At 67.9% G+C, this 448,776-nt stretch carries 418 protein-coding genes, 4 tRNA genes, 1 other RNA gene, 1 pseudogene and 1 riboswitch (2 of these 425 only partly in view); of the genes and pseudogenes, 194 read left to right on the top strand and 230 right to left on the bottom strand.

What is annotated here, in order from left to right:
- From V7E00_RS17085 to V7E00_RS17065, 5 genes are all read right to left on the bottom strand, one after another.
- Window positions 1–444: the 5' portion of a sulfite exporter TauE/SafE family protein gene (locus V7E00_RS17085; protein ID WP_333573801.1), read on the bottom strand. It extends 471 nt beyond the left edge of the window; 444 of the gene's 915 nt are visible here — the first part of the coding sequence; it begins with the start codon at window positions 442–444; its stop codon lies off the left edge, out of view.
- A 71-nt stretch (window positions 445–515) separates the two neighbouring features.
- Window positions 516–1,193 carry a hypothetical protein gene (locus V7E00_RS17080; RefSeq protein ID WP_333573800.1) on the bottom strand — a complete coding sequence of 226 codons (678 nt, stop codon included), beginning with the start codon at window positions 1,191–1,193 and terminating at the stop codon, window positions 516–518.
- Between the two features lie 341 nt (window positions 1,194–1,534).
- The gene (locus V7E00_RS17075; RefSeq protein ID WP_333573799.1) at window positions 1,535–2,917 is read right to left on the bottom strand and encodes a glycosyl transferase family protein; all 1,383 of its coding nucleotides are present in this window, start codon (window positions 2,915–2,917) and stop codon (window positions 1,535–1,537) included.
- 276 nt (window positions 2,918–3,193) lie between these two features.
- Window positions 3,194–3,715: an RcnB family protein gene (locus V7E00_RS17070; RefSeq protein WP_333573798.1), complete on the bottom strand. Its 522-nt coding sequence runs from the start codon at window positions 3,713–3,715 to the stop codon at window positions 3,194–3,196.
- Between the two features lie 113 nt (window positions 3,716–3,828).
- Window positions 3,829–4,305: an outer membrane protein assembly factor BamE gene (locus tag V7E00_RS17065; protein ID WP_333573797.1), complete on the bottom strand. Its 477-nt coding sequence runs from the start codon at window positions 4,303–4,305 to the stop codon at window positions 3,829–3,831.
- A 116-nt stretch (window positions 4,306–4,421) separates the two neighbouring features.
- On the opposite strand from V7E00_RS17065, the gene V7E00_RS17060 reads away from it, so the two are divergent.
- Window positions 4,422–4,934 carry a ubiquinol-cytochrome C chaperone family protein gene (locus tag V7E00_RS17060; RefSeq protein ID WP_333573796.1) on the top strand — a complete coding sequence of 171 codons (513 nt, stop codon included), beginning with the start codon at window positions 4,422–4,424 and terminating at the stop codon, window positions 4,932–4,934.
- Window positions 4,931–5,458 (top strand): YceD family protein, encoded by a 528-nt coding sequence (locus tag V7E00_RS17055; protein ID WP_333573795.1) that lies wholly within the window; start codon window positions 4,931–4,933, stop codon window positions 5,456–5,458. The genes V7E00_RS17060 and V7E00_RS17055 overlap by 4 nt, the downstream gene beginning before the upstream one ends.
- Here V7E00_RS17055 and V7E00_RS17050 read toward each other — a convergent pair.
- Both V7E00_RS17050 and V7E00_RS17045 read right to left on the bottom strand, forming a co-directional pair.
- Window positions 5,415–5,912: a hypothetical protein gene (locus tag V7E00_RS17050; protein ID WP_333573794.1), complete on the bottom strand. Its 498-nt coding sequence runs from the start codon at window positions 5,910–5,912 to the stop codon at window positions 5,415–5,417. The two genes, V7E00_RS17055 and V7E00_RS17050, sit on opposite strands and share 44 nt — an antisense overlap.
- Window positions 5,913–5,952: 40 nt before the next feature.
- Window positions 5,953–6,606: a TetR/AcrR family transcriptional regulator gene (locus V7E00_RS17045; protein WP_333573793.1), complete on the bottom strand. Its 654-nt coding sequence runs from the start codon at window positions 6,604–6,606 to the stop codon at window positions 5,953–5,955.
- A gap of 109 nt (window positions 6,607–6,715) precedes the next feature.
- On the opposite strand from V7E00_RS17045, the gene V7E00_RS17040 reads away from it, so the two are divergent.
- From V7E00_RS17040 to V7E00_RS17030, 3 genes are all read left to right on the top strand, one after another.
- Complete coding sequence (locus V7E00_RS17040) at window positions 6,716–9,043, top strand: TonB-dependent receptor (protein WP_333573792.1); 2,328 nt, start codon at window positions 6,716–6,718, stop codon at window positions 9,041–9,043.
- Between the two features lie 118 nt (window positions 9,044–9,161).
- The gene (locus V7E00_RS17035; protein ID WP_333573791.1) at window positions 9,162–10,415 is read left to right on the top strand and encodes a spinster family MFS transporter; all 1,254 of its coding nucleotides are present in this window, start codon (window positions 9,162–9,164) and stop codon (window positions 10,413–10,415) included.
- Window positions 10,416–10,459: 44 nt separating this feature from the next.
- A complete protein-coding gene (locus V7E00_RS17030; RefSeq protein ID WP_333573790.1) occupies window positions 10,460–10,699 on the top strand; it encodes a hypothetical protein in 240 nt (79 codons plus the stop codon).
- On the opposite strand, the gene V7E00_RS17025 is transcribed toward V7E00_RS17030, so the two are convergent.
- The 3 genes from V7E00_RS17025 to V7E00_RS17015 all read right to left on the bottom strand — a co-directional run bounded on the left by V7E00_RS17025 (window position 10,700) and on the right by V7E00_RS17015 (window position 15,431).
- Complete coding sequence (locus V7E00_RS17025; RefSeq protein WP_333573789.1) at window positions 10,700–12,268, bottom strand: peptide chain release factor 3; 1,569 nt, start codon at window positions 12,266–12,268, stop codon at window positions 10,700–10,702. It abuts the gene before it with no gap.
- Between the two features lie 88 nt (window positions 12,269–12,356).
- On the bottom strand, window positions 12,357–13,220 hold the full coding sequence (locus V7E00_RS17020; RefSeq protein ID WP_333573788.1) for an aldose 1-epimerase family protein: 864 nt from the start codon (window positions 13,218–13,220) through the stop codon (window positions 12,357–12,359).
- A 57-nt stretch (window positions 13,221–13,277) separates the two neighbouring features.
- Complete coding sequence (locus tag V7E00_RS17015) at window positions 13,278–15,431, bottom strand: S8 family peptidase (protein WP_333573787.1); 2,154 nt, start codon at window positions 15,429–15,431, stop codon at window positions 13,278–13,280.
- Window positions 15,432–15,810: 379 nt separating this feature from the next.
- On the opposite strand from V7E00_RS17015, the gene V7E00_RS17010 reads away from it, so the two are divergent.
- The 4 genes from V7E00_RS17010 to V7E00_RS16995 all read left to right on the top strand — a co-directional run bounded on the left by V7E00_RS17010 (window position 15,811) and on the right by V7E00_RS16995 (window position 18,582).
- Entirely contained in the window at window positions 15,811–16,473 is a 663-nt protein-coding gene (locus tag V7E00_RS17010; protein ID WP_333573786.1) for a pyrimidine 5'-nucleotidase, read from the top strand.
- Between the two features lies 1 nt (window position 16,474).
- Entirely contained in the window at window positions 16,475–17,296 is an 822-nt protein-coding gene (gene dapD / locus V7E00_RS17005; RefSeq protein WP_333573785.1) for a 2,3,4,5-tetrahydropyridine-2,6-dicarboxylate N-succinyltransferase, read from the top strand.
- A 149-nt stretch (window positions 17,297–17,445) separates the two neighbouring features.
- Entirely contained in the window at window positions 17,446–18,252 is an 807-nt protein-coding gene (locus tag V7E00_RS17000; protein ID WP_333573784.1) for a hypothetical protein, read from the top strand.
- Between the two features lie 174 nt (window positions 18,253–18,426).
- Window positions 18,427–18,582, top strand: a complete 156-nt coding sequence (locus V7E00_RS16995) for a hypothetical protein (RefSeq protein WP_333573783.1) — start codon at window positions 18,427–18,429, stop codon at window positions 18,580–18,582.
- 9 nt (window positions 18,583–18,591) lie between these two features.
- Here V7E00_RS16995 and V7E00_RS16990 read toward each other — a convergent pair whose 3' ends face one another.
- The 5 genes from V7E00_RS16990 to V7E00_RS16970 all read right to left on the bottom strand — a co-directional run bounded on the left by V7E00_RS16990 (window position 18,592) and on the right by V7E00_RS16970 (window position 24,868).
- A complete protein-coding gene (locus V7E00_RS16990; RefSeq protein WP_333573782.1) occupies window positions 18,592–18,945 on the bottom strand; it encodes a hypothetical protein in 354 nt (117 codons plus the stop codon).
- 72 nt (window positions 18,946–19,017) lie between these two features.
- On the bottom strand, window positions 19,018–20,052 hold the full coding sequence (locus V7E00_RS16985) for an aldose epimerase family protein (RefSeq protein ID WP_333573781.1): 1,035 nt from the start codon (window positions 20,050–20,052) through the stop codon (window positions 19,018–19,020).
- Entirely contained in the window at window positions 20,049–22,502 is a 2,454-nt protein-coding gene (locus V7E00_RS16980) for a glycoside hydrolase family 3 protein (RefSeq protein WP_333573780.1), read from the bottom strand. The genes V7E00_RS16985 and V7E00_RS16980 overlap by 4 nt, the downstream gene beginning before the upstream one ends.
- 82 nt (window positions 22,503–22,584) lie before the next feature.
- The gene (locus tag V7E00_RS16975) at window positions 22,585–23,481 is read right to left on the bottom strand and encodes an ROK family protein (RefSeq protein ID WP_333573779.1); all 897 of its coding nucleotides are present in this window, start codon (window positions 23,479–23,481) and stop codon (window positions 22,585–22,587) included.
- Window positions 23,482–23,656: 175 nt separating this feature from the next.
- Complete coding sequence (locus V7E00_RS16970) at window positions 23,657–24,868, bottom strand: ROK family transcriptional regulator (protein WP_333573778.1); 1,212 nt, start codon at window positions 24,866–24,868, stop codon at window positions 23,657–23,659.
- Window positions 24,869–25,035: 167 nt separating this feature from the next.
- Between V7E00_RS16970 and V7E00_RS16965 the strand changes: the two genes are divergently transcribed.
- The gene (locus V7E00_RS16965) at window positions 25,036–28,458 is read left to right on the top strand and encodes a glycosyl hydrolase 2 galactose-binding domain-containing protein (protein WP_333573777.1); all 3,423 of its coding nucleotides are present in this window, start codon (window positions 25,036–25,038) and stop codon (window positions 28,456–28,458) included.
- A gap of 58 nt (window positions 28,459–28,516) precedes the next feature.
- On the opposite strand, the gene V7E00_RS16960 is transcribed toward V7E00_RS16965, so the two are convergent.
- From V7E00_RS16960 to V7E00_RS16950, 3 genes are read right to left on the bottom strand one after another with little or no spacing between them, the layout of a single operon-like run.
- Entirely contained in the window at window positions 28,517–29,950 is a 1,434-nt protein-coding gene (locus V7E00_RS16960; protein ID WP_443019215.1) for an efflux transporter outer membrane subunit, read from the bottom strand.
- On the bottom strand, window positions 29,950–33,120 hold the full coding sequence (locus V7E00_RS16955; RefSeq protein WP_333573775.1) for an efflux RND transporter permease subunit: 3,171 nt from the start codon (window positions 33,118–33,120) through the stop codon (window positions 29,950–29,952). The genes V7E00_RS16960 and V7E00_RS16955 overlap by 1 nt, the downstream gene beginning before the upstream one ends.
- The gene (locus V7E00_RS16950; protein WP_443019214.1) at window positions 33,117–34,304 is read right to left on the bottom strand and encodes an efflux RND transporter periplasmic adaptor subunit; all 1,188 of its coding nucleotides are present in this window, start codon (window positions 34,302–34,304) and stop codon (window positions 33,117–33,119) included. Before V7E00_RS16950 ends, V7E00_RS16955 begins: the two co-directional genes overlap by 4 nt.
- 157 nt (window positions 34,305–34,461) lie before the next feature.
- Here V7E00_RS16950 and V7E00_RS16945 point away from each other — a divergent pair, with 157 nt between their 5' ends.
- Together V7E00_RS16945 and V7E00_RS16940 are read left to right on the top strand one after the other, a co-directional pair.
- On the top strand, window positions 34,462–35,139 hold the full coding sequence (locus V7E00_RS16945) for a response regulator transcription factor (RefSeq protein ID WP_333573773.1): 678 nt from the start codon (window positions 34,462–34,464) through the stop codon (window positions 35,137–35,139).
- 35 nt (window positions 35,140–35,174) lie between these two features.
- On the top strand, window positions 35,175–36,545 hold the full coding sequence (locus V7E00_RS16940; protein WP_333573772.1) for a sensor histidine kinase: 1,371 nt from the start codon (window positions 35,175–35,177) through the stop codon (window positions 36,543–36,545).
- On the opposite strand, the gene V7E00_RS16935 is transcribed toward V7E00_RS16940, so the two are convergent.
- From V7E00_RS16935 to V7E00_RS16915, 5 genes are all read right to left on the bottom strand, one after another.
- On the bottom strand, window positions 36,529–38,808 hold the full coding sequence (locus V7E00_RS16935) for a TonB-dependent receptor (RefSeq protein WP_333573771.1): 2,280 nt from the start codon (window positions 38,806–38,808) through the stop codon (window positions 36,529–36,531). The genes V7E00_RS16940 and V7E00_RS16935 overlap by 17 nt on opposite strands.
- Window positions 38,809–38,869: 61 nt before the next feature.
- Window positions 38,870–39,817: a FecR family protein gene (locus V7E00_RS16930; protein ID WP_333573770.1), complete on the bottom strand. Its 948-nt coding sequence runs from the start codon at window positions 39,815–39,817 to the stop codon at window positions 38,870–38,872.
- On the bottom strand, window positions 39,807–40,364 hold the full coding sequence (locus tag V7E00_RS16925; protein WP_333573769.1) for an RNA polymerase sigma factor: 558 nt from the start codon (window positions 40,362–40,364) through the stop codon (window positions 39,807–39,809). The genes V7E00_RS16930 and V7E00_RS16925 overlap by 11 nt, the downstream gene beginning before the upstream one ends.
- Before the next feature lie 23 nt (window positions 40,365–40,387).
- On the bottom strand, window positions 40,388–41,191 hold the full coding sequence (locus V7E00_RS16920) for a ChbG/HpnK family deacetylase (RefSeq protein WP_333573768.1): 804 nt from the start codon (window positions 41,189–41,191) through the stop codon (window positions 40,388–40,390).
- Window positions 41,166–42,029, bottom strand: a complete 864-nt coding sequence (locus V7E00_RS16915; RefSeq protein ID WP_333573767.1) for a glycosyltransferase family 2 protein — start codon at window positions 42,027–42,029, stop codon at window positions 41,166–41,168. Before V7E00_RS16915 ends, V7E00_RS16920 begins: the two co-directional genes overlap by 26 nt.
- Before the next feature lie 280 nt (window positions 42,030–42,309).
- On the opposite strand from V7E00_RS16915, the gene V7E00_RS16910 reads away from it, so the two are divergent.
- The 5 genes from V7E00_RS16910 (at window position 42,310) to V7E00_RS16890 (ending at window position 47,557) form a co-directional block, all read left to right on the top strand.
- A complete protein-coding gene (locus V7E00_RS16910; RefSeq protein WP_333573766.1) occupies window positions 42,310–43,800 on the top strand; it encodes an ArnT family glycosyltransferase in 1,491 nt (496 codons plus the stop codon).
- A 61-nt stretch (window positions 43,801–43,861) separates the two neighbouring features.
- Complete coding sequence (locus tag V7E00_RS16905) at window positions 43,862–44,686, top strand: glutaminyl-peptide cyclotransferase (RefSeq protein WP_333573765.1); 825 nt, start codon at window positions 43,862–43,864, stop codon at window positions 44,684–44,686.
- A gap of 113 nt (window positions 44,687–44,799) precedes the next feature.
- Window positions 44,800–46,218: an amino acid permease gene (locus V7E00_RS16900; protein WP_333573764.1), complete on the top strand. Its 1,419-nt coding sequence runs from the start codon at window positions 44,800–44,802 to the stop codon at window positions 46,216–46,218.
- The gene (locus V7E00_RS16895; RefSeq protein WP_333573763.1) at window positions 46,215–47,081 is read left to right on the top strand and encodes an S-methyl-5'-thioadenosine phosphorylase; all 867 of its coding nucleotides are present in this window, start codon (window positions 46,215–46,217) and stop codon (window positions 47,079–47,081) included. Before V7E00_RS16900 ends, V7E00_RS16895 begins: the two co-directional genes overlap by 4 nt.
- A complete protein-coding gene (locus V7E00_RS16890; protein ID WP_333573762.1) occupies window positions 47,081–47,557 on the top strand; it encodes an FKBP-type peptidyl-prolyl cis-trans isomerase in 477 nt (158 codons plus the stop codon). Before V7E00_RS16895 ends, V7E00_RS16890 begins: the two co-directional genes overlap by 1 nt.
- 282 nt (window positions 47,558–47,839) lie before the next feature.
- Here the strand turns inward: V7E00_RS16890 and V7E00_RS16885 are convergent, their stop codons facing one another.
- Together V7E00_RS16885 and acnA are read right to left on the bottom strand one after the other, a co-directional pair.
- The gene (locus V7E00_RS16885) at window positions 47,840–49,021 is read right to left on the bottom strand and encodes an NF038122 family metalloprotease (RefSeq protein WP_333573761.1); all 1,182 of its coding nucleotides are present in this window, start codon (window positions 49,019–49,021) and stop codon (window positions 47,840–47,842) included.
- Window positions 49,022–49,289: 268 nt separating this feature from the next.
- Complete coding sequence (gene acnA / locus V7E00_RS16880) at window positions 49,290–51,962, bottom strand: aconitate hydratase AcnA (RefSeq protein WP_333573760.1); 2,673 nt, start codon at window positions 51,960–51,962, stop codon at window positions 49,290–49,292.
- 921 nt (window positions 51,963–52,883) lie between these two features.
- Here acnA and V7E00_RS16875 point away from each other — a divergent pair.
- Both V7E00_RS16875 and V7E00_RS16870 read left to right on the top strand, forming a co-directional pair.
- Window positions 52,884–53,648 (top strand): tryptophan 2,3-dioxygenase, encoded by a 765-nt coding sequence (locus V7E00_RS16875; protein WP_333573759.1) that lies wholly within the window; start codon window positions 52,884–52,886, stop codon window positions 53,646–53,648.
- Window positions 53,645–54,769 carry an aminotransferase class V-fold PLP-dependent enzyme gene (locus tag V7E00_RS16870; protein ID WP_333573758.1) on the top strand — a complete coding sequence of 375 codons (1,125 nt, stop codon included), beginning with the start codon at window positions 53,645–53,647 and terminating at the stop codon, window positions 54,767–54,769. The genes V7E00_RS16875 and V7E00_RS16870 overlap by 4 nt, the downstream gene beginning before the upstream one ends.
- Here the strand turns inward: V7E00_RS16870 and V7E00_RS16865 are convergent, their stop codons facing one another.
- Window positions 54,770–55,204: a CoA-binding protein gene (locus V7E00_RS16865; RefSeq protein WP_333573757.1), complete on the bottom strand. Its 435-nt coding sequence runs from the start codon at window positions 55,202–55,204 to the stop codon at window positions 54,770–54,772. It abuts the gene before it with no gap.
- 3 nt (window positions 55,205–55,207) lie between these two features.
- The gene (locus V7E00_RS16860) at window positions 55,208–56,164 is read right to left on the bottom strand and encodes a P-loop NTPase (protein ID WP_333573756.1); all 957 of its coding nucleotides are present in this window, start codon (window positions 56,162–56,164) and stop codon (window positions 55,208–55,210) included.
- A 71-nt stretch (window positions 56,165–56,235) separates the two neighbouring features.
- Here V7E00_RS16860 and hflK point away from each other — a divergent pair, with 71 nt between their 5' ends.
- The 6 genes from hflK to V7E00_RS16830 all read left to right on the top strand — a co-directional run bounded on the left by hflK (window position 56,236) and on the right by V7E00_RS16830 (window position 64,496).
- Window positions 56,236–57,315, top strand: coding sequence for a protease modulator HflK (hflK, locus tag V7E00_RS16855; RefSeq protein ID WP_333573755.1), 1,080 nt, complete (start codon window positions 56,236–56,238; stop codon window positions 57,313–57,315).
- Window positions 57,312–58,163, top strand: coding sequence for a protease modulator HflC (gene hflC / locus V7E00_RS16850; protein ID WP_333573754.1), 852 nt, complete (start codon window positions 57,312–57,314; stop codon window positions 58,161–58,163). Before hflK ends, hflC begins: the two co-directional genes overlap by 4 nt.
- 96 nt (window positions 58,164–58,259) lie before the next feature.
- Entirely contained in the window at window positions 58,260–59,777 is a 1,518-nt protein-coding gene (locus tag V7E00_RS16845) for a Do family serine endopeptidase (protein WP_333573753.1), read from the top strand.
- Between the two features lie 67 nt (window positions 59,778–59,844).
- Window positions 59,845–61,443, top strand: a complete 1,599-nt coding sequence (locus V7E00_RS16840) for a helicase HerA-like domain-containing protein (protein WP_333573752.1) — start codon at window positions 59,845–59,847, stop codon at window positions 61,441–61,443.
- Window positions 61,444–61,547: 104 nt separating this feature from the next.
- Window positions 61,548–62,459, top strand: coding sequence for a phosphatase PAP2 family protein (locus V7E00_RS16835; RefSeq protein ID WP_333573751.1), 912 nt, complete (start codon window positions 61,548–61,550; stop codon window positions 62,457–62,459).
- Window positions 62,460–62,549: 90 nt separating this feature from the next.
- A complete protein-coding gene (locus V7E00_RS16830; protein WP_333573750.1) occupies window positions 62,550–64,496 on the top strand; it encodes an OPT family oligopeptide transporter in 1,947 nt (648 codons plus the stop codon).
- A 48-nt stretch (window positions 64,497–64,544) separates the two neighbouring features.
- Here V7E00_RS16830 and V7E00_RS16825 read toward each other — a convergent pair whose 3' ends face one another.
- The 3 genes from V7E00_RS16825 to V7E00_RS16815 all read right to left on the bottom strand — a co-directional run bounded on the left by V7E00_RS16825 (window position 64,545) and on the right by V7E00_RS16815 (window position 69,480).
- Entirely contained in the window at window positions 64,545–65,978 is a 1,434-nt protein-coding gene (locus V7E00_RS16825) for a mannitol dehydrogenase family protein (RefSeq protein WP_333573749.1), read from the bottom strand.
- A 32-nt stretch (window positions 65,979–66,010) separates the two neighbouring features.
- On the bottom strand, window positions 66,011–66,922 hold the full coding sequence (locus V7E00_RS16820) for a retroviral-like aspartic protease family protein (RefSeq protein WP_333573748.1): 912 nt from the start codon (window positions 66,920–66,922) through the stop codon (window positions 66,011–66,013).
- A gap of 146 nt (window positions 66,923–67,068) precedes the next feature.
- Window positions 67,069–69,480 carry a ligase-associated DNA damage response DEXH box helicase gene (locus V7E00_RS16815; protein ID WP_333573747.1) on the bottom strand — a complete coding sequence of 804 codons (2,412 nt, stop codon included), beginning with the start codon at window positions 69,478–69,480 and terminating at the stop codon, window positions 67,069–67,071.
- 95 nt (window positions 69,481–69,575) lie between these two features.
- Here V7E00_RS16815 and V7E00_RS16810 point away from each other — a divergent pair, with 95 nt between their 5' ends.
- Window positions 69,576–70,982, top strand: a complete 1,407-nt coding sequence (locus V7E00_RS16810) for a M20/M25/M40 family metallo-hydrolase (RefSeq protein ID WP_333573746.1) — start codon at window positions 69,576–69,578, stop codon at window positions 70,980–70,982.
- A 3-nt stretch (window positions 70,983–70,985) separates the two neighbouring features.
- Here the strand turns inward: V7E00_RS16810 and recF are convergent, their stop codons facing one another.
- Complete coding sequence (gene recF, locus V7E00_RS16805; protein ID WP_333573745.1) at window positions 70,986–72,053, bottom strand: DNA replication/repair protein RecF; 1,068 nt, start codon at window positions 72,051–72,053, stop codon at window positions 70,986–70,988.
- Between the two features lie 75 nt (window positions 72,054–72,128).
- Between recF and V7E00_RS16800 the strand changes: the two genes are divergently transcribed.
- Both V7E00_RS16800 and V7E00_RS16795 read left to right on the top strand, forming a co-directional pair.
- Window positions 72,129–72,929 (top strand): hypothetical protein, encoded by an 801-nt coding sequence (locus V7E00_RS16800; RefSeq protein WP_333573744.1) that lies wholly within the window; start codon window positions 72,129–72,131, stop codon window positions 72,927–72,929.
- Window positions 72,926–73,651 carry a hypothetical protein gene (locus V7E00_RS16795; RefSeq protein WP_333573743.1) on the top strand — a complete coding sequence of 242 codons (726 nt, stop codon included), beginning with the start codon at window positions 72,926–72,928 and terminating at the stop codon, window positions 73,649–73,651. The genes V7E00_RS16800 and V7E00_RS16795 overlap by 4 nt, the downstream gene beginning before the upstream one ends.
- Here V7E00_RS16795 and V7E00_RS16790 read toward each other — a convergent pair.
- The 3 genes from V7E00_RS16790 to V7E00_RS16780 form a co-directional block, all read right to left on the bottom strand.
- The gene (locus V7E00_RS16790) at window positions 73,648–74,412 is read right to left on the bottom strand and encodes a Coq4 family protein (protein ID WP_333573742.1); all 765 of its coding nucleotides are present in this window, start codon (window positions 74,410–74,412) and stop codon (window positions 73,648–73,650) included. The genes V7E00_RS16795 and V7E00_RS16790 overlap by 4 nt on opposite strands.
- Window positions 74,413–74,678: 266 nt before the next feature.
- Window positions 74,679–75,791, bottom strand: a complete 1,113-nt coding sequence (gene dnaN / locus V7E00_RS16785) for a DNA polymerase III subunit beta (RefSeq protein WP_064311837.1) — start codon at window positions 75,789–75,791, stop codon at window positions 74,679–74,681.
- 148 nt (window positions 75,792–75,939) lie between these two features.
- Entirely contained in the window at window positions 75,940–76,554 is a 615-nt protein-coding gene (locus tag V7E00_RS16780; protein WP_333573741.1) for an outer membrane protein, read from the bottom strand.
- Window positions 76,555–76,813: 259 nt separating this feature from the next.
- Between V7E00_RS16780 and V7E00_RS16775 the strand changes: the two genes are divergently transcribed.
- The 3 genes from V7E00_RS16775 to V7E00_RS16765 are packed head-to-tail and all read left to right on the top strand — an operon-like array spanning window position 76,814 to window position 79,100.
- Window positions 76,814–77,461: a histidine phosphatase family protein gene (locus tag V7E00_RS16775; protein ID WP_333573740.1), complete on the top strand. Its 648-nt coding sequence runs from the start codon at window positions 76,814–76,816 to the stop codon at window positions 77,459–77,461.
- Window positions 77,458–77,913: a hypothetical protein gene (locus V7E00_RS16770; RefSeq protein WP_333573739.1), complete on the top strand. Its 456-nt coding sequence runs from the start codon at window positions 77,458–77,460 to the stop codon at window positions 77,911–77,913. Before V7E00_RS16775 ends, V7E00_RS16770 begins: the two co-directional genes overlap by 4 nt.
- A 47-nt stretch (window positions 77,914–77,960) precedes the next feature.
- Window positions 77,961–79,100, top strand: coding sequence for a GNAT family N-acetyltransferase (locus V7E00_RS16765; protein WP_333573738.1), 1,140 nt, complete (start codon window positions 77,961–77,963; stop codon window positions 79,098–79,100).
- Between the two features lie 8 nt (window positions 79,101–79,108).
- Here V7E00_RS16765 and V7E00_RS16760 read toward each other — a convergent pair whose 3' ends face one another.
- The 4 genes from V7E00_RS16760 to ppc all read right to left on the bottom strand — a co-directional run bounded on the left by V7E00_RS16760 (window position 79,109) and on the right by ppc (window position 86,763).
- On the bottom strand, window positions 79,109–80,794 hold the full coding sequence (locus tag V7E00_RS16760) for a hypothetical protein (protein WP_333573737.1): 1,686 nt from the start codon (window positions 80,792–80,794) through the stop codon (window positions 79,109–79,111).
- Window positions 80,795–80,803: 9 nt separating this feature from the next.
- A complete protein-coding gene (locus V7E00_RS16755; protein ID WP_333573736.1) occupies window positions 80,804–82,318 on the bottom strand; it encodes a hypothetical protein in 1,515 nt (504 codons plus the stop codon).
- On the bottom strand, window positions 82,315–84,018 hold the full coding sequence (locus V7E00_RS16750; protein ID WP_333573735.1) for a hypothetical protein: 1,704 nt from the start codon (window positions 84,016–84,018) through the stop codon (window positions 82,315–82,317). The genes V7E00_RS16755 and V7E00_RS16750 overlap by 4 nt, the downstream gene beginning before the upstream one ends.
- Before the next feature lie 78 nt (window positions 84,019–84,096).
- Window positions 84,097–86,763: a phosphoenolpyruvate carboxylase gene (gene ppc, locus V7E00_RS16745; RefSeq protein ID WP_333573734.1), complete on the bottom strand. Its 2,667-nt coding sequence runs from the start codon at window positions 86,761–86,763 to the stop codon at window positions 84,097–84,099.
- Window positions 86,764–86,835: 72 nt separating this feature from the next.
- On the opposite strand from ppc, the gene V7E00_RS16740 reads away from it, so the two are divergent.
- The 3 genes from V7E00_RS16740 to V7E00_RS16730 all read left to right on the top strand — a co-directional run bounded on the left by V7E00_RS16740 (window position 86,836) and on the right by V7E00_RS16730 (window position 88,518).
- Entirely contained in the window at window positions 86,836–87,681 is an 846-nt protein-coding gene (locus tag V7E00_RS16740; protein ID WP_333573733.1) for an oxygenase MpaB family protein, read from the top strand.
- A gap of 79 nt (window positions 87,682–87,760) precedes the next feature.
- The gene (locus tag V7E00_RS16735; RefSeq protein WP_333573732.1) at window positions 87,761–88,204 is read left to right on the top strand and encodes a hypothetical protein; all 444 of its coding nucleotides are present in this window, start codon (window positions 87,761–87,763) and stop codon (window positions 88,202–88,204) included.
- On the top strand, window positions 88,201–88,518 hold the full coding sequence (locus V7E00_RS16730; protein ID WP_333573731.1) for a winged helix-turn-helix domain-containing protein: 318 nt from the start codon (window positions 88,201–88,203) through the stop codon (window positions 88,516–88,518). The genes V7E00_RS16735 and V7E00_RS16730 overlap by 4 nt, the downstream gene beginning before the upstream one ends.
- On the opposite strand, the gene V7E00_RS16725 is transcribed toward V7E00_RS16730, so the two are convergent.
- A complete protein-coding gene (locus V7E00_RS16725) occupies window positions 88,502–89,173 on the bottom strand; it encodes a YoaK family protein (RefSeq protein ID WP_333573730.1) in 672 nt (223 codons plus the stop codon). The genes V7E00_RS16730 and V7E00_RS16725 overlap by 17 nt on opposite strands.
- An 82-nt stretch (window positions 89,174–89,255) precedes the next feature.
- On the opposite strand from V7E00_RS16725, the gene V7E00_RS16720 reads away from it, so the two are divergent.
- Window positions 89,256–89,891 (top strand): trimeric intracellular cation channel family protein, encoded by a 636-nt coding sequence (locus V7E00_RS16720; RefSeq protein ID WP_333573729.1) that lies wholly within the window; start codon window positions 89,256–89,258, stop codon window positions 89,889–89,891.
- Window positions 89,892–90,047: 156 nt separating this feature from the next.
- Window positions 90,048–90,557, top strand: a complete 510-nt coding sequence (locus V7E00_RS16715; RefSeq protein ID WP_333573728.1) for a PEPxxWA-CTERM sorting domain-containing protein — start codon at window positions 90,048–90,050, stop codon at window positions 90,555–90,557.
- 88 nt (window positions 90,558–90,645) lie between these two features.
- On the opposite strand, the gene V7E00_RS16710 is transcribed toward V7E00_RS16715, so the two are convergent.
- Window positions 90,646–91,704: a mannose-1-phosphate guanylyltransferase/mannose-6-phosphate isomerase gene (locus tag V7E00_RS16710; RefSeq protein WP_333573727.1), complete on the bottom strand. Its 1,059-nt coding sequence runs from the start codon at window positions 91,702–91,704 to the stop codon at window positions 90,646–90,648.
- A gap of 166 nt (window positions 91,705–91,870) precedes the next feature.
- On the opposite strand from V7E00_RS16710, the gene V7E00_RS16705 reads away from it, so the two are divergent.
- Genes V7E00_RS16705 through prsR form a run of 3 tightly spaced genes read left to right on the top strand, consistent with a single transcriptional unit; the run spans window position 91,871 to window position 96,650 of the window.
- Window positions 91,871–93,259, top strand: a complete 1,389-nt coding sequence (locus tag V7E00_RS16705) for a TIGR03013 family XrtA/PEP-CTERM system glycosyltransferase (RefSeq protein WP_333573726.1) — start codon at window positions 91,871–91,873, stop codon at window positions 93,257–93,259.
- Complete coding sequence (gene prsK, locus V7E00_RS16700) at window positions 93,259–95,301, top strand: XrtA/PEP-CTERM system histidine kinase PrsK (protein WP_333573725.1); 2,043 nt, start codon at window positions 93,259–93,261, stop codon at window positions 95,299–95,301. Before V7E00_RS16705 ends, prsK begins: the two co-directional genes overlap by 1 nt.
- Window positions 95,298–96,650, top strand: a complete 1,353-nt coding sequence (gene prsR, locus V7E00_RS16695) for a PEP-CTERM-box response regulator transcription factor (RefSeq protein WP_333573724.1) — start codon at window positions 95,298–95,300, stop codon at window positions 96,648–96,650. The genes prsK and prsR overlap by 4 nt, the downstream gene beginning before the upstream one ends.
- 42 nt (window positions 96,651–96,692) lie before the next feature.
- Here prsR and V7E00_RS16690 read toward each other — a convergent pair whose 3' ends face one another.
- The gene (locus V7E00_RS16690; protein ID WP_333573723.1) at window positions 96,693–97,370 is read right to left on the bottom strand and encodes a c-type cytochrome; all 678 of its coding nucleotides are present in this window, start codon (window positions 97,368–97,370) and stop codon (window positions 96,693–96,695) included.
- 102 nt (window positions 97,371–97,472) lie between these two features.
- Here V7E00_RS16690 and V7E00_RS16685 point away from each other — a divergent pair, with 102 nt between their 5' ends.
- Window positions 97,473–98,363, top strand: coding sequence for a prephenate dehydratase (locus V7E00_RS16685; RefSeq protein ID WP_333573722.1), 891 nt, complete (start codon window positions 97,473–97,475; stop codon window positions 98,361–98,363).
- A gap of 152 nt (window positions 98,364–98,515) precedes the next feature.
- Here the strand turns inward: V7E00_RS16685 and nudC are convergent, their stop codons facing one another.
- Genes nudC through V7E00_RS16670 form a run of 3 tightly spaced genes read right to left on the bottom strand, consistent with a single transcriptional unit; the run spans window position 98,516 to window position 101,705 of the window.
- Complete coding sequence (gene nudC / locus V7E00_RS16680) at window positions 98,516–99,385, bottom strand: NAD(+) diphosphatase (protein WP_333573721.1); 870 nt, start codon at window positions 99,383–99,385, stop codon at window positions 98,516–98,518.
- Entirely contained in the window at window positions 99,382–100,665 is a 1,284-nt protein-coding gene (locus tag V7E00_RS16675; protein WP_333573720.1) for a serine hydrolase domain-containing protein, read from the bottom strand. Before V7E00_RS16675 ends, nudC begins: the two co-directional genes overlap by 4 nt.
- Window positions 100,662–101,705 carry an A/G-specific adenine glycosylase gene (locus V7E00_RS16670; RefSeq protein WP_333573719.1) on the bottom strand — a complete coding sequence of 348 codons (1,044 nt, stop codon included), beginning with the start codon at window positions 101,703–101,705 and terminating at the stop codon, window positions 100,662–100,664. Before V7E00_RS16670 ends, V7E00_RS16675 begins: the two co-directional genes overlap by 4 nt.
- 28 nt (window positions 101,706–101,733) lie before the next feature.
- Between V7E00_RS16670 and V7E00_RS16665 the strand changes: the two genes are divergently transcribed.
- Genes V7E00_RS16665 through V7E00_RS16650 form a run of 4 tightly spaced genes read left to right on the top strand, consistent with a single transcriptional unit; the run spans window position 101,734 to window position 107,180 of the window.
- Complete coding sequence (locus V7E00_RS16665; protein ID WP_333573718.1) at window positions 101,734–102,270, top strand: DUF721 domain-containing protein; 537 nt, start codon at window positions 101,734–101,736, stop codon at window positions 102,268–102,270.
- A 1-nt stretch (window position 102,271) separates the two neighbouring features.
- On the top strand, window positions 102,272–102,967 hold the full coding sequence (locus V7E00_RS16660; RefSeq protein WP_333573717.1) for a DsbA family protein: 696 nt from the start codon (window positions 102,272–102,274) through the stop codon (window positions 102,965–102,967).
- Between the two features lie 24 nt (window positions 102,968–102,991).
- A complete protein-coding gene (locus V7E00_RS16655; protein ID WP_333573716.1) occupies window positions 102,992–103,759 on the top strand; it encodes a thioredoxin domain-containing protein in 768 nt (255 codons plus the stop codon).
- A 13-nt stretch (window positions 103,760–103,772) separates the two neighbouring features.
- The gene (locus tag V7E00_RS16650; protein WP_333573715.1) at window positions 103,773–107,180 is read left to right on the top strand and encodes a chromosome segregation SMC family protein; all 3,408 of its coding nucleotides are present in this window, start codon (window positions 103,773–103,775) and stop codon (window positions 107,178–107,180) included.
- An 80-nt stretch (window positions 107,181–107,260) separates the two neighbouring features.
- On the opposite strand, the gene V7E00_RS16645 is transcribed toward V7E00_RS16650, so the two are convergent.
- From V7E00_RS16645 to truB, 5 genes are all read right to left on the bottom strand, one after another.
- The gene (locus V7E00_RS16645; RefSeq protein WP_333573714.1) at window positions 107,261–107,692 is read right to left on the bottom strand and encodes a hypothetical protein; all 432 of its coding nucleotides are present in this window, start codon (window positions 107,690–107,692) and stop codon (window positions 107,261–107,263) included.
- A 94-nt stretch (window positions 107,693–107,786) separates the two neighbouring features.
- Complete coding sequence (locus V7E00_RS16640; protein ID WP_333573713.1) at window positions 107,787–108,224, bottom strand: hemerythrin domain-containing protein; 438 nt, start codon at window positions 108,222–108,224, stop codon at window positions 107,787–107,789.
- Window positions 108,225–108,381: 157 nt separating this feature from the next.
- On the bottom strand, window positions 108,382–110,721 hold the full coding sequence (gene pnp, locus V7E00_RS16635) for a polyribonucleotide nucleotidyltransferase (protein ID WP_333573712.1): 2,340 nt from the start codon (window positions 110,719–110,721) through the stop codon (window positions 108,382–108,384).
- Window positions 110,722–110,906: 185 nt separating this feature from the next.
- The gene (gene rpsO, locus V7E00_RS16630; RefSeq protein ID WP_066725397.1) at window positions 110,907–111,176 is read right to left on the bottom strand and encodes a 30S ribosomal protein S15; all 270 of its coding nucleotides are present in this window, start codon (window positions 111,174–111,176) and stop codon (window positions 110,907–110,909) included.
- A 22-nt stretch (window positions 111,177–111,198) separates the two neighbouring features.
- On the bottom strand, window positions 111,199–112,140 hold the full coding sequence (gene truB, locus V7E00_RS16625; protein WP_333573711.1) for a tRNA pseudouridine(55) synthase TruB: 942 nt from the start codon (window positions 112,138–112,140) through the stop codon (window positions 111,199–111,201).
- Between the two features lie 209 nt (window positions 112,141–112,349).
- On the opposite strand from truB, the gene V7E00_RS16620 reads away from it, so the two are divergent.
- Entirely contained in the window at window positions 112,350–114,620 is a 2,271-nt protein-coding gene (locus V7E00_RS16620; RefSeq protein WP_333573710.1) for a TonB-dependent receptor, read from the top strand.
- Window positions 114,621–114,702: 82 nt separating this feature from the next.
- Here the strand turns inward: V7E00_RS16620 and V7E00_RS16615 are convergent, their stop codons facing one another.
- From V7E00_RS16615 to rimP, 6 genes are all read right to left on the bottom strand, one after another.
- Window positions 114,703–115,287, bottom strand: coding sequence for a thymidine kinase (locus V7E00_RS16615; protein WP_333573709.1), 585 nt, complete (start codon window positions 115,285–115,287; stop codon window positions 114,703–114,705).
- A gap of 60 nt (window positions 115,288–115,347) precedes the next feature.
- Window positions 115,348–115,758 (bottom strand): 30S ribosome-binding factor RbfA, encoded by a 411-nt coding sequence (gene rbfA, locus V7E00_RS16610; protein ID WP_333573708.1) that lies wholly within the window; start codon window positions 115,756–115,758, stop codon window positions 115,348–115,350.
- A gap of 346 nt (window positions 115,759–116,104) precedes the next feature.
- A complete protein-coding gene (gene infB / locus V7E00_RS16605; RefSeq protein ID WP_333573707.1) occupies window positions 116,105–118,999 on the bottom strand; it encodes a translation initiation factor IF-2 in 2,895 nt (964 codons plus the stop codon).
- 4 nt (window positions 119,000–119,003) lie between these two features.
- Window positions 119,004–119,708, bottom strand: a complete 705-nt coding sequence (locus V7E00_RS16600) for a DUF448 domain-containing protein (protein WP_333573706.1) — start codon at window positions 119,706–119,708, stop codon at window positions 119,004–119,006.
- Window positions 119,709–119,765: 57 nt separating this feature from the next.
- On the bottom strand, window positions 119,766–121,385 hold the full coding sequence (gene nusA, locus V7E00_RS16595) for a transcription termination factor NusA (protein ID WP_333573705.1): 1,620 nt from the start codon (window positions 121,383–121,385) through the stop codon (window positions 119,766–119,768).
- Window positions 121,386–121,391: 6 nt separating this feature from the next.
- Window positions 121,392–121,946, bottom strand: coding sequence for a ribosome maturation protein RimP (gene rimP / locus V7E00_RS16590; protein ID WP_333573704.1), 555 nt, complete (start codon window positions 121,944–121,946; stop codon window positions 121,392–121,394).
- A gap of 218 nt (window positions 121,947–122,164) precedes the next feature.
- Between rimP and V7E00_RS16585 the strand changes: the two genes are divergently transcribed.
- Window positions 122,165–123,445, top strand: a complete 1,281-nt coding sequence (locus V7E00_RS16585) for a PQQ-dependent sugar dehydrogenase (protein WP_333573703.1) — start codon at window positions 122,165–122,167, stop codon at window positions 123,443–123,445.
- 128 nt (window positions 123,446–123,573) lie between these two features.
- Here the strand turns inward: V7E00_RS16585 and V7E00_RS16580 are convergent, their stop codons facing one another.
- Together V7E00_RS16580 and V7E00_RS16575 are read right to left on the bottom strand one after the other, a co-directional pair.
- Entirely contained in the window at window positions 123,574–123,951 is a 378-nt protein-coding gene (locus V7E00_RS16580) for a PaaI family thioesterase (RefSeq protein WP_333573702.1), read from the bottom strand.
- Window positions 123,948–124,400, bottom strand: coding sequence for a PaaI family thioesterase (locus V7E00_RS16575; RefSeq protein ID WP_333573701.1), 453 nt, complete (start codon window positions 124,398–124,400; stop codon window positions 123,948–123,950). Before V7E00_RS16575 ends, V7E00_RS16580 begins: the two co-directional genes overlap by 4 nt.
- Window positions 124,401–124,479: 79 nt before the next feature.
- On the opposite strand from V7E00_RS16575, the gene V7E00_RS16570 reads away from it, so the two are divergent.
- The 4 genes from V7E00_RS16570 (at window position 124,480) to V7E00_RS16555 (ending at window position 128,118) form a co-directional block, all read left to right on the top strand.
- Window positions 124,480–125,256, top strand: a complete 777-nt coding sequence (locus tag V7E00_RS16570; protein ID WP_333573700.1) for a crotonase/enoyl-CoA hydratase family protein — start codon at window positions 124,480–124,482, stop codon at window positions 125,254–125,256.
- A gap of 65 nt (window positions 125,257–125,321) precedes the next feature.
- Complete coding sequence (locus V7E00_RS16565; protein ID WP_333573699.1) at window positions 125,322–126,515, top strand: acetyl-CoA C-acyltransferase; 1,194 nt, start codon at window positions 125,322–125,324, stop codon at window positions 126,513–126,515.
- Between the two features lie 70 nt (window positions 126,516–126,585).
- Complete coding sequence (gene aroC / locus V7E00_RS16560; RefSeq protein ID WP_333573698.1) at window positions 126,586–127,656, top strand: chorismate synthase; 1,071 nt, start codon at window positions 126,586–126,588, stop codon at window positions 127,654–127,656.
- Between the two features lie 123 nt (window positions 127,657–127,779).
- Window positions 127,780–128,118: a hypothetical protein gene (locus V7E00_RS16555; RefSeq protein WP_333573697.1), complete on the top strand. Its 339-nt coding sequence runs from the start codon at window positions 127,780–127,782 to the stop codon at window positions 128,116–128,118.
- Between the two features lie 95 nt (window positions 128,119–128,213).
- Here the strand turns inward: V7E00_RS16555 and V7E00_RS16550 are convergent, their stop codons facing one another.
- Both V7E00_RS16550 and V7E00_RS16545 read right to left on the bottom strand, forming a co-directional pair.
- On the bottom strand, window positions 128,214–129,503 hold the full coding sequence (locus V7E00_RS16550; protein ID WP_333573696.1) for an adenylosuccinate synthase: 1,290 nt from the start codon (window positions 129,501–129,503) through the stop codon (window positions 128,214–128,216).
- Window positions 129,504–129,644: 141 nt separating this feature from the next.
- Window positions 129,645–133,025 carry a PAS domain-containing protein gene (locus V7E00_RS16545; RefSeq protein ID WP_333573695.1) on the bottom strand — a complete coding sequence of 1,127 codons (3,381 nt, stop codon included), beginning with the start codon at window positions 133,023–133,025 and terminating at the stop codon, window positions 129,645–129,647.
- 106 nt (window positions 133,026–133,131) lie between these two features.
- Here V7E00_RS16545 and V7E00_RS16540 point away from each other — a divergent pair, with 106 nt between their 5' ends.
- Window positions 133,132–134,139, top strand: a complete 1,008-nt coding sequence (locus tag V7E00_RS16540; protein WP_333573694.1) for a fumarylacetoacetate hydrolase family protein — start codon at window positions 133,132–133,134, stop codon at window positions 134,137–134,139.
- Window positions 134,140–134,179: 40 nt separating this feature from the next.
- Here V7E00_RS16540 and V7E00_RS16535 read toward each other — a convergent pair whose 3' ends face one another.
- The 3 genes from V7E00_RS16535 to V7E00_RS16525 are packed head-to-tail and all read right to left on the bottom strand — an operon-like array spanning window position 134,180 to window position 140,314.
- On the bottom strand, window positions 134,180–137,590 hold the full coding sequence (locus tag V7E00_RS16535) for an error-prone DNA polymerase (protein ID WP_333573693.1): 3,411 nt from the start codon (window positions 137,588–137,590) through the stop codon (window positions 134,180–134,182).
- Window positions 137,591–137,595: 5 nt separating this feature from the next.
- On the bottom strand, window positions 137,596–139,686 hold the full coding sequence (locus V7E00_RS16530; protein WP_333573692.1) for a DNA polymerase Y family protein: 2,091 nt from the start codon (window positions 139,684–139,686) through the stop codon (window positions 137,596–137,598).
- The gene (locus tag V7E00_RS16525; RefSeq protein ID WP_333573895.1) at window positions 139,604–140,314 is read right to left on the bottom strand and encodes an ImuA family protein; all 711 of its coding nucleotides are present in this window, start codon (window positions 140,312–140,314) and stop codon (window positions 139,604–139,606) included. The genes V7E00_RS16530 and V7E00_RS16525 overlap by 83 nt, the downstream gene beginning before the upstream one ends.
- 244 nt (window positions 140,315–140,558) lie before the next feature.
- Here V7E00_RS16525 and V7E00_RS16520 point away from each other — a divergent pair, with 244 nt between their 5' ends.
- The 5 genes from V7E00_RS16520 to rarD are packed head-to-tail and all read left to right on the top strand — an operon-like array spanning window position 140,559 to window position 145,398.
- Window positions 140,559–141,830 carry a 3-methyl-2-oxobutanoate dehydrogenase (2-methylpropanoyl-transferring) subunit alpha gene (locus tag V7E00_RS16520; protein WP_333573691.1) on the top strand — a complete coding sequence of 424 codons (1,272 nt, stop codon included), beginning with the start codon at window positions 140,559–140,561 and terminating at the stop codon, window positions 141,828–141,830.
- An 11-nt stretch (window positions 141,831–141,841) separates the two neighbouring features.
- A complete protein-coding gene (locus V7E00_RS16515; protein WP_333573894.1) occupies window positions 141,842–142,846 on the top strand; it encodes an alpha-ketoacid dehydrogenase subunit beta in 1,005 nt (334 codons plus the stop codon).
- Between the two features lie 5 nt (window positions 142,847–142,851).
- Complete coding sequence (locus V7E00_RS16510; protein WP_333573690.1) at window positions 142,852–144,156, top strand: dihydrolipoamide acetyltransferase family protein; 1,305 nt, start codon at window positions 142,852–142,854, stop codon at window positions 144,154–144,156.
- 2 nt (window positions 144,157–144,158) lie between these two features.
- Window positions 144,159–144,458 carry a YciI-like protein gene (locus V7E00_RS16505; RefSeq protein WP_333573689.1) on the top strand — a complete coding sequence of 100 codons (300 nt, stop codon included), beginning with the start codon at window positions 144,159–144,161 and terminating at the stop codon, window positions 144,456–144,458.
- 46 nt (window positions 144,459–144,504) lie between these two features.
- Window positions 144,505–145,398, top strand: a complete 894-nt coding sequence (gene rarD, locus V7E00_RS16500; RefSeq protein ID WP_333573688.1) for an EamA family transporter RarD — start codon at window positions 144,505–144,507, stop codon at window positions 145,396–145,398.
- A 46-nt stretch (window positions 145,399–145,444) separates the two neighbouring features.
- Here rarD and V7E00_RS16495 read toward each other — a convergent pair whose 3' ends face one another.
- From V7E00_RS16495 to V7E00_RS16480, 4 genes are all read right to left on the bottom strand, one after another.
- Window positions 145,445–146,662 (bottom strand): argininosuccinate synthase, encoded by a 1,218-nt coding sequence (locus tag V7E00_RS16495; protein ID WP_333573687.1) that lies wholly within the window; start codon window positions 146,660–146,662, stop codon window positions 145,445–145,447.
- 97 nt (window positions 146,663–146,759) lie between these two features.
- On the bottom strand, window positions 146,760–147,986 hold the full coding sequence (locus V7E00_RS16490; RefSeq protein WP_333573686.1) for a cyclopropane-fatty-acyl-phospholipid synthase family protein: 1,227 nt from the start codon (window positions 147,984–147,986) through the stop codon (window positions 146,760–146,762).
- 95 nt (window positions 147,987–148,081) lie between these two features.
- Window positions 148,082–148,813, bottom strand: coding sequence for a molybdopterin-dependent oxidoreductase (locus tag V7E00_RS16485; RefSeq protein ID WP_333573685.1), 732 nt, complete (start codon window positions 148,811–148,813; stop codon window positions 148,082–148,084).
- On the bottom strand, window positions 148,810–149,532 hold the full coding sequence (locus V7E00_RS16480; protein ID WP_333573684.1) for a cytochrome b/b6 domain-containing protein: 723 nt from the start codon (window positions 149,530–149,532) through the stop codon (window positions 148,810–148,812). The genes V7E00_RS16485 and V7E00_RS16480 overlap by 4 nt, the downstream gene beginning before the upstream one ends.
- 91 nt (window positions 149,533–149,623) lie before the next feature.
- On the opposite strand from V7E00_RS16480, the gene V7E00_RS16475 reads away from it, so the two are divergent.
- The gene (locus V7E00_RS16475) at window positions 149,624–150,244 is read left to right on the top strand and encodes a flavin reductase family protein (protein ID WP_333573683.1); all 621 of its coding nucleotides are present in this window, start codon (window positions 149,624–149,626) and stop codon (window positions 150,242–150,244) included.
- Here the strand turns inward: V7E00_RS16475 and V7E00_RS16470 are convergent.
- Both V7E00_RS16470 and rlmN read right to left on the bottom strand, forming a co-directional pair.
- Window positions 150,222–150,623 carry a lysozyme inhibitor LprI family protein gene (locus V7E00_RS16470; RefSeq protein ID WP_333573682.1) on the bottom strand — a complete coding sequence of 134 codons (402 nt, stop codon included), beginning with the start codon at window positions 150,621–150,623 and terminating at the stop codon, window positions 150,222–150,224. The two genes, V7E00_RS16475 and V7E00_RS16470, sit on opposite strands and share 23 nt — an antisense overlap.
- A gap of 32 nt (window positions 150,624–150,655) precedes the next feature.
- Window positions 150,656–151,840 (bottom strand): 23S rRNA (adenine(2503)-C(2))-methyltransferase RlmN, encoded by a 1,185-nt coding sequence (gene rlmN / locus V7E00_RS16465; protein WP_443019213.1) that lies wholly within the window; start codon window positions 151,838–151,840, stop codon window positions 150,656–150,658.
- 212 nt (window positions 151,841–152,052) lie between these two features.
- Between rlmN and V7E00_RS16460 the strand changes: the two genes are divergently transcribed.
- Together V7E00_RS16460 and V7E00_RS16455 are read left to right on the top strand one after the other, a co-directional pair.
- Window positions 152,053–152,517, top strand: coding sequence for a DUF4168 domain-containing protein (locus V7E00_RS16460; RefSeq protein ID WP_333573681.1), 465 nt, complete (start codon window positions 152,053–152,055; stop codon window positions 152,515–152,517).
- Between the two features lie 133 nt (window positions 152,518–152,650).
- Window positions 152,651–153,736 (top strand): Ca2+-dependent phosphoinositide-specific phospholipase C, encoded by a 1,086-nt coding sequence (locus V7E00_RS16455; protein WP_333573680.1) that lies wholly within the window; start codon window positions 152,651–152,653, stop codon window positions 153,734–153,736.
- Window positions 153,737–153,740: 4 nt separating this feature from the next.
- Here the strand turns inward: V7E00_RS16455 and V7E00_RS16450 are convergent, their stop codons facing one another.
- Genes V7E00_RS16450 through V7E00_RS16440 form a run of 3 tightly spaced genes read right to left on the bottom strand, consistent with a single transcriptional unit; the run spans window position 153,741 to window position 157,050 of the window.
- Window positions 153,741–155,024 carry a mechanosensitive ion channel family protein gene (locus V7E00_RS16450; RefSeq protein WP_333573679.1) on the bottom strand — a complete coding sequence of 428 codons (1,284 nt, stop codon included), beginning with the start codon at window positions 155,022–155,024 and terminating at the stop codon, window positions 153,741–153,743.
- A complete protein-coding gene (gene metC / locus V7E00_RS16445; RefSeq protein WP_333573678.1) occupies window positions 155,021–156,223 on the bottom strand; it encodes a cystathionine beta-lyase in 1,203 nt (400 codons plus the stop codon). Before metC ends, V7E00_RS16450 begins: the two co-directional genes overlap by 4 nt.
- A complete protein-coding gene (locus tag V7E00_RS16440) occupies window positions 156,220–157,050 on the bottom strand; it encodes a sulfurtransferase (protein WP_333573677.1) in 831 nt (276 codons plus the stop codon). Before V7E00_RS16440 ends, metC begins: the two co-directional genes overlap by 4 nt.
- Before the next feature lie 54 nt (window positions 157,051–157,104).
- Between V7E00_RS16440 and queF the strand changes: the two genes are divergently transcribed.
- The 3 genes from queF (at window position 157,105) to V7E00_RS16425 (ending at window position 161,301) form a co-directional block, all read left to right on the top strand.
- A complete protein-coding gene (gene queF, locus V7E00_RS16435) occupies window positions 157,105–157,551 on the top strand; it encodes a preQ(1) synthase (protein ID WP_333573676.1) in 447 nt (148 codons plus the stop codon).
- Between the two features lie 141 nt (window positions 157,552–157,692).
- Entirely contained in the window at window positions 157,693–159,963 is a 2,271-nt protein-coding gene (locus V7E00_RS16430; RefSeq protein ID WP_333573675.1) for a glycosyltransferase family 4 protein, read from the top strand.
- A 51-nt stretch (window positions 159,964–160,014) separates the two neighbouring features.
- A complete protein-coding gene (locus V7E00_RS16425; protein ID WP_333573674.1) occupies window positions 160,015–161,301 on the top strand; it encodes a glycoside hydrolase family 130 protein in 1,287 nt (428 codons plus the stop codon).
- Between the two features lie 19 nt (window positions 161,302–161,320).
- Here V7E00_RS16425 and V7E00_RS16420 read toward each other — a convergent pair whose 3' ends face one another.
- The 4 genes from V7E00_RS16420 to V7E00_RS16405 form a co-directional block, all read right to left on the bottom strand.
- Window positions 161,321–162,418, bottom strand: coding sequence for an ATP phosphoribosyltransferase regulatory subunit (locus V7E00_RS16420; RefSeq protein ID WP_333573673.1), 1,098 nt, complete (start codon window positions 162,416–162,418; stop codon window positions 161,321–161,323).
- 1 nt (window position 162,419) lies between these two features.
- Window positions 162,420–162,809, bottom strand: coding sequence for an endonuclease domain-containing protein (locus V7E00_RS16415; RefSeq protein ID WP_333573672.1), 390 nt, complete (start codon window positions 162,807–162,809; stop codon window positions 162,420–162,422).
- A gap of 60 nt (window positions 162,810–162,869) precedes the next feature.
- Window positions 162,870–164,447: a phosphoglycerate dehydrogenase gene (gene serA / locus V7E00_RS16410; RefSeq protein ID WP_333573671.1), complete on the bottom strand. Its 1,578-nt coding sequence runs from the start codon at window positions 164,445–164,447 to the stop codon at window positions 162,870–162,872.
- 133 nt (window positions 164,448–164,580) lie between these two features.
- Complete coding sequence (locus V7E00_RS16405) at window positions 164,581–165,738, bottom strand: phosphoserine transaminase (RefSeq protein ID WP_333573670.1); 1,158 nt, start codon at window positions 165,736–165,738, stop codon at window positions 164,581–164,583.
- Between the two features lie 166 nt (window positions 165,739–165,904).
- On the opposite strand from V7E00_RS16405, the gene V7E00_RS16400 reads away from it, so the two are divergent.
- Window positions 165,905–166,450 (top strand): hypothetical protein, encoded by a 546-nt coding sequence (locus V7E00_RS16400; protein ID WP_333573669.1) that lies wholly within the window; start codon window positions 165,905–165,907, stop codon window positions 166,448–166,450.
- A 91-nt stretch (window positions 166,451–166,541) separates the two neighbouring features.
- On the top strand, window positions 166,542–168,530 hold the full coding sequence (locus V7E00_RS16395) for an oleate hydratase (RefSeq protein WP_333573668.1): 1,989 nt from the start codon (window positions 166,542–166,544) through the stop codon (window positions 168,528–168,530).
- A gap of 93 nt (window positions 168,531–168,623) precedes the next feature.
- Here V7E00_RS16395 and groL read toward each other — a convergent pair whose 3' ends face one another.
- Together groL and groES are read right to left on the bottom strand one after the other, a co-directional pair.
- Window positions 168,624–170,267, bottom strand: coding sequence for a chaperonin GroEL (gene groL, locus V7E00_RS16390; protein ID WP_333573667.1), 1,644 nt, complete (start codon window positions 170,265–170,267; stop codon window positions 168,624–168,626).
- 56 nt (window positions 170,268–170,323) lie between these two features.
- Window positions 170,324–170,611 (bottom strand): co-chaperone GroES, encoded by a 288-nt coding sequence (gene groES, locus V7E00_RS16385; protein WP_333573666.1) that lies wholly within the window; start codon window positions 170,609–170,611, stop codon window positions 170,324–170,326.
- A 205-nt stretch (window positions 170,612–170,816) separates the two neighbouring features.
- Between groES and sppA the strand changes: the two genes are divergently transcribed.
- The 3 genes from sppA to V7E00_RS16370 are packed head-to-tail and all read left to right on the top strand — an operon-like array spanning window position 170,817 to window position 173,691.
- The gene (gene sppA / locus V7E00_RS16380) at window positions 170,817–172,718 is read left to right on the top strand and encodes a signal peptide peptidase SppA (RefSeq protein WP_333573665.1); all 1,902 of its coding nucleotides are present in this window, start codon (window positions 170,817–170,819) and stop codon (window positions 172,716–172,718) included.
- On the top strand, window positions 172,715–173,278 hold the full coding sequence (locus V7E00_RS16375) for a GNAT family N-acetyltransferase (protein WP_333573664.1): 564 nt from the start codon (window positions 172,715–172,717) through the stop codon (window positions 173,276–173,278). The genes sppA and V7E00_RS16375 overlap by 4 nt, the downstream gene beginning before the upstream one ends.
- A gap of 50 nt (window positions 173,279–173,328) precedes the next feature.
- Window positions 173,329–173,691, top strand: a complete 363-nt coding sequence (locus V7E00_RS16370; RefSeq protein ID WP_333573663.1) for a hypothetical protein — start codon at window positions 173,329–173,331, stop codon at window positions 173,689–173,691.
- 31 nt (window positions 173,692–173,722) lie between these two features.
- On the opposite strand, the gene fabI is transcribed toward V7E00_RS16370, so the two are convergent.
- The 7 genes from fabI to V7E00_RS16335 form a co-directional block, all read right to left on the bottom strand.
- Window positions 173,723–174,526 carry an enoyl-ACP reductase FabI gene (gene fabI / locus V7E00_RS16365; protein WP_333573662.1) on the bottom strand — a complete coding sequence of 268 codons (804 nt, stop codon included), beginning with the start codon at window positions 174,524–174,526 and terminating at the stop codon, window positions 173,723–173,725.
- Window positions 174,523–175,488 (bottom strand): YihY/virulence factor BrkB family protein, encoded by a 966-nt coding sequence (locus tag V7E00_RS16360; protein WP_333573661.1) that lies wholly within the window; start codon window positions 175,486–175,488, stop codon window positions 174,523–174,525. The genes fabI and V7E00_RS16360 overlap by 4 nt, the downstream gene beginning before the upstream one ends.
- Window positions 175,489–175,494: 6 nt before the next feature.
- Window positions 175,495–176,433 carry a J domain-containing protein gene (locus V7E00_RS16355; protein ID WP_333573660.1) on the bottom strand — a complete coding sequence of 313 codons (939 nt, stop codon included), beginning with the start codon at window positions 176,431–176,433 and terminating at the stop codon, window positions 175,495–175,497.
- A gap of 103 nt (window positions 176,434–176,536) precedes the next feature.
- A complete protein-coding gene (locus V7E00_RS16350; protein ID WP_333573659.1) occupies window positions 176,537–177,046 on the bottom strand; it encodes a hypothetical protein in 510 nt (169 codons plus the stop codon).
- A 42-nt stretch (window positions 177,047–177,088) separates the two neighbouring features.
- Window positions 177,089–178,465, bottom strand: coding sequence for a UdgX family uracil-DNA binding protein (locus tag V7E00_RS16345; RefSeq protein WP_333573658.1), 1,377 nt, complete (start codon window positions 178,463–178,465; stop codon window positions 177,089–177,091).
- A 3-nt stretch (window positions 178,466–178,468) separates the two neighbouring features.
- On the bottom strand, window positions 178,469–178,954 hold the full coding sequence (locus V7E00_RS16340; protein ID WP_333573657.1) for a hemerythrin domain-containing protein: 486 nt from the start codon (window positions 178,952–178,954) through the stop codon (window positions 178,469–178,471).
- Window positions 178,955–179,033: 79 nt separating this feature from the next.
- Window positions 179,034–180,281 carry a putative DNA modification/repair radical SAM protein gene (locus tag V7E00_RS16335; RefSeq protein WP_333573656.1) on the bottom strand — a complete coding sequence of 416 codons (1,248 nt, stop codon included), beginning with the start codon at window positions 180,279–180,281 and terminating at the stop codon, window positions 179,034–179,036.
- 89 nt (window positions 180,282–180,370) lie between these two features.
- Here V7E00_RS16335 and V7E00_RS16330 point away from each other — a divergent pair, with 89 nt between their 5' ends.
- Complete coding sequence (locus V7E00_RS16330) at window positions 180,371–181,576, top strand: hypothetical protein (protein WP_333573655.1); 1,206 nt, start codon at window positions 180,371–180,373, stop codon at window positions 181,574–181,576.
- 4 nt (window positions 181,577–181,580) lie between these two features.
- Here the strand turns inward: V7E00_RS16330 and V7E00_RS16325 are convergent, their stop codons facing one another.
- From V7E00_RS16325 to V7E00_RS16275, 11 genes are all read right to left on the bottom strand, one after another.
- Window positions 181,581–181,991, bottom strand: coding sequence for a hypothetical protein (locus V7E00_RS16325; RefSeq protein WP_333573654.1), 411 nt, complete (start codon window positions 181,989–181,991; stop codon window positions 181,581–181,583).
- Between the two features lie 55 nt (window positions 181,992–182,046).
- Window positions 182,047–182,580: a demethoxyubiquinone hydroxylase family protein gene (locus V7E00_RS16320; protein WP_333573653.1), complete on the bottom strand. Its 534-nt coding sequence runs from the start codon at window positions 182,578–182,580 to the stop codon at window positions 182,047–182,049.
- On the bottom strand, window positions 182,577–183,062 hold the full coding sequence (locus tag V7E00_RS16315; RefSeq protein WP_333573892.1) for a disulfide bond formation protein B: 486 nt from the start codon (window positions 183,060–183,062) through the stop codon (window positions 182,577–182,579). Before V7E00_RS16315 ends, V7E00_RS16320 begins: the two co-directional genes overlap by 4 nt.
- 5 nt (window positions 183,063–183,067) lie before the next feature.
- Window positions 183,068–184,396: a S41 family peptidase gene (locus tag V7E00_RS16310; protein ID WP_333573652.1), complete on the bottom strand. Its 1,329-nt coding sequence runs from the start codon at window positions 184,394–184,396 to the stop codon at window positions 183,068–183,070.
- Window positions 184,397–184,461: 65 nt separating this feature from the next.
- The gene (locus V7E00_RS16305) at window positions 184,462–185,622 is read right to left on the bottom strand and encodes a murein hydrolase activator EnvC family protein (protein ID WP_333573651.1); all 1,161 of its coding nucleotides are present in this window, start codon (window positions 185,620–185,622) and stop codon (window positions 184,462–184,464) included.
- On the bottom strand, window positions 185,622–186,044 hold the full coding sequence (locus tag V7E00_RS16300) for a 23S rRNA (pseudouridine(1915)-N(3))-methyltransferase RlmH (protein WP_333573650.1): 423 nt from the start codon (window positions 186,042–186,044) through the stop codon (window positions 185,622–185,624). The genes V7E00_RS16305 and V7E00_RS16300 overlap by 1 nt, the downstream gene beginning before the upstream one ends.
- A gap of 24 nt (window positions 186,045–186,068) precedes the next feature.
- Window positions 186,069–186,422, bottom strand: a complete 354-nt coding sequence (gene rsfS, locus V7E00_RS16295; RefSeq protein WP_264606900.1) for a ribosome silencing factor — start codon at window positions 186,420–186,422, stop codon at window positions 186,069–186,071.
- A gap of 26 nt (window positions 186,423–186,448) precedes the next feature.
- Window positions 186,449–187,108 (bottom strand): nicotinate-nucleotide adenylyltransferase, encoded by a 660-nt coding sequence (locus tag V7E00_RS16290; protein ID WP_333573649.1) that lies wholly within the window; start codon window positions 187,106–187,108, stop codon window positions 186,449–186,451.
- Complete coding sequence (locus V7E00_RS16285; RefSeq protein WP_333573648.1) at window positions 187,105–187,392, bottom strand: type II toxin-antitoxin system RelE/ParE family toxin; 288 nt, start codon at window positions 187,390–187,392, stop codon at window positions 187,105–187,107. Before V7E00_RS16285 ends, V7E00_RS16290 begins: the two co-directional genes overlap by 4 nt.
- The gene (locus tag V7E00_RS16280; protein ID WP_333573647.1) at window positions 187,380–187,643 is read right to left on the bottom strand and encodes a CopG family ribbon-helix-helix protein; all 264 of its coding nucleotides are present in this window, start codon (window positions 187,641–187,643) and stop codon (window positions 187,380–187,382) included. The genes V7E00_RS16285 and V7E00_RS16280 overlap by 13 nt, the downstream gene beginning before the upstream one ends.
- Window positions 187,644–187,674: 31 nt before the next feature.
- The gene (locus tag V7E00_RS16275; protein ID WP_333573646.1) at window positions 187,675–188,943 is read right to left on the bottom strand and encodes a glutamate-5-semialdehyde dehydrogenase; all 1,269 of its coding nucleotides are present in this window, start codon (window positions 188,941–188,943) and stop codon (window positions 187,675–187,677) included.
- Between the two features lie 48 nt (window positions 188,944–188,991).
- On the opposite strand from V7E00_RS16275, the gene V7E00_RS16270 reads away from it, so the two are divergent.
- Window positions 188,992–190,065, top strand: coding sequence for a DUF3667 domain-containing protein (locus tag V7E00_RS16270; RefSeq protein ID WP_333573645.1), 1,074 nt, complete (start codon window positions 188,992–188,994; stop codon window positions 190,063–190,065).
- A gap of 9 nt (window positions 190,066–190,074) precedes the next feature.
- Here V7E00_RS16270 and cyoD read toward each other — a convergent pair whose 3' ends face one another.
- The 9 genes from cyoD to pdxH are packed head-to-tail and all read right to left on the bottom strand — an operon-like array spanning window position 190,075 to window position 197,602.
- Window positions 190,075–190,464, bottom strand: coding sequence for a cytochrome o ubiquinol oxidase subunit IV (cyoD, locus tag V7E00_RS16265; protein WP_333573644.1), 390 nt, complete (start codon window positions 190,462–190,464; stop codon window positions 190,075–190,077).
- Complete coding sequence (gene cyoC / locus V7E00_RS16260; protein WP_333573643.1) at window positions 190,461–191,105, bottom strand: cytochrome o ubiquinol oxidase subunit III; 645 nt, start codon at window positions 191,103–191,105, stop codon at window positions 190,461–190,463. The genes cyoD and cyoC overlap by 4 nt, the downstream gene beginning before the upstream one ends.
- Entirely contained in the window at window positions 191,102–193,111 is a 2,010-nt protein-coding gene (gene cyoB / locus V7E00_RS16255) for a cytochrome o ubiquinol oxidase subunit I (protein ID WP_333573891.1), read from the bottom strand. The genes cyoC and cyoB overlap by 4 nt, the downstream gene beginning before the upstream one ends.
- Before the next feature lie 2 nt (window positions 193,112–193,113).
- Entirely contained in the window at window positions 193,114–194,004 is an 891-nt protein-coding gene (cyoA, locus tag V7E00_RS16250; protein ID WP_333573642.1) for a ubiquinol oxidase subunit II, read from the bottom strand.
- The gene (locus tag V7E00_RS16245) at window positions 193,997–194,608 is read right to left on the bottom strand and encodes an isochorismatase family cysteine hydrolase (RefSeq protein WP_333573641.1); all 612 of its coding nucleotides are present in this window, start codon (window positions 194,606–194,608) and stop codon (window positions 193,997–193,999) included. The genes cyoA and V7E00_RS16245 overlap by 8 nt, the downstream gene beginning before the upstream one ends.
- Before the next feature lie 21 nt (window positions 194,609–194,629).
- Complete coding sequence (locus V7E00_RS16240; protein ID WP_333573640.1) at window positions 194,630–194,815, bottom strand: hypothetical protein; 186 nt, start codon at window positions 194,813–194,815, stop codon at window positions 194,630–194,632.
- Between the two features lie 54 nt (window positions 194,816–194,869).
- Window positions 194,870–196,039, bottom strand: coding sequence for an MFS transporter (locus V7E00_RS16235; RefSeq protein WP_333573639.1), 1,170 nt, complete (start codon window positions 196,037–196,039; stop codon window positions 194,870–194,872).
- Between the two features lie 55 nt (window positions 196,040–196,094).
- Complete coding sequence (locus V7E00_RS16230; protein WP_333573638.1) at window positions 196,095–197,027, bottom strand: cation diffusion facilitator family transporter; 933 nt, start codon at window positions 197,025–197,027, stop codon at window positions 196,095–196,097.
- A complete protein-coding gene (gene pdxH, locus V7E00_RS16225; protein ID WP_333573637.1) occupies window positions 197,024–197,602 on the bottom strand; it encodes a pyridoxamine 5'-phosphate oxidase in 579 nt (192 codons plus the stop codon). Before pdxH ends, V7E00_RS16230 begins: the two co-directional genes overlap by 4 nt.
- A 97-nt stretch (window positions 197,603–197,699) precedes the next feature.
- Here pdxH and ku point away from each other — a divergent pair, with 97 nt between their 5' ends.
- The 4 genes from ku (at window position 197,700) to V7E00_RS16205 (ending at window position 204,660) form a co-directional block, all read left to right on the top strand.
- Entirely contained in the window at window positions 197,700–198,584 is an 885-nt protein-coding gene (gene ku, locus V7E00_RS16220) for a non-homologous end joining protein Ku (protein ID WP_333573636.1), read from the top strand.
- Window positions 198,577–201,129 carry a DNA ligase D gene (ligD, locus tag V7E00_RS16215; RefSeq protein WP_333573635.1) on the top strand — a complete coding sequence of 851 codons (2,553 nt, stop codon included), beginning with the start codon at window positions 198,577–198,579 and terminating at the stop codon, window positions 201,127–201,129. The genes ku and ligD overlap by 8 nt, the downstream gene beginning before the upstream one ends.
- A gap of 160 nt (window positions 201,130–201,289) precedes the next feature.
- Window positions 201,290–203,770, top strand: coding sequence for a circularly permuted type 2 ATP-grasp protein (locus tag V7E00_RS16210; RefSeq protein ID WP_333573634.1), 2,481 nt, complete (start codon window positions 201,290–201,292; stop codon window positions 203,768–203,770).
- On the top strand, window positions 203,770–204,660 hold the full coding sequence (locus tag V7E00_RS16205) for a transglutaminase family protein (protein ID WP_333573890.1): 891 nt from the start codon (window positions 203,770–203,772) through the stop codon (window positions 204,658–204,660). Before V7E00_RS16210 ends, V7E00_RS16205 begins: the two co-directional genes overlap by 1 nt.
- A gap of 8 nt (window positions 204,661–204,668) precedes the next feature.
- Here the strand turns inward: V7E00_RS16205 and V7E00_RS16200 are convergent, their stop codons facing one another.
- Window positions 204,669–205,901, bottom strand: coding sequence for a phospholipase D-like domain-containing protein (locus V7E00_RS16200; RefSeq protein ID WP_333573633.1), 1,233 nt, complete (start codon window positions 205,899–205,901; stop codon window positions 204,669–204,671).
- Between the two features lie 149 nt (window positions 205,902–206,050).
- On the opposite strand from V7E00_RS16200, the gene rpoZ reads away from it, so the two are divergent.
- Complete coding sequence (rpoZ, locus tag V7E00_RS16195; RefSeq protein ID WP_294257031.1) at window positions 206,051–206,395, top strand: DNA-directed RNA polymerase subunit omega; 345 nt, start codon at window positions 206,051–206,053, stop codon at window positions 206,393–206,395.
- Window positions 206,396–206,458: 63 nt separating this feature from the next.
- Here rpoZ and V7E00_RS16190 read toward each other — a convergent pair whose 3' ends face one another.
- Genes V7E00_RS16190 through V7E00_RS16180 form a run of 3 tightly spaced genes read right to left on the bottom strand, consistent with a single transcriptional unit; the run spans window position 206,459 to window position 208,772 of the window.
- A complete protein-coding gene (locus V7E00_RS16190; RefSeq protein WP_333573632.1) occupies window positions 206,459–206,995 on the bottom strand; it encodes a DUF4269 domain-containing protein in 537 nt (178 codons plus the stop codon).
- Window positions 206,996–207,026: 31 nt separating this feature from the next.
- A complete protein-coding gene (locus tag V7E00_RS16185; protein ID WP_333573631.1) occupies window positions 207,027–207,716 on the bottom strand; it encodes an RlmE family RNA methyltransferase in 690 nt (229 codons plus the stop codon).
- An 18-nt stretch (window positions 207,717–207,734) separates the two neighbouring features.
- Entirely contained in the window at window positions 207,735–208,772 is a 1,038-nt protein-coding gene (locus tag V7E00_RS16180; RefSeq protein WP_333573630.1) for a Ppx/GppA phosphatase family protein, read from the bottom strand.
- Window positions 208,773–208,951: 179 nt separating this feature from the next.
- On the opposite strand from V7E00_RS16180, the gene V7E00_RS16175 reads away from it, so the two are divergent.
- Window positions 208,952–209,025: transfer RNA gene (locus tag V7E00_RS16175), tRNA-Gln, on the top strand.
- A gap of 99 nt (window positions 209,026–209,124) precedes the next feature.
- Window positions 209,125–209,400, top strand: a complete 276-nt coding sequence (locus tag V7E00_RS16170) for a hypothetical protein (RefSeq protein ID WP_333573889.1) — start codon at window positions 209,125–209,127, stop codon at window positions 209,398–209,400.
- A 17-nt stretch (window positions 209,401–209,417) separates the two neighbouring features.
- Here the strand turns inward: V7E00_RS16170 and V7E00_RS16165 are convergent, their stop codons facing one another.
- Together V7E00_RS16165 and V7E00_RS16160 are read right to left on the bottom strand one after the other, a co-directional pair.
- Window positions 209,418–210,710: an MFS transporter gene (locus tag V7E00_RS16165; RefSeq protein ID WP_333573629.1), complete on the bottom strand. Its 1,293-nt coding sequence runs from the start codon at window positions 210,708–210,710 to the stop codon at window positions 209,418–209,420.
- The gene (locus tag V7E00_RS16160; RefSeq protein WP_333573628.1) at window positions 210,707–211,030 is read right to left on the bottom strand and encodes an antibiotic biosynthesis monooxygenase family protein; all 324 of its coding nucleotides are present in this window, start codon (window positions 211,028–211,030) and stop codon (window positions 210,707–210,709) included. Before V7E00_RS16160 ends, V7E00_RS16165 begins: the two co-directional genes overlap by 4 nt.
- A 64-nt stretch (window positions 211,031–211,094) precedes the next feature.
- On the opposite strand from V7E00_RS16160, the gene V7E00_RS16155 reads away from it, so the two are divergent.
- Window positions 211,095–211,850 carry a sulfite exporter TauE/SafE family protein gene (locus tag V7E00_RS16155; RefSeq protein ID WP_333573627.1) on the top strand — a complete coding sequence of 252 codons (756 nt, stop codon included), beginning with the start codon at window positions 211,095–211,097 and terminating at the stop codon, window positions 211,848–211,850.
- Window positions 211,851–211,980: 130 nt separating this feature from the next.
- Here the strand turns inward: V7E00_RS16155 and V7E00_RS16150 are convergent, their stop codons facing one another.
- Window positions 211,981–212,916, bottom strand: a complete 936-nt coding sequence (locus tag V7E00_RS16150; RefSeq protein WP_010542779.1) for a ribose-phosphate pyrophosphokinase — start codon at window positions 212,914–212,916, stop codon at window positions 211,981–211,983.
- 118 nt (window positions 212,917–213,034) lie between these two features.
- Here V7E00_RS16150 and gltX point away from each other — a divergent pair, with 118 nt between their 5' ends.
- From gltX to V7E00_RS16110, 8 genes are all read left to right on the top strand, one after another.
- Window positions 213,035–214,366 carry a glutamate--tRNA ligase gene (gltX, locus tag V7E00_RS16145; RefSeq protein WP_333573626.1) on the top strand — a complete coding sequence of 444 codons (1,332 nt, stop codon included), beginning with the start codon at window positions 213,035–213,037 and terminating at the stop codon, window positions 214,364–214,366.
- 88 nt (window positions 214,367–214,454) lie between these two features.
- A complete protein-coding gene (locus V7E00_RS16140; RefSeq protein WP_333573625.1) occupies window positions 214,455–215,126 on the top strand; it encodes an energy transducer TonB in 672 nt (223 codons plus the stop codon).
- Between the two features lie 73 nt (window positions 215,127–215,199).
- The gene (locus V7E00_RS16135; RefSeq protein WP_333573624.1) at window positions 215,200–215,547 is read left to right on the top strand and encodes a hypothetical protein; all 348 of its coding nucleotides are present in this window, start codon (window positions 215,200–215,202) and stop codon (window positions 215,545–215,547) included.
- A gap of 14 nt (window positions 215,548–215,561) precedes the next feature.
- Entirely contained in the window at window positions 215,562–216,509 is a 948-nt protein-coding gene (gene ribD / locus V7E00_RS16130) for a bifunctional diaminohydroxyphosphoribosylaminopyrimidine deaminase/5-amino-6-(5-phosphoribosylamino)uracil reductase RibD (protein ID WP_333573888.1), read from the top strand.
- A complete protein-coding gene (locus V7E00_RS16125; protein WP_333573623.1) occupies window positions 216,509–217,117 on the top strand; it encodes a riboflavin synthase in 609 nt (202 codons plus the stop codon). Before ribD ends, V7E00_RS16125 begins: the two co-directional genes overlap by 1 nt.
- Window positions 217,104–218,240, top strand: a complete 1,137-nt coding sequence (ribB, locus tag V7E00_RS16120; RefSeq protein ID WP_333573622.1) for a 3,4-dihydroxy-2-butanone-4-phosphate synthase — start codon at window positions 217,104–217,106, stop codon at window positions 218,238–218,240. The genes V7E00_RS16125 and ribB overlap by 14 nt, the downstream gene beginning before the upstream one ends.
- The gene (gene ribH / locus V7E00_RS16115) at window positions 218,240–218,659 is read left to right on the top strand and encodes a 6,7-dimethyl-8-ribityllumazine synthase (protein WP_333573621.1); all 420 of its coding nucleotides are present in this window, start codon (window positions 218,240–218,242) and stop codon (window positions 218,657–218,659) included. The genes ribB and ribH overlap by 1 nt, the downstream gene beginning before the upstream one ends.
- Before the next feature lie 10 nt (window positions 218,660–218,669).
- The gene (locus V7E00_RS16110; RefSeq protein ID WP_333573620.1) at window positions 218,670–219,140 is read left to right on the top strand and encodes a hypothetical protein; all 471 of its coding nucleotides are present in this window, start codon (window positions 218,670–218,672) and stop codon (window positions 219,138–219,140) included.
- Here V7E00_RS16110 and V7E00_RS16105 read toward each other — a convergent pair.
- Complete coding sequence (locus V7E00_RS16105; protein WP_333573619.1) at window positions 219,128–220,243, bottom strand: alkene reductase; 1,116 nt, start codon at window positions 220,241–220,243, stop codon at window positions 219,128–219,130. The two genes, V7E00_RS16110 and V7E00_RS16105, sit on opposite strands and share 13 nt — an antisense overlap.
- 55 nt (window positions 220,244–220,298) lie before the next feature.
- Between V7E00_RS16105 and V7E00_RS16100 the strand changes: the two genes are divergently transcribed.
- Window positions 220,299–221,204 carry a DMT family transporter gene (locus tag V7E00_RS16100; RefSeq protein WP_333573618.1) on the top strand — a complete coding sequence of 302 codons (906 nt, stop codon included), beginning with the start codon at window positions 220,299–220,301 and terminating at the stop codon, window positions 221,202–221,204.
- Window positions 221,205–221,244: 40 nt separating this feature from the next.
- The gene (locus V7E00_RS16095; protein ID WP_333573617.1) at window positions 221,245–221,901 is read left to right on the top strand and encodes a COQ9 family protein; all 657 of its coding nucleotides are present in this window, start codon (window positions 221,245–221,247) and stop codon (window positions 221,899–221,901) included.
- Here the strand turns inward: V7E00_RS16095 and V7E00_RS16090 are convergent.
- Genes V7E00_RS16090 through hemC form a run of 6 tightly spaced genes read right to left on the bottom strand, consistent with a single transcriptional unit; the run spans window position 221,886 to window position 227,201 of the window.
- On the bottom strand, window positions 221,886–223,004 hold the full coding sequence (locus V7E00_RS16090) for a CaiB/BaiF CoA transferase family protein (protein ID WP_333573616.1): 1,119 nt from the start codon (window positions 223,002–223,004) through the stop codon (window positions 221,886–221,888). The genes V7E00_RS16095 and V7E00_RS16090 overlap by 16 nt on opposite strands.
- Entirely contained in the window at window positions 223,001–223,519 is a 519-nt protein-coding gene (locus tag V7E00_RS16085; protein WP_333573615.1) for a GNAT family N-acetyltransferase, read from the bottom strand. The genes V7E00_RS16090 and V7E00_RS16085 overlap by 4 nt, the downstream gene beginning before the upstream one ends.
- On the bottom strand, window positions 223,519–224,703 hold the full coding sequence (locus tag V7E00_RS16080; protein ID WP_333573614.1) for an acyl-CoA dehydrogenase: 1,185 nt from the start codon (window positions 224,701–224,703) through the stop codon (window positions 223,519–223,521). Before V7E00_RS16080 ends, V7E00_RS16085 begins: the two co-directional genes overlap by 1 nt.
- 1 nt (window position 224,704) lies before the next feature.
- Window positions 224,705–225,604 (bottom strand): hypothetical protein, encoded by a 900-nt coding sequence (locus tag V7E00_RS16075; protein WP_333573613.1) that lies wholly within the window; start codon window positions 225,602–225,604, stop codon window positions 224,705–224,707.
- Between the two features lie 32 nt (window positions 225,605–225,636).
- Window positions 225,637–226,299, bottom strand: a complete 663-nt coding sequence (locus V7E00_RS16070) for a uroporphyrinogen-III synthase (protein ID WP_333573612.1) — start codon at window positions 226,297–226,299, stop codon at window positions 225,637–225,639.
- Window positions 226,296–227,201 carry a hydroxymethylbilane synthase gene (gene hemC / locus V7E00_RS16065; protein WP_333573611.1) on the bottom strand — a complete coding sequence of 302 codons (906 nt, stop codon included), beginning with the start codon at window positions 227,199–227,201 and terminating at the stop codon, window positions 226,296–226,298. Before hemC ends, V7E00_RS16070 begins: the two co-directional genes overlap by 4 nt.
- Window positions 227,202–227,524: 323 nt before the next feature.
- Here hemC and tsaD point away from each other — a divergent pair, with 323 nt between their 5' ends.
- Window positions 227,525–228,550 carry a tRNA (adenosine(37)-N6)-threonylcarbamoyltransferase complex transferase subunit TsaD gene (gene tsaD, locus V7E00_RS16060; protein ID WP_333573610.1) on the top strand — a complete coding sequence of 342 codons (1,026 nt, stop codon included), beginning with the start codon at window positions 227,525–227,527 and terminating at the stop codon, window positions 228,548–228,550.
- On the top strand, window positions 228,547–229,524 hold the full coding sequence (locus tag V7E00_RS16055) for an NAD(P)H-dependent glycerol-3-phosphate dehydrogenase (protein WP_333573609.1): 978 nt from the start codon (window positions 228,547–228,549) through the stop codon (window positions 229,522–229,524). Before tsaD ends, V7E00_RS16055 begins: the two co-directional genes overlap by 4 nt.
- Before the next feature lie 133 nt (window positions 229,525–229,657).
- On the opposite strand, the gene V7E00_RS16050 is transcribed toward V7E00_RS16055, so the two are convergent.
- Window positions 229,658–230,059, bottom strand: coding sequence for a DUF1489 family protein (locus V7E00_RS16050; protein WP_333573608.1), 402 nt, complete (start codon window positions 230,057–230,059; stop codon window positions 229,658–229,660).
- A gap of 36 nt (window positions 230,060–230,095) precedes the next feature.
- A complete protein-coding gene (mgtE, locus tag V7E00_RS16045; RefSeq protein ID WP_333573607.1) occupies window positions 230,096–231,499 on the bottom strand; it encodes a magnesium transporter in 1,404 nt (467 codons plus the stop codon).
- A 116-nt stretch (window positions 231,500–231,615) separates the two neighbouring features.
- Between mgtE and V7E00_RS16040 the strand changes: the two genes are divergently transcribed.
- The 5 genes from V7E00_RS16040 to V7E00_RS16020 all read left to right on the top strand — a co-directional run bounded on the left by V7E00_RS16040 (window position 231,616) and on the right by V7E00_RS16020 (window position 235,881).
- Complete coding sequence (locus V7E00_RS16040) at window positions 231,616–232,071, top strand: peptidylprolyl isomerase (RefSeq protein ID WP_333573606.1); 456 nt, start codon at window positions 231,616–231,618, stop codon at window positions 232,069–232,071.
- A 401-nt stretch (window positions 232,072–232,472) separates the two neighbouring features.
- Window positions 232,473–233,672: an ADP-forming succinate--CoA ligase subunit beta gene (gene sucC, locus V7E00_RS16035; RefSeq protein ID WP_333573605.1), complete on the top strand. Its 1,200-nt coding sequence runs from the start codon at window positions 232,473–232,475 to the stop codon at window positions 233,670–233,672.
- The gene (locus V7E00_RS16030; protein ID WP_333573604.1) at window positions 233,669–234,142 is read left to right on the top strand and encodes a GFA family protein; all 474 of its coding nucleotides are present in this window, start codon (window positions 233,669–233,671) and stop codon (window positions 234,140–234,142) included. Before sucC ends, V7E00_RS16030 begins: the two co-directional genes overlap by 4 nt.
- Before the next feature lie 60 nt (window positions 234,143–234,202).
- On the top strand, window positions 234,203–234,952 hold the full coding sequence (locus tag V7E00_RS16025; protein WP_333573603.1) for an electron transfer flavoprotein subunit beta/FixA family protein: 750 nt from the start codon (window positions 234,203–234,205) through the stop codon (window positions 234,950–234,952).
- Entirely contained in the window at window positions 234,952–235,881 is a 930-nt protein-coding gene (locus tag V7E00_RS16020) for an electron transfer flavoprotein subunit alpha/FixB family protein (protein ID WP_333573602.1), read from the top strand. Before V7E00_RS16025 ends, V7E00_RS16020 begins: the two co-directional genes overlap by 1 nt.
- Before the next feature lie 191 nt (window positions 235,882–236,072).
- On the opposite strand, the gene V7E00_RS16015 is transcribed toward V7E00_RS16020, so the two are convergent.
- From V7E00_RS16015 to V7E00_RS16005, 3 genes are all read right to left on the bottom strand, one after another.
- On the bottom strand, window positions 236,073–236,636 hold the full coding sequence (locus V7E00_RS16015) for a fasciclin domain-containing protein (RefSeq protein WP_443019205.1): 564 nt from the start codon (window positions 236,634–236,636) through the stop codon (window positions 236,073–236,075).
- An 84-nt stretch (window positions 236,637–236,720) separates the two neighbouring features.
- Complete coding sequence (locus V7E00_RS16010; RefSeq protein ID WP_333573601.1) at window positions 236,721–237,416, bottom strand: anti-sigma factor; 696 nt, start codon at window positions 237,414–237,416, stop codon at window positions 236,721–236,723.
- Entirely contained in the window at window positions 237,409–237,984 is a 576-nt protein-coding gene (locus V7E00_RS16005; RefSeq protein ID WP_333573600.1) for a sigma-70 family RNA polymerase sigma factor, read from the bottom strand. Before V7E00_RS16005 ends, V7E00_RS16010 begins: the two co-directional genes overlap by 8 nt.
- Before the next feature lie 114 nt (window positions 237,985–238,098).
- On the opposite strand from V7E00_RS16005, the gene V7E00_RS16000 reads away from it, so the two are divergent.
- Entirely contained in the window at window positions 238,099–239,166 is a 1,068-nt protein-coding gene (locus V7E00_RS16000) for an AI-2E family transporter (protein ID WP_333573599.1), read from the top strand.
- Between the two features lie 78 nt (window positions 239,167–239,244).
- The gene (locus V7E00_RS15995; protein ID WP_443019204.1) at window positions 239,245–240,426 is read left to right on the top strand and encodes an MFS transporter; all 1,182 of its coding nucleotides are present in this window, start codon (window positions 239,245–239,247) and stop codon (window positions 240,424–240,426) included.
- Here V7E00_RS15995 and nhaA read toward each other — a convergent pair.
- The 5 genes from nhaA to V7E00_RS15970 form a co-directional block, all read right to left on the bottom strand.
- On the bottom strand, window positions 240,327–241,589 hold the full coding sequence (nhaA, locus tag V7E00_RS15990) for a Na+/H+ antiporter NhaA (protein WP_333573598.1): 1,263 nt from the start codon (window positions 241,587–241,589) through the stop codon (window positions 240,327–240,329). The genes V7E00_RS15995 and nhaA overlap by 100 nt on opposite strands.
- A gap of 45 nt (window positions 241,590–241,634) precedes the next feature.
- Complete coding sequence (locus V7E00_RS15985; RefSeq protein ID WP_333573597.1) at window positions 241,635–243,230, bottom strand: lysine--tRNA ligase; 1,596 nt, start codon at window positions 243,228–243,230, stop codon at window positions 241,635–241,637.
- Window positions 243,231–243,271: 41 nt separating this feature from the next.
- Window positions 243,272–245,128, bottom strand: a complete 1,857-nt coding sequence (feoB, locus tag V7E00_RS15980) for a ferrous iron transporter B (RefSeq protein ID WP_333573596.1) — start codon at window positions 245,126–245,128, stop codon at window positions 243,272–243,274.
- Window positions 245,125–245,403, bottom strand: coding sequence for a FeoA family protein (locus V7E00_RS15975; RefSeq protein WP_333573595.1), 279 nt, complete (start codon window positions 245,401–245,403; stop codon window positions 245,125–245,127). The genes feoB and V7E00_RS15975 overlap by 4 nt, the downstream gene beginning before the upstream one ends.
- Window positions 245,404–245,780: 377 nt before the next feature.
- On the bottom strand, window positions 245,781–246,584 hold the full coding sequence (locus V7E00_RS15970; RefSeq protein ID WP_333573594.1) for a DUF72 domain-containing protein: 804 nt from the start codon (window positions 246,582–246,584) through the stop codon (window positions 245,781–245,783).
- A 63-nt stretch (window positions 246,585–246,647) separates the two neighbouring features.
- Between V7E00_RS15970 and V7E00_RS15965 the strand changes: the two genes are divergently transcribed.
- Window positions 246,648–247,340 carry a FadR/GntR family transcriptional regulator gene (locus tag V7E00_RS15965; protein ID WP_333573593.1) on the top strand — a complete coding sequence of 231 codons (693 nt, stop codon included), beginning with the start codon at window positions 246,648–246,650 and terminating at the stop codon, window positions 247,338–247,340.
- 29 nt (window positions 247,341–247,369) lie between these two features.
- Here the strand turns inward: V7E00_RS15965 and V7E00_RS15960 are convergent.
- A tRNA-Gly gene (locus V7E00_RS15960) sits at window positions 247,370–247,444 on the bottom strand.
- Between the two features lie 219 nt (window positions 247,445–247,663).
- Here V7E00_RS15960 and V7E00_RS15955 point away from each other — a divergent pair.
- The 4 genes from V7E00_RS15955 to V7E00_RS15940 all read left to right on the top strand — a co-directional run bounded on the left by V7E00_RS15955 (window position 247,664) and on the right by V7E00_RS15940 (window position 251,090).
- A complete protein-coding gene (locus V7E00_RS15955; RefSeq protein ID WP_333573885.1) occupies window positions 247,664–248,560 on the top strand; it encodes a tetratricopeptide repeat protein in 897 nt (298 codons plus the stop codon).
- On the top strand, window positions 248,557–249,165 hold the full coding sequence (locus tag V7E00_RS15950) for an LON peptidase substrate-binding domain-containing protein (RefSeq protein WP_333573592.1): 609 nt from the start codon (window positions 248,557–248,559) through the stop codon (window positions 249,163–249,165). Before V7E00_RS15955 ends, V7E00_RS15950 begins: the two co-directional genes overlap by 4 nt.
- 144 nt (window positions 249,166–249,309) lie before the next feature.
- Window positions 249,310–249,648: a P-II family nitrogen regulator gene (locus tag V7E00_RS15945; protein ID WP_010542740.1), complete on the top strand. Its 339-nt coding sequence runs from the start codon at window positions 249,310–249,312 to the stop codon at window positions 249,646–249,648.
- Between the two features lie 14 nt (window positions 249,649–249,662).
- A complete protein-coding gene (locus tag V7E00_RS15940; protein ID WP_333573591.1) occupies window positions 249,663–251,090 on the top strand; it encodes an ammonium transporter in 1,428 nt (475 codons plus the stop codon).
- Window positions 251,091–251,235: 145 nt separating this feature from the next.
- On the opposite strand, the gene V7E00_RS15935 is transcribed toward V7E00_RS15940, so the two are convergent.
- Entirely contained in the window at window positions 251,236–251,661 is a 426-nt protein-coding gene (locus tag V7E00_RS15935) for a TIGR01244 family sulfur transferase (protein ID WP_333573590.1), read from the bottom strand.
- A 64-nt stretch (window positions 251,662–251,725) separates the two neighbouring features.
- Entirely contained in the window at window positions 251,726–253,495 is a 1,770-nt protein-coding gene (recQ, locus tag V7E00_RS15930; RefSeq protein WP_333573884.1) for a DNA helicase RecQ, read from the bottom strand.
- A gap of 109 nt (window positions 253,496–253,604) precedes the next feature.
- On the opposite strand from recQ, the gene V7E00_RS15925 reads away from it, so the two are divergent.
- Entirely contained in the window at window positions 253,605–254,117 is a 513-nt protein-coding gene (locus tag V7E00_RS15925; RefSeq protein ID WP_333573589.1) for a GAF domain-containing protein, read from the top strand.
- 75 nt (window positions 254,118–254,192) lie between these two features.
- Window positions 254,193–255,644, top strand: coding sequence for an ATP-binding protein (locus V7E00_RS15920; RefSeq protein ID WP_333573588.1), 1,452 nt, complete (start codon window positions 254,193–254,195; stop codon window positions 255,642–255,644).
- A gap of 3 nt (window positions 255,645–255,647) precedes the next feature.
- On the opposite strand, the gene V7E00_RS15915 is transcribed toward V7E00_RS15920, so the two are convergent.
- Window positions 255,648–256,322: a phosphatase PAP2 family protein gene (locus V7E00_RS15915; RefSeq protein ID WP_333573587.1), complete on the bottom strand. Its 675-nt coding sequence runs from the start codon at window positions 256,320–256,322 to the stop codon at window positions 255,648–255,650.
- Between the two features lie 219 nt (window positions 256,323–256,541).
- Window positions 256,542–258,827 (bottom strand): CDC48 family AAA ATPase, encoded by a 2,286-nt coding sequence (locus V7E00_RS15910; RefSeq protein ID WP_333573586.1) that lies wholly within the window; start codon window positions 258,825–258,827, stop codon window positions 256,542–256,544.
- A gap of 293 nt (window positions 258,828–259,120) precedes the next feature.
- Between V7E00_RS15910 and V7E00_RS15905 the strand changes: the two genes are divergently transcribed.
- The 4 genes from V7E00_RS15905 (at window position 259,121) to V7E00_RS15890 (ending at window position 263,263) form a co-directional block, all read left to right on the top strand.
- Complete coding sequence (locus V7E00_RS15905) at window positions 259,121–260,026, top strand: LysR substrate-binding domain-containing protein (protein ID WP_333573585.1); 906 nt, start codon at window positions 259,121–259,123, stop codon at window positions 260,024–260,026.
- 59 nt (window positions 260,027–260,085) lie between these two features.
- On the top strand, window positions 260,086–260,586 hold the full coding sequence (locus tag V7E00_RS15900) for a sterol desaturase family protein (protein WP_333573584.1): 501 nt from the start codon (window positions 260,086–260,088) through the stop codon (window positions 260,584–260,586).
- A gap of 51 nt (window positions 260,587–260,637) precedes the next feature.
- Window positions 260,638–261,051, top strand: a complete 414-nt coding sequence (gene msrB / locus V7E00_RS15895; RefSeq protein WP_333573583.1) for a peptide-methionine (R)-S-oxide reductase MsrB — start codon at window positions 260,638–260,640, stop codon at window positions 261,049–261,051.
- Between the two features lie 70 nt (window positions 261,052–261,121).
- On the top strand, window positions 261,122–263,263 hold the full coding sequence (locus V7E00_RS15890; RefSeq protein WP_333573582.1) for a transglycosylase domain-containing protein: 2,142 nt from the start codon (window positions 261,122–261,124) through the stop codon (window positions 263,261–263,263).
- Between the two features lie 41 nt (window positions 263,264–263,304).
- Here V7E00_RS15890 and V7E00_RS15885 read toward each other — a convergent pair whose 3' ends face one another.
- From V7E00_RS15885 to V7E00_RS15875, 3 genes are read right to left on the bottom strand one after another with little or no spacing between them, the layout of a single operon-like run.
- Entirely contained in the window at window positions 263,305–263,976 is a 672-nt protein-coding gene (locus tag V7E00_RS15885; RefSeq protein ID WP_333573581.1) for a M48 family metallopeptidase, read from the bottom strand.
- Window positions 263,973–264,416: a YcgN family cysteine cluster protein gene (locus tag V7E00_RS15880; protein ID WP_333573580.1), complete on the bottom strand. Its 444-nt coding sequence runs from the start codon at window positions 264,414–264,416 to the stop codon at window positions 263,973–263,975. The genes V7E00_RS15885 and V7E00_RS15880 overlap by 4 nt, the downstream gene beginning before the upstream one ends.
- Window positions 264,404–264,985 carry an SCO family protein gene (locus V7E00_RS15875; RefSeq protein ID WP_333573579.1) on the bottom strand — a complete coding sequence of 194 codons (582 nt, stop codon included), beginning with the start codon at window positions 264,983–264,985 and terminating at the stop codon, window positions 264,404–264,406. Before V7E00_RS15875 ends, V7E00_RS15880 begins: the two co-directional genes overlap by 13 nt.
- 71 nt (window positions 264,986–265,056) lie before the next feature.
- Between V7E00_RS15875 and V7E00_RS15870 the strand changes: the two genes are divergently transcribed.
- On the top strand, window positions 265,057–265,674 hold the full coding sequence (locus V7E00_RS15870) for an ankyrin repeat domain-containing protein (protein WP_333573578.1): 618 nt from the start codon (window positions 265,057–265,059) through the stop codon (window positions 265,672–265,674).
- A gap of 7 nt (window positions 265,675–265,681) precedes the next feature.
- On the opposite strand, the gene V7E00_RS15865 is transcribed toward V7E00_RS15870, so the two are convergent.
- From V7E00_RS15865 to V7E00_RS15815, 11 genes are all read right to left on the bottom strand, one after another.
- Complete coding sequence (locus V7E00_RS15865) at window positions 265,682–266,179, bottom strand: MmcB family DNA repair protein (protein ID WP_333573577.1); 498 nt, start codon at window positions 266,177–266,179, stop codon at window positions 265,682–265,684.
- A gap of 85 nt (window positions 266,180–266,264) precedes the next feature.
- A complete protein-coding gene (locus tag V7E00_RS15860) occupies window positions 266,265–266,918 on the bottom strand; it encodes a cell wall hydrolase (RefSeq protein ID WP_333573576.1) in 654 nt (217 codons plus the stop codon).
- 161 nt (window positions 266,919–267,079) lie between these two features.
- Window positions 267,080–267,421: a DUF1491 family protein gene (locus V7E00_RS15855; protein WP_333573575.1), complete on the bottom strand. Its 342-nt coding sequence runs from the start codon at window positions 267,419–267,421 to the stop codon at window positions 267,080–267,082.
- Window positions 267,418–267,885, bottom strand: coding sequence for a PaaI family thioesterase (locus V7E00_RS15850; RefSeq protein WP_333573574.1), 468 nt, complete (start codon window positions 267,883–267,885; stop codon window positions 267,418–267,420). Before V7E00_RS15850 ends, V7E00_RS15855 begins: the two co-directional genes overlap by 4 nt.
- A complete protein-coding gene (locus tag V7E00_RS15845) occupies window positions 267,872–268,339 on the bottom strand; it encodes a PTS sugar transporter subunit IIA (protein WP_333573573.1) in 468 nt (155 codons plus the stop codon). The genes V7E00_RS15850 and V7E00_RS15845 overlap by 14 nt, the downstream gene beginning before the upstream one ends.
- Before the next feature lie 43 nt (window positions 268,340–268,382).
- The gene (gene hpf, locus V7E00_RS15840; RefSeq protein WP_333573572.1) at window positions 268,383–268,982 is read right to left on the bottom strand and encodes a ribosome hibernation-promoting factor, HPF/YfiA family; all 600 of its coding nucleotides are present in this window, start codon (window positions 268,980–268,982) and stop codon (window positions 268,383–268,385) included.
- A 34-nt stretch (window positions 268,983–269,016) separates the two neighbouring features.
- Window positions 269,017–269,727 (bottom strand): DNA polymerase III subunit epsilon, encoded by a 711-nt coding sequence (gene dnaQ, locus V7E00_RS15835; protein ID WP_333573571.1) that lies wholly within the window; start codon window positions 269,725–269,727, stop codon window positions 269,017–269,019.
- Between the two features lie 7 nt (window positions 269,728–269,734).
- On the bottom strand, window positions 269,735–270,340 hold the full coding sequence (coaE, locus tag V7E00_RS15830) for a dephospho-CoA kinase (protein WP_333573570.1): 606 nt from the start codon (window positions 270,338–270,340) through the stop codon (window positions 269,735–269,737).
- Window positions 270,337–271,146 carry a shikimate dehydrogenase gene (gene aroE / locus V7E00_RS15825; RefSeq protein WP_333573569.1) on the bottom strand — a complete coding sequence of 270 codons (810 nt, stop codon included), beginning with the start codon at window positions 271,144–271,146 and terminating at the stop codon, window positions 270,337–270,339. The genes coaE and aroE overlap by 4 nt, the downstream gene beginning before the upstream one ends.
- On the bottom strand, window positions 271,143–271,742 hold the full coding sequence (locus V7E00_RS15820) for a Maf family protein (RefSeq protein WP_333573568.1): 600 nt from the start codon (window positions 271,740–271,742) through the stop codon (window positions 271,143–271,145). Before V7E00_RS15820 ends, aroE begins: the two co-directional genes overlap by 4 nt.
- Window positions 271,742–272,557: a pyruvate, water dikinase regulatory protein gene (locus tag V7E00_RS15815; protein WP_333573883.1), complete on the bottom strand. Its 816-nt coding sequence runs from the start codon at window positions 272,555–272,557 to the stop codon at window positions 271,742–271,744. Before V7E00_RS15815 ends, V7E00_RS15820 begins: the two co-directional genes overlap by 1 nt.
- A 302-nt stretch (window positions 272,558–272,859) precedes the next feature.
- On the opposite strand from V7E00_RS15815, the gene hemE reads away from it, so the two are divergent.
- From hemE to V7E00_RS15795, 4 genes are all read left to right on the top strand, one after another.
- On the top strand, window positions 272,860–273,891 hold the full coding sequence (hemE, locus tag V7E00_RS15810) for a uroporphyrinogen decarboxylase (RefSeq protein WP_333573882.1): 1,032 nt from the start codon (window positions 272,860–272,862) through the stop codon (window positions 273,889–273,891).
- Window positions 273,888–274,340, top strand: a complete 453-nt coding sequence (locus tag V7E00_RS15805) for a CopD family protein (RefSeq protein ID WP_333573567.1) — start codon at window positions 273,888–273,890, stop codon at window positions 274,338–274,340. Before hemE ends, V7E00_RS15805 begins: the two co-directional genes overlap by 4 nt.
- Window positions 274,341–274,517: 177 nt before the next feature.
- Window positions 274,518–275,774 (top strand): transcription termination factor Rho, encoded by a 1,257-nt coding sequence (rho, locus tag V7E00_RS15800; RefSeq protein ID WP_064313625.1) that lies wholly within the window; start codon window positions 274,518–274,520, stop codon window positions 275,772–275,774.
- A 135-nt stretch (window positions 275,775–275,909) separates the two neighbouring features.
- The gene (locus V7E00_RS15795; RefSeq protein WP_333573566.1) at window positions 275,910–276,629 is read left to right on the top strand and encodes a TerC family protein; all 720 of its coding nucleotides are present in this window, start codon (window positions 275,910–275,912) and stop codon (window positions 276,627–276,629) included.
- Between the two features lie 43 nt (window positions 276,630–276,672).
- Here V7E00_RS15795 and V7E00_RS15790 read toward each other — a convergent pair whose 3' ends face one another.
- Window positions 276,673–277,368 (bottom strand): dienelactone hydrolase family protein, encoded by a 696-nt coding sequence (locus V7E00_RS15790; protein ID WP_333573565.1) that lies wholly within the window; start codon window positions 277,366–277,368, stop codon window positions 276,673–276,675.
- Window positions 277,365–277,844 carry a methylated-DNA--[protein]-cysteine S-methyltransferase gene (locus V7E00_RS15785; RefSeq protein ID WP_333573564.1) on the bottom strand — a complete coding sequence of 160 codons (480 nt, stop codon included), beginning with the start codon at window positions 277,842–277,844 and terminating at the stop codon, window positions 277,365–277,367. Before V7E00_RS15785 ends, V7E00_RS15790 begins: the two co-directional genes overlap by 4 nt.
- A gap of 52 nt (window positions 277,845–277,896) precedes the next feature.
- Between V7E00_RS15785 and V7E00_RS15780 the strand changes: the two genes are divergently transcribed.
- The 13 genes from V7E00_RS15780 to V7E00_RS15720 all read left to right on the top strand — a co-directional run bounded on the left by V7E00_RS15780 (window position 277,897) and on the right by V7E00_RS15720 (window position 291,709).
- Window positions 277,897–278,133 carry a DUF6489 family protein gene (locus tag V7E00_RS15780; RefSeq protein ID WP_066725034.1) on the top strand — a complete coding sequence of 79 codons (237 nt, stop codon included), beginning with the start codon at window positions 277,897–277,899 and terminating at the stop codon, window positions 278,131–278,133.
- Window positions 278,134–278,143: 10 nt separating this feature from the next.
- Complete coding sequence (mnmE, locus tag V7E00_RS15775; RefSeq protein WP_333573563.1) at window positions 278,144–279,427, top strand: tRNA uridine-5-carboxymethylaminomethyl(34) synthesis GTPase MnmE; 1,284 nt, start codon at window positions 278,144–278,146, stop codon at window positions 279,425–279,427.
- Between the two features lie 83 nt (window positions 279,428–279,510).
- Window positions 279,511–281,346 (top strand): tRNA uridine-5-carboxymethylaminomethyl(34) synthesis enzyme MnmG, encoded by a 1,836-nt coding sequence (gene mnmG, locus V7E00_RS15770; RefSeq protein ID WP_333573562.1) that lies wholly within the window; start codon window positions 279,511–279,513, stop codon window positions 281,344–281,346.
- Entirely contained in the window at window positions 281,343–281,966 is a 624-nt protein-coding gene (rsmG, locus tag V7E00_RS15765) for a 16S rRNA (guanine(527)-N(7))-methyltransferase RsmG (RefSeq protein WP_333573561.1), read from the top strand. Before mnmG ends, rsmG begins: the two co-directional genes overlap by 4 nt.
- Window positions 281,963–282,745, top strand: a complete 783-nt coding sequence (locus V7E00_RS15760; protein WP_333573560.1) for a ParA family protein — start codon at window positions 281,963–281,965, stop codon at window positions 282,743–282,745. Before rsmG ends, V7E00_RS15760 begins: the two co-directional genes overlap by 4 nt.
- On the top strand, window positions 282,742–283,638 hold the full coding sequence (locus V7E00_RS15755; protein ID WP_333573559.1) for a ParB/RepB/Spo0J family partition protein: 897 nt from the start codon (window positions 282,742–282,744) through the stop codon (window positions 283,636–283,638). The genes V7E00_RS15760 and V7E00_RS15755 overlap by 4 nt, the downstream gene beginning before the upstream one ends.
- Window positions 283,639–283,701: 63 nt before the next feature.
- Window positions 283,702–284,910 (top strand): FAD-binding domain-containing protein, encoded by a 1,209-nt coding sequence (locus V7E00_RS15750; RefSeq protein ID WP_333573558.1) that lies wholly within the window; start codon window positions 283,702–283,704, stop codon window positions 284,908–284,910.
- A 390-nt stretch (window positions 284,911–285,300) separates the two neighbouring features.
- Complete coding sequence (gene upp, locus V7E00_RS15745; protein ID WP_333573557.1) at window positions 285,301–285,957, top strand: uracil phosphoribosyltransferase; 657 nt, start codon at window positions 285,301–285,303, stop codon at window positions 285,955–285,957.
- 107 nt (window positions 285,958–286,064) lie between these two features.
- Window positions 286,065–287,003 (top strand): DUF808 domain-containing protein, encoded by a 939-nt coding sequence (locus tag V7E00_RS15740; RefSeq protein ID WP_333573556.1) that lies wholly within the window; start codon window positions 286,065–286,067, stop codon window positions 287,001–287,003.
- A gap of 80 nt (window positions 287,004–287,083) precedes the next feature.
- Window positions 287,084–287,584 carry a 2Fe-2S iron-sulfur cluster-binding protein gene (locus V7E00_RS15735; protein WP_333573555.1) on the top strand — a complete coding sequence of 167 codons (501 nt, stop codon included), beginning with the start codon at window positions 287,084–287,086 and terminating at the stop codon, window positions 287,582–287,584.
- A complete protein-coding gene (locus tag V7E00_RS15730) occupies window positions 287,581–288,564 on the top strand; it encodes an FAD binding domain-containing protein (RefSeq protein WP_333573554.1) in 984 nt (327 codons plus the stop codon). Before V7E00_RS15735 ends, V7E00_RS15730 begins: the two co-directional genes overlap by 4 nt.
- Window positions 288,565–288,578: 14 nt before the next feature.
- Window positions 288,579–290,768, top strand: coding sequence for a xanthine dehydrogenase family protein molybdopterin-binding subunit (locus V7E00_RS15725; protein ID WP_333573881.1), 2,190 nt, complete (start codon window positions 288,579–288,581; stop codon window positions 290,766–290,768).
- 218 nt (window positions 290,769–290,986) lie between these two features.
- Window positions 290,987–291,709: a Crp/Fnr family transcriptional regulator gene (locus V7E00_RS15720; RefSeq protein ID WP_333573553.1), complete on the top strand. Its 723-nt coding sequence runs from the start codon at window positions 290,987–290,989 to the stop codon at window positions 291,707–291,709.
- Between the two features lie 6 nt (window positions 291,710–291,715).
- Here the strand turns inward: V7E00_RS15720 and V7E00_RS15715 are convergent, their stop codons facing one another.
- Both V7E00_RS15715 and V7E00_RS15710 read right to left on the bottom strand, forming a co-directional pair.
- Complete coding sequence (locus V7E00_RS15715; RefSeq protein WP_333573552.1) at window positions 291,716–293,656, bottom strand: hybrid sensor histidine kinase/response regulator; 1,941 nt, start codon at window positions 293,654–293,656, stop codon at window positions 291,716–291,718.
- Window positions 293,657–293,768: 112 nt separating this feature from the next.
- On the bottom strand, window positions 293,769–296,171 hold the full coding sequence (locus V7E00_RS15710; protein ID WP_333573551.1) for a membrane-bound PQQ-dependent dehydrogenase, glucose/quinate/shikimate family: 2,403 nt from the start codon (window positions 296,169–296,171) through the stop codon (window positions 293,769–293,771).
- A 240-nt stretch (window positions 296,172–296,411) separates the two neighbouring features.
- Here V7E00_RS15710 and V7E00_RS15705 point away from each other — a divergent pair, with 240 nt between their 5' ends.
- The 3 genes from V7E00_RS15705 to kdsA are packed head-to-tail and all read left to right on the top strand — an operon-like array spanning window position 296,412 to window position 299,567.
- Complete coding sequence (locus tag V7E00_RS15705; RefSeq protein ID WP_333573550.1) at window positions 296,412–297,410, top strand: KpsF/GutQ family sugar-phosphate isomerase; 999 nt, start codon at window positions 296,412–296,414, stop codon at window positions 297,408–297,410.
- Window positions 297,403–298,731: a cytidylyltransferase domain-containing protein gene (locus V7E00_RS15700; RefSeq protein ID WP_333573549.1), complete on the top strand. Its 1,329-nt coding sequence runs from the start codon at window positions 297,403–297,405 to the stop codon at window positions 298,729–298,731. Before V7E00_RS15705 ends, V7E00_RS15700 begins: the two co-directional genes overlap by 8 nt.
- Window positions 298,732–298,742: 11 nt before the next feature.
- On the top strand, window positions 298,743–299,567 hold the full coding sequence (kdsA, locus tag V7E00_RS15695; RefSeq protein ID WP_333573548.1) for a 3-deoxy-8-phosphooctulonate synthase: 825 nt from the start codon (window positions 298,743–298,745) through the stop codon (window positions 299,565–299,567).
- 16 nt (window positions 299,568–299,583) lie between these two features.
- On the opposite strand, the gene V7E00_RS15690 is transcribed toward kdsA, so the two are convergent.
- The gene (locus V7E00_RS15690; RefSeq protein WP_333573547.1) at window positions 299,584–299,808 is read right to left on the bottom strand and encodes a DUF3072 domain-containing protein; all 225 of its coding nucleotides are present in this window, start codon (window positions 299,806–299,808) and stop codon (window positions 299,584–299,586) included.
- A 137-nt stretch (window positions 299,809–299,945) separates the two neighbouring features.
- Between V7E00_RS15690 and V7E00_RS15685 the strand changes: the two genes are divergently transcribed.
- Window positions 299,946–300,335 (top strand): four-helix bundle copper-binding protein, encoded by a 390-nt coding sequence (locus tag V7E00_RS15685; protein ID WP_333573546.1) that lies wholly within the window; start codon window positions 299,946–299,948, stop codon window positions 300,333–300,335.
- A 7-nt stretch (window positions 300,336–300,342) separates the two neighbouring features.
- Here V7E00_RS15685 and V7E00_RS15680 read toward each other — a convergent pair whose 3' ends face one another.
- The 3 genes from V7E00_RS15680 to dinB all read right to left on the bottom strand — a co-directional run bounded on the left by V7E00_RS15680 (window position 300,343) and on the right by dinB (window position 304,883).
- Window positions 300,343–302,706 (bottom strand): hypothetical protein, encoded by a 2,364-nt coding sequence (locus V7E00_RS15680; protein ID WP_333573545.1) that lies wholly within the window; start codon window positions 302,704–302,706, stop codon window positions 300,343–300,345.
- A 65-nt stretch (window positions 302,707–302,771) separates the two neighbouring features.
- Entirely contained in the window at window positions 302,772–303,713 is a 942-nt protein-coding gene (locus tag V7E00_RS15675) for a YihY/virulence factor BrkB family protein (RefSeq protein ID WP_333573544.1), read from the bottom strand.
- A gap of 84 nt (window positions 303,714–303,797) precedes the next feature.
- On the bottom strand, window positions 303,798–304,883 hold the full coding sequence (gene dinB, locus V7E00_RS15670; RefSeq protein ID WP_333573543.1) for a DNA polymerase IV: 1,086 nt from the start codon (window positions 304,881–304,883) through the stop codon (window positions 303,798–303,800).
- Window positions 304,884–304,976: 93 nt separating this feature from the next.
- Between dinB and V7E00_RS15665 the strand changes: the two genes are divergently transcribed.
- Window positions 304,977–305,855, top strand: a complete 879-nt coding sequence (locus tag V7E00_RS15665; protein WP_333573542.1) for a PEP-CTERM sorting domain-containing protein — start codon at window positions 304,977–304,979, stop codon at window positions 305,853–305,855.
- On the opposite strand, the gene V7E00_RS15660 is transcribed toward V7E00_RS15665, so the two are convergent.
- From V7E00_RS15660 to V7E00_RS15640, 5 genes are all read right to left on the bottom strand, one after another.
- Window positions 305,831–308,578, bottom strand: coding sequence for a glycosyl hydrolase 115 family protein (locus V7E00_RS15660; protein WP_333573541.1), 2,748 nt, complete (start codon window positions 308,576–308,578; stop codon window positions 305,831–305,833). The two genes, V7E00_RS15665 and V7E00_RS15660, sit on opposite strands and share 25 nt — an antisense overlap.
- A gap of 83 nt (window positions 308,579–308,661) precedes the next feature.
- Window positions 308,662–309,684, bottom strand: a complete 1,023-nt coding sequence (holA, locus tag V7E00_RS15655) for a DNA polymerase III subunit delta (RefSeq protein WP_333573540.1) — start codon at window positions 309,682–309,684, stop codon at window positions 308,662–308,664.
- Window positions 309,681–310,184 (bottom strand): LPS assembly lipoprotein LptE, encoded by a 504-nt coding sequence (gene lptE, locus V7E00_RS15650; RefSeq protein ID WP_333573539.1) that lies wholly within the window; start codon window positions 310,182–310,184, stop codon window positions 309,681–309,683. Before lptE ends, holA begins: the two co-directional genes overlap by 4 nt.
- Window positions 310,181–312,712: a leucine--tRNA ligase gene (leuS, locus tag V7E00_RS15645; RefSeq protein WP_333573538.1), complete on the bottom strand. Its 2,532-nt coding sequence runs from the start codon at window positions 312,710–312,712 to the stop codon at window positions 310,181–310,183. The genes lptE and leuS overlap by 4 nt, the downstream gene beginning before the upstream one ends.
- Window positions 312,713–312,725: 13 nt before the next feature.
- Window positions 312,726–313,160, bottom strand: a complete 435-nt coding sequence (locus tag V7E00_RS15640; protein WP_333573537.1) for a DUF3576 domain-containing protein — start codon at window positions 313,158–313,160, stop codon at window positions 312,726–312,728.
- Window positions 313,161–313,366: 206 nt separating this feature from the next.
- Between V7E00_RS15640 and V7E00_RS15635 the strand changes: the two genes are divergently transcribed.
- Window positions 313,367–314,098 (top strand): hypothetical protein, encoded by a 732-nt coding sequence (locus tag V7E00_RS15635; protein ID WP_333573536.1) that lies wholly within the window; start codon window positions 313,367–313,369, stop codon window positions 314,096–314,098.
- Between the two features lie 13 nt (window positions 314,099–314,111).
- Here V7E00_RS15635 and V7E00_RS15630 read toward each other — a convergent pair whose 3' ends face one another.
- Complete coding sequence (locus V7E00_RS15630; protein WP_333573535.1) at window positions 314,112–314,633, bottom strand: thiamine phosphate synthase; 522 nt, start codon at window positions 314,631–314,633, stop codon at window positions 314,112–314,114.
- Between the two features lie 22 nt (window positions 314,634–314,655).
- On the opposite strand from V7E00_RS15630, the gene V7E00_RS15625 reads away from it, so the two are divergent.
- Entirely contained in the window at window positions 314,656–315,324 is a 669-nt protein-coding gene (locus V7E00_RS15625) for a YggS family pyridoxal phosphate-dependent enzyme (RefSeq protein WP_333573534.1), read from the top strand.
- Window positions 315,321–316,019: an HAD family hydrolase gene (locus V7E00_RS15620; protein ID WP_333573533.1), complete on the top strand. Its 699-nt coding sequence runs from the start codon at window positions 315,321–315,323 to the stop codon at window positions 316,017–316,019. The genes V7E00_RS15625 and V7E00_RS15620 overlap by 4 nt, the downstream gene beginning before the upstream one ends.
- 33 nt (window positions 316,020–316,052) lie before the next feature.
- Here the strand turns inward: V7E00_RS15620 and ribA are convergent, their stop codons facing one another.
- From ribA to V7E00_RS15600, 4 genes are all read right to left on the bottom strand, one after another.
- On the bottom strand, window positions 316,053–317,111 hold the full coding sequence (gene ribA / locus V7E00_RS15615) for a GTP cyclohydrolase II (protein WP_333573532.1): 1,059 nt from the start codon (window positions 317,109–317,111) through the stop codon (window positions 316,053–316,055).
- Window positions 317,108–317,890: an exodeoxyribonuclease III gene (locus tag V7E00_RS15610; RefSeq protein WP_333573531.1), complete on the bottom strand. Its 783-nt coding sequence runs from the start codon at window positions 317,888–317,890 to the stop codon at window positions 317,108–317,110. The genes ribA and V7E00_RS15610 overlap by 4 nt, the downstream gene beginning before the upstream one ends.
- A 235-nt stretch (window positions 317,891–318,125) precedes the next feature.
- Complete coding sequence (locus V7E00_RS15605) at window positions 318,126–318,719, bottom strand: LolA family protein (RefSeq protein WP_443019203.1); 594 nt, start codon at window positions 318,717–318,719, stop codon at window positions 318,126–318,128.
- A gap of 114 nt (window positions 318,720–318,833) precedes the next feature.
- On the bottom strand, window positions 318,834–321,221 hold the full coding sequence (locus V7E00_RS15600; RefSeq protein WP_333573530.1) for a DNA translocase FtsK: 2,388 nt from the start codon (window positions 321,219–321,221) through the stop codon (window positions 318,834–318,836).
- Between the two features lie 140 nt (window positions 321,222–321,361).
- On the opposite strand from V7E00_RS15600, the gene V7E00_RS15595 reads away from it, so the two are divergent.
- Complete coding sequence (locus tag V7E00_RS15595) at window positions 321,362–322,579, top strand: UbiH/UbiF/VisC/COQ6 family ubiquinone biosynthesis hydroxylase (RefSeq protein ID WP_333573529.1); 1,218 nt, start codon at window positions 321,362–321,364, stop codon at window positions 322,577–322,579.
- Here V7E00_RS15595 and V7E00_RS15590 read toward each other — a convergent pair.
- Complete coding sequence (locus V7E00_RS15590; RefSeq protein ID WP_333573528.1) at window positions 322,569–322,784, bottom strand: putative signal transducing protein; 216 nt, start codon at window positions 322,782–322,784, stop codon at window positions 322,569–322,571. The genes V7E00_RS15595 and V7E00_RS15590 overlap by 11 nt on opposite strands.
- 48 nt (window positions 322,785–322,832) lie before the next feature.
- Between V7E00_RS15590 and V7E00_RS15585 the strand changes: the two genes are divergently transcribed.
- Together V7E00_RS15585 and V7E00_RS15580 are read left to right on the top strand one after the other, a co-directional pair.
- Window positions 322,833–323,078: a type II toxin-antitoxin system CcdA family antitoxin gene (locus tag V7E00_RS15585; RefSeq protein ID WP_333573527.1), complete on the top strand. Its 246-nt coding sequence runs from the start codon at window positions 322,833–322,835 to the stop codon at window positions 323,076–323,078.
- Window positions 323,078–323,374 (top strand): CcdB family protein, encoded by a 297-nt coding sequence (locus V7E00_RS15580; protein ID WP_333573526.1) that lies wholly within the window; start codon window positions 323,078–323,080, stop codon window positions 323,372–323,374. Before V7E00_RS15585 ends, V7E00_RS15580 begins: the two co-directional genes overlap by 1 nt.
- Before the next feature lie 4 nt (window positions 323,375–323,378).
- Here the strand turns inward: V7E00_RS15580 and tldD are convergent, their stop codons facing one another.
- Complete coding sequence (gene tldD, locus V7E00_RS15575) at window positions 323,379–324,806, bottom strand: metalloprotease TldD (protein WP_333573525.1); 1,428 nt, start codon at window positions 324,804–324,806, stop codon at window positions 323,379–323,381.
- A gap of 49 nt (window positions 324,807–324,855) precedes the next feature.
- Window positions 324,856–325,086, bottom strand: coding sequence for a zinc-finger domain-containing protein (locus V7E00_RS15570; RefSeq protein WP_333573524.1), 231 nt, complete (start codon window positions 325,084–325,086; stop codon window positions 324,856–324,858).
- Window positions 325,087–325,153: 67 nt separating this feature from the next.
- Here V7E00_RS15570 and V7E00_RS15565 point away from each other — a divergent pair, with 67 nt between their 5' ends.
- Entirely contained in the window at window positions 325,154–326,071 is a 918-nt protein-coding gene (locus V7E00_RS15565; RefSeq protein ID WP_333573523.1) for an ABC transporter ATP-binding protein, read from the top strand.
- An 18-nt stretch (window positions 326,072–326,089) separates the two neighbouring features.
- Here V7E00_RS15565 and V7E00_RS15560 read toward each other — a convergent pair whose 3' ends face one another.
- Window positions 326,090–326,539, bottom strand: a complete 450-nt coding sequence (locus V7E00_RS15560; protein WP_333573522.1) for a hypothetical protein — start codon at window positions 326,537–326,539, stop codon at window positions 326,090–326,092.
- 145 nt (window positions 326,540–326,684) lie between these two features.
- Window positions 326,685–327,578 (bottom strand): alpha/beta hydrolase family esterase, encoded by an 894-nt coding sequence (locus tag V7E00_RS15555; RefSeq protein WP_333573521.1) that lies wholly within the window; start codon window positions 327,576–327,578, stop codon window positions 326,685–326,687.
- Window positions 327,579–327,669: 91 nt separating this feature from the next.
- On the opposite strand from V7E00_RS15555, the gene nadB reads away from it, so the two are divergent.
- From nadB to V7E00_RS15535, 4 genes are all read left to right on the top strand, one after another.
- The gene (gene nadB, locus V7E00_RS15550; protein ID WP_333573520.1) at window positions 327,670–329,274 is read left to right on the top strand and encodes an L-aspartate oxidase; all 1,605 of its coding nucleotides are present in this window, start codon (window positions 327,670–327,672) and stop codon (window positions 329,272–329,274) included.
- Between the two features lie 283 nt (window positions 329,275–329,557).
- Window positions 329,558–330,667, top strand: a complete 1,110-nt coding sequence (locus V7E00_RS15545; RefSeq protein WP_333573879.1) for a serine hydrolase — start codon at window positions 329,558–329,560, stop codon at window positions 330,665–330,667.
- Between the two features lie 55 nt (window positions 330,668–330,722).
- A complete protein-coding gene (polA, locus tag V7E00_RS15540) occupies window positions 330,723–333,479 on the top strand; it encodes a DNA polymerase I (protein ID WP_333573519.1) in 2,757 nt (918 codons plus the stop codon).
- On the top strand, window positions 333,476–334,984 hold the full coding sequence (locus V7E00_RS15535; RefSeq protein ID WP_333573518.1) for a lipopolysaccharide biosynthesis protein: 1,509 nt from the start codon (window positions 333,476–333,478) through the stop codon (window positions 334,982–334,984). The genes polA and V7E00_RS15535 overlap by 4 nt, the downstream gene beginning before the upstream one ends.
- Window positions 334,985–335,204: 220 nt before the next feature.
- On the opposite strand, the gene purH is transcribed toward V7E00_RS15535, so the two are convergent.
- The 4 genes from purH to V7E00_RS15515 all read right to left on the bottom strand — a co-directional run bounded on the left by purH (window position 335,205) and on the right by V7E00_RS15515 (window position 340,609).
- Complete coding sequence (gene purH / locus V7E00_RS15530; RefSeq protein ID WP_333573517.1) at window positions 335,205–336,773, bottom strand: bifunctional phosphoribosylaminoimidazolecarboxamide formyltransferase/IMP cyclohydrolase; 1,569 nt, start codon at window positions 336,771–336,773, stop codon at window positions 335,205–335,207.
- A gap of 40 nt (window positions 336,774–336,813) precedes the next feature.
- Complete coding sequence (locus V7E00_RS15525; protein WP_333573516.1) at window positions 336,814–338,544, bottom strand: heparinase II/III family protein; 1,731 nt, start codon at window positions 338,542–338,544, stop codon at window positions 336,814–336,816.
- Window positions 338,541–339,197, bottom strand: a complete 657-nt coding sequence (rpe, locus tag V7E00_RS15520) for a ribulose-phosphate 3-epimerase (protein ID WP_333573515.1) — start codon at window positions 339,195–339,197, stop codon at window positions 338,541–338,543. Before rpe ends, V7E00_RS15525 begins: the two co-directional genes overlap by 4 nt.
- Window positions 339,198–339,328: 131 nt before the next feature.
- On the bottom strand, window positions 339,329–340,609 hold the full coding sequence (locus tag V7E00_RS15515) for an RsmB/NOP family class I SAM-dependent RNA methyltransferase (protein ID WP_333573514.1): 1,281 nt from the start codon (window positions 340,607–340,609) through the stop codon (window positions 339,329–339,331).
- Between the two features lie 113 nt (window positions 340,610–340,722).
- Here V7E00_RS15515 and V7E00_RS15510 point away from each other — a divergent pair, with 113 nt between their 5' ends.
- Window positions 340,723–340,884 (top strand): DUF1674 domain-containing protein, encoded by a 162-nt coding sequence (locus V7E00_RS15510; protein WP_333573513.1) that lies wholly within the window; start codon window positions 340,723–340,725, stop codon window positions 340,882–340,884.
- Between the two features lie 42 nt (window positions 340,885–340,926).
- Here the strand turns inward: V7E00_RS15510 and msrA are convergent, their stop codons facing one another.
- Genes msrA through pabB form a run of 3 tightly spaced genes read right to left on the bottom strand, consistent with a single transcriptional unit; the run spans window position 340,927 to window position 344,656 of the window.
- Window positions 340,927–341,607 (bottom strand): peptide-methionine (S)-S-oxide reductase MsrA, encoded by a 681-nt coding sequence (msrA, locus tag V7E00_RS15505; RefSeq protein WP_333573512.1) that lies wholly within the window; start codon window positions 341,605–341,607, stop codon window positions 340,927–340,929.
- A 47-nt stretch (window positions 341,608–341,654) separates the two neighbouring features.
- Window positions 341,655–342,854 (bottom strand): pyridoxal phosphate-dependent aminotransferase, encoded by a 1,200-nt coding sequence (locus V7E00_RS15500; RefSeq protein WP_333573511.1) that lies wholly within the window; start codon window positions 342,852–342,854, stop codon window positions 341,655–341,657.
- 35 nt (window positions 342,855–342,889) lie between these two features.
- Complete coding sequence (gene pabB / locus V7E00_RS15495; protein ID WP_333573510.1) at window positions 342,890–344,656, bottom strand: aminodeoxychorismate synthase component I; 1,767 nt, start codon at window positions 344,654–344,656, stop codon at window positions 342,890–342,892.
- An 80-nt stretch (window positions 344,657–344,736) separates the two neighbouring features.
- Between pabB and V7E00_RS15490 the strand changes: the two genes are divergently transcribed.
- Window positions 344,737–345,420 (top strand): MBL fold metallo-hydrolase, encoded by a 684-nt coding sequence (locus tag V7E00_RS15490; RefSeq protein WP_333573509.1) that lies wholly within the window; start codon window positions 344,737–344,739, stop codon window positions 345,418–345,420.
- A 4-nt stretch (window positions 345,421–345,424) separates the two neighbouring features.
- On the opposite strand, the gene V7E00_RS15485 is transcribed toward V7E00_RS15490, so the two are convergent.
- Entirely contained in the window at window positions 345,425–345,826 is a 402-nt protein-coding gene (locus V7E00_RS15485; RefSeq protein WP_333573508.1) for an MAPEG family protein, read from the bottom strand.
- A gap of 202 nt (window positions 345,827–346,028) precedes the next feature.
- On the opposite strand from V7E00_RS15485, the gene rpmF reads away from it, so the two are divergent.
- The 5 genes from rpmF (at window position 346,029) to V7E00_RS15460 (ending at window position 349,043) form a co-directional block, all read left to right on the top strand.
- Window positions 346,029–346,208 (top strand): 50S ribosomal protein L32, encoded by a 180-nt coding sequence (rpmF, locus tag V7E00_RS15480; protein WP_064310610.1) that lies wholly within the window; start codon window positions 346,029–346,031, stop codon window positions 346,206–346,208.
- Between the two features lie 29 nt (window positions 346,209–346,237).
- Window positions 346,238–347,269 carry a phosphate acyltransferase PlsX gene (gene plsX, locus V7E00_RS15475; RefSeq protein ID WP_333573507.1) on the top strand — a complete coding sequence of 344 codons (1,032 nt, stop codon included), beginning with the start codon at window positions 346,238–346,240 and terminating at the stop codon, window positions 347,267–347,269.
- Window positions 347,270–347,291: 22 nt separating this feature from the next.
- Window positions 347,292–348,263, top strand: coding sequence for a beta-ketoacyl-ACP synthase III (locus V7E00_RS15470; RefSeq protein WP_333573506.1), 972 nt, complete (start codon window positions 347,292–347,294; stop codon window positions 348,261–348,263).
- Window positions 348,264–348,369: 106 nt separating this feature from the next.
- A complete protein-coding gene (locus V7E00_RS15465) occupies window positions 348,370–348,705 on the top strand; it encodes an integration host factor subunit alpha (protein ID WP_443019212.1) in 336 nt (111 codons plus the stop codon).
- Between the two features lie 8 nt (window positions 348,706–348,713).
- The gene (locus V7E00_RS15460) at window positions 348,714–349,043 is read left to right on the top strand and encodes a MerR family transcriptional regulator (RefSeq protein ID WP_333573505.1); all 330 of its coding nucleotides are present in this window, start codon (window positions 348,714–348,716) and stop codon (window positions 349,041–349,043) included.
- A gap of 86 nt (window positions 349,044–349,129) precedes the next feature.
- Here V7E00_RS15460 and V7E00_RS15455 read toward each other — a convergent pair whose 3' ends face one another.
- The 3 genes from V7E00_RS15455 to V7E00_RS15445 form a co-directional block, all read right to left on the bottom strand.
- Window positions 349,130–349,663, bottom strand: coding sequence for a SixA phosphatase family protein (locus V7E00_RS15455; RefSeq protein ID WP_333573504.1), 534 nt, complete (start codon window positions 349,661–349,663; stop codon window positions 349,130–349,132).
- The gene (locus V7E00_RS15450) at window positions 349,660–352,386 is read right to left on the bottom strand and encodes an ATP-dependent DNA helicase (protein ID WP_333573503.1); all 2,727 of its coding nucleotides are present in this window, start codon (window positions 352,384–352,386) and stop codon (window positions 349,660–349,662) included. Before V7E00_RS15450 ends, V7E00_RS15455 begins: the two co-directional genes overlap by 4 nt.
- A 64-nt stretch (window positions 352,387–352,450) precedes the next feature.
- Entirely contained in the window at window positions 352,451–352,636 is a 186-nt protein-coding gene (locus tag V7E00_RS15445) for a DUF4169 family protein (RefSeq protein WP_333573502.1), read from the bottom strand.
- A 62-nt stretch (window positions 352,637–352,698) separates the two neighbouring features.
- On the opposite strand from V7E00_RS15445, the gene ssb reads away from it, so the two are divergent.
- Complete coding sequence (gene ssb, locus V7E00_RS15440) at window positions 352,699–353,283, top strand: single-stranded DNA-binding protein (RefSeq protein ID WP_333573501.1); 585 nt, start codon at window positions 352,699–352,701, stop codon at window positions 353,281–353,283.
- A gap of 13 nt (window positions 353,284–353,296) precedes the next feature.
- On the opposite strand, the gene V7E00_RS15435 is transcribed toward ssb, so the two are convergent.
- Window positions 353,297–354,946, bottom strand: coding sequence for a hypothetical protein (locus V7E00_RS15435; protein WP_333573500.1), 1,650 nt, complete (start codon window positions 354,944–354,946; stop codon window positions 353,297–353,299).
- A gap of 173 nt (window positions 354,947–355,119) precedes the next feature.
- Between V7E00_RS15435 and V7E00_RS15430 the strand changes: the two genes are divergently transcribed.
- The gene (locus V7E00_RS15430) at window positions 355,120–355,569 is read left to right on the top strand and encodes a hypothetical protein (RefSeq protein WP_333573499.1); all 450 of its coding nucleotides are present in this window, start codon (window positions 355,120–355,122) and stop codon (window positions 355,567–355,569) included.
- A 4-nt stretch (window positions 355,570–355,573) separates the two neighbouring features.
- Here V7E00_RS15430 and V7E00_RS15425 read toward each other — a convergent pair whose 3' ends face one another.
- Together V7E00_RS15425 and panC are read right to left on the bottom strand one after the other, a co-directional pair.
- On the bottom strand, window positions 355,574–355,870 hold the full coding sequence (locus tag V7E00_RS15425) for a hypothetical protein (protein ID WP_333573498.1): 297 nt from the start codon (window positions 355,868–355,870) through the stop codon (window positions 355,574–355,576).
- Between the two features lie 89 nt (window positions 355,871–355,959).
- Entirely contained in the window at window positions 355,960–356,793 is an 834-nt protein-coding gene (gene panC, locus V7E00_RS15420) for a pantoate--beta-alanine ligase (RefSeq protein ID WP_333573497.1), read from the bottom strand.
- Window positions 356,794–356,873: 80 nt separating this feature from the next.
- On the opposite strand from panC, the gene V7E00_RS15415 reads away from it, so the two are divergent.
- The 3 genes from V7E00_RS15415 to pgmG all read left to right on the top strand — a co-directional run bounded on the left by V7E00_RS15415 (window position 356,874) and on the right by pgmG (window position 359,457).
- Window positions 356,874–357,668 (top strand): division plane positioning ATPase MipZ, encoded by a 795-nt coding sequence (locus V7E00_RS15415; RefSeq protein WP_121072932.1) that lies wholly within the window; start codon window positions 356,874–356,876, stop codon window positions 357,666–357,668.
- Window positions 357,668–357,931 carry a J domain-containing protein gene (locus V7E00_RS15410; RefSeq protein WP_333573496.1) on the top strand — a complete coding sequence of 88 codons (264 nt, stop codon included), beginning with the start codon at window positions 357,668–357,670 and terminating at the stop codon, window positions 357,929–357,931. Before V7E00_RS15415 ends, V7E00_RS15410 begins: the two co-directional genes overlap by 1 nt.
- Window positions 357,932–358,068: 137 nt before the next feature.
- Complete coding sequence (gene pgmG, locus V7E00_RS15405) at window positions 358,069–359,457, top strand: phosphoglucomutase/phosphomannomutase PgmG (protein ID WP_333573495.1); 1,389 nt, start codon at window positions 358,069–358,071, stop codon at window positions 359,455–359,457.
- Between the two features lie 188 nt (window positions 359,458–359,645).
- On the opposite strand, the gene V7E00_RS15400 is transcribed toward pgmG, so the two are convergent.
- Genes V7E00_RS15400 through metX form a run of 3 tightly spaced genes read right to left on the bottom strand, consistent with a single transcriptional unit; the run spans window position 359,646 to window position 362,220 of the window.
- Window positions 359,646–360,509: a pirin family protein gene (locus V7E00_RS15400; RefSeq protein ID WP_333573494.1), complete on the bottom strand. Its 864-nt coding sequence runs from the start codon at window positions 360,507–360,509 to the stop codon at window positions 359,646–359,648.
- Complete coding sequence (gene metW / locus V7E00_RS15395; protein ID WP_333573493.1) at window positions 360,506–361,099, bottom strand: methionine biosynthesis protein MetW; 594 nt, start codon at window positions 361,097–361,099, stop codon at window positions 360,506–360,508. The genes V7E00_RS15400 and metW overlap by 4 nt, the downstream gene beginning before the upstream one ends.
- Window positions 361,096–362,220: a homoserine O-acetyltransferase MetX gene (gene metX / locus V7E00_RS15390; protein WP_333573492.1), complete on the bottom strand. Its 1,125-nt coding sequence runs from the start codon at window positions 362,218–362,220 to the stop codon at window positions 361,096–361,098. The genes metW and metX overlap by 4 nt, the downstream gene beginning before the upstream one ends.
- A gap of 90 nt (window positions 362,221–362,310) precedes the next feature.
- Here metX and hisC point away from each other — a divergent pair, with 90 nt between their 5' ends.
- The gene (gene hisC, locus V7E00_RS15385; RefSeq protein ID WP_333573491.1) at window positions 362,311–363,405 is read left to right on the top strand and encodes a histidinol-phosphate transaminase; all 1,095 of its coding nucleotides are present in this window, start codon (window positions 362,311–362,313) and stop codon (window positions 363,403–363,405) included.
- Window positions 363,405–364,313, top strand: a complete 909-nt coding sequence (locus tag V7E00_RS15380; protein ID WP_333573490.1) for a prephenate/arogenate dehydrogenase family protein — start codon at window positions 363,405–363,407, stop codon at window positions 364,311–364,313. The genes hisC and V7E00_RS15380 overlap by 1 nt, the downstream gene beginning before the upstream one ends.
- A gap of 148 nt (window positions 364,314–364,461) precedes the next feature.
- Here the strand turns inward: V7E00_RS15380 and V7E00_RS15375 are convergent, their stop codons facing one another.
- Entirely contained in the window at window positions 364,462–364,698 is a 237-nt protein-coding gene (locus tag V7E00_RS15375) for a hypothetical protein (RefSeq protein ID WP_333573489.1), read from the bottom strand.
- Window positions 364,699–364,786: 88 nt separating this feature from the next.
- On the opposite strand from V7E00_RS15375, the gene V7E00_RS15370 reads away from it, so the two are divergent.
- Both V7E00_RS15370 and V7E00_RS15365 read left to right on the top strand, forming a co-directional pair.
- The gene (locus V7E00_RS15370) at window positions 364,787–366,607 is read left to right on the top strand and encodes an ABCB family ABC transporter ATP-binding protein/permease (RefSeq protein WP_333573488.1); all 1,821 of its coding nucleotides are present in this window, start codon (window positions 364,787–364,789) and stop codon (window positions 366,605–366,607) included.
- Window positions 366,608–366,661: 54 nt separating this feature from the next.
- A complete protein-coding gene (locus V7E00_RS15365) occupies window positions 366,662–367,600 on the top strand; it encodes an alpha/beta fold hydrolase (protein WP_333573487.1) in 939 nt (312 codons plus the stop codon).
- 2 nt (window positions 367,601–367,602) lie between these two features.
- Here V7E00_RS15365 and V7E00_RS15360 read toward each other — a convergent pair whose 3' ends face one another.
- Entirely contained in the window at window positions 367,603–368,187 is a 585-nt protein-coding gene (locus V7E00_RS15360; protein WP_333573486.1) for a TlpA family protein disulfide reductase, read from the bottom strand.
- On the opposite strand from V7E00_RS15360, the gene argH reads away from it, so the two are divergent.
- From argH to V7E00_RS15335, 5 genes are read left to right on the top strand one after another with little or no spacing between them, the layout of a single operon-like run.
- Complete coding sequence (argH, locus tag V7E00_RS15355; protein WP_333573485.1) at window positions 368,186–369,562, top strand: argininosuccinate lyase; 1,377 nt, start codon at window positions 368,186–368,188, stop codon at window positions 369,560–369,562. The two genes, V7E00_RS15360 and argH, sit on opposite strands and share 2 nt — an antisense overlap.
- Window positions 369,559–369,804: a hypothetical protein gene (locus V7E00_RS15350; protein ID WP_333573484.1), complete on the top strand. Its 246-nt coding sequence runs from the start codon at window positions 369,559–369,561 to the stop codon at window positions 369,802–369,804. The genes argH and V7E00_RS15350 overlap by 4 nt, the downstream gene beginning before the upstream one ends.
- Before the next feature lie 33 nt (window positions 369,805–369,837).
- On the top strand, window positions 369,838–371,097 hold the full coding sequence (gene lysA, locus V7E00_RS15345) for a diaminopimelate decarboxylase (RefSeq protein ID WP_333573483.1): 1,260 nt from the start codon (window positions 369,838–369,840) through the stop codon (window positions 371,095–371,097).
- Complete coding sequence (locus V7E00_RS15340; RefSeq protein WP_333573482.1) at window positions 371,094–371,849, top strand: precorrin-2 dehydrogenase/sirohydrochlorin ferrochelatase family protein; 756 nt, start codon at window positions 371,094–371,096, stop codon at window positions 371,847–371,849. Before lysA ends, V7E00_RS15340 begins: the two co-directional genes overlap by 4 nt.
- The gene (locus V7E00_RS15335) at window positions 371,846–372,796 is read left to right on the top strand and encodes a zinc transporter ZntB (RefSeq protein ID WP_333573481.1); all 951 of its coding nucleotides are present in this window, start codon (window positions 371,846–371,848) and stop codon (window positions 372,794–372,796) included. Before V7E00_RS15340 ends, V7E00_RS15335 begins: the two co-directional genes overlap by 4 nt.
- 111 nt (window positions 372,797–372,907) lie before the next feature.
- Here V7E00_RS15335 and V7E00_RS15330 read toward each other — a convergent pair whose 3' ends face one another.
- The 4 genes from V7E00_RS15330 to V7E00_RS15315 all read right to left on the bottom strand — a co-directional run bounded on the left by V7E00_RS15330 (window position 372,908) and on the right by V7E00_RS15315 (window position 377,768).
- Complete coding sequence (locus V7E00_RS15330; RefSeq protein WP_333573480.1) at window positions 372,908–373,444, bottom strand: NADPH-dependent FMN reductase; 537 nt, start codon at window positions 373,442–373,444, stop codon at window positions 372,908–372,910.
- 50 nt (window positions 373,445–373,494) lie between these two features.
- The gene (locus V7E00_RS15325) at window positions 373,495–374,835 is read right to left on the bottom strand and encodes a M28 family metallopeptidase (protein WP_333573479.1); all 1,341 of its coding nucleotides are present in this window, start codon (window positions 374,833–374,835) and stop codon (window positions 373,495–373,497) included.
- An 80-nt stretch (window positions 374,836–374,915) separates the two neighbouring features.
- Window positions 374,916–377,513 carry a TonB-dependent receptor gene (locus V7E00_RS15320; protein ID WP_333573478.1) on the bottom strand — a complete coding sequence of 866 codons (2,598 nt, stop codon included), beginning with the start codon at window positions 377,511–377,513 and terminating at the stop codon, window positions 374,916–374,918.
- 168 nt (window positions 377,514–377,681) lie between these two features.
- Window positions 377,682–377,768: transfer RNA gene (locus V7E00_RS15315), tRNA-Leu, on the bottom strand.
- A 129-nt stretch (window positions 377,769–377,897) separates the two neighbouring features.
- Here V7E00_RS15315 and V7E00_RS15310 point away from each other — a divergent pair.
- A complete protein-coding gene (locus tag V7E00_RS15310; protein WP_333573477.1) occupies window positions 377,898–379,256 on the top strand; it encodes an MATE family efflux transporter in 1,359 nt (452 codons plus the stop codon).
- Here V7E00_RS15310 and V7E00_RS15305 read toward each other — a convergent pair.
- Window positions 379,228–379,932: a zinc-ribbon domain-containing protein gene (locus V7E00_RS15305; RefSeq protein WP_333573476.1), complete on the bottom strand. Its 705-nt coding sequence runs from the start codon at window positions 379,930–379,932 to the stop codon at window positions 379,228–379,230. The two genes, V7E00_RS15310 and V7E00_RS15305, sit on opposite strands and share 29 nt — an antisense overlap.
- 166 nt (window positions 379,933–380,098) lie before the next feature.
- On the opposite strand from V7E00_RS15305, the gene ftsE reads away from it, so the two are divergent.
- The 4 genes from ftsE to V7E00_RS15285 are packed head-to-tail and all read left to right on the top strand — an operon-like array spanning window position 380,099 to window position 382,900.
- A complete protein-coding gene (gene ftsE / locus V7E00_RS15300) occupies window positions 380,099–380,800 on the top strand; it encodes a cell division ATP-binding protein FtsE (protein ID WP_333573475.1) in 702 nt (233 codons plus the stop codon).
- Entirely contained in the window at window positions 380,797–381,681 is an 885-nt protein-coding gene (locus V7E00_RS15295) for a cell division protein FtsX (protein WP_333573474.1), read from the top strand. Before ftsE ends, V7E00_RS15295 begins: the two co-directional genes overlap by 4 nt.
- Window positions 381,678–382,217, top strand: a complete 540-nt coding sequence (locus V7E00_RS15290) for a YdcF family protein (RefSeq protein ID WP_333573473.1) — start codon at window positions 381,678–381,680, stop codon at window positions 382,215–382,217. The genes V7E00_RS15295 and V7E00_RS15290 overlap by 4 nt, the downstream gene beginning before the upstream one ends.
- On the top strand, window positions 382,217–382,900 hold the full coding sequence (locus tag V7E00_RS15285; protein ID WP_333573472.1) for a lysophospholipid acyltransferase family protein: 684 nt from the start codon (window positions 382,217–382,219) through the stop codon (window positions 382,898–382,900). Before V7E00_RS15290 ends, V7E00_RS15285 begins: the two co-directional genes overlap by 1 nt.
- Before the next feature lie 9 nt (window positions 382,901–382,909).
- On the opposite strand, the gene V7E00_RS15280 is transcribed toward V7E00_RS15285, so the two are convergent.
- The 4 genes from V7E00_RS15280 to crtY all read right to left on the bottom strand — a co-directional run bounded on the left by V7E00_RS15280 (window position 382,910) and on the right by crtY (window position 387,244).
- On the bottom strand, window positions 382,910–383,833 hold the full coding sequence (locus V7E00_RS15280; protein WP_333573471.1) for a phytoene/squalene synthase family protein: 924 nt from the start codon (window positions 383,831–383,833) through the stop codon (window positions 382,910–382,912).
- Window positions 383,833–384,414, bottom strand: coding sequence for a TIGR00730 family Rossman fold protein (locus V7E00_RS15275; RefSeq protein ID WP_333573470.1), 582 nt, complete (start codon window positions 384,412–384,414; stop codon window positions 383,833–383,835). The genes V7E00_RS15280 and V7E00_RS15275 overlap by 1 nt, the downstream gene beginning before the upstream one ends.
- A 191-nt stretch (window positions 384,415–384,605) precedes the next feature.
- On the bottom strand, window positions 384,606–386,087 hold the full coding sequence (locus V7E00_RS15270; RefSeq protein ID WP_333573469.1) for a phytoene desaturase: 1,482 nt from the start codon (window positions 386,085–386,087) through the stop codon (window positions 384,606–384,608).
- Window positions 386,087–387,244 (bottom strand): lycopene beta-cyclase CrtY, encoded by a 1,158-nt coding sequence (crtY, locus tag V7E00_RS15265; RefSeq protein WP_333573468.1) that lies wholly within the window; start codon window positions 387,242–387,244, stop codon window positions 386,087–386,089. Before crtY ends, V7E00_RS15270 begins: the two co-directional genes overlap by 1 nt.
- Before the next feature lie 198 nt (window positions 387,245–387,442).
- On the opposite strand from crtY, the gene V7E00_RS15260 reads away from it, so the two are divergent.
- A complete protein-coding gene (locus V7E00_RS15260) occupies window positions 387,443–388,237 on the top strand; it encodes a PEPxxWA-CTERM sorting domain-containing protein (RefSeq protein ID WP_333573467.1) in 795 nt (264 codons plus the stop codon).
- Window positions 388,238–388,278: 41 nt separating this feature from the next.
- Here the strand turns inward: V7E00_RS15260 and V7E00_RS15255 are convergent, their stop codons facing one another.
- A complete protein-coding gene (locus V7E00_RS15255; RefSeq protein ID WP_333573466.1) occupies window positions 388,279–390,741 on the bottom strand; it encodes a TonB-dependent receptor domain-containing protein in 2,463 nt (820 codons plus the stop codon).
- Between the two features lie 199 nt (window positions 390,742–390,940).
- Here V7E00_RS15255 and V7E00_RS15250 point away from each other — a divergent pair, with 199 nt between their 5' ends.
- From V7E00_RS15250 to V7E00_RS15230, 5 genes are all read left to right on the top strand, one after another.
- Entirely contained in the window at window positions 390,941–391,738 is a 798-nt protein-coding gene (locus V7E00_RS15250) for a sterol desaturase family protein (RefSeq protein ID WP_333573465.1), read from the top strand.
- Window positions 391,659–392,087: a DUF2141 domain-containing protein gene (locus tag V7E00_RS15245; RefSeq protein WP_333573877.1), complete on the top strand. Its 429-nt coding sequence runs from the start codon at window positions 391,659–391,661 to the stop codon at window positions 392,085–392,087. The genes V7E00_RS15250 and V7E00_RS15245 overlap by 80 nt, the downstream gene beginning before the upstream one ends.
- Before the next feature lie 65 nt (window positions 392,088–392,152).
- Window positions 392,153–393,010 carry a MipA/OmpV family protein gene (locus V7E00_RS15240; RefSeq protein ID WP_333573464.1) on the top strand — a complete coding sequence of 286 codons (858 nt, stop codon included), beginning with the start codon at window positions 392,153–392,155 and terminating at the stop codon, window positions 393,008–393,010.
- Between the two features lie 39 nt (window positions 393,011–393,049).
- Window positions 393,050–393,160, top strand: a riboswitch (TPP riboswitch).
- A 46-nt stretch (window positions 393,161–393,206) separates the two neighbouring features.
- A complete protein-coding gene (thiC, locus tag V7E00_RS15235) occupies window positions 393,207–395,078 on the top strand; it encodes a phosphomethylpyrimidine synthase ThiC (protein WP_333573463.1) in 1,872 nt (623 codons plus the stop codon).
- A 219-nt stretch (window positions 395,079–395,297) separates the two neighbouring features.
- A complete protein-coding gene (locus tag V7E00_RS15230; RefSeq protein WP_333573462.1) occupies window positions 395,298–395,945 on the top strand; it encodes a PEPxxWA-CTERM sorting domain-containing protein in 648 nt (215 codons plus the stop codon).
- A gap of 25 nt (window positions 395,946–395,970) precedes the next feature.
- Here V7E00_RS15230 and ung read toward each other — a convergent pair whose 3' ends face one another.
- On the bottom strand, window positions 395,971–396,669 hold the full coding sequence (gene ung, locus V7E00_RS15225) for a uracil-DNA glycosylase (RefSeq protein ID WP_333573461.1): 699 nt from the start codon (window positions 396,667–396,669) through the stop codon (window positions 395,971–395,973).
- Window positions 396,670–396,772: 103 nt separating this feature from the next.
- Between ung and V7E00_RS15220 the strand changes: the two genes are divergently transcribed.
- Window positions 396,773–397,330, top strand: a complete 558-nt coding sequence (locus V7E00_RS15220; RefSeq protein ID WP_333573460.1) for a hypothetical protein — start codon at window positions 396,773–396,775, stop codon at window positions 397,328–397,330.
- Between the two features lie 20 nt (window positions 397,331–397,350).
- Here V7E00_RS15220 and ubiG read toward each other — a convergent pair whose 3' ends face one another.
- A complete protein-coding gene (ubiG, locus tag V7E00_RS15215) occupies window positions 397,351–398,082 on the bottom strand; it encodes a bifunctional 2-polyprenyl-6-hydroxyphenol methylase/3-demethylubiquinol 3-O-methyltransferase UbiG (RefSeq protein ID WP_333573459.1) in 732 nt (243 codons plus the stop codon).
- Window positions 398,083–398,140: 58 nt separating this feature from the next.
- Between ubiG and V7E00_RS15210 the strand changes: the two genes are divergently transcribed.
- The gene (locus V7E00_RS15210; protein ID WP_333573458.1) at window positions 398,141–399,412 is read left to right on the top strand and encodes an aspartate kinase; all 1,272 of its coding nucleotides are present in this window, start codon (window positions 398,141–398,143) and stop codon (window positions 399,410–399,412) included.
- A gap of 33 nt (window positions 399,413–399,445) precedes the next feature.
- Here V7E00_RS15210 and V7E00_RS15205 read toward each other — a convergent pair whose 3' ends face one another.
- The gene (locus V7E00_RS15205; protein ID WP_333573457.1) at window positions 399,446–400,126 is read right to left on the bottom strand and encodes a hypothetical protein; all 681 of its coding nucleotides are present in this window, start codon (window positions 400,124–400,126) and stop codon (window positions 399,446–399,448) included.
- A 12-nt stretch (window positions 400,127–400,138) separates the two neighbouring features.
- Entirely contained in the window at window positions 400,139–401,206 is a 1,068-nt protein-coding gene (locus V7E00_RS15200; protein WP_333573456.1) for a hypothetical protein, read from the bottom strand.
- Between the two features lie 291 nt (window positions 401,207–401,497).
- Here V7E00_RS15200 and V7E00_RS15195 point away from each other — a divergent pair, with 291 nt between their 5' ends.
- From V7E00_RS15195 to V7E00_RS15160, 8 genes are all read left to right on the top strand, one after another.
- Window positions 401,498–402,529, top strand: coding sequence for an NAD(P)H-dependent flavin oxidoreductase (locus V7E00_RS15195; RefSeq protein WP_333573455.1), 1,032 nt, complete (start codon window positions 401,498–401,500; stop codon window positions 402,527–402,529).
- A 77-nt stretch (window positions 402,530–402,606) separates the two neighbouring features.
- Window positions 402,607–404,883 (top strand): phosphoenolpyruvate--protein phosphotransferase, encoded by a 2,277-nt coding sequence (gene ptsP / locus V7E00_RS15190; protein ID WP_333573454.1) that lies wholly within the window; start codon window positions 402,607–402,609, stop codon window positions 404,881–404,883.
- A 112-nt stretch (window positions 404,884–404,995) separates the two neighbouring features.
- Complete coding sequence (locus tag V7E00_RS15185) at window positions 404,996–405,937, top strand: helix-turn-helix domain-containing protein (protein WP_333573453.1); 942 nt, start codon at window positions 404,996–404,998, stop codon at window positions 405,935–405,937.
- An 82-nt stretch (window positions 405,938–406,019) separates the two neighbouring features.
- The gene (locus V7E00_RS15180) at window positions 406,020–406,928 is read left to right on the top strand and encodes a YbgF trimerization domain-containing protein (protein WP_333573452.1); all 909 of its coding nucleotides are present in this window, start codon (window positions 406,020–406,022) and stop codon (window positions 406,926–406,928) included.
- Entirely contained in the window at window positions 406,906–407,922 is a 1,017-nt protein-coding gene (tilS, locus tag V7E00_RS15175) for a tRNA lysidine(34) synthetase TilS (protein WP_333573451.1), read from the top strand. Before V7E00_RS15180 ends, tilS begins: the two co-directional genes overlap by 23 nt.
- 68 nt (window positions 407,923–407,990) lie before the next feature.
- On the top strand, window positions 407,991–409,952 hold the full coding sequence (ftsH, locus tag V7E00_RS15170) for an ATP-dependent zinc metalloprotease FtsH (RefSeq protein WP_333573450.1): 1,962 nt from the start codon (window positions 407,991–407,993) through the stop codon (window positions 409,950–409,952).
- A 78-nt stretch (window positions 409,953–410,030) separates the two neighbouring features.
- Window positions 410,031–410,399 (top strand): hypothetical protein, encoded by a 369-nt coding sequence (locus V7E00_RS15165; RefSeq protein ID WP_333573449.1) that lies wholly within the window; start codon window positions 410,031–410,033, stop codon window positions 410,397–410,399.
- 127 nt (window positions 410,400–410,526) lie between these two features.
- Window positions 410,527–411,018 carry a hypothetical protein gene (locus tag V7E00_RS15160; protein WP_333573448.1) on the top strand — a complete coding sequence of 164 codons (492 nt, stop codon included), beginning with the start codon at window positions 410,527–410,529 and terminating at the stop codon, window positions 411,016–411,018.
- A 138-nt stretch (window positions 411,019–411,156) separates the two neighbouring features.
- Here V7E00_RS15160 and V7E00_RS15155 read toward each other — a convergent pair whose 3' ends face one another.
- The gene (locus V7E00_RS15155; protein WP_333573447.1) at window positions 411,157–411,402 is read right to left on the bottom strand and encodes a hypothetical protein; all 246 of its coding nucleotides are present in this window, start codon (window positions 411,400–411,402) and stop codon (window positions 411,157–411,159) included.
- Between the two features lie 255 nt (window positions 411,403–411,657).
- Between V7E00_RS15155 and V7E00_RS15150 the strand changes: the two genes are divergently transcribed.
- Window positions 411,658–412,560: a manganese catalase family protein gene (locus V7E00_RS15150; protein WP_333573446.1), complete on the top strand. Its 903-nt coding sequence runs from the start codon at window positions 411,658–411,660 to the stop codon at window positions 412,558–412,560.
- A gap of 42 nt (window positions 412,561–412,602) precedes the next feature.
- On the opposite strand, the gene V7E00_RS15145 is transcribed toward V7E00_RS15150, so the two are convergent.
- The 4 genes and pseudogenes from V7E00_RS15145 to V7E00_RS15130 form a co-directional block, all read right to left on the bottom strand.
- Window positions 412,603–413,970, bottom strand: coding sequence for a Coenzyme F420 hydrogenase/dehydrogenase, beta subunit C-terminal domain (locus V7E00_RS15145; protein WP_333573445.1), 1,368 nt, complete (start codon window positions 413,968–413,970; stop codon window positions 412,603–412,605).
- Window positions 413,963–415,078, bottom strand: a complete 1,116-nt coding sequence (locus tag V7E00_RS15140) for a polysaccharide pyruvyl transferase family protein (RefSeq protein ID WP_333573444.1) — start codon at window positions 415,076–415,078, stop codon at window positions 413,963–413,965. The genes V7E00_RS15145 and V7E00_RS15140 overlap by 8 nt, the downstream gene beginning before the upstream one ends.
- A gap of 275 nt (window positions 415,079–415,353) precedes the next feature.
- Window positions 415,354–416,306, bottom strand: a pseudogene (locus V7E00_RS15135) (IS3 family transposase); the annotation flags it as partial.
- Window positions 416,307–416,766: 460 nt separating this feature from the next.
- Window positions 416,767–416,857 (bottom strand) — tRNA-Ser (locus tag V7E00_RS15130).
- Window positions 416,858–416,935: 78 nt separating this feature from the next.
- Here V7E00_RS15130 and V7E00_RS15125 point away from each other — a divergent pair.
- The gene (locus V7E00_RS15125; RefSeq protein ID WP_333573443.1) at window positions 416,936–417,823 is read left to right on the top strand and encodes a peptidylprolyl isomerase; all 888 of its coding nucleotides are present in this window, start codon (window positions 416,936–416,938) and stop codon (window positions 417,821–417,823) included.
- Between the two features lie 4 nt (window positions 417,824–417,827).
- Here V7E00_RS15125 and V7E00_RS15120 read toward each other — a convergent pair whose 3' ends face one another.
- The 4 genes from V7E00_RS15120 to V7E00_RS15105 are packed head-to-tail and all read right to left on the bottom strand — an operon-like array spanning window position 417,828 to window position 421,322.
- Window positions 417,828–418,421, bottom strand: a complete 594-nt coding sequence (locus V7E00_RS15120) for an ABC-type transport auxiliary lipoprotein family protein (RefSeq protein WP_333573442.1) — start codon at window positions 418,419–418,421, stop codon at window positions 417,828–417,830.
- Window positions 418,422–418,429: 8 nt separating this feature from the next.
- Window positions 418,430–419,395 (bottom strand): MlaD family protein, encoded by a 966-nt coding sequence (locus tag V7E00_RS15115; protein ID WP_333573441.1) that lies wholly within the window; start codon window positions 419,393–419,395, stop codon window positions 418,430–418,432.
- Entirely contained in the window at window positions 419,395–420,216 is an 822-nt protein-coding gene (locus V7E00_RS15110; protein ID WP_333573440.1) for an ABC transporter ATP-binding protein, read from the bottom strand. Before V7E00_RS15110 ends, V7E00_RS15115 begins: the two co-directional genes overlap by 1 nt.
- On the bottom strand, window positions 420,213–421,322 hold the full coding sequence (locus V7E00_RS15105; protein WP_333573439.1) for an ABC transporter permease: 1,110 nt from the start codon (window positions 421,320–421,322) through the stop codon (window positions 420,213–420,215). The genes V7E00_RS15110 and V7E00_RS15105 overlap by 4 nt, the downstream gene beginning before the upstream one ends.
- Before the next feature lie 61 nt (window positions 421,323–421,383).
- Between V7E00_RS15105 and V7E00_RS15100 the strand changes: the two genes are divergently transcribed.
- The 3 genes from V7E00_RS15100 to V7E00_RS15090 all read left to right on the top strand — a co-directional run bounded on the left by V7E00_RS15100 (window position 421,384) and on the right by V7E00_RS15090 (window position 426,457).
- Complete coding sequence (locus tag V7E00_RS15100; protein WP_333573438.1) at window positions 421,384–422,061, top strand: HAD family hydrolase; 678 nt, start codon at window positions 421,384–421,386, stop codon at window positions 422,059–422,061.
- Between the two features lie 92 nt (window positions 422,062–422,153).
- The gene (locus tag V7E00_RS15095) at window positions 422,154–423,866 is read left to right on the top strand and encodes a histidine kinase famiy protein (RefSeq protein WP_333573437.1); all 1,713 of its coding nucleotides are present in this window, start codon (window positions 422,154–422,156) and stop codon (window positions 423,864–423,866) included.
- Entirely contained in the window at window positions 423,863–426,457 is a 2,595-nt protein-coding gene (locus V7E00_RS15090) for a PAS domain-containing protein (RefSeq protein ID WP_333573436.1), read from the top strand. Before V7E00_RS15095 ends, V7E00_RS15090 begins: the two co-directional genes overlap by 4 nt.
- On the opposite strand, the gene V7E00_RS15085 is transcribed toward V7E00_RS15090, so the two are convergent.
- The 4 genes from V7E00_RS15085 to V7E00_RS15070 all read right to left on the bottom strand — a co-directional run bounded on the left by V7E00_RS15085 (window position 426,454) and on the right by V7E00_RS15070 (window position 430,735).
- A complete protein-coding gene (locus V7E00_RS15085; RefSeq protein ID WP_333573435.1) occupies window positions 426,454–427,470 on the bottom strand; it encodes a glycosyltransferase family 4 protein in 1,017 nt (338 codons plus the stop codon). The genes V7E00_RS15090 and V7E00_RS15085 overlap by 4 nt on opposite strands.
- Window positions 427,471–427,597: 127 nt before the next feature.
- Complete coding sequence (locus V7E00_RS15080; RefSeq protein ID WP_333573434.1) at window positions 427,598–429,277, bottom strand: alpha-amylase family glycosyl hydrolase; 1,680 nt, start codon at window positions 429,275–429,277, stop codon at window positions 427,598–427,600.
- The gene (locus V7E00_RS15075; RefSeq protein WP_333573433.1) at window positions 429,274–430,389 is read right to left on the bottom strand and encodes a glycosidase; all 1,116 of its coding nucleotides are present in this window, start codon (window positions 430,387–430,389) and stop codon (window positions 429,274–429,276) included. Before V7E00_RS15075 ends, V7E00_RS15080 begins: the two co-directional genes overlap by 4 nt.
- A 37-nt stretch (window positions 430,390–430,426) precedes the next feature.
- Window positions 430,427–430,735, bottom strand: coding sequence for a chorismate mutase (locus V7E00_RS15070; protein ID WP_333573432.1), 309 nt, complete (start codon window positions 430,733–430,735; stop codon window positions 430,427–430,429).
- Window positions 430,736–430,815: 80 nt separating this feature from the next.
- On the opposite strand from V7E00_RS15070, the gene V7E00_RS15065 reads away from it, so the two are divergent.
- Window positions 430,816–431,829 carry a polyprenyl synthetase family protein gene (locus V7E00_RS15065; protein WP_333573431.1) on the top strand — a complete coding sequence of 338 codons (1,014 nt, stop codon included), beginning with the start codon at window positions 430,816–430,818 and terminating at the stop codon, window positions 431,827–431,829.
- A 21-nt stretch (window positions 431,830–431,850) separates the two neighbouring features.
- On the opposite strand, the gene V7E00_RS15060 is transcribed toward V7E00_RS15065, so the two are convergent.
- Window positions 431,851–432,069, bottom strand: a complete 219-nt coding sequence (locus V7E00_RS15060) for a hypothetical protein (RefSeq protein WP_333573430.1) — start codon at window positions 432,067–432,069, stop codon at window positions 431,851–431,853.
- Window positions 432,070–432,129: 60 nt separating this feature from the next.
- Between V7E00_RS15060 and hrpB the strand changes: the two genes are divergently transcribed.
- Together hrpB and V7E00_RS15050 are read left to right on the top strand one after the other, a co-directional pair.
- The gene (hrpB, locus tag V7E00_RS15055; protein WP_333573429.1) at window positions 432,130–434,595 is read left to right on the top strand and encodes an ATP-dependent helicase HrpB; all 2,466 of its coding nucleotides are present in this window, start codon (window positions 432,130–432,132) and stop codon (window positions 434,593–434,595) included.
- A gap of 11 nt (window positions 434,596–434,606) precedes the next feature.
- Window positions 434,607–434,888, top strand: coding sequence for an ETC complex I subunit (locus V7E00_RS15050; RefSeq protein ID WP_064311848.1), 282 nt, complete (start codon window positions 434,607–434,609; stop codon window positions 434,886–434,888).
- A 182-nt stretch (window positions 434,889–435,070) separates the two neighbouring features.
- On the opposite strand, the gene V7E00_RS15045 is transcribed toward V7E00_RS15050, so the two are convergent.
- Genes V7E00_RS15045 through V7E00_RS15025 form a run of 5 tightly spaced genes read right to left on the bottom strand, consistent with a single transcriptional unit; the run spans window position 435,071 to window position 438,260 of the window.
- Entirely contained in the window at window positions 435,071–435,598 is a 528-nt protein-coding gene (locus tag V7E00_RS15045; protein ID WP_333573428.1) for an NUDIX hydrolase, read from the bottom strand.
- A 10-nt stretch (window positions 435,599–435,608) separates the two neighbouring features.
- Window positions 435,609–436,280, bottom strand: a complete 672-nt coding sequence (locus V7E00_RS15040) for a TPM domain-containing protein (protein ID WP_333573427.1) — start codon at window positions 436,278–436,280, stop codon at window positions 435,609–435,611.
- A 2-nt stretch (window positions 436,281–436,282) separates the two neighbouring features.
- Complete coding sequence (locus tag V7E00_RS15035) at window positions 436,283–437,161, bottom strand: TPM domain-containing protein (protein WP_333573426.1); 879 nt, start codon at window positions 437,159–437,161, stop codon at window positions 436,283–436,285.
- Window positions 437,161–437,643, bottom strand: coding sequence for a TPM domain-containing protein (locus tag V7E00_RS15030; protein WP_333573425.1), 483 nt, complete (start codon window positions 437,641–437,643; stop codon window positions 437,161–437,163). The genes V7E00_RS15035 and V7E00_RS15030 overlap by 1 nt, the downstream gene beginning before the upstream one ends.
- A gap of 26 nt (window positions 437,644–437,669) precedes the next feature.
- Window positions 437,670–438,260, bottom strand: coding sequence for a LemA family protein (locus tag V7E00_RS15025; RefSeq protein ID WP_333573424.1), 591 nt, complete (start codon window positions 438,258–438,260; stop codon window positions 437,670–437,672).
- A gap of 145 nt (window positions 438,261–438,405) precedes the next feature.
- Here V7E00_RS15025 and mscL point away from each other — a divergent pair, with 145 nt between their 5' ends.
- On the top strand, window positions 438,406–438,864 hold the full coding sequence (mscL, locus tag V7E00_RS15020) for a large conductance mechanosensitive channel protein MscL (protein ID WP_333573423.1): 459 nt from the start codon (window positions 438,406–438,408) through the stop codon (window positions 438,862–438,864).
- Here the strand turns inward: mscL and V7E00_RS15015 are convergent.
- Window positions 438,861–439,292 carry an RrF2 family transcriptional regulator gene (locus V7E00_RS15015; protein ID WP_066721336.1) on the bottom strand — a complete coding sequence of 144 codons (432 nt, stop codon included), beginning with the start codon at window positions 439,290–439,292 and terminating at the stop codon, window positions 438,861–438,863. The two genes, mscL and V7E00_RS15015, sit on opposite strands and share 4 nt — an antisense overlap.
- A 58-nt stretch (window positions 439,293–439,350) precedes the next feature.
- Between V7E00_RS15015 and ssrA the strand changes: the two genes are divergently transcribed.
- Window positions 439,351–439,694, top strand: a transfer-messenger RNA (tmRNA) gene (ssrA, locus tag V7E00_RS15010).
- A gap of 50 nt (window positions 439,695–439,744) precedes the next feature.
- Here the strand turns inward: ssrA and V7E00_RS15005 are convergent.
- The gene (locus V7E00_RS15005) at window positions 439,745–440,896 is read right to left on the bottom strand and encodes a glycosyltransferase family 4 protein (protein ID WP_333573422.1); all 1,152 of its coding nucleotides are present in this window, start codon (window positions 440,894–440,896) and stop codon (window positions 439,745–439,747) included.
- 176 nt (window positions 440,897–441,072) lie between these two features.
- Between V7E00_RS15005 and V7E00_RS15000 the strand changes: the two genes are divergently transcribed.
- Window positions 441,073–441,777 (top strand): fatty acid desaturase CarF family protein, encoded by a 705-nt coding sequence (locus V7E00_RS15000; protein ID WP_333573421.1) that lies wholly within the window; start codon window positions 441,073–441,075, stop codon window positions 441,775–441,777.
- Window positions 441,778–441,803: 26 nt separating this feature from the next.
- Here the strand turns inward: V7E00_RS15000 and V7E00_RS14995 are convergent, their stop codons facing one another.
- The 6 genes from V7E00_RS14995 to mnmA form a co-directional block, all read right to left on the bottom strand.
- A complete protein-coding gene (locus V7E00_RS14995; protein WP_333573420.1) occupies window positions 441,804–443,072 on the bottom strand; it encodes a capsule biosynthesis protein in 1,269 nt (422 codons plus the stop codon).
- A complete protein-coding gene (locus tag V7E00_RS14990; protein WP_333573419.1) occupies window positions 443,069–444,697 on the bottom strand; it encodes a capsular polysaccharide export protein, LipB/KpsS family in 1,629 nt (542 codons plus the stop codon). Before V7E00_RS14990 ends, V7E00_RS14995 begins: the two co-directional genes overlap by 4 nt.
- Window positions 444,697–445,497 carry a 3-deoxy-manno-octulosonate cytidylyltransferase gene (locus V7E00_RS14985; protein WP_333572583.1) on the bottom strand — a complete coding sequence of 267 codons (801 nt, stop codon included), beginning with the start codon at window positions 445,495–445,497 and terminating at the stop codon, window positions 444,697–444,699. Before V7E00_RS14985 ends, V7E00_RS14990 begins: the two co-directional genes overlap by 1 nt.
- A gap of 26 nt (window positions 445,498–445,523) precedes the next feature.
- Window positions 445,524–446,492 (bottom strand): KpsF/GutQ family sugar-phosphate isomerase, encoded by a 969-nt coding sequence (locus V7E00_RS14980; RefSeq protein ID WP_333572582.1) that lies wholly within the window; start codon window positions 446,490–446,492, stop codon window positions 445,524–445,526.
- 122 nt (window positions 446,493–446,614) lie between these two features.
- Window positions 446,615–447,628 carry a phytanoyl-CoA dioxygenase family protein gene (locus V7E00_RS14975; protein WP_333573418.1) on the bottom strand — a complete coding sequence of 338 codons (1,014 nt, stop codon included), beginning with the start codon at window positions 447,626–447,628 and terminating at the stop codon, window positions 446,615–446,617.
- Between the two features lie 150 nt (window positions 447,629–447,778).
- Window positions 447,779–448,776 carry the 3' portion of a tRNA 2-thiouridine(34) synthase MnmA gene (gene mnmA, locus V7E00_RS14970; RefSeq protein ID WP_333573417.1) on the bottom strand. The gene runs 112 nt beyond the window's last position, so the window shows 998 of its 1,110 coding nt (coding positions 113–1,110); the start codon falls outside the window, past its right edge; the stop codon is at window positions 447,779–447,781.

Raw genomic sequence — 448,776 nt, 5'->3', positions numbered from 1 at the left:
GGCCTTTGGAGGCCGCGCGCCCCGCGACACCCGGATCGCGCCGACCGACTCCTTCGCCATCAGCCCGCCGATCGAGCCCAGCAGCACGACGTACAACACCCCGATCACGACATCGATCTGGCCGCTGGCCTGGAGCAGCTTGAACAGCCAGCCGCCGATCAGGCTGCCAAGGATGCCGCCGGTGACGAGCACCGCGCCCATCTGCACGTCCACGCCCTTGCGGCGGAAATGGGCGAACACGCCGGAGACGCTGGCGCCGGTCACCTGGCTGGCGGCCGAGGCGGCCGCCACCGTAGGGGGGATGCCGTAGAAGATCAGCAGCGGCGTGGTGAGGAAGCCGCCGCCCACGCCGAACATGCCCGAAAGCAGGCCCACGCCGAGCCCCAGCGCCACGATCACGAGCGCGTTGACCGACAGGTTGGCGATGGGAAGGTACAGATCCATGCAGGCCAAGACCTAGCCCGTTTGTGCCGGATCGGGAAAGGGCGAAGGTGCGGTTTCGCACAGCCGCCAAGTCAGAAATCGCTGCCCAGCGTCAGCGCGATACCCGAGCCCGGCCGTGCACGCCCGGCGATTCGCTGGCGCCAGTCGAGCGCAATCCGCGCATGCAGCGCACCCGCCGGCAGCCGGGCGACCACCGTCGGCCCGATATCGAGCCGCTCGGCGCCGCGCTGGGCCGCCCCCCAGACGCCGAAGCCGATCGCCGGTTCGGCAGCCCGTGCCAGCGGCGCAGCGCGTGTCAGCCGCAGCGCGCCATCGGCATAGGGCTCGGGCCGGTTGCGCAGGATCATGCCGGCCTGACCATAGGCCTCGAGCCGGAATCCAGCGATTCCGTGGTCCACCCCCGCCACCACGCCGACACCCGTACCGCCCGGCCCGCCGTCCAGCCCGAACCTTCGTTCGACCGCGAGCCGAAGCGGCGCGGCGAACGGTCGCCACTCCAGTCCCAGCGCGGCCTCCGCGCCAGCCCCCCGCATCGGCCCGGCGACACGACCGAATGCCGCGAGCTTCCCCCTGGAGCCCAGCGCACGGACCAGGCGGACGCCATATTGGCTGCCGCCGAGTTGCCCTGCCGCCGGTGCCGCGCCGATGCCTTGGCCCGGTCGAAGAGCTAGCCAGGCGCTGCCGCTCCATCGCCGGCGGGGGGCGGAACGGGCCGGCTGCGGCGGCAGCACGGCATCGGCTGTTGGCATCGATGCCGCGCCTGCACCCTCCGTCTGCCCGGTCGAGGGCACAGGCTCGGCCCGAGGCCATGGCAGCGGGCTCCGTGAAAGGCCGGGTGCGAGCGACCCTCCCCGTCCTCGCTCGGCGAGAAGCGTTGAGGCGGCGGCAAGCGTCACCCGGATCGTCGCGCCGCGGACGGCGGGCTGCGGGACGAAGCTGCTGCTGGAAGCCGCGGCGTTGCGCAGCGGCAGCGGGACTCGGCCCGGTGGCACCCCGGATCCCACCGGCCATAGCGTCACAAGCCGGAGCCCGACCCAGCCCAGCCCTACCGCACCAACGAACCGCAGCGGACGGCCTCGACCGGCGCCGCTCATGCTGTTGCCAGACTTGAGTCGGTCAGCGATCCAGGAAATTGATGCGCGGTCTTGTCCCAGCGCAGCGGCCCGCCGGCGAGCAGACGGATATAGATCCACAGCGCGCGCCGCGCCGCGAGCAGGGCGATATAAGTGGCCACTACCATGCGCGGCCCCGCCCAGCGCCCTTCACGCCAGCCGTACAGCTGCGTCACGAGTGCCGTGCGCATGACCAGCCGCCACGCCAGCAACAGCAGGTTGAAGCCAACGACTTCCTGCAGCCTTGCGTCCAGCACCGGAGACGGCACCCCGAGGCTCCAGTGGCAGAGCAGCGACAAGCCCCAGCCCAGAAGCGCGGCATAGGCGATGGCGAGCACCGGCATCGACAGTGCCACCCGCCGATCGCGCATCCGCATCCAGTGATCCCCCAGATCCCAGCACCGCCCCCAGCCCGTGCGATCCCACCCGGCAAGCGCGATTCCTGCCATCCAGCGCGCCTTCTGCCGCACCGCTGCCTGCACGGTCGCCGGGAAATAGGCCCGCACGGCCACCGGTGCGCCCCCCGGCGCTTCGGGCACGCGCACAAAGGCGCTCCGCGCGCCCATCGCGCGCAAGCGCAGGCCGAGCTCGTAATCCTCGGTGAGGCTGGTCGCATCGAACGGTGCGCCGCGCGCCCTGGCGATCTGCCGCAGGACATCGCAGCGGATGGCGCAACCGACGCCGGCAAGCGGCAGACTCGCCCCCAGCATCTGCCGCACCAGCAGCGTTGCGCCGTGCGACTGCGCGAATTCGTCGAGATAATGGCCGGAGACCAGTCGCGACCCCGGTTGGCACAGCGGTGTCACCGGCAGCTGCACCGCGGCGTGCGTATCGATCCAGCGGGCATAGACCGCGAGTTCCTGCGGATGCACCACGTCCTCCGCATCGTGGAGCACGATCGCGGTGAAGGCCTCGCCCTCCGCGGCTTGGTCCCGCTCCAGCGCCGCCCAGAGCGCATTCAGGCAATCGGCCTTGGTGGTGGGGCCGGGACGTGGGCCGATGACGAGCCGTACCCGCGGGTCTGCGGCCGCCACGCGGCCCACCACGGCGATCGTGGCGGGGTCATTGGGGTAGGTCCCGACATAGATACGGTAGGAGCCCGTGCCCCAACGGGCAAGCATCGCGCGCAGCATCGCGCCGATCACCGGCGACTCGTCCCAAGCAGGCACAAAAACGGCAAAACGATGCGCACCAGCATCGATCGATTCGGCAGACAATCCTCGCCGCCGATGCCGTTCATCCGTACAATAGCAGAGAAAAAGCAGATCGATGAGGAAATCGTCTGCGCCGCCCAGCGCGAGGAAGACTGCGGCGAATAGTGTCAGCTCGCGCACCATGGCGTCTACAATGCTCAGGTTCATCAGCATTCCCCCCCGGGTGATGCATCCGATTCGGACAGCCGCATGCTTGCTAGGGAATGAAGCCAAGGCAACCCGAACAATTCAGGAACCTGAAGAATTGCGGCGCAAAGCCCGGTAGGCAGGGCATTTTCCTGCCAAACGATTGCGCCGATACGGATGTAATTTCCGTGGAACCGCGGCCGAGATCTGGCGTTCTCCGCACGCAACAGTTCCTTTGGATAACCCGCAACCTGAAGCGGCCGCACCGACATTGTCGATGCGGCCGCTTTTTTTTGCTTACCAGTAAAAGCCCGGCACTGTCCGGATCACGGTGCCGCGACGGGTGTCGACAAGCAGCACATCGTTATAATGGCGCACCCACGCCTGGTAGAGGCCGGGGCGCGGCAGGTGGTACCGCCAAGGGTCACCGATCACGTAGCGCGGGCCATAATAGACGGTCCCGATGCGCGCGCCCGGCTGGAAGCGATAATAGCGGAACGGCGCGCGCCAGTCGCCCCGGCTGTAAAGCCCTCGGTTACGGTCGCGCCAGCTGCGCCAGTCATTGTCTGCCCAGCGCCGGTCACGGTCGCGCAGGTCCTCGCGATATTCCCGGTGCGCCTCGCGCAGATCGCGGCGTTCCTCGCGGATGCGGCGGGGGTCGCCCAACCACTGGGCGCGGCGCAGATCATGCTCGGCAGCGCGAATGTCGCGGCGATCCTGGCGCAGCTCGGCGCGAGACTGCGCCATCGCGCTTGCCGGCACCACCAGCGCAGGCGCCGCGATCGCCGTCAACAACGCGATGGGAACGAGCTTCTTCATAGTGCTTCTCCATCCTGATCGAACCCGCCGGTCCGAAGGCCGGCTTGGCAGGTTCTATGAAGAAGCGCTGCTGAACGTTGCGAAAACGGTTCGGTCAGCCGAATGACAGGCAGTTACGGGCCGGTGTTGCCGCCGCCACCGGCGCCCGCGCCCGGCGCGCCGACCGTGCCGATGTTGCCGAACAGATCCGAGAAGAAGCTGCGGCGGCGGCCCAGCGTCGGCGTGGTCTTGCCATAGGGATCGATCGATGCGGCGAGTTCGACGCCGGTCTGGTCGATCGCGGCGACATTGCCCGCCTGGTCGAACCGGATGCGCAGCGTGGTCTGCGTCTTCACCTTCGGGTTGCGGAAAGCGAAGTTGCTGCTGTCGCGCGCGACATAGAACCATTCGCCTTCGTTGAACTGGCTGGTGAAGCTGGGATGGCCGAGCGTCTGCAGCACCGAGTCGCGCGTATCCACGCCCGGCTGCACCGAGGCGACCAGGTCATGATCGACAACATAGCCCTGATGCGTCCGCACCGGCGTACAGGCGGTGGTGCCGAGCACGACCAACAACGCGGCGGTGCCGAGCGTGCGAACGGGAAGCGACATCAGGTTCTCCAGGCAAACACATGCGACCCCCGCATTGCATCGCGGGCCGAAGGCCTCAATATGCGGCAAAATGCGGCCAAACAAGGTCGCGACAGCGGAAGGCACGAACAACGGCGATGCGAATGCTCCAGCGGCTCTTCGGCCGGCCCGATCGCGGCACCGCGCCGCAGCTCTATGCGGGCGTGGTGGCACGCGGCCGGGCGCCGCACTGGTACACCGAGGGCGCGGTGCCGGATACGGTGGACGGCCGGTTCGACATGATCGCGGCCGTGCTCTGCATGGTGCTGTTGCGGCTGGAGGAAGAGCCGGCCGGCATTCCCGTCAGCACCGCGGTGGCAGAATGCTTCATCGACGATATGGACGGGCAGCTGCGTGAGATCGGCATCGGCGACATCATCGTCGGCAAGCATGTCGGCCGGATGATGGGCATGCTGGGCGGCCGGCTTGGTGCCTATCGCAGCGGACTGGCCGAGCGCGACCTCGGCCCGGCGCTGGTCCGCAATGTCTATCGCGGCGCGGCACCTTCGCCCGCCGCGCTCACCCATGTCGAGGCGCGGCTTCGCGCCTTTCGCGATGCGCTGGCGGCACTGCCGACCGCGCGTGTAATCGCAGGAGAACTTCCCGAATGACCGACCCCGAATTTTCCCGCCCGCACCGGCTCGACCAGATCGGTGCCGGCGAAAGCGACGTCCGGATCACCGCCGACGAGGGCGAGCGCGCCGCGCTCAGCCGGCGCTTCGGCCTCAAGACGATCGAGACGCTCGACGCCGTCTACCACCTCCGCCGCGACGCGCAGGGCGTGGTGGCGCGCGGACATCTCTCCGCGCGGCTGACCCAGGCCTGCGTCGTCACCGGCGATCCGCTGCCGGCGAAGGTGGAGCAGGATTTCGCGATTCGCTTCGTGCCCGAACCCACCACCACCGGCGAGGACGAGGTGGAGCTGACCGAGGACGAGTGCGATACCGTCTTCTACAGCGGCGGCACCGTCGATCTGGGCGAGGCCGCCGCCGAGACGATGGCGCTGGAGCTGGATCCCTATCCGCGCAGCCCCCGCGCTGCCGATGTGCTGCGCGCTGCTGGGGTCAAGAGCGAGGACGAAGCGGCGCCGGTCAACGCGCTCGCCGGCCTGAAGGATCTGCTCGCGAAGAAGTGAGTCGCGACGGGCGGGTGGCCAGCAGGCCGCCCGCCACCAGCAGCCCGATCGCGAGCACCACCAGCGATCCCGCAGCGAACGATCCGCCGGTCACGACGAAATGGCCGATCGGCGTGCGCCAGTCCTGCTGGCCGGCCCAATAAGGCAGTACCAGAAGGCCCCGCAGAACGAAGAGCCCGGCGAGCCCCGCCAGCGCCGCGCGGTGCAGTGCGCTGCGCACCGGCGCCCAGCACAAGGCGGCCAGCCCCGCCAGCGCGGCTGCAATGAGCAGCGTCCCGATCAGTGCCAGCCAGGTTCCTGCGACCCGCGACGCAACCACCGAAGGCGGCGCGCCAAGCCAGGCCATCCATGCCGGCCCACCCCAATAGGCGAGGAGATGGACCGCCGCGCCGAAGACCAGGCCCAGGCACGCCAATCGGAACGCCAGGCGTGCGGGATCTTGTGTATTACTCATATAGTACAGGCTAGGTCGCTCCGGGCAGTATTGCAACCGCTCAGCGATCGGTGCCGATGCCTCGCGCCAGCAGTTGCGCGACCACGTCCGCGATGGCTTCGGGCGGCGTGCCTTCGTCCCACACGCTGTAGCGCAGGCCGAGAAACACGTTCATCCCCATGATCGCCCAGGCATGGATCTCCCCCACATCGTCACGCACCTCGCCGCGCTCGGCGGCGGCGCGCAGGCGGGCGGCGATGCGCTCGGCGGTGCTGGCATAATGGTGGCGGAAGCTTGCCGGATCGACGAACTCCGCCTCGTCGACGATGCGGTAGATTTCCTTGTGCGTGCGCGCGAAGCGGATGAAGGCAAGCAGCGCCGCCCGCTCGGCATCGATCTGGTCGCGCGCGCCGCGCAGCGCCGGGCCGACATGCTCGCGCACCTGCTCGCTCATGTCGCGAACCAGGGCGCGGAACACCGCGTCCTTCGAATCGAAATAGGTGTAGAAACTGCCGAGCGCCACGCCCGCGCGCCGCGTGATCCCGCTGATCGAGCCTTCGTGAAACCCCTTCTCGCCAAACTCGGCGGCGGCGGCATCGAGGATGGCGCGCAGGGTCCGCCGTCCGCGCTCGGTACGCGGCACCTTGGCATCGCCCGCCGCGCCCTCGCCTTCCGCGCGGGAAGTGGCCGAACTGCCACGCTCCTCCGCCTTCATCCGCCTCCCCTTTCAATCCCAAGTTGAAACCCGGTTCAGGTTTCAGTATAGCTTCCCGCAACGGCTTACAACCCGCGTTCAAGATGGGTTGCACCAGGGGAGGATTACCATGTCACGGCACGATTCCGTTCGTATCGTCCTGCTTGCGAGCGCCGCTTTGCTCGCCGCCACGCCCGCCTTCGCGCAGGACAGCGAAGCCGGCCAGACCGCCGAAGCCGCGCAGGCGCAGGACGGCGAGATCATCGTCACCGCCCGCCGCCGCGCCGAAAGCCTGATCGACGTGCCGATCGCCGTCACCGCGATCAGCGGGGCGCAGCTGAACGCGGCAGGCGCGCTCGACATTACCGACATTGCCCAGTCGGCGCCCAACGTTTCACTGGAGGTGTCGCGCGGCACCAACAACACGCTTTCCGCCTTCATCCGCGGCGTCGGCCAGCAGGATCCGGTCGCCGGGTTCGAGGCGGGCGTCGGCCTCTATCTCGACGATGTCTACCTCAACCGCCCACAGGCAGCGGTGCTCGACATCTACGACGTCGAGCGGATCGAAGTGCTGCGCGGGCCTCAGGGCACGCTCTATGGCCGCAACACGATCGGCGGCGCGGTGAAATATGTCACCAAGCGCATCGGCAGCGGCCCCCAGCTGCAGGTGCGCGGCACCTATGGCACGTACAACCAGGCCGATCTGGTGGTGAGCGGCAGCGCGCCCATCGGCGACACCGGCCTGAAGGTGAGCGCCGCCGGCGCGCGGCTGAGCCGCGGCGGCTTCGGCACCAACCTCACCACCGGCCAGGACAATTACAACAAGGATCTTTGGGCCGCGCGCGGCACGGTGGAGTATGAGCCCAGCAGCAGCACCTTCTTCCGCATCTCCGGCGACTATACGCACGACAAGAGCAACACCCGCGGCGGCCACCGGCTGATCCCGGGCATCGTCAGCGGCACGCCGGTGCTGACGGACAAATTCGACTCGCGAGGCGGCCTGGTCAACCCTCGGCAGGACGTGAAGGCCTGGGGGATCACCGGTCTGGCCGAGCTGCGCCCGACGGACTGGCTGACCTTCCGGTCGATCACCGCCTATCGCAAGGACGACAGCGCGACGCCGATCGATTTCGACGCGCTGGCGGCGGTGCAGGTCGACGTGCCGGCCTTCTACAACAACAAGCAGTTCAGCCAGGAAGCGCAGCTGCTGGTGGATACCGGCGGCCTTTCCGGCCTGCTCGGCGTCTATTATCTTGATGCCAAGGCCAAGACCGTGTTCGACGTCCGCCTGCCCGGGGGCGTGACCGCGCTCACCTTCGGCGACGTGAAGACCGATACGGTCGCCGTATTCGGCGACTTCACCTACGATCTGACGCCGATGTTCAGCATCTCGGCAGGCGGCCGCTATACCTGGGACCAGCGTCAGTCGCGCGTGCTGCGCCAGACCTTCCTGGGGGGCGGTTCGCCCACCTTCGGCGGGACCGGCGTGCTCGCAGCCACCACCTCCGACTTCCGGGGCAGTGCCGACTTCAAGAAGTTCACGCCGCGCGCCTCGGTCAGCTTCAAGCCGAGCAAGGATCATACCCTTTATGCAAGCTGGGCCAAGGGCTTCAAGGGCGGCGGCTTCGATCCGCGCGGGCAGACCAGCGCGTGCCGCACCTCCAGCGGCACGGCCTGCACGCCCGCCCAGATATATGATTTCATGTCGTTCGACCCGGAGAACGTCACCAGCTACGAGCTCGGCTACAAGGCATCGCTGTTCGACCGCCGGCTGAGCTTCGCGCTGGCTGCCTTCCATGCCGATTACACCGACGTGCAGGTACCAGGCTCGATCGGCACGACGATCAACGGCCAGCAGACCTTTATCGGCATCACCACCAATGCCGGCAAGGCGCGGATGCGCGGCGTCGAGTTCGAGGGCAATCTGATCGCAGCGCGGGATCTGGTAGCACCTGGCGGCACGCTCAACCTCAACTGGTCGGTTGGCTATCTCGATGCGCGCTACCAGCGCTTCATTGATTCGCGCGGGGTCGATGTGGCGAATCGCCGCCGTATCCAGAACACGCCGGATTGGACCGCGAGCGGCACCATCGGCTATTCGGTGCCGGTGGGTGACGAAGGCCAGGTTGCGGCGAGCTTCACTGCGTCCTATCGCAGCGCCTCGCAGCAATTCGAGCTGCGCACGCCGATGCTCGACCAGCCGGGCTTCACGCTGTTCGATGCGAATCTGAACTGGGACATCAACAAGAAGCTGTCCGTGGGCGTCCATGGCCGCAACCTGTTCGACAAGCGCTACATCGTCTCGGGCTACAATTTCCTCCTGCAGAACCAGGATACGGGCGACTTCGTGCGCACGCCGGCGGGCGCCTATGTCCCGACGCTTGGGACCGAGGGCGTGTTGACCGGATATTACGGCAACCCGCGCCAGGTGTTCGTTACGGGCACGGTGAAGTTTTAACCGTTCAACCAATCCTTCGTCATCCCCGACTTCGCAGGGATGACGAAGGTTGGCGTCGGCGGCCCTCCCAGTAAGAGTGACGGCCTGTAATCTCGACTATTCCCGGCGAGGAGCCACCATGCCGCCCAGCCCCATTCGTTCTGCCAACCCGCGCGGCCTCGTCCTCGCGATGCTGCTGCTCGTCTATATCTTCAACTTCCTTGATCGGCAGATCCTCTCCATTCTCGCGCAGCCGGTGAAAGCGGACCTGGGGCTGGATGACGGGCAGCTGGGCATGCTGGGCGGCTTCGCCTTCGCGCTGCTCTATTCCACGCTCGCCATTCCGCTGGCGATGCTGGCCGACCGCACCAGCCGCAGCTGGGTGATCGCCGTTTCGCTCGGCGTCTGGAGCGCCTTTACCGCGCTTTGCGGCACCGCGCACACCTTCACGACAATGTTCCTGTACAGGCTCGGCGTCGGCGTCGGCGAAGCTGGCGGCGTTGCGCCCAGCTACGCGTTGATTGCGGATGCCTATCCGGCCGAGCGCCGGTCGCGCGCGCTGTCGACCTACTCGCTGGGCATCCCGCTTGGCTCGGCGGGCGGCGCGCTGCTCGGCGGCTATATCGCGCAGACGGTGGAATGGCGCACCGCCTTTCTCGTCGTCGGGCTGCTCGGACTGGTGATCGCGGTGCCGTTCAAGCTGCTCGTCCGCGATCCGCCGCGCGTGGCGCCGGCGAAGGACGCCATTCCCTTGTTCCACGTGTTCGGCATTCTCGCTGCAAAGCCGAGCTTCTGGCTGCTCGCCTTTGGCGCGGCGGCGGGGTCGATGTGCGGCTACGGCGTGGCGTTCTGGCTGCCGAGCCTGATCCTGCGCAGCTTCCAGCTCAACCTCGCGCAAGTCGGCCAGTTTTTCGGCGGCCTCGCACTCACCGGCGGCGTCGCGGGCGTCCTGCTCGGCGGATGGCTGGGCGATCGGCTGGGCCAGCGCGACCGCAAATGGTACGCGCTGGCGCCGGCCATCTGCTATGTCCTCGGCCTGCCGCTGTTCGTGGCGGGCGTGCTGGCGCAGAGCTGGCAGGCGGCGTTCCTGCTGTTCCTCGTGCCGCAGGCGCTGGTCTATGTCTGGCTTGGCCCTGTGCTCACCGCCATCCAGCACCTCGTGCCGCCACAGATGCGCGCCACCGCCTCGGCCTCGTTCCTGCTGATCAACAATCTGATCGGCCTCGGCCTCGGAAGCTGGGTGATCGGCCTGCTCTCCAAGCAGCTGACGCCCGCATACGGCGCCGCCGACGGGCTGCGCTACGCGATCGCGGCGGGGCTTGGCCTCTACCTCGTCGCCGGCATCCTGATGGCGCTGGCGAGCCGGCGGCTGGCGGCGGACTGGGTCGAATAGCGGCGCGATTCCCGCTTCGGCATAGTTACTTCTATAATAACCACATGAGCTATACCCCGACCGACCTCGTCAAAGCCGAGAAGAATGTGGTGCTCGCCGAGCGTCACATTGCCGCCCAGCAGGAAGTCCTCGCCATGATGCGTGCCGCCGGCACGGACACCACCGGCGCCGAGGAACTGCTCGCCAAGTTCGAGGCAGATCTCGGCCGCGCCGAGCGCATCCGCGACTGGATCGCCAGCGGCCTGGGCGAGCGCGGCCGCGAGCAGCAGCGCGCAGCGGCCTGATTACCGCTCGCGCGTCGCCGCGAACTTCACCTTGTTGTAGCGCTCGGCGATATAGCCGACTTCCCAGGCCGACTTGGCCAGGAAGACGGGATTGCCGTCGCGATCCTTGGCGAGCGCACCGCGGTTGAGATCGAGGAATTCCTTGAGCGCGGCGGGATCGTCCGACGAAATCCAGCGCGCGGTGTCATAGGGCGAAGGCTCGAGCACCGCGCCGACCTTGTATTCCGCATCGAGCCGGCTGAGCAGCACGTCGAGCTGCAGCTGGCCCACCACGCCGATGATCCAGTTCGACCCGATCTCGGGATAGAAGACCTGGATCACGCCCTCCTCCGAGAGATCGTCCAGCGCCTTGCGGAGCTGCTTGGTTTTGGTCGGGTCCTTGAGCTGTACGCGGCGCAGGATTTCCGGCGCGAAGTTGGGCAGCCCGGTGAAGCGCACCCCCGCCCGCTCGGACAGCGTGTCGCCCACCCGCAGCGTGCCGTGGTTGGGGATGCCGATGATGTCGCCCGGAAAGGCCTCGTCCGCCAGTTCGCGCTCGCGGGCGAAGAACAGGATCGGCGAGTGGATCGCGATCGGCTTGCCATGGCCGGTCGGCGTCAGCTTCATGCCGCGCTTGAACGTGCCCGAGACCAGCCGCATGAACGCGATGCGGTCGCGGTGGTTGGGGTCCATATTGGCCTGGACCTTGAACACGAAGCCGGTCACCTCGTCGCGCGTCGGCTCCACCGGCGCCGGCTCGGCGGGCAATGCATGCGGCGGGGGCGCGAACTCGGCAATGGCGGCGATCAGCGAATCCACGCCGAACTCCTTCAGCGCCGAGCCGAAATAGACCGGGGTCATGTCGCCGTTGCGATAGGCCTCGCCGTCGAATTCGGCATAGCCTGCCTGGGCGAGCTCGACATCCTCGCGCAGCTTGGCGAGATTGTCGGCGGAGAGGATCGCATCGAGCTGCGGATCGTCGAGCCCGGTCGTCTGGATCACCTTGCCGTGGAATTCGCGGGCATCGCCCTCGGGGAGCAGCAGGCGCTTGGTGGCGAGGTCGTAAATGCCCTCGAAGGTGCCGCCCATGCCCACCGGCCAGGTCATCGGCACCACGTCGAGCTGGAGCAGCTCGGCCACTTCGTCCAGCGTCGCGAACACCTCGCGGCCCTCGCGATCCACCTTATTGACGAAGGTAATGATCGGCACGTTGCGCAGCCGGCACACCTCGAACAGCTTGCGGGTCTGGCTTTCGATGCCCTTGGCCACGTCGATCACCATCACCGCCGAATCCACTGCGGTCAGCGTGCGGTACGTGTCTTCCGAGAAGTCCTCGTGGCCCGGGGTGTCGAGCAGGTTGAAGGTGATGCCCTCGCGCTCGAACGTCATCACCGAGCTGGTGACCGAGATGCCGCGCTGCTGTTCGATCTTCATCCAGTCCGAACGGGCACGGCGCGCAGCCCCGCGCGCCTTCACTTCGCCGGCAAGGTGGATCGCACCGCCGAACAGCAGCAGCTTTTCGGTGAGCGTGGTCTTGCCCGCGTCCGGGTGCGAGATGATGGCGAACGTACGACGATCGGAGGGGGACATGCGGGTGCTCCGAACGGGAGGGAGAATCGCGACGCCTTAGTCGGTGGCGGGATTTTTATCCAGCAGCGAGTGGGCGCGTCGATGTCCCTCAGTCGACCAGCGTCACGTCCATCGCGAAGCGCCGCGTCTCACCCGGCGCAATCCGCTGGATGCCCGGCTTGTCCCAGATCTCGCCGTCAAAGCCCGCCGGATCGGCCATGCCCCACCAGGGCTCGACGCAGACGAAGCGTGCGCCGGGCTTGCTCCAGATGCCGAGCAGGCCGGTGTCCGGAAAGCGTATGCGCAGCTGCGGCCCGTCCTCGGCACCGTACCGCAGGCCGCGGCTGGCAAGCTGGTCCCAGATCAGCGCATCGGCGGTGAACAGATCGTCGGAGAGCGACAGCTTCTGTCCTTCCACCGGGCTGGCTCGGCGGTCCGGCGCGATCCCGCCCGCGCCAATGTAGCGCAGCGAAGAAAATTCCGGCGCGTCGAACAGGATGCGGTGGTCGGCACGCGCGCGGCCATAGGGCAGCGGCCAGGCGAAGGCGGGGTGGAAGCCGAAGCTGGCGGGCATGTCGCGGGTGTCGCGGTTGGTGACCGCGATCTCGATCCACAGCGTCGTCTCTTCCAGCCGATAGGTGGCATCGAGCGCGAACGCGAAGGGATAGACGGCGCGGGTCTCGGCATCGTCCTGCAGTCGGAAGGTCGCCCGATCCGGGCCTTGTTCGATCAGGACGAAATCGCGGCGCCGGGCGAAGCCATGCTGCGGCAGGCTATAGTCCTTGCCGTCCAGCCGGTAGCGATCGCCCACCAGCCGCCCGACGATCGGAAACAGCAACGGCGCCCGGCCCGACCAGAAGGCGGGATCGCCGTCGGTCATCAGTTCGCGTCCCGCAGGATCGCGCAGCGAGGAGAGCTCGGCCCCGTGCGGATTGATCGCGGCGGTCAGCCGCGCGCTGGCGATCTCGATCATACCGTCTCCCCTGGCAGTACGCCTGCCCTACAGGCGCACCGCCGCCAGGGGAAGCGGTCAGAAGCCCCAGCTCCACCGCACCGCACCGCCCAGGTCCCCCGGCATCGCGGCGATGTTGCCCGGCTGGCGGCGCAGGAACAGGTTGCTGCTCACATCACCGTCGGCGAAGTGCCAGTGATAGCGGAGTTCATAGTCGATCTCGCGGCCGATGGGGGCCAGGTTGATCCGCTGGCTGCTCCAGCTGGTCACGCTGAGCGTTTCGTAATCCCAGCCCTGCGGCAGGGTGAGCCCGATTCCGCCGCGCGCCACCCGCAGCGGCTGCGCAATCCGCAGGCCGATCGAATCGCTGCCGAACAGCCCGTCCTTGCCGATGTCCGCCGCCCAGGCATTGGTGCGGATCAGGCCCCCGCCCCGGATGCCCTCGCGCAATCGCACGTTCGTCCAGCCTTGGCGGAGCGAGCCACCCAGGCTCAGGCCAAGACCTAGATCCCAGCGCAGTCCCAGGTCGGCGAACAGGCTCGTCGCCCGTGCGGCGCCGAGGCCGGCGCTGAACCGTGCGCCCAGCACCGTATTGTCCTCCGACAGGCGGGTGACGCCGACGCTCGCATTGAACCCGCCGAAGCGCCGGTCCACTGCGATGGTGCTGCGGTCATAGCCGAAGCGCAGCCACCGCGCCTGCAGCGCCGCTGCATCGCCTGTGCGCCGGCTGAGCACATCGCCGACCTCACTGGCGAGGGTCACGCCCCAGCGGCCGATCGCCTGGCGCACCGCTGCCGAACCGCCGACATCGGCATCGAAGCCGGCGTTGCCCAGCGGATCGCGCGCGATCAGGAAGGCGGGATCGTCGCGGCCCGCCAGCTGCGCGGTCAGCACATTGCCGCTCTGCGAGGCGCCGAAGGCGAACTGCGCGGTCGATCCGAGCCGACCGCTGACGGTGGTCGCCAGCAGGCGAGCGACACCGGCGTCGCGGCTGGTGATGCCCAGCGGCTCGATTCGCACCGAATCGACCGCAGGAACAAGCGAGACAGCCACCCGCATCTGATCGCCGCCCACGGAGAAGCTGCGGTCCCGCGTTGCCATCAGCGCCGGCAAATTGCGCGAGAGGCCCTGGCGCTGGAAGCTGTGGTTGATCGTGGTCGCATAGGCGCGGCCGAACGAGTCGAGCGCAGCCATGCCGAGTGCACCCTGGCTCGCATCGCCCATCGGGCCGCTGAGCGTGCCGTTGATCGTCGGTGAGATCACCGCACTGGTGCCGGCGACGGACATGGTGCCGACCGGCTGGAACGCCCGGGCAAGATCGAGCACGCCGCGGCCGTAGATCGGGTCCACGCCCGAATCGCCTACGTCCCGCGCGGTGGCATAGAGCAGGTCGACGATCTGCTTGCCGGTCAGATTCGGAAAGGCCTGCGCGAGCAGCGCGATCGCGCCGGTGATCTGCGGCGCCGAAAAGGAGGTGCCGGACCAGATATAGGCCGTGTTGTTGGCATCCGGCGCACGCACACCCTCGCCCACCGCTGCCAGATAGACCGCAGCCGAGCTGCCGGCACGATTGGAGAAGCTGGAGATGACGTCGCTCGAATTCACCGATCCGGCGATGATCACCAGCCCGCGCGAAATGGCCGCATTGGTGGCAGCGCTGGTGAAGGCGTCCGGATTGGCCGCGCCGTCGTTTCCGGCGGAGATCACCACGATCACCCCCGCCGCCGTGGCGCGGTCGATCGCCGAGGCCAAGGACGTGGAGGCGGAATCGCCGCCAAGCGAGATGTTGACCACGCGCGCGCCGGCCTGCCGCGCCCGGTCCAGGCCCTGCGCGATGGCGCTGTCGGCAAACTTGCAGGTGCTTGTGTCGGTGCCGTTGCAGCTGCCCGGCTGGTCGGCACGCTCGACAACGAGCTGCGCGTTGAACGCCACGCCGTGCGTGCCCACATCGTTGCGCCGGCCGGCGATGGTGAACGCCACCGCCGTGCCGTGCCCGCCGACATCGTCCACCGTCCCGTTGCCGCCCGGATCGCTCGAGCTTGCAAGAATCCGGCAGGTGCCGACGCCGAGCCCGCCCGAACAGTCGCCGAACTCGGCGCTCTGCAGGTCGATGCCCGAATCGATCACGCCGACCTTGATGCCGCTGCCGGTCGCCCCCTTGCTGTAAGCCACCAGCGCCTTCATCGACACCGCGCCCGCCGTGTTGCGGTATTCGGCGGTATCGTAATTCACGGTGGAGACCGGCGCAGGCGTCGGTGTCGGGCTCGGCGCGGGGACCGGTGTGGGTGTGGGTGTGGGTGCTGGAGTCGGGGCGGGAGTCGGAGTTGGGGTGGGCGCAGGTGCCGGCAGCTGAGCGGGCGCAGGCGTTGTCGCAACACCACCACCGCCACCGCCGCTGCAGGCCCCCAGCGCCACGAGGCCGCCCAGCGCGGCCGTGTGCATCCATCCTACCCGCAACGCCACTCGCATACCTACACCCTTGTCCCGGAACGGATTCATCTAAGCACGAAGTGGTTTCCTTTGGGTTTACCAGCGGGCGCGGAGAGTCCGCAGGGCGGCCCGGTCGCTCTGCGCTTGCGGCGGCGGGGGCCACCTCCTACACGCCGCGGCGATGCTCGCTTCGCTCTCGCACGTCCGCAACTGGATCTTCGATCTGGACAACACGCTCTATCCTGCGAGCGCCAATCTGTTCACGATGATCGACGCGCGGATCGGGGAATATGTGCAGCGACTGCTCCATTGCTCGCCGGAAGAGGCGCACAAGGTGCAGAAGGCCTATTTCCACGCCCACGGCGCGACGCTGTACGGCCTGATCCAGGAACACGGCACCGATCCGCACGACTATCTCGACTATGTCCACGACGTCGACATGGGCGTGCTGGAAGCGAACGAGGCGCTGGTGGAGGCGCTGGCGCGTCTCCCCGGCCGCAAGCTGATCTTCACCAACGGCGACGCGCCCTATGCGCAGAAGGTGCTCGACCGGCTCGGCCTGGGCGAGACCTTCGAGGCGATCCACGACATCCACGCCACCAGCTACCGCCCCAAGCCCGAGCCCTCCGCCTATCAGGGCCTGTGCGACGCCTATGGCCTGGACCCGCGCGAATCGCTGTTCGTCGAGGACATGGCGCGCAACCTGGGCCCGGCCAAGGCGATCGGCATGACCACCGTCTGGATCGACAATGGCTCCGAACAGGCGCCCGACGCCGATCGCAGCTTCATCGATTACACCATCACCGATCTCGGAGCCTGGCTCCACAGCATCTTGGAGAGCTGACATGACCGATCTCGCCGCGACCATCGACGCCGCCTGGGAAGACCGCGCGAACCTGAGCTTCGCCACCGATGGCGCGGTGCGCGAAGCCGTCGCCGAAGCGCTGAACCTGCTCGATCGCGGCGAAGCTCGCGTCGCCGAGCCCACCGCGGAGGGCGGCTGGCAAGTCAACCAGTGGCTGAAGAAGGCGGTGCTGCTCAGCTTCCGCCTCAACGACAATGTCGTCGTGCCCGGCCCCGAAGGCACCGCCTGGTTCGACAAGGTGCCGTCGAAGTTCACCGGCTGGGGCGAGGCAGCGTTCCGCGCCGCCGGCTTCCGCGCAGTGCCGGGCAGCATCGTCCGCCACGGCGCGCACATCGCCAAGGGCGCGGTGCTGATGCCCAGCTTCGTCAACATCGGCGCCTATGTCGGCGAAGGCACGATGGTCGATACCTGGACCACCGTCGGCAGCTGCGCGCAGATCGGCAAGAACGTCCATCTCTCGGGCGGCGTCGGCATCGGCGGCGTGCTCGAGCCGCTGCAGGCCGATCCCGTGATCATCGGCGACGGCGCGTTCATCGGCGCACGTTCGGAAGTGGCCGAGGGCGTGCGCGTGGGCGAGGGCGCGGTGCTCTCGATGGGCGTCTATCTTGGCGCCTCAACCAAGATCGTCGATCGCGCGACCGGCCAGGTCTATCGCGGCGAGGTGCCCCCCTATGCGGTGGTGGTGCCCGGCACGCTGCCGGCCGAGAACGGCAAGCCCGGCCTTTACTGCGCGGTGATCGTCAAGACCGTCGACGCGCAGACCCGCAGCAAAACCGGCATCAACGAGCTGCTGCGCGACTGATTGTTGCACGGGCCGTTACAAGCGCGGCGGGGAAGCGGAATGCCGACATGGTTTCGCCTCACTCCCGCCGTGCCGGCCACGGCGTATAGCGACCGCTGCGGCGGCGGCGGATTCCCCGGCGTCGCCTTGTCCTGAGTGTCCCGCGCGCCATGCTGTCCACCACCTCCGCCTCGCCCGTGCGCCGGATGCGCGTCTCGCTGCGCGGACGCGGCGCGGCCATCTTGCTGGCGCTGGCGATCGAGCTGCTGATCGCGCTCCTGCTCTTGTGGATGGCGCCGCATATCGCGCCGAAGCCGAAGCCGAAGACGGTGGTGTTCGGCATCGAGGCATCGGAGGGCGAACAGGCGCCGGCCGAGAAGGACGCCGCCAAGGCACCCGAAAAGGCACGCCGCCGCGCCGGCGAAAAGGCCCAGGCCGAGCAGCCGACACCGCCCACCGCCGCGTTGCCGCCGCCCCCCGTCACCCCGCCGGTATCCAGTGGATCGCCCAGCTTCATCGTGATGAGCCGGCGGGACTATGCGGCGTCGGACATCGCCAAGGCGCCGGCGTCCCAGTCCGGCGATCGAGGCAACGCCCAAGCCGCCGATGCGGGCGGCGGCAGCGGCGCGAACGACACGCCCCGCGCCGGCACCGGGCCACATGGTGAAACACTGTACGCGGCCGATTGGTATCGCCGCCCGACCAAAGCCGAGCTCGATCCTTATTGGCCCCCGCGCGCGCACGGCCGCGAAGGCTGGGGAGAAATTGCCTGCCGCACGATCGAACGCTATCATGTGACGGACTGCCAGGAATTGGCCGAATTTCCACGGGGCTCTGGCTTTGCCGGCGCCGCGCGTCGAGCGGCTTTCCAGTTCTTGTTGAAGCCGCCGCGCTTGAACGGTCGGTACCTGGTGGGCAGCTGGATCCTCATCCACGCCGATTTCGTGCAGATTGGGGACCCGGGGGATCGGAACTAGCAGCGGCGACGGGCGGTGCGACAATCCGTCCAATGGTCGGGAGTCCATGCCCGTGCTAGGCGCCCCTGCGTCCGGAGATCACCCGGATGGTTGATGCCTCCCCGGCGCACGGTTCAACCTCAAGAAGCGATTGAGGCCACCGCCCCTCGCGACAGACAGTGTCAGGCAGTAGTGATGATTTGGGTTCCGATTCTGTTGGGCACGTTCAAGATCGGCGTGTTCGGTACGGGCATGTTCTTCGCCATCAAATGGCATTACGGCCAGGGCAAGAAGAAGAAGGAAGAGGAAGCGCGGAAGGCCGCCGAGCGGGCCCGGCAGGACGCCGAATAGGCGAACGCGTCAGGCGGCCGAGGGATCTTCCGCCGCCAGTCGCTCCAGCCAGGCCAGCGCCTGCTTCGGCTCGCCGACCGCCGAGGGGCCTACCGGCCCACGCGCGGCGAGGAACTCCTGCTGGAGCGCGAAGGGCGGCAGGCCCAGCCGGTCGCGCGCCGCGTCAATTTCCTCGCCCAGTTCGGCCAGATGGTCGAGCGTCGGGCGGATCGCCGCGCGGGCGTGGCGATCGCGCTGATGATCGAACAGGCCCCATTTGCCCGCCGCGGTCCGCTCCAGCGCCTCGATCAGCGCCGCGCGATATTCCGCCTCGCATTCGATGCGCCGGTTGTCGAGCCGTTCGAGGCGATCCGCTTTTGCCATGCCGGGGATGTATCGGGCGGAGGCGGCAGGAGCAACCTTAGCCCCTCCCCCACGAGTAGGGGCTTGCAGGCTTTATCCGAACGCCTCGGCCACATCCGCCGCCGTGCGGAACCGGAACGCCATGCTGTGCCGGTAGGTCTCCGCCGCCTCCACGCGCGCCGAGGGGAAGCTCGGCTGGTTTGGGCTGTCCGGAAACTTCTGCGGTTCCAAGCACAGCCCCCCGCGCTTCGGATAGACACTGCCGCCGGTCCCCGGCGCACCGTCGGCGAGATAATTGCCCGAATAGAACTGCACGCCCGGCTCGGTCGAATGCACCTCCAGCACCCGGCCCGAACTCGAATCGAACAGTGTGGCAATCCGGCGCTCGAACCCGGCGGGGCCATCCAGCACGAAATTGTGGTCATAGCCCTGGCCCATCGCGAGCTGCGCATCGGCCGCACCGATGTCGCGGCCGATCGGCTTGGGGCTGCGAAAGTCGAACGCCCCGCCTTCCACCGGTGCCAGCGCGCCGGTCGGGATCAGCGCGCCATTCACCGGCGTGATCGCGCTTGCCGGGATCTGCAGCAAATGATCGAGCGCCGTCGCCCCGCTGCCCTCGCCCGCCAGGTTGAAATAGGCATGCTGCGTCAGGTTGACGATCGTCGCCCGGTCGGCGGTCGCGCTGAAGCGCACGGCAAGCCCGTCGTCCTCCAGCGCATATTCCACCCGCGCGACGAGGTCGCCCGGGAAGCCGTTCCAGCCATGCGGCGTGTCCAGCCGGAAGGTGACGGCGCTGTCGCTCCGCAGCTCCACGGTCCAGAACTGCTGGTCGAAGCCGTCTGGGCCCGAGTGCAGGCTGTTGCCGCCTTCGTTGGTCGTCAGCTGGAAGGTCTCGCCATCCAGCGTGAAGCGGCCGCCGGCGATACGGTTGGCGTACCGCCCGGCCACCGCGCCGTAATAGCGCGGCGGCTGGCGGCGATAGTCTTCGAGGTCGGCATAGCCAAGCACGACATTGCCCGACTGCCCGTGCCGATCGGGCACCTCCAGCCGGTGCAGCGTCGCGCCGAGCGTGAGGAACTGCGCGCGGAAGGCTCCGCGCGCAATCTCGACGACCTCGATCCCGCTCATCGGCCCGGGCAGACCGAGTTGGCGGGATCGGAGACGATCCGCGCCTCGGCAAGCGACAGGGTGAACGGGCCGTTCGCCTGCAGCACCACCGGCGCAGTCACCTTGGTCACGTCGACGCCGTTCTTCTGATAGCATTTCAGCAGGATGTTCACCGTTTGCCAGCCGCTCTTGCCGGTAAACAGGCTGGTCGCGTCGATCGTTCCCGTGTTCTTGCCGCCTTCCATCGACAGCTTCACCGGGCCGGTGGGCGCAGCATCGACGCGGTAGACGATCCGCAGCGACAGGTCGCCATTGGTCTCGCGGCTGAGATCAAGGTCACCGCCGCCGATCCGCAGCGTCGCCGCACCGGCCGGCCAGGTCAGCTGCTGCGCGCCTTCCTGCGTCGCGGGGCCGTCGACAGTCTTGCGGGTGATGCCGCTGTCAGTGGCGAAGGAGAAGGGCGCAGGCGTCACGCCCTTGGCGAAGAAGGTGCTGATATTGGCCAGCGACGCATCCACGCCCGAGACTTCACTGAGCGCACCGACCGTGCCGGGCTTGGCATAGCTGAGGCCATAGCCGAAGGCGAAGAGCGGGTCATAGCCCTGCTCCCCGCGGTTTAGCGTGAACTGGCCGGCGGTCTTGGGCCAGCTGAACGACAGCGTGCCGGTGAAGTCGCGGCGCGGCTTGCCCGCCTTGTCGCCGATCAGCACGTCGGCCACGCCCGCGCCTTCGCTGCCCGGGAGCCAGGCAGCGACGAACGCGTCCGAGGCGTTGAGCTCCGGATTCACCCAGAGCGGTCGGCCCGACAGGAACACGGAGACGACCGGCACGCCCGCCGCCTTCAGCTTCTTGAGCAGCGCCAGCGCCTGCTTGTCGCCCGGCTGGAATTCGAGCGTGCGCACGTCGCCGCGCATTTCGGCATAGGGCTCCTCGCCGAACACGACGATCGCCACATCGGGTTTCGTGGTGAAGCTTCCGTCCGCCGAAAGCGTCGCGGTGCCGCCGCCGGCGCTCACCGCCGCCTTGATGCCGGCGAAGATCGTCTCGCCATTCGGGAACAGTTCGTTCGGGTTGCCGTCGCCCTGCCAGCTGAGCGTCCAGCCGCCTGACTGCTGCGCCATCGAATCCGCGCCCGGCCCTGCGACCAGCACGTTGGCGCTTGCCTTCACCGGCAGCACGCCGCTGTTCTTCAGCAGCACCAATGACTTGGCGACCGCCTCGCGGGCAATCGCGCGGTGGGCGGGTGCCCCGATCAGCTCCGGCTTCGCCTCATAGGGACGCGCGGCGGTGAACAGGCCCATCTGCACCTTCACGCGCAGGATGCGGCGCACGGCATCGTCGATCCGCGCCATCGGGATCGTGCCGTCCTTGGCATGCGTCAGCGTCGATTCGTACAGGCCCTTCCAGCTGTCCGGCGCCATTGCCATGTCGAGCCCGGCGTTGAACGTCGCGGCGCAATCCGTGGCGGTGCAGCCGGGGATCTGGGCATGGCCGTTCCAATCGCCGACGACAAAGCCGTCGAAGCCCATCCTGCCCTTGAGCACATCGGTGAGCAGCGACTTGTTGCCGTGCATCTTCGCGCCGTTCCAGCTGCTGAACGACGCCATCACGGTCATCGTGCCGGCGTTGATCGCGCCCGGATAGCCGGCATTGTGGATGCGGATCAGCTCCTCTTCGGAGACGCGGGTGTCGCCCTGGTCCTGCCCGCCGAAGGTGCCGCCATCGCCGAGGAAGTGCTTGGCCGACGCCGCGACATAGCCCTTCTGGAAGCGGTCCTTGGTCCCCGGCGCGCCCTGAAGCCCACGGATCATCGCGCCGGCATAGCTGCGCACGACCTCCGGATCTTCCGAATAGCCCTCATAGGCGCGGCCCCAGCGGTCGTCCTGCGGCACCGCCAGCGTGGGCCCGAAGGCCCAGTCGATCCCGGCCGAGGCGGTTTCCTCCGCCGTGGCACGGCCGATCTTCTCCATCAGCGCCGGATCGCGCATCGCACCCAGGCCCACATTGTGCGGGAAGAGCGTCGCGCCGACGATGTTGTTGTTGCCGTGGACGGCGTCGATGCCGAACATGATCGGGATCGGCGTGTGACCCACCTTGCGGGCGAGCGCTGCCTTCTGGAACGCTTGTGCCGTTGCGAGCCACGGCCCGCGCGGCGAACGATCGGGCGCGCCGATCGGCGGCGAGCTGCCGCCCGCCAGGATCGAGCCGAGCGGGTAGACTGCCAGATCCTCGGGCTTGATGCTGCCGATATCGGCCTGGATCATCTGGCCGACCTTCTCCTCCAGCGTCATCTTCGCCATCAGTTCGGTGACGAACTTCTCGGTGGCAGGATCGATCAGGCCCTGGCTTTTGGCGGCCGGCCATTTGTCCGGATGTGCGGTGGAGGACAACGCTGTCGGCGCCTGTTGCGCGAACGCCGGCGTTGCGGCGAGGATGGTGGTTGCCAGTAGCAGCTTCAGGCCCGCGGGCATGTTTCTCTCCCCTAATGGTGTTGGAAGGGCGATACCGCAGGACCGGCGCACAAGTCCATGCGCCGGGCGAACTTTGCGCCCCTCAGGCGGTTCGCGCCTGCAAGCCCATGGCGATCGGCCCCAGCGGGCCTGCCTGATCCCCGAGCATCGGCGACACGATATAGGGGCCCGACGGAACGGCCAGGTAGCCGGCGATACTCTCCCGCAAGAGAGGGTCGATGCGCGCCAGCAGGTGCGGCTGCCGCTGCAGCACCCCGCCGCCGATGGCGATTCGCTGCGGCCCAGCCGTGGCGACCATCGTGTGGCAGAGCAGCGCGATCGCGGAGGCAACGCGGTCCCACACCGGGTGATCCTCCCCCACGCTTTCGACCGGCTGGTCGCCCAGCGCCGCGCGGACGCCGGTGCCCGAAGCGAGGCCTTCGATGCAGTCGTCATGGAAGGGGCAGCCGCTCGGCGCAGTGTCGGTGGGCAGGCGGGGCACGCGAATATGGCCCATCTCGCAATGCCCGATGCCACGCGTCGGGCGCCCGTTGACGATCAGCCCCACGCCAACTCCGGTGCCAACAGTGACGTAAGCGAAGTCGCTCAGCCCCTGCCCCGCACCCCAGCGCATCTCGGCGAGCGCAGCGCCGTTGACGTCGGTGTCGAATGCCATCGGCACTGCGAATGGTGCGGCCAGCCGGCGCGCGACATCGGTGCCGCTCCAGCCGGGCTTGGAGGTGGTGAGGATATGGCCGAAGCGTTCGTCGGCCTGGTCCAGGCATACCGGACCGAAGCTGGCGATGCCGAGCGCGGCAAAGCCATGGTCGCGCCACCAGACGGCCAGCACGGCTTCCAGCCCGGCTAGCGTCACCTCTGGTGCCTGCGTCGCCACCGTTTCCTGCGCAAGAATGCGATCGGGTCCGTGCGCCAGGGTGAGAATGCACTTGGTCCCGCCGAGCTCGATGCCCGCGACGGGAAGGACCGCGCCCGCCCTCATCGACGTACGCCCGGTTCTGCCTGGTTCGCCATGCGCTCCATTGCCATCGCCCTTCCTCCCCGCTTGCCGGCCGGACGCCGGTCTGTCCGTCCGTGATGCGCCGTGCGCACGTCCTCCTGTGCCCCGCACCTCCGCGCCGCACAAGAATAAACTTATTCGATTGATTTAATAGCGGTCAGGCGGCGTCATAATGGTCGGCGGATGCCTTCCACAGGGCACTGCTCTTCGGCAGCAGGAAGTAACTGAACGGCAGGATCGCCGCGCCGACTGCAGGGGCATCGGCGGAAAGCTGCGCCCGGGCAATCGGCGCCAGGGCAGGGGCGTCGCCGCCTTGCTCGGCCAGCAGCACGTTGGCGCGTTCGGCCAGGCGGTCGACATGGCGGCGGGGCAGGCGGCCGCCGATCAGCACGGCTTCGGGATTGATCAGGCAGTTGACCGCCAGCAACGGCTCGATGAGCAGCCGTGCAGCCTCCTCGATCCATGCGTCGACCACGGCTTCCAGCGCAGGATCACTGCCATCACAGGTCAGCATGTCCTGCACGGTATAGCCTGCAGCCTCCAGCGGCGCGGCGAGGCCGGAGAGCGACACATGCGCCTGGATCTGCCGCACCACCCCGTCCGAATCACGGTGGGTGAGGAAGCCGAGTTCGCCGCTACGGCCGGTGGCCCCACGGAAATAGTTGCTGTCGATCACCAACCCGCCGCCCAGCGCCGAGGAGATGAGAATGTAGAAGAAGCTTGAATGCTGCAGGCCCAGGCCCAGCTGCAGCTCGCCCATCGCAGCGGCAGCGGCATCGTTCTCGACGAAGACGGGAACGTCGAGCGGCCATGCCAGCAGCTCGGCCAGATCGGTCTGCTCCCAGCGGCGATAGGCGTCGGGCTTGCCCGGCAGCTCGATGAGGCCGAGATCGTCCGGACTCGCCACGCCCAGGCCGACGATCCGAGCGGGATCGACGCCGGCAGAGGCGAGCAGCATCTCCACCTCGCCATGATAGAATTCCGCCACCTGCTCCGGCAGCGCGAAGTCGATCTCCCGCGATACGCGGGCAACCGTCTCCCCAAGAAAATCGACCAGCACGAGCGTGACATGATCGCGGTCGATGTTGAGTCCCAGCGAGTAGCAGGCCTGGGGATTGATGATCAGGTTGGTCGGCGGCTGGCCGCGCCCGCCGAAGCGCCGCCCCGCCTCCTGGATCAGCCCGTCCGCGAGCAGTCGCTTGGTGATGTTGGCAATCGCCGCCGCGGTGAGGCCGGTGATCCGCGCGAGATCGACACGGGTCAGCGAGCCATTGGCCCGGATCGCGTGCAGCGTCACGCGCTGGTTGTGATCAGCGGCTCGTTCCAGGTTGGTTCCCGAAAGGCGAATTGGAGGGCGACCGCGCGTCATCTTAATTGCGATAACAGTCGATTTGTCACCATCGTGCAAGCACGGAACCGTTCTCGCCGGTTGAATTGCGAAATTTGGTGAATAAAACAACCGTTCGCCGTTCCGGCGAACCTTGCACGGCGGCACGTCATGCCCGACCGGCGCATTGTTTTAGGGGAGAAAGACCGATGCGCAGTTTCACCCGCGCGATGCTCGCCAGCGCCGCCCTACTTGCCCTGACCACCGCACAAGCCGCCGAGCCGGACAATGCCGGGCCGTACAATGCCAGCTTCCTCGCCGGCGGGATCGGCATCGATCGGCCGCTGACCGGTGCCGATGCGCTGCTCCGATCGGGCGCGCCGGTGACGCTGTCGGCCTGGGTGAAGCCCGATGTCGTGCCGCAGGGCGTGGTGACGCTGATCGCGTTCGGCGATCCGGCCGGCGACTGCCGCTGCCTCGGCCTGCGGGGCGGCGCCCTGCACTTCTTCGGCAGCGGCACAGCGGTGAACAGCACGCCCAAGCTCGCCGCCGGTCGCTGGGCACATGTCGCCGCGGTGATCGAGGGCGGCAGGGTACGGCTCTATCTCGACGGCAAGCAGGTCGGCGAAGGCGCCCTCAATGGGTCGGCGGTCGCGTCGCGGATCGCGCTCGCGCCGGTCACGCCCGGCCAGCCGCATTTCGGCGGCGCGCTGGTCCAGGCGCAGCTGCGCGGCGTAGCCCTGGGCGCAACCGAGGTGCAGGGCGAGGCCGCCGCGCCGCCGGCGTTCGAGCTGGTGCAGATGTGGCAGGTCGGCGTGGGCTGGAACCTCCAGAAGACCGCCAATATCGGCATGACGCGCCAGCAGGATCCCTGGACGCTGCCGCAAAGCGACACCGCCTACACCCCGCCGGTCGCCAAGCCGGTGCCGGCGCTGCCGAGCCTCGCCCCCGCAGGTCCGTTGCGCTGGCAGATCAACGGCTGGCAGCTCGCCGCCGCTCCCGGCGTGCCCGCCGACGGCGCGACGCTTTCGCGGCCCGGCAAGCCCGAAGGTACCTGGTATGCCGCTACCGTGCCCGGCACGGTGCTGACCACGCTGGTCGATCGCGGCGTCTATCCCGATCCCTATTACGGGCTGAACAACCTCAAGATTCCCGAGAGCCTGGCGCGGCAGGACTATTGGTACCGCACCAGCTTCACCGTGCCGGCCGAGGCCGCGGGCAAGCGGCTGACGCTCGTCTTCGGCGGCATCAACTATGCCTCGGAAGTGTGGGTCAACGGCCAGCGCCAGGGCGCCACGCGCGGCGCGTTCATCCGCGGCCAGTTTGAGATCACCCCTGCTGCGGGCGAGAATGTGATCGCCGTCCGCGTCTCGCCGCCGCCGCACCCCGGCATCCCGCACGAACAGTCGATCAAGGCCGGCGTCGGCGAGAATGGCGGTCAGCTCGCGATCGACGGCCCCACCTTCGTCGCGACCGAGGGCTGGGACTGGATCCCCGGCATCCGCGACCGCAACACCGGCATCTGGAGGCCCGTGGAGCTGGTCGCCACCGGCGACGTCAAGATCGGCGACCCGCATGTCGTGACCGACCTGCCGCTGCCGCGCACCGACAGCGCCGACGTGTACATCACTGTGCCGTTCGAGAATCGCGGGAGCGCCGCCCAGTCGGTGACGATCCGTGCCGCGTTCGACGATGTGACGGTGGAGAAGACCGTCACCGCGCAGCCGGGGGCGGGCGAGATCCGCTTTACCCCGTCCGAGTTCCGCCAGCTCACCGTGCGAAATCCGAAGCTCTGGTGGCCGAACGGCTATGGCGAACCGGCGTTGCACGACCTGAAGATCGACCTCGCCGCAGGCGGCCAGCCGAGCGACACACGCGCGCTTCGCTTCGGCATCCGCGAAGTGAGCTACGATCTCTCGCTGTTCGATCATCTCGGCCAGCTGCGCCGGGTGAACGTCCAGACCACCGACGGCGCGCTTGCCGGCCAGCAACTGATCGACGTGCGCCATGAAGCGCTCAAGCGCAGCCCCACCGGCTGGGCGGAATCGCTCACGCCCGCGGGCGAAACCTCCAAGGCAGTCACCGCCATCCCCGACGAAGCACTGCCCGAACCGCATCTGGCGATCCGCGTCAACGGCGTGAAGATCGCCGCGCGTGGCGGCAATTGGGGCATGGACGACGCGATGAAGCAGGTCAGCCGCGAGCGGCTCGCCCCCTATTTCCGTCTCCAGCGCGAGGCGCACATGAACATCATCCGCAATTGGATGGGCAACAACGACGAAGAGGAATTCTTCGAACTCGCCGACGAGAACGGCATGATGGTGCTCAACGATTTCTGGCAGTCGACCCAGAATTTCCAGGTCGAGCCGGACGATGCCGCGCTGTTCCTCGCCAATGCGCGCGACGTGGTGGCGCGCTATCGCAACCACCCCTCGATCGTGATCTGGTTCGGCCGCAACGAAGGCGTGCCGTACCCGACGCTCAACGAGGGCCTCGACAAGCTGATCCAAGAGCTGGACGGCACGCGCTGGTACACCGGCAGCTCGAACGAAGTGAATTTGCAGGGCTCGGGCCCCTACAACTACCGCAAGCCAGAAGGCTATTTCACCGATCTCGCCACCGGCTTCTCGGTGGAGACCGGCACGCCGTCGCTTTCTACGCTGGAGTCCGTCGCCGCAAACATGCCGGCCAAGGATCGCTGGCCGCTCTCGGATACGCTCGCCTATCACGACTGGCATTTCGGGGGGAACGGCGACAGCAAGACGTTCATGGCGGCGCTGACCACCATGTTCGGCCAGCCGCTCAGCTTCGAGGATTTCGAGCGCAAGGCGCAGATGATGAACCTCGAGACGCACAAGGCGATGTTCGAGGGATTCCTCGGCCATCTCTGGACCAAGAACAGCGGCCGGCTTCTGTGGATGACGCACCCGGCCTGGCCCTCCAACACCTGGCAGATCTACAGCTGGGACTATGACACCCAGGCCTCCTATTACGGTGCCAAGACCGCGGCCGAGCCGGTGCACATCCAGATCAACCTGCCAGACAACCAGCTGGTGGTGCTCAACACCACCCGCGAAGACCAGCGCGGCCTCACCGCCAAGACGCGGGTGGTAAGCCTCGACAATGTCCAGCTGTTCGCCCGCACCGACAAGGTCGACGCGCGTGCCAACCGCGTCACCACGCTCGACGCGGTACCGCTCGACCGGCTCTATGCGGCGAGCCCGATGCTGCTGGTCGAACTGACGCTGAGCGATGCCAAGGGCGCGGTGGTCTCGCGCAACTTCTACTGGCGGGGCCGCGACGACACTGCCTATCGCGCGCTGGAAAGCCTCGCCTCGGTGCCGCTCGACGTGCAGGCGAGCACGCCGAAGATCGAAGGCGAGGACAAGGTGATCGCGGTCACCGTGGCCAACAAGAGCACGGTGCCGGTGCTCAACGCCAAGTTCACGCTGGTCGATGCAGAGGGCAAGCGGATCCTGCCTGCCTTCTACAGCGACAACTACGTCTCGCTGCTTCCCGGCCAGCACCGCGTGCTGAACGTGCGCTACCCGGCCAGCGTGACCGCGCCGGCCCACCTTTCGGTGCGTGGCTGGAACGTCAACGCGGCCAACGTCGCCGCAACGGGGAAATAGGCGCCCCAGCCTCGGTCATCCCGGCGAAAGCCGGGATGACGGCTGCGATCGAAGGGGCTTAGCGCCCCGCGGCCTGCAAGCTCGCCGGTGTGCTGCCCGACGCCAGGTACAGTGCCACGCTGTCCGCCAGCCGCGCGCCCTTGGCCTGGACGAGCTGCACCGACGCCTGCGACGCCGCCGAGGATGCGCTCAGCAGCTGCAGCGTGCCGAGCGCGCCCAGCTCCACCTGCCGCCGCGTCATCGCCAGCGTGCGGGCAGCCGCCGCATCGGCGCGGGCGGCGGCGTCCAGTGCCTCGGCGTCGGTCCGCAGGCCGGCAATCGCATCGTCGACATCGAGGAAGGCCTGGAGCGCCGTCGCGCGATACTGCGCCTTGGCTTCTTCGAATGCGGCCTCGGCGGCGCGCTGCTGGTGCTTGAGTTGCCCCGCGTGGAAGATCGGCTGGGTGATGCCGCCGATGATCGAGAAGAACGGGTTGCCATCCTGGAACATGTCGAGGAACCTGGTCGCCGATCCGCCGGCATTGCCGCTGAGCGTGATCGACGGCAGCCGCGCCGCGATCGCCGAGCCGACATCCGCCGCGGCCCCGCGCACCTGCGCCTCGGCCGCGCGCACGTCCGGACGGGCCGCGACGACGTCTGCCGGCAGCGACAACGGCAGGCTGGTGGGCAGCTGCAACTCGGCAAGGCTCGGCAGGTCGCCCGCGGTGCCCGGCGCCTGGCCGGTCAGTGTTGCGATCAGCCCCGCCTGGTGCTGCGCTTGGCGCAGCAGCGGCGGCAGGGTTGCCTCGATCGTCGCGAGCGCAGTCTGCTGCGCACCCACATCCGCCTCGCCGACGTCGCCCAGCTTTCGACGCTTGTCGAGCAGATCGACCAGCGCGCGATTGTCCCGAATCGCCGACCGGGTTGCCTCGATCTGTGCCTGCAGCGCAGCATGCTGGATGACCGCCAGCACCAGATTGGCGATCGCGGCGGCCTGCGCCGCATGCAGCCGGTGCGCCGCGACTTCCGCCGCCGCGCGCGCCGAACGCACCTTGTTGCGACCGGCACCGAACAGGTCGAGGGGATAGGCGACGCTCAGCTGCGCAGTGTGCAGCGTGTAGAGATAGTCGTTCTGATCGGCGAGTGGCCCGGACAGCGCCTTGGAGATCCGCGTGCGCTGTGCCTGATAATCCGCATCCACCTGCGGGCCGGTGCTGCCCGAGGCAGCCTTGGCGAGCGCCTGCGCCTGGCGCAGATTGGCCTCGGCTGCGGCAAGGTCGTTGTTGTGCGCCAGCGCCTGGGCGACCAGCGCGTCGAGCCGCGCGCTGCCGAAGCCCTGCCACCAGTTCGGCACCACCGCGGCACCCGCGACCAGCTGCTGCGCCGCGCCGCTGGCGGGGGCGATCGTGCCGGGCGCCTGGGCAGGCGGCGCCGGCACGGGATTGGTAAGGTCATGCGGGCCCACCGTGCAGCCGGCGAGCAGGACGAGCGGGATCATGAAATACCGGCGCATCATGCCTGCTCCATCGGGGTGCCGTCGACATGGTGGCGACGGACGGTGTGGCCATGCGCGCCCTGGTGGCGCGAAAACTTCAGGATCAGCGGCGGCAGCACCAGCAGGATCAAGAGCGGCGCGAGCGTCATGCCGCCCACCACCACCAGCGCCAGCGGCTTCTGCACCTGGCTGCCGATGCCGGTCGAAACCGCGGCGGGCAGCAGGCCGATCGCGGCGGCAAGGCAGGTCATGATCACCGGGCGCAACGAATGTTTCACGGTCGCCGCCATCGCGGTCGCATGGTCCATGTCCTCATTCACGTTCTGGTTGAACGTGCTGACCACGAGGATGCCGTCCATCACCGCGATGCCGAACAAGGCGACGAAGCCGATCGCGGCGGAGATGCTGAACGCGGTTCCCGTCAGCGCCAGCGCCAGCACGCCGCCCACCATCGCCATCGGAATGACGCTGAACGCCAGCAGCGTGTCGCGGATCGAGCCAAAATTGGCGAACAGCAGCACCAGGATCAGCACCAGGCTGATCGGCACCACCACCTCCAGCCGGTTGACGGCGTTGGTCAGGTTGCCGAGCTCGCCCGCCCATTCGAGATGATAGCCCGGCGGCAGCTGCACGTTCTTGGCGATGCGCGCCTGCGCTTCCCCGATCGTGCTGCCCAGGTCGCGGCCGCGCACGCTGAACTTGATCGGGACATAGCGTTCCTGATGCTCGCGATAGATGAACGACGCGCCCGAGGTGAGCTTCACCTGCGCCACTTCGGACAGCGGCACCTGGATCAGCCCGTTGCCGGTTGGCGACGGTGCGCCGATCTGGATGCGGCGGATCGATTCGATATCGTCGCGCTGGGACTGGTCCAGCCGCACCACGATCGGGAAGTGCCGGTCGGTCGACTTCTCGTACAGGTCGCCGCTCGACTGGCCGCCTACCGCGGCCGCGACGGTTGAATTGATGTCGTCGGGCGTCAGGCCGTAGCGGGCGGCGGCAGCGCGATCGACGTCGATCCGCACCGTCGGCTGGCCGAGCGAATCGGAGATGCCGAGATCGGCGACACCCTTCACCTGCGCCATCTGCGCCTTGATCTGGTTGGCGATCGATTCGAGCGTCTCGAGATCGCTGCCGTAGATTTTGAGCGAGTTGGAGCTCTTCACCCCCGACGACGCCTCTTCGACATTGTCCTGGATATATTGCGAGAATTCGAACTCCACGCCCAGATATTTCGCCAGCAGCTTGGCCTGCAGCTCGGCGGTGAGCTTCTCCTTGGTCATGCCTGCGGGCCAGCTGTCAAAGGGCTTGAGCGGCGTATAGAATTCCGCGTTGAAGAAGCCGGTGGGATCGGTGCCGTCATCGGGCCGGCCGTGCGAGGAGACGACGCGGTCCACCTCGGGATAGCTGGCGATGATCTTGCGGATCTCGTTCACCGCGCCCTCGCCCGCCTCGAGCGAGATCGACGCCGGCAGGCTGGCACGGATATAGAGATTGCCTTCTTCCAGGTGGGGCAGGAACTCCACGCCGAGCACGCGGATCGTCGCGAAGGAACCGAGCACCAGCAGCGCCGCCAGCCCGAAGGTCAGCACGCGATTGGCGATGGCGAAGGCAATGGCGGGCTCGAGCACGCGGCGGATCTGCCGCACGACCCAGGTATCCACTTCCTTCAGCTTGTCCGGCAGCAGCAGCGCGGAGAGCACCGGCGACACGGTGAACGCCGCGAGCAGGCCACCGGCGATGGCATAGGCGTAGGTCTTGGCCATCGGGCCGAAGATATGCCCCTCCACGCCAGTCAGCGTGAACAGCGGCAGGAAGCTGGCGATGATGATCGCGGCGGCGAAGAAGATGCCGCGGCTCACGTCGCTGGAGGCATGCAGGATCGCCGAGAAGCGATTGGCAGGGCTCGCATGGATGCGCCCTTCGCTGATCGCGTGCGATCGGTCCGCCAGCCTTCGATAGATCGCCTCCACCATGATCACCGCCGCGTCGACGACGAGGCCGAAGTCGAGCGCGCCGAGCGACAGCAGGTTCGCCGACTCGCCCTGGATCACCAGGATCAGCACCGCGACCGAAAGTGCGAAGGGAATGGTGATCGCCACGATCAGCGCGCTGCGCAGGTCGCCGAGGAACAGCCATTGCAGGATGAAGATCAGCAGCACGCCTTCGAGCAGATTGTGCATCACCGTCTTGGTAGTGACGCCGATCAGGTCCGAGCGGTCATAGATGCGCTCGATCTTCACCCCCGGCGGCAGCACGCCGCTGGTGTTGATCTCCTCGATCTCGGCCTTCACCCGGTTGATCGTCGGCAGCGACTGGGCGCCGCGCTGCATCAGCACGATGCCCATGACGATGTCGTCGTCCTGGCCCTCGCCGGCCACACCGAGGCGCGGCAGGTTGCCGATCTTCACCTGCCCCACGTCGCGCAGCAGCACCGGAGTGGTGCCGGCGGTGCCGACCAGCACGTTGTTGATCGCGTCGGCCGACTGGATCAGGCCTACGCCGCGAACGATCGCCGCCTGCTCGCCGAAATTGACCGTCTGGCCGCCGACATTGGAGTCGCTCTTGCCGATCGCGGCCAGCACCTGCGGCACGGTGATGCCGTGCGCGGTCAGCCTGTCGCGGTCGAGCTGGACTTCGTAGGAGCGCAGCTTGCCGCCCCAGCCGGTCACGTCGATCACGCCGGGGATGCGCTTGAAGCGGCGCTGCAGCACCCAGTCCTGGATGGTTTTGAGGTCCATCACCGAATAGCCGCTGGGGCCGCTCAGCCGGTAGCGATAGATCTCGCCGATCGGGCTAGTCGGAGAGATCAGCGGCTGCGCGTTGCCCGGCAGGTTGCCCAGCTGCGACAGGCGGCCCAGCACCATCTGCTGCGCCTGTTCGTGCGTCACGTCATAGCTGAACTGAATGCGCACGTCGGACAGGCCGAACAGCGAAATCGAACGCACCGCCGTCAGGTGCGGCAGACCCGCGATCGCCACTTCGATCGGCGTAGTTACGTTACGCTCCATCTCCTCGGCGGAGACACCGTTGCTCTGCGTGACCAGCTCCACCATCGGCGGCACCGGATCGGGATAGGCCTCGATGTTGAGGTTCAGGAAGCCGAGCGCGCCCGCCGCGATCATGCCGATCAGCAGGGTGAGCACCAGCATCCGCTGGCGCAGCGCCATTTCGACGAGGCGGTTCATTCGCCGAGGCCCGCTTCGTTGACGAACAGCGCGCCCTTGGCAACAATCCGGTCGCCGGGGCTGAGACCGCTGAGCACACGGGTAAGCCCGCCATCGGTCTCGCCGATCTGCACCGGTCGGCCATAGATCAGCCCGTCCTTCGCCTTCACCCAGACGCGCGTGGTGTCGCCCTCATGAATGACCGCGACCGCCGGCACCAGCACGCCCTTGCCGCTGTCGACCGGGCGGCGGATCGTGAACGAAGCAAACATCTGCGGCTTCAGTTCGCCGCCGGGATTGGCGATCGTCGCGCGGACGGGCAGCCGGTGCGTGGTGGGATCGAGTCCGGCGGCGACATTGTCGATCGTCGCAGTGAATTCGCGGCCCGGCAGCGCCGGGGTGGTGACTACCACCTGGTCGCCGAGGTGAATGTTCGCGGCCTCGCTCTCGGCCAGCTGCGCGACCAGCCAGACGCGAGCGGGATCGGTGATCGTCATCACCGGCGTCGCGCTGCCGCTGCTAAGGAACTGGCCGGGTGCCACGCTGCGATCGGCGATGATGCCCGAAACCGGCGCGCGGTAAATGGTGTAGGCAGAGGTGCCGACGCCTTCCGTCTTGCCGAACAGCGCCAGCCGGTCCTGCGCGGCGCGCTGGGCAGACTCGGCCTGGCGCGCGGCGGACTGGGCGGCGGCGAAATCGGCCTGGGCCTGAAGGTAATCCTTCATCGCGCCGCCGGCGGTCTCGTAGATCGCCTTCTGCCGCGTGACGTTGCCCTGCGCGATGCGTAGCGCTTCGGCCGTGCTGGCACGCTGGGCGCTCGCGGCGAACAGTGCATTGCGCGCATCGATCAGCTCGGGCGAGGCGAGGCGGAGCAGCGGCTGGCCGCGGGTGACGCGCTGGCCGGGCTCCACCAGCACTTGCAGCACCTGGCCGGAAAAGGGCAGCACGATCGGCGTGCTGTGGTCGCCGTCGGCCTGGATGGAGCCGCTGGCGCGCACCAGATCGACGCTGGCACCGCCCTGCACGGTAGCGAACTGGAGCTGCGCAAGCTGCTGCTGGGTCGGGCGGAAAGCGCCCGGCGGGAGCGGCGTTTCCTGGACGGGCCGGGGAGCGAGCATCGCCTGGACGATCGTCACGAGCACCAGGATGGCTATCACGGCGGCCACGATCCCGGCCACGAGCATGGCTTGCGAACGGGGCGTCATCCGGCGCGCTTCGGGCAGGCTATTGCTTTCCACATTATGTCCAGTCACGTGATAGCCCTCACGGGTGAAATATAGCAGACACACATCGGTTGCGGTTGATGCTGCAGCGCGCCATTAGAAGCGCCTGCTGACAGCAAACTTACGGGAAGATGAAATCGTGCGCGTGCTGATGATCGAGGACGACCAGCCGCTCGCGACCGCGCTGACCGAGGCGCTGAAGCGGCGGGGCGTGCAGAGCGACGTCGCCGCCAACCTCGCCGACGGCCGCCAGATGCTGTCCGCTGCCCGTTACGCAGCGCTGCTGCTGGACCTGGGCCTGCCGGACGGGGACGGATTGGCGCTGATCCGCAGCCTGCGAGGGCAGAACAACCCCATTCCCGTCATTGCCGTTTCCGCCCGCAGCGCGCTCGACGCGCGGATCGCGGGGCTGAACGCCGGGGCCGACGATTATGTCGTGAAGCCGTTCGACGTCGACGAACTTACCGCACGCATCCACGCCGTGCTGCGGCGGCAGGGCGCGCTCGCCGGTGCGGAACTGCGCTTCGGCAATGTGCGGTTCGATACCGTCTCGGGTGATCTGGTCGTGGGCGAGACGCCGGTGCTGCTCACCGCCCGCGAGCGCCAGTTCGCGGCGCTGCTGCTCCGCCGCTTCGGCCAGGTGGTGAGCAAGCAGTTCGCCGAGGACCAGCTCTACGGCCTCACAGAACCGGTCGGATCGAATGCGCTCGAGGTGCAGGCATACCGGCTGCGTCGTAAGCTGGAGGCTGCGGGCGCAACGGTGCGGATCGAGACCATCCGGGGCGTGGGCTACATGATGCGCGACGCCGCCGCTTGATGGCGGGCCCGCGCGCGTTCGGCTAGACCCGCCCCATGAAGTTCTGGCCGCGCTCGCTGATCGCCCGCATCCTGCTGCTCGAACTGGGGGCGATCGCCATTGCCGCCGTAGCGCTGCCGATGCTGCTCACCTCGTTCCTCCGCACCGAGGCGAACCGGTACGAACAGCGCATCCTGGCCGAGCAGGCGCAGTCGATCGCGCATGGCATCACTGGCAGCGCGGCGGGCCCGTCGTTCCGGCTCGATCCCGCGCTCACCCATCTCTACGCCTCGCCCTATGACGGGCGCGCCTTCGTCGTCGCCGATGCCGCCGGCCGTACGCTCGCGGAAAGCCCCTATGCCGATCTCGTGCCCTGGCGCGGGGCGCCCCGCCAGGCACGCCAGGCGGCGTTCCGGGCGGGCGCGTTCGTGGGGATCAGCCAGCCGGTGCGGGTAGGCACGCGCCGCGTCTGGGTAATCGTGACGCAGGACCGCACGGGCCCCGGCGCGATCCTCGACGACGTCGTCCACGGCTTCATCCGCCGCTATGACCCGGTGCTGATCTCCATCCTGCTGCTGCTGCCGTTGATCAACAGCGCGCTGATCGCCCGCCTGTTCTTCGCGGTGCGCGACGCCTCGCGCCAGGCAGAGGCGATCGGCCCGCACAATCTCGACGTGCGGATCGAGGAAGCAGGCCTGCCGCTGGAGGTGGCGCCGCTGGCGCATGCGACCAACGACCTGCTGGCGCGGCTGCAGGCAAGTTTCCGCAATCAGTCCGAATTCGTGGCCAATGTGGCGCACGAGCTGCGCACGCCGCTCACCGTGCATCGGGTGGAGCTGGAAGCCGTCGACGATCCCGCCCTCCGCGCCCGGCTGCGCGAGTCGGTCGACCGGCTGGGCCATGTCGTCGCCCAGCTGCAGGATCTCGCCGCGCTGGAGGTGATGGCGGACGACAGGTTCGAGACCTTCGATGCCCGGCTGCTCGCGCAGGAAACGGTGGGCCTGCACGCGCCGCAGATCCTGGCGGCGGGCGATGTGATCGGCGTGGATGCGCCGGAGGCGCCGGTGCTGGTACGGGGCAATCCGGTGCTCGCCGGGCTGGCGCTCGCCAACCTGGTGACCAATGCCAGCCGGCACACGCCCGCCGGCACCGCCATCGAGGTGCTGGTCGCCCCCGACGGCGTGGTGCTGGTCCGCGATGACGGGCCGGGCATCGCCGCCTCCAATCCGCAGGACGCAACCGAACGCTACTGGCGCGCGGACCATCAGCGTGCGGACGGCGCCGGGCTGGGCCTGTCGATCGTTCGCCGCATCATGGAAGTGCACCAAGGTCGCCTGACGGTGCAGAGCCGGCCCGGCGAAGGCACCTGCATCTCGCTGCGCTTCCCGCTCGCGAGGAGCGAGGAGGGCGTCACCAGCCCGTGGTGATGCCGATCCGCACGTTGCGCGGCCGCAGCGGCGTCATCTGCTCGCGCAGGCTGAGGCTGAACGGATTGCCGAAGGCGAACTGGTTGGCACGACGATCGGTGAGATTGCCTAGCGTGACGCTCAGCTCCGCCTTGCCCAGCCGCACCGCCGTGAAGGCATCGGCGGTCCAGTAGCGGCCCTGGCTCACGTCGAGAAAGTCTCCCGTGCCCAGCACCGAACGACCGGTATAGTCTGCCGAAAGCCCGATCCGCGGCTGCGCGCGCAGCGCCTCCCATGCATAGGACAGGCCCATATGCGCGGCAAAGGGAGGCGTTTCCGGCAAGCGACGGTTGTTGCGCTTGGAAAGATCCGCGATCGGGCCCTCGACATGGTTGTCGGTGAACAGGAACGAAGCCTGGGCGCGGAGCCCGCGTACCGGCACCCAATCGAGATTCCCCTCCACCGCGACGATCTTCGCGTTGCCGATGTTGGCCGTGTACGGCTGGCCGCGCTGGGTGATCAGGTCGGCCTGGACATTCTCCCACCACGCGGTCGAAATGCTGCCCGATGCCGCCAGCCCGGTCGTGCTGCGCCGCAGCTTGCGCAGCCCCGCTTCCGCAACGGTGATCGCGTCCGACTTGTAGTCGGCCACGCGGCCAACCCCGGGCGCCACGGCAACGCCGCCGGTGCGGTAGCCCGTCTGAAACCGCGCGAACAGCGCCAGGTCCGATGCGAGCTGCCACGAGGCTGCCACGGTGGGATCCAGCCGCCGGGTCAGCCGCCCCTTGACGAAGCTCGACGGCCGCGCCTGCGCCGACGGATCGCCGTCGGTCCGCGCTACCGAATAGCGCGCGCCAGCGGTAACCGAGAAGCGCCGGCTGAGCGCAAAGGTCGTCTCGCCAAAGGCGGATCCCGCGTTCGTGACGTTGGTGACGCCGACGATGCTCGCGTCGAGACCGGCTTGGGCAACGCTGCGAGTCAGCACATCGCGGTCGCTCACCAGCGTGAAGCCCGCCACCCAGCTGGTCCCGTTCGGCAGCGAACGCGACAGCCGCGCCTCCTGGCTCAGCAGCAGCTTGTCGTGGTTGGCGCGGTAGATCGTGCGGGGCCCCAGCACCACGCCCCGCGCACTGCGCAAGGTGGCGTCGAACGTCTCGCGCGTTTCATAGCCCGCCATCCCGCTGGCAGAGACGAAGCGGAGGCCACTCTCCCAGTTCTTGCTGACGACCACCCGCCCGAACAACAGCCGGTTTTCGAACGGCTGCGCCAGCAGCGTGCGGCGTACAAGCGCGCCTTCGCGCCGTTCGGCATATTGCCCGTCGGCAGCGTCGATCCATTGCCCGGCGCCGCTTGCCTCCACCTGCCAGCCCTGGCCCGGCACGACGCGCAGCGCAGCGCGGAAGCCGCCGGTATTGCTGCGGTTCACGTCGCGGCGCTTGCGGTCTGCATCCTGCAGATAGCCGCCCTGGCGGATCCGGTAGCCGACCACCCGCAGGCCGGCCTGGTCCCGCAGCAGCGGCAGGTTCAGCATCCCGGCGAGATCATAGCCGGGTTCCGCGCCGCCGGTGGCGGTCACGCCGGCAGTGGCGGCAGTGGCGACATGCTGCAGGTCCACCGGGTTCGAGGTGAGGCGGATCACCCCGCCGATCGCGCCCGACCCGTACAGTGTGCCCTGCGGCCCTTCCAGCACCTCCACGCTGGCCATATCGTACAGTCGCAGCCCGGGCTCGGGCCCCGAATAGTTGAGCTGAACGTCGTCGAGATAGACGCTGGTCGGCGCCTGGCTGCTGCCGTTGAAGCTGCTGTCGGCGATGCCGCGGATGAACACCTTGTTGCGCCCTGCACCCAGCTGGGTGCTCTGCAGGATCGGCACCTGGTGCGCGGCATCGCTCAAGGTGCCGGTCGCCGCACCGGGCAGCGCGTTGCTGCCGGCAATCTGGCTGAGGCTGCCCGGATAGCGCAGCAGCGTGATCCGCTGCTTGCTGGCGGTGACGACGACGTCGGGATCCGGCACCGGCGCCCGGGGCAACGGCCGCGGCAAGACGGGCAGAGGTCTGCGCACGGGGCGGGCGGCCACACGTTCAATCCGGTAGCCGCCGCCGGCAAGGTGGCGCGCGCGGTAGCCCGTGCCCTTTAACAGCTGCTGCAACGCCGCATCGACGCTGCGCACGCCGCGAACGGCGGGTGTCCGAACGAACCGCAGCCCGGGATCTGTGCTGACGATGTCGGTTCCCGTCTGCCGCGCCAGCTGGCCGATCGCGACGTCCAGCGTAGTTGCGGGCACAAGGATGGAACTGCGTTGGGCAAGCGCCGGGGTGACGGGCAGCGCCAGGGCGAGCGCGAGGCTAAGGCGCGTTCGGCCCCTGCTCCGCCAGAATCCACTGCCCCCCGTCACGTCGCCACGTCGCCCCGATCAGTTCCGCCAGGCGCGGCACGTCGCGATCGGCGACGCCGGACAAATGAACGACGCCGGTGAACGGCCTTTCCGACAGCGTCCCGCGCAGGGCAATGTTGGTGCCGTAGAGACGTTTCAACGCGCCTGCAACCTCACCCAGGGGTTGTCCCGCGAAGCTCAGACGGCCGCTGCGCCAGCCGCCGACCAGCGCCGGCGCGATCCGCGTCCGGGCTACGTCCGCACCGTCATCGCGTGCCGAAAGCGCGTCGCCGGCACGCAGCGTAACCGCCGACGCATCGGGCTGGAACGCCACCGCGCCTTCCGCAACGGCGACCCGAATGCGACCATCCAGATGCGCGACGTTGAACACCGTGCCCAGATCCTGCACCGCGACGCCGCCGACCTTGAGCGTGAAGGCCTTGGCGGAATCGTGGCGGACCTGGAACAGCGCCTCGCCGCGATCGAGCGTCGCGACGCGCGGATCGTTGCGGTCCAGCGTGAGCTGTGTCCCGCCGCTGAGTTCGATCGTCGTGCCGTCGTCCAGCGCGATTGCCCGGCGTTCGCCATCGCGCGTGGCGACCTGATAGGTCTGCGCGGCCGGCCGCATCGCCGGCACCAGTGCGAGCGCGACGGCAGCCGCGGCGGCCACCCCGCCCGTCCACCACAGCCAGCGCCGCGGCGCTGGGCGATTGTCGTTCTCCGCGATCGGCGCGGGTTCGGGAAAGCGGGCATCGGCGACCATCCGGTCGGTCGCCGCGACGCGATCATAGGCCTCGGCATGCGCCGGGCTTTCCTCGAGCCAGACGATGAACGCTGCCCATTCGGCCTCGTCCGCTGCCGCCAGCCGCAGCTGCCAGGCAATCGCCGTCTCGATCGCGTCTGCCGTCTCAACCTGCACGGTCGGAACCCCTTTCCCTATCGAGACGACGCGCTTCGGCCGAATCCACACCGCCGATATCAAGCCGGTCCTGAATTTTCCTGTACGCCCGCTGCAACAGCTTTTCGACGCCGCTCACGCTGATGCCGAGCTGCTCGGCAATCGCACGCTGCGGCCGCGCCTCCAGGCGAAACAAGCGAAGCGCCGTCGCCATGCGTTCGGGCATCTCGCCGATCGCCTCCTCCACCGCCTGCCACTCGCTGCGGGCGACCAGCGTGCGTTCGGCGTCGGGCACTTCCTCGGCGCCGGGTTGCGTCTCTACCCAGCCGGCATCGCGGCTGCCGCGACGCCCCGCGGCGATCCGCCGGTCGGTCGCAAGATTGGCGGCAACGCGGTAGAGGAAGGCGGCAGGCTGGGCGATCGGCTGCTCCGCCAGCTGGTCGATCCGCAGCCACATGTCCTGCAACGCATCCTCGGCGTCGTCGCGATTGCCGAGCCGCGCGACGAGCAGGCGCAGCAGCATCGGCCGCTGCGCCAGGAACACCGCCTTCAGCCCGTCGTCACGCACCCGCTTCCGATCCTCGACGAGGGTCAGGCGGGAAACGCCAGCCCCTCGGCAACAGCCATGTCGGCGATCGGCAATCGGTGCAAGGCCTTGGCTTCCACAATTCGCGCGGCTGCGATGCCGTCACCGGTACGCTCTCCCGCCCCGGGATGGCACATCACCAGGTGCATCGGGCCCGGCCGGCGCAGAAAGCGCGGAAATAACGCCGCATAGTCGCCGCGGAAGTTGTAATGGCCGGCAAAGCCGTCATTCGTGCGCAGCCCCAACGCGGCCGCCGCCGCGCGCAGCCCGCGGCTGTGCCACGCGCTGCCGATCGCCTTGCCGGTAAACGGACGCGCCAGCATCGCCGCGGCGCCGTCGGTACAGTCGCGCACCCATGCCCCCGGCGCGCGGGCGGCGGTCTCGGCGAGCACGAGGTCGCGGATGCCGGGCAGGACATGAACATGTTGGTGGCCGTCGACAAAAGCGGGCGGGCGACGCAGCGCGGCGAAAAAGGCGTCGAATTGCGCCGATATCTCTGTCGCCACTTCATCGAGCGGCACCGTCCAGCGGCTCGCCGCCGCGGCCAGCGGATCGACCCTCGGCATCCGACCGTCCGGCGCGAAGCGCGGCATGGCGGTGCGCGGCGCCTCCTCCGTCAGCGTCAGGTGCAGCCCGATTTCAACATGCGCCGGCAGATCCGCGAGCATCCGCGCATCCTCCGCCCAGCCCGGCATGACCGCCATGCAGCTGACCGCGTTGATCTTGCCGGCATGGGCGAGGGCGACGATGGCGGCGCTGATCGCCGGCGAATAGGCGAAATCGTCAGAGCAGAGAATGAGACGGGACAAGCACCGGTCCTTCGAGATGCTGATACTGGCGCTCGCGGATGCGATTGCTGAGCAGGCGGCGGCGCTGCAGGCGGCGCGCGAGGAACTTGTAGAAAAACCAATCTCCCGCGATCGGCGCTGCGGCCGAGTAGAGCAGGCGTTCGAACAGCGTCCAGCGGATCGAGTCCCGGTCCCGCTCGCGGGAGGACGGCATGCACCACATCGCATCCGAATAGCCCATGCGGCCCTTGCGCATCACGCGGTGGATGACCTCGTGGTCCTCGAGCACGAAATTCCAACGCGCCGCGTCGAAGCCGCCGGCCGCCCGCAGGCTGCGTGTGCAGAAGGCCTGGCCCGCGCCGCCCGCATGGCATTGCCGGGGCAGCAGCCGTGCCGCGGTGAGGAAGCGCCGCGCCTCCAGGAGGCGGCCCGCCTCGCCGGTTTCGGGCGCGATGAAGTAGGCGCCGGCGACGACATGGCCCGGCTGCGACAGGATCGCTTCGGCCGCTTCCAGATAGTGGTTCGGATACACGGTATCCGCATCGCAGGTCGCGACCCAGCGGGTCCGCACCCAGGCCAACCCCGTGCGCAGCGCCGCGACCTTGCCGGGGGTGCTCTCGGTGATCAGCAGATAGTCGAGCTGGTGCTCCCGGCACGCCGCCTCCGCCACGGCCGCGCTGTCGTCGGTCGAGCCGTTGTCGACCAGCACCAGCGTGAACCTGGTCACCTGGCGCGCGAGGCTTTCGATCGTCGCAGGCAGATAGTCGCGTTCGTTGAAGAACGGGATCAGTACCGTCCAGGCAATCCCGGAATCCTGCGGCGCGCCATCAAACGGGTCCTTCGAAAGATCCAGAAACATCGCTGCGGTCACCCTATCGATTCGATCGGGCGCAGGAGACCGCCGCCGGAATCAGCACTCCGCCAACGAATTGGCGCTGGCTGATTCCTGGCCTGGCCAGTGCTTCCCCACCCGATCGAAAGACGACGCCTTCCCGACCGATCCACACCGCACCCGGATAAAAATTTCGGATTGCTTAATCGGTGGGCAGGCGACGACATGGCCGCACCGTTTCCGCACCGGCGCGCGCAAAAATATCGCGCATGACTCAGGGGTGGACCGCGACTAGTTGGTCTTCCCCGTGAAGCATTGGACGCCCGTTCTGCCCGCGCGCGATGCGCGATCGTGGCGGCAGCCCTTCCATGCGCTGCTGCTGTTCTCGGCAGTGGCCGTGGCCCTGCGCCTGCACGATTTCGGCAACCCGGTGATCCATGTCGACGAGCAATATTATCTGCTGGTCGGTGACCGGATGCTGCACGGCGCGGTCCCCTATGTCGACTTCTGGGATCGCAAGCCGCCTGGGCTGTTCCTGCTCTTCGCCGCGATGCGCCTGCTGCCGGGCGACGGCATCCTCGCCTATCAGCTGACCGCCACGCTGTTCGCGGCGCTCACCGCCGGCATGATCGCGCTCTCGGCGCGGCGGCTGGGTGCACGAACGGTCGGCGCGGCGGCGGCGGGCTGCGCCTATCTGCTGTGGCTCGGCTTCCTGAGCGGGCGCGGCGGCCAGTCCCCGGTCTTCTACAACCTGTTCATGGCAGCCGCGGGCTGGCTGACGCTCCGACTGCCGGCGCTGGCGGCCGCCCGGGACAAGCGGGCCATCGCGCTACAGGGTGCCGCCGCCTGCCTCCTCGCCGGGCTCGCGATCCAGACCAAGTACACGCCCGCGGTGGAAGGCGCGTTCTTCGGCCTTGCCCATTGCTGGTATCTCCACCGTGCCGGGGCGAGGCTGCCGCTGCTCGGCGCGGCGGCCGCGCTCTGGGCGCTGCTGGGTCTCGCGCCGACGCTGGCCGCAATCGGCTGGTACCATGCGCAGGGGCCTGCAGTCTTTGCCAGCTTCTGGTTTTCCAACTTCGCGTCCGTAGCGTTGCGACGCGGCTACCCGGCCGCAAAGATCGCCGGGCGCCTGGCGGGCACGACCGCGCAGCTTTCCCCGTTCCTTGTCGCAGCAGCCCTCAGCTGGCGCTGGCAGCCGGCCGCACGCCGCGCCGAGCTGGGGGTCGCGCTCGGCTGGCTGGTCGCCGCGCTGATCGGCTTCGCGATGATCGGCGCCTTCTTCGATCATTACGCGCTGCCGCTGCTGGTGCCCTTCGCGATCGTTGCCGCCCCCGCACTCGGACGCTGCCGCCGGCTCCTCGCGGCGAGCGCCGCGGCGGCGGCCATCCTGTTCGCCGTGCACTGGGAGACCGAGCCGGACGACCGCGCCACGGCGCAGGCCGCCGCGCGGATCGTCGCCGCGCATGCCGACCAGGGCTGCCCCTATGTCTTCGCCGGCGATTCGGTGCTGTACCTGCTCGGCCACGCCTGCGTGCCGACCGCCTATGCCTTTCCCTCGACGCTTGCCTATGCGGCCGAACAGGGCGCGACCGGCATCGACGAAGCCGCCGAGGTCCGCCGGATCATGGCCGCCCGCCCTCCGGTGGTGGTGACGATGGACCCGCCGCTTGCCCCCTGGAACCAGCAGAGCCTCGCGGTGATGACGCCGCTGCTCGCCCGCAGCTATCGCCTGGAACTGCGCGCCCCTCGCGAGGAAAGCCTTCTCCTCGTCTATGTCCGTCGCGATCTGGCGCGCTAGGGGTTTACACGGAGGGCCGGCTTCGGCTTGGGTAGCCCGACGTAGAAGCGAAGGGGTTCCGATGAAGCGCATCCTGTTGGTGGTCTTGGCCGCGGTCGTGCTGGTCGGAGGCGCCGCCTTCGCCTTCACCCGGATCAAGCCGAGCGGCATTCCCGTGGTCCGCGCCGTCGCCGTCGCGACGCTGCCGCATGATAGCGGCGCGTTCACCGAGGGGCTCTTCTTCGAAAAGGGCGCAATGTACGAAAGCACCGGGCAGGTGGGCGAGTCGGTGATCCGCAAGCTGGATCCCGCCACCGGCAAGGTGCAGCAGGAAACTTCGCTTCCCGCCCCCTATTTCGGCGAGGGCATCGTCGCCTGGGGCGACAAGCTGTTCCAGCTGACCTGGCAGGACAAGACCGGCTTCATCTACGGCCTCGACAAGTTCGAGCCGCGCGGCACCTTCTCTTATACCGGTGAAGGCTGGAGCCTCACGCGCAACGACAAGGGCATCATCATGAGCGACGGCACGCCGGTGCTGCGCTTCCTCGATCCGAACTCCATGCAGGTCACCTCGACGCTGCGGGTAACGGCGAATGGCTGCCCGGTCGCCAACCTCAACGAGCTGGAATGGGTCGACGGCCAGATCTATGCCAACATCTGGCAGACCAACCTGATCGCCAAGATCGATCCCGTGAGCGGCAAGGTGACCGGCTTCCTCGACGTGAGCGACCTGGGACCGAAGGATCGCGGCACCGACAATGTGGCGAACGGCATCGCCTATGACGCGCCCACCAAGCGGCTGTTCGTCACCGGCAAGCGCTGGCCGCAGCTCTATCAAGTGAAGGAAGGCGATGCGGTCGCCAAGTCGGCCGAGGCGGCGAAGCTGACGAGTTGCACCCAGCAGTAAGCCGCGCCCTTCGGCCTTCCTCCAATCTCCCTCCCCCAAGCGGGAGGGTCAAACCCTTGCCCCCTCCCCACGTCGCGCTATCACCGGCGCGCCAAGAACATAGGGGAGGATCCATGGCCAGTCTGTTCCGTCTGAAACCCATCCATGCCGCGGCGGACCAGCCGCACGGACATCAGCTCGCCCGCACGCTCAGCTGGTATCATCTGGTGGCGCTGGGCGTCGGCGCGATCGTCGGCACGGGCATCCTCACCCTGATCGGCGTCGGCGCGGATCGCGCGGGGCCGGCGGTGATCCTCTCCTTCGTCGTGGCGGGGGCGATCTGCGCCTGCGCCGCGCTTGCCTATGCCGAGCTGGCGACCAGCATCCCGGCCTCGGGCAGCGCCTATACCTACAGCTATGTGGCGCTGGGCGAGATCGTCGCCTGGGTGGTCGGCTGGAGCCTGCTCGCCGAATATACGCTGGTGGTCGCCACCGTCGCGGTCGGCTGGTCGGGCTATGCGACTCCCTTCCTGCTGGGCCTCGGTGTACCGGCCGAACTCACCCATGGCCCGCAGATGGTCGAGGGCCACATTGCCGCCTGGGGAGTCAACGTGCCGGCGCTGTTCGTCGTATGGCTGGTCGCGGGGCTGCTGATCCTCGGCACTCGCGAAAGCGCGACTCTCAATGCGATCCTCGTCGTCGTGAAGCTGATCGCGCTCGCCGTGTTCGTCGCGGTTGCGCTGCCCTATTTCGATTCGGCCAACTTCGATCCCTTCGCACCGTTCGGCTATGCCAAGCATGCCAGCGGCGGCGTGGAGCGCGGCATGATGGCCGCTGCGGCGATCATCTTCTTCGCCTTTTACGGTTTCGACGCGATCTCCACCGCTGCCGAGGAAGCGAAGAACCCGGGTCGCGACCTGGCGATCGGCATCGTCGGATCGATGGTGGCGTGTGTCGCGATCTACATGGTCGTCGCGCTCGCCGCGGTCGGCGCCTTGTCCTACACGCGCTTCGCCGACAGCCCCGAGCCGCTGGCGCTGATCCTGCGCGAGATCGGCAAGCCGGGCGTCGCCAAGTTCCTGGCGCTCAGCGCCATTGTCGCGCTGCCCACCGTCATCCTTGGCTTCCTGTTCGGCCAGAGCCGCATCTTTTTCGTGATGGCGCGCGACGGCCTGCTGCCCAAGAGCCTCGCCAAGGTCTCGCGCCGCGGCTCGCCGGTGCGCATCACCCTGTTCACGGCGGCCATCGTCAGCTTCTTCGCCGCCTTCCTGCCGATCGACGAGATCGCCGCCCTTGCCAATGCCGGCACGCTCACCGCCTTCGCCGCGGTCGGCCTCTGCCTGCTGGTGCTGCGCCGCCGTGCACCGGAGCTGGTCCGTCCGTTCCGCACGCCTGCCGCCTGGGTCGTCGGCCTCGGCGCGATCTTCGGCTGCTTCTATCTCTTCCTCAGCCTGCCTACGAAGACGCAGCTCTGGTTCGGCTGCTGGAACCTCTTGGGTCTGGCGGTCTATTTCGCCTATGCCCGCCGCAACGCAGCAAAGGGTGACGCATGAGCGGTTGGACGATCGGGATCATCGGCGGTTCGGGCCTCTACGATGTCGAAGGCATCGAGGGCGGCGAATGGGTGGACGTGGCGAGCCCCTGGGGCCAGCCTTCGGACGCGTGCTTCGTCGGCCATGTCGGCCAGGTGAAGGCGGTGTTCCTGCCGCGCCATGGCCGCGGCCACCGCATCAGCCCCTCGGACCTCAACGTCCGCGCCAATATCGATGTGCTGAAGCGGCTGGGCGTGACCGACGTGCTTGCCGTCTCCTCGGTCGGCTCGCTGGCGGAGGAGCGTGCGCCGGGCACCTTCACCATCGCCGACCAGTTCATTGATCGTACCAAGGGCCGCACCCCCAGCTTCTTCGGCACCGGCCTGGTCGCGCATGTCTCGATGGCCGATCCGGTCTGCCCGCGCCTCTCCGCGCTGGCGGCCGAGGCGGCGCAGGCGGCGGGTGCGACCACCCATGTCGGCGGCACCTATCTGGCGATGGAAGGCCCGCAATTCTCGACCCGCGCAGAAAGCAACCTCTACCGCAGCTGGGGCTGCGACATCATCGGCATGACCGCGATGCCCGAAGCCAAGCTCGCCCGCGAGGCGGAGCTGCCCTACGCGCTCGTCGGCATGGTCACCGATTATGACTGCTGGCGCGAAGGCGAGGAGGCGGTCGACGTGGCGCAGGTGATCGCCCAGCTCTCCAGCAATGCCGAGAAGGCGCGGCGGATGGTGATGCACCTGCTGCGCGCGCTTCCCGCCGAGCGCGCGCCGTCGCCGATCGATACCTGCCTCGACACCGCACTGATCACCGCGCCCTCCGCGCGCGATCCGCTGCTGCTGGCGAAGCTCGACGCCGTCGCCGGCCGGGCACTCGGCTGATGGCGCGGCTTGTGCCCGCAGCAGCCGCGCTGCTGGCCGCCGCGCCCGCGATGGCGCAGGAAACCCCGGCCAATCCGTCGCAGGATCTGCGCTGGCAGAGCGCCCAGTCCCTCGCGCTGGCCAGCCGCGGTTCGGCGCAAGGGTGGCGCCAGCTCGAGGGCGGGCTGCGCTGGCGGCGCGTGAAGGGCGACGGATCGGGTGCCCACCCCAAGGTTACCGACATGGTGACGCTGCATTATGCCGGCAGCTTCGTCGACGGGACGGAGTTCGACAGCTCCTATGGCGGCCCGCCCGCCCAGTTTCCGCTCGATCGGCTGATCCGCGCCTGGCAGGTCGCCGTGCCGCTGATGGGCGTGGGGGACACGATCGAGATCGCGGTGCCTGCCGAGCTCGGCTATGGCTTCCAGGGCAAGGGGCCGATCCCCGGCGGAGCCACCCTGCTGTTCAAGATCGAACTTCTCGGCATCGGCGGCTGAGCGACGACGCGCCGCTTGTGCGTTTGCGCACGGGCGGGCATCGCAAACGTAAGCAGCGCCGCCGTACTCAGAACCGAGTGCTGTGCGTGATGTGCGCCCGTAGCCATACTCCCGCTGGAGGCGAACGACCGGCGCGCACGCCGCTTTGCCGCCTCCTGCTACTCGGATGGACGGCCAGCTGGAAAGCGAAGCTGGGTGCAGCACGGAGGTGCTCGGCGCCGGATGCGAAACGGCCCCGCTTCCGCAGAAGCGAGGCCGCCTTCAACTACGCCTTGGGCTAGCTCAGGCGAAGCTGACCTTCCGGTTGCGCGTGCGATAGCGCATCACGCCACCGATCGCACCAAAGCCCAGGATGAGCATGGTCCAGCTTTCCGGCTCCGGCACGGCGTTGCCGCCGGCGATCCACGCCTTGTACACATCCGCGGTCGACGCCTTGTACCCGCCATTGGCGAGCACATCGACATTGGTATTCCAGCCGATCGCGTCGAACAGCGCGAGGTCTGCTGCGGTCACCTGGTCCATCAGCCCGCCGCAGGTATAGGGATTCATCACGCCGACGAAACCGCTGCAGGTATTGTTCGCCTTCCAGTGCGAAGCCTGCCAGGTGTCGCCATTGTTCTCGCCCGTGGAGAAATAGGCGTTGCCCTGGAACGGAGTCGCGCCGCCGTCGATCGAGAAATAGGCAGGCTGGTTGAAGGCCCAGTTCAGCGAGTCCTCACCCGTGTAGCGGAACATGTCGGCGGCATAGGCCCACCAGTCGCCGTCCGTCTTGAAGCCACTGCCCACCGAGTAATCGAAATCGTCGGCGCCGCTCAGGAAGCCAAGCGCATGCCCCATCTCGTGGATGGCGACGCCGATGAAGTCGACCGTCCCCTTCTGGATGCCGTCGGTCGGATTGAAATCGAAGGCATAGGTGCTCGAGAACTGGATCTGTGCATCCACCGCCGCGCCCGTGCCGCCGAGCGCCTTCAGATTGGCGGAGCTGATCGCGATGGTGCTGCTCAGGTTGGTGCCGTTCGGGGCGATTCGGACGCCGTTGGCCGCAATGCCGTCCTTGGTGATCGGGTTTGCATAGGCCGGCACGATCGCGGTGACGCTGCCCTTGGCGCTAAGCGGCGCCAGATGGGCGAGGGCGACCGCGTCCAGCGCCGTGGTGCCGGTGGCGGCCAGCGCGCCATAATAGGCGCTGATCGGCACATATTGCGCCAGCGCCGAGCGGGTGCCGCCAAGGATGTTCTCGCCAAGCGGGGCGAAACCGACGTTGAACGTGAGCGACACGTCGTTGGTGAGCACGCTCTCCCAGTAGCTGGCGGCAATCTTGAAGCCGAGCTCCGCCTTGCTTCCCTTGACGCCGCCGATGTCGTTGAGCTTGATCGTCGTCTTGGCCGAAGCCGGTGCCGCGGCCGTAACCGCCAAGCCGAGCGCAGCCGTCGTCGCCAACAGCGCCTGTACCATCTTTTTCATTCAGTCCCCCTTCGTCCTGATCGATGATCCCCGGTCGGTCCTCGGAATCAGAGGTAACCGGTTGTTAACCAAGGTGACGGACCAAAAGGGAAGTGGTCAAGCCGTAAATGTTGCAGGGAGAAGAATATTTGAAATGTTGTTTCACACAACACAGCTTCAGTATTTCGCATCTATGTATTAATGAATATATTGTTGGCTGTACTTGGTCGTAGATGCGAAAAGGCCGGCGCGTTCCTGCGAACGCGCCGGCCTTTCGTTCATTAGGTGATCAGGCGGCGAGCTTGCGCAGCACGTAGTGGAGAATGCCGCCGTTGAGGAAATATTCCAGCTCGTTGACGGTATCGATCCGGCAACGGGTGAGGAATGTTTCCGACGAGCCGTCCGCTCGGGTGAGCTTCACTTCCACGTCCTGGCGCGGGCGGAGACCCGCGACGCCGGTGATGGTGAAGGTTTCCGAGCCGTCCAGCTTCAGCGTCTCGCGGGTCACGCCCTCGGCGAACTGCAGCGGCAGCACGCCCATGCCGACCAGGTTCGAGCGGTGGATGCGCTCGAAGCTCTCGGTGATCACCGCGCGCACGCCGAGCAGGTTGGTCCCCTTCGCCGCCCAGTCACGCGACGAACCGGTGCCATATTCCTTGCCCGCGACGATGACGAGCGCGGTGCCGTCGGCCTTGTGGCGCATTGCGGCGTCGTAGATCGGCATCACTTCGCCGGCGTACTTGGTCATGCCGCCTTCGACGCCCGGCACCATCTCGTTCTTGATGCGGATGTTGGCGAAGGTGCCGCGGACCATGACTTCATCGTTGCCGCGGCGCGCGCCGTAGCTGTTGAAGTCCTTCTTGGCGACCTGGTGCTCCTGGAGGAACACGCCGGCGGGCGAATCCGCCTTGATGCTGCCGGCGGGCGAGATGTGATCGGTGGTGATCGAATCGCCCAGGATCGCCAGCGGCTTGGCGTCGACGATGTCCTGCACCGGGGCCGGGGTCATCGACATGCCGTCGAAGTACGGCGGGTTGTGGATATAGGTCGAGCCGGTCGGCCAGCTATAGGTGTCCGACACGGTCACCGAGATGCCCTGCCAGTGGCTGTCGCCCAGATAGACGTTGCCGTAGCGCGAGCGGAACATCTCGTCGTCGATGTTCGCCGCGATCAGGCCCTGGATCTCCTCGTTCGAGGGCCAGATGTCCTTCAGGAAGACCGGGCCGTTGGTGCCCTGGCCGATCGGCGTCTCGTACATGTCCTCGGTCACCGTGCCCTTCAGCGCATAGGCGACGACGAGCGGCGGCGAGGCGAGGAAGTTGGCGCGGACGTCCGGCGAGACGCGGCCCTCGAAGTTGCGGTTGCCCGACAGCACCGAGGCGGCGACGATGTCGTTGCCGTTGATCGCCGCCGAGATCGGCTCGGCGAGCGGACCCGAATTGCCGATGCAGGTGGTGCAGCCATAGCCGACCAGGTTGAAGCCGATCGCGTCGAGATCCTCGGAGAGGCCGGCCTTGTTCAGATAGTCGGTGACGACCTGGCTGCCCGGCGCCAGCGAGGTCTTCACCCACGGCTTGCGGGTGAGGCCCAGCGCGCGCGCCTTGCGGGCGACGAGGCCGGCGGCGATCAGCACCGACGGATTCGAGGTGTTGGTGCAGCTGGTGATCGCGGCGATCACCACGTCGCCGTCGCCGATGTCATGGTCGCGACCCTCGACGCTCACGCGTGCGGGCTGCTCCTTCTTGTACACCTTGGTCAGGTCGCCGTTGAACACTTCGTCGACGCTGTCGAGGCTGACGCGGTCCTGCGGGCGCTTCGGGCCGGCGAGCGACGGGCGCACCGTCGACATGTCGAGCTCGAGCGTGTCGGTGAAGATCGGCTCGGGGCCGCTGACGTCGTGCCACATGCCCTGCGCCTTGGCATAGGCTTCGACCAGCGCGACATTCTCATCGCTGCGGCCGGTGAGGCGCATATAATCGAGCGTCTTGTCGTCGATCGGGAAGAAGCCGCAGGTCGCGCCATATTCCGGCGCCATGTTGGCGATGGTCGCACGATCGGCGAGCGTCATCGAATGCAGGCCGGGACCGTAGAACTCGACGAAGCGGCCGACAACGCCCTTGGCGCGCAGCATCTGGGTGACGGTGAGCACCAGGTCGGTCGCGGTGATGCCCTCGGCCAGCTTGCCGGTGAGCTTGAAGCCGACGACTTCGGGGATCAGCATCGACACCGGCTGGCCGAGCATCGCGGCTTCCGCCTCGATGCCGCCCACGCCCCAGCCGAGCACGCCCAGGCCGTTGACCATTGTGGTGTGGCTGTCGGTGCCGACCAGCGTGTCCGGGTACGCGATCGTCTCGCCGTCCGGCGCGACCGAAGACCAGATCGACTGGGCGATATATTCCAGGTTCACCTGGTGGCAGATGCCGGTGCCCGGCGGGACCACCGAGAAGTTGTTCAGCGCCTTGGAGCCCCACTTCAGGAACTCGTAGCGCTCGGAGTTGCGCTCATATTCCAGCGCGACATTGTCTTCGAACGCCTTGGGCGTGCCGAACTCGTCGACCATCACCGAGTGGTCGATTACGAGGTGCACCGGCACCAGCGGGTTGATCTTGGCCGCATCGCCGCCTAGCTTGGTGATCGCGTCGCGCATCGCGGCGAGATCGACCACGCAGGGCACGCCGGTGAAATCCTGCATCAGCACGCGCGCGGGGCGATACTGGATTTCGCGGCTGGGGGCCTTGGGGTTCTGCTGCCAGTCGACGATCGCCTGGGCATCCTCGGGCGTGACGGTCACGCCGTCGTCGAAGCGGAGCATGTTCTCCAGCAGCACCTTCATCGAGAAGGGCAGGCGGCTGATGTCGCCGAGCTTCGCCGCCGCCTTGGGGAGCGAGTAGAAGCTGTAGGTCTTGCCGGAGACGGTGAGCGAGTCACGCGTGCCGAGCGTATCGTTGCCGATGGCGGTCATGAGGCGCGGGGTCCTTTCCCTAATCTGGTCCGCCGGGCGCTCGGTGGACGCAGCCCATTATAGGCCACGCGGGCGCACCGCCGGGGTGCTGCGAATGCGAAGATTCGCGAGGGGCCTTAGCGCGGTGCGGCGGGGAGGGGAAGGGGAGGTTGGTAGGGGAACGGGCGGTGGTAGCGGTAACGGTTCTGCGCGACCGACCCATCAGCCGAATGGCAGGCGTATCTACCAGGTGACGGCGTGGGCATCATCAGCGGCGGTACCGGCGCAATGCTCGCGTAGCTCAGACCGACGGATTTTCTACAGAATACGCGCGTTTCGCACGGACGTCAGCGCCCCCCAACCGCCGAAGAACATGACGGCCAAAATCACAAATGTAGAAACCCCTGATACTTCACGGCCACTTGCCGCATTGAAGGCGTATGCGATGACCATTATAACCATCGCACCCAGCCAAGCTGGATATGCAGCCTTGAATCGAGCACCAAATCCTAAGTTTCTCGATCCAGGGCTCGTGCACACGGCAGTTAATGCAGCGGCCGCAGAGCACATGATCGTAGTACTAACAAACAGTATTAACAGCGCGCCAACCATCCTTAACCCTTCCCCCATTGCAGCATATACTGTGAGTTTTAATAGCAAAATGCCTAACTAAGGCCAAGTTGTTGTCGGATATTTTCATAATGCGCACCCCCTGCAGGCCACTGATTGGCTTCCAAGCCGACCCATTGAATACGCACGCTTGCGCACGGCCTGAACGCACCCTCGCAGCCAGTTTGATCGATCAAGGCGGACCATGGGTTCGTTCTTCCGCTGCGGTACTCCACAGAACCCGCGTTACGTCAGCAAACAGCCGCCTGCACGACCAAGCATTGAGAGGCCTCCCCCATTGCCGTTTCCCGCCCCGCTGCTAGCGTCGCGGGCATGACCGAAGGCATGACCTATGGGCGCTATCTCGCCCTCGACCAGCTGCTCGCCGCCCAGCATTTGCTATCGGACCGGCATGACGAGCTGCTGTTCATCATCATCCACCAGACCAAGGAGCTGTGGCTCAAGCAGATCCTCGCCGAGCTGCACCTCGCCAAGGGGCTGGTGCGCGCAGGCAAGCTGATCGAGGCCTATAAGGGCCTGGCGCGGGTCAGCCGCATCCAGGCGGTGATGACGATGAGCTGGGACGTGCTCGCGACGATGACGCCCAGCGACTATACCCGCTTCCGCTCGGTGCTCGGCGGCAGCTCGGGCTTCCAGTCGGACCAGTTCCGCGCGGTCGAGACGATGCTGGGGCTGCGCGGGGGCGGAGTGCCGGGGCCGCTGACCGACGAAGCCGCCGCGCTGCCGAGCCTGTGGGACGACGCCAATGCCGCGCTCGCCGCCGCCGGCTTCGCCCTGCCCGATGCCGTGCTGCACCGCGACTGGCCGACGCCCTATCAGCCGAACGACGATGTCCGCGCCGCCTGGGGCCAGGTGTATCGCGATACCAATCGCTACTGGGACCTGTACCAGCTGGCCGAGAAGCTGGTCGACATCGACGACGCGATGGCGACCTGGCGGCACAAGCATGTGCTGACCGTCAGCCGGGTGATCGGCGGCAAGATGGGCACCGGCGGCACGCCGGGCGTGAGCTATCTCGAGTCGACGCTCGCCAAGCGCGCCTTCCCCGAGCTCTGGTCGCTTAGGACGGACCTGTGAGCAGCTTCAAGCACCTGTTCCAGCGCGCACTGGCCGCCGCGCCCGACCGGCTGCACTTCGCGGCGCACAGCCACCATCTCTGGCCCGACGCCTCTTGGCTCGGCCAGCAGGCGGCGTGGGAGGATGCCGCCCGGCTCGCCGACCGCAAATGGGGCCGGGTGATGGACGACATCTGGCCCGCCGCCCAGGCCCATGTCGCCGCCGAGCTGCACCTGCCCGATCCGTCGACGGTGGTCTTCGCTTCCAACACCCACGAGCTGCTGCTGCGGCTGGTCTCCGCCATGGCGCCGCGCCGGCCGCTCCGCATCCTCGCCACCGACGGCGAATTCCACAGCTTCCGCCGCCAGTCGCTGCGCTGGGAGGAAGCGGGGACGGCGGTGGTCACGCGCGTGCCGATGGGCGAGATCGTCGCCACGGCGCAGGCGGGCGGGTTCGACCTGATCGTGGCGAGCCATGTCCAGTTCGGCACCGGCCATATCTTAGACGGCATCGGCGAGCTGGCGGCGCTCGCGCGGCCCGGGGGGCCGTGGGTGCTGATCGACGGCTATCACGGCTTCATGGCGGTGGAGACCGACCTCTCGACGGTGGCGGACCGGGTGTTCTACGTCGCGGGCGGGTACAAATACGCGATGGCGGGCGAAGGCGTCGGCTTCCTCCACGCGCCGCCCGGCTTCGGTCCGCGACCGGAGATCACCGGCTGGTATGCCGAGTTTGAGGACCTGGCGCTGCCCCCGGGGCAGATCGGCTATGCGCCCGATGCGCGGCGCTATCTGGGCGCTACGTTCGATCCCTCGGGGCTCTACCGCTTCGTGGCGGTGCGCGAGATGCTGGCGCGCGAGGGGCTGACCACCGCGGCGATCAACGCCCATGTCGCGCCGCTGCGGGCGCAGTTGCTGGAGGACTTGCCCCTCGACGCCGAGCGGATCAACCCCGCCGCGCCCGACGCACCCCAGTCCCGCTTTCTGGCGCTGCGCAGCCCGAATGCGGCCGCGTGGCAGGAGGCGCTGCTTGCGGACGAGATCGTCACCGACGTGCGCGGCGACGTGCTGCGGATCGGGCTAGGCCTCTACCAGGACGCGCGCGACGTGGCGCGGCTGCGCGAGGCGCTGGCCGCGCTCTGATCAGGCGGCGGCGAGCGGTGCGAGGCCGAGGCGACGGATCTCGATCGCCGGGCAGCGATCCATCACCACCTTGAGCCCTGCCGCTTCGGCGCGCGCGGCAGCTGCATGGTCCACCACGTCCAGCTGCATCCAGACCGACTTGGCGCCCGCGGCGATCGCCGCATCGACCACCGCACCGGCATCTTCGGACTTGCGGAAGATATCGACCATATCGAGCGGCACCCCGATCTGGTCGAGCTCGCGGAACACGAACTCGCCATGGATGTGCTCGCCGGTAATGCGCGGATTGACCGGGATGACCCGATAGCCATGCCGCTGGAGCAACAGCATCACGCCGTTACTGGGCCGATTGGGACGATCGGACGCGCCCACCATTGCGATGGTGCGGGTTTCCTCGAGCAGGGTGCGGATGTCTTCGTCACGCGTAAGCGGCATGCATCACCTCTTTAGCCACTCAGAGACGGAATCGGCCAAGGCACCAAATGCTGCGGAAGACTCCGTATCGCCAGCGGCAGGCGGCGTACCTGCATCCGAAGCGGAGCGGATCGCCATCGCCAGCGGGATACGGCCGAGGAACGGGAGACCCATCGCCCCCGCCGCCTTCTCCGCCCCGCCGCTGCCGAACGGATCGGAGACGCCGCCGCAATGCGGGCAACAATAGCCGGCCATGTTCTCAACCAGCCCGACGATCGGCACGCCGGCCTTGTTGAACAGGTCGATCGCGCGAGTCGCGTCGATCAGCGCGAGATCCTGCGGGGTGGAGACGATCACCGCGCCCGCCGGCTTGTGCTTCTGGATCATCGTCAGCTGCACGTCGCCGGTGCCGGGGGGCAAATCGAGCACGAGCAGCTCGGCATCACCCCAATCGGCATCGACCATCTGGCCCAGCGCTCCGCCGGCCATCGGGCCGCGCCAGGCGATCGCCTGGCCTTCGGCGACGAGGCCGCCCATCGACAGCATCTTCAGGCCGAACGGCGTTTCGATCGGCAGCAATACTTTGTCACGTGCCTGCGGCTTCACGCCCTCGACGCCCAGCAACTTGGGCTGCGAGGGGCCGTAGATGTCGGCATCGACCAGCCCGACCTTGATCCCGCGACGTGCGAGCCCGATCGCAAGGTTGGCGGCGACGGTGGATTTGCCCACGCCGCCCTTGCCGCTTGCCACCGCGAGAATGCGGCGCGTGCGACGCTCGCTGGTGAGGAGAACGCGCACTTCCGCCACGCCCGGCAGCGCGGCGGCGGCGCTGCGCACCTCCGCCTCCAGGGCGTCGCGCGTCTCGGGCGCGAGGCCGGTCACGTCGAGCACCACGTCGGCGCGGCCGGCTTCGAGGCGCACGGTGGCGCGACCGGCGGAAACGGGGGCAAGGGCGGCGGAAAGGTCCTGCGGTTCAGTCATGCCGCGGCACATAGGTACACAATCGTCCGACGCCACTGTAAATCCGCGTCGCCCTGCTTATAAAGGTCAGCATGGTGAATAGTTCTGGCCGTGACGCACTGTCCGGCACCTTCCACAACGAGGCGCCGAAAAGCCCATGGGGCGGCGGCTCGGATAAGGACGACGGCAACGGCGGGGGCCCGCGCAACCCGTGGTCCGTCCCGCCCGAGGGCCGGCGTACCCGCGCGGGCTCGCCCAGCGCGCTCGACGAGCTGTGGCGGCGCGCGCGGAATGGCGGCGGCGGCGGCCTCCCGGGCGTGCCCACCGGCCCGCGGCTGTGGCTGCTGATCCTCGCCGGGCTGCTGGCGGTGTGGGTGCTCTACACCTCGGTGCACCCGATCGGTCCGCGCGAAAAGGGCGTGGTCACCTTCCTCGGCCGCTATTCGGGGACGCTCGATCCGGGCATCCAGTTCACCCTGCCCGCGCCGTTCCAGCTGGTCGACGTGGTCGATGTCGGCAACATCCGCACCGAGAATTTCCCGAACAGCGGCGAGAATCTGATGCTGACCGGCGATCAGAACATCGTCGATCTCGCCTATTCGGTCCGCTGGGACGTCCGCAGCGCCTCGGCGTACGTGTTCCAGATCGCCGATCCGCGCGAGACGGTGCGCGCTACGGCGGAAAGCGCGATGCGCGCGGTGATCTCCAACACCACGCTCAACGAGGCGATCGGCGAAGGCCGCTCGAAGATCGAGGCCGAAGCCCAAGTCGCGATGCAGAAGATCCTCGACGAATATGGCGCGGGCATCCGCATCCAGGGCGTCGCGATCCAGAAGGCCGCCGCACCCGCGCAGGTGGACGAGGACTTCAAGGCCGTCACCGCCGCGCAGCAGGAAGCCGAATCGAACCGCAACAACGCCAATGCCTATGCGCAGCGCGTGATCGCCGCGTCGCAGGGCGAGGCGGCCGAGTTCGACAAGATCTACGAGCAGTACAAGATGGCGCCCGAAGTGACCAAGCGCCGGCTCTATTACGAAACCATGGAGGCCGTGCTGGCCAACACCAACAAGACGATCGTCGAGGCACCCGGCGTGAACAGCTACCTCCCGCTGCCGGCGCTGCGCCGGGGCAATGCGCCCGCCGATGCGCAGGACAAGGGAGGCGCCAAGTGACCGCCTGGGCCCGCAACCCGATCGCGCTCGTCGTCGCGGTGATCGTGGCGCTGATCGTGCTGATGAGCACTGTGGCAATCGTGCCGGAGACCAAGCAGGTCGTCGTGCTGCGGCTGGAGAAGCCGTATCGCACGGTTAACGCCTACAGGACCGGGGAAGGCTTCGGCCGCACCAATGCCGGGCCGGTGTTCCGCATCCCGTTCGTCGACCGCCTCGTCTGGGTCGACAAGCGGATCCTCGACGTCGACCTGCCCGACGAGCCCGTGCTGTCCACCGACCAGCTGCGGCTGGAGATCGACGCCTATGCCCGCTACCGCGTCACCGATCCGCTGCGGATGGTGGTGACCGTGGGCACCGAGGAGCGGCTGCGCGAACAGCTCCAGCCGCTGCTGCGCTCGTCGCTGCGCAACGAGCTGGGCAAGCGCCGCTCGAGCACGCTGCTGAGCCCGGAACGCGGCCAGGTGATGGACAATGTCCAGAATTCGCTCCAGCGGCTCGCCAGCCAGTATGGCGTGGAGATCGTCGACGTGCGGATCAAGCAGACCGAGCTGCCCTCGGGCTCGCCGCTCACCAGCGCGCTCACCCGCATGGCCACCGCGCGCCGCCAGGAGGCGGAGACGATCAAGGCGCAAGGGTTGAAGGACGCGCAGATCATCCGCGCCAACGCGCAGGCGCAGGCGGCGCAGATCTATGCGGCGGCGTTCAACAAGGATCCGAAATTCTACGACTTCTACCGCGCGATGCAGTCGTACCGGACCACCTTCCTGAGCCCGGATGCCAAGGGCGAGAGCCAGATCATCCTGTCGCCCAACAATGAATATCTGCGGGAGTTCACCGGGCAACGATGAGTCTGTCCGCTCGTTCATATTCAAACTTGGTTCAGCCGCGCTGGGTAGAAGCGCGCTTTGAGACGAATACCGTTCCTTTCGAGAGGAAATGACCCCGTGCGTTACGCCTACGCCTTGACTACCGCGATCCTGCTGGGTGGCGCTGCCACCGCACTTTCGCTCAACCAGCCGGCCGGCGCGCAGACCGCGCAGAACGAGCCGGGCACCATCCAGGCGGTGGCCCCCAAGGCCGGCGCGCCGATGAGCTTCGCCGATCTGGTCGCCCGCCTCCAGCCGGCGGTCGTCAATATCTCGACCACGCAGCGCGTGAAGGTGAATGCCAATCCGTTCGCCGGCACGCCCTTCGAGATGTTTGGCGGCGGCCAGGGCCAGTCGGTGACGCGCGAGGCGCAGTCGCTCGGCTCGGGCTTCATCATCTCGGCCGACGGCTATGTCGTCACTAACAACCATGTGATCTCCGCCGGTGCGCAGGGCGCGGTGGTCGAATCGATCACCGTCACCCTGGCCGACGGCCGCGATTTCAAGGCCAAGCTGATCGGCCATGACGCGCAGTCGGACCTCGCGGTGCTGAAGATCGACGGGGCGGCGCTGCCCTTCGTCAAGTTCGGCGATTCGGGCCGTGCCCGCGTCGGCGACTGGATCCTGGCGATCGGCAATCCGTTCGGCCTGGGCGGCACCGTCACCGCCGGCATCATCTCGGCAACGCACCGCGTCACCGGCGCCGGCGCCTATGATCGCTTCATCCAGACCGACGCCTCGATCAACCGCGGCAATTCCGGCGGCCCGATGTTCGATCTGAACGGCAACGTGATCGGCATCAACTCGCAGATCCTGTCGCCCACCGGCGGCAATGTCGGCATCGGCTTCGCGATTCCGGCCGAGGAAGCCAAGCCGATCATCGACAAGCTGATGAAGGGCCAGTCGATCACCCGCGGCTATCTCGGCATCGCGATGCAGCCCTTGACGAAGGAGCTTGCCGACGGCTTCGGCCTGCCCTCCGATCGCGGCACGCTGGTCGCGCGCGTCGAGCCCGGTCAGCCGGCCGAGAAGGCGGGCATCAAGCAGGGCGACGTGATCGTCAAGGTCAACGGCAAGGACGTGACGCCCGAGCAGACGCTGTCCTATATCGTCGCCAACGTCACGCCGGGCACGCGCATTCCGGTGGAACTGATCCGCGACGGCAAGCGCCAGACGGTGAACGTCACCGTAGCCGCGCGACCGCCCGAGGACCAGCTCACCCCGTTCGACCCCAGCGACCAGGACGGCGCGCAGGGCGATGACGGTGAAGACGGCAGCAGCGCCGCCACCGCCCCCACCGCGCTGCTCGGCGTTGGCGTCACGCCGCTGACTCCGCAGATCGCGCGTTCGATCGGCGTCGATCCCTCGATCGGCGGCGTGGTGATCCTCGGCGTCAACCCGAGCAGCGACGCGGCCGGCAAGGGCCTGCAGCGCGGCGACGTGATCGTCTCGGTCAACCAGCAGCCGGTGCGCACCGCGGCGGAACTCAGCCGCGCCGTGGCCGCTGCCAAGGCAGCCGGACGCAAGCAGGTGGTGCTGTTCATCCAGCGCAAGAACGCCGGCACCTACATTCCGGTCGCTCTCGCCGGGAACTGATCCGCCGCAAAACGGCTGACCAAGGCCCGTTTCTTCCTTATGCCTGCCCCCACAAGAGGAGCAGGGAATGGCGGAAGAGACGGGCCTTTTCGTTGGTGCAGCCGGGGACACGCGGATCGAACTCAACCTGCGCCGCGCCAACCGACATGGGCTGATCGCCGGCGCGACGGGCACGGGCAAGACGGTGACGCTGCAGGGCCTGGCCGAAGGCTTCTCCGCCGCCGGCGTGCCGGTGTTCGTGGCGGACGTGAAGGGCGATCTGGGGGGGCTCGGCATGGCGGGGTCGCCGCTCGCCAAGCCGCATGCCGCCTTCGCCGCGCGGGCGCAGGCAATCGGCGACGGCGGCTGGAAATACCAGGCGATGCCGGTACAGCTCTGGGACCTGTTCGGCGAACAGGGCCACCCGATCCGCGCCACCGTGTCCGAAATGGGCCCCTTGTTGCTCGCCCGGCTGATGGACCTCAACGAGGTGCAGGAAGGCGTACTGACCATCGCCTTCCACGTCGCCGATGCCGAAGGGCTGCTGCTGCTCGACCTCGACGACCTCCAGGCAATGCTCGCCCACTGTGCCGAACGCGCGGAGGAACTGTCGACCACCTATGGCAACGTCTCGAAGCAGAGTGTCGGCGCGATCCAGCGCCAGCTGCTCCAGATCCGCAGCCAGGGCGGCACGCATTTCTTCGGCGAGCCGGCGCTCGGCATCCAGGATTTCCTGGCGCACGACGATAACGGCCGCGGCGTGATCAACATCCTCGCCGCCGACAGGCTGATGGCGAGCCCGCGCCTTTATGCCAGCTTCCTGCTCTGGCTGCTTTCCGAGCTGTTCGAGACGCTCCCCGAGGTCGGTGATCCCGACAAGCCGGTGCTCGTCTTCTTCTTCGACGAGGCGCACCTGCTGTTCGACGACGCGCCCGAGGCGCTGCTCGACAAGATCGAGCAGGTGGTGCGGCTGATCCGCTCCAAAGGCGTCGGCGTGTACTTCGTCACCCAGAACCCCATCGACATTCCGGAGGACGTGGCGGCGCAGCTGGGCAACCGCATCCAGCACGCGCTGCGCGCCTTCACGCCGCGCGACCAGAAGGCGATCCGCGCCGCCGCCGAGACCTTCCGGGCAAGCCCCGGGCTGGACGTGGCGACCGCCATCACGGAGCTGGCGGTGGGCGAGGCGCTGGTCTCGCTGCTCCAGGCCGACGGCGCGCCGGCGCCGGTATCGCGCACGCTGATCCGCCCGCCCGCCTCGCGCGTCGGCCCGCTGGCGGTGGACGAGCGGAAGATCCTGATCGAGACCGACGCGATCGGCACCAAATACGACACTGCGATCGACCGCGAATCCGCCGAGGAACTGCTCGCCGCCAAGCGCGCCGAGGCAAGCGCCGCCGCCGCCGAAGCCCAGGCGCGGGATGCGGCTGAGAAAGCCGCCGCCGCACAGGCGAAGGAAGACGCCCGCCGCGCCAAGGAGGAGGAACGCGCCCGCATCGCGGCCGAGCGGGAGGCGGCGAACAACCCGCTCAACCGCGCGATCCGCTCCGCCACCCGCTCCGCATCGTCGGCGGCGGGGCGCGCGGTGGCGAACGAAGTGAGCAAGGCAGTGTTCGGCAGCAAGGGCGGCGGCGGCGTGCTGGGTCAGGTGGTGCGCGGCGTGCTGGGCGGCCTGTTCCGCGGCTGAGTGGAGCTTGGCGCGGGAAGATTCGCGCGGTCGCCCGCGGGCGATAGGCTCAATGCAACGTTAAGGCTTCCCCGCCAAATTCCGCGCGATCGGAAGGGGGAAGCGTGACGCGCAAAACATTGTGGCGAGGGGTCGCCATCAGCTTGCTGTGCTGCGCGCTGGCGTGCTGGCTTACCGGGCTGCGCGTGACCGAGGATTCGGCGGACCGTGTTGTGCTGGCTTGCATGTTGCTCATCGTCGGGCTTCTTGCCGACCCGGCACGGCTGGGTCGGGCGGCCTGGCTGGTCGAAGCGATCGAGGCGATCGCGCTGCTCGCCCTCATCGGCATGCTCGGCGCGGTATCGAGTTATGTCGTACTCTGGCATGCGGGCCCGCTGGCGGACCCGCTGCTGGATCAGCTGGACCACAGCCTTGGCTTCGACTGGGTCCAGGTGCGCAAGACGGTTGCGATGCGTCCCTGGGCGATGGAATTGCTGGAGCGGGCATATCGGGCCTGCTTCTGGCTACCCTCGGCCGCCATCTTGCTGTTGTGCGCATCGGGACGCACCGCGCGGGTGCATCGGTTGCTGTCGACCTTCGGTCTCACGATCCTGCTGGGTCTGCCCCTTTTCTACCTGCTTCCCGCTGCGGCGGCATTCGACTTCTACGCCTACGCACCGCTGCCGCCCAACGCAGAACATTATGGCAGGCTGATTGCAGCGCTGCACGCGCATCGCCTGCACGCAATCGATTTGAACGACCTGGGGGGAATTATCAGCTTCCCGAGCTTCCATGCGATCATGGCCCTCTTGTTCGCATGGGCTCTCTGGCCGATCCGCTACCTGCGTCCACTGGCGCTGCCGACGAATGCGGCGATGTGGCTGGCCGCGATACCGATCGGCGGGCATTATCTGGTGGATGTCATCGGTGGGTCGCTGGTCGCGATTGCAGCGCTCCTCCTGACGCGCACCTCAGCAGCACGCGCCTCTGCCCGGCCCCAGGCTTCCGCCGCAGGTCTTGCAGTGCAACGCGGCTGAAAAGGCCCCTGTCCAAAGCCGGCACGCAATGCCACGGTGCACCTTGAAAGCCTGGGTCGTCCGGGCAGAACAACCCGGAGCCCCTTGCGCATGGCCATAGCCCCTGCCCGCGCGCCGCTTGAACTCACGCTGCGCGGCGTGCTGCTCGGCGGCGCGATCACGCTGCTGTTCACTGCCGCCAATGTCTATCTCGGCCTGAAGATCGGGCTTACCTTTGCCACCTCGATCCCCGCCGCGGTGATCTCGATGGCGATCCTGCGCTTCTTTCCCGGATCGACGATTCTCGAAAACAACATCGTCCAGACCGTGGCGAGCGCGGCGGGGACGCTGGCCGCCATCATCTTCGTGCTGCCGGGTCTGGTGATGATCGGCTGGTGGAACGGCTTCCCCTATGTCGAGACCGCCGCGATCACGATGTTCGGCGGCATCCTGGGCGTGATGTTCTCGGTGCCGCTGCGGCGTGCGCTGGTGGTCGATTCGCCCGACCTTCCCTATCCGGAGGGCCGCGCCGCCGCCGAGGTGCTGCAGGTCGGCGCCGGCAGCCGCGAGGGCGCCGAGGAGAGCGCGCGCGGGCTGAAGGTGATCGTGGTCAACGCGCTCGCCTCGGCGGGGTTCGCGCTGGTCACCCGGATGAAGCTTGCCGCCGAAGAGGGCGCGGTGTTTTTCAAGGCGGGCGCAGGCTCCACCGGGATCATCGGCGGGCTGCAATTCGCGCTGATCGGCGCAGGCCACCTGATCGGCCTCACCGTGGGCATTGCCATCCTCGTCGGCGTGGCGATCGGCTGGTGGATCGCGCTGCCGATCCTCAGCGCCGGCATGCCGGGCGCGGCGGAGGCTGTGGCGAACACCGTGTTCCGCAGCGACGTGCGCTTCCTGGGCGCCGGCGCGATCGGCATGGCGGCGATCTGGACGCTGCTCAAGATCATCGGGCCCGTCATTGGCGGCATCCGCTCCTCGCTCGCCGCCTCGGCCGCCGCACGCAGCGGCGCGGTGGTGCCGGTCGGCGAGCGCGACCTGCCGATCGGGATCGTCGCGGTGGTGACGCTGGGGATGCTGCTGCCGATCGGGTGGCTGCTGTGGAGCGTGCTGGCGGCCGGACCGCTCTCCGCCTCGGCGGGGCTGCTGGTCGCAGGTTCGCTCGTGTTCGTGCTGGTGGTCGGGCTCGTGATTGCCTCGGTGTGCGGCTATATGGCGGGCCTGATCGGCGCGTCGAACAGCCCGGTCTCGGGCATCGGCATCCTCTCGGTAGTGGCCGCGTCGCTGATGCTGGTGGGGCTGTACGGCCGCAACCTCGAGCCGGGCACGACGCAGGCGCTGATCGCCTATGCGCTGATCGTCACCGGCATCGTGTTCGGCGTGGCGACCATCTCCAACGACAATCTCCAGGACCTCAAGACCGGCCAGCTGGTGGGTGCGACGCCGTGGAAGCAGCAGGTCGCGCTGATCTTCGGCGTGATCTTCGGCAGCCTCGTCATCCCGCCGGTGCTCAGCGTGCTCAACGCCTCGTTCGGCTTTGCCGGGGTGGCGGGCGCCAGCGCCGATGCGCTGCCCGCCCCGCAGGCGGCGCTGATCTCGTCGCTCGCCAAGGGCGTGCTGGGCGGTGATCTCCGCTGGGACCTGATCGGCGTGGGCGCGCTGATCGGTGCGGGCGTGATCCTCGTCGACGAGGTGCTGGCCCGCACGAGCAAGCTGCGGCTACCGCCGCTGGCGGTCGGCCTCGGCATCTACCTGCCGATGGGCGTGACGCTGACGGTGGTGGTCGGCGCGGTGGTCGGCTGGTTCTACGACCGCGCCGCCGAGCGCGCCCGCGATCCCGAGTTCGTCAAGCGCATGGGCGTGCTGATGGCCACCGGCATGATCGTCGGCGACAGCCTGTTCGGGGTGCTCTACGCGGGCGTGGTGTATGAGACGGGGAGCGAGTCCCCGCTGGCGCTGGTGGGGCCCGGGTTCGCAGGCGTGGCGCTGGCGGGGGGCACGCTGCTGTTCCTGGCCGTGACCGCGGGGCTGTACCTCTACACGCGGCGGCAGGCGCGCTAGCGCACCTCTTCCCCCCTCCCGCTTGCGGGAGGGGGGAAGAAGAAGGGCTCAGCCCGCGAGCAGCGCGCCCAGCTTTCCCTGCTGGATCGCGGCAAACGCTGCCCCCAGCGCATCGCGGTACCGCACATCCTCCGCCACGCGCGCCGGGAACACCTGGCGCAGCGCCAGCACCGCCTCGACTGGCGCCGCATCGGTCGCAGCAGCGGCGAGCACCTCCGCCAGCGGATCGGTGATCGCCTCGCCTGCCTTGGCCTTGTTGGCGAGGAACGCGATCCACGCGGCCACCGGCACCACGAGCCGGTTGACCGACCGCCCCGCATCCAGCGCCGCCGCCGTCGTGTCGAGCAGGCGGTAGGGCAGCTTCTGCGAGCCATCCCAGGCGATCTGCGACAACAGATGCCGGATCGCGGGATTGCGGAACCGGCCCAGCACCGCGTCTACATAGCCCGGCACGTCCAGCCCATCGACCGGGCCCAGCGACGCCGCGATGTCCTCGTGTGCCAGCCGCGTCACGAAGCCGCCCAGCGCGCCATCCGACATCGCCTCGAACACCGTCTCATGGCCCAGCACCAGCCCGATATAGGCCAGGCTGGAATGGCTGCCGTTGAGGATGCGCAGCTTGGCCTGTTCATAGCCGCGAACGTCGTTGGTCAGCGTCACGCCCGCCGCGGCGAGATCGGGGCCATCCTCCAGGTCGAAGCGCTGCAGCACCCACTGGGTGAAGGATTCGCGCTGCACCGCCGCCTTGTCCTCGACGCCGAGCTCGCCCGCCACCCTGGCGAGGAACGCGGTGTCGCTCGCCGGCGTGATCGAATCGACCATTGAGTCCGGGAAGGCCACTTCGGCGGCGATCCAGTCGGCAAGGCCCGCATCCCATTCGCGCGCCAGCGCCACGCAGGCGGCGCGGAGCTTGCCGCCATTGCCGGTCATGTTGTCGCAGCAGAGCATCGCGAAGGGCGCCACGCCCGCCGCGCGGCGATCGGCAAGGCCGGTGACGATCCAGCCGATCACGCTCGCCGGCTCGGCGGGACGCGTGCGATCGTGGACGATGTCGGGATGGCCCATGTCGAGCGTGCCGTCGCCGCCCAGGCAGTAGCCCTTCTCGGTCACCGTGCTGGTCGCCAACCGCACCTCGGGGCTGGCGAGCAACGCGCGGAGGCGCGAACCTTCGCCGGGGCCGATCGCCTCCGAATGCGCGGCGATGATGCGGGTGGAAGGCTCGCGGTCGATCACCGCCAGCGTGTACAGCCCGTCCTGCGCCTTCAGCGCGTCCGTCGTCGTGCCGCTGCGCAGCGACACCGCCGCGATGCCCCAACGGGGATCACTGTCCAGCACCCGATCGATAAACGCCGCCTGGTGTGCGCGGTGGAAGGCGCCGGGGCCGAAATGGACGATGCCGGTGCGAATCGCGGCCGGGTCATGGCCGGGGCGGAGGATGCCGGCAGGAAGCTCGGCAAGCGAAGCGCGCGAAAGCGAGGTCATATGGTCAGGCCAATCAGACCCGACGGGTAAAGTCAATCGCGGGCGGTGGACCCGAAGGAGGGCGGCAACAGCGGGCGGGTGAAATCGGGCCGGCGCTCGCGAAAGCCGCGCGGCAGGAAGAACCGCACCTGCCGATTGGGAAAATCAATCTCCACCCGGCGGAAGCTGCGCATCGCATCCATGCCCAGCATGATCGCCGGGCGCTTGGTCAGGCCGAAGCGCTTGAACGGCTCGGCTTCAGCGAAGGCGACCGGCAGCGTCTCGAACGCGACATTGCTCACGCGCATCGAGGGGACCTGGCCATATTGCGCATGCGTCTTGCCGCCATCGACGCTGGTCAGTTCGATCTCCTGCAACATACCGACGCTGCGGCCGACCTTCCGGCGCAGCGCCTCGTTGCCCATCGTCACCTGCGAGCCGGTGTCGAGCACGACCTGGACGCGGGTATTGGCGTAATAGGCGTCGGTGACGATCAGCTGGCCGAACTGATCCTTGGCGGTCACGATGATCTCGTCCGGATCATGCTTTTCGCCCCGCTTGCGCTTCACGCTCGGGCGCACCGCCATGGTGGCGGTATCGAAGTCGATCGTCACCTGGTGATCGCGCAACGTATCGATGCCGAGCAGCCCCGCGGCGCCGATATTGGCCGCCTCGAAGGCTGGCGCGACGATCGTGTGGGACGTCCCGATCGATTCGATCCGGAGATCGGGGACGATCACGGTCGCAACCAGGCTGCGGCCGGTCATCGAGGTGACGTGCACCGCGGCGCCCGCCGCCAGCCCCAGCCTTCCGGCAAGCTCCCGCGAGACCACGGTCCGTTCGGCCCCGGTATCGATGATGAAATTATAGGGGCCCTGCCGAGTGATCGCGACAGGCACCGTAAGCCGGGCGCTCGTCTCGCCCAGCGCCAGCTGGATCGCATCGGGCTGTGCTGCCGGAGGCATGGTTTCAGGATCGGTCCGCACACCAACGGGGCTGCTTGCCACTAGGCCCAGCGGCACGCCCCAGAAGAGCAAAGAGGACGAGACTCCGAACATTGCCGAAATCTACGCCTGTCCATGTTGCGCAGCAATCCCGCAAAAGAACGGGGTCAGTCGAGCCGCATCGCCTCGGCAGCAATTGCCTCCGCCTCTTCGAGCAGCGCATCTTCGGTGGAGCCCTGGGCCACCGACTCGCGCCCGATCATGATCAGTACCGGGACTGCCATCGGGCTCACCCGTTCGAGATCGACGTGGAGCATGCGATCACCGGCTTCGTCGAGCAGCCGGGCGAGCCGGCCAACATCGGTCATCTTCGCGCGCGCATCTTCCCAGGCGGCGCGGAGCAGCAGGTGATCGGGCTCGTATTTTCGCAGCACATCATAGATCAGGTCGGTGGAGAAGGTCACCTGCCGCCCGGTCTTCTTCTTGCCAGGATGCTGGCGCTCGACCAGCCCGCCGATGATCGCCACTTCGCGGAACGCGCGCTTGAGCAACGCCGAGCCCTGCACCCAGTCGACGAACTCATGCTCCAGGATGTCGGGCGAGAAGAGCGGGCGCGGATCGGCGATCTTCTCCAGCCCATAGACCGCCAGCGCATAGTCGTTGGCGACGAAGCCCAGCGGCTTGAGGCCCATCGCCTCCATCCGCCGGGTGACCAGCATCCCCAGCGACTGGTGCGCATTCCAGCCCTCGAAGCTGTAGATCACGAGATGGTGCCGCCCTTCGTGCGGGAAGGTCTCGACCAGCAGCTGGCCCGGCGCCGGCAGCGTCGAGCGACGGTCCTGCGTCTCGAGCCATTCGCGCACGTCGGCCGGGAAGCGGGTCCACTGGCTGCGATCGAACAGGAAGGTCCGCACCCGGTCCGCAAGGTTGGCGGTGATCGCCAGCCGCGCGCCCATATAGCTCGGCACCCGCGCCTGTTTGGCGGTGGCGCGGACGATCAGGTCGGTCGCCTCCACCCGCTCCACTTCCAGCGCCAGCCCCGCAAAGAAGAAGGTGTCGCCGGGCGAGAGCGAGGCGGCGAACCCCTCCTCCACCTTGCCCAGTCGCTTGCCGTTCTTGAACCGCACCTCGAGCATCGGCGATTCTACGATGATGCCGGCGTTGAGCCGATGCTGCGCGATGAAATTGGGCTGGGTGACCCGCCAGACGCCGTCCTTGCCCTGGGTCAGCCGCTTGAACTTGTCATAGGCGCGCAAGCTGTAGCCGCCGTCGGCGATGAAGTTCAGGACGCGGTCGAACACCTCCTCGGTCAGCGCCGAATAGGGCAATGCTGCACGTACTTCCTGCAGCATGTCGGCGGCAAGGAAGGGGGCGGCGCAGGCGCAGCCCATTACGTGCTGGGCGAGCACGTCGAGCGCGCCGGGACGGAAGATGTCCGGGTCGAGCTCGCCCGCCTCCACCGCGTCGAGCGCGGCGCGCGCCTCCAGATATTCGAAGCGGTTGCCGGGGATCAGCACCGCCTCGCTCGCCTCGTCGAGCCGGTGATTGGCGCGACCGATTCGCTGGAGCAGGCGCGACGAGCCCTTGGGCGCCCCCATCTGGATCACGCAATCGACATCGCCCCAGTCGACGCCGAGATCGAGGCTGGCGGTGGCGACCAGCGCGCGCAGCCGCCCGTCGGCCATGGCCTGTTCGGCCTTCTGCCGCGCCTCCAGGCTGAGGCTGCCGTGATGCACGCCGATCGGCAGCTTCAGTTCGTTCACCTTCCAAAGCTGCTGGAAGACGAGTTCGGCCAGGCCCCGCGTGTTGCAGAAGACGATGGTCGTCTTGTGCGTCTCGATCTCCGCCATCACCTGCGGGATGGCGTAGATGCCCGAATGCCCGGCCCAGGGCACGCGGCCCTCGGGCAGCAGGATGGCGATGTCGGGATCAGCCCCCTTCTCGCCCTGCACCAGCGTCACCGAATCGATGTCGCCATAGGGGGCGAGCCAGGCGCGATAGCCGTCCGGATCGGCCACGGTCGCGGACAGGCCGACTCGGCGGAAGCCGGGCGCCAGCCGCTCCAGCCGGGCAAGCGCCAACGCCAGCAGGTCGCCGCGCTTGCCCGTGGCGAAGGCGTGGATCTCGTCGATCACCACCGTTTTCAGCCCGGCAAACATCGTCAGGCTGTCCTCATAGGAGAGCAGCAGGCTGAGCGATTCGGGGGTGGTCATCAACACCTGGGGCGGGCGGGCGCGCTGGCGTACCTTCTTCTCGTGCGGGGTGTCGCCGGTCCGCGTCTCGACCCGGATCGGGAGACCCATCTCTTCGATCGGGGTCAGTAGGTTGCGCTGCACGTCCACCGCCAGCGCCTTGAGCGGCGAGATGTAGAGCGTGTGCAGCCCTTCGGCCGGCGCCTCGATCAGTTCTGCCAGCGTCGGCAGGAAACCGGACAGCGTCTTGCCCGCACCGGTGGGGGCAACGAGCAGCGCGTGGCTGCCCGCTCGCGCCGCCGCGAGCATGTCGCGCTGGTGCCGCCGCGGCGCCCATCCGCGGGCGGCGAACCAGTCGGCCAGAGGGGCGGGGAGATCGGCGGGCACCGCTTCTATGTAGGGAGCGGTTCGTCCGATGGGGAGACGCTTCCCTTGCTGGCCGTCTCATGCTCCATTGCGTGCAGGGCAAAAGGGGAAACCAGATGAAGACGCTTCTCGCCGCCACCGCCGGGCTTGCGCTCGCGATCGCCGCACCCGCTGCGGCGCAGACTCGGCCCGATCAGGCCAAGTTCTTCGAACTCTACAAGGAACTCGTCGAGACCAACACGGTGGTGAATGTCGGCAGCTGCACCCAGGCAGCCGAGCAGATCGCCGCGCGGATGAAGGTGGCCGGGTTCAAGGACGCGCAGCTCACGCTGTTTTCGACGCCCGAGCATCCCAAGGACGGCGGGCTGGTCGCGGTCTATCCCGGCACGTCGAAAAAGGCGAAGCCGCTGCTGCTGCTCGCGCATATCGACGTGGTTGCCGCCAAGCGCGAGGACTGGACCCGCGATCCGTTCAAGCTGGTCGAGGAGAACGGCTATTATTACGCCCGCGGTACCGTCGACGACAAGGCGATGGCAGCGATCTGGGCGGACACGCTGATCCGCTTCCAGCAGGCCGGCACCAGGCCCAAGCGCACGATCAAGCTGGCGCTGACCTGCGGCGAGGAGACGACCTGGGCGTTCAACGGCGCCGAATGGCTGGCCAAGAACAAGCGCGACCTGATCGACGCCGAATTCGCGCTCAACGAAGGCGGCGGCGGCAAGTCGGACGGGCACGGCAAGGTGCTCGTCCAGAGCATGCAGGTCGGCGAGAAGGCGGTGCAGAACTTCCGGCTGGAGACCAGCAATCCGGGCGGCCACAGCTCGATTCCCGTGCCGGAGAACGCGATCTACCAGCTTGCCGACGCGCTGGTGAAGATCCGCGCCTATGACTTCCCGCTGGAACTGTCCGACACCACCCGTGCCTATTTCGTCAAGGCAGGGGGCGCGCGCAGCGACGCGCTGGGCAAGGCCATGGTGGCCATCGCCGCCAATCCCTCCGACAAGGCGGCGGAAGCGCTGCTCAACACCGACCGTGTCTACCATTCGATGCTGCGCACCACCTGCGTCGCGACCTTGCTGGAGGGCGGCCACGCCAACAACGCCCTGCCCCAGCGCGCCGCCGCGAACATCAACTGCCGCATCTTCCCCGGGCACAGCAGCGAGGAAATCCAGAAGGCGCTGGCGGCGGCGATCGGCGACGCCAGGGTGACGATCACCATGGTCCCGCCGGTGCGGCCGATCGCCAAGCCGCCCGCGCTTGACCCCAAGGTGGTCGGGCCGGCCGAGAAGCTGGTCGCGAAATATTTCCCTGGCGTGCCGCTGGTGCCGACCATGTCCACCGGCGCAACCGACGCGATCTTCCTCGCCGCCGTCGGCATCCCGACCTATGGCGTGCCCGGCCCCTGGGGTGATCCGGACGGCAACGGCGTCCACGGTCTCAACGAGCGGGTGGAGATCCGCTCGCTCTATACCGGCCGCGACTATCTGTTCGATCTGGTGAAGGCGTACGCCGAGCAGGAGTGAGGCTCAGGCGGGCTCGATCCTGCCATCGGCCACCCGGTAGCGGGTGGCCGTGGCGGGCACCGCGTCGAACAGCGCGGGTTCGGTGCCGGTCATCCACACCTGCCCCCTGCCCGCCAGCCGGTCGAACAGCGCCGCACGCCGGCCGGGATCGAGATGCGCCGCGACCTCGTCGAGCAGGAGGATCGGGGGCGTGCCGGCCCGGTCCGCCACCAGTTCGGCATGGGCGAGGACGATGCCCAGCAGCAGCGCCTTCTGCTCGCCGGTCGAGCAGAGATGCGCGGGCTGGGCCTTGTCGAGGTGGGTGACCTGCAGGTCGGCACGGTGCGGTCCGGTGAGGGTGCGGCCGGCGGCGGCATCGCGGCGGCGGCTCTCACGCAGCGCGGCAGCAAGCGCGGGGGCGTCGCCCTGCCAGCCTTCCAGCGTGAGGCCGGCACGCGCAAAGGGCCCCGCCGGCTGGTCGGCGAGCCGCGCGCCCAGCGCGGCCACGGCATCGCGCCGGGCCGCATCAATCGCCGCGCCATGCTCGGCCATCCGGGCTTCCAGCGCATCGAGCCAGGCTGGGTCGGGCGGCCGTTCGTCGGCGAGCAGCCGGTTGCGCTCGCGCATCGCGGCCTCGTAGCGCGTCGACTCGTGCGCGTGGCGGGGGTTGAGCGCGAGCGTCAGCCGGTCGAGGAAGCGGCGGCGGTCGCCCGGCGCCTCCAGGAACAGCCGGTCCATCGCGGGGGTGAGCCACAGCACCACCAGCCATTGCCCGAGGCTGGTCGCCGCGGCGGTGGCGCCGTTCACCCGCACGATCCGCCGCTCGGGGGCGTCGGCCCGGGTGCCGGTGCCGATCTCGGCTTCGTCGAGCGTCGCGGCGATGCCGAAGCCCCCCGCCCCGCCCTGCCGCGCCATTTCGCTCAAAGGCGCGCCGCGCAGGCCGCGCCCGGGGGCGAGCAGCGACACCGCCTCCAGAATATTGGTCTTGCCGGCGCCATTCTCGCCGCTCAGCACGACGAAGTCCGCCCCCGGGGTCAGCAGGGCATCCTCGTGGTTGCGGAAGTCGGTGAGCAGGAGACGCTTGACGGCCATGCCAGCGGCTGTAGCGCAGCACCTTGCCCACGAACACCGCTTGGCCGATAGATCAGGGCGAAGGGATAGAAACACATGCTCCGCAAGACAGTTACGATTGCCGCACTCGCGCTGGTCGCGGCCTGCTCCAAGGCACCCGAGGACGTGACCGCCACCTACGCCGCCGCCGGCGGCCGCGGCACCATCACCGTCAAGGCTGCCGCCAATGGCGACGCCAAGGTGGAAGCCGGCCCGCAGACGCTGATCCACAAAGGCGGCACCGATTACGTCGTGATCACCGACGGCAACGACAAGTTCGCCGCCAGCTTCGCCGATTTCGTCGGCGCGACGCAGGACATCGCCAAGGCCAAGGGCATGAAGCCCCAGGCGCTGCCGCAGGATCCGGACTATGAAGCGGTCCAGGTCGGCGAGGAGAAGGTCGGCGACCAGAAGGGCACGATCTGGAGCGTCCAGCCCAAGGGCAACCCGCAGGGCGATTCGATCCGCATCGTCGTCAGCGACGACAGCCGCCTGAAGAACATCGCCGCCGCCATCGGCATGCAGACCAAGCTGACCGGCGCGCGCATGGCGACCGTGTTCACCAGCGTGCCCAAGGCCGAGAAGGTGCTGGAAGACGTGATCGCCAAGGGCGCCGTCCTGCGCCTCGGCGAAGCGCTGACGCTGCAGACGCTCAAGCCGGGCGCGATCCCCGCCAGCGAATTCGCGCTGCCGCAGGTGCTCGACCGCGCCGCGCTGCGCAAGCGCATCGAGGACCAGGCCAACAAGGCGCTCGAAGCCGCCAAGGCCGCCGGCGACAAGGCAGGCGAAGTGCCGGCTCCGGCTGCCCCCGCGGCACCTGCCCCCGCCGCTCCGGCAGCGACGCCGGCCGCGAAGTGACGTTCCGCCGCCTCGCGCGCGCCCTGCCGATCCTGCTGGCGCTGGCCCCCTGGCCCGCGCTGGCGGACGTCACCGCTTCCTACCAGGCCGGCAAGGACCGGCTGACCGTGGAAGTGGCCGACAATGGCGATGCGCGCGTCGAGGTGGGCGAGTTCGTCTATATCCGTCACGGCGGCGAGGACTATCTGACGCTCGGCAAGGCCGCCGACGATCAGATCTCCGGCCGCCGCGACGACATGCTGAAACTCTTCCATGTGCTGTTCCGCGCCGATCCGGATACCGCGAACCTCGCGGCGCCTGCTCCGATCGCGCCGGTGGTGGAACCGCTCCGCGAAACCGAGCTCCTCGGGCTGAAGGGTCGGGTCTGGAGGATCTGGCCCACGGGCAAGGGCGATGCCGCCGACAGCATCGAAGCCGCCTTCACCGATTCACCCCGGCTCGCGCCGGTGAACCGCGTGCTCCAGTCGGCGATCACCGAGTTCCTCGGGGTGTTCGGACCGCTGGACAAGCACGGCCGTTTCCGCGCCATCCTCGCCGCGATGCGCGACAAGGGCGCCCCGCTGATGGTGCGCGACGCGAACACCGTCCAGTTGCTGGCGCTGGAGGACGCTCCGATCGCCCCGGCACGTCTCGCCATACCGGAAAACCTGATCAGCGGCGACGCGCTGCAACTGCTCGCCCAGCAGATGCAGGCGCGGCAGAAGCGGGACAAGAACCCCTAGAGCGCGCCAATCCCCGCCTCGGCCAGCCGGGCCTGGGCGATGCGATATCGTGCCGGCTCGGCGATCCCGAGCCGCGCCCGCGCCGCTTCCAGCGGCTCTTCCAGAAGCTTCTCGTAATCCTCGCCGTGAAGCCAGCCGGCGCGCTTGCCGTGGCGATAGCCCTCCAGAATCGCCTTCACGCAATCGAGCCGCCCGGTGGTGCGGATGCTCTTCAGCGCCCCGCCCAATGCGATGAAGCCCCAGCCGAGCCCGCCGGTCTGCGCATAGGAGAAGGCGACGAGGCACAGCTCGCCGAGATGCTCGTCGGCCTGGTAGCCGGTCAGCACGTGCCAGAGATCGTGGATGTCGCGCTCGCGCCGGCCCATCCAGGCATAGGGGTGCTCGACCTCGATGCCCTGGAAACCGCCCTCGACCATGCTGACCTGGACCAGCCCGTCGGCCGAATAGCCGGTCGAGTCCAGGAAGGCGCGGTACGCAGCTCCCAAGGTTCCGGGCGCGAAGCTGTCGATCCAGCTGCGGTCGCACAGGCGCTGGGAGAGCTCGAGCCGACGATAGGCCAGCTTGCCGCCGCCCGGGATGGTAAGCAGCTTGCGATAGTTGCGCTGGCTGACGTCGCCATTCAGCGCGCGCATGATCTTGAAGACCTGTTCGGTGTCGTCGCCATTGGCGAGCAGCCGGCGCAGCGCCGAAAGGGCGGTTCCCCATTCGCGCTTGAGCGGGACGCCGGGGTTGATCAGCGGTTGCGGTGCCTTGGTCGCCATGCAGTCCGATCCGTTTAACTGACAGGCATGTAAATAGCAGAGCCGCGGCGCGGATTCAACGCAGGCATGCATTTCGTCGAGGCGGACGACGGATCCAGGGAGATCCGCCGCCCGACCCAAGTCCCGTAAGTGCGACCCTCGGGGCTTGGCGGCCCTTATGGTCGCAGAGCAGCACCCGAAACAGCCGGGGAAAGCGCGGGTGGGCCCGGAAAGCGGCCGTCAACCATGGACATGCCGCTGATATGCAAGAATTTACCGGTGCGGGATCAGACTCGCATCGGCATCAATACGTAGAGCGCGGGCGAGCTATCATTCTCGCGGATCAGCGTCGGCGCGGCGGCATCGGCGAGATGCACTTCCACCAGGTCGCCTTCGATCTGACCAAGGATGTCCATCAGGTAGCGGCTGTTGAAGCCGATCTCGAACCCTTGCGCGGCATATTCGCCCGGCACTTCTTCCGCCGCGACGCCGTTCTCGGGGCTGGTCACCGAGAGCACGACCTTGTCGCGCTCCAGCGCCATCTTCACCGCGCGGGTCTTTTCGGTGGCGATGGTCGAGACGCGGTCGACGCCCTGCATCAGGCTCTTCGGATCGAGCTTGAGCAGCTTGTCGTTCGCGGTCGGGATGACGCGGCTGTAATCGGGGAAGGTGCCGTCGATCAGCTTCGAGGTGAGGATCGCCTGGCCCAGATCGAAGCGGATCTTCGAGGGCGAGAGCGACACGCCCACCGAACCGTCGACCTCGTCGAGCAGCTTGCGCAGCTCGGCCACGCACTTGCGCGGCACGATCACGCCCGGCATCGCATCGGCGCCGTCCGGGCACGGCACGGTGACGCGCGCCAGCCGGTGGCCGTCGGTCGCCGCCGCGCGCAGCATGCGGCTGGCATCGTCGGTCACGTGGAAGAAGATGCCGTTCAGATAATAGCGCGTCTCCTCGGTGGAGATCGCGAAGCGGGTCTTGTCGATGATCTGCTTCAGCGTCTCGGCCGGCAGCTCGAACGTCGTCGGCAGCTCGCCCTCGGCGATCATCGGGAAATCGTCGCGCGGCAGCGTGCCGAGCTGGAAGCGGGCGCGGCCGGCCACTACCGTCAGCTTGCCCTCGGCCGCGGTGAGCACCACCTGCGAACCCTCGGGCAGCTTGCGGACGATGTCGAACAGCGTGTGCGCCGAAACCGTCGTCGCGCCGACCTGGTCGACCGCGGCGGGGATCGTCTCGTCGATCTGCAGATCGAGATCGGTCGCCATCAGCCGGATCGTGCCGCCCAGCTGCGCATCGATCAGCACGTTGGACAGGATCGGAATCGTGTTGCGCCGCTCGACCACGGACTGGACGTGGCTCAAGCCCCTCAACAGAGTTGCGCGTTCGATCGTCGCCTTCATGTACCTCAAACCCCCGGGCCGTCGCCCAACATCCTACCCGGCGCGACCCGGCCGGTGGCAATGCGCCATGACGTACCCTTAACGCGAAAAAGGGCCGGAGCAAGCCGCTCCGACCCCCTTTTCCACAGTCAGACTGCCTTTTCGGCGATCAGAACCGTACGCCGAGGCCCGTGACGATCTGGTGACGCTCGGGATCAACGCCATTGGTCTGCGAGCCATAGTTGGAATAGCGATATTCCGCCTTGGCGAAGACCTTGTCGGTCAGCTTGAACTCGGCACCCGCGCCCAGGCGCCAGCCGTCGTAATTGTCGCGCTGGCGGAAGGACAGCGCCGGCGTGGTGGCGGGCGAATCATAATCGGTGATGAACTGGGCGTTGGTGTAGCCGGCCTTGGCGTAGATCAGCGTGCGCGGCCCGGCGAGGAAGCCGAGGCGGCCGCCGACATACAGGTCGCGCCCCGCCTTCACGCGCAGCCGGTCGCCCGCGTTGAGCACGTCGTTGCTGCGATCGCTGATGCTCGATCCGGTCACTTCGCCCTCGACGCCGAAAACGGTGCTGCCGCGCTGGACGTCATAGCCGATATTGCCGCCAAAGGTAACGCCGTCGCGCGACGCGTCATAGGACGACTTGTCGTTCACGCGGTCCCAGCCGGCGATCACTTCGGCGTGCGGGCCGGCGAAGCCCTGGTCCTGCGACTGGGCGAAGGCGGGCGCGGCAAACGCGGTGGTGGCGATCAGGGCGGCGATGGAAAGCTTGGTACGCATTACGAATACTCCTCACTGGAGCCGCACCGACGAGGTGCGGCCTGACTGCAGCCGGAAGCCGGGGCTTCGGCTGGACGCTCGGTACCGGGGGAAGGGGCGGCCCACGCGGGCGCCGCCAAACGATCTTCCTCCCGTTCGCTCCCGGCGTGCTCCGCGAGCTGCAGGACGGATGCACCCGCAGCCCTGTCGCCGGGATGAACGAATCAGGGCCAAAACGGGGCATTGCGTTTCCCGGGGTTTCGCCCGAGAGACATGGGCCATGGCCAGCACCCGGAAAGGCCGCGACTTCATTGCGCGGCACGGCGAGACCGTGTTCAATATCGCCCGGCGGATGCAGGGCGATCATCCCCACACCCCGCTGACCCGCGCCGGCTTCGCCCAGGCCGATGCGATGGGGGCGGCGCTGCGGGCACTGCTCGGGCCGAAGCCGAAGCTGACGCTCTGGGCCTCCAGCGCCGGCCGCGCGCTGCAGACGCTGGCGATCATCGCAGAACATCTCGAGCTGGACTGGCACCAGACGCGAACCGACGACCGGCTGGTCGAAATCGGCATGGGCGCGTGGAGCGGGCGCTACTACGCCGATCTGGAGCGCGAGGTGGGGACCTTTCTCGATCGCGAGCACGGGCTCTACACCCGCCCGCCCGAAGGCGGCGAATGGTATGACGCGATCGCCGCGCGCGTCTCGGGCTGGCTGGCCGACACCGGCGAGGATCCGGGCGACCGGCTGGTGATCATGCACGGCATGTCGAGCCGTATCCTGCGCGGGGTGATGACCGGCCGCGACGTGCTGCCCCAGTTCGACGCAGCCGTGGCGCCGGACCTGCCGCAGGGATCGATCGTCCGGATCGAGGGCGGGGAAGAGACCGTGGTGCATCTCGGCACCGGGCGCGGCGCCGCGCCGGCATGATGCTGGCGCTCGCGCTGCTGGCGCTCGCCGGGCCCCGCGAGACGATCGGCATTTTCGAGCGCTGGGGGGCGTTCCGCGATTCCGCGCCGACGCGGTGCTTCGCGGTGGCCCGACCCGTGGACAAGGCCCGGCGCGGCGAGGCCTTTCTCAGCATCGCGAGCTGGCCGGGCCGCAGCGTGCGGCACCAGCTCTATGTCCGCCTCAGCCGGGCGCGGGCGGACCATGCCCGGGTGATGCTGGTCGCCGGCGAGCGGCGCTTTGAACTCACCGCCAGCCGCCACGACGCCTGGGCGCCGGATGCGCGGACGGATGCAGCGATCGTTGCCGCGATGCGCGACGGGCGCGCCCTGAGCGTGGAAAGCGTCGACACGGGCGGCGTGCCCTTCGTCGACGGCTATGCCCTGCAGGGCGCCGCCAGCGCGATCGACGCGGCAACGCTGGCCTGCCTCTAGGATCACAAAGGGCTGGCACCGCCCGCGCCATCCACTATCTTGGCTGCGTGCGATCTCCATCCGTCACTGCCCGCCTCGCCGACGGCGTCGCCTCCATCCCGGCGGCGCAGTGGGACGCCTGTGCCGGGCTCGACAATCCGTTCCTCAGCCACGCCTTCCTGTCGATCCTCGAAGCATCGGGCTCGGCGACCGCGCAGGCCGGCTGGCAGCCGCTGCCGATCATCGTCGACGGGCCGGACGGCACGCCCGCCGCGATCGCGCCTGCCTATGCCAAGAGCCATAGCCAGGGCGAATATGTGTTCGACCATAGCTGGGCCGATGCCTGGGAGCATGCCGGGGGCCGCTATTATCCCAAGCTGCAGATCGCGGTGCCGTTCACCCCCGTCCCGGGCCCGCGGCTGCTGCTCCGCGATCCTGCCCAGGCCCCCGCGCTGATCGCGGCGATCGAGGCGGTGGTGGACCAGCACGGCCTCTCCTCTGCCCACGCCACCTTCATCGAGGAGGCGCAGGTGCCGCTGTTCGAGGCGGCCGGCTGGCTGATCCGCACCGGCACCCAGTTCCACTGGCAGAATGACCGCTATGCCAGCTTCGATGATTTCCTTGGTGCGCTCGCCAGCCGCAAGCGCAAGGCGATCCGCAAGGAACGCGCCGCCGCCGTCGAGGGGCTGACGATCCGCCACCTCACCGGCGCCGAGATCACCGAGGGGCATTGGGACGCCTTCTGGGCCTTTTACCAGGATACGGGCAGCCGCAAATGGGGCCGTCCCTATCTCACCCGGCCGTTCTTCTCGATGCTCAGCGCAGCGCTGGGAGACCGCGTGCTGCTGATGCTGGCCGAACGCGACGGCAGGCCGATCGCCGGCGCCCTCAACCTGATCGGCCGCGACGCTCTCTACGGCCGCTATTGGGGCTGCGTGGAGGACGTGCCCTTCCTCCATTTCGAGCTCTGCTACTATCAGGCGATCGACGCCGCGATCGCGCGTGGCCTGCCCCGCGTCGAGGCGGGCGCGCAGGGGGAACACAAGCTCGCCCGCGGCTATGTGCCGGTGACGACCTGGTCGGCCCATTACCTCCCCGATCCCGGCTTCCGCCGCGCCGTCGCCGACTTCCTGGTGCGCGAGCAGCAGGCGGTGGAGCGCGAGCAGGAATATCTGGAAGAGCTGACGCCGTTCAAGAAGGCGGAGTAGCCCCCCCCTCAGGACGGCGGCGCGGTCCCGTTGCCGGGCAGTTCGCCCGCCGCTTCGGCCTCGCGGATCAGCACCGCTTCGGGGCGCGGGATCGGCAGGTCGCCGGGGTTGAGGCCCGGGCCCGGCACATCGTGGTCGACCCGGTAGAGCACGCTCGGGCCGTCGCGCCACACCGGGATCAGCCCCTGCTCGTACCGCTTGTCGTACGCCGGCGGGCGGATCAGCCAGACATAGTCGAACGCGTCGCGCGGGAAGAGCGCCAGGCTGCGCGCGATCGGGCGCCACCATTCGCGCGGGCACTGGACGTTGGTCACCAGTTCCGACGGATCGTGGGCGAAGCGCTTGGCCGCGCGGTAGCGCACCGTCATCAACTGGCCGCCGGCCATCGACCATTGATCGTTGGTATAGGCCAGCCGCCGCTCGAGCGCGAGGCCGGGGACGTGCTGCAGCCGGGTCATCGCCCATTCGTTGTAGCAGGTTTCGCCGACGAAGCTCACCAGCCGCGCGCCGACCGGCACATGCTCCAGCGCCTTGAGCTCGCGGTCATAAGCCTTGTCGTACAGGTAGAAGCTCGCCGTCGTCGCGCCGATGCGGGCAAGGAAGAAGGCGAGGCCCAACGCCGCCACCAGCGTCGCGCCCCGCATCGACAGGCCGGGCTTGGGCCGGATCGCCAGGATTGCCACGGCGATGAGGAACGGCACCATCCGCATGTCGGCATAGGCCGATCCGAACACCACGCGAGGCAGGAAGATATAGACCAGCAGCAGGAAAAGCGCGGAAAGGCCCAGATTGCGCGAATACTGGATATTGGGGTCGCGCACTGCCTTCAGCATGAGGAGGAAGATCACGCCGACGCTGGCGAGGTCGAACAGCTGCCAGCGATCACGGAACACCTGCGTCACCCACAAGGTCTTGGCGCGCCAGTTGAACCAGTCGAAGGTCTGGCCCGAGACATGCTCGCCGCCGCGCCAGATCACCATCAGCACCGCCGGCAGCGCCATCACCGCGCACTGCAGCCCGGCGAAGAAGATCGGCGCGAGCCAGCCGCCCACCAGATCCTTGTGCCAGGGCAGCGCGGGGTTGCGGCGCAGGTCGTGCTGGCGGATCAGCTCGGCCGAGAAAGCGAGCACGCCCAGCACGCCCCAGCCGAAGGTGTGGGTGATCCAGATGATCACCGAGAGCGGCACGAACACCAGCGAGCGAAACTGGAACTTGCCCAGCCGCGCCAGCCGCAGCCACCAGCCGAACGCCAGCATCGCCATGCCCATCGACAGCGCGAAATTGACGAAGCCGAAGTGGAAGGGGAAGGCATAGGCGAGCGGCAGCGCGAACAGCGCGGTCGCCGGGATGCGGCCGTGCACCTCGCGCGCGATCATCAGGAAGCCGGCGACGGTCGTCACCGGGATCGCGAGGACGATCAGCTTCACGCCCAGCTCGAGCCCGAAGATCTTGGCCATGGGGAAGACCAGCAGGTCCACCCCCAGATTGCCCATCAGCTGCCAGCGGAAATCATACCATTCGCGCAGCCACGGCACCTGATCATAGACCAGCTGTACGCGATAGCGGCCCATATGGCCGGGCAGATCGACGAGCGGCGGGATGTCCGGCCACAAGAGCGGCACGGCCGCCATCAGCACGGCGAACAGTACGAACCAGCGTGTCTGCCACCAGCGCAGCGGAACCCCTTTATCCATCGCGCCGCTTTAGTGCGGCGATGCCCCGGGCGACAAGCGCTTATGGTCGATCCTGTAGAGGGCGTCCTCGCCGTTGCTCCAGATCCGGGTCATGCCCGCCGTGCCGCGCGGGGCAGTGGCGGGGGGATGGATCAGCCACACATAGTCGAACGCATCGCGCGGCAGCGCGGCCAGCGATTCGTCCAGCGTGCGGACTCCGGGTTCGACCGAGCAGGGGCGGGCAAGCACCATCTGCGAGGGATCGCTGTCGAACCCCGCCATCGCGGCGGGTGCATGGAGGGTCAGCGGGGAGCCGCCCGCCAGCGGCCACTGGTTGTTGGAAAAGGCCCGCCGCTCGGCCATGGCCAGCCCGGGAAGATGGTTCAGGCGCTGGTGCATCCAGAGCTGCCCGCAGCGCTCCCCGATGAAGCTCACCAGCCGCGCGCCCTGGGGGAGATGATCGAGCGCAGCAAGGCGCTGGCGCCAGTCGTGATCGTAGAGCGTCAGGCTCGCAGTGGTCGCGGCCGTGCGGACCAGCAGGAAGGCGAGCGCGATGGCGGCGAGCACGGTCTGGCGGCGGGCGCTCAAGCTCGGCCGCGCCTCCAGCGCCAGCAGCGCCAGGATCAGCATAAACGGCACCAGCCGCATATCGGCATAGGCCGAATGGAAGAGCATGAAGGGCAGCAGCAGAAAAGCGGCGAGCACCAGCAGGAAGGCGCGCTGCAGCCGCGGCTCCACCCGCGTTCCGGGATCGCGCCAGCCCTGGTAGAGCAGGCAGAACAGCAGCGCGGCGGAAATCAGGTCGAACATCTGCCAGCGATCGCGCAGCACGGCGACGAGCCAGACAAGCTTGATGTCCCACAAGAAGGACCCCGAAAGGCCAGTGCTGGCCCCGCTGCGCCACAGGAGCAGCAGGGCCGCCGGCGGCGCGAGCGGCAGCAGGCGGATCGGCAGCCTCCGCCAGTCGCGCAGCTCGGCGGCGAAGACGAACATCGCCAGCGTCGCCCAGCCGACCACATGCGCTACCCAGATCGCCAGAGACAGCGGCACGAACACCGCCGCACGCAACGGGAAGCGACGCTGCCGCCCGAGCCGCAGCCACAGCGCAAAGGCGTTGAGCGCCAGGGCCATCGCCATCAAATAGTTCACGAAGCCGAAGTGGAAGGCGTAGCTGTGGACGAGCGGCAGCGCGGCGATCGTCCAAGGCTGGATCCGGCCGTGCACCTCGTGCGCGATCCACAGGATGCCGGCGCTCATCAGCATCACGATCGCGATCACCACCAGCTTCACCGCGGGCAGCAGCCCCAGCCAGGGAGCCAGCGCGCGCACCGCCAGATCGACGCCGAGATTGCCAACGAGGATCCAGCGAAAGCGGTACCAGGCGGCCAGCGGCCCGGCATCGCCGTCCAGCATCACGCGGAAGCGGCCGATATGGCCGGGCAGGTCGGTCAGCGGCGGGATTGCCGGCCAGAGCAGCGGCACGGCGCTGAGCAGCACCGCCGCCAGCGCGAACCAGCGGCGCTGCCACCAACGCAGATCGCTCACTGGGTGGAGTGCCGCGCGGGCTGGGTGAGGGTGTAGACCCGGGTGCTCGCGCCCGGCGGGGAAATCTGGCGCAGCCAGGGCGGCACCTGCCCCGCCACCAGGCTGCCGGCCAGCAGCTGGCGGTCCTTCGAGCCCGCACCCAGTTCGGCAAAGCCGTCCTTGCAGAGCGCGACATAATCCACGCCCCATCGCCGTGCGAGCGCTTCCGCCTGGGGGGAGGGGCTGAGGAACAGGTCGTACATGGCACGATTTCCTTGCGTATCGCGGTGATAGGGCCCGGCGAGAACCCGGTGCCGGGTGGTGGCGAGCAGCGTCGGGCCGAAATCGATCGGCGCGGCGATCAGGCCGGGCGGCAGCGCGGCGAGGCGCGCGGCGGCCGCGACAGGCGTACAGGCATGCACAGAAGCGGGCGCGGCGGGTGTCAGCATGTCGCCCAGGCTGGCATGGGCGATCCCGCTGGCCGCGAGCCAGGCAGCCGCCAGCGCCAGGGGTCCGCGCAAGCGGGCGGCGGCGATCATCGCCGCCAGCGCTGGCACCGCCGTCAGCGCCGCCAGCGGCGCTCCGCGCACCTGCACGAGGGTGACCGCCACCGCCGTCGCCTGGAAGCCGAGCAGGATCCACGCTGCGGCGGTCCGGGTCGTCCAGGCGAACCAGATGCCGGCACAAAGCCCGACCAGCGCCATCCCCCCGGCCGCGAGCCCCTTGCCGATCGGCAGTGCGGCGAGCGGCTGGGCTTCGTTGACATGCGCAAGCCAGAGCCGGGCGATCAGCGGATCGACCTGCCCATAGGGATGGAGGCAGGCCGGCGCGCTTGCGACCGCACCGCCCAGCGCGAGCCCGCCCGCCGCGATCAGCACCGCCGTCCGCGCCGCGACGGATCGGGTAGCGAAGCCCGCCACGGCCATCGTCGCGGGCGCCAGCGCCGCGAGCATCGCCGCGCGCGACAGGATCGCAGTGAAGCCGTCGCAGGCGGCAACGTTCCAGCCGCTCGACCGGAAGAGTACCGCCGCGGCGCTCAGGCCGAGGAGCAGCGCGGTCGCATAGCCGGCCATTCGCGCCTGGCCCGCAGCCGCATCGAGGCGCCAGCGCAGCGCAATGGCAGCACCGCCAGCGGCAAGCAGCGGCGCCGTCTCCATGCCGACGACGAGCGACAGCACCGTCGCCATGCCGGCGATCGCGCCCTGCCCCAGCGTGCCCCGCCCCACACAGGCATGGACCAGCGAAAGCACGAGCACGATCTGCAACGCATGGTGATCGATCCGGCCGGGCGCGAACAAGGTGATTGCCGGAAATGCCAGCGCGCCCAGGACGACCGCAACTACGCTCGACTGGCCGAGGCGGCGGGCGATCGCGGCGACGACGATCAGCATCGCCGCAAACAGCAGCAGCGGCGAGACGATGACGGCAACGACACTTGCGCCATGTGCGCCGAGCAGCGGCGCCAGAATCACGATCAGCGCGGTCGGCACCAGATCGGCAAGCCGCGACCAGTGCATCTCCAGCCCGGGCGCGGGCCCCAGCCGGTGCTGGGCGAGATCGGCAAAGGCCTGCCCGCCCAGCCAGTCTCGAATCTGCTGCAGCCGCATCAGATCGTCGGTGTCGGGCAGGCGCAAGGCGCCCAGCGCGGCATGGTCGCGCACGGTCCAGGCGATCCCCATCAGCAGCGCGAGGCCGATCGCCAGGAGCGAATCGCGTCGCACGCTGCGGAGATGCGCTGGTCCCATGCCCCAGCGCTAGGGCCACATGGTTAACCCCGGGTTAGACCGGGGCTCCGGAGCCTACCCGCTGTTGCGCAGCGCCGTGGCGATGGCGTTGATCGACAGCAGGATCCCCTCGCCGATCCGCGAGTCTTCCTCGCCGGCGCGGTGGCGCTTCATCAGCTCGATCTGGAGGAGGTTGAGCGGCTCGATATAGGGCAGTCGCAGCCGGATCGAAGTTTCCAGCGGCGGGTGCTTCTCCAGCAGCCGCGTCTGGCGGGTGACCTGCAGCAGGCCGTCCTGGGTCTGCTGCCAGCCGTCGCGGATGCGGCCGAAAATGCCGTTCCGCAGCTCCGCATCCTCAACCAGCGCGGCATAATGGCTGGCGATCCCCATGTCGGACTTGGCGAGCACCTGCTCCATATTGTCCAGCGTCGCGCGGAACAGCGGCCAGGCAGTGGCCATCTCGCGCAGCAGCCCCTTGTCCTCGAACGCCTCCAGCGCGGCGCCGACGCCGTACCAGCCGGGCAGCATCACCCGCGCCTGCGCCCAGCTGAACACCCACGGGATCGCGCGCAGATCCTCGATCGCGTCGCTCTTCTTGCGGCTGGCGGGGCGCGAGCCGATCTTGAGGCCGGCGATCTCGGCGATCGGCGTCATCTGGCGGAAGAAGGTGGTGAAGCCCGGCGTCTGGTAGACCAGCCCGCGATAGGCGCGGAAGGCGCTGTCGGAGAGCTGGTCCATCGCCGCTGCGAAGCGCTCGGCATCGGCAGGGGCGAGCTGCTCGGGCTCCAGGCTGGCGAGCAGCGTGGCCGAGGTCATTGCCTCCAGATTGGTCATCGCGCTTGCGGGAGAGCCGTATTTGGCGGCGATCACCTCGCCTTGCTCGGTGATGCGGATGCGGCCCTGCACGGTGCCCGGCGGCTGGGCGAGGATCGCCGAGAAGCTGGAGCCGCCGCCGCGCCCGACGGCGCCGCCGCGGCCGTGGAACAGCTGCATCGCGATGCCGGCGTCCTCGAACACCGGCTTGAGCGCGGTCGAACCGCGGCTGAGCTGCCAGGTGGAGGTGAGATAGCCGCCGTCCTTGTTCGAATCGGAATAGCCGATCATCACTTCCTGGTGCCCGCGCGCGGCAGCGATCGCGGCGACTTCGGGCAGGCCGAGCCAGGCCTCCATGATCGGCGGCGCGGCTTCGAGATCGGCGATTGTCTCGAACAGCGGGATCGCCATGATGTGCGCCTGCGGCGTCTCGCCGGGCACGTAGAGCCCGGCCTCCTTGAGGAGGATGTGGACCTCCAGCAGGTCCGACACCGATTGCGCCATCGAGACGATGTAATGGCGAATGCAGTCGCGGCCGTAGCGCGCATGCGCCTCGGCGGCGGCACGCACGATCGCCAGTTCGGAAGCGGTTTCCTCCGAATAGACGGCATAGGGGCTGGTCAGCGGCCGCGCGTTGGCAAGCTCGCGGCGCAGCAGATCGATGCGGGCCTGTTCGTCCAGCGCGGCATAGTCGTCGCACACGCCGGCGGAGTTGAGCAGTTCCGCCACCACCCGCTCGTGGATCGCGCTGTTCTGGCGCATGTCGAGCGTGGCGAGGTGGAAGCCGAAGGTCTCCACCGCCCGGATCAGCCGGCCGAGCGCGCCGCCGGTTGCGAGCGGCCCGCCATCGGCCAGCCCGTGCGCGATGGCGACGAGGTCCTCGCGGAACGCGGCGGGGTGGCGATAGGGCGCACCGGCGATCGGGGACGGACGGCCGGGCTTCTTGCCCACCAGCTGCTCGTACGTCGCGGAGAGCCGGGCATAGATGCCGGTCAGCGCCCGGCGATAGGGTTCGTCGCTGCGGCTCTTGCCGGTGTCGCCGCTGGCCTCGGCGAGCTTCAGCACGGCCTCGGGCACCTGCGTGTGCTCGGTCGAGATCGACAGCTCGGCGCCGAGCGCGTGCACCGCCTCGAGATAATGATCGAGCACCGTCTCCGCCGCGCGGCCAAGGGCGAAGCGCATCGAATCCGCGGTGACGAAGGGATTGCCGTCGCGGTCGCCGCCGATCCAGCTGCCGGGGCGCAGGAAGCTCGGCGCACGGTCGCCCAGCGCGCGGTCCCAGCGGGCATAGAGCGCCGGCAGCACCGGCAGGAACACGTCGCGGAAATAGGAGAGCGCGGTCTCCACCTCGTCCGGCACGCCCAGCTTCTCGCGGCGCAGGACGCGCGTCTGCCAGAGCAGCGCGATCTGGCGGAGGATCGCCTCTTCCACCTGGTCGCCGTCCGGCGTCTCCTCGACCCCCTGATCGCGCAGCGCCATCAGTTCGGCGATGCGGTTCTTGTGATCGATCATCGACTTGCGCCGCACCTCGGTGGGGTGGGCGGTGAGCACCGGGCTAACCAGTGCATGGTCGAGCAGCGCCATCACCGGCTCTCGGCCGATGCCTGCCTTGGCCAGACGTTCCAGCGCGGCGGCAACGTCTGCGTCCTTTTCGGTCGCCACGCCCTGGCGATCCTCGGCCAGGTTCGCGAGCATCGAGAACAGCATGAACCCGCGGACGAAATCGAGCGTCTCGTCCAGGCTCAACCGGTCCAGCCCCGAATCGATCGCACCTGCCCCTGCCACGCCGCGGTGTCGATCGACCGAGGTCGCGCGGATATATTCGATGCGCTTGAACAGTTCCTCGCCGCCATAGGCACGGATGACGTCGCCCAACAGCCGCCCAAGAAAGCGGATATCGGGATTGTTGGTGATTGCGATGCTGGCCATGGCGGCATTTGCTGCACCGCAAAGTGAACGCGGTCAACTTGTTCGCGCTACCAGACTTCCTAGCTTAAGGGCATGGATTTAGTTGCATTTGCAACCCACAGCGTACGACGCGCGATGATCGGCCAGGTACGTGCGGTGTTCAACGATGCCGCACGTGGCGAAAAGCCCGTCGAGCGCAGTGCCGATGGCCTGTTCACCCCCGATTCGGTGATCTGGCGGGTGCACGGGGACGTTACCACGATGATGGTCGGCGGCGTGGCTGCCCTCTTGCTGCAGATGCTGCATCCGGCGGTGCTGGCCGGCGTTTGGGACCATTCGAAGTTCCGGCACGACATGCTCGGCCGCCTGCGCCGCACCGCGCGCTTCATTGCGTTGACCAGCTACGCATCGCGCGACGAGGCCGAGGCGGCGATCGCGCGGGTGCGTGGCATCCATCACCACATCCGCGGCACCCTGCCCGACGGAACGCCGTACAGCGCCGACGATCCCCGGCTGCTTGCCTGGGTGCACGTCACCGAAGCGGCGAGCTTCCTGGACGGGTGGATCCGCTATGCCGAGCCGGGCATGTTGCGGGGCGACCAGGACCGCTATTTCGCCGAGTTCGCCCAGGTGGCGGAGGCGCTGGGTGCCGAGCCCGTGCCGCGCAGCCGCGCCGAGGCGCAGGCGCTGATCACGGCGATGCGCGGCGAGCTTCGCCACGACGAACGCACCCGCGAGTTCGCCCGGCTGCTGCTCGAACAACCTGCGCCGAATCTGGCTACCAAGCCTTTCCAGGCAATGACCTTCGCCGCCGCAATCGACCTGCTGCCCGGCTGGGCGCGCCAGATGCACCGGCTTTCCACCCCGGCGCTGGCCGCCCCGGCGGTACGCCTGGGCACCCGCGGCGTGGCCGAGACGCTGCGCTGGGCATTTCGCTGACTTTCCACCTCGGAAAGTTTTCACTTTCCAGATTGGCAAAACATGCTATCTCTTTCCATGTCGGAAAGGGAGAAACGCCGTGTCCACTGTCGCCGAAGCCCAGGAAGCCCTGGCCCAGATCCGGGCCAGCCGCGCGCAGCTCGCCCGGGTCGCGCATTGCCCGCCCGCGCGGCACCTCGCCTTCGCCGCGCTGGAGGCGGGGTTCGTCGCCTCACCGGCCGCGGCACCCTATCAGCTGCTCGCCATCGTGCCGCTTCTCCTCGGCCTGGTGCTGATCCTGCGCTGGGATCGTCGCCGGCTGGGCATGTTCATCAACGGCTATCGCCGCGGCCGCACCCGCCGCGTGATTGCCGCCTTTCTGCCGATGGTCCTCGCGCTCTATGGCGCCAGCGTCTATGTCGTCTTCGCCAGGCAGCAAATCTGGCCGGCGCTGCTGCTCGGCGCGGTGATGTTCGGCCTTGCCACCTGGATGAGCCATGTCTGGCAGCGGGTGTTCGTCCGTGAGCTCGAGGCGAGCCTGTGAGCGCGCCGGAATTCGACGCGGTGATCCACCCACCCACCCGGCTGCAGATCATGGCGGTGCTGACCAATGTGCAGGAAGCCGAGTTCGCCACGCTGCGCGACCTCACCAAGGTGAGCGATTCCGTGTTGTCGAAGCACCTCTCGGCGCTGGCCGAACCCGGCTATGTCAAGCTGCGCAAGGCAGCGGCGAACGGGCGGCAGCGGACCTGGGCCTCGGTCACGCGCGCCGGGCGCGCGGCATTCGAGCACCACGTGGCGGCGCTGCAGGCGCTGGCCGGCCTGGTGCCTGCCGAGGCCCTCAGCGCACCAGCGTGAGGTCGGGGCGCCCGCGCGGCTTGGTCATGCTGGCGAGTAACAGCGTCAGCACGGCCGCAAACAGCGGAGCCAGCCACAGCGCGCTCCAGCCCCAGCGGAACTGGCTTTCGGCGCCGATCACCACGCCACTGACGAAGCCGAGCCACAGCGCCAGATAGCGCACCCAGCCGAAGCGGTCGGCATCGCCCATCAGCGCCCCCGCAAGCTTCTGCCCCATCTTCACCAGCGATCCGGTCATGTAGGTGAGCCCGATGGTGACTTCGCCGTCGCGCTGGAACACGCCGTTCTCCGTACCCATTGCGGCGGCGAGCAGCAACAGCACGACCGGGCCGGGCATCAGCATCGCGACGATGGCGGCCAGCGCCAGCAGCAGCGTCACTGCCGCCATCACCGCCGGCTGGTGCCGATGCGGCCGCGCCCGGCCGATGACGCTGGACAGAATTACCCCAGCAACGAAGCTCATCACGAGCGACGCAGCGATCGCGGCATCATGCATGGAGCCGCTGCCCAGGCCGACGCCCAGCCGCGTCGAATTACCGCTCATGAACGAGGCGAAGAAACCGCCCAGGCTGGTGAAGGCGAGCGCATCGACGAAGCCGGCGAGCGCCGCCAGGAGGATCGCGAGGGCGATCAGCGGGGACTCGGTACGTTGCATTCCCCCTCTCTGCCCCAAGCGACCGCGGCTCGCCAAGGGTCCGCGTTTGACTTGAAGACCGGCCACGCGGCAAAGCGAGCGCATGGACAGTTCGGTCGCGGCCCAGATCGGCCCCATCCTCCCTTGGCTCGACCTGTTCGGCATTGCGGTGTTCGCCGCCACCGGCGCGCTGGCCGCGACCCGCCACCAGCAGACCATCGTCACCGCCACCTTCTTCGCGCTGATCACCGGCGTGGGCGGCGGCACGGTGCGCGACCTGCTGATCGGCGCCCCGGTGTTCTGGGTGCACGATGCCACCGTGGCTTCCCTGTGCCTCGGCATGTCGGCCATCGTGTGGATCACACCGCAACATTGGTGGAGCGACCGCACCTTCGCGTGGCTCGATGCGCTGGGGCTGGCCGCGTACGCCGCCTTCGGGGCGGCAAAGTCCCTGGGCTTCGGCATTCCGCCGGTACCTGCGGCGGTGATGGGCGTGGTGACGGCATGCGTCGGCGGCATCATCCGCGACGTGCTGGCCGGTGAGCCGTCGATCCTGATGCGTCCGGAGCTCTATGTGACGGCGGCGGCGCTCACCGCGTCGCTGTATGTGCTGTTGAGCCTGCTGGGGCTGCCGCCCTATGCCGCCGGCCTTGCCTCGGCAGCGGCGGGGTTCGCCCTGCGCGGCGCCGCGATGATCTGGAAATGGGGATTGCCCGCCTATCGCGGCGGCAAGCGCTGACGCGGTTCTCTACCGAGCCGGGGGGCGATTGCGCCAGAACGGGTGCAACCGCGACCGCATTCTTTTCCAACTTCGAAGCAAAGCTGCTATACATGCCGCGCTTTACGCTTGTGCTGCGTACGATCTCACCAAAAAAGATTTTTATTGGAGGATTGCATGAAACGCACGCTCTTCTTGAGCGCTTGCTGCGCCGCTGCAATTTCAGCTGCTTCACCAGCCAATGCGACGCAGTACAATTTTTCAATCACCGGAAGCCAGACGATCAAGTTCGTCCTTGATGCCTCGCCAACGCCGCCGGTTGTCGATCCAGGAAATTATTTCGTGCTCCCCGGAATTACCGGCACCATCAATAACGTCAACACGATGTTCGATCTGGGCTTCGGCAGCCCAAGTTACTACTTCAATTTCGGCCTTATCAACAACGTCGTCGGCTTCGGCTTCGTATCAACCGGCACGAGCCTGTTTACCGGCACCGAATTTGCGCCAACCTTCAAGCTGGGTACGTTCAGCCTCACGCCGAACACACCCGGTCCGGCCTACAGCCTCACTATCTCGGCGGTTCCAGAACCCGCCAGCTGGGCCATGCTGCTGGCGGGCTTCGGCGCGCTCGGCGGGATGGTCCGTCGGCGCCGCGACCTCACCGTGCGGGTGCGCTTCAGCGGCTGATCGCCTCGATCCTGTCGCAACGCAGCCGGTCCGCACGATCGGTTGCGTTGCGTCAGGCCCTCAATCCCGCCGATGACGGTCAGGCGACTTACTCCTTCATCGCGTCGATCAGCTTCTTCACTTCCTGGCTGCGTCCGCGCGGCAGCACCAGCACGTCGGCGCCCGAGACGACGACGATCAGGTCCTGCACGCCGACCAGCGCCACGCGCTTGCCGGGTTCGCTCTGCACCAGGCAGTTGGTCGCCTCGATCGCCACCACGTCGCCGCGCACCACGTTGCCGCCCGCATCGGGGTTGCTGATCGCGTGCAGCGCATCCCAGCTGCCGACGTCGCTCCAGCCCATCGTCACCGGGACGACGGCGACGCGCGGCGCCTTTTCCATCACCGCATAGTCAATCGAATCCGACGGGCAGGCCGCGAAGCTCTGCGCATCGGGGAAGATCCTCGCGCCTTCGCGCCGGGCCTGGTCCATGGACTGCTGCGCTGCCACCAGCATCTCGGGCGCAAACACGCTGAGCGCGCCGAGATACATGTCCGCGCGGAAGAGGAAGATGCCGCCGTTCCAGGCATGATCGCCGGAGGCGAGCATCGCCTCGGCCCGGTCGCGTGGCGGCTTCTCGACGAACCGATCGACCCGGTGGATGCCGGGGGCAAGCTCCTCCTCGCCGATCTTGATCCAGCCATAGCCGGTCTCGGCGGTGTCGGGGGTGATGCCGAAGGTAACCAGCCAGCCTTCGTTGACCAGCGGCAGCGCCGAGTCGATCGCGGCATGAAAGGCGTCCACATCGGAAATCACATGGTCCGAAGGCATCACCAGGATAGGCTCGCTGCCGCCCCCCGCCGCCATCGCCGCCAGCGCGATCGCGGGCGCCGTGTTGCGGCCGATCGGCTCGAGGATCAGTGCCTTCGCCCCGATGCCGACGATGCCAAGCTGCTCTTCCACCAGTTCGGCGTGGAAGGCGTTGGCGACGATGATCGGATCGGTGAATCGTTCTCCCGACGCGCGACGCACGGTCAATTGGAGCATGGTCTCTTCGGCAGTCAGCGACAGCAGCTGCTTGGGCCGTTCCGGACGAGACATGGGCCAAAGGCGCGTTCCCGATCCACCCGATAGGATGACGGGCGTGATCGGTTTCGAGTCCGACATTCGATGAAGCTCCCTCGTTGTACCTGCAAACACTTGCTGGAAAAGCACGTGTGAAACAAGCAGCCGGCAATTTTGTTACGGTCAGTGGAAATTTGCTCCCGGTGAACCGCGTTTGTCGCGGCTACAGTCCGTTTCGTTTACCCTTCTGCGGTATCCAAGTGGCGCCATGATCCGCCTGTTCAAGCATTATGTTCCGAACACCGTGCTGCTGCTCGGTCTGCTGGACATGATCCTGCTGGTGACGGCAGGCGAGCTGGGCTGGCAGCTGCGGGCGCACCAGGCCGGGCTGGACGTAGGCCCCATCCAGGCGCGCGTGCCACAATTGGCGAGCTTCACGCTGGTCCTCGAAACCGCGCTGGTCGCGCTCGGCATCTATGGCGCCGAGGCGCTCCACTCGCTCCGGCAGGCGCTGGTGCGGCTGCTCGTCTCCATCGGGATGGGCGTGCTGGGCCTCAGCGTCCTGTATTTCCTGCTGCCGCCGATAGGCTTCTGGCGCTCCAACCTGCTCTATGCCGCGATCACCGCATTCGTGCTGCTGCTGATGATGCGCGTGCTGCTCGGCAAGACGCTGGGCAGCCAGGCGTTCAAGCGCCGCATCGTCGTGCTCGGCGCCGGCCCGCGTGCAGCGCGGCTGAAGCAGCTCTCCCGCGCGCCGGGGTCCAGCTTCGCGGTGGTCGGCTATGTCGCGATGAGCGAAGCCAACCGCGTGATTCCAGAGGCGATCGCCCGCGACGCGATCTACAATCTCGCCGATCATGTCGTGCTGCTCAACGCCAGCGAAGTGGTGCTCGCGCTGGAGGAACGCCGCAACGCGCTGCCGCTGAAGGACCTGCTCCGCATCAAGACCACCGGCGTGCACGTCAACGAATTCTCGACCTTCCTTGAGCGGGTCACGGGCCGGGTCGACCTCGACAGCGTCAATCCGAGTTGGCTGATCTTCTCCGACGGCTTTTCCTCGGGCCGGCGGTTGTCGGGGCTGTTCAAGCGGCTGTTCGACATCGTCGCCAGCCTCCTCCTGCTGGTGCTCGCGCTTCCCCTGGTGCTCGTCACGGCGGTACTGATCCGGCTGGAGAGCCGCGGCCCCGCCCTGTACCGCCAGCAGCGCGTTGGGCTGTACGGCCAGGCATTCGACGTGCTCAAGCTGCGCTCGATGCGACAGGACGCCGAAGCGCCCGGCGAGGCGGTGTGGGCGGAGAAGGACGATCCGCGCATCACCCGCGTCGGCCGCATCATCCGCAAGATCCGGGTCGACGAACTGCCGCAATGCTGGAGCGTGCTGAAGGGCGAGATGAGCTTTGTCGGCCCTCGTCCGGAACGGCCCAGCTTCGTCGAGAATCTCGAACAGGTCCTTCCCTATTATGCCGAGCGCCACATGGTGAAGCCAGGCATCACCGGCTGGGCGCAGATCAACTATCCCTATGGCGCCTCGATCGACGATGCCCGCCAGAAGCTCGAATACGACCTGTTCTACGCCAAGAATTATTCGCCCTTCCTCGATCTGCTGATTCTGCTGCAGACCGCCCGCGTCATCCTGTTCCCCAGCGGGGCACGTTGATGCTCACTGCCGCGCTGAGCCTGTGGCTGCATGCTCTTGCGGCATTGCTCTTCGCGCTGCTCCCCTTTGGCGCGCTTCGCACCGGCGGCGCGCCGCTGCCCCGCCGCGCGCTGGCGGCGGCGCTGGCGCTGACCGCGCTCGCGGCGCTCGCCACTGCCGGGATCGGCGCGGAAGACGTTGTCACGCGACTCGCCGAGGCGCTGCGGACGCTCGCATGGCTGGCGTTCCTGCTGCTGCTCCACCGCCGCGCGGGCGAGCCGCGCCCGCCGCTGGCGCTCGATACCGTTTACGGCGTCGTGGCCCTGGTGACCGTCGCGGCGACCGCGCTGGACATGATTGCCGCGCAGCCGTCCGCGATCGCCGCCGACGCCGGAGCGGTGGCGTTGCTGCTGCACCTGCTCGTCGCGGTGGGGGTGCTGGTGATGGTGCAGGCGCTGCATGCCGCGCTCGCCCACACCGCCGGAGGCGGGCTGCGCTGGACGGTCGCCGCGCTCGGCGGGTTCTGGTTCACCGAGTTCGCCCTCCTCACCCTCGCCTATCTCGGCGTACCGCTCACCGGGCTGCTGCTCGTCGCGCGCGGGGCCGCGCTGGTCTGCACCGCGGCCGCCATGGGGCTGGGCCTGCAGCGACGCGGCGACTGGCGGGTACGCATGTCTCGCACGGTCGCCTACCAGTCGCTGACGCTCGTGGCGGTCGGGGCCTATTTCGTGCTGCTCGCGCTTGCCACCAGTGCGCTTGCAACGCTGGGCGGCAGCCAGGCGCGGCTGCTCCAGACTGCCTTCGTGTTCGGCGCCACCGCCGCAATCCTCACGCTGGTGTCGAACAGCGCGGTGCGCGGATGGGTGAAGGTGAAGCTGGCCAAGCACCTGTTCCGGCACCGCTATGACTATCGCGCCGAATGGCTGCGCTTCACCGAGACGCTGGGCGCGCCGGGCGCCGCGCCGCTCGACCAGCGCATCGTCCGCGCGCTCGCCGACCTTACAGATTCGCCCTCGGGGCTGCTGCTCGTCGCGGAGGACGGCGCACTGGTGGCCGGTGCGGGCTGGCACTGGGACCGCGCCGCGCTGCCGCTGACGGGCGACGCCGCACTGGCGACGCATCTGGAGACGACCGGCAGGATCATCGAAGTCGATGCCGTCCGGCAGGACCAGGCCGATGCCGCCGATGCCGAGGTGACGCCTGGCTGGATGCGCGATGCCGATGCAGCCTGGGTGGTGGTGCCGCTGCTCCATCGCGGTACGCTGGTCGGCGCGATCCTGCTCGGCCGCCCCGCGCTCGCGCGGCGGCTGGACTGGGAGGATTTCGACCTGCTCAAGGCGGCCGGCCGCCAGGTGGCAAGCTATCTGGCCGAGGCACGGGCGCAAGAGGCGCTGGCGGAAGCGCAGCGCTTCGACGAGTTCAACCGCCGCTTCGCCTTCCTGCTCCACGACATCAAGAACCTGGTCAGCCAGCTTGCGCTCACCGCCCGCAACGCCGAGCGCCACGCCGACAACCCGGCGTTCCGAGCCGACATGATCGCCACCTTGCGCGACTCGTCGGACCGGCTGAACGCGCTGCTCGCCCGGCTCGGCCAGCATCATCGCGGCCGCAGCGAGCCGCCGCGCCCCACGCCGCTGCTGCCCCTGGTCGAGCGCCTCGCCGCCCGTCAGCCGGCGCAGGTGAGGCTGGTATTCGGCGCCGAGCCGATGGTGGCGCTTGCCGAGCCCGGCGCGCTCGAACAGCTGCTCGTCCACCTGATCCAGAACGCCATCGAAGCGAGCCCGGCCGATGCGCCCGTGACGCTCGCGCTCGCCACCGACAAGGAAACCGCCATCATCGACGTGATCGACCGCGGCTGCGGCATGTCGCCCGGCTTCATCCGCAACCGCCTGTTCAAGCCGTTCACTTCGTCCAAGCCGGGCGGCTTCGGGCTCGGCACCTTCGAGGCGCAGCAACTGGTGCAGGGCATGGGCGGGCGGATCGAGGTCAGCTCGCGCGAGGGCCAGGGCACGCGCTTCCGCGTCGTTCTGCGCGCTGCGCCCGCGGTGGAGCAGGCGGCATGACCGAGGCGTTGCCGAAACTGCTCATCGTGGAAGACGACGCGGGGCTGCAGCGCCAGCTGCGCTGGGCCTATGAGGGGTACACGGTCCTCGCCGCCACCACCCGCGACGAGGCGATCACCATGCTGCGCGCCGAGGAGCCCCCGGTCGTCACGCTCGACCTCGGCCTGCCGCCCGATCCCGACGGCACCAGCGAGGGTTTCGCGACGCTGGAGGCGATCCTGAAGCTCGCGCCCGCCACCAAGGTGATCGTCGCCTCCGGGCACTTCGAGCGCGAGTCGATGCGCCGCGCGATCGAGCTCGGTGCCTGGGACTTCTACCAGAAGCCGATCGACATCGATGCGCTGGGGCTGATCGTCGCTCGCGCCTTCCACGTCCATGCGCTCGAAGCGGAGAACCGCCGGCTCGCCGAAAAGGCCGAGGCCAAGGCGGTGCTGGGCGGCATGATCACCGCCGCGCCGGAGATGCTCAAGGTAACGCGCACGATCGAACGCGTGGCGGGGGCCGACGTCTCGGTGATGCTGCTGGGGGCCAGCGGCACCGGCAAGGAGCTGCTCGCCCGCGGGCTGCACGAGGCCAGTCCGCGCAACACCGGCAGCTTCGTCGCGATCAACTGCGCGGCGATCCCTGAGACCCTGCTCGAATCCGAGCTGTTCGGCCATGAAAAGGGCGCGTTCACCGGCGCGGTGAAAACGACCGAGGGCAAGATCGAGCTGGCACAGGGCGGCACGCTGTTCCTGGACGAAGTCGGCGATATCCCGCTGCCGCTGCAGGTGAAGCTGCTGCGCTTCCTGCAGGAGCGGGTGATCGAGCGGATCGGCGGGCGCAAACCCATCCCCGTGGACACGCGCATCGTCTGCGCCACCCACCGCGACCTAGATGCGATGGTGGCGGAGGGACGGTTCCGCGAGGACCTCTACTATCGCCTCGCCGAGATCGTGGTCCGCATCCCCTCGCTGGCCGAGAGGCCGGGCGATGCCGGGCTGCTCGCGCGGCACTTCCTCGCGCGCTACGCCGACCAGATGAAGGCGGGGCAGAAGAGCTTCGCTCCCGACGCGCTGGCGGCGATCGACGGCTGGAGCTGGCCCGGCAATGTTCGCGAGCTGGAGAACCGCATCAAGCGCGCGGTCATCATGGCCGAGGGCAAGACGGTGCACGCCGAGGATCTGGACCTTGCGCCGGGCGACGCCGCCGCGATCAACCTGCGCGCGGTGCGCGAGGCGGCCGATCGCCAGGCGATCCGGCACGCGCTGGCACGCAGCGACGGCAATGTCTCGGCCGCGGCGCGGTTGCTCGGGATCAGCCGGCCGACGCTCTACGATTTGCTGAAGGCGTACGACCTGCAAACCTAGTCCCCCCGCCTGCGGGAGGGGACCAAGAACGGCGACGTCGACTTACTTCTTCTTCTCTGCCTGAATCGCCGCCTGCGGGTCCTTCGACGGTGCGCCCTCGGCCGGCGTGGCCTGCTGGACATTCACCGACACGTCGGCGCCCTCCGCTGCGCTGTTGCTCTGCGCACCGGCATTGTCGGGTGCCGAGCCTGCGGCGGGGGCCGCCGGCAGCGGCAGGTTCGAGCCCTGCTTGTTGAGATAGAGGATCACGTCCGCGCGCAGCTGCGGGTCCGAAATGCCGGCGAAGGTCATCTTGGTGCCTGGTGCGAACTTGCGCGGGTTGGACAGCCACGCGTCCATCTTGTCGAGGTCCCAGGTGCCGCCGACGCCCTTCAGCGCGTCCGAGAAGGCGTAGCCGCCCTTGCCCTGCGCGATGCCCTCGCCCAGCGTGGCGTAGAGGTTCGGGCCGATGCCGTTGGCGCCGCCCTGCGCGATCGTGTGGCACGAGGCGCACTGCTTGAATCCGCTCTCGCCCTTGGCAGCGTCGCCCTTGGCGAGGCGCACCGCCAGCGGCTCGGCAGCCGCGGCGCCGCCGGCTGCGTCTTCGACCGCCTCGACGACATAGCCGGGACGTTCAGGCTTTTCGGAATGGAAGAACTTCGCGCTGACGATCGAAAGTCCCAGGGCGGCGATACCACCCGCCAGCGCCCAACCTGCGATCGTATTGAAGCGATCTTGCATTCATCCGCTCCCACCTGTGCTTTGGTTCATCTTTAGAGCGCGCCCGCGCCGGAAGGCAAGCGGACTTGCGGCGGAGTTCTACGGAGGCTAGCGCGGCCCCCCATGGAGAATTTCGCCGCCCCCGCCCGTCCGATCGTCGCCCGCATGCTCGCCGAGGCCGAAGCGGCACCGGCGCGCGCGGTGGCCTTTCAGGGCGCACCGGGCGCCAATTCTCACGTCGCCGTGCGCGAAGCCTTCCCCGATGCGCTGCCGCTCCCCTGCTTCTCGTTCGACGACGCGATCGACGCGGTGAAGGAAGGCCGGGCCGATCGCGCGATGATCCCGATCGAGAATTCGCTGCATGGTCGCGTGGCGGACATCCACTTCCTGCTGCCGGAATCCGGGCTCTCGATCATCGGCGAGCATTTCCTGGCGATCCGCCACACGCTAATGGGCACCGGGGAAATCGACGGCGTGCGCGAGGCGATGAGCCACCCGCAGGCGCTCGGCCAGTGTCGTCACTGGCTGAAGGCGCACGGCATCGCCCAGGTTGCCTATCCTGACACGGCCGGCGCGGCGGCAATGGTCTCCGAGCTGGCCGATCCCAAGATCGCCGCCCTCGCGCCCGCCCATGCGGCCGAGCTCTATGGCTTGCAGGTGCTGGCCCGCGACATCGCCGATGCCGCGCACAACATGACCCGCTTCGTGGTGCTTTCCCGCGACGCGCCCGCAGTTACCGGCGAAGGGCCTTGCATGACCTCGCTGATTTTCGAGGTGAAGAACATCCCCGCCGCCCTCTACAAGGCGCTGGGCGGCTTCGCCACCAATGGCGTCAACATGACCAAGCTGGAAAGCTACCAGCGCGAGGCGAGCTTCTCGGCGACCGAATTCTATGCGGATATTGTCGGCAGCCCCGACGACCCGGCGGTCGCGCGCGCGATGGAGGAACTTTGCTTCCACTCCAAATGGGTGCGGCTGCTGGGGACCTATCCGCAGGGCCGGGCACGGCCCTGAGATCCTCCCCCGCAGGGGGAGGGGTACCGCCGACGAAGGCGGTGGTGGAGGGGTGTCCCGCTTAAAGCATAATCCCGCCATCGCAGCGGCTTCACCCCTCCGTCAGGGCTTCGGCCTGCCACCTCCGCTTGCAGGGGAGGATTTGGGTGAGCCTACGCCCCCTCGGCCCAGGCCTTGAGCAGCGTATAGGCGATCGCATAGGCCGGCGGTGCCAGGAACGGCGCAGCCGGATCGCGCGCGAGCGCCTGCCGCACCTGCGCGCGATCGAACCAGCCGGCATGTTCCAGCTCGTGCGCGTCGATCGAGATTTCCTCGTCGAGCGCCTCGCCGATGCACGCGATCATTAGCTGCGACGGAAACGGCCAGGGCTGGCTGGCGACATAGCGGACCTTGCCGACATGCACGCCGGCTTCCTCCAGCGTCTCGCGCCGCACCGCATCCTCGATGCTCTCCCCCACTTCGAGGAACCCGGCGAGCGCCGAATAGCGGTGCGGGGGCCAGCTCGGCTGGCGGCCGAGCACCACCCGATCGCCATGTTCGGCAAGCATGATCACCACCGGATCGACGCGCGGATAATGCTCGGTCCCGCAGTTCGGGCAAAGGCGGCCCCAGCCGGCGCGGAAGATGTCAGTCGGGGTACCGCAGCGCGAACAAAAGCCGTTGCGCGCATGCCAGTCGATCAGGCTGCGGGCGGCGGCATAGTTGGCTGCATCCTCGGGCCGGAAGGCATCAAGGATCGGCGAAAGCTCGGGCGGGCGCCCGGGAGGCAGCGGCGTACCCGGTACCAGCGTCTGCACGAAGCGCGGCTCGCCGTCGAGGAAGCCGAGGAACAGCAGCGGCTGGGTCGCGGCATCGAGACCGGTCCACACCAGCCTCCCGTCGCCGTCCAGCTGCGGCACCAGCCCGTCCATCACCAGCAGCCGCGCGCGCGGGTCGGCGAGCGCCGCCGCCAGCAGCTCGGGCTCGTGGCGGACGCGGTCGTCGCGGTCGAGCGTGCCGCCGGTGAAGCCGGGGGCGTTCACTTCGCCAGGTCAGCGTAGACGGCGGTGCGCACCGGCACCTTGAGGCCCAGATCGGCGAGCAGGATGTTGACCATCATCGTCGCGCGGACCTGGTTCTTGGGGTCCACCCAGGCGAAGGTGCCGGCGGCACCGGACCAGCCATAGGTCCCCTTGCCCGCGCCGCCCGGCTGATCCGCGAGAAACACCGAGCCCCCGGCACCGAAGCCCATCGGCACCCCGGTATCGCGCGCCATCACCGCGAGCATGGTCTTGTCGACGCCGGCCGGGAGCAGATCGGACATGGCGAGCGCCACCGTTTCCGGCTTCAGGATGCGCACGCCGTCGAGCGTACCGCCATTCTGCAGCATGTGGAGGAAGCGATCATAGTCGCGGGCCGACGTCGCGAGGCCGGCGCCGCCATAGGGGAAGCTCGGCTTCTTGAGGTAGACCGAGGTCGCGCCCGGATCGATCGGCAGGCGGTTGCTGCCCACTACGGTGTATTCCGTGGCGAGCCGCCCGGCCTCACCCGCCGGCACCGTCCAGTAGCTGGACGTCATCTTGAGGGGGGCAAGGATGCGCGTGTTCACGAAGGTGTCGAACGGCATCCCGCTCGCCACCTCGATCACCCGGCCCAGCACGTCGAGCCCGATCGAATAGCTGAACTTGGCGCCCGGCTCGGCGATCAGCGGCAGCGTCGCGGTGCGGTTGGCGAATTCCTCCAGCGTAGCAGGACGGGCCGGCCGCGCGGTCGCCTCGAACGAATCGCTCACCTGGGCAGGGTTGATGCCGAGCCGGTTATACTCGTTGAGCAGCGGCCCCTTGGTGATGATGTTGTAGCCGAGACCCGCCGTGTGGGTGAGCAGGTTGCGCACCGTGATCGGCCTCGTCGCCGGGCGGCTGGTCAGGTCCTTGTTGGGATCGACCAGCACCTTCATGTCCTTGAACGCCGGGATGAAGTCGCTGATCGGCTGGTCGAGCTTGAGCTTGCCTTCCTCGATCAGGATCATCGCCGCCATACCGGTGATCGGCTTGGTCATCGAATAGACGCGCCACAGCGTGTCGCCGTTGACCTTGGGCGCAGTCGGCTCGTCGGCCATGCGGCCCTCGGCCACCACCGTCGCCGGCCCCTGCCCCTTCGCGTAGGAGATGACGATGCCGGGCACCTTGCCCGACGCGATGGTCTGCTGCGCGAAGGTGCGGACCTGGCTGGGAGCCGACGTGGATGCAGTCTGGGCCTGCACCAGCGGCGCCTGCAGCAGCGCCATTGCCCCGATTAGTCCGAACACTCGCTTGGCCGTCATCGCAGTCTCCGTATCGCTTTGGCCGCCTTGGCAAAGACGGTGGGCAGGCCTGCCGACTCGATATCGGCGACCGGCCACCATTCGCCTGGGGGTGCGCTTGCATGGCGAGGGATTGTTGCAGTCGCAAGCGCGACCTCAAGGTCGAAATGGGTGAAACCGTGACGCACGGTTTCGTTCAACATGCGCCAGTCTTCGTTGGCGGGGGCATCGATGAGCGCAGGGGGCGTTTCGACCCATGGCCCGGTAGGCAGTGCCCGCATGCCGCCGAGCAGCCCTTTGTCCGGCCGCCGGACAAGCAGCACCTCCCCCTCGCGCTCCAGCCAGAACATCGTGCCGTGGCGCTGCGGCTTGGGCGCCTTTCTGGCCTTGACCGGATAGGTCTCGGGATCGCCCTCCGCCCGCGCGGTGCAGCCGAATGCGATCGGGCAGAGCAGGCATTTCGGCGCACGGACGGTGCAGATGCCGCTGCCGAGATCCATCATCGCCTGGGCGAAATCGCCGGCGCGAGCATCGGGGGTGATCGTGTCGGTCCGGCACCGGATCGCCGGGCGCGAACCCGGCAGCGGATCAGCGATCGCGAACAACCGCGTCACCACGCGCTCGACATTGGCGTCCACCACCACCGCCCGCCGCCCGAACGCGATCGCGGCGATGGCGGCGGCGGTATAGTCGCCGATGCCGGGAAGCGCGCGCAAGGCAGCCTCCGTATCGGGCAGGTCGCCTAGCCGCGCCACTTCACGCGCGCAGGCCAGCATGTTGCGGGCGCGGGCATAATAGCCGAGCCCCGCCCAGGCAGCCATCACGTCCGCATCCTCCGCCCCTGCCATCGCGTCGAAGCTCGGCCAGCGCGCCGTGAATTTCTCGAAATAGGGAATCACCGTGGCGACCTGCGTCTGCTGCAGCATCACCTCGGAGAGCCACACCCGATACGGATCTGTCGCATTGGCGCCCGGCGGTGCGCGCCAGGGTAGGCGGCGGGCATGGGCGTCGTACCAGGCGAGCAGGGCGGGGGCGATCGATTCAGGAGCGTTGTCGGGCACGCCCCGCCTATGGCATGGGGGAGCCGATATGACGAAGCCCCCGCGTACCACAACCCGCCAGCCGCGCCCGGCGCCGCAACGCTCGAACCGCGTGCGCGCCGTATCCGAGCTGCTGCCGGACGTGGGCGGCGCGGCTTTCCGCAAGTTCGGCTTCGTCCAGTCCGCCGTGGTCAGCCGCTGGAGCGAGATCGTCGGCGAGCGCTATGCCCGCGTCTCTGCCCCCGAATCGATTCGCTTCCCCCGCGGCAAGCGCGAGGAGGGCGTGCTGGCGCTCACCGTATCGGGTGCCTTTGCCCCGATGATGCAGCATATCGCGCCCGAGATCATCGAGCGGGTGAACCGCTTCTTCGGCTATCCCGCCGTCGCCAAGCTGGCCATCCGCCACGGCGACCTGCGCGCACCCAAGGCCAAGCCAGCCCCGCCGCCCAGCCTGAAGCCGCTGCCGGAAGCGATGGGCGACAGCCTGCGCGGCATCGCCGATCCGGAGCTGCGTGCAGTGCTCGAATCGCTCGCGGCAGGTGTCGCAGCGCAGGACGAAACGCCGGTGTTCGGCCGGATCGATTGAGATGATGCAGCGACTCTTCACCCTGATGCTGGCCCTGGTGCCGCTGTTCGCCCTCGGCGCCGCTCCGGCCCCGCAGCCCAGCTGGCTGACCACCGTGGTGGCGACACCCGAGGGCGGCTATCGCCAGGGCAACCCGAACGCGCCGATCAAGCTGATCGAATATGGCTCGCGCACCTGCCCGACGTGTGGCCGCTTCGCGCACGAGGGCATGAAGCCGCTGCGCGACCAATATATCGCCACGGGCAAGGTCAGCTACGAGTATCGCGACTATCTGGTGCACGGTGCGCCGGACCTGGCGCTGGCGCTGCTGAACCAGTGCGTCGGCACACAGCGCTTCTTCCCGGTGCTCGACGCGATCTACGCCAACCAGCCCAAGTTCGAAGAGAAGCTGATCGCGCTGGAGAAGACGCCCGCCACGCTGGAGGCCTGGCAGAAGCTGCCGCCGCCGCAGATGGCGACGCGCTTCGCCGAGAATATGGGCATGATCGCCTTCCTCAAGACGCAAGGGCTGCCCGAGGCCAAGGCCCGCCAGTGCCTCGCCGACCCCAAGGCAATCGCGCGCATCGCCAAGACCCAGGCGGACGGGGCCAATCTCTACAAGGTGGACGGCACCCCGAGCTTCTTCGTCAACGGCCGGCGGGTGCGCGCCTTCACCTGGCCCTATCTCGAGCCCGAACTGCGCGCCGCCGGCGCCTGAACCTTTCGTAACCCGGAGAACTCCATGCGTTTCGCCCTTGCGCTCCTTCCCATCCTGGCGCTCGCCGCCTGCAACGGCGGGGACAAGTCCGCCGGCGGCACCGGCAACGGCAGCGCCGCCGTGCAGGCCTCGGCACCGGTCGCCGGAGCGGCAGCCCCCGCCGGCAAGCAATGGGCCGATGTGGTCGAGAAGACCAAGGACAACGGCTTCCGCCAGGGCAACCCGAACGCGCCGATCAAGCTGGTCGAATATGGCTCGCGCATGTGCCCGTTCTGCGCGCAGTTCGGCACCACCGGCGTCGGCCCCTTGCGTGAAAAGTACATCGCGACCGGCAAGGTCAGCTATGAATATCGCGATTTCCTGATCCACGGCGCACCCGATCTCGCGCTCGCGCTGCTCAACCAGTGCGTGCCGGCCGACGCCTTCTTCCCGACGCTCGACCAGATCTATGCCGGCCAGGAAGAATTCGAGAAGAAGATCATGGCGCTCCAGCAGACGAACCCGCAGGTGCTGGACCAGATCCAGCAGATGCCGCCGCCCCAGGCCGCGGCGGGCTTCGCCCAGGCGCTGGGCATGGTCGACTTCATGAAGCAGCGCGGCCTGCCCGAGGCGCAGGCCAAGGCGTGCCTCGCCGACCAGAAGCAGATCGAGACGATCGCCAAGGTCAATGCCGACGGCGCCAACGTCTATGGCGTGAACTCGACCCCGACCTTCTTCATCAACGGCCAGAAGACCGAGGTGAACGACTGGGCCGGCCTGGAGCCGCTGCTCCAGAAGGCCGGCGCACGCTGATCGACCACATTCCATGCAGATAAAGCGGCTGCGGCTGACGGGCTTCAAGAGCTTCGTCGACCCGGCCGATCTGCGGATCGAACCGGGGCTGACGGGAATCGTCGGCCCCAATGGCTGCGGCAAGTCCAATCTGCTCGAAGCGCTGCGCTGGGTAATGGGGGAGACCAGCGCCAAATCGATGCGCGGCGCGGGCATGGAAGACGTGATCTTCGCCGGCACCGCGACGCGGCCGCAGCGCGACTTCGCCGAAGTGGCGGTGGTCGCGGACCTGCCCGAGCAGCAGGACGAGCTGGAGATCATCCGCCGCATCGAACGCGGCGCCGGATCCGCCTATCGCATCAACGGCCGCGACGTGCGCGCCAAGGACGTGGCGCTGGCATTCGCAGACGCCGCGACCGGGGCGCATTCGCCCGCGCTGGTCAGCCAGGGCCGGATCGGCGCGATCATCGCCGCCAAGCCGGGCGAGCGCCGCGCGATGCTGGAGGAAGCCGCCGGGATCGCCGGTCTCCATGTCCGCCGCCGTGATGCCGAACAGAAGCTGCGCGCGACCGAGACCAACCTCACCCGGCTCGACGAGCTGATCGGCGAACAGGAGCAGCGCGCCGCAGCACTCAAGCGCCAGGCCCGCCAGGCCGAGCGCTATCGCGAGCTTTCCGATCGCATCCGCGTCGCCGAAGCGCGGATGATCTTCGCCCGCTGGCGCGATGCGGCAATGGCGGCCGATGTCGCGCGCAAGGAAGCCGCCGAAGCCGAGTCCCTGGTTACCGAGCGCACCGCCGCACAGGCGGAGGCCGAGGCGGCCCAGCTGGCGGCGGCCGACGCGGTCGGCACCTTCCGCGCCGAGGCGCTTCGGCTTCGCGACGCCGCCAGCGACGCCCAGCACCGCCTGCAGACGCTGCGCAATGCCCGCCACGGCGTCGAGCGCCGGATCGCCGAGCTGGCCGAAGCGAGCCGGCGGCTGGAGACCGACCGGTCGCGCGAAGCCGCGCTGGCGCGCGACGCCGCCGAGGCGATCGAACGGCTGACCACCGAACAATCGACGCTCGACACGCGGATTGCCGAGGCGGGCGCCCGTGCGCCCTTGCTCGATGCGGCGCTCGCCGAAGCGGAGCGCGCCGCCCGCGACGCCGAGGTCGTGCTCTCCCAGGCGCTCGCCCAGCAGGCGAGCGAGGCGGCGGAGGTACGCGTCGCCGACGCGGCACTGGCGGCGGCGCGCGGCCGGGTCGAGCGCAGCGCGCGCGACATCGCCCGAATCGAAGCCGAGGCCCGGGCGCTGAGCGACGCCGCGCCGCTCCACGCCGACCGGCAGCGCGCGCGCGACGCACGGGCGGAAGCCCAGCGCCAGGCGGATGCCGCACGCGACGCCCTTACCCGCGCCGATGCCGAGGAGCGGGCGGCGATCGAAGCGCGCAACGCCGCCCAGGCGGCGCGGGCAACCGCGCATGCCGAACTCGCCCAGATCGACAGCGAAGCGACCGCGCTCGCCAAGGCGACCAGGCCCTCGGGCAAGGACCGACTGCTCGACCGGGTGACCGTCGCGGCAGGCTATGAGCGGGCGCTGGCCGCGGCGCTGGGCGACGATCTCGAGGCAGGACTCGATGCCGGCGCCGAACGCCACTGGGGCGGGGCCGAGCCGTTGCCGTCCGACCCTCTCCCGCCCCCCGGCACGTCGCCGCTCGCCGCGCACGTCACCGCGCCCGCTGAACTGGCACGGCGGCTGGCACAGGTGCTGGTGTGCGAAACCGACGACGGCAGCCCGCTCGCCGCCGGGCAGCGGCTGGTGACGCTGCAGGGCGTGCTGCGCCGCTGGGACGGCTATCGCGCGCGCTCGGGCGGTGCGGCGGCGGCAGAGCGGCTGGAGCGGGTGAACCGGCTCGCCGCACTGGAGCAGGCGCGCCCCGCTGCGCAGGCCGCGCTGGAGGCCGCGGCCGCCGAACTCAGCCGGATCGAAGCCGCCATCGCCGAGGCGCGCCGCAGCGCTGTCGAAAGTCGCAAGCAGCTCGATCGCGCCGATCTTGCCGCGCGCGAGGCCGGCCGCGCCGAGGATCGCGCCGCAAGCCAGCTGGAGCGGCTGGAATCTCAGCGTGCCGACCTGGAGACGCGCCGCGCCCGCATCGCCGCCGAGGCCGAGGAAGCGGGTGCCGATCTCGCCCGCGCCGAGGCGGTGAAGGCCGCGTTGCCCGATGGCGCGGAGACGCGCGTCAAGGTGGCGGCGCTGTCCCGCGACGCCGATCTGGCCCGCGCCGCGGTGGCGACCGCCCGGACGGAGCGCACCTCCCTGGACCGCGATCTGGCGCAGGCCCGCGAGCGGCTCGCCGCCGCGGCAGCCGAGGCGAAGAGCTGGTCCGCCCGCGCCGCGGACGCTACCCGCAGGTCTGCCGAGATGGACGAGCGGGCAGCGACGCTCGCGCAGGAACGCGAGGCGATCGCCACCCGGCCCGCCCAAATCGCATCGCAGCTCGCCGAGGCAGAGGCTGCCAACGAAGCGATGAAGCGCGATTCGGCTGCCGCGCAGGCGGCCGAACGCGAAGCCGAGGCCGCGTTGCGCGCCGCGGAGGCCGTACTGCGCAAGGCGAGCGAAACCCTTTCCGAAGCCCGTGAGCGCCGGGCCGGCGCCGCCGCCCGCGCCGAAAGCCAGGACCTACGCCGCGTGGAGATGGGCCGCGTATCCGGCGAACGCTTTGAATGCCCGCCGCCGTTGCTCCCCGTGCGGCTCGCCTTCGAGCCCGCCAGCGTGCGCACACCGCAGGAGGAATCCGCCGGGCTCGAGAAGCTGAGCACCGATCGCGAGCGGCTGGGCCCGGTCAACCTCGTCGCCGAAACCGAATTGGCCGCGCTGGAGGCATCGTTCGGCACCAACGCAAAGGAACGGGACGAGCTGATCCAGGCGGTCAACCGGCTGCGCGGCTCGATCGGCACGCTCAACCGCGAGGGGCGGCAGCGGCTGCTCGCCGCGTTCGAGGCGGTCGACCAGCATTTTCGCCGGCTCTTCACCACGCTGTTCAACGGCGGCCAGGCGCACTTGGCGCTGATCGACTCGGACGATCCGCTGGAGGCGGGACTGGAGATTATGGCGCAGCCGCCGGGCAAGAAGCTGCAATCGCTCACCCTGCTGTCGGGCGGCGAGCAGGCGCTGACCGCGGTCGCGCTGATCTTCGCGCTGTTCCTCACCAAGCCCTCGCCGATCTGCGTGCTCGACGAAGTCGACGCGCCGCTCGACGACGCCAATGTGGACCGCTTCTGCGACCTGCTGGAGGCGATGACCCGCGAAACCGCGACGCGCTACCTGATCGTCACCCACAATGCCGCGACGATGGCGCGGATGCACCGGCTGTTCGGGGTGACGATGGTCGAGCGCGGCGTCAGCCGGCTGGTATCGGTGGACCTTGGCGGCGCGACGAGTTTGCTGGCAGCGGAATAGGGGAAAGCATCGCGTGGGGACCGCCGGCGTTCATGCAGAGTAGGGGTATGGCGGCGTTTGGTGAAAAGCTGACATAACCGCTAACGTGATTTCCAAACCAAACGTGCGAAGTCGAGGGCTGATGGCGCCCCCGGGGCCTCAAGCTTGGCCAAGTTGCAAAACGGATCGAGTGCCTCCCCCCCAGATGGCGACGCAGCCGCATCTGCGGGCGTTCGTTCACCTGTTGGAACCTCACCGGCATAGTTCTGGGAGCCCAATATCTGGGCAGTACGCGCCTCACAATCGGCGCGAACATCCATAATCGTGTAGGTCAGCACCGGTGCAAGCGGTTGAGCCTTAGGCACCAGCAGCATCGCCACTTCCACGATCGATCCAGTGCGCTTCGCGTCTCCAACATTCAACGCGACGACCAGTTGATCCGAGCGCTTGTACTCGCGCCATTCTTCTTGCTGCGCTGCATTGGCACAGGCGAACGGTAGAATCATGGCCGTCCAGCAAAGTCTGCCGTTCATCGATCGCTACTCCCCTTGATCTCGCGATCGTAGGTGCTGTCCCGAATGTCCGCAATTGAGCGAAGCGGACCTACCGCAAGCCGCCCTCGTCGCCTCAATGCTTGGTCTGGAAGCTCGGCTCGCCCTGCAGCGCGGCGGCGACCAGCAGGCTTTCTTCCAGCTTCACGCGGTTGCGCAGGCGGGGCAGCATCGCGCGGCTGGCGTCGGCGAAGCCCTGGCGGTCGGCGGCGATCTGCTCGGGGGTCCAGAACAGCAGATAGTCCTGCCAGTTCGCCTTCAGCCGCTCGAAATCCTCGCGGACCTGATCGACCTTGGCACGGGAGAGCCCCGGCCTGGCCGACAAGGCGAGTTCGTAGATGGTGACGTCTTCGCGCGACAGGTGGTCGGCGACACAGTTCAGCAAATGATCGAGCGCGGTGGAAAGCTCGCCGGGAGGCGCATCGCTTTCGAGAAGGCCGGATAGTCGCCGCGCGAGGATGTCGATCATCTCGTGATCGTGCCGCAGTTCGGCGATCGTCGTCGTAGCCATCATCGTCCCGCCCTCAGTCTATCGTCGCGAAGCTCCGCTTCCATTTCCCCCCGGCAAACTACCTAGCGCGATTCCACGTCCGGTGAAACCGCCAAACAGAGTTAAAAAAAGGGGCCCGGCAATGCCGGACCCCTTCGTTTCTTGCGCGTATCGCGGAAGATCAGTCGCGATCGCCGGTCAGGAACGCGGGCAGGCCGATGTCGCCGCCGTCGTCCTTGCCGCCTTCGCTGCGCTCGCCGCGCGGCTTGTCGCCACGGTCGCGGCGGGGGCCACGCTCGCCGCGCTCGCCGCCGCGGCCGCCCTCGCGACGGCGGTCGCCGCCGCGATCGCCACGGTCACCGCGGTCACCGCGATCGCCACGCGGCTCGCGCGGTTCGCGGGCCGGACGCGAATCTTCCAGCTCGGCACCGGTTTCCTGGTCGACGACGCGCATCGACAGGCGGACCTTGCCGCGCGGATCGATCTCGAGGACCTTGACCTTGACTTCCTGGCCTTCGCTCAGGACGTCCGAAACCTTCTCGACGCGCTCGTTCTTGATCTCCGAGACGTGGACGAGACCGTCCTTGCCGCCCATGAAGTTCACGAACGCACCGAAATCGACGAGGTTGACGACCTTGCCGTTGTAGATCTTGCCGACTTCGGCTTCCTCGACGAGGCCCTTGATCCACTTGATCGCGGCTTCGATCTGCGCCGGATCCGACGAGCTGACCTTGATCACGCCCTCGTCGTCGATGTCGACCTTGGCGCCGGTGGTGGCGACGATCTCGCGGATCACCTTGCCGCCGGTGCCGATCACTTCACGGATCTTCGACTTGTCGATCGTGAAGGTCTCGATGCGCGGGGCGTGCGCGGAGAGCTCGGCACGAACTTCGCCCAGCGCCTTGTTCATCTCACCCAGGATGTGCGCGCGACCGGCCTTCGCCTGGTTGAGCGCCGCCTCGAAGATCTCCTTGGTGATGCCGGCGATCTTGATGTCCATCTGCATCGTGGTGATGCCTTCGGACGTGCCGGCGACCTTGAAGTCCATGTCGCCCAGGTGATCTTCGTCACCCAGGATGTCGGACAGGATCGCGTAATCCTTGCCCTCGAGGATCAGGCCCATGGCGATGCCCGAGACCGGACGCTTGATCGGCACGCCGGCGTCCATCATCGCGAGGCTGCCGCCGCACACCGATGCCATCGACGACGAGCCGTTCGACTCGGTGATGTCGCTGGTCAGGCGGATCGTGTAGGGGAAGTCTTCCTTGGCGGGCAGCACCGGGTGCAGCGCGCGCCAGGCCAGCTTGCCATGGCCGACTTCACGACGGCCCGGCGCGCCGAAGCGGCCGACTTCGCCGACCGAATAGGGCGGGAAGTTATAGTGCAGCATGAAGTTCTGGTAGCTGAGGCCGTTCAGGCCATCGATCATCTGCTCGGCGTCCTTGGTGCCGAGGGTGCAGGTGGCGATGGTCTGGGTCTCGCCGCGGGTGAACAGGGCGGAGCCGTGCGCACGCGGGAGGAAGTGCGTCTCTGCCTCGATCGGGCGGATCTGCGTGGTGGTGCGGCCGTCGATGCGCTTGCCGTCCTTGAGGATGGCGGTGCGGACGATCTCGGCTTCCAGCTTCTTGGTCAGCTTGATGCCGGCCATGACTTCCTGCGGGCTCAGGCCGTCCTCGGTGAACTGCGCCTTCGCCTTGGCACGCGCCTCGTTCAGCGCGTTCGAGCGGGCCGACTTGTCGGTCAGCTTGTAGGCGGCGGCGATGTCCTTGCCGATCAGCTTCTTGATCTTGTCCTTGAGCTTGGCGTTGTCGTCCGACGACGCCATTTCCCACGGATCCTTGGCGGCCTGCTCGGCGAGCTTGACGATCGCCTTGACGATTTCGCGGCAGGCATCGTGCGCGAACAGCACGGCGCCGAGCATGATTTCTTCCGAAAGCTCCTTGGCTTCGGATTCGACCATCATCACCGCGTCATAGGTGGCGGCGACGACGAGATCGAGCTCGCCCTCGGCAACCTGCGCGTCGGTCGGATTGAGGATATACTCGCCGTTGATGTAGCCGACGCGCGCCGCGCCGATCGGGCCCATGAAGGGCACGCCCGACAGGGTGAGCGCGGCCGAGGCGGCGATCATCGAAAGGATGTCGGGCTCGTTCTCGCCGTCATAGCTCAGCACCTGAGCGATGGCGTTGATCTCGTTGTAGAAGCCTTCCGGGAACAGCGGACGGATCGGGCGGTCGATGAGGCGGGAGACCAGCGTCTCCTTCTCGGTGGCGCCGCGCTCGCGCTTGAAGAAGCCACCCGGGATGCGACCGGCGGCCGAGAATTTTTCCTGGTAGTGGACGGTCAGCGGGAAGAAGTCCTGGCCTTCCTTCACCGACTTGGCGGCGGTGACCGCGCACAGCACCACGGTTTCGCCGAGGGTCGCGATCACCGCGCCGTCGGCCTGGCGGGCAACCTTGCCCGTTTCGAGAGTCAGCGTCTTGCCGCCCCACTCGATCGATACAGTCTTCTTGTCGAACATGTCGTTTCCTTCACTCCCCGGTGCAAATCACGCGGGGGGCCTATGCGTGAGCCGTATGTGGCTCGTGGGACCGACCGTATTGCCGGATCCCCCGTTTCGAGCCCCGGCGCCATTCGCCGGGGTCCGCCGATGCGTTTATCGCACCGGAATGACAAAAAGGCGACCCGAAGGTCGCCTTTCCGTGGTTACTTGCGAAGACCGAGCTTCGCGATGAGATCTGCGTAGCGGCCCTGGTCCTTCTTCTTCAGATAGTCCAGGAGGCTGCGGCGCTTGTTGACCAGCATCAGCAGACCGCGGCGCGAATGGTTGTCCTTCGCGTGGGTCTTGAAGTGCTCGGTGAGGTTGGCGATGCGCTCCGAGAGGATCGCGACCTGCACTTCGGGGCTGCCGGTGTCACCCTCGTTACGAGCGTGTTCCTTGACGAGCGCTTCCTTGCGCTCCTGCGTGATCGACATGCGTTTTCCTTCGACATCAAAGCTACAGGTTGAAGCCGCGCACGACCCGGAGCGATCCGGCTTCGGCCTCTACCAGCGCGACCGGGATATCCCCGAGCAGCGCGAAATGGAGGCCATCGTGAACGGCAATCCCGACCAAGACCCGCCCCTGGCGGAGCAGCCCTGCCTGATCGGGGGTGAGGGAAAAAGCCGGGATGTCGTCCAGCCCCGCCCTCAGCGGCAGGCAAATGTCTTCAAGGCGCCGCTCCTTAGCGGCATCGGCCAAAAAGTCCAGCGAAATCGCCTGATCCAGGGTGAACGGACCGGCCTTGATCCGGCGAAGATAAGTGACGTGGCCCACCGTTCCAAGCGCCCGGGCGATGTCGCGCGCAAGGCTGCGTATGTACGTGCCCTTCGATACATGGGCGCGGAGCGTGATGTCCTGAAGCGGCGTCTCCGCCGAGCGCACCGCTGCATGCTCCAGCGCAACGCCGACGCGACGTTCGTGGGGTGAAGGCACCACCTCCAGCGCATAAATCGTCACTGCGCGGCTCTTCAGCACCACCTCTTCCCCAGCGCGGGCCAGGTCATAGGCGCGCTCGCCATCCACCTTCAGCGCGGAATAGGCCGGCGGCACCTGCTCGATCGGCCCGGTGAAGCGCGGCAGCACCGCCTCCAGTTGCGCCAGCGCGGGCCGCACTTCGGACTCCGCGACGGCTTTTCCCTCAGCATCCAGCGTATCCGTCTCCACCCCGAACTGGATGGTGAAGTCATAGACCTTGTCGCTATCGAGCATGCGCCCGGCAAGCTTGGTTGCCTCGCCCAGCGCGATCGGGAGCACGCCGCTCGCCAGCGGGTCGAGCGTGCCGCCATGGCCGACCTTGGCCTTGGCATAGCCGCCCTCGCGCAGCGCGCGCTTCACTGCGCTTACGCCTTGGGTGGAGCCTAGCCCTAAGGGTTTGTCGAGGATGATCCAGCCGTGCATCGCCGGGGCCATAGGAGGCGTTCGGCGGCGGCGCAAACCACGACATTATTGCAACACCCCGAAGCAAAGTGGTCGGGCAGCGCCCGAAACGCTTGCCGCACATGACGGTTCCGCTACAGGCGCGCGAAAAATAGGCGACATCTACAAGAAACAGCCGCGACATCGCGCCGGAGAGGGTGCCCCATCATTACACGGGGACTCGACTCGACATGACCACCGCCGCTCTCCTTCGTGGCTTGCTGCTCGCCAGTGCCGCGCTCACCGCGCCGTCGGCGCTCGCCGCCACCAGCAACGAAACGCCCGCACCCGTACAAGGCGCACAGCCCGACGAGGCCGCACAGCAGCAGGTCGGCGAGATCGTCGTCACCGCGCAGCGCCGCACCGAAGCCGCCAAGGACGTGCCGGTCGCCGTTACCGCGATCGGCGGCGAGAAGCTCGACGTGCTCAATTCCTCGGGCCTCGACATCCGCTTCCTCTCGGCGCGTACGCCCAGCCTGCAGATCGAAAGCTCGTTCGGCCGCACGTTCCCGCGCTTCTACATCCGTGGTCTCGGCAACACCGATTTCGACCCCAATGCAGCCCAGCCGGTGTCGGTGGTGTACGACAATGTCGCGCTCGAGAACCCGATGCTGAAGGCCTTCCCGGCGTTCGACCTCGCCCGCGTCGAGGTGCTGCGCGGCCCGCAGGGCACGCTGTTCGGGCGCAACACGCCGGCCGGCGTGGTGAAGCTCGAATCGCAGCGTCCGACCGACAAGTACGAAGCGCAGGGCAGTGTCAGCTGGGCGACCTACAACACGATCAACGCCGATCTGGCGCTGAACGCCCCCCTCGGCGGCGGCTTCAGCCTGCGCGTCTCGGGCCTGGTGCAGCACCGCGACAATTGGGTGGTGAACGACACCACCAGCAAGGTCAGCGTCGCCAACCGCAAGCTCGAAGGCTATACCGATCGCGCCGGCCGCGTGCAGCTCGCTTATGCCAGCGGTGACTTCAACGCGCTGATCAACGTGCATGGCCGCGATCTCGAAGGTACGCCGCGCGTGTTCCGCGCCGGCCTGTTCCAGCAGGGCTCGAACAACTTCTCGGCCGGCTTCGATCCGAAGCATGTCCGTCTCGACGGCTACACCAGCCAGTGGATGGAGCAGTGGGGCGGCAGCCTGCAGCTCGACTATCATTTCGACGGCATCGGGACGCTCTACTCGATCACCGCCTATGAGCGCGCCAAGGTGCAGAGCACCGGCGACGTCGACGGCGGCGACACCTATGGCGCAGCAGTTCCCGCGCTCTACAACGCGGCGTTTCCGTCCAACACCGGCGGCATCACCCAGCCGAAGGAATTCAGCCAGGAGCTGCGCTTCGCCACCGACCAGTTCGGGGCGTTCCGCGGCCAGGCGGGTCTCTACTATTTCGATCAGAACCTGGACTATAGCGAATATGGCTATAATCCGGGCGGTGGCGCCCAGAACCAGAATATCGGCCATGTGAACATCAACGAGAATTTCGGCGTGTTCGCCTCGGGCGAGTTCAAGGCGACCGACGCGCTCACCCTGCGCGCCGGCGTGCGCTACTCGCATGACCGCAAGAACGACGTGATCACCGGCTTCGGCCCGCTCACCGGTGGCCTCACGCTGCCGCTGCAGACCAAGGTGAAGGGCGAGGCAGTGACCTGGGACGCCAGCGCCACCTATGCACTGACCCCGGACGTCAACGTCTATGCGCGCTTCGCCACCGGCTATCTCGGCCCGGCGATCCAGGACCGCGTGACCTTCGATTCGGTGCCGACCACCGCAGGCAAGCAGTTCACCAAGTCGGCCGAAGCGGGCATCAAGGGCGCGCTCCCGGCCCAGGGGCTGAACTATGCGCTGACCGGCTACTGGTTCCGCACCGACGACCTGCAGCTGACCGCCGTCGGCGGCGCGAACAACTCGACCCGGCTGCTGTCCGCCGATCACGTCAACGGCTACGGCGTCGAGGCGGAATTCAGCTATCGTCCGGTGCGCGGCCTCGATCTGACCGCTAGCGGCAGCTACAACTTCACCCAGATCCGCGATCCCAAGCTGGTCGTGGCGGCGTGCGGCTCGAAGCTTTGCACGGTCACTGATCCGACCTTCACCGTCGGCACCAGCACCTTCGCCCGGATCGACGGCAACCGCCTGCCCCAGGCGCCGCGCTTCGTGCTGAACGCCACCGCCCGCTACGCCGTGCCGCTGGCCAATGGCGGCGAGGTCTATGCCTATACCGACTGGGCCTATCGCAGCGAGATCAACTACTTCCTCTACGAGGCCAAGGAGTTCCGCGGGCGTTCGCTGGTCGAGGGCGGCGTGCGCATCGGCTATCGTGCGCCGGAAGGCTATGAGGTGGCGGCGTTCGCGCGCAACATTCTCAACCAGATCCGGGCGCAAAGCGCGATCGACTTCAACAACCTGACCGGCATGATCAACGAGCCGCGCATCATCGGCGGCGAAATCCGGTTCCACTTCTGATCGGAGGCCCGGGGGACACCCCCCGCGTACTTCATAGCGGGAAGGGCGCTGCGGGGAGATCCTCGCGGCGCCCTTTTCCGTTTCAGCCGATCGCGCCGCGCCGTTCGACGAAATGGCGGCGACAGAGCGCGACATAGCGATCATTGCCGCCAATCTCGCGCTGCGCACCTTCGTGCACCGCTTCGCCGTCGGCATCGACGCGGAGGTTCATCGTCGCCTTGCGCCCGCATTCGCAGACCGACTTAATCTCGACCAGCGAGTCCGCGATCGCCAGCAGCGCGGCCGCGCCTTCGAACAGCACCCCGCGAAAGTCGGTACGCAGACCGTAGCAAAGCACCGGCACCTCGTCCTCGTCGCAGACGGCTGCCAGCTGGCGCACTTGCGCAGCGGAGAGGAACTGGGCTTCGTCGACCAGCACGCAGGCGAGCGGCGCCGCGAAATGGGCGTCCTGGACGATCGTGCGCAGGTCCGTGCCGGCTTCAAAGGGAATGGCATCGGCATGGATGCCGAGGCGGGAATCGATCACGCCGTGCCCGCCGCGGTCGTGCACGCCGGCGGTGAACAGCAAGGTGCGCATGCCGCGCTCGCGGTAATTGAAATCGGCCTGGAGCAGCGTGGTCGATTTGCCCGCGTTCATCGAGGCGTAGTAGAAATAGAGCTTGGCCATCGGCGCATCACACCAAAAGAACCGCCGATGTCCAGTGGGACGGGCAGCAGGGCGCGGCCTTCAGTCCTGCTCGCCCTCTGCCGCCTCGCCCAGGTCCCGCGCCACATTCGGCGCGCGGAGCAGCTTGTCGATATGGCTGCCCTCGTCGAAGCTCTCGTCCGCCAGGAACTTGAGCTTGGCGGCATATTTCATCTTCACCCGGGTGGCGACCTCGCGCTGGAGGAAGGCGGTGTTGGTGCGCAGCGCCTTGAGCACGGCTTCCTCGTCCTTGCCGAGCAGCGGCTTCACGAACACCGTCGCGTGGCGCAGATCGGGGGACATGCGCACCTCGGTCACCGACACCAGGTGCTTCGCCAGCACCTCGTCATGCACGTCGCCGCGCTGGAGGATCTCGCTGAGGATATGGCGCACCTGTTCGCCCACGCGCAGCACGCGGACGGAGCGGGTTTCTTCGGTGTCGTTCTGGCGCATCTTGTGATTTTGACCGGTTTTCGCTATGTAGGACAGGCTACGTTGTGAACTTGCAATAAGTCACTTCCTGAGCCCGGGTGTTCCAGCGCCCGGGCTCAAATTATATTGGGCTCCCGGCGTTCCAGCCCGGGAGCCCGCACTGGTTACTTGCGGCTCAGCTCGATGAGCTTCACCACCAGCCCGAGCAGTGCGACGAAGAATGTCGCAGAGCCCAGAACCAGAACTGCTACGTTTTGAATTTGCAAATTGATCACCTCCTTCCCGGCCGCAGGTGCAGCCGGAAAGAAAGCGTATCACAGGCGAAGCTGCCGAGGAACAAAAGGTGTCCATCGGCAGCCTTGCCCCATTACAGCGTACGCTCGCGCAGCTCGACTTCGTACGTCTCGAGGTAATCACCCGCCTTGATGTCCACGAAGTTCTGCGTGAACGTCACGCCGCACTCGAGACCGGCGCGCACTTCGGCGACATCGTCCTTGAAGCGACGCAGCGAGGCAATCTCGCCGGTGTAGATGATAACGTCGTTGCGCGTGATGCGTGCCTTGAGCGCCTTGCGGATGAAGCCGTCGACGACCAGCAGACCGGCTGCCTTGCCGTGCTTGCCCGCCGAGAAGACTTCCTTGATCTCGGCGCGGCCGACGACCGTTTCGAAAGCCTCCGGCCCAAGCTCGCCCGCCATGCCGGCGCGGATCTCGTCGGTCAGGTCATAGATGACGTCGTAATACTTCAGCGCCACCTTGTTCCGCTCGGCAATTTCGCGCGCCTTGGCATTGGCACGGACGTTGAAGCCGATGATCGGCGCGCCGCTGGCGGCTGCCAGCGAAACGTCGCTCTCGGTGATGCCGCCGACGCCCGAGTGCAGGATGCGCACGCGGATGTCGTCGTTGCCCAGCTTGCTGAGCGCACCCACGATCGCCTCGGTCGACCCCTGCGTGTCGGCCTTGACCACCACCGGATATTCGATCGCCTGCTTGTCCTTGAGCGCGGAGAACATGCTCTCCAGGCTCGCCGGCGCCTGCGTCGTGCGCTTCTGGAGCAGCACGCCCTGACGATATTCGGCGACTTCGCGGGCACGTGCCTCGTTCTCGACGACCTGCATCGGATCACCCGCCGACGGCACGCCCGAGATGCCGAGCACCTCGACCGGCATCGCCGGACCGGCTTCCTTGATCTGGCGACCCTTGTCGTCGATCATCGCACGGACCTTGCCGCTCTCCGCGCCGACGACGAACACGTCGCCCACGCGCAGCGTGCCGCGGTTGACCAGGATCGTCGCGACCGGGCCGCGGCCCTTGTCGAGCTTCGCCTCGATCACGGTGCCTTCGGCCTCGCGGTCGGGGTTGGCGCGCAGTTCGAGCAGTTCGGCCTGGAGCTGGATCTTCTCGATCAGTTCGTCGAGGCCGATCTTCTTCAGCGCCGAGACTTCGACGTTCTGGACGTCGCCGCCCATCTCTTCGACGATCACTTCATGCTCGAGCAGACGCTCGCGCACTCGCTGCGGATTGGCGCTGTCGAGGTCGACCTTGTTGATCGCCACGATCATCGGCACGCCGGCCGCCTTGGTGTGGTTGATCGCCTCGATCGTCTGCGGCATCAGCCCGTCGTTCGCCGCCACCACCAGCACCACGATGTCGGTGACGTTGGCGCCGCGCGCACGCATGTCGCTGAACGCTTCGTGGCCCGGCGTGTCGAGGAAGGTGATCTTCGACTTGTCCTTCAGGGTGACCTGATAGGCGCCGATATGCTGGGTGATGCCGCCGGCTTCGCCGCGCACCACATCGGTACCGCGCAGCGCGTCGAGCAGCGAGGTCTTGCCGTGATCGACGTGACCCATGATCGTGACGACCGGCGGACGCGGCTGCAGCTTGTCCTCGGGATCCAGCTCGGTATCGACCTGGATATCGACGTCGCTGTCGCTGACGCGCTGCACGTTATGACCGAAATCAGTGACGAGCAGTTCGGCAGTATCCTGGTCGATCGACTGATTGACCGTGACCATCATGCCCATCTTGAACAGGGCCTTCACCAGGTCCGCGCCCTTTTCGGCCATGCGGTTGGCGAGTTCCTGCACGGTGATGGCGTCCGGCACCACCACGTCGCGGACCTGCTTGACCTGCGGCTCGCGCGGGCCGCCATAGGAGCGGCGATGCTCCTTCTCACGGGCGCGCTTCAGCGCCGCGAGGCTGCGCGCACGCGCACCATCGTCGCCACCAAGCGCACGGGTGACGGTGAGCTTGCCCGACTGGCGGCGATCGTCGCCCTTGCGGTCGCGCGACGGCTTGGCCGGATCGGCACCCGGGCGACGCGGCGCGGCGCCGGGACCCGAAGGGGCCGGACGCGCGGCACCGGCGCCGGCAGCAGGACGCTGCTGGTTCTGGTTCTGCGCGGGCTGCTGCGTCTGCTGGGTCGCGGCAGGGGCTGCCTGCTGCGGCTCGGGCTTGGGCTGCGGCTTGGGGATTTCCGGGCGCACCACGGGCGTGAAGCGACGCGGTGCGGGCAGCGACGCATCGAGCTGCAGCGTGATCGGTCCCTGCGGGATCGGGCGACGCGGCGGCTGCGCGGGCGCGGCCGGCTTGGGGGCTGCGGCCTGCGGCTGCGCGGGCTTGGGCGCCGCCGGCTGCGGCGCGGCGGCCTGCGGGGCCGCCGGAGCGGGCGCAGGTGCAGGGGCCGGAGTGGGCTCGGGCGTCGGAGCGGGCGCAGGGGCCGGAGCCTCCGCGATCACTTCAGGCTTCGGCTCGGGTGCCGGAGCAGGCGTGGGCTCGGGCGCAGGGGCCGGGGCGGCAGCCGCCTCGGTCTGGGCACGCGCACGCTCTTCGGCGCGGCGACGCTCTTCTTCCTGCGCTTCGGCGCGGAGGCGGTCGTCACGACGACGGCTCTCTTCCAGCGCCTGCATGCGCTGTTCCTCGGCCTCACGCAGCAGCTTGGCCTGGCGCTCCTGCGGCGACAGGTTGTCCATCGGCTTGCGCGGCGGCTGAGCAGCCGGGCGGGGCGCCTGCGGCTGCGGGGCAGCGGCACGCGGAGCCTGAGCAGCCGGCGCCTCGGGCGCAGCGGCAGGGGCCGGCGTCGACTCGTCGATCGGCGCACCCTGCGGGCCGAGGACACGGCGACGCTTGACCTCCACGACCACGGTGTTGGAACGGCCATGGCTGAAGCTCTGCTTCACCTTGCCGGTTTCCACCGTGCGCTTCAGACCCAGCGGTGCGCGCATGCCCAGTTTCGGCTTGTCGTTTTCGGTGTCGCTCATGCGGCTACTCAAGTTCCTCGATAGTGTTCGTCGTCAATGGCACGGCGGACGGCAAAGCCGATGCGCCTTGCGATTCGGAATCGCAAGACACGGGATCAGGTTCGGGTCCGATAAAGTGCAGCCAGCGATCGAGCGCTTCGCTCGTCCGTTGCGCCGCCCGGGCGTCGATGAGTCCGGCGTGTACCACATTTTCGCGGCCTAACGCCAAGGACAATATGGTGCGCGAGACCGGCAATGTTAAGCCCTTGAGGGCAGAACCTTCCCGATACGAGCCAACCCGCCACGCCTGGGCAAGCTTTCGGCTGCCGTCGTCGCGGGCGTCGGAGGCGTGGAGCAGCAGATGGAGTCGGCCGCTGCGGGCGGACTTTTCGATCCGCTCGGCGCCGATCACCACATAGCCGGCCTTCGCCTCCAGCCCCAGCCGGTCGAGCGCAGCGCGCTGCAGCTGGGTGGCGATCCGGTCTTCCAGATCGTCCGGAATGCGAAGCTCGCCGGTACGGAAGCTGCGCGACAGGGCGCCCTTCAGCTTGCCCTTGTCGCGCGATGCCGTCAGCCCCGCCTTGTCGACGGAGATCCAGGCACCGCGGCCGGGGGCCTTGGCACGGATGTCGGGCAGCACTTCGCCCTCGGGCGAAAGCACGAGTCGGATCAGCCCTTCCCGCGGCGATTCCTCGCGCGACAGGATGCAGGTGCGAACCGCGTTGGTCATCGACCCCTCCCGCTGGCGAGAGGGGGGATGACCAATGCCAAGGTCAGTCGGCGCGTATCATTGTTCGGAGTCCGCAATTGCGTCCTCCTCGCCTGCTTCCGCAGGTTCTTCATCGGCGAACCAATGGGCGCGGGCCGCCATGATGATCTCGTTGCCCTGTTCGTCGCTGAGCCCGTATTCGGCGAGAATCCCGCCCTTCGGCTCCTTGCGCGGCGCGTCCTCGCCGCGACGGCGCGGTTCGGCGCGCTTCTTCTCGACCAGCTCGTCGGTCGCCAGATCGGCGAGGTCGTCGAGCGTCTTGATGCCCGCCTTGCCGAGCGTGACCAGCATCGCTTCGGTCAGGTACGGCATCGTGGTCAGCGCATCGTCGACGCCGAGCGCGCGGCGCTCCTCGCGATTGGCTTCCTCGCGGCGCTCCAGCGCTTCCTGGGCGCGGTTCTGCAGTTCCTGCGCCAGGTCCTCGTCGAAGCCCTCGATCGTCGCGAGCTCCTCGATTTCGACATAGGCGACTTCTTCCAGCGCGCCGAAGCCTTCGGCGACCAGCAGCTGGGCCAGCGTCTCGTCGACATCGAGCTCGTTCTGGAACATCTCCGAACGCTCGACGAATTCCTTCTGGCGCTTCTCGCTCGCATCCGCCTCGGTGAGGATGTCGATCGCCTTGCCGGTCAGCTGCGAGGCCAGGCGCACATTCTGGCCGCGGCGGCCGATGGCGAGGCTCAGCTGATCGTCAGGGACGACCACTTCGATGCGATCCTCTTCCTCGTCGATCACGACGCGGCTGACATTGGCCGGCTGCAGCGCGTTGACGACGAAGGTGGCGGTGTCCGGCGACCAGGGGATGATGTCGATCTTCTCGCCCTGCATTTCCTGCACGACGGCCTGCACGCGGCTGCCCTTCATGCCGACGCAGGCGCCGACCGGATCGATCGAGCCGTCATGGCTGATCACGCCGATCTTGGCGCGGCTGCCCGGATCGCGGGCGGCAGCCTTGATCTCGATGATGCCGTCGTAGATTTCCGGCACTTCCTGCGCGAACAGCTTCTTCATGAACTCGGGGTGCGCCCGGCTCAGGAAAATCTGCGGGCCGCGATTCTCGCGGCGGACGTTGAGCACCACCGAGCGGACGCGGTCGCCGACGCGAACGACTTCGCGCGGGATCTGCTGGTCGCGGCGGATCACGCCTTCGGCGCGGCCCAGGTCGACAACGACATGGCCGAACTCGACGCGCTTCACCACGCCGGTGATGATCTCGTTCACACGATCCTTGAACTCGTCATACTGACGCTCGCGCTCGGCATCGCGGACCTTCTGGAAGATGATCTGCTTCGACGCCTGCGCCTGGATGCGGCCAAACTCGATCGGGGGCAGCGGATCGACGATGAAGTCGCCGACCTTCGCGCCCTTCTGCAGCTTCTGCGCGCCCTTCAGGTCGACCTGCTTGAAATAGTCGTCGACGGCTTCCACCACCTCGACGACGCGCCACAGGCGGAGATCACCCGAGACCGGATCGAGCTTCGCGCGAATGTCGTTCTCGACGCCATAGCGGTTCTTCGCGGCGCGCTGAATCGCATCTTCCATCGCCTCGATGACGATGGCCTTGTCGATCAGCTTTTCCTTCGCGACCGAATCGGCGATCGCGAGCAGCTCGGCCTTGTTGGCAGAAATGGCGGTGGCCATCCGGGCTTATCCTTCTACTTCGATAATCTTGTCGGCGCCCTCGGCAGAGAGCGGCGCGGTGGCGGCGATCAGCCGATCGGTCATCGTCAGCTTGGCATCCTCGATCGCCGCGAACGGCAGCACATGCTGTGTCTCGTCCTGCGTCACGATCGTGATGGTGGCGGCTTCCGTATCGATTCCGGCGAGATCGCCCTTGAACTGCTTGCGCCCGTCGAGCTTCTCGGCAAGCGTGATCCGGGCCTCATGGCCCTTCCAGTCGGCGAAATCCTGCAGCCGGGTGAGCGGCCGGTCGATGCCCGGCGAGCTGACTTCCAGCCGATAGGCATGGTCGATCGGGTCGCGGCCCTCGGCCTCGAGACGATCGAGCAGGTCCGAGATGCGGCGCGACAGATCGGCGCAATCGTCGATCGTCAGCTGACGCGTATCCGGGCGCTCGGCCATGATCTGCAGCGTGGGATCGCTCTGGCCGCCGAACAGCTTCACGCGCACCAGGGCAAAGCCCAGCGCCTGCGCTTCGGTTTCGATCATCTTGGCCAGTTCGGCGAGATTCGCCACACACATCTCCGGGTAAACTCAAGCAGCTTCGGCGCCGGAGCCTGGCGGCCCCGACCTCGATCATGTTTGACGATGTCCGAGAAAGCAGCCGCGATATACGCAATCCGGGCCCTGTCAGCAAGGGGGCGGCGGGCGGCGTTGCATCTTTTCGAGCAGGACAGGCGTTGCAACTCGTTGCAAAACCGGCTGCGTTGGCGGCCGCGCCACCGCCGGAGAGGATTTCCATGCCCCGTTCGCTGTTGTTGATCCCTGCCCTGTTCGCTGCCGCCTGCTCGTCGCCGGGCTCGAATGCGCAGCAGCCTGCAGGCACCGCAGGCACGCCCACGCCGCTGCCGGTGCCGAGCGGCACTCCCGCCCCGCTGCCCGCCAGCGTTCCCTTCACCGCGACGCGCGTTGCCGATTTCGACTCGCCCTTTGCGCTTGCGTTCCTGCCCGATGGCGCAGCGCTGGTGACCGAAAAGGGTGGCCAGATCCAATATTGGGAAGTGGGCCAGAAGGCGCAGGCAGTGACCGGGGTGCCCAAGGTCGCTGCGGGCGGACAGGGTGGGTTGCTCGACGTGGCTCCGGCACCGGATTTCGCCAGCACCAACACGATCTACTTCACCTACTCCGAGCCACGGGCGAACGGCAGCGCGCTGGCGCTGGCGCGCGCCAAGCTGACTCGCGGCAAGGCGATGGCGCCGCGACTCGATAGCGTCGAGGTGCTGTTCCGCAGCGGCGCGGACGGCGACGGCGGCCAGTTCGGCGCGGTGATTGCCTTCGCGCCCGACGGCAAGTCGCTGTTCCTCTCCTCCGGCGAGCGCCAGCGCTTTACCCCCGCACAGGACCCGAACCAGGCGATCGGCAAGATCCTGCACCTGACGCTCGACGGCAAGCCAGCCGCGGACAATCCGGATGCAGGCAAGGTCGGCGCAACCACCGTGCAGGTGATCGACCCGCCCGAGGACACCGAAGCCGCCAAGACCGCCAAGGGCCGCCCCTTTGCCTTCGACGGCCCCAACCCGGCCCCGGCATCGATCTGGAGCAGCGGCCATCGCAACCCCTATGGCCTGGTCTTCGACTCGGCCGGCAATCTGTGGGAGCACGAGATGGGCCCGCAGGGCGGCGACGAGCTCAACCTGATCGTCAAGGGCCGCAACTATGGCTGGCCCAACGTCTCGTTCGGCGAGAATTACAACAACAAGCCGATCCCCAAGCCCAAGGCGGGCGACGGCTATGAGATGCCCAAGCTCTACTGGGTGCCGTCGATCTCGCCTGCGGGCCTGATCCAGTATACCGGCAGCGAGTTCCCGCAGTGGAAGGGCTCGCTGCTGATGGGCGCCATGTCCGGCCAGGCGCTGATCCGCATCGCGCTCGACGGCACCAACGCCCGCAAGGCCGACCAATGGGATCTGGGCATGCGGATCCGCGACGTGGCGCAGGGACCGGACGGCTCGCTGTGGCTGCTGCAGGACGGCGCCAAGGGCGATGGCGGCTGGCTGATGCGGATCAGCCCGAAGAAGTAGTCAGCCTTCCAAGCCTTCGCTCCCCTTCCGCTTGCGGGAGGGGTCGGGGGAGGGGCTGGCGTGGAGAGGGCGGACTGTGCTGCCGCCATCCCCTCCCCTACCCCCTTCCGCAAGCGGGAGGGGAACCGTTATCGCACGATCAGGAAGTTCATCCGTGCCGCGGCGATCGGCCGATCCTCCTCGTCCTGCCACGCCACCGCGCTGACATTCGCCACACGCTTGCCGAGCCGCGTGACGGTCCCCTTGGCCCGCGTTTCCTTCTCGCGTCCGCCGCGCATGTAATCGACGGTGACGTTGACCGGCTTCACCTTCGCCCCGCCCTCCGCCTCCAGTGCCTGGAGCAGCGCGCCGACCGCCGCCATCTCGAGCAGCCCGCCGATCGCGCCGCCGTGCAGGAACCCCGGGCGACCGACGACATCGCCGGAAAACGGCAGCAACAGCACCGGCGCATCCGCACCTGGCTCGACCGTGAGCCCCAGCAGCTCGGCATAGGGAGGAAGCTTCACCAGTAGCCCTCCGCCGCCATGAAGGTGCCGGCGACATGGGCCAGCGGGTCCGCCGGATCGCCGTCATGCGCCTGGCCGCGGACGAATGCGATCGAGCGCGTCAGCCGATAGCATTCGCAGCGCCCGATCACCGTCTGCCCGGTGCGCGCAGGGCGAAGATAATCGATCCGCAAGTCCAGCGTCGCGTGCGGCAGGAACGTGCCGACCTTCAGCCAAACGGCGACGCTGCTCGCCATGTCCATCAGCGCCAGAATCGGGCCCGAGGCGAGCACGCCGCTTTCCTCCTGCCCCACCAGATCCTCCCGCCAGGGGAGCTGGAGTTCGGACCAGTCCTCGCCATGGTCGACATAGGCAACGCCCAGGCGGCTGCCATGGTTGGGAAAGCGAAGCGCAAAGAACATGCGCGGATCGAACCGGGGCGGCGCCGCGGGATCGCTGGGCTGGGACATACCGGCTTTTCTAGCCACACCATCTTGCCCGCGCAAATGCTTCGCCGCACATTGCCTGGATACGAGAGAGGATGCCGGAATGAGCGAGCGCGTGACCTGGACCATGGAAGACGGCGTGGCCGATGTGCGGCTCGCCCGGCCCGACAAGATGAATGCGCTCGATCCCGCCATGTTCGACGCGATCCTAGGCACGATCGATACGCTCTGCGAGACGCCGGGCTTGCGTGCGGTCGTGCTGTCGGGCGAAGGCCGCGCCTTTTGCGCCGGGCTCGACATGGCGAGCATGGCCAGCGCAGGCACCGGCACCGATCTTGTGGCGCGAACCCATGGCCTCGCCAACAGCTTCCAGCAGGTCGCCTGGGGCTGGCGCACCCTGCCGGTCCCCGTGATTGCCGCGGTGCACGGCGTGGCGTTCGGCGGCGGGCTCCAGATCGCGAGCGGCGCGGACATCCGCATCGCCGCGCCGGATACGCGGCTCTCGGTGATGGAACTGAAATGGGGCATCGTGCCCGACATGGCCGGCTTCGTGCTGTGGCGCGGCACGGTGCGTGACGACGTGCTACGCGAGCTTACCTATACGGCGCGCGAGTTCGACGCCGCGGAAGCGCAGGCACTTGGCTTCGTCACACGGCTCGCCGGGGATCCGCACGCCGAGGCCCTCACGCTCGCCCGATCGATTGCCGGCCGCAATCCGGATGCGATCCGCGCTGCCAAGCGGCTTGCGAATCACGACGGGGACGCCGCCGCGGTGCTGCTCGCCGAGAGCGCCGAGCAGGCTGGCTTGCTGCGTTCGCCCAACCAGATCGAGGCGGTGACGGCCAACATGCAGAAGCGCGCACCCCAGTTCCGCGACTGAGGCGGTTGCATTCCGGCCGCCGATGAAGGAAGCGTACCCGAAACTCGAAAGAACGAGAGGGTGCCATGCGCGAAGCCGCGATCGTCTCCACCGCCCGCACCGGCATCGGCAAGGCGGGACGGGGCTGTTTCAACGATACCGAAGCGCCGGTGCTCGCCGCGCACGTGATGAACGCGGCAATCGAACGCGCCGGGATCGACCCTGCGCGCATCGACGACGTGTTCTACGGGATGGGCAATCCATGGGGTACGCAAGGCGCCAACATGGCGCGCATGGCGCTGTTCGCCGCGGGCATTCCGCACAGCGTGCCGGCGTTCAGCCTCGACCGGAAATGCGGCTCCGGCCTCACCGCGATCGCCCTCGCCGCCCGCTCGATCATGACCGACGAGATCGACGCGGCGCTGGCCGGCGGCATGGAATCGATCAGCCTGACCATGGCCAATGCGCCGCGCTACGCGAATCGCTCGGTCACGGACCAGGTGCCGACGGCGTATGTCCCGATGATCGAGACGGCGGAGATTGTCGCCGAACGCTACGGCATTTCGCGCGAAGCGCAGGACGAATTTGCCGCGATGAGCCAACAGCGCGCAGCCGCCGCGCTGGCCCGCGGTGCGTTCGACGCGGAAATCGCGCCGATCACCGTCACCAAGGCGCTGCTCGACAAGGCCGGCACCCGCACCGGCAGCGAGACGGTGACGGTCACCCAGGACGAAGGCATCCGCCCCGGCACCACCGCCGAAGTGCTCGCCGGCCTCAAGCCCGTATGGAAGGACGGCGCGTTCGTGGCCGAAGGGCGTCATATCACCGCCGGCAATGCCAGCCAGCTCTCCGACGGCGCCGCCGCGCAGATCCTGATGGATCGGGAAACCGCAGAGGCAGAGGGCCGCCCGATCCTCGGCATCTATCGCGGCTTCCAGGTGGCAGGCTGCGCGCCCGAGGAGATGGGCATCGGCCCCGTCTTCGCCGTGCCCAAGCTCCTCGCCCGTGCGGGCCTGAAGGTTGAGGACATCGGCCTTTGGGAGATCAACGAGGCGTTCGCCAGCCAGTGCCTCTACTGCCGCGACACGCTCGGCATCGATCCCGAGAAGCTCAATGTGAGCGGCGGCGCGATTGCGATCGGCCATCCTTTCGGCATGACCGGCAGCCGCCTGGTGGGACATGCGCTGATCGAGGGGCGGCGGCGCGGCGTGCGCCATGTCGTCGTATCGATGTGCACCGCAGGCGGCATGGGGGCGGCGGGGCTGTTCGAGATCATCTGAACGGGTTGCAGCCGCGCGCGACACCTGCGAAACGGCCGGCGATTTCAACCCAGACGGAGGGCGTGCGCCGATGTCGTTCAACAGCTTCGGTCGCGTGTTCCGCTTCACTACCTGGGGCGAGAGCCATGGTCCGGCGCTCGGCGCCGTGGTCGATGGCTGCCCGCCGGGGCTGAGCCTCAGCGAAAAGGACCTCCAGCCCTTCCTCGATCGCCGCCGCCCCGGCCAGTCGCGCTTCACTACCCAGCGGCAGGAGCCGGACCAGGTCCGCATCCTCTCCGGGGTGTTCGAGGGGCGCACCACCGGCACCCCGATCGCGCTGCACATCGACAATGTCGACCAGCGCTCCAAGGATTATTCGGAAGTCGCCAAGGCCTATCGCCCCGGCCATGCCGATTACGCGTACGACCAGAAATACGGCTTTCGCGATTATCGCGGCGGCGGTCGTTCCTCGGCGCGCGAGACCGCGGCACGGGTCGCGGCGGGCGCGGTCGCGAGGGCAGTGATCCCCGAAGTGACGATCACCGCCTGGGTCGAGGCGATCGGCGGCGACGCGATCGACTATGCCAGGTTCGACGCCGCCGAGATCGGCAACAATCCCTTCTTCTGCCCGGATGCCGAGGCGGCACAGCGCTGGGAAGCGCTGGTAGACGCCGCCCGCAAGGACGGTTCGTCGCTCGGGGCGGTCGTCGCCTGCGAGGCAACCGGCGTGCCCGCGGGCTGGGGCGCGCCGCTCTACGCCAAGCTCGACAGCGAACTGGCGGCCGCCTGCATGTCGATCAACGCGGTGAAGGGCTTCGAGATCGGCGACGGTTTCGCCGCAGCGCGCTTGCGCGGCGAAGAGAATGCCGATGCGATGCGTCCCCGCGCGGACGGGGGCGTCGATTTCCTCGCCAATCACGCCGGCGGCATCGCGGGCGGCATTGCCACCGGCCAGCCGGTGCGCATGCGCGTGGCGTTCAAGCCGACCAGTTCGATCCTGATCCCGGTGGAGACGGTCACCCGTGACGGCGAAGCAAGCGAGATCCGCACCAAGGGCCGCCACGACCCCTGCGTGGGCATCCGCGGCGTGCCGGTGGTGGAAGCAATGGTGGCTCTGGTACTCGCAGACCAGAAATTGCTGCACCGGGCACAGGTCGGCTGATCTTGCGCTCGACTCACCCCTGATCCGTTCGCTTTTATCGGTTAATCGAGATCAGCCGGTGAGACTTCTTCCCGGCTTGATGGTTATTCTTCCGTTGGCATAATCAACAGAAGGATGCCGAGTATGTATATCAAGACGATTCTCGCCGCCGCCACGCTGATCGCCGCGCCGGCCGCATTCGCGCAGCAGACCACGCCGGGCCAGACGGCGCCGGGCGGCACCATGGATCAGAGCACGGCACCGGGGCAGACCAGCCCGGGCCAGACCACGTCGCCGACGGATCCGTCGATGAACCCGTCGACCACCGCACCCGGCGGCACCACCGGATCGGGCACGATGACGACCACACCGGACTCCTCGTCCACCACGACGACCTCGCCCACGGACCCGAGCGCAGGCACGACGGATTCGACCACGGGTGACCAGACCGGCGACAAGCCGAAGCGCAAGCGTCCCCGCTAAGCGCTGGACGAGCTAGAGGAACCTTTCCCCCTTTCGGTTCCTCGCCGCGAACCGCGAACCGCCCGGCCCTCCCTCGAGGGCCGGGCGTCTTCGTGTCAGTCCGCGAAGGGATCGCGGACGAGAATGGTATCCTCGCGCTCGGGGCTGGTCGATACCAGCGCCACCGGGCACTGGATCAGTTCTTCCACGCGGCGGATGTACTTGATCGCCTGCGCCGGCAGCTCGGCCCAGCTGCGCGCGCCGAAGGTCGATTCGGACCAGCCTTCCATCGTCTCGTAAATCGGCTCCACCGCCGCCTGGTCCGGCGCGCTGGCGGGATAATAGTCGAGCACTTCGCCGTTCAGCCGATAGCCGGTGCAGACCTGGATCTCGTCGAACCCGTCGAGCACATCGAGCTTGGTCAGCGCGATGCCGGTGATGCCCGAAACCGCGACCGACTGGCGCAGCAGCACCGCATCGAGCCAGCCGCAGCGGCGCTTGCGCCCGGTGACGGTGCCGAACTCATGGCCGCGCGTGCCGAGCCGCTCGCCCACATCATTGTCCTGCTCGGTCGGGAAGGGGCCCGAGCCGACGCGGGTGGTGTATGCCTTGGCGATGCCGAGCACGAATCCGACCGCGCCCGGCCCCATGCCGCTGCCGCTCGCCGCGGTGCCCGACACGGTGTTGGACGAGGTGACGAACGGATAGGTGCCGTGGTCGATGTCCAGCAGCACGCCCTGCGCGCCTTCGAACAGGATACGGCGGCCGCGCGACCGCGCTTCGTTGAGCATCTTCCACACCGGCTGCACGAACGGCAGCACGAATCCGGCGATCGCGCGCAGTTCGTTGAGGAGCCCCTCGCGATCGATCGGCGGCTGGCCGAAGCCTGCGCGCAGCGCGTCATGGTGTGCGGCAAGGCGATCGACCTGCGGCCCGATGGCATCGAGATTGGCGAGGTCGCACACCCGGATCGCGCGACGGCCGACCTTGTCCTCATAGGCCGGGCCGATGCCGCGGCGCGTGGTGCCGATCTTGCCCGCGCCGCTGGCATCCTCGCGCAGCGCGTCGAGATCGCGGTGGAACGGCAGGATCAGCGGGCAGGTGTCCGCGATCTTGAGCGTGTCCGGCGTCACGTCGACGCCCTGGTCGCGCAGCTTCTCCACTTCAGCCTTGAGCGCCCAAGGATCGAGCACCACGCCATTGCCGATCACGCTCGGCGTACCCCGCACGATTCCCGAGGGGAGCAGGGAAAGCTTGTAGACCTTTTCGCCGATCACCAGCGTGTGGCCGGCATTGTGCCCGCCCTGGAAGCGGACGACCACGTCGGCGCGCTCGGCGAGCCAGTCGACGATCTTGCCCTTGCCTTCGTCGCCCCACTGAGCGCCGATCACTGCCACATTTGCCATGGATACACGTCCTCCGCCTGCCGGGCGGACCCTGGCCGCCCTTCGACAGGACTCGGCGGCAGGGCTGGTCAACCGGACGCGTCGCCCGGAGCCGCGGGGCGAATGGCGAACCGCGCCCGCCAGGTCAAGCCTTTCCTGTCGTCAGGCGTCCAGCGCGGCCCGGATCGCGACCGCCAGCGTCGCGATGTCGAACGGTTTGGCAAGAATGGCCTCGTCGGTGCCCCGGTCCGGCGAATCGGGCGCGTATCCGCTGGTGAGCAGCACCTTCAGGTCCGGCATCCGCTCGCGCACCCGGGCCGCGAGCTCGCGGCCGCTCATCTCGGGCATCACCACGTCGCTGAACAGCAGCGACACGTTCTGCCCGCGCTCCAGCAGCCGCAGCGCCTCGATACCGTCGCGGGCGAACACCACGCCATAGCCCAGCTCGCGCAATGCCTCGACCGAATAGGTCCGCACCCGATCCTCGTCCTCGACGACCATGATCACCTCGCTCGCGCGGCCGCGCGGCAGGTCCCCCTGGATGCTGTTGGCCGCGGGTGCGGGCACGGCCTCCGGCTTGGCCGGCAACAGGACGCGCACGCACGTACCCTCGCCGGGCACGCTCTCGATCGTGACATGGCCGCCCGACTGCCGGACGAACCCGAACACCTGGCTGAGCCCGAGCCCGGTCCCCTTGCCCACTCCCTTGGTGGTGAAGAAGGGATCGAAGGCACGCGCAGCGACTTCGGGCGGCATGCCGACGCCGGTGTCGCGAAGGCGGATCTCGACATAGTCACCGGCTTCGATCTCGTACCGGGCCGCGTGTTCGGCGCCGATCGCCACCTGGTCGGTCTCGATCGTCAGCGTGCCGCCCTCGGGCATCGCGTCGCGGCCGTTCACCGCCAGGTTGAGCACGACGTTCTCGAGCTGGTTGCGATCGGCCACCACCGCTTCCAGCCGCCGCGCAAACTGGGTTTCGATCACGACGCCCTCGCCGAGGGTGCGCACCAGCAGCTCGATCATGCCACCCAGCATGTCGTTCACATCGAGCGCGGTGGGCGCCAGCGGCTGGCGGCGCGAGAAGGCAAGCAGCCGCTGCGTCAACGCCGCCGCGCGGCTGGCTCCGTCGCGCGCGGCGATCAGGTAGCGATCGATGTCGGTACGCCCCTGGGCGACGCGGCGCTCCATCAGATCCAGCGCGCCGATCACCACGGCAAGCATATTGTTGAAATCATGCGCGATGCCGCCGGTCAGCTGCCCCACGGCTTCCATTTTCTGCGCCTGGCGCAGTTGCGCTTCCGCCGCCATCAGCCGCTCGGTCCGTTCACGAACGGCAGCTTCCAGTTCCTCGCGCGAACGGGCGAGCACTTCGCGCGCGTCGACGATATCCTGGATGTCCGTGCTGGTGCCGAACCAGCGAACGATGCGGCCGTTCTCGTCGCGCAGCGCCTGGGCGCGCCCCAGAGCCCATCGGTAGATGCCGCTGTGATGCCGTAGCCGATATTCGATGCGGTACAGCTCGCCGGTGCGGACGCAATGCTGCCAAACCGCCGCTGCGCGGCGCTGATCGCCCGGATGCAGCACCTTGGTCCAGGCATCGCCATCGGTGTCGCCGTGCGCGACCCCTGTATAATCGTACCAGCGGTCATTGTAGAAATCGACCGCGCCCTCCGCATCGGCCGACCACACCATGTGATCGATCGAATTGGTGATCGCGCGAAATTGCGCTTCGCTTTCGCGCAGCGCCAACACGGCATCGGCGCGCTCCACGGCGTCCCATGTCGTCTCCACCACGGTCTCTACGAAAGCGATCTCCTCCGGGCGCCACTGGCGGGGGCCGGCGCCGTTGGCATAGAAGGTCGCGACCCATTGCCCGCCGCGCAGCAACGGAACGCCGATGGCGGAAGGCGAAAGCTTGCTCAGCTCGGTATGCGGATATTCCGTGCGGCTGTCGTTGAAGGTGACGGTGCGGCCCTGGCGATACCGCTCGACGAGCGGCGCCACGGCATCCAGCGGCCACTGGCCGGCGAATTTCGGCAGGCTGCCATCGGTCCAGCAGGGGCCGAGATGGATCGATTCGCCGACCACGCGATAGAAGCCGACGCGGGCGAGACCCAGCCTCGCCCCCAGTTCGGCAGCGGTGACTTCCATGATCGCATTCGGCGTTTCCAGCGTGCGCTGGCGTTCCGCCAGACTGTGCAGGAACGATTGCGACTCGGTGGCGGACCGCAGGTCCTCGGCCGCTTCCTGCGCGGCTTCCTCGGCCAGCTTGCGGTCAGTGATGTCGAAGCTGACGCCGGGGAAGCGAACAGGCCGGCCCTCTGCATCAAAGGTGCAACGCCCCTGGGTGAGCAGCCAGCGCACAGCGCCATCGGCCCGCAGCACGCGGAATTCGATCTTCAGCGGTGTGCGCTGGGCAATCGACTGGCGCACCTCCAGCGCAATGCGCGCGCGATCATCCGGATGGATGAAGTTGAGCACTGCATCCAGCCCGCCGCCATGGGCGACCCGCTGCGGATCGATGCCAAACAATGCGGCAAACCGGCCGTCCCCGGTTACCCGGCCGCTCTCCGCCGTCCAATCCCAGGTGCCAATGCCGGTCGAAGCGTTCAGCGCGAGCTGCAACCGCTCCTCGCTGTGCCGCAAGGCTTCTTCGGCCGCCGCACGTTCGGTGATGTCGCTGGCGGCGATGAAGACGCCGGTGCTGGCGCCGAGCGCGTCCTTCACCGGCTGGAACGTGAAATCGAGGACCCGCCGCTCGGGCTCCGCATCCGGGCGACGCCGCAGCATCACGTCGCGGTTGACCGCGCGGTAGGCGGCGCCGCTGCGATATACCTGGTCGAGCACGTCGACATAGCCCTGCTCGACGACCTCGGGCAGTGCCTCGACGACGCGCTGTCCCACCACCGCCTCGCGACCGACGAGCTCCAGATAGGCAGGGTTCGCCAGCACGAACCGGTGCTCCGGCCCTTCGAGCAGCGCCACGGCGCCGGGTGCTTGCTGGAAATAGTCCTGCAACCGCGCCAGTTCCGCGTGCTGGGCACGTTCGGCGAGCACCATCCGGGTGGTCTCGTTGCCCTGGTTGAGGATGCCCAGTACGCGGCCGTCGGAATCGCGAACAGGCGTGAAACTGTAGTTCCACCAGCTGTCACGGGGCACGCCGTCGCGGACGATCCGCAGCAGCTGGTCATAGACGGCGAAACCGCGGCCGGTTGCGACCACCTCGTCCATCTGCGGGCCGACCACGTCCCAAATGTCGGCCCAGACCTCGCTGCCGGGCCGTCCCAACGCCCAGGGGTGACGATCGGCGGGAACCGGCGCCCAGGCGTCGTTGTAGAGCAACCGGTATTCGGGGCCCCAGTAGAGCGCCTTGGGAAAGCGCGAGGCCAGCATCATGTCGACGGTGATGCGCAGCGGCTCGCACCAGGTCTCGGGTGGGCCGAAGGGATGCCCTGTCCAGTCGAACGTCCGGATACGTTCGGCCATGTCGCCGCCATGATCCAGAAAGCGAAGCGGCGCGGCCATATGCAATTCGTTGGTCATGGCCCGCCCCGAAGTCAATGCGACTGGGCAAAATACGTAGCAAAGGGTTACGGTTCCGTGGCGAGCGAAGTTGCCCTATGGCGACCGCCGAAGGAGATGGTGTCAAATGAAACTAGCCAGCCTCAAGCAGGGACGGGACGGAAAGCTCGTCGTCGTTTCCAACGATCTCGCCTGGTACGCGGATGCCAGCCACATCGCCCCGACGCTGCAGGCGGCGCTGGATGATTGGGAGCGGGTGGAAGGCGATCTGCGCAACCTCGCCACCGATCTCGAGCATGAGACCATTCCGATGATGCGCTTCCACGAGCGCCAGGCGGCGGCCCCCTTGCCCCGTGCCTATCAATGGGCGGACGGATCAGCCTATGTGAATCATGTCGCCCTGGTGCGGCAGGCACGCGGGGCGGAGCTGCCCGAGAGCTTCTGGCAGGATCCGCTGATGTACCAGGGCGGCTCCGACGGGTTCCTCGGGCCGCGGGACGCGATCCCGCTGAAGGACGAAAGCTGGGGCTGCGACCTCGAGGCCGAAGTGGTGGTCGTCACCGGTGACGTGCCTCTGGGCGCGACGCGGGAAGAAGCGCTCGCCGCGGTGCGGCTGGTAGGCCTCACCAACGACGTGAGCTTGCGCAACCTGATCCCGGGCGAACTGGCAAAGGGCTTCGGCTTCTTCCAGTCCAAGCCGGCCAGCGCCTTTTCGCCAGTGTTCGTGACGCCCGATGCGCTGGGCGACTGGTGGCAGGACGGCAAGCTGCGCCGCACGCTGATGGTGGACTTGAACGGCCAGCCCTTTGGCCGCGTCGATGCCGGCGAGGACATGACCTTCGATTTCGGCGCGCTGATCGCCCATGCGGCGAAGACGCGGGCGCTGGGGGCCGGCACGATCATCGGATCGGGCACCGTTTCCAACCGCGATGCGGATGGCGGCCCCGGCAAGCCGATCGGCGAGGGTGGCAAGGGCTATTGCTGCCTCGCCGAGGTGCGCACCGTCGAGACGATCCTGCGCGGCGCGGCGGAAACGCCGTTCCTCAAGGCCGGTGACACGATCCGCATCTGGGCAGAGGACGACAAGCACCACCCGATCTTCGGCACCATCGAGCAGACGGTAGTGGCCGGTTGATCCTCGCGCAGGCAGCGTCCGGTGGACGCTGCCTCTCGCATCAGTGGAAATCGTGCGACTTGATGGGGATGATGTCCTCGCGCCGCGACGGCCAGCTCTCGGGCGTACGCTGCTTCGGATAGGCATAAGCGGGGTCGCTCGACCGGGCGGCCTTGCGATCGCGCGAATCGATCGTGCCGCCATGCGTCGCGCCGTCGCCCGGCATCGTCATCCGCGGCAGGTCGCGCGCGCCGACGCTGCGCAGCAATTCGGTCAGGTCGGTGATCGTCTCGGCGATCAGGTGCAGCACCTCGCCTTCGCGCTGAAGGCGACCACGTACCGAAATCATCGGCGCCGCAAGGATGATCGGCCGATAGAGCGCGAACCGCGCCGGCCAGACGATCGCATTGGCGATGCCGGTCTCGTCCTCCAGCGTCAGGAAGATGCTCTTGGCGCTGCCCGGCTTCTGGCGGACGAGCACGATGCCCGCCACCTCCACCCGCGCGCCGTCCTTGAGCGTCTTGAGGTCGCCGCACGGGCGGATGCGCCGCGCGGCGAGCGTGCCGCGCAGAAAGTGGAGCGGGTGCGCGCGCAAGCTCAGCTGGGTGGCGCGGTAATCCTCCACCACCTCGCGACCCGCGCTGAGGGGCACAAGCGACACTGCGGGTTCGGCCGCCTGGATCGGCCCCTCTATGGCGGCGAACAGCGGGAGCGGCGCCTGGTCGAGCGCCTTGATCGCCCATAGCGCCTGGCGGCGATCCTGCCCGAAGGCGCGGAAGGCATCGGCCTGGGCAAGCTTCGTCAGCGCGGCGGGCGAGACACGCGCGCGGCGCCACACATCCTCGATCGAAGTGAAGGGCCGTTCGGCGCGGGCGGCGAGGATCGCATCGGCATCGCGCACGGAAAGGCCCTGCACCACCCGCATGCCGAGGCGGAGAGGGAGCAGCCCAAGATCCTTCCCGGAACGGGGAGGGGGACCGCCGCCGAAGGCGGTGGTGGAGGGGGCGTTCGGCAAGGGATGCCCGTGTGGAGCCCCCCCTCCACCATGTGCTGGCGCACATGGTCCCCCTCCCCGTTCCAGGGAGGATTGTAAGACCCGGGTATCCCACTCGCTGTCGTTCACGCACACGGCGCGCACCTCCACGCCATGCTCGCGCGCATCGCGGACAATCTGCGCCGGCGCGTAGAAGCCCATCGGCTGGGCGTTGAGCAGCGCCGCGCAGAAGATGTCCGGATGGTGGCACTTCATCCAGCTCGACGCATAGGCGATCTTGGCGAAGCTTGCCGCGTGGCTCTCGGGAAAGCCATAGCTGCCGAAACCCTCGATCTGCTTGAAGGTGCGTTCGGCGAAGTCCTGCTTGTAGCCCTTCTTCAGCATGCCGCTGATCATCTTCTCGCGGAAATGGGTGACGCCGCCGGTCGACTTGAACGTCGCCATCGCCCGGCGCAGCGCATCCGCCTCGGCCGGCTTGAAGCCCGCGCCGACGATGGCGACCTTCATCGCCTGTTCCTGGAACAGCGGCACGCCGAAGGTCTTGTCGAGCACGTCCTTCAGTTCCTCGCTCGGATACTCGACCTTCTCCTTGCCCTCGCGCCGGCGGAGATAGGGGTGCACCATGTCCCCCTGGATCGGCCCCGGGCGCACGATCGCGACCTGGATGACGAGGTCGTAGAACTCCTTTGGCTTCAACCGCGGCAGCATCGACATCTGCGCCCGGCTCTCGATCTGGAAGGTGCCGAGCGTGTCGGCCTTCTGGATCATCGCGAAGGTGGCGGGATCGTCCACCTGCATCGCGTCCGAGGCGAGCGTCAGTTTCACGCCCTTGTGCTGCTCGAGCAGATCGAACGCACGCCGCATGCAGCCGAGCATGCCGAGCCCGAGAATGTCGACCTTCATCAGGCCGAGCGTCTCGATATCGTCCTTCTCCCATTCGATCACCCGCCGGTTGACCATCGCCGCAGGTTCGATCGGCACGATCTCGTCGAGATTGGCCTGGGCGAGCACGAAGCCGCCGGGATGCTGCGAGCGGTGCCGCGGGGTGCCGATCAGCTGGCGGGCGAGGTCGAGCGTCAGCGCGAGGCGCGGCTCGCTGGCGTCGAGGTTGAGCGCGGCGGCATCGGCCTCGCTCACCCCTTCGTTCGACCAGCCCCACACCTGCCCGGCGAGCCCGGCGGTCACGTCCTCTGGCAGGCCCAGCGCCTTGCCGACCTCCCGCACCGCCCCGCGCGTACGATAGCGGCTGACCACGGCGGTGAGCGCGGCATGGCGCGCACCATAGGTCTCGTAGATCCACTGGATCACTTCCTCGCGCCGCTCATGCTCGAAATCGACGTCGATATCGGGGGGCTCGTCGCGGTCTTCGGAAATGAACCGCTCGAACAGCAATTTGTGCACCACCGGGTCGATCGAGGTGATGCCGAGCAGGAAGCAGATCAACGAATTGGCCGCACTGCCGCGCCCCTGGCAGAGAATCTCCTGCGCGCGGGCGAAACGGACGATCGAATGAACGGTGAGGAAATAGGGCGCGTAGCCGAACGTCTCGACCAGGCCGAGCTCCTTCTCCAGCAGCTCGGCATACGCGCTCGGCGGCCCCTCCGGGAATTTCGCGGCGAGCGCATCGCGGGCCAATTTGGCCAGCGCTTCCTGCGGGCTGCGACCGGACATCACCACTTCGTCCGGGTAGCGATAGAGCTTGCCGAGCTCGCGAGGATTGAAACTGCAGCGTTCGACCACGGCCTCCACCGCCCGGAGCGCCTCGGGCCAGGCGGCGAAGCGACGCGCCATTTCGTGCGGGGGCTTCAGATGCCGGTCGGCACTGCGGGCGCGGCGGAAGCCGAGATCGTCGACCGTGGTGGTGTGGCGGATCGCGGTCATCACGTCGTGCAGCATCCGCCGGTCCGGATGGTGGTAGAGCACGTCGCCGGTGGCGAGCGGCTTCAGGCCATGCGCGGCGGCGGCCTGCGCCAGCCCATGCAGCCGCATCGCCTCCTGCGGCCGGCGATGGCGGGTCAGCGTCACATGGCCGCGCTCCCCGAACACATCCGCCATCCAGCGCAGCGCCGCCGGGTCGCCGGAATCCGCCATGCCAGGAACGAGCGCGGCGACGAGTCCGTCCGCATGCCCCGCCACATCCTCCCAATGGAGGAAGCATTGCCCTTTCTCGCCATGCTGCGCATCCGCCCGCGCCTTGCCGATGCTGAGCAGCCGGGTGAGCCGCGACCAGGCCGCAAGATCCTCGGGCCAGACCAGCACGCCGCTGCCGTCGGTCAGGTCCAGCCGGCAGCCGGTAACCAGCCGCACGCCGGTCTCCTCCGCCGCAACCAGCCCGCGCACGATGCCGCCGACGCTGTTGTGATCGGTGATTCCCAGCGCGGGCATGCCGTACGCCGCCGCCGCCTCGAACAGCTCGGAAGGGGCGGAGGCGCCGCGCAGGAAGGAATAATGGCTGGTGGCCTGGAGCTCGGAATACATGGCGGTCACCCGAACAGGCCGTGCAGATACCAGCTGAGATCGCCGGTCACGCTACGCTCGCCATCGCCCTGACGGAACAGCCAGTAGCGGCGGCCGCGCTCGTCCTCGACGCGGAAATAATCGCGCGTGGCATGGGTCTCCGCCGCGCGCTTCCACCATTCGCCATGGATGCGCTCGGGCCCGTCGGCATGGACCACCTCGTGCCGTTCGCCCCGCCAGGTGAAGCGGCGCGGCGGCTGGTCGGGAAGTGCTGCGACGACATGGTCGAGCCGCTCGGGCCGGCGGAGCAGGCGGATCGGGCGCGGCCAGTCCGGGTGCCAGGGCGGCAGCGGGGCATGGCGATCCAGCTGGCGGACATCGTCGGCCTTCAGCGGCGGGGCTTCGCGCTCGGGCGGGTCGAGCGGCGGGAGGGCGGCGGTCGACCGCTCGGGCACGTCGCTTTCCACCGGCCGCATCCGCCACAGCCGCGCCATGCCGATTCGCGTCGCCAGCGTGTCGATCAGCGGCGCGAGATCGGGCACCGTCTCGGCATCGAGCCGCTCGTCGACCGGCAGCGCGCCGAGCGGTTCGCTGCGCAGCAAATGCAGCGTCATCGCGTCGAGGCCATAGCCGGGTTCGATGCTGTCGATCCGGCGGGCGAGGAGGCGCAGGAGGTGCGCGGGATCGCGGCTGGCGCGGGCGAGGCCGATGCCGATCCGCTGCGGTACCCCGTCGACGCGGTCTGCGACCAAGCCGATGCGCCGCGCGCCCTGCCCCGCCGCAGCCAGCGCTTCGGCAAGGCGCTGGACGAGGTCGCCCAGCCAGTGCGCGATGGCTTCCGGGGTGGCGATCGGCTCGGCGAAGCGCTGGGCGACGGCGATCGGCTCGGGCGGGGTGACGGGGGTGACCGGCTCCGGGATGCGGCCCAGCGCCTGGTCGAGTCGCGCGGCGATCGTGGTGCCGAAGCGGCGCACCAGCGGCGCGCGGGGAAGCGCGGCGAGCTGGCCGATGCTGTCGACGCCGAGTCGGTGGAGCAGGTCGATCGCATCGCCTTCCAGCCGCAGCGCCTCGACCGGCAGCGGCGCCAGCCAGGCGGCGTGTTCGCCCGGTGGGCAGCGGAGCAGCGTCTCGGGCCGGAAGCGCGCGAATGCCGAGGCGGCACCGGGTGTGTCGGCGACGGCGATCTTGCTGGCAAACCCCAGCCGGGCGAGCAGCGCGTGCAATCGGCGGAGCATCCGGGCTTCGCCGCCATGGAGATGGGCGACGCCGGTCAGGTCGAGAAACAGCAGATCCTCACCGGCAATGGTGACGCTGGGCGACCAGCGGCGGGCGAGGCTGTGCGCCAGCCGTTCGAGATCGGCGCGGTCACCCTCCGGGTCGGCGGCGTCGATGCGGAGTTCCGGCACCAGCGCGCGGGCCTGGGTGAGCGCCATGCCGATGCGGATGCCCGCGCCCATCGCTGCGGGGCAGGCGGCGGCGACTTCGCTGCGGCTGCCGGTGCGGCGGGAGAGGACGCGGGCATCCGCATCGGCTGCATCCACCGCGACTGACGTCCACCGGTGGCTCCCGCGCTCCCCCCGCCCCCCATCGTCATCCCCGCGGAGGCGGGGATCCATTGGCTCATCGGTCGAAGATGGAACCGCAACGGCACGGCGAATGGATCCCCGCCTTCGCGGGGGTGACAGTGTAGGGGTGGATGGGGTGGGCGCAGCAACCGACGGCGCAGCCGCGCGCGCCGCCTGCGGCAGCCGCGCCACCCCGCCCGCCAGCGGCCCGCCCTCGTCCGGCCGCATCCGCTTGAAGGCATGGTCCGCCGCCTCGCTGCGCCGGCCGAGCTCGCGCATCGGCGGCCGCTGGTGCGGCGGCAACGCGGCAATCGCAGCATCGCGCGCGGCCCGCGCCCAGCGCGCGCCCGGCCGCCAGCCGCCGCCCCGCTGGACGGAGCAGGCGGCTTCCTGCTCGGCAGCGGCGAGCGCCTGAACCGGCGCAAGAGCATCGTCGGAAGGCGCGTCAGGAGAAAGAGGGTGCGCCCGCTCAGGCGGCAGCGCGCGCCGCTCGGCCCGCCGCACGCGGTCGAGCGACCAGTGGGGCAGGAAGAGCGCAGCGACCCGTTGCATCGCAGGCCTCCACCAAGAGTTGAAACGCTTCCCCCCCACGTTGCCGCGCCAGCGACACTTCCCAGCGCGGCCGGCCGACTCCCTCCACCGGCAGCGGCGCCGACGGCGCGCAGCCGATCCGCCAGCGCGTCACCGCCGCCGACGGGGCACCCAGCGGATCGCTCCCCTCACGGGCATGGCGCTTGAGCAGCAACGCGATCGTGCGGCCCCCTTCGGCCACCAGTTGCAGCCGCCGCGTGGCCGGCATGCCGATCCGCTTCACTTCGCCGATCACCGCGCCGAGCCCGCGATGGCGCAGCCCTTCCTCCATGATTGCGAGCAGTTCGTCGTCGTCGCGCGCCTCGGCGTAGATTACCCGCTTGGGATCGAGCCCGACCTGCGCCAGCCCGGGGGCGAACAAGTCGCGCCGCCGCACCACCCACAGCACCGGGCCCCAGCAGCGCGCGGCGATTCCGCCGAGGAACATGGTGGCGGCGCAATCGTCGGTCAGATCGGGTGTGGCGCCTGAAATCTCGTGCAGCGCATCGAGCCGCAGCCCGCCATCCGCCAGCTTCGAGTCGAGTCGTTCCAGCCCGAACGGCAGCACCGGGCGCCGACGGAATCCGGTGCCGTCGATGGCGCTGAGCATTGCGCGCAACTGGTCAAGCGTAGCAGGATCGGGCACAGCGACTCGCTCGGGGTTGATGACTAGTCCGACTCGTTCGTTCCTATTTTGTTCTAATCCGCCACCGAGTCAATCGGTCTCCGTGTCCCAAATTTTTAGGCCAGCCCTGCTGCCCCATCTCGACAGGCACGTTGAAATTTTATAACAAGCTCGTGAAATCGAGTCCGTGCGTTGTCCGTGGCGACACGGCCGTATTTATGGAGAGACCATGACGGTGGACGCCCCGCGCGCCAACCTGCCGCCCCTATCGCTGCACGTGCCCGAGCCGCGCTTTCGCCCCGGCGACGAGGCCGATTTCAGCGATCTTTCGATCCCGCCCGCCGGCGCCGCGCGCCGCCCGGACACCGCCGAACCGGCCGATCGATTCCACGAACTCGCCTATGGCCTGGTCCGCGTCCTCGATGACGCAGGCACCGCCGTTGGCCCCTGGGATCCGCGGCTCGACGCGGACGCGAAGCGCAAGATGCTGCGCAGCATGGCGCTCACCCGCGCCTTCGACGAGCGCATGTTCCGCGCCCAGCGCCAGGGCAAGACCAGCTTCTACATGAAGTCGACCGGCGAGGAGGCCGTGTCGGTCTCCGCCGCGCTGGCGATGGCTGGCGACGACATGTGCTTCCCCAGCTATCGTCAGCAGGGCATCCTGATCACCCGCGGCTATCCGCTGATCGAGATGATGAACCAGATCTACTCCAACCGGAGCGATCCGCTGCAGGGCCGGCAGCTGCCGATCATGTATTCGTCGAAGGAGACCGGCTTCTTCTCGATCTCCGGCAACCTCGCCACCCAATATCCGCAGGCAGTGGGCTGGGCGATGGCGAGCGCGGCGCGCGGCGACACCCGCATCGCCGCCACCTGGTGCGGCGAGGGCTCGACCGCGGAAGGCGACTTCCACTCCGCGCTGACCTTCGCCACCGTCTACCGCGCCCCGGTGATCTTCAACGTCGTCAACAATCAGTGGGCGATCTCGAGCTTCTCGGGCTTTGCCGGCGCCGAGGCGACCACCTTCGCGGCGCGGGCGATCGGCTATGGCATCGCCGGGCTGCGCGTCGACGGCAACGATGCGCTGGCGGTCTATGCGGCGACGCAGTGGGCGGCCGAGCGCGCGCGGACCAACCAGGGCCCGACGCTGATCGAGCATTTCACCTATCGTGCCGAAGGCCACTCCACCTCGGACGATCCCAGCGCCTATCGCTCGGCCGGCGAGCCCAATGCCTGGCCGCTCGGCGACCCGATCCGGCGGCTGAAGGATCACCTGATCGGCCTTGGCGAATGGGACGAGGAACGCCAGGCGGCGATGGACCTCGAACTCGCCGAGACGGTGAAGCGCGCGCAGAAGGAGGCCGAGAAGAACGGCATCCTCGGCCACGGCATGCACCAGCCGTTCGAGACGATGTTCGAGGGCGTGTTCGAGGAGATGCCCTGGCACTTGAAGGAACAGAGCGACCAGATGATCGCCGAGCGCAAGGCGGCCGGGATATGAGCGCCCCCCGCATGAACATGATCCAGGCGATCAACTCCGCCATGGACGTGATGATGGAGCGCGACGAGCAGGTCGTCGTGATGGGCGAGGATGTCGGCTATTTCGGCGGCGTGTTCCGCGCGACCGCCGGGCTCCAGGCCAAGTACGGCAAGACCCGCGCCTTCGACACCCCGATCACCGAGATCGGCATCATCGGCGTGGCGATCGGCATGGGCGCCTATGGCCTGCGCCCGGTGCCCGAGATCCAGTTCGCCGATTACATCTACCCGGCGCTCGACCAGCTCGTCTCCGAGGCGGCGCGGCTGCGCTACCGCTCGAACGGCGACTTCACCGCGCCGATCACGGTGCGCTCGCCCTATGGCGGCGGCATTTTCGGCGGGCAGACGCACAGCCAGTCGCCCGAGGGCATCTTCACCCATGTCTCGGGGATCAAGACGGTGATCCCGTCGACACCCTATGACGCCAAAGGCCTGCTGATCGCCGCGATCGAGGACAACGACCCCGTCCTCTTCCTCGAGCCCAAGCGCATCTATAACGGGCCATTCGACGGTCATTATGACCGCCCGGCCAAGAACTGGACCGCACATCCGGCGAGCGAAGTGCCCGAGGGGCATTACCGCGTCGAGCTCGGCAAGGCCGCGACCGTGCGCGAAGGCGAGGCGGTGACGATCCTTTGCTACGGCACGATGGTCCACGTCGTCGCCGCAACGATCGAGGAACTGGGCGTCGACGCCGAGATCATCGATCTGCGGACGCTGGTGCCGCTCGACATCGAGGCGATCGAAGCCTCGGTCAAGAAGACCGGCCGCTGCATGATCGTCCATGAGGCGACGCGCACCTCGGGCTTCGGTGCGGAATTGTCGGCGCTGGTGCAGGAGCGCTGCTTCTACCATCTCGAAGCGCCGATCGCCCGCGTCACCGGCTTCGACACGCCTTATCCCCACAGCCTCGAATGGGCCTATTTCCCGGGTCCCGTGCGGATCCGCGAGGCGCTCAACAAACTCCTCAAGGACTGACGCCCATGGCTCGTTTTACCTTTCGTCTGCCGGACATCGGCGAAGGCATTGCCGAGGCCGAGATCGTCGCCTGGCACGTGAAGATCGGCGACCGCGTCGAAGAGGACCAGCAGGTCGCCGACATGATGACCGACAAGGCCACGGTGGAGATGGAATCGCCCGTCTCCGGCGTGGTGGTCGAACTCGCCGGCGAGGTAGGCGACCAGGTGCCGATCGGGTCGGCGCTGATGGTGATCGAGGTCGAGGGCGAGGCGGAGGCGCCGGTTGAGGCGGAGACCGCGGTCGAGGAGCAGGTCGAGGCGGAGAATCCCGGCGTTGAGGAAGCAACGGAAGAAAAGCCCCTCCCCTTCAGGGGAGGGGTTGGGGTGGGGGACTCTCCACCAGCACCATCGCCCGTGGAAGCCATGCCCCACACCCCGCCCCTCCTCCCTGAAGGGGAGAGGGAGTTAAAAGTCCTCGCCTCGCCCGCGGTGCGCGCCCGCGCAGCAGACCTCGGCATCGACCTTGCGCAGGTGAAGCCCGCCGAAGGCGACCGCCTCCGCCACGCCGATCTCGACGCGTTCCTCCGCTATGGCAGCGCGCAGGGCTATCACGCGCCGCACGCCTCCCGCGCCCGCGAGGATCAGCCGGTGAAGGTGATCGGCATGCGCCGCCGCATCGCCGAGAACATGGCCGCGTCGAAGCGCGCCATCCCCCACTTCACCTATGTCGACGAGATCGACGTCACCGCGCTGGAAGCGATGCGCGGCGACCTCAACGCCAACCGTGGCCAGCGCCCCAAGCTGACCATGCTGCCGTTCCTGATCGTGGCGCTGTGCCGCACCCTGCCCGACTTCCCGATGCTCAACGCCCGCTATGACGACGAGGCCGGGGTGGTAACCCGCCATGGCCGCGTCCATCTCGGCATGGCGACGCAGACCGATGCCGGGCTGATGGTGCCGGTGATCCGCGACGCGCAGGACCGGAATGTCTGGCAGCTGGCGAGCGAGATCACTCGCCTCGCCGACGCCGCTCGCACCGGCAAGGCGAAGTCCGAGGAGCTGAGCGGCTCCACTCTCACCGTCACCTCGCTCGGGCCGCTCGGCGGCATCGCGACGACGCCGGTGATCAACCGGCCGGAAGTGGCGATCATCGGCCCGAACAAGATCGTCGAACGCCCGATGTTCCACGGCGACGAGATCGTCCGCGCCAAGCTGATGAACCTGTCGATCAGCTGCGATCACCGCGTCGTAGACGGCTGGGATGCGGCGAGCTTCGTCCAGGCGGTGAAGAAGCTGCTGGAGACGCCTGCGCTGCTGTTTGCCGACTAAGCATGGCGCACTTCCTGCTCCGCTACACCCTGGCGCCCGATTACCTCGCGCGCCGGGGTGCGCTTCGGGAAGCGCATCTGGCGCTTGCCTGGGCGGCATCGGATGCGGGCACGCTGCTGCTCGGCGGCGCGGTTGGCGATCCGCCTGAAAGCGCGCTGCTGCTGTTCGGCGATGCGGAGGCCGCGCGTGCCTTCGCCGAGCAGGATCCCTATGTAACCCAAGGCCTCGTCACCCATTGGGACGTGGTGCCCTGGGCCACCGTCGTCGGGGTAGAGGCAGCGACACCGATCCGCCCGGCCTGACCCCGCCGTTGTTGCGTTGCACCGCAACACGGCGCAACAGGGCGACATGACCAAGCCCTTGGGTGCCGATCGCACCGGCCTTCTCCTCGGTATCGCCTCGTACAGCCTGTGGGGCGTGTTGCCGCTCTACCTGCACCTGCTGCAGGCGGTGCCGGCGCTACAGGTGCTGTCGCACCGCGTGCTCTGGTCGCTGCTGCTGCTCGTTGTCATCGTGCTCGCGCTGAAGCGGGGTGGGAGTATCGCGGCAGCCGCGCGCGGACGGACGCTGCTGTTCCTGATCGGCAGCGCGGCGCTGATCGCGATCAACTGGCTGGTCTATATCTGGTCGGTCCAGCACGAGCATGTCCTGGATGCGAGCCTCGGCTATTTCATCAATCCGCTGGTCAATGTGGCGCTGGGCATGCTGGTGCTCGGCGAGCGGCTGCGGCGCTGGCAGGGAGTCGCCATCGGGCTGGCGGCGCTGGGCGTGCTGCTGCTGGCGCTCCACGGCGTCGGCAGCTTGTGGATCCCGCTGGCGCTGGCGCTGAGCTTCGGCGGCTATGGCCTGCTGCGCAAGGTCGCCGCGATTGATGCGCTGGGCGGGCTGACGGTGGAGACGCTGCTGCTCGGCGCGCCCGCGCTGGCGGTGCTGCTCTGGGCCAGCCACAGCGGCACGGCGGCATTCGGCAGCTCGACCCGCCTCGACCTGCTTCTGATTGCCGCGGGTGCAGTCACCGCGACGCCGCTGCTGCTGTTCGCCGCCGCCGCCAAGCGGCTGCCCTATGCGACCATGGGGCTTCTCCAGTATATCGCGCCGACGCTGCAATTCCTGGAGGCGGTGCTGATCTTCGGCGAGCCGGTGCTGCCGGTCCACCTCGCCACCTTCGCGCTGATCTGGTCCGGCTGCGCGCTCTACGCGTGGGATAGTCTGCGGGCCTATCGTGCGGCGGTGAAAGCCTGAGCGTCTCCTCCCCGGGGCGAAGCCCAGGGAAGGAGACGCTAGTTGGTCACCCCTCGCGGCGGCCGAGCAGGCGGAGGCGCAGTGCGTTGAGCTTGATGAAGCCGGCCGCGTCGCGCTGGTCGTACGCGCCCTGGTCGTCCTCGAAGGTCACGACCTTCTCGCTGTAGAGCGAATAGGGCGACTTGCGGCCGGTGACGATCACGCTGCCCTTGTACAGCTTCAGCCGCACGGTGCCGGTGACCTTCTCCTGGCTATAGTCGACCGCGGCCTGCAGCATCTCGCGCTCGGGCGAGAACCAGAAGCCGTTGTAGATCAGCTCGGCATAGCGCGGGGCCAGCTCGTCCTTCAGGTGCGCGGCGCCGCGATCGAGCGTGATCTGCTCGATCCCGCGATGCGCGAGGTGATAGATGGTGCCGCCCGGCGTCTCGTACATCCCGCGCGACTTCATGCCGACGAAGCGATTCTCGACCAGATCGAGACGGCCGATGCCGTGCTTGCGGCCGAGCTCGTTGAGCGCGGTGAGCAGTGCCGCCGGCGACATGCCCACGCCGTTGAGCGCCACGCCGTCGCCGCGCTCGAAATCGATGGTGATCGTCTCGGGCGTGTCGGGCGCGTCTTCCGGGTTCACCGTGCGCGAATAGACGTAATCGGGCACTTCCTCCCACGGATCCTCGAGCACCTTGCCCTCGGACGAGGTGTGGAGGAGGTTCGCGTCGGTCGAGAAAGGCGACTCGCCGCGCTTGTCCTTGGTCACCGGGATTTGGTGCGATTCCGCGAACTCGATCAGCTTGGTGCGGCTGGTCAGGTCCCATTCGCGCCACGGCGCGATCACCTTGATGTCCGGGTTCAGCGCATAATAGCCGAGCTCGAAGCGGACCTGGTCGTTGCCCTTGCCGGTCGCGCCGTGGCTCACCGCATCGGCGCCGACCATCTTGGCGATCTCGATCTGGCGCTTGGCGATCAGCGGCCGCGCGATCGAGGTGCCGAGCAGGTACAGCCCCTCGTAGAGCGCGTTGGCGCGCATCATCGGGAACACATAGTCCTTCACGAATTCCTCGCGCACGTCCTCGATGAAGATGTGCTCGGGCTTCACGCCGGCCATTTCGGCCTTCTTGCGCGCGGGCTCCAGCTCCTCGCCCTGGCCAAGATCGGCGGTGAAGGTGACGACCTCGCAGTTATAGGTCTGCTGCAGCCATTTCAGGATCACGCTCGTGTCCAGGCCGCCCGAATAGGCGAGGACGACGCGATGGATCTTATCCGACATGGGGCAGGGACTCCGGGGAAAAAGAGAAGGGGAAACGCGGGGCCTCTAGGGTTCCCGCGCCTTCCACGCAATATCCGCCGTGTCCCGGAACGGGCGCCTAGCCCTGGCGCAGCTTTGCCTCGCCCTCGAGCATGTAGTCGCGGGTCAGCGGCAGCGCGGTGCGCGAGCGCGAGAATTGCAGCTGATAATTGACCAGCCCGCCGTTCATGAAGCTGACGTACGATCCCGCCAGATAATAGGTCCACATGCGGTAGAAGCGCTCGTCGTACAGGTCGACAATCGCGTCGTGCGCGGCGACGGTACGGTCGTACCAGGCCTTGAGCGTGTGGCCATAGTGCATGCGCAGCACTTCCACATCAGTCAGGAAGTAGCGCAGCCCCTCATAGCCCTCGGCAATTTCCGACAGCGCCGGGATGTAACCGCCGGGGAAGATGTATTTGAGCGTGAACGCGTCGGTATAGCCGGGACCGCCGGCACGGCCGATCGTGTGGAGCAGCATCACGCCTTCGGGCGTCATCAGCTCGCGGCACTTGGCGAAGAAGGTGCGGTATTGCGGCGTGCCGACATGCTCGAACATGCCGACCGAGACGATCCGGTCGAACTGCCCTTCCAGCGCGCGATAGTCGATCAGTTCGAACTTCACCTTGTCCGCGACGCCGGCGGCCACTGCGCGCTCGCGGGCGATCTTCAGCTGCTCTTCGGACAGGGTGATGCCCAGCACCTCGGCGCCGGTCTTGGCATGGATGTACAGCGCCATGCCGCCCCAGCCGCAGCCGATGTCGAGCACCCGCATGCCCGGCTCGATCGCCAGCTTGGCGACGATATGCGCCTTCTTGTCGGCCTGCGCCTGCTCGAGGCTGTTGGCCGGATCGGTGTAATAGGCGCAGCTATATTGCCGGTCGGCGTCGAGGAACAGGTCGTAGAGCCGCGCCGAGAGATCGTAATGATGCGCAACGTTCTGTTTCGACTTGCGCGCCATGTTCTTGCGGCCAAGCCAATGCGCTACCTTGCCGGCAGCGAGGCTCAGCTTGGTCGGGTTCAGGACCGCATTGCTCTTTTCCCAGGCATTGTTGGCCGTCACCAGGTTGAGCAGGTCGAGAATATCGCCCCGCTCCAGATTCATGCTGCCGTCCATATAGGTTTCGGCGGCGCCCAGCGCGGGATCGCGGACGATGCGGCCCTCGGCACCCTTGGACAGCCGCATGGTGACGGGCTTGAGGGCCGGATCGGGGCTGCCGAAATTGCGGGTAGTGCCGTCGGGTCGGATCAGGGTGAGCTCGCCGCGCTTCACTGCACGGTCGAGAAAGCGGTCAATCAGGGCCATGGCGCTCCACTAGGCAGAGATTGTGTCGGGAATACGCATATTGCGTTTCGGTATCCCGCAAACACCCACTCTCCGCCTAGGTTTCACGCTATCGTTCAGATTCCGGCATACCATTGATAGCCGCTCGAATCTTCCCAGGTGCCCCCCTTGCCCTTGCCGATCCCGGCAAGCGAGGCGACCGCCTCGATGCCGACCAGATATTTCGCCTGCTTGTACCCCAGCTGCCGCTCCACCCGCAGCCGGAGCGGCGCGCCGTGGCCGACGTCGAGCAGATGGTCGTTGAGCGCCCAGGCGAGGATTGTCTGGGGGTGGAAGGCGTCGATCAAGTCGATCGACTCATAGTAGCCGCCATCGCCGTAGCGATCGGCGCAGTGGAACACGATGTAGCGCGCACGCGAACTGAGCCCGGCGGCGTTGAGGATCGTGCCGAGCTGCGGCCCCTGCCATTTGCCGATCGCGCTCCACCCTTCGACACAATCATGCCGGGTGATCTGCGCCCGCTGGGGCATGGCCTGCAGCTGGTCGAGGCGCAGCTGCATTGGCCGCGCGACCATGCCCCCCACGTTCAGCCGCCAGTCGACGAAGCGGGTGCCTGCCCAGATATTGTACTCGGGCGTGTTGGGGTGGTGCGTCCCGTTCACGCGGAAGATCGGGCTGCGCTGCTCCGGCCGGAATTCGGTGGCGAGCGATCCGCGGCCGATCGACCGCTGGAGGAAGCGGTGTGCCTCCTCGGCGCTGGCGAGCACCGGGCTGTCGGTGAAGCGGTCGCAGCCGGTGAGCAGCCCTGCGGCGCCCCCGATCAGCAGGTTGCGGCGGGTCAGGATCATGGCTGCTTCTCCGCAGGCACGCGCCACCAGCCGGTGATCATCGCGCGCAGCTCGTTGATCGGCCCGGCGAGCAGCACCAGCGCGAGATGGACGAGGAGAAAGGCCAGGATCCCCCCCATCGCGAGGAAATGCACCGAGCGCGCCGATTGTCGGCCGCCGAAGATCGCCGTCAACCAGGGCCAGGCCGCGTCCATGCCGGGCGAGAGCGCCAGGCCGGAGAAGATCACCGCCGGCAGCAACACGAACAGCGTGCCGACATAGGCGAGCTTCTGGAAGATGTTGTAGGCGCGCGGATCCCTGGGGTCGTGGAAGCGGAGAGCCAGGTGATCCTTGAAGTCCTTCCACAGATGGCGCGGGCCGAGTTCGCGGGCGCGGATGCGCAGGTCGCGCACGATATGGCCGTTCGCCAGGCTCCACAGCAGGTACAGCAGCAGGCCGAACGCCAGCACCAGCGCGAAGAAGAAGTGCCAGTGCCGCGCGCCGGCGAGGCTGTAATAAGACGGAATCGTCACCCAGCCGGGAAAGCGCGGCAGTTCGAGCCAGGCATGGTCGAAATTCGCGCCATATTGCCCCCAATAGAGCCGCGGGTGCGCGTTGAAGATCATCAGCCCGCTACCGACCATGATCAGCAGCGCGACCGCGTTGATCCAGTGCCACAGCCGGGTGACCAGCCGGTGGCGGTAGATCAGGCGGGGCCTGTCTGGTGGACCTTCGGGCATCTGCACTTCCTTCGCTGGAGGGGGCGAGTGTAGGAGATTCGAAGGGCAGGCGGAATCGGTTTCACCACCGCCGCAAAAATCCGGAGCCGCGATGCCGACCGACTTCCACTTCTACGAACCCGCATCGGGCCACGGCCTCGCGCATGACCCGCTCAACGCCATCATAGGACCCCGTCCGATCGGCTGGGTGAGCACGGTCTCCGCAACCGGCGTGCGCAATCTCGCGCCGTACAGCTTCTTCAACCTGTTCAACTATCGCCCGCCGATCCTCGGCTTTGCCTCGACCGGCTGGAAGGACAGCGTCGCGAACATCGCCGAGACGAAGGAGTTCGTCTGGAACCTCGCCACCCGCCCGCTGGCGGAGGTGATGAATGCCAGCGCCGCGATGGTCGGGCCGGAGGTGGACGAGTTCGCCCTCGCGGGCATCGACACGCTGCCCTCCCGCACCGTACGGCCCGATCGCGTTGCCGCGAGCCCGGCGCAGTTCGAATGCCGGCTGACGCAGTTGATCCGGCTGGAGACAAAGGAAGGTGCAGCGGTCGACACCTGGCTCGTGCTGGGCGAGGCAGTGGGCATCCATATCGACCGGACGATGCTGGAGGACGGCGTGTACCAGACCGCGCGCGCCCGCCCGATCCTGCGTGGCGGGGGTCCGGCCGACTATTTTGAAATCGGTGAGGACGCGCTGTTCAGGATGGCTCGTCCGCGCTGAGCCCGGGCTCGGGCAGGATTGGCGGCGTCGAATCCGGATAGGTAAGCCATGCGCGCCACAGCCAGTGCGTGCGCGCCTCGGTGAGCGTGATGCGGCAGGCAAGCAGCTTCGCGCCGCGGACCGCCCCGTCCTGCCAGTGCGCATAGACCGCGTCGCACTCTCCCTTGCGGAAGGCGAGCCAGCGCGCCTGGGCTTCCTCGAACGCCTTGGCAACTGCCGCGCCGTCCGCTGTCGCACGCTTGCGCGCTGCCCCGAGATAGCGGGTCATCTCCACCTCGGCCGCATTGCTGGCGCGGGCGAGGCAGGTGTCCCGCTCGACCGCGTTCTTCGCGTCGACGCAGGGATCGGCCAAGACCAGGGCGAGCAGGCGCAGCGGCATGGCTGCACCTTAGCGAAGAAACAGCTTCCGACTCAACCGAGCGCGGCGAACTTCTCGGCGGCCTCGCGGTCGAGCTGGGCGCGGCTCTTCTTCTCCGCCGCCGTCTTGAGCTGGCCGCACGCCGCATCGATGTCGCGTCCGCGCGGGGTGCGCACCGGCGCCGAGATGCCGCCCTCGAACACGATGTTCGAGAAGGAGCGGATTCGCTCCGGCGTCGAGCATTCGTACGGCGCGCCCGGCCAGGGGTTGAACGGGATGAGGTTCACCTTGGCGGGCAGCTTGTACTTGCGCAGCAGGCGGACGAGCTCGCGCGCATCGGCGTCGCTGTCGTTCTTGTCCTTCAGCATCACATATTCGAACGTGATGCGGCGCGCATTGTTCGCCCCCGGATAGTCGGCACAGGCCTGGAGCAGCTCCTCGATCCCGTATTTCTTGTTGAGCGGCACGATTTCGTCGCGCACGTCCTTGGTGACGGCGTGGAGCGACACCGCCAGGTTGACGCCGATCTCCTCGCCCGCGCGCGCCATGATCGGCACCACGCCCGAGGTGGAGAGGGTGATGCGGCGTTTGGACAGCGCGAGGCCGTCGCCGTCCATCACGATCTGGAGGCCGGCCTTCACTTCGTCGAAATTATAGAGAGGCTCGCCCATGCCCATCATCACGATGTTGGTGAGCAGCCGGCCCTCGGGCTGGCTGGGCCATTCGCCCAGCGAATCGCGCGCCAGCATCACCTGACCGACGATCTCGCCCGCGGTGAGGTTACGCACCAGCCGCATCGTGCCGGTGTGGCAGAAGCGGCAGTTGAGCGTGCAGCCCACCTGGCTGGAGACGCACAGCGTGCCCCGATCGGCATCGGGGATGAACACCATCTCGTAATCCTGCCCGTCGGGCGAGCGGAGCAGCCACTTGCGGGTGCCGTCGTTCGAGACCTGGGCTTCGACCACTTCCGGGCGGCCGATCACGAAGCGTTCGGCCAGCCAGGGGTGCTGCGCCTTGGCGATGTCGGTCATCGCCGAGAAGTCGGTGGCGCCGCGATTGTAGATCCAGTGCCACAGCTGCTTGGCGCGCAGCTTGGCCTGTTTCAGCTCCAGCCCGGCGGCCAGCAGGGCCTCGCGGATGCCGTCGCGGGAGAGACCGATCAGGTCGGTACGCCCGTCTTCGCGCGCGGCGAGGGCACGCGGCACGGGCACGGGATCGATGTGCCCGGGGATGGGCATGGGGGCGGCCGACACTGTCTGCATCGCGTGGATATAGGCGAAAATGCGCGGCTTTTCCAGCGGTGTGATTCCGAGAGGCGCCGTCCCCGGACGGGTCATGCCGTCCCGCCATGGCAACACCCTGTCGTGAATCGGGTGTGAAACGGAAAACCCAGAGCCCACTGTCACGTTACAGGGGTGCAAAAGAGTTTCATTGTTGCGAGGAGTTGATGATGAAGATGATGTTCTCGAGCCTGGCCATCGCCGGCACGTTGATGGCCTCGACCGCCTTCGCCCAGACCACGACCCCGGCCCAGACTACCCCGGCCGACGCGGCACCGGCGCAGACCACGCCGGCAACGCCCGACCAGGGCACCACCGGCGCGGGCACGGCGGGCACCGCGACGGCGGGCGCGTCGACCTTCACGGACACGGAGATCCAGCAGTACGCCACGGCCGCGCTCGCGGTGAACAAGATCAACGCGGACGCGAGCATTCCGGCTGCGGAGAAGAACCCCAAGTTCGTCGCCGCGATCACCGCGTCGGGCCTGCAGGCGCAGCGCTTCAACGAGATCAGCCAGGCGATGGCCTCGGATACCGCGCTCAACCAGCGCATCCAGGCGGCCGCCGCCAAGGCGCAGACCAGTGGCCAGTCCGCCCAGGCGACGGCGCCGGCCAGCCCGACCGGCGGCAACTAAGCGCATAGCCTTCCGAAGCGGCGGCGGTCCCCAGCGGGCCGCCGCCCTTTTGTATGCGCCACTGTCATGGTTCCGGAACGAAAGCCCGCCAAAGGCACCGCCTTGGGTTCGCTTCGCAAAAGGACATGACAAAATGTGCAAGGGCTACATGATTGGCGCGGCGGCGCTGCTGATGGCGATGGCACCGGGCGGCACCACGCCGGACGCCGACAAGGGCCTCGATTCGCTGCGGCTCGATCAGGTGCGGGTACTCGGCTCGCACAACAGCTATCGCCCCTATCCGCTGCCGGCGGTGGAAGCGCATATCCGCAAGCTCCTGCCGGGCAACTGGGAAGGCCTCGCCTATGGCCATCCGTCGCTCGAGAGCCAGCTCGCGCTCGGCCTGCGCCAGCTCGAGATCGACGTGGCGCCCGATCCCCAGGGGGGCGCCTATGCCGCGCCCTATGCGGACGGTCCCGAGGAAATCCGCGCCGAGATGGCCGCGCCGGGCGCCAAGACCATCCACATCCCTGGCATCGACTGGCAGACGCATTGCCGCACCTTCCGCGGCTGCATGGCGCTGTTCCGCCGCTGGTCGGACGCGCATCCGGGCCATTTGCCGGTGATGATCCTGGTCAATGCCAGCGATGTGCGCCCCATCCCTGGGGTGCGCACGACCGATATCGGCTTCGATGCCGCCACGCTCGACGCCCTCGATGCCGACATTGCCGCGACGATCGGCCGCGAGCGCGTGATCGCGCCGGACGATGTGCGTGGGCCCCTGCCCACGCTGCGCGAGGCGGTGCTCGCCCATCGCTGGCCGACCGTCGGCGCGTCGCGCGGCAAGTTCCTGTTCGTGCTCGATACGTCGGAGGCGAACGAGGAACGCTACCGCACCGGCCATGCCAGCCTGAAGGGCCGGATGATGTTCGGCTGGTTCCCGGAAACGGCACCCGAAGCCGCGTTCTTCAACACCCAGAGCCCGACCGAAGACACCGCGACGATCACCCGCCGCGTCGAGGCCGGCTTCATGGTGCGTACCCGCGCCGATGCCGAAACGCTGGAGGCGCGCACCCATGATCGCCGCCGGCTCGACGCCGCCATCGCCTCGGGCGCACAGCTGATCAGCACCGATTTCTACGAAGGTGCCCCCGATCCGCGCGGGCTGAACTGGTCGGTGTCGCTGGGGAAGAGCACCGTGATCTGCAACAGCGTGACGGCGGCCTGCCCGAAGCGCTGAAGCGTCAGCGGCGGTCCGGGTCCGGGCCGCCGCTGAACCGCACGTCGCGGCGCGGCGCGGGCACGGTGATGCCGTGTTCGCCAAACAGCTTCCACAGCCGATTGAGCACGTCGCTGCGCACATTGCCGACGCCGCTTTCCGGATCGCTGATCCAGACGAGGATGTCGTGCGCCGCGCCGTTCTCGCCCAACGCGGTCAGCCACACATTGGGCGGCGGCGTGTCGAGCACGCGCGGGCTCTCGGTCGCGGCGCGCAGCATCAGGCCCTGCGCCAGGTCCAGGTCGCAGCCATAGGCGACCGTCACCGGGATGCGCACCCGCACGTTGCGATCGGTGTAGGACCAGTTCTCGACTTCCTGGGTCATCAGATTCTCGTTCGGAATCAGATGCTCCTTGCCGTCGCGGGTGATCACCGAGACGGCCCGCACGCCGATCTTGTTCACCCAGCCGAAACTGTCTCCCACCACGATCACATCGCCCGGCTTGATCGATCGGTCCATCAGCAGGATGATCCCGGCGATCAGGTTGCCGACCGTCTTCTGCATGCCGAAGCCGATGGCGAGGCCGAAGGCGCCCGAAAACACCGCGAAGGTCGTCAGGTCGATGCCGAGCAGGTCGATGCCGACGAAGAAGGCCGCCGTGACGATCACGATGCTCGCCAGCTTCTGCCCGAGCAGCTGCTGGGTGGGATCCAGCCCCTTTGCCCGCCCGATCCACTGCGCGAGCAGCCGGTTGGCGATCCGCACCAGCGCATAGATGATCGTGACGGTGACGAGGAAGGTGAGCAGCGACAGGAGCGACAGCCGCCGCGTGCCGATGTCGAAGCCGATGCGGCCCAGCAGCGCCTCGATCACACCCAGCCCGCCCATCGTCTTGCTGAGCAGCGAGGTAAAGGCGATCGCCCCCATCGGCCAGGTGGCGAGCCGCGGCAGGCCCAGCCCGCGCAATACCTCGACCACCGCCAGCGCCATCGCCAGCCCCAGCGCGATGCCCAGCAGCAGCGTCGCGGGCGGGTACCAGGCATAGCCGCTCGCCACCGGCGAGAGCAGCAGCGCGACCGTCAGATAGCGCGTGATCCGGCACAGCCGCGCCTGAATGCCATTGATATGTTCGCCCGCAATGCGGTGCCACAATCCCGCGATTTGCGCGCCGATGCGGTGACCGGCGAAGACGCCGATCGCCAGCGCCAGCGCGGCCAAGCCCAGCGCCACCGCCAGCTCGCCCAGTTCGGCCGGCGACGGGATTCGCATCCCCATGCCGGCGAACCGGTCGAGCAGGTCGTGAATCATCCGCGCGCGGCAGCGAAGCGGGCGAGGCCGGCCTCGAGATCGGCGATCAAGTCGCCCGTGTCCTCCAGCCCGACATAGAGGCGGATCATCGGCCCTTCGGCCTGCCAGCGCGACGCGGTGCGGATGCGCTGCGGATCGGCAGGGATGGCAAGGCTCTCATAGCCGCCCCAGCTGAAGCCGATACCGAAATGCCTGAGGCCGTCGATCAGCGCGGTGCGCGCCGCATCGTCGCCGCCGTTCAACACGAAGGAGAAGAGGCCGGCGCAGCCCCGGAAATCGCGCACGAACGCGTCATGCCCCGGGCAATCGGGCAGTGCCGGGTGGAGCACCCGCGCCACTTCGGGCCGGGTCTTCAACCACTCGGCGATCCTGAGCCCGCTCGCGCCCGACTGGCGGAGACGCACCTCCATCGTCCGCAGCCCGCGCGACGCGAGATAGGCGTCATCGGGGCTGGCGCACAGCCCGAGCTGGTAGGTGGCCGCCCGCAGCTTCTCATAGTGTCCGGGCGCGGCAGTAACCGAGCCCATCATCACGTCCGAATGGCCGACGACATATTTGGAGCAGGACAGGATCGTATAGTCGATGCCCTTCTCGATCGCCGGAAAAAGCAGCGGACCGGCCCAGGTATTGTCGAGCAGCGTCACGATACCGCGCGCCTTGGCGGCCGCGACGATCGCGGGCACGTCCTGCACCTCGAAGGTAAGGCTGCCGGGGCTTTCCATCAGGATCGCCTTGGTGCGTTCGGTGCACAGCGCGGCGATGCCTGCGCCGATCAGCGGATCATAATAGGTAGCGGTGATCCCCAGCCGCCTGAGCATGGTGTTGCCGAAGCCGCGGGTCGGTTCATAGCTGCTGTCGGGCAGCAGCACCTCGTCTCCGGGCGAGAGCACCGCGAGCAGCGCCGTGGTGATCGCGGCGACGCCCGAGGGGTAGAGCAAGGTTGCCTCCGCCCCCGGCTCCAGCTCGGTCAGCGCGTCGGCGAGCGACCACTGCGTCGGGGTGCCGCGGCGGCCATAATAGAGCTTGTGGTGGGTATCGGCGCTGCCGCGCTCGCGCATCTCGGCGATGTTGTCGTAGAGGATCGTCGAGGCACGCCAAACCGGCGGGTTGACGATCCCTCCCGTCCACTCGAGGCGGCGGCCGGCCTGGACGACCTGGGTCGCGTGCCTGTCGCTCTGCGTGTCGTCGTGCCCGCTCATGCGCCGACGACCTTCGCCGTATCGGGCTGCGCGCCCCATTCGGTCCAGCTGCCATCGTATAATGCAATCTCGTGCCCCAGCAGGTGCGCGGCGAAGACGATCACCGAGGCGGTGATGCCCGAACCGCAGGTGGCGACCAGCGGCTGGGCCAGGTCCAGCCCTGCGGTGTCGAACACCGCACGGATGCCCTCGGGCGATTTCCAATGGCCGTCGCTTTCAAAGAAGCGGCCATAGGGAATGTTTCTCGCGCCCGGCATGTGCCCCGGAGCGCATTCGGGGCGCGGATCGGCTTCTTCTCCGCTAAAGCGGGCGGCAGAGCGCGCGTCGACGATCTGCTCGCTCGTGGTGCGCATGTCGTCGAGCGTGCGAAGCTGCGCCATGGGCTCGCCGGCGGTGAAGGCGGTGGTCGCAGCCAGCTGCGGACCGGTCTGCACCGCCCGCCCTTCGGCGCGCCAATGAACGATGTTCCCGTCGAGGATCGCGGCGCGGACGCCGAACATCCGCAGCACCCACCAGGCGCGGCAGGCGGTGTGGTGTGGGCTGTTGTCGTAGAGGACGATGCGCGTATCGGCGGTAACCCCCAGCTGCGCCATCCGCGCCTCGAACACTTGGCGCGTGGGCAGCATCGAGGGCAGCGGATTTTCGGCATCCACCAGCGTGTCGAGATCGAGCAGCAGCGCACCGGGAACATGCCCCGCCTCGAACTCCGCGCGTGGATCCTGCCTGGCCGCGCCCGGAATGGTGGAGGTATAGGTCGCGTCGAGGACCAGCAGGTCGTCGGCGCCGAGCATGGCGGCCAGCGCTTCGATAGTGATCAATCCGTCCATGCGGGTAGGTCCTAGCCCTATGGAAACCGCACGGCAAACGCCTACATGGCGGCCATGGACGCCAAGCATCTCGGTAAGCAATCCGCCCTGCCCGCCACGCCGGAGGAAGCGGAACTCGATTATGTACCCAACCCGCGGCCGGGGCTGCGCTATCTGGTGCGATTTGCCGCACCGGAGTTCACCTCGCTCTGCCCGATCACCGGCGCGCCCGATTTCGCGCATCTGGTGATCGACTATGTGCCGGGCGAGAAGATCGTCGAATCCAAGTCGCTCAAGCTGTTCCTCGGCAGCTTCCGCAACCACGGCGCGTTTCATGAGGACTGTACCGTCGGCATCGGCGAGCGGCTGTTCCGCGAGATGCAGCCGGTCTGGCTGCGGATTGGCGGATACTGGTATCCGCGCGGCGGCATTCCGATCGACGTGTTCTGGCAGTCGGGCAAGCCGCCCGAGGACGTCTGGATTCCCGATCAGGGAGTTTCCGGATATCGCGGGCGCGGCTGAACGTCAGATTTACAGCACGGTTCAGCAGGTATAGAGTTGTGCGTTGCAGCGAAACTGCAACTTATTCGAAAAACGGGAGTTTAACAGGGCATAAGGCCCAGATTTGGGCCGAGTCCATCATGCAGTAGCGAAAGGTCCGCCATGGCACGGTCTCCTATGGGTCCCAGGATCCGGCATCTTGCCCTGATCGGCAACTTTCTGCCGCGCAAGTGCGGCATCGCCACTTTTACTACCGACACCTTTACCGCGCTCGCCGAGCGCTACCCGGAGCTTCAGGTCGACGTCTATGCGATGGACGACCTGCCCGGCCATTATGCCTATCCTCCGCAGGTGACGGGTTCCATCGCGCAGAACGACCGCGGCGCCTATCTGGACGCCGCCCGCAAGATCGACGCGAGCGGTGCCGAGGCGCTGTGGATCCAGCATGAATATGGCATTTTCGGCGGTGCAGCGGGCGAACTGCTGCTCGCGCTCACCGATCGCGTGTCGATCCCCGTCATCGTCACGCTGCACACGGTGCTCGAGCGCCCGAGCGCCGACGAACGGCGGGTGATGGAAAAGCTGATCCGCCGCGCCTCGACGCTGATCGTCATGGCCGAGAAGGGCCGCGAGATCCTGAAGCGCGTCCATGGGGTCGAGGACAGGAAGATCGCCGTCATCCCGCATGGTGTCCCCGACCGCGCCTTTGCCGACACGGCCGATTTCAAGCCAAGCTTCGGCTGGCAGGGCCGCGACGTCATCCTCACCTTCGGCCTGCTCGCCCCCAGCAAGGGCATCGAGACGATGCTCGAGGCGATGCCGGCGGTGGCCGCCGAACATCCGAACGCGCTGTACGTGATCCTGGGCGCGACGCACCCGAACCTCGTCGCCCATGAAGGCGAAGCCTATCGCGATCGGCTGCATGCGCAGATTGCCGCGCTCGGCCTCGAGAACAACGTCGCCTTTGTCGACCGCTTCGTCGAGCAGAGCGACCTGCTCGACTATCTCCAGGCAGCCGATATCTATGCCACGCCCTATCCGAACCCGGCGCAGATTACCTCGGGCACGCTCTCCTATGCGGTGAGCATGGGCAAGCCGGTGATCTCCACGCCCTATGTTCATGCGACGGAGATCCTCGACCAGGATCACGGCGTGCTGGTCGGCTTCGGAGACGCCCCGGCCTTTGCGCGCGAGATCAATCGCCTGCTCGGCGACAAGGAAGCGCGCCGGGCGCTCGCCAACCGCGCCTATGCACGCGGCCGCACGATGCTCTGGGCCCGCCTGGCCGAGCGCGCAATTGCAGCGTTCGACGCGGTTCTGGGGGAGAAGCCGCACCGCATCCGCCCTGCCGCAACCGAGCTGCCGCCGCTCCACCCTGTGCTGACAGCGGTGGAGCGGATGAGCGACTCCACCGGCATGCTCCAGCACTCGATCTATTCGGTGCCCGACCGCCGCCACGGCTATTGCATCGACGACAATGCCCGCGCGCTCATCCTGATGAGCAAGATCGACGATGTCGACGAGACTGTGCGGGATCGCTGGACTGCGATCTATGGCGGCTTCGTCCAGCACGCGTGGAACCCGGACAAGCGCAAGTTCCGCAACTTCATGAACTTCGACCGGACCTGGTGCGAGGACGAAGGTTCGGAAGATTCGAACGGGCGCGCAATCTGGGCACTGGGCGTCACCGCCCGCGATGCGCGGGCGCAGAAGCATCGGGACTGGGCCTCGATGCTGTTCGACGAAACGGCGTCGATCGCCTTCGATCTCGGCAGCCCGCGCGCGCACGCCTTCGCGATGCTGGGCGCGGCGGCGATGGCGGAAGCCCATCCCGGCCACCCGCTCTCGCGCGAGATCCTGACGCGCTTCGGCAACGAACTGATCACCCTGCTCGAGGCCGCGCGCCGCCCCGAATGGAGCTGGTTCGAAATCGTGCTGGCCTATGACAATGCCCGCCTGCCCGAAGCGCTGCTGCGCGCCGGCCAGGTGCTCGGCCGCCGCGACTTCATTGAAACCGGACTGGAGACGCTCGCCTGGATCGTCGAGCGCCAGACCTCGCCCGAGGGCCGCTTCCGCGCCGTCGGCACCGAGAGCTTCGGCCGCGAATATGCCGAGCCGCTGCCCTTCGACCAGCAGCCGCTCGAAGCCCAGGCGACGATCGACGCCTGCCTCGCCGCGCACGACGCGACCGGCGACACGCACTGGGCGCAGGAGGCGATGCGCGCCTATCGCTGGTATCTGGGTGCAAACGACCTCGACACGCCGCTCGCCAGCGTTGCCGATGGCGGCTGCTTCGATGGTCTGATGCCGACTGGTCTTAACCGTAATCAAGGTGCCGAATCGATTCTCGCGCTCCAACTGGCGAATTGCGCGATCTCGGCTCTTTCAAAGGGCAATAAAAGCGTGGCAGGACCGGAACTCGCTGTCGCCTGAAGCGATACGGGGGACGGCGCCGTAACGAGCGCGTTCCCCGGGGGTTGCCAAATGCCGGAACTGTTTCACCATCCCTTGCGGCTTCGCGCCGATCCGTCGCGCGTCGTCGTGCGCCCCTTTCACATTGCCTGGGCGTCGACCAATGGCGGCGCCCCCAGCCGCACGGAGCGGATCGTCAGCGAAGTGCTGGCGCTTTCGCCGGGCGCGGCGCGGGCGCAGCTCGAGCTCGTCCTCAAGGACTTCGAGGCACGCCACTGGCAGACTCGCCGCGTGTTCATGACGCGCTATGACGAGATCGAGGCGATGCTGGGCCTGGACGGCGCGGCGATCGGCGACGAGAAGCGCCAGCTGCTCGGGGCCTATTTCTGCCACGAATACAGCTATGCCGCCGCCGCCCTGATGAACCCCAGCGCGGTGCCGCATTACGACCAGACCGGCATGCCCGAGGGCAGCATGCGCATCCTGATGTCGCTGCGCGCGGTGGGCGAAGGCCATATCTCCTCCGTTGCTTTCCGCGAAGGCATCATCACCCAGAGCAACGAGTTGGTGCTCGCCCCGGAACCGCCCTTCGCCACCGCCGCGGATGCCCGCGAGCCTGACGAGCGGGCAATGGAAGGCCCGGTGCGCATCTATCGCCACCGCGATTCGACGCTCTCCGGCACGGTGATCTTCCCGATTACCCGCGCCCAGTCGAACGGGCTGGAGGATCTGCGGATCTGCCACTTCACCCATGACGACGGCACGCCCGAGTGGATCGGCACCTACACCGCCTATAACGGCTCCGGCATCCAGTCCGAGCTGCTGCGCACCCATGACTGGCGCGGCATCGACCTGGTGCCGATGACCGGCAGCGCCGCGCGCAACAAGGGCATGGCGCTGTTCCCCCGCAAGGTGGGCGGCAAATACATGATGCTGGGGCGGCAGGATGGTGAAAACATCTTCCTGCACACGTCGGACGACATCACCCACTGGGAAGGCGGCGACCTGATCATCAAGCCGCGCTTCCCGTGGGAGCTGGTGCAGATGGGCAATTGCGGGCCGCCGATCGAGACCGACCAGGGCTGGCTGGTGCTGACCCACGGCGTCGGCGCGATGCGCAAATATTCGGTCGGCGCCGCGCTGCTCGACAAGGACGACCCGACCAAGGTGCTGGCACGCTCGCGCGAGCCGCTGCTGGCCGCCGCCGACCAGGACCGCGAGGGCTATGTGCCCAACGTCGTCTACACCTGCGGCGCGATCCGCCACGGCGACAGCCTGTTCATCCCTTACGGCGTGGCGGACAGCTCGGTCGCCTTCGCCTTCGCGCCGATCCAGGCGCTGATCGACCAGATGGAGTGAGGCACGCGGTGCCGGCGCGTCAGAGCGCGACCGGCACCCCGTCGCGCAGCTCGTGGCTGCACAGCTGCGCCTGGGGCGTATCCTCCGCCTCCAGCGCCGCGACCGTCACCCAGCCCTGCGCGCGCAACGCAGATCCGGTGGCAGCATCGGTGCCGAACGGGAGGAACAGCCGCCGCCGCGCATCGCCCCCCATGCCGGCGTCGAGAATCGGATCGGCATAGAGCGAGAAGCCGACGGCAGGCTCTTCACGGCCGCCGTCATGCACGACCTGGTAGGTGCCGCCCCGCCCGATCTCGCCGCGCACCCCGCGCGCGAAGATCGAGAAGCCCAGCCAGGTCTGGTATTCAAAACCGTGCCGCTCGGTGGGGTCGAGCGTCAGCGCAACGCCTGCCGGGATGCTCGCCGCGATGGCCGCGAGGCCGTCGATGCGGCTCGCCAGCGCGGTGCCGGCATCGCTCGCGCGCAGCTTTGCCATTGCGCCTCCGAACGGCCCTGCGGCCTCGATCAGCGGCAGGTATTTGGGATCGATCGCGGCGACACCGCCTGCATCCTTGGCATCCAGCCGCTCGCGCAGTGCGGTCAGCGTGTCGCGCGGCAGCGTCTCGCCGGCAAGGGTATCGACTAGATCGGGCAGGGTGAAGTCGATGGCGAGGCCCTCGACGCCCGCCGATTGCAGCGCCTCGATCGCCACGCGGACGATCTCCATTGCGGCGCCCACGCTGTCGCGGCCGATCAGCTCGCAGCCGATCTGGCGCATCGCGCGCCGCGGATCGAGCGCGGCAGCCTTCAGCTTGAGCACTTGGCCCGCATAGCAGAGCCGTACCGGACGTGGATGGTGGCCCATACGCGTCGCGGCGATGCGGCCGACCTGAGCGGTCAGGTCCGGACGGATGGCAAGGCTGCGCTGCGACACCGGGTCGACGAACCGCACAGCATCGCGCACCGCGCCCGTCTTGAGCCGCGTCGCAAGCTCGTCGGCGAATTCGGCGAGCGGCGGATCGACCTGCTCATAGCCATAAAGCCGCGCGAGCCCGAGCACGCGCGTCTCCAGTCGAGCCGCTGCATCGGCGGCAGGCGGCAGGCGATCGTGAAACCCTTCGGGGAGGAGACCAGTCATCTTAAGCCCTCTCCCCACTGGGGAGAGGGTTTGGGAGAGGGGCAGTGTCCGCAAGGACTGCAGCAATGGCCGCCGCCACCCCGTCCAAATTACTCCCGACCTCGTAGTTCGTGAACCGAATCACCCGATACCCCTGATGTTCCAACCACGCCGTTCGGCGCGCATCCTTCGCTTCGTAGAGCGCATGCGTGTCACCGTCGATCTCGACGATCAGCTTGCGCGAGCGCGCGACGAAATCGGCGATATAGGGTGCAATCACCACTTGGCGAGCGAATTTGACGTGCTCGAACCGCTTGGCGCGAAGGATCGACCACATGGCCGACTCGGTGGGTGTCGGGTTGGCGCGCATCTGCTTGGCGCGGGCGAGCAGTTTCTCGTCTACCCTCGGCATCCCTGACTGCCCCTCTCCCAAACCCTCTCCCCAGAGGGGAGAGGGCTTTAAAGTAGCAGCTTAGAAGCCGAGCGCCATGGCGGTCTTCACGCCGGGCAGCGCACGGACCTTGGCGAGCAGCGCCTCATCCACCGACTCGTCGACCGAAAGCAGCAGGATCGCTTCGCCGCCGGCCGAGCGGCGACCGAGGTGGAAGGTGCCGATGTTGACGCCCGCCTCGCCCAGCGTGGTGCCCAGGCGGCCAATGAAGCCCGGCGCGTCCTCGTTGACGATGTAGAGCATGTGCCCGGCCAGATCGGCCTCGACCTTGATGCCGAACAGCTCGACCAGGCGCGGCGCAGCGTTGCCGAACAGCGTGCCGGCCACCGAACGGTCGCCCGCCTGGGTGCCGACGGTGACGCGCACCAGCGTGTGATAGTCGCCCTCGCGATCATGGCGCACTTCGCGCACGTCCAGCCCGCGTTCCTTGGCGAGGAACGGCGCGTTGACCATGTTCACCGTATCCGAATGCACGCGCATCAGCCCCGCGAGCACCGCGCTGGTGATCGGCTTCTGGTTGAGCTCGGCCGCCGCACCCTCGACTTCGATCGCGATGCTGGTGAGCTCGCCATGCGCCAGCTGGCCGACCAGGCCGCCCAGCTTCTCGGCCAGCGCCATGTACGGCTTCAGGCGGGGTGCTTCCTCGGCCGAGAGGCTCGGCACGTTGAGCGCGTTGGTGACGCCGCCGGTGACCAGATAGTCGGCGAGCTGCTCGGCGACCTGGATCGCCACATTGACCTGCGCTTCGGTGGTCGAGGCGCCGAGGTGCGGCGTCGCCACGAAGTTCGGCGTGCCGAACAGCGGATGTTCCTTCGCCGGCTCCTGCACGAACACGTCGAGCGCGGCGCCGCCGATATGGCCCGAATCGAGCCCGTCCTTCAGCGCCGCCTCGTCGATCAGGCCGCCGCGTGCGCAGTTGATGATCCGCACGCCCTTCTTGGTCTTGGCGAGATTCTCGCGGCTGAGGATGTTGCGGGTCTGGTCGGTCAGCGGGGTGTGCAGCGTGATGAAGTCGGCACGCAGCAGCAGATCGTCGAGCGTCATCTTCTCGACGCCCATTTCCAGCGCGCGCTCCGGCGTGAGGAACGGATCATAGGCGATCACGCGCATGCGGAGACCAATGGCGCGGTCCGCGACGATCGAGCCGATGTTGCCCGCACCGATCAGGCCCAGCGTCTTGCCGGTCAGCTCGACGCCCATGAAGCGGTTCTTCTCCCACTTGCCGGCCTGCGTGGAGGCATCGGCCTCGGGCAGCTGGCGGGCGAGCGCGAACATCAGCGCGATGGCGTGCTCGGCCGTGGTGATCGAGTTGCCGAACGGCGTGTTCATCACCACCACGCCCTGCGCCGAGGCGGCGGGGATATCGACATTGTCGACGCCGATGCCCGCGCGGCCGATCACCTTGAGGTTGGTGGCGTGGGCCAGAATGTCCTTGGTGACTTTGGTCGAGCTGCGGATCGCGAGGCCGTCATACTCGCCGATGATCGCCTTGAGCTCGTCCGGGGTCTTGCCGGTGATCTCGTCCACTTCGACGCCGCGCTCGCGGAAGATCTGCGCGGCCTTGGGGTCCATCTTGTCGGAAATCAGTACCTTGGGCATGGAATTGCTCCTGCTTGCCACCCTCTCCCCTCCGGGGAGAGGGCCGGGGAGAGGGGGGATGTGTCTTGAACCGGATGCGTCAGGGGAGAAGGCGAAGTCCTACCCCTCTCCCCGGAGGGGAGAGGGCTTTAAGTCAGCCCGCCTTGGCGGTGGCGTAGGCCCAGTCGAGCCAGGGGCCGAGCGCCTCGATATCGGCGGTGTCGACGGTGGCGCCGCACCAGATGCGGAGACCCGCCGGGGCGTCGCGATAGCCGGCCACGTCCAGCGCCGCGCCTTCCTTTTCGAGCAGGCCAGCGAACTTCTTGATGAAGTCGGCATCGGCGCCCTCGACCGTGAGGCACACGCTGGTGCGCGAGCGGATCGCCGGATCCTCGGCAAGGTGGCCGAGCCAGTCGCGCTCGGCGACGATCTTGTCGAGCGCGGCGGCGTTGGCGTCCGAGCGGGCGATCAGCCCGTCCGCGCCGCCCAGGCCCTTGCCCCATTCGAGCGCGAAGATCGCGTCTTCCACCGCCAGCATCGACGGCGTGTTGATCGTCTCGCCCTTGAACACGCCCTCGGCGAGCTTGCCCTTGGAGACGAGGCGGAACACCTTCGGCAGCGGCCAGGCGGGCGTGTAGGTTTCGAGACGTTCGACCGCGCGGGGCCCGAGGATCAGCACGCCGTGCGCGCCCTCGCCGCCCAGCACCTTCTGCCAGGAGAAGGTGGCGACGTCGATCTTGTCCCAGGGCAGGTCATAGGCGAACACCGCCGAGGTGGCGTCGGCGAAGCTCAGGCCCTCACGGTCGTCGGCGATCCACTCGCCGTTCGGCACGCGCACGCCCGAGGTGGTGCCGTTCCAGGTGAACAGCACGTCGTTCGACCAGTCGACGGCGTTCAGATCCGGCAGCTGGCCATAGTCGGCGCGCAGCACGGTGGGATCGAGCTTGAGCTGCTTGACCGCATCGGTGACCCAGCCTTCGCCGAAGCTTTCCCAGGCGAGCGTGGTGACGGGGCGGGCGCCCAGCATCGTCCACATCGCCATCTCGAACGCGCCGGTGTCCGAGCCGGGGACGATACCGATGCGGTGCGTGTCCGGCAGGCGGAGCAGCTCGCGCATCAGGTCGATGCAATATTGGAGACGGGTCTTGCCCAGCTTCGAGCGGTGCGAGCGACCGAGCGACTCGACGGCGAGCTTCTCGGGCGACCAGCCCGGGGGCTTGGCGCAGGGACCAGAAGAGAAATAGGGACGCGCCGGTTTGGTCGCGGGCTTCGCAGGCGCAATGGTGGCGTCGGCGGCAGTCAAATCAGTCATGTAGACTCTCCTCACAGAGAGCACGCGCGGCGTTGGGACCGCGTGGCCCGTCGACGGCCCTAGCGGTGGCTGCACAAAAGTCAATTCCGCACATCGTTGCGATGGAACAATGTTGCGGGTCCGTGCCTTTGCTGCGCAGTTTTGCAGAACATCTGGGAGATTCGAGATGCGGACGATTTTGGCGGCCGGGCTGGCCGCGATGCTGGTCGCAGCGCCCGCCGCGGCGCAACAGAAGCAGAGCGTCGGCGACGGCGCCCAGGCGCCGCTGCGCGACCTGCGGATCAACGAGAAGAAGATTCCCGACGTGCTGCTGCTCGCCGCCTCGGCGCCCTATTCGTCGCAAGGCACCAGAAGCTGCACGCAGATCCGCGCAGGCATTGCCGAGCTGAACGGCGTGCTGGGCACCGATGCCGATGCGCCGGCGGCAAAGGGCGGCAATGGCGGCGCGATCGCGGCGGCGGGCAGCCGGGCGATCGTCGGCACGCTGATCCCGGGCTTCGGGCTGGTGCGCATGGTCACGGGCGCCGACAAGCAGGAGAAGCGGGTTACGGCGGCGCTGTACGGCGGGACGATCCGCCGCGCCTATCTCAAGGGCCTGGGCGTATCGAAGGGCTGCAAGCCGCCCGCAGCACCGACAGCAAGCGCACGCGCGGCGGTGCCGAAGCTGCCGGTCGACGACAAGGACGACAAGAAGGACGACCGCAAGGACTGATCCTGCGGCTGCCAACATTACGAATACAGGCTTGCGCAGATCTGCCTGAGTCCGGCGGCGACCCATTTGCCGGACTCAGGAGGATTGCACCATGGCCCGTTCCACCCCCGACTGGCTTGCGCCCCGGGCGAACCTTGCGCCCCAGGGCTTCGCGCATGCGCCGGACACCACCGCCGGCTATTGGCACCAGCGCCCCGAGAACACGCTGCCGCCGCCCGATTTCTGGAGCCCCTATGCCCGCAACCGGCCGCTGCCGACACCGGGCGTGGAAAGTCGCAAGGCGTGGATCGTCGGCAGCGGCATCGCCGGGCTGGCCGCCGCCTTCTACCTGATCCGCGACGGCCATATGCCGCCGGCCAACATCACCATCCTCGATGCGGCGCAGCTGGAGGGCGGCTCGCTGGATGGGGCGGGCGATGCGACGCGCGGCTATCTGATCCGCGGCGGGCGCGAGATGAACTGGAACTACGACAATCTGTGGGACCTGTTCCAGGACGTGCCCGCGCTGGAACTGCCCGCGGGCTACAGCGTGCTCGACGAATATCGCTGGGTGAACGACCGCGACCCCAATTATTCTAAGGCCCGGCTGATGCACCAGCGGGGGGTGATCAAGGATTTCCGCACCTTCGGCCTGTCGCGCAAGGACCAGTGGGAAATCGTCCGCCTGCTGCTCCAGCGCAAGGACGAGGTGGGCGAGACCACGATCGAGCAGTATTTCAACAAAGGCTTCTTCGAGACGAACTTCTGGGCGCTGTTCCGCACCATGTTCGCGTTCCAGCCGTGGCACAGCCTGCTGGAGATGAAGCTCTACCTCCACCGCTTCCTCGATTCGGTGGACGGCTTCGCCGACATGTCGGTCGTCGTGTTCCCGAGGTACGACCAGTTCGACACCTTCGTCCGCCCGCTGACCAGGATGCTGCGCACGCAGGGCGTGCGCTTCCAGTTCGACACGCGCGCCTGTGATCTCGACTTCGCCGTGGCGGGCGAGAACCGCACCGTCACCGGTATCCGGGCGATGGTCGGCGGCGCGGAAACGGTGCTGCCGGTGGCGGCCGAGGACCTCGTCTTCGTGCTGCCGGGTTCGATGACAGAGGGCACCGCCTATGGGGACATGGATCAGGCGCCCGTACTGGCACGCGGGGCGCATGATCCGGGCGCCGACAGCGACTGGACGCTGTGGCGCAACCTTGCCAGGCAGTCACCGGTGTTCGGCAAGCCGGACAGGTTCTGCGGCGACGTCGCCCGCTCGATGTGGGAATCGGCAACGCTCACCTGCCGTCCCTCGCCGCTGGTCGACCGGCTGAAGGCGCTCTCGGTCAACGATCCGTACTCGGGACGCACCGTCACCGGCGGAATCATCACCTTCACCGATTCGAACTGGCTGCTCAGCGTCACCTGCAACCGCCAGCCGCATTTTCCCGACCAGCCGGAGGACGTGCTGGTGCTCTGGGCCTATGCGCTGCGGATGGACGTGCCTGGCGACAAGGTGGCCAGGACGATGCCCGAATGCACCGGCCGCGAGGTGCTGGCGGAACTCTGCCACCATCTCGGCATCGCCGAGAGCGAGGTAGCGGCGGTGACCGAGGCAACCAAGGTGCGCCTCGCGCTGATGCCGTACATCACCGCCGAGTTCATGCCGCGCGCCCCCGGCGACCGACCGGCGGTGGTGCCGCAGGGCTGTACCAACCTCGCGCTGGTCGGCCAGTTCGTGGAGACGGCGAACGACATCGTGTTCACGATGGAAAGCTCGATCCGGACCGCAAGGATCGGCGTCTACACGCTGCTCAATGTGCTGAAGCAGGTGCCGGACATCAGCCCGACCCAGTACGACATCCGCAACCTGCTGCGCGGCGCGCGGGCGCTCAACAATGGCGCGCCCTTCCCTGGCGAGCGGCTGCTCCACCGGCTGCTCGGCAAAAGCTATTTCGCGCACATCCTGCCGCCGCTGCCGGAGAAGGACGGCGATGCGCTCCACCGGGTGGAGGAGGAACTGGCCGGCCTGTTCGGGCGCGGCAGCCAGTGGGCCAGCGAGGCGGCGGACGCGGTGCGCGGCTGGATGGCCGGCTTGCGGGAGCGCTGACCTCCTGCGCCGAAAGCGGCTCCTCGGACGAAGGCACGAAAAAAGGGCCGGCGGATCGCTCCGCCGGCCCCTCTTTTTGCGTCGAGCGCGGACTTAGAAGTCCATGCCGCCCATGCCGCCCATGCCACCCGGCATCGCCGGGGCTGCGGACTTGTCTTCCGGCAGCTCGGCAATGGTCGCCTCGGTGGTGATCAGCAGGCCGGCGACCGAAGCCGCGTTCTGCAGTGCGGTGCGCACCACCTTGGTCGGGTCGATCACGCCGGCAGCCACGAGGTTCTCGTAGGTGTCGGTCGCGGCGTTGAAGCCGAACGAAGTGTCGGTCTGGTCGAGCAGCTTGCCCGAGACGACGGCGCCGTCCTGGCCCGCGTTGCTGGCGATCTGGCGAACCAGCGCGGTCAGCGACTTACGGACGATGTCGATGCCGCGGGTCTGGTCCTCGTTCGCGCCGGTCAGGCCTTCCAGTGCCTTGGTGGCATAGAGAAGGGCCGTACCGCCGCCGGGGACGATGCCTTCTTCAACGGCTGCGCGGGTTGCGTGCAGCGCGTCGTCGACGCGGTCCTTGCGCTCCTTCACCTCGACTTCGGTCGCACCGCCGACCTTGATCACGGCCACGCCGCCGGCGAGCTTGGCGAGACGCTCCTGGAGCTTCTCACGGTCGTAATCGCTGGTGGTGACTTCGATCTGCTGGCGGATCTGCTCGGTGCGAGCCTTGATCGACTCGGCTTCACCGGCGCCATCGACGATGGTGGTGTTGTCCTTGTCGATGGTGACGCGCTTGGCGGTGCCGAGCATGCCGAGCGTGACGGTCTCGAGCTTGATGCCGAGGTCTTCGCTGATCACTTCACCCTTGGTGAGGACGGCGATGTCTTCCAGCATCGCCTTGCGACGATCGCCGAAGCCCGGTGCCTTGACCGCTGCGACCTTCAGGCCACCGCGCAGCTTGTTGACGACCAGGGTCGCCAGCGCTTCGCCTTCGATGTCCTCGGCGATGATCAGCAGCGGACGACCCGACTGCACGACCGCTTCGAGGATCGGCAGCATCGACTGCAGGTTCGACAGCTTCTTCTCGTGGATCAGGATGTACGGATCCGCGAGCTCGACCGCCATCTTCTCCGGGTTGGTGATGAAGTAGGGCGAGAGATAGCCGCGGTCGAACTGCATGCCTTCGACGACGTCGAGCTCGAATTCGAGACCCTTCGCCTCTTCGACGGTGATCACGCCTTCCTTGCCGACCTTCTCCATCGCCTCGGCGATCTTCTCGCCGACTTCACGGTCGCCGTTCGCCGAGATGATGCCGACCTGGGCAACTTCCTGCGAACCCGAGACGGGCTTGGAGCGGGCCTTGACGTCCTCGACGACCTTGGTGACGGCGAGGTCGATACCACGCTTCAGGTCCATCGGGTTCATGCCGGCGGCAACCGACTTCATGCCTTCGCGGACGATCGCCTGCGCCAGAACGGTCGCGGTGGTCGTGCCGTCGCCGGCGATGTCGTTGGTCTTCGAGGCCACTTCGCGCACCATCTGCGCGCCCATGTTCTCGAACTTGTCCTTGAGCTCGATTTCCTTCGCGACCGACACACCGTCCTTGGTGATGCGGGGCGCGCCGAAGCTCTTCTCGATCACGACGTTGCGGCCCTTCGGGCCCAGCGTGACCTTCACCGCGTCGGCGAGGATGTCGACGCCGCGCAGGATGCGCTCACGAGCGTCGCGCGAAAACTTTACGTCCTTGGCTGCCATGGGACTGCCCTTTCAAATTTCGCTAAGTTTCAGGAAGTTGAGGTTCGCGAGGTCGCTCAGCCGACGATGCCGAGGATGTCGCTTTCCTTCATGATCAGCAGGTCTTCGCCGTTCACCTTCACTTCGGTGCCGGACCACTTGCCGAACAGGATGCGGTCGCCAGCCTTGACGTCCAGCGCGGTCACCTTGCCGTCTTCGGACTTGGTGCCGGTGCCGACGGCGACGACTTCGCCTTCCTGCGGCTTTTCCTTGGCGGTATCGGGGATGATGATCCCGCCGGCGGTCTTTTCCTCGGCTTCGACGCGGCGGACGAGCACGCGGTCGTGCAACGGACGGAAGTTCATTGCCTGATCCTCTTTCAGGTGGATTTCGGTGTTTAGCACTCGGTCCCCCGGAGTGCTAACAGCTGCCATATGTGAAGCGGGTCAGGCGTCGTCAACGGGTGCGGCGGGAACTTTTTTCGCCGTGTTGGATCGCTAATACGGGTCGTTTACTCCTCCCCGCGCATCCGGTAGCACCGCATGTTGAATACGCTTTGAGGAGCCGCCGGTGAAGCTGGTTCGTACTGCCTGGAAGATACTCGTCGGAATCAAGGACCTGCTCGTCCTGGTTCTGCTCCTTCTGTTCTTCTCGGCGCTGTTCGCCGCGCTTTCGCACCGGCCGACGCCGGCGACGATTCGCGACGGCGCGCTCATCGTCGCGTTCAACGGCGCGCTGGTGGAACAGCCGAGCGAAGCCGATCCGCTCGCCGGCGTGACCGGTGCACGCGCGGCGGGCCAGGTGAGCGCCCGCGACGTGATCCGCGCGCTGGATGCCGCCAAGGGCGACTCCCGGGTGAAGGCAGTGGTGCTGGATCTCGACAGCTTCCTCGGCGGCTATCCTGCCACGGTGAGCGAAGTCGCTGCCGCGGTCGGCCGCGTCCGCGCCGCAGGCAAGGCGGTGCTCGCCTATGCCACCGCCTATACCGACAGCGGCTACCAGATCGCGGCCAATGCCAGCGAGATCTGGGTGCACCCGATGGGCGGATCGCTGTTCATGGGGCCGGGCGGCCGCCAGCTCTATTACAAGGGGCTGACCGAAAAGCTCGGCATCAACGTCCATGTCTACAAGGTCGGCAAGTTCAAGTCGGCGGTGGAACCCTATATCCGCGCCGACATGTCGCCCGAGGCGCGCGAGGCGAACACGGCGCTGTATGGCGGCCTGCTCGATCAGTGGCGCGATGGCATCCAGAAAGCGCGGCCCAAGGCGCGAATCGCCGATTTCCTGATGCATCCGGACGTGGCGATCACCGCCGCCAAGGGTGACATCGCCGCCGCCAACCGCGCCTATGGCCTGGTCGACCAGCTCGGCGACCGCATCGCCTTCGGTCGCCACGTCGGCCAGATGGTAGGGGCACCGAACAACGCCCGCGCCGGCAATTTCAACGGCATCAAGCTGGCCGACTGGCTGCAGGCCAATCCGGTGGCGACGAGCGGTGACGCCATCGGCGTGCTCACGATCGCCGGCGAGATCGTCGATGGCAAGGGCGGCGCCGGCAGCGCGGGCGGCGATACGATCGCCAAGCTGGTGCTCGACGGGCTGAAGGACGGCAAGCTGAAGGCGCTGGTGGTGCGCGTGGACTCGCCGGGCGGCTCGGCCATGGCCTCGGAGCAGATGCGCCAGGCGATCCTCCAGGCCAAGGCGCAGAAGCTGCCGATCGTCGTCTCGATGGGCGGGCTCGCCGCCAGCGGCGGCTATTGGGTGTCGACGGCGGGGGACGTGATCTTCGCCGAACCCAACACGATCACCGGCTCGATCGGCATCTTCGGCATCATCCCGACCTTCGAGAACAGCCTCGCCAAGATCGGCGTGACCACCGACGGGGTGCAGAGCACGCCGCTCACCGGCCAGCCGAGCATCTATGGCGGCACCAACGCCACGGTGGACACCATCCTGCAATCGGCGATCGAGGCGGGCTATGGCCGCTTCGTCGGGCTGGTGGCGAATGCGCGCAAGCTCACCCCGCAGCGCGTGGACGAGATCGGCCAGGGGCGGGTGTGGATCGGCGGCATCGCGCGACAGATCGGGCTGGTCGATCGCTTCGGCGGGCTGAACGACGCGATCGCCGAAGCCGCGAAGCGCGCGAAGCTTGATCCCGCCAAGGTGCGGCCGGTCTATCTTGCGAAGAAGCCCAATGCGGCGGCGGCGGCCCTGGCGGCGGCGCTCAGCTCGTTCGGCAATGACGACGAGGATGACGGCAGCTGGGCCGACGCGCCGGCCGGTGCCGACACCTATGCCCGAATCGCAGACGAGCGCCGGGTGCTGCTGGCCCAGGCACTGGGCGACGCCAAGCGCCTGACCGCAAGCGGTTCGGTCCAGGCGCGCTGCCTGGAGTGCATGGCGCTGGGCGTGCCGAGCGCCCAGCCCAGCGATCTCGCGCTGCTCCAGTTTGCGCTGGGAGCCGCCAAGTGATCGGAATCCGCGCTGCCACGCCCGACGACGCCACCGCGATCGCTGCCATCTATGCGCCGAACGTGCTGACCGGCACTGCCTCGTTCGAGATCGAGCCCCCCGACGCCGCGGCGATGGCGGCACGGATGGGCGCCAGCGAAGGCTATTACCCCTGGCTGGTCGCGACCAACGGTGACGGAGTCGACGGCGGCGTGATCGGCTATGCCTATGCCAGCAAGTTTCGCGACCGCCCCGCCTATCGCTACGTCGTCGAAAGCTCGATCTACATGGCCGATACCGCGCAGCGGCGCGGGGCCGGGCGGCTGCTCTACGAGGCGCTGGTCGATACGCTGCGGGCGCAGGGCTTCGTCCATGCGTTCGGAATGATCACCCTGCCCAACGACAGCTCCATCGCGCTGCACGAGGCAGTAGGCTTTCGCCGCGCCGGCGTGTTCCGCGAAGCCGGCTACAAGCACGGCCAGTGGATCGACGTCGGCATTTGGCAGTGCGAGCTCAACGAGCCGGCAAGCCCGCCAGCCGAACCGCAGGCGTTCCACAAGATCGGCGTGGTGCGCGCCTGACCGGGGATGGAGCAGCCCGGGCGCGCGCGCCCTACGCCGTCGATTTCGAGATGGCGGTCGATCGTTCGCTGCTGCTGATCGCGGTCACGGTCACCGGCATTCCTTCGTCGGAAGATGTCGGCTGGATCGCGGAGGAGGTGCGCGCAGCCATCCTGTCGCTGGGCGAGGATGCCGGGCGGCATCGGACGCTGTATGACATGCGCGGCGTGCCGGTCCTGCCACAGGAAACGGCCGACATGACGCTGCGCAGTCTGCGCGCCGGCACGCCGGACATCTGGGCGCGCAAACTCGCCTTCGTCGCGGAGACCGTGCTGACTCGCCGCCAGTTGCGTCGCATCGCCGAGGCGCGCCCGGGTTCTTCGGTATTCGACGATGTGGACGTCGCCCGAGCCTGGCTGCTCGATCACGACTGAGGGGCGGCACGCGTCCGCCCCCGTCCGATCCTCAGGCCAGCGCGATGTCCGGCGCGTCCTCGGCCTTCATGCCGATCACGTTGTAGCCGGCGTCGACATGGTGCGTTTCGCCGGTCACGCCCGAGGCGAGGTCCGACAGCAGATAGAGGCCGGCGCCGCCGACATCCTCGATCGTCACGTTGCGGCGGAGCGGCGAATTCAGCTCGTTCCACTTCATGATGTAGCGGAAATCGCCGATGCCGCTGGCGGCCAGCGTCTTGATCGGGCCGGCCGAGATCGCGTTGACGCGGATGTTCTCCGGACCCAGGTCCATAGCCAGATACTTGACCGACGTCTCCAGTGCGGACTTGGCCACACCCATCACGTTATAGTGCGGCACGACCTTCTCGGCGCCGTAATAGCTGAGCGTCAGCAGGCTGCCGCCGTCAGGCATCAGCGCGCGCGCGCGCTTGGCGACAGCGGTGAAGCTGTAGACCGAGATGTTCATCGTCATCAGGAAATTTTCCAGCGACGTGTCGTAATAGGCGCCGCGCAGCTCGTTCTTGTCCGAGAAGCCGATCGCATGGACGACGAAGTCGATCGTCGGCCAGCGCGCCTTCAGCGTGTCGAACGTTGTGTCGAGCGCCGCCATCTCGGCAACGTCGCATTCGATGAGAAAGTCCGAGCCGAGCTGTTCGGCCAGCGGCTTCACCCGCTTGAGCAGCGCATCGCCCTGGTAGGTGAAGGCAAGCTCGGCGCCCTGCGCATGGAGCTGCTGCGCGATGCCCCAGGCGAGCGAGCGATCATTGGCGAGGCCCATGATGAGCCCGCGCTTCCCTTGCATCAATCCGGTCACGTCTTCTGAATCTCCTGTCCTTGGTCTCCCTCTAGACCGGCTTCGGGCACTTCCGCCAGAGCGGCGTTGAGTTCCGCCCCCACGACGAGGCCGAGGCCCACCAGGAAAAAGAAGATCAGCGCGACCATCACGCCCGCGAGGCTGCCATAGGTGGCGCCGTATCCGCCCAGCGTCGAAAGCACCCAGGGCAATCCCCCGGTGACGCTGAGCCACCACAGCGTCGTGCACAATGCGCCGGGCCATTTGGGATAGGCGCGCGAGCGGTAGCGCGAGGGAGTCAGCGCGAAGAACAGCACGTAGAGCGCGCCGAACAGTGCGAACGCCGGCACCGCCTTGCTCGCGGAGGCGAAACGCTGTGCCTCGGTTGCGAGCGGCAGCACGCGGTAGAGAAACTGCTCGATTCCGGTGAGGATCACCTGGAAGGTAAAGGCCAGCATCACCAGCAGCACCGCCGCGACGATCATGCCGATGGAGGCCAATCGGTAGCGCCAGAACGGCGTGCTGGAGCTGGTGCCATACGCCTGGCGCAAGATGCCGCGGATCGTCTCGATGAAACCGGCGGTGGTCCACAGGCCGACGAGCCCGCCCAGCCACAACAGCCCGCCGGTACGTCCGTTGAGCACCTCGATCACCGGCTCGCGCAGCAGATCGGCGACGTCGGGCGGCACGGTCTGGAGAAAGGCCTCCAGCGCGTGCACGCCGGTGCCGGTGCGCCCGACCAGGCTAGCGAGCGCGGTCGCGACGATGAAGAAGGGGAACAGCGTTACCAGCGAGAGATAGGCAAGGTTGCCGGCATAGGTGAAGCCGTCGTTGAACGTGCCAATCGCGATGCGCTTGGTGATCTCGAACATGCGTTCGGTCACGCCAAGCTCGGCCAGCCGAGGCGGGACCTTTCCGCCGACTCCCAGCCGCCGCCCTTCGGGCGACTGGGGCGAGATCGAGGCGCGCGTCGGTTCGTCCACGATAGGTCAGACGCCCATGCGTCCCCGCGGGTTCCCCTTGTTCTTCCAACCCTGGGCGAATTCGATCAGCGCGTCGTCATCCACCGGCAGGTCCACCATCAGCGTCACGAACAGGTCCCCACGCGCGCCCCCCCGCTTGTGAAATCCGCGCCCTTTCAGGCGCAGCACCTTGCCCGAGCTGGAGCCCTTGGGCACCGTCAGCATCACCGGCCCGTCCGGCGTCGGCACGCGGACCTGCGCGCCGAGCACGGCCTCGGCAAGCGTGATCGGCAGGTCGAGCTTGATGTCGTCGCCGTCGCGCACGTAGAAACGGTGCGGTTGGATCTCGATGGTGACGATCGCGTCGCCGGCGCCGCCTGGCCCCTCCTCACCCTTGCCGGCCAGGCGCATCTGGGTGCCTTCCTCGACGCCGGCAGGCAGCTTCAGGTCGATCGTCTTGCCGTCCTTGAGGGTGATGCGCTGCGGCGCGAGCTTGGCCGCGTCCTCGAACGACACGGCGAGGCGATAGGCGATGTTGGCGCCCTTGGGCTGCGCACGCCGGCCGAAGCCGCCGAATCCGCCGCTGAAGCCGCCGCCGCCGCGCTTGCCGCCGCCGAACAGGCCTTCGAAGATGTCGCCGATATCGGCCTCGCTGCCGCCGCCGAAGTCGAACTGGCCGCCGCCGGGGCGGAAGCCGCCGGCGCCGCCGCCCGCACCGGCGCCGAACCCGAAGGGCGCGATCGGATTACCGTCGCCATCGATCTCGCCACGGTCGAAGCGCGCGCGCTTGTCCTTGTCGGTCAGCAGGTCATAGGCCTGGGTGACCTGGCTGAACTTCTCCGAAGCCTTCGGATTGTCCTTGTTGCGATCGGGGTGCAGCTCCTTGGCGAGCTTGCGATAGGCCTTCTTGATCTCGTCCTCGCTCGCGCTGCGCGCCACCCCGAGCGTTACGTATGGATCTGCCACCAATATCCCCAATGCGTTCAATGCCGATCGCCCGTCCCTTACAGGACAGGTGTTAAAGCCCAAACATCGGCGTGCCGATCGTTTCGCGCAAGGGGCGTGCGGGTCATCGCGCCTCGCGGCCGCACGGCGCCGCACGCAGCGTGTAGCGCGCGAACAGCGTTTCCTTGCCCGCCTTGTCCCGGGCGGTGATCTGCCAGGCCAGCATGCCGGTCTCCCGGTGCCATTGGTTGAGAAAGTCGGCATCAGGATAAGGATAGGTTATCGCGAACCCATCGGCAGTGGCCGCGCCCTTGCCGCTGGACGCATAGGCGGCACCGAAGCTGTCCGCCCAATAGCCCAGGATCGCGCCGCCCTCGCCCCCGTCGCCGAACAGCAGATGCGCGGCGTAGCGGTCCTTGGGGTCGCCCTTGGCGACGCTCTCGGCATCAATCGCGAACATCGCGCCTTCGACAATCGGATAGATGGTGAGCGCAAGCGTCACCGGCTTTCCCATCACCGCGCCTTCGCCGCGCCAGCAGCCGCCCAGCGCGGCGACCGCCGCGGGCGCCTTGGGTGCGTCCTGCGCCGCCGGCAGCATCAGCAGCGCCAGTGCGGCGCCCCACGAATTCGTCATGCCTCGTCCCCCGTTCCGCAAGAGGACTATCGCCTTTCCCGCCTAGAGCAAGGCCCAGGCACCGCGCAGATCGGCAACGAAGTCCCGGTACGCCTGCGCCGCCGCCTCGGCATCGGGCAGACGCAACAGGTAGCTGGGGTGCACCGTCACCCAGCCTGTGCCGCCTTCGGGCAGCGCCAGCTTCTGGCCCCGCAGCCTGGAGATGGTCGCCGCCTTGCCGGTGATCTGCCGTGCGGCGGTGGCGCCCAGGGCCACGACCAGTTTCGGGCGGACCAGCGCTAGTTCCTGCTCGTACCACCAGCGGCACGCGGTGATCTCGCCGGCATCGGGCTTGGCGTGGATGCGGCGCTTGCCGCGGGGCTCGAACTTGAAATGCTTGACCGCATTGGTGACGTAGACGCGGGCGCGGTCGATCCCCGCCTCCTCCAGCGCGCGGTTCAGCATCTGCCCGGCGGGCCCGACAAAGGCATGGCCGGCGAGATCCTCCTGGTCGCCCGGCTGCTCGCCGACCAGCATCATCGCCGCATCGAGCGGCCCCTCGCCGAACACCGTCTGCGTCGCCGGCTTGTAGAGCGGGCACCGCGTGCACGCCGCCGCCTCGTCGCGCAACGCGTTCCACGCGCCTTCGACATTGCCGCCGACCGAACTGCGTGCCGTCTCCACCATCGCTGTCTCCCGCGCCCGGGCACCCGCCACAAGCTCCTTCACCAACGCGGTTTCCGGCATGTTTTTCCAGTATTTGCGCGGCATCTCCTTCAGCATCGCGCCGGTCTTGAGGCGGGCGGGATTGAAGATCGAGGCGTAATAGGTGTTCCACACCGCCTCGACCGGATCATCGGCGGGAGCATCCCCGCGGGTGGCAGCCGGCCCTTCGCTGAGCGTCTGCCCGTCCCAGTGGAGCGACAGCTCGGGCGTGAGGATCGACCAGCGCATGCTCGCGAACCGCTCGACGAAGAAGCGGGCATTGGCGCGGACGATGTGATGTTCGGGCTCGAACCAGGCGATGAAGCGCGGGCCCGCCTCGTCCACCAGTTCGCGGAAGCGGACGAAGGCGCGCATCTTGTGAATGTCGCGGCGGACCGCCTTTGCCATCAGCTCCAGCCGGCGGACCAGCGGATCGGCCCGGTCCTCGATCCGGTGGGGGTCAGTGGCGAGCAGCGTGTAGAGCAGCGCAAAGCGTTGCGGATCCGAATGCAGGATGACCGTCTGCGCCAGCTCGACAAAGGTCTTGGGCACACGCAGCTTTGCGCCGCTTGCCGGGGTCGGGGGCGCAGCGACCTCGGTAGCGAACAGATCGCCGCCGCCTTCACCGACCCGCCACACCACCTCGGGCGGCGCGACATGCGCCTGTGCCAGCGCCCGCGCCGCATCGCGCCAGCCTTCGAAATCATCCTCGGCAGCAATCGTTACGGCGCGCAAGGCTTACTCGCGCTCGTCGCCGGGCGGATGGGCTTCGGCGCGCTCCAGCTCCCTGGGCTTGCGCTGCTCGAAGATCTTGCCGAGCCGCTCTTCCTCTTCCGACGAGAGTTCCTTCTCGGCAGTCGGGAACATCTCTTCCTCCTCCTCGTCGATATGGTGGAAGTAGCGATCCTTCATTTCGCGAAACTTGCCGAGCCAGCCGGAGGACGACGTCTCAATGTCCATCAACTCGCCGAGCAGGTCGTCGACTTCCTTGTGCTCCGATACCGAATGGCGCGCATCCTCGCGCAGCTCGGGATTGGCGAGCATCGTCGCGTAGAGCGACTCCTCTTCCGCCGCCGCGTGCGACTGGAGCTCGAGGCGGAGCTGTTCAAACAGGTCGCGGCGCTCGGGGCTGTCGCCCGAGGTGGCGTCGATCTTGGCGATCAGTTCGCGCTGGCGATCGTGATCGGCGATGAGGTCGGCGAAAATGCGGGGCTGGTCGGCCATGCGATGTCTCCCTGGTTTCCCAGGCCCAACCGGCCAGCCCTGCCGGGGTTGCTCCCGCGAGTCGTTCGCAGGCCAGTGGTCACGCGGCGAACAGCTCCAGCTGCTGTTTTTTCGGCGCGATCCAGGCGTGCAGATCGGCCTTGTCGGTCAGCGCTACCGGCCGCCAATCGGCAGTGACGATGAACGGCCGGATCTTCGCCAGGGACACGGTGAGCCGCGCCACATCCTCCAGCCGCAGCCGCCGCCATTTGCGCGCGGCGAGGATCGAGGCGACCGCCTTGGTGCCCAGCCCCGGTACGCGCAGCAGCGCCTCGCGCGGCGCGCGGTTGATGTCGACCGGGAAACGGTCCCGGAAGCGCAGCGCCCAGGCGAGCTTCGGGTCGATGTCGAGCGGAAGCATGCCCGTTGCGGGATCCACCGCCTGTGCGACCTCGTCCGGCCGATATTCATAGAAGCGCATCAGCCAGTCCGACTGGTACAGCCGGTGCTCGCGCATCAGCGGCGGGCGCTGAAGCGGCAACACCGTGCTGGCATCGGGAATCGGGCTGAACGCCGAATAATAGACGCGGCGAAGGCCGAAGCGGCCATAGAGGCCGGCAGCGCGATCGATGATGTCGCCATCGGTAGCGGCATCGGCGCCGACGATCATCTGAGTCGACTGGCCGGCAGGCGCGAACCTCGGGGCCGAGCGATAGCGCTTTCGCGCGTCCGCGCCATCCTCGATCGCGCTGCGCATGCCGAGCATCGCGCCTTCGATCTGCGGCGCGGATTTTTCCGGCGCGAGCCGCTTGAGCCCCGCCACCGTCGGCAGCTCGACATTGATCGACAGGCGATCGGCATGCAGTCCGGCCTGGTGGATCAGCGCCGGATCGGCGTCCGGGATCGTCTTGAGGTGGATATAGCCGCGGAAATGATGGTCCTCGCGCAAGCTCCGCGCGACCTCCACCATCTGCTCCATCGTGTAGTCGGACGAGCGGATGATGCCCGAGGACAGGAACAATCCCTCGATATAGTTGCGGCGGTAGAAGTTGAGCGTGAGATCGACCACCTCTGCGGGCGTGAACCGCGCACGGCGCACGTTCGAGCTCTTGCGGTTGATGCAATAGTGGCAGTCGAAGATGCAGCTGTTGGTCAGCAGGATCTTGAGCAGGCTGATGCAGCGCCCGTCCGGCGCATAGGCATGGCAGATGCCCATGCCGGTGGTGGAGCCCAGCCCCTTGCCGTCCTTGGACGTGCGCTTGCTCGTCCCCGAAGACGCGCAGGACGCATCATATTTCGCGGCATCGGCGAGGATCGCCAGCTTTGCACGGGTATCAAGTTGCGCCATTTCTGTTCTTTTTATGTTCTTGCGCGCGCGCTGTCCAGATGGACGCTGGTCCATCCGCCCTGTACGAGCGGCGGGCGGAGGGAATTCGAATGGTTCGGCGGATCGATGGGCGCATGGCCGCGCTGGTGTTCGGCATGGCGTGCACCTGCCTGCTGGGCTGGGCCTTCAAGGCGCACTGCATGGCGGGCGGCTGGGTTGCCGCGATCCAGTACACCAGCGGCTGTTACAGCGATGCAGTGCCCTTCTGGGCGATGCGACACGTCGACCAGGGGCTGATCCCCTACGTCGAGACGCCGATGGAATATCCGGTGCTGACCGGGCTGCAGATCTGGATCGAGGGTGCCCTGGCGCGCGGCGTGCTCGGCACCGATGCCACTGCCGCGACTTTCCTGGGTGCCGTCACGCTGGTCAACGCCCTGCTCGCGGCGCTGATCCTGTGGATGTGCGCGCGGGCCGGGATGGACCGGCAGCGCCTCTGGCTGTGGGCGTGCGCACCGCCGCTGATCCTGTATCTCGGGCATAACTGGGATCTGGGGGCGACGACGCTCGCCGTGGCGGCGATGCTGGCTGCGCGCCGGCAGCGGCTGGTGCTGGCGGCGGCGCTCGCGGCGCTGGGGGCTGCCGCGAAGCTGTTCCCCGTGCTGCTGCTGCCGCTGATCGGGCTCGCCGCCTTGTTCGCCCCGGACCAAACTTGGGCCACGCGCCTCCGCACCGCCAGCGCCTGCACCCTGGTTGCGATGGGCGCATGGGCGGTGGTGAACCTGCCGGTGGCGCTCGCCGCGCCGGAGAACTGGTCCGAATTCTATCGATTCTCGCAGGAACGCTCGGGCACGGCGGGATCGACCTGGGAGATCCTGTCGAACCAGGGCTTTTGGGTGTCCGACGTGGCCCAGCGCAACAAGGCAGCCTCGGTCACCTTCCTGCTGGGCGCGGCGGGGATCGTCGGTCTCGGCTGGCGGCAGCATCACGAGCGGCCCTGGGTGCTGTTCACGCCGGTGCTGGCCTGGTTCCTGCTCACCAACAAGGTATGGTCGCCGCAGTTCGACCTGTGGATCTACCCGCTGCTCGTGATGACGAGCCCGCGCCTCAAGCCGCTGGCGCTGTTCGTGATCGGCGACATCGCTGCCTATTTCACCGAATTCTGGTGGTTCGCCGGCATGTCGAACGCCTGGCCTTATGCCACGACGTACGACATCCTGCTGGCGGCAAGCGTTCGCGGCGTGGCGATGCTGTGGCTGATCGCAGATGCCGTCCGGCTGCCGGCGCCCGCGTGGATCCCGCGGGCGCGCGGCTGAGCGATCAGGGCAGCGGCAGGTCGGTTTCGGCCTTCTTCTGCGCCCGGCGCTCGGCGCGTGCAGCCGTTGCGCGCTGGACGAAACAGCCGGTGCCGCCGCCCGCGCCCACCGTCGAGCAGCTGCCGGTGCCGAAATTGCCGTTGGTCAGCGCGTCCTGCGAGCGCACGGCCCAGGCCTCGCCCTTCTGCGGCGTGGTCGGCGTGGTGTCGCGAATGTTCTTCGGGATGCGGAAGCGCTCGCCTTCGTCGAGGCGCTGGCAGATGACGATTTCCTCGCCATCCTTGTTGGTCGGGCACTTGTCGTTGCCATAGATGATCAGCACGCCGTTCTGCACGGCATTCTGGGCATGCGCGGCGCCCGGCGCGAGCAGCGGCGCTGCTGCGGCCGCAGTGATAATGGCGATCCTCTTGAGCACCTTGTCCTCCTGTGTTGGCGTGCCGCCCTGCCGCGGCGCACCTGAATAGCCGCTGTCAGATCCGCTTCGAGACACCGATCGCGAACCGGCACCCGGCCCGGATCAGCGCCGAGAGCACCGGATAGCCCGGCGCGCTTTCCGCGCCCGAGGCAATCGCGGTGTCGCGATGCTCGATTTCCTCATCGCGGAATCGCGCGACGGCGTCGCGCAGTTCCGGATCCTCGTCGCCCAATTGCTCGAGTTGCTGCTCATAGTGGAGGTCGATCTCGGTCTCGATCGCCGCCGTACAGGCCATGGCCGCCTGTGGCCCCAGCGCGGCAGTGACCACGCCGAGGCCGAATCCTGCAACGTCCCAGAAGGGCTGGAGCAGCGTGGGGCGCACGCCGCGCTTCGCGATCAGCGCGTCGAAGAAGGCGCGGTGATGCTCTTCCTGGTTGGCCATGCCGCTGATCAGCCGCGCGGTCGGCGTGCGGTCGCCCATCACCGCGAGCTGGCCCGCATAGATGCGCGTCGCGCCATATTCGCCCGCCTGGTCCACCCGGACCATTGCATCGTGGCGCTCGCGCCGATCGCCCGGCTTCCAGCTCATCGTACCGACTTTCGCGTTGCGAGCAGCGCGATCAGCACCGCACCGCCCAGAGAGACGATCGCGTTATATCCCGCCAGGCTGATGCCGAACATCGTCCATTGGGGCACGTCGCAGCGGACGATCGGACGGCGCAGCGCTTCGGTCAGCATGTCCATCGGCGAGCCCTTGGTGGGCGCAGCCGTGCATTTGGTGATGCCCTGCCACCAGTGATATTCGGTGCCGGCATGATAGACGCCGATCGCGCCGCTCACCGCGATCAGCAGCGCGGCGAGCAGCACCAGCGCCGCCACCTGCCGTCGCCCGCGCGCGAAGAAAGCGAGCGCTGCCACGACGATCGCCGCCAGATGCGGCCAGCGCTGCCACACGCACATCTCGCACGGCACGAGGCCGCCGATGAACTGCGACCCCAGCGCACCGCCCAGCAGCGCGAGCGGCAACAGCAGCGCGAGCCACCGCGCGAGCACCGGCACGTTCCGCGGCATGGCGCTCACTTGCCCGCGCTCGTGGTCGCGGTCTTGCCCAGACGCGCGATGGTCTGCACCGCATAGCTCAGCTGGAAGTCCTCGACGCCCTTCTTCTTCAGCTCGTCCGCAGTGGCGGTGAAGCGCGGATCGGCTGCGGTGTCTTCCTCGAGCACGCTGTCGTCCACCTTCTCCTGGTTGATCAGGTGGCGGCGCAGATCGGCCTCGCGCAGCACCGGCCGCGACTTGTAGTCGGGATCGGAAAGCTGCGGCACGACGATGTCGGGCTTGATGCCGCCTTCCTGCACCGAATGGCCGGACGGCGTGAAGTAGCGCGCGGTGGTGAGGCGCAGCGCGGCGCGCTGGCCCATCGGCATGATCGTCTGCACCGATCCCTTGCCGAAGCTGCGCACGCCCATCACGATCGCGCGGTGATGGTCCTGCAGCGCGCCGGCCACGATCTCGGAGGCCGAGGCGGTGCCGGAATCGGTCAACACGACCACCGGCAATCCCTTGGCGAGATCGCCCGGGAACACGCTCTCGGCATAATAGCGCTCGATATCGGTCTTCTCGCGCCCGCGCTGCGAGACGATCTCGCCATGGGTCAGGAACACGTCAGCCACCGCGATCGCCTCGGTCAGCAGGCCGCCGCCATTCTCGCGCAGGTCGACGATGTAGCCGAGCGGCTTGTGGCCCAGCTTCTTCTCGATGGCCTGGATGGCGAGCGCGGTGTCGCCGCCGGTATGCGCGGTGAAGGTGTTGATGTTGAGGATGCCGACGCCGTCCTTGATCTCCCACTTCACCGGCTTCTGGGTGATGATCTCGCGGGTGAGCGTGAACTGCAGCGGCTTGTCGGCGCCGGGGCGAACGATGGTCAGCGCGATCTTGGTGCCGGGGGCGCCGCGCATCTGGGTGATCGCCTCGTCCAGGCTGCCGCCGACGATGAACTTGCCGTCCAGATGGGTGATGAAGTCGCCGGACTTGATGCCGGCCTTGGCAGCCGGGCCGTCCTCGGTGGGCGCGATTACCTTCACCGCGCCGTCCTGCTGGGTGACGGTGAGGCCGAGGCCGCCGTAATTGCCCTCGGTCTGGATCTTGAGATTGTCGAAATCGAGCCCGTCGGCATAGCTGCTGTGCGGATCGAGCGCCGCCAGCATGCCTTCGATGGCGCCCTTCACCAGCGTCTTGTCGTCGACCTTGTCGACGTAATTGGCCTTCACGGTGTTGTAGACTTCCATGAAGGTATCGAGCTCGCGATAGCTGCTGGTGTCGACCCCCGCCATGGCACCGGATGTGATGGGAATGATCGCGAGTGCGCCGACAGCGGCGGAAACCTGAAGAAACGAACGCAGCATCAAGAGACTTTCCGGAAGGGCGACCTTGCTAATGTAGGCGAGGATAACGGGATTTGCACGCTGTGTCAGTCGAGCAATTGGGTCAGGTCCAGCGGCTGGCCCCGACGGCGCAGCTCGACGGTGATGCGCGGCCCCGCCGTGCCGAGCCGTGCCCCCTGCGCCACGGCGGTCCCGGGGCGCACTGCCAGCGTGCCGAGGCCGGAAAGCAGACTGGTCCATCCCTGGCCGTGATCGACGATCACCACCTGGCCATAGCCGGCGAACGGCCCGGCATAGGCGATGGTGCCGGCAGCGGGAGCAACGACCGCGACTCCCGGCTGCACGGCGAAGCTGGGACCACGGGCGCGAACACCGGCGGCCGAAATCTCGCCGAAGCCGGTGACAAGCTGGCCGCGTACCGGGAGGCGGTAGGGGCCCGGGCCGCGCGGCCGCTCGGCCTGGGCGCCGGGGCGCGGCAGCGGGCCGCTCAGGACGAGCAGGTCCGAACGCACCTGCGCCGCGCTCTCGCTGCGCTCCTGATCGGCGGCTAGGTCGCGGGCCTGTTCCCCAAGCGCCAGCGCGCGATCCGATTCCACCAGGGCATCGCGGCCAAGCGTCATCGCCCGCAACCGATGCGCGGATTCGAGCTGGAGCGCGGCCAGGCGGCGCGATTCAAGGTCAAGGCGGCGCTTCTTGAGCTCCGCCAAGGCGTTTTCGGTGGCAGCGCGCAGGGCGCGCGAGCGCGCCAGATCGGCCCGCACGCCCGCGCTCCGCGCCTCGATCGCGGGCAGCAGGCTGGCGAGCGTCGCGCGAACATGCACGAGATCCTGTGCCGATCCAGGCTGCGCCAGCGCCAGTACCGAAGGCCGTCGCGCCATCACCTGCAGCGCCGCAACCAGCGCCAGCGCAGGCCGCTGCCGCTCGGCGAAGGCAGTATGCTGGCGGGCAAGCAGCCGATCGAGCAGCGCTACCCGCGCCTCTGCCGCGGCCTGCTCGGCCTCCGCGGCGTTGATTCGCTGGCCCGCCGCCGCCTGTTCGGCGCGGGCCCGGGCTTCGCCGTCACGCTCGGTAGCGGCAGCCTGTTCGAGTTGGCTCGCACGCGCTTCCGCAGCTTTCGCGGCCAGGCTGGCTTCGGTTACGGTGCGGGCGGCCTGCTGGGCCATGTCGGGCCGGGGCTGGGCTAGCACGCCCGTTACGGCGATCGCGACCAGCGCCGCCGCCGTGCCGAGGCTGCGCCGCGGCCCCATCAGCCCTCGCGGTGATAGGGGTGATTGGCGAGGATCGAGATCGCCCGCCACAGTTGTTCGGCAAGCATGGCGCGCGCCATCATGTGCGGCCAGGTCGCCTTGCCGAAACTCAGCAGCATGTCCGCCGCCGCACGGTCGGAATCGTCGAACCCGTCGGCCGCGCCGATCAGGAATCGCGTCTCGCGCACCCCGTCGTCGCGCCAGGCACCGAGCCGTGTCGCGAGTGTCTTGGAGGGAAGGTTCTCGCCGAGTTCGTCGAGCATCACCACCCGGGTGCCGGGGGCGAGCACCGGCATCTTGCCGCCGGTATCGGGTAGTTCGGTGACGCGGGTACCCCAGGTCACCCGCTTCAGATAGCGGTCGACCAGTTCGGCCTCGGGGCTGCGCCCGATCCGGCCGCGCGCGACGATGTGCAGCAGCATGGCGCGCGGACCTTCGGGATCAGATCAGGCCTGGCCCTCGAACGACCACATCCGCTCGAGATTGTAGAAGCTGCGCACTTCCGGGCGGAACAGGTGGACGATCACGTCGCCCGCGTCGATCAGCACCCAGTCAGCCGCCGGCAGGCCCTCGATGCGGGGCGTGCGGCCCTGCTCGGCCTTGATCTTGTCGGCGAGCTTCATCGCCATCGAGGCGACCTGTCGGGTCGAGCGGCCCGATGCGATCACCATATAGTCGGCGATGCTGCTCTTGCCGGCGAGGGGGATCGAGACGGTTTCCACCGCCTGATCGTCTTCGAGCGAAGTGAGCACGAGCCTATGCAGCGCTTCGACGCTGTCGGCGTCGTTCGAACGCTGCATATTGGGGGAAGTGGCCAAGGTTGCTCCTAGTCTAGCGACGGTCTGTGCGATGTGAGTGGAGACGGCGCCGGGCTCTCCTGTTCCAAATGCGGAGAAGACCCGAGGAATCGCCGGTGCCAGGCAGGATCGGCAGCCCGAAGGCGTGTTGCCGACGTCGGATCGGGGCGGAAGCGCAACAGCACAAGTGCCGGCAATCTCCATCGCGTCCAATGTTTCGCCTGGCCTGCGGGCCGCACAGCGCGCCGCAGCCAACCCATTGCAGGACTTGCATGGGCGCCCCGGTCATACCCCGGACGCGCGATAACCGCAATCGGAACCTGACGGGCGATGTGCCGCCACCGCTCCCAGCGGTGGAACTGCGCCAGATTGTCTGCTCCCATCAGCCAGATGAAGCGATGATTGGGGTACAGGCGGGGCAGCTTGGTGAGCGTATCGGCGGTGAAGCGGGTCTTCATCCGCTTCTCGATCGCGGTGACGCGAATCGGGGCGTGCCGTGCCATCGCCCGCGCCGCGGCCATGCGCGCCTCGAACGGCGCCATGCCCGCCTTGTCCTTCAACGGGTTACCGGGCGAAACCATCCACCACACCTCGTCAAGATCGAGTGCACGGATGGCATGCAGCGACAACCGCCGATGCCCACGATGCGCCGGATTGAACGAGCCCCCGAGAAGTCCGATGCGTTTCAACGGGTGACGAGCCAATCTTCACGTTCGTGGCGGATGCGGAGGATTTCCAGCTTCCCGTTCTTCAACCGGTACAGGAGAAGATAGGGCGAATCAAAGACACGCAGGACCCGGACGCCACCGTCGATGGGACGGCCGATGTGCGGAAACCGCGTGAGGAACTCGGCACGTTCGCGAAGCCGCGCCAACCTCTGCTCCGCCAATGCCGCGGAACGATGCTCGGATAACCAGATGTCGATGGCCTGAAGATCGCGAATAGCCGGCGTAGTCCAGACTAGCTCTGGCATCGCTGCCGATGCCGCTCGATCATCGCGTCGAGTTCCGCCATCACTTGGGCGTGCGGCACCACGTCGCCACGGTCCGCAGCGTCGATGCCCTCCTGGATGAAGGCGCGGTAATCCGCTTCCGTCTCGGCGACGCGCTGGATCGCCTCAGCGGCGAATTCTGCAGCGCTGCGGCCCTGCCAGGCGGCAACTTCCTCCACCATCGCCAGCGTCTCGGCGGAGAGTTCGGCAGTGATCCTGGCCGGCTTGTTCATGGGATGAATCTATCCTTCGCCGAACCCGCCTTCAAGGCCGTGCCTGGCCGGTGCCGAGCACCAGCCATTTGTAGGTGGTCAGCCCCTCCAACGCCACAGGCCCGCGGGCGTGGAGGCGGCCGGTAGAGATGCCGATTTCGGCGCCAAGACCAAACTCGCCGCCATCGGCGAACTGGGTGGAGGCGTTCCACATCACGATCGCACTGTCGACGCCGCTCAGGAATCGGGCCGCCGTCTCGGCCTCCGCGGTAATGATGGCGTCGGTGTGGTGCGAGCTGTGTGCGGCGATGTGCGCGATTGCGCCGTCGACGCCGTCGACCAGCTTCACCGAGAGGATCGCTTCCAAATATTCGGTATCCCAATCCTCGTCCGTCGCCGGCTGCACGCGCGCGTCGAGCGCCTGCACCTCGGCATCGCCGCGCAGTTCGCAGCCCGCCTCCGCCAGCGCGGCGAGGATCGGCTTGGGGTCGGCGAAGCCGCGGTCGATCAGCAGCGTCTCGGTCGCGCCACAAATGCCGGTACGGCGCATCTTGGCGTTGACCACCAGCGCCCGCGCCATCGCGGGATCGGCAGCACGGTCGACATAGCTGTGATTGATTCCATCGAGATGAGCGAGCACTGGCACCCGCGCCTCCGCCTGCACGCGGGCGACCAGGCTCTTGCCGCCGCGCGGCACGACCATGTCGATCAGCCCCTCGGCTGTTAGCATCGCGCCAACCGCGGCGCGATCGGTTACCGGCACCAACTGGATCGCAGCGGCGGGCAGCCCCGCCTGGGTGAGCCCCTGCACCAGCGCGGCATGGATCGCGCGGTTGCTGCGGATCGCCTCCGAACCGCCGCGAAGGATCGCTGCATTGCCGGACATCAGGCACAGGGCGCCGGCATCAGCGGTGACGTTGGGCCGGCTCTCGTAGATGATCCCGATCACGCCGATCGGCACGCGGACGCGCTTGAGCACCAGACCATTGGGCCGGCTCCGCTCGTCCAGCGTGCGGCCGACGGGATCCTCCAGCCCCGCGACGGCTTCGATGCCGGCCGCCATGCCCTCGATCCGCCTGGCGTCGAGCAGCAGCCGGTCCAGCATCGCATCAGACAGGCCGTTCGCGCGGCCGCTGGCCATGTCCTCGGCGTTGGCGGCAAGGATCGCATCCTGCGACGCGCGGATCGCCGCGGCGGCGTATCGCAGCGCCTGCGCCTTGGCCGGGCTTGGCAGCGCCGCCAGTACCGCGGCGGCGGCACGGGCGCGGCGGCCCATGTCGGCGATCAGCATCTGTGTGTCGGGCGTGTCGGTGTCGGCCATGCTGCAGTCGCTAGCACGAAGCGCCGGAAGCTGATAGCCTCGGCCCCCATGGGGGAATTGGACGCAGCCGGCGAACTGGTGATGGGGGGCCTGCTCGGCCGCGCGGTGGAGCCGCACGCGGGCGAGCATCAGGGCCATGGGCATGGCACGATCTGCCTGAATTGCGGGACCGCGCTGGTCGGCCCGCATTGCCATGAATGCGGGCAATCGGGGCACGTCCATCGCTCGCTGGGCGCGATCGGGCACGAGCTGCTGCACGGCGTCGCGCACTTCGAAGGCAAGATGTGGCGCACCCTGCCGCTGCTCGCCTGGCGGCCGGGCGACCTGACCCGCCGCTACATCGCCGGCGAGCGTGCCCGCTTCGTCTCGCCAATGGCGATGTTCCTGTTTTCGATCTTCACCATGTTCGCGATATTCCAGGTTCTCGGCATCTCGACGCCGACCGATCTGGACAGCAACAGCGCGAGGCCGACGGTTGCGCTCCAGCATTCGATCACCAAGGCGGAGGCCACCCGGGCCAAGAAATCAGCTAAGCTCGCCAAGCTGGAAGCAAGCGATCCGGACCGCGCCGACCTGGCGGCCGATATCGCCGAGGCCGACCGCGAAATCGCCGGATACAAGTCTGCCCTCACCCAGATACCCAAGGTGATGCGCGAGGGCGGTGACGAGATCAAGGAAGTGCATACCGGCTGGCACGCACTCGATCACGGGGTCGAGAAGTGGCAGAAGAACCCTTCGCTGATGCTCTACAAGCTGCAATCGAGCATCTACAAATTCTCCTGGCTGCTGATCCCGCTATCAATCCCGTTCCTGTGGCTGCTGTTTTTCTGGAAGCGGCAGTACAAGCTCTACGATCACGCGGTGTTCGTCACCTATTCGATCGCGGCGATGTCGATGCTGTTCATCGGCGTCACCCTGCTCGCCGCGATGCGGGTCTCCAGCGACATTCTGATCTGGTTCGCCCTGCTCGTGCCGCCGATCCATATGTGCCGGCAGCTGAAGCAGGCCTATGGCTTGCGCTGGCGTTCGGCGATCTTCCGGACCGGCCTGTTGCTGTGGTTCATCTCCATCATCGCCACCCTCTTCCTGCTGATCCTGGCGCTGCTCGGCATCATGGGCTGAGCGGCGGCGTCACGGGAAGCCGTGCATCTGCCGCCCCATCGGCATCATGTTGTGGTCGAGGTGCCCCAGGATCCATACCGATCCGCCGATCAGCAGCAGCACCACGAGCACGCCGAACGCCAGCGCCAGCACGTTGTTGGCGTTGTCCGGGCCGGTGGTCACGTGGAGGAAGAAGACGAGGTGGATGCCCATCTGGGCGATCGCCAGCACCACCAGCGCCATCGGCACCGCCGGCCGCCACACCAGCGGCAGGTTGACCATCGCGAAAGCAGCGGCGGTCAGCAGGGCCGCGAGCCCCAGCCCCACCATGTAGCCGCTGGTACCGCCGGCGAACTCCTCGCCCTCGGCAGCCTCGTCGCCGGGCGCGGTATCGCCGCTATCCGTTTCGCGCTCGCTCATGGCGCCACTCCCATCAGGTAAACCATGGTGAAGATGCCGACCCAGACGATGTCGAGCGCGTGCCAGAACAGGTTGAAGCACATCAGCCGCCGCCGCACCTGCGGCTGAAAGCCCTTTACCCAGAGCTGCGCCATCATCGTGCCGAGCCAGAGCAGCCCTACCGCGATATGCAGGCCGTGCAGCCCGACCAGGCCGAAGAACGCCGAGAGGAAGGCGCTGCGCTGCGGCCCGGCACCTTCGCCGATCATCTCGGCGAACTCGGTCACCTCCAGCCCCAGGAACACCGCGCCGAGGACGCCTGTGGCCAACAGCCAGAGCTGCGCAGGCAGCATCCGTCCACGCTCTGCCGCCACACCCGCAAGCCCGCAGGTAAAGCTGGAGAGGAGCAGCGCGGCGGTCTCCAGCGCCACCCGTTCCTGGCCGAACAGTTCATGCGGAGAGGGCCCGCCGGCGGTCTGCTTGGCGAGCACCGCATAGGCGGCGAAGAAGCCGGAGAAGAGGATGATGTCGCTGAGCAGGTAGATCCAGAAGCCATATCCGACCGTGGTGCGCTTGCTGGCCGGCCCGCCCTCGCCGCGGCCGGTATTGCTGTCCCCGCCGCCACGGCCGATGCGATAGGGATCCTGCGCCTTGGCGGTCATGCCGGCTGCTCCCGGTTCTCCTCGAGCCACTTCTGGCGCGAGGCGCGACGAGCACGGTCGATCCGCGCAACTTCCTCGGCAGGTATCTCCTTCTCCTCCTCGTCACGCCAGGCGAAGACCACGAAGGTGGCGTAGGCGCCGACAAAGCCGAGCGCCGCCAGCCACCAGATCATCCAGATCATCGCGAAGCCGATCAGCGTGGCGAAAAAGGCAGTGACAACGCCGGTTGCCGAGTTGCGGGGCATCTCGATTGCCTCGTACGTCGGTTCGTCGGCAAGACCCTGGCTTTCGATCGCCTGGCGCTTGATCGTCCAATAGGGCTCCTCGCCGTGCACGCGTGGCAGCACCGCGAAGTTGAACGCCGGCGGCGGCGACGTCGTCGCCCATTCGAGCGAGCGGCCGTCCCAGGGGTCACCAGTTTCGTCGCGCAACTGCTCGCGATTGCGGATGCTGACGACGATCTGAAGGATCTGCGACGCGACGCCGAGGATCATCACCCCGATACCCGCCACGGAAACGTACAGCCACGGCGCCCATTCAGTGAAGTCGATATGCTGGAGCCGCCGCGTCATGCCCTCCAGCCCCAGCACATAAAGCGCGCCGAACACGATCAGGAAGCCGGCGAGCGTCAGCCAGAACGCCATCTTGCCCCAGAACTCGTCGAGCCGGAAGCCGAACGCCTTGGGGAACCAGTAGGTAATGCCGGCGAACGCGCCGAAGATCACGCCCGAGTTGATGACGTTGTGGAAGTGCGCGACCAGGAACATCGAATTGTGCAGCATGAAGTCGGCCGGCGGCACCGCGAGCAGCACCCCGGTCATCCCGCCGATGATGAAGGTCGTCATGAAGGCGAGCGACCACAGCATCGGCGTCGGAAAGCGCACCCGGCCGCCATACATGGTGAACAGCCAGTTGTAGATCTTCACGCCGGTGCCGACCGCAATGATGCTGGTGGCGATGCCGAAGGCGGCGTTGACGTCGCCCCCTGCCCCCATCGTGAAGAAATGGTGCAGCCACACCGTGAAGGAGACGACGACGATGAACAGCGTCGCCGCCACCATCGAGCGATAGCCGAACAGCGGCTTGGACGAGAAGGTGGAGAAGATCTCGGAGAAGATGCCGAACGCCGGCAGGATGAGGATATAGACCTCCGGATGCCCCCAGGCCCAGATGAGGTTCACGAACATCATCATGTTGCCGCCGGCTTCATTCGTGAAGAAATGGAAGCCGAGATACCGGTCAAGCGTCAGCATCGCGAGCGTGGCGGTGAGGATCGGGAAGGCCGCGACGATCAGCATGTTGGCGCCCAGCGCCGTCCAGCAGAACATCGGCATGCGGAGATAGCCCATGCCGGGCGCGCGCATCTTGAGGATCGTCGTCACCAGGTTGATGCCCGACATCAACGTGCCGACGCCCGAGATCTGGATCGCCCAGACATAATAATCGACACCGACGCCAGGCGAATAGGTCGTCTCGCTCAAGGGCGCGTAGGGCAGCCAGCCGGTGCGGGCGAATTCGCCGATCACCAGGCTCATGTTGACGAGCAGCGCGCCCGAAGCCGTCAGCCAGAAGCTGGTCGAGTTGAGCGTCGGAAAGGCCACGTCGCGCACGCCGAGCTGGAGCGGCACGACGAAGTTCATCAGCCCGATCACCACCGGCATCGCGCCGAAGAAGATCATGATCGTGCCGTGCGCGGAGAATATCTGGTCGTAATGCTCGGGCGGCAAATAGCCCTGGGCATGGCCGATCGCGCTCGCCTGCTGAGTGCGCATCATGATCGCGTCGACGAAGCCGCGCAGCAGCATCACCAGCCCGAGCAGCACGTACATCACCCCGATCCGCTTGTGATCGACCGAGGTGATCCATTCCTTCCACAGATAGGGCCAATGGCCCTTCACGGTGATCCAGCCGAGCACCGCAACCAGCGCCAGCGCCACGCCGCCCGCGGCGATCAGCGGGATCGGCTGGCTGAACGGAATCGCGGACCAGGAGAGCTTACCGAGCATCGTCACTCCGCCGTTCCGGGGGAAACCTGTGGTTGGCCGTCGCGGCCCTGTTCGGGGCCGGGGGCCGGCGGCAGGTGCTGCGCCACCACCATGTCGAACAACCCCGGCTGCACCGCGCCCCAATGCTTGGCGGGCTCATTCTGGCTCTGCCGCGCGAGTTGCGCGTAGGCAGGTCCGTCGAGCAGGCCGCCGGCCGCCTTTACGGATGCCACCCAGCGGGTGAAGTCCGCCACCGGGACCGCGTGAAGCCGAAAGTTCATGTCCGAAAAGCCGTCGCCGCTGTAATGCGCGCTCTGGCCGTAATAGCTGCCGGGCTGATCGGCCTGCAGGTGCAAGGTCGTAGCCATCCCGTTCATAGTGTAGATCTGGCTGCCCAGCCGCGGCACGAAGAAGCTGTTCATCACGCTGGCCGAGGTGAGGCGAAAGCGGATCGGCACGCCGGCCGGCACCACCGGCTGGTTCAGCGTCGCGATGCCTTGCGCCGGATAGACGAACAGCCATTTCCAATCGAGCGACACCACCTGCACCTCGAGCGGCGGCGTCTTGGACGCGAGCGGTTTGGCAGGATCGAGTTCGTGGCTGCCGATCCAGATCAGGCCGCTCAGGAACAGGATCGTCAGCAGCGGGATCGACCAGACGATCAGTTCTATCCGCCCCGAATAGACGAACTCGGGCCGATAGCGCGCCTTGCCGTTACCGGCGCGAAACCACCAGGCGAAGACAAGCGTGGCGATCATCGTGGGGACGATGATCGCCAGCATGATCACCAGTGAATCGAGCAGGATGGTGCGGTTGTTCGCGCCGATCGGCCCGCCCGGGCGCAAGATGCTGGCGCCGCTGCACCCGCCGAGCAGCAGCAACAGGGGCAGGAGGCGGGCGCCGCGCTCAGCCACGCTGCGCCTCGGCCAGCCATTCGTCCGGCGAACGCGCCTCCGTCGCGGCGATGTCGGCGCCCATGCTCTGCGCGATGATCTCCAGCGCCCAGCGGCCGCGATCCTCGTCCTGCGTCGCCACCGCGTCCTCGGGCACCCACAGCGCATAGTCGCGCATGTGCGCGTCGCCCGCGGTGAACAGCACGCAGATGTCGGTCGCGACGCCGGTCAGCACCAGCCGGCGCACGCCCAGCTTGGGCAGCAGCACCGGCAGGTTTGTGGCATAAAAGCCGGAGAATTGCGGCTTGAGCACGAAATAGTCGCACTCGCGCGGCTTGATCCTGGCCAGGCCGTCGGGGGCGCCATCGAACGCCCTGTCGATCAGCCGCGACTTCTCGGAATGCCATTCGCCGAAATTGTCGTTGACGTAGACAGTGGGCAGATCGGCGGCATCAAAGGCATCGCGCAACTTGAGGATGGACCCGGCGATCGCGTCGGCGCGAGCGCGGAGTGCGTCGCCGCCTTCGAAGTCGAAGGTGTTGATCATGTCGATGATCAGCAGCGCAGCCGAAGCCCCGCCTTGGTCGCGCGCAGGTGCGGTGGCGCCCGTTTCGGGTTCTTCCACGATCTCGTCCCCCTGAACCGGTCAGCGATTCGTCTGGCCGCGATCCAGCGTGTCGCTGGGGTGGGCGGCATCGCCTTCCTGCTGATGCTCGGTCGAGATATTCGGGCGGGGCTGGGTGCTGGTGCCACCCTTGTCACCCTTCTCGCCGGGTTCGGTCGAGAGGTTGGGGCGGGGCTGGGTGCGGGTCTGGTCGTCCGGATCGGGCATGGCGCTTCTCCTGATACCGAGCAAACGACATGCAGCGGCGGCTGTTCCCCGCGTTCAGCCCTTTCGACGATTCACCAGCTGGAGCAGCGCAGCGACCAGCGACAACCCGCCCCCGAGCAGCGCCACCCCAGTCCAGCCGCCGATGCCCCAGGCATAGGTGGCGGTTGCGGAGCCGGCCGAGGCGCCGAGGAACATCGAGCCCATCAGCACGGTGTTGAGCCGCGCCCGCGCCTCCGGCCGCAGCGCGAAGATGATGTGCTGGTTGGAAACGAGCGCGCTCTGCACCGCGAAATCGAGCACGACCACGCCGATCACCAGCGCCGCGATGCTCGCCCACAGCCCGAACAGCAGCCAGCTTGCCACCGCGAGCAGCGCGCCGAGCAGCACCACCCGGTGCGGCCCGGTCCTGTCGGCGATGCGGCCCGCCAGCGGCGCGCCGAGGATGCCCGCCGCGCCGACCACACCGAACAGCCCCGCCACGTCCGCACCAAGCCGGAAGCGCGGTGTTTCCAGGTAGAGCGCAAGGATCGTCCAGAAGCCGGTAAAGCCGGCGAACAGCAGCGCCTGGGTGATCGCCGCCAGCCGCAGCGCCGGGAATTCGCGCCACAGGCTGCCCAGCGATCCGAGCAGCGCGCCATAGCCGAGCGTCGCCTCGGGCTCGCTGCGCGGCAGCCGCCATGCCATGACGCCTGCGGTGCCGAGCGCCAGTGGCACGCCCAGCCAGAACATCTCGCGCCAGCCCAGATGCGTGCCGACAAAGCCTGACAGCGTCCGGCTGAGCAGGATGCCGCAGAGCAGCCCGGCCATCACCGTGCCCACCGTCTGCCCGCGCCGCGCCGGATCGGCGAGGTGTGCGGCAAACGGCACGATCTGCTGCGCGACGCTCGCCGCCGCGCCGACCAGCAGCGACGCGCCGATCAGCAACCAGGCGTTGGGCGCCAGCGCAGCTGCCACCAGGGCCGCCGCCAGCACCAGGAATTGCAGCACGATCAGTCGCTTGCGCTCGTGAAGGTCGCCCAGCGGCACGAGCAGGAACAGTCCCGCCGCATAGCCGAGCTGGGTGGCCGTCGGCACCAGCCCCGCGGGCTGGCCCGGCAGGTCGCGCTCGATGATGCCCAGCATCGGCTGGTTGTAATAGATATTGGCGACCGCGATCCCCGCCGCCGCCGCCATGGCGAAGGTCAGGCCGCGGCCGAGCCGAGCGGTGGGTTGTGGGGCATGCAAGACGGCGACTCCTCGGGCTTCGGGTGGCACAGATAGGAAGTCGTCGGGGCGGTTGTTACTGTCCGATGGTTTGTGTGCCGCTTTCGTCGAGCAGATTGGTTTCGGCCATGGCGTTGTCGGGCTCGTCGACATGGCCGTCCGGATCGACATGAATCAGGATCTCGGTGTCCGGAAACGCCTCGCCCAGCGCGCCTTCCAGCCGCTCCACCACGTCATGCGCCTCGGCGATCGTCATGCAGGACCGCATGCTGACATGGAACTGCACGAAGTCGCGATTGCCGCTGGTGCGGGTGCGCAGGTCGTGCAGGCTCTTCAGCTCGGGATGCTCGGCCGCGATCTCGACGAAGCGGCGGCGCTTCTCCTCGGGCCATTCGCGATCCATCAGCTGGTCGATCGCCGCGACCGATGCGCGCCACGCGCCCCAGAGCAACCAGAAGGCGATGGCGATGCCGAACACGGGATCCGCGCCGCGCAGCCCAAGATAGCTCTCGCTCACCAACGCACCGACCACCGCGGCGTTGAGGTACAAGTCCGAGCTGTAGTGGATGCTGTCGGTAGTGATCGCGATCGAGCCGGTCCGGCGGATCACCGATCGCTGATACTGGGTCAGCGCCAGCGTCACGGCGATCGCGATGACCGAGACGACGATGCCGGCTTCGGGATCGGCGCTCAGCTGGTTCTGCACCAGCCGCTGCACCGCGCGCAGCAGGATGGCGAAGCCGGAGATGGCGATGATCACCACCTGGAACAGCGCCGCCAGCGCCTCGGCCTTGCCATGGCCGAAGCGATGCTCGTCGTCCGCCGGCTGCGAGGCCCAGTGCACACCGCCCAGCGTCACCAGCGAGGCAACCAGGTCGAGCCCAGAATCGGCGAGGCTGGCCAGCACCGCCACCGATCCGGTCTTCACCGCCGCGTAGGATTTGATCGCGCCCAGGAATAGCGCGCTGCAGACGCTGGCGATCGCCGCGCGGCGGGCAAGATTGTTCACGGGAACAACATGCCTTCATCCCATCCGCCGGCGGTACGGGTGAACACCCGGCGCTCGTGCAGGCGGTGTTCGCGATCGAGCCAGAACTCGATCCGCTCCGGCGTCACGCGATAGCCACCCCAATGCGGCGGGCGCGGCACCGGCTGGCCATCGAACCGCGCCTGCACCTCGGCGAAGCGAGCCTCGAAGGTGGCGCGGCTGTCGAGCGGGCGCGACTGGTCCGAAGCCCAGGCGCCGAGCTGCGAGTCGCGGCTGCGGCTGGCGAAATAGGCATCCGACTCCGCGTCGCTCGCGAAGGCGATCGGGCCTTCGATGCGGATCTGGCGGCGCAGCGACTTCCAGTGAAAGAGCAGCGCGACATGGCCGTTCGCGGCTAGGTCGCCCGCCTTGCGGCTCTCGCGGTTGGTGTAGAAGACGAAGCCGCGTTCGTCATAGCCCTTCAGCAGCACCATCCGTACCGAGGGATGCCCGGCGGCATCGGCGGTGGCCAGGGCCATCGCGTTGGAATCGTTGATCTCGGTGGTACGCGCCTCGGTGTACCAGTCGTGGAACAGCGCAAAAGGATCGGTGCTCATGGGTGGTGCCTCTACAGCCTAAACGCCGCCGTTGCGATGGGCGGAACACACTGACCTTTGGGGAATTGAATCGGGCCTGCAACGAGGAGACTTCCGCATGGCCGCACGCGCCTATTGGCAGGGACAGATACGGTTGGCCCTCGTTTCGATCCCTGTCGAGATCTACACCGCCACCAAATCGGGCGCGCAGATCGCGTTCCACCAGATCCATGAACCGAGCGGCCAGCGGATCAAGTACGAGAAGGTCGCACCGGGCATCGGCGCGGTCGAGCCCGACGAGATCGTGAAGGGGTACGAGGTCGAGAAGGGCGAATACGTCCTGCTCGAGCAGGACGAGATCGACGCGGTGAAACTCGAATCGCGCAAGACGCTGGAGCTGACCCAGTTCGTCGACGCCGACGAGATCGACGTGCTCTATTACGAGCGCCCCTATTTCGTCGTGCCGGCGGACGACCTTGCCGAAGAGGCCTTCATCGTGCTGCGCGAGGCGCTGCGTCGCGCGCGCAAGGTGGGGCTCGGCCAGCTGGCGATGCGCGGTCGCGAATATGTCGTCAGCCTCAAGCCGTGCGGGCGCGGCATGATCCTGGAAACACTGCGCTATGCCGACGAGGTGCAGAAGGCGCAGGGCTATTTCCGTGAGATCCCCGACAGCGAACCCGATCCCGAACTGCTCGATCTCGCACAGACGCTGATCGAGAAGAAGGCCAGCAAGTTCGACCCCAAGGGCTTCCACGATCGCTATGTCGATGCGCTGCGCGAACTGATCGAGAAGAAGAAAAAGGCCAAGGGCGCCAAGATCCTGGAGGATCCGGACAAGCCGGACGAGCGCGGCTCGAACGTGGTCGATCTGATGGCGGCGCTGAAGAAGTCGCTGGGTTCGGGTGATGCCAAACCGAGCACGGCGCCGAAAAAGGCATCTGCCAAGGCGCCCGCCAAGACCAAGGCGCCCGCCAAGAAGCCCGCGGCGAAGAAACGTGCCTGATCCCGACAGCCTCGCCCGCTACAACGCCAAGCGCGACTTCGCCAAGACCGCGGAGCCCGCCGGCAAGGTGGCCAAGACCGGCGGCAACCGCTTCCTTGTCCAGAAGCACGACGCCACGCGGCTCCACTGGGATTTCCGGCTGGAGATCGACGGCGTGCTGAAGAGCTGGGCGGTGACGCGCGGCCCCAGCCTCGATCCCGACGAGAAGCGGCTGGCGGTCCGCACCGAGGACCATCCGCTTTCCTATGCGGATTTCGAAGGCACGATTCCCAAGGGCCAATATGGCGGCGGCACGGTGATGCTGTGGGACACCGGCACCTGGGAGCCGATTGCGGGCAAGAGCGCCAAGGATCTGGAGAAGGGTCATCTCCACTTCGTGCTGCACGGGACACGGATGCAGGGCGAATGGCTGCTGATCCGGCTCAAGCCGCGCGGTAAGGAGAAGGCGGAGAACTGGCTGCTCCGCAAGATCAACGATGCGTATGCCGGCGCGACGGACGAACTGGTGGAAACCGGGCTGACCAGCGTCACCACGGGCCGCACCATGCAGGAGATTGCGGAGGGCGCGAAACCCAAGCAAGTCCAGGGGCGGAAGCGACCCGCCCTCGCTCGTCATCCCCGCGAAGGCGGGGATCCATTAGCAAATCGCTCAGCAGCAAGCGCCGAGATGGCTCCATCAATGGATTCCCGCCTTCGCGGGAATGACAAAGGGAAAGTCGCCGCGCGGTCCCGCAAAGGATCGCCCCCGCCCGCCTTCCAGTCCCCCCAGCTTGCCACGCTGGTCGACGCCGTGCCCACCGGCAACCAGTGGCTGCACGAGATCAAATATGATGGGTACCGGGCGCTGATCGCCACCGGCGGCGGCGGCTCCAGGATCTACACCCGCTCCGGCCTTGACTGGACGGACAAATTCCCCGGCATCGCCGAAGCCGCCGCGACCCTCCCGCCCGGCGCGCTGGTCGATGGCGAGATCGTCGCGATGAAGGACGGCAAGCCCGATTTCTCCACGCTGCAGGAGGCAATCTCCGCGGGCGGTGCGGGGCTGGTCTGCTTCGCCTTCGACCTGCTCGCCGCCGCGGGCGAGGATTTGACTACCCTCCCCCAGCTCGACCGCAAGGAACGACTCCGCACGCTTCTCGAGGGCGCCGACGCGCGCATCCGCTTCTCCGAACACATTATCGGCAAGGGCGAACAGCTGTTCGAGAGCATGTGCCGCGAAGGCTTCGAAGGCGTCGTATCGAAGCGCGCCGATGCCCCCTATCGCGGCACTCGCAGCAAGGCGTGGCTCAAGATCAAGTGCACCCACCGCCAGGAATTCGTGATCCTCGGCTGGACTGCGTCCACGGCGCGGGGACGCGGCTTCAAGTCGCTGCTGCTCGGGCTGAACGGGCCAGAGGGGCTTGTCTATGCCGGCAAGGTGGGCACCGGCTTCAACAGCGACACGCTTCTTGTCGTGCGCGAACGCCTCGACGCGCTCGCCGCCGAGAAACCGGCCGCCAAGGTCCCCCGCCCCGAGGCTCGCGGCGCGCATTGGGTAAAGCCCGAGCTGGTCGCCGAGATCGCCTTTGCCGAATTCACCGCCGAAAAGGTGGTGCGCCATGCCAGCTTCCTCGGCCTGCGCGAAGACAAGCCGGCCGACGCGGTAGTCGCCGAGGAGCCGGCTGCGCTGCCCGAAGCCGCCCCCTCCACGATCAAGATCAGCAGCCGCGACCGGGTGATCTTCCCCGAATCGAAGCTGACCAAGGGCGACCTTGCCGACTATTATGCAGCGGTCGCCCCGATCGCGCTGCCCTGGCTGGCCGATCGCCCGATCAGTCTGGTCCGCTGCCCGCAGGGCCGTGCCAAGCAATGCTTTTTCCAGAAGCATGATGCCGGCAGCTTTGGCGAGCAGGTCCATCATGTCGACATTCGCGAGAAGGACGGATCTACCCAACCCTATCTCTACGTCTCCGACGTGGATGGCATGCTTGCCTGCGTGCAGATGGGCACGATCGAATTTCATGGCTGGGGATCGCGCGTCGCCGATGTCGAGAAACCCGATCGCCTGGTGTTCGACCTCGACCCCGATGAGGGCCTAGACTTCGGCGTGGTCAAGAAGGCCGCGGAATATCTGAAGGAGCAGCTCGCCGAAATCGGGCTGACCAGCTGGCCGCTGCTCTCCGGCGGCAAGGGCGTGCACGTGGTGGTGCCGCTGGTGCCCCAGGCCGAATGGCCGGCCGCCAAGAGCTTCTGCGAGCGTTTCGCCCGTGCGCTCGCCCAGGCCGAGCCCGAGCGTTTCACCGCCAATCTCAAGAAAGCGAACCGGGTCGGTCGCATCTTCATCGACTATCTGCGCAACCAGCGCGGTGCGACGGCGGTGCTTCCCTATGTCGCCCGGGCGCGGGCGAATGGGCCGGTGGCGGCGCCCGTCACCTGGACCGAGCTGCGCGACATCGACAGCGCGCATGTTTTCACAATTCAGGACGCCGCCACGCTGATCGAGCGCGCCGGCAGCCGGGCCTTGCGGGGCTGGGGAAGCGCCGATCAGACGCTTCCGGACCTGTAACGCTCGCAATTCGCGTCCGCTGCTGCAACGCACGCGGCATCACGGGGGTTGTGATCCCGGGAGGAAGTGCGCCCGGCTCGGCTGATCGGTCCCGCACATCTCCCGTGTTGCATGGCACCATGGTTTCGCCCATCACCTCGGCCGAGAAAGGGAAGCAGCTGTGGCCAGCCTTGCCGAGGCGGGATTGTTCGATGCGGGCACGATCGCCGATCGTTGGATCGCCGATTATTGTGCCCATGCACCCGCCGGGGACGTGCTGTGCGCGGACGTCGGCGCGCCGTGGAGCGCGCTGTTCGAGGAACTTGCAGGGCTTTCGGGCGACGGACTGACCATCGCCCGAGAGCGTGCGCACCGCCATGCCGAGGACATCGGCACCGGCTATCGCATCGGCGACGAAGGCGACGAGCGCCCGTGGCCGCTCTCCCCCGTCCCGCTGCTGATCGACGAGACCGAGTGGCGCGCGATCGAGGCGGGCATCGCCCAGCGCGCCGAGTTGATGGAGCGGCTGCTCCAGGATTGCTACGGCCCTACCCGGCTGATCACCGACGGCTACCTCCCCGCCGCGCTGCTCACCGGCAGCCCTTTCTTCCTGCGCCCGCTCACGCACCTGACGCCGCCGGGCGAACACCATCTCCATTTCGTCGCCTTCGATGTGTGCCGCAGCCCGGATGGTCATTGGCGCGTGCTGGCGGACCATCTTCGCGCCCCTGCCGGTGCCGGCTATGCGCTGGAGAACCGGCTGGCGATGGCGCGGACGCTGGGCGGGCTGCAGGGCCGGCTCAATATCGAGCGCCACGCGCCTTTCTTCGCCGCCTTCCGCGACGGCATCGCCGCCGCCTGCCGCCGCGCCGAGCCGCGCATGGCGCTGCTCACCCCCGGCCGGTTCACCGCCAGCTATGCCGAGCAGGCGCATCTCGCGCGCTATCTTGGCTTCCTGATGGTCGAAGGCGCCGATCTCGCGGTGCTCGACGATCGCGTCTATGTCCGCACCATCGCCGGGCTGAAGCGGGTGGATGCGCTGTGGCATCGCTTCGATCCGCGCTATCTTGATCCGCTGGCACTCGATTCGCATTCGTCGATCGGCGTGGCCGGGCTGATCGACGCGACCGTTGCCGGCAATGTCGTGATCGCCAATGCGCCAGGCGCCGGGCTGCTCGAGGCACCCGCCTTCGCCGCCTTCCTGCCGCGCCTCAGCGAGGTCCTGCTCGGCGAGCCGCTGCGCCTGCCGAACATCGCCACCTGGTGGTGCGGCCAGCCCGCAGAGGCAGCCCATGTCGCGGCGAATCTCGATCAGATGGTCATTGCGCCGGCCTTTTGCACCCCGCCGCTCGGGCTGCCGGAGGGCAAGGCGGTGCTCGGCGCGCACCTCGATGCCGCGGCGCGGGCGGCGTTGCTGGATGACCTTACCCGCCGGCCGCAGGATTATGTCGGGCAGGAAGTCGTCTGCCTTTCGACCATGCCTTTCGTGGCAGACGATCGCCTGGCGCCGCGACCCTTCACCCTTCGCGTCTTCGCCGCGCGCGATGCCGCCGGCCGCTGGACGGTGCTGCCCGGCGGCTTCGCGCGGATCGGCGAGCATGCCGATGCGCGAGCAGCGGTGATGGGCGAAGGCAGCTGGTCGGCCGACGTCTGCATCCACGGACCCGATCCGGTGGCGCCGGTCTCGCTCCTCCCCTCAGGCGATTCGACCCAGCTGCGTCGCAATCCCGGCACGCTGCCCAGTCGGGTGGCGGACAACATGTTCTGGCTCGGCCGCTATCTCGAGCGCGGCGAAGCGCTGCTGTCGGTGCTGCGCGTGCTGCTCGGCCATTCGATCAGCGCAGATACCGGCGCGGCGCTGGCGGCCGATACGGTGGACCGGCTTGCCCAGCTGGTGGTTGCGGCGGGCGCCGCCCCGGCGCCGCGGGGCCTGAAGCGGCAGGACCTAACCCAGCTTGCCCGCACCGCGCTGGAGGCGGGCGAGGGCTGGACCAGCGTCCGCGCGATCAACGCCCAGGCCCGCTCGATCGGCGCCGTTTCGCGCGACCGCCTTTCGGCCGACATGATCCGTCTGCTTGATGCGCCTTTCCCCGAGCGCGGCGTGCTGCTCGATCGCGCCGGATCGCTGCAACGACGCTATTCGGCGCTGGCAGGGCAGGCCGGCGAGCATATGGGCCGTACCGACGCCTGGCGCTTCCACGATCTCGGCCGCCGCATCGAGCGGGCGCTGGCGACGATCGGATTCCTGCGCCCGCTCGGCGGCCCTCAGGCAACCGCCGACGATCTCTCCACGCTGCTCGACCTTGCCGACAGCCAGATCAGCTATCGCCAGCGCTACCTGACCGGAATCGGCCGCGTCCCGGTGCTCGACCTGCTGGCGCTCGATCCCGGCAACCCGCGCGGGCTCGCCTTCCAGGCGGCGGCGATCTCGGCGCATCTGAATGCGCTGCCCGTCCTTTCGGATGACGGCCTTGCCGAGTCGCAGCAGGAACAGGCGCGGGGTATCGCCGCGACGCTGGTCACCGCGCGCGCAACCGCGATCGACGATGCCTGGCTTGCCGATCTCCAGGCCCGGCTGTGGAGCCTGTCGGACGCAGTCGCCCGCCGCTACTTCCTCCACGGCGCCGAGCCGTTGCGCGCGGCGGGGCTGGTCCTCGCATGATGCTCTACCGCATCCGCCATGTGACGCGATTCGACTATGCCCAGCCGGTGGCGTTCGCGCGGTGCAATTTGCGGCTGAAGCCGATCCTCTGGTCCGGCCAGATGATCGAGGAATATGCGCTGAGCATCCAGCCTGGCGGCCGCACCTATCCTGCCCGTGCCGAGGCCGGGCTCGCCAATGTCGTGCGACTGGTGGTGGAGCATGAGGCCAGCAGCCTGACGATCGATAGCAGCGCACAGGTGCGCGTGGATCGCCAGATCCCGATTCCTGCTGTCAGCGATCCCACGATCGCGCAGATCGCCGCCTGGGCGCGTGACAGCCGCGATCCCACGCCCGCCGGGCCCGCCGCCTATCTTTTCCCCTCGCCGCTGATCCCGCTCGATCGCGACATCGCCGATTGGTGCGCCGAGGAACTGCATCCCGGTCGCGGGATCCTCGAAGCCGGGATCGCGCTGGCGCAGCGCATCCAGCGCGACTTCGCCTTCGATCCCACCGCGACGCTGGTCGACACGCCACCGCACGAAGCGTTCGCGAAACGGGGCGGCGTCTGCCAGGATTTCGCGCAGATCATGCTTTCTGGGCTACGCGCCGCCGGACTGCCCGCCGCCTATGTCTCCGGCTATCTGCGCACGCTGCCGCCGCCGGGCCAGCCGCGCCTGGTCGGCGCGGACGCCACCCATGCCTGGGTGCTGCTGTGGGGCGGACCAGACCTCGGCTGGGTGGGCGTCGACCCGACCAACGGCATCTGGATGGCCGAGGACCACATCGTCATGGCGGTCGGCCGAGACTATGCCGATATCGCCCCGATCGACGGCATTGTGCTCGGCTCGGGCGCGCAGGCCATGCACGTCTCAGTCGACGTGGAGCCGCTGGAAACCGGGACGTCCTGACCGCAAGATCAGTGCTCGACCGGGCCCTTGTCGCCGAAGTTGAGCCCGCGCGTGACGTTATAATCGAGCACCGCCATCACGAAATACGCCCCGAACTGCCGCACTCGCGTCCACCAGCCCGTCCGCGCCTTGTACAGTTCGGGCGTGATCCGCTCCGACTGGGCGATCTCCCCGTCGACATAGCTGCGGACATGCGCGGCAAATGCCGGATCCTGCACGCGCAGCATCAGCTCGAGGTTGAGGAACATGCTGCGGATGTCGAAATTGGCCGAGCCGATATGGACGACGTCGTCGATCACATAGAGCTTGGTGTGCAGCTTGGTCGGCTGATATTCGTAGATCTGCACCTGTTTGCGCAGCAGCCCGGCATAGGTGAACCGCGCGGCCCAGATCGCGGCGGTATGATCGAGCTTCGACGGCAGGACCAGCCGCACCCGCCCGCGCCGCCCCGCCTTGTCCAGCCGCCGCAGCATCGCCGGGCTCGGCGCGAAATAGGCCGCGATCAGGTCCAGCGTGTTTGCCCGCTCCATGTCGTGCTTCACCACCCGCGCCCAGGGCGACAGGCGCCGCATCGGCCCGCCGAGCAGCCAGCGGGTCTGCCCCTCGGGCTCGCTCCATGCCTTCAGCGTCCGCCCCAGCGACCGCAGCGTGGCACGCGGGCGCTTGGCCCATACGGCGAGCGCGTCGAAATAGCCGGTCAGCCGCCTGGCCGCAGGCCCTTCCACCAGCAACCCCATGTCGCGCCACGCCTGCTCGGCGACGGTCCCGAAATAATCCTCCTCGATGTTGAACCCGCCGACGATCACCCGCGCCTCGTCGGCCAGCGCCAGCTTCTGGTGATTGCGCAAGAGGTAGCGCCGGCCCCAGCGCGGCACGAATCGGCAGACCTCGACCCCGGCGGCGTGGAGCGGATCGAAGAAATCATTGCTCTCGGCATGCTCGCTGCCGAGCCCGTCGACGATCAGATGGACCCGCACGCCGCGCGCGGCGGCGTCGATCAGCGCCTGACGGACCGCGGCGCCGGCCGCGTCGTCGAGATAGATATAGTAAAGCACCCGCAGCGTGCGCTCGGCACCGGCGATCAGCGCGAGCAGCGCGCGCATGCGCTCCGGCCCCTCCGGCAGCAGCGTCAGCCGGTTGCCGTCGACGGTGAAGCTGGGCTGGGCGAGCGGCAGCATCGCCGGGGCATGCCCCGCGGCCAGCGCATCGGCAAGCGGTTCGGGATCGGCATAGGGTGCCATCGAGCGGGAGCCTCCGGTGGGTGAACCAGCGTAACGATCGAAGCCGCGCAGCGCTCCCTCGGGCCGGCGCGGCGGCTTTTCTTGACATTTGCGGGCTCGGCCCCTAACTGGCCGGTCTTTCCCGGCCCTGACATCTAAGGAAGAACAGGATGGCGCGCGTCACTGTCGAAGATTGCGTCGACAAGATTCCGAACCGGTTCGACCTGGTGCTGTTCGCTGCGCAGCGCGCGCGGCAGATCTCCGGTGGTGCCGACCTGACGCTGGATCGCGATCGCGACAAGAACCCGGTCGTCGCCCTGCGCGAGATCGCCGAAGAGACCGTGCGTCCCGATCACCTGCAGGAAGCAGTCGTGTCGAGCCTGCAGCGCGTCCGCGTCGACGACGAGGATGCGCCGGACGAGGTCGGCTCGATCCAGGCCCAGGCCGAGGCGCTTCGCCTCACCGCGGCGGCGCCGCCCCGCAACCAGAATCTGGGCGGCGACTACGAGGGCTGATCGCCTTCGCGTTCGTACCGAAGCAACAAGGGGCTGGCGGAAACGCCGGCCCTTTTTGTTTGCCTAGCGAGTGGCCCGGTTAAGCCGTGCCGCGAGGCCAGCATCGTCCAGCGGCTCCAGCAAAAGCAATGCGGCATAGGGATCGCCGTCCAGCCCCAGCAGTTGGGCGAAAGCCGGTTCGGTTTTCGCACCGGCGCGGCGCAGCGCCATGATGGCCTCCGCAAAGGCCGGGCCGCCCAACGCCAGCAGGCGCTGTTCAATACGGAAGTGGCGCCAGCCAAGTTGTTCGGCGACGGGCCGTGCCTGGCCGAACAGTTCGAAGATCCAGCCCACGCAGCGGAACCGCGCAACCATCGGTCGATCGCTGCCCTGCCACTGCCAGATCGCGAAATCCGGCTGGTCGGCAAAGGCGTGCCACACCGCCTCGGCAAATCGCAGCGGATCGGGCGCATGGCAGAGGATGTCGATGTCGCTGGCAGGCAGGTCGAGCCCGAGCGGCGGCGTACCGGCGACGTGGGGATCGAAGGCAGCGAGCCGCCCCAGCACGCCGCTGCGCGCGATCGCCTCCACATAGGATGGGCGCTGCGGCGTCTGGGTCATGCGGCAGGCTCTCCCCGACCGAAGCCGGGCCCTATTCCCCTTCCGCTTCGCCGGCGGCGCTGCGCCCCTTGAAGCCCTGTGCCACCACATACCATTCCACCGATCCCTTGCGGCTCGCCGGCGGCTTGGCATGCTTCACCGTGGTGAAGGCGCGCTTCATCTCGGCGATCAGCGCCGAATCGGCACCGCCGGCGAACACCTTGGCGACGAAATCGCCGCCCGGTGCCAGCGTCTTGAGCGCGAAGTCGAACGCGGTTTCCACCAGCGCCATCGTGCGCAGCGCATCGGTCTGCGGATGGCCGACCGTGTTGGCGGCCATGTCCGACAGGATCAGGTCCGGCGCGCCGCCCAGTTCCTCGATCAGCCGATCGGGCGCGGCATCGTCCATGAAGTCCATCTGGAGCAGCGTCGCGCCTTCGATCGGGTCCACCGGCAGCAGGTCGATGCCGACCACCGCCGCCTTGGGCAGCACGCGCCGCACCACCTGCGTCCAGCCGCCCGGAGCAACCCCCAGATCAACCACGCGCTTGGCGCCCTTGAGGAAGCCGAACTTCTCGTCCAGCTCGGTAAGCTTGTACGCCGCGCGGCTGCGATAGCCCTCGGCCTTGGCGCGCCGGACATAGGGGTCGTTCAGCTGGCGCTCCAGCCAGCGCGTCGATTGCGCCGTACGGCCGCGCGCCGTGCGCACGCGGACATGGCCGCGGCCACCGCCCCTGCTCATCGCTTCTTCCTCACAACCTTATAAGGGCGCGCCGCCGATCAGCCGCCGCAGGATACCTTCGCGAATGCCGCGATCGGCGATGCCTAGCCGCTCGGCGGGCCAGATGTCGAGGATCGTCTCCAGGATCGCGCAGCCGGCCGAGACGAGATCGGCGCGTTCGTTGCCGATGCACGGCACCTGGGCGCGCTCCTTGACGCTCATCGCGGCGATTCGCGCGCTCACCTCGCGCATCGCCGCGCTCGGCACGATCAGCCCGTCGACCGCCGAGCGATCATAGGAAGCGAGCCCGAGATGCACGCTTGCCAGCGTCGTCACCGTCCCGCTGGTGCCGAGCAGCCGCGGCGTGCCCTTGGGCGGCCGCAGCCGCGCGACGAAGGGCGCGAAGCTCTCCCGCACCCGGTTTCGCATGTCGGCATAGGCAGCGGCGCGGGCGTCGGCGTCCACCGCCTTGCTCTGCCCGGTTGCCTCGCTCAGCGACACCACGCCCCAGGGCGCGCTGTGCCAGTCGAGGATGCGCGGGATCGGCGCATGCGAATCGACCAGCACCAGCTCGGTCGAGCCGCCGCCGATGTCGAACACCAGCGCCGGCCCGTCACCGGGCTCGAGCAGCGCGTGGCAGCCGAGCACCGCCAGCCGCGCCTCCTCCTCAGCGGTGATGATGTCCAGCGCGATTCCCGTCTCGCGATAGGCGCGCTCGATGAATTCGGCGCCGTTCTCGGCCTGCCGGCAGGCCTGGGTCGCGACCGAGCGGGCGAGCGCCACGTTGCGGCGCTTGAGCTTGTCCGCGCAGATTCGCAGCGCCGCGAGCGTCCGCTCGATCGCCGCGTCGGACAGGCGACCGGTCGTTGCCAGGCCCTCGCCCAGCCGCACGATTCGCGAAAAGGCATCGATCACGGCAAACCCCGCGCCTTGCGGACGGGCGATCAGCAACCGGCAATTATTGGTACCCAGATCCAGCGCGGCATAGTGGCGCGCTTCGGGCCAGCGCGGCGCCGGCCCTTTCGCAGCCGGTGGCGCCACAGGGCGGGCAGCGGAAACGCGCCTCCCGCGGGGCATTCTGGCGGAGCCATCCCCCATCACATCAACTCGCTTATCTTCTTCCGTCACCGAACCAAAACGGCCCGGCCGGTGCTTGGATGCGAGGCTAGACGAGCAAAGATGGCAGCGCAAGGCGAGCGCGCGATTGCGGCGTTGACACGCGCCGCACATCCCCCTATCTGCGCCGACCTGTCCGGTGCCCCGTCGTCTAAAGGTAAGACTACGGACTCTGACTCCGTCAATTGAGGTTCGAATCCTCACGGGGCATCCAAACAGTTTTCCAGCTCCCCTGAAAATCCGATCGACGCCCGCTGGATGCCCGTTCCGGCGGCATGCGAATCACATGGCGGCGCGCGCCAGCGAGGATGCAATGGCTAAGCGGAAACGATATCTGACGGCGACCCTGCCAGACGGGTATGTGAAGACGATCGGGCCGACATCCGCACCGTTCACCCACTACTGGCGCATTGTCGCGGAACTGGGCGGCGGCCGCACCGAGGTTTTCTGGGGGCACAGCAAATCGCTGAAGGAAGCGACGGGTAAGCGTGCGGCCGCGGAAGACGCTGCCCGCCAGCGCGGCTGGGCGCGCTACGCGTTCGAGATTGTCGAGCTGATTGAGGAGGATCGTCCGCGCGAACGGTCTTGATCCCTTTTCCGGGGGGCTCAGAACGTCGCGAAACGCTGTCGCGTCGCGATCCAGCCATAGCCGAACAACACGGCCAGCGCCGCCGCCGCGACCAGGAAGGGCAGCGATCCCCAAAATTCGTACATCGCCACGCCGATCGACGGCCCCAGCACGAACGCTGCGCCGTTGATCGAGGTGACCCGCCCCGCCACCGATCCCTGCGCATGCGGCCCCACCGCGAGCGACGCGCCAGCCGTGAATCCAGGCCGTGCGAAACCCATGCCGAGCGCGATCGTCGCATAGCCCAGCGCAATGCCGTAGAGCGATCCTGCCATCGCCGTCGCCACGCATCCCAGTGCCCCAAGCGCCGCCCCGGCGAGGATCAGCGCGCGCGGCTTCAGCTCGAGCAGCGGGATCAGCCCCCATTGCACCAGCAGCGAGGCCCCGGCGCCGATCATCAGGACCAGGCCCGTCGGCTCCAGCGCCGCGGCAGGAGCAAGCGCGAGCCGATCGATGATCAGGAAGCCGATCGCCTGGCCAGTCATCGCCTGGGCGTGCCCCGCCACGAGCCCGGCGATCATCCAGGGGCGGACGCGCGGATCGAAGGTGCGGACACGCTCGGCATGCTCGCCCACCGCTGCCGCGACGCTGGCGCCGGTCCCCTGCCCCCCGATCGAAGGGTAGCTGGTCGCCGCGCCATGTTCGACCGCGCCCGATTCGCGCGGCAACAGCCGCAGCACGGCGGCGAACAGCACCAGCCCCACTGCGCTTGCGACGAAGGCGGGGCCGGAAAGGCCGATCAGCGGTCCGCCGGGCCAGAGATGCCCCATCACCAGATAGGGGGCGACGGCCGGTCCCAGGATCGTCCCCAGGCCGAATGCCGAGGCCAGCAGGGTCAGCGCCTTGGTGCGGTCCTCGCGGCTGGTGCGCGCGGCAACGATCGCCTGCACCGCCGGCGGGGCGGCCGAGCCGAAGGCGCCGTACAGCATCCGCCCCACCACAAAGGCGGCAAAGGTGGCGAACGGGCTCAGCACGCCGTTGATGCCGAGCGCCAGGCACAGCCCGCACAATCCCAGCGACGCAGTGAAGCCGATAATGCCGAGCAGCACCATCGCGCGCCGCCCAGCGCGTTCCGAACGCGCCGCCCAGAAGGGCGCGGTGAGCATCCAGAGCAGCGCCGAGACAGAAAAGACTGCCGCAACCGCACTATCGGCGGCGTGCAGCGAGCGGCCGAGCGCGGGGAGGATCGATTGCAGCGCGGTATTGCCGGCCGCGATCATCAGCATCACGCCGAACAGCAGCGCGAAATCGCGGTCGATCGCCCGCGTCATGCCCGGCGCCAACGATAGCCGCGCTCCACGCGCGTGACGATCACCTCATACCATTCGTACCAACGCTCCCGCCCCTGCGCGCGGATCGCGGCGTGCTCGGGATGGTCGCGCCAGGCCAGCGCGCTCGCATCGTCGGCCCAATAACTGATCGTGATGCCCACGCCCGCGTCGCCGCGCTGCGATTCCACGCCGCGATAGCCGGGCTGCCGCGCCGCCAGCACGTCCATCGCCGTCGCCGCTTCGGCATAGCCTGCAGCGTCTTCGTCGGTGCGCTTCGATACGAACAGCACCGCGATCTGGCCGGTACGATCCTCTCCCATCCAGGAATCGTAGAACGCGCGCAGCGCTTTGCAATCCGTGCCAGCCCTGCGAAAGCGGTCGTCGATGATCACCGACTGGCATTTCTATGCGCTCGCCGTGCCCGCCGTGCTGCTGCTCGGCCTGTCCAAGGGCGGGTTCGCGGGCATGGGCGCGCTGTCGCTGCCGCTGCTGGCACTGGCGATCGATCCAGTGCGCGCCGCGGCGATCACGCTGCCGATCCTGATCCTGCAGGACGTGGTGAGCGTCTGGGCGTTCCGCCGCACTGTCGACTGGCGGCTGCTGGCATGGATGCTGCCGGGATCGATGGCCGGCATCGCGCTCGGCTATGGGTTTGCCGCGAACGTCTCGCCGGTGCTGGTGCTGGCGGCAGTAGGTGCGATCTCGATCCTGTTCGGGCTCTACCGGCTCTGGGCAAGCGGGCGGAAGACACCGGCGGCGACAGCGCGCTGGCCCGAATGGGTGGGCAGCCTGTTCGGGATCGCCTCGGGCTTCACCAGCCAGATCGCGCATGCCGGCCAGCCGCCCTTCCAGCTCTGGGTGCTGCCGCGGGGCCTTCCCCGCGATCGGCTGGTGGGCACGACCGCGCTGTTTTTCGCCGCGACCAACTGGATCAAGGTGCCGGCCTATTGGGCCCTCGACCAGTTCACCCTCGCGAACCTGCTGACCTCCGCCGCGCTGTTCCCGCTGGCGCTGGTGTCGACGCTGGCGGGGGTGTGGCTGGTGCGCCGCGTATCGCCGGAGCGATTCTACACGGCGATTTATGTGCTGATGATCGCGGTGGGGGGTGCGCTGATCTGGGAGGCGGTGGCGAAGGGCTGAAGCGTATCAAGCCCCTCCTCCTGGGAGGAGGGGTTGGGGGTGGAGGGATTCCAGAACGCCTGTCGGCCTCTGCGAGACACTGCCCCACCCCAACCCCTCCCCTGAAGGGGAGGGGCTAAGTTTGGTGGGCTTAATCGAACAGGCTGGAGACGGAGCTTTCATCCGCGATGCGGCGGATGGCTTCGGCGATCAGCGGGGCGATGGTGAGGTGGCGGACCTTCTCGCCGGCCGCGACCACCTCGTGGTTGCCGATCGAATCGGTGATCACCAGCTCGCGCAGCTCGGACTTGGCGACGCGCGCCATTGCCGCGCCCGAAAGCACGCCATGCGTGCAATAGGCAACCACGTCCTCGGCCCCGGCAGCCTTCAGCGCTGCGGCGGCGTTGCACAGCGTGCCCGCAGAATCGACGATGTCGTCGATCAGGATGCAGAAGCGACCCTTCACTTCGCCGATGATGTTCATCACCTCGGACTCACCCGGCCGCTCGCGGCGCTTGTCGACAATGGCGAGGGGCGCATTGTCCAGCCGCTTGGCGAGCTGGCGGGCGCGGACCACGCCGCCCACGTCGGGGGAGACGACCATCCACTGCTTGTCGATGAAGCGGGTCTGGATATCGGCCGACATCACCGGTGCCGCGAACAGATTGTCCGTCGGGATGTCGAAAAAGCCCTGGATCTGCCCGGCGTGGAGATCGACCGAGAGGACGCGATTGGCGCCCGCCGTGGTGATCAGATTGGCAACCAGCTTGGCCGAGATCGGCGTGCGCGGACCCGGCTTCCGGTCCTGGCGGGCATAGCCGAAATAGGGGAGCACCGCCGTGATCCGCTTGGCCGACGCGCGACGGAGCGCGTCGATCATGATCAGCAGCTCCATCAGATTGTCGTTCGCCGGATAGCTGGTCGACTGGAGCACGAACACGTCCTCGCCGCGCACATTCTCCAGGATCTCGACGAAGATCTCCTCGTCGGCAAAGCGGCGGACGTTCGCCTGGGTGAGCGGAATCTCCAGATAGTCGGCGATGGCGCTCGCCAGCGGCAGGTTCGAATTGCCGGCCATGAGTTTCATAGAGTGTGTGGCCTCCCGTGCCGCTTCGCGATGTCCCGATGCCCGCGCCCTTTAGTGCGACGTTTCCGTGACGCAAAGAGGCATTGCCGCTTTGGCTGTGCCAGCCTAGGCCGAACGCATGACCGTCGTGACCCGTTTCGCCCCCAGCCCCACCGGCACCTTGCATGTCGGCAACCTGCGGACCGCGCTCCACAATTGGCTGTTCGCGCGTCGTCATGGGGGCAGCTTCCTGCTTCGGATCGACGATACCGACCAGGCGCGCTCGGAGGAAGCATTTGTCGAGGCAATCCGCGCCGATCTCGCCTGGATGGGGCTGACGCCGGATGCCGAGGAACGCCAATCGGCGCGATTCGATCGCTACGAGGCGCGATTCGCCCAGCTGGTCGCCGATGGCCGGGTCTATCCGGCGTATGAGACGGCGCAGGAACTCGATCTGAAGCGCAAGGTGCTGCTCGGCCGTGGCCTGCCGCCGGTCTATGATCGCGCGGCGCTCGCACTCACCGAGGCGGATCGCGCCAAGCTGGAAGCGGACGGCGTGCGCCCGCACTGGCGCTTCAAGCTGGATCATGACGCGGCGATCGGCTGGGACGATCTCGTGCGCGGTCCCCAGCGATTCGAGGCGAAGCTGCTCAGCGATCCGGTGGTGCGCCGCGCCGACGGCTCCTGGCTGTACCTGCTGCCGAGCGTGATCGACGATATCGACATGGGCGTCACCCATGTGGTGCGCGGCGAGGACCATGTCTCCAACACCGCCACGCAGATCCAGATGTTCGACGCCCTGGGCGGCGCGGTTCCCGGCTTCGCGCACGAGGCACTGCTCACCGGCGCGGAGGGCAAGCTCTCCAAGCGGCTCGGCTCGCTCGGCATCGACCATTTCCGCGCGGCGGGCATCGAGCCGCAGGCGCTGATCGCCCTGCTCGCCCGACTCGGCACCAGCGATCCGGTCGAGCCGTTCGCCGATTCGGCCCCGTTGATCGCCGGCTTTGATTTCGGCCGCTTCGGCCGTGCCCCGGCGCGGTTCGACGAAGCCGAGCTTTCCCAGCTCAACGCGCGGATCGTCCACCAGCTGGAGCATGCGGCGGTTGCCGATCGCCTGCCGGCGAGCATCGACGCCGCCGGCTGGGAGGCGATCCGGCCGAATCTCGCCAGCGTTGCCGAGGCGGCGGACTGGTGGGCGGTGGTCGAAGGGCCGATCGCGGCGCCGCCGGTCGAGGCGGAGAATCGGGACTTCCTCGTCCAGGCGCGAATCGTGGCGGAAGGGCTCGACTGGTCGGCCGACCCGTGGCGCGCCCTCACCGATGCACTGAAAACCGCGAGCGGGCGCAAGGGCAAGGCGCTGTTCCTGCCGCTCCGCCGCGCGCTCACGGGGCGCGATCACGGCCCGGACATGGCCGCATTGCTGCCGCTGATCGGCAAGGATCGTGCGCTGGAACGGCTCGGAGCAGGCTGAGCCGTTCTATCTTTACGTCCGTCATGTAACGTTGTACCATTACCTTCATCCGGCATTCAGACCGGTGTTGGAGAAGGAGTGCAACGTCATGCATGCCGATACCCGTTATCATGCCAATGCACCGCGTTCGGTCAGCTTCGGGGCCGCGCTTGCCATCAATGGGGCGATTATCGCGGGGATGATCTTCGCTGCGCCGAACATCATCGTGCTCAAGAACCCGGACAAGATCATGGAGCCGGTCAACGTGCGGGACATGCCGCCACCGCCGCCGATCGACGACCCCAAGCCCGTGGACAAGATCCAGCCCCGCACCACGCCGCAGCCGGTGGCGCAGAAGCCGATCGTGGCGACGACAAGCCCCAACGACACCAACACCACAACACATATCGACGAAACACCGCGCGTGATCGACAAGCCCGCCGATCCCGGCCCGACGACGGTGATCGACCCGCCCAGGCCCGTCGCCACGCTCATCGGTCCCACCACCGACCCGCGCTACGCACACGACTTCCAGCCCGAATATCCGGCGCAAGAGATGCGCGCCCAGCGGGACGGCCTTGTCACCCTGCGCGTGCTGATCGGCACCGACGGGCGGGTGAAGTCCGTGGAGCAGGTCAGCGCGACCAGCGATGCCTTCTTCGCGGTCACCAAGCGCCAGGCGCTCGGCAAATGGCGCTTCCGCCCGGCGACGCGCGGCGGCGTGGCCGAGGAAAGCTGGAAAACCATGACCGTCCGGTTCCGGATCGAAGACGCCCGCTGATCGCCCTCCGATGCCAGCGGCGTGGACGCGGGGGCTGGCCCTTATGCCCCCGCGTCCCTATCTTCGCCCCTCGATGACCTTCCTCAAGTACATCTCGCCGCCCAAGGCACTGCGTGACCTGCGCGGCTATCTGGCCACCCGCAAACGCCACGAACTCTGGTTCATGATGCTCGCGCTGGTGGTTACCTTCGGCATCATCGTGGTGTTCGTGAAGGATTCGCACGTTCCGGTGCCGTACAAGAAGAACATCATCTACGTGGACAGCTGGCCGATCACCCGCACCGAGGAAGAGATCCGCGCCAAGCAGAAGGTCGACGAGGCCAAACGCCAGGAAGAGGAAGCGGCGTTCCTGGAGCGGCAGAAAAAGCGCCAGGCCGATTTCAAGAAATATGACGACTGGCTGAAGAAGCACGGGATTTGAGCGACGCGCACTGGATGGCGGTGGCGCTGGGCCTGGCCGAGCGCGGACGGGGGCGAACGGCACCCAACCCCAGTGTCGGCTGCGTCCTCGTCCGGGATGGGCGGGTGATCGGCCGCGGCTGGACCCAGCCCGGTGGCCGCCCCCATGCCGAGGCCATGGCGCTGGCACAGGCCGGCGACGCCGCACGCGGCGCCACGGCGTATGTAACGCTGGAGCCCTGCGCCCATGTCTCGCCGCGCGGGCCCGCCTGTGCCGATCTGCTGATTGCAGCGGGCGTGGCCCGAGTCGTCGCCGCGCTGCGCGATCCGGATGCCCGAACCGACGGCACCGGCTTTGCGCGGCTGCAAGAGGCCGGGATCGCAGTCGAATCCGGCCTGATGGCGGTCGAAGCCCGGCGCAGCATGGCCGGGTTCCTAACCCGCCTCGCCAAGGGGCGGCCGCTCGTCACGCTCAAGCTCGCCACCTCACTCGACGGACGAATCGCGCTCTCCACCGGCGAGAGCAAGTGGATCACCGGCCCGGCGGCCCGCGCCCATGCCCATCTCGAGCGCGCCCGGCATGACGGCATCCTTGTCGGCCGCGGCACCTTCCTCGCCGACGTCCCGAAACTGGACGTCCGCCTGCCCGGCCTCGCCGATCGCGCACCGCGCCGCATCCTGCTTTCGTCCACCGGCCCCACCCCGCCGGGTTGGGAACGGATCGCCGACGTCGCCGACATCCGGCACCTCGCCGGAATCGACACGCTGATGGTGGAAGGCGGCGCCAAGGCAGCGACGGCCTTTCTCCGCGCCGACATGGTCGACCGGCTCCTTCTTTACCGCGCGCCGATCCTGCTCGGTGGCGGCAAACCCGCGGTCGAGGCGTTCGGCCTCGCCGCATTGTCCGAGGCGCATGATCGCTGGCGTCTACTGGACTCTCGACTGCTTGGCAGCGATCGGTTCGAGGTCTACGAGCGCAACTGATGTTCACCGGAATCGTAAGCGATGTCGGCACGATCGACGCGGTAGAGCGCCAGGGCGACCTGCGCGTGCGCGTGTCGACGGGCTATCCCACCCATGAGATCGACCTCGGCGCCTCGGTCGCCTGTTCGGGCGTGTGCCTGACGGTGGTCGACAAGGGGCCGAACTGGCTCGATTTCGACGTGTCGGGCGAGACCGTGTCGCGCACCGCCGAGGACCAGTGGACCGCCGGCCGCAAGCTCAACCTCGAACGCGCGCTTCGCCTGGGCGACGAGCTGGGCGGGCATATCGTCACGGGCCATGTCGACGGCGTCGGCCGGGTGAAGCTGGTCGAGGCGATCGACGGCTCGCACCATGTGGTGATCGCGGCGGGACCGGAGATCGCCCCCTATGTTGCGCCCAAGGGCTCGATCACCGTCGACGGCGTCTCGTTGACGGTCAACGCGGTGGAAGACGTGGCCGAGGGCGTCGAATTCCATCTCAACATCATCCCCCACACCGCCGCGGTCACCACCTTCGCCACGCTGGCGGAAGGCCAGGCGGTCAATCTGGAGATCGACGTGCTGGCGCGCTATCTTCAGCGCATGGAGGCATTGCGTGCCAAAGGCTGAACTCGCCGCGCTCAAGCACGGCTTCCTCTCCTCGCCCGAGGAACTGATCGACGAGGCCCGCAACGGCCGCATGTTCATTCTGGTCGATGACGAGGATCGCGAGAATGAAGGCGATCTGGTCATCCCCGCGCAGATGGCGACGCCCGATGCGATCAACTTCATGGCCAAATATGGCCGCGGGCTGATCTGCCTGGCGATGACCAAGGCGCGCGTCGACCAGCTCGGGCTCGAGCTGATGAGCCGCGCCAACGGCACCCGGCACGAAACCGCCTTCACCGTCTCCATCGAGGCGAAGGAAGGCGTGACGACCGGCATCTCCGCCGCCGACCGCGCCCGCACCATCTCGGTCGCGATCGACGCCGGCAAGGACCGGGCGGACATCGTCACCCCGGGCCATGTCTTCCCGCTCGTCGCACGCGACGGCGGCGTGCTGGTGCGCGCCGGCCATACCGAGGCGGCGGTGGACGTGGCCCGCCTCGCCGGACTCAACCCCGCCGGCGTGATCTGCGAGATCATGAAGGACGACGGGACGATGGCGCGGCTCGACGATCTCGTCGGCTTCGCGCAGCTCCACAACCTCAAGATCGGCACGATCCGCGACCTGATCGCCTATCGCCGCCGGCACGACCACCTGGTGGAGCAGCGGGCCGAGGCACGCTTCACCAGCCAGTGGGGCGGCGAATGGCGCGCGCTCACTTTCTGGAACAAGGCGACGGGTTCGGAGCAGGTCGCCCTGGTCAAGGGCAAGATCGACCCCGACACGCCCACGCTGGTGCGCATGCACGCGCTCTCGCCGTTCGGCGACCTGTTCGGCGAAGCGGGCGCGCGCGGCGGGCTGCTGCGCCGATCGATGGAGATCATCGGCGAGGAAGGCGCGGGCGTGATCGTCGTGATCAACAAGCCGCGGGCCGACCAGTTCACGCTGGCGCTGCAGGCGCAGGCCGGCACGATCGGCGCGAAGGACATGGACGAGCTGCGCGATTACGGCGTCGGCGCGACCATCCTCACCGAACTCGGCGTGCAGGACATGATCCTGCTCACCAACACCCATCACACGCTGATCGGGCTCGACGGCTACGGCCTGTCGATCGTCGGCGAACGTCCCATCGATCTGGAGCAATAATGGCCAACATCCTCATCGTCGAAGCGCACTTCTACGAGCATCTCAACGACATGCTGATCGCCGGCGCCAAGGCGGCGATCGAGGCGGCGGGGCACAAGGCCGAGGTGCTGACGGTACCGGGCGCGCTGGAGATCCCGGGCGCGGTGGCGCTGGCGGCAGACAGCGGCCGCTACGATGCGTTCGTCGCGATCGGCGTGGTGATCCGCGGCGAAACCTATCATTTCGAGATCGTCGCCGGCGAAAGCGCGCGCGGGCTGATGGCGCTCTCGATGGACGGCCTGCCGATCGGCAACGGCATCCTCACGGTAGAGAACGAGGCGCAGGCGCTGGTCCGCGCAGATCCCGCACAGAAGGACAAGGGCGGCGAGGCCGCCAAGGCGGCGCTGGCGATGCTGGCGCTCAAGGCCAAGTTCGGCTGATCCCATGGACATGCCGCCCTCCCGCTACCGAGTGGAAGAGCGGGGGCGGCGGCTGGTCGTGGTGGATCGCGCCACGGGGCGCGAAGTTTCGCCCACCAAATTCCCCCTCACGCTTGCGGGAGGGGATGCTGCCACGGGCCGACGGCGCTCGGGGCATGCCCCTCCCGCAAGCGGCAAGGGTGCGCAGGCTTGGAAGTTCGGCTTCAGGCAACCGCGCGCAACCCCCGACAGCTTCGTCACGCGCAGCTGGTTCGACGCCAAGGCGCCGCGCACCATCAAGCTCAACTACACCGCCCATTCGCGACTGTCGGTGCTTCGCTTCGGCGGCGCAATCCTCATCGCGCTGCTGGTGACCGGCAGCTTCCTGTTCTGGCCCTGGTTTCCCTTCACCATCGCGGCGGTGCTGACCCCGGCGAAGATGCGCGCGCATCTCCGCGAAGCCAGCACCCGCTGGATTGACGGGTTCGATCAGGCCGACTGAAGCGCCGCCTCGTCGGCGCTCGGGTAATCGGTATAGCCCTCGGCGCCGCCGACGTAGAACAGCTCCTCGCGCTGCGGATTGAGCGGCAGCCCCTCGCGCAGGCGGCGCGGCAGATCCGGGTTGGCGAGGAACGTCCGCCCGAACGCGATGGCATCGGCCTCGCCTGCATCGAGCGCAGCCTGCGCGCTTTCCGCATCATAGTCCGAGTTGAGCGCCAGCACACCGCGATACACCTTGCGCATCGCCGGATGCACCGGCGGCTGGTCGGGCTCGCCCCGGGTGCCGCCGGCGCGCGGCTCGCGCATTTCGAGGAACGCCACGCCGATATCGTCCAGCACCGCGGCGGCGGCTTCGAACAGCGGCACCGGATTGCTGTCGTTGACGCCCTGCACTTCGCCATTGGGCGACAGGCGCACGCCGGTGCGATCGGCACCGATCGTATCTACCACGCGCTGGCTCACCTCGCGCAGCAGGCGGATGCGGTTCTCGATCGATCCGCCATATTCGTCCTCACGGAAGTTCGCGTTGTCGCGCAGGAACTGGTCGATCAGATAGCCATTGGCGGCATGGATCTGCACCCCGTCAAAGCCGGCGCGGATCGCGTTCTCGGCGGCGCGGGCATAATCGTCGAGGATGCCGGGGATCTCGTCGGTGCGCAGCGGCCGCGCCAGGCTGTAGGGCCGCTTGATCTCGCCGGAATCCTCCGCCGGATAGGTGCGCACTTCGCCCGGTGCAGTTGTAGCCGAGGCGGAGACCGGGGGTTCGCCGCCGAGGAAGTCCGAATGGACCAGCCGGCCCATGTGCCAGAGCTGCGACACGATCTTGCCGCCGGCTTCGTGCACCGCTGCGGTGATCGGCTTCCACGCCTCGACCTGTTCGTCGCTCCAGATGCCGGGGGCATAGGCCCAGCCGAGCCCCTGCTGGCTGATGCCGGTCGCTTCGGTGATGATCAGCCCGGCGCTCGCCCGCTGACGGTAATAGTCGATCATGATCGGGGTGGGCACATGGCCGCGCGTGGAGCGGCCGCGGGTGAGCGGCGACATCCACACGCGGTTGGCGGCGTGGATCGCGCCGATCTGAATCGGATCGAACAGGCTGGGCATTGAAATTCCCTCATGCAGCTTGTGACTTGGCGGAGATAGGGCGCTAAACGGCGCCATGCACCGCAACGCACCGACAACAAAAACTTCCCCGGCACGAAGCCATGTTGCGACGGCGCTCGTCGCGGCGCTGATCGCCAACGCCGCGCTGGCCACCGGCCCGCTGTTCGTGCGCATGGCGGATGTGGGGCCGGTATCCGCCGCGTTCTGGCGGCTGATCATCGCCACGCCGGTCCTGTTCGCCGCCGCCACCGCCATGGGGGAGAAGCCCATCGCCGCCGGTCGGGGGCGCTGGTGGATCCTCGCGGTCGCCGGCGTCGTGTTCGCGCTCGATCTGGCCAGCTGGCACATCGGCATCGTCCGAACCACGCTCGCCAACTCCACGCTGTTCGGCAATTCGGCGTCGCTGATCTTCCCGATCTACGGCTTCGTCGTCGCGCGCGCCTGGCCCAGCAAGATGCAGGGTGCGGCCTTGCTGCTGGCGGCGATCGGCGGGGCGCTGCTGCTCGGGCGTTCGGCCGAACTCTCCTCGCGGCATCTAGCGGGCGATCTGTTCTGCCTCGCCGCCGGCGTGTTCTATGCGGTCTATTTCGCGCTGATGGCGCGGGTGCGGGTGTCGCTCGGCCCAGTACCCGCACTGGCCCTTTCCTCGCTCGCCACCATCCCGCCGCTGCTCGTGATCGCGCTGGCGATGGGCGAGCAGATCGTGCCGCATCTGTGGTGGCCGCTGCTCGCGCTCGCCATCGTCAGCCAGCTGATCGGGCAGGGCTGCATGATCTACGCGCTCGGCCATCTCTCGCCGCTGGTGATCGGCATCGCACTGCTGGTGCAGCCGGCGGTCGGCGCGGCGCTCGGCTGGTTCATCTTCGACGAGAAGCTCGCCGCCGCCGATCTGTTCGGTGCGGCGCTGGTGGCCGCGGCGCTGGTGCTGGTGCGGCAGGGCGCGGTACGGCCCAAGGGGTAGGCGGTTGCCGGGGCGCGGCTTCGCGCCTAGATCAGCATCCATGGACCTCGCCGACGCCACCTTGGACGAACTGCGCGCGGCGCTTGCGCCGTCGCTTGCCGCCAACGCCGCCTTCGATGGCTGGAACCAGCGCGCGCTCGACGCCACTGCCGACGGCATGGGCGTAGACCGCGACGTGGCGCGACTCGCCTTTTCGGACGGCCCGCTGGCGATGATCGACGCCTGGTTCGCGCATATCGACCGCGCGATGCTGGACGAGCTTTCGCCCGAGACGCTGGCGGGAATGAAGATCCGTGCGCGAATCACTGCCCTGGTCGAGGCGCGGCTGGCGCTGCTCGCACCCTATCGCGACGCGCTGCGCCGTGCCCTGGCGATCCTCGCCATGCCGCAGAACCTGGCCCGCGCCAGCAAGCTCGGCTGGCGCGCCGCGGACGCGATGTGGCGTGCGGCAGGCGATACGGCCACCGACTATAATCATTATACCAAGCGGATGACGCTCGGCAGCGTCTATGCGGCGACCATCGCGGTGTTCGTCCAGGACGAGAGCGAGGAATGGGCCGACACCCGCGCCTTCCTTGCGCGCCGGATCGACGGAATCATGCGCTTCGAGAAGGCAAAGGCCGGGTTCGTCAATCGCACGACCAACCGGCCGAGCCTCTCCCGCTTCATCGGCCGGCTGCGCTACCCGGCGATCTGAGGCCGGGCCGGGCTGGCATGCTCGGCAATCATACGCTCGCCGTCGATCGTGATCGGGCTGGCGAGGCCCGGCAGCCCCTCGCGCACGATCGCCATGCCGCGGGCAATCACCTGCGGATCGGCGAACACCTCGTCGACGCGGTTGATCGGTCCCGCCGGCACGCCCTGCGCCTCCAGCGCCTCGTACAGATCGGCCTTGGCCCAATCGAGGATCGCGCGAGCGAGCTGCGGGATCAGCGCATCACGGTTCGTCACGCGCGCCGGATTGGTGGCGAAGCGCGTGTCCTTCGCCAGATCGAGCCCGAGGATCGCGCAGAGCCTGGCGAACTGCGAGTCATTGCCCACCGCCACGATCAGCTCGCCGTCGCGGCAGGCAAAGGCCTGGTACGGCACCAGATTCGCATGCCCGTTGCCCATGCGGTGCGGCACCTTTCCGCTCGCCATCCAGTTGAGCGCCTGGTTGGCCAGCACCGCCACCTGCGTATCGAGCAGCGCCATGTCGATGTGGGCGCCCGTTCCCTCCAAGTCGCGGCGGCGCAGTGCGGCGAGGATCGCCACCGCGGAATAGACACCGGTGAAGATGTCGGCATAGGCGACGCCCGCCTTTTGCGGCGCGCCGTCGGGCTCGCCGGTAAGGCTCATCGCCCCGCCCATGCCCTGGATGATGAAGTCATAGCCGGCGCGGGCCGCATAAGGCCCGGTCTGGCCGAAACCGGTGATCGAGCAGACGATCAGCCGCGGATTCGCCGCACGCAGGCTGGCGGCATCGAGCCCGTACTTCACCAGCCCGCCGACCTTGTAATTCTCGATCACCACATCAGCATCGGCAATCAGCGCCTTCGCCGCCGCCTGGCCCTCGGGCGTCGCGATATCGATGCCGATACTGGTCTTGCCGCGATTGCAGGCGTGAAAATAGGCGGCGTCGCGGTTGATGCCCTCCGCATCGTGGAGGAAGGGCGGGCCCCAGTGGCGGGTATCGTCCCCCGCCCCGGGCCGCTCGACCTTCACCACCTCCGCACCCAGATCGGCGAGCAGCTGCCCGCACCAGGGCCCCGCGAGGATGCGGGCAAGCTCGACGACCTTGATGCCGGCGAGCGGTTTCACGGGCGGCGAATTGCGTAGACGACGTGGTCGGAAAAGACCTTGCCACCACCACGATGGCGACGACCGGGGATCAGCGTGCCACCGATCTTCGCCATCGCCCCGCGCGACCGCACATTGTTCTCGCCGACCAGGAAGACGACCGTACCCACAAAGCGGTGGATATGATCGAGCATCAGCCGCTTCACCTCGCGGTTATAGGTGCCGCCCCAATAGGCGCGCGCGAGGAACGTCCAGCCGATCTCGATCTCGTCCTCTTCGGGCACATGATAATCGTAGCGGCCGGAGCCGATGATCGCGCCGGTGGCCTTGTCCTCGATCGCAAGGCCGCCGCCGCAGGCCAGCGCCTCGGCAAAGAACTGGCGGAATACCGGCTCCTGCCACCGATCCGGCCGCGGATGCACCTCCCAGATCAGCGGATCGGAGGCGACAGCGTAGAGCGCGTCCCAATCAGCCGGCGCCAGCGGGCGGATGCGGACCCGTTCGCCCTCCAGCACCGGCTGCCGATCGGGCACCATCAGAACGCCGCGATGCCGGTGATCGCCCGGCCGAGAATCAGCCCGTGCACGTCGTGCGTGCCCTCATAGGTGTTCACCGTCTCGAGATTGATCGCGTGGCGGATCACATGGAATTCGGCCGAGATGCCGTTGCCGCCATGCATGTCGCGCGCGACCCGGGCGATCTCGAGCGCCTTGCCGCAATTGTTGCGCTTGATGATGCTGATCGCCTCCGGGCTGAGCGTACCCGCGTCGAACATCCGCCCGCAGCGCAGCGCCGCCTGCAGGCCGAGCGCGATTTCGGTCTGCATGTTGGCCAGCTTGAGCTGCACCAGCTGCGTCGCCGCCAGCGGCCGGCCGAACTGGTGACGGTCGAGCGTGTACTGGCGCGCGGCATGGAAGCACGCCTCGGCCGCGCCCATCGTGCCCCAGGCGATGCCGTAGCGCGCGCGGTTGAGGCAGCCGAACGGGCCCTTCAGCCCCTGAACGTTGGGGAGCAGCGCATCTTCGCCCACTTCCACCCCGTCCATCACGATTTCGCCGGTCACCGAGGCGCGCAAGCTCAGCTTGCCCTCGATCTTCGGGCTGGTGAGCCCCTTCATGCCGCGTTCGAGCACGAAGCCGCGGATCGCGCCGTCATGTGCGTCGCTCTTTGCCCAGACGACGAACACGTCGGCGATCGGCGAATTGGTGATCCACATCTTGGCGCCGGTGATCCGGTAGCCGCCGTCGATCTTTTCGGCGCGGGTGCGCATGCCGGCGGGGTCGGAGCCCGCATCCGGTTCGGTGAGGCCGAAGCAGCCAACCCACTCGCCGCTCGCCAGCTTGGGCAGATACTTCCGCCGCTGCTCCTCACTGCCATAGGCGTGGATCGGATGCATGACGAGCGAGCTCTGCACGCTCATCGCCGAGCGATAGCCCGAATCGACCCGCTCCACCTCGCGCGCAACCAGGCCATAGGCGACATAGCCGAGGCCCGCGCCGCCATAGGTTTCCGGAATCGTCGGGCCGAGCAGGCCCAGCGTGCCCATCTCGGCCATGATCTCGCGGTCGAACCGCTCTTCCAGATAGGCGGAGGTGACGCGCGGGAGCAGCTCGCCCTGCGCATAATCGCGTGCGGCATCGCGCACCATCCGTTCCTCATCGGTCAGCTCGCCATCGAGCCCGAACGGATCCTGCCAGTTGAACCGGCCCATTTCTGCCATTTCAGTCGTTCCTCGGTGTCTCCGGTGCCGGGGCGGGGGCGGGTGCCGGCGCCACGACCGGGGGTTTGGGCGGCGTTGCAGCGGCCGCCTTCTCTATTTCGTCCAGCGCCTTGCGCGCGTTCACATAGCGCGAGGCGGCGCTGGTCCAGCCCTCCGCTATCGATGCGCCGGGCATGTGCATCACTTCGGCGATCGCAGTCTCGACATTGCCGGCGGCCAGTGCGCTGCGGGCGCGGCGCAGCCGCTCGGCCGGACGCGGGCTCGGCATGCCGGCCTGGTGCAGCACGAACAGATCGCCGACAAAACTGCGGAAACGTACCCAGATGCTGTCATCCGGCCCGGTGCCGAGCCGCGGCGCGATCGTGTCGAGCGCAATGCGCAGGTCCTCCAGCGTCAGCGGATCGGCCGCCGCAGTAACGATCGCCGCCACCGCCTGCGGATGCGCCCCGCCGAACCGGCCGCGCAATTGCTGCTCCAGGCTGCCCAGCGGCTGGCCGCGCTCGACCGCGCGGCGCACCGCCGCAGCGACCATCAACCGTTCGGCCTGGGTGGAATATTGCGCCGCATTGCGCGCGCTCTCGTCGGCCTGGCGCAGCTCCAGCTCCAGCGCGTCGAGCCGCGCCGCCAGCGCGCTTTCGCGGGCGTCCAGCGTTGCCATGTCGGTGGCGGGGGGCAGGACCGGCGGCGGCATCTTCAGCGGCTGCGCGGCTGGCGTGGGCGCGGGGGCGGGCTTGCTCGCGGGGCTGGCCGGCGTGGTGGTCGCCAGATGCGGGCCCGCCAGCTCGATCGCGCCCGCCGTCAGCGCGACGCCGGCAAGGAAGCCAAGCCCAACGGGGATCATACGGTTGCGGCGCGGACTCAGGGTTCGGACCGGCTCGGGCGCCAGGGGCTCGTCGCTCATGGGCGCCCTTTTCGCCGCCTGCGCCCCGCGGGTCAATCGGAGAGCGCGACGGCGGTGTCGATCAGCGCTTCGGTTTCCGGACGCGCGGCGATCGCAACGGCTCGCCAGCCGGTGCCCGCGCCCGCCGCGGCGGCCTCGGACAGCGCGGCGAGCAGCAAGGCGCCGCGATCGGGCACGATCTCCGCCAGCCGGCTGCCCGCCCGTGCGGACTGGATCAGCGCGACAGCGCCGTCCAGCTTCGCGATATCCGCCGGGGCGATCGGCAGCGCCTCGCTGGCATAGACGGGGAGGACCCTGGCGACGATGCCGCCGGCCTTCAGCGTATGCTCCCGCCCCGCCAGATGCAGCGCGCGGCGCACGCCTGCCTCCTGCGCCGCTTCGACCAGCGCCGCGGCACCAGCGTCGCCTACGGCCACCACGTCGAAATGCGCGCGGCGCGCGGCCGAGGCAGTGGCTTCGCCGACCGCATAAACCGGGAGGCTGCGCAAGCCGCCCAGCGCGTCTCCAGCCAGGCGGACGGCATTGGCGCTCGTCAGGATCAGCGCATCGAACGACGCCGGATCAGGAACCGGCCATACAAGCGGCCGCGTCTCGAACAACGGCAGGCGCAGCGCGGTGCGCCCCCTCCCCTCGACGGCAGCGGCGGTGATGCGGTTGCCGGGCTCGGGCCGCAGCACCGCGATTCTGCGGCTCATCCGGCGAACAACATGCGCACGGCCTCCGGCGCACGGTCCAGCAGATCGCGGGCAAGCGTCGCCGGCAGCATCGGATCCTCGGGCGCGCCCTCGATCATGCCATGGACATGCGCACTGCCGTCGGCGGCGTAGAGTTCGGCCTCGATGGTGAGGATCGCGCCCTCGATCGTGGCGAGCGCAGCAACGGGCGAATGGCAATCGGCCATCAGCGCCGCCAGGAAGGCGCGCTCGGCCAGCACGCAGGCCCGCGTCCTGGGATGGTCGATCGCCGCGAGCAGCCCGAGGACTCGCGTATCGCCGCTCCGCGCCTCAATGCCCACTGCACCTTGCGCGGGGGCCGGAAGGAGGATGTTGGTCGGCTGGATATGGCCGACATCGAAGCGCCCGAGCCGCTCGAGCCCTGCCGATGCCAGCAGCGTCGCATCCGCCTCGCCTGCCGCCAGCTTGGCGAGCCGCGTGTCCACATTGCCGCGGAACAGCACGGTGGAAACGTCCGGCCGGTGCCGCTTCACCTGCGCGGCGCGGCGCGGCGAGGCGGTGCCGATCACTGCGCCCGGCTTCAGCGCGGCGAGCGACTCGGCGCCGACCAGCCGATCGCGCACATCCGCGCGCGGCAGCATGGCGGCGATGGTGATCGCCTCGGGCCTGACGGTCTCGACGTCCTTCATCGAGTGCACCGCGCAGTCGATCTCGCCTTCCAGCAGCGCGCGATCCAGTTCCTTGGTCCACAGCGCCTTGCCGCCGATCTCGGCCAGGGGGCGATCCTGTACCTTGTCGCCCGTCGTGCGGACGACGACGATCTCGCCCTCAATGCCGTGCGCGGCCTTCAGCGCGTCGCGAACCATATGGGCCTGGGTAAGGGCGAGCGGCGAACCGCGCGTGCCGATGCGAAGTGCAGTCATGGGCGCGGTGCTAGGGTTGGCGCGGCACGAGAGCAATGGGGGTGTTGCCGGAGGCGCTGGCTCGATTCTCGGTTCACGCGGAGGCGCGAAGACGCGGAGAAGAGATCGCGCGCAGAGGCGCAGAGCGCGCATAGGGTTGGTCGCTCGGTTTGCCTGCGGGAGATATGCACAGAAGCGTTGGTCGGCTACGCCCTCTTTCTTCCCTTCTCTTGCGTCCTCTGCGCCGCTGCGCGAACAAAAATGCTCCGCGTGCGCCGCGCCTCCGCGTGAACCAAAATGCCCCCACCTCTAGACCGCAGACGCAAGCGGCTTAGATGGGACGCATGGCACTCATCCTCGGACTTGAATCGAGCTGCGACGAAACCGCGGCGGCCCTGGTGACAAGCGACGGCACGATCCGTGCCCACAAGCTGGCGCGGCAGGAAGAGGCGCACCGGCCCTATGGCGGCGTCGTTCCGGAAATCGCGGCGCGCGCGCATGTGGAGATGCTGGGGCCGCTGGTCGAAGCGGCGCTGGAGGAAGCGGGCGTGACGCTGGCCGATGTTGATGCGATCGCCGCCACGGCAGGCCCCGGCCTGATCGGCGGCGTGATGGTAGGCCTTGTCACCGGCAAGGCGCTGGCGCTGGCGGCGAACAAGCCGCTGGTAGCGGTGAATCACCTCGAGGGCCATGCGCTCTCGCCCCGGCTTGGCGATCGCAGCCTGGCATTTCCCTATCTGCTGCTGCTCGTCTCGGGCGGGCACTGCCAGCTGCTGCTGGTCGAGGGCGTCGGCCGCTATAGCCGGCTCGCGACGACGATCGACGACGCTGCGGGCGAGGCGTTCGACAAGACCGCCAAGCTGCTCGGCCTCGGCTTTCCCGGCGGCCCGGCGGTGGAGAAGGCGGCCGCGCGCGGCAACCCCAAGGCTGTGCCGCTGCCGCGCCCGCTGGTCGGATCGGGCGAGCCGCATTTCTCCTTCGCGGGCCTCAAGAGCGCTGTCGCGCGCGCAGTGAACGACTATAGCGCCGAGGACCTCGCCGCCTCGTTCCAGCAGGCGGTGGTCGACTGCCTGGTCGATCGCACCCGTCTGGCGCTCGCCGTCACCCGGCCGACGGCGCTGGTTGTCGCGGGTGGTGTCGCGGCCAACACCGCGGTGCGAACGGCGTTGGAGGCATTGGCCACCGCACACGACCTGCCCTTCGTCGCGCCGCCGCTCTGGCTGTGTACCGACAATGCGGCGATGATCGCCTGGGCCGGCGCCGAGCGCTTCGCCCAAGGCCTCACCGATCCGCTCGATTTTCCGGCACGGCCGCGCTGGCCGCTCGATCCCGATGCGGAGAAGGTGCGCGGTGCAGGAGTGAAGGCATGAAGATCGGCGTCATCGGCGGTGGTGCCTGGGGCACCGCCCTCGCCCAGGTGGCGGCACGCGGCGACGCGCCGGTACTGCTCTGGGCACGCGAGCCCGAGGTGGTGGAGAGCATCAACGCGGTCCACGAAAACCGTCAGTTCCTCGCCGGCGTGGCGCTCTCCCCTGGCATCCGCGCGACAGGCAGCCTGGGCGATCTCGCCGGCTGCGACGCGCTGCTGGTGGTGGCCCCCGCGCAGCATGTCCGCGCAGTGCTGGCGGAGGTCGCGGTCGGCACCACGCCGCTGGTGCTGTGCGCCAAGGGCATCGAGGCGGGTACCCGGCTGCTGGTGGGTGAAGTGGCGCGCAGCGTTGCGCCGCACGCGCCGATCGCGGTGCTGTCCGGCCCTACCTTCGCCCACGAAGTCGCAGCGGGGAAGCCGACGGCGGTGACGCTGGCCTGCGAGGATGCCGATCTGCGCACCCGGCTGACGGAACGGCTCGGCGCCCCCGCCTTCCGCCCCTATGCCTCGGCCGACGTGATCGGTGCGGAGATCGGGGGCGCGGTGAAGAATGTGCTCGCCATCGCCTGCGGGGTCGTGGAAGGCGCGGGTCTCGGGCTCAACGCGCGCGCGGCGCTGATCGCGCGGGGCTTTGCCGAGATGACCCGATTCGGCCTCGCCCGCGGCGCGCAGGCGGAGACGCTGACCGGGCTGTCGGGGCTGGGCGACCTGGTCCTCACCTGCTCGTCGACCAATTCGCGCAACTTCTCGCTGGGCGTGGGGCTGGGCCAGGGCCGCAGCGCCGCCGAACTGCTGTCCGACCGCAAGACCGTGGCCGAAGGCGCCTTCACCGCACCCGTGCTGCGCGAGGCGGCGGCGGAAGCCGGCGTGGAAATGCCGGTGACGCTGGCGGTGAACGCGCTGCTCGAAGGCGCGCCGGTGGCCCAGGTGATCGACGCGCTGCTCAGCCGTCCGCTGCGGGCGGAGGCGGTTTGAGTAGTACCTAAGCCCCTCCCCTTCCGGGGGGGGGTGGGGTGGGGCAGTGTCTCACCGAGACCAACAACTGGTCTGGAATCCCTCCACCCCCAAGCCCCTCCTCCAAGGAGGAGGGGCTTAAGAAGAAACGCGGTTACAGCAGCCCCAGCCCCGCCAGCTCGCCCATCAGCGACGGCGGCAGTTCGTCTGCCCCGCCTTCCAGATCGCCGAGATCCGGCGGCGCATCGGCAGCTTCCAGATAGCGCCAGCCCTGATGCGCCCGTTTCGGCCGCGCCTGGACCAGCACCAGCTTCGGCTCGAGCAGGATCGCCGTGCGCCCGCCCTCCGCCTCGCCGAAGCTGAGGATCGGCGAGCGACCGACCAGCTGGTGCTTGAGGATCCAGAACAGCGAACCGCCGTCGATCTCTTCGTGCCGCTTGGGCAGATAGCGCGTGGTCAGGGCGACGCCGCCCAAGGCAGCGCGCGCCTCGAGCCGGCTCCGAAGGAAATCGACGCTGTCGCAGGCAAAGGCGACCTTGGTGAGATGGAGTGGCACGCCGCCGATTTGGGCAATCCCTGCCCCGCGATCAAGTCAGCTGCCAAGGCCTACCAATGTCGCCAGACCCAGGAAGGAGAAGAATCCCATCACGTCGGTCATCATCGTGACGAACACGGCGGAGGATACCGCCGGATCGACGCGCAGGCGGTCCAGTGTCACCGGGATCAGCACCCCCGACAATCCCGCGATCACGTTGTTGATCACCATTGCCGCCGCGATCACGACTGCGAGCCAGGGAATGCCATAGACCAGCATCGTCCCGGCCCCGATCGCCAACCCGAGCGACGCGCCATTGGCGGCGGCGATACGCAGCTCGCGCCAGATCATCCGCAAGGTATTCGATTCGGTGAGCTGGTTGGTAGCGATTGCCCGGACCACCACCGCCAGCGTCTGCGTGCCGGCATTGCCGCCCATGCCGGAGACAATCGGCATCAGCACCGCGAGCAGCGCGAACTTGGCGATCTCGCCCTGGAACAGCCCGACCACCGACGCTGCGAACATCGCCGTACCAAGATTGACGAACAGCCAGGTCAGTCGCGTCTTGACCGTCAGGAGCACGGGCTCGTTGATGTCGCCCTCGCCGGCGCCGGACAGACGAAGGATGTCCTCGCCCGCTTCCTGCGAGATGATGTGGACGATGTCGTCCACCGTGATCATGCCGACCAGCCGGCCGCTGAGATCCACCACGGCGGCCGAGATCAGCGCGTATTTCTGGAAGCGCAGCGCCACTTCCTCCTGGTCCATGTCGACCGGGATCAGCGTCTGCTCGCGCTTCATCACGTCGCTGATGGTGATGCCGCGCGGGGTGCGCAGGATCCAGGAAAGCTCGCAGGTGCCGATCGGCTTGTGCGAGGGATCGACGACGAAGATTTCCCAGAAATCGGTGGTCAGCTCGTCATTGCCGCGTAGATAATCGAGCACGTCGCCGACGGTCCAATGCTCGGGCACCGCGATCAGCTCGCGCTGCATCAGGCGGCCGGCGGACTCCTCGGGATAGGACAGCGCCTCCTCGATCGCGGCGCGATCGTCGGGGTCGAGCGCGCGGAGCACTTCGCGCTGGTCCTCGACGTCCATGTCCTCGATGATCGCGACGGCGTCGTCGGTATCGAGTTCGGCGGCAATATCGGCGACCTGGTGCGGCTCGAGCGCATCGACCAGCGCCTCGCGCACCCAGTCGTTCATTTCGGCGAGCACGTCGCCGTCGATCAGGTCGGAAATGGCGGTGACCACGTCGGCGCGGCGCTCGGACGGCACCAGCTCGATCAGGTCGGCGATGTCGGCGGGGTGGAGCGGCGCGACCAGCACATGGGCGGCCTCGGCATCGCCCTCGTCCACCGCATCGAGCACTGCGCTGACGAATTCGGGCTTGAGCCGATCGTCCTCGTCGAGCTGGCTCTCGGGCGCGGCGGCCTCTTCGTGCAGTTCGGTCTCGCTCACCGTCCGACCTCCCGTGCTGCGGCCTCGTCGGGGGTCGCTGCCACCCTCAGCCCGGATTTGCAAGTCGGCAGCGCACCGCTTAGGGCATCGCTGCAGTTTTAGAGAAGAGGTGCCCCATGGCCGATCCCACTACGCTCGTACTCACGCTCGACACCGGCGACGTCCGCATCCGCCTGCGCCCCGACCTCGCGCCGAACCATGTCGCGCGCATCGCCGGCCTCGCCGATGAAGGCTTCTACGACGGCGTGATCTTCCACCGCGTGATCGACGGCTTCATGGCGCAGGGCGGCGATCCCTCGGGCACCGGCATGGGCGGTTCGGACAAGCCGGACCTCGCGCAGGAGTTCTCCAAGGAGCGCCATGCGCGCGGCGTCTGCTCGATGGCGCGCACGATGAATCCGAACAGCGCCAACTCGCAGTTCTTCATCTGCCTCGATGATGCGAGCTTCCTCGACGGCCAGTATACCGTCTGGGGCGAAGTCGTCGAAGGCATGGAGCATGTCGACGCGCTGCCCAAGGGCGAGCCGCCCGCGAACCCCGGCAAGATCGTCAAGGCCCGCACCGAGGCTTGATGCGTGTGTCCCTCCCGCTTCGCTGAGGCGGGAGGGCTGGCGCGGCGGTCGGGCGATGAGGCTCGCGGGGGATTGCGCCGCCACCCTCACTACCCCCTGTCATCCCCGCGAAGGCGGGGATCCATTGACGCTGATGCCGCGGTTCTTCCCCCCAGCGCCCTGGCAAATGGATTCCCGCCTTCGCGGGAATGACGATGGTGTGAGGAGGGCGAGTACCCCCTCCCCGCTTCACGAGATGGTAAGCCCGCGGGGCCTATGGCTGCGCCCTCCATCCGGATGACGCGTCATGTTGCAATCCATTCGCAATCGCAATAATCCCTAAAAGGGTGGATTTCGCGCGCGCGCTGTGCTTAGGCGGGCGCGATCCTTTCCCCGTTCCCTTGAAAAGGCGGACTGCTCCCATGAACATCCACGAATATCAGGCCAAGGAACTGCTCGCGAAGTTCGGCGTGCCCGTGCCGGCCGGCTTTGCCGCGATGAGCGTCGAGGAGGCCGTCGAAGCCTCGAAGAAGCTGCCTGGGCCGCTCTATGTCGTGAAGGCGCAGATCCATGCCGGCGGCCGCGGCAAGGGCAAGTTCAAGGAACTGCCGGCCGAAGCCAAGGGCGGCGTCCGCCTCGCCAAGACCGAGGACGAAGTCCGCCACGCCGCGACCGAGATGCTCGGCAACACCCTCGTGACGATCCAGACCGGCGCTGCCGGCAAGCAGGTCAACCGCCTGTACGTCACCGACGGCGTCGACATCGCCAAGGAATTCTACCTCGCGCTGCTGGTCGATCGCGCCACCGGCCGCGTTGCCTTCGTCGTCTCGACCGAAGGCGGCATGGACATCGAAACCGTCGCGCATGACACGCCGGAGAAGATCCACACCTTCGACGTCGATCCCGCGACCGGCTTCATGCCGCACCACGGCCGCGCCGTCGCCAAGGCGCTCGGCCTCGAGGGCGATCTCGCCAAGCAGGCGCAGAGCCTCGCCGGCAAGGTGTACAACACCTTCCTCGGCACCGATGCCTCGCAGATCGAGATCAACCCGCTCGCCGTCACCGACGATGGCAAGCTGATGGTGCTCGACGCCAAGGTCGGCTTCGATTCGAACGCGATGTACCGTCACAAGGACCTGATGGAACTGCGCGACGAGACCGAAGAGGATCCGATGGAGCTCGAGGCGTCGAAGTACGACCTCGCCTACATCAAGCTCGACGGCGACATCGGCTGCATGGTCAACGGCGCCGGCCTGGCGATGGCGACGATGGACATCATCAAGCTGAACGGCATGTTCCCGGCCAACTTCCTCGACGTCGGCGGCGGCGCGAACAAGGAGAAGGTCACCGCGGCGTTCAAGATCATCCTGAGCGATCCGGCGGTGAAGGGCATTCTGGTCAACATCTTCGGCGGCATCATGCGCTGCGACATCATCGCAGAGGGCATCGTCGCGGCTGCCAAGGAAGTGAACCTCTCGGTGCCGCTGGTCGTCCGCCTCGAGGGCACCAACGTGCAGCAGGGCAAGGACATCCTGGCCAATTCGGGCCTGCCGATCGTCGCCGCCAACGATCTGGGCGATGCCGCCCAGAAGATCGTGGCGGAGGTGAAGAACGCGGCGTGAGCGATGCGGCCGCCTCGACTGTGAAGACGGTCGAAGGCGGCTGCCGCTGCGGCCGCGTGCGGTTCCGGGTGACGGGCAATGCGCTCGTCACCATGGCCTGCCACTGCACCGGCTGCCAGCGCATGACCGCCAGCGCCTATTCGCTGAGCGGCCTCTACCCGGCGGAAGCCTTTGCCGTGATCGAAGGCGAGCCTGTGATCGGCGGCCTGCACGGCGCCACCCGGCATTTTCACTGCGATCATTGCAAGAGCTGGCTGTTCACCCGGCCCGAGGGTCTCGACGCCTTCGTGAACATCCGCACGACGATGCTCGACGCGCCGATGTCCGCCCCGCCCTTCCTCGAGACCTATACCGAGGAAGCGCTCCCCTGGGCCGCGACTGGCGCTTCGTACAGCTACCCAAAATTTCCGCCCCCGGAATCCTTCGGCACGCTGATGCAGGCGTACGCCGAATCGCTTGCGAGCGGTTGACGTTCGCGTAAACGTAACCCAATTGTCCGGGGACAACCCTGGCAGACAGGAAGGATGCGAATGAAGGTCCTGGTACCGGTCAAGCGCGTGCTTGACTATAACGTGAAGCCCCGCGTGAAGGCGGACGGGACGGGCGTCGATCTGGCGAACGTCAAGATGAGCATGAACCCCTTCGACGAGATCGCGATCGAGGAAGCGGTGCGGCTGAAGGAGAAGGGCGCGGCGACCGAGATCGTCGTCGTCACGATCGGCGTCGCCAAGGCGGAAACCGACGTGCTGCTCACCGCGCGCGCCATGGGCGCCGATCGCGGCATCCTGATCCAGACCGACGACGAGGTCGAGCCGCTGGCCGTCGCCAAGCTGCTCGCCAAGGTCGCCGAAGAGGAACAGCCCGGGCTGATCATCCTCGGCAAGCAGGCGATCGACGACGACTCGAACCAGACCGGCCAGATGCTCGCCGCGCTGCTCGGCTGGGCGCAGGGAACCTTCGCCTCCAAGGTCGAGATCGCCGGCGACCGCGTGCACGTGACTCGCGAGATCGACGGCGGCCTGGAGACGGTGGACCTCAAGCTGCCAGCGATCGTCACCACCGACCTTCGCCTCAACGAGCCGCGCTACGCCACGCTGCCGAACATCATGAAGGCCAAGAGCAAGCCGGTCGCGAAGAAGACGGTCGCCGACTACGGCATCGACGTCACCCCGCGCCTCAAGACGCTCAAGGTCGTCGAGCCGTCCAAGCGCCAGGCGGGCATCAAGGTGGGTTCGGTCGACGAGCTGGTCGAGAAGCTCAAGGGCATGGGAGTCGCGTGATGAAGACACTGGTTTGGGTCGAACACGACCATCAGAGCGTCAAGGACGCGACGCTCTCTACCGTCACCGCGGCGGCAAAGCTGGGTGAAGTGCACCTGCTCGTCGCGGGCAAGGGCGTCTCGGCGGTGGCCGAGGCCGCGGCGCAGATCGCAGGCGTGGGCAAGGTCCATGTCGCCGACGACGCGGCCTACGAGCATTTCCTCGCCGAGAATGTCGCGCCGCTGGTCGTCCAGCTGATGGACAGCCATGACGCGGTGCTTTTCCCGGCGACCACCACCGGCAAGAACGTGGCGCCGCGCGTCGCCGCCGCGCTCGACGTGATGCAGATCTCGGACATCCTCTCGGTCGAGGGTGCCGACACCTTCACGCGGCCTATCTATGCCGGCAACGCGATCGCCACGGTGCAGACCAGCGACAAGAAGCTGGTGATCACCGTGCGCGGCACCGCGTTCGACAAGGCGGCGGCAACCGGCGGCAGCGGCACGGTGGAAGCCGTCGCGGCCGCGGGCGACAAGGGTCTTTCGACCTTTGCCGGCTCGGAGATCGCGACGTCGGAGCGTCCGGAACTGACCAGCGCCAAGATCATCGTCTCGGGCGGCCGCGCGCTCGGCTCGCAGGAGCAGTTCCACGCGCTGATCGATCCGCTCGCCGACAAGCTGGGTGCCGCGGTCGGCGCCAGCCGCGCGGCGGTGGACGCAGGCTATGCGCCCAACGACTATCAGGTCGGCCAGACCGGCAAGATCGTAGCACCCATGGTCTATGTCGCGGTCGGCATCTCGGGCGCTATCCAGCACCTGGCCGGCATGAAGGACTCGAAGACGATCGTCGCGATCAACAAGGACGAGGACGCCCCCATCTTCCAGGTGGCGGACATCGGCCTGGTCGGCGATCTGTTCACGCTGGTGCCGGAGCTGACGGAAAAGCTCTGAGCTGATCGGTAGAAACAAGAAAGGGCGGCCCACCGATGCGGCGGGGCCGCCCTTTTCTTTTGCGGCACCTGCTGCTCAGGGAGAGGACAGGGCTTGGCTTCATCCTCTTAAGCAGAAAGCCCGCCGGCAAGGAGGGTCGCCGGCGGGCCGGGCCTCGCCCAAGGGGGGAGCGTGCGAGGCCCTCGACAGCGTCAGGGCATGAGGACGCTGTCGATCACGTGGATCACGCCGTTCGACTGGTTCACGTCGGCGATGGTGATCTTGGCCTTGCCGCCCTTGGCATCCTGAATCATCCAGCCGCCGCTCGGGCCCTTCATGATCGTGATCGGCTCACCCTGGACGGTGGTGAGCGTCGCCTTGCCGCCATGCGCCTTGGCATCGGCAGCGATCTGCGCGGCGCTCAGCTTGCCCGCGACGACATGATAGGTGAGGATCTTGGTCAGCGTCGCCTTGTTCTCGGGCTTCACCAGCGTGTCGACCGTTCCGGCGGGGAGCTTGGCGAAGGCGGCGTCGGTCGGCGCGAAAACGGTGAATGGGCCGGGGCCCGACAGCGTCTCCACCAGGCCGGCGGCCTTCACGGCGGCGACCAGCGTGGTGTGATCCTTCGAATTCACCGCATTCTCGACGATGTTCTTGGTCGGGTACATCGCGGCGCCGCCAACCATCGGATAATTCTGCACGGCGGCGACGGCTCCCGTGGCGAGCAGGGCGGCCCCCATGATGCCGGTGAGCGAGGCGAGACGGGTCTTGCGCATCTTCTAGCTTCCTCTTGCTACACACCTCTCTGGCGGAGGTGCGACGGAGCTACGGGGCAGCCAGCACCCCGGATGCAGCGATCTTCAAAGAATCGTGATTTTTCCGGCGGCGACCGGCGGGCCGCTCGGGCCGGCGTGCGGCGCGGTGGCGGCTTCTTCCATCGTCACGGCAAGCGTCGCCCCCTCCGCCATCAACGCGCGGTGCGCCGGCGCTACCGCCATGTCGCGGCCGCCCCGCGTCGCGACGAGACCCAATGAAACCGGCTTGCCGCCTGCCGGGATCACCCAGAGCTCGGGCGCGCGGGCGCTGGCCGGCATGCTTTCCGTGCGGACGTGGAGCATGCCCTGGCCGGCATCGTAGCGGGCGGCGAAGACCGCCCCTTCGGTGCCGGTGATCTGCGCCACCACCACCGGCTGCGGCGGCAGCACCACGGGCTGCGGCACCGGGCGCAGCAGCAGGATCGCAAGCAGCACCGCCGCGGCAGCGCTGGCGGCGATCGCGGTGGCCCGCCAGCGCCGCAGCGCCACCACGGTGCCCTGGTCCGCGGCCGGCAGCCGCGCCGCGATCCGCTGCCACAGTCCGGCGGCGACCGGTACATCGGCACCGCTCAGCGCAAGCGGCGCCAGATCCAGCACCCAGCGCTCCACGGACGCCGCAAATACAGGGTCCGCCAGTTGCCGACGTCGAGCGGCCGCAAGGTCGTCGCCTTCCAGCAGCCCCAGCGCCAGCTCGGCCGCCAGTGCGACGTCTTCCTCGTCGCGGCGCAGCGGATCAGCCATCGCCGAGGCACCCCCGCAATTGCAGCAGCCCGCGCCGGATCCAGCTCTTCATCGTGCCAAGCGGCACGGCCGCGGACTGGGCAAGTTCGGAATAGGTGCGTCCCTGGAAGAACGCCGCGCGGATTGCGCCCTGCGGCTTCTCGTCCAGCGCCTCGAGGCAGTCGAAAATCCGCGCCTGGGTCTCACCCGCCTCCAGCAGTGCTTCGGCCGAGGGGCGGCCATCGGCCAGCGCGAGCGCGGCCTCGACCGGCGCGGTCTCGCCCAGCCCGCGTGCACGGCGCCAGTCGATCGCAGTGTTGCGGGCGATCGTGCACAGCCAGGTGATCGGGCTGGCGCGCGACGCATCGAATCGCCCTGCCCTGTCCCACACCTTCAGATACACTTCCTGCATCACGTCCTCTGCAGCCTCGCGGTCCTGGCAGATACGCAGGCAGACGCCCATCAGCTTCGCCGCCGTCAGATCATAGACGATTTTGAGTGCGGCGCGGTTGCCGCCGGCCACGTCGGCAAGCGCCTGAACCAGCCGGGCACGCGCGCCGTCGCCGGCTGAAGGAGTGGGAGCAACCACGCGCCAAGGTGTAGCCGCAAATCCGGCAGGAGCAACCCGGCACCCGCAACGCTGGACGAGAGGGCAGCCGGGCCGCTACCCCGCGGCCGGGCAGCAACAGGCAAGGAACGCGCCGTGGGTGGAAATTGGGTTCGTACGATGGCGCTGCCGGTGGTCGTGGTCGGCCTCGCGATCCTCTGCCTGCGCGTCTTCCTCCCCTTTCTCGACGAGATCCTGTGGAGCATCGTCGGCACGATCCTCTTCCAGCCGGTGCAGCGCTGGTATCTGACCCGCCACCCGGACCAGCCGAACCGGGCCGCGCTGGTCGCGTTGACGGCGATGTCGCTGACCCTGTTGCTGCCGATGGCCTTGCTGACGATCGTCGCGATCGACCAGATCTCCAGCTTCTCGCAGAGCGTCGCCAGCGGCAGATTCAACCCCGCCGCGGCCCTTGGCGGGCTCTTCGCGCACCTGCCCGACAGCGTCCGCGGCCTGCTCGCCCGCGCCGGCATGGGCGACCTCGCCGCTATCCAGGCGAAGCTGGTCGCCGGGCTGGGGCGCGGCATCCCCGCCGTCGCCAACCAGGCGCTGGCCTTTGGGGGCGGCATGTTGAACCTGCTGCTGTCGGTGACGGTGATCCTCTATCTCGGCTTTTTCTTCCTGCGCGATGGCGAGAAGCTGGTCCGGCGCTTCGGGGTGCTGGCCCCGATCGACGCAGGCTATCAGACGCTGATCGCTTCCACCTTCGTCACGGTTGTCCGCGCGACGGTGAAAGGCGGCATCCTCGTCGCGCTGGCGCAGGGCGCGGTCGGCGCGGTCGTGCTGGCGGTGCTGGGCGTGCAGAGTTGGCTGCTGCTCGGCATCGTGATGGCGGTGGCGGCGCTGCTGCCCGCCGTAGGGACCGGCCTGGTGTGGGTACCGGTGGCGCTCTACCTGCTGGCCACCGGGCAGGTGGTGCAAGGCGTCGCACTGGTCGTCTGCGGCCTGTTCGTGATCGGCATGGTCGACAACATCCTGCGCCCCATCCTGATCGGATCGGAAACCAAGATGCCGGACTTCATCGTGCTGCTTTCCACGCTGGGGGGCATCGAGGCATTCGGCTTTGGCGGGCTGCTGGTCGGCCCGCTGGTTGCGGCACTGGCGCAGGCGGTGTTCACCCGCCTGCTGGATCGGCCGGAGCCCGGCCCACCTCCAACCCCTTGATTGTGCTTGCGCGCGGCGCAGCGACGGTTGCAGCGAAGCGGTGTTGACGCTGCACTGCAGCAAACCCATCTGCCCGCGGTGCACGCTCCCCACCCCCGCTCCGCCGCCCGCTCGCCCGGGCTGGTCCATTTCGCGCTCGCCATGGGCGGCTTCGCGATCGGCACCACCGAATTCGCGACGATGAGCCTGGTGCCCTATTTCTCCGCGGGGCTGGGGATCGACGAACCCACCGCCGGCCATGTGATCAGCGCCTATGCGCTGGGCGTGGTGGTCGGCGCGCCGCTCCTAGCGGTGGCGGCGGCGAAATGGTCGCGCCGGGCCCTGCTGATCGCGCTGATGGCCAGCTTCGCGCTGTTCAACGGGCTGAGCGCGCTGGCGCCGACCTATCACTGGATGCTGCTCTTCCGCTTCCTCAGCGGGCTGCCCCATGGCGCCTATTTCGGCATCGCCGCCCTCGTGGCCGCTTCGCTGGTGCCGTATGACCAGCGCTCGCAGGCGGTGGGTCGGGTCATGCTCGGGCTGGCTGTGTCCACGGTGCTGGGCGTGCCGGCGGCCAACTGGCTGGGGCAGGCGGTCGGCTGGCGCTGGGGCTTCGCAGTGGTGGCGGCGCTGGCGCTGCTCACGGTCGCGCTCGTGGTCTGGCTGGCGCCGAAGGACCGGCCGGAACAGGGCGCGAGCCCGCTGCGGGAGCTCAGCGCGCTGGCGAACGGGCAGGTCTGGCTGACGCTCGGCGTGAGCGCGATCGGCTTTGGTGGCCTGTTCTGCGTCTATACCTATGTCGCATCCACGCTGATGCACGTCACGGGCACGCCGCCATGGGCGGTGCCGCTGGTACTGGCGATCTTCGGCCTGGGGATGATCGCCGGCAACATCGTCGTGCCGCGCTTTGCCGACCGTGCGCTGATGCCCACCGGCGCCGCCCTGCTGATCGCAAGCGCCGTCGCGCTCGCGCTTTATCCGCTTGCGGCGCATTCGCTGGTCTGGATCGCGCTCGACGTGTTCGCGATCGGCTTTGCCGGTGCGCTGGGGCCCGTACTGCAGACCCGGCTGATGGACGTGGCGGGCGACGCACAGGCGCTGGCCGCCGCGCTCAACCACTCCGCGTTCAACACCGCCAATGCGCTCGGCCCCTGGCTGGGCGGCCTGGCGATTGCCGCCGGTTACGGCTGGACGTCGACCGGCTGGGTCGGCGCGCTGCTGGCGCTGGGCGGGCTGGCGATCTTGGGGCTGGCGGTGCTCGCCGACCGCAGGACCGCGTAACCCGCCACCGCGGACAAGATCGAGCCGAGCAGCACGCCGATCTTCACTTCGTCGACCAGCAATTCGTTGCCTGGAAAGGCGAGGCCGCCGATGAACAGGCTCATCGTGAAGCCGATTCCGGCGAGCAGCGAAACGCCGTAGATCTGCCGCCAGCCGGCATTGCCCGGGCGCTTGGCAATGCCGGTCTTCACCGCCAGCCAGATGCTGCCGAAGATGCCGAGCTGCTTGCCCAGGAAGAGCCCGGCGGCGATGCCAAGCGGCAGCGGCTCGAGCAAAATCGCGGGCGACATGCCGCCCAGCGACACGCCTGCATTGGCGAAGCCGAACAGCGGCACGATCAGGAACGCCGACCAGGGGTGCAGGGCATGTTCCAGCCGGTGGAGCGGCGAGTCCACAGCGTCGGGTGCGGCGGGCGACTTGACGAGCGGGATCGTCATGGCGGCGGCCACGCCGGCGATCGTGGCATGCACGCCCGACTGGAACACCAGGACCCACAGCACCGCCGCAAGCGCCAGGTAGACGGCGAGATTGCGTACGCCGAGCCGGTTGCAGGCGATCATCACGCCCAGCACCACCGCTGCACCGCCCAGTGCCACCAGATCGATATGCGCGGTGTAGGCGACTGCGATGATCGCCACCGCGCCCATGTCGTCGACGATCGCCACCGTCGTGAGGAACAGCTTGAGCGCGGCCGGTGCACGGCTGCCAAGGATCGCCAGCACCCCGATCGCGAAGGCGATGTCGGTTGCTGCGGGAATGGCCCAGCCGCTGGTCACGCCGGGCGTGCGGCCGGCGATCAGCAGATAGACGAGCGCGGGAATCGCCATGCCGGCGGCGGCGGCGATCACCGGCAGGCGGCGGCGGTCCCAGCTCGCCAGCCGGCCGTCGATGAACTCGCGCTTGATCTCCAGCCCCACGAGCAGGAAGAACACGGCCATCAGCCCGTCGTTGATCCACAGATGCACGGTCATCGGCCCGTGCAACGGCGCGATCACCGGTCCGGTCTCCAGATGCAGCGTGTGGAAATAGGTCTCGGAGATGCCGGGCAGGTTCGCCGCGAGCATTGCCAGGGCGGCGGCGGCGATCAGGAAGATGCCGCCGGCCGCCTCGCCGTGAAGGAAATCCCGCGCCGCAGAGCGGACCGTTCGAATGCGGCGTTTCATGGTGGATTTCCTCTCTTGTTCGTGACCGGGGAAGTGCCTTCCCCCTTACGCCGCGCGGGCCAGCGCCTCGGCGATCAGCTTGCGGCTGTTCGCGATGCCGTACAGCGCGATGAAGCTGCCCATGCGCGGCCCCTGCTCCGATCCCAGCAGCGTCTCGTACAGCGCCTTGAACCAGTCGCGCAGGTTCTCGAAGCCGCCCGTCTTGCCGATCTCGTACACCTGGTCCTGGATCGCCTCGGCCGTCGCATCGGCCGGCAGCGCCGCGAGTTCGGTGTCGAGCCGCTTCAAGGCATCGATCTCCACGCCTACCGGCGCGCGCTTGTTGAGCGTCGGAGCGACGAAATCGCGGGCATAGGCAAGCGCATAGCCGATCAGACGGTCGAGCGCCGGATAGGTTTCGGGATTCGCGTCCGGGACATAATTCGTAAGATAGCCCCAGACCTGTTCCTTGCTCGCCTCGCCCATCACGCCGACCAGGTTGAGCAGCAGCCCGAGGGTGACCGGCAGGGTCTCAGCCGGCGGCTCGCCATTGTGGATGTGGTGGACCGGGTTGCCGAGCTTCTGTTCGATCGGCTGGCCGGCATAATTGCCGCGGAACTGCCAATATTCGTCGATCGCGCGCGGGATCACGCCCAGGTGCAGCTGCTTGGCCTTTTTCGGCTCGCGATAGGCGTAGAAGGCGATGCTCTCCTCGGGGCCATAGGTCAGCCATTGCTCCAGGCTGAGGCCGTTGCCCTTGGACTTGGAGATCTTCTCGCCCTTCTCGTCGAGGAACATCTCGTAGTTGAAGCCCTCGGGCGGGCGGCCGCCGAGGACACGGGCGATCTTGCCCGACTGAGTAACCGAATCGATCAGGTCCTTGCCGGCCATCTCGTAGTCGACGTCGAGCGCGACCCAGCGCATCGCCCAGTCGACCTTCCACTGGAGCTTGGCCTTGCCGCCGAGCACCGATTGAACGATCCGCTCGCCCTCATCCTCGAAGGCGATCAGGCCGGCTTCGGCATCGACGACCTCGACCGGCACCTGCAGCACGATGCCCGACTTGGGGCTGATCGGCAGGACGGGCGAGTAGGTCGCCTGGCGCTCGGCGCGGAGCGTCGGCAGCATCACGTTCATGATACCCTGATAGTGGCGCAGCACGCCCTTCAGCGCCGCGTCGAAGCGGCCGCCGGTGTAATAGTCGGTGGACGAGGCGAACTCGTATTCGAAGCCGAACTGGTCGAGGAATTCGCGCAGCCGCGCATTGTTGTGGTGAGCGAAGCTTTCGAACTTCTCGAACGGATCCGGCACCTGGGTCAGCGGCTTGCCGAGATGTTCGCGCAGCATGTCCTGGTTGGGCACATTGTCCGGCACCTTGCGCAGGCCGTCCATGTCGTCGCTGAACGCGATCAGGCGGGTGGGCACGTCGCACAGGCTTTCGAAGGCACGGCGGACCATGGTGGTGCGCAGCACTTCGTTGAACGTGCCGATATGCGGCAGTCCCGAGGGACCATAGCCGGTCTCGAACAGCACATGGCCTTTCTCCGGCGCGCCACCGCTTGCGATCTGCGGGTAGCGTTTGAGCAGCTTGCGCGCCTCTTCATAGGGCCAGGCCTTGGAGACGAGCGCAGCAGCGCGGAGTTCGGGAGTGACGTTGCTCATGGTCCCCTGCCTCTGCCGTTTTCGCGCCCGCGATGCAATTGCTAGAGGCCGAGTCCCACCGCGCTCCAATAGGTGATCCCCGCCGCGACATAGGCGAGCGCGAACAGATAGCCGATCATGAAGGCCGGCCACTTCCACCCATTGGTCTCGCGCCGCGTCACCGCGATGGTCGAGATGCACTGGGGCGCGAAGACGAACCACATCAGGAAGGCGAGCGCGCTCGGCAGGCTCCAATGCTTCTGGAGCTGCTCGCGGATCGATTCCTCGCCCGACGCGTCATCGGGATTGTCGACCGCATAGACCGTGCCGATCGCCGCCACCGCCACTTCGCGCGCGGCCATTGCCGGGATCAGCGCCAGCGCCATGTCCCGGTTGAAGCCGATCGGGGCCACGATGGTCTGCAGGCCGGTGCCGATGCGGCCGGCGATCGAATAATCCACCTTGGAGACGGTGCTGCCCTCGGGCGGCTTGGGGAAGCTGAGCAGCGCCCAAAGCACCACCGTGGTGTAGAGAATGATCGTGCCGGCGCGCTTGAGGAAGATCAGCGCACGCTGCCAGAGCCCGAGCAGCACGTCGCGCACGCTCGGCCACTGGTACTTTGGCATCTCCATCATGAAGCCCGATGTCGCGCCCTTTGTCACCGTGTGCCGCAGCACCAGCGCGACGCAGAAGGCGCCGATGATGCCGAGGATGTAGAGCGCGAACAGCACCAGCCCCTGCAGCCCCACGCCCGGCAGCACCGCGCGATCGGGGATCAGCGCGCCGATGATGATGGTATAGACCGGCAGGCGGGCCGAACAGGTCATCAGCGGCGCGATCAGGATGGTGGTCAGTCGGTCCTTCTCGTCCGAGATCGTGCGCGTCGCCATGATCCCGGGCACCGCGCAGGCGAAGCTGGAAAGCAGCGGAATGAACGCGCGGCCCGAAAGCCCCACGCTCGCCATCACCCGGTCCATCAGGAAGGCGGCGCGAACCATGTACCCGGTCGCCTCCAGCACCAGGATGAAGGCGAACAGAATCAGGATCTGCGGCAGGAACACCACCACCGCGCCCACGCCCGCGATCACGCCGTCGACGATCAGCGAGCGGAACACGCCATCCGGCAGCGCGGTGCCCACCTCGGCGCCGAGCCACTTCATCCCGTCTTCGATCCAGCCGATCGGCACCTGGGACCAGGCGAACACCGCCTGGAACATCAGGAACATCGTACCGAGGAGGATCAGCGGCCCGGCGACCGGATGGAGGAACAGCGCGTCAAGCCGGTGCGTCCAGCGCCGCGCCGCGGTTTCGGATACGGTAACGGCAGTAGCGATCTGGCGCGCGCGACGCTGGAGCAGGACAATGTCGTGCTGCACGCCGGGCGAGGGGCGCACCTTGGTGACGCCCTTCACCATCTCGCCCAAGCGCTCCTTCAGCGCATCGAGCCCGCGACGGCGCACCGCCACGGTCGACACGACAGGCACGCCCAGTTCCCGCTCCAGCGCTTCCGGATCGAGCTTGAGGCCGTCGCGTTCGGCAAGGTCGACCATGTTGAGCGCCACCACGATCGGCAGTCCGAGTGCGATCAGCTGCAGCGTAAAGCGAAGATGGTTGTCGAGATTGGAGGCATCGACCACCGTCAGGATCGCATCGGGCAGCCGTTCACCCTGCTGGCGGCCGATCAGCACGTCGCGGGTCACCTGCTCGTCGGGGCTGCCGGGATCAAGGCTGTAGGCGCCTGGCAGGTCGATCAGCTCGATCGGACGGCCATCGGGCAAGGCCATGCGGCCCGAATGGCGCTCGACGGTGACGCCGGGATAATTGCCGACCTTCTGCCGCGCGCCGGTCAGCGCATTGAACAGCGCGCTCTTGCCGGCATTGGGATTGCCGACCAGCGCAACCAATGGCGTGGTGTTCATGCGTGCTGGGCCAGCGGCGTCACATGAATCGCGGCGGCGACATGGCGGCGGAGCGCCACGGTCATGCGGCCGATCCGGCAGGCAAGCGGCCCGCCGAAGAAACCGGAGCGATGGAGCAGTTCCACCTCCACGCCCTCGTCCAGTCCCAATTCACGCAGGCGTCGCGCCTCGGGCTCGGCTAACCGATCCCAATCGACTCCGGCCACAGTACCGGGGGCATGACGATGCAGCTGGGCAAGGCGAACAGGCACGGGAATCGCAGCGGTGGCGTTCATGCTGCGAGTGATTATCAATTACTTGCCGCCATGGCTAGGTCCAAAACGCCATGGATGTGCGCGGCAGGCGGGCGACGCCGCGCATTTATCGGCATCGGCCCGCTCCCTCACCCGGTCACCCATCGGCACTATTCTATGGGTGGCCGGGTGCGGGAGCGGGCCGGTACCGCCTTGAAATTCGCTCTTTCGCGAATTTCCAAACGGGCGCTTATTGGTAGCCGCCTTCTTCCTCGCGCTCCTCGGCGGCTTCGGCCTGTGCTTCTTCCATGGCCTCGGCTTCGTCGTCCTGCGGCTTCTGCTGTTCGGGATCGTGGATCATGCTGGCTCTCCTCGGGTTGCCCGGGGTCAACGAAGCGACGCGCCAAAGGGTTCGGTGGTCAGCGCAGCCTGCGAAGGAACTCCTGGGCCCCCGCGGGCGCCCGTACCTTCCCGCCATGAATGAAGAAGACGAAGGTCTCGCGCGGGCGCACCGGTGCCGGCTCGGGCGCAAAGGTGGGAAGCCCCTCCGGCTGGCCACCTGCGGCCCATGCCTTCGCCGCCTCCACCCATTGCGGCAGCGCGTCTTCGGGATAGCAGAAGGGATTGTCGTCTTCTCCCGCCTCCAGCCGCACATAGACGACGTCGCCGCTGACGTCGGCGACGCTCGGATATTGCGGCGAATCGGCAAAGACGATTCCCACGCCCGCCGCTCGGCAGAGCGCGACGAATTCGGGTGTCTGGAAGCTCTCGTGCCGCACCTGCACGGCGTGACGCAGCTTCACGCCGTCCTGGTCCGCGGGCAGAAGCTTCAGGAAGGCGCCGAAATCGTCGGCGTCGAACTTCTTGGTGGCCATGAACTGCCAGAAGATCGGCCCCAGCTTGTCGCCGAGCTCGGTCAGCCCCTGGCCGCAGAAGCGCGCGATCGATTCGCCCGCCTCGGCCAGCACCTTGCGGTTGGTGACGAAGCGCGAGCCTTTCACCGTGTAGACGAAGCCCTCGGGCGCGGCCGCCGCCCAGCCGGCGAAGCTCGCCGGCTTGAACGTGGAATAATAGGTACCGTTGATCTCGATCGCGGTGAGCGCGGCGGCGGCATATTCCAGCTCCCGCTTCTGCGGCAGCTTGTCCGGATAGAAGGTCCCGCGCCACGGTTCGAAGGTCCAGCCGCCGATGCCGACGCGAATGGGAGCGGGGGAATCGGGCATTGGCGTCTCCTGGGATCCTGGCACGACTCGCCATTTCTCACGGCCTTAGTATCGTGGCGACCTATGCTGCGAAACCATGCTCCCGCCGACCAACGCCTCGCCGACCAGGCCTATTCGCGCATTGTCGAAATCATCCTGGGCGGATTGGGGGTAGGGGACCGGCTTCCCTCCGAATCGCGACTGGCGGAAAGCTTCGGCATGTCCCGCACCGTGGTGCGCGAGGCGCTGGTGCGGCTGGCAGCGGATGGAATCACCGAGGCGCGCCGCGGCGCCGGTTCCTATGTGATGCGACGCCCCTCGTTGCGGCTGGGCGCACACATGGCGTTCGACGAACTTTCCGCGACGCTCGGCACCTATGAAGTGCGATTCGCGCTCGAATCGGAAGCTGCCCGACTGGCCGCGCGCCGCCGCTCTCCCGAGCAACTGGCGGAAATCGAATCGGCGATGGCTGCGCTGCGAAGCGCATTGCTGTCCAGCGATCCGGCGCATGACGAGGATTGGCGGCTGCACCGCGCGATTTTCCGTGCCACCGCCAACCCTGCCTTCGAGAAGGCGTTCGAGCATCTCCACGAGGAAACGATGCGAATCATGCGCGCGGGCGTGGACATCGCCCGCCTGCGCGAGGCCGAGCCGATCGCGGCCATGGTGCGCGAGCACGAGACGATCGTGGAAGCGATTCGCGCACAGGACGCCGACGGGGCAGCCTTGGCGATGCGCTGGCATCTGTCGGAAGGAAGAAAACGGCTGATGCCGTGACACGGACGGTACAGTCGCTGATAGGCGACTGGAGCGGGCGAAGGGATTCGAACCCTCGACCCCAACCTTGGCAAGGTTGTGCTCTACCCCTGAGCTACGCCCGCTCTGGCGTCGTGGCCGGGAGCGTTTCGAAGCGCTCTCGGCGGGTGAGGCGGGCCAACTAACAGCGGCTTTGAAAGGGCGCAACCCCCCTTTTGCACTTTTTGGAAAAGACTTGGCGGTTCGGCCCCGAACGCCCAAATAGGAGCCGACCCGCCCGCGCGCCCATCCGAGGCGCCGGCACCCGCAGTTCGCTGAAGGAGCGCATTTTGGCCACGCTTGGTTTGAGCCCCGCCGACAAACAGGCGGTCGACGCCTTTCGCAAGGACGTCGTCGAGCCGTCGATGTCGAAGCTCGTCATCATCGATTTCTGGGCGGAATGGTGCGGTCCGTGCAAGGCGCTGGGCCCGGTGATCGAGAAGATCGCCGACGAATATGCCCCCAAGGGGGTGATGCTGGCGAAGATCGACGTCGACAAGAACAGCTTCATCGCCAGCCAATTCCAGGTCCGCTCGATCCCGACGGTCTATGCGATGTTCCAGGGCCAGCTGGTCGCCGACCTGACCAGCGCGCGTACCGAATCGCAGCTGCGCACGATGATCGACCAGATCCTCCGCCAGCTGCCGATCAGCAGCGAGGAAGGCGAGGCAGAGGCCGAGCTCGAGCCGCTGATCGCCATGGGCGAGCAGGTTCTGGCCGATGGCGACGCCGAACGCGCCCTCGCCATTTTCGACCAGATCGCCGAAATCGCGCCGGATCATGCGGTGGTGGCCGCCGGGCGCGTCCGTGCGCTGACCACGCTGGGGCGCCACGACGAGGCGCAGGCCGTGCTCGACGCGATCGAGGGCGATGCTGCCAAGGCGCCCGAAGTGGAACGCGCCCGCGCCGCGCTGAGCTTGGCGCGCGAAGCCCAGCCGGTCGACGACCTTGGCGGGCTTGCCGCGCGTGCCGCCGCCAACCCCGAGGACATGGACGCGCGCTACGAGCTCGCCGGCGGCCAGATGGCCGCAGGTGATCGCGAGGGCGCGGCCGAGACGCTGCTTGCGATGGTCCGCGACGATCGTGCGTGGAACGAGGGCGCCGCCCGCCAGCGGCTGCTCAAGCTGTTCGAAGTCGTCGGGCTGGAAGACCCGTGGGTCGCCGCTCAGCGCCGCAAGCTGTCGCAGATCCTGTTCGGATGAAGACGACGCGGCTCTCGGTGTTTCCGCTCGCAGGTGCGCTGCTGTTTCCGCGCATGCACCTGCCGCTCCACATCTTCGAGCCGCGCTACCGCGCGATGGTCTCCGAGGCCCTCGCGCGGGATCGGCGCATCGGCATGGTCCAGCCGCGCGACGACCGCGATCCGCCGACGCTGTTCGACGTCGGCTGCGTCGGGCGCATCGCGGACGTGGAGGCGCTGGAGGATGGGCGCTACAATATCGTGCTCGAAGGGCTCACGCGCTTCACCATTGTCCGCGAGCTGGAGCTGGGGACGCCGTTCCGCCAGGTCGAGGCGGCGCTGGAGGTGGCGGGCCAGTCCGAATCGCTGTCGCTCGCGGGCCGCGCGTCCATCGAGATGGAATCGCGCCGCTTCGCCGATGGGCTCGGCTATATGGTCGATTGGGAGGCGGTGACGCGGCTCGACGACGAATCGCTGGTCAACGGGATCGCGCAGATCGCGCCGTTCGATGCGGCGTCGAAACAGGCGCTGCTCGAGGCGCCACGGCTGGAGGACCGCGCCGAGCTGATCGTCCAGCTGATGCAGTTCTTCGGCCGCCATGGCGAGGACAGCGCGACGCTGCAGTGATCTGCCCGTTTTTCGGGCAACGGCGCGTCGCAAAATTCACCAGTTCGTAATATCTGGCCGCCCCAAACGCACATTCCCCCTGTGCGTTCCATTTGGCACGCCCCTTGCGGAGTGTTCCCCGGGACAACCGCCAGAGGGGGCGACATGAAGCTCATCATCGCCATCATCAAACCCTTCAAGCTCGACGAGGTGCGCGAGGCGCTCACCACCGTCGGGGTGACGGGCATGACCGTTACCGAAGTGAAGGGGTTCGGCCGCCAGAAGGGCCAGACCGAGATCTATCGCGGCGCCGAATACAGCACGAACATGGTGCCGAAGATCAAGATCGAAGTCGCCGTGGGCAGCGATCTTGCCGACCGCGCCGTGGAGGCGATCCAGGCGGCGGCGAGCACCGGCGCGATCGGTGACGGCAAGATCTTCGTCCTCGACATGGGCCAGGCCGTGCGCATCCGCACCGGCGAGACCGACGAGACGGCGCTGTGAGCAAGGGGGTAGCAATGAAGCAAGGATGGAAGACCGCCGGGCTCGCGCTCGGCGCGGCCGCGCTGGTCGCCGCGATGCCCGCCTGGGCGCAAACCGCAGCGATGATCAAGGCGCCCACCGTCGCCCAGCAGGCGACGATGGTCAACAAGGGCGACACCGCCTGGATGCTGATCTCCTCAGCCCTCGTGCTGATGATGTCGGTACCGGCGCTGGCGCTGTTCTATGGCGGCCTGGTCCGTACCAAGAACATGCTCTCGGTGCTGATGCAGGTGTTCATGATCGTCTCGGTCGCCTCGCTGGTCTGGGTCAGCTGGGGCTATTCGATCGCCTTCACGAGCGGCGGCGAGAACCACTTCTTCGGCGGCCTTTCCAAGGCGTTCCTGGTCGGGGTGAGCGGCAGCACCTATGCCGCGACCTTCTCGAACAACGTCTACATCCCCGAATTCGCGTTCGTCTGCTTCCAGATGACCTTCGCCTGCATCACGCCGGCGCTGATCGTCGGTGCCTTTGCCGAGCGCGTGAAGTTCACGCCGCTGATCATCTTCACCGTGCTGTGGATGACGCTGGCCTATTTCCCGATCGCGCACATGGTCTGGTACTGGGCGGGCCCGGACTTCCTGGTCGACACGCCGACCGATTACGGCTTCCTGTGGGGCAAGGGCGCGCTGGATTTCGCCGGCGGCACCGTCGTCCACATCAATGCGGGCATCGCCGGCCTGGTCGGCTGCCTGGTGATCGGCAAGCGCGTGGGCTTCAAGAGCGAGCCGATGCCGCCGCACTCGCTGACCATGACCATGATCGGCGCATCGCTGCTGTGGGTGGGCTGGTTCGGCTTCAACGCCGGTTCGAATCTGGAATCGAACGGGGTTACTGCGGTTGCCTTCATCAACACCTTCGTCGCCACCGCCGCTGCGGCGGTGAGCTGGGCGGTCATCGAGCAGGTCGTGCACAAGAAGCCGTCGCTGCTGGGTGGCGTGACCGGTGCGGTTGCCGGCCTCGTAGCGATCACCCCGGCCTCGGGCTATGCCGCGCCGATGACCTCGATCGTGCTCGGCCTGGTCGTCTCGCCGATCTGCTTCTTCTTCGTCACCACGGTGAAGAACAAGCTGAAGTATGACGACTCGCTCGACGTGTTCGGCGTCCACTGCGTGGGCGGCATCGTCGGTGCACTCGGCACCGCGATCGTCGCCAACCCGGCGCTCGGCGGCCAGGGCATCATCGACTACACCAAGTTCCCGTCGGTCGCCGCGACCAGCTACGACACAGTCGGCCAGCTGATCACCCAGGCCGAAGCGGTGGGCATCACCCTGCTCTGGTCGGGCGTGATCTCGGCGATCCTGTTCTACGGCCTGAAGCTCACCATTGGCATCCGTCCTTCCAAGGAAGTGGAAGTCGAAGGGCTCGACATCAACGAGCATGGCGAGCGCGCCTACAACTACTGACGAAATCGGGCGCCGCGCGGGTCCTCTTCCCCGCGGCGCCCCACCGAGGTTCCTCCTGCGGACAACTGGGCTGGTGGGCAACCACCAGCCCGTTTTTTTGTACGCGCTGTAATGCCCTCCCGCCTGCGGGAAGGAGAATAAAAGCTTACTTCCCCGAAAGCTGCTCCAGCGCCGGGCGAATGCCGGACAGGTCGTAGCCCGCACCCGCGCCCTTCGCGACCAGTGTGTCCGGTTCCCCGCCCTTGTACGCCGTGGCCAGCGCCCAGAGGTTGCACGAGCGCGTGCCCGAGCGGCAATACGCCAGCACCGGCCCGTCGACCGAGGCCAGCGCCTCCGCCATTGCTTCGACCTGCGCCATCGAGAAACCGCCCGGCGTCACCGGGATCTCGGTATAGCCCAGCCCCGCCGCCTCTGCCGCCTCTGCAATCGCGGCGCCAGTCGGCTGGCCGAACTCCTCGCCCTCGGGCCGATTGTTGATGATGTGCACGAACCCCGCCGCCGCGAGCGCCGGCACGTCTTCGGGGCGGATCTGCGGGGCCACCGAGATGCTGTCGTCGATCTTGTTGGGCATGGCAGGTCCTCCTCGTGATTCCAGCGCGAGGCTGTAGCGCGGGGCGCTCCCCCAAGGAAGCCGATCAGAACTGGCGAAGGACGTTCAGGAAATCCTGCCCATAGGCATCGAGCTTGCGCGCACCGACGCCCGAAAGCTGTCCCATCTCCGCCAGCGAGGAGGGCCGCACCATTGCCATGTCGCGCAGCACCGAGTCATGGAAGATCACATAGGGCGGCAGCCCGGTTTCCTGCGCGATCTCGCGGCGCTTGGCCCGCAGCGCTTCGAACAGCGGATGACCGACCGGGTTCGGTACCGTGCCCTTGGCACCCCGCCGCCGCCGCTCGCGCTTAGGCGGCAGGACCAGTTCCAGCTTCGCCTCGCCCTTCAGGATTGCGCGCGCCTCGGGGCCGAATTCCAGCCCGCCATGCTCGTTGGTGCGCAGCGCATCGCGCAGCAGCAGCGCGCGCGACACCGGCTTGAGCATCGCCACTTCGTCGCCGTCGACGATGCCGAAGACGGACAGCTTCTCATGCCCATTCATCAGGCTGCGCTCGGTCGAGACGCCGGTCAGGATGCCCTCGATATAGCCGATGCCGTAGAGCATGCCGGTGCGAAACACCGCCGAGAGGAATTTCTGGGCGGTCACGCTAACGTCTATCGCCGCGGGCGGATTCAGGCAGTTGTCGCAATTGCCGCAGGTCTCGGGCGGATCCTCGCCGAAATGCTTGAGCAGGATGCGGCGCCGGCAGCCCGCGGTTTCGACCAGCGCGCCGAGCGAGGTCAGCCGCGCCCGCTCGCCGGGCTGGCGCGAGGGCTCCACCTCGCCGATCCGCTGGCGGGCGCGCGCGAAATCATCGGCGCCCCAGAAGAGGTGTGCGACCGAAGGATCGCCATCGCGGCCGGCACGGCCGGTTTCCTGGTAATAGGCCTCGATCGATTTGGGCAGCCCGGCATGGGCGACGAAGCGCACATCGGGCTTGTCGATCCCCATCCCGAACGCCACCGTCGCGACGACGACCATGTCCTCGCTCGCCACGAACTGCGCCTGGTTGCGGCGCCGCACGTCCGGGTCGAGCCCGGCATGATAGGGGAGCACCGAGCGGCCGGTCTCCGCCGCCAGCTTCTCCGCGAGCTGCTCCACGCCCTTGCGGGTCTGGGCATAGACAATGCCGGGGCCGGGATTTTCGGCGACGATGTCGATGATCTGCCGCGTCGTGTTTTCGCGAGGCATGATATGGTAGCGGATGTTCGGCCGGTCGAAGCCGGCGACGATCAGCCCGTCCTCCGGAATCCCCAGCTGTTCCAGAATATCGGCGCGGGTATGCGCGTCGGCCGTGGCGGTAAGCGCCAGGCGCGGCACCTCCGGAAAGCGATCGAGCAGCGGACGGAGCAGCCGGTAATCGGGGCGGAAATCATGCCCCCATTCCGAAACGCAATGCGCCTCGTCGATTGCGAACAGGCTGAGCGGCGCCTGGGTCAGCAGGTTGCGGAAGCCTTCGCCCGAGGCACGTTCGGGCGCGATGTAGAGCAGGTCGAGCTCGCCGGCGCGGAAGCGCTCGATCGTCTCGGCGCGATTGTCGTCGACGCTGGTCAGCGTGGCGGCGCGAATGCCCACCGCCTCGGCGGCGCGCAGCTGATCGTGCATCAGCGCGATCAGCGGGCTGACGACGACGCAGGTTCCCTCCAGCATCACCGAGGGCAGCTGGTAGGTGAGCGACTTGCCCGCGCCGGTGGGCATCACCGCCAGCGTGCGCTGCCCCGCCATCACGCGGTCGACCACCGAGGCCTGCACGCCGCGAAAGGCGTCATAGCCGAAAACCCGGCGGAGATGTTCAATGGGATCGGGACGCATGGCTGCCATCAGACTGCCCGGCACATGCTTGCACTGTCGAGCAAATGTTAACTTCTGCCTCGGTAGTAGCCCGAATGTGCCGGGGGGCGCAAACACAAGGACGCCGCGCATGCCGCTCGACTCTTCGGATGAATCCGCCCGCCTCGCAGAGCTCAAGGGCTATGGCGTGCTCGATACGCCGAACGAAGCCGAGTTCGACGCCATCGTCCGCGAGGCCGCAGCGGCGCTGGGCGTGCCGATCGCCCTCATCTCGCTGATCGACGAGAACCGCCAGTGGTTTAAGGCTCGCGTCGGACTGGAGCCCCAGGAGACGCCACGCTCGATCTCCTTCTGCACCCATGCGATCCGCGGGCCGGATGTGTTCGTGGTGCACGACGCCAAGGCAGATCCGCGCTTCGCCGAGAACCCGCTGGTCACCGGCGACCCCAATATCCGCTTCTATGCCGGGGCGCCGCTGCGCACCGCCAGCGGCAAGCGGATTGGCACGCTCTGCGTCATCGACAGCATGGCGCGCCCGCAACTCACCGAGCAGGATACCGCGCGGCTGACTCTGCTTGCCGAGAAGACGATGCAAGCGCTCGAACGCCGCCGCCAGCGCCTGAGCGCCACCGGCACGGCCTGAAGCGAAACAAACACCCACAGTTTTCGTGCGGCCGGCCCTTGCCGCTGCCCCCCCTGATCCGGCAAAGCGGCCCGGATGACCGTCAGCGTGGACATGGGCGTCGACGGCACGGGCAGCCCCGTGCCGGTCGATCTTGAGGAGTTGCTTGCGACCCGATTGCTCGTCCAGGGCAATTCGGGCTCGGGCAAGTCGCACCTGCTGCGGCGGCTGCTCGAACAATCGGCCGGCCATGTGCAGCAGGTGGTGATCGATCCCGAAGGGGATTTCGTCACGCTGTCGGATCGCTACGGCCATCTCGCCATCGAGGCGGTCGACCATAGCGAGCGCGATGTCGCCCGCTTCGCGGCGCGGATCCGCGAACACCGCGCTTCGGTGGTGCTGAGCCTGGAAGGGCTGGAGGCGGAAGGGCAGATGCGCTGCGCGGCCACTTTCCTCAACGGCCTGTTCGATGCGCCCCGCGACCATTGGTATCCCGCCCTCGTTGTGGTCGACGAAGCCCAGCTGTTCGCGCCCGCCGGCGGCGGTGAAGTCGCGGAGGAGGTGCGCCGCGCCTCACTGTCGGCGATGACCAACCTGATGTGCCGCGGCCGCAAGCGCGGCCTCGCCGGCGTGATCGCGACGCAGCGCCTCGCCAAGCTTGCCAAGAACGTCGCGGCGGAAGCCTCGAACTTCCTGATGGGCCGCACCTTTCTCGACATCGACATGCAGCGCGCCGCCGACCTGCTCGGCATGGAGCGCCGCCAGGCCGAAGCGATCCGCGATCTGGCGCGCGGGCATTTCCTCGGCCTCGGCCCGGCGATCACCCGGCGGCCAGTGGCGATCCGCATCGGATCGGTGGAGACCAGCGCGCGCAGCTCGTCGCCGAAACTGACCCCGCTGCCCCAGGCGCCGACCGAAGACATCAAGGACCTGCTGCTCGCCCCGGCCGAACCCGAATGGGTGCCGCCGGCCCCGCCGCCCGCGCATGCCTATGCCCAGCCGGAGACCGTGCTCGAGCAGCTTGCCCGTTCGGCGCCCTCGCCGATGGAAGTCGAGCCCGATCGCGACCCTGAGGAAGTCGCCGGGCTGGTCGCCGACGTGCTGCGCGCGATCGTCGAGGACGAGCAATCGACGCTGCGCTCGCCCGCGGTACTGTACCAGGATTTCCAGGTGCGCTGCCGGATGGTCGGGCTCACCCGTCCGCCGCTCGACATTTCGGGCTTTGTCCGCCGTCTATCGGCGGCCCGCGCGGGCATCCACGGCGACCCCGACGACGAATGGGCGCAGGCACTGGAAGCGGCGCGGGCACTGCCGGACGACATGCTCGCTCCGTTCCTGCTCGTCGCCAAGGCGGCGCGCGAGGGTCTGCCCTGTCCGAGCGATACCGACATCGCGACGAGCTACGGCACCAGCTCGCTCGGCCGCGCGCGACGGCTGATGCAATATATCGAGAGCAAGGGGCTGTTCGTCACCCGCGTCGATCTGTCGGGCAAGCGCTCGATCACCATTCCGCGGCTCGGCTGGACGACGCAGGCGTCGGACGGCTGAGTTTCAGCGCCGGTGCAGCCGCGCGTTGAGCGCGAACATGCACAGCGCCCAGATCGCACCGAAGCACCAGCCGGCCAGCACGTCCGACGGCCAGTGCACGCCCAGGAACACGCGGCTGCAGCCGATCAGCAGCACCAGCAACACCGCGAAGCCGAGCAGATAGGCGCGCGCCCAGCGGCTGGTCTGGGTCTGCGCGACCATCATGCCGAGGGTGAGGTAGACGGCGGCCGAGATCATCGCATGGCCGCTCGGGAAGCTGGCGCTGGAGACATGGGCGAGGTGGGGCACCACGTCCGGGCGCGAGCGGTGCAGGAACAGCTTGAGCAACGCGTTGATCGTCGATGCGCCGACCAGCGATCCGCCGAGCAGCAGCGCCTCGGAGCGCTTGCCGAACGCGAACAGGAAGATCAGCGTCGCGGCACCCGCCAGCCAGAGCACGGTGTAGCCGCCGAGCGCGCTGATATCGATCGCCGACTGGAGCAGCCAGGCGGGGCCGATCGGAGTCGCGAGGTCGCCGGGCGTTCGAAACGCCAGCAGCAGCGCAGGATCGAAGGCGAACCCGCTGGCGAAGCGGAGGCAGAGAAACGCCGCGAGGCCGGCCAGCGACAGGCCCAGCAGAGCGAGCGCGGGCCAGAGCCATTGGCGGTTGGATTGCTGAAGCGGGTTGGAATCGGTCATGCTGCTCGCGTCTTGGAGGGGAGAGGGCCTCCTATCGCATGGGCGGTGCGAGTGCGCGCCTCAAAAACCATCGTCATCCCCGCGAAGGCGGGGATCCATTCGCCTGTGCGCTGGGGGAAAGAACCGCAGCATCAGCGCCAATGGATCCCCGCCTGCGCGGGGATGACGTGGTATTTGGAACAACCGTGACCGCCCTGCCGGGGGCGAGGCCGGTACGCCTCACCCCTTCGGGCCGCGGCCTTCCAGCATACCGGGCGCGATGAAGCCGATCGGCTGGATCGACGAGGCCTGCTGTTTCAGCCTGCCCTGCATCGCCTCGTACTCGTTCTCCATCTCCGGCGTGACCGTCGCCCGCGAGTCCTTCAGCGCTTCCTCGAAATGCGCCATCGTCACTTCGCGCGTCGCCAGCGACTGGCGCAGCGCGACCAGGCCGGCGCGGCGGACCACGTCTTCCAGATCGGCGCCGGTGTAGCGCTGGGTCTGCTCGGCGATCGAACCCAGGTCGACGTCGCTGCCAAGCGGCATCTTGTCGGTCTGGATGCGCAGGATGCGCTCGCGCCCGGCCTTGTCGGGCACGCCGACATAGACCAGCTCGTCGAACCGGCCCGGACGCAGCAGGGCAGGGTCGATCAGGTTCGGCCGATTGGTCGCGCCGATCACCACCACCGACTGGAGCTCCTCCAGACCGTCCATCTCGGCGAGGATGGTGTTGACCACGCGCTCGGTCACCTGCGGCTCGCCCATCGCGCCGCCCCTTGCCGGCACCAGCGAGTCGAGCTCGTCGATGAAGATCACGCAGGGCGCGACCTGGCGGGCGCGGGCGAAGAGGCGGGCGATCTGCTGCTCGCTCTCGCCATACCATTTGCTCAGCAGGTCGCTCGACTTGGTGGCGATGAAGTTCGCCTCCGCCTCGCGCGCCACGGCCTTGGCGAGCAGCGTCTTGCCGGTACCCGGCGGACCATAAAGCAGGAAGCCCTTGGCCGGCCGGATGCCGAGGCGCCGGAACGCGTCCGGATCCTTGAGCGGCAGCTCGACGCCTTCCTTGAGCCGCATCTGCGCATCGTCGAGTCCGCCGACATCCTCCCAGCGGACCGTCGGCGCCTGCACCATCACTTCGCGCATCGCCGAAGGCTGGACGCGCTTCAGCGCTTCCAGAAAATCGTCGCGGGTAACCGACAGCGTATCGAGCACCTCGGGCGGGATCGTGCCTTCCTCCAGGTTGAGGCGCGGCATGATCCGCCGCACCGCCTCGATCGCCGCCTCGCGGGTCAGCGCGGCGAGATCGGCACCGACGAAGCCGTAGGTGGTGCGCGCCAGCTCGGGCAGGTCGACATCCTCGGCCAGCGGCATGCCGCGGGTGTGGATGCCCAGGATCTCGCGACGGCCGCGATCGTCCGGCACGCCGACGACGATCTCGCGATCGAACCGGCCCGGACGGCGCAACGCCTCGTCGATCGCCTCGGGCCGATTGGTCGCGGCGATCACGACGATGTTTGCGCGTGCCTCCAGCCCGTCCATCAGCGTCAGCAGCTGGGCGACGAGGCGCTTCTCCGCCTCGCCGGTCACCTGGCCGCGCTTCGGCGCGATCGAATCGATCTCGTCGATGAACACGATCGACGGCGCGTTCTTCGCCGCTTCCTCGAACACCTGCCGCAGCCGCTGCTCGGATTCGCCATAGGCAGAGCCCATGATCTCCGGCCCGTTGATCAGATGGAAGCTGGCATCGCTTTCGTTGGCGACCGCACGGGCCAGCCGGGTCTTGCCGGTGCCGGGCGGGCCATGCAGCAGCACACCCTTGGGCGGATCGACGCCCAGGCGCTGGAAAAGCTCGGGGTAGCGCAGCGGCAGCTCGACCATCTCGCGCAGCTGGTCGATCGTGCCGGCCATGCCGCCGATATCGTCATAGGTCACGTCCGCGCGGCGGCTTTCCTTCGCCTCCTCATATTCGGTGCGGAGCTCGACCTCGGTATTTTCGTCGATATGCACCACGCCGCGGGGCACGGTGGAGAGCACCGTCAGGCGGATCTCCTGCAGCGCATAGGCGGGTGCCCGGACGAACTGCGCGACGTTGGGCGGCACGTCGGCGCGCTGGTGCCCGACCGTCGCAATCGTGTCGCCGGCGGTGAGGGGACGGGTGAAGAAGGTGCGCTTCAGCGCCTCGCCGGTGCCGCGCAGGCGCAAATTGGCTTGCGCGGGGCCGAACACGACGCGGGTGGCCGGCTTCGAATCGGCGCGGCGGACCTCGACAAAGTCACCCGAGCCGACGCCGGCATTGGCGCGCTGGAGCCCGTCGATGCGGAGCAACTCCAGGCCTTCGTCTTCGGAATAGGGAAGGACGGCGCGCGCAGGCGTGCTGCGCTTGCCCACAATCTCGATCACATCGCCCTCGGTGATGCCGAGCGCGGCCATCAAGCTGCGGGGAATATGGGCCAGTCCGCGGCCGCTGTCCTCGGGTCGCGCATTGGCGACCTGCAGGCGGCGGGTGCGGGATTCGTCGTCGGCCATTCTGGTTTCCTTCGTGGCGGTAGGCCCGAAAGCTAAGAACGGCGGAGGCAAAAAAAAGGGCCGCCTCAAAAAGGGCGGCCTTGGAAAGTTTTAGGAGAGGATGCCTGAAAGGCACCCCCTATGTGCGGTGCGGCACGTTTTTGTGCAAGTGCGAAATTTACACCGCGTAGATGCACGGCTTGCAATCGCGATTGTCCCGCGCGATATTCGCCTCCAGCGGAGAGGGTACCGGCAAAGGCGTCGTGCTTTTGTCAGCCTTTTGCTGCACCGCACCAATTGAGAGACACGGATCGATGCGTCGCCTACCGCCGCTCACCGCGATCGAAGCGTTTGTTCAGGTCGCGCGCCTGGGCTCGATCAAGGCTGCCGCCGAGGAACTGGCACTGTCCTCCCCCGCGCTGAGTCGGCGGGTGCAGGCGCTCGAACGCTTCATCGGCAAGCCGCTGTTCGAACGGCGCCACCAGTCGCTGCGGCTGAACGATGATGGCGAGCGGCTGCTCAGCCTGATCGCGCCCGCCCTGGACACGATGACCGACGCGATCGAGACAATGACCAGCGGCAGCGAGTTGCTGCGGCTGCGGCTCGGCGTCCTGCCGCTCTACGCTACGCAACAACTGCTGCCGCGCCTGCCCGAGCTCAAGCAGCGGCACCCCGAACTCCATCTCGACGTCGACACCGGCAGCCATGGCATGGCGCGGCTGGGCGACGGGCTGGACGCCGCGATCGTCATCGCACGCGACATCGACCCCGGCTATTATTCCCGTCGGCTGGACCGCAATCGCGTGCACGTGATCGGCGCCCGCACACTGGTGGAAGGCCCCAATCCGGTTCGCGACCCTACCGATCTGTCGCGGCTCACCGCACTGGTCCACCGCGAAATGCCCGAGACCTTCACCGCCTGGCGGATGGCGGCGGGCTATCCGGACCTCGAACCAGCGGCGATCGACCTGTTCGATTCGGGCAACCTTATGCTGGAGGCCGCCGCGCAGGGCCTCGGCGTCGCCTTCATGCTCGAATCGCACTATCAGTCCGCCCGTGACGATCGACTGGTGCAGCTGTTCGATCTGACGGTGGAGAGCCATTACAGCTACTGGTTCGTCTGCCGCCCGCGCGCGCTGACGCTTCGCCCGGTGCAGATCTTCCACGACTGGCTGATCTCGGCCATGGGCGCGGACCTTCTGGACATGCCCCAGGGCTGATCCTGTCCCTTTGGGCAAAGTCAATGGAATGGCGCGCGGCAATCGCCTACATGGGCGTCATGTCGCCGCTCAACGCCTTTCTGCTGTTCGTTGCCACCGTCCTGGGCATGGAGCTGTTCGCCTATGCCGCGCACCGTTGGATCATGCACGGGCCTGGCTGGTTCCTCCACGAAAGCCACCACCGGCCGCGCACCGGCAACTGGGAGCTGAACGACCTCTATGCCGCGATCTTCGCGGTGCCGTCGTTCGTCCTGCTGCTCGGTGGCCTTCAGCTGGGCTGGTGGCCCGGCTTCACCTGGATCGGCGCGGGCATCGCAGCCTATGGCGCGATCTATTTCGGCTTCCACGACCTGATCGTGCACAAGCGGATCCGGCACCGCTACATCCCGCGCTCCAGCTATATGAAGCGGATTGTCCAGGCGCACCGGCTTCACCACGCGGTGCGCACCCGCAAGGGGACGGTCAGCTTCGGCTTCCTCTATGCGCCCAAGCCCGAGGTGCTGAAGTCCCAGCTGCGCGCAAGCGGCGCCGTCGTGCAGCGGATCACCATCCCGGATTGAGGGCCTTCCCCGGATTGACGGAACAGGGCCGCAGACCCACATCCTGGGCCTATGGAACAGCTGAATCTCTCCGAGTCCGAATGGCGCAAGCGCCTCACCCCCGAGCAGTTCCACGTGTTGCGCCAGGCGGGCACCGAACGTGCGTTTTCCGGTCACTTCAACGACAACAAGGCCGACGGTATCTATCGCTGTGCCGGTTGCCAGCTCGAGCTGTTCGACAGCATCGACAAATATGATTCCGGATCCGGCTGGCCAAGCTTCACTCAGCCGGTGGCACCCGACCATGTGTCCGAACATGCCGACACCAGCCATGGCATGCGCCGGATCGAGGCGCGCTGCGCGCGCTGCGACGGGCATCTCGGCCATGTCTTCCCCGACGGGCCGCCGCCGACGGGCCTGCGCTACTGCATGAATTCGGTGAGCCTCGATTTCCGGCCGCGCGCCGCGAGCGCACCGGCTGTCTGATTGCCGCCTGATCCCTTTGGCCTAATCCTTGTAGGAAGCCCCGCTAGGCTGTAATCGACCACGCCGTAACATGGCCGTGAAATCGAAAACCGCAGCTGCGCCCTGGTGGCGCCGGGGCTCCTTCTGGAAGAAGTTCTTCCTCTGGTCGTTCATCAGCGGCGTGGGGGTGGCGCTCATCGCCTTCATTGCGCTGGTGATCGCTGTCTACTCGGCGCGGGCGACGCTGCCCAGCTTCGACCAGATGAAGTCCTCGCCCAATGGGCAGATGATCCGCGTCCATGCGGTGGACGGCACGGTGCTGGTTTCGCTCGGGCCGAGCTATGGCGAGTGGATCAAGTACGACCAGATCCCCCAGGCGATGAAGGACGCGATCATCGCGACCGAAGACCGCCGCTTTGAATCGCACTGGGGCGTCGATCCGGTCGGCGTCGCGCGCATCTTCTGGGTGGCAAAGCGGCTGCACGACGAGGGCCGGCGGCTGCAGGGCGGCTCGACTATCACCCAGCAGGTCGCCCGCACCATCTTCCTGTCGAACAAGTACAGCGTAACCCGCAAGATCCGCGAGGCGATCCTGGCGCTGGCGCTCGAGCGGAAATTCTCGAAGCAGGAAATCCTCGAGCTCTACCTGAACAAGGTCTATTTCGGCGGCGGCGCGTACGGGATCGACGCGGCCAGCCGGAAGTTCTTCGGCCATCCCGCGACCAACCTGTCGCTCGGCGAGTCCGCGATCGTCGCCGGCCTGGTGAAAGCGCCGTCGCACTACTCGCCCACTGCCGACGCGGAGGCCGCGGTCGACCGCGCTACGGTGGTGCTCAAGCTGATGGCGGACGCCGGCAAGATCAGCGAGGCGCAAGCCAACAGCACCGACCCACACGCCGTGCAGCTGGCGCCCGAGCCCAAGCAGAACAGCGTCCGCTATTTCACCGACTGGGCGCTGCCCCAGCTGGAAACGCTGATCGACGAGACCGAGGCGCCGCTCGACGTGTGGACCACGCTCGACCTCAACATGCAGCGCAGCGCCGACCAGGCGATCCGCGTCAATGCGCCCGATGGCGCGCAGGGCGCGCTGGTCTCGATCGACCGGGACGGGGCGGTGCGGGCGATGGTGGGCGGGAAGGACTATGTGTCCTCGATCTACAACCGCGCGACTCAGGCGCAGCGCCAGCCGGGCTCGTCGTTCAAGCTGTTCGTCTATCTCTCGGCGCTGGAAGCCGGGCACAAGCCCGACGACATCGTCGTCGACGAGCCGGTGACGATCAACGGCTGGACGCCGCGCAACGACTCGCGCCGCAACAGCGGGCCGATCACGATCCGCACCGCCTTTGCCTATTCGGTCAACACGATCGCGGCGAAGTTCGGCCAGGAGGTGGGCTTCACCACCATTGCCGACATGGCGAAGCGCTTCGGCATCACTACGCCGATCAACACCCAGCCGGCGATGGTGCTCGGCACCTCGAACGTGCGCCTGATCGACATGACCCGCGCCTTCGCCTCGGTCGGCAACAACGGCGTGGCGGTGACGCCCTATGGCATCACCCGCGTGACCGCGAACGGCAAGGTGATCTACCAGCATGAGGTGGATACCAGCCATGTGCTGGTCGCCAACTATGTCGCCGCGCAGATGATCGACCTGATGCAGACTGCCGTCGCCACCGGCACCGGCCGGGCCGCGCAGATCGGGCGGCCCGTGGCAGGCAAGACCGGCACGACCAGCTCGAACAAGGACGGCTGGTTCATCGGCTTTTCCAGCGGCCTCACCACCGGCGTGTGGATGGGCCGTGACGACGCCAAGGTGGTGCCGGGCCTGCAGGGCGGCCGCGCGCCGGCGCGTGCGTTCCACGACTTCATGATCCAGGCGGTGGCCAACCGGCCGGTCGAGCAGTTCGAGACGCAGCTGACCCCGCCCGACAACATGCTAGAGCCCGACGCGGATGCGTACGGCGCTCCCGACAACGGCATGATGGTCGACGAGGACGGCAATCCGATCGTACAGCCGCCGCAGGTGCCGGTGGAACCGCAGGACGGCGAGGAAATGGACGCGGCCCCGGTCCAGCAGGGCGGGCGCCCGGCGCCGGTCCAGCAACAGGGCGACAAGCTCGACCGCGATTGGATCAACCGCATGACCGGCCGCACGCCGGGGCAGCAGCAGCGCCAGCCGCAGCAGCGCCAGCCCGCACCCCAGGAGCGCCAGCGGCCGAACGACGAATATTGATCCATGCTCTCGCCCGCGGAGGCGGGAGCATGGCAGAAAGGCTATTCCCGCCCCACCCAGTGCAGGGCCGCGCCATGCTGGCGGAGCCAGTGCCGGTGCGGGGTGGGGTCAGCGCCGTAGAGCTGCTCGACCAGCGCGTGGAAATCGGGCCCGTGGTTCATGTGCACCCGGTGCGCGACTTCATGCGCCACCGTCGCCCGGCGGACCTCGCTGGGCGCCAGGATCAGCCGCCAGCTGTAGCGGATCACGCCCGTCCACGCACAGCTGCCCCAGCGGCTGCGCGCATCGCCGATCGCGACCTTGGTGACCCGCACTCCTGCCAGCGCGGCATAGTGCGCGGTTTCCTCGCTCAGAACCCGCAGTGCCTCCGCGCGAAGCCAGCGCTCGACCCGGCGGCCTAGGCCCTCCTCGCTCCCGCCGCAGCGCAGCTGGTCGCCCTCGCGCCGCACCCCGCGCACACCGGGCACCGGCCAGACGATCGTCAGCTTGCCGTCGCCGAAAGGGATCTCCGCGCCGGCCACGAAGGGTCGCCCGCCCGGCAGCCGCTCGCGTTGCGCTGAGATCCACGCCTGCTGCTCGCCCACCCATTGCATCGCCTTGGCGAGCGATGCGCGAGGCGGGATCGTCAGCCGCACCTTGCCGTCGCGGGGATCGATCGCGAGCCGCATCCGCCGCGCGCGGGGATGGCGGATCACTTCGAGCCCTTCGATCAAAGGCGGCGGTCCGTCATGTGATGCTCGAGATCGCCGGCATCGTCCTCGGAGATGGTCCAGCCGCGGGTCGATTCACCCGCCTTGTGCACCGCCTCGCGGTCGCCCGAGACGAGATAATGCCAGTCGGGCAGCCTCTCGCCATTCGCCCGCAGCCGATAGGCGCAGGTGGTGGGCAGCCATTCGATGTCGCGGACGTTGCGCGTCGTCAGCCGCACACACTCCGGCACATAGGCGCGGCGATGCTTGTAATCCTTGCACAGCCCCATCTTGCGATCGAGCAGCTTGCAGGCGACGTTGGTAGCGAACAGCTCGCCCGTCTCTTCGTCCTCCAGCTTGTGCAGGCAGCATTTGCCGCAACCGTCGCAAAGGGCTTCCCATTGCGCGCGGTCCAGGGCCTCCAGCGGCAGATCTTCCCAGAATTTGATGATCAACGCACCCAATGCTCAAGCTCGGCGACGATCGCCGGGGGATCCTTTTCCAGCGGCAGGCTGGTGATCGGCTTGCCGTCCGGCCCCATCAGATAGGCCACTTGCGTATGGCCCATCAGATAGCCCGACGGCGTAGGCTGCTTCATATAGGCGACGGCATAGGCCTTTGCCACCTGCGCGATCGCATCGGGCTTGCCGGTGAGGCCGATCAGCCTTGGGTGGAAGTTGCCGACATATTGCTTGAGCTGGGCCGGCCCGTCGCGCTCGGGATCGACGGTGATGAACAGCGGTACGATCTTCTGCGCCGCCCGCGGCGCCTGCTTGTCGAGCGTGCGCAGCGCCGCGCCGATCTTCGTCAGGTCCGTCGGGCAGACGTCGGGGCAGTAGGTGTAGCCGAAATAGACGATCCGATATTTGCCCGCGAAAGCGGCATCGGTGACCGTCTTGCCGTTCTGATCGACGAGCGTGAAGGGACCGCCGATCCGCGCGCCCGCCAGCGGCGGCTCGCCAGGATCGCCGGCACCGCATGCCGACAGCAGCAGCATTGCGGCAGGTATCAAAACTCGAAACATGCTGTTCATGGTATCCACCGCCAGTCTTTGCTAGGAGTTCGGCTGCATCCGTCGCCAGTATCGAAGGTACCGATCCAGCAATGACGTTCCGTCTCGCCTCCGCCGCCGCCGCGGCCCTGTTTCTCCTGCCGCTCCCGGCGCTCGCCCAGGGCATGGGCCAACCGCGCGAGAGCATCCAGTTCCTCGACGCGATCCGTAAGCAGGACGGGAACAAGGTCAACGAGTTCCTGCGCGACAAGGCAGCCTCGATGGTCAACGTCAAGGATCCGTACGGCACCGGGGAAGCCGCGCTGCACATCGTCGTGAAACGTCAGGATCCGACCTATCTTTCGGTGCTGATCAACCAGCCCGGCGTGAACGTGAACATCCAGGATCGCGAGGGGAACACGCCGCTGATCTTCGCCGCCGGCGTGGGCTGGGGTGCCGGCGTGGACGCGCTGCTTGCCAAGAAGGCGAATGTGAACCTGGCGAACAATGGCGGCGTCACGCCGCTGATCCGTGCGGTGCTGGCGCACGACGCCGACGTGGCGAAGAAGCTGCTCGACGCGGGCGCAGACCCCGATCGCGCCGATTTCGGCGGCGGCCTTTCGGCGCGGGAATATGCGAAGCGCGAGACCCGCTATCCCTCGATCGCGAAGCTGCTGGCGGATGCGCCCAAGGTGGGCCGCGCCGCCACTGCGGCAGGGCCCAAGCTCTAACCCCGCATCAGAACCCGTCGGCAACGTCGGGGTCGAGCATGCCCAGCAGCCTTCGCCCGGCGCGTCGGGCGAAGGCGAGGGTTGCCTTGCGACGTGCCGGTGCAGGCAGCGGCACGGTTGCGGCCTCCCGGGCAACGGCAGCGTCATAGCGGTCGGCGACGATCAGCCCGGTGCGCTCCGGCAGGAAGTGCGGCTGGTCGAGCGGCCGCAGATCGAACCCCTGCGGCACCGCCCAGAAGAACCGATCGCAATGGCCGAGATATTCCTGCCACTTGGCGTCGCCGAGCAGGTCTGCCCGCGACACCTTGATCTCCACGATCACGATGTTGCCGCGCGCATCCAGCGCCATCAGGTCGACACGGCGGCCGCCCTCCAGCGGCACTTCGGCGATGGCCACGCAGTCGTGGCGCAACAGCATCCGGCAAACCCCGCGCACCACGTCTGCCGACACGAGCGCCTCGGCTTCAGGAGACGGGGGCGAGGGCAGAGGCTGGTGCGCGTTCATTCGGCAAATATAGAACATTAAGCGAACACAGAAAAGCCGCCGAATCGCTTCGGCGGCTTTTCAAGCGCGACGGGGAAGACCCCGATCAGCGATAGAAGACGTGGTTGCCCACCGTGGCGACCGAGGCCCGGCCCTGGCTGCCATTGACGTAGCGCGCATGGAAATAGAGCGCGTCGCCGGCCGGGCTTTCCCACAGATTCTTGCGGGCGACCTGCGCCACTGCGAGCGCGCGGCGCCACTGGGCGTTCGCCGGCGGAGTCGGCAGCTTGCCACGACGCACGAACGAGAACTGGCCCTTCTGGGTCACCACCGAGCAGACCGAGCCGGGGAAACGGCCGGAGGTGCTGCGGTTGAGGATTACGTCGGCCACGGCAAGCTGACCGGAAAGCGGCTCGCTGCGGGCTTCGAAATAGACGCCGGTGGCGAGGCAGCGGAGTTCGCGATCCTCTTCAAGCGCGGCGATGTCCTCCTGCGCGGCAACCGCGTCGGAGAGGCTGGCATATTCCGGGGTGGCATCGTCCTCGGCGTCGGTACCCTGCTGCTCAACCGCTGCCTGAGGCGCGGGAACCTGCTGGGAAGCAAGGACGTTTTGTACCTGAGCCGGTGCGGGCTGCACCGTCGCCTGAATCTTCGCTTCCTGCTGGGGGAGCGGGCTCAGGTTGAGCGTGGCAGCATTCGCAAGTGCGCCAGCGCAGAAAGTCACAGCTGCGAAAGTCGCAGCGCGTGGCAGAAACTTCATTTCATATCAATATTGTGCGGTTGGCGTGCGGTCGGACGCTGCTCCCGAGGAGACTGGACCGCCGGACTTACCCCCCGACTGCGTAACCGATCGACTTCACACCCCGAACGGCACAACGCGAATGAACGTGGTGGACCCTTTCGCGGGCGAGGGCCAAACTGTCAACAAAGGTTCATCGTTTCAGCGGCGAACCGTTCGGCCCCTGCGATATCCAGTTCAACGACCCAGAGATCGGTGTCCCGTTCGCGCCGCCGCCGCCAATAGGCGCTCGCCTCGGCCTCGTCGGGCAGTTCCTTCGGGCCGGAGGGGAGCAGGGCGGCGACTCCGTCGGGCCCGATGCCGCGTTCGACGAAGCGGGGATTCGCACCGCGCTCGAGCAGCAGCAGCAGGATCGCGCCCGAGGTGGCATCCCCCTTCGCCAGCACCATCGCCGAGCCACCGGCCGCATCGGCCCGCCGTACCAGCGCGCTCACCAGCATCGCGCTGGTCAGCCGCGGCGTCATGCGGTGCGATAGCCGGGCAGAGTGGCAAGCGGGATGCGCGAGCGCATGAAGGTGCCGGTGCCGCGCGCGGCCTCCTCGCCCTGGGCGTCGATCAGCCGGGCTTCGGCCACGAACACCCGCCGCTGGCCGCTCACCCAGCGCCCTTCGGCGATCACCGGCCCCTCGGGCAGGGGCCTGGTGAGCAGCAGGTTGAAGGCGGTGGTCAGCAGGAAGCGATCGGTGACAAGACTGTTCGCCGCATAGAACGCGGCGTCGTCGAGCATCTTGAAATAGCTCGTCCCGTGCGTCGCCCCCGCGGCGTGGAAATAGCGCGCGTCGACGTCGAAGCGGATCCGCGCGATCCCCGCTTCGGGGATTTCGAGCACCGAGGGAAAAAGCTGGTTGATCGGTGCCGCGGCATAGAGCGATTCCAGCGCGCGGTAATGCGCCTCGGCACCGGTCGGCGCCGAATCAGGCAGCGTCACGCGCCTCGACTCCGGTCAGCAGCACGTAGAGCGCATCCTTCGAACCGGCGCCCCGCAGCTTTTCTGCGAACGGCCGCTCGCGCAGCCGCCGCGACACCGAGGCGAGCGCCTTCAGATGCTCGGTGCCCGCATTGGTCGGCGAGAGCAGCATGAACACCAGATCGACCGGCAGATCATCCACGGCACCGAAGTCGACCGGCTGTTCCAGCCGGGCGAATACGCCACAAACGCGCGGCAGGTCGTCCAGCCGGGCATGGGGAATGGCAATGCCGCCACCGAAGCCGGTCGAGCCCAGCCGCTCGCGCTCGGCGAGCCGCTCGGCCACCAGCTTGGCGTCGACCCCGTAGGTCGCCGCCGCACTGGTGCCGAGCTGCTGGAACAGCGCCTTCTTGTTGCTCGCCGTCACGCCGGCGAGCACCGCCTCCGGCACGAGCAAATCGCTCAAATCAGTCATTACTCGTTCCAAAGAAGCGGCTGCCCGCCGGCAAGCCGGCGCCTTACGCCGGTGCGCGGTTGGGCTCAACCCAGCCGATCGTCCCGTCACCGCGGCGATAGACCATATTATAAGCGCCCGTCCCGCTGTTACGGAACAGCAGCGCGTTGGTATTGCGCAAGTCGAGCATCATCACCGCGTCCGAAACGGTGGCGTCCGGTACGTCGACACGGGTTTCCGCGATCACCAGCGGTGCGTCGGCAACTTCCTCTTCCTCGCGTGCTTCCTGGAACAGGGTATAGCCGGCATTGTCGAAGCCGTTGTCGTATGCACCGCCTTCAGCCAGCGCGATGACTTCGGTCGGGCGGCGATCCTTGAGCCTTCGGACATAGCGTCGCAGCTGCTTGTCGATTCGGTCCGCCGCGCCGTCAAAGGCGCCATGCGCTTCCATCCCGCTGTTGGTCGCCTTGAGCACGAGGCCCTGGGTCACGTGCATCACGATGTCGCAGGTGAAGCCGTTGTCGTGCGGCCCCTTGCCGAAGGTGACTTGCGAGGAGATGGCGCGGGAGAAATATTTGTCGGCGATACCCTGGACCCGATCCGTCACCTGCGTCTTGAGCGCTGCGCCCGTATCGACCTGATGCCCCGAGATCCGGATATCCATATGTACCTCCACTTCGCAATTAAGGACGAGCGACCTAGGGGTGCGCCGGAACCGCGTCGATTGTGGGAACACCCCATAGCGGCTCGTCCAGGGACTTCAGAAACGCTGCATGGCGCTCAAGTTCCGCGGCACTCGCGGTGAACCGCCGCGCCGGCCGGACGTGTACCCGAGTCGGCGCTTCGATCGCGGTCTCCGGCATCACCGGCACTTCCTCGGCCAGGCCCAGCGTGATCTGGCGACCGCCGGTCAGCTCGACATAGACCTGCGCCAGCAGCTGCGCGTCGAGCAGCGCGCCGTGCAGCGTCCGTGCGCTCAGATCGATGCCGTAGCGGCTGCACAGCGCGTCCAGGGTATGCTTCGCACCCGGATGGCGGGTGCGCGCGAGCACAAGGGTATCGACCATGCGGCCGAGATCGACCAGTGGGCGGCTGCAACGGCCAAGCTCGCCGTTGAGAAAGCCGAAATCAAATCCTGCATTGTGCGCGACCATCGGCGAGTCGCCGATGAACGCCAGCAGATCCTCGACAACGTCTTCGAACAGCGGCTTGTCGGAGAGGAATCGCTCGGACAGGCCGTGGACGTTGAACGCCTCCACCGGCATGGCACGCTGCGGATTGATATAGGCGTGGAAATGGTTGCCGGTGGCAACCCGGTTCACCAGCTCGACACAGCCGATTTCGACGAGGCGGTCTCCGCTTGAGAAACTGAGTCCTGTCGTTTCGGTGTCAAACACGATTTCCCGCATGGATCGCTTATCCACCCGCAGGCGGCGCGAGGCAAGCGATCACCGCCCGTACGCAATCTTCCGTAACCTGCAGGCCTCCGCCGGTCGGGATCACGAAATCGGCGCGCGCGCGCTTTTCCGCGTCCGGCATCTGCCGCGCGAGTATGGCGTCGAAGCGCTCGGGGGTCATGCCGGGGCGGGCGAAGACACGCTCGCGCTGCACCTCGGGCGGTGCGGAGACGACGGCGATCTTGTCGACATGCCGCCAGCCGCCGGCCTCGAACAGCAATGGTACGTCAAGAACGACCAGCGCCGAATCGGCATGCGCGGCTAGGAACGACTCGCGCGCCTCGGCGACGGCGGGGTGCAGAATCGCCTCGAGTCGCGCAAAGGCGGTGGAATCCGCCATCACCGCTTCGCGCAGCAGCGTGCGGTTCACGCCAAGCTCGGTCGTGGTGTCGGGGAACTCGGCTTCGATCGCCGCTACCGCCGCGCCGTCCGGGCCCTGGAGCTGGTGGACGGTTGCATCGGCATCGAACACCGGCACGCCGGCGGCGGCGAACATCGCCGCCACGGTCGACTTGCCCATGCCGATCGAGCCGGTGAGGCCGAGCACGATCGGCCGCCTGGTCATGCGGTGAGCAGCGCGCGCAGTTCCTCGTCGCGGTCGCGCGGGGGCTCGGCGCCGAAGAAGAGCTCGAACGCCAGCGCGGCCTGGCCGACCAGCATCTCGAGTCCGTCCACCGTATCCAGTTCACGGTCGCGGGCCTGGGCGAGCAGCGGCGTCTCGAGCGGCGCGTAGACGATGTCGTACACCACCGCATGCTCGGGCAGCGGATCGAGATTCAGGTCCAGCGGCGGCTGGCCGTCCATGCCGAGCGGGCTGGCGTTCACCAGCAGGTCGGCAGCGGGCAGGGGCGCGCCGATCGGCAGCGCATCGCCCTTCACCCCGAAGCTGGAGAGCAACGCCGCCGCCTTGAGCACGTTGCGGTTGAGGATCGTCACCCGGCCGATGCCGACGCGCGACAGGGCGAACAGCACCGCACGGGCCCCGCCGCCGGCGCCCACCACCACCGCATGGCGCCCTTCCAGCTCCAGTCCGGCGATGGGCGAGAAGAAGCCACCGGCATCGGTATTGGTGCCGATCAGCATGCCGTCCTCGCCGCGGATCACGGTGTTCATCGCGCCGATCGTGCTGCGCACCCCACCGGGATCGCCGACCAGGTCCATCACCGCCAGCTTGTGCGGGATGGTGACGTTGCAGCCGCGCCAGTCGGCATCGTCCTTCGCCCGGGCAAAATAGGCGGCAAGGTCGTCGCCCAGCACATGGGTACGGCGGTAATCGCCCTCGATTCCCAGCGCATCGAGCCAGAATTTGTGGATGATCGGGGATTTGGAATGGGCGATCGGATCCCCGATCACCTCGGCATAGCGAGTCACTTGGGCATCACTCCCCGGGTACGCAGATAGTCCAGAATCGGCAGCAGCGGCATGCCGAGGATGGTGAAGTGGCTGCCGTCGGTGCGGTGGAACAGCTGCACGCCGGGCCCTTCGATCCGGAAACAGCCAACGCACCCCGCGATCGCAGGCCATTCCACATCGAGGTATGATTCGATGAACGCTTCGCTCAGCGGACGGACGTGCAGCCGCGCGCGATCGACATGGCGCCACACCGGGCGGCCGCCCTCGGCGACCACCGCGGCGCTGTAGATGTCGTGGGTCTTGCCCGACATGCGCTGGAGATGGTCGCGCGCCTGCTCGCGGCTCTCGGGCTTGTCGAGCAGGCTGCCGTCGTCGAGCGCGACGAGCGAGTCGCCGCCTAGCACCAGCGCCTGGGGCGCCATGCGCGATACCTTGAGCGCCTTCAGCTCGGCGAGCGCATCGGCGAGATCGCGCGGACTCGTGCCCTCGGCGAGCAGCGATTCCTTGGCGCTGGCCTCATCCACCAGTGCGGGCAGCGCTTCATGCGCCACGCCGGCGGCATCGAGCATCGCCCGGCGCGACGCGCTCTGGGAGGCCAGGACGAGAGTCGGCATTATCGGCGTTCCATTTCACGGTCGTTGCACAGCTGGATGATCGCGGCTGCGGTTTCCTCGATCGAGCGGCGGGTGACGTCGATCACCGGCCAGCCATTGTCGGCGAACATCCGGCGAGCGAAGGCGATCTCGCGCTGCACGGCTTCCTGATCGACATAATCGGTTTCCGGCGCCTGGTTCAGCGAGAGCAGCCGGTTGCGGCGGATCTGCACCAGCCGATCTGCGCTGGTGGTGAGCCCGACGATCAGCGGCCGCTTCAGCTGGAACAGCTTGGCCGGCGGCGGCGATTCCACCACGATCGGAATGTTCGAGACCTTGTAGCCGCGATTGGCGAGATAGATCGAGGTCGGCGTCTTCGACGAGCGCGACACGCCGGCGAGGAGGATGTCGCTCTCTTCCCAATCCTCCCAGCCGATCCCGTCGTCATGGGCGATGGTGAACTGGATCGCATCGACCCGCGCGAAATAGGCGGCATCGAGCATGTGCTGCCGCCCCGGCCGCGCCTTGGCTTCCTGGCCGAGCAGGTTGGACAGCGCGTGGCTCACCTGGTCGAGCGGCGCGATCGCGGGCAGCCCGAGCGCGCGGCAGCGCGTCTCCAGCATGCGGCGGATGTCGCGATTGACCAGCGTGTAGATCACCAGCCCCGGGTTTTGCGCGATCTCCTGCAGGATGCGCTCAAGATGCGCCTCGCTGCGCACCATCGGCCAGAAATGGCGCAGCGGCTCGACGTCGTCGAACTGCGCCAGCGCCGCCTTGGCGATGTTTTCCAGCGTCTCCCCGGTGGAGTCCGAGAGCAGGTGCAGGTGCAGCCGCATCAGGCTGGGGACCGATCTGTGCATAACATGGCGAACAAGCGGTAGCGTAACCGCGGCACTCGGCCAACCCGCCCGATTCCGCGATTCACCGCGTGATTCGTCCACAGCGGCATCCCCAGCTTGTACTTTCGATCCACAGCCTGTGAGTCTTGTGGACAGATTTTCCGAATCCGGACGATTCCGTATGGCCGCAGGAGTCAAATTGTTGGCAACTGACTCACATCGCCATAAGCCCCGGCTTTCACCGGCCAACAGACTCCAACATCCTGAGAATCGAATCTTCTAGTAGTGGGATCCCGGCTCTGACTCTTCGCGCATCCAAGCCGCTGCTCGCGACCCTCCGAGGGACTCGCCAGCCCGTTCCGCCCGTCTGGCTCATGCGCCAGGCCGGCCGATACCTGCCCGAATACCGCGCGCTCCGTGCCGAGAAGGGCGGCTTCCTCGCCCTCGCCATGGATTCCGACGCCGCGGCCGAGATCACGCTGCAACCGATCCGCCGCTTCGGCATGGACGGCGCGATCCTCTTTTCCGACATCCTCGTGGTGCCGATGGCGCTCGGCCAGAAGCTGTGGTTCGAGACCGGTGAAGGGCCCAGACTCGCGCCGACAGTGACCGCGCGAGACGTGCTCGACGGCTTCGATGCCGATTCCAGCGTCCTGGAGCCCATCTACGGCACGATTCGACGGGTGAAGCAGGTGCTGGACCCCTCGACCACCTTCCTGGGCTTTGCGGGCTCTCCCTGGACCGTTGCGACGTACATGATCGCGGGGCAGGGCAGCCGCGAACAGGCCGAGGCACGCCGCCTGGCCTATCGCGACGAGGGCCTGATGCAGGCGCTGGTCGATCGCATCGCCGAGCAGACCATCGCCTATCTGCGCGCCCAGGCCGAAGCGGGCGTCGAGGCGGTGCAGCTATTCGACAGCTGGGCCGGCAGCTTGAGCCCCGCCCAGTTCGAACGCTGGGTGATCGCCCCCAACGCCCGGATCGCGGCCGCCGTTCGGGATCTGGTGCCCGTGATTGGATTCCCGAAAGGGGCAGGGGGCAAGCTCGCCGCCTATGCTCGCGAAACCGGGGTCGATGCGATCGGTCTGGACGAGACCGTCGATCCCGCCTGGGCGAATGCGGTGCTGCCGGACGGGCTGCCGGTGCAGGGCAATCTCGATCCGTTGGCGCTGATCACCGGCGGAGACGTGCTGGACAGCGCGATCGACCGGATCCTCGCGGCCTTCCCTACCCGGCCGCACGTGTTCAACCTGGGCCACGGCATCCTGCCCGACACGCCGATCGCGCATGTCGAGCAGCTGCTGGCCCGCGTGCGGGGGACCGCGGCATGATCGGCTGGCTGGGCAGTGCCTATCTTTGGGTGAAGGCGTTCCACGTCATCTTCGTGGTGTTCTGGATGGCGGGGCTGTTCCTGTTTCCGCGTTACCTGATCCACCACCAGGAAGCGCTCGGTACACCCGAGGCAGCGTCCTGGGCGAAGCGGGAGGCGCTGCTGAAGCGGATGATCCTCACGCCGTCGATGCTGATCGTCTGGGTGCTCGGGCTCGCGCTCTCTGCCAATATCGGGCTGTTCGACGGGCAGGCCGGCGTCGGCTGGCTCCACGCCAAGCTGCTGCTGGTGGTGCTGCTCAGCGGCTATCATGGCTGGGCGGTTGGCTATGGCAAGAAGCTCGGCCGGGGCGAGGCACCGATTGCCACCCGCACGCTGCGCTTCCTCAACGAAGTGCCGGCGCTGGCGCTGGTCTTCATCGTCATCCTCGCCGAGGTGAAGCCCTTCTGAGAATCACTGCGATCGACGCCGGTTAATCTGCGCCGAATCGCAGTTGACTTGGGGGGATCCGCTACCTAATTTTGAAGGCGTGTACCGGACCCCCGGTGCATCCTTCCTCCAAGCATCGAATCCTGCGCGTACCTATCGCCGATCGACGCTCTCCCCCTTAGAATTTCCGGACCTTCCATGCATCTCAAGGACCTCAAGAAAACCGCCCCCGCCGAACTGGTCACCATGGCCGAGGCACTGGGCGTTGAGAGCGCGTCGACGCTGCGCAAGCAGGACCTGCTCTTCGCCATCCTCAAGGCTCAGGCCGAGCAGGGTGACCAGATCATGGGCGAAGGCACGATCGAAGTGCTGCCCGACGGCTTCGGCTTCCTGCGCTCGCCCGAGGCCAACTATCTCGCCGGCCCCGACGACATCTATGTCAGCCCTAACCAGGTCCGGAAGTTCGGCCTGCGCACCGGCGACACGGTGGAAGGCGAGATCCGCGGGCCCAAGGACGGCGAACGCTATTTCGCCCTCACCAAACTGGTGAAGGTCAATTTCGACGATCCGGACGCAGTGCGCCACCGCGTCAACTTCGACAACCTCACCCCGCTCTATCCCGAGCAGAAGCTGCGCCTCGACACGCTCGACCCGACGGTCAAGGACAAGTCGGCCCGCGTGATCGACATCGTCGCGCCGCAGGGCAAGGGCCAGCGCGCGCTGATCGTCGCGCCGCCGCGCGTCGGTAAGACCGTTCTCCTCCAGAACATCGCCAAGGCGATTACCGACAACCATCCCGAAGTCTTCCTGATCGTGCTGCTCATCGACGAGCGCCCGGAAGAAGTCACCGACATGCAGCGTTCGGTGAAGGGTGAAGTGATCAGCTCGACCTTCGACGAGCCGGCGACCCGCCACGTGCAGGTCGCAGAGATGGTGATCGAAAAGGCCAAGCGCCTGGTCGAGCACAAGAAGGACGTGGTGATCCTGCTCGACTCGATCACCCGCCTCGGCCGCGCCTACAACACCGTGGTGCCCAGCTCGGGCAAGGTGCTGACCGGCGGTGTCGACGCGAACGCCCTGCAGCGCCCGAAGCGCTTCTTCGGTGCCGCGCGCAACATCGAGGAAGGCGGCTCGCTCTCGATCATCGCCACCGCGCTGATCGACACCGGCAGCCGTATGGACGAAGTGATCTTCGAAGAGTTCAAGGGCACCGGCAACTCGGAAATCGTCCTCGACCGCAAGGTGGCGGACAAGCGCATCTTCCCGGCGCTGGACGTCGGCAAGTCGGGCACCCGCAAGGAAGAGCTGCTGGTCGAAAAGGCCAAGCTCACCAAGATGTGGGTGCTGCGCCGCATCCTGATGCAGATGGGCACCATCGACGCGATGGAATTCCTGCTCGACAAGATGAAGGATTCGAAGACCAACGAAGACTTCTTCGACAGCATGAACCAGTAATCTGCGGGCACATCCTCGTGATTTCGGAAAGGCCGGGCCAGGGTGCCCGGCCTTTTTGCGTATTGGTGCAGGGAACGTCTCGCCTCGGGCATGCGTAGGCGTTGCGTGCGCCGATCCTGGCGCTAGGATTTTGGCATGATCGATCTTCTTCTCAGCGCCGCAGCGGGCGGCATCGGTTCGCCGCTCGACATCTGGCAGCACATCGTCGCCGATTTTTCCAATCTCGGCGACCCAGCGGCGCTCGCCGCCTTCGGGTCGGTGCTGATGATCGATCTGGTGCTGGCGGGTGACAATGCCATCGTCGTCGGCGCGCTGGCGGCGGGGCTGCCGGCGGAGCAGCGCAAGAAGGTGATCCTGATCGGCATCGGCGCGGCCCTGGTGCTGCGCATTGCCTTCGCGCTGGTCGTCAGCTGGCTGATGGGGATCGTGGGGCTGATCTTCGCGGGCGGCTTGTTGCTGCTCTGGGTCAGCTGGAAGTTCTGGCGCGAGATCCGGCACGGCGGCGAAAGCGCAGGCTCGGACGAGATCGAAGGCGACGAGCATTCGGGCGTGCGGTCCGCGCGCAGCTTCGCCGGCGCCGCCTGGGCCGTGGCCGTGGCGGACGTCTCGATGAGCCTCGACAACGTCCTGGCGGTGGCTGGCGCGGCGCGCGAGCATCCGGGCATTCTCGTGGTAGGGCTGCTGCTGTCGGTCGCGCTGATGGGCCTTGCGGCGAACCTGATCGCCAAGCTGATCGATCGCCACCGCTGGATCGCCTATATCGGCCTTGCGGTGATTGTCTTCGTCGCGTTCAAGATGATCTACGAAGGCTGGGTGGGGACGCCCGAGACCGCCGGGCTCACCAGCCTGTTCTGAGCCGGGAGCCCCTCCCTGCGCGGCAGGGAGGGGGAAGCCGGCCTTAGCCCAGATGCTGGGCGAAGAAGTCGGCCGTGCGCTGGTCTGCCAGCTGCGCCGCCGCTTCCGAACGGCGCTTGCCCATCTCGGCAGCGAAGCCATGGTCTTCGCCCGGATAGTCGTACAGCGTGACCTTGGGGTGATCGTCCAGGCCCTGGTGCATCTTGGCCTGCACTTCCGGCGACACGAAATGGTCGGCCTCCGGAATGTGGAGCATCAGCGGCTTGGCGATGGCGTGCTTCTCGTCGAGCAGCCCGTCGATGCCGACAGCATAATAGCCAACGCTCGCATCGATGTCGGTCCGTGCCGCGGTCATGTACGCAAGGCGCCCGCCGAGGCAGAAACCGACCGCGCCCACCGCGCCGCCGCCCAGTTCCGCACGCACCGCCTGGATCGTCGATTCGATGTCCGCGACGCCCTGGTCCTGGTCGAACTTGCCCATCCAGTCGAGCGCCTGCTGGAACTGCTCCGGCACATCGGCATCGAGCTCGATTCCGGGCTGCAGCCGCCAGAACAGGTCGGGCGCGACCGCCAGATAGCCCTTGGCTGCCCAGCCATCGCACTTCTGCCGGATGCCCGGGTTTACGCCGAAGATTTCCTGGATCACGATGATCGCGGCACGCGGCGTGCCTTCGGGACGCGCGACATAGGCGGAGAAGCTGCCGCTCTCGTCCAGCGCGTCGATCGTCAGGGTGCTCATAGCAGATAGTCTCCGGTTAGCCGCCGCTCATGATCGAGCAGCCAGGATTTCGTCGTCGGGCCCTGCCCGGCGGAATATGCGCCCAGGCCCCCGCCCTGGTTCAGCACGCGGTGGCAGGGTATGACGAGCGGGAAGGGGTTCCGGGCACAGAGCTGGCCGATGGCACGGGCGCTGGAACCCAGCGCGCGCGAAAGATCGCCATAGCTGATCGTCTGCCCGAACGGCACCGCAATCAAGCCATCCCGAAGGATGGCGCCGCGCGGCGTGGCGGAAGGCGCGAGCGCAAGATCGAAGCTGCGCCGGTCCCCTGCAAACCATTGTTCCAACTGATCGGCGGCGGCACGCACGACCGTGCTGCTGCCGCGGCACGCCGCACCCTCCGCGCCGATGGCGATACGTTCGAGCTGCCGATCATCGCCTTCGATCCGGATCGGGCCGATGGGCGTTGCGATCAGGGCATGGTCGCGCGCATACATGCCCATGGCCTAGCAGGGGGCCGGGCATGCGCTCAAGCGCGGAAGGAAGCTCATGAAGATCAACGTCGAAGTCGAGTGCACGCCGGAAGAAGCGCGCCGCGCCATGGGCTTGCCGGACCTTACCCCGGTTCATGATCGCTATGTGCAGCTGATGGTGCAGGCGATCGAAAATCACGGCACGCCCGAAGGCTTCGAACAGATGATGCGCAGCTGGGCACCGATGGGTGAGGCGGGCATGAACTTCTGGCGCGGCTTGTTCGATGCGGCCACGAAGAAGCCGGGGAGCTGACGCGGCGCGCATGGATACGATCTTCGCGGTTTCCAGCGGTGTCCCGCCGGCGGCGATCGCCGTCCTCCGGATCAGTGGTACACAGGCATTTGGTGCAGTGCAGCAACTGGCGGGCGACCTTCCCCCGCCGCGCCGCGCTGCGCTGCGGACCTTGCGCGACGGTGCAGGCGACGCACTCGACCTGGCGCTGGTGCTGTGCTTCCCGGGCCCGCGATCGGCCACGGGCGAGGATCTGGCCGAACTCCATCTTCATGGCGGCAGGGCCGTGGTGCGGGCCGTGGAGACGGCGCTGGCAGCGCTGCCGGGGTTGCGCCCCGCCGAAGCGGGCGAGTTCACCCGTCGCGCCCTGCTCAACGGCCGCCTCGATCTCAGCGAGGCCGAGGGGCTGGGCGATCTCCTGACAGCGGAGACGGAGGGCCAGCGACGTGCGGCGATCCGCAGCGCGGGCGGCGCGGTGCGGCGCAATGCAGAGGAATGGACGGCGCGCCTGCTCGGCATCGCCGCGCGGATCGAGGCCGAACTCGATCACGGTGACGAGGACGACGTGGCCGGGACCGATCCGCTTCCGGACCTGCGGATCGCGGCCGCGGCACTCGGCCACGACATCGCAGCGGTTGCGGCGCGCCCGCCGGTGGAGCGGCTGCGGGACGGGCTGCGGGTGGTGCTGGGCGGGCCGCCCAACGCCGGCAAGTCGACGCTGTTCAATGCCCTGGGGGAGCGCGAAGCAGCGATCGTCTCGCCGATCGCCGGCACGACACGCGATCGCATCGAGGTGCCTGTGGTACGGGCAGGGCTTGCGTGGTTGCTCATCGACACGGCAGGACTTGCCGAGGAAACAGACGATCCGATCGAGGCGATCGGCGTCGCGCGGGCCCGCGATGCGCTGCTCGAGGCCGATCTGTTGCTGTGGCTCGGCGACGATCCACCGCCGCCGCATCGCTGCAGCTTGTGGGTGCATGCCCGCGCCGACGCGGAAGGGCGTCCGCCGGCCAGGGAGGGGCAGATCGCCGTATCGGTGCACGAGGGAAGCGGCCTTGCGGCGCTCTGGCATCGAATGTCGGAAGTAGCTGCGTCGCTGCTGCCGCCGCCGGATCTGGTTGCGCTGAATGCTCGGCAACGGGGCTGGTGCGTAGCAGCGGCGGATGCACTGGCGCGCGCATCGCTGCTCGGCGACGCGCTGTTGTTCGCCGAGGAGCTGCGCGCCGCCCGGCGGGCGCTGGATGCGATCACCGGGCGCGCCGGTGTCGAAGATGTGCTGGATGCATTGTTCGGAAAGTTCTGCATCGGCAAGTAAGGTGTTTCACGTGGAACACGCCGCGACACCGTTCCGCCGCACCGGCTCTGGACAAGCGCCGCGCGAAGGCGTTTAGCGGTTGCATGCAATTCGATGTGATCGTGATCGGCGGCGGCCATGCCGGCACGGAGGCGGCTGCCGCAGCCGCACGCCGTGGCGCGCGTACTGCGCTGCTCAGCTTCGATCTGACCAAGCTTGGCGCGATGTCGTGCAACCCGGCGATTGGCGGGCTGGGCAAGGGGCATCTCGTTCGGGAGATCGACGCGCTCGACGGGTTGATGGCGCGTGCTGCCGATGCGGCCGGCATCCATTATCGGATGCTCAATCGCTCGAAGGGCACGGCGGTGCAGGGGCCCCGCGTGCAAGCCGATCGCGGCCGCTACGCTGCCGCCATCCAGGCCATGCTGCACGCGCAGGACGGGTTGAGCCTCGTAGCGGGGGAAGCCGAAGCGCTGGTGCTGGAAGGCGGGCGCGTTGCCGGCGTGCAGCTTCGTGATGGCACGGTGCTCGCTGCCTCTGCCGTCGTGCTGGCGACCGGCACCTTCCTCGGTGGCCGGCTGTTCCGCGGTGAGGAGCGGTTCGAGGGCGGCCGGGTAGGGGAAGCATCTGCCCTCCGCCTCGCAGCGCAGCTTCGCGAGCTGGCGCTGCCGATGGGGCGGCTGAAGACGGGAACCCCGCCGCGCCTGGATGGACGAACGATCGACTGGGCACGGACGGAAGAGCAGCCCTCCGACGCGGAGCGCTGGACGATGTCGCCGATGGTGGCGGCGCGGCCGCTCCCCCAGTTGCACTGCGCGGTCACGCGTACGACCCAGGCGACGCATGATGCGATCCGCGGCGGCCTCGATCGGTCACCGCTGTTCAGTGGCGCGATCGAGGCGCAGGGTCCGCGCTATTGCCCGTCGATCGAGGACAAGGTGCATCGTTTCGGTGATCGCGACGGGCACCAGATCTTCCTCGAGCCCGAGGCGCTCGATCACCACTGGATCTATCCGAATGGACTGTCGACGTCGCTGCCGGTGGACGTGCAGGCGGCGATGATCGCCTCCGTCCCAGGGCTGGAGGCGGCGACCATCACCGTTCCCGGCTATGCGGTGGAATATGACTATATCGATCCGCGGGCGCTGGATGCCACGCTTGCGCTGCCGTTGATTCCGGGCCTGTTCTTCGCGGGCCAGATCAACGGAACGACAGGCTATGAGGAAGCGGGCGGGCAGGGCCTCGCCGCAGGTGTCAATGCCGCCGCGCTCGCATTGGGCATGCCGCCCTTGGTGCTGGACCGTGCCACGTCCTATCTCGGCGTGATGATCGATGACCTGGTATTGCAGGGAGTCACCGAACCCTATCGAATGTTGACCGCACGTGCGGAGTTCCGGCTGCGGCTTCGCGCGGACAATGCGGAGACGCGGCTGGGGCCGATCGCCGATGCGCTGGGCTTGCTGGGCGGGGCGCGTCGCGCTCGTCTCCAGGCGCGCGATGCGGGACGCGCACAGCTCGACACGCTTTTCGGGGTGGAGCGAACGGCACACCAGCTGAACCTGCGGGGGGCTCCGGTGGCGCAGGATGGCGCGCGCCGGCCTGCACGAGAGTGGCTGCGGTTCCCGGGCGTCGAGATCGAGCATGTGCTGGACGCGGCGCCCGAAGCCGATCCCGCCCTGCTCGCCGAATATGTGGAAGACGCGCGCTATGCGCCCTATCTGGAACGGCAGGATGCCGAGGTGGCGCAGCTTCGCGCCAATGATGCAGTGCGCCTGCATCCGGGTCTCGACTATGCGGCAATTCCGGGGCTGTCGAACGAGATGGTCGAGCGGCTGAGTGCAGCTGCACCGGAGACGCTGGGAGGAGCGGCGCGTATTCGCGGCATTACTCCGGCGGCGCTGTCGGCCATCCTCCTGCATGCACGAAAGGCAGTGGCATGACCGAAGCAGAAGCCCGCAGCTGGGTGCGCGAACGCTTCGGCGTTTCACGTGAAACACTTGTCGAAGCCTTCGGGAACATCCTGACCGCTGAGGCTGAACATCAAAACCTGATTGCGCGCTCGACGCTTGACAGCCTCTGGGCTCGGCACCTGACGGACTCCGCGCAGCTTGTCCCGTTGGCTGAACATGCCCCACCAGGCGTGTGGCTAGACGTCGGAAGCGGGGCCGGGCTGCCTGGGATCGTCATTGCCTTGCTTACGGATCGCCCGATCGTGCTGGTCGAGCCGCGTGCCAAGCGGGTCCTGTTCCTGCGGGCTGCCGCTGAACAGCTCGGCATCGCCGATCGTGTCACGGTTGTCGGCAGCAAGGTGGAATCTTTTCGGCCGGATCAGCCGGTCGCGATTGTCTCCGCGCGGGCGGTGGCGGAACTGTCGGCGCTCATGTTATCCACAGTTCACTGCACCGATTCATCCACAGTCTGGTTGCTGCCCAAGGGGCGCAGCGCGCAATCGGAGGTGGATGCCACGCGCGCGAAATGGCAAGGTCGGTTTCACGTGGAACCCAGCATCACGCAGCCGGAATCGGGCATCGTGGTCGCAACACAGATAGGCGCCAGATGATCACCATCACGATCGCCAATCAGAAGGGCGGGGTGGGCAAGACCACGACCGCCATCAATGTCGGCACCGCCCTCGCTGCGACCGGCAAGCGCGTTCTGCTGATCGATTTCGATCCCCAGGGCAATGCCTCTACCGGCCTCGGCATCGGGCGCGGTGATCGCGAGCATTCGAGCTATGATCTCCTCGTCTCGGACGCCGATCTCGAGGACGTGGCGGTGCCCACCAGTGTGCCCGGCCTTGACGTGGTGCCTGCCACGCAGGACCTCTCGGGAGCCGAGATCGAGCTGATCGAATTCGACGCCCGTACCCACCGGCTGGACGCCGCGATCAAGCGCCATCAGGGCGCGCGCTGGGATGTGGTTCTGGTCGATTGCCCGCCTTCGCTGGGGCTGCTCACCGTCAACGCGATGGTGGCGGCGCACGCGCTGCTGGTGCCGCTCCAGTGCGAGTTCTTCGCGCTCGAAGGGCTCAGCCAGCTGCTCAACACCGTCGAGCGGATTCGCACGCGGTTCAACCCGGGCCTGTCGATCCTCGGCGTTGCGCTGACCATGTACGACCGGCGCAACCGCCTTACCGATCAGGTTTCCGAGGATGTGCGGGCGGTGCTGGGGCGGGTGGTATTCGACACCGTCATTCCCCGCAATGTTCGCCTTTCGGAGGCCCCGAGCCACGGCGTGCCGGCGTTGATCTATGATCATCGCTGCGCCGGCTCCGAAGCCTATATCGCGCTCGCCCGCGAGGTGATCGATCGTCTTCCCAAGTTGCAGAAAGCCGCATGACCGAATCTCCCGCCGCCGCCCGCAAGCCTCGCCCCGGTCTCGGCCGCGGGCTTTCCGCGTTGCTCGGCGAAAGCCTTCCCGAAGAGCCGATCAAGGGCAACCCGACCAGCAGCTCCGGCGTACGGATGCTGCCGATCAGCTCGCTGGTCGCCGATCCGAACCAGCCGCGCCGCCACTTCGACGAGGAGGCGCTGGACACGCTGGCAGAATCGATCCGGACGCGCGGGCTGATCCAGCCGATCTTCGTTCGCCCGCATGGCCAGAGCTTCCAGATCGTTGCCGGCGAGCGGCGCTGGCGGGCGGCGCAGCGCGCGCGGCTGCATGAAGTGCCGGTGATCGTCCGGGAGCTGAACGACGCCGAGACGCTCGAAATTGCGCTGATCGAGAACATCCAGCGCCAGGACCTCAATGCGATCGAAGAAGCGGAAGGCTATGCCCGGCTGATCCGCGAGTTCGGCCACACCCAGGAGGCGCTGGGCAAGATCGTCCACAAGTCGCGCAGCCACATCGCCAATCTGCTGCGGTTGCTCGACCTGCCGGAGCCGGTGCGCGAAATGGTCGTCGACCGGTCGATCGAGATGGGTCATGCCCGTGCGCTGATCGGCGCGCCCGATCCCGAGAAGCTGGCGCAGGAAGTGGTGGCCAAGGGGCTTTCGGTTCGCGACACCGAGAAGCTGGCGCGCACCGCCAAGCCGGCGCCGAAGCGCAAGGCTGCGGAAGGGCGATCGGAGCCCGATCCGGACATTGCTGCGCTGGAACGGCATCTGGGCGACGTGCTTGGTCTCAACGTCCGCATCGCACAGGCGGAGAAGGGAGGGTCGCTGACCGTCCAATATTCCACGCTCGACCAGCTCGACATGGTTTGCCAGCGACTGAGCGGCGAACGCATCTGATTTGGTTGCGCTGCCCCTTGTGGCAGGATTGACCTTCGGGAGCAGCATGGCAGCAACTGATCTATGCTGCTCCCCGCGCAAGACCGAACATCGACCCTTTCCTTCGACTTCCCGCTGTCACGCAGCGCAGCCTTGGAGCGTCTTGCGGCGTTCGTGCCCAAGGCGGTCCGGGGCTATGCCGACGGCCGCAGCCATGATGCGGGGCCGGGCAGGCACCACGCGGTCTCGCGGCTTTCCGCAGCGCTGCGACGGCGGCTGATCAGCGAAGAGGAGGTCGCCCGCGCCGTAGTGGCAGCCCATGGGGCACAGGCGGCGGGGAAGTTCCTGCAGGAGCTGTTCTGGCGGACCTACTGGAAGGGATGGCTGGAGCAGCATCCCGGGGTCTGGCGCGAATGGCGACGCGCGTGCGAACGGCGCAGCGGCGAGAACATGCCTCCCGGCTATGATCTCGCTGTCACCGGTCGCACCGGGATCGATGCCTTTGATGCGTGGGTGCGGGAATTGCGGGAGACCGGGTATTTGCACAATTGGGCGCGGATGCAGTTCGCGTCGATCTGGATCTTCACTCTGGGTCTGCCATGGGAGCTGGGCGCGGCGTTCACCTTCGCCCATCTGGTAGACGCCGATCCTGCCTCGAACACGCTGTCCTGGCGATGGGTTGCGGGACTGCACACCCAAGGCAAGGCGTACCTTGCGAGCGCTGACCGCATACGCCTGCATACGGGCGGGCGCTTCGACCCGCAGGGGCTTGCCACCCAAGCGGATGTTCCACGTGAAACACCCGCAATCGAGAAGGTGGAAGTGCGTGCCCCCGACACCTTGCGGCCGGATGCACGCACGCTTCTGCTGCTCACGCCCGAAGATCTGTCACTGGAGACCGAGTCGTCCCTAGCAACGTTGGCGGTGCATCGCGTCGTCGCGTGCCGGCGCCATTGCAGCAGCGCTGCGGATATCGCTGCGGTCGCCGACGGGCTGCAACGTGCCTCGAGCCACTGGCAGGTGGCTGCAGCATGGGTCGATGATCTGGAGGCGGTAGCGGCGCTTGCAGCGTCCGAGGGATGTGCGCAGATCGCAACGGGCTATGCGCCCGTGGGCCCCGTCGCAGATGCGCTGGCGGCATATCGAGCGATCAGCAGCATCCCGATTGCGGAACACCGTCGGGGCTGGGATGGCCGCGCGTGGCCATATAGCGGCAGAGGGTATTTTGCGTTCGCGCGGCACATTCCGGACCTGCTCGCCGCAGCCGGCATCACGGATCCGAGCGCCGGCTGAGTTTTGCTGGATCATGGTAAAGAATTGGTGAACTCTCGCTCGCGCACTGCGTTTTGGCAGCTGGCGGGAAGGGTACCGATGATCGAGCAGCTGCAAAGCGACAAATGGCGCGGCCATGGCGTGGATGCCGTTCGACCGACCTGGCATGACGCGGCGCGCGATGCCATCCGGTCTCGGCTCACCTTGCCCGCACCGCGGCCCCATGGTTGGCTGGTTCGGGCGAGGCTTATGCTGAGGCGCTCCGGCAGTGCGGTCCGCAAAGGATGTCGTCTCCCTTAGATAATCCTGCACGAGCAAGGGCACGGGCAGTCGCAGGCCGTTGAAGCCCGCGCCCTGGGGAGCATCGGTGGCGTCTTGCATCGCGTCGACGCATCGCGCACCACCGCGGCCATGGCCGAACCCGAGAACCCGATCGAGGGGCTGACGATCGTCGCCCATCCGCTGGTCCAGCATCGCCTTACCCGGCTGCGCGACCGGCGCACCCCGCCCGAGCGGTTTCGCAGTGAGCTCCGCGCGGTCGCAACCCTGCTCGGCGCCGCGGCACTGGCGAACCTCCCGCTTGCACTAATCTCGATAGAGACGCCCGTCGCGCCGATGGATGCGCCAGCGCTCGCAGGTACCCCCCCGGTGCTCGTGCCGGTGCTCCGCGCCGGGCTCGCCATGGCGGAAGGGCTGCTGGACCTGCTACCTGAAGCTGCCGTGGCGCATCTCGGTCTGTATCGCGATCCGGTGACGCTGGCGGCCATCGAATATTATTTCAAGGCGCCGGCGGATATTGCCAGTCGGCCGGTCGTGATGGTCGATCCAATGCTGGCGACCGGCAACAGCGCCGTCGCTGCGCTGGACCGGCTGAAGGCAGCCGGTGCGCGCGATCTGCGGTTCGTCTGCCTGCTGGCGGCACTGCCCGGCGTCCTGGCAGTCCGCGAGGCCCACCCCGACGTGCCGATCTGGACCGCCGGGCTGGACGCGACGCTGAACGCGCAAAGCTATATCGTGCCCGGCCTCGGGGACGCCGGTGACCGCGCTTTCGGCACGGAGCATGGCTGACCGCGCCGCAGCGGCACGCCCATCTTGCCAAGGGCGCGGAGCCTAATGGGCGAGCGTGCATTTCCGCTTCATCTCGGCTAGCGCGAACGCAACATGAGGGGGAATTGATGGCGGGTGGCCTGGTCGCATTGCTGGACGATATCGCAGCGCTGGCGAAGCTGGCGGCAGCGTCGCTGGACGACGTGGCGGGAGCTGCCGGCAAGGCGGGCGCAAAGGCTGCCGGCGTTGTCATCGACGATACCGCCGTTACACCGCGTTACGTGGTCGGGCTGACGCCGGATCGGGAACTGCCGATCATCGGCAAGATCGCGCTTGGTTCGATTGCCAACAAGCTGCTGGTGATCCTGCCCCTCGCGTTGCTGCTCAGCGCCTTTGCACCCTGGGCGCTAACGCCGATCCTCATGCTGGGCGGTACCTATCTTTCGTTCGAAGCGGCCGAGAAAATTCTCGAGGCGCTGCTCGGGGAGCATGGCAGCGAGGAGGTCGCCGCCATCACCGATCCCAAGGCGCTGGAGAAGCGGCAGGTAGTTGGCGCGATCCGCACCGATCTGATCCTGTCCGCCGAAATCATGGTCATCGCGCTGGCCCAATTGCCGCCCGAGATGTCGTTCCTGACGCGCGCAGGCGCGCTGGTGCTGGTGGCATTCGCCATCACCATCGGCGTCTACGGCGTCGTCGCGCTGATCGTGAAGATGGACGATATCGGCCTGCACCTCAGCCGGGGCGGCGGCAAGGGCGCGGTCGCGGTGTTCGGGCGCGGCCTGGTCCAGGCGATGCCGATGCTGCTTACTGCCCTGTCCCATATCGGCGTCGGCGCGATGGCCTGGGTGGGCGGCGGCATCCTGCTGCATGGCCTCGAGGAATTCGGCATCAGCGCGGTGCCCCATGCGCTGCATCATTGGTCCGAGGTGGCAGGGCAGGGGCTCGGCGCGTTCGGCGGAATCGTCAGCTGGCTCGTCTACGCGCTGGGTTCTGCGGTGGCCGGGCTGCTGGTGGGGGGTGTCGTCGCCGGCCTCCTGCACCTGCTTCCGCGCAAGGCCCACTGAGCCGCGCACCGCAATCCTAACCTGGATCGGGACCGATCCAGGTCCCCACGCGTTCGCCCCCCTGACCAGGGAGGCCGCGCATGCCCATCACCATCAACGGCGCCGAACACGATCTCGACGTCGATCCCCGTACCAGTCTGCTCGATTTTCTCCGCCGCGATTGCGGGCTTACCGGCACCAAGAAGGGGTGCGATCACGGCCAGTGCGGCGCGTGTACGGTTCTTCTCAATGGCCAGCGGATCAATAGCTGCCTGACGCTCGCCGTGATGCACGACGGAGACAGCGTGACCACGATCGAAGGACTCGGCACGCCCGATGCGCCGCATCCGCTGCAAGCTGCCTTCGTCCGCCACGACGGCTATCAGTGCGGCTATTGCACGCCCGGCCAGATCTGCTCGGCCAAGGCGATGCTCGATGAGATCGCGGCAGGCTGGACCAGCTTCGTCAGCGATGATGTCGCGGGCACGCCGAAGCTCAGCGAAGAAGAGATCCGCGAGCGGATGAGCGGCAATGTCTGCCGCTGCGGCGCCTATTCCAACATCGTGGCGGCGATTTCGGAAGTAGCGGAGGCGCAGGCATGAAGCCGTTCGACTATCAGCGCGCCCATGGCCTTGGCGATGCCGGCCAGCTCCTCGTTGCAGAGGGCGCCAAGCCGATCGCGGGCGGCACCAACCTGCTCGACCTGATGAAGCTGGAGGTGGAGACGCCGAGCGCCCTGGTCGACGTGAACCGTCTGCCGCTGGGCGGTATCGTGCCGCACGGCGAGGGGCTGCACATCGGTGCGCTCGTCTCGAACAGCGCCTGCGCCGCCGATCCGCGCATCCGCGCCGACTATCCGGTGCTGGCGCGCGCAATCCTGGCGGGCGCTACCTTCCAGCTGCGCAACAAGGCGACCACGGGCGGCAATCTCTGCCAGCGGACGCGCTGCTATTATTTCTATGACCTCTCCCAGGCGTGCAACAAGCGCGATCCCGGCACCGGCTGCGCGGCGATCGGCGGGTTCAACCGCATCCACGCGATCCTCGGCGCAAGCGATGCCTGCATCGCGACCTATCCCGGCGACATGGCGGTAGCCCTGTCGGCGCTGGGCGCAACCGTGGAGATCCATGACGCGAAGGGCGACAAGCGGATGGTGCCGGTGCGCGATTTCCACCGCCTGCCCGGCGACACGCCCGAGCGGGACAACGTGCTGATGCCCGGCGACGTGATCACCGGCGTGGTGTTGCCTGCGCCAGCGGGTGGCACCCAGCTCTACCGCAAGGTGCGCGACCGCGCCTCCTACGCTTTCGCGCTCGTCTCGGTGGCGGCGGTGGTTCATGTCGAAGGCGGCGTGATCGCCAAGGCGCGTCTCGCGTTCGGCGGGCTGGCGCACAAGCCCTGGCATGACTCCCGCGTCGAGCAGCTGCTCGAAGGCCAGGCGCCCTCCGACGCGCTGTTCGACGAGGCCGCCGCGTTGCTGCTCGACGAAGCGCGCGGGCAGGGCAGCAACGATTTCAAGATTCCGCTCACCCGCCGCACGCTGAAGGCGGTGCTGCGCGAAGCTACGGGAGCAACGCTGTGACTCGCCTGTACACGATGGACAAGCCGGACGAACGGAACCGGCTCGACGCGATGGCGCAGGGCATCATCGGGCGCCCGCTGGACCGTCCGGACGGCAGCGCCAAGACCAGCGGCGTCGCGCCCTATGCGGCCGAATACAAGATCGCCGACTGCGCCGAGGGCGTGCTGGTCCTCGCGACGATCAGTCGCGGCGAGGTCGTCGAGATCGAATCCGAGCCCGTGCTCGCCATGCCGGGCGTACTGGCGGTGATCGCCGATCCCCGGATGATCACCCGATCGGCGCAGGGCGGGGCGGGCAAGTCGCCGGTTCGCGAAATCCAGAAGGTGGACTATTACGGTCAGCCGGTCGCGCTCGTGGTCGCCGAGACGTTCGAGCAGGCGCGGGATGCGGCCACCCGGCTGCGCGTCGCCTATCGCAGCGACGATCCTGCGAAGGTGCCGCTCGAACAGGACGACAGCCATGCCAGCCATGAGGTCTATGGCGAACCGGTGCAGCAGGGCAATCTCCACGCTGCCATGCGCGATGCCGCGCATGCGGTCGACGTCACCTATACCACCGAAGGCCATGCCAGCGCCGCGATGGAGCCGCATGCCAGCATCGCCCAATGGGACGGCAACACGCTCACCGCCTATTCGAGCCTTCAGATGCTCAAATACAACCAGAAGGAGCTGGCCGACGCACTGGGGATCAAGCCCGAGCAGGTACGGCTGATCTCGCCCTATGTGGGCGGCGGCTTCGGCTCGAAGCTCGGCATCAGCGCGGAGCTGGTCGCGGCGGCGGTCGCGGCGATCGAGCTGGGTCGCTCGGTGCGGGTGGTGATGAGCCGCCAGCAGGTGTTCCAGTGCGTCATGCGCCGATCGGAGACGCGCCAGCGCATCCGCCTCGCCGCCGATGCCGAGGGGCGGCTGAACGGCTTCGGCCATGAGGCATGGGTCTCGAACCTGCCGGGGGAGAAGTTCGCCGAGCCGGTCACCCAGGCCAGCGAGTTCCTCTATCGCGGTGAGCACCGCACGCTGCGGATCGACCTGGCGCGCATCCACCGCATGACTGCCGGCTCGGTGCGCGCGCCGGGTGAAGCAGTGGGCATGCAGTGCCTCGAAGCGGCGATGGACGAGCTGGCGCTGGCCAGCGGCATCGATCCGGTCGAGCTGCGCCTGCGCAACATCCCCGAGCAGCACCCGAGCGAAGGACTGCCCTATAGCTCGCGACGGTTCGCGGAGAGCCTCAAGATCGGTGCCGAGCGCTTCGGCTGGGACGGCAGCGACCGCCGCCCGCTCCAACGCCGCGAAGGCGAATGGTGGATCGGCACCGGCATGGCGACGGCGTGCCGAGTCCACAATCTCAACGAGGCGCAGGCGAAGGTGACGCTATCGGCCGACGGCACCGCGGTGGTCGAAAGCGACATGACCGATATCGGTACCGGCACCTACACGGTGCTCGGCCAGATTGCGGGCGAGATGCTCGGCCTGCCGCCGGAGAAGGTACTGGTGCAGCTCGGCGACACGCGCTTCCCACCGGGGGCGGGTTCAGGCGGCAGCTGGGGTGCGGCCTCGACCGGTTCTGCGGTATTCGCCGCGTGCGAGGCGATCCGGGAACAGCTCGCACAGCAACTCGGCGTTAAGGAGGCGGATCTCACGCTGAAGGACGGGGAGGCGATTGCCGGCAACCGCCGCATTCCCTTCACCGAGCTGCTGAAGGCTGACCTGAGCGAAACCGGCCATTTCAAAAATGGTGGAATCGACGAGAAATTCGCCATCGCGATGTACGGCGCCTTCTTCGTCGAGGTAGGCGTGAATGCCTATACCGGCGAGACGCGGGTGCGGCGGATGACCGGCGCCTTCGGCCTGGGCCGTGCGCTCAACGAAAAGACGGCGACCTCGCAGTGCCTGGGCGGCATGGTGTGGGGCATCGGCAGCGCGCTGACCGAGGAGCTGGTATTCGACGCGCGTGACGGCCATCTCGTGAATCACGACCTCGCCGAATATCATGTCCCTGTGAACGCGGATGTGCCGGCGCTCGACGTGGTGCTGGTCGACGAACGCGATCCCGCGGGAAGTCCGCTCCAGGCCAAGGGCGTGGGCGAACTCGGCATTTGCGGCGCGGCAGGCGCGATCGCCAACGCGATCCACCACGCTTGCGGCGTGCGTGTTCGCAGCTTTCCGATCACCCCCGACAAGCTGCTGGCCGAACTTCCGGACCCATGATTCGATGGTTCGACTTTGCGCTGTGAAAAGCCAAAACTTATAACAGGTTAAGTCGAATTTTCGCTATGGGTGTGATTGCTCGCAGGATCTTGGCCGGCTAGGCATCGTTTCGGGGGCGTGCGGGACGATGATCTGCAGAGACCGCCGCTCCGTTCGCCCGTCATTCGCCGGCGGGACACATCCAGTAAGGGGGATCATCTGGAGTGCCGAACTACCCGTTGACGCGGTTTCACGAGCAGGCGTCGCTCAGCGACGAAGAAGTCGAAGTACTGCGCGGCCTGGGGGAGGCCGATTTCGTCTGTCGCCGCAACGCGACGATCCGCCGCGAGCGGGAGCCGGTCGACGGCATCTATCTGCTGCTCGAAGGTTGGGCCACCTCGGCAATCCGGTTGCCGGCCGGGCAGCGTCAGATCGTCAAGGTTCACATTGCCGGGGACATGATGGGCACGCCCAGCATGGTGCTCGATACTGCCGCGGATACGCTGACGGCGGTGACGGAATGCCGGGTGTCGAAGGTGCCGCTATCCCGCATGCGCGAGGTGCTGATCGCCCATCCTCGCATCGGGCCGCTGTTCTTCATGACGGTGCAGATCGAGCGGCTGGCGCTGATGGATATCGTTGCGGCCATGGGCAAATCCTCTGCCCGCGAGCGGCTGGTGCGGCTGCTTCTCGATCTTCACGACCGGCTTGCCAGGATCGGCGCCGTCGAGGACGGCCGGTTCGACCTGCCGCTGACGCAGGAACTGCTGGGCGATGTGCTGGGGCTCACCGCGGTCCACGTCAATCGCACTATGCGCCTGCTCGAGCGGGAGGGACTGATCGCCCGCCAGGGCCAGCGCATCGCGCTGGCCGACATCGAGATGCTGCGCAAGATCTCGCCCTTGCCGCCTCGCCGCATCCGTTTCGATCCCGCGTGGTTGCCCGCTCCCGGCGAGATGTAACGCCGTTCAGGCGAGCAGTGCGTCGACGGCGTCCAGCAGCTCGCGTTCGCGAAACGGCTTGCGCAGCTGGGGCACGTCGCCCGGCAGGTCCTCCGCCGCGTCGGTATACCCGGTTAGCAGCAGGAAGGGCTGGGGAAGGCCGGCGTCGCGGGCGCGGGTGATGAATTCGCCGCCGGTGCCGCCGGGCATCATGTAATCGGTGATCACCAGCGCGGTGGCCGGTGCCCCGTGGAGCGCCGCCATGCCCTGGCTCAGCGATTCCGCTTCGGCGACCAGATGGCCGTGCGCGCGCAGCACTTCGGCGGCGGCCTCGCGAACCGCGGGATCGTCGTCGACCAGCAGGATCTCGGCGGTGCGCGTCGGGCGGTCCCGCGCCTGGTCGTGCGTCGGGGCTGGCGCCTCGGTCGTCGGCAGGATCAGGGTGGCGCTGGTGCCCTGGCCCGGCGCGCTTTCCAGCATCAGCCGCCCGGCCGACTGTTCGGCGAAGCCGTGGACCATCGACAGGCCGAGCCCGGTGCCGCGATCCCCTGCCTTGGTGGTGAAGAACGGCTCCATCGCCCGCCGCAGCGTGGCGGCATCCATGCCGCAGCCGTCATCGTGCACGGCAAGCGCAAGATACTCGCCGCGCGGCAGTCCGCGGATGTCCTCGCGACGCGGCGGCCGAACGTCGACGATGATGGCGCCGCTGATCCGGCTGCCAGTCTTGATCGCATCGCGCGCATTGATCACGAGATTGAGCACCGCCAGTTCCAGCTGGTTGCGGTCGGCGCGGACGGCAGGAAGGTCTGGCGTGGTCTGGATCGTGCACTGGATCGTCGGGCCTACCGAACGCTGGAGCAGCTCCTGCAGGTCGGCCAGCATCGCAGGAACGTCGATCGCCTCAGGAGTCAGCGCCTGGCGCTTGGCATAGGCGAGCAACCGCGCGACCAGGCTGCGGGCGCGCTCTGCGCTGCTCGTCGCGCTGTCGATGTAGCGAAGCGCCTTGGGATCTTCGCCAATTCGGCCGCGCAGCAGATCGAGGCCGCCCAGGATCGGCGTCAGCAGATTGTTGAGGTCGTGGGCGACGCCGCCGGTCAGCCGGCCGAGCGCCTCCAGCCGCTGGGCCTGCACGGTGGCCGCCTGGCGTTGTCGAAAGCGGCGCAGTTCCAGCGACAGTGCGAAACCCAGCGCGGCGAACAACGCGAGCGCCATGACCCCGCCGCCGATCAGCACGAACCGGGTCTGCCGCGTAAGTGCGGCGAAGCTGCCGCGCGGTACTGCGACTTCGACATGCCAGCCCGCCTCCGGCACGGCGGTCACCACCGATTGTACGGCATCGCCTTCGGCAGCGCCGGATTGCGCGATCACCGCGCCGCGCTTGTCGAACAGGCGCAGCCGCCAATCGGCCGGAACCTCTTCGGCGAACAGCAGATGCTGCATCGCCTGCACGGGGATCACCGCGGAAACCACATAGGGTACGGCACCGCGCTGCAAAACGGGCGCCCGTACAGCAAAGGCGACGACCTCACCGGGACCGCGGACGACATGGCCCACCTGCGCTTCACGCGTTCGCACGGCGCGGGCGAGACTGACCGGATCGACCACTTTCCCGAGGCTTCCGCCAATGGGCTGCGGCAGATCAAGCACGCGATTGCCTTCGGAGTCCGCGATGCTGAGGGTTGCCCAGTCCCGATGATCCTCCATCAGGCGCAGACCGAGCCGGGTGAAGCGCGCGCGGTCGATGCCCGCGTCCAAGGAGGGCGAGCGGCTGATCATCTTCACCGCATCGACCGTTGCGGCGATCTCGCGGCCGACCAGGCGCGCCGTGGATCGGCTCGCCAGTGCCGCCTGCCGGTCCAGCGCAGCCCGCTGCTCGCGCAGGGTGACCGCACCATAGGCCGAGCCCAGCACGACGATCGGCAGCAGACCGGTCAGACCCATGAGGATCAGCGAACGTCGCAAGATCACCTGCCCCCGTTTTGCGGGCCAATGAGGCCCGTTGCGAAGGAGGCATCTATTTCATGGGGAAAGTCAAACCCATATCCTGAATCAGTATCCAGTTCGCAGTGATCGCTGCGGCTTACCGGCTTCCCTGCGGCAGGGCGTAGGCGACAATCGAATCACCTCGCTTCGTGCCTAGCGAGCCATGGCCGCCCGCGGCGATCACTACGAATTGCCGGCCGCTCTTCGCAGACCAGTAGCTCATCGGCGTCGCCTGGCCGCCGGCGGGGAGGCGACCGCGCCACAGCACCTTGCCGGTCGTGACGTCATAGGCGCGCAGATAATAGTCGAGCGCCGATCCCATGAATGCCACGCCACCCGCCGTGAGCATCGGCCCGCCGAGCGAGGGAACGCCCAGCTTGAACGGCAGCGGTACCGGCGTCTGGTCGCGCGAGGTGCCGTTGCGGTGCTGCCAGACGGTCTTGCCGCTCACCAGATCAATACCCGCGACATACCCCCAGGGCGGCGCCTGGCAGGGCAGGCCCAGCGCAGAGAGAAACGGATTGAGCGCGACTGCGAACGGGGCGCCGGTGTTCGGGTTGAAGCCCTTGATGTCCGATCCGTGGAAGTCCGATCCGCCCGCAGGACCGCGCAGCTTGGGATCGGCGGCGTCGGATTCTTTGCGCGGCACCAGCCGATCGACAAAGGCCATGTAGTTCGGGTGCGCGAAGGCGACCATGCGAACCGGGTCGATCGCCATGCCGCCCCAGTCCATCACCCCGAAATTGCCCGGGAAGACGAGCGTGCCCTGTTGCGAGGGCGGGGTGAACGGCCCCTCGTAGCGCAGCCGCTTGAACTTGATGCGGCAGGCGAGCTGGTCGAACATCGTCGCGCCCCACATGTCTGCATCGGTCACGCGCTTCTTCGACATCAGGCTCAACGCGGATTCCGGCTGGGTGGGCGAGGTGCGGTCGCCCGGCGCCGCACCCTGCGGCACCGGGATTTCGCGGACCGGAACCACGGGCTGGCCGGTCCGCCGGTCGAGGACGAACAGGTTGCCTGTCTTCGTCGACTGGATCAGCGCCGGCACACGGCCGCGGCCCGGCAGGTTCAGGTCGACCAGCGCAGGCTGGGCGGGAACGTCCATGTCCCACAGGTCGTGATGGACGGTCTGGAAGGTCCAGCGGACCTTGCCCGTCGCGGCCTCCAGCGCGATCACCGAGGTGGCGAAGCGCTCGGTCTCCGGCGTCCGGCGGCCGCCCCATTGGTCGATCGCGGCCATGCCGGTGGGAATGTAGACGAGGCCGAGATCGGCGTCGGCGGCGGCAATCGTCCAGCTGTTCGGGCTGGACGGCGTGTAGCGGCCGGTGCCGGGCGCCTTGGGACTGGTGTCGTTCGGATTGGCAGGATCGAAGGCCCAGACGGCGCGGCCGGTGTTCACGTCATAGCCGCGCACCACGCCCGAAGGCATGAAGGTCGTCTTGTTGTCGTAGACAGCGCCGCCGAACACTGCGAGGTTGCCGATGATCACGGGGGGCGAGGTGATCTGCCACCAGCCGCGCTTCTGGCCCGGCAGACCCGGCCAGACATCGACCTGGCCGTTATTGCCGAATCCGGGGCAGGGGCGTCCGCTGGCGGCGTCCAGCGCGATCAGCCGTGCGTCGTTCGTGCCCATGATGATGCGGTTGGCGCAAACGCCGCCGGTGCCCGGTGCTGCGCCGGTGCTGTGGTAGGAGACGCCGCGGCAGGTGAGATGCTGCATCTCCTGCGAGGCGCGGATCTGCGGATCGTATCGCCAGACCTGCTTGCCGGTCTCCGCATCGAGCGCAAAGACGATGTTGTGCGGCGAACACAGGTAGACGAGGCCGCCGACCTTGATCGGCGTCACCTCATAGGTGAACTCGTCGGGGTCGGCGCCGGTCTTGAGGTCGCCGGTGTGGAATTCCCATGCCTTTTCCAGTTTGGCGACATTGGCAGGGGTGATCTGGTCGATTGGCGACCAGCGGTCGCCGCGCCACGAGCGGCCATAGGCGTTCCAGTCTTCCTTCGGGGTGCCGCCCAGCACGCTCGAAGGCGCAATGCGGCGTGCGCCAGGCAGGCTGCCTTGCAGGTCGTGCGGGTTGGTGAAGGCGGTGGCGAGCAGCACCAGCGCGGCAAGGCCGAGGCTGCCGACCAGCGGCCAGGCGGGCCCCGGCCAGCGCCGCGATCCCAGCCGCCGCGTGACCCAGGGCAGCGCCAGCACGATGCCCAGCGGCACCAGCACGTCGCCGCGGGGAGCCAGCGCCCAGAAGTCCCACCCGGCCTCGCTGACTGCCCACAGCATCGTCACGACCAGCAGCACGGCATAAAGCATCAGCGCCGCAGGCTTGCGGCGGTAGAGCAGCCATGCAGTGGCGAGAAGCGCTACGCCAGCGGGAAGATAGAAGAGCGAACCGCCGAGCAGGGCGAGCCAGAGCCCGCCGCCACCGATCCCCAGGCCCACCAGTGCAAGGATGAGGGCGAGCACGAAGAGCACGCGCGAGGAACGTTGCTGGTCGGCCATGGAGACGCTCCGATTCAGATCGCTGGGAGATGCCCGCCCAACTGGTGCGTCGCCCGCCGGTTCCGGCGAGCGGCCGCGCTAGGCAAGATTTTCCTACCACGGAGGCCGTCCAAGCACCGCTGTTCCTATAAGAGACACACAGGGGCCGTTGCGCCCCCATATCGTAACGGAGCAGGCATTGCGGGGAGTCTCCCATCCTCGACGCGGTATACAGCCGGTGGTCCGTCGTGGAGACGGGAGGTGAGGCATGCGGCCATCGCCAGGGTTGCGGAGTCGATGCCCGGCCACGCGCTCGCCTGGGCGGCCGAGGTGATCGCCGCCGAGCGCCGTGCGCTCCAGGCGTTCGAGGCGGTGCTGCCGCCTTCGCTGGCCGACGCTGTCGCGGTGATCGCAGGGCAGTCGAGTCCGCTCACCTGTCTCGGCATGGGCAAGTCCGGGTTGATCGCCGCAAAGGTGGCGGCGACCTTCTCCAGCCTCGGTACGCCCGCCTTCGTGCTCAATGCAGCGGAAGCGGCGCATGGCGATCTCGGCGCGGTGCAGGACGGCAATGTCGTGCTGCTCTTCTCCAACAGCGGCACTACCGACGAGATTCTGCGCATCCTGCCCGTGCTGAAGAGCCGTGCCTGTGTGCTGATCGGCGTCGTCGGCCGTCCGGATTCGCCCCTCGGGCGCGCGGTCGATATCCTCATCCCCGCCTGCACTGCCGGTGAGGCCGATCACATCGGCATGGCACCGACATCGAGCACCACGCTACAGCTGGCCATCGGTGATGCGCTGGCGGTGGCGGTCAGCCGGACGCGCGGCTTCACCCGCGCAGATTTCCTGCGCCACCATCCCGCGGGGCTGCTCGGCCGCCAGTCGCTCGCGATCCGTACGCTGATGCGCACGGGGGAGGAGCTGCCCATGGTGGACCCCGACGCGCCGGTCGCCGACCTGCTCGCCGTGATGTCTGGGGGACGGATGGGCGCTGCGTGCGTCGTCGGCGCATGCGGAAGGCTTCTCGGCTTGGTCGTCGACGGCGATGTCCGCCGCCACTTCCAGTCGCGCCGCGACGTCTACGATACGCCCGCTGCCGCGCTGATGCAGCCCCATCCGCAGGTGATCGACGTCACTGCGACCCTGGGCGATGCGCTGCTGCTCCTGCGCGAGCATCAAGGCGGCCTACTGGTTCTGCCTGTGATCGACGGGGAGGGGCGTCTGCATGGCATGTTGCATGCCAAGGATATGATGAATGGCTAAACCCCTGAAGATCGTCGCCTTCATTCCCGCCAAGGGGAACAGCGAACGCGTGTCGGACAAGAACACGCGCGTTTTGGACGGCGAGCACCTGTTCAAGCGCAAGCTGCTCCAGGCGCTCGACTGCCCGGCGATTACCGAAGTCTGCCTCGATACCGAGAGCAAGGCGATGGCCGACCTGGCGAGCGATCTGCCCGTCACCTGGCTGCAGCGCCCGGTGGAGCTGGCAAGCAATGCCACCGATGGCCATGGCATGTTCGCCTGGGAGTGCGCACAGCGCCCGGACGCCGACATCTGGGTCCAACTGCTCTGCACCGCGCCCTTCGTCACCGCAGACACGATCAGCCGCGCCATCGAGCGGCTGCTGGCCGAGCCGGAGGCGGACAGTCTGGTCGCCGTCACCCGCGCCAAGCAATATTGCTGGAACGGGCAGGGCCCGCTCTATGGCACCGGCCGCATTCCGAACAGCGTCGAGCTGCCGGAGACGATCGTCGAGGCCATGAGTCTCTACATCGTCCGCCGCACCGGGGAGGGAGCGGCCACGCGCCGGTTCGGCACCCGGCCTATCCTGTTCGACCTGGATCCGATCGAGCAGATCGACATCAACCATCATCACGATCTCGTGATTGCCGAGACGGTCGCCGCCGGCTTCCGCCAGGCGGAGGTGACGCGCTTCCGCGCGATGCTGCCGCATCTCTCCTCGCCGGTACTGTCGGACATCCTCAAGGAACGCGGCCACCGCGTGGTGCTGCCCAAGGCGCTGCGTCCGACCAGTGGCGGCAAGTTCCTCGGCCGCGCCAAGACGATCGAGCTGGCGGCGCTGGCCGAGCGCCCCGATCGCTCGCCTGACGGGCCCTGGCACGGCATCTATGGCGCGCTGCAATCCTATCGCTTCGTCCGCCCGGGCGACGTGATCATGGTGGCGACCGACGTGCCCGAATGTGCGTATTTCGGCGATCTCAACGCCAATCTCGCGATCCGTTCGGGTGCGGTCGGCGCAGTGATCGACGGCGCCACCCGCGATACTGCCGATGTCCGTGCGCTGGGCCTGCCGGTCTATGCGCGCAGCCAGACCTGCGACGACATCAAATATGAAGGTACCCTCAAGGCAATGAACCGTCCGATCACCATGGGGGAGGTGACGATCGCCAACGGCGATGTGGTATTTGCGGACGCGGATGGGATAGTGGCAGTGCCCCGGGCGATGTGGGCCGAGATCGAGGAAGCCGCGTGGAACGTGCTTTCGAACGAAGCACGCATCCGCATGGCCGCGGCGCGGGGTCGCGACGTGGAGGCGATCCTCGCCGAGTGCGGCGCATTTTGAAGGATTAGAAGATGAAGACGGTCAAGGTCGGTGCCCTCGAGATCGCCAACGACAAGCCGTTCGTGCTCGTCGCCGGGCCCTGCGCGATGGAGAGCCGCGACCATGCCTTCTTCATGGCCGAGGCGCTGACCACGCTGTGCGCGGCGCTGGGCATCGGATTCATCTACAAGAGCTCGTTCGACAAGGGGAACCGCACCTCGATCGACGCACCGCGCGGGATCGGCATGGACGCGGCGCTGCAGGTGTTCGCGGACCTCAAGGCGCAGTTCGGCTGCCCGGTGCTCACCGATGTGCACGATGCGGGCCAATGCGCGCCGGTCGCCGAGGTGGTCGACGTGCTGCAGATCCCGGCATTTCTCTGCCGCCAGACCGACCTGCTGGTCGCGGCGGCGCAGACCGGCCGTGCCGTCAACGTCAAGAAGGGCCAGTTCCTGGCGCCCTGGGACATGAAGAACGTCGCGAAGAAGCTGGCGTCTTCGGGCAACGAGAACATCATCCTGTGCGAACGCGGCGCCAGTTTCGGCTACAACACGCTGGTGAGCGACATGCGGTCGCTGCCGATCATGGCGGAGACCGGCTATCCGGTGATGTTCGACGCCACCCACTCGGTGCAGCAGCCGGGCGGGCAGGGTACCAGTTCGGGCGGCCAGCGCGAGTTCGTGCCCACGCTTGCCCGCGCCGCGGTGGCCGTAGGGGTCGCGGCGGTGTTCATCGAGACTCACCAGGCCCCCGACACTGCGCCGAGCGACGGCCCCAACATGGTTCCGCTGGACGACATGCGCGCGCTGCTCACGCGGCTGAAGGCATTTGACGCCCTCGCAAAGCAGCAGGGATGAGCCCGCCGGCCGCGCCTCAGCGGCCGAGCTGTTCCTTCAGCGCGTCGATACGCTTCGAGGCTTCCGCCTTGGTCAGCGTGCCTTCGATCGGCGGCTCTCCCGCCTCTTCCAGAAGCGTCGTGAGGTAGGACGCCTGAGCGCCGGTCATCGGATCGTCGCCCGAGACCCAGTCATCCGGATCCTTCTCGGTATTCGATCCCGGATGCCCGTCGAGCTTCGGATTGTGCAGCGTTTCGGCCATGATCGCCTCGCGATGGTTCCTGTTATGTTCGATAACGGGCGGCCCATCGTGCCGGTTCCACGGCATTTTTGGTGAACCCGCGGCTCCTTGGGACCGTTGAGGAGGCAACCGATGCCGGCCAGCAAGGAGCCATCCTCATGTCCCTCGAAAAGATGATTGCGCTGCACCCTGATGTTGGTGCCGATCCCAATGAAGCACTCGCCAAGGCGGCGCGGCACGCCATGCTCTGCGCGTTGATGTGCACCAGCTGTGCCGATGCGTGCATCGCCGAAGCGATGAACATGCGCCAGTGCGTGCGGACCTGCCTCGACTGTGCCGATATCTGCGCAGCGACGGCTCGGCTCGCCACCCGGCGAACCGGCGAGAATGTCGCCGTGCTTCGGACGATGCTGGAGGCCTGCATCCGCGCATGCGAGCGCTGCGCCGAGGAATGCGGCCAGCACGAGGCCGAGCATTGCCGGCTCTGCGCGACGATGTGCCGTGAATGCGCGGAGGATTGCCGCGCTGCGCTGTCCAGCGTCCAGTAACGCGCGATCAGCCGGGCAGCGTCACCGCCGCGACGCTGTCCGGTGCATCGTGCAGCCGCAGATACAGCATCTTCCCCGCCGGGCGCGGCACCGTGATGCTGCTGCCGACAAAGCCCAGCGGCACCATTGTCGCGCCCGCAAGGTCCGCCTTGTCGCCGATCGCGGCAAGAACGAACAGATCGTCGCCGGTCAGCGTGCAGGCCGCGTCGTCCGCGGGGCAGGACAGGCGGTCGAGCTTCGGAAGGCGCGCCAGTGTGGCCAGGGGCTGCCAGTCCCCCGGCGTTCCATTCTGTACGAGCCGGAAGCGCAGCGGCCCCGCCACGCCCGCGCCGAGCAGTGCCCGCGGTGCGAAATGGGCGACCACGACGTCCTGCCCCACGCGCTGCAGCGCGCCGTCGCGGAAGCTCAGGCGCGCGCTGGGGCCGTCGGCACCAGCAACCTCCACCGAGCCGCCGTCGCCCAGCGTTCCCCGCGTGATTCGAAACGAGAAGTCGATTCCGGCATCGGCTCGCAACACGCCATCAGGCAGAGCGATCGGCAAGCCGTTGCTTGCGCTCTTGCCCGCGGCGGCACGGCTGAGCAGCGTAGCCACCGGGCGGGGCGCCGATGCCCGTGCGGCAAGTTTCGCCGTGCGTCCGTCGCGGAGCCGTACCACGGCTTCCCCATCCCCGGCGGGCACGGCGCTTTCGACCGCCATGGCCAGCCGGTCGCCTTCAGCGCCGCGCGACAGGGCGCCCGCTGTGAAGTGCAATCCGCGCCACTCGAGCCCGGTCACCTGGTCCAGCCGCGCGCCTTCCAGCACCCCCTCGCGATCGCCTTCGTGCACCACGAAGCGATCGAGCCGGCTTGCCTCCAGCCGCGCGACCAGCGGGATGGTATCCGGTGGTGCAGTGCCGAACCGGGCGACGTTCAGCGTGAGCGCGCCGGGCTTGGCGTCCTTCAGCGGCAGCGTCATGGTCAGCTCGTCCTGCCCCGTCACCTTGAACGAGACCGGCGTGCGCGTCCCGGCGGGATCGCCCAGCGCGATCTGGCTGACGCAGAATGCCGCGCCGCCGCGCAGCACCAGCGGATGGTCGCGACCGACCACCACGGCGCTGTCCGGCACGGCGCGCCAGGCGCCCATCGCGTCTAGCTGCACCGGCAAGCGGGGCCCGGTGAAGCCGTCAAACCCCCAGCGGCCCTGCAGCACTGCGTTGGAGACGGTGCCCAGGTCTGCCGGCACCGTGCCCTCCAGGCGGATGCCGCCCTTCTCGACATCGGGCACGACGGGGAAGTCGCGCGTCTTGCCCTCGTTGCTGGTCACACGCACCGAGAGCGAACGGCCGAAATCCGTTGCGTAGAGCAGCGGCGCGTCCTCCAGCGGCAGAGTCAGCCGGGGCTGGGCGAGGCATATCGGCGTAGGTCCACCCGCCTGCCAGATCGGCGGCGTGGCAGGGCCGATCGGCGGCAGCGGCGCGGCGAGAACGGAGCGGGGGCTCTGGAACGAGGGAGCCGCATTGAGCAGCAGCTTCAGCGTGTCGCCGCGGCCGAGCGCGAGCGCGGGAAGATATTGATATTGCGGGCTGCGGAACGCGCCGAACAGCTTGGCCACGTCGCGCGCCAGCCCGATATACGAACTGTAATAGCCGCCGCCGGCCTGAGGCGTGGCGGCAATGCTGTAGGCGAGATCGGCGGGGGTGCCGGTCAGCGTCTCGGCCAGGGTCGTGCCGCGCTGCGTCTGGAGCACCAGCGAATCGCGATTCTGCGTGAGGCATGCCGCCTGCAGTCCACGCGGGCGCGCCAGGCAATCCGCGTTGAGCTTGATGCGCAGCGCATTGGCCAGCACGGGCGCGGCGGTCGCTAGTCGGTCGGGCGCGGTATCGCCGATCCGCGCGATCGCGGCGACGAAGGCGTCCAGCCGTGCGCGATCCAGCGAGGCCTGGAACAGGTCCTGCGCCACGCGGACGAACACGCCCGGCCGCCCGCGGACCGCATCGCGCACGGCATCGAAGCCGCCGCCGGTATCGGGCGCCAGCAGCAGCACGGCCTGTTCGGCGCCTTGCGGTACCGTCAGCTCCAGCCGGTTCTTCTTCTTGCGCCAGGTCTCGGCGACGAAGAACCAGTCCTTGGGCGGCGGATTGGTCGCGCCGCGCAGGAAGGCGACGACCAGCAGATAATGTGCCGACTGGTCGGGCGGCAGCGCGGCCTCCGCCGTCACCTTGTCGCCAGGCTGGAGCGAGGGGACGGCGCCGATCGGCAGCGTGGTTTCCCCCCGCGTGACGCGCAGCTTCAGCTCCGGACCGGCGAGGTCGAAGCCGTTCTGCTGGGCCTTGGCGGGAGCGGCGGCGCAGAGCAGCGCCAGCAGCAGCCGAATCAGGGGAAGGCGACGCATCGCCCCGCTATAGGGGAAGCAGGCAGGGCAGGGCCACCGCCCGCGCGACGAGCCGTTCTCCCGCCTCACTCGGCGACGTTGTCCGCCACCCAGGCGCGACGCTGGCCCAGCGGCTGGGGCGCGCCGGTAGTGGTGTCGTGCTGGGTCTGGTGCTCCAGCTCCGAATTCAGCTCGGCCCCGAACAGCAGCACATAGGCGGAGAGGTACAGCCAGGTCAGCAGCGCGACGATCGCGCCGAGCGAGCCGTAGGTCGCATCGAAGCGCCCGACATAGCGGACATAGGCGCCGAAGCCGAGCGTCAGCGCCAGCCACAGCAGCGCCGCGAGCAGCGAGCCCGGCGTGATCCAGGTCCAGCGCGGCGTGGCCCGGGAGGGGCCGAAGCGGTAGAGCGCCGCCGCCCCCGCCGCACCGGCCAGCGTCAGCAGGCCGTGGCTTGCGACCTTGCCGACCAGCAGCAGCGCGCCCGGTGCGAAGGGCAGCAGGTGGTCTAGCGCGCCGAGCGCCGTCATGGCCCCCGCGGCGAGGACTGCGGCCAGCACGGCCCCGAGGGTGATCGCAATCGCAGTCAGGTTCACCCAGATGAAGTTGCGCTTCTCCTTCTCCTCATAGGCGATGTTCAGCGCGGCGATGATCGCGCCGGCGCCGTTGCGGGCGCCGAACAGCGCAATCGCGAGCGCGATCAGAAGGCCGAAGCCCTTCTCTCCGTCCGGACTGTGGACGAGGCTGAGCAACTGGTCGCTAACCACCGCGGCGATGTCGCGCGGCAGGATGGTGGAAAGGGTCCGCACGTCGTGCAGCACCGTTGCCGGGTCGGCGATCAAGCCGTAGCTCAGCACCACCGCACCGAGCAGCGGCACCAGCGCGAGGAACCCGTAAAAGGCCACACCCGCGGCAATCAGGCCGATATTGTCGTCACCCGCCTCGTTCCAGCTGCGCCACAGCACGGACTTCCAGCCGGCCCATGGCATCGCCCATGGGCTGTGCGCGTTGCGCCCCTTCGGGTCCATCCTGCTTCCCCTGTTCCTGCTGGTGGGAAAGCGCGCGACGCGCGGGCCCGGTTCCAGGATTGCAGGACGTTGGAATCGCGATGTTTACTGCGCGTCGGCATGGCCGAACAACGGCAGCGGCTCGGCCAGCCCGCGCTCGAAGTTCGAGACGGTCACGCCGACCAGCCTGATGCCCTTGGGCGTCGGCAGTACCGATCGGAGCAGCGCGATGCTGGCGGCGTGCAGCTGCTCGCGGCTGGTGATCGGCGCGGTGTGGCTCCGGCTGCGGGTGATGATCTGGAAATCGGCATATTTGATCTTCACCGTCGCCGTCCGACCAAAGCCCTGGGTACGTTCGCACCAGTCCCACACATCGTCGGCCTGGCCCAGCACCGCCGCCTCGATCTCGGCATCGTCGGTCAGGTCGCGGCTGAAGGTCGTCTCGGAGCCGGAGGACTTGCGCTCGCGATTGGGGTTCACCGGGCGCTCGTCCACGCCGCGGACGATCTGGTGATACCATTCGGCGCTGCTGCCGAAATGCTGCTGGAGAAAGTCGAGCGACTTGGCCCGCAGGTCCGCGCCGGTCTCGATGCCCAGCCGCTGCATCTTGGCGGCGGTCACCGGCCCCACCCCGTGGAAGCGCGAGACAGGCAGCGTCTCCACCCAGGCGGCACCCATCTCCGGCGTTACCGCGAACTGGCCGTTGGGCTTGCGATGGTCCGAGGCGAGCTTGGCGAGGAACTTGTTGTACGAAACGCCCGCCGAGGCGGTGAGCCCTGTCTCGGCCAGGATGCGGGCGCGAATCTCCTTCGCCGTTGCCCAGGCGGTGCCGAGCCCGCGGCGATCCTCCGTCACGTCGAGATAGGCCTCGTCAAGCGACAGCGGCTGGATGAGGTCCGTATAGTCGGCGAAGATCGCGTGGATTGCCTGGGACACGGCCTTGTACACATCGAAGCGCGGGCGAACGAAGATCAGGTCCGGGCAGCGCCGCAGCGCAGTGACCGAGGGCAGCGCGGAGCGCACGCCGAAAGCCCGCGCCTCGTAGCTTGCGGCCGCTACCACGCCGCGCGCTGCCGCCGACCCCACCGCTACCGGTTTGCCCCGCAGCGACGGATCATCGCGCTGTTCGACCGACGCGTAGAACGCATCCATGTCGATGTGCAGGATCTTGCGGACGGGCTGCTCGGCCATGACGGGGCTATACCGCCGAACGAACGAATGGGGAACATGGATTTCCGCCCAAATCATTGTGGAGCAGCGCCTTAGGCGGCTAGGGGGATGCGTATGCGACCTCTTCTCCGCCGCTTCGCCCTGCTGATCGCCTGCCTCGTCTGGACGCTGCCCGCTGCCGCCAAGACGATTCTGTTTGTCGGCAACAGCTTCACCTTCGGCGCCAATTCGCCGGTGATGCGCTACCGCCCGGACCGCGTTACCGATCTCAACCGGGAAGGCATCGGCGGCGTGCCGGCGTTGTTCCGCACGTTCGCGATCCAGGCGGGACTAGACTGGCAGGTGAGCCTGGAGACTTCGCCGGGCAAGGACCTGGCCTGGCACCTTGCCAACCGCCGTGCGCTGATCGACCGGCGCTGGGACGTGGTGGTGCTGCAGGGGTTCAGCACGCTGGATGCCGAACGGCCAGGTGATCCGACGCGTCATCTGGCTGCAGCGCGCGCGCTGGCGGCACTGGTCCACGCGCGAAACCCGGCCGCGCAGGTCAACCTCGTCGCAACCTGGTCACGGGCCGACCAGACCTATCGCTCGGCAGGCCACTGGTTCGGTCTGCCGATCGCGCGCATGGCCGAGGATCTGCTGGCGGCGAACCGCCTGGGGCTCGCTCCCGGCTATGGCATCCATAGCGTGCTACCTGTCGGCACCGCCTGGAACCGCGCGATCCGCGACGGCTATGCCGATCCCAACCCCTATGACGGCGTGGCGTTCGGTCAGGTCAGCCTGTGGACCTGGGACCAGTACCACGCCAGCGCCGAGGGCTATTATCTGGAGGCGCTGGTCGAGTTCGGTGCGATCACGGGCCGTGACCCGCGCAGCCTGGGCCCGCGCGAGCGTGCCGCCGAGGATCTGGGGATCAATCCGGAGGTCGCCCGGCGGCTGCGCGACGTGGCCGCCGCAGAACTGGCGGCTCAGCGGATCGGCGGCGCTCCGTAATAATCGGGTGCGCCGTCCAGCCGCACGTCGATGCGGTCGAGCAGGAAGCCGGGATCCATCGCGAAGACGTCGATCCGGTGCGCACCGGCGGCGAGCTGGCCAAGCTTGAGCGTACGCACCGCGCTGTTGGAGAGCACGTTCGCCTTCCACTCGTCGCTGCGGCCATGCGTCTCGTAATCAAGCACCGTGATCGCGCCGCCATCCACCCGCACGCCGATCCGGAGCTTGTTCGCGGAGGTGAGGGCGTGAACCGGCAGGGCGACGATCTTGAGCTCGGCATCGCGCTGGTTGTCCAGCTGGAACGGCAGGATGAGCGGGGCGGCGGCGCCGGCCTCGTCGGTGGAGGGTAGATCAAGCTTGCTGCGCAGTACGGCGCCGCGTGAGCCGAGTTCGTCGATGCGCTCCCAGGGGGTATCGGCCAGCTTCAGGTTCGCCGGCGTCAGCGAAATGATGTGGTTCACCTCGGGCGTGGAGTCGCCGACGGGGAAGGGCTGGAGCACCGGCACCAGAGAGACCATCGTTCCTGGGCAACGGACCTTGCCCGCCGCGATGGCACCCTTGCCATCATACGTCACAGCGACGCGCATCTCGTAGCCGTTGCTCGCATCGAGCCTCCCGGAACGAGCGGAGAGTTCGACGCCCGCCAGCCCCTCGATCGTCCAGTCGCTGACTGCGCCCCTGCCGTAGACCGTCATGAACCGCGTTTCAGCCCTGCCGCGCACGAAGGCGAGCGCGGGCGCATCGACGCCACAGGGAGCGACGGCGGGTAGGTCGAACCTGGGGTAGCTGGGCTCGGCGAACACTGCCAGGCGGCGCGGAGCCATGTTCATGATGCCGCGCCACTTGCCGCCATTCTGGGCATTGTAGGCGGCGGTATCGGCGACGATCGTCTGGTGCGCAGCGCGCGCCTGGTCGGCCAGGGCGTTGGCGCTGGCGCGACCCTGGCGCGCGTATAGCGCGGCGAGATCGAGCTTCAGGTTGCGCTCGTTGAGCTTCGCCGCCCCGCGGACGGGATAGAGGACGAGCTGGAAGAAGGCGTCGCGGCGATCGGCGGGCATCGCCGCGCCCAGCGCCTCGGCCTTGTCCAGCAGCGCCTTGTAACGGGCAATCCGCGCCTGCGCCTCGCCGCCGCCGGTGCGGACATAGTCGGAGAGTCGGATCGGCGTCTCGGGCTCGACGGTGCTGAAGCCCATGAATTCGGGCTTCCGCTCCCAGGCGAGGGCGTAATAGTCCATCAGCACGTCGGTAATGGCAGGGCCTTGGTCGCCGAACTGCGCCTTCGCCCAGTCGGCGAGCTGCGCGCGGACAGGCTTGTTCAGCAGCTTCGCGTCGAAGGCGATGTCGAGGAAGGTGCTCGTCAGCACTTCGCCTGGCTTGATGTCGCCTACATTGACCACCCACAGCTTGCGGGTGCCGGTCTGCCATGCCCGGTCCAGCTGCTCGCGGATCAGGCCGGGATGGGTGGTCGCAAGCCAGAGATAGTCGTGCGGCCGGCCCCAATAGCTGATGTGGTAATAGAGGCCGGAGCCGCCCTTGCGTGCGCGCTCCGCGCTGGTGGGCAGCTGGCTCAGATAGCCGTAATTGTCCTCGGGCCAGACGAGCGTCACGTCCTCGGGCACCTTGAGCCCGTTGCGATAGATGTCGAGCACTTCCTTGTAGAGGGTGAGCACCTGCGGCACCTGATCGGCCGGCTTGCCCTGCGCGGTGGCGAGCAGCCCGCGCTGCACGTCGATCGCCTGGCTGGTGGCGGCGAGCGCCTGTTCGGGGCTCTTGGCGCCCTCCAGCGCGGAGTCGTGCTTGCCGCGCAGGCCGATGGTGTAGACGTTCTCATAGCCCTTCACCTCGTCCACGCGGCGGCGCCAATAGTCGACCAATCGGTCGCGATTGGTGAAGAAGTTGAAGGGCCCCGTCGCCCTTTCGTCCCACTCGCGGACGTTGTTGCGCATCATCGGCTCGGCATGCGAGGTCCCGACGACGATCGCATAAGCTTTGGCCGTCTCGGCATTGCCCGGGATCTGGTAGAATGGCTTGGTGCTTTCGTGCATCGCCGGCCAGATCATGTTCGCCTTGAGCCGCCACAGCAGCTCGAACACCCGGGCATAGGTCTTGGGGCCGATATCGCCGGTCTCGGGCTCATAAGTATTGGCCGCCCAGGGCTGCAGACCCCAATCCTCGTCGTTGAGGAAAATGCCGCGATACTGGACCGACGGCGCTTCGGAGAGCAGCCGGCCGCCGTCGACAGCGAGGCGATCCGCAGGGCGCGGGGTCACGTCTGCCCACCATTCCCAAGCCGAGATGCCGATTGCGCGGCTGAGGTCCACCGTCCCCCAAATGGCACCGCGCGCGTCCGAGCCGGCGATCAGCAGATAGGATCGACCGGGGTGCTGCCCGGAGCGGGCGAGGACGCGGATATAGCGTTCCCACTGGCCGTCAAGCGCAGCAAGATCGACCTTCGCATCGGCGGCGATCTGCCGGACCAACGCGGAATCCTTTTGGCCGATGACGACGCAGCGCTTGCCGCAGGCAGCCAGATCACCTGCCACCACCGGGGTCCTGCCCGTGCGCTTGCCGATGTCGCGGGCGAGCAGTTCGCTGGCGAGCTTCGCAGACGGCGCGTCGTCATGAAGGATAGGGATGGAGGTGCGCCCGTCGGATAGCACCACCTGCTGGGCATGCGCGCCGGCGGGGAGGGCGAGCAGGGCGAGCAAGGCAAGGTAGCGCATGCTGCATTTGAAGCATGGGACGGAGAAGAAGGGAAATCCTTCGCGCGATCGTCCCCTCCCGCGAGGAGAGGCGAACGCCCGGGTCAGCCCTTTGCTCGGGCTGCTGCCCGGGCGATCGCGACGCATTCCACTTCTGCCAGCAGTTCCCCGGCACTGCCGCTGCTCATCATCGCCCGCTCGGCCTGGCGCACCCGTGCGATTGCCCTGGCGATCTGCGGGGCGGACCAGCGGCGGAGCGCGCGGCCTGTGGCGGGGCGCTCCTTGAAGAAGACGCGGTGCCGCTCCATTGCGTCGTCCACGCTGGCGCCCTGATCCATCTCCGCGCGCAATTCGGCGAGGGTCATCAGCCGGCGGACCAGCTGGCGCATCAGCGGAATCGCCGAACCGCCACCTTCGCCGAGCTTGGCCAGCTCTTCGCCGACCTCGGCCACGCGCCCGTCCAGAATCGCCTCGATCGCGCTGAACAGCTCGCCTTCGCCCAGGTCCGCGCCGATTGCGTCGAGCGCTGCGCCGTCCGCATCGCGGGGATGTTCATGGTCGGCGTCGAGAAACAGCGCCAGCTTCTCGATCTCGCGGGTGAGGATCGCACGGTCGCCATTGGCCGCCGCCGCCATGCGATGCGGCACGTCTCCGGTGAGGCGCAGGCCGTGCTCGCGCGCAATCGTACCTGCCAGCTGCGCCGCGCCCGCACCTTCGGGCACATAGCAGGCAAAGGCCATGGCGGTCGGCGCGGCAATCGCCGCCTTGACCAGCTTGCCGCTGGTCTTGAGGTTGGGGCCGATCGCCACCACCGGATTGCCCGCGCGCTCGGCGCCGAGCAGCAGCGCGATCGCCTCGGCCGCGCCCTCCTCGATGTTGGAGACGCGGATGTAGCGCGCGCCGCCGAACAGCGAGAGCGATGCCGCCTCGTCGGCCAGTAGCCCCGGCTGATCGCGCAGCATCTTCATGTCGATGTCGATTCGCTCGGCGTCTGGCCCCAGCGCCTTGCCGAGCCGCGCCGCGAGGTCGCCGGCGCCGGCCTCATCGGGCCCGTGCAGCAGATAGAGCCGTGTATCGGGCTTTGGCGCTTCTACCGCCGCGCGGATCTGGCCCGCATTGGCCTTCACTGCGGCCGTGCGCCGCCTTCGCGGACAGTGCGCGCAAGCCGAGCAACGATCTGGTCGGCGACGATGCCCGACAGCCGCTCCAGCGCCGACTTCTCGGCTGCGATCGTAGCATATTCGGAGCCGACCACGTCGATGCCCGCGTCGGAGCCGGCGGTGGCGTCGAGCACCACCTGGCCGCTCCGCAGGTCGATCAGCTGGTAGCGCGCGCGCAGCGTCCGCCGCTCCCGCGAGACCGAGTCGTCGCGCCGAACGCCCAGGCCGATGATCTGGTCGTCGAGCTTCACCTCGAGCCGATAGGCCGCTGCGCCGCCATTGTTCGCCAGCCGATCCTTGAGCGCGTTCGAGACCAGCCAGCCCGACTGGCCCTGGATCGGCGCGACCTCGACCGCCGACAGCGTCGTCGCCACCGCCCCGCCGCTGCCCCCCTGGTACATCGGATGCAGCCCGCACGCGGAGAGCGCGAGGGCGAGGGGGGCGAGCAGGGCGACGGTCTTGTTCATGCGACGATGTTCACCAATCGATCGGGCACCACGATGATCTTGCGCGGTGCGTTGCCTTCGAGCAGCCGAACGATCTTGTCCGACGCAAGTGCCGCAGCCTCGACCACTTGCCTATCGGCGCCCTTCGGCATCACCAGCGTGTCGCGCAGCTTGCCGTTGACCTGCACCGCGATCGTCACTTCGTCGTCGACCAGCAGCGCCGGATCGACCGCCGGCCATTCGGCATCGGCGATCATGCCGGTTTCGCCCATCGCGGCCCAAGCCTCTTCGGCGATGTGCGGCACCATCGGCGCCACGACGCGGACCAGCGCGCGGATCGCCGCGGTGCGCGAGGCGGAGGGCTTGGCCTTCTCGATCGCCGCGGTCAGCTCATAGAGCTTGGCGACGGCCTTGTTGAAGGTCAGCGCCTCGATATCCTCGGCGACGCCGGCGATCGTGCGGTGGAGCTTGCGGTCGAGATCCTTGTCCTCGCCTTCAGCCGCCTCCAGCCCGTCGAACAGGCGCCACAGCCGGTTGACGAAGCGCCAGGCGCCTTCGATGCCGCTCTCGCTCCATTCCAGGTCGCGCTCGGGCGGGCTGTCGGAGAGCACGAACCAGCGGGTCGCGTCGGCGCCATACTGGTCGACGATCTCGGTCGGGTCGACGGTGTTCTTCTTCGACTTCGACATCTTCTCGACGCGGCCGACGGTCACCTCGGCGCCGGTGTCGGTCAGATAGGCGGAGCCATCGGCGCGGAACGACACCTGGCTCGGCTCGAAATACACCTTCCGCTCCAGCCCCTCATGCTCTTCCAGCTGATAGTAGCTGGCGTGGGTGACCATGCCCTGCGTGAACAGCCCGGCGAACGGCTCGGCCACGTCGATGCGGCCGATATGGCGCAGCGCGCGGGTGAAGAAGCGCGCATAGAGCAGGTGCAGGATCGCATGCTCGACGCCGCCGATATACTGGCCGACCGGCAGCCACTGCTCGGCCACCGCCTTGTCGAACGGCTTGTCCGCAGGCTGGCTGGCGAAGCGGAGGAAATACCAGCTCGAATCGACGAAGGTGTCGAGCGTGTCGGTCTCGCGCCGCGCGGGCTTGCCGCACTTCGGGCAATCGACATGCTTCCAGGTCGGGTGGCGGTCCAGCGGGTTGCCGGGCACGTCGAACGACACGTCCTCGGGCAGCGAGACCGGCAGCTGGTCCTTGGGCACGCCGACGGGGCCGCAATCCTCGCAATGGATGATCGGGATCGGGGTGCCCCAATAGCGCTGGCGGCTGACGCCCCAGTCGCGCAGGCGCCACACGGTGCTGCCGGTGCCCCAATTGCCTTCCTCGGCGCGGCGGATGACTTCGCGCTTGGCGTCGACGACGTCGAGGCCGTCGAGGAAGTGCGAGTTCACCAGCGTGCCGGGGCCGGTATAGGCCTCGGTGCCGTCGAACTTCGGATCGGTCTTGTCGCCTTCGGAGACGACGCGGCGGATCGGCAGATCGTACTTGGTCGCGAATTCGAAGTCGCGCTGGTCATGCGCCGGCACGCCGAACACGGCGCCGGTGCCGTAATCCATCAGCACGAAGTTCGCGATGTAGACCGGCACCTGCCAGTTCGCGTCGAACGGATGCTGCGCGGTGAGCCCGGTGTTCCAGCCGAGCTTTTCCTGCGTCTCCAGCTCGGCCGCGGTGGTGCCGCCCTGCTTGCAGCGCTCGATGAACGCCTGGACTTCGGGATTGCTCGCGGCCAGCTGCTGCGCAATCGGGTGGTCCGCCGCGATCGCGACGAAGCTGGCGCCGAAGATCGTGTCCGGCCGCGTGGTGTAGACGGTCAGCCCTTCGCCGTTGGACAACTCCCACGTGAACTGCAGGCCTTCCGACTTGCCGATCCAGTTTTCCTGCATCAGCTTTACCTTGTCCGGCCAATGCTCGAGGCCCTTCAGCCCTTCGAGCAGGTCGTCGGCGAAATCGGTGATCTTGAGGAACCACTGGTTGAGCTTGCGCCGCTCGACCAGCGCGCCCGAGCGCCAGCCGCGCCCGTCGATCACCTGCTCGTTGGCGAGCACGGTCATGTCGACCGGGTCCCAGTTGACCGCGCTTTCCTTGCGATAGACCAGGCCGGCTTCATACAGGTCGAGGAACAGCGCCTGTTCCTGGCCATAATAATCGGGCTCGCAGGTGGCGATCTCGCGCGTCCAGTCGAGCGCGAAACCCAGGCGCTTGAGCTGCGCCTTCATCGTCGCGATGTTCTGGCGGGTCCAGGCGCCGGGATGGACCTTCTTTTCCATCGCGGCATTTTCGGCGGGCATGCCGAAGGCGTCCCAGCCCATCGGATGGAGCACTTCCATGCCCTTCATCCGGCGGAAGCGCGCCAGCACGTCGCCCATCGTGTAGTTGCGCACATGGCCCATATGGATGCGCCCCGAAGGATAGGGGAACATCTCGAGCACGTAGGACTTCGGCTTGGGCGAATCGTCGCGGGCGGCGAAGGTGCGGTTTTCCTCCCACGCCTTCTGCCATGCCGCGTCCGCCTTCAAGGGATTGAAGCGTGACGCCATTTGGGGATTCCGATTAGTTGGCGACGGCCGCGCGGCGCAGATCGCGAGCACGGGTCAGGATGATGTCCTCGAGCTTCTGGACGGTCGCGGCCTGCACGGGCGCGGAGACCCAGGCGCCGTTGCGGTTCACTTCGCGCAGCGCCGCGACCCGCAGCGCATCGGCGCGCAGATCCTGGTCCAGCACGGTCACCGTCACCTTCATCCGCTCGGTGGGAACGTTGGGGTTCACGTACCAGTCGGTCACGATCACGCCGCCGTTCGAATCGGTCTGGAGCAGCGGCATGAAGCTCAGCGTGTCGAGGCTGGCGCGCCACAGATAGGCGTTGACGCCGATCGTCGTCACCTTGGAAGCCGCCAGGTCCGCGTTCACGCCCTTCTTCTGATGGCTGCAGGCGGAGGCGGAAACAGCGAGCGACCCCAGGATCGCAAAGCGCAACAGGCGGTTCATGGACGTCGTACTTCCTACCGGCAAGGGAATGAGTGCCTGCATCTATAGGGCGGGATGTGGCGGGAGCAAGGCCGACGCGCTGGTATCCGATTGGTCGCAGATGGTACGATTCTGTGGGTCTGGTGCAACACTCCGGGAAAATTGCTGCCACCGGTGGAACGTCGCTTTGATTCCATGGTAGGGGCAACCATTAGAGAGGTATGCAAATGCGCTTGGTACGTTGGATGTCGGGACTTGGGCTGGGGGCGCTCTGCGCCGCCGGGCTCCTCGTCGCGCCCACGCTCCAGGCACAGGAACGAGACCGCGCGCTGAAGGCGGCCGTTCGCCCCGCACCCCTGGCGCTGCAGGGCGCCGGCGGGTTCACGCCGGCCGCCGCCGATCCCAAGCTCGCCGCCATGCTGGCGCGCAGCGGGATGAACGGTGCGGGCTTCCGCTTCACGCCGGCCGAGTCGCGCACGGCCTCGAATCGCGGCGTCACCGTTGCGGTCCGCGCCGCCTCGAATCGCGCGGCCGACGCAGGCAGCCGCCTTGCTTCGGCCAAGCCGGCCTCGGTCAGCCTGGCGCCGATTGCCTATAATCTCGGCGTTGCCGTGGGCTGGCGTCGCTTCGCCGTCTCGGGGGACGTGACTCATATCGACATGGCGGGCACCCAGCCGGGCAGCCGCGATCGTTCGGAAGTCGCGCTCAGCTATGCCGGCAAGCGGCTGAGCGGCCGGATCGCGGCGAGCGAGGATCGTCCGCTGGCTGGTACGCCGGTGCTGATCGGCGACAAGCCCAGCTATTCGTTCGATCTGGGCGGGTCCTACGCGGTGTCGCGCCGCCTCGACGTGACTGCCGGCGTACGGTACAAGAGCGAGCGGGACCGCCTGACGCAGTTCAATGACGATACGCGTCGCGAAAGCCAGTCGATCTATATCGGCACTGCCTTCCACTTCTGATCCGCCGGGCCCGTCAGCGGGCCCAGGCATCGATCGCTGCCCAACCGTGAATGCCTAGAGGCGCAAGGCGCCTCGCCTTGCGTGCGTCCATCCCGCCCAGCGCGATGACGTGTGGAGACAAATTGCGGATTAGCAGTCCGAATCGAACCGGTCCCAGCGCAGCCGCACCGGGATGCGATCGCGTGGGGAAGGCGGGGGAGACGAGCAGCGCATCGGCACCCGCGCGGATCGCCGTCATCGCCTCGCGGCGCGAGTGCACCGGCCAGGTGGTGAGGCCACGGCCGCGGCGCCCATGCGTACCCGCTTCGCCCCGCATCGGCGTCGCGCCCGCGCGCAGCAGGACGAGGCCTCGCCGCCGCGCCACCTTGGCGATCCGGGCAAACAAGGCGCGTCGCTCGGCAGGTGGCAGCTGATAGTGGCGGAAGATCACCCCGCTGCCGCGCGGCAGCCGTTCCAGCGCGTCCCACAGCCTGTCGCCCAGCCGGGGATCGGTCATCAGCCACAGGCGGGGGATTGGGGGGTGGCGGCGGCGCATGTCCGTGCCTATAGCCCGGCGCATGCTTCAAGACGATGCCAGCCAGCGGCTCGCCGCGGTGCAGACCGCGATTGCCCGCGCCGCCAAGATTGCCGGCCGCAAGCCCGCCGACATCACGCTGATCGCGGTTTCCAAGACGCACGATGCCGCGACGATCCAGCCGCTGATCGATGCCGGCCAGCGCGTGTTCGGCGAAAACCGCGTGCAGGAAGCGCAGGGCAAATGGCCGCAGTTGCGCGAGACAACTTCCGGGATCGAGTTGCATCTCGTCGGCCAGCTCCAGTCGAACAAGGCGGACGAAGCCGTCGTGCTGTTCGATGCGATCCACGCCGTCGACCGGCCTTCGCTGGTGACCGCGCTGGCCAAGGCGATGGACAAGGCGGATCGCCGTCCGGCCTGCTTCCTCCAGGTGAATATCGGGGACGAGCCGCAAAAGGGCGGCTGCCCGGTGGCCGAGCTGCCGGCGCTGCTCGCCGAGGCGCGTGCGGTGGACCTGCCGGTCGCTGGCCTGATGTGCGTTCCCCCCGCCGGGCTGGAGGCTGCACCCTATTTCGCGCTGCTCGCCAAGCTGGCGCGCGACCATGGGCTGGGCGGGCTCAGCATGGGCATGTCGAGCGACTTCGAGACTGCGGTGACGCTGGGCGCCACCCATGTTCGCGTCGGCACGGCGCTGTTCGGAGAACGCGGATGAACGATCTTTCTGCCGCGCCCAAGACGCTGTCGGTGCGATTCGATGCGATCCTGTTCGATTTTGACGGCGTGCTGCTGGAGAGCGAATATGCCGGCAACAAGCAGATCGCCGATTACCTGACGAGCATCGGCCACCCGACCACGCCCGCGCATTCGATGGCGAACTTCATGGGACTGGCCGGCGCGGATTTCCTCGCCGCGATCGAGCGCTGGATCGGCCGCCCGGTACCCGACGGCTTTCACGAAGCTCGCGCCGAGGAAGATGCGCGCGCACTGGCAGAGGGGCTGCCCGCGGTGGCGGGGGCGCTGCGCTTCCTCGAGAGCCTGCCCGCGGATCTGCCCAAGGCAATAGCCTCGTCGAGCCCGACCCACTGGCTCGATACGCATCTCCGCCATCTCGGCGTGCGCGACCTGTTCGGCGACAAGCTGTTCAGCGGCCGCGAGCATGTAGCGAACGGGAAGCCGGCGCCGGACCTTTACCTGCACGCCGCCGCCGCGCTGGGCGTGCCGATCGAGGCTTGCGTGATCTTGGAAGATTCGCCGGTGGGCGTGAAGGGCGCGGTAGCCTCCGGCGCGACGGTGATCGGGCTGTGCGCGGGCACGCACTGCGCGGCCGATCATGGCGAGCGGCTGCGCGCGCTGGGCGTGCAGCACATCGCCCATGATTTCGACGAGGTTGCCCGGCTGATTGCGTAATCGTGCTCCTGCTTTCGCAGGAGCACGGAAGGTTCAAAATTCGTGACCAGTCCGGTCGCGCTTGGTGGCCAAGTACCGCGCATTGTGCGGATTCGCCGGCAGCACGTGGGGCACGCGCTCCAGCACGTCGACGCCCGCGGCGCGCAGCGTCTCCACCTTTTGCGGATTGTTGGTGAGCAGCCGGATGCGCGATTGGCCGAGAAGGCTCAGCATCCGTGCCGCCACGCGGAAATTGCGCGCATCGATCGCGAAGCCGAGCCGGGTGTTCGCATCGACCGTGTCGAAGCCCTGGTCCTGCAGCGCATAGGCGCGCAGCTTGTTGATCAGTCCGATGCCGCGGCCTTCCTGGCGCAGATAGAGCAGGATGCCCCAGCCGCTCTTCGAGATCTCCGCGATCGCCGCCTTCAGCTGCGGTCCGCAGTCGCATTTCAGGCTGCCCAGCATGTCGCCGGTCAGGCATTCGCTGTGGAGCCGCACCAGCGGGGCCTCGCCGTTCGGCTGGCCGATCAGCAGCGCGATATGCTCGCCCGGCATCTCGTCGGTGCGGAAGGCGACGATCTCGGCATCCTCGGCCGCCTCCACCGGCAGCCGCGCGCGACCGACGATCCGCAGGCGATCGGCATCCTCATGCGCGTCGATGTCGGCGAGGGTGATCGCATCGTCTGCGTTGCCTTCGAGCACGAAGAAGGCAGGCAGAAGCCCGGCAATTCGCGCAAGGCGCAGCGCCGCCGCAGCGGCATCCGCGTGCATCACGGGGGTGGCGCGGAACGGGCCCTTGAGCGGCGTGGCGAGGTCGAACTGCGGGTCGGCCAGCGCCGTCGCGGCATCGAAGTCGAGCCAATTCACCCGCTCCACCAGCACCGGCGCATCCGGCGTGGCCGCGTCGCGCTGGTTCGCAAGCTTGAGCGTCGCCGCGCGGCCGGCCGACAGCAGCACCGGGGCGACCCCACCGGAATCGAATGCCGCCAGCCGTTCGCCGTCGCCCGTCTCGATCGCGAGCAGCCGCAACGTGCCTTCTGCCCCTCGGATGGCGATCGGCCAGCCCCGGCGGAGGGCGTCGACGGCTTCGGCGGCGGCGCGCGCGTTGCTCAAAAATCGAACTCCGTCACGATCGGCACATGGTCCGAGGGCTTGAGCCAGGAGCGGCACGGCTCGCACACCTTGTGCGCGGTTGCCTTGTCCGCGACCTCCGGGCTCGCCCACATATGGTCGAGCCGCCGCCCGCGGTCGGAGGCGGCCCAGTCCTTCGCGCGGTAGCTCCACCAGGTGAAGCAGCGTGCCGGCGCCGGGATGAACTTGCGGCCGAGATCGACCCAGCCATGCGCGGCCTGCAGCCGCCCCAGCGCCTCCACTTCGATCGGCGTGTGGCTGACGACGTCGAGCAGCTGCTTGTGGCTCCACACATCCGACTCGAGCGGGGCGATGTTGAAATCGCCGGTCAGGATGGTCGGCACGTCCAGCGATTCGGACCATTCGGTCATGCGCTGAACGAAGTCGAGCTTCTGGCCGAACTTCGGGTTCACCTCCCGATCGGGCACGTCGCCGCCGGCGGGGACATAGACATTCTCGAGCCGAACGCCGTTCGGCAGCCGCACGCCGACATGCCGGGCTTCCTGGTTGGCCTGCCAGTCGAGCCGGTCGTCCTCGACCAACGGCACGCGTGAGACGATCGCAACGCCGTGGTGCATGCGCTGGCCGTGCTTGATGACATGGGTGTAGCCGAGCTCGTGGAACGGCGCTTCGGGGAAATCGCCGTCGATCACCTTCGTCTCCTGGAGACACAGGATGTCGGGGGCTTCCTCGCGCAGAAACTGCTCGACGATGGCGATGCGGAAGCGGACGGAGTTGATGTTCCAGGAGGCGATCTTCACGGTCGCCGATGTAGCGATTCCTGCGGCCAGCGCCAGACCAGGCCTGCCCCAAAAAGGAAAGGCCCCCGCTCCGGGGGCAATGGAGCGAGGGCCGACCTAGCGTTCGTCACGCAGGCGGGAAGGGGTACCAGGCCCGGGCAACAGGGGGAAAAATCCCGGGCAAAAACCCCATCCGCCATTTCCTATTAAAGCAGCGAACCTGTCGCTTGGATGAACGATTGCACAGAAAGCGAAATTAGTGCGTGCGTCCCTGCGGGCGAGGGTCGGTCCAGCGGAAGCTCGAATCGGCGACCGGCGCGTTGAAGCGCTGGTTGCTCAGCCGAATCGTCGTGCGGTTGTTCTGCGCGTCCAGCGCGACCCAGCCCTGCAGCTTGAGCCCTGCGGGAGCGGCGGCGTCCTTCTGGAAGACCAGGGTAATCCGGCCATATTCGGGATGCTTGTTGTCGTGCACTTCCACCGAGACGATGCGCGAATCCGCGGTGGGTTTCACCGTCGCATAGCCGCTCATGTCGCGGTTCGGATCGAGCAGCACGCGCAGCGGCGAGTTGCCGATCGGCCAGCGCTGCACCTGGCGCACCTGATAATCGATGAAATAGAGGCTGCTGCCATCGGCGACGATCAGCTGCGGCACGCCCTTCTCATACTGAAATCGGATCTTGCCGGGGCGCTTCAGCGTCATCGTGCCGGTCAGGACGCGGCCGTTGCGGTCCTCCTGGCTGAATGCGGCGGTCATGCTGGCAACCGCCTTCAGATGCTGCTGCACCTGGTCGAGCTCCGGCGCCGGCGCGGCCGCCACGAGCAGCGGGGCCGCGAGGAGGGACAGGGCCAAGGGACGTGAAAACACGGGGGTTGTCTCCGAATTGCTGGTCGCCCGGGTAGCGGGCGGGGCTTGAACGGGCTGTGAACCCGCACCCCACCCGATTCGATCCCGTTACGGATCCCCTTAGAGCGGCCGCCCGTCGGTATCCATCAGCACCTCGCGGCGGCCGACATGGTCCGGTTTGGAGACGAGATTCTCGCGCTCCATTCGTTCGATCAGGCGGGCGGCCGAGTTGTAGCCGACGCGCAGCTGGCGCTGCAGCCACGAAGTCGACGCCTTCTGGCTCTCGGCCACCAGCTGGACCGCGCGGCGATAGGTCTGCTCCTCGGGGCTGTCCTCGCCGTCCGGCGCGCCTTCCAGCGTGAAGCCGCCGTCCTCCGGCTCCTCGGTGACCGCCGAAATGTAATCCGGTGCGCCCTGCGCGCGCCAGAAATCGGTGACGGCCTGGACCTCCTCGTCGCTCACGAACGGCCCGTGGACGCGCGTGATGCCCTTGCCGCCGGACATGTAGAGCATGTCACCCTTGCCCAGCAGCTGCTCGGCGCCCTGTTCGCCGAGGATGGTGCGCGAATCGATCTTCGAGGTGACGTGGAAGCTGATGCGGGTCGGCAAATTGGCCTTGATCACGCCGGTGATGACGTCGACCGAGGGACGCTGCGTCGCCATGATCAGGTGGATGCCCGCCGCGCGCGCCTTCTGGGCGAGCCGCTGGATCAGGAATTCGACTTCCTTGCCCGCGGTCATCATCAGGTCGGCCAGCTCGTCGACGATGACGACGATCAGCGGCAGCACCTGCAAGTCGAGCGTCTCTTCCTCGTAGATCGGCTTGCCGGTATCCGAATCATAGCCGACCTGCACCTTGCGGCCGAGCGTCTGGCCCTTGGCCTTGGCGGTGCGGACCTTGTCGTTGTAGCTCGCGAGGCTGCGGACGTTGACCGAGGCCATCATCCGGTAGCGATCCTCCATCTGCTCCACCGCCCATTTGAGCGCGCGCACCGCCTTGGGCGGATCGGTCACCACATCGGCGAGGAGGTGAGGGATGTCCTTGTACATGCTGAGTTCCAGCATCTTCGGATCGATCATGATCAGCCGGCACTGCTCGGGCGTGAGCCGGTAGAGCAGCGACAGGATCATGCAGTTGAGGCCCACCGACTTGCCCGAGCCGGTGGTACCCGCGACGAGCAGATGCGGCATGGGCGCCAGATCGGCGATCACCGGCTCGCCGGCGATGTTCTTGCCGAGCACCACCGGCAGGGTGGCGCCCTGTTCCTCGAACTGCTGGCTGCCGATCAGCTCGTGCAGGCTCACGCCTTCGCGGGTGGTGTTCGGCAGCTCGATGCCCATCACGGTGCGGCCGGGGATGGTGGCGACGCGCGCGGAGATCGCGCTCATGTTGCGGGCGATGTCGTCGGCCAGCTGGATCACGCGGCTGGCCTTGATGCCGCTCGCCGGCTCCAGCTCGTACATGGTGACGACCGGGCCGGGGCGGACCTCGACGATCTCGCCCTTCACGTGGAAGTCCTCGAGCACGCTTTCGAGCAGCCGGGCATTGCGCTCCAGCGCGGCCTTGTCGACCGTGGCGGTGCGATTCGCCGGCGGCGGCGTCAGCAGGTCGAGCGGGGGCAGCTGGTAACTGTCCTTGAAGTCGAGCGCGGCCTGCACCGGCGGCTTGGTGCGGGCGGGGGCGGTCGAAACGGTGCGGTCCGCGATCACCGGGCCGGGGCGGTTGTCCGGCACCACCACGCGGCGCGGCTCGGCGGCGCGCGGCGGATCCCGGTCGAAGGGGAGGTCGTCGTCCTCGTCCGGATCTTCCTCGAACACGGCGACCGCTTGCGGCTTGGCGCGGAACCCTGTGCCCTCGGCGGCAGCGACGATTCGTTCCTCGCCGGTCGAGCGGGTGAAGCGGGGCATGCGAAACAAGCGCGTCGGTGCGGTGAACTCCAGCCGCATCCACCACAGCCAAAGTCCGCCGAGCAGCAGCAACAGGCCGATGCCACGGCCGACCCAGAACGACACGGCCGGATCCCCGGCGAGCCCGATCAGCCAGTCGATGCCGCCAGCGATCGACAGGCCGATCAGCCCGCCCATGCCGGCGGGCAGCCGCCAGTCGAGCGGCAGCGACCAGTCGAAATGGAGCAGCCCGAGGCCGATCGCCGCGAGCGCGGCGGCTACAGCCGCGCTGCCGATCATCCGGCGCGGGCGCTCGATGGGCCGATCGATCATCATCCGGTGCGCGGCCAGCAGCCCCACGGGGGCGAGCAGCAGCACCGGCAGGCCGACCAGGGTAAAGAGGATGTCGGCCACCCACGCGCCGACGCCGCCCAGCCAGTTTCTCGCGGGGCCGGCGGATGCGGTGTTCAGCGCCGGATCGGACGCGTGATAGCTGACCAGCGCGAGCACAATCGCGACGGTGACCACGAACAGCGCCGTGCCCGCCAGGACGAACCCGCCGCGGCGAACGCCCGCCTTCATCGTGTCGCGCCAATGCGGCGCCTCTGCGCGGGACGCCATCGCCCAGCCTCCGGATCTGTATGGAAAAACGTGGCGGAATCATCGCGCCTGCGGAGTCCGGCGTCAAGGCAGGGACGCGCTTCGCCGCCCTGCACCTGTTGACGGCTGGCAGGCGCGTTCTAACCTGCTAGGGCGGGTGCATGGACCAGGCGGACATTCTCATCCTTGGCGGCGGGCTGGTCGGCAGCGCGCTGGCGACTGCGCTCGACGCGCATGGCATCAGCTCGATCGTGATCGATCCGGCGGACCCCGAAACCATCCTTGCCGCGACCTTTGACGGCCGCGCCTCGGCGATCGCGAGCGCGCCGATGCGGATGTTCGAGGCGATCGGCGTCGCCGGGCGGCTGGCGGGGAAGGGGTGCCCGATCCAGGGCATCCGTGTCTCTGACGGACTGGAACCCGGCAAGCTCGACTTTGCCCCCGATGCCGATGACGGCGCGCTCGGTCATATGTTCGAAAACCGCGTGTTGCGCACTGCACTGTTCGAAGCAGCGCAGGCGGCACCGCTCGCCGACGTGCGGATGCAGACGCGTGCCGTGTCGGTGGAGCGCGGGCCCCACGGCGTGGTGGCGACCCTTGATTCGGGTGCAACGGTGCGCGCGCAACTGCTGATCGCGGCGGAGGGGCGCAACTCGCCCACCCGCGATTCGGCCGGCTTCAAGGTCGCGCGCTGGACCTATGACCATGCCGCGATGATCGCGACGCTCAACCATGAGCGCAGCCACGAGAACATCGCCTACGAGATCTTCTACCCACAGGGCCCGTTCGCGATCCTGCCGCTGCTCGACGACGAGCGCGGCCATCGCTCAGCGGTGGTGTGGACGGTGCACGCGCGCGACGCGGCGGCGATGCACAAGATTTCCGACCGCGCCTATCTGGCCGAGGCCGAGAAGAAGATGGGCGGGTTCCTGGGGAAGCTGGGACCGCTGTCGTCGCGCTCTTCCTATCCGCTCGGCTTCCACCACGCCGCCTGGATCACCGCCGAGCGCCTCGCGCTGGTCGGGGATGCGGCGCACGGCATCCATCCGATCGCGGGGCAGGGGGTGAATGTCGGCTTTCGCGACGTGGCGACGCTGGTCGAGGTGCTGGTCGACGGCAAGCGGCTGGGGCTCGACATGGGCGATCCAGAGCTGCTCGCCCGCTATCAGCGCTGGCGTGGGCTCGACACCTTCATGGTGGCGCTGGCAACCGACGGACTCACCCGCCTCTTCGGTATTCCTGGCGCGCTGCCCAACGCGGTGCGGCGCTTCGGCCTGTCGGCGGTCGACAAGATTCCGCCGCTCAAGTCCTGGTTCATGGGCGAGGCGCGCGGCGAAAGCGGCGATGTGCCCAAGCTGCTACAGGGCTTTACGGCGTAGGACCGCCTGCCGCGTCTACGATGGCGCGGGCGGCGGCGAGGTCGTCGTCGTCCACCATCACGCGCACGGGGATCAGCAGATAGCTGCCGTCGGCGATGCTGGCGCCCGCGTCGAACACGAAGCTGGGGATGTCCTCATCCTCCAGCCGACCCTGGACGATGAAGGCTTCCTGCCGGTTGAACCGGCCGAGTTCGACAAGGGCCATACTGGCCTCCACATTGACGCGCATGGGGCATGCGCATAATTTGTACGCATGAAGCACGATCCGATCGCGTCCGGCAAGCGCAAGGCTGTCAACCTCTCGATCGACACGGGTGTCGTCGCGGCCGCGCGCGAGGTGGGTCTCAACCTGTCCCAAGTTTGTGAGGCCGCTATTCGGCAGGCGACCAAGGCCGAGCAGGATCGGCGCTGGCAGGAAGAGAATCGCGCCTGGGCCGAAGCCTGCAACAAATGGGTGGAAGAGAACGGCCTTCCGCTCGAACGCTACCGCATGTTCTGATGGCGCAGTATGACGTGCATCGTACCGCAGACGGTGCGTTGCTGCTCAACTGCCAGGCCGAGGTGCTGGGGCATCTCTCTACGCGTATGGTAGCACCGCTGGTACTGCTCGACCGGGCACCAGCACTTAGGTCGCGGCTGAACCCGGTGTTCGAGATCGCCGGGGAGCGCTATGCGATGGTGACGCAGTACGCCGCAACCGTCCGGGCGAAGGATCTTGGCCCGGCGGTCGCATCGCTGGAGGCCTATCGCCTCGACATCATCGCTGCGTTCGACATGCTGTTGACCGGCAACTGACGGCTTACGCCGCCGTTCCGCCCACCGTCAGTCCTTCCACCAGCAGCGTCGGCTGGCCGACGCCGGCGGGGACCGACTGGCCCCCCTTGCCGCACATGCCGATGCCTTCATCGAGCGCGAAATCGTTGCCGATGCCGGTCACGCGGTGGAGCACGGTCGGGCCGTCGCCGATCAGCGTTGCGCCCTTGATCGGCGCGCCCAGCTTGCCGTTCTCGATCAGATAGGCCTCGGTGCACGAGAAGACGAACTTGCCCGAGACGATGTCGACCTGCCCGCCGCCAAAGCTCTTCGCGTAAATGCCCTTCTTGACGCGCGAGAGCAGCTCGGCGGGATCGTCCTTGCCGCCCTTCATGAAGGTGTTGGTCATCCGCGGCATCGGCGCGTGCTGGAACGATTCGCGGCGGCCGTTGCCGGTCGGCTCGACGCCCATCAGCCGGGCGTTGAGGCGATCCTGCATATAGCCCTTGAGGATGCCATCCTCGATCAGCACCGTCTCGCGCGTCGGCGTGCCCTCGTCGTCGATCGACAGCGAGCCGCGGCGATCGTGGATCGAGCCATCGTCCACCACGGTTACGCCGGGCGCCGCAACGCGTTCGCCGATCCGGCCCGAGAAAGCGCTGGTACCCTTGCGGTTGAAATCGCCTTCCAGGCCATGGCCCACCGCCTCGTGGAGCAGCACGCCCGGCCAGCCGGGGCCGCACAGCACGGTCATGTCGCCGGCGGGCGCGGCCACCGCATCGAGATTGACCAGCGCCTGCGCCAGCGCCTCGTCGATCGCGCGGTTCCAGGTCTCGGGCTGGAAGAGCCGGTCATAGACCACGCGCCCGCCGGTGCCGAAGCTGCCGGTCTCGCGCCGCCCGTTCTGCTCGACCACCACCGAGACGTTGAGCCGCACCAGCGGCCGCACATCGGTGGCAACGAAGCCGTCAGCGCGCACCACCTCGACCACGCTCCACTGGCCGGTGAGGCTCACCGAAACCTGCTTCACGCGGGGATCACGCGCGCGGGCGGCGGCGTCGATCGTCTGGCAGAGGTTCACCTTGTCGGCGAACGGCACCAGGTCGAGCGGATCGGCATCGGTATAGAGGTGGCGGTTGTTGCCCTGCGGCGGGGCTGCCTTGCCCTGCTTGGCGGGGTCGATCAGCGCCATCGTCTCGGCCGCACGGCGGATCGCGGGGGCGCTGATCTCGTTGGCATGCGCAAAGGCCGTCGTCTCGCCCGAGACCGCGCGCAGGCCGAAGCCCGACTGCGTGTCATAGGCGGCGGTCTTCAGCCGGCCGTCGTCAAAGCCGAACGCCTCGGACTTGCGATATTGCAGATAGAGCTCGCCATCCTCAGCCTGGCCCAGCGCATCGGCGGTCAGGCGAACGGCAGCGTCGGGATCGAGCCCGTCGCGATAGAGGAAGGCGCGGGGATCGGTGGGAATGCTCATTCCAACGATATAGGATGCGCGTGCGCAGAGTCACGCGCGTCCGCGACGATCAGATGCTGGCGCCTGCCGGATGGTCGGGCAGCTGGCTCTGGTCGGCACCGTCGACCGGGCCGCCGATCAGCACGAAGCGGCGGTCGCAATAGCCGCAATCGACATAGCCGCTCTCGTCGATCTGCAGATAGACGCGCGGGTGGCCGAGCGCGGCGGGCAGGCCGGGGCCGGTGCCGTCACAGGCGACGCGGGCATGGGCGGTGCGGATGACTTCGGGCGGGGCGATCATGTTCCGCGCCTTAGCAAAGCGCGCGGGGGCTCGCAATCGGATGCGCAGGGTCTTAAAGCTGCGCCCCATGACCCAGGCTGCGATCGCGATCGACACTCTCTGCAAGACCTATTCCGGCGGCAAGCGCGCGCTGGACGGGGTGAGCTTCGAGGTGCCGCGCGGGCAGATCTTCGGTCTGCTCGGGCCGAACGGCGCCGGCAAGTCGACGCTGATCAACATCCTGGCGGGGCTGGTCAACAAGAGCGACGGCAAGGTTTCGATCTGGGGCTTCGACATCGATGCGCACCCGCGCAACGCCAAGGCGAGCATCGGCATCGTCAACCAGGAGATCCTGTTCGATCCCTTCTTCACGCCCAAGGAGACGCTGGAGATCCAGGCGGGCCTGTACGGCGTGGCCAAGGACAAGTTCGACGCGATGGCGCTGCTTCGCGCGGTGCATCTGGAAGACAAGGCCAACGCCTATTCACGCACGCTGTCGGGGGGCATGAAGCGGCGGCTGATGGTCGCCAAGGCGATGGTCCATTCCCCGCCGATCATCGTGCTCGACGAGCCGACCGCGGGCGTCGACGTGGAACTGCGCCAGCAGCTCTGGGCCTATGTGAAGCAGCTCAACCAGCGCGGCGTGACGGTGGTGCTGACGACCCACTATCTCGAGGAGGCCGAGGAGCTGTGCGACCGCATCGCCATCATCAACCACGGCCAGCTGATCGCCAACAAGCCGACGCGCGAGCTGGTCGGCATGGCGCAGGAAAAGGTGGTCGAGGTGACGGTGGACCGCGACATAGGGAGCGCGCCGGACAATGCCTGCTTCCAGAAGGTGGAGCTGAAGGGCGAGCGGGTGCTGGTGATCACCTATCGCAAGGACCAGGCCAATGCCGGCGAGGTGCTCGGCGCGGTGCAGGCGGCGGGGCTGGGGATCGTCGACGTGTCGACCCGCGAGGCGGATTTGGAGGATGTGTTCCTGAATTTGACGCGGGCGGCGTAGGGGGAACGAATTGCCGCGTTACCTCGACCGGTCCCGCTTCTGATACGGGCGCAGACGCCTGATTTTTCGAGCCGCTCCGTGCCACAGGCGCGTTTCGAAGCTGCGCAACTCCGCCATCGCCTCTGTCCCGCCAGCGTTGGCCGCATGGCGCAGCCAGCTGCGATAGTTCAACAAGTCGTTGCGATTGAAGCTGCTCACGGCGGCGTTCGCCGCAGCTCTGGCGTTCCCGCTCGCCCAGGCCCGCCGATACAGGCCGGCAGGGCTGAACGGGTCTGCGGCCCTGCCGAATGCGCCCAGGTCGTCGCCTTCGGAAAGCCAGTCAGCCATTTCTATCATGGCATCTGGATAATGACGCAAGGCAAGATGCCAAACGATGGGCCGCCACACCCCGATCTTCCGTTCATGACGGATTCTTAGGGCTTTTTCGAAGAGGCGGTCGAAGCGCGCGCGGTCAGATGGAGTGGTCACGAAGCCATCTTGGCATTTGGTCCGAATGCGCACAATGCAGCCGATATTAGGAGGGCAATGCCCGGTTCCCGGACATCGGCGGTTGCTTGGAGCCATCCGCCCACGACGATGTGGCGCTCGGTGTCCCGCTTAACGTCAGGCCTGCTCACCGCCGGTGCTTCGCGAAGAATCTCCACATCGCTTCGTTGTCCGCCACCCAGACGTGGCCCGCACCGTGCTTCACGCGGCCAGCCACCTCCGCGCCGCCCGAGCAGCGGCTGAAGCGTTCCTCCTTCACATCCGCCGACACCTCGCGCTCCACCGGCCCAACCCGGCACCCGTTCAGGTCTGCCCAGCGCACCAGCGCGGTGTGCATCGGGTACTGCCAATAGCCTGCGCCGCCGCCCTGGATCGGGTTGGTGGTGTCGGCATCGCCCGCGAACGCCAGTACCGGCATCGGACGCGACGGCGTGCAGGTCGCCGGATCGGGGACGCGCGGCGTTTCCTTCAACGGATTGCCCGCGCGCAGGCCCGCCACCGGGGCGATCGCGGCGAAGCGATCCGCCGCGACGCAGCCGAGCCAGGAGGTCATCCGGCCGCCGCCCGAATAGCCGGTGGCGTAGACGCGCGAACGATCCACGCAGCCCTTGGCCGCCAGCTGGTCGATCGCGGTCTGCACGAAGGCGACGTCATCGGCGTCGTCCGGGCCGGGGATCTTGCCGGTCACTGTCGGCACGCCGGGGATGTTCCACACGAAGCCGCCTTCCGCCGGCATACCGCCATCGGGCGCGGCGAGGAGGAAGCCATGGCGGTCCGCGGTCGCCTCCAGCTTGGACTGGGCGAGGATGTCGCGGCCCTTGCCGGTGCTGCCGTGGAACACGAACACCAAAGGCAACCGCGCGGCGCTGCGACCGGCGGGCACATGCACCAGCATCGAGCGTCCGGTGCCGTCGATCGCCACAGATACCGTCATCCCGGCAGCGCCAAGCCGGCACGCCGCAGCCTGCGCCGAGCCGCTGCCGAACAGCGCCGCCACTCCGATCCACCAGCCCAGCCGCATCTGCTTCTCCTTCGCTAACCTCTTATGCCCAAGGGTAGGGATTGCGGAACCCGCCGCTTGCGCGCTTTAAGCGCCGCAAAGGAGTGCCTCTTTGTCCGACACTACCCACCAAAGCGATGTCCTGGTCCTCGGTTCCGGCGCGGCGGGGCTCACCACCGCGCTCCATCTGGCGGACCGGTTCAAGGTGACGGTGCTGGCCAAGGGCGGCTTTGCCGAGGGCTCGACCGCCTGGGCGCAGGGCGGCATCGCCGCGGTGCTGGAAGACGGCGACACGTTCGAGAGCCATATCGAGGACACGATGGTCGCCGGCGCCGGCCTCAACGACCGCGCGACGGTCGAGATGGTGGTCGAGAACGCGCCCGCGGCGATCGAGCGGCTGGTCCAGCTCGGCGTGCCGTTCAACACCGAGGGCAATGCCCTCCACCTCACCCGTGAGGGCGGCCACAGCCATCGCCGGATCGCCCATGTCGACGATGCGACCGGGCTGGCGGTACAGACCGCCCTGCTCCGCGCGGCGCAGGCGCATCCGAACATCACGCTGGTGCCCGACATGGTGGTGATCGACCTCGCCACCAGCCGGCATGAACTCCGCTATTCGGGCGCGGGCAATGTCTGGGGCGTCTATGCCTTCAACCGCCGGACCAACCGCGTCGAGCTGTTCACCGCCCGCGCGACGGTGCTGGCGACCGGCGGGGCGGGGCGCACCTATCTCTTCTCCACCGCCCCGCGCGGCGCGACCGGGGACGGCATCGCGATGGCGTGGCGCGCGGGCTGCCGCATCTCGAACATGGAGATGATGCAGTTCCACCCGACCTGCCTCTACAATCTCGACGTAAAGAACTTCCTGATCACCGAGGCGGTGCGCGGCGAGGGCGGGCATCTGCTGCTGCCGCCCGAGGCCGGCGACGAGGCGGGCCACCGCTTCATGCCCGATTTCGATCCCCGGCTGGAGCTGGCCCCGCGCGACATCGTGGCGCGCGCGATCGACCATGAGATCAAGCGGCTCGGCCTCGACTATGTCCATCTCGACATCAGCCATATGGGGCCAGAGTTCGTCCAGCATCATTTCCCGACCATCTACCACCGGCTGCTCGACCTCGACATCGACATGACCAAGGCGCCGATCCCGGTGGTGCCGGCGCAGCATTACACCTGCGGCGGCGTGATGATCGATCGGGACGGGCGCACCGACCTGCCGGGGCTCTATGCGGCGGGCGAGGTCAGCCAGTCGGGGCTGCACGGCGCCAATCGCCTGGCGTCCAATTCGCTGCTCGAATGCTTCGTGTTCGGCGAGGCGGCGGCGAATCACATCATGGGCCATTGGGGCGATCTTCCCCCGCCGCCGGCGATCCGGCCCTGGGACGAGAGCCGGGTGGCCGATTCCGACGAGGAAGTCGTCATCAAGCAGAACTGGACCGAAATCCGCCGCTTCATGTGGAACTATGTCGGCATCGTCCGCACCACCAAGCGGCTGGAGCGCGCCGCGCACCGGATCAAGCTGCTGCGCGAGGAAGTCGCTGACTATTACGGCCATTTCCGCGTGACGCCAGACCTGATCGAGCTGCGCAACCTGCTGGAGAGCGCCGATCTGATCGTCCGCTCGGCGCTCCACCGCAAGGAGAGCCGGGGCCTGCACTATACGCTCGACTATCCGGAGACCGCGGCCGAGGCGGTAGACACGGTGCTGGTGCCTTGAATCGAGAAGGTTTTCTGCCCCGTCGCATCCTCCAATCCACCCGTCATCCCCGCGGAGGCGGGGATCCATTCGCCTGTGCGGTCGAGGCAGGAGCCGCAGCGGCACGGCCAATGGATTCCCGCCTGCGCGGGAATGACGAAGGCTTTGGGGTGGGTGCCGCGGCGACTTCACGCCTCGTCGCTCCAACGACTCGCTTCGTCGCATTGCGGGAATCCCTTGCTTTGCCCTCTCTAGGGGCAGACGCATGATGGAAGTGGGCAAGAGGTTGGTTGCGGTGCGTAAAATCCGGTTTTCCAAGGTCGAGCGTGCGCTGACCGTCGCGGGGCTTGGGCCCGCGGTGTTGCTCGGCTGCGCCGTCCACGAACATCCCGAACTCGCCGCGTATCTGCCCGCGCCGAACTATGGCGTGCTGATGCCGATTCCGCGCGCTCAGGCAGCGCCCCGTGCCGAAGTGCCGCCGCCCGCCGGCCTGGTGAATCGCCTGTCGGACATCGCTCGCAGCTTCGACGGCGTGGTCGGCATCGCGGTGACCAGCGTCGACCGCAACTGGACCGCCTCGCAGGGCGGCGCGCGCAAGCTGCCGCAGCAGAGCGTCTCCAAGCTGTGGGTGGCGATGACCGTGCTCGACCAGGTCGACCAGGGCCGAATCCGCCTCAACGACCCGCTCGTCATCACCCGCGCCGACTTCACCCTGTTCCACCAGCCGGTCGCCTCGCTGGTCAAGGGCGACCAGGGCTATCAGAGCACGGTCGGCGAGATCCTGCGCCGGGCGCTGACGATGAGCGACAATACCTGCAACGACAAGCTGCTGCGCCTCGTCGGCGGGCCGCCGGCGGTGCGCTCGTTCATCGCCCGCAACGCGCTGGGCTCGATCCGCTTCGGTCCAGGCGAGAAATTGCTGCAGCTCGGCACCTCGGGGCTGCCCGCGTGGAAGCCCGAATATTCGATGGGCAACACGTTCGCCGTCGCCCGCGCCCAGCTGCCCCGCGAGACGCGCGTTGCCGCCTATCAGCGCTACGTCGCCGATCCGCCCGACGGCGCGGCGCCGCTCGCCATTGCCGGCGCGCTCGCCCGGTTGAAGCGCGGCGAGCTGCTCTCGCCGGTTTCCACGCAGTGGCTGATCGCGACGATGCAGGCCTCGCACACCGGCAAGTACCGCCTGCGCGGCGCGCTGCCGCCGGGCTGGCAGCTCGCCCACAAGACCGGCACGGGCCAGGATCTGTTCGGCCGCACCGCGGGCTATAACGACGTGGCGCTGCTCACCGCGCCGGACGGCCGCGCTTACGCGCTGGCGGTGATGATCGGCGACACGCCGCGGCCGATCAACGAGCGCCAGCTGCTGATGCAGGGCGTGGTCCGCGCGATCGTCGCGGAGCATCAGCTGGGCGCCTGAAAACAAGGGTATCGGCGGGATGACGGCGGCGCACCGCGCTGCTATCTCCCGCCCCATGCCCCATCTCTATCTCGTCGACGGCTCCAGCTACATCTTCCGCGCCTATCACCGGCTGCCGCCGCTGACCAACAAGCATGGCGAGCCGGTGGGGGCGGTCTATGGCTACACAAGCATGCTGTGGAAGCTGGCCGACGAGCTCCACAAGGCCGATGGCCCCACCCACATGGCGGTGATTCTCGACAAGTCCGAGCATACCTTCCGCAACGAGCTCTACGACCAGTACAAGGCGCACCGCCCGCCGGCGCCGGAGGATCTGGTCCCCCAGTTCCCGATGATCCGCGACGCCACCCGCGCGTTCAGCCTGCCCTGCATCGAGGAGCTCGGCTGGGAGGCCGACGACCTGATCGCGAGCTACACCAAGGCGGCGCTGGCGCAGGGCTGGGCGGTGACGATCGTCAGCTCCGACAAGGATCTGATGCAGCTGATGACCGATCCGTCGGTCGACATGCTCGACACGATGAACAATCGGCGGATGGGGCCGGACGACACCCGCGAGAAGTTCGGCGTCGGCCCGGGGAAGCTCGGCGAAGTGCTGGCGCTGATGGGCGACAGCGTCGACAATGTCCCCGGCGTGCCGGGCGTCGGCCCCAAGACCGCCGCCAAGCTGATCCTGGAGCATGGCGATCTCGAATCGGTGCTCGCCGCTGCGCCGAGCATGAAGAAGGGCAAGCTGCGCGACAATCTGATCGAGCATGCCGAACTCGCCCGGCTGAGCCACAAGCTCGTCACGCTCGCCTGCGACGTGCCGCTGCCCGAGCCGCTCGACGCGCTGGAGCTGCAGGGCATCCCCGACGCGCCGCTCCGCGCGTTCCTCGAGCATCACGGCTTCAAGACGCTGCTCTCGCGCCTGTCCTCGGTGGCCGATGCGCCGGTCGAGGTACACGAGGCGCCCGGCGTCGAGGAAGACCCGCCCTGCAACCATGACGGCTACGAGACCGTCACGGACGTGGATGCACTCGATCGCTGGATCACGGTCTCGCGGCACCAGGGCTGGGTGGCGATCGATACCGAGACGACGGGGCTCGACGCGACCCAGGCCGATCTGGTCGGGGTCAGCTTGGCGCTGGCGCCCAACCTCGCCTGCTACATCCCGCTCGGCCATGGCGGGACGGACATGTTCGCCGAGAAGCCGGTGCAGCTCGACCGCGCCGAGGCGCTCGCCCGGCTAAAGCCGCTGCTGGAGGACCCCGCCGTCCTCAAGATCGGCCACAATCTTAAGTACGACATGATCGTGCTGGGCCGCGCCGGCATGCGCGTGGCGCCGTATGACGACACGATCGTGATGAGCTTCGATCTCGACGCCGGCCTGCATGGCCACGGCATGGACGAACTGGCCGCCACGCACCTCGCGCACAGCTGCATCGCCTACAAGGACGTGGTCGGCACCGGGAAGAGCCAGCTCAATTTCGGCCAGGTCGATCTCAAGGCCGCGACCCGCTACGCCGCCGAGGATGCCGACGTCACGCTGCGGCTGTGGCGCCGCCTCAAGCCGCGGCTCGCCTATGAAAGCGTGACCCGCGTTTATGAGAGCGTGGATCGCCCCCTCGTCGCGGTGCTGGCGGAGATGGAGAGCACCGGCATCAAGGTAGATGCCGGCGTGCTCTCGAAGCTCTCCTCCGACTTCGCGCAGCAGATCGCGACGCTGGAGGAAGAGATCCACGCCATCGCCGGCTTCAAGTTCACCATCGGGAGCCCCAAGCAGCTGGGCGACGTGCTGTTCGACAAGATGGGGATCAAGGGCGGCCGCAAGGGCAAGTCCGGCGTCTATTCCACCGACGTCAACGAACTGGAGCGCATCGCCGCGGACAAGGATTCGCCCGGCCGCGAGATGGTGCTGAAGGTGCTCGACTGGCGCCAGCTCTCCAAGCTGAAGTCCACCTATACCGATGCGCTGCAGGCACAGATCAACCCGCAGACGGGCCGGGTCCACACCAGCTACAGCCTCACCGGCGCGCAGACCGGGCGGCTCTCCTCGACCGATCCGAACCTGCAGAACATCCCCATCCGCACCGAGACCGGTCGCCAGATCCGCGATGCGTTCGTGGCGGAGCCCGGCAACGTCATCCTCTCGGCCGACTATTCGCAGATCGAGCTGCGGCTGGCCGCGCATATCGCCGACGTGCCCGCGCTGCGCACCGCGTTCGAGAATGGCGATGACATCCACAGCATGACCGCGATGGAGCTGTTCGGCGAAGTGAACCGCGATACCCGCGGTCGCGCCAAGACGATCAACTTCGCGATCCTCTACGGCATCTCACGCTGGGGCCTTGCCGGCCGGCTTGACGTGACGCCGGACGAGGCACAGGCGATGATCAGCCGCTATTTCGAGCGCTTCCCCGGCATCAACCGCTACATCGCCGATACGCTGCGCGAGGCGAAAGAGCGCGGCTACACCACGACGCTGTTCGGCCGGAAGACGCATTTCCCCCGGCTCAAGGCCTCCAACCCCAATGAGCGGGCGGGCAGCGAGCGCGCCGCGATCAACGCGCCGATCCAGGGCACCAGCGCCGACATCATCAAGCGCGCCATGGCCCGCATGGTCCCGGCGCTGCGCGAGGCGGGGCTGCATAAGGTCCGCATGCTCCTCCAGGTGCACGACGAACTGGTGTTCGAACTGCCCGAGGGCGATGTCGAGGCTGCGCGCCCGATCATCGAACGGGTGATGGCCACCGCCGCCGAACCCGCGATCAAGCTCACCGTGCCGCTGGGCGTGGAGATCGGCGTCGGCCCCAGCTGGGGCGCCGCGCATTGAGCCAGGCGGAAGCGTCCAAGGACATCAACGCGCTCGCCAAGGGCGGGCGCACCAACATGCTGGGCTTCATCATCCGGCTGGTCGCCCGGCTGCCGTTCCTGTTCATCGCCGGCCGCGCCTATGGCCCGGAGATCGTCGGGCGGTACGCCATCGCGGTGCTGGTCATCGAGTTCGTCGCGCTGATAGCGACGCTGGGCCTCAAGCGCGGGCTGGCCCAGGCATTGTCGCGCACCGAGCGGCCGCACACCCATGTCGTGTGGGATGCGATGACGGTAGCGCTGGTCGCCGGCGCGATTGCGAGCGGGGTGATGGTGCTGTTTCCGCAGGCGCTGTTCCCCAACAGTCCGGTAATGGGGCTCGAGCGCTTCCTGCCGATCGTGGTCATCGCGATCGCGCTGTCCGACGTGTCGCTCTCGGCACTCGCCTATCGCCATAATATCGGCGCGTCCGTGACGGCGCGGGCGATCATCGAGCCCTGGACGATCAGCATCGCCGCTTATGTCTTCTCCTTCGTCTCGACACGCGACGGACTGCTGATGGCTTATGTCCTGTCGATGAGCGCGGCGCTGGTCGCCTCGATCGTGCCGTTCGTGCGCGAATATGGCCTGCCGGTCGGCTGGCGGCCGCAGCTGGCGGAGATCTGGGGGCTCGCGCGCCTCAACGCGCCCTTGGCGGGCGCCGACGCAATCGAGTGGGCGACCCGCAACGTCGATCGCTTCATCCTCGGCCTGTTGTTCGCCCCGTCGGTGGTCGGCATCTATTACATGGCGCAGCAGGTCGCCTCGGTGCCGCAGCGGCTGAAATCGAGCTTTGATCCGATCCTGGGGCCGGTGATTACCCAGAGCCTTGCGGCCGGCGACCGCCCGGCCGTGGCGCGACAGGTGCGGCAGGTGGGCTTCTGGATCCTCTGCGCGCAGGCCGGCCTGGCGGTAATGTTCTCGATCCCCGCCGAGGGGGTGATGGGCCTGCTCGGCCGCGAGTTCGTGATCGGCTCGGCGGTGCTCTGCATCCTGCTGTTTTCGGAGGTGCTCGCCTCGCCCGGTGCGGTCTGCGAGACGGCGCTGGTCTACATTGCGCGGCACACCAATCTGGCGATCTCGATCTGCGTGCTGATGCTGCAGATTGGGTTGAGCTTCGCATTGATCTTCGTCGCGCGGGGGCAGGGCTGGCCGGTGCCGGTCCAGTCTGCGGCACCTGCAGTGGCGCTGGCACTCTCGCTAACGATCGGATCGGTTGCAAAGGGGTTGCTGCTCCAGGCCAAGCTCGGTGCGCCGGTGGTCAGCATCCGCCCCAGCTTCTTCGCGGCGATGGCGATCGCGGGGCTGGTCGGCGCCGCCTTCACCTCGCTGCCGCACCGCTTCGAATGGGCCGAGATGAGCCTGGGCATGCCGGCGATCCTGACCACCTTCCTCTTCGTGATCATCCGCTTCGGCTTCGGCCCCGAGGACCGCGCCCTGTTCCGCAAGGTGCCTCGGGCGGAGGGTATGGCGGGCGAGGCCGCCTGAGGGTTCCTTCCCTCGGCAAAGCCGTGGGAGGGGGACCGCCGCCAATCGCGGTGGTGGAGGGGGTGCCCTCTACCGTCATTCCCGCGAAAGCGGGAATCCATTCGCCTAAACGTTCGGGGAAAGAACCGCAGCTCCAGCGCCAATGGACCCCCGCCTTCGCGGGGGTAACGGGTAGCGTGTCGCAACGCCGCGCCCCCACCGGAAGCGCGGCGCCCATGTCTCAATGCCGGAAGTGGCGCATGCCGGTGAACACCATCGCAAGGCCCGCCTCGTCGGCCGCCGCGATGACTTCGTCGTCGCGGATCGAGCCGCCCGGCTGGATCACTGCGGTCGCACCCGCTTCCACCGCCGCCAGCAGGCCGTCGGCGAAGGGGAAGAAGGCGTCCGACGCCACCGCCGAGCCGATCGTGCGCGGGGTTGCCCAGCCGGCCTTGTCGGCCGCGTCCTTGGCCTTCCAGGCGGCGATGCGGGCGCTTTCCAGCCGGTTCATCTGGCCGGCGCCGACGCCCGCCGTGCTGCCGTCCTTGGCATAGACGATCGCGTTCGACTTGACGTGCTTGGCCACCGTCCAGGCGAACAGGCAGTCGGCCAGTTCCTGCTCGGTCGGCTGCCGCTTGGTGACGACCTTGAGCTGGTCGCGGGTGACGATGCCGCTGTCGCGGCCCTGGACCAGCCAGCCGCCGGCGATCGACTTGGCGAACAGGCCCGCACGCGCCGGATCGGGCAGTTCGCCGGTCAGCAGCAGGCGGAGATTCTTCTTCGCCGCGAACAGCGCCAGCGCCTCTTCATCCGCGTCCGGTGCCACCACCACTTCGGTAAAGATGCCGGTGATCTGCTCGGCGGTCGCGCGGTCGAGCGGGCGGTTGACCGCGATGATGCCGCCGAAGGCCGAGACGGTGTCGCAGGCGAATGCCGCCGCATAGGCCTCGGCGAGGGTCGCGCCGCTCGCCACGCCGCAGGGGTTGGCGTGCTTGACGATCACCGCGGTCGGCGGGCCGTCGCGGAATTCGCTGACCAGCTCGAGCGCCGCATCGGCGTCGTTATAATTGTTGTAGCTCAGCTCCTTGCCCTGCAGCTGGCGGGCCTGGCCGATGCCGCGCTCGGCCGGGCCGGTGGCGGCATAGAAGGCTGCCTGCTGGTGTGGGTTCTCGCCATAGCGCAGCGCCTGGCTGCGCTTCAGCGAAACATTGAGCGTCTCCGGGAAGGCCTCGTCCTGATCGGCAAAGGCGAACCAGCTGGAGATCATCGCGTCATAGGCGGCGGTGGCGGCATAGGCCTTGGCGGCGAACTTGCGGCGCTGTTCCAGTGTCGTGGTGCCGCCCATCACCAGCGCATAGTCGGCCGGATCGGTGACGATCGCCACCGATTCATGGTTCTTCGCGGCCGAGCGCACCATCGAAGGGCCGCCGATGTCGATATTCTCGATGATCTCGTCGCGATCCGCGCCCTTGGCGACGGTCTGAGCGAAGGGATAGAGGTTCACCACCACCAGGTCGATCGGCGCGATCGCGTGCTCGGCCATCGAGGCCTGATGCTCGGGATTGTTGCGCACCGAAAGCAGGCCGCCATGCACCTTGGGGTGCAGCGTCTTCACCCGGCCGTCCATCATCTCCGGGAAGCCGGTGAGGTCGGAGATGTCGCGGACCGCCAGGCCCGCGTTGCGGAGTGCCGTGGCGGTGCCGCCGGTCGAGACGAGCTCGACGCCCTGGGCGGCCAGAGCCTGGCCGAGTTCGACGATCCCGGTCTTGTCGGAGACCGAGAGGAGCGCGCGGGTGATCTTGATGTCCATGGCCCGCCCCTCTCCTCAATCGGGGCCGCCGGGGCAAGCCCTATTTGGACCGGTGAAACACCCAGTTCACGCTGGCGCCGCCCGCCGGCGTCTCGCCGTGGATCACCAGCTGCTGGGTGGCGTGCGGCCGGCCGCGCGCGTCCATCCACAGGCTCTCCTCGATCGCCAATGTGCCGCCCTTGGCGCGAAACTGCCAGAGCATGCCCGAGGGCGCGCGAAGGATCGCGCCGTGGCCGTCCGCTGTCGGGGACACCTCCACATGCGGTGCGAGGTGGAAGCGCACGGCGAAGGACTTCGACTCAATGCGCCGCTTGCCCGAAGGCAGCAGCAGATCCTCGCCGCGCAGGTCGCGCCCGTCGTGCGAAAGGGTGAGTTCGCGGCGGTGGAGCAGGCCGAAGCGGCGGACATAGCCGTCATGCGCGGCCTCGATTCGGCTGGCATTCTCGGTCTCGTGCCGCACCAGCTCGACCTCGCTCACCCCCCGGCCGAGCGTGCCATCGGCATGGATCGCGGTGGAGTTGCTGTCGCCCAGTACCAGCGTCGAATGCGCGGCGGTGGTGCGCAGGCCCTGGACCAGCTCGGCAGGCAGGCGCGCATCGGCCGCGCGGCTGCCGCCGCAGTTGATAACGATCCGATCCGGGCCGTCCGACAGCTCGAAGGCGAGGGTGGAGGCGCAGCCGGTCTGCGCTACGCGCGCGTCGGGCGGCGGCGCAGCGTCGAGGACCAGCACAGTGCCAGCGCAGGCGAGCCGCTGATAGCCCCACTCCCGCGCCTGTTTGAGCGGGCGGGTGCGGACGCCGGTCGCTTCGATCGCCTGTTCGATCACGTCGCCGTTCACGGGGGCGCAGCCCTGCCAGCTGGAGAGCCCACCGTCGCCGTGGCACACGCCGAGCAACGCCGCGACCATCCGGTTGAGCGCGCCGAGCACGAAGGCGGGCGGCTCAATGCGGCGGGCAGCATAGGTTTCGCAGAGCAGGGTGATCAGCTGGATCGCATCGAGCTGGCCGTCGGGCGAGCGGCCGACGGTGCCGCCATCCTCATAGACCGAGGCGGTGATCGCGCGGTTGAGTCCAGCCACGGCAAACGCGCGGCGCGGATCGCCGCCGGGCAGCACCAGCCCGGCCACCGTGAGACCCGCCCAAGCGGCAAGGCGCGGCACGCCGACCGGCACCTTGTCGGCGCTGCGGTCGAGATGGCGGGCGCCGCGGGCGAGTGCGTGCATCACGCCCGAGCGATAGACCTGATCCGTCGAAGACAGGATCAGCGGCGCGTGCGCCACCCAGGCCAGGATTCGCCGGCCGACCAGATCCGGACGCCAGGCGGGGTCCGCCACCTGCTCGCCATGCACCGCCAGCCAGCGGCGCATGACGTTCTCGGCGATCGGCGCACCCTGCTGGCGGGTGGCGACGCTGGAAAGGTCGCGCAGCCAGCCGAAACCCTGGAGATGCTGGGTGAAGGCGGGCGACCAGTCCGGCTTGGCGAAATCGAGGCTCTCGATCGCGCGGACCTCGCCGCACAGGCGCAGTTCACCGTCGAGCAGGGCATTGCCCCGCTGCGGATCGCCGAAGAAGGGATCGTCGGCGGCGGTGAGCAGCTTGAGCGGGTGCCGGCCCTTCAGCCGCATCGCATAGAAGGGCGAGCGCCAGGCGAGGCGCTGGAAACGATCGGTGATCCGGTCGGCCAGCGACAGGCCGCGGTCGCCGCCCACCCGGATCAGCCGCTTGCCTTCCTCGACTCCGTCGGCGGCGGAGTCCGGCACGGAATCGGTCAAGCCCCGCGCAGTGCCGCGATATTGGCGGCGTACTGGCTGGGGCCGCCGGTGAAGGTGGCGGTGCCGGCAACCAGCGCGTTGGCACCGGCGGCGATCGCCTTTGGCGCGGTCTCGCGGTCGATGCCGCCATCGACCTCAAGGTCGATCGCGCGGCCGCTCGCTTCGATCCGGCGGCGCAGCTCGGTGATCTTGGGCAACTGGCTCTCGATGAACTTCTGCCCGCCGAAACCCGGGTTCACGCTCATCACCAGGATCAGGTCGACCAAATCCATCACATAGTCGACCGCGTCGACCGGCGTTGATGGGTTAAGCACCACCCCGGCGCGCTTGCCCAGCGCCTTGATCGTCTGGAGCGTGCGGTGGAGGTGCGGGCCGGCCTCGGGATGGACCGAGATCGTGTCCGCGCCGGCCTCGGCAAACGCAGCGAGCATCGGATCGACCGGGGTGATCATCAGATGCACGTCGAAATTCTTGGCCGAGTGCGGGCGCAGCGCCTTCACCACGGCAGGGCCGATGGTGATGTTGGGCACGAAATGCCCGTCCATCACGTCGACATGGATCCAGTCGGCGCCGGCGGCGTCGATGGCGCGGACTTCCTCGCCGAGCCGCGCGAAATCGGCCGAGAGGATCGAAGGGGCGATGCGGACGGACATGGTCGTCTCCTAGGGAAGGGGCGAGTCGGGCGCAACCGGAGGGGGCGGGTGCCCACCGGTTGCACACCGCTTCTCCACAGACTTATCCACAGCTTGCTGCACAGCCGGGACGAAGGGCCCCGGGCGCGCGATCAGCGGCGGCGAAAGCGGGCGATGAAGAAGCCGTCGAGCCCGCCTTGATCGGCCAGCATACGAGGCAGGACGCGCACCGAACCGTCTTCGCGCGGCGCGATGCCGGCGGGAAGTTCACCGGCGGTTGCGGGCTCCAGTTCGAACTCGGGATGCGCCGCGAGGAAGGGGGCTAGGTGCGCCTCGCCTTCCTTGGGCTCCAGCGAGCAGGTGGCGAAGACCAGCGTCCCGCCCGGCTTCACCCAGGCGGCGGCGCGGTCCAGCAGCTTGGCTTGGAGCTCTGCCATCTCGGTGACCAGCGAGGGGCGGACGCGGTGGAGCACGTCCGGATGACGGCGGAAGATGCCGGTGGCGCTGCACGGCGCGTCGAGCAGCACGGCGTCGGCGGGGGCGGCGGGGCTCCACGTCAGCAGGTCGGCGGTGACGATCTGCGCCGAGAGGCCGGTGCGTTCCAGATTTTCGCCGAGGCGGGCAAGGCGGTTCTCGGCCACGTCGACCGCGGTAACCTGCCAGCCGGCGGCGGCGAGCTGGAGCGTCTTGCCGCCGGGCGCGGCGCAGAGGTCGAGCACGGTGCCGCTACCCGCACCGATCAGCCGGGCGGGGATCGAGGCGGCGAGATCCTGCACCCACCAGTCGCCCTCGGTGAAGCCGGGCAGATCGGGCACGCTGGTGCCGGGTTCGAGCCGGGCATGGCGGGGGGCGAGGCTGGTCGCGCCGGGCACGGTCACGTCGGTCGTCTTCAGGCTGAGGTCGAGCGGGGGCGGCGTCGCGATCGCTTCGCAGGCGGCCTGGACCACCGCGTCACCCCACAGCGCCTGCCAGCGCAGCGCCACCGGATCGGGGAGCATCGGCACGTCGGGCAGGGTGGCGTTGCCGCGCATCAGCGTGCCGAACACGCCGTGGACGAGCTTGCGCGGGCCGCCATCGACCAGCGGCAGCACGGTCGAGATCGCAGCATGGCCAGGGGTGCCGAGCGCAATCGCCTGGACCAGCGCGATGCGCAGCGCGAAGCGGGCCTTCGCGTCGTCCGGCAGGCGCTGACGCGTGGCGGAATCGATCAGCGCGTCGAGATCGGGCAGCCGGCGCAGCGCCTCGGCGGCGATGGCATGGGCAAGGCCGCGGTCGTTGGGCGCCAGGCCTTGCGCGGCGGAGTCGAGTGCCTGCTCGAGCGCGAGTCCACGGCGGAGCACGGCGTCGAGCAGCTTGAGCGCGGCGCGGCGGGCGGGGACGCCCGGGGCATCGGGTTCGCGCTCGGCAGGGCGGCGGGTGGTCGGACGGGCCATGCTCAGCGCGCTCCCATTGAAAGTTCTGCTCGTTCGTGCGCTACCCAACCGTTCACTTGACCATGCTCCTTTGGCCGCCGACATGGGCCGGGCAACCAAGGAAGGCAATCCCGATGGGCAAGCGACCCGAGCATGTGAAGCCGCCGGCATATCTCTCGAAGAGCCCGCCGGTGCCGAAGCCCGAACCGATGCAGCGGCCCGAGCAGGATCCGCTGGAGAAGGACCCGGTCCGCTATGGCGACTGGGAGCTGAAGGGCATCGCGATCGATTTTTGAGGGCCTGTTCCCTTCCCGAAAGCGGGAGGGGAGAAAAACGCCTCAGTGCGCCAGCTGCGGGTAGGTCGAGCGGAAGGCGGCGACCTTGGGCTGATCCCAGCGCATGATGTACGGGTGCGTCGGGTGCCGCCAGAAAAAGTCCTGGTGATACTCTTCGGCCGGGTAGAAGCCGCCGGCCTCCAGCCTGGTGGTGATCGGCTTGGCGAACGCCTTGGCGTGGGTCAGCTGGGCGATATAGGCCTCGGCGACGCGGCGCTGCTCGGCATTCTGCGGGAAGATCGCGCTGCGATAGCTCGGGCCGCGATCGGGGCCCTGGCCGCCCTTCTGAGTGGGGTCGTGCGCGACCGAGAAGAAGACGCGGAGCAAGGTGCCGTAGCTCACCCGGGTGGGATCATAGACGACTTTCACCGCTTCGGCGTGGCCAGTCTTCTCGCTCTTGACCTGATCGTAGGTGGCGGTGCCCGCCGCACCGCCGGCATAGCCGTTGGTGACCGACTGTACGCCCTTCACCGACTGGAACACCGCCTCCATGCCCCAGAAGCAACCGCCGGCGAACACGGCCGTCTGCGGCTTCTTCGCCTTTGCAACGTCAAGCGCAGGCGGCGGCACCGCGACGGCGGTCACCTTCTCGATGCGCAGCCCGCCGGCCGCGGCGATCAGCAGGAAGGCGCCGCCGGCAAGCGCGGCGAGGGAGAGCGGGAGCTTCAACGTGCTTCGGGCCATGGGTACCCCATAGTAGGACGAGGATGCCCCCGCGACATTCCTTCCGGTCAGCGCAGGTCGGCGCAGGCCGTCTGGATGCGGGTGCAGGCTTCGCGGAGCAGCGCCTCCGACGTCGCATAGCTGATCCGCATCGCCGGCGACAGGCCGAACGCCGCGCCGTGCACCGCCGCCACGCGGGCGTCGTCGAGGAAATAGCCGATCATGTCCTCGTCGGTGGCGATCACCTTGCCCTTGGGCGTGGTCTTGCCGATCAGTGCGCTGAATTCGGGATAGACGTAGAAGGCGCCTTCCGGGGTCGGGCAGGTCATGCCGTCGATGGCGTTGAGCATGGAGACGACGAGGTCGCGGCGCGTCTGGAAGGCGGCGGCGCGGTCCTTGAGGAAGCTCTGGTCGCCGGTCAGCGCGGCGACAGCGGCCGCCTGGGCGATCGAGCACGGGTTCGACGTCGACTGCGACTGGAGCTTGGCGATCGCCTTGATCAGCGGCGCCGGGCCGCCGGCAAAGCCGATGCGCCAGCCGGTCATCGCATAGGCCTTGGAGCAGCCGTTCACCGTCAGCGTGCGCTCGTAGAGCGACGGGCAGACCTGCGCGATCGTGGCGAATTCGAAGCCGTCGTACAGGATGTGCTCGTACATGTCGTCGGCGAACACCCAGACATGCGGGTGGCGCTCGATCACTTCGCCCAGCGCCTTGAGCTCGGCGGCCGAATAGGCGGCGCCGGTCGGGTTGGACGGCGAGTTGAGGATCACCCACTTGGTCTTCGGCGTGATCGCCGCCTTGAGCTGGGCGGGCGTGATCTTGTAGTGCTGGTCGGCACCCGCGGCGATGAAGACGGGCGTGCCGCCCGCGAACTGAATTACGTCAGGATAACTGACCCAATAAGGCGCCGGCACGATCACCTCGTCGCCGGCCTCCACCGTCGCAACAATGGCGTTGAACAGCGTGTGCTTGCCACCGACATTGATCGTGATCTGCTGGGCAGTATAGTCCAAGCCGTTGTCGCGCTTGAACTTCTGGATCACGGCTTCCTTCAGCTCGGGCGTGCCGTCGACATTGGTGTACTTGGTCTTGCCGTCGCGGATCGCCTGGATCGCGGCTTCCTTGACGAAGTCGGGCGTGTCGAAATCGGGCTCGCCCGCACCCAGGCCGATCACGTCGACGCCGGCACGCTTCAGCTCGAACACGCGGCTGGTCATGGCAAGCGTGGCGGAGGGCTGGATGCGCTGGAGCGCGGCGGAGGTCTGCATGAGTCTGAGCGCCTTTTCCGGGGAAAGATGCGCGCCTATAGGTCCGCTTCGGCGCCTTCCGCAACTGTAACGGCTGCAACCAGTCCACGCAGCGCGTTGCCGAGGAAGAATCCGCTGCCAAGATCCTCGGGCCGCAGATCGCCCTCCACCGCCCGGCCGGTGGCGAGCAGTTCGGCACGGAGGACGCCGGGGAGCAGCCCGCGCGCGACCGGCGGCGTCACCAGCACCCCGTTGCGCTCGACGAACAGCGACGTGAAGCTGCCTTCGGTGCAACAGCCATCGGCATCGGTGAACACCACTTCCCACGTACCGGCGGCACGGCGCGGGGCGTCATAGACCGACCGGCGGGTGGTCTTGTGGGCGAGGCGAAAGTCCTGCGCCGGTACCAAATGGGGTACGATCCGGACCTTTATCGGCCCTGGCGGCGTATCCGGCAGCGGCGCAATGCCAATCGCTACCGCACCCGAACGGCCGAGCAGCAGCCGCACCTTCGCCGCGTCGCGCAGGCGGAAGGTCGCGGCCTGGAGTTCGTTGCGGACGACGTGGCGGTCGAACGGGAAGCCGAAAGTCTCGGCGCTCGCCCGGATCCGCTCGAGATGGCGTTCGAGCAGCAGGATGCCATCTTCGGGATCGAAGCGCATGGTCTCGATCAGGTCGAAGCTGCGTTCCCCGGCAGTCACGAATCTGCCCTTGTCGAGGCATTCCGTCCACTCGCTGCCAGCCTTCGAATCGGCAACGACGCCGGAGCCGAGGCCCAGCATCGCCCGGCCGGGCGCCGCGATGGCCAGGGTGCGGATCGCGACGTTGAATTCGGCACTGCCATCGGCATCGATCCTTCCTATCGAACCGGTGTAGACGCCGCGTGCGTCGGGTTCGACCTCGGCAATTACCTGCATTGCGCGGATCTTCGGTGCGCCGGTCACCGAGCCGCAGGGGAACAACGCCGCCAGCGCGTCCACGGCTCCCAGCCCGTCGGCGAGGCGGGCGGTGACCGTAGAGGTCATCTGATGGACGGTGGGGTAGGTCTCGACATGGAAGAGCCTGGGCACCGCAACGCTGCCCGGCCGCGCGACGCGGCCGAGATCGTTGCGCATCAGGTCCACGATCATCAGGTTTTCGGCGCGCTGCTTCGGATCTTCGCGCAGGCCGGTTGCGAGCGCCGTATCGCTGGCGGGATCGGCGTGGCGGCGGGTCGTGCCCTTCATCGGGCGTGCCGTGAGGATGCCGTTTTCCAGCGTGAAGAAGAGTTCGGGGGACAGGCTGAGCAGCCATTGGTTGCCCGTCGCGACGAGCGCGCCATGGCCCGCCACCGCGCGGGCGCGGAGCAGGGCGTACAGCGCGGCAGGATGGCCGGCAAACGGCACTTCGGCGCGGAAGGTGAGGTTCGCCTGATAGATGTCGCCGGCTTCTATATAGCCCAGCACCCGCGCAAGGGCGGCATCATAGGCGCTGCGATCGATGCGCGGGCGGGGGGCGCCGGCCCAGGCGCCGGCGGGGTCGGGGAGCAACGTCGACACGTCGTCCGCCGGCAGCTGCTGGTGGCCGCGGAACAGGCCGAACCAGAGCAGCGGACCTTCGATGGTGCGGGCGGGTGCAGCGGGTTCGAGCGCGGCGCCGGCCTCATAGGCGAGCCAGCCGGCGGCATCGAGCCCCTCGGCTGCGGCCGCGCGCAGGCGGCCCAGCGCCGGAGCGATCTCCTCCGCGTGATGCGCGACGACGATTTCGACGGGATCGCGATAAAGGCGCGCATGTCCGCCGGCGCGCGCGTCATCGAACAGGACGAAGGGAGGACGCAAGACCATCAGCCGGATGGAATGCAGAGGCCGGCGGCGAAGGGCAAGCCTTGGTTGCCGCGCGCGCGCTCGCGGAGTAGCGAGGGGGCATGGCGAACCCCGATCCCAACGCTGCCCAGCCGCCGCTCCGTGCGGCGATCGTGCCCGTCACGCCGCTTCAGCAGAACTGCACGCTGCTCTGGTGCACCAGGACGATGCGCGGGGCGTTCGTCGATCCGGGCGGAGATCTCGATCGGCTGCGCGCGGCGGCCGAGCAGCACGGGGTGACGATCGAGAAGCTGCTGATAACCCACGGCCATATCGACCATTGCGGATCGGCCGGCATCTTCGCCGAGGAGCTGGGCGTGCCGATCGAGGGGCCGCACGAGGCCGATCGCTACTGGATCGCACGGCTGGAAGATGACGGCCGCGCCTATCGCGTACCGGGCAAGCCGTTCGAGCCCAACCGCTGGCTGGACCAAGGCGACCAGGTGACGGTGGGCGAGCTGGTGCTCGACGTCTATCACTGCCCCGGGCACACGCCGGGGCATGTGGTGTTCCACCATCCCGAATCGCAGCTGGCGATCGTCGGCGACGTGCTGTTCCAGGGCTCGATCGGGCGGACCGACTTCCCGCTCGGCAACCATCAGGACCTGATCGACGCGATCACCACCCGGCTCTGGCCGCTGGGCGACGAGACCGTGTTCGTTCCCGGGCACGGTCAGCCGAGCAATTTCGGCCAGGAGCGGCGCACCAACCCGTTCGTTGCCGATTCGGTGCTGGCGCGCGCCTGACGACTCAGTGGAGCGGGTTCGACCCCGTATAGCCGAGCCACGCCGCATAAAGGCCGAGCCCGGCGAGGGTGAGGAAGGTGGTCAGCGCGCCGATCGCGCGGCCCGGCTGCCAGCCGTCCATCCCGAAGCCGTGCAGCACGCGGCCGAGCAGATACACCGCCGCCACCACCCACAGATAGAATCGCGTGCCCTGGGCCAGCTCGATCAGGCCGATCAGGATCAGGATGAAGGGCGTATATTCGACGAAATTCATCTGCGCGCGCATGCGCGCGAGGAGTCGCGGGCTGCCGCCATCGCCGGTCAACACCTTGTCGGCATAGCGCAGTTGAATGACGCGAATCGCCAGCCACAGGTTGATTAGTGCCGCGGCGCCCGCGCTGGTGAGTGTAACCGGCAGAAAAAACATGCGCGTCCCCCTGAAACCAAGGCGCGAACCCCTGCCACGTGCGGCTTCTGCTTGCAACGCGGACGAGAATCGCTATACGCGCGGGCTCGCTTCGTGACCTGCCTGCTGGTCCGGCGAGCGGCCGGCCTAGCCGTCGCTTGCCCGAACAACCCTGTGGGCGTATCGCGACTTATTGATTCATTAGCTTGTTGAAGGTGCCGAAATGGCCGTTCCTAAGAGAAAGACCTCGCCGTCGAAGCGCGGCATGCGTCGGTCGCACGATTCGCTGACCGTCGAATCGTTCCAGGAGTGCCCGAACTGCGGCGAACTCAAGCGTCCGCACAACCTGTGCAACGCATGCGGCCACTATAACGGCCGTGAAATCGTTTCGGTCGAGGGCTGAACGACGTTCCGCAACGGGGGGTTGCCGGTATGACTGTTCCCTCGCGGATCGCCGTCGATGCAATGGGCGGCGATGAGGGGGTCGCCGTCATGCTCGCCGGCGCTGCACGTGCACGTCGCCGCTTCGAGGGGATGGAGTTCCTTCTCGTCGGCGACGAGTCGCGCATTCGTGACGGCTTGAAGGCGCATCCGAACCTGGCAGCCGCGTGCGAGATCGTCCACGCGGCCGAAGTCGTTGCGTCCGATGCCAAGCCGAGCCAGGCGATCCGCCGCGCCAAGACTACCTCGATGGGAATCGCCATCGATCTGGTGAAGCAGGGGCGTGCCGGGGCGGCCGTATCCTCGGGCAACACCGGCGCGTTGATGGCGATGGCCAAGCTGTCGCTCCGCACGATGGCGGGGATCGACCGGCCGGCGCTTGCCGCGCTGCTGCCGTCGCTTGGCGACAACGACACGGTGATGCTCGATCTCGGCGCCAATACCGAAGTGGACGAGCGCAACCTCGTCCAGTTCGCGGTGATGGGTGCTGCCTATGCGCGCACGGCGCTCGATCTCGCGCGCCCGCGCGTGGCGCTGCTCAACATCGGCACCGAAGAGATGAAGGGCACCGACAGCATCCGCGATGCTGCCGCCCAGCTGCGTGCCGCCAAGCATCTGCCGCTCGAATTCACCGGTTTCATTGAAGGCAACCGGCTGTCGCGCGGTGATGTCGACGTGATCGTCTGCGACGGTTTTTCGGGGAATATCGCGCTCAAGACGGCCGAAGGCACCGCGCGCTTCGTGGCGGACCTGCTGCGCCGCGCGTTCAGCAGTTCGCTGCGCTCGAAGCTCGGCTTCCTGATCTCGAAGCCGGCGACCGAGCTGCTCCGCCACCATCTCGACCCGAACAACCATAATGGTGCCGTTTTCCTCGGGCTGAACGGCATTGTCGTGAAGAGTCACGGCGGCGCCAACGAAGTCGGGGTGGATACCGCGATCGGCTTTGCCGCCAAGATGGTGCGCGACGACCTGACCCGGCGTATTGCCGAGGATCTGGGGAACTTCGAGGCCAAGGCCGCGTAAGAGACGGGATAGAAGGGGTCGCATGACCGTACGTTCGGTGATTCTCGGCACGGGTTCCGCCCTGCCGGCGCAGCGTGTTTCCAACGCGGAGCTGGCGGAGCGCGTCGATACCAGCGACGAGTGGATCGTCGAGCGGACCGGTATCCGCTTCCGCCACATCGCCGGGCCGGAGGAAACCACCGGCACGCTCGCCGCCGATGCGGCGCGCGCGGCGCTGGAGGCGGCCGGGATTGCGGCAGGCGAGATCGACCTGATCGTGCTCGCCACCGCGACGCCGGACCAGACCTTTCCTGCCACGGCGACGCGCGTGCAGAATGCGCTCGGCATCCTCGATTGCGTTGCCTTCGACGTGGCGGCGGTTTGCTCGGGCTTCCTCTATGCGGTGCAGGTCGCCGATTCGATGCTGCGCGCGGGCGTGCATCGCCGGGCGCTGGTGATCGGCGCCGAGACCTTCAGCCGCATTCTCGATTGGGAAGACCGCACCACCTGCGTGTTGTTCGGCGACGGCGCCGGCGCGATCGTGCTGGAAGCGCAGGAAACGGACGGCGATGCGCCGCAGGGCATCCTTGCCACCAAGCTCCACGCCGATGGCCGCTACAATGATTTGCTTTATGTCGACGGCGGCGTGTCGACCACCGGCACTGTCGGCAAGCTGCGGATGAAGGGGCGGGAGGTGTTCCGCCATGCCGTCACCAACCTTGCCTCGGTGATGCAGGAATCGCTTGCCGCCGCCGGCCTTCAGCCTGGCGATGTCGATTGGGTGGTGCCGCACCAGGCCAATGCGCGGATTCTCGACGCGACCGCGCGCAAGCTGGATCTGGCGCCGGAGAAGGTGGTCGTCACGGTCGATCGGCACGCCAATACCTCGGCCGCGTCGGTACCGCTCGCGCTCGATGCTGCGGTGCGGGACGGACGGATCCAGCGCGGCGACCTACTCGTATTGGAAGCCATGGGGGGCGGGTTCACCTGGGGTGCAGCCGTCGTCCGCTTCTAGGCGTTGTTTCGGTATCCCCATTTTGGACCAGCTACGTGTTTTTCCAGAATATGTCTGAGGCGTTACTGACGCTTCAACATGAATCTTGATAGCGCGTAACAATCTGATACGGGTACCCCAGTACACGAAAGGAATTGCTGGAATGACTGCTGCGGGAACGCTGACGAGGGCAGACTTGGCCGAGTCGCTGCATCGCGAAGTGGGGTTGTCGCGCGCCGACGCCTCGCGGATCGTCGAGCAGATCCTGAAGCACATGTGCGAGGCACTGGCGAAGGGCGAGAACGTCAAGATCTCGGGCTTTGGCAGCTTCGTACTGCGGGACAAGGGCGAGCGGGTCGGCCGCAACCCGAAGACGGGCGTGGAAGTGCCCATCGCCCCGCGTCGTGTGCTCACCTTCCGTGCCAGCCAGATGATGCGGGATCGCATCGTCTCGGCGCGCTGAGGTCCCCGATGTCGGCGACCGAGAAGGCCGCCGGCGCGTTGCGGACCATAGGTGAGCTCGCCGCTGAAATCGGCAGGCCGCAGCATATCTTGCGCTATTGGGAAACCCGGTTTCCCCAGCTGAAGCCTCTCACCCGTGCGGGCAACCGCCGGTATTATCGACCCGATGACGTGGCGCTGGTGCGCCGCATCCATCACCTCCTCAGCGAGGAGGGCTACACCATCCGCGGCGTGCAGCGGCTGCTGGCCGACGAAAAGGCGGCACGCGGCAAGAACCGCACCGTAGAGCTGCAGACGATCCGGGATTCGCTGGCACAGGCGCTGGAAGAGGATCGCTGACGACAGCGTTGGGCGAGGGTGGGGCGAATCGCCTCCCCCTCGTCCTTTCGTGCTGAGTCGGCGTCGTTGGCAACGCCGTGTCCGCCTCAGGCGTCAGGGCCGAGACTTGGATCGAGATCGCGCGGCCGGACAAAGCGGACCAGCTCGGCGTCCGCGCGTGATGACTCGCGCCAGTGCGCGATGTTGAAGCGCAGTTCGGCAAGCGTCGCCGTGGGGAATTTCTCCTCCGCCGCGTCGCGCAGCGGCCCCGGCGTGCGGACCCGATCCAGCACCAATTCCTCCAGCCCCGGATTGTGCCCCGAGAGCAGCACGGTGCCGGCGCTGTCCGGCAGGTCCTCGATCGCGTCGAGCAGCGTGCCGAGCGAGGCGAGATACAGTTTCTGGTCCCAGGCGGGTTCGATCGCCGCGCCAAGCCCGTGCGACACCTCCGCCAGCGTTTCCCGCACCCGCACTGCGGGAGAGGCAATGGCGTGGTCGAAGCGCAGACCCTGCTCGCGGAGATAGCGACCCATCGCGACGGCGGCGCGCTGGCCTTTGGGATTGAGCGGCCGATCGAAATCGCGCGCGACCGGATCGTCCCAACCGGACTTGGCGTGGCGGAGGACGAGAAGGGTCTTCATGCTTCCCCGAGATGAGCGCTGGCGGTTTCGCCCGCCTCATGCCGCAAGCTTGGCCCCAAGGAAAGCCGAACCCGCTCAACCGCCTGATCCAGTGTCGTCCGGGTGATGCGCGTGCCCGGCGGGAAGGCATCCAGAAGCCGCGAGGGCGTTGCGGCAGACAGTAGCACGAAGGCGCCGCGATCATCGGCGCGCCGAATCAACCGACCGAACGCCTGGGCCAGCCGGGCGCGAACGATGCGATCGTCATAGGCAGAGCCGCCCCCCGCCAGCCGCCGCGCGGCGTGAAGCACGCTCGGCTTGGGCCAGGGCACGCCTTCCATCACCACCAGCCGCAGCGAATCGCCGGGTACGTCGACCCCGTCGCGCAGCGCATCGGTGCCGATCAGCGAAGCGCGCGGATCGTCGCGAAAGATGTCGACCAGCGTGCCGGTATCGATCGGATCGACATGCTGGGCGAGCAGCGGCAGGCCGTCGCGCGCCAGACGATCGGCGATGCGGGCATGCACCGCGCGGAGGCGACGGATGGCGGTGAACAGCCCGAGCGTCCCGCCGCCCGCTGCGGCGATCAGGCGGGCATAGGCATTGGCCAATGCCGGCAGGTCGCCGCGCTTCACGTCGGTGACGATCAGCACCTCGGCCTGGTTGGGATAGTCGAACGGGCTCTTCGCCTCGAACCGCTGGGCCGGGCGGAGCAGGTGCGTGCTGCCGGCCCGCGCCTCGGCGACGTCCCAGTCGCCGCCGGCGCGCAGCGTGGCGGAGGTGACGAGCACGCCATGCGCCGGCTCCAGCACCGTCTTGGCGAGCGGCTTGGCCGGATCGAGCCAGTGGCGATGCAGGCCAATATCGAACTCGCGGCCTTCGACCCGGTCGACCGCCAGCCAGTCGACGAATTCGGGATCGGCCGGGCCGCCGATCCGAGCGATCAGCGCGAGCCAGGCGCCTACGGTATCGACCCGCCAGCCGAGCGAGGCGATCGCGCCTTCGATGCGGGCGCGGGCGGGGCCGTCCATCCAGTCGGGCGCCTCGGCGAGCACCGCCTCCAGCCGGCGACCGAGGACGACCATCGGGCGGAGCAGCGCATCCAGCGCGGCGGTGGCGGCACCGGCGGCCTCGACCAGCGCGGCGTCGGGTTCGGTCAGCTCGGTCTCCAGCCCATAACCCGCATCGGCCGAGCCGTTAGTGTCGCGGGCATAGACCAGGCCGCGCACGGCGGCGAGCAGCGCCTCAACCGGACCGAAAGGCTCGCCTTCGTTGAGGCGCTGGAGCCAGCCGTCGCTCGGGAGCGCGCGGGCGGCGTCGACGGCTTCGGAAATGGCGCGGCCGCCGGCATCGTCATAGCTAGCGACGTCGGACAGGCGCGCTGCGAGGCCGCGGCGGCGTCCGCGCGATCCGGATTCGGGGCCGGTCAGCCAGCGGCGCAGCTCGATCGATTCCTGGCCCGTCAGCGCGACCGAGAACATCGCGTCGGCGGCGTCGAACAGGTGATGGCCCTCGTCGAACACGTAGCGGGTGGGGCGCGTCTGGTTCTCACGGCCCCGCGCCGCATTGACCATCACCAGCGCGTGATTGGCGATGACGATGTCGGCATCGGCGCTGGCGCGGGCGGCGCGCTCGATGAAGCATTTCCGATAATGCGGGCAGCCGGCATAGATGCACTCGCCGCGGCGATCGGTGAGCGCGGTCGATCCGTTGCGCCGGAACAGGGTGGGGAGCCAGCCGGGCAGGTCGCCGCCGACCATGTCGCCGTCCGCGCTATAGACCGCCCAGCGCGCAACGAGTTGCGCCAGGATCGCCGCGCGCCCGGCGAACCCGCCCTGCAGCGCATCCTCCAGATTGAGCAGGCACACGTAATTCTCGCGCCCCTTGCGGGTGACGATGCGGGCGCGGCGCTGGACGGGATCCGGGAAAAGCCGCTCGCCCTCGTTGCCCAGCTGGCGTTGCAGCGCCTTGGTGAAGGTGGAAACCCACACCGGCCCGCCGGACTTCTCCGCCCAGAGCGAGGCAGGGGCGAGATAGCCGAGCGTCTTGCCGATGCCGGTACCCGCCTCGGCCAGCACCATGTTGGGCGTATCCGGCACGCTGCGCGGCGCGAAGGCTTGCGCCGCGGCATCGGCATAGTCGCGCTGGCCCTGGCGGCGCTCGGCGGTGGCGCCGGTCAGGCGGGCGAGCCGTTCTGCCACATCGGCGGAGTCGAGCGTGATCGTGCGCGGCGCGGGGCGCGGCGCACCCTCCTCCCATTCGGGCAGTTTGGAGAAGAGCCAGCGCTCGGCGCGCTCTGGCTTGGCGATGCGCTGGCCGAGTGCGGCGCTCCACGGCCAACGCAGGCGGCCGAGGGATTGCAGCCCGTGCCAGGCGCCTTCGCGCTCGGGCCAGTCCCCTTCGGCCAGCGCGAGCAGTGCGGCGGCGGCCTCGCGCAGGAACGCGGCGACGTGGGCGTCGTCCTTGGGCGGCTCCAGCCCGCAGGCCCGGGCGAGGCCCTTGGGGGTCGGCACCATGAAGCGGGCGGGACGGAGGAAGGCGAACAGCTCGAGCAGATCGAGCCCGTTCAGCTCGGGGTGGCCGAGCCGCTGGCCCACCAGCGGTGCGTTGAGCAGCAGCACCGGCGTATCGGCGGCGATCCGGATCGCCTCGCCCCGGCTCAGCCCGCGCGTGCCTTCGGCCGTGGCGATCCACACGCCGGAATGGCTGGCGTAGAGGGCGGGGTAGGGGAGCGGCGGCAGCATCGGATCCGTCTACTTGTACACGATGCGTTCCGCTTTGACAGCGACAATGCGCCGAGCCGAGGGCTCAGTCCTCGGGCGTCTCGCGCTTTGCCTGATCCAGCGTTCGTACCTTCCGCTCCGCCTCCGCGGCGTCGCGCGCCTTTTCCGCCTTGGTGCGCCCGAACCGGGCGCGATTGGCCTCGGCTTCCGCTTTGGCGGTCGCTTTCGCTCTCGCTTTTCGCGCTTTGTTCAGGTTAAGGATCTCGGCCATATTTGAGTCTTTCTAGCGCCCCTTCGCGCGGGCGCACCATCGTATATCGGAGTTTTTGCGGCATGGCGGGCAGCGTCAACAAGGTGATCCTCGTCGGCAATCTGGGGCGCGACCCCGAGAGCCGGGCGTTCCAGAACGGCGGCAAAGTGGTCGAGCTGCGCATCGCCACCTCGGAAAGCTGGAAGGACCGCAACAGCGGCGAGCGCAAGGAAAAGACCGAGTGGCACACGGTGAAGATCTTCAGCGAAGGTCTCGCCAATGTCGCCGAGCGCTATCTGCGCAAGGGCAGCAAGGTCTATCTCGAAGGCCAGCTGCAGACCCGCAAGTGGCAGGACCAGAGCGGCGCGGACCGCTATTCGACCGAGATCGTGCTGCAGGGCTTCAACGCGCAGATGGTGCTGCTCGATGGTCCGGGCGGCGGCCAGGGCGGCGGCATGGGCGGCGGCCGCAGCAGCGGTGGCGGCGACGATTGGGGTGCGGACGATTCGTTCGGCGGCGGTAGCGGCGGCGGCTTTGGCGGCGGTGCACCCGCGGGCCGCGGCGGCGGCAACTTCAATGGCGGCGGCCAGCGCAGCGGCGGTGCGGCGAGCGGCGGCGGCTTCGGCGGCGGCTTCCCGGACGATCTGGACGACGACGTGCCCTTCTGATCGATCGGGATCTTCAGCGGCCTGCGCCCGGTGCGGGCGCGGCGCAGGGCCGCCAGAGTTCGAGCGCCCGCTCTTCCCACCAGAAGGTCATGCGCGGCAGCGCGGTGCGGCAATAGCGCCCCCGATGCGCCGCCAGCCAGCGCGCTGGCCCGGAGGCCGCGAACAGCGGCAGCACCGGCGTCACGAACCAGACGCTGGCGCGCTCCTCCTCGCTCAGCCGTCCCCACGCCACGTCCGGCCAGCTTGCCGTCGCCGGATTCAGCCACAGGAGCACCGGCGCCGTTGCGCCCAGCGAGGCCGCCACGCCCGGCCCGGTCCCCGACAGATCGACGAGCAGCGCACCCGCGGCACGACCGCGCGTGCCGTTCAGGAAGGCCGCCGTCTCCTCGTCGACCAGCAGCGAACTGCCGGTCACCGGATGATGTGCGGGGATGGTTTGCGCGAAGATCGAGTCGGGCAGGCTGTAGGGCGCCATCGCCGCGGCAAGCAGCAGCAGTGGGGGGGCGGCAAGGGTCAGCAGCGTCGCCCCGCGCCGTCGCCAGCGCAGCGGATCGTCCTGGGCCAGGCGGAACAGCGCGAGCAGCGGGAAGACCATGCTGAAGTCAAGCTGCGCCCATTGGTTGTTGAAGGTGCCGAGCGCCACGGCGAAAGGCGCGGCGAGCAGCAGGGCCAGCAGCAGCCGGTCCTTGCGCGCGACGAGGGCTGCATAGCCGCCAGCGAGCAGCAGCAGCGCGAGCCCAGGAAACTCCGGGATGCCGCCGTCCAGCGTATCGGGAATCGTCGTGGCCAGATAGAGTAGCGCCAGGCCCATCGCCACGTGCCCGAGCCAGGCCGCCCAGCGCGTTTCCCGCAGCGTCAGCGCGCCGAGCATGGCGAGTGCGGCGCCGCTCAGCAGCGGCGGAACCGCCGCCCAGTCGCCCAAGATCTTGATCGGCAGGTGCAGGGGCGTGTTGGGGAGCGCCAGAATGTGCTGGCTGGCCGAAATCCGCGCCAGCAGCGCCGGAACGCGGGACAGCGGCAGGAATAGCCCGATCAGCGGCACCGCAAGCGCAATCGCCCCGAGCAGCGCCACGCCCTGGCGCCGATCGCGGCGCAGCGTGGTGCCGGCCAGCACGACCAGCAGCGCGCCGCCCAGCGCGAACAGCGGCGGCTTGGTGAAGGCGGCGATGCAGAGGCCGAAGGCGATCGCTGCGATCGCGGCGAGCCGGACGGGTAGAGCGCGGGGGCGCAGGATCGTCGCCAGGCCGGCGAGCACTAGCATCGCGCCGACATTGGCCGCGGAATTGTAGCTGGGCGTGACGATCCAGGGGAAATAGATCACCAGCGCCGCGGCACCCCCGAACAGCGCGAAGCGCAGCCGTGCGGCCGGATCTGGCGCGACTCGGTCGCCTAGCAGTGCCCCGGCCGTGGCGGTGATCGCGAAGCCGGCCAGCCGGTAGCGCGCCACGTCGCCGCCGAGCAGCGCATATAGTGGGTGCAGCAGATAGCCGAAGGGCTGGTAGAGCAGCGCATAGGCCTCGGGATTGCGCGCCCAGACGAGGTAGAAGATCTCGTCGGTCAGATCGATGCCGCGGCCGGCGCCGTACGCCAGCATCCCCCCGCAGAACAGCAGCGCCAGCACCGCACCGACGGGCACCAGCCTCGCGGACGACAATCGAACCATGATGCGGCATTCCCCCGATATGGCCTCACGGGCCTTAGGCACCGCTATCAGAGCCGGGCGGGCCGCACCACGGGGCGAGGGAGCAAAGCGCGCGCCCCGCCGTTCCAATGACCGGAATGTCGGCGCATGGGCGCCCGGCCGGAAGAGGGGGCCCGATGCGAAGTCATCACGGGATGGGACGAACCGCGATGCTGACAGCGCTCGCCTTGGTGGCGGCCTGCGGACGCGGGGAGCGCAGTACGGAGGATCCGGTGGGGCAGAACGTCGCGGCTGCGGCTGCGGCGGGCGTGCCGGCCAATGTCGCGGCGGCGGTGGATTGCAGCAACAAGCCCGATTTCGTGCCGGTCTATGCCAATGCCACAATTCTCAGCTGTACCGCGGCACCCGACGGGCTGGAGGGGCGGCATGTCAGCGGCAATCTGGTCTATGAGACCGATGCGCCCGTGAAGCAGGTGCTGGGGTGGTCGCGCGGGCAGGCGAATGCCTCGGGCCTCAAATATCGTCACGAGACCGGCTTCAGCTATGAGGCGGGGGAAGAGGCGGAACGCAGTCTGCGCGTCGTTGCCGAGAGCCATCTCGGCCGCACGCGCGTGTCCATCAGCTGGGGCCAGAAGGCCAGCTGATGGCTCAGGCTGCGCGGCTCTCCAGTCCCCGCAGCCAGGCGCGCGCAGCCTTTTGCGCTTCGATGATCTCGCGGGCGGTCATGTCCTCGGCGATGTCGGCGCGGCAGGCCTGCGCTTCGGTGCTGCCGGTCATCGCTGCGATGTTGAACCATTTGTGCGCCTCGACCAAGTCGATCGTCACGCCTTCGGCGCCGCTCGAATAGACGACGCCAAGATCGAAACAGGCATCGGCGCTACCGCGTGCCGCATCGCGCAGCCGGCTTTCAATCAGAAATCGCGCACTCTTCTCACTATTTGCCATTGTTGCATCGCCCCTGTTCGGCTGCTTCGTTGCGGCCGAATTTGGGGGGGAACGGACAACAAAAGGTTAAGCCGCTTAACCGTAATAGTTCATAGCACGGGGATATTGTCGATCAGCCGGGTGCCGCCGATCCGCGCGGCGGCGAGCAGCCGCATCGGCCGGCCCTCCACCGGCGCAGCGAGCGACTCGGCATCGACCAGGGCGACATAATCGACATCGAATCCCGCCGCGGTGAGCGATTCCTGCGCCTGGGCCAGCGCCGCGTCGCGGTCGCCGCCTTCGCCGATCGTCTTGGCGGCGGCGCCGAGCGCGCGCGGCAACGCGACGGCGCGGGTGCGATCCTCGGGCATCAGATAGGCGTTGCGCGAGGAGAGGGCGAGGCCGTCATCCTCGCGCTGGGTCGGCACGCCCTGGATGTCGATGGGCATGTCGAGATCCGCGACCATGCGGCGAATCACCTGGAGCTGCTGCCAGTCCTTTTCGCCGAACAGCGCAACGTCGGGCTGCACCTGGTGGAAGAGCTTGGACACGACCGTGGCGACGCCGTCGAAATGGCCGGGGCGGTGCGCGCCGTCGAGCGGCTCGCTGACGCCGGCCACGCGTACGCTGGTGGCGAAACCCTCCGGATACATGATCTCCGGGGTCGGCATCCAAAGAAGGTCGACGCCGGCATTGGCCAGCAGCCGCGAATCGGCCTGTTCACGGCGAGGGTACTTTGCCAAGTCCTCATTTGGTCCGAACTGGATCGGATTGACGAAGATCGACACGATCACGCGGCCGCCGGCGCGCTTCGCCGCTTCGACCAGCGCCATATGCCCGTCATGCAGCGCGCCCATGGTGGGCACGAAGGCCAGCCGGGCGCCTTCGCTGCGGAAGGCGTCCAGCGCCTGGCGAAGATCGTCGATCTGGCGAACGGTTTGCACGCTTGGGCACTTTCGATATGAACGGAAGCGGGGCCTTCTATGGGGGGGAGGCCGCCCGATCAAGTGAAGGAATAGCTGCGTTGAATCAGCCCGCCAAACGACTGCATGTGCTGGTTTTTGCCAATGAAAAAGGCGGCACGGGCAAGTCGACCACCGCGGTGCACGCGGCGATCGCGCTGGCCGCGAAGGGCGCGCGCGTCGCCTGTTTCGATCTGGATCACCGCCAGCGGACGATGGGCCGCTACCTCGACAATCGCCGCGCGACGATGCGCCGGATGGGCCGCGAGCTGCCGATGCCGGTCTACGAGACGCATGACGGCGAAAGCATGGACTTCTTCACCGATACGCTCGACCGGCTGGGCGAAGGCGCCGATTTCCTGGTGATCGACACGCCGGGCCGCGACGACAAGTTCGCGCGCATCTCCGTCACCAATGCCGACACGCTGGTCACGCCGATGAACGACAGCTTCGTCGACTTCGACCTGATCGGCCAAGTGGATCCGGACAGCTTCCGGGTAACCCGCCCCAGCTTCTATTCGGAAATGATCTGGGAATCGCGCAAGCGCCGCGCCAAGGCGGACGGCGAGACGATCGACTGGGTGGTGCTGCGCAACCGCATGCAGCATATCGAGGCGCGCAACATGAAGCGCGTGTCCGAGGCGATCGACCAGCTTTCCAAGCGCGTCGGCTTCCGGGTGATTTCGGGGCTCTCCGAGCGCGTGATCTATCGTGAGCTGTTCCCGCAGGGCCTGACGATGCTCGACTCGCGCGAGTTCGGCGAGATGGGCCTCAGCCATGTCGCGGCGCGGCAGGAACTGCGCGAGATGATGGCAGGGCTCGCGCTGCCCGACGTCAACGCGCCGCTGTTCGCCTGATGGCGAAGGTCCTGATCGCCGCGGCGTTGCTCTACATCCTGTGGCGCTGGCTGCAGCCGAAGAAGAAGGCGCCTGTCGCACCGCCGCCCCGTCTCGGCGAGAGCGAGGCGCGGGCGATCCTTGGTGTCGATACTGCGGCGGGCCCCGAGGAAATCCGCGCGGCGCATCGTCGGCTCGTTTCGGCGCTGCATCCGGACCGGGGCGGCTCGGCCGAACTGACGCGACGGATCAATCTGGCGCGCGATACGTTGCTGCGCGGCTGAGGTCCGTCCTCTTCACGTAACATTTGCCTGTAACGATGTTGCAGCGCAAAATATTGATCTATTCGTGTCTCGGGCGGCTTGAAACTTCGTTTCGGGTCGCGGAAGAGGCGCGCATCTTTACCTTCGGGAGGGCTTACATGACGCACCGTTTCGATCCGACGTCGCTGCGCGAATACGACATCCGCGGGATCGTGGGGAAGACGCTGGGTCCGGACGACGCCCGCGCGATCGGCCGCGGCTTCGCGACGCTGCTGCGCCGCGCCGGCGGCCGCCGGGTGGCGGTGGGCCGCGACGGCCGCATCTCCTCGCCGATGCTCGAGGCCGCGCTGATCGAGGGTCTGACCGCCTCGGGCTGCGACGTGGTGCGCACCGGCATGGGCCCCACGCCGATGCTATATTATGCCGAGGCAACGCTGGAGGTGGACGGCGGCATCCAGATTACCGGCAGCCATAATCCCGGCAATTACAATGGTTTCAAGATGGTGTTCCAGCACCGCTCGTTCTTCGGCCAGGACATCCAGACGCTGGGCAAGATGGCGGCGGAAGGCGACTGGGACGAGGGCGACGGCACCGAGACGGTGACGGATGCCGATATCGAGGACCTCTATGTCAGCCGCCTGATCGCCGGCTATGCCGGTGGTTCGTTCAAGATCGGCTGGGACGCCGGCAACGGCGCGGCCGGCCCGGTGATCGAGAAGCTCGTCAAGCTGCTGCCGGGTGAGCACCATACGCTGTTCACCGACGTGGACGGTAATTTCCCCAACCATCATCCCGATCCTACCGAAGAGAAGAATCTCGCTGATCTGAAGAAGCTGGTCGCCGAGAAGAACCTCGATTTCGGTCTCGCTTTCGACGGTGACGGCGATCGCCTGGGCGCGATTGACGGCCAGGGCCGGGTGGTATGGGGCGACCAGCTGCTCGCCATCCTTGCCGAGCCGGTGCTGCGGATCGATCCGGGCGCGACGATCATCGCCGACGTGAAGGCCAGCCAGGCGCTCTACGACCGCATCGCGGAGCTGGGCGGCAACCCGGTGATGTGGAAGACCGGCCACAGCCTGATCAAGACCAAGATGAAGGAAACCGGCGCGCCGCTCGCGGGCGAGATGAGCGGCCACATCTTCTTCGCGCAGGACTATTACGGCTTCGACGACGCCCAGTACGCCGCGATCCGCCTGATCCAGGCGGTGCACGTGATCGGCAAGTCGCTCACCCAGCTCAAGGACGAGATGCCGGCAATGGTCAACACGCCGGAAATGCGCTTCCAGGTCGACGAGAGCCGCAAGTTCCCGGTGGTCGAGGAAGTGCTCGACCGGCTGGAGGCCGATGGTGCCGAGGTCGACCGCACCGACGGCGCGCGGGTGAACACGCCCGACGGCTGGTGGCTGCTGCGCGCGTCGAACACCCAGGACGTGCTCGTCGCCCGCGCCGAGGCGAAGGACCAGCAAGGCCTCGATCGCCTGATGGCGCAGATCGACGACCAGCTCGGCAAGAGCGGCATCGTCCGCGGCGAGCAGGCGGCGCATTGATATGGCTTCCCTCTCCCCATCGGGAAGAGAGGGACTGATGTAGAAGTTGGGGAGGGCTCTCGCAGCCTTCCCCCGTCATCCCCGCGCAGGCGGGGATCCATTGGCACTGAAGTTGCGGTTCTTTCCCCCAGCGCCGAGGGCAATGGATTCCCGCCTTCGCGGGAATGACAGTAAGGCCGCTGGGCTGGTTAGCCCGCGACGATCTCCGCCACGCCGAATGCCCCGCGCTGATAATCGGCATAGGCCTGGTGGATTTCCTGTGCGCTGTTCATCACGAACGGCCCATGCGCGACTACCGGCTCCGGGATCGGCGCGGCGTGCCCGAACAGCACCAGCGCGGGTTCGTCCGCGGCGAGCGTCAGCGTGTCGCCCGACGACAGGCTGGCCAGATGCCAGTTGGGCAGCGCGCGATCGCCCACCTTCACGCTCCCGCGCACGGCGTAGAGGAACAGGTCGCGGTCCTTGAGACCCTCGAAGGTCAGCGTGGCGCCTGCCGCAAGCTCCGCCCAGCACAAGAACACGCCGGTCAGCGACTCGATCGGACCGGTACGACGGCCGAAATCCCCCGAGACGAGGTGTACCGTCGCGCCATCGCCCGCGGCGATCTCCGGAAAGGCATCCGCCTGCAGCCCGACATAGCGCGGCGCGGTCATCTTTAGGCGGCTCGGCAGGTTCACCCAGAGCTGGAGGATCTCCATCGGCCCGCCGGCCTGCTTGAACTCGGCGGGCGAGACCTCGGCATGGACGATCCCGCGGCCCGCGGTCATCCACTTCACGCCGCCGGCGCGGATGATGCTCTCGTGCCCCGCCGAATCGGTGTGCGCCAGCGAGCCCTCCAGGATGAAGGTCACCGTCTCGAAGCCCCGATGCGGGTGCGGGCCGAAGGGCAGGCCGCGATTGCCCGGGGCGTAGGTCTGCGGCCCGTGATGGTTGAGGAACAGAAAGGCGCCGATCTGCTCCAGCCCTGGCCCCGGCACCGGACGGCGGGTAACGAGGTCGCCGATATCGTCGCGATAGGCGGCGTGGGTGGAAAGCAGGGTGACGTCGGTCATCGGTCGTGCCTCAACAGGAAAACGGCGTGTTCCGCCAGAAGATTGGCCATGCCCGATCCGGTCTGCTGGTCCCCCGAGAGGAACCAGGCGCCCTCGATGGCGATGCCGCGTTCCTTCACCAGCGCGCGGAAATCGTCGATCGTGACATGGTGGATGTTGGGCGTCGCATACCAGGCGATCGGCAGCAGCCGGGTGACCGGCATCCGCCCCCCGAACAGCAGCGAGGCGCGTACCCGCCAATGCGCGAAATTGGGGAACGACACGAACGCATGGCGGCCGATCCGCAGCAGCTGCTCCAGCACCCAGTCCGGTCGCCTGGTGGTCTGCAGCGTCTGGCTGAGGATGGCATAGTCGAAGCTGTCATCGGGATAGTCGGCCAGATCGGTGTCGGCATCGCCTTGAATTACCGACAGGCCGCGCCCCACCGCGGCGGCGACGTTGACGGGGTCGAGTTCCAGCCCGCGCGCATCGCAGCCATGCTGGTCGCGCAGCGCCGCCATCAGCGCGCCGTCGCCGCAGCCCACGTCGAGAATGCGCGCGCCGCGGTTTACATGGGCGGCGATGATCGCGAGGTCGGGGCGGAGTGTCATGGCCGGTCTCCAGCGGCAAGGAAGCCGCCGATCACGCGGTCGAGCTCCGGGCTCTCCAGCAGGAAGGCGTCATGGCCGAAGGGCGAACTCAGCTCGACAAAGCTGGCCGGCGCGCCGGCGGCGTTGAGCGCATGGGCGATGCTGCGCGATTCCGCCGTGGGATAGAGCCAGTCGGTGTCGAAGCTCACCACGCAGAACCGGGCCTGCGATTGGCGGAAGGCGTTGGCGAGCAGCCCGCCATGCTCCTCCGCGAGGTCGAAATAGTCGAGGGCGCGGGTGATGTAGAGGTAGGAGTTGGCATCGAACCGGTCGACAAACGCCAGCCCCTGATGGCGCAGATAGCTCTCGACCTGGAAATCGGCGTCGAAGCCGAAGGTCTTGGCGTCGCGGCCCTGGAGCTTGCGACCAAACTTGGCGGTGAGGCCCGCTTCGGACAGATAGGTGATGTGTGCCGCCATCCGCGCGACTGCCAGGCCGGCGGCGGGTGGATCCTGCGCTTCGTAATAGGCGCCGCCCCGCCACTTGGGGTCGGCCATGATCGCCTGGCGGCCGACTTCGTGAAAGGCGATGTTCTGCGCCGAGTGCCGCGCGGCCGACGCGATCACCACCGTGGCGCGCACCCGCTCGGGGAAGGTCGCCGCCCAGCTGAGCGCCTGCATCCCACCCATCGATCCGCCGACCACCGCGAACAGCCGGTCGATGCCGAGATGGTCGAGCAGCATGGCCTGTGCCCGCACCATGTCGCGGATGGTGATGACCGGGAACTGCATCCCCCAGGGCTGGCCGGTCGCCGGGTTGATCGTTGCGGGTCCCGAGGAGCCGAGGCAGCTGCCGAGCACGTTCGAGCAGATCACGAACCAGCGGTTGGTGTCGATCGGCTTGCCGGGGCCGACCATCCGTGCCCACCAGCCGGGTTTGCCGGTGACGGGATGTTCGGAGGCGAGATGCTGGTCGCCGGTCAGCGCGTGGCAGACGAGGATGGCGTTGCTCGCATCCGGAGCGAGGGTGCCATAGGTTTCATAGGCCATGTCCACGGGTGAGAAGAGCACGCCGCCATCGAGGCGCAGCGGCCCCGGCAGCGTTACCGAGCGGCGAAGGCCGAAACGCGGATCATCGGACATGTCCGGCGGTTAGGCGCGCGCGCGCCTGCGTTCAAGCTTCCCCGCCGCACGGCTTGCCAATCGGCGCCCATTCGGCCAATCCCCGGCGCCATGAACGCACCCGTCCCCAAGCCCTGGGTGATGGCCATCGCCCCCTATGTCCCGGGCCGCGCCACCACCGATTCGGGCAAGCCCGCCGCCAAGCTCTCGTCGAACGAGAATCCCTTCGGCACGCCCCAGGTCGCGCGCGACGCCTATGCCGCCGCCGCGACCGAGCTGGAGCGCTATCCCGATGCCGGCGCGGTCGCGCTGCGCGAGGCGCTGGGCGCGCATTACGGGGTGGAGCCCGAGCGGATCGTCTACGGCACCGGCTCGGACGAGGTGCTGCACCTCGCCGCCGGCGCGTTCGCGGGCCTGGGCGACGAGATCATCTATGTCCGCTACGGCTTCGCAGTGTACGACATCGCCGCCCGCCGGGTCGGCGCGACGCCAGTGGTGGCGCCAGACCGCGACTATGCGACGGATGTCGACGCGATCCTGGCCTGCGTGACCGAGAAGACCAAGATCGTCTTCCTGGCGAACCCTAACAACCCGACCGGCACCTACACGGCGCGCGAGGAGATCGCCCGCCTGCACGCCGCGCTCCCCAAGAGCGTGCTGCTGGTGCTCGACCAGGCGTACACCGAATATCTCGAGCCCGAGGACGATGACGGTGGGCTCGAGCTCGCCCGCACCGAGACCAACGTGCTGGTGACGCGCACCTTCTCCAAGATCTTCGGCCTCGCCTCGGAGCGGGTGGGCTGGGGCTATGGCCATCCCGACATCATCGCCGCGATGCACCGCATCCGCGCGCCCTTCGCGTTCAGCATCGGCGCCGGTCGTGCGGCGATTGCGGCACTTGGCGACAAGGATTTCGTGGAGCACAGCCGCGCCCACAATGCCCAGTGGCGCCAGTGGTTCGCTGACGAGATCGCGAGCATGGGCAACAAAGGCGTCCGTGCAGTGCCCTCCAAGGCAAACTTCCAGCTCGTCCTGTTCGAGGGCGAGGTGACCGGCGAGCAGGCCTACAAGCACCTGATGGAGGACGGCTATATCGTCCGCTGGCTGCCGGGCCAGGGCCTCCCCCACGGGCTGCGCATCACCATCGGCACCGAGGAAGAGATCAAGGGCGTGGCCGCCTCGCTGCGCCGCTTGCTCGGCGCCTGATGCTGCCCTTTGCCCGCGTTACCATCCTGGGCCTCGGGCTGATCGGCTCGTCGATAGCCCGCGGCATTCGCCAGCACATGCCGAGCGTGGCGGTCACCGGCTATGACGCCGATCCGGCCGTGCGCGAAACGGCGGTGGCGATCGAGCTGTGCGACGATGTGGCGGACAGCGCCGGCACCGCGGTGATCGACGCCGACCTGGTGATCTTGTGCGTGCCGGTTGGCGCGATGGGCGCGGTGGCAGCGGAGCTTGCCGCCGACCTTCCTGCCGAGGCGATCGTCAGCGATGTCGGCTCGTCGAAGCTGAGCGTGATCGAGGCGGTACGGGAAGCCCTGCCGAACGCGACCTTCATCCCGGCGCACCCGGTGGCGGGGACCGAGAATAGCGGGCCGACCGCCGGCTTTGCCTCGCTCTTCCACCATCGCTGGTGCATCGTCACGCCCCCTGAGGGCAGCGATGCGCTGGCGGTGGAGCGGGTGAGCGAATTCTGGCGGCGGCTCGGTGCGAATGTCGAGCTGATGGAGCCGGGGCACCATGATCGCGTGCTCGCCGTGACCAGCCATCTGCCGCACCTGATCGCCTATACGATCGTCGGCACCGCCTCGGACCTGGAGGAAGTCACCCAGTCCGAGGTAATCAAATATTCGGCCGGCGGCTTCCGCGACTTCACCCGCATCGCCGCCTCCGACCCGACGATGTGGCGCGACGTGTTCCTGAACAACCGCGAGGCGGTGCTCGACATGCTCCAGCGCTTCACCGAGGACCTGACCGCGCTGCAGCGCGCGATCCGCTGGGGCAAGGGTGACGAACTGTTCGAGCTGTTCAGCCGGACCCGGACGATCCGCCGCTCGATCATCGACCAGGGGCAGGACGATGCGCGGCCGGATTTCGGGCGTTCGCACGAGTAGGGGTGAGGGCGCCGGACCCCGGCGTCCGTCCACACCATCGTCATTCCCGCGAAGGCGGGAATCCATTTGCCAGGACGTTTGGGGAAAGAACCACGGATTCAGCGCCAATGGATCCCCGCCTTCGCGGGGATGACCGCGTCTGGGGAAGTTATCCCACAGTCATCGGCCCTGGGGACTCGCGCTCCACCATCCGCTCGCCCTGCCGCTGGCACGCCGCCTCCACCACAGGATAATCGACATCGGTGGCGCGACGAAGCGCGGCTTCCATGGCTTCCTGGCAGGCGACCTGTGACGTATAGCGGGCAGGCTCGATGCGGACCTGGCGGCATGCGGTGTTGTCGTCGCCGCAGCCCATGATGGCCAGTACGTAGAGCAGTTGGTCCATGAGACGTGACCTCCTGCCGCTTTCAACGTGCGGACCTACGCGCCGTTCCCGCGTTGCATGATGTGCAAGCGCGCCCCAAATGGGGACGATGCCTCCCGATACACCGTCCTCCGGGCCCGAGCGGCCGATGCTCGGCACGATGAAGCGCTTCCTGCCGTATCTGTGGCCGCGCCATGCGCCCGGGCTGCGGATCCGCATCGTGCTCGCCCTGCTGCTGGTGCTCTGCTCGAAGCTGGTGCAGGTCTATGGCGCGCCCTTTGCCCTGCAGGGCGCGATCGACCGCATGGCCTCCGGCCCGCGCGACGCGGTGTGGCTGATCGTGGCACTCGTCACCGGCTATGCCGCCGCGCGGCTGGGCACGGTGCTGTTCGACAATCTGCGCAACGCGGTGTTCGAGCGGGTGGGGCAGGATGCGACCCGGCGGCTCGCCTCCGACGTGTTCCGCCATCTCCACCAGTTGTCCCTGCGCTTTCACCTCAACCGTCGCACCGGCGCGGTGACCAAGGTTGTCGAGCGCGGCACCAAGAGCATCGACACGATGCTCTACTTTCTGCTGTTCAACATCGCCCCAACGATCCTCGAGCTGGGCATGGTGCTCGGCATCTTCGGCACCCGCTTCGGCTGGTGGCTGGTCGCCGGCACGCTGGCGATGGTGGTGATCTACATCGCCTTCACCCGCTGGGTGACCGACTGGCGCTCCAAGCTGCGCGAGCAGATGAACGACCTCGATACCGGCGCCGTCGCGCATGCGGTCGATTCGCTGCTCAACTTCGAGACCGTCAAATATTTCAACGCCGAAGCCCGTGAGAGCGCGCGCTACGACAAGGCGATGACGGCGTATATGAACGCCGCCGTCACCAGCGAGAATTCGCTCGCCTGGCTCAATATCGGCCAGGCGGTGATCACCAACCTGATGCTCGCCGCGGGGATGGCACTGGTGGTGTTCGGCTGGTCGACCGGCCGGTTCACGCCGGGCGACGTGGTGCTGGTGTCGACGCTGCTCAGCCAGCTGTTCCGCCCGCTCGACATGCTCGGCTGGGTCTATCGCACGATCCGCCAGGGCGTGATCGACATGGGCGCGATGTTCGACCTGCTCGATACCGGCGCCGAGGTGAAGGACGCCGCCGAAGCGCATCCCCTGGCCATCCAGCAGGGCCATGTGCGCTTCGAGGGCGTGCAGTTCGGCTATGACGCCGATCGCCAGATCCTGAAGGGGATCGATCTCGACATTCCGGCGGGCGCCACCGTCGCGGTGGTTGGCCCCTCGGGGGCGGGCAAGTCGACCCTCGCGCGCCTAATGTACCGCTTCTACGACGTGACCGGCGGCCGCATCACCATCGACGGGCAGGACATCCGCGACGTTACCCAGGCGAGTCTGCGCGCCGCGATCGGGATCGTGCCGCAGGACACGGTGCTGTTCAACGAGACGATCGGCTACAACATCGCCTACGGCCGCGAGGGCGCGACGCCGGAGGAGATCGCCGAGGCGGTTCGCGGCGCGTCGATCGCGGCCTTCATCCAGGCGCTTCCCGATGGGCTCGATACCCGGGTAGGCGAGCGCGGGCTCAAGCTCTCCGGCGGCGAGAAGCAGCGGGTGGCGATCGCCCGCACGCTGGTGAAGAACCCGCCGATCCTGATCCTAGACGAGGCGACCAGCGCGCTCGACAGCCGCACCGAGGCGGACATCCAGGCGACGCTCGAGTCGATCGAGCAGGGCCGCACCACCATCGTCATCGCGCACCGGCTGTCGACCGTGGTCCATGCCGACCGGATCGTCGTGCTGGAGGCGGGCCGCGTGGTGGAGCAGGGCACCCATGCCGAGCTGCTGCGGCAGAACGGTATCTACGCCGAGATGTGGGCCCGCCAGGCGCAGGAGCGCGAGGAAGGCGAGGCCCCGGTCGCGGAGTGAAGCCTTTCCCCGTGCGGCCGGTTATACCGGAGGAGCAACAAGGGGATTGTGCAGATGCTGATACCGTTCGGACTGGCGGGCGTGGGCGTACTCGGGCTGGCCGGCTGGTCGGCCTGGGCGGGGCGCAAGGCCGAGGAGATGGTGCCGGCCGACGGACGCTTCGTCGATGTCGACGGTGCACGCATGCACGTCGTCGAGCTGGGGCCGAAGGATGCGACCGGGCCGGCAATCGTGATGATCCACGGGCTGATGGCGCAGCTGCGCAACTTCAGCCATTCGCTCGCCGGCCGGATGGCGGAGGACCATCGGGTGGTTCTGGTCGACCGTCCAGGCTGGGGGCATTCGCGGCTCACCGGGCCGCGCCCCGACCTTGCCGGCCAGGGCCGGATGATCGCGCAGTTGATCGAGACCTTGGGATTGGAGAAGCCGCTGGTCGTCGGCCATTCGATGGGCGGGGCGGTGTCGCTCGCGCTCGCCACCGAGCGGCCCGAGGTGCCCGGCGCACTGGCGCTGATCGCGCCGCTGACCCAAATCGTCCACGAGGCGCCGGCGGTGTTTCGCGGGCTGATGGCGCCCGCCCTGCTGCGCGCGCCGATCGCTTGGACGATCGCGGTGCCGATGGCGGTGGCGATGGGCAGGCGCGGCGCCGAGGCGGTGTTCGCGCCCGATCCGGTGCCGGCCGATTTCGCCACGGCGGGCGGCGGGGTGCTGTCGGCACGGTCGTCGGCCTATCAGATGGGCAGCTTCGAGATCCGCATGGCGGAACGGGCGATGCCGCCGCTGGTCGCGCGCTACGGCGAAATCCTGGTGCCGGTGTCCATCCTCTACGGCCGACAGGATGCGCTGCTCGATCCGGCGCTGCATGGCGAGCGGACCGCAGCGGAAATCGTCGGGGCCAAGCTGAGGCTGATCGATGGCGGCCACATGCTGCCGCTCACCCATGCCGACGAGACCGAGGCGTGGCTGCGTGCGGTGCTGGCCCAGATGGGCTGAGCTTACTTCGCCTCGGCGATCAGCTTGGCGGCTTCCGCGCCCGCCCAATCGAAGTCGCCGGCGACGCGCCACACTTCCTTGCCGGTCGAATCGTAGAGGATCGTCGTCGGCAGGTTGGTGCCCATCTGCACGCTGAATGCGGTGTCGGTATCCAGATAGGGCTGGAGGTTCTTGTAGCCGTTCTTCTGGAAGAAGGGGCCGACGACCTCCATCCCCTTCAGATCCTGGCTGAGCGGCAGCACGACGAGCTTGTCGCCCATCTTGCCCGCCAGCGCATCCAGCGTCGGCATCTCCTTGATGCACGGCACGCACCAGGTTGCCCACAGGTTGAGCAGCACCGGCTTGCCCTTGAAGGCGGCGAGGGTCGTCTTCTTGCCGGCCGTGTCGGTGAAGCCGATCGTCGGTGCTGCCTCGCCCTTGTGGCTGCGGTCGACCGTGCCGCCCGGCGCGGGCGCAGCGGCGTTTGCCAGGGCTGAAGTTTCGTTCGCTTGCTGAGAAGGCTGCGATTGCTTATCGCACGCGCCCAGTGCGAGGGCGCCCAGAAGGAGAAGACCGATCACCGAGCGCAAGGACAGCTCCAATTCCATGTGGGGAGGGCGCTTCGCCGAAGGCCCGTCCGCGGTGATGCGCGAGATAAACGCCTCGATCCCCTTCGACAAGCGGATGTGGCAGCAGGATCTGCGCGGCTCCAAGGCGCATGTCGCGATGCTGGGCCAGCAGGGGATCGTCGGAGCCGAGGACGCAGCGACCATTAGCGCGGGCCTGGATCAGGTCGCCGAGGAGTTCGCCGCCAACGGCGTGCCCGAGGATCTGGCGCTCGAAGACATCCACATGCTTTCCGAGAGCCGGCTGGCGGAAAAGATCGGTCCCGTCGCGGGTCGCCTCCACACCGCGCGCTCGCGCAACGACCAGGTCGCGACCGACTTCCGCCTCTGGGTGCGCGATGCGATCGACCAGGCCGATGCGGCGCTGGGCGCGCTGCAGGACGCGCTGCTGGCGCGTGCCGAGCAGCATGCCGACAGCGTGATGCCGGGCTTCACCCATCTTCAGGTCGCGCAGCCGGTGACGCTGGGCCACCACCTGATGGCCTATTTCGAGATGTTCGCCCGCGATCGCTCGCGGCTCAAGGACGCGCGGGCCCGCATGAACCTGTGCCCGCTGGGCTCGGCGGCGCTGGCCGGCACCGGCTTCAACCTCGATCGCGAGGCGACGGCACACGCGCTCGGCTTCGACGGGCCCACGCGCAACTCGCTCGACTCGGTCTCGGACCGTGACTTCGCGCTCGATTACCTCACCGCCGCGGCGCAGTGCAGCCTGCACCTCAGCCGCTTGGCCGAGGAATTCGTGATCTGGGCGAGCCAGCCCTTCGGCTTCGTGGCGCTGTCCGACCAATGGTCGACCGGCAGCTCGATCATGCCGCAGAAGCGCAATCCCGATGCGGCCGAGCTGGTCCGCGGGCATTCGGGGCGGATCAGCGGCGCGCTGTTCAGCCTGATGATGACGATGAAGGGGCTGCCGCTCGCCTATTCAAAGGACATGCAGGACGACAAGCCGCCGGTGTTCGAAGCGCACGACCTGCTCGGCCTCAGCATCGCGGCGATGACCGGCATGGTCGAGAGCGCGACCTTCCGGCTGGAGCGGATGCGCGCGGCGGCGGAGGCCGGCTTCTCGACCGCGACCGACCTGGCCGACTGGCTGGTGCGCGAAGGCGGCATCCCGTTCCGCGAGGCGCACCACATCACCGGCCGTGCGGTGGCGAAGGCCGAAGCCGAGGGCATCCGGCTCGACCAGCTGCCGATCGATGCGCTCCAGGAAATCGATGCGCGGATCGACGAACGCGTGTACGGCGTTCTCAGCGTCGACGCATCGGTGAACAGCCGTACCAGCTTCGGCGGCACGGCACCGTCGCGCGTTCGCGCGGCGATAGCAGCGGCTCGGAAGGGTCGTGAGGAGGAAGCATGAGGAAGCGACTGCTGCTCGTCGTACCTGCCCTGGGGCTGGCACTGAGCGGTTGCGGCGTGCGCGAGGCTCTTGCCCCGCCGCCGGGGGCATCGCTGCCGGTGGCGCCGTACGGCGCCGCGGCGACGCCCACGCCTCCCGATCTTCTCAAACCCACGGCGCAGACCCGCCCGTCCCGCAGCGACGACCTGATCCAGGCGTCCGAAGCGCGGCGGAGCGACGAGTTCGACCTGCCACCCAACTGATTTTGGCGGCCACACGCGCCGCACCAGAGGCTCATGACCGATTTCTCGATGATCGACGGCGAACTGCACGTCGAATCGCTGCCCCTCGCGCGCATCGCCGCCGAAGTGGGTACGCCCGTCTATGTCTATTCCACCGAACGCTTCCAGGCCAATGCCCGCGCCTTTCGCGACGCGCTGAAGCCGCTGGGCCGCATTCACCTCGCCTTCGCGATCAAGGCCAATCCCAATCTCGCGGTGCTCAAGCTGCTGGCGAACGAGGGCTTCGGCGCCGATGTCGTCTCGGGCGGCGAAATGGCGCGGGCGCTGGCGGCGGGCGTCGCGCCCAAGGACATCGTCTTTTCGGGCGTCGGCAAGACCCGGCGTGAGCTGGTGAAGGGGCTGGAGGCCGGGATCGGCCAGTTCAATCTCGAACTGGTCGAGGAAGGCGAAGTGCTGGCGGCGCTGGCGGCCGAGCGCGGCCTCACTGCGCGGGCGGCGCTGCGGGTGAATCCCGATGTCGATGCCGGCACGCACGAGAAGATCTCGACCGGCAAGGCGGAGAACAAGTTCGGCCTGCCGATCGGCGAGGCGCCGGCGATCTTCGATCGGTTGGGCAAGCTGCCCGGCCTCGATCTGCACGGCATCGCGGTGCATATCGGCAGCCAGCTGCTCGGCCTCGCGCCGCTGGAAGCCGCGTTCGAGCGCGTCGGCCGGCTGCTCGCCGAGCTGCGCGGCAATGGCCACACCATCACCCATGTCGATCTCGGCGGCGGGCTGGGCGTCGCCTACCGCCCCGGCGAGGTGCCGCCGACCCCCGAAGCCTATGCCGAGATGGTCGCGCGGGTGACGAAGGACTGGGACGTCGAACTGATGTTCGAGCCCGGCCGCACCATTGCCGGCAGCGCGGGCGTGCTGGTCACCGAAGTGCTGTGGGTGAAGCCTGGGCAGGTCCACCCGTGGGTGGTGGTTGACGCGGCGATGAACGACCTCGCCCGGGTCGCGCTGTACGATGCCTATCACGGCTTCGCGGCGGTGAAGCCGAGTGGGGGGCGCTTCGTGGCGAACGTCGCCGGGCCGGTATGCGAAAGCACCGACGTGTTCGTGAAGGCGCGCGAGATCGACGCCGTGAAGTCCGGCGACCTCGCGGTGCTGGAAACGGCCGGCGCGTACGGCGCGACCATGGCCAGCACCTATAACAGCCGCCCGCTGGTGCCCGAGGTGCTAGTCTCGGGCGACCGCTACGCCATCGTCGCCGGTCGCATCTCCGCCGAGGAGATCATGGCCGCCGAGCAGGTGCCGGACTGGCTCAAGTGACCCTCGCCGCGCTGCCCCTGTTTGTGAAGCTCGCGGGGCGGCCGGTGATTCTGGTCGGCGAAGGCGAGCCGGCGGACGCCAAGCGCCGCCTGCTCGATCGCGCCGGGGCGCAGGTGGTGGGCGAGGGCGATGAAGCCGCGCTTGCCATCGTCGCGCTGGACAAGCCTGAAGACGTGGTCGCGGGGCTCAAGGCGCGGGGCGTGCTGGTCAATTGCGTCGACCGGCCCGAATTGTGCGACTTCACCCTGCCGGCGATCGTCGACCGCGATCCGGTGCTGATCGCGATCGGCACGGGCGGGGTCTCGGCCGGGCTGGCGGCGGCGCTGCGCCAGCGGCTGGAGGCCTTGCTGCCGGCCAGCCTTGGCGCGCTCGCCAAGGGGCTGGGCCGCAGCCGCGCGGCGATGAAGGCGCGCTGGCCAGATGCGGGTGCCCGACGCCGCGCCCTGGCCGATGCCTTGGGGGAGGGCGGCATGCTCGACCTGCTGGCGAGCGACGGCGATGTCGACCGCTGGCTCGCGGAGGGTGCCGCGCCGCAGGCCCAGCTCGTTATCCTGCGGCTGACCTCGCCCGATCCCGAGGACCTCACGCTGCGTCACGCCCGGCTGCTTGCGCAGGCCGACCGGCTTTTCCATCTAGGCGACGTGTCGGACGCCATCCTCAACCGCGCGCGTGCCGATGCCGCGCGCATCCTCGCCCGTCCGCCCGCCGATCCCGGCGAGGGCCTGTCGCTCTGGCTGGAGATGGCGGGTTGAGCGGCTTTGCCTATGTCGTGAAGGAGGGCAAGGTCGAGCAGCCGACGATGCGCGCGGCGCTCGACCAGCGCGGCGGGCTGACCTGGATCCATCTCACCACCAATGACGAGCGTGCCCAGCTCTGGCTCGGCGGCGAGGCCAAGCTGTCGCCCTACATCATCGATTCGCTGACTGCGACCGAGACGCGGCCGCGCTGCGACGCCGTGGGCGACGGCGCGGTGATCAACCTGCGCGGGCTTTCGTCCGAGGCGACGACCGCCTCCGATCCGCTCGCTTCGATCCGCATCTATGCGATGGGCGGCTGCGTCTTCTCGGTGACGCGGAAGCCGCTGACGGCGCTCCAGCCGGTACGTCAGGAAGTGGAAACCGGCAAGATTCTTGATCCCGGCGACCTGATCGCCGCCTTCGCCCAGGCGATCACCGAGGAACTCGACCCCGTCGTTGCCGAACTCGGCGATTCGCTGGACGATTGCGAGGAGCAGATCTCCGGCCACCGCGCCTTCGAGCTGCGGCGGATGGTCAACAAGGTGCGGGTGCAGGCGATCGGCTATCGGCGATTTCTGAACCCGCAGCGCGCGGCGATCGAGAAGCTGGCCGGCCTGCCCGGCGACTGGCTGCGCGAGGACGACCGGCTCCACCTTACCGCCGCCGCCGACCGCGCCGCGCGCATGGCCGAGGAAGTGGAGAGCATCCGCGAACGGGCCGCGCTGACTCACGAGACGCTCACCGATCTGCGCGGCGAACTGCTCGACCAGCGCTCCCTGGTGATCGCGATCGTCGCCATGGTGTTCCTGCCGCTGACCTTCCTGACCGGGCTGCTCGGCATGAATGTCGACGGCATTCCCTATGCGCACGAGCCATGGGCGTTCTGGGGCGTGGTGGGCATGTGCCTGGTGATGTCGCTGGGGATCGCCGGCTATTTCGTCCGGCGGCACTGGTTCGAGTGACGGTCTAAGGGCCCGACGAAAGCCGGGATCCATTCGCCACTCCCTTGCAGCAAGCGCCGGGACGGCAACTCCCATGGGTTCCGGCTTTCGCCGAATGGCGGAGCTTGGGGTTTAGCGCCCGAGAAACTCGAAGATCTGCCCCGTCATCACGTCCAGCGACTTGTGGCAGTGCGTCTCGACATCGGGGGTCTCCACGGTGTTCACCGCAATGCCCATCGGCGTCGGCCAGCCGCGCAGCGCATGGGTGATGGTGCGAAGCGCCTGCAGCGTCGCGACGGAGGCCTGCCACCCCGCCGCAGTCGCAATCAGGCCCACCGGCATCCCGTCGAAATACACCCGGTCGTCGCGGCTGAGCAGTTCGACATAATCGAGCGCGGTTTTCACCAGCCCGGAGAGCGTGCCGTGATAGCCGGGCGAGCCGATGATCACCGCATCGGCGCTGCGCAGCGTCTCGACGAAGCGCATCACCTTCGCGTCGGTGTCGCCATGCTCGGGCTCGAAATGCGGGAAGACGATGTCGGGCCCGGTGAGCAACGTGGTGCGCGCGCCGCGCGCCTCGGCACGAGCGAGGGCGGCGGCGAGCAGGCGGCCGGTGCTGGATTGGGCGCGCAGCGTTCCCCCCAGCGCGACGATATGAGGCGTGTGCATGATCCCTCGCTAGAGCAAGCCGGCGCGGGGCGCCAGCTTGTGCGCGGCCTTCAGGGCTTGCCGCCCGGCTTCCACTCGGGCTTGGCGTCGCTGTTGGCCAGTGCGTGGAGCGGCTCGACCAGCGACTCGATCGCCCTGGTCATGAAGGGGATGTCGATGTTCGCCACCGTATCGTCCTTGCTGTGATAGGTCGGCACCACCGCCCAGCCCGAGATGGTGTGGGCGACGACGCCTTTCTTCGCGAGCGAGTAGTTGTCCGAGCGCTGGAAGAAGTTCTGCTCGGGATAGGGATCGGCGGTGACTAGCGCGCCATGGCTCTTCAGCGTCTCGCCCAGAGTCGAGCGCTCGAACCCGGTCATCATCATCGTGCCCGCGGGCAGCTTGGGATCCTGCGCGCCGATCATCTCGACCTCGACATTGGCGACGATCTGGTCGAGCGGCACCGGCGGGTGCGCACCGAACCAGGTCGAGCCATAGCCGCCGATCTCTTCAGACCCATACGCGACGAACAGGATGCCGCGCTTCGTCTTGCCCTTCGCCGCCAGCGTGCGGGCGAGCTCGAGCACGGCGGTCGTACCGGAGGCATCGTCGTTCGCACCGTGCATTACCGTGCCGTCAGCCTGAACGCCGAGATGATCGAGATGGGCGCTGAGCAGCAGCACGCCTGCCTTGGGATCGGTGCCGGGCAGCCAGCCGATCGCGTTGGTGGTGGTGCTGACGATCTGCTCGACCGGCACCGTGAGCGCGACCTGAACGTCCTTCTGCGCGGCCAGTGCATCGAATGCAGCAGCAGGCAGCACCACGACGGAGGGCTCGGCTTCGTGCGGTTCGCCGCGCAGCATGCCCGGCAGGCGCGGTTCGCCGTGCAGGCCCTTCACCATCGCCTGAGTCTCGGCGCTCTCGCGGATCAGCAGCAGGCGCGGCGTCTTGAGCGCACTGGCGGCGCGGTAGACTTGGAAGGCGGGCATGTCGCCGGTCACCAGCATCACCGGCGCGGGCGCCATCCTGGACATCGCCTTGGCCGGGGTGACGCGTGCAACGCCCTCAATCCCCTTGCCTTCGCCGATCAGCATCATCGCGCCCGGCACCGGCGCGCCGTTCGCGGTCAGCGTGATCGGCGCCTTGAGCTTCAGTCGGACGATCTCGGCCTTTTGCAGGTAGCCATCCATGCCGGGGGCCGGCTGGAGGCCGAAGCCGCGGAACTGCGCCGCGACATAGGCGGCGGCAATCGCTTCGTCGGCAGTTGCGCTGCCGCGACCGCGGAGTTCGTCGCCGGCGAGGAAGGTTTCGTGCGCACGCACCCAATCGGCGCTCACCTGCGCCTGCGCCTGCGCCGGCATCGCCAGCACGCTCATCGCGGCCCATGCCGCCAGCAGCAATCCACGCTTCATTCGCCATCCCCCGTTCGGTTCGTGCCGGGTGATGGGCCAAGCAGGCGCGGCGCGCAACCGGCGCCGCGCCTGCTTGCGGGTCAGAAGAACAGCTTGCGGATGCTGAGCCGTACCGCGCGGCCGGTGGGATCGAGCAGGTCGGGCTGGTAGTTCAGCGGCACCGCGCCGGTCTGGTCGGTCACGCGCTGGCGCGTGTTGAGGATGTTGGTGACGCCCAGGCTCACCCGCGTGCCGCGCAGCCACGGATGCGCGCGCACCAGCTTGAACTGGCGGCCAAGGTCGGCGAACAACCGCAGATTGAACGTGCCGAGATCGCCGAAATCGAGCCGGTTGGTCTGATTCAGCCCGGTATAGACGCTGGTGCTGCTCTGCCACTTGAAGCCGAGCCGCACGCCCACGCCGTCCTTGGTGATTCCCGCCTGCGCGTCGATCTGGTGCGCCGGCTGACCGCCCGCATTGCCCGCGGCATCGCCGTTCAGCAGGTCGAGGATCGGCACGCCGTCGCGGATCTTGATCTGATCCTTGAAATACCAGGTGTGGTAGAGGCTGAACTGCAGCCTGCCTGCCAGCCCGCCATTGGGGCCGCCAAAGCCGCGGCCACCGCCCGGCCGGCCACCCCCGCCAGGACCGGCGCCAGGACCCGCGCCGCCAGCGGGCGCGCCCTGTGCGGCGCCCGGCGGCGGGCCGAACAGGCTGCCGCCGAAGGGCGAGCGGGGCGGCTGGCCGTTCTGGCCCTGCCGCTGGCCGAACAGGCCGGCCTGGCCTTCCGGCGGCAACGGCTTGCCCGATGCGATCGCATCTGCACGTTCCTTCTCGCGCTGGGCGCGCAGCGCGGCGATCTTCTTTTCGAGCGAGGACTTGATCGGCACCGAAAGGTTGAACCCCCAGCGCAACTGCCGGGTGTTGTTCTCGGCGAAGTTTACCGCGCGATTGTCGATGCTGATCAGCTCGTCGGTCGCCGGGTCGCGGACGAAGCGGCTCGGAAAGGCCGCCTCGATCGCTGCGGTGGCGGCCGGAAGACCCGCAATGTCGTTGCGGACACGGGTGCTGACATAGTCGGCGCGGAACGACAGGTCCGCCGATTCCAGGGGGCGCAGTTCGAGCCCCAGCTTCATCACGTGGCGGCTCTCGGCCTGGAGCAGCGGGTTGCCGCCGGTGATGGTGGTGATCGTCACCGTCTGCCCCGTGCGATAATCGAACACCCGGGTGTTGGGATTGGCGATCAGCGGCCCGCCAAGCTGTGTGGTGGTGGGCGCATCCTCCGCGTCGGTCCAGGAGGCGAGGAAGCGCACCGGCTTGAACGGCGACCAGTTCACGCCGTAGCCGGTGGTGGTCAGCGTGCCGAAGTCCGACAGATGCTGCACGGCGACGTTGCCGTTGATCGTCAGGTCGCCCAGCGGCTGCAGCACGTCACGGCGGCGGCTGGCGATCGGCACATCGATGTTGAGCTGCGTGCTCGCGATGTTGCGGGTGAGCGGGTTCGTCGGCTGGAAGGCACCGCCGCGGAAGCTGGTGCTGTCGTAGCTGCTGAGGCTGCCGCCGATCCGCAGCGAAGTCGAGACGTCCCCGGCCGGCAGCTTGAACAGCGGGCCGCGCAGCAGCGCGTCGACATTGCCGACGTTCGAGGTCGATTCGCCACGATCGGCCGGACGGGCCAGGCCGCGCGAATCGAAGCCGCGATCGGTGATCGTCTTGCTCTCGGTGCGGTCATAGTTGCCGGTCAGCGACCAGCTCCACGCGCTGCTCCACGGCAGGCCGTCGCCGTTGAGCGTGGTGCCCAGATGCGCGGTGATCGTGCGGCTGCTGGCAGTAAGCGGGCTGGGATCGCCGGAAAGCGCGAGCGGCGCAGCGGTCTGCGACAGCGCCAGGCCTCGCAGGGCCTCGCTCTGCTGCACTTCCAGCGTGCCGTTGACCGTCGCACCCACCTTCTCGTTCAGGTTGCGCGCATAGCTGCCGTTGATCGTCAGGTCCTGGCTGGGCGAGACCAGGGTGCGATAGGGTGCCTGGTTGACGCCGCTGCCGTCGTTGAAGGTCGGCTGGACGTTGCGGTCGCTTTCCAGCAGCCCGGTGGTGCCCTGGTACTTCACGTCGAGATTGACGCGGCGATCGCGGCTGATCTTGAGGATGTCGGCCTGCACCTGCTGGGTGCTGTTGCCGCCCTGGGTCGGCACGCCGCCCTCGAGCTCGGTGGTGAGGGCGCGGAAGCGCTGGCGCAGCACAAAGTTCACCACGCGCTGGTTGGCCGAATAGCCGAACTTGAGCGCGACTTCCTCGGGCAGGATGTCGACGCGCTCGATCGCCTCGGTCGGCAGGTCGCGAATCTCGGCGAAGCTGGAGATGCGGCGGCCGTTGAGCAGCACCACCGGCATGCCGCTGCCGCGCCCGCTGCCGGTTTGCGGCGCAAGCTCGGTCAGCAGGTCGGCAACGGACGATACCGCATAGGCGCGGATATCAGCCTGGTTGAGCGTGATCTCGGGCGGAATGTCGCCCTTGACCGAGCCGCGCGGCTCGCCGGCGGTGATGACGATTTCCTCGCCATAGGGATCGCTTTCCTGCGCGGGTGCCTGGGCGGGCCGGCTGCTCGGCTGCTGCTGCGCTGCGCCCGTTGTTTGTGCGTGTGCCACCAGCGGCGACGCACTTGCCAACAGTCCCGCCAGGGTGGTCCCCAGTCGCTTCATCCTTGTTCCATCCCTTGTTCGAATCAGAAGCGGGCCCGAAGGCCCGCTCGTCCCTGTTCTCGGGGTACGACGCACATGTCGCAAAACTGTGCCGGATTGTCGGATGAATTGTCGCGCCTGTCGCGCGGATACGAAAATGGGGGCCGGAGCCCCCATTTGTCTTATTCATGGTGCGGTCGAGAAGACTCGAACTTCCACGGCCTTTCGGCCACAACGACCTCAACGTTGCGCGTCTACCAGTTCCGCCACGACCGCACGTGAATTTCCGCCGGCATTTCCATACCAGCGGCTGGTAAGGCAGCGGCCCCTAGCAAAGGGAATCGGGGCTGGCAACCCATGATGTGCAGCTTTCTTGGCGCAACGCATGCGCCTATGCCGCACGCCATGTCCGCCGCCATGCCGCTCGCCGCCGAAACGCGCCGCCTCCTTGCGCTCGCCTGGCCGGTGATGCTCACCAGCCTGAACTGGACGATCCTGCATGTGACGGACGTGGTGGTGGTCGGCCTGGCCGGCTCGCACCAGGTCGCCGCACTCGGTGCCAGCCGGACGATCACCTTCCCCGGGATCGTGATGGGGCTGGGCGCGCTGACTGGCATCCTTGTCCTTGTGTCGCGAGCAGATGGCGCGCGCGATTTGCGGCAGACCGGGCGGGTGCTGCACGAAGGCTTGCTGCTCGCGCTGCTGCTCGGCCTCGCCAGCATGGCCGTTCTGATGGGCTTCGCGGCACCGCTGCTCGCCGGTGTGGGCGTCGCGCCCGATCTGCTCTCGGCCACGACACCCGTCGTGCAGGTGATGGCGCTTGCCTACCCCTTCCAGCTGGTCTCGATCGCGACGAGCTTTTTCCTGGAAGGGGTGAGCCGGCCGGGGCGGGTGACGGTGGTCAATCTCGCCGTGCTGCCGATCAACGGCGTGCTCGCCTGGCTGCTGGCGACCGGCGCCTGGGGCTTTCCCGCGCTCGGCGCGGTCGGGGCCGCCGCCGCGACGGCGATCGCCTCCGCCTTCGGCGCCGTTGGCATGCTCGCCGCGGCCTGGACACTGCCCCGCGCCGAAGCGCGGGGCGTGCGGCTGCTGGGGGACTGGGGACGGGGGGAGACCTGGCGGGGCGCCTGGGCGCTGGCGAGGTTCGGCGTCGTGCCGGCGATCGCCTCGGGGCTGGAACTGGTCGGCTTCTCGATCCTGATCGCGCTCTCGACCCAGCTGGGTGAGGATACGGCCCATGCCTTCCAGATCGTCTTCTCGATCCACAACGTCACCTTCGCGGTGGCACTCGGCCTCGGATCGGCCGCGGGGGTGCGCGTCGGCAATGCCGTGGGCGAGGGGGTGCCGCAGGCCGCGGCCGGGCGTGCGGCGATCGCCGCCGGGCTGGCAGCATTGGCGACCGGCCTCCTCGCGCTGACGCTCGTGTTCGTGCCGATGCTGGTGGTGGCGCGCTTCCCCGCATCGGGCGAGGTCCATGCGCTGGCCGCGACGATGCTGCTCCTCTGGGCACCGTTCATCCTGTTCGACGGCGTGCAGGTGGTGTTCGTCTACGCGCTGCGCTCGCTTGGTGACCAGGTCGCGGCCGGCATCAATGGCATTCTGGCCTTTTTCGTGGTGACCGGCGGGCTCGGCCTCTGGCTGGTCCACGCCGGGTGGGGCGCGCAGGCGCTGGTACTCGCCTCGGGCCTGGGAATGGTCGCGGCGGCGCTGCTCCACGGCGGCCGCCTGCGCATCATCACCCGTCGAGTTCGCTCACGAAGCTGAGCTTCACCGATCTGGCGCCGCTCGGCACGTCGACCTTGGCGCCGTTGAAATCGAACGCGTTCTGCGGCTCGAGCGTGCGGATCGGCGGGGTGATCCGCCAGCTGTACACTTCGCGCCGCTCCGCATCGAGCAGCTGGATGCGGATATCCGGCACATGCTGGGCGGCGCCGGTGTCATTCAGCACCTTGCCGGAGACGATGAACAGCTTGCTGCCATCGGCGCGTGCCTGCAGCGCGACATTCTTCTCGCTGAACACCAGCGCGGTGTTCGCCCCGATCGGCAGGCCGAGCTGGGTCAGCACCTGTGGCGCCTTCCAGTAGAGCAGGGCGGCGGCACCCAGCACAACCGACACGAGTGCCACCAGCGCGGCGATCGTCCAGCGCAGGCCGCTGCGCCGGGGCGGGGCGGGCGCGTCGAAGGGGTCATAATCGGGCACGGGCTCCGGCGCGCGCACCAGGCTGGGCGGCGGCAGCGGTGCGGGATCGGCGGCAGGCTGGGGAGCGGGGGCGGAAACCACCGGCGCAGCCACGGGTGCAGGGGTGGGCTGCTCCAGCGGGGTGCCCGACTGGAACCAGCTATGCTTGCAGTTCGCGCAGCGGACCGTCCGGCCATCGGGACCGATCGCCGAATCCGGTACTTCGTAGCGCGACCCGCACTGGCTGCACTCCAAGATCATGCCCATAACCCCCTGGTACCCGCCCGACACGCGACGGACGCGCGAGTCTAGCGGGGCCGATTCGGGCCAGCAAGCGGCTTGGGACGGGCGGCGGCTTGAGCCACACCGGGCCCTGTGCGATGGCGAACCGGTACCACCGCGAACAGGAGGCCGGGCCGCACGGCGCATGGGCAACATCGTGCACTTCGAGAATGTCGGCCTGCGCTATGGGACCGGACCGGAAACGCTGTCGGACGTGAGCTTCACGCTGGCGGCCGGCGGATTCTATTTCCTCACCGGCGCGAGCGGCGCCGGCAAGACCTCGCTGCTCAAGCTGCTCTACCTTGCCCAGCGGCCGACGCGGGGCGCCGTGCGGCTGTTCGGCGAGGATGCGGGGGCGCTGCCGCGCCACCGGCTGCCGGGCTTTCGCCGCCGGATCGGCGTGGTGTTCCAGGATTTCCGGTTGCTCCCCCAGCTTTCCGCCTATGACAATGTCGCGCTGCCGCTGCGCGTTGCCGGAGTGCGCGAAAGCGAGATCGAGGCGCCGGTGATGGAAATGCTCGCCTGGGTCGGGCTTAGCGCGCGCGTCACCGCCAAGCCGCCGACGCTCTCGGGCGGCGAGCAGCAGCGCATCGCCATTGCCCGGGCAGTGATCGCCCGGCCCGAGATTCTTGTCGCCGACGAGCCTACCGGCAATGTCGATCCCGAGATGGCGGACCGGCTCCTCCATCTGTTCGAGGCGCTCAACCGGCTGGGCACCACCATCGTCGTCGCTACGCACGACATGCACCTCATCGCCCGCATCCCGCGCGCCCAGCTGATGCGCGTCGAGAAGGGCCGGCTGGTCGATCCCAGCGGCCTGTTCCGCCATCCGCCGGGGGGCGCATGAACGGGTTCCGGCAGCGCGCCGCGATCGACCTGCGGCTGCTGGGACAGGGCCAGCGCGGATGGGTGATGGCGGGCATCATGGGAATCATGCTGTTCCTCACCGTGCTGGCGGGGGCGCTGGGGCTGGGGGTGGCGCGCTCGGCCGGCGGGCTCGATCGCCAGCTCGCAGGGCAGCTCACCGTGCAACTGGTCGAGCCCGACGCCGCCCTGCGCGATGCGCGTGCCAGGGCGCTGGTCGCGGCGATCGGGAAGGTGCCGGGGGTCACCCGGGTGCATGAGGCGGATCGTGCCGAGCTCGCAGCGCTGCTCAAGCCCTGGCTCGGCGATGCCGGGCTCGATCCGGAGCTGCCGATGCCGGTGCTGATCGACGTGACCGCCAACCCCGGATCGGCGGCGCAAGTCGCTGCGGCCGCCCGCCGCGTGGCACCCGCAGCGCGGGTGGACGGCAGCGCGCGATGGCTCTCCCCGGTCCGCGGGTTGCTGGCGACCTTGTTCTGGGTGGCGATCGCGCTGGTGCTGGTGATCGCCGCCGCCACGGCGGGCGTCGCGCTGCTCGTCGCCCGCGCGGGGCTGGACACGCACCGCGACACGATCGACGTGCTCCACATGCTCGGGTCGACCGATCTCCAGGTGGCGCGCCTGCTCCAGCGCCGGATCGCTCGCGACACGCTGCTCGGCGGTGCGATCGGCACGGTGGCGGCGCTGGCGCTGGTGGCGCTGTTCCAGGCGAAGCTGGCGCTCACCGGATCGGAGGTGCTGGGCGGGGCGACGCTGGCGCCGGTTGACTGGACCCTGCTCCTGCTGCTGCCGATCGGCTTTGCGCTGCTGGCGACGGTGGCGACGCGGCTCACCGTGCTGCACACGTTGGGACGCAAGCTGTGATCCGGCGGCTGTTCTTCCTGCTGGTGCTGCTCGCGCTGGCCTGGGCCGCGGGCTTCGCGCTGTTCCTGTTCAACCTGGGGCGGCCGCTCGGCACGCATCGTACCGATGCCGTGGTGGTGCTGACGGGCGGGCCGGGGCGAATCCAGCGTGGGCTCGATGCGCTCCGCCGCGAGGACGCGAAGCGGATGCTGGTAAGCGGCGTGAACCCCGATGTCCGGCCGCGCGAACTCGCCGCGCAATTCCCTGCCGACCGGGCGTTGTTCCGGTGCTGCGTCGATCTGGGCCATGAGGCCGTGGATACCCGCTCCAACGCAGACGAGACCGGGCGCTGGGTGCATGAACATGGCTATCACAGCGTCCGGCTCGTCACCTCCGATTGGCACATGGCGCGCGCACGGCTGGAGCTGCGGCATGTGCTGCAGGGCGTGACAATCCTGGGCGACGGGGTGCCGAGCCGGCCGGGCTGGCGGATGCTGCTGCGCGAATATCACAAATATCTGGTGCGCCGGGGGGCGCTCCTTCTGGGGGTCGATTGATGGACGCGCTGCGTACCTTTCTTTTCCGCATTTTCTTCTACGGCATGTCCATTGTCATGGTGCTGCTGGTGCCGATCGCCGCGCTGTTCGGAACGCGGTTCCTCCGGGCCCACGCGAATTTCTGGGCGTGGATGCTGCAATGGTCGGTACGGACGATCATCGGCGCGCGGCTGCGGATCGAAGGCCGCGTGCCGCAAGGCCAGCTGCTGTTCGCCGGCAAGCACGAAAGCTATTTCGAGGCGCTGGAACTGACCCGGATGCTGGGCGCCCCGGCAACGGTGATGAAGCGCGAGCTCACCAGGATCCCGCTCTGGGGCTGGGCGGCACAGCGCTACGGCACGATCGTCGTCGACCGCGACGCCAGTGCGGCGGCCCTGCGCTCGATGATGCGCGAGGCGCAAAAGGCGCGGGCGACCGGACGATCGGTGCTGATCTTCCCCGAAGGAACACGGGTGTGTCCTGGCGAAACGCCGCCGCTGCGCTCCGGCTTTGCCGGGCTCTACCGGGCGCTCGACCTGCCGGTGGTCCCGGTGGCGGTGCAGAGCGGCCGCGTCTGGCCGCGCAAGGGGCTGATGCACAAGGGCGAGATTGTCTTCCGCTTCGGCGAGCCGATCCCTGCCGGACTGCCCCGTCGCGAAATCGAGGCACGGGTGCATGCGGCGATCAATGCGTTGAACGGGTAGGCCCGCGCCTCAGCGCGGCCGTGTCCACAATCCTGCCGGGCGCGGCGTCGGCGCGCGCCGATAGGCTGCGCCCCACGCCTTGGCGATCGCCGCCAGCTTCTCGCCGCCCGACGTGGTGGTGCGGCTGTCCCAGGCATGCGCGCCCCGCAGACGGACCTTGCGGGCGATGCCGCCATAGATGTCTGCCGCCGCCAGCACCGCCCAGGCGGAACGGAACGGCAGCGCCGCCGCCCCGCCGCGTGCGCTGACCTCATAGCCTTCCGCCCGATCGGCCAGACGCGTGCCGAGGATGGCGAGCGCGCCGCGATCCGCCAGTGGATTGGCGGACGTCAGCCCGACCTCGGCCAGCCAGGCCGCGGGCAGGTAGCAGCGGCCGGCCTCGGCATCCTCGCCGATATCCCGCGCGATGTTGGCGAGCTGGAAGGCGAGCCCAAGGTCGCAGGCACGGTCGAGCACCGCCTCGTCCTCGGGGGGCACGCCCATCACCACCGCCATCATGCAGCCGACGACGCCGGCGACATGGTAGCAATAGCGCAGCAGATCGTCTTCGCTCTCGGGCCGCCAGCCATCGGCATCAAGGGCGAAGCCATCGATGAGGTCCCAGGCGAAGCGGTGCGGCATGCCGGTTTCCTGCGCCACGATCCGCAGCGCGTCGAATGCCGCATCGCCGACCCAGTCGCCCGCCAGCGCCGCTGCGGTGCGCTCGCGAACTTCCGCGAGGCGAGCCTGGGGATCCTCGACCACGGTCATGCCATGGCCATGGTCCTGCCCGTCGGCAATGTCGTCGCAGCGGCGGCACCAGGCATAGAGCAGCCAGGCGCGCTCGCGCGTCGCGCGGTCGAACAGCTTGCTCGCCGCCGCGAAGCTGCGCGAGCCGCGGGCGATCGATTCGCCCGCAGTCGCGACAATCGCATCGCGGCCGGGAAAGCGCATTACAGCTGTTCGCGCCGCAGCTGCGCGATCGGCACCACCGGCTGCGCCTCGGCCATCTTGGTCAGCAGCCCGTCGATGGTAGAGTCGACCAGCAGCAGCCCCTGATGCTGCGGCCGCACGAAGCCGACCTTGCCCATATGCTCCCAGAATTCGACCAGCTTGTCGTAATAGCCGGCGATATTGAGCAGGCCGATCGGATCGGCGTGGTAGCCGAGCTGCGCCCAGCTCATCGCCTCCCACAATTCGTCCATGGTGCCGGTGCCGCCGGGCAGGTTGACGAAGCCGTCGGCCAGTTCGGTGAAGCGCGCCTTGCGCTCGTGCATCGTCTCGCAGACTTCGAGACTGGTGAGGCCCCGGTGGGCCACCTCGGCATTGACCAGCAGGGTGGGGATCACGCCGATCACCTCGCCGCCCGCCTCCAGCGCCGCATCGGCGACCGCGCCCATCAACCCGAGGCGCCCGCCGCCATAGACGACGCCGATGCCGCGCTCGGCGAGGGTGCGGCCCAAGGTGCGGGCGGCTTCGATATAGACCGGATCGGCCGGGCTGGCCGAGCCGCAATAGACGGCGATACGCTTCATTTCATGCTCCTGTGGCGGGGCTGATAGCGCGTTTTCGGGGGGAGGGAGAGGGGGTATTCACGAGTATCAAGCCCCTCCCCTTCAGGGGAGGGGTTGGGGTGGGGCTGTGTCTCACCGAGACCAACGAATGCTCTGGAATCCCTCCACCCCCAACCCCTCCTCCCAGGAGGAGGGGCTTAAGATTTGATCGATTACGCCCCGATCTCGCCCAGCATCAGCTCGGCGGTCGCCTTGGCGCTGCCGACCACGCCGGGGATGCCTGCGCCGGGATGGGTGCCCGCACCCACGAAATACAGGTTCGAAATCGCGTCGTCACGGTTGTGCACACGGAACCAGGCGCTCTGCGTCAGGATCGGCTCCAGGCTGAAGCCCGAGCCGTGATGCGCCGCCAGATCGTCGCGGAAGTCGGTCGGCGCATAGTGGAACTTGGTGACGATGCGCTCCGCCAGGTCCGGGATCAGCCGGCGCTGTACTTCGGCCAGAATCCGCGATTCGAGGATCGGGCCTACTTCGTTCCAGTCGGCCGGGAACTTGCCGAGATGGGGCACCGGCGCCAGCGCGTAGAAGGTCGAATGGCCTTCCGGCGCCATGCTCGGGTCCGACGCGCTGGGATGGTGGAGGTAGAGCGAGAAGTCCTCGCTGATCACCCCGTTGGTGTAGATGTCGTCGAGCAGGCCCTTATAGCGCGGCCCAAACAGGATCATGTGGTGCGGGATGTTCGGGAAGGTGCCGCGCAGCCCGAAATGGACCACGAATAACGACGGCGAGAAGCGCTTGTTGACGAGGCGGCTGGTTGTCCGCCGTGCGCTGCGCGAGTTGCGCAGCAGGTCGCGGTAGCTGTGGACGATGTCGGCGTTGCTCGCCACCGCATCGACCTCGACCTCGAAGCCGCTATGGGTGCGCACGCCGACCACGCGGTCGCCCAGCGTCAGGATCTCGTCCACGGGATCGCCGATCCGGACCACGCCGCCCAGCCGCTCGAAATGCCGGACCATGCCGGCGATCAGCCGGTTGGTGCCGCCCTCGGCCCACCATACGCCGCCGTCGCGCTCCAGCTTGTGGATCAGCGCATAGATGCTGCTGGTCGCCATCGGATTGCCGCCGACGAGCAGCGTGTGGAACGACAGCGCCTCGCGCAGCTTCTCGTTCTTCACATAGCCGGCGACGACCGAATAGACCGAGCGCCAGGCCTGGTTCTGCATCAGCGCCGGCGCGGCCTTCAGCATCGACTTGAAGTCGAGGAACGCCTTGGCGCCCAGCTTCACATAGCCTTCCTGATAGACCCGCTCGGAATAGTCGAGGAACCGGCGATAGCCCGCGATGTCGTTCGCATCGAGCTTGGCGATCTCGCCCGCCAGCACGGCATCGTCGTTGGTATAATCGAAGGTCGTCCCGTCGGGCCAGGACAGGCGGTAGAAGGGCGTGACCGGCTTCAGCGTCACGTCTTCCGCAATGTCGTGGCCGGAGAGGCGCCAGAGTTCCTTCAGCGCATCGGGATCGGTGATCACCGTCGGCCCGCCGTCGAAGGTAAAGCCGTCGCGCTCCCAATAATAGGCGCGGCCACCCGGCTTGTCCCGCGCTTCGATGACGGTGGTGTCGACCCCCGCCGACTGGAGGCGAATGGCGAGGGCGAGGCCGCCGAACCCGGCGCCGATCACGACTGCACGACGCATCAGCGGCTCCAGATCGCGGAGAGGGCGCGGCCTACCGGGACCGGCGGCTTGCCCGAAAGCACGCGCACACGATCGCCCAGCGTCGATTGCGCGGCGTAGAAGCGCTGGATCAGTCCTGCATCCAGACGGTAGAATCGTTCCAGCACGCGATAGCGCTCCTCAGGTTCGGCCGCCTTGAACAGCATCGCGGCGAGCATGCGATAGAAGCCGCGCTTGCGCCAGAGCGCGCGGGAATAGCCATACAGCATTTGGTGCAGCGCCTCGCCCGAATAGTCGCGGGCGTCGGCGATCAGCGCGGCGGTACGAATGGCGTCGGGGAAGGAGTAGCCGGTCATCGGGTGGAACAGGCCGGCCTTCATCCCCGCCTTGGCGATGCCGCGGCCGCCGGCGGCCCAATAGGCGGCATGATCGCCACCCATCGCCACCGGCAAGCTGCCCACTTCCTCGCGCAGCACGCGATCGACCTGCCAGCCGGCGGCATCGGCATAGGCTTCGATCCGGTCGCCCGTGGCGAGGATGTCGAGCGACGGCGTATCGCTGTAATAGGTGTCCTCGACGAACATCCGCGTCGGGCTGAACGGCAGGCAGTAGACGAAGCGATAGCCGTCGATCTGCGGCACGGTGGCGTCCATGATCACCGGCCGCTTCACGTCGTGCAGGTCGGTGAGGGCCAGTTCGGCGCCGTGGAATTTCTGCCAGCCGAGCTGGAGCGCGCTGGTGTCGCCGACCCCGCGGCAGTCGATCACGCCCTCCGCCTCGACCAGGTCGCCGTCCGCCAAGGCGACTGCCGTCGGGGTGATGTCGGCCGCCTCGCGTTCCAGCAGCAGGCCCTTCTCGCCCAGCTCGGCGCGCACGACCTGGTCGAGACGCTCGGATTCCACCGAGTAGTAGCGCGCCGGCAGGGTGCGAAAATGGCCCGGAAAGGCAACGTCATAGCCGTTCCAGCCATGGCTGATCAGGGGCGCGGCGAGCCAGCGATGCTCGGGCGCCACGTCGTCGGCGAAGAACGACCAGAGGTGATTGCCGCCGATCCGCGCCGAGCCTTCGATGAGCCGGACGGTGCAATCGGGTTTCTTCTTCCGGATTGCCAGCGCGATAAGCCCGCCGGCAAGGCCGCCGCCTACAATGGCGACGTCACAACTGATGGTTGAAGGCATGGTCGTTCGCCTAGCCCAAGCCCGGGGGTGTGGGAACCCCGCCATTGGGGAGAGCCATCGAAACGGTCGCTGGCCGGGGGCGCCCCGGCGCACGCCAAGCCGTTCATTTTCTTTTAACTATCGTCACACGGCTTGCACACTTCCGCCCTAGTGCCGGGCAACCGCGCTTGCGGTTTGTGAACTAGGGGAACCAAAGCAATGCAGAAGAAGCTTTTTGGCGCGACGCTTGTCGCCGCCACGCTGCTCGGCGCGCCGCTCGCGCAGGCCCAGGTCTCGCTGACGAGCAAGACCTACACGCAGGATTTCAACACTCTGGCGACCAGCGGCACCAGCAAGGCGCTGCCCACGGGCTGGAAGCTCGATGAGCGCGGCAGCAGCACTGCCGGTTCGGACGACGCCTATGCGACGAGCAACGCCAATGCCGGTACCGCCTATGCCTTCGGCACGGGCAGCGAGCGGGCGCTGGGCAGCGTGACGTCCGGCAACGCCACGCCGATCCTGTTCGGCGCCTTCTTCACCAACGCATTGGGCGGCGCGATCCAGTCGATCACGCTCGACTATTTCGGCGAGCAGTGGCGCCTCGGCACCGCGAGCAGCGACCGGCTCAGCTTCGAATATTCGCTGAACGCCACCTCGCTGTCGAACGGCAGCTGGACGGCTTTCGACGCGCTCGACTTCACCAGCATCAGGAACGGCACGGGTTCGGGCAGCGCGAGCAGTGCGCTGGACGGCAATGCGCCGGGCAATCGCAAGGAAATCAGCGCGACGATCGGTAACCTGCTGATCGCCGATGGCGGCGGTTTCGCCATCCGCTGGACCGATCGCGACGTCGGCGGTTCGGACCACGGCCTGGCGATCGACGATCTGACGCTTACTGCCACGCTGGCGCCCAGCGCAGTGCCCGAGCCGGCGGCCTGGGCGCTGCTGATCGGTGGCTTCGGCTTCGCCGGCGCCGCGCTGCGCCGTCGGGCGAAGAAGGCAGTTTTCGCCTGAAGGGACGGGAGGCGCCGGAATCTCCGGCGCCTCCCTGTCGCTCAGAAGTCGAACTTGGCCGACATCGAGACGGTGCGGCCGTTGATCGAACGGCCCCAGCCGATGCCGTTGGCGGGCACTTCGCTCTGGTTGAACTCGAAGAAGCCGACCTGGTCGAACAGGTTGCTGGCGTTGAGCATCACCCGCACCCGATCGATCGGCTTCACCACCACGAAGGCATTGACCACGGTGAAGCCCGGCATCTTGAGCAGGTTGCTGTCCTGCGCATAGCTGCTGGTGATCGTCACGACATTCGCACCCAGCGTCACCCGATGCAGCTCGATTTGCGGGGTGGCTTCCAGGGTCCAGGTTGGCTGGTGGCGCGGTTCCTTGCCGGTCAGCGTCGGATCGAGAAAGTCCTTGGTGATCTTCGCGGTGGTGTAGGTGGCACCCGCGGTGATGCTGAAGATGCCGCGGCGATATCCGCCTTCCATCTCCACGCCGGTTGCGCGGTAGCTGCGGATGGTCTGGTTAGCCGATCCGTTGAGAACATTGTGGTCGTCCGCGGTCGCGCGGAACGCGGTGACGTTGAGCGTCGCGCCGGCATGGCGGAACTTGAAGCCGCCTTCGAGCTGGCGGACCTGATCATATTTGTCCGCCGCGTTGGGCACGCTGCCGTTGACCACGCTCACCGCGGGGGTGAAGAGGATCTTGTCGGCATTGGCGCGGGCGCCGCGGCTGTAGCGGGCGAAGACCGAGAAGGGCTCGGCCACGCGATAGTTGATCCCGCTCGAATAGCTCCAATAGCCGTAATTGTAGTTGACCGGCGCGGGCGTATCGAGCGGCAGATAGGCGACGCGGGTTTCCGGCGCGGAGATGATGCCGTTGCCGTTGATGTCGTAGCTGATCAGCCCGACGCGGCCGCCGCCCAGATCGGCGCCGACCAGCGAGCCGCGTACCCGGCCGCGATCGTAGCGGAGGCTGCCGCCGATCGAAAGCTTGCCGACATGGTAGTTCACCGAGCCATAGGGCGCGACAATGTCGTACGACACGTCGAAGATGCGGCGGAACTTGCTGCCGTTGCGGCTGAAGGTGTAATAGCCGTTCTGCGTCTGTGCGACGCCGGTCGCGCTGGTAACGTTGACCATCGCGGTCTGTCCGTCGCCCGCCACATCGGTGTCGATGCCCGAATGCAGCCACTGGGCGTAGAGCTTCTGGTTGGCCTTGTAGAGGCCGCCGGTGACGGTCAGGTCGCCTCGCCCGAGCTTCCACACCTTCGTCGCGCGCACGTCGTTGGTGAAATTGTCCAGCGAACGGGCGCGGGTCTGCGCCATGTAGTTGAACGACAGCAGGCCGTTGCCGTTGGCGTCTGCCGGCACCAGCTTGCCGATGTTCGGGCCGCTGGCATAGGTCGCCACCGCGCCGGCACCCGCCTGGGAAGCCGCGATCGTTGCGATCGGGCCGACGGCAGAGGGGAAGACGCGCAGGAAGTCGCCCGAATTGGCGGAATAGCGTGCGCGCTCGCTGATCGTCACGCCGCCTATGTCGAACTGTGCTTCCAGGCCGATCGTCTTGCTCTTGGCGCGCATGCCGTTGGCGACGTCGAACCGGGCGAGCTTGTTGTCGCCGTCCAGCGTGGTTACCGGGCCGATGAAGGGGGAGAGCAGCGAATCCTTGCGGATATCGAAATTGCCGGCGTTTCCGATCACCGGCTTGGCGTTGGTGCCGGTGATCCGGATGGGATAGGGGGCAAAGGTGGGCGAGCGATCGTCCAGCCACTTGCCGCTCACCCGGACATAGCCTGTCGCGAACTGCTTGGTGACGTTGAAGCGGATCTGGCCGCCCTTGTAGCCGGTGAAGCCGATGTCGCGCGGACCCTCGCCCGAGCGGTAATAGCCGCCGACATGGAAGCGCCACCCGTCCCCGATCGGCTGGCCATAATCCATGTCGACGCGTTTCTCGCCATAATCGAGCCCGACAGTCGCCTGCACTGCGCCGCCGCGGGTCTCGCCGGTCTTGGAGATCAGGTTGATCAGGCCGCCCGGCGCGTTGGACGAGAAGGTCGAGCCCGAGCCGCCGCGGATCGACTCGATTGCCGCCACGTTGAAGTCGGCGCGCATGAACACATCGACGCCGACGTTGAAGATGTCGCCGAACTCGAGCACCGGCAGCCCGTCTTCCTGGAACTGCATGTATTTGGAGCCGCCCGCCGCCAGCGGCAGGCCGCGCACGGTGTAGTTGGCGTTGCCCTCGCCGATGCCGCTCTCGACGCGCAGGCCGGGCATGGTGCGGAGGACATCGCCGAGCGGACGCGGGCCCAGCTTCTCGAACTCGCTCGCGCGATAGGCGCTGGTCGAGGTAGCGCTGTCGAGCCGGTCGCGGCCCTTGGCGACGCCGGTGGAAAAGACTTCCTTTTCCGGTGCCTGGGTGCTGGGAGGCTTGGGGATGTCCTGGCTGGACTGGGCAAAGGCGGTGTGGACCATCCCGCTCGAACAGAAGGCGAGCAACCCGTAGCGCAGCTTCATGACGACCTCTCCCGACCCGTGACTGTTGTTCTATGGGTCGGGCAATCTAGCCGCGGCGCTATTAAACTCTGTTACCAAGCATCTTCGTAGAACTACGAATGTTACGGAGCCGCAATGCCACGGGTGCGGCTGCGGGGGGACCGCAAGCGGGTTTGCTCCGCATTGCCGCAGCGGCCGGGAAGGCGTAGCAGCGGGAGACATGGACATCGCCCTTGCCATCCTCGCCTCCGCGATCGCCATGACCGTGATCGTCGGGGTGCGCTATGTCGCGGCCTCGGCTGGCTTCGCCCTGGCGACCCGGCTTCGGCATCCGGGCCTCTATGCCGGCCTCGGCAAGCAGATCCGCATGGAGATCGGGTGGAGCCTCGCCTCGGCGGCGATCTATGGTATTCCCGCGGGCATCGTCGCCTGGGGCTGGAAGGCGCATGGATGGACGCGCATCTATGCGGACGTCCATGCCTGGCCGCTCTGGTACCTGCCGGTGTCGGTGTTCCTCTACCTCTTGCTGCACGATAGCTGGTTCTACTGGACGCACCGGGCGATGCACGTGCCGTCGCTGTTCCGCCGCTACCACGCCGTCCACCATGCCAGCCGCCCGCCCACGGCCTGGGCGGCGATGAGCTTCCACTGGGGCGAGGCGCTGTCGGGCGCGATCGTGATTCCGCTGCTGGTCTTCGCAATTCCCATTCATGTCGGCGCGCTCGGCTTGGTGCTGACGATCATGACGGTTATGGGTGTGACCAACCACATGGGCTGGGAGATCTTCCCGGCCTGGATGTGGCGGGGGCCTTTGGGCGCATGGCTGATCACGGCGAGTCATCACCAGCGCCATCATGAGCGGTATGGGTGCAACTATGGGCTATATTTCCGGTTCTGGGACCGGCTGTGCGGTACCGACCAGGGGTTGGGGCGGTTCGATCCTGCAGCGGGCGGGGCTCGCGCTCGTCGCGCTGCCGCTGCTGACCAGCGCCGCGCCGCTGGCGACGCTGGAGCTTGACTTCACCAAGCTGCGCTCGACCCGCGGACTGTTGCAGATCTGTATTGCACCGGCGGCCAGCCAGTTCCCCGATTGCCGCGACGGTCGCGGCGCGATCAAGCGCACCATTCCGGCGGCCGAAGGCAAGCTGCGCCTGAGCGGCCTCGCCCCCGGCGACTATGCGGTGGCGGTGATCCATGACGCGAACGGCAACGGCAAGCTCGATACCTTCATGGGCATCCCGCGCGAAGGCTTCGGCTTCTCGCGCAACCCGGTGATCGGCTTCGGTCCGCCGCGCTTTTCCGCCGCGCAATTCCCCCTGCAGGGCGGCAGCGACCGGCAGGAAGTGAAGCTGCGCTACCTGCTCTAGGAACTGCGCGGGCGTGCAGACGTTGCCCGGGTTCTGATCGTCTGATCGCGTTTCCGGAGTATTGCATGTCCTTCCTGCGCACCGCGGCGAGCGCCGCCCTCGTCTCGCTCCCGCTGTTCGCCGCGGCCCCTGCCTTCGCCCAGCAGGATGCCCCGGACTCCCCGCCGGACCTGACTCGGGACACGGTGATGGTCGGCGTCGGTGCCGCCGTCGTGCCCAGCTATGACGGGTCGGACAAGAGCGTGATCACCGCGGCGCCGGCGGTGCGCGGCCGCGTCTCCGGCATCAACTTCGCGCTGCTCGGCAGCCGTGCCTGGGCGGATCTGATCGCCGACAACAACGGCCCCGGCTGGGATTTCCAGGCGGGTCCGGTCGTCAACGTCAACCTCAACCGCACCTCGCGCATTGACGACGTCCAGGTCGCGGCGCTCGGCAAGGTGAAGACCGCGTTCGAGGCCGGCGGCTTTGTCGGCCTCGGCAAGCAGGGGCTGATCACCAGCGATTATGACAAGCTGACCATTGGCGTGTCGTACATCCACGACGTCGGCAGCGTGCATAAGAGCTATCTGGTTTCGCCTTCGATCAACTATGGCACGCCGCTCAGCCGCAAGGCCTATGTGCTGCTGAACCTCTCGGCCAATTACATGGGCAATGGCTATGCCCAGACCTATTTCGGCGTGACGCCGGGCGGCAGCGCGCGGAGCGGCCTGCCGGTGTACAACGCGCGCAAGGGCTGGAAGGACTGGACGCTCGGCGCGATGGGCAACGTAGCGCTTACCGGCGACCTGACGCACGGCCTGTCGGCAGTGGGCGGCGTCGCCTATCGGCGCATGCTCGACGACGCCGCGGATTCGCCGGTGGTGCGGATCGCGGGGTCGCGGAACCAGTGGTACGGCGCGGTGGGCCTGGCCTACACCTTCTGACGGGGGCATTGCCCGCACCCGCTTAAGTCTTTACAGCAAGATCATTCCCCGGGGGACCGCTGGCGCAGCGGTTGAGAGGAGGGCCGCAGCCCTCGACCCGCTGAACCTGATCCGGTTGACACCGGCGTAGGGAGGGAGGGTCTTGTTCCCCGAGGTCCGTCTGCTCTCCCTGCGTCCGCCCGAAGGAGAGACGAGCATGGCCGACATTCCCGCCAAGACCGAAATCGGCGTAACCACCGGGCCCATTCGTGGCAGCCGCAAGATTCATGTCGGCAAGCACCGCGTCGCGATGCGCGAGATCCATCTCGAGCCCGGCAGCGGCGAGCCGCCGGTGCGCGTCTACGACACCTCGGGCCCGTATACCGATCCGGATGCCCGCATCGACATCATGGCCGGCCTGCCGGCGATCCGCCGCGACTGGATCCTTAGCCGCGGCGATGTCGAGGCCTATGACGCGCGCGAAGTTAGTCCCGAGGACAATGGCCTGAAGGGCCCGGATCGTTCGGCCGGCGTGCCGCAGTTCCCGAACGTGACCAAGCGTCCCTTGCGCGCCAAGCCGGGCATGAACGTCAGCCAGATGCACTATGCGCGGCGCGGCATCATCACGCCCGAGATGGAATATGTGGCGGAGCGCGAGAATCTCGGCCGCGAGCGGCTGGCCGAATATGTCCGCGACGGGCAGGACTGGGGCGCCTCGATCCCCGATTATGTGACGCCCGAATTCGTCCGCGACGAAGTGGCGCGCGGCCGGGCGATCATCCCGAACAACGTCAACCACCCGGAAAGCGAGCCGATGGCGATCGGCCGCAACTTCCTGGTGAAGATCAACGCCAATATCGGCAACTCGGCGGTCGCCAGCGACGTGGCCAGCGAGGTCGACAAGCTGGTCTGGTCGATCCGCTGGGGCGCGGACACGGTGATGGACCTCTCCACCGGCCGCAACATCCACGACACCCGCGAATGGATCCTGCGCAACTCGCCCGTGCCGATCGGCACCGTGCCGATCTACCAGGCGCTGGAGAAGGTGGGCGGCATCGCCGAGGAGCTGACCTGGGAGATCTTCCGCGACACGCTGATCGAACAGGCCGAGCAGGGCGTCGACTATTTCACCATCCATGCCGGCGTGCGGCTGCCCTATATCCCGATGACCGCCAAGCGCGTCACCGGCATCGTCAGCCGCGGCGGCTCGATCATGGCCAAGTGGTGCCTGGCGCATCACCGCGAATCCTTCCTCTACGAGCGGTTCGACGAGATCACCGAGATCATGAAGGCCTATGACATCGCCTATTCGCTGGGCGACGGCCTGCGCCCCGGCTCGATCGCCGACGCCAATGACGAGGCGCAGTTCGCCGAGCTCTACACGCTGGGCGAGCTGACCAAGCGCGCCTGGGAGCAGGACGTGCAGGTGATGATCGAGGGCCCCGGCCATGTGCCGATGCACAAGATCAAGCAGAACATGGAAAAGCAGCTCGAGGCGTGCGGCGAGGCGCCCTTCTACACGCTCGGGCCGCTGACCACCGATATCGCGCCGGGATACGACCACATCACCAGCGGCATCGGCGCGGCGATGATCGGCTGGTACGGCACGGCGATGCTCTGCTACGTCACGCCGAAGGAGCATCTCGGCCTTCCCGATCGCGACGACGTGAAGGTGGGCGTGGTCACCTACAAGCTGGCGGCACACGCGGCGGACCTCGCCAAGGGTCATCCGGCGGCCAAGGTGCGCGACGACGCGCTGAGCCGCGCGCGCTTCGAGTTCCGCTGGCGCGACCAGTTCAACCTGTCGCTCGATCCGGACACGGCCGAGAAGTATCACGATCAGACGCTGCCGGCCGAAGGCGCCAAGACCGCGCATTTCTGCTCGATGTGCGGGCCGAAATTCTGCTCGATGAAGATCACGCAGGAAGTGCGCGACTTCGCCGCCAAGCAGAACGCATCGGCCGACACTTTCCTGGCGGCGACGCCGGCGACGGTGGATGCCGAGGCCGGCATGGCCGAGATGAGCAAGGTGTTCCGCGAGACCGGCAGCGAGCTCTACATGGGCGCGGGTGATCGCGAGCACGATTGAACAGCTATGGGGGCGGCCTGTACGCCCGCCCCCATCGACGAATACAAGCGATTCCAGGCACGTGCCCTGCCGTGCGCGTCGGCGAGCGCAGGAGTCCCCAAAAGACAGCCCCCAGGCCGATCTTCATGGTTAAAATGAACCCAAAATGACGGCATAAAGTGTGCACCTTTCGGCAACCGAAAGGGAGCGCGGACAGCTTGTCGGAAAAGGGGAAATGTCATGAGGTCTTGGATCACAGCATTGGTTCTTGCGTGCATCGGCCTGCCTGCAGCCGCACAAACTTTCTCTAATCCGATGGGGATCGGGGTTCCGAATATTGGTGGTGTCGAGAGCCCCATCATTGTTTCGGGCGTGACCGGCAACATCTCCTCGCTGTCGGTAACACTGCATGGCGTGAACCATGCATTCGAGAGCAATCTGCTCTTTGCCCTGATTGCGGAGAATGCCAAGGTCGGCCTCGTCTTCTGGAGCGGGGCGGCCAGCCTCCATCCGATCGACAATGCCACGCTGACCTTCAATGATAGCGCCTCGCAGTTCCTGCCTCAGTTGGGTGACGACACGCCCATCGTCTCCGGCGTGTATCGGCCGGCCAACAGGGCCGGGATCGGACTGCTGGGGGTTACAAACCTGACGTCTTTCTCCGGTTTCAACGGCCTGAACCCCAATGATAACTGGACGCTGGCATCGATCGACTTTGGGCCCACCAATCGGGGTACGATCAATGAAGGGTGGAGCATCACCTTCACGACCGGCAGTGGCGCTGGCGCAGTGCCGGAGCCTGCGAGCTGGGCGATGCTGATCGGCGGCTTCGCCCTTGCGGGCGGCGCGATCCGCAGGAAGCGGGTACAGGCCTTGCAGGCGGCCTGAGTCCGCCTGCTCCGCCCATGCCCGGTCAGGGGATGGGCGGCAGCGCCCAGTCGATCGGCTTCTGGCCGATGCTCTCCAGAAACGCGTTGGCCTTGCTGAACGGACGGGTGCCGAAAAAGCCGGAATGCGCCGAGAGCGGCGAGGGGTGGGGCGCCTTGAGCACCAGGTGCCGGCCGCCCTTTTCGATCGAGTCGACGAACGCCGCCTTCTTCTGCGCATGGGCACCCCACAGCAGGAATACCACCGGCTCGGGCCTGGCGTTGACCAGCCGGATCACCGCGTCGGTGAAGCGCTCCCAGCCGCGGCCCTGGTGGGCGGCGGCGCGGCCCATCTCCACGGTCAGCACGGCATTGAGCAGCAGCACGCCCTGTTCCGCCCAATGCTCCAGGAAGCCGTGCTGCGCGCGCGGGATGCCGAGGTCGGTCTCCATTTCCTTGTAGATGTTGACCAGGCTCGGGGGCACCCGCACGCCGGGCTTCACCGAGAAACACAGGCCGTGCGCCTGGCCTTCGCCGTGATAGGGGTCTTGCCCGAGGATGACGACGCGGACCTGCTCCAGCGGCGTCAGATCGAGCGCGCGAAACCAGTCGCCGCCCGCCGGGAAGATGCGCTTCCCCGCAGCCTTCTCGGCGCGCAGATACTCGCGCAAGGCGGCCATGTAGGGCTGGGCGAATTCCCCCTCCAGCGGGGCCATCCAGCTCGGGTGCAGCTTGATCGTGGACATGGGCCCTCTGTCCGGCCCGGCGGCAGGGCTGTCAATCGGCGGCTATTGACAGCGTTGACGCCTGCGATAGCCTGCAGGACAACGAAAACAACGGAGGGGTGCCATGAAATCATGGCTGTGCATGGCCGCGCTGTGTCTGTCTGCCGTCGCGCCGCCCGCGCTTGCGCAGGCGCAACAGCAGCAGGCTGATATTTCCAAGCAGATCATCAATGCGCCGACGCCCGAGACGTTCAACGTTTACGGGCTCAGCGTGAAGCCTTCGGTGATCAAGGACAAGACTGTCCAGGGCGGACGCGCGCTGCGTGTGCCGATCGCGGGCGGCGGCGACCAGCCGTGGAGCGTCGGCCTGATCTCGTCGATCAACCAGCCGGTGAAGAAGGGCGACAAGCTGGTGATCGTCGTCTGGGCGCGCGCGGAAAAGCTGCCCGAAGGGGCGAGCAGCGCCAAGATCGCCACCATCCAGGTCGGCCTCGCCAAGGAGCCCTACACCACCGTGTTCAAGGGCGAGGGCGAGGTGGGCAGCGAGTGGAAGATGGTGCATGTCGTCGGCACCGCCGACCGCGACTATGCGGTGGGCGACATCTCGGTCTCGCTGCATCTCGCAACCGCCAGGCAGGTGCTCGATATCGGGCCGATCCTGCTGCTCGATCTCGCCAGATAAGGGGTGCCGCCGTCCGCGGCTCAGGCGCGGACGGCAGTCACCAGATAGTTGAGCGCCTCGTTCTCGGTCACCACGAAGCCGCGGGCAGGCGAGAAGCTCAGGCCCTGGCGGTCGATCACCTTCAGGCCGGCATCGACGAGCAGCGCCTCCAGCTCCTCGGGCTTGAGGAAGCGGCTCCAGTCGTGCGTGCCCTTCGGGATCGCGCCGGTGCCTTCGGCCAGCGTGATCATGGCGAGGCGCGAGAGCGGCGTGCGGTTGGGCGTGGAGAGCACCATCAGCCCGCCCTCGGCGAGCGCAGCGGCCAGCCCGCGCACGAAGGCGGCAGGGTCACTGACATGCTCGATCACTTCCATCGAGGTGACCAGGTCGAACGTCCGCCCCGCCAGATTCTCGATGCCGCCGTGGACATAGTCGATCGGCAGGCCGGATTGCTCCGCATGCGCGCGCGCCGCGCCGATATTCTCCCCCGCCGCGTCCACGCCGGTGACGCGCGCGCCGAGGCGGGCGAGCGGCTCGCACAACAGGCCTGCGCCGCAGCCCACATCGACCGCGGTCTTGCCCGTCAGCGGCATGAAGTCCGCCGAATCGCCGGCCCAGTGCGAGTCGATCGCCCGGCGGATATAGCGCAGTCGCGCAGGATTCAGCCTGTGGAGCATGGCGGAGGAACCCTTCGGATTCCACCAATCGGCCGCCAGACGACCGAAATGTTCAGCTTCACGGGGGTCAATCGTAGCTATTGTTGCGTTCGGCATCGGCGGCTCCTATCAGGCACGCCCATCTCTCCCAAGGGCAGGAAACAAGCAACCAGCCATGGCGCGTATCGTAATGAAGTTCGGCGGCACATCGATGGCCGGGATCGAGCGTATTCGCAGCGTTGCCGCGCGCGTCAAACGTGAATGGGAGTCGGGCAACCAGGTTGCGGTGGTCGTCTCTGCGATGGCGGGCGAGACCGACCGGCTGGTCGGCTTCTGCCGCGAAGCCTCGTCGCTCTACGACCCCAAGGAATATGACGTCGTCGTCTCCGCCGGCGAGCAGATCACCAGCGGGCTGCTGGCGATCGCACTGCAGGCGATCGGCGTGCCGGCGCGCTCCTGGCTGGGCTGGCAGCTGCCGGTGCAGACCTCCGACGCATTCGCCAAGGCGCGGATCGAGGATATCGAGACCGACGCGCTGCTTGCCAGCATGGGGAACGGCGAAGTCGCGGTGATCCCCGGCTTCCAGGGCGTGCACGAGGGGCGGATCACCACGCTCGGTCGCGGCGGCTCGGATACCTCGGCGGTCGCGGTGGCGGCGGCGGTCAAGGCCGATCGCTGCGACATCTACACCGATGTCGACGGGGTCTACACGACGGACCCGCGCATCGTGCCTCGCGCGCGCAAGCTGAAGCGCGTGACCTATGAGGAAATGCTCGAACTCGCCAGCGTCGGCGCCAAGGTGCTCCAGACCCGTTCGGTCGGCCTGGCGATGAAGGAAGGGGTTCGCGTGCAGGTGCTCTCGTCCTTCACGGGCGACGACGCGCCGATGGCAGATACATTGCCCGGGACGATGATCGTGGGCGAAGAGGAGATTCAGGACGTGGAACGCCAGCTCATCACCGGCATCGCGCACGACAAGAACGAGGCCAAGATCACGCTCACCGCGGTGCCGGACAAGCCCGGCGCGGTGGCGTCGATCTTCACCCCGCTCGCCGATGCCAGCATCAACGTCGACATGATCATCCAGAACATCGCGCACCAGAGCGCCGGCAGTGCCAGCGCAACGGACGTGACGTTCACGGTCCCGGCGGCGGATCTTGCCCGTTCGCTGGAGATCCTGGCGCAGCAGAAGGAAGCGATCGGCTTCACCGGCATCAGCCACGACACGCGTGTCGCCAAGGTCTCGGTGGTGGGCGTCGGCATGCGCAGCCATGCCGGTGTCGCCGCGACGATGTTCCAGACGCTGGGCGCGCGCGGCATCAACATCCAGGCGATCACCACGTCGGAGATCAAGGTCTCGGTGCTGATCGAAGAGGATTATACCGAACTCGCGGTGCGCGTGCTGCACACCGCCTATGGCCTCGACGCGGACGAACTCGCGGCCTGATCCTGCTGCGGCGCCGGACCATGTACCGGCGCCTCAGCGGGTGCTCAGCGTACCCACGCCCGAGGCGTTGAAGCTTAGCAGCCACGCCTTGCCGAGGGGCATCGTCCAGCTGTCGCTGGCGGCAACCGGTTTGCCGATCGCGGAGGATCCGACCGGCCGGGCGAGGACATAGCCGCCCGCCCCGACCTCGACGGTCGTCAGCGGCGATGCCTGCGCCAGGAAGGCTGGATAGGCATAGGGACTGCCGAGCCCAAAGCCGACGAACACCGAATAGACGGTGCTGTCGAAGCTGGGGATGCTCCATCCCGCTGGGCCGTGGTTCAGGACGACCTCGCCGATCCTGAGCGCGAAACTGTCGGTATCGGCGGTATAGGCGACCACGGAGCCGCTGGCGGAGATGTCGCCGATCCGGAGCACCTGCGCCAGCCACCAGAGCGGCAGTTGCTGGTCGTAATCGATATAGGCCTGGGTCAAGACCTGCTGCATCCCGGCGACCAGCTCGCCCGGCTCGGGCGCGGCAGGGCCGGCGCCGGCGAAACTCGCCACCAGATCAACCGAGGAGAGCCCGTCGAGCTGGATCAGCACGCTGGTGTGCGGCGTGGCCGCGGCGGCGGGGGCGTGTAGTGGATTCCCGCCGGGCACAGGGACCGGCGGGAACCGCAAGGCGGGCAGCGAGGCCGTCGACGACGGAGCCCAGGAACCGGTGTCGGCCACGCGCCCGCCGGCTCAGTTTGCGCCGCCGAACACGATCTGCGCGCCCGCGACCAGCAGGTTCTGGATGGCCTGCGCGGACTGCGTGCCGTTATAGCTGAAGTTCACGCTGGTGCCCTGGCCCGACGTCCCGGTCACCGTGAACTGCACGCCGGACAGGACGAAATAGGTGAACGCTGCGGTGAGCGCCGCCGTTACCGTGATGGTGCCGGTGAGGAAGGTGTTGGTCAGCAGCGCGGCGTCCTGCTCCTCCTCGATCGCGGCATCGAGCGCCTCGGTGGTGTTCTTCCAGTAGACCGACTTGACCGTATCCTGCTGCATCTTGTTGGTGTCGATGTACGACAGCGCCAGCAGCTGGGCGATGTCTTCGGTGCCGAGCATCGCGAGATTTTCCTTGAACAGCATCTGCGGCGGCTTTCCGGGCGTGACGCTCCAGGTGCCGTTGTTGAGCAGCGTCACCGTGCAGGCGTTCGCGGAGAAGGACGTCGGTACGCTGATCTGCGCTGCATTGTTGCTGACCTGGGTCCAGTCCGCGAGCTCCGAATCGCCGAAGCTGCCGACGCTGACATAGAAGCTGAGCTTCGGCGTGAGCGTGCGGGTCTGGTTGGGCGAGGGCGACCAGGTCATTCCCATGAAGCCGGAGCTGGTCTGGATGCCGAACGACTGGTTGCTGTACCAGCCATTGGCTTCGTTGTTGCCCTGGTCGAAGGCATTGGTGACGATCTGCAGGCTGTTCGAAGGCGCCCCCCCTGAACCCGGCGTCAGCGTCGGGCCCATGTTCGGCGGCACGTCGGCATAGAGGGCGTCCCACACCTGCCCGACATCGGTATTCTGCGAGATGGTGGAATTGATCTGGACGTTGAGGCCGACCGCGTTGTTGCTCGCGCCGGCGCCGACCACATATTGCACCGGGATCACGAAGGAATTGGTTGCCGGGTCGTTGGAGCGGATCGCCAGCGAGGCGCTGGAATTCGCGAATACCGCTGGGTCCGAGGCGAGTTCCTGCGGGCGAGTCAGGAAGCACCAGAAGGTTTGCGTCGTCGATGACTGGTTCACGAGATAGATCGTGTAGTTCGTCGTCATGTCCCTCTCCATATCAATGAAGGCATGCGCGATCCTCAGCTTCAACGCCGCGGAGGAGGTCGAAGTTGATGACGGGCTGCCATGGTATCTATGTTTTATCTGCGGCGACCGATTCGGGTGCTCTACTGTGCGGATGCTGCTTACGCCCGGAGCAATGGCGGCGGTACGCGGGTTTGATCCATCCTGAATGCGCTGCGCCGCACCTGTCGCCATTTCGGTGGAACCGGTTCACGGCCCCACCGCACGCATGCGGACTTGCCGCGCGATAGCGGAAGGGATTAGGCGGCGGGCATGAACGCATCTTCTTCGATCGGCGCCGAGCGCCTGGCCCGCCGCATGGCGCGCGGCTGCGAATTCCTGGGCAGCGAGACCGCCATCCTCGGCGGCGCCATGTCCTGGGTGTCCGAGCGCAATCTGGTCGCCGCCATCTCCAACGCGGGCGGCTTCGGCGTGATCGCGTGCGGCGCGATGAGCCCCGAACTGCTCGACGCCGAGATCGCGGCCACCAAGGCGCTGACCGCAAAGCCGTTCGGCGTCAACCTGATCACCATGCACCCCCAGCTGTTCGAGCTGATCGACGTGTGCGGTAAGCACGGCGTCGGCCATGTCGTGCTCGCGGGGGGGCTGCCCCCGGCGGGCTCGCTCGATGCGATCAAGGGCCACGGCGCCAAGCTGATCTGCTTTGCGCCGGCGCTGAGCCTCGCCAAGAAGCTGATCCGCTCGGGCGTCGACGCGCTGGTGGTGGAAGGCATGGAGGCCGGGGGCCATATCGGCCCGGTGTCGACCAGCGTGCTGGCGCAGGAGATCCTGCCCGAGGTCGCGAGCCAAGTCCCCGTGTTCGTCGCCGGCGGCATCGGCCGGGGCGAGGCGATCGCCGGCTATCTCGACATGGGCGCCGCGGGCGTGCAGCTCGGCACCCGCTTCGCGGCGGCGACCGAAAGCATCGCACACGCCAATTTCAAGAAGGCGTTCATCCGCGCCTCCGCCCGCGACGCGATCGCCAGCGTACAGATCGATCCGCGCCTGCCGGTGATCCCGGTGCGCGCGCTCAAGAATGCCGGCGGCGAGCTGTTCACCGCCAAGCAGCGCGAAGTGGCGCAGGCGCTGGACCAGGGCGGCATCGAAATGGCCGAGGCGCAGCTGCAGATCGAACACTACTGGGCGGGCGCGCTGCGCCGCGCGGTGATCGACGGCGATGTCGAGCATGGCAGCGTGATGGCCGGCCAGTCGGTCGGCATGGTCACCAAGGAAGAGCCGGTGGCGACGATTATCGAAACGCTGATGGCCGAAGCCGCGCACGCGCTGGAGAAGCGCGCGGCCTGACGCTACGGCCCGGCTTTTCTGCGGATTTGCTGCGCACCCGCTTGGCGTGGGTGCGCACAATCTGTTAGCGCTGCTCCATGGCCTTGACCGCAGCCGCCTCCGCCCGGGAAATCCTTACCCGCCTTCACGATCTGATGGCGAAACGGCTGCCGGTCCAGTCGAAGCTCAACTCGGTCGTCAACATCATCGGCGAGGCGCTGCACAGCGAGGTCTGCTCGATCTATCTGCTGCGCGAAGGCGTGCTGGAGCTGTTCGCCACCCGCGGCCTGGCGCAGGAAGCGGTGCACGTCACCCGGCTGGGGCTGGGCGAGGGACTGGTCGGCACCATCGCCGCGCATGTCGAGACGCTCAACCTCGACGAGGCGACCAGCCACCCCAATTTCGTGCACAATCCGGAAACGGGTGAAGAACGGTTCCACAGCTTCGCCGGCGTGCCGATCATCCGGCGCGAGCGCGCGGTCGGCGTGCTCGCCGTGCAGCATGTCGATCCGCGGCGCTACGCGGACATCGAGATCGAGGCGCTGCAGACCGTGGCGATGGTCCTCTCCGAGCTGATCGCCAATGCCGAGCTGATCGATGCGGCGGGCGGCACCTCCACCCGGCTGCAGCCGACCACGTCGGGCACGATCGGCGGTTTCCGGCTGGTCGAAGGCATGGCGCGCGGCGTCGCGGTGTTCCACCAGCCGCGCATCACCATCGAACATACCGTCGCCGAGGATACCGAGGCCGAGCGCCACCGCGTCTATGCCGCGTTCGACAAGATGCGCGAGCAGATCGACCGCATGACGAGCCAGGCCGAGTTCGGCGTCGGCGGTGAGCATGAGGAGATCCTCGCGACCTACAAGATGTTCGCCTATGACGAGGGCTGGAGCCGTCGCATCAACGAGGCGATCGATTCCGGCCTGACCGCCGAGGCGGCGATCGAGCGGGTGCAGCAGCGCACCCGCCAGCGCATGCGCGAGATCGACGATCCGCTGCTGCGCGACCGGATGCACGATCTGGAGGACCTGTCCAACCGGCTGCTGCGCATCGTCTCGGGCCAGCTCGGCACCGCCGCGCAGCTGGGTTTGCGCCACGATTCGATCCTGATCGCGCGCAACCTGGGGCCGGCCGAGCTGCTCGAATATGATCGCCGCCGCCTGAAGGGCGTAGTGCTCGAGGAGGGCTCGCTCACCGCGCACGTCACCATCGTCGCACGCGCCATGGGCGTGCCGGTGCTCGGCCGGGTGCGCGAGATCCGCCGCGAGGTTGCGGAAGGCGACCTGCTCCTGCTCGATGTGGGCGAGGAGAGCGTGTTCGTGCGGCCCTCGCTGGCAATGGAGGAGGCGTTCGAAGCCAAGCTGGCGCTCAGCCAGAAGCGGCGCGCCGCGTTCGCCCAGCTCAAGAACGTCGCACCGGTGACCAGGGACGGTCACCGGGTGACGGTGATGGTTAATGCCGGGCTGCGCGACGACGTGTCCGCGCTCGACCTGACCGGGGCCGATGGCATCGGCCTGTTCCGCACCGAATTCCAGTTCCTCGTCTCCGCCACGCTTCCGCAGCGCGAGGCACAGCGCCGGCTGTATCGCGACGTGCTCGAAGCGGCAGGCGAGCGGCCGGTGGTGTTCCGCACCGTCGATATCGGCGGCGACAAGGCGCTGCCCTATCTGAACCACGACGAGGATGGCGAGGAGGAGAACCCCGCCATGGGCTGGCGCGCGCTGCGGCTGGCGCTCGACCGCGACGGCCTGATGAAGGCGCAGGCGCGCGCCCTGATCGAGGCGGCAGCAGGGCGCACGCTCAACGTGATGTTTCCGATGGTCTCGGAGCCCTGGGAGTTCGACCAGGCGCGCGCCCTGTTCGAGGCGCAGCATGCCTGGCTCGCCGCGCGCGGGCGCAAGCTGCCCACCGAGATCCGCTACGGTGCGATGCTCGAGGTGCCGGCGCTGGCCGAGGTGCTCGACCTGTTGCTGCCCAAGCTGCAGTTCCTGTCGATCGGCACCAACGACCTCACCCAGTTCCTGTTCGCCGCCGATCGCGCGCATCCCAAGCTGGCCTTGCGCTATGACTGGCTGAGCCCGGCGATCCTGCGCTTCCTCAAGCGGGTGAGCGACGAGGCGCGCGCGGCGGGCGTGCCGGTGGCGGTCTGCGGCGAGATGGGTGGGCGCCCGCTCGAGGCGCTGGCACTGATCGGGCTCGGCATCGACCGGCTGTCGATCACGCCGGCAGCGGTGGGGCCGATCAAGGCGATGCTGCGCTCGCTCGATCGCGGTGCGGTGATGGCCGCGATGGACGAGATGCTGCGGCATCCGCAAGCGCCGCTGCGCGATGTGCTCACCCAATGGGCCGAGGCGCAGGGTGTCGAACTCGCCTGAGCTTCCCGCGGAATGATTTAGTCGCGGCGTTGACAGCGGCACGGCGGGGAGGGCATCCCCTGCAGCACAAGGGCGGGCGTTCCAGGGTCCAACGCGCTCGCCGGAGGATAGAATGCAAGGCGAAACGCCCGAAGAGTCCACCTCGTACACTGCCCGTCCCGGTGAACGTCTGCGCGCCGCGCGCGAAGCCATGGGACTGGATCTGCCCGAGATTGCCGCGCGTACCCGCATCCCGCAGCGCCACCTCGAGGCAATCGAGCAGGGGACCTATTCCGGGTTGCCGTCGATCACCTATGCCACCGGCTTCGCCAAGGCCTATGCCCGCGCGGTGAACGCCGACGAAGTCGCGATCGCGCACGACGTCCGCGCCGAGCTCGGCCAGATCGAACGGCCCGTGCTCACGCCGGAATATCCCTTGCAGGAGCCGTCGCGCGCGGCGCCGAGCGGGATCGTCTGGTTCGGGGTGATCGTGGCGCTGGTGATCGTTGCCGGCATCGGCATCTGGTACGGCACCAACTGGTTCCGCGGCGGCGCGTCGCAGGGCGACGGCCTGGTCCAGCAGCTCGAGCCGACGCCCAGCCCCGCGCCCGTGGCAGCCGCACCGGCACCCAGCCCCACCGTTCCCGCCGTCGAGCATGTCACGCTCGTCGCGCGCGGCCCGGCCTGGATCCGCATCACCGACGCGACCGGCAAGAAGCTGGCCGAGAAGGAACTGGCGGCCGGCGAACGCTATGAAGTGCCCGACGATGCCGATCATCCGCGCATCCGCACCGGCCGTCCGGACCAGCTGCAGGTGCTGCTGAACGGCAGCGAAGTGGCGCCGCTCGGTACGCAGGTGGAAGTGATCGAGGCGGAACTGACCTCGGCCGCGCTGCGGGGCCGCGGCCAGCCGGGCGCGACGCCTACGCCGACGCCGAGCGCCACCGCGGCGGCCACGCCGCTGCGTGAGCGCACCCCGCGTCGGCGGGCCGCGCCGCGTGCGACCGATGGCGGCGACGCTGCCCCGGTGCCCGTGGGTGGCACGACGCCCGCAGGCGACACGCCGAACCCCTGAGGGGGTGGCGCAAGCGGGCGCCGCTTGGCTATAGCGGCGCCACGCCTCCGTTCCCCGGGAGGCGCTGAGGGATTTATCGACGATGCGTATTGCTCTCGCAGCGGCACTGGCCTTTGCCGCGTTCGGCTTCAACGGCACCGCGATGGCGCAGGCCCAGGACGGCAATGTCGGCCAGCGCGTCGACAAGCTGGAGCGCGAGATGCGCGCGGTGCAGCGCAAGGTCTTTCCGGGCGGCGCCGGCATGACGGTGGAACCGCAGATCACCCAGCAGGTCGACACTACCCCGCCGGGCGTGCCCGCGACCACGCCGCTCGCCGATCTCACCCAGCGCGTCGCCGCGCTGGAGAGTCAGATTCAGACGATGACCGGCCAGATCGAGCAGAACCAGTATCGCATGCGTCAGCTCGAAGAGGCGTTCGGCGCGTACAAGGCCGCGACGGATGCGCGGATGAAGGCGCTGGAAACGCCGCAGCCGGCTGCCGATGCCATGCCGACGGATGGTGCCGTGGCTGCCTCGGGCGACTCCGCGACCGCGCCTGCACGTGCCTCGGGAGATCGCGCGGCCAAGGTGGCGGCTGTCGAGAAGCCGAGCACCGGCGACGCGGGCGAGGATCTGTACCTCTACGGCTTCCGCCTGTGGCAGGCGAAGCTGTACCCCGAAGCGGCCAAGGCGCTCGAACAATACAAGGCCAAATATCCGACGGGCAAGCGCGCCAGCTTCGCGCGCAACCTGCTCGGCCGCACCTATCTCGACGACAACCGGGCAAATCTCGCCGCCATCGCGCTGTACGAGAATTATACTGCAAACCCGAATGGCGAGCGCGCGGCGGACAGCCTCTATTATCTCGCCCAGGCGCTGGTGAAGCTGAAGAAGCCGGCAGGCGAGGTCTGCAAGGTCTATGACGAACTGAACAGCGTGTACGGCGCGTCGCTTTCGGCCGAAATGAAGGCGGGCGTCGCCAAGGGCCGTGCGGATCAGCGCTGCAAGTGACGCGTCGCTGATCGACGCGATCGCGGGCGAGGACATCGCCCGCTTCACCGCCGGCTGGCTGGCGGTCGCGGGTCGCCTGCCCGAGAGCGCAGCGCCGGCCGGTGTCGCCGTGTCGGGCGGCACGGACAGCCTCGCACTGCTGCTGCTTGCCCGCGCGGCGTTTCCGGGAGCGGTGATCGCCGCCACCGTCGATCACGGCCTGCGCGCCGAGTCCGCCGAAGAGGCAGCGTTTGTGGCGGCGGTCTGTGCCCGAATCGGTGTTCCGCACACCATCCTGCCGCCCCGACCGGAGATGCTCGTGGGCGGCAATCTCCAGGATCGGGCGCGGGCGATGCGCTATCGCTGCCTTGCCGACTGGGCCACGGCGTGCGCTGCGCGCTGGGTCGCCGTGGCGCACCAGCAAGACGACGTGGCGGAAACCTTCCTGCTGCGCGCCCGGCGAGGAGCGGGGCTGGGCGGCCTCGCGGCGATGCTCCCGGCGCGGCCGCTGCGCGCAGGCGGCGGCGCGCCTTCGCTGGTGCGGCCGTTGCTCGGCTGGTCGCGCGCCGAGCTGGCCGCCCGCGTCTCGGCCGCGGGAATCGTCGCCGTGGAAGATCCCTCCAACCGGCACCCGCGCTTCGATCGGAGCCGGGCCCGCGCCCTGCTCGCCGACAGCCCCGAATTGCCGCCGGCCCGGCTTGCGCGCGCCGCCAGCAACCTGCGCGATGCGGAGACCGCGCTCGCCTGGGCGGCGGCCCGGGAATGGGCCGCACGCGCCGAATCGGGGCAGGGCGGGCTGTTGCTCGAGATGGCCGATCTGCCCCACGAACTGCGTCGCCGCCTCGTCGCGCGCGCGCTCAACATGGTGAATGCCGCCCCGCCGCCGCGCGGTTCCGGGCTTGACCGGCTGATCGCCGCGGTGGATGCCGGGCAGGTGGCGACATTGGCCGGAGTCGTGGTGCGGCCTGGACCCCGCTGGCACTTCGCGCCGGCGCCTCCGCACCGATCACCGTGATCGACGTTGTTCCATTGTCATTAACGCCGCCATGCCTATCTTAGAGCTGGAAAGGTACCGGGTACACGATGAGCGATAACGGCAAGCAGCAGGGTCCGGAAAACGGGGGTAATAACCCCTGGATGAAGAGCCTGCTCATCTGGGTGGGTATTCTCGCAGCTCTGGCGCTGTTCGTCACCCTGTTCGACACCCGCACCGCGCAGCCCACGGGCAATGCGATTCCCTATTCCACCTTCCTCGACAAGGTGCAGTCGGGTGACGTGAAGGACGTCAACATCGCGGTCGGCTCCGGTGTGATCACCGGCACGACGAGCGAGGGCAAGTTCCGCACGAACAACCCGGGCGACCCGAAGCTGGTCGAGACGCTGCGCGCCAAGGGCGTGGTGATCAACGCGCGTCCGGAAGACTCGCCGTCGATCTGGCAGTACATCCTCGTCCAGTCGCTGCCGTTCCTGCTGTTCCTCGGCATCGCCTTCTTCGTGCTGCGCCAGATGCAGAAGAATTCGGGCTCTGGCGCGATGGGCTTCGGCAAGAGCCGCGCCCGCCTGCTGACGCAGAAGGAAGGCAAGGTCACCTTCGATGACGTCGCCGGCATCGACGAGGCGCGCGAGGAGCTGCAGGAGATCGTCGAGTTCCTCAAGGACCCGTCGAAGTTCGCCCGCCTGGGCGGCAAGATCCCCAAGGGCGCGCTGCTGGTCGGCTCGCCCGGTACCGGCAAGACGCTGCTCGCCCGCGCGATCGCCGGCGAGGCGGGCGTTCCCTTCTTCACCATTTCGGGTTCGGACTTTGTCGAGATGTTCGTCGGCGTCGGCGCGAGCCGCGTCCGCGACATGTTCGAGCAGGCCAAGAAGTCCGCCCCGTGCATCGTCTTCATCGACGAAATCGACGCGGTCGGCCGTTCGCGCGGCGCCGGGCTGGGCAACCAGAATGACGAGCGCGAGCAGACGCTGAACCAGCTGCTGGTTGAGATGGACGGCTTCGAGGCGAACGAAGGCATCATCATCGTCGCCGCGACCAACCGCCCCGACGTGCTCGATCCCGCGCTGCTGCGTCCGGGCCGCTTCGACCGCCAGGTCCAGGTGCCGCGCCCCGATATCGAGGGCCGCGTGAAGATCCTGCAGGTCCACATGAAGAAGGTGCCGATCGCACCGGACGTCGATGCCCGCGTCATCGCGCGCGGCACGCCGGGCTTCTCGGGTGCCGATCTCGCCAACCTCGTCAACGAGGCGGCGCTGCTCGCGGCCCGTCGCGGCAAGCGGCTGGTGGCGGCGCAGGAATTCGACGACGCCCGCGACAAGGTGCTGATGGGTGCCGAGCGCCGCTCCATGGTGATGACCGACGACGAGAAGCGGATGACCGCCTATCACGAAGCCGGCCACGCCCTGGTGTTCGCGCACGAGCCGACTGCCGATCCGATCCACAAGGCGACGATCATCCCGCGCGGTTTCGCGCTGGGCATGGTGCAGCCGCTGCCGGAGCGCGACTCGTACAGCTATCACCGCGACAAGATGCATGCCGATATCGCCGTGGCGTTCGGCGGCCGCGTCGCCGAGGAACTGATCTTCGGCTATGACAAGGTCAGCTCGGGCGCCTCGAACGACATCATGCAGGCGACCCGTCTCGCCCGCGCGATGGTCACCAAATGGGGCCTTTCGGACAATCTCGGTCCGCTCGATTTCTCCGAGAGCGAGGACAGCTTCACCGGCTATTCGGTGGCGCGCGCCAAGCCGATGTCGGACGAGACCGCGCGGCTGATCGATGCCGAGGTGAAGCGCTTCGTCGAGAAGGGCCTCAACCGCGCGCGGCAGATCCTGGGCGACCATACCGACCAGCTTCACACGATCGCGCTGGCGCTGCTCGAGTATGAGACGCTCACCGGCGAAGAGATCAAGAAGCTTATCGCCGGCGAGACGCTGGACCGCGGCGATCCCACCGGCACCCCGGGCATGCCGGCGGTAGGCGGCACCTCGATCCCCAAGACGCGCAAGCTGAAGGATCCGTTCGGCAATCCGGCGCCGCAGGGCGCCTGAGGCTGCCCGGCATTGCTAGGTTCAGCTTCGCTACGATAGAGAGCGCTCCCGGGAACCCTTTCCGGGAGCGTTTTTCTTATGCGCCGACTGTTTCTGGCGGCCGGTGGACTGATGCTCGTGGCGGTGCCCGCGCAGGCGATGAGCGTGGCCGAGTTCCTCGCCAAGGTGAACGCGCTCAAGGCGAAGGGCGCAATGGCGATGTTTTCGTCGGACATCGGTCTGCTGAAGCAGGAAGTGGAGGGCGCCTCCGCCGCCTATCGCGGCGACCTTGCCGCAGCCATTGCCGCGGGCCGGGCGCCGGGCAGTTGCCCGCCTCCCAAAGGGCAGGTGAAGATGGGCAGCAACGAGCTGATCGCGGCCTTCGAGAAGATCCCGCCTGCGCAGCGCGGGATCAGCGTAAAAGCAGCTTTCGCGAAAATGATGCAGCAGCGCTTCCCCTGCAAGTGATCCTGCAAACATAAGATAGTATTGGTGAAATCTTCGGAACGGCGCTTGCTTGCGAACGGTTGGTCGATCGCCGTCCGGCAGCAGCCTTGCCGGGCGCATCGACTCACGAAGCGCAAGGAGCGAACCGATGGACTATCGCAAGCTGGGATTTGGACTGGGTCTCTTCTCGATCGGGCTCGGCATCGCCGAACTGGCGGCGTCAAAGCGGATCGCGCGGGAGCTGTCGGCGGACGACCATGACGGCCTGGTGCGGGCGTTCGGCGCGCGGGAGCTGCTGGCCGGCGCTGCGCTGCTCTCCGGCCCGGCGCATGGTGTTCGGGTGTGGAACCGCGTGGCGGGCGACGCGATGGACATTGCCGCGCTTGGCCTCGCGGCGCGGCGCGCGCCGCAGAACAAGGCGGTGTGGGGCGCGATCGCCTTCGTCGCGGCGGCAACGGCGCTCGATATCGTGACGGCAATCGGGCTCGATCGCACCACCGGCAAGACGCTCCCGGTTGGACAGGAAGAAGATGCAGACGCTGCCAGCGTCGGAGCAGCCGAGGCGCCATCGGGAGCGGAAGGCAAGGCGACCTCCATAGAGCCGGGCGGCGCCCAGGCACTTCTGCCGGCATTGGGATAAGGTCTCGCCCCCCCCCCCCGACGGCGGGGGGCAAGGGGGGCGACGCGGCGGTTTTCGCCTCGGAGGTCCAGCGCGCGACGCTCCCCCCTTTTCGGCCCGTTTCCGCGAGCGGTGAGGGACGCGAAGGGAGCGGAAAGACTATTCCTCCCCCTTGGTGGTGGCGTTCGGGTTCGGGCCGCCCTCATAGTTGATGTGGCTCTGGCCGCCATGGCCCATCAGGTGGCCCGGGCCTTCCTTGCGCGCCTTCTCCGGATAGGGGTTGGGGTAGGCGCCGCCTTCGCTCTCGCCTTCCGATCGGCCGTGGGTATCGGCATCCGAAACGCCGTCGGGCGCGCCTTTCCGGGCGTCACCGCCGCTCGCCTGCATCGGCTGTTTGTCGCTCATCTGAGAAGCTCCTGATGTCCGGTGGTTCTTCTCCATCAACGAAGCGGCGCGCGCGCCCGTTCCGCTGATCGCCTGGCTCGTTCAGCAAGTTTGTGGCGGCTTTGTAGAAGAAGCCGCAACGAACCGCGCTGCACGGTCGATGCGGCGTCCAATCTTACGCAGGTTAAACGCCAAAAAATCGATCAGTCGCAAAGTCTTTGCAACAACGTACCAGGCCAGCCGCTCTTGGTGGGTACCCCATCAAGGAGAGACGGCATGTTCATGCACAACAAGCGCCTGCAATATACCGTGCGCGTAGCCGAGCCCAATCCGGTGCTCGCCTCGCTGATGCTCGAGCAGTTCGGCGGCCCCGACGGCGAACTCGCAGCTGCAATGCGCTATTTTACGCAAGGGTTGGCGGAGGATGATCCCGGCCGCAAGGACATGCTGCTCGACATCGCTACCGAGGAACTGAGCCATCTCGAAGTGATCGGCTCGATCGTCGCCATGCTCAACAAGGGCGTGAAGGCGCATATCTCCGAAGGGGACATGGAAGAGGCCGAACTGTACATGTCGCTCACCCAGGGCGGCAACAGCCATACCCAGGCGATCCTGTATGGCGGCGGTCCGGCGCTGACCAACTCGGCGGGCGTGCCGTGGACGGCGGCCTATGTCGACAGCCGCGGCGATCCGACCTGCGACCTGCGCTCGAACATCGCCGCGGAGAGCCGCGCCAAGATCGTCTATGAGCGGCTGATCAACATCACCGACGATGCCGGCATCAAGGACGCGCTCAAGTTCCTGATGACGCGCGAGGTGGCGCACCAGAAGTCGTTCGAAAAGGCGCTCTACTCGATCGAGGACAATTTCCCGCCGGGCAAGCTGCCGGGCGTGCCGGAATATTCGAGCATGTACGTCAACACCTCGCAGGGCGAGGGCGACATGCGCGGTCCATGGAACGACGGGCCGGAGTGGGACCGGGTCGACGACCTCCAGCAGACGCTGCCCGCCGACAGCGGCGACGGCATGCCGACGGTGACGCTGGGTTCGGCCGATACCGCGGCGCTGACCCAACTGGCGGAGCGGACCAAGTCCGATCCCTCGACCAACCCGACCACGGGTGCCGATCTCGCCGCCGGCCCGGGCGCCGGGCGGACCAAGAGCGACGTGGAAGCCTGAGACGTCGACCCGGCCGGGCATGCTGCCCGGCCGGGTCTTGCTTCAGCGGCGCTCGATCCTGTCGAGCCAGGTGCCGAGCCGGCCGCGTGAATAGGTGAGCGCCTGGTAGAGACCCAGCGACGCCTTGGCCCAGCCGACGTACAGCCCCGGCATGCCCAGCCGATCCGCCGCCCAGGCGACGCGGTGGCTCCAGGCGGCGATCCCCGCCCGCATCCGATAGACCAGCTTGCGCCGCCAGCCGATCCCGGCGGCATTGGGCGACACCCGTTTGATCGGCCGGATGCCCCGGCGGCTCCAGGTCAGCCGATAGGCGAGCCCCTCGCGGCGATGGCGCAGCCCGGCATCCTGCGTGCCGGCGATGAAATCGGCGTCCACGCCCCCCAGTGTAAGCCGCCCGGTGCCGATCGCGTCGGCCACGATGTCGCGCAGCTGCGGCGACCGAACGATCACGACGTTGGTGCCGCGCCCGTCCGAGGAATAGGGCTCCACCCAGGCATCGCCGAACGCGATGTCGGCGGTCTCGGCGACGACATCGTCGCACAGGTTGCAGGCGCTGTTCTGGAAGAAGCCGGCGCCCCAGTCGCCGTCCGCGAGATGCCACCAGTCCTGCCAGCGCGCGCTGCCGTCGGCGAGCGTCAGGTGCGCGGTGTACCAGTTGGCCGGGCGATCGGCATCCTTGCGGCGATATTCCACCGCGGTGACGGCATCCGGATCCACGTCCAGCTGCCAGGCGAAGCTGTCGACCAGCCGCCCGCTCTTCATATGGCCGCAGAACAGCCCCAGCGTGGCGGTGATCCGCTGGGCCAGGACCGGCTCGGCGGCGCGGGCGAGGTGCACCGCCTTGATGAAGCAGGGAATGCCCACCACGGCGTAGCGGCCCGGTACGCGGCGGATCTCGTCGAGGACATGGGCCAGATGCACCGGGTGGTAGCGCGAGCGCGCACCCTCGGCGATCTGGTCGAGGCTGCGCGAGATGCGATAGCCGAAATGCGGCGCGCCAGGGCCGGGCAGCGGCACGACATGGGCGACACCGTCGATCAGCCCGCGGCGCAGCAGCTCGGCAGCGACCCAGCTGACCATCCCGCCCGAGCTGCCGCCGGCGCGGAAATGCCCCTCGGCGACATGGCCGACATAGGCAGTCTCGAACCGCCCTATCCGCTGGTCGGCGATCGGAGCGGCCGGGAAACGGCGCTCGGCGATCGCGTTTTCGTCCACTGCCTGGGGCGAGAAGGGGCAGGTAGCGGCGAAGCGCGGCGTCGCCGTCTCGCGCCAGCCGGGCGGGCCCTGCGGCTTGAGCTGGCGATAGCCGTCCCAGCCCATATGCCCGCCGCTGCCCTGCGACGCGCAGGCGCCGCAGCCGATGCACAATCCGGAGCGAACAATGGCGGCGGGGCTCGGCGCCTCAGCCAAGCACCTTGTCCAGATAGGCGCTCGACTGGTCGCGCATCGCCGCGATCCGGTCGCCAATCGCGGCATCGAGCGGCGAATCGAGGATCGGGCCGAGGTCGATCGGCGCACCGGGCACCAGCAGGTGCCGCTCGGCGCCGAGCATCTCGGTAAGATCGCGCACCTTGTTCATCCGGTAGGGCGAGGTCGCGCAGGCAAACGGCTTCTCGTTCAGCAACGCGAATACGCAGCCATGGAAGAAGTTCGTCAGCACCGCCTCCGCCCCTGCCACCGCTGCGGCGAAGTCGTGCGGGCCCGCGTCCAGCCATTGTTCGTCCGCCCAGTCGTTGCGATAGCCAATGCTGACCAGCCGCACGCCGCGCGCCGATGCCCAGGCGCGGGCTGCATCGGCAAAGGCGGCCGGCATGCCATGGCCATAGACCAGCGCGTACCGCCCCTCGGGCACCGGCACCGCCGCATCGCGCGCGGGCGGGAATTGCAGGCAGGGATCGAGCACCAGTGTCGGCTCGCGGCCGATCGCCTGGGTGACCAGCCGGCGGCTGTTGGCGTCGCGCACCGCGATCATGTCGAAGCGGCGCAGCTGGTCCTGCCAATAGGGATCGAGCCCGGCATCCGCGTCATAGCTGCCGAAGCTGGCGGCATAGGCCGCGACGCATTCGGCGTTCAGCCCCTGTCCGAAGAAGATCGAGGCGCCGCCATACCAGGGGTGCCGCAGGTTCCACACCTCGTCGCTGCCGACCAGCACGGTATCGACATGCGGCATCTCCAGCGGATCCACCAGGTCGAAGCCGGGGGACAGCGGCAGCGCGTCGAAGGCGCAGAGGAACTTGCGCAGCTTGGCGCCGTAGCGCCGCCGGTCCTCGGCGCTGGCACGCACCGGCAGGGTAGGCTGGAGCGCGGTCCGCCACTCGGCGCGCGTCACGCGCGGCGATTCATGGTCGAGCAGCATCACGCGGTGGCCGCGGGCATGCACGCCCTCCGCCAGGCAGCGCGCCTGCCAATAGGAGCCATAATTGATGCAGCGATGGAAGGTAAGGATGCCGACACTGCGCGTATCGCTGCGCAGATCGTAGAGAAGCGTCGAAGAATCGTCGGTACCGGGAAGTTTCATGCGCGCGCGCGCCCGGTGCCGAAATCGGCCGAAGCCATGTGGTGTCCTCCCATTGGTCGCGCGTTGAACGTCGGGGAGGGCGGGCGGTTGCGATCGCGGTTGCGAAAAATCACAGGGCCGCAACTTTCGCCGTACGAAATTCGGTGGAGGGCGCCGCGCGGTACAGCGGGGCAATGAGCCACGCCGCCGCCTAGTTGCCCGCGCTGATCGGATGCCGGGCTAACCTCGCGAGGATCGTCGCGAGGATCGTCGCGCCGCTCTAAGCTCCAGTGTCCTTATGCCCTTTTGCGGGGGCGGCTCATAAATTCAGCGGGTGCCAACCCGCCAAGACTGCTGTGCGGGCGCACGTTGTTGTAGTCCGTTCGCCATGCCTCGATGATCCGTCTTGCTGCGGCCAGCGATGGGAACAGGTGCTCATTTAGGCACTCTTCGCGCAAACGACCATTGAAGCTTTCGACGAATTCCTTCTGCTGCGGCTTGCCCGGCGCGATGTAGTGCCATTCGACCCCGGTGTCCTGGGACCAGGCAAGGACGGCGTGACTGATCATTTGGGTACCGTTGTCGCTGACCACCATGCACGTCAGCCCGCGACGTTCGGCGATGGCGCTCAGTTCACGAACGACCCGCCGGCCGGACAGCGACGTGTCGACGATACAGGCCAGACATTCCCGGCTGTAATCGTCGATGACATTCAGCATACGAACCGCCGGCCGCAGGCCAACGCGTCCGACACGAAGTCGAGCGACCGGCGCTGGTTGGGTTCCTGCGGAATCGCCATTGGCGCCCGCGTGCCGAGCTCCCGCTTGCGGCCGCCACGCTTGCGCACCGTCAGCCGCTCCTCGCGATACAGCCGGTACACCTTCTTCAGGTTCATGCCCTTGCCCTCACGTCGCAGCAGTCTCGCCAGCCGACCGCAGCCGAACCGACGACGCTCGTTCGCGATCTTGCGCATACGCTCGCGGACAGCGTCGTCCTGTCCGCGAAGCGGCTCATATTGCTACGCCGACCGATTGACCCCGACCAGCCTGCAGGCGCGACGCTCGGAGAAGCTGTATCGGCCATCAGCTTCTCCACGGCAGCGTAGCGTTCCACAGACCGCGTGAGTTTTTTCCAGCAGATCCTTCAGTGCTGACACATCGAGCATCGACTCCGCCAGCAGCTTCTTCAGCCGGCGGTTTTCGGCCTCCAGCGCTCGCAACCGAGCAGCGCCCGAAACCGCCAGGCCACCACGCCTTTCGTGTTCCGCGTGAACCATTTCGGCAGTGCTGCGAGACGTCAGAATGACCTGGCGCTCCTGCTTGCGCTCAGCGGCACGATCGATGCCCCGCGGGATCTTCCTGCGCTGCATCGCGCGCGTCAGACAGGGAGACAGTCTTTAGTGAATCGAGACCAATCTACCTTCGCCGTCCGTTTGATTGAACGCGAAGAATCCACCTGCCCATCCCTTTGCCTGTGACATCGAGAAATAGGCCGTCGCCGTCGGCGTACGCCAGGGCTCCGCCAACGAGTGTATCTTGAGCGCAGTGCGTTTTCCCCTAACCCTGCTCCGAAATACCAACCACTTTAGCCACCACTTGTGGTGGGAATTCGTGGAATTGAACGAAGTCCAATGACACCAAAAACCTCGGGATTCTCTCGAATTTCGCGCAGTTTGAGGGTAGTTTCGCTAGCCGAAGAAAGGGCGTAGCTGGCGGAGCGGGAGGGATTCGAACCCTCGATACGCTTTTGGCGTATACTCACTTTCCAGGCGAGCGCCTTCGACCACTCGGCCACCGCTCCGCAGGATACCTGGAAGGCGCGGCCCTACCGTTCCTTGGGCGGCTAGGCAAGCGCCCGTTGCCATGCCAAGCTCTCCGAATGGCAAAAACCCTGCTCGTCCTCGCCGCGACCCTCGTTGCCGCGCCGCTCGCCGCTCGGAATGCCCCGCAAACCGCGGCGCTCGCGCGACCCAGCCCTGCCGCGGCCGAGCCGGCACCGGAAGACTGGCGCGACATTCCCGATGACGAGATCCTGCTGATCCAGCTGAAGAACGGCAGGCAGGTCGCCATCCGCTTGGCCGCGCGGTTCGCGCCCGCGCACGTCGCCAACATCCGCAAGCTCGCCGCCGCGCGCTGGTGGGACGGGGAGAGCGTCTACCGGGTGCAGGAGAACTGGGTCGCGCAATGGGGCGACCCGACCGAGAATAAGCCGTTGCCGCCCGAGATCCTCACCAGGCCGCCCGCCGAGTTCGAGATCGGCGCCTTCGCGCCGGCCCAGCGTCTGCCCAGGCCCGATTCCTATGCGAGCGCGACCGGCGTCACCGCCGACGGCTGGCCGATCGCCAGCGACGGCAAAGTGGCCTGGCTCACCCATTGTTACGGGATGGTGGGGGTGGCGCGCGACCAGCTGCCCGATACCGGCACCGGGTCCGAGCTGTTCACCCCGATCGGCCAGTCCGCCCGGCGGCTGGACCGCAACTATACCGTGGTCGGCCGCATCATCGAGGGAATGCAGCTCCTCTCGGCGCTGCCGCGCAGCGATGCCGCGATGGGGGTCTACGCAACCGAGGGCGAGCGGACCGGCATCGCCTGGGTGCGGCTGGCGAGCCAGCTGCCACCGGACGAGCGGCCGCATTTCCAGGTCCGCGCGACCGACAACCCCCGCTATGCTGCGATGCTTGCGCTGCGCATGAACCCGGCGCCGCCGATGGTGGCGACCGGACTCAACGTCTGCGATCTGCCGGCAGCGGTCCGCCGCCGGCCCTGAGCCGTTACTTGCCGACCCAGTCCGCCACCTGGTTCGCGACCTGATTGGCGGCCTGGTTGAGCGCGGGGCCGATCGCGGCCGTATCGACGGCGGACACGGGCACGCGCGCCTCGAAGCGGCGGCGTTCAAAGGCCTGGGTGCCCTCGCGGCCGAGCGCGGCGTCAAAGGTGACTACGGCTTCCATCTTGCTCGCATCGACGCCGAAGCTGCGCAAGTCGCCGCTCAGGCTCGCGCTGGGGGTGCTCAGCGACTGGCGGCGGCTCAGCACGATCCGGCCGGTGCGCGCGGCGACGGTGTCGGCCAGCAGCCGGCCGAACAGGCTGGCCGGGCCTTCAACCCATTGCGCGTCCTTCACATAGGCCACCGTCGTCCCGCCTGGCCCCGAATGCACCGGCACGCGGGTGGTGGCGAGTTCCTGGGGCGCATTGACGGGGCCGATCGACACGGCCTTGACCGTGCCCGATAGCTGGACTTCGCCCGCCGGAAGCACCGCCGCCGGCTGCAGCGTGAGCAGCGACGCCGGCGGCTTGGCCGCGAACGAAATGCATCCGGACAGCGGCACGGCGGCGAGCAGCGCAGCGATAGCGGGCTTGTTCATCCGGAACCTCACTTCTTCGGCTTGTAGGTGGGCAGCGCAGGTGCCCCGATCAGGCTGGAAGCGCCACCCTGATCGAGCTTGTGCGCAACATTGGTGAGCGCGAGCGACATCTCGCGCAGATCCTGCACGAGCTGGCCAACCTCGGGCATGGTCTTGTTCGAGAAGGCCTGGATCCCCGGCCGGGCATCGCCGATTGTCGCATCCAGCGTCTCGACGCTCTTGCGCGCCGAGGTGATGGTGGCGTTGAGATTGGCGATGGTCGGCTTGATGTCGCTGTTCATCATGCCGTTGGTGGACTCGGCAAGCTGGCCGATCTGCTGGGCGGCGGCGCCGGCCTGCTGGATCGCGACGCGAGTCTCGGCAAGCGTGGCGGCGATCTCGGGGCCGCGATCCGCCAGCGACTTGGTCAGCCGGTTGGTGTTCGCCAGGATGCCGCCGATCGATGCCTGGTTCTTCTCGTCGAGCAGGTCGGACACGCGCTCGGTAAGCGTGGTCAGCCGTTCGAGCAGCTTCGGTGCCGAGCTCAAGAGCGCGCCGAGGCCGCCCTGCTTGGTCGGGATCACCGGCACGCCCAGCGGGCAGGCGGCGCGGGGATTGTCCTGGGGGCACTCGATCGGGGGCTGGCCCTTCACCGCGCCGTCCAGCTGCACGGTGCTGGGGCCGGTGAAGCTGCCCTGGATCGTGGCGTTGGTGCCTTCGAGGATCGGCACGTCGGGCTGCACGCTGATGCGCACGCGCACGAGGCTGGGATCGGGCCGCCAGAACTGGATTTCCTTCACCTGGCCAGCCGGCACGCCCGAGAAGCTGACCGAGGAGCCGCGGCTCAGGCCGTCCACCGACTGCTTGAAGAAAATGTCATATTCACGCTCGTCACCGCCACCCAGCCGCGACAGCCAGACGATGAATAGACACAGCACGGCCAGCAGAATCAGCACGACCGCGCCGACCAGCACATGATTGGAACGCGTTTCCATCAGCCCCTCTTATCCTCGTGCACCGGCCGGTTCGGGCCCGCGACCGCAGCGCGTCCGCGCGGCCCGTTGAAATATTCCTGGATCCACGGGTGATCCAGCGCCAGCAGTTCCGGGATCGTGCCCACGGCAATCACCCGCTTGTCGGCAAGCACCGCGACGCGGTCACAGATGGCATAGAGCGTGTCGAGATCATGGGTGATCAGGAACACGGTGAGCCCCAGCGTCTTCTGGAGCGACGCGGTCAGCTCGTCGAATGCCGCTGCGCCGATGGGGTCGAGGCCGGCGGTGGGCTCGTCGAGGAACAGCAGCTCGGGATCGAGCGCCAGCGCGCGGGCGAGACCCGCCCGCTTCTTCATGCCGCCGGAAAGCTCGGCCGGGTATTTCGGCCCCGCTTCGGGCGGCAGGCCGGTCATCACCACCTTGTAGGCGGCGATTTCCTCCAGCAGCGCAGGGTCGAGCCGCGGATAATATTCCTTGAGCGGAACCTGCACATTCTCGGACACCGTCAGCGTGGAGAACAGCGCGCCGCCCTGGAACAGGATGCCCCAGCGCTTGCGGATGTCGACCGCCTCGGTCTCCTCGCGGCCGATCGTGTTCTCGCCGAATACCTCCACCGTGCCGTCCAGCGGCGGCTGGAGGCCGATGATCGAACGCATGAGCACCGACTTGCCGGTGCCCGACCCGCCGACGACGCCGAGGATCTCGCCGCGACGCACGTCGAGGTCGAGCTGGTCATGGACGATCTGCTCGCCGAAGCCGTTGCGCAGACCGCGGACGCGGATCAGGATTTCGCGATCGTCGTCGCGTGCAGCGTCGGTCATGTCCAGCCCACATTGGTGAAGAACACCGCGAAGAAGGCGTCGAGCACGATCACGAGGAAGATCGCCTGCACCACGGCGGTGGTAGTGCGCTGGCCGACCTGTTCCGCATCGGCTTCGACCTGCATGCCGTGGAAGCAGCCGGCCATGGCGATGATCGCGCCGAACACCGGCGCCTTTACCAGCCCGACCCACAGGTCGGTGAGCGGCACCACTTCGCGGATGCGCTGGATGAAGGTGATCGGCGGAATGCCCAGATCCACCCAGCAGAGCAGGCCGCCGCCGATGATCGAGATGATCGAGGAATAGAAGCCGAGCAGCGGCAGCATGAACACCACGGCGAGGACACGCGGCAGCACCAGCGCTTCCATCGGGGAGACGCCGATCGTGCGCATCGCGTCGATTTCCTCGGTCAGCTTCATCGTGCCGATCTGCGCGGCGAAGGCCGATCCCGATCGACCGGCGATCATGATCGCGGTCATCAAAATGCCGAGCTCGCGCAGGGTCAGCCGGCCGAGCAGGTTGATCGTGTAGATTTCCGCACCGAACTGGCGCAGCTGTACCGAACCCTGCTGGGCGATGACGATGCCGATCAGGAAGCTCATCAGCGCGATGATGCCGAGCGCGCCGACACCGACCACTTCGAACCGCTGCACCGTCGCGTTGAAGCGGAAACGGCTGGGATGGGTGATGACGTTCCACAGCGCGAGCGCCGTCGCGCCCATGAAGCCGAGCAGGCCGTAGAGCGTCTTGCCCGAATTGATGACCGCGCCGCCGATCTCGTTCAGCGCGCGGGTGAACGATCCCGGCGGTGGCGGCGGCAGCTGGATGGGATGCTCGGCGGCGACCACCTGATCGAGCAGATGCTGTTCGTTGCCGCTCAGCCCGTCGATCGCTGCGCCGCGTTCCCGCGCGAAGCGGTGCACGACCCAGGCGCCGACCGTATCCATCCGCCCGACCGCACTTAGGTCGAGCCGGGCCACGGCGCCGTCCACCGTTTCCAGCCGCGCGGGCAGGTCGCCCAGGCAGGCGAGCGAAAGATTGCCGGAGAAGCGGAGCACCGCCTCGCCGTTCTCGTCGGACCGTTCAAAGTCGGCGGGTGCCCTCATCGAAACCCCCTTTCCGCGATTCTGGCTGGAACGGCAAGTTCCTCCGTGGCTAGAGGGCGCAATGCAACGCCTCGCCATCTACGACATGGACAAGACCATCACCGCAAAGCCGACCTGGACGCGGTTCCTGCTGCACGTTGCGCGCACGCGTGCGCCGTGGCGGCTGGGGCTGTTTCCCTTGGTCGGTCTGGGCGGCCTGGGCTATCTCGCCCGCCGTATCGACCGCGCCGGGCTGAAGCGCCTGTCGCACCGGCTGCTGCTCGGCCGGGCGCTGCCGCCGGCGGAGATGACCGCGGTCGCCGAGGCCTTTGCCGAGCTTGAGTTGCGCAAGGGCGTGCTGCAAGGGGCCCGCGCGCAGATCGAAGCTGATCGCGCCGCCGGCTGCCGGCTGGTAATGGCCACCGCCTCGCACCGCTATTACGCCGAGGCGATCGGCAAGCGGCTGGGCTTCGACGACGTGATCGGCACCAATGCGAAGCGGGATGGGCAGGGGCATATTCTCTCCGAACTCGAGGGCGAGAACTGTTACGGGCCCGTAAAGCTCCACATGATCGAAAATTGGTTGGCGGCGCAGGGCCTGCTGCGCGCAAACTGCCATGTCCGCGCCTATTCCGACCATGTCTCCGACGCGCCGCTGCTCGAATGGGCGGACGAGGCTTTTGCGGTGAACGCGCATGGCCCGCTGGCGAAGCTGGCTGAGGCCCGCGGCTGGTCGCAACTGGACTGGCGCCGACCATGAGTTTTTCCTAGCACTTCCAAAAGGTTCGCAACCGCAACGGCATTTCGCGCATTTGTCTGGCGGGTTGCTGTGATCACGAGGAAGCGAAACGCGTGCAGAGGGATGACGACCAGAAGCCGGCCGCGACCGGAGAGCCGGCGGGCGATCTGAAGGATTCCACTTCCTACAGCCCTACGGGCGTTCACCCGACGCACCATTGGAAGCGTGCGATCATCGGCGCCCCTGGTCTGGGCGACCGCAGCACGGTGTTCTTCGCCGCGCTGCAGATGACGCGCATGCCGATGATCCTCACCGATCCGCGCCAGGACGACAATCCGATCGTCTTCGCCAACAAGGCGTTCCTCGACCTCACGGGCTATGAGGAAAGCGAGGTCCTCGGCCGCAATTGCCGCTTTCTCCAGGGGGCGGAAACCGACCGCGACGCGGTGGCCGAAATGCGCGGCGCAGTGGATGCGAAGGAAGCGATCGCGATCGAGGTCCTCAACTATCGCCGTGACGGATCGTCCTTCTGGAATGCGGTGTTCATCGCGCCGGTGCTGGGGCCCGATGGCGAGCTGCTCTATTTCTTCGCCAGCCAGCTCGACGTGACCCGGCGGCGGCAATCCGAACAGGCATTCCGCCAGGCGCAGAAGATGGAGGCGATCGGCCAGCTTACCGCCGGTCTGGCGCATGACTTCAACAACCTGCTGCAGGTGGTATCCGGCAACATCGACATCGTTGCGGGGCAGGTGGAGGACGAGCGGCACCAGCGCCTGCTGACCAACGCGGCGCGTGCCGCCGACCGCGGATCGAAGCTCACCCGCCAGCTGCTCGCCTTCGCCCGCAAGACCCGGCTCGAGCCGAAGACCGTGGACATGAACCAGCTGATCCACGAGTTCGGCGACCTGCTCGACAACACGGTCGGCGCGCAGATCCGGCTGGTCACCGCGCTCGAGCGGCGGCTGCCCGCCGTCGAGATCGATCCGACCCACCTCGAGATGGCGATCCTCAACGTGCTGCTCAACGCGCGCGACGCCATGCCCAAGGGCGGCACCGTCACCATCGCGACGCGCCTGTGGAAGCTGAACGGCGATGCGCCGATGCACCAGTTGCCGGAAGGCGAGTATGTGGTCCTCACCATCCGCGACGAAGGCGCCGGCATGCCTGAAGATGTGCGGCGCCGCGCGACGGAGCCCTTCTTCACCACCAAGGGCGCGGAGCGCGGCACCGGGCTGGGCCTTGCGATGGTGCATGGTTTCGTCCAGCAATCGCTGGGGCGGCTGGAAATCGACAGCATGCCGGGCGAGGGGACCGAGATCCGCATGCTGTTTCCGACCGCCAGTGCCATGGCCGGCACCGTCCCGGCCCCCGCGCCTGCACCGAGGCGCGCAGCCGGCGAGGGCGCGAGCGGCGGCAGCGAGACAATTCTTCTCGTCGAGGACAGCGATGACGTCCGTGCGCTGGCGCAGGAGCAGATTGCCGCCCTTGGCTACCGCGTCGTGCTTGCCGCGAGCGGCGAGGAGGCGCTGGAGCGGCTGAAGACCGAGACGGTCGACCTGCTGTTCACCGATATCGTGATGCCAGGCGGCATGAGCGGGCTGGAGCTGGTCGAGCAGTTCCGCCAGACCCATCCCGAAACGCCGGTGCTGATGACCACGGGCTACAACGAGGATCTGGTCGCCGACATCCCGCGCGGCTCGAACCTCGACGTGATCGGCAAGCCCTATCGTCGCGAGCAGCTGGCGGACCGCATCCGTGCGGCGCTCGACCGGCGCACCTCGGGCCCGCGGCGCGACCCCAACCCCATCGTGCCGGCCGAGGGATGAGCACGCCGGCGGGCATCGGCGGATCCGGTGCGACGCCGTTGGACCGGCTGGTCGCATCGCGTGACTGGTCCGATTCGCCGCTCGGGGCCCCGGACAACTGGCCCCAGAGCCTGCGGAGCGCCCTTGCCGTCATGCTGCCGTCCCACGCACAGACCGCGCTGTTCTGGGGGCCCGAGTACGTCGCGCTCTACAATCCCGCCTATGCCCAGACGATCGGCAACAAGCATCCGAAAGCGCTCGGCTGCCCTGCCCGGCAGCACTGGGCGGAGAGCTGGGACGATCTGGGCCCGATGCTTGCCCATGTCCGCACGACGGGGAAGACGCTCTCCGCGCGCGACCGGCGCTTCTACACCGAGCGTTATGGCTTCGGCGAAATCGTCTATTTCGACATTTCCTTCTCCCCCGTGTTCGAGACGGACGGCACGGTCGGCGGCGTGTTGGCGATCGTTTCGGAAAGTACCGAGCGGGTGAAGGCCGAGAAGCGGCTGCGCGACAGCGAGGCGGCGCTGCGGGCCAGCGAAGCGCTCGCCCGCGAGCAGGCCGACGAACTTGCGGTGATGTACGACAATTCGCCCGTCGGGCTGGCGGTGCTCGACACCAACCTGCGCTATGTGCGGATCAATCGCCAGCTGGCCGAATGGAACGGCATTCCCGTGGTCGATCATATCGGCCGCCATGTCAGCGAGATCGTGCCCGAGCTCAGCGACCAGGTGGTGGAGGCGCTGTACCGGGTGCTGGGCGGCGAGCCGCTGCTGAGAATCGAAGTCACCGGGCCCACGCGCGGGCGGCCGGACGGCACCTCCACCTGGCGGCAGAATTGGGTGCCGGTCTATGACTGGGACGGGACGATCCACCAGATCGCGATCTCCTGCGAGGATGTCAGCGAGGAGCGCAACGCGCAGCACGCGCTGGAAACGCTCAACCGCGTCGGCGCGGCGCTCTCGGCCGAGCACGACCTCGAGCGGCTGGTGCAGATGCTCACCGATGCAGGAGTGGAACTGACCGGGGCAAGCGTCGGCGCCTTCTTCCACAATGTGATGGACGAGAGCGGCGAGCGGCTGCACCTGTTCACGCTTTCCGGCGAGGAGCGCAGCCGGTTCGAGGCGCTGGGACGGCCGCGAGCGACGGGCGTTCTCCGCCCGATCTTCCGCAACGTGGTGATCCGCTCGGACGACGTCACTCGCGAGCCCGACTATGGCCACAACCCGCCGAACCACGGCATGCCGGCGGGCCACCCCGTGATCACCAGCTATCTGGGCGTGCCGGTCGTCTCGCGCGATCGATCGGTGCTGGGCGGATTGCTGTTCGGTCATCCGCTGCCCGGTCGCTTCACGGCGCGACACGAGGCGCTCGCGCGCAGCCTGGCGGCGCAGGCGGCGGTGGCGATCGACAATGCCGGCCTGCTTTCCGACGTACGTGCCGCCAACGAGACGCTGGAGCGACGCGTGGAGGAGCGCACCGCGGCGCTGCGCGAGACCGAAGCGGCGCTGCGCCAGAGCCAGAAGATGGAAGCGATGGGCCAGCTGACCGGCGGCGTCGCGCATGATTTCAACAATCTGCTGACCCCGATCATCGGCAGCCTCGACCTGATTCTGCGCAAGCGCGGCGACGATCCGATGCTGCATCGGCTACTCGACGGCGCGATGCGCTCGGCCGAGCGGGCGAGCACGCTGGTGCAGCGGCTGCTCGCCTTCGCCCGGCGCCAGCCCCTGCAACCCGCGCCGGTCGACATGGTCGCGCTGGTCGACGGGATGGTGCCGCTGCTCGCCAGCACGCTCGGCCCCAAGATCGCGTTGTCGGTCAGCAAGCCGGAGACGCTGCCGGCTGCCCGGGCCGATGCCAACCAGCTGGAGATGGCGCTGCTCAACCTTGCGGTGAACGCGCGCGACGCGATGCCCGAAGGCGGCGCGCTCGAGGTGCGGCTGGGGCTTGGCGACGCGCAGGAAGCGCCGTCGCCGCTCGGCCCCGGGCACTATGTGCGACTGGCGGTGCGGGATACCGGCACGGGGATGGACGCGGCGACGCTCGCCCGGGCGGTCGAGCCTTTCTTCTCCACCAAGGGGGTCGGGCGCGGCACCGGCCTCGGCCTGTCGATGGTGCATGGGCTGGCGAGCCAGCTGGGGGGCACGATGGGGCTGGAGAGCCGGCCAGGCGAGGGAACGGTGGTCGAACTCTGGCTGCCGGTCAGCGACGACGCGCCCGCTGCCGTCGCGGCGCAGGGCCGCCACGAGCCCCACGCCGGGGCGGGCATGGTGCTGCTGGTAGACGACGAGGACATCGTTCGCGGCACGGCGGCGGAGATGCTGCGTGCGCTCGGCTATCAGGTGCAACCGGCGGACTCCGCCGAAGCGGCGCTGGCGATGCTCGACCACGGGCTCGTCCCTGACCTGCTGGTGACGGACCACCTGATGCCGGGCATGACCGGCACCGACCTCGCACGCGAAGTGCATGCCCGGCTGGGCGAGGTGCCGACGCTGATCGTCTCGGGCTATGCCGATGTCGAAGGCCTGGGGCGTGACTTCGCCCATCTGCCCAAGCCCTTCCGCCAGGCCGATCTCGCGCGGGCGCTGACCCTGCTGGGCGTTCGCTAGGCGGTGTTTCCGTCAAGGATGCTGCGGTAAAGCGCGATATACTTGTCGGCCATCGCATCGACCGAGAAGCGCGTTTCGATCGCGCGGCGGCAGGCGGCGCGGTCGATCGACGCGACGCGCTCGACCGCATCCGCCCCTTCGTCGGCAGAGGCGACAAGGATCCCGGTGGCGCCGTCCTCGATCAGCTCGGGCATCGACCCCCGCCGCACGGCGATCACCGGGGTGCCGCACGCCATCGCTTCGATCACCGAAAGGCCGAACGGCTCGTCGAAGTTGATCAGGTGGAGGAGCGCACGGGCGCTGCCCAGCGCCCGGATTCGCGCCGCGCCGCCAACGGGGCCGTGATAGACGATCCGGTCGTTCAGATGCGGCTGCACCGCGCGCTCGAAATAGCCCTGGTCCTGGACGATGCCGTAGAGGTTGAGGCGGCGGCCGGTCGCCTGGGCGACGGCGATCGCCTCGGCGGCGCCCTTGTCCGGGTGCATCCGGCCGAAGAACAGCAGGTCGTCGCTGCCTTGCTGGTCAAAGGCGAAATCGTCGAGCGGAATGCCGTGGTGGATCGTCGCGGCATAGCGCAGCGCCGGGTGCCGGTCTGCGTCGGAGATCGCGACATATTGCACGCGCTCCTCGAACGGCTTGTACATCGGCAGGATGCGTTCGGAGGAGAAGCCGTGGATCGTCGTTACCATGGGCGTGTCGATCAGCGGGGCATAGGCGTGCGCGGGGAAATCCGCCTGGTTGTGGATCAGGTCGAACTCGGACGCGCGGGCGAAGAGGTGCGATTGATGGGCATATTCCCACACCTTCGCGTCGATCGCAGGATCCTCCGCATAGCCGCGCGGCACCACGCCGGCCAGGCGAGCGGTGGTGACTGAATCCTGCGTGGCGAACAGGGTGACGTCGACACCTTTCGCCACCAGCGCTTCGGTGAGCAGGCTCGTCACCAGCTCCCACGGGCCATAATGCCGCGGCGGCGTGCGCCAGGCGATCGGCGCGAGCATGGCGATCTTCATGCAATGGGACCGAAGGGGGTGGCGTGCACCTCTCCGCCGTGCTCCTGCGAAAGCAGGGGCCCAGGGTAGGAGAGCGAATCGCGCGTGGCACTGGGCCCCTGCTTTCGCAGGGGCACGGGAATGTTGGTCATGCGAGCAGGATGCCTTGATTGGGGGCGAGCGGGAGGACAGCTGCGTCACCCCGCCGTTCTTCATCCCCGCGAAGGCGGGGATCCATTGGTGGGAACGCTTCCGTGCGATCCCCGGCCGCACTGGCAAATGGATACCCGCCTTCGGGGGAATGACGAGGAGAAGGTGTGGTGAGGATGGGGGCGAGCGTTGCCGCCCAGTCCGGCAGCACCAGCGTCTGTGGCGCATCCGACAGGTTCAGCGCCACGAGCACGCGGTCCTCGCGGTGCCGGCGCTCGTACGCCAGCACGGCGCCGTCGCTCGACACGGCGTGCCAGCTGCCGATCGACAGCGCGGCGCGCGCCCGCCGGAGCGCGAGCAGCGCGCGGGTGAAATTCAGCAACGAAGCCGGATCGTCGCGTTGCGCCATGACGTTGCGCGTCGCCCAGTCCGGGTTGAGCGGCAGCCAGGGCTCGACCGTGCTGAACCCGGCGTGGCCGCTCGCATCCCACGGCATCGGCGTGCGCACTTCATCGCGGTTGAAGGCCGTGTCAGGCTCGCGCAGCGCCTGGGGATCGCACACCCGGTCCGGCGGGATAGGCACGTTGGGCATGCCAAGCTCGTCCCCTTGGTACAGCGTCGGTGTGCCGCGTAGCGTGAGCAGGAGCATCATCGCCACCGCCGCCTGATCTGTCCCCACCCGCGAGGCGACGCGCGGCTTGTCGTGGTTGCCCAGCACCCAGTTCGGCCAGCCGTCCGCCGGCAGCGCGCCTTCATAGTCGGCGATCAGTCGGGCCAGTGCGGGGGCGTCCCAATTGGCATCGAGCAGGTGGAAGTTGAAGGGCAGGTGCACGCCGCCTCCGCCTTCGCCATAATAGGCGACCAGACGCGGGATCGGCAGGTAGATCTCGCCGATCAGCACGCGCTCCGGATAGCCCTCCGCCACGTCGCGCATCGCGGCGATCACCTCCATCATCTCGGGCTGGTCGGCGGAGTGAACGGGCAGCAGCCGTTCGATGTCCTGCATGCCATCGCGCCAGTTCGGATTGGCGGGGTTGTCGGGGAAGTCGGCATGCTTGATCGCCAGCCACAGCACGTCGATGCGGAATCCGTCGACGCCGCGATCGAACCAGAAGCGCATCGCGTCGAGCATCGCGGCGCGCAGATCGGGGTTGCGCCAGTTGAGCTCGGGCTGCTCCTTCAGGAACTGGTGGAGATAATATTGGCCGGTGGCGGCGTCCCATTCCCAGGCGCTGCCGCCGAAATAGCTCTGCCAGTTGTTGGGCGGTCCGCCATCGGGGGCGGGATCGCGCCAGATATACCGGTCCCGCTTCGGGCTTTCTCGCGAGGATCGGCTCTCCAGAAACCACGGGTGCTCGCTGGAGCTGTGATTCGGCACGAAATCGAGCAGCAGCTTAAGACCGCGGGCATGCGCGGCATCGCGGAGCGCATCGAAGTCCGCGAGCGTGCCGAAGCGCGGGTCGACCCCGCAATACTCCGCCACGTCATAGCCGAAATCGGCCATTGGGGAGGGGAAGATCGGCGAGAGCCAAACCGCGTCGATGCCAAGATCGACCAGATAGTCGAGCCGCGCAGTCACGCCCGCCAGATCGCCAATGCCGTCGCCGTTCGAGTCGTTGAACGAGCGTGGATAGACCTGGTAGATCACGCCCTTCTGCCACCAGAGCGGCTCGGTCATCGGAAGCGTTCCTTCGGGATGTGGGTGATCCGGCACGCCAGATCCGCCTCGCCGCTGGCGACGATGTAGCGCTCGCCCGCATCGACCAGCCCGGTGGTGAACACCACCGGCGTCGGCAGATAGAGCTGGTGCGCGATGTCCGCGGTCAGCGCCGGATTGGCCTCCAGCAGCGGCACCGTGTCTTCCTGCCGCAGGATCACGCCGGGATCGTCGCGATCGAGCAGCGCCCAGAAGCTGCGATAGATGCCCACCGCGTCGCGTTTCTCCACGCCGTGGTAGATCAGCAGCCAGCCCGCATTGGTCAGCACCGGCTGGCTGCCCCCGCCGATCCGCTGGTTCGAGGTCGAGCCCTTGCGCGCCCGGATGCCCGGCTGGTCGAGCGGCTTCCAGTGCAGCCCGTCGGGGGAGCGGGCGAGGTTGATGGAGGGGCCGCCCAGCCAGGGGGAGTCGTCCGGATAAGCGAAATAGACTTCGCCCAGCGGCCGGGTCAGCGCGTGGAAGAAGCCGTCGATCCGCCCCTCGAACAGCAGCATGTCCTTGTTCTGGTGGTCGAGCACCACCCCCAGCAATTCCCAGTCGAGCCCCTCGGTCGAGCGGTACATCGCGGTGCAGTGCCGTTCGGCGGAGACCCCGCACACGGTCATCCAATAGGTGCCGTCGATGCGCGTGATCCGCGCATCCTCGACGCCGTAGTCCATGTACGAGGCGCTGGGTGCGATCGCCTTGTTGTAATGCACCGCCACCACCGTGCGGGCATCGGCATCCAGCTCCACCGGCAGCAGCCAGGACAGCGAGGTGAGCCCGAGCAGCCGCGGGTTGCGGTCCTTGAGCGCGAACTGGCGCGGGTCCGTCATGTCGAGCCCCGCTACCGCGTGGCGATCGAGCACATAGCCTGAGGGCGTCCAGCGAATTGCTCGGGCATGCCCGTCCACCACAGGATCGCGCAGCGCCTCGGCCACGCGGACCATCAGCAGCAGATTGCCGTTCGGCAGCCGCGCGAAGCCGGGGTTGAACGCGCCGAGCACATAGGTGGCATCGTCCACGCCGCTGCGCAGCGGCGAGCGGGTCAGGTCGACATCGTCGGGCCGGAAGATCAGGTAATCGTCGCTCAAGCGCTTGCCCCCTCGGGTTTCACGCCCAGCAACGGAGTCAGGCTCCCGGGGTTCCGGCTGCGGTCTCGGCTTCCTGGGCCTGGCGATGGTGGCGGATCACCTCGTCGATGATGAAGCGCAGGAACTTCTCGGAAAATTCGGGGTCGAGATCGGCGTCCTGCGCCAGCGCGCGCAGCCTTGCGATCTGCGCCTCCTCGCGGCCGGGATCGGCGGGCGGCAGCCCGGCCTCGGCCTTGTAGCGCCCTACCGCCTGGGTCACCTTGAACCGCTCGGCGAGCATGAAGACGAGCGCCGCATCGATATTGTCGATGCTCTGGCGAAAGCGGGTCAGCGTCGCGTCGGTCATGGAAATCCCTTTTGCCGCTGCGGCACGGCCTTGCAAGCACTCTTGCCTTTGCAGGGCACAAAGGCCAGAGGCACGTGCATATGAGCGCAACCGTCCACCGCCTGGGGTCGCGAACCCAGCCCTCGCTCGATCCGATCATGGCGCTGGTCGCCCAGGACATGAACCTGGTCAACGCGGTGATCCTCGATCGCATGCAGTCGGAAATCCCGCTGATTCCGGAGCTTGCCGGCCATCTGATTGCCGGCGGCGGCAAGCGGATGCGACCGATGCTGACGCTCGCGAGCGCCCGGCTGCTCGGCTATGCCGGCACGCGCCATCACAAGCTCGCCGCGGCCGTGGAGTTCATCCACACCGCCACGCTGCTCCACGACGACGTGGTCGACAGCTCGGACCTGCGCCGCGGCCGTCGCACCGCCAATATCATCTGGGGCAATCCGGCGAGCGTGCTGGTCGGCGACTTCCTGTTCAGCCGCTCGTTCGAGCTGATGGTGGAAGCCGAGAGCCTCAAGGCGCTGCATATCCTGTCGAACGCCAGCGCGGTGATCGCCGAGGGCGAGGTCAACCAGCTCACCGCCGTGCGCCGGATCGACCTGTCCGAGGACCGCTATCTCGACATCATCGGTGCGAAGACTGCGGCGCTGTTCGCCGCGGCCTGCCGCGTGTCCGCGGTGGTTGCCGAGCGTCCGGAAGCGGAGGAGCTGGCGCTCGACGCCTATGGCCGCAACCTCGGCATCGCCTTCCAGCTGGTCGACGACGCGATCGATTACATCTCCGACGCGTCGACGATGGGCAAGGATGCCGGCGACGATTTCCGCGAGGGCAAGATGACCCTGCCGGTGATCCTCGCCTATGCGCGCGGCAACGAGGCGGAACGCGGTTTCTGGAAGGAAGCTATTTCGGGCCGCCGCATCTCGGACGAGGATTTCGTCGAGGCGATTCGGCTGGTGCGCAGCTGCCGCGCGGTGGACGACACGCTGGCGCGCGCCCGGCATTATGGCCAGCGCGCAATCGATGCGCTCGGCGGCTTCCGCGCCTGCGAGGCGAAGGACGCCATGGTAGAGGCCGTCGAATTCGCGGTGGCGCGCGCCTATTGACGCGCGCCCCGGCCGGCGGACTCAGTCGTCGGCCGGCTTTTCCTCGTCTGCGTCCTCGTCAACTTCGAGCGCGTCTTCCTCGTCCATGTCGAGCACTTCCTCGATGCCCTCGACGATCAGGTCGAGCTGCTCGTAGCTCGCCGTCATCTCGATGGTTTCGCCGTCCTCATCCTCGAGGTGCAGCGTGTAGTCGCCGTCGCTATCCGGCGTGATGGTGAACTGGGAAAGGATTCGTGCCATGTCGCGCTCCTCTGGCGGTGAGTCCGCCTAACCACGCTTATCCCGAATGGTTGCAGCCCGATGACGTCGACCCTGCCGATCCACGCTGTTTTGCCGGCGCTGCTCGATGTGCTGCGGGCGGCGAGCAACGCCGTGCTGGTGGCGCCGCCGGGCGCGGGCAAGACCACGGCGGTGGCGCCGGCGCTGCTTGGCGAGGCGTGGTGCACCGGCGAGATCCTGCTGCTGTCGCCTCGCAGGCTCGCCGCGCGGGCGGCGGCGGAGCGGATGGCGGCGCTGGCGGGGGAGCCGGTGGGCAAGACCTTCGGCTACGCCACCCGCATGGACAGCAAGCGATCGGCGGTAACGCGGGTTACGGTTGTCACCGAGGGCATCTTCGTCAACCGCATCCAGTCCGATCCCGAGCTTTCCGGTGTATCGGCGGTGCTGTTCGACGAAGTGCATGAGCGCAGCCTCGACAGCGACTTCGGCTTGGCGCTCGCGCTGGATGCGCAGGGCGCGCTGCGGCCGGACCTGCGACTGGTGGCGATGTCCGCCACGCTCGACGGCAGCCGCTTCTCGGGCTTGATGGGCGGCGCACCCGTCGTGGAGAGCGAAGGACGCAGCTATCCGCTTGCGCTGCGCCATCTCGGCCGCGCGGCAGAGGCGCGGATCGAGGACAGCGTCGCTGGTGCGGTACGGCAGGCGCTGCGCGAGGAGGCGGGCGGCATTCTCGCCTTCCTGCCCGGCGTGGCGGAGATCGAGCGGACCGCCGAGCGGCTGGGCGACATCGGCGGCGCGGTGCTCCACCGCTTGCACGGCAGCCTTGATCCCGCCGCCCAGCGCGCCGCGATCGCACCCGACCCGGAGGGGCGGCGCAAGATCGTGCTGGCAACCTCGATCGCCGAAACCTCGCTGACGCTGGACGGCATCCGGGTCGTGGTCGATTCCGGGCTCGCGCGGCGGCCGCGCTACGATCGCGCGGCAGGCATGACGCGGCTGGTGACCGAGCGCGCCAGCCAGGCGGCGGTGACCCAGCGCGCCGGCCGCGCCGCGCGGCAGGGGCCGGGTGCGGCCTATCGGCTATGGGAAGAGGCGGCGACGGCAGGGTTGCCGCGCTTTGATCCGCCGGAGATCCTGGAGGCCGACCTGTCGGCGCTGATGCTCGACTGTGCGTTGTGGGGCGTGACCGATCCCCGCCAGCTCGCCTGGCTCGATCCGCCGCCCGAGGCCGCCATCGCCGAGGCGCGGGCACGGCTGGGCGCGCTGGAGGCGATCGACGGAGACGGCCGCCCGACCGAGCACGGCAAGGCCATCGCCCGCCTGCCACTGCCGCCGCGCCTCGGCCATATGCTGGTGCGCGCGAGTGAGCGGGGGCTGGCGCGGACGGCGGCAGAGGTGGCGGTACTGCTCGGCGAACGCGGGCTGGGGGGCAATGACGCGGATCTGGAACTGCGGCTGCGGCGCTGGAAGGGCGAACGCGGCCAGCGGGCGGAAAATGCGCGACGCCTGGCGGAGCGGTGGAGCCGGCTGATTCCCCCTCCCACAAGCGGGAGGGGAGCGCAGGCTTCGAGCAGCGGCGAGGAGGTCGCCCTTTGCGTGGCGCTCGCCTTCCCGGACCGCGTGGCGAAGCGCCGAGATGGTTCCGGCGAGACCTGGGCGTCGGTAGGCGGGCGTGGCTTCAAGCTGGATCCCGCCTCGCCGCTCGCTCGCGCCGAATGGCTGGCGGTCGCGGAGACGCAGGGCATGGCCGCCGGCGCGCGCATCCTCTCCGCCGCGCCGCTCGATCCCGCGACGGTCGAATCGCTGTTCGCCGACCGCATCGAGACCCGCCGCACGGTGACCTTCGATCCGGCCACCGGTCGTATCGAAGCGCTGCGCGAGCGCCGGCTTGGCGCCGTCCGCCTGTCCGGCGGCAGCGATTCGGGCGCGACTCCGGCCGAGATCGGATCGGCATTGCTGGAAGGCGTCCGCAACCACGGCCTGCATCTGCTCCCCTGGTCGGACACGGCGAACGCGCTGCGCACCCGCGCCACCTATGCCGGCATCGACGCGCTCACCGACGAAGCCCTGCTCGCCACGCTCGACGAATGGCTGCCGCCCGCGCTCGACGGCAAGCGCCGGCTGGATGCGGTGTCGCCCGAATCGCTCACCCAGGCGCTGCAAAACCTGCTCGGCTGGGACGGCCAGAAAACGCTCGATCGCCTGGCGCCGGCACGGTTCGAGACGCCGGCGGGCTCGTCCCACGCCATCGACTATGCCGCCGAGGCAGGCCCCACGGTGGAGGTTCGCGTGCAGGCGCTGTTCGGGCTCGCCGAGCATCCGACGGTCGGTGCGGGCGTGCCGCTGGTCCTCAGCCTGACCTCGCCCGCGGGCCGCCCGATCCAGACGACGCGCGATCTGCCCGGCTTCTGGAAGGGCAGCTGGACGGCGGTGGCCAAGGAAATGCGCGGCCGTTACCCCAGGCACCCCTGGCCCGAGGACCCGGCGGCGGCCTCCGCAACGCTACGGACGAAAAACGCTGATGCAAGGGCGCGCGGGGCGCGCTAAGGAATGGCCCCATGAAGTCCGCTCGCATCTATCAGCGCGTCAAGAACGCGATGCAGTCCGGCCGCGCCCGGACCGACAACTGGGTCCTCGAATTCGAGCCGCACACCCCGCAGCGGCCCGATCCGCTGACCGGCTGGGCCGGCGGCGGCGAGACTGCCAACCAGGTCCGCATTTCCTTCCCGACGCTGGAAGCAGCCAAGGAGTATGCCGAGCGCGAAGGCTATGCCTATCACGTCGTGCCGGCGCCGCAGCGCAAGCTCAAACTGCAGGCCTATGCGGACAACTTCCGCTGATCTCTGACCCTTTCCCTTGGCTGCGGGGAAGGGCCGGACGAAGCGCTGGATCCATCGTCGTCATTCCCGCGAAGGCGGGGATCCATTGGTGGGAGCTGCGCGGCTGCAACCCTATCGTCCCGGCAAATGGATCCCCGCCTTCGCGGGGATGACGTGTTTTTCGGCTTATCCGTAGAAGCGCCTCAGCCCCGCGCCAGCAGCGCGGCGCTGAGCAGCAGCAGCATCTTCACGTCGACACCCATGCCCTGCGCCCGGCAATCGGCGATGAAGGACGGCAGCTCGGCCATCGGCACATGGTGGACGTTGATGTCCTCGCCATCGACGCCCCCGCCCGCGCCGATGCGGGTCAGGCCGTGCACGCGAACCAGCGTGAAGCTCTCGCTGACCATGCCGGGCGAGGCGAAATACTCGCCGAGCTCCTCGACCCGTTCGCAGGCATAGCCCGCTTCTTCCTCGAGTTCGCGACGGGCGGCAGCTTCGACGGTGTCGCCTTCCTCGGTATCGCCGATCAGCCCGGCGGGCAGCTCGATCGAGCGGCGGCCCATCGGCACACGATATTGATCGACAAGGATCACGCGATCCTGGTCGTCGATCGCGACGATCACGACGGCGCGAATGCCGCGGGCGCGGGCGACATATTCCCACTTGCCCTGACGGCGCACGGTAATCCACTTGCCCGCCCAGGGGGTCTCGATCGGTTCGTCGGTCATTCGGAAGGCCTTAGAGCTCGATCAGGCGATCGGGAAGCTCGTTCACGTCGTCCGCCGCGCGGGGGAACTGTTCGGCGAGCACAGCGCCGATCTGCGCGACGGCTGCGGCCATGCCTTCGGCGACGCGCCCTTCCTTCACCTCAGCCAGCAGCGCCGCCATCGCCGCGCCCCAGACCTCCGGCGTGACACGCGCATGGATTGCCGAGTCGGCTAGGATCTCGGCACGATGCTCGGCGAGGCTGAGGTAGAGCAGCACGCCGGTGGCGCCCGTCGTCCGCTTCTCGGTCGCGGTGCGGAACAGCGCCAGCGCTCGGGCATGGACCCGCCGCGTCTTCGTCGACCCCGGTGCGAGCGCGATCCGCAGTGCGTCCTTCGCCAGTACGATCCGGACGAGCAGGAAGGTGAGCGCGGTCACGACCAGCGCGGCGGTGAGATACCAGTGCGCAGGCACGGTCTGCGACCAGGGATCGATCAGCCGGGTGTGGAGCCATTCGATCGGCCCCGGCTGCCAGGCGAGCAGTGCCAGCACCAGCAGCATCGCCAGCACCGCCCATTGCAGCGCGACGTCGGCATAGTCGTCAGAACGGCGGGCCAGCACCGTAACGATCTCGCCGCTGGTATTCGCCTCGGCCTGGGTAACGGCCGCGGCCACTCGAGCACGGTCCTGATCGGTCAATCGCATTGTCACCAGCTCCCCGAAGCGCCGCCGCCACCGAACGACCCGCCGCCGCCGGAGAAGCCGCCGCCGCCACCACCGCCGCCGCCCCAACCGCCGCCGCCGCCCCAGCCGCCATGATCGTCATCATCGTCGCGGTGGCTTGCCGCCCGGCCGATTTCGTTGGCGATGGTCCAGAGCACGATCGGCAACATGCCGCTGTCATTATCGCGTGCGCGATAGGCTTGCCCGTCCCAGGGCCCGGGCCGGCGACGTCCGCCGAAGCGCGCCAGCATCGGCACCAGGATGACGATGAGGATGATGAACCAGACGAGCAGCCCGATCGGCAGCCCGCCGCCCTGCCGCTTGCGCGCGGAGGACTTGGTCGCCGCGTCTTGCGCCGCCTTGGCCTTCTGCTCGGCGGACTCGAGCGGCTGCTTCATCTGCTCGGCAATGGCCTGCGCGCCCGCGACGATGCCCCCGGCCATGTCGCCCGCCTTGAACTTCGGCACGATGACCTGGCTGATGATCTGGTTCGACAGCGCGTCGGTCATGATCGGTTCGAGGCCATAGCCGACCTCGATTCGCACCTTGCGCTCGTTGGGGGCGACGATCAGCAGGATGCCGTTGTTCGCCTCCTTCTGCCCGATGCCCCAGGCGCGGCCGAGCTGATAGCCGTAATCGGCGATGTCATAGCCCTGCAGGTCCGGAATCGTCGCGACGACCAGCTGGCGGCTGGAGGCCTGCTGCACCTCCGCGGAAAGCTGGGTGAGCTGCGCCACCTGTTCGGGGGAGAGCAGATGGGCGTCGTCGACCACGCGGCCGGTCAGCTTGGGGAAGGTCGGGTCGGCGAGCGCCGGCAGCGGCGTCAGCACGAGCAGCGCCAACAGGAAACGCAACAGGATCATCAGCTGATCTCACGAAGAATGGCGGTGGTGCCTGCATCGATAGCGTCGGCCATGGCGCCCTTGCGGAAGCGCGGCACCATGTCCTTCTGGATAATTCGCGCGGCCTCGGCATCGGTCAGCGCCCTGCGGAGGCCGTTGCCCACTTCGATCCGCACCTGACGTTCGGCGGGGGCGACGACGAGCAGCACGCCGTCGTCATAGCCGCGTCTGCCGATCTCCCACCCGTTGCCTAGCCGCTGACCGAGATGCTCGATCGGCTCGCCTGCGAGGCTCGCCACCGTCAGAACCACGATCTGGTGGCAGGTGCGCACCTCCGCCTGCGCGAGCCGCCGCGTGAGGGCGGCCACCTGCGCGGGCGAGAGGAGGTGCGCGTTATCCATCACTCGGCCGGTCAGTTGCGGCAACGGGGCCTGATGCTTGCCGGCGTAGGCGACCGGCGGCGCCGGCGTCACCTTGCCGACGGGGCAGCCGTGCAGCAGCACGGCGCCCGCAAGGAGCGCCGCGTGGATCAGTTGCCGTTCCCGAAGTTCACCGTTGGGGCAACATCCGCGCCCGCCTTGGCCTGGAACGGGGTGAGGGGCTTGGCGCCGTAGAAGATCTTGGCGCCCACCGCGTCGGGGAAGGTGCGGATGCGAGTGTTATAGGCCTGCACAGCCTGGTTATAGTCGCGGATCGAGATGGTGATCCGGTTTTCGGTGCCTTCCAGCTGGCTCATCAGCGTGGTGAAATTCGCCTGGCTCTTGAGGTCCGGATAGGCCTCCGTGGTCGCCAGAAGGCGCGAGAGCGAGCCGCCCAGCTGCTGCTGCGCCGCCTGGAACTGCTGGACCTTGGCCGGATCGGTCAGGTCGTTGGCATTGACCTGCACCGAGGTCGCCTTGGCACGGGCGTTCATTACGTCGGTCAGGATCTTGCCTTCAGAGGCGGCGGAGCCCTTCACCGTTGCGACCAGATTCGGGACCAGGTCGGCGCGGCGCTGATACTGTGCCTGCACGTCCGCCCATTTGGCCTTTGCATTCTCCTCGGCGGTCGGCACGCTGTTGAGCCCGCAGGCCGAGAGCGACAGGGCTGCGATCGGCACGAGTGCGGTACGAAACTTCATGGGGAAGCAACCTCCAAATCCCATCAACGGGGTGTCTTATACGACGCCCACACCCGCAGACGGAAGCGAAATCGGTCGCCGGGGGTTGGCGTGTCCGCGCGACTTCGGCAAGGTCGCGATGCCTTCGGGAATGGAGAGATGGCGGATGTTGAAGGAATTCAGGTCGTTCATCGCGCGCGGCAACGTGCTCGATCTGGCAGTGGGCGTGATCATCGGCGCAGCGTTCGGCAACATCACGAAATCGCTGACCGACGACATGATCATGCCGCTGGTCGGCTGGATCTTCGGCGGCGTTGATTTCTCAGGCTATTTCCTGCGGCTGGGCGCGATCCCGCCCAGCTACACGGGCTCGCCATCCAATTACGCGGCGCTGAAGGCAGCCGGCGTGCCACTGATCGGATTCGGTGCGTTCGTTACCGTGGTGATCAACTTCCTGATCCTCGCCTTCATCGTCTTCCTGCTGGTGCGTACGGTCAACAAGGTGATCGCCGCCGCCGAGCGCGACAAGGCCAAGGGCGATGCGCCGCCCGCTGCCGATCCGGCCGATGTGGTGCTGCTGCGCGAGATCCGCGACGAGCTAAAGAAGCGGAACGGCGCGGCTTAGGCCGCCGCCAGTTCCTCGGCCGCGGCATCGGCCAGGCTGGTGCCGTCGAGGATGCGCGCGGTTTCGTCGCGCACCCGCGCCATCGCCCGCCGGATCGCGCAGGCGGCTTCGTCCTTGCAGTCGTTGCACGGGCGATAGGCGGTGCGGCTGACGCAGGGGACCAGCGCCAATGGCCCTTCGATCACGCGGATGATCTCGCCCAGCGAGATCAGGTGCGCGGGGCGGGCGAGGCGATAGCCACCCATCTTGCCGCGGGTGGAAACCAGGAAGCTCGCCTCGCGCAGATCGGCGAGGATCAGTTCGAGGAATTTGCGGGGCACGTTGGCTTCGGCGGCGATGCGGTTCATCGGCACGGGCGCGCCGGCGATCGGCTGTTCGGCAAGGAAGAGCATTGCGCGGAGCGCGTAGCGGGAACGCTGCGTCAACATGATGCACTCTCCATGCCAACCGAATGGGGCGTTGGGAAGGCGATAAACCGTGCAACCTGACCTTTTCATTAAGCGCAAAGCGCCTATATGGGTTCTTGCCGGGTTCGCCCGGCTATGGCGATAAATTGCGGCGTGAAATAGATGCAGCGGACCCGGGGGCAGTACCCGGCGGCTCCACCACAAGGTGGTGTTTCTGGACACCGTTTCTGACGGGGCCGAACCAGGATCGACGTGTATTGAAAGGCGCTGTTTTCGCTCGGAATGGGACCACCGCAACGGCCCATTACACAAGTGCCAACGATAACGAAGCACTCGCTATTGCGGCGTAACCACACGGCTTAACGGCCTAAGGTTATTCTAAAATGCGCGGTTGGGCCACACCGGGCAACAGAAGTGGACTCCAGCGGCCGCCAGGGGGGCCGGGCAACAGAACCCCCTGGACCTTCTCCAGTCTAGAGGCGGGCGAGCCACGGCTCCACGGCGGCGAAATGCGATTCCCAGCTGGGCATCACATAGCCTCGCACGCGCGCCAGCTGCGCCTGACGGACCTCGCCTTCCTGCAGATGGTGCGCGATCGCGGCGAGCCAGGTCGCGCCATCCAGCGGGTCGCAATAGATCGGAAGGTCGCCGGCCAGTTCGCGGAACACCGGCAGGTCGCTCGCTACCACCGGCGTGCCGACTCCGAGCGCTTCCACCACCGGCAGGCCATAGCCTTCGGCGAAGCTGGGCATCAGCAGCGCGCGGGCGCCACGCAGATAGCCCGCGAGTGCCGTATCCGTGCAATCCTCTATCACCTGGACATGACCGGCGAGCATCGGCAGTCGATCGAGCATCGCCAGCGCCGTCTGCGCCTCCCATCCCCGCTGACCGATGATGACCAGCTTCGGGCAGGCGGCGGGATTGTGGCTGATCAGCCGGCGCCAGAGCTGGAGCAGCAGGACATGGTTCTTGCGTCCCTCGATCGTGCCGAGCGTAACGAAATAGGGGCGGTCCAGCGCGATCGGCGGCGCTTCGGCGGGCAGCGGATGGCCACCCAGCAGCGCCGGCAGCATCGGCGGGCAGGGCTTGCCTTCGGCCGCGGCAAAGGCGGCGAATGCGTCCAGCGTCGCCTGCGAGTTGCCGATGATGCCCGTGGCGCTCGCCAGCGCATTGGCCATGCGGCGATGATGGCGGATATCCTCGCCCACGCGGCAGAATTCGGGATGGGTGAGCGGGATCAGGTCATGGATCAGATAGACCGGCCGCACCTGCGCCCGCGACGCCCAGGTGACGAGGCCGGTCGCATCGAGCCCGGTATGCCCGACATTGAGGTAAAGCCGGTTCAGGCCGAGCTGGCCGCCACGCTGGGCAACTACCGCACGCATCGCCAGTCGCGGCGCGCGGCTGCGGAATTGCGAACCGCCCTCGCGGATCAGCCGGAAGATCGCGTCGGAAAGCGCAGGGGTGAGGATCTGGCGCAGATTGCCGCGCTGGACCACCGCCTGCGCCCGGTCGGCGAAACGATCGACATAGGCCAGGCACACCCGGTCGATGCCGGTGGGCAGTCGCCCCGTCCAGGTCCGCCAGATCAGGCGGCTGATGTCGATGAGAAGATCGCGCTGCATCGCTGTCGGCACTCAGTCCGCCGGACGGGATGAAAGTATTGCAAGGGCAGGCGTGATCACGATGTGCCGTCGCTTGCGCCCGCGCATCGGACAAATCAAGCCGTTGATGCACGACAAGGCAATGCGTAGGACGCGCGCTAGCACCTGCCCTGTGGGTGGAGACAAGTGAGATCCTGATGGCTCGACAGATTTTGATGCCGCTGTTCCTCGCGTCGCTTGCGGCCAATCTGGTGGCGGCGCTGCTGGACCCCAGCTGGTGGGCGATACCTGCCCTGCTCGGCGGCTGGTATGCCGCCGATCTGGCCTCGGGCCTGGTCCACATGTACATGGACTATCGGCCGACGCCGGCGGGCAAGGGGCTGGACGCGCTCTATTTCTACCCCGGATCGCGCGAATCCGATCGATACAAGGCGCTGTGGCGCGAGCGCATGGCCAAGGTGAGCCCGCTCGACCGGCTGGTCTACGACTTCAAGAACCACCACCCGCGCCCCGACGCGCTGGGCCGCCGCGATCTCTGGCGCCTGATCGGCAGCACGGTGATCCTTGCGGCGCTGCCCTTCTCGATCGTGCTCAACGTGCTGGCCTATACCGGGCTGGTGCCGGGCTGGGCCGCGGCGGGCGGCGTGGCGCTGATCGTGGGGGGCGCGTTCGCGCAATATTTCCACGGTTCGCTCCACCGGCAGCAGAATCCGTGGATCGTCGTCGCCATGCGGCGCGTGGGATTGCTGATGACCCCCGCCGCGCATCAGCTGCACCACGATACGCTCCAGCGCGACTTCGCGACCAATTGCGGCTGGTCGAACCCGCTGGTGAACCGCCTGTTCCTGGCGGGGCGGCGTCGCGGCTGGTTCGACGATGCCGGGCTTGAGCCTGGCGCCTGAGACAGCCGACGGCGCGAGCAGCGCAGCTAGCGCGTTACGCCGTGGAAGAACAGCGCAGGCTCGTGGATGCTGGCGACCTGTTCCGGCGCGTCGCCGAGCAGCCGTTCAATGCTGTTCGCGACCAGCGTCTCGGTCGCCGACTGACTGGCAAGGCCGCCGCGGATCAGGCAGTGCGCGTGCAGCACCCGCCGGAACGCATCGTACAGCGCCATGTCCGGCGGCTGGGGAGCGTCCCAGAAGCGATCGAGATGTCCCTGGTGGGTGATGCCGGGCACGTCGTAGATCGCCTCGCCGAGCACGATCACCGGCTTGCCTGCCGATAGCGCCAGCGTGCCGGAGGTGCTGTTGACGCACACCATTCCCTGGGCATTGCGCGCGAGCTGCGAAAGATCGCCGCCCTCAAGATGATGCACGCGCCCTTCCAGGCCAAGTGCGCGCGCGCGCTTCTGCAGGAAGCTGCGCCAGTTGTGGAAGCCGCAGTCGAGCGGATGCTCCTTCACCAGGAGATGGGCATCGGCGGGCGCGCAATGCGCGAAGCTGTCGAGCACATAGTCCGCCGCGGTCATCATCGTGCCGAACGGCGAATGTTCCCGGATCTGGTAATCGCCGGTCAGCTGCAGCGGGAACAGGAAATAGGGCTTGTCGGCGATGGCCGCGAGTGTCGCGCGGGCCTGGGCCGTGCGGCGGCGGCTCAGCGCGAACTTGCGGATCCAGCCCAGCCCCTCGACGATGATGATGCCCTTGCGGTGCGAGCGATAGAAGGGAAAGCGGAACCGCCCGGTAACCACGCGATGATAATACCAGTAGGAATCGCGCGCGCGCCGGCCGAAGCTTGCGGTGATCGACGGCAGATTTTCGAGCGGCGGCAGATCGCGGGCGCGCTCGAGGATGGAGGCAGGATCGCGATCCAGCGTGGAGTGGCCGTTCACGCCATCGGGTTCCAGCGTCATCCAGTCGGGCCGGATATAGCCTTCCTCGTACACGTGGATCGCGACACCACGCAGCTTGGCCAGGCGATGCGCCGCCAGGTGCATCGGGCGGCAATCACCATACAGCACCAGATCGGTGATGTCGTGCTCCCGCACGAAGCGATCGAAAAAGATCGGCCAGGCCTCAAGGCGGCCGCGATAGTCGACTGCGCCTTCGGGCCAGTCATAGCGATCGCCGCCGTTCAGGTTGATACGATGTACGGCGCAGCCGCGTGCCGAGAGTTCACGGCTCAGCTGCCAGAAGAACGGGCCCGGCGGTCCCTGAAGAAAAAGAAATGATCGCCGTAACGGTCGCACATGCTTCATCGCCCGGGTCCCCTGCGCGCGAACTTGCGTCTAACCTTCCCTTGCAGTGTACGCAATCGTTCGAGGAAGCTGGGGGTAGCGGCCACGTCGGCGATCATCCGGTCAACCAGCACTTCCGCGGGGCAGGGCAGGCGGGTGACCGGGTCGAGGTAGCGCGGATAGAGGATCAGCACCGCGGCAACCAGTTCGGCCAGGCTGCGACGGGCGGTGCGACGCGCCGGTACCGCGGCGAGATCGCGCGTGAGCCCCCAACCCGCATAGAAGGGTACGCCATGCGTGACGACCTGCTTGCCACGCAGCAGCGCCTCGAATCCGGCGAGCGACGTGAGGACGTGCAGCGCATCGATCATGTCGAGCAGGGCGGAAATGGGCGCGGTGCGCTCAACCTGATCGGCGTACGCGAGCGCCACTGCGTCGTCGATCGCGCCCTTGCGGTGCCCCGCCTCGACATCGGGGTGCGGCTTGTAGATCAAATAGGCGTCGGGCTCCGCCGCGCGGGCGGCGATCAGCAGGTCCAGGTTGGTCCTGCCGCCGGCGCCGCACTGTACCGAGCGATCGTCCTCCACCTGTCCGGTCACCAGCACATGGCGGCGCGCGCCCGCCGGTCGGGCCAGCGCTGCGCCACCGCGGCCGTATTTGCTGAGTCCTTCGGTGACGATGCGGGAAACCAGCGCTTCCGCCCGTGCGAGCACTGTCGGCGCAAAGCCGCCCTGTTCGATCATCACCTCCAGGTCGCTGGGCTGGGCAGGGTCGAAGTGTACGCCGCGGCGATCGATGGTGATCGACAGCGGCGGGACGCAATTGGCGCCGAGACCGACCGAGCGAACAAAGCCGTCTTCGATCTCGCCGACCGGCCGCCCTTCCGCCTCGATCCGCTGGAGCTGCGCCGGCGGCACCCGCGATCGCCAGAGCAGCGTCATGCCCTTGTGCGCACCGTCCGCCCGGTAGCGCGGGCCTCGGCCGCCATCCCAGAGCAGCGCCTCCACGGTTTCGCGCTTCCAGCCGGCGATGCCTAGCACGTGTGTCACGTCGCGATTGTCATCGATCAGCGCTCGCCAGCTGGCCAGCAGCGTCAGGATGGCGGCGATCGGTGTCGATTCACCGGTGAAGGGGTCGCGATAGTCCCTCCCGGCGAGGAGCTCGGCAGCGACGACCCGCTCGAGCGCGGTGTGGTCCGTGCCGTCGCCCAGCGCTGCGAACCGGCCGCTGCCGAACAGGCGCAAGGGGCAGCCGGCGAGCGCCGCGACCAACGCGATCTCGTCACCGGCATCGGCAAAGATGACGCTGCACCGGCGCGCCATCCACCACGGATCGGCGGGGCCGATCCGGGGCATGCCGGACCGCGCCGTGCCGAGGATGATGCCGCGCGTCGCCGCATCGGCCGGCGCGGCGGCAAGCATCGTCCGGAGTTGGGCCGCGGAGGCGGGGGCAAACAGCAGATCGCGCGACGTGGGCAGCTCGGGCTGCGCCTGCCAGAAGCCGCCGCCGATGTGCAGCGTCCGCAACTGCGCGACCACCGCTGCCGGATCGGCGCGGGAAGTTTCGGCGCCCGCTACCGCAAGCGGCGCGACGCGCGCCCGCGGGAAGGGCGGCATGCGCAGAAAGGCCGGCTGCGGCCGCTCCATCACGCGATGCCGCGTGCGGCGAGCATTGCTTCGATCGGCGCGAGGTCCGTCGGGTTGTTGAGTTCGATCGGGTCCCAGCCGGGGGGATCGAGCGCGATCACGTCGATGGGGATGCCGTGGTGCAGGAAGCGCAGCTGCTCGAGCCCCTCGGCCTGTTCGGCAGGAGAGGGCGGCAGCGCGCGGTAGCGGCGCAGCGCCTCGGGCCGATAGGCATAGAGACCAAGATGCAGCAGCACCGGGTTGGCGCCTTCGCGCGGCGGTTCGGCGAGGAAGGGCAGCACGCGCTTGGAGAAGTACAGCGCGCGTCCTGCTGCGTCGGTCACCACCGTGGTGCCGCCGCTGCGGCCCGCCGCCTGATCGGCGAGCAGATGGGCATAGACGCCGGCGGAGCACCGCATCGCCACCGTGGCGACGGCGCAATCGGGCCGATCCTCCATCCACGCCGCGAGCGCCGCGACGAAGTCCGGCGGGGTCAGCAGCGCATCGCCCTGGAAATTGATCGCGTAGTCGGGTTCGATGCCGAGCGCCTCCAGCGCGGCGGCAACCCGCTCCGTGCCGTTCGCGCAGCTCTCCGGCGTCAGCACGGGCAGTTCGCCCAGCGCCTCCACCGCCGCCATGATCCGTGCATCGTCGGTGGCGACGTGCAGCGGCAGGCCGAGCCCGGCGCGCCGGGCGGCAGCGATCGAGCGCGCGATCAGGGGCCGGGCCTCGCCGCTCGCGCCCGACACCGCGGCCAGCGGCTTGCCGGGATAGCGCGAGGAGGCATAGCGCGCGGGAATGACGATCACGCCGCGGGGCATCGGGTTCGGCTCCATGACCGGCGTGCTCAGGCGCCGAGCCGCAGATCGTGGATGTGGAGCAGCCCCCAGGGGCGGCGCGATCCGGCCTTTTCCATCACGAACAGCACGGTGATCTTGTTCTCCTGCATCCGGGCGATCGCTTCGTCGACCGTGGCGTCCCTGGTAATCGTCACGGGATCGCGCGTCATCAGTTCGCCCGCCACGGCAAGCAGCATGCGGTCGAACGCCCGCCGCAGATCGCCGTCGGTGATCACGCCGATCAGGTCCCCGGCGGCATCGACCACGCCGGCGACGCCCTTGCCGCAGGACGTCATTTCGAGCACCACATCGCGGGCGCAGGCGGTTGCGCGGACCAGCGGCAGCGGTTCGGTGCGGCGCACCAGCGCGTCCAGCGTCTGGAGGCCCCAGCCGATCCGTCCGCCCGGGTGCCAATGGGCGAGTTCGTTGCGCGAGGTGCCGCGCTTGCGCATTGCCGCCACCGCCAGCGCGTCGCCGAGCGCGAGCATCATCGTGGTCGAGGTGGTCGGCGCGACGCCTTCGGGACAAGCCTCGCCGCACGCGGGCAGGACGAGCGTGATCGAGGCCTTGCGCGCGAGCATCGACGAGGCACCCGCCGTCATGGCGATGACCGGCACCGCCAGCCGCTGTGCGTGCGTCAGCACCGCGACGACTTCTGGCGTCTCGCCCGAGTTGGAAAGGACCAGCAACACGTCGCCGCTGCGCATCATGCCCAGATCGCCGTGCGATGCTTCGCCCGGGTGCAGGTAATAGGCCGCGCTCCCGGTGGCGGAAAGCGTCGCCGCGATCTTGCGGGCGATATGGCCGGACTTGCCCATGCCCGCGAGGATGATCCGGCCAGGTGCGCCGACCAGCAGATCAACGGCGGCGGAGAAGTCCCTGCCCAGCTCCCGGGCAAGCAACGTCAATGCCGCAGCCTCGGCGCGGATCACCTCGGCGCCGTGATCGATGATGGTCTGTACGCTACTCGTTTCCATGTCCCGTCCCCCGGTGATCTTCACGATGGCGCTGCCAGGACAAGCATCGGCACCGGCAACTGCAATCACGCCCTTGCGCGTCTTGCACCCGAACTTCGTCGACGCAAGACCAGTCGCCCCGCTCAATCATCCAGTACCAGCTTGTTGCCGCTCGGCTTCCAGGGCTGGCCTGTCCAGTTCTGGAAGCGATCGCGGATGCGCCACATGGCGTCTATCCGCCGTTCGGCGATACCCGGCATGCTCAGTAGGTCCGCGCCGGTCCAGGGCACGAACGGATTGCGGCGGCTGAACGACCAGAGCTCCAGGCGGCGGCTGGGTCGGCTTGCGGCGACGCGTGCGTGGAAGCCGCACGTATCGGCCACCACCAGGGTGTTGGCGGGCACCGGGAAACGCCGGGCCTCCGGCAGGCCGAGCTCAGGCAGTTCCGCATCCGCGATCCGCAGCGATCCCCGCGCGGAGAGAAAGTCCTCACTCGTTCCCGCGGTAAGGCTGCGCGCATGCTCCCAGGCGAGGCGTTCCGGCGTCAGCCGATGCGAGCCGGGAACATAGGAAAACGGCCCATCCGCTTCCTCGACGTCATTGAGAAAGAACCACGCCTTCAGCGTCGGATGAAAGGTGTCAGCATGCAGATTGGTCTGCGGATCGGGATCGGGAACACCGCTGTCGGTGAGGATGGTCTGGATATAATGGAGCGGTTCGCTGCGGAAGCTGCCTACATAGCGGCATAGCGCGCGAAATCGTTCGTTGCGGAGCAGCAGTTGCGCCTGGGGTATCGCGCGCAGGAAGGCGGGCCCGATGGCGATCCTGCGGGTGACGGTGTTGCCTTGGCGCATCTCGCGCGTGTCGAAGCGCTGCGTCAGCACCGCTTCCCTGAGGGCCGTGAACAGCGCTTGCGGCAGAAAGTCGCGGAGGATGACGAAGCCATCGCGGTCAAAGGCTTCCCGATCGGATGCAGGCAGACCCGCCGTCAGGCGTTCACGCCGCGACCATGCCAGGTGGTGTGCCAGCCGCACGCGGCCCCTGTGCAGGCCGGCGGCATTGAGGCGTTGCGATCCGATAAGGGGATTGTCCCGAAACGACTTGGCGCCAGTGGCAAGTTGGGCAACCCACCAGGGGGCCGCCAGCATCGAAGGCATGCAAAGTCTCACTCGAAACGCGATGGATGTGCGACCCATCCTGTTGCTTCAGCGCAATCTCTATCTCCGTTCCGCCAAAAACCGGAACGGGTCAAGCGGCAGATCTTCGCTTTAGCGCAAACCGTCCGAAAAACGTTTCGTGTAAACGGGTTATGCCGCCAGTGCTGCCGCCCGCTCGGTTGCCGCGATCCAGCCGCCGCCCAGCACACGATCCCCCGCATAGAGCACGGCGGCCTGACCGGGCGCCACGCCATATTCGGGCAGTTCGAACAGCACGCGGTCGCCTTCCATCCGTGCCGGCACCGGCTTGGCGAGGCTGCGGACCTTGGCGGTCATCGGGCCCTGATAGTCGCCCGCCAGCCAGTTGATGCCTGCCAGCTGCGCCGCGCCTACCGCCAGTGCGCGGCGGGGGCCGACCACCACGCGCTTCGTCTCCGGCTCCAGCCGCAGGACGTAATAGGGCTCGGGCGCGCCGCCGATCTCCAGCCCCCGGCGCTGGCCGACGGTGAAGTGGATCAGGCCGCGATGCTCGCCCAGCTTGGCGCCGCTCTCGTCGACGATGTCGCCGCCTGTCTCCGCTTCCGGACGCAGTTTCTTGACCAGGGTCGCATAGTCGCCGTCGGGGACAAAGCAGATGTCCTGGCTGTCGGGCTTGCCGGCAACGCCCAGCCCCAGCTCGGCGGCGAGCGCTCGCACTTCGGGTTTGGGCAGGCCGCCCAGGGGGAAGCGCAGATAGTCGAGCTGGCCATGCGTGGTGGCGAACAGGAAATAGCTCTGGTCGCGCGCCGGATCGGCGGCGCGGTGCAGCTCCGCGCCGTGCGCGCCCACGACCCGGCGGACATAATGTCCTGTGGCGAGGCAATCCGCGCCAAGGTCGCGCGCGAGCGCGAACAGATCGGTGAACTTCGGCCCCATGTTGCACTTCACGCACGGGATCGGGGTGCGCCCCGCCAGATATTCGTCGGCAAAGTCGTCGATCACCTGGGTCTGGAAGCTGCTGGCATGGTCGAACACATAATGGGCAATGCCCAGCTTGTCGCACACCGCGCGGGCGTCACGGATGTCGCGGCCCGCGCAGCAGCTGCCGGCGCGGCCCACCGCCTCGCCGTGATCGTAGAGCTGGAGCGTGATGCCGATCGTCTCCGCCC

The organism is Sphingomonas sp., from assembly GCF_036731925.1.
Lineage (GTDB): Bacteria > Pseudomonadota > Alphaproteobacteria > Sphingomonadales > Sphingomonadaceae > Sphingomonas.
Note: the sequence above shows the minus strand (reverse complement) of the source record. Positions and strands in the feature narration are given on the sequence as shown.

Excerpts from the sequence above, each read along its gene's own strand:
- V7E00_RS16200 (WP_333573633.1), bottom strand. The coding sequence starts at position 205,901 with ATGGCACCCTATGCCGATCCCGAACCGCTTGCCGATGCGCTGGCCGCG.
- tldD (WP_333573525.1), bottom strand. The coding sequence starts at position 324,806 with ATGAGCATTCCCACCGATCCCCGCGCCTTCCTCTATCGCGACGGGCTC.
- V7E00_RS16370 (WP_333573663.1), top strand. The coding sequence starts at position 173,329 with ATGGCGGTCGATCGTTCGCTGCTGCTGATCGCGGTCACGGTCACCGGC.
- cyoD (WP_333573644.1), bottom strand. The coding sequence starts at position 190,464 with ATGAGCGAGCGCGAAACGGATAGCGGCGATACCGCGCCCGGCGACGAG.
- V7E00_RS15690 (WP_333573547.1), bottom strand. The coding sequence starts at position 299,808 with ATGGCCGAAACGCTGCACAATCCGAAGCTCGACGGGCATCCGGGATCG.
- V7E00_RS16565 (WP_333573699.1), top strand. The coding sequence starts at position 125,322 with ATGCGCGAAGCCGCGATCGTCTCCACCGCCCGCACCGGCATCGGCAAG.
- dnaN (WP_064311837.1), bottom strand. The coding sequence starts at position 75,791 with ATGAAGGCGACGATCGAACGCGCAACTCTGTTGAGGGGCTTGAGCCAC.
- V7E00_RS16280 (WP_333573647.1), bottom strand. The coding sequence starts at position 187,643 with ATGAACAAGCCGGCCAGGATCACTGCCGAACTCTCCGCCGAGACGCTG.
- V7E00_RS15815 (WP_333573883.1), bottom strand. The coding sequence starts at position 272,557 with ATGCGGCTGCACCTGCACCTGCTCTCGGACTCCACCGGGGAGACGCTG.
- polA (WP_333573519.1), top strand. The coding sequence starts at position 330,723 with ATGCCCCATCTCTATCTCGTCGACGGCTCCAGCTACATCTTCCGCGCC.
- V7E00_RS15270 (WP_333573469.1), bottom strand. The coding sequence starts at position 386,087 with ATGCGTCGTGCAGTCGTGATCGGCGCCGGGTTCGGCGGCCTCGCCCTC.
- ribH (WP_333573621.1), top strand. The coding sequence starts at position 218,240 with ATGGCCAACATCCTCATCGTCGAAGCGCACTTCTACGAGCATCTCAAC.
- V7E00_RS15425 (WP_333573498.1), bottom strand. The coding sequence starts at position 355,870 with ATGGCAAATAGTGAGAAGAGTGCGCGATTTCTGATTGAAAGCCGGCTG.
- V7E00_RS16690 (WP_333573723.1), bottom strand. The coding sequence starts at position 97,370 with ATGCAAGATCGCTTCAATACGATCGCAGGTTGGGCGCTGGCGGGTGGT.
- V7E00_RS15185 (WP_333573453.1), top strand. The coding sequence starts at position 404,996 with ATGCAAGGCGAAACGCCCGAAGAGTCCACCTCGTACACTGCCCGTCCC.
- V7E00_RS16515 (WP_333573894.1), top strand. The coding sequence starts at position 141,842 with ATGAACATGATCCAGGCGATCAACTCCGCCATGGACGTGATGATGGAG.
- V7E00_RS16615 (WP_333573709.1), bottom strand. The coding sequence starts at position 115,287 with ATGGCCAAGCTCTATTTCTACTACGCCTCGATGAACGCGGGCAAATCG.
- groL (WP_333573667.1), bottom strand. The coding sequence starts at position 170,267 with ATGGCAGCCAAGGACGTAAAGTTTTCGCGCGACGCTCGTGAGCGCATC.
- V7E00_RS16570 (WP_333573700.1), top strand. The coding sequence starts at position 124,480 with ATGAGCGAGCGCGTGACCTGGACCATGGAAGACGGCGTGGCCGATGTG.
- V7E00_RS16395 (WP_333573668.1), top strand. The coding sequence starts at position 166,542 with ATGGCCCGTTCCACCCCCGACTGGCTTGCGCCCCGGGCGAACCTTGCG.
- V7E00_RS16715 (WP_333573728.1), top strand. The coding sequence starts at position 90,048 with ATGAAACGCACGCTCTTCTTGAGCGCTTGCTGCGCCGCTGCAATTTCA.
- V7E00_RS15845 (WP_333573573.1), bottom strand. The coding sequence starts at position 268,339 with ATGACTGATTTGAGCGATTTGCTCGTGCCGGAGGCGGTGCTCGCCGGC.
- V7E00_RS16620 (WP_333573710.1), top strand. The coding sequence starts at position 112,350 with ATGACCACCGCCGCTCTCCTTCGTGGCTTGCTGCTCGCCAGTGCCGCG.
- V7E00_RS16155 (WP_333573627.1), top strand. The coding sequence starts at position 211,095 with ATGATCACCGACTGGCATTTCTATGCGCTCGCCGTGCCCGCCGTGCTG.
- V7E00_RS16055 (WP_333573609.1), top strand. The coding sequence starts at position 228,547 with ATGAAGATCGGCGTCATCGGCGGTGGTGCCTGGGGCACCGCCCTCGCC.
- V7E00_RS15640 (WP_333573537.1), bottom strand. The coding sequence starts at position 313,160 with ATGAACCGCCTGTTGCGCTTTGCGATCCTGGGGTCGCTCGCTGTTTCC.
- V7E00_RS16270 (WP_333573645.1), top strand. The coding sequence starts at position 188,992 with ATGGGGGAATTGGACGCAGCCGGCGAACTGGTGATGGGGGGCCTGCTC.
- V7E00_RS15330 (WP_333573480.1), bottom strand. The coding sequence starts at position 373,444 with ATGCACACGCCTCATATCGTCGCGCTGGGGGGAACGCTGCGCGCCCAA.
- V7E00_RS15230 (WP_333573462.1), top strand. The coding sequence starts at position 395,298 with ATGAGGTCTTGGATCACAGCATTGGTTCTTGCGTGCATCGGCCTGCCT.
- V7E00_RS16900 (WP_333573764.1), top strand. The coding sequence starts at position 44,800 with ATGGCCAGTCTGTTCCGTCTGAAACCCATCCATGCCGCGGCGGACCAG.
- ubiG (WP_333573459.1), bottom strand. The coding sequence starts at position 398,082 with ATGCCGAACGCAACAATAGCTACGATTGACCCCCGTGAAGCTGAACAT.
- V7E00_RS16995 (WP_333573783.1), top strand. The coding sequence starts at position 18,427 with ATGATTTGGGTTCCGATTCTGTTGGGCACGTTCAAGATCGGCGTGTTC.
- V7E00_RS16545 (WP_333573695.1), bottom strand. The coding sequence starts at position 133,025 with ATGACCAACGAATTGCATATGGCCGCGCCGCTTCGCTTTCTGGATCAT.
- V7E00_RS16025 (WP_333573603.1), top strand. The coding sequence starts at position 234,203 with ATGAAGGTCCTGGTACCGGTCAAGCGCGTGCTTGACTATAACGTGAAG.
- V7E00_RS15790 (WP_333573565.1), bottom strand. The coding sequence starts at position 277,368 with ATGAGCACCCTGACGATCGACGCGCTGGACGAGAGCGGCAGCTTCTCC.
- V7E00_RS15925 (WP_333573589.1), top strand. The coding sequence starts at position 253,605 with ATGCCGCTCGACTCTTCGGATGAATCCGCCCGCCTCGCAGAGCTCAAG.
- hemC (WP_333573611.1), bottom strand. The coding sequence starts at position 227,201 with ATGACTGCACTTCGCATCGGCACGCGCGGTTCGCCGCTCGCCCTTACC.
- V7E00_RS15910 (WP_333573586.1), bottom strand. The coding sequence starts at position 258,827 with ATGGCCGACGACGAATCCCGCACCCGCCGCCTGCAGGTCGCCAATGCG.
- V7E00_RS16205 (WP_333573890.1), top strand. The coding sequence starts at position 203,770 with ATGCTCTACCGCATCCGCCATGTGACGCGATTCGACTATGCCCAGCCG.
- upp (WP_333573557.1), top strand. The coding sequence starts at position 285,301 with ATGGCCGAACCCGAGAACCCGATCGAGGGGCTGACGATCGTCGCCCAT.
- V7E00_RS15460 (WP_333573505.1), top strand. The coding sequence starts at position 348,714 with ATGTCGGCGACCGAGAAGGCCGCCGGCGCGTTGCGGACCATAGGTGAG.
- V7E00_RS15365 (WP_333573487.1), top strand. The coding sequence starts at position 366,662 with ATGCTGATACCGTTCGGACTGGCGGGCGTGGGCGTACTCGGGCTGGCC.
- V7E00_RS15875 (WP_333573579.1), bottom strand. The coding sequence starts at position 264,985 with ATGAACAGCATGTTTCGAGTTTTGATACCTGCCGCAATGCTGCTGCTG.
- V7E00_RS16190 (WP_333573632.1), bottom strand. The coding sequence starts at position 206,995 with ATGACCCAGACGCCGCAGCGCCCATCCTATGTGGAGGCGATCGCGCGC.
- V7E00_RS15700 (WP_333573549.1), top strand. The coding sequence starts at position 297,403 with ATGGCTAAACCCCTGAAGATCGTCGCCTTCATTCCCGCCAAGGGGAAC.
- V7E00_RS15730 (WP_333573554.1), top strand. The coding sequence starts at position 287,581 with ATGAAGCCGTTCGACTATCAGCGCGCCCATGGCCTTGGCGATGCCGGC.
- V7E00_RS15865 (WP_333573577.1), bottom strand. The coding sequence starts at position 266,179 with ATGAACGCGCACCAGCCTCTGCCCTCGCCCCCGTCTCCTGAAGCCGAG.
- V7E00_RS16495 (WP_333573687.1), bottom strand. The coding sequence starts at position 146,662 with ATGTCGGATAAGATCCATCGCGTCGTCCTCGCCTATTCGGGCGGCCTG.
- V7E00_RS16975 (WP_333573779.1), bottom strand. The coding sequence starts at position 23,481 with ATGAGGGCGGGCGCGGTCCTTCCCGTCGCGGGCATCGAGCTCGGCGGG.
- V7E00_RS15680 (WP_333573545.1), bottom strand. The coding sequence starts at position 302,706 with ATGCGTCGCCTTCCCCTGATTCGGCTGCTGCTGGCGCTGCTCTGCGCC.
- V7E00_RS16970 (WP_333573778.1), bottom strand. The coding sequence starts at position 24,868 with ATGACGCGCGGTCGCCCTCCAATTCGCCTTTCGGGAACCAACCTGGAA.
- V7E00_RS15085 (WP_333573435.1), bottom strand. The coding sequence starts at position 427,470 with ATGAAGATCGCCATGCTCGCGCCGATCGCCTGGCGCACGCCGCCGCGG.
- V7E00_RS16980 (WP_333573780.1), bottom strand. The coding sequence starts at position 22,502 with ATGCCCGCGGGCCTGAAGCTGCTACTGGCAACCACCATCCTCGCCGCA.
- V7E00_RS15255 (WP_333573466.1), bottom strand. The coding sequence starts at position 390,741 with ATGAAGCTGCGCTACGGGTTGCTCGCCTTCTGTTCGAGCGGGATGGTC.
- V7E00_RS17035 (WP_333573791.1), top strand. The coding sequence starts at position 9,162 with ATGCCGCCCAGCCCCATTCGTTCTGCCAACCCGCGCGGCCTCGTCCTC.
- V7E00_RS16540 (WP_333573694.1), top strand. The coding sequence starts at position 133,132 with ATGAAACTAGCCAGCCTCAAGCAGGGACGGGACGGAAAGCTCGTCGTC.
- V7E00_RS15455 (WP_333573504.1), bottom strand. The coding sequence starts at position 349,663 with ATGAAGACCCTTCTCGTCCTCCGCCACGCCAAGTCCGGTTGGGACGAT.
- V7E00_RS16165 (WP_333573629.1), bottom strand. The coding sequence starts at position 210,710 with ATGACGCGGGCGATCGACCGCGATTTCGCGCTGCTGTTCGGCGTGATG.
- V7E00_RS16170 (WP_333573889.1), top strand. The coding sequence starts at position 209,125 with ATGGCTAAGCGGAAACGATATCTGACGGCGACCCTGCCAGACGGGTAT.
- truB (WP_333573711.1), bottom strand. The coding sequence starts at position 112,140 with ATGCACGGCTGGATCATCCTCGACAAACCCTTAGGGCTAGGCTCCACC.
- V7E00_RS16645 (WP_333573714.1), bottom strand. The coding sequence starts at position 107,692 with ATGAACGGCAGACTTTGCTGGACGGCCATGATTCTACCGTTCGCCTGT.
- V7E00_RS15280 (WP_333573471.1), bottom strand. The coding sequence starts at position 383,833 with ATGCGCTTTCCCGGCCGCGATGCGATTGTCGCGACTGCGGGCGAATCG.
- V7E00_RS16740 (WP_333573733.1), top strand. The coding sequence starts at position 86,836 with ATGGATTTAGTTGCATTTGCAACCCACAGCGTACGACGCGCGATGATC.
- V7E00_RS15735 (WP_333573555.1), top strand. The coding sequence starts at position 287,084 with ATGCCCATCACCATCAACGGCGCCGAACACGATCTCGACGTCGATCCC.
- V7E00_RS16965 (WP_333573777.1), top strand. The coding sequence starts at position 25,036 with ATGCGCAGTTTCACCCGCGCGATGCTCGCCAGCGCCGCCCTACTTGCC.
- V7E00_RS15045 (WP_333573428.1), bottom strand. The coding sequence starts at position 435,598 with ATGACCGACGAACCGATCGAGACCCCCTGGGCGGGCAAGTGGATTACC.
- rpsO (WP_066725397.1), bottom strand. The coding sequence starts at position 111,176 with ATGTCGATCACGCAGGAGCGCAAGGAAGCGCTCGTCAAGGAACACGCT.
- queF (WP_333573676.1), top strand. The coding sequence starts at position 157,105 with ATGGACGCCAAGCATCTCGGTAAGCAATCCGCCCTGCCCGCCACGCCG.
- rsfS (WP_264606900.1), bottom strand. The coding sequence starts at position 186,422 with ATGCAGCGTTCGAACGACGCCGACAGCGTCGAAGCGCTGCATAGGCTC.
- V7E00_RS15005 (WP_333573422.1), bottom strand. The coding sequence starts at position 440,896 with ATGCAGCGCGATCTTCTCATCGACATCAGCCGCCTGATCTGGCGGACC.
- thiC (WP_333573463.1), top strand. The coding sequence starts at position 393,207 with ATGGCCGACATTCCCGCCAAGACCGAAATCGGCGTAACCACCGGGCCC.
- V7E00_RS15795 (WP_333573566.1), top strand. The coding sequence starts at position 275,910 with ATGATCGATCTTCTTCTCAGCGCCGCAGCGGGCGGCATCGGTTCGCCG.
- V7E00_RS15195 (WP_333573455.1), top strand. The coding sequence starts at position 401,498 with ATGAACGCATCTTCTTCGATCGGCGCCGAGCGCCTGGCCCGCCGCATG.
- V7E00_RS16485 (WP_333573685.1), bottom strand. The coding sequence starts at position 148,813 with ATGATCCTGACCCGCCGCAACCTGCTGATCGGGGGCGCCGCAGGGCTG.
- V7E00_RS16810 (WP_333573746.1), top strand. The coding sequence starts at position 69,576 with ATGAAGACGCTTCTCGCCGCCACCGCCGGGCTTGCGCTCGCGATCGCC.
- V7E00_RS15040 (WP_333573427.1), bottom strand. The coding sequence starts at position 436,280 with ATGCGATTGACCGATCAGGACCGTGCTCGAGTGGCCGCGGCCGTTACC.
- V7E00_RS16555 (WP_333573697.1), top strand. The coding sequence starts at position 127,780 with ATGTATATCAAGACGATTCTCGCCGCCGCCACGCTGATCGCCGCGCCG.
- V7E00_RS15485 (WP_333573508.1), bottom strand. The coding sequence starts at position 345,826 with ATGTTTTTTCTGCCGGTTACACTCACCAGCGCGGGCGCCGCGGCACTA.
- V7E00_RS16135 (WP_333573624.1), top strand. The coding sequence starts at position 215,200 with ATGACCTTCCTCAAGTACATCTCGCCGCCCAAGGCACTGCGTGACCTG.
- V7E00_RS15430 (WP_333573499.1), top strand. The coding sequence starts at position 355,120 with ATGGGACGAACCGCGATGCTGACAGCGCTCGCCTTGGTGGCGGCCTGC.
- V7E00_RS15325 (WP_333573479.1), bottom strand. The coding sequence starts at position 374,835 with ATGAAGCGTGGATTGCTGCTGGCGGCATGGGCCGCGATGAGCGTGCTG.
- V7E00_RS16760 (WP_333573737.1), bottom strand. The coding sequence starts at position 80,794 with ATGGATAAAGGGGTTCCGCTGCGCTGGTGGCAGACACGCTGGTTCGTA.
- V7E00_RS15785 (WP_333573564.1), bottom strand. The coding sequence starts at position 277,844 with ATGTATGCGCGCGACCATGCCCTGATCGCAACGCCCATCGGCCCGATC.
- V7E00_RS16480 (WP_333573684.1), bottom strand. The coding sequence starts at position 149,532 with ATGCCCGAAGGTCCACCAGACAGGCCCCGCCTGATCTACCGCCACCGG.
- V7E00_RS14995 (WP_333573420.1), bottom strand. The coding sequence starts at position 443,072 with ATGAAGCATGTGCGACCGTTACGGCGATCATTTCTTTTTCTTCAGGGA.
- V7E00_RS16940 (WP_333573772.1), top strand. The coding sequence starts at position 35,175 with ATGAAGTTCTGGCCGCGCTCGCTGATCGCCCGCATCCTGCTGCTCGAA.
- V7E00_RS15635 (WP_333573536.1), top strand. The coding sequence starts at position 313,367 with ATGCGCTTGGTACGTTGGATGTCGGGACTTGGGCTGGGGGCGCTCTGC.
- V7E00_RS17025 (WP_333573789.1), bottom strand. The coding sequence starts at position 12,268 with ATGTCCCCCTCCGATCGTCGTACGTTCGCCATCATCTCGCACCCGGAC.
- V7E00_RS16070 (WP_333573612.1), bottom strand. The coding sequence starts at position 226,299 with ATGAGCCGCAGAATCGCGGTGCTGCGGCCCGAGCCCGGCAACCGCATC.
- recQ (WP_333573884.1), bottom strand. The coding sequence starts at position 253,495 with ATGCGTCCCGATCCCATTGAACATCTCCGCCGGGTTTTCGGCTATGAC.
- V7E00_RS15675 (WP_333573544.1), bottom strand. The coding sequence starts at position 303,713 with ATGGACCCGAAGGGGCGCAACGCGCACAGCCCATGGGCGATGCCATGG.
- V7E00_RS15630 (WP_333573535.1), bottom strand. The coding sequence starts at position 314,633 with ATGCGCCGCCGCCACCCCCCAATCCCCCGCCTGTGGCTGATGACCGAT.
- V7E00_RS15305 (WP_333573476.1), bottom strand. The coding sequence starts at position 379,932 with ATGATCTTGGAGTGCAGCCAGTGCGGGTCGCGCTACGAAGTACCGGAT.
- V7E00_RS16990 (WP_333573782.1), bottom strand. The coding sequence starts at position 18,945 with ATGGCAAAAGCGGATCGCCTCGAACGGCTCGACAACCGGCGCATCGAA.
- dnaQ (WP_333573571.1), bottom strand. The coding sequence starts at position 269,727 with ATGCGGGAAATCGTGTTTGACACCGAAACGACAGGACTCAGTTTCTCA.
- V7E00_RS15000 (WP_333573421.1), top strand. The coding sequence starts at position 441,073 with ATGGCTCGACAGATTTTGATGCCGCTGTTCCTCGCGTCGCTTGCGGCC.
- V7E00_RS17055 (WP_333573795.1), top strand. The coding sequence starts at position 4,931 with ATGACCGACCCCGAATTTTCCCGCCCGCACCGGCTCGACCAGATCGGT.
- V7E00_RS15985 (WP_333573597.1), bottom strand. The coding sequence starts at position 243,230 with ATGAGCAACGTCACTCCCGAACTCCGCGCTGCTGCGCTCGTCTCCAAG.
- V7E00_RS17030 (WP_333573790.1), top strand. The coding sequence starts at position 10,460 with ATGAGCTATACCCCGACCGACCTCGTCAAAGCCGAGAAGAATGTGGTG.
- V7E00_RS15100 (WP_333573438.1), top strand. The coding sequence starts at position 421,384 with ATGCAACGCCTCGCCATCTACGACATGGACAAGACCATCACCGCAAAG.
- pgmG (WP_333573495.1), top strand. The coding sequence starts at position 358,069 with ATGACGCACCGTTTCGATCCGACGTCGCTGCGCGAATACGACATCCGC.
- pabB (WP_333573510.1), bottom strand. The coding sequence starts at position 344,656 with ATGGTCTTGCGTCCTCCCTTCGTCCTGTTCGATGACGCGCGCGCCGGC.
- V7E00_RS17065 (WP_333573797.1), bottom strand. The coding sequence starts at position 4,305 with ATGTCGCTTCCCGTTCGCACGCTCGGCACCGCCGCGTTGTTGGTCGTG.
- V7E00_RS15375 (WP_333573489.1), bottom strand. The coding sequence starts at position 364,698 with ATGGACCAACTGCTCTACGTACTGGCCATCATGGGCTGCGGCGACGAC.
- V7E00_RS16725 (WP_333573730.1), bottom strand. The coding sequence starts at position 89,173 with ATGCAACGTACCGAGTCCCCGCTGATCGCCCTCGCGATCCTCCTGGCG.
- V7E00_RS16470 (WP_333573682.1), bottom strand. The coding sequence starts at position 150,623 with ATGCCGCTGCGCCTGCTCGCCCTGGTCTTGGCCGATCCCTGCGTCGAC.
- V7E00_RS16955 (WP_333573775.1), bottom strand. The coding sequence starts at position 33,120 with ATGAACCGCCTCGTCGAAATGGCGCTGCGCCAGCGGATGCTGGTGCTC.
- purH (WP_333573517.1), bottom strand. The coding sequence starts at position 336,773 with ATGGACATCAAGATCACCCGCGCGCTCCTCTCGGTCTCCGACAAGACC.
- V7E00_RS15905 (WP_333573585.1), top strand. The coding sequence starts at position 259,121 with ATGCGTCGCCTACCGCCGCTCACCGCGATCGAAGCGTTTGTTCAGGTC.
- V7E00_RS16125 (WP_333573623.1), top strand. The coding sequence starts at position 216,509 with ATGTTCACCGGAATCGTAAGCGATGTCGGCACGATCGACGCGGTAGAG.
- msrB (WP_333573583.1), top strand. The coding sequence starts at position 260,638 with ATGGAACAGCTGAATCTCTCCGAGTCCGAATGGCGCAAGCGCCTCACC.
- prsK (WP_333573725.1), top strand. The coding sequence starts at position 93,259 with ATGCTCACTGCCGCGCTGAGCCTGTGGCTGCATGCTCTTGCGGCATTG.
- V7E00_RS16770 (WP_333573739.1), top strand. The coding sequence starts at position 77,458 with ATGATGCTGGCGCTCGCGCTGCTGGCGCTCGCCGGGCCCCGCGAGACG.
- V7E00_RS16160 (WP_333573628.1), bottom strand. The coding sequence starts at position 211,030 with ATGGGAGAGGATCGTACCGGCCAGATCGCGGTGCTGTTCGTATCGAAG.
- tsaD (WP_333573610.1), top strand. The coding sequence starts at position 227,525 with ATGGCACTCATCCTCGGACTTGAATCGAGCTGCGACGAAACCGCGGCG.
- V7E00_RS15155 (WP_333573447.1), bottom strand. The coding sequence starts at position 411,402 with ATGAGCGACAAACAGCCGATGCAGGCGAGCGGCGGTGACGCCCGGAAA.
- V7E00_RS15160 (WP_333573448.1), top strand. The coding sequence starts at position 410,527 with ATGGACTATCGCAAGCTGGGATTTGGACTGGGTCTCTTCTCGATCGGG.
- V7E00_RS15590 (WP_333573528.1), bottom strand. The coding sequence starts at position 322,784 with ATGGCCCTTGTCGAACTCGGCCGGTTCAACCGGCAGGAAGCCTTCATC.
- V7E00_RS15090 (WP_333573436.1), top strand. The coding sequence starts at position 423,863 with ATGAGCACGCCGGCGGGCATCGGCGGATCCGGTGCGACGCCGTTGGAC.
- V7E00_RS15180 (WP_333573452.1), top strand. The coding sequence starts at position 406,020 with ATGCGTATTGCTCTCGCAGCGGCACTGGCCTTTGCCGCGTTCGGCTTC.
- V7E00_RS15975 (WP_333573595.1), bottom strand. The coding sequence starts at position 245,403 with ATGAACGCCACCGCTGCGATTCCCGTGCCTGTTCGCCTTGCCCAGCTG.
- V7E00_RS16310 (WP_333573652.1), bottom strand. The coding sequence starts at position 184,396 with ATGCTGCGTTCGTTTCTTCAGGTTTCCGCCGCTGTCGGCGCACTCGCG.
- lysA (WP_333573483.1), top strand. The coding sequence starts at position 369,838 with ATGACCGATTTCTCGATGATCGACGGCGAACTGCACGTCGAATCGCTG.
- V7E00_RS16585 (WP_333573703.1), top strand. The coding sequence starts at position 122,165 with ATGCCCCGTTCGCTGTTGTTGATCCCTGCCCTGTTCGCTGCCGCCTGC.
- V7E00_RS16820 (WP_333573748.1), bottom strand. The coding sequence starts at position 66,922 with ATGCCTCCGGCAGCACAGCCCGATGCGATCCAGCTGGCGCTGGGCGAG.
- crtY (WP_333573468.1), bottom strand. The coding sequence starts at position 387,244 with ATGCCTTCAACCATCAGTTGTGACGTCGCCATTGTAGGCGGCGGCCTT.
- V7E00_RS15320 (WP_333573478.1), bottom strand. The coding sequence starts at position 377,513 with ATGAAGCGACTGGGGACCACCCTGGCGGGACTGTTGGCAAGTGCGTCG.
- V7E00_RS15780 (WP_066725034.1), top strand. The coding sequence starts at position 277,897 with ATGAAGATCAACGTCGAAGTCGAGTGCACGCCGGAAGAAGCGCGCCGC.
- V7E00_RS15080 (WP_333573434.1), bottom strand. The coding sequence starts at position 429,277 with ATGACCGAGCCGCTCTGGTGGCAGAAGGGCGTGATCTACCAGGTCTAT.
- V7E00_RS16655 (WP_333573716.1), top strand. The coding sequence starts at position 102,992 with ATGCGTTTCGCCCTTGCGCTCCTTCCCATCCTGGCGCTCGCCGCCTGC.
- V7E00_RS15015 (WP_066721336.1), bottom strand. The coding sequence starts at position 439,292 with ATGTTGACGCAGCGTTCCCGCTACGCGCTCCGCGCAATGCTCTTCCTT.
- V7E00_RS15510 (WP_333573513.1), top strand. The coding sequence starts at position 340,723 with ATGGGCAAGCGACCCGAGCATGTGAAGCCGCCGGCATATCTCTCGAAG.
- rpmF (WP_064310610.1), top strand. The coding sequence starts at position 346,029 with ATGGCCGTTCCTAAGAGAAAGACCTCGCCGTCGAAGCGCGGCATGCGT.
- prsR (WP_333573724.1), top strand. The coding sequence starts at position 95,298 with ATGACCGAGGCGTTGCCGAAACTGCTCATCGTGGAAGACGACGCGGGG.
- metC (WP_333573678.1), bottom strand. The coding sequence starts at position 156,223 with ATGAGCGGGCACGACGACACGCAGAGCGACAGGCACGCGACCCAGGTC.
- V7E00_RS15260 (WP_333573467.1), top strand. The coding sequence starts at position 387,443 with ATGCAGAAGAAGCTTTTTGGCGCGACGCTTGTCGCCGCCACGCTGCTC.
- V7E00_RS15600 (WP_333573530.1), bottom strand. The coding sequence starts at position 321,221 with ATGGCGTCCCGCGCAGAGGCGCCGCATTGGCGCGACACGATGAAGGCG.
- V7E00_RS16915 (WP_333573767.1), bottom strand. The coding sequence starts at position 42,029 with ATGTTTCTGGATCTTTCGAAGGACCCGTTTGATGGCGCGCCGCAGGAT.
- acnA (WP_333573760.1), bottom strand. The coding sequence starts at position 51,962 with ATGACCGCCATCGGCAACGATACGCTCGGCACGCGTGACTCGCTCACC.
- ribD (WP_333573888.1), top strand. The coding sequence starts at position 215,562 with ATGGCGGTGGCGCTGGGCCTGGCCGAGCGCGGACGGGGGCGAACGGCA.
- V7E00_RS15470 (WP_333573506.1), top strand. The coding sequence starts at position 347,292 with ATGACCGTACGTTCGGTGATTCTCGGCACGGGTTCCGCCCTGCCGGCG.
- V7E00_RS16685 (WP_333573722.1), top strand. The coding sequence starts at position 97,473 with ATGGAGAATTTCGCCGCCCCCGCCCGTCCGATCGTCGCCCGCATGCTC.
- hrpB (WP_333573429.1), top strand. The coding sequence starts at position 432,130 with ATGACGTCGACCCTGCCGATCCACGCTGTTTTGCCGGCGCTGCTCGAT.
- V7E00_RS14975 (WP_333573418.1), bottom strand. The coding sequence starts at position 447,628 with ATGCCTTCGATGCTGGCGGCCCCCTGGTGGGTTGCCCAACTTGCCACT.
- V7E00_RS16095 (WP_333573617.1), top strand. The coding sequence starts at position 221,245 with ATGGACCTCGCCGACGCCACCTTGGACGAACTGCGCGCGGCGCTTGCG.
- mscL (WP_333573423.1), top strand. The coding sequence starts at position 438,406 with ATGTTGAAGGAATTCAGGTCGTTCATCGCGCGCGGCAACGTGCTCGAT.
- V7E00_RS16460 (WP_333573681.1), top strand. The coding sequence starts at position 152,053 with ATGAAGATGATGTTCTCGAGCCTGGCCATCGCCGGCACGTTGATGGCC.
- V7E00_RS16010 (WP_333573601.1), bottom strand. The coding sequence starts at position 237,416 with ATGGCTGATCCGCTGCGCCGCGACGAGGAAGACGTCGCACTGGCGGCC.
- ftsE (WP_333573475.1), top strand. The coding sequence starts at position 380,099 with ATGGGCAACATCGTGCACTTCGAGAATGTCGGCCTGCGCTATGGGACC.
- V7E00_RS14990 (WP_333573419.1), bottom strand. The coding sequence starts at position 444,697 with ATGGAGCGGCCGCAGCCGGCCTTTCTGCGCATGCCGCCCTTCCCGCGG.
- V7E00_RS15410 (WP_333573496.1), top strand. The coding sequence starts at position 357,668 with ATGGCGAAGGTCCTGATCGCCGCGGCGTTGCTCTACATCCTGTGGCGC.
- V7E00_RS15620 (WP_333573533.1), top strand. The coding sequence starts at position 315,321 with ATGAACGATCTTTCTGCCGCGCCCAAGACGCTGTCGGTGCGATTCGAT.
- V7E00_RS15565 (WP_333573523.1), top strand. The coding sequence starts at position 325,154 with ATGACCCAGGCTGCGATCGCGATCGACACTCTCTGCAAGACCTATTCC.
- V7E00_RS15050 (WP_064311848.1), top strand. The coding sequence starts at position 434,607 with ATGAAGTCCGCTCGCATCTATCAGCGCGTCAAGAACGCGATGCAGTCC.
- V7E00_RS16080 (WP_333573614.1), bottom strand. The coding sequence starts at position 224,703 with ATGGCAGAAATGGGCCGGTTCAACTGGCAGGATCCGTTCGGGCTCGAT.
- V7E00_RS16665 (WP_333573718.1), top strand. The coding sequence starts at position 101,734 with ATGACGAAGCCCCCGCGTACCACAACCCGCCAGCCGCGCCCGGCGCCG.
- V7E00_RS15820 (WP_333573568.1), bottom strand. The coding sequence starts at position 271,742 with ATGCCGACTCTCGTCCTGGCCTCCCAGAGCGCGTCGCGCCGGGCGATG.
- V7E00_RS15555 (WP_333573521.1), bottom strand. The coding sequence starts at position 327,578 with ATGCGGCTGGGCTGGTGGATCGGAGTGGCGGCGCTGTTCGGCAGCGGC.
- leuS (WP_333573538.1), bottom strand. The coding sequence starts at position 312,712 with ATGGCGTCACGCTTCAATCCCTTGAAGGCGGACGCGGCATGGCAGAAG.
- V7E00_RS16015 (WP_443019205.1), bottom strand. The coding sequence starts at position 236,636 with ATGCGCAAGACCCGTCTCGCCTCGCTCACCGGCATCATGGGGGCCGCC.
- V7E00_RS16335 (WP_333573656.1), bottom strand. The coding sequence starts at position 180,281 with ATGGCGCAACTTGATACCCGTGCAAAGCTGGCGATCCTCGCCGATGCC.
- V7E00_RS15220 (WP_333573460.1), top strand. The coding sequence starts at position 396,773 with ATGAAATCATGGCTGTGCATGGCCGCGCTGTGTCTGTCTGCCGTCGCG.
- V7E00_RS15250 (WP_333573465.1), top strand. The coding sequence starts at position 390,941 with ATGGACATCGCCCTTGCCATCCTCGCCTCCGCGATCGCCATGACCGTG.
- V7E00_RS15065 (WP_333573431.1), top strand. The coding sequence starts at position 430,816 with ATGAGCGCAACCGTCCACCGCCTGGGGTCGCGAACCCAGCCCTCGCTC.
- V7E00_RS15940 (WP_333573591.1), top strand. The coding sequence starts at position 249,663 with ATGAAGCAAGGATGGAAGACCGCCGGGCTCGCGCTCGGCGCGGCCGCG.
- V7E00_RS15755 (WP_333573559.1), top strand. The coding sequence starts at position 282,742 with ATGACCGAATCTCCCGCCGCCGCCCGCAAGCCTCGCCCCGGTCTCGGC.
- V7E00_RS16660 (WP_333573717.1), top strand. The coding sequence starts at position 102,272 with ATGATGCAGCGACTCTTCACCCTGATGCTGGCCCTGGTGCCGCTGTTC.
- V7E00_RS16180 (WP_333573630.1), bottom strand. The coding sequence starts at position 208,772 with ATGCCCCGCGGGAGGCGCGTTTCCGCTGCCCGCCCTGTGGCGCCACCG.
- msrA (WP_333573512.1), bottom strand. The coding sequence starts at position 341,607 with ATGGCCCGAAGCACGTTGAAGCTCCCGCTCTCCCTCGCCGCGCTTGCC.
- V7E00_RS15725 (WP_333573881.1), top strand. The coding sequence starts at position 288,579 with ATGGACAAGCCGGACGAACGGAACCGGCTCGACGCGATGGCGCAGGGC.
- V7E00_RS16510 (WP_333573690.1), top strand. The coding sequence starts at position 142,852 with ATGGCTCGTTTTACCTTTCGTCTGCCGGACATCGGCGAAGGCATTGCC.
- V7E00_RS17075 (WP_333573799.1), bottom strand. The coding sequence starts at position 2,917 with ATGAACCTGAGCATTGTAGACGCCATGGTGCGCGAGCTGACACTATTC.
- argH (WP_333573485.1), top strand. The coding sequence starts at position 368,186 with ATGTGGGGAGGGCGCTTCGCCGAAGGCCCGTCCGCGGTGATGCGCGAG.
- V7E00_RS15585 (WP_333573527.1), top strand. The coding sequence starts at position 322,833 with ATGAAGCACGATCCGATCGCGTCCGGCAAGCGCAAGGCTGTCAACCTC.
- V7E00_RS15125 (WP_333573443.1), top strand. The coding sequence starts at position 416,936 with ATGGCAAAAACCCTGCTCGTCCTCGCCGCGACCCTCGTTGCCGCGCCG.
- V7E00_RS15660 (WP_333573541.1), bottom strand. The coding sequence starts at position 308,578 with ATGCGCTACCTTGCCTTGCTCGCCCTGCTCGCCCTCCCCGCCGGCGCG.
- ung (WP_333573461.1), bottom strand. The coding sequence starts at position 396,669 with ATGTCCACGATCAAGCTGCACCCGAGCTGGATGGCCCCGCTGGAGGGG.
- V7E00_RS16710 (WP_333573727.1), bottom strand. The coding sequence starts at position 91,704 with ATGTCGGACTCGAAACCGATCACGCCCGTCATCCTATCGGGTGGATCG.
- rpoZ (WP_294257031.1), top strand. The coding sequence starts at position 206,051 with ATGGCGCGCGTCACTGTCGAAGATTGCGTCGACAAGATTCCGAACCGG.
- V7E00_RS16415 (WP_333573672.1), bottom strand. The coding sequence starts at position 162,809 with ATGCCGAGGGTAGACGAGAAACTGCTCGCCCGCGCCAAGCAGATGCGC.
- V7E00_RS17070 (WP_333573798.1), bottom strand. The coding sequence starts at position 3,715 with ATGAAGAAGCTCGTTCCCATCGCGTTGTTGACGGCGATCGCGGCGCCT.
- V7E00_RS16305 (WP_333573651.1), bottom strand. The coding sequence starts at position 185,622 with ATGGGGCCGCGGCGCAGCCTCGGCACGGCGGCGGCGCTGGTCGCGATC.
- V7E00_RS15240 (WP_333573464.1), top strand. The coding sequence starts at position 392,153 with ATGTCCTTCCTGCGCACCGCGGCGAGCGCCGCCCTCGTCTCGCTCCCG.
- V7E00_RS15435 (WP_333573500.1), bottom strand. The coding sequence starts at position 354,946 with ATGGTTCGATTGTCGTCCGCGAGGCTGGTGCCCGTCGGTGCGGTGCTG.
- V7E00_RS15945 (WP_010542740.1), top strand. The coding sequence starts at position 249,310 with ATGAAGCTCATCATCGCCATCATCAAACCCTTCAAGCTCGACGAGGTG.
- V7E00_RS16085 (WP_333573615.1), bottom strand. The coding sequence starts at position 223,519 with ATGGTGCCCGATCGGCAGCCGGTGCTGGAGGGCGAACGGGTCCGCATC.
- V7E00_RS17010 (WP_333573786.1), top strand. The coding sequence starts at position 15,811 with ATGCTCGCTTCGCTCTCGCACGTCCGCAACTGGATCTTCGATCTGGAC.
- V7E00_RS17040 (WP_333573792.1), top strand. The coding sequence starts at position 6,716 with ATGTCACGGCACGATTCCGTTCGTATCGTCCTGCTTGCGAGCGCCGCT.
- V7E00_RS16840 (WP_333573752.1), top strand. The coding sequence starts at position 59,845 with ATGGCGGAAGAGACGGGCCTTTTCGTTGGTGCAGCCGGGGACACGCGG.
- V7E00_RS15500 (WP_333573511.1), bottom strand. The coding sequence starts at position 342,854 with ATGCAGACCTCCGCCGCGCTCCAGCGCATCCAGCCCTCCGCCACGCTT.
- V7E00_RS15360 (WP_333573486.1), bottom strand. The coding sequence starts at position 368,187 with ATGGAATTGGAGCTGTCCTTGCGCTCGGTGATCGGTCTTCTCCTTCTG.
- V7E00_RS16450 (WP_333573679.1), bottom strand. The coding sequence starts at position 155,024 with ATGATTCACGACCTGCTCGACCGGTTCGCCGGCATGGGGATGCGAATC.
- V7E00_RS16105 (WP_333573619.1), bottom strand. The coding sequence starts at position 220,243 with ATGCCCAGCCTGTTCGATCCGATTCAGATCGGCGCGATCCACGCCGCC.
- dinB (WP_333573543.1), bottom strand. The coding sequence starts at position 304,883 with ATGGCCGAGCAGCCCGTCCGCAAGATCCTGCACATCGACATGGATGCG.
- V7E00_RS16405 (WP_333573670.1), bottom strand. The coding sequence starts at position 165,738 with ATGACTGATTTGACTGCCGCCGACGCCACCATTGCGCCTGCGAAGCCC.
- nhaA (WP_333573598.1), bottom strand. The coding sequence starts at position 241,589 with ATGAAACGCCGCATTCGAACGGTCCGCTCTGCGGCGCGGGATTTCCTT.
- V7E00_RS16340 (WP_333573657.1), bottom strand. The coding sequence starts at position 178,954 with ATGGCCGACCAGCCCCGCATTTTCGCCGACCTCATCGCCGATCACGAT.
- pnp (WP_333573712.1), bottom strand. The coding sequence starts at position 110,721 with ATGTTCGACAAGAAGACTGTATCGATCGAGTGGGGCGGCAAGACGCTG.
- lptE (WP_333573539.1), bottom strand. The coding sequence starts at position 310,184 with ATGAACAAGACCGTCGCCCTGCTCGCCCCCCTCGCCCTCGCGCTCTCC.
- V7E00_RS16860 (WP_333573756.1), bottom strand. The coding sequence starts at position 56,164 with ATGACTGAACCGCAGGACCTTTCCGCCGCCCTTGCCCCCGTTTCCGCC.
- rpe (WP_333573515.1), bottom strand. The coding sequence starts at position 339,197 with ATGTCCGTCCGCATCGCCCCTTCGATCCTCTCGGCCGATTTCGCGCGG.
- coaE (WP_333573570.1), bottom strand. The coding sequence starts at position 270,340 with ATGACCAGGCGGCCGATCGTGCTCGGCCTCACCGGCTCGATCGGCATG.
- V7E00_RS16400 (WP_333573669.1), top strand. The coding sequence starts at position 165,905 with ATGCGGACGATTTTGGCGGCCGGGCTGGCCGCGATGCTGGTCGCAGCG.
- V7E00_RS15935 (WP_333573590.1), bottom strand. The coding sequence starts at position 251,661 with ATGCCCAACAAGATCGACGACAGCATCTCGGTGGCCCCGCAGATCCGC.
- V7E00_RS15920 (WP_333573588.1), top strand. The coding sequence starts at position 254,193 with ATGACCGTCAGCGTGGACATGGGCGTCGACGGCACGGGCAGCCCCGTG.
- V7E00_RS16520 (WP_333573691.1), top strand. The coding sequence starts at position 140,559 with ATGACGGTGGACGCCCCGCGCGCCAACCTGCCGCCCCTATCGCTGCAC.
- V7E00_RS15025 (WP_333573424.1), bottom strand. The coding sequence starts at position 438,260 with ATGAAGTTTCGTACCGCACTCGTGCCGATCGCAGCCCTGTCGCTCTCG.
- aroC (WP_333573698.1), top strand. The coding sequence starts at position 126,586 with ATGTCGTTCAACAGCTTCGGTCGCGTGTTCCGCTTCACTACCTGGGGC.
- V7E00_RS15200 (WP_333573456.1), bottom strand. The coding sequence starts at position 401,206 with ATGACGACGAACTACACGATCTATCTCGTGAACCAGTCATCGACGACG.
- V7E00_RS15760 (WP_333573560.1), top strand. The coding sequence starts at position 281,963 with ATGATCACCATCACGATCGCCAATCAGAAGGGCGGGGTGGGCAAGACC.
- V7E00_RS16075 (WP_333573613.1), bottom strand. The coding sequence starts at position 225,604 with ATGAGCGACGAGCCCCTGGCGCCCGAGCCGGTCCGAACCCTGAGTCCG.
- V7E00_RS15105 (WP_333573439.1), bottom strand. The coding sequence starts at position 421,322 with ATGAGGGCACCCGCCGACTTTGAACGGTCCGACGAGAACGGCGAGGCG.
- V7E00_RS15570 (WP_333573524.1), bottom strand. The coding sequence starts at position 325,086 with ATGATCGCCCCGCCCGAAGTCATCCGCACCGCCCATGCCCGCGTCGCC.
- V7E00_RS16315 (WP_333573892.1), bottom strand. The coding sequence starts at position 183,062 with ATGCCGCGGAACGTGCCGGTGCTCGCGCGGTGGCTCGCGCTGCTGTTG.
- V7E00_RS15740 (WP_333573556.1), top strand. The coding sequence starts at position 286,065 with ATGGCGGGTGGCCTGGTCGCATTGCTGGACGATATCGCAGCGCTGGCG.
- V7E00_RS15380 (WP_333573490.1), top strand. The coding sequence starts at position 363,405 with ATGCTGCCCTTTGCCCGCGTTACCATCCTGGGCCTCGGGCTGATCGGC.
- V7E00_RS16140 (WP_333573625.1), top strand. The coding sequence starts at position 214,455 with ATGCATGCCGATACCCGTTATCATGCCAATGCACCGCGTTCGGTCAGC.
- V7E00_RS16720 (WP_333573729.1), top strand. The coding sequence starts at position 89,256 with ATGGACAGTTCGGTCGCGGCCCAGATCGGCCCCATCCTCCCTTGGCTC.
- V7E00_RS15855 (WP_333573575.1), bottom strand. The coding sequence starts at position 267,421 with ATGACGCCGCGGCTGACCAGCGCGATGCTGGTGAGCGCGCTGGTACGG.
- dapD (WP_333573785.1), top strand. The coding sequence starts at position 16,475 with ATGACCGATCTCGCCGCGACCATCGACGCCGCCTGGGAAGACCGCGCG.
- V7E00_RS15915 (WP_333573587.1), bottom strand. The coding sequence starts at position 256,322 with ATGACCGATTCCAACCCGCTTCAGCAATCCAACCGCCAATGGCTCTGG.
- V7E00_RS16535 (WP_333573693.1), bottom strand. The coding sequence starts at position 137,590 with ATGTATTCCGAGCTCCAGGCCACCAGCCATTATTCCTTCCTGCGCGGC.
- V7E00_RS16440 (WP_333573677.1), bottom strand. The coding sequence starts at position 157,050 with ATGGACGGATTGATCACTATCGAAGCGCTGGCCGCCATGCTCGGCGCC.
- nusA (WP_333573705.1), bottom strand. The coding sequence starts at position 121,385 with ATGGCCACCGCCATTTCTGCCAACAAGGCCGAGCTGCTCGCGATCGCC.
- infB (WP_333573707.1), bottom strand. The coding sequence starts at position 118,999 with ATGAGCGACACCGAAAACGACAAGCCGAAACTGGGCATGCGCGCACCG.
- V7E00_RS15120 (WP_333573442.1), bottom strand. The coding sequence starts at position 418,421 with ATGAACAAGCCCGCTATCGCTGCGCTGCTCGCCGCCGTGCCGCTGTCC.
- V7E00_RS16185 (WP_333573631.1), bottom strand. The coding sequence starts at position 207,716 with ATGAGCAGGGGCGGTGGCCGCGGCCATGTCCGCGTGCGCACGGCGCGC.
- V7E00_RS15445 (WP_333573502.1), bottom strand. The coding sequence starts at position 352,636 with ATGGCCGAGATCCTTAACCTGAACAAAGCGCGAAAAGCGAGAGCGAAA.
- V7E00_RS15685 (WP_333573546.1), top strand. The coding sequence starts at position 299,946 with ATGTCCCTCGAAAAGATGATTGCGCTGCACCCTGATGTTGGTGCCGAT.
- V7E00_RS16020 (WP_333573602.1), top strand. The coding sequence starts at position 234,952 with ATGAAGACACTGGTTTGGGTCGAACACGACCATCAGAGCGTCAAGGAC.
- V7E00_RS16525 (WP_333573895.1), bottom strand. The coding sequence starts at position 140,314 with ATGCTCAGCGCCATCGACGGCACCGGATTCCGTCGGCGCCCGGTGCTG.
- recF (WP_333573745.1), bottom strand. The coding sequence starts at position 72,053 with ATGGCCGTCAAGCGTCTCCTGCTCACCGACTTCCGCAACCACGAGGAT.
- plsX (WP_333573507.1), top strand. The coding sequence starts at position 346,238 with ATGACTGTTCCCTCGCGGATCGCCGTCGATGCAATGGGCGGCGATGAG.
- V7E00_RS15450 (WP_333573503.1), bottom strand. The coding sequence starts at position 352,386 with ATGCTGCCGCCGCTCCCCTACCCCGCCCTCTACGCCAGCCATTCCGGC.
- V7E00_RS16950 (WP_443019214.1), bottom strand. The coding sequence starts at position 34,304 with ATGACGCCCCGTTCGCAAGCCATGCTCGTGGCCGGGATCGTGGCCGCC.
- V7E00_RS17000 (WP_333573784.1), top strand. The coding sequence starts at position 17,446 with ATGCTGTCCACCACCTCCGCCTCGCCCGTGCGCCGGATGCGCGTCTCG.
- mnmE (WP_333573563.1), top strand. The coding sequence starts at position 278,144 with ATGGATACGATCTTCGCGGTTTCCAGCGGTGTCCCGCCGGCGGCGATC.
- V7E00_RS16650 (WP_333573715.1), top strand. The coding sequence starts at position 103,773 with ATGCAGATAAAGCGGCTGCGGCTGACGGGCTTCAAGAGCTTCGTCGAC.
- V7E00_RS15275 (WP_333573470.1), bottom strand. The coding sequence starts at position 384,414 with ATGAAGCGTATCGCCGTCTATTGCGGCTCGGCCAGCCCGGCCGATCCG.
- V7E00_RS15115 (WP_333573441.1), bottom strand. The coding sequence starts at position 419,395 with ATGGAAACGCGTTCCAATCATGTGCTGGTCGGCGCGGTCGTGCTGATT.
- V7E00_RS15625 (WP_333573534.1), top strand. The coding sequence starts at position 314,656 with ATGCTTCAAGACGATGCCAGCCAGCGGCTCGCCGCGGTGCAGACCGCG.
- V7E00_RS16425 (WP_333573674.1), top strand. The coding sequence starts at position 160,015 with ATGCCGGAACTGTTTCACCATCCCTTGCGGCTTCGCGCCGATCCGTCG.
- V7E00_RS16790 (WP_333573742.1), bottom strand. The coding sequence starts at position 74,412 with ATGGCGACCAAGGCACCGCAACCGCTGATCAACCCCGGCGTCCCGCTC.
- rho (WP_064313625.1), top strand. The coding sequence starts at position 274,518 with ATGCATCTCAAGGACCTCAAGAAAACCGCCCCCGCCGAACTGGTCACC.
- V7E00_RS15950 (WP_333573592.1), top strand. The coding sequence starts at position 248,557 with ATGAAGACGACGCGGCTCTCGGTGTTTCCGCTCGCAGGTGCGCTGCTG.
- V7E00_RS16040 (WP_333573606.1), top strand. The coding sequence starts at position 231,616 with ATGGCCGATCCCACTACGCTCGTACTCACGCTCGACACCGGCGACGTC.
- hisC (WP_333573491.1), top strand. The coding sequence starts at position 362,311 with ATGAACGCACCCGTCCCCAAGCCCTGGGTGATGGCCATCGCCCCCTAT.
- V7E00_RS16800 (WP_333573744.1), top strand. The coding sequence starts at position 72,129 with ATGCTCCGCAAGACAGTTACGATTGCCGCACTCGCGCTGGTCGCGGCC.
- ku (WP_333573636.1), top strand. The coding sequence starts at position 197,700 with ATGGCCGCACGCGCCTATTGGCAGGGACAGATACGGTTGGCCCTCGTT.
- V7E00_RS15595 (WP_333573529.1), top strand. The coding sequence starts at position 321,362 with ATGGACCAGGCGGACATTCTCATCCTTGGCGGCGGGCTGGTCGGCAGC.
- hflK (WP_333573755.1), top strand. The coding sequence starts at position 56,236 with ATGGTGAATAGTTCTGGCCGTGACGCACTGTCCGGCACCTTCCACAAC.
- serA (WP_333573671.1), bottom strand. The coding sequence starts at position 164,447 with ATGCCCAAGGTACTGATTTCCGACAAGATGGACCCCAAGGCCGCGCAG.
- V7E00_RS15710 (WP_333573551.1), bottom strand. The coding sequence starts at position 296,171 with ATGGCCGACCAGCAACGTTCCTCGCGCGTGCTCTTCGTGCTCGCCCTC.
- rbfA (WP_333573708.1), bottom strand. The coding sequence starts at position 115,758 with ATGCGCCAGAACGACACCGAAGAAACCCGCTCCGTCCGCGTGCTGCGC.
- V7E00_RS15490 (WP_333573509.1), top strand. The coding sequence starts at position 344,737 with ATGGCGAACCCCGATCCCAACGCTGCCCAGCCGCCGCTCCGTGCGGCG.
- rimP (WP_333573704.1), bottom strand. The coding sequence starts at position 121,946 with ATGTGTGTGGCGAATCTCGCCGAACTGGCCAAGATGATCGAAACCGAA.
- kdsA (WP_333573548.1), top strand. The coding sequence starts at position 298,743 with ATGAAGACGGTCAAGGTCGGTGCCCTCGAGATCGCCAACGACAAGCCG.
- V7E00_RS15890 (WP_333573582.1), top strand. The coding sequence starts at position 261,122 with ATGGCCGTGAAATCGAAAACCGCAGCTGCGCCCTGGTGGCGCCGGGGC.
- V7E00_RS16865 (WP_333573757.1), bottom strand. The coding sequence starts at position 55,204 with ATGCCGCTTACGCGTGACGAAGACATCCGCACCCTGCTCGAGGAAACC.
- V7E00_RS16275 (WP_333573646.1), bottom strand. The coding sequence starts at position 188,943 with ATGGCCGACACCGACACGCCCGACACACAGATGCTGATCGCCGACATG.
- V7E00_RS15150 (WP_333573446.1), top strand. The coding sequence starts at position 411,658 with ATGTTCATGCACAACAAGCGCCTGCAATATACCGTGCGCGTAGCCGAG.
- rsmG (WP_333573561.1), top strand. The coding sequence starts at position 281,343 with ATGACCGAAGCAGAAGCCCGCAGCTGGGTGCGCGAACGCTTCGGCGTT.
- sucC (WP_333573605.1), top strand. The coding sequence starts at position 232,473 with ATGAACATCCACGAATATCAGGCCAAGGAACTGCTCGCGAAGTTCGGC.
- V7E00_RS16100 (WP_333573618.1), top strand. The coding sequence starts at position 220,299 with ATGCACCGCAACGCACCGACAACAAAAACTTCCCCGGCACGAAGCCAT.
- V7E00_RS16705 (WP_333573726.1), top strand. The coding sequence starts at position 91,871 with ATGATCCGCCTGTTCAAGCATTATGTTCCGAACACCGTGCTGCTGCTC.
- rarD (WP_333573688.1), top strand. The coding sequence starts at position 144,505 with ATGACCAAGCCCTTGGGTGCCGATCGCACCGGCCTTCTCCTCGGTATC.
- V7E00_RS15035 (WP_333573426.1), bottom strand. The coding sequence starts at position 437,161 with ATGATCCTGTTGCGTTTCCTGTTGGCGCTGCTCGTGCTGACGCCGCTG.
- V7E00_RS16320 (WP_333573653.1), bottom strand. The coding sequence starts at position 182,580 with ATGAGCTGGAAGCCGGGCGATCGGCGCGAGCGCCACGATGCAATGGTC.
- cyoB (WP_333573891.1), bottom strand. The coding sequence starts at position 193,111 with ATGCTCGGTAAGCTCTCCTGGTCCGCGATTCCGTTCAGCCAGCCGATC.
- V7E00_RS16475 (WP_333573683.1), top strand. The coding sequence starts at position 149,624 with ATGCCGACCGACTTCCACTTCTACGAACCCGCATCGGGCCACGGCCTC.
- V7E00_RS16490 (WP_333573686.1), bottom strand. The coding sequence starts at position 147,986 with ATGGCCCTGATTGACCGCTTTCTCGACCGTGCAGTGAAGCGCGGCGAG.
- rlmN (WP_443019213.1), bottom strand. The coding sequence starts at position 151,840 with ATGCCCATCCCCGGGCACATCGATCCCGTGCCCGTGCCGCGTGCCCTC.
- gltX (WP_333573626.1), top strand. The coding sequence starts at position 213,035 with ATGACCGTCGTGACCCGTTTCGCCCCCAGCCCCACCGGCACCTTGCAT.
- V7E00_RS17050 (WP_333573794.1), bottom strand. The coding sequence starts at position 5,912 with ATGAGTAATACACAAGATCCCGCACGCCTGGCGTTCCGATTGGCGTGC.
- metW (WP_333573493.1), bottom strand. The coding sequence starts at position 361,099 with ATGACACTCCGCCCCGACCTCGCGATCATCGCCGCCCATGTAAACCGC.
- V7E00_RS16455 (WP_333573680.1), top strand. The coding sequence starts at position 152,651 with ATGTGCAAGGGCTACATGATTGGCGCGGCGGCGCTGCTGATGGCGATG.
- V7E00_RS15310 (WP_333573477.1), top strand. The coding sequence starts at position 377,898 with ATGTCCGCCGCCATGCCGCTCGCCGCCGAAACGCGCCGCCTCCTTGCG.
- V7E00_RS16985 (WP_333573781.1), bottom strand. The coding sequence starts at position 20,052 with ATGAGCGGGATCGAGGTCGTCGAGATTGCGCGCGGAGCCTTCCGCGCG.
- hpf (WP_333573572.1), bottom strand. The coding sequence starts at position 268,982 with ATGGATATCCGGATCTCGGGGCATCAGGTCGATACGGGCGCAGCGCTC.
- V7E00_RS15665 (WP_333573542.1), top strand. The coding sequence starts at position 304,977 with ATGCGACCTCTTCTCCGCCGCTTCGCCCTGCTGATCGCCTGCCTCGTC.
- ssb (WP_333573501.1), top strand. The coding sequence starts at position 352,699 with ATGGCGGGCAGCGTCAACAAGGTGATCCTCGTCGGCAATCTGGGGCGC.
- V7E00_RS14985 (WP_333572583.1), bottom strand. The coding sequence starts at position 445,497 with ATGCCCCGCGGCGTGATCGTCATTCCCGCGCGCTATGCCTCCTCGCGC.
- V7E00_RS16890 (WP_333573762.1), top strand. The coding sequence starts at position 47,081 with ATGGCGCGGCTTGTGCCCGCAGCAGCCGCGCTGCTGGCCGCCGCGCCC.
- V7E00_RS17020 (WP_333573788.1), bottom strand. The coding sequence starts at position 13,220 with ATGATCGAGATCGCCAGCGCGCGGCTGACCGCCGCGATCAATCCGCAC.
- cyoC (WP_333573643.1), bottom strand. The coding sequence starts at position 191,105 with ATGACCGCCAAGGCGCAGGATCCCTATCGCATCGGCCGTGGCGGCGGG.
- V7E00_RS15515 (WP_333573514.1), bottom strand. The coding sequence starts at position 340,609 with ATGGCCCGTCCGACCACCCGCCGCCCTGCCGAGCGCGAACCCGATGCC.
- ftsH (WP_333573450.1), top strand. The coding sequence starts at position 407,991 with ATGAGCGATAACGGCAAGCAGCAGGGTCCGGAAAACGGGGGTAATAAC.
- V7E00_RS17080 (WP_333573800.1), bottom strand. The coding sequence starts at position 1,193 with ATGCCAACAGCCGATGCCGTGCTGCCGCCGCAGCCGGCCCGTTCCGCC.
- V7E00_RS16505 (WP_333573689.1), top strand. The coding sequence starts at position 144,159 with ATGGCGCACTTCCTGCTCCGCTACACCCTGGCGCCCGATTACCTCGCG.
- V7E00_RS16780 (WP_333573741.1), bottom strand. The coding sequence starts at position 76,554 with ATGCGTACCAAGCTTTCCATCGCCGCCCTGATCGCCACCACCGCGTTT.
- V7E00_RS16675 (WP_333573720.1), bottom strand. The coding sequence starts at position 100,665 with ATGACGGCCAAGCGAGTGTTCGGACTAATCGGGGCAATGGCGCTGCTG.
- mnmG (WP_333573562.1), top strand. The coding sequence starts at position 279,511 with ATGCAATTCGATGTGATCGTGATCGGCGGCGGCCATGCCGGCACGGAG.
- V7E00_RS15370 (WP_333573488.1), top strand. The coding sequence starts at position 364,787 with ATGCCTCCCGATACACCGTCCTCCGGGCCCGAGCGGCCGATGCTCGGC.
- V7E00_RS16575 (WP_333573701.1), bottom strand. The coding sequence starts at position 124,400 with ATGTCCCAGCCCAGCGATCCCGCGGCGCCGCCCCGGTTCGATCCGCGC.
- V7E00_RS16530 (WP_333573692.1), bottom strand. The coding sequence starts at position 139,686 with ATGCAACGGGTCGCTGCGCTCTTCCTGCCCCACTGGTCGCTCGACCGC.
- V7E00_RS16285 (WP_333573648.1), bottom strand. The coding sequence starts at position 187,392 with ATGCCAGAGCTAGTCTGGACTACGCCGGCTATTCGCGATCTTCAGGCC.
- V7E00_RS15165 (WP_333573449.1), top strand. The coding sequence starts at position 410,031 with ATGCGCCGACTGTTTCTGGCGGCCGGTGGACTGATGCTCGTGGCGGTG.
- V7E00_RS15140 (WP_333573444.1), bottom strand. The coding sequence starts at position 415,078 with ATGAAACTTCCCGGTACCGACGATTCTTCGACGCTTCTCTACGATCTG.
- pdxH (WP_333573637.1), bottom strand. The coding sequence starts at position 197,602 with ATGAGCACCGATCCTTTTGCGCTGTTCCACGACTGGTACACCGAGGCG.
- groES (WP_333573666.1), bottom strand. The coding sequence starts at position 170,611 with ATGAACTTCCGTCCGTTGCACGACCGCGTGCTCGTCCGCCGCGTCGAA.
- V7E00_RS14980 (WP_333572582.1), bottom strand. The coding sequence starts at position 446,492 with ATGGAAACGAGTAGCGTACAGACCATCATCGATCACGGCGCCGAGGTG.
- V7E00_RS16905 (WP_333573765.1), top strand. The coding sequence starts at position 43,862 with ATGAAGCGCATCCTGTTGGTGGTCTTGGCCGCGGTCGTGCTGGTCGGA.
- V7E00_RS16350 (WP_333573659.1), bottom strand. The coding sequence starts at position 177,046 with ATGACGAATTCGTGGGGCGCCGCACTGGCGCTGCTGATGCTGCCGGCG.
- V7E00_RS16420 (WP_333573673.1), bottom strand. The coding sequence starts at position 162,418 with ATGACTGGTCTCCTCCCCGAAGGGTTTCACGATCGCCTGCCGCCTGCC.
- V7E00_RS16885 (WP_333573761.1), bottom strand. The coding sequence starts at position 49,021 with ATGAAAAAGATGGTACAGGCGCTGTTGGCGACGACGGCTGCGCTCGGC.
- V7E00_RS16830 (WP_333573750.1), top strand. The coding sequence starts at position 62,550 with ATGGCCATAGCCCCTGCCCGCGCGCCGCTTGAACTCACGCTGCGCGGC.
- V7E00_RS15070 (WP_333573432.1), bottom strand. The coding sequence starts at position 430,735 with ATGACCGACGCGACGCTGACCCGCTTTCGCCAGAGCATCGACAATATC.
- metX (WP_333573492.1), bottom strand. The coding sequence starts at position 362,220 with ATGTCCGATGATCCGCGTTTCGGCCTTCGCCGCTCGGTAACGCTGCCG.
- V7E00_RS16330 (WP_333573655.1), top strand. The coding sequence starts at position 180,371 with ATGGTTCGGCGGATCGATGGGCGCATGGCCGCGCTGGTGTTCGGCATG.
- V7E00_RS16875 (WP_333573759.1), top strand. The coding sequence starts at position 52,884 with ATGACCGAAGGCATGACCTATGGGCGCTATCTCGCCCTCGACCAGCTG.
- V7E00_RS15400 (WP_333573494.1), bottom strand. The coding sequence starts at position 360,509 with ATGACCGACGTCACCCTGCTTTCCACCCACGCCGCCTATCGCGACGAT.
- V7E00_RS15580 (WP_333573526.1), top strand. The coding sequence starts at position 323,078 with ATGGCGCAGTATGACGTGCATCGTACCGCAGACGGTGCGTTGCTGCTC.
- V7E00_RS16240 (WP_333573640.1), bottom strand. The coding sequence starts at position 194,815 with ATGCCCGATCCGGACGACCAGACCCGCACCCAGCCCCGCCCCAACCTC.
- V7E00_RS17060 (WP_333573796.1), top strand. The coding sequence starts at position 4,422 with ATGCGAATGCTCCAGCGGCTCTTCGGCCGGCCCGATCGCGGCACCGCG.
- V7E00_RS15870 (WP_333573578.1), top strand. The coding sequence starts at position 265,057 with ATGACGTTCCGTCTCGCCTCCGCCGCCGCCGCGGCCCTGTTTCTCCTG.
- V7E00_RS16960 (WP_443019215.1), bottom strand. The coding sequence starts at position 29,950 with ATGCGCCGGTATTTCATGATCCCGCTCGTCCTGCTCGCCGGCTGCACG.
- V7E00_RS16430 (WP_333573675.1), top strand. The coding sequence starts at position 157,693 with ATGGCACGGTCTCCTATGGGTCCCAGGATCCGGCATCTTGCCCTGATC.
- V7E00_RS16825 (WP_333573749.1), bottom strand. The coding sequence starts at position 65,978 with ATGACCTCGCTTTCGCGCGCTTCGCTTGCCGAGCTTCCTGCCGGCATC.
- V7E00_RS15060 (WP_333573430.1), bottom strand. The coding sequence starts at position 432,069 with ATGGCACGAATCCTTTCCCAGTTCACCATCACGCCGGATAGCGACGGC.
- V7E00_RS16110 (WP_333573620.1), top strand. The coding sequence starts at position 218,670 with ATGCCGCCCTCCCGCTACCGAGTGGAAGAGCGGGGGCGGCGGCTGGTC.
- V7E00_RS16550 (WP_333573696.1), bottom strand. The coding sequence starts at position 129,503 with ATGGCAAATGTGGCAGTGATCGGCGCTCAGTGGGGCGACGAAGGCAAG.
- V7E00_RS16600 (WP_333573706.1), bottom strand. The coding sequence starts at position 119,708 with ATGACCAACGCGGTTCGCACCTGCATCCTGTCGCGCGAGGAATCGCCG.
- ppc (WP_333573734.1), bottom strand. The coding sequence starts at position 86,763 with ATGGCCAGCATCGCAATCACCAACAATCCCGATATCCGCTTTCTTGGG.
- V7E00_RS15750 (WP_333573558.1), top strand. The coding sequence starts at position 283,702 with ATGCTGCTCCCCGCGCAAGACCGAACATCGACCCTTTCCTTCGACTTC.
- V7E00_RS15110 (WP_333573440.1), bottom strand. The coding sequence starts at position 420,216 with ATGACCGACGCTGCACGCGACGACGATCGCGAAATCCTGATCCGCGTC.
- feoB (WP_333573596.1), bottom strand. The coding sequence starts at position 245,128 with ATGAACACCACGCCATTGGTTGCGCTGGTCGGCAATCCCAATGCCGGC.
- V7E00_RS15900 (WP_333573584.1), top strand. The coding sequence starts at position 260,086 with ATGTCGCCGCTCAACGCCTTTCTGCTGTTCGTTGCCACCGTCCTGGGC.
- V7E00_RS16640 (WP_333573713.1), bottom strand. The coding sequence starts at position 108,224 with ATGATGGCTACGACGACGATCGCCGAACTGCGGCACGATCACGAGATG.
- V7E00_RS17045 (WP_333573793.1), bottom strand. The coding sequence starts at position 6,606 with ATGAAGGCGGAGGAGCGTGGCAGTTCGGCCACTTCCCGCGCGGAAGGC.
- V7E00_RS15350 (WP_333573484.1), top strand. The coding sequence starts at position 369,559 with ATGAGGAAGCGACTGCTGCTCGTCGTACCTGCCCTGGGGCTGGCACTG.
- ptsP (WP_333573454.1), top strand. The coding sequence starts at position 402,607 with ATGGCCTTGACCGCAGCCGCCTCCGCCCGGGAAATCCTTACCCGCCTT.
- V7E00_RS15285 (WP_333573472.1), top strand. The coding sequence starts at position 382,217 with ATGGACGCGCTGCGTACCTTTCTTTTCCGCATTTTCTTCTACGGCATG.
- V7E00_RS16895 (WP_333573763.1), top strand. The coding sequence starts at position 46,215 with ATGAGCGGTTGGACGATCGGGATCATCGGCGGTTCGGGCCTCTACGAT.
- V7E00_RS15970 (WP_333573594.1), bottom strand. The coding sequence starts at position 246,584 with ATGCCCGATTCCCCCGCTCCCATTCGCGTCGGCATCGGCGGCTGGACC.
- V7E00_RS15965 (WP_333573593.1), top strand. The coding sequence starts at position 246,648 with ATGCTGCGAAACCATGCTCCCGCCGACCAACGCCTCGCCGACCAGGCC.
- V7E00_RS15860 (WP_333573576.1), bottom strand. The coding sequence starts at position 266,918 with ATGAAGTTTCTGCCACGCGCTGCGACTTTCGCAGCTGTGACTTTCTGC.
- V7E00_RS16150 (WP_010542779.1), bottom strand. The coding sequence starts at position 212,916 with ATGAAACTCATGGCCGGCAATTCGAACCTGCCGCTGGCGAGCGCCATC.
- V7E00_RS16775 (WP_333573740.1), top strand. The coding sequence starts at position 76,814 with ATGGCCAGCACCCGGAAAGGCCGCGACTTCATTGCGCGGCACGGCGAG.
- V7E00_RS15295 (WP_333573474.1), top strand. The coding sequence starts at position 380,797 with ATGAACGGGTTCCGGCAGCGCGCCGCGATCGACCTGCGGCTGCTGGGA.
- V7E00_RS16300 (WP_333573650.1), bottom strand. The coding sequence starts at position 186,044 with ATGCTGCTGCACATCGTCGCGCGCGGCCGGATCGGGCGCAGCCCCGAG.
- V7E00_RS15805 (WP_333573567.1), top strand. The coding sequence starts at position 273,888 with ATGATCGGCTGGCTGGGCAGTGCCTATCTTTGGGTGAAGGCGTTCCAC.
- V7E00_RS15210 (WP_333573458.1), top strand. The coding sequence starts at position 398,141 with ATGGCGCGTATCGTAATGAAGTTCGGCGGCACATCGATGGCCGGGATC.